The sequence below is a fragment of the Iodobacter ciconiae genome, from assembly GCF_003952345.1.
GTDB lineage: Bacteria > Pseudomonadota > Gammaproteobacteria > Burkholderiales > Chitinibacteraceae > Iodobacter > Iodobacter ciconiae.
In genome coordinates this window covers 2,191,517-2,652,889 of the sequence record NZ_CP034433.1, presented here as the reverse complement: position 1 = coordinate 2,652,889, position 461,373 = coordinate 2,191,517, and the positions used below count along the sequence as shown (strand labels likewise).

General features: G+C 48.2%; 384 protein-coding genes, 10 tRNA genes, 6 rRNA genes and 9 pseudogenes (1 of these 409 running past the window's edge). 246 read left to right on the top strand and 163 right to left on the bottom strand.

Annotated elements, in window-relative coordinates:
- Positions 1–408: 408 nt before the first annotated feature.
- From EJO50_RS11580 to dapF, 3 genes are read right to left on the bottom strand one after another with little or no spacing between them, the layout of a single operon-like run.
- Positions 409–1,389, bottom strand: a complete 981-nt coding sequence (locus EJO50_RS11580) for a tyrosine recombinase XerC (RefSeq protein ID WP_125974315.1) — start codon at positions 1,387–1,389, stop codon at positions 409–411.
- Entirely contained in the window at positions 1,389–2,081 is a 693-nt protein-coding gene (locus EJO50_RS11575) for a DUF484 family protein (RefSeq protein ID WP_125974313.1), read from the bottom strand. Before EJO50_RS11575 ends, EJO50_RS11580 begins: the two co-directional genes overlap by 1 nt.
- Positions 2,071–2,922, bottom strand: coding sequence for a diaminopimelate epimerase (gene dapF / locus EJO50_RS11570; protein WP_125974311.1), 852 nt, complete (start codon positions 2,920–2,922; stop codon positions 2,071–2,073). Before dapF ends, EJO50_RS11575 begins: the two co-directional genes overlap by 11 nt.
- 283 nt (positions 2,923–3,205) lie before the next feature.
- Here dapF and EJO50_RS11565 point away from each other — a divergent pair, with 283 nt between their 5' ends.
- Positions 3,206–3,649 carry a hypothetical protein gene (locus EJO50_RS11565; RefSeq protein ID WP_125974310.1) on the top strand — a complete coding sequence of 148 codons (444 nt, stop codon included), beginning with the start codon at positions 3,206–3,208 and terminating at the stop codon, positions 3,647–3,649.
- 12 nt (positions 3,650–3,661) lie between these two features.
- The gene (locus tag EJO50_RS11560; RefSeq protein ID WP_125974306.1) at positions 3,662–4,477 is read left to right on the top strand and encodes a DUF2145 domain-containing protein; all 816 of its coding nucleotides are present in this window, start codon (positions 3,662–3,664) and stop codon (positions 4,475–4,477) included.
- Between the two features lie 170 nt (positions 4,478–4,647).
- On the opposite strand, the gene EJO50_RS11555 is transcribed toward EJO50_RS11560, so the two are convergent.
- From EJO50_RS11555 to EJO50_RS11540, 4 genes are all read right to left on the bottom strand, one after another.
- On the bottom strand, positions 4,648–5,409 hold the full coding sequence (locus tag EJO50_RS11555) for a DUF3658 domain-containing protein (protein ID WP_125974305.1): 762 nt from the start codon (positions 5,407–5,409) through the stop codon (positions 4,648–4,650).
- Positions 5,406–5,828, bottom strand: coding sequence for a CoA-binding protein (locus EJO50_RS11550; protein WP_233702060.1), 423 nt, complete (start codon positions 5,826–5,828; stop codon positions 5,406–5,408). The genes EJO50_RS11555 and EJO50_RS11550 overlap by 4 nt, the downstream gene beginning before the upstream one ends.
- Positions 5,825–6,001 carry a RidA family protein gene (locus tag EJO50_RS17790; RefSeq protein WP_373280533.1) on the bottom strand — a complete coding sequence of 59 codons (177 nt, stop codon included), beginning with the start codon at positions 5,999–6,001 and terminating at the stop codon, positions 5,825–5,827. Before EJO50_RS17790 ends, EJO50_RS11550 begins: the two co-directional genes overlap by 4 nt.
- Positions 6,002–6,213: 212 nt before the next feature.
- Positions 6,214–6,819, bottom strand: coding sequence for a flavin reductase family protein (locus EJO50_RS11540; protein WP_164521494.1), 606 nt, complete (start codon positions 6,817–6,819; stop codon positions 6,214–6,216).
- Positions 6,820–6,976: 157 nt separating this feature from the next.
- On the opposite strand from EJO50_RS11540, the gene EJO50_RS11535 reads away from it, so the two are divergent.
- Positions 6,977–8,242, top strand: coding sequence for an Hsp70 family protein (locus tag EJO50_RS11535; protein WP_125974301.1), 1,266 nt, complete (start codon positions 6,977–6,979; stop codon positions 8,240–8,242).
- Between the two features lie 293 nt (positions 8,243–8,535).
- Here EJO50_RS11535 and EJO50_RS11530 read toward each other — a convergent pair whose 3' ends face one another.
- From EJO50_RS11530 to EJO50_RS11510, 5 genes are all read right to left on the bottom strand, one after another.
- Entirely contained in the window at positions 8,536–9,120 is a 585-nt protein-coding gene (locus EJO50_RS11530) for a hypothetical protein (protein ID WP_125974299.1), read from the bottom strand.
- A gap of 437 nt (positions 9,121–9,557) precedes the next feature.
- Complete coding sequence (locus EJO50_RS11525) at positions 9,558–10,637, bottom strand: class I SAM-dependent methyltransferase (RefSeq protein ID WP_125974297.1); 1,080 nt, start codon at positions 10,635–10,637, stop codon at positions 9,558–9,560.
- 190 nt (positions 10,638–10,827) lie between these two features.
- Positions 10,828–11,193 carry a hypothetical protein gene (locus EJO50_RS11520; RefSeq protein WP_125974295.1) on the bottom strand — a complete coding sequence of 122 codons (366 nt, stop codon included), beginning with the start codon at positions 11,191–11,193 and terminating at the stop codon, positions 10,828–10,830.
- Positions 11,194–11,433: 240 nt separating this feature from the next.
- Positions 11,434–11,509 (bottom strand) — tRNA-Phe (locus tag EJO50_RS11515).
- 55 nt (positions 11,510–11,564) lie between these two features.
- Positions 11,565–11,640: transfer RNA gene (locus EJO50_RS11510), tRNA-Phe, on the bottom strand.
- Positions 11,641–12,069: 429 nt separating this feature from the next.
- Between EJO50_RS11510 and EJO50_RS11505 the strand changes: the two genes are divergently transcribed.
- The 46 genes from EJO50_RS11505 to rplQ all read left to right on the top strand — a co-directional run bounded on the left by EJO50_RS11505 (position 12,070) and on the right by rplQ (position 44,459).
- Positions 12,070–12,155: transfer RNA gene (locus tag EJO50_RS11505), tRNA-Tyr, on the top strand.
- 63 nt (positions 12,156–12,218) lie between these two features.
- Positions 12,219–12,292: transfer RNA gene (locus EJO50_RS11500), tRNA-Gly, on the top strand.
- 14 nt (positions 12,293–12,306) lie between these two features.
- Positions 12,307–12,381: transfer RNA gene (locus EJO50_RS11495), tRNA-Thr, on the top strand.
- 41 nt (positions 12,382–12,422) lie between these two features.
- Complete coding sequence (gene tuf / locus EJO50_RS11490; protein WP_125974293.1) at positions 12,423–13,613, top strand: elongation factor Tu; 1,191 nt, start codon at positions 12,423–12,425, stop codon at positions 13,611–13,613.
- A 47-nt stretch (positions 13,614–13,660) separates the two neighbouring features.
- Positions 13,661–13,736 (top strand) — tRNA-Trp (locus EJO50_RS11485).
- 68 nt (positions 13,737–13,804) lie between these two features.
- Entirely contained in the window at positions 13,805–14,158 is a 354-nt protein-coding gene (gene secE, locus EJO50_RS11480) for a preprotein translocase subunit SecE (RefSeq protein ID WP_125974291.1), read from the top strand.
- 27 nt (positions 14,159–14,185) lie between these two features.
- Positions 14,186–14,719, top strand: coding sequence for a transcription termination/antitermination protein NusG (nusG, locus tag EJO50_RS11475; protein WP_046351544.1), 534 nt, complete (start codon positions 14,186–14,188; stop codon positions 14,717–14,719).
- Between the two features lie 83 nt (positions 14,720–14,802).
- The gene (rplK, locus tag EJO50_RS11470) at positions 14,803–15,234 is read left to right on the top strand and encodes a 50S ribosomal protein L11 (RefSeq protein WP_046351545.1); all 432 of its coding nucleotides are present in this window, start codon (positions 14,803–14,805) and stop codon (positions 15,232–15,234) included.
- A complete protein-coding gene (gene rplA / locus EJO50_RS11465; RefSeq protein WP_125974289.1) occupies positions 15,235–15,930 on the top strand; it encodes a 50S ribosomal protein L1 in 696 nt (231 codons plus the stop codon).
- 273 nt (positions 15,931–16,203) lie between these two features.
- Positions 16,204–16,746: a 50S ribosomal protein L10 gene (gene rplJ / locus EJO50_RS11460; protein ID WP_125974287.1), complete on the top strand. Its 543-nt coding sequence runs from the start codon at positions 16,204–16,206 to the stop codon at positions 16,744–16,746.
- A 60-nt stretch (positions 16,747–16,806) separates the two neighbouring features.
- A complete protein-coding gene (gene rplL, locus EJO50_RS11455; RefSeq protein ID WP_046351548.1) occupies positions 16,807–17,175 on the top strand; it encodes a 50S ribosomal protein L7/L12 in 369 nt (122 codons plus the stop codon).
- Positions 17,176–17,394: 219 nt separating this feature from the next.
- A complete protein-coding gene (rpoB, locus tag EJO50_RS11450) occupies positions 17,395–21,573 on the top strand; it encodes a DNA-directed RNA polymerase subunit beta (protein ID WP_125976454.1) in 4,179 nt (1,392 codons plus the stop codon).
- A 66-nt stretch (positions 21,574–21,639) separates the two neighbouring features.
- The gene (gene rpoC, locus EJO50_RS11445; protein WP_125974285.1) at positions 21,640–25,839 is read left to right on the top strand and encodes a DNA-directed RNA polymerase subunit beta'; all 4,200 of its coding nucleotides are present in this window, start codon (positions 21,640–21,642) and stop codon (positions 25,837–25,839) included.
- Between the two features lie 384 nt (positions 25,840–26,223).
- A complete protein-coding gene (gene rpsL, locus EJO50_RS11440) occupies positions 26,224–26,598 on the top strand; it encodes a 30S ribosomal protein S12 (RefSeq protein WP_125974283.1) in 375 nt (124 codons plus the stop codon).
- Positions 26,599–26,708: 110 nt separating this feature from the next.
- Complete coding sequence (gene rpsG, locus EJO50_RS11435; RefSeq protein WP_046351551.1) at positions 26,709–27,179, top strand: 30S ribosomal protein S7; 471 nt, start codon at positions 26,709–26,711, stop codon at positions 27,177–27,179.
- Between the two features lie 27 nt (positions 27,180–27,206).
- The gene (fusA, locus tag EJO50_RS11430) at positions 27,207–29,306 is read left to right on the top strand and encodes an elongation factor G (protein ID WP_125974281.1); all 2,100 of its coding nucleotides are present in this window, start codon (positions 27,207–27,209) and stop codon (positions 29,304–29,306) included.
- A 26-nt stretch (positions 29,307–29,332) separates the two neighbouring features.
- Positions 29,333–30,523 carry an elongation factor Tu gene (tuf, locus tag EJO50_RS11425; protein WP_125974279.1) on the top strand — a complete coding sequence of 397 codons (1,191 nt, stop codon included), beginning with the start codon at positions 29,333–29,335 and terminating at the stop codon, positions 30,521–30,523.
- Positions 30,524–30,535: 12 nt separating this feature from the next.
- Positions 30,536–30,847 carry a 30S ribosomal protein S10 gene (gene rpsJ / locus EJO50_RS11420; protein ID WP_046351554.1) on the top strand — a complete coding sequence of 104 codons (312 nt, stop codon included), beginning with the start codon at positions 30,536–30,538 and terminating at the stop codon, positions 30,845–30,847.
- Positions 30,848–31,003: 156 nt separating this feature from the next.
- Positions 31,004–31,648: a 50S ribosomal protein L3 gene (gene rplC / locus EJO50_RS11415; RefSeq protein WP_099396486.1), complete on the top strand. Its 645-nt coding sequence runs from the start codon at positions 31,004–31,006 to the stop codon at positions 31,646–31,648.
- Complete coding sequence (gene rplD, locus EJO50_RS11410) at positions 31,648–32,268, top strand: 50S ribosomal protein L4 (RefSeq protein ID WP_125974259.1); 621 nt, start codon at positions 31,648–31,650, stop codon at positions 32,266–32,268. Before rplC ends, rplD begins: the two co-directional genes overlap by 1 nt.
- Positions 32,268–32,570, top strand: a complete 303-nt coding sequence (gene rplW / locus EJO50_RS11405; RefSeq protein WP_197433117.1) for a 50S ribosomal protein L23 — start codon at positions 32,268–32,270, stop codon at positions 32,568–32,570. The genes rplD and rplW overlap by 1 nt, the downstream gene beginning before the upstream one ends.
- A gap of 12 nt (positions 32,571–32,582) precedes the next feature.
- Positions 32,583–33,419 carry a 50S ribosomal protein L2 gene (gene rplB, locus EJO50_RS11400; RefSeq protein WP_125974257.1) on the top strand — a complete coding sequence of 279 codons (837 nt, stop codon included), beginning with the start codon at positions 32,583–32,585 and terminating at the stop codon, positions 33,417–33,419.
- A 5-nt stretch (positions 33,420–33,424) separates the two neighbouring features.
- Positions 33,425–33,700, top strand: coding sequence for a 30S ribosomal protein S19 (rpsS, locus tag EJO50_RS11395; protein WP_046351559.1), 276 nt, complete (start codon positions 33,425–33,427; stop codon positions 33,698–33,700).
- 9 nt (positions 33,701–33,709) lie between these two features.
- The gene (gene rplV / locus EJO50_RS11390) at positions 33,710–34,039 is read left to right on the top strand and encodes a 50S ribosomal protein L22 (protein ID WP_046351560.1); all 330 of its coding nucleotides are present in this window, start codon (positions 33,710–33,712) and stop codon (positions 34,037–34,039) included.
- 9 nt (positions 34,040–34,048) lie between these two features.
- On the top strand, positions 34,049–34,756 hold the full coding sequence (gene rpsC / locus EJO50_RS11385; protein ID WP_099396483.1) for a 30S ribosomal protein S3: 708 nt from the start codon (positions 34,049–34,051) through the stop codon (positions 34,754–34,756).
- Positions 34,740–35,159, top strand: coding sequence for a 50S ribosomal protein L16 (rplP, locus tag EJO50_RS11380; RefSeq protein ID WP_125974255.1), 420 nt, complete (start codon positions 34,740–34,742; stop codon positions 35,157–35,159). The genes rpsC and rplP overlap by 17 nt, the downstream gene beginning before the upstream one ends.
- Positions 35,156–35,344: a 50S ribosomal protein L29 gene (rpmC, locus tag EJO50_RS11375; RefSeq protein ID WP_046351563.1), complete on the top strand. Its 189-nt coding sequence runs from the start codon at positions 35,156–35,158 to the stop codon at positions 35,342–35,344. Before rplP ends, rpmC begins: the two co-directional genes overlap by 4 nt.
- A gap of 2 nt (positions 35,345–35,346) precedes the next feature.
- A complete protein-coding gene (gene rpsQ / locus EJO50_RS11370; protein WP_046351564.1) occupies positions 35,347–35,607 on the top strand; it encodes a 30S ribosomal protein S17 in 261 nt (86 codons plus the stop codon).
- 186 nt (positions 35,608–35,793) lie between these two features.
- Positions 35,794–36,162: a 50S ribosomal protein L14 gene (gene rplN / locus EJO50_RS11365; protein ID WP_046351565.1), complete on the top strand. Its 369-nt coding sequence runs from the start codon at positions 35,794–35,796 to the stop codon at positions 36,160–36,162.
- A gap of 10 nt (positions 36,163–36,172) precedes the next feature.
- Positions 36,173–36,493 carry a 50S ribosomal protein L24 gene (gene rplX / locus EJO50_RS11360; RefSeq protein WP_046351566.1) on the top strand — a complete coding sequence of 107 codons (321 nt, stop codon included), beginning with the start codon at positions 36,173–36,175 and terminating at the stop codon, positions 36,491–36,493.
- Positions 36,494–36,506: 13 nt separating this feature from the next.
- On the top strand, positions 36,507–37,046 hold the full coding sequence (rplE, locus tag EJO50_RS11355) for a 50S ribosomal protein L5 (protein WP_125974253.1): 540 nt from the start codon (positions 36,507–36,509) through the stop codon (positions 37,044–37,046).
- A gap of 7 nt (positions 37,047–37,053) precedes the next feature.
- On the top strand, positions 37,054–37,359 hold the full coding sequence (gene rpsN, locus EJO50_RS11350; protein ID WP_046351568.1) for a 30S ribosomal protein S14: 306 nt from the start codon (positions 37,054–37,056) through the stop codon (positions 37,357–37,359).
- Positions 37,360–37,374: 15 nt separating this feature from the next.
- A complete protein-coding gene (rpsH, locus tag EJO50_RS11345; RefSeq protein ID WP_125974251.1) occupies positions 37,375–37,767 on the top strand; it encodes a 30S ribosomal protein S8 in 393 nt (130 codons plus the stop codon).
- 12 nt (positions 37,768–37,779) lie between these two features.
- Positions 37,780–38,313, top strand: coding sequence for a 50S ribosomal protein L6 (gene rplF / locus EJO50_RS11340; RefSeq protein WP_125974249.1), 534 nt, complete (start codon positions 37,780–37,782; stop codon positions 38,311–38,313).
- A 13-nt stretch (positions 38,314–38,326) separates the two neighbouring features.
- On the top strand, positions 38,327–38,680 hold the full coding sequence (gene rplR, locus EJO50_RS11335; protein WP_125974247.1) for a 50S ribosomal protein L18: 354 nt from the start codon (positions 38,327–38,329) through the stop codon (positions 38,678–38,680).
- A 20-nt stretch (positions 38,681–38,700) separates the two neighbouring features.
- Positions 38,701–39,216: a 30S ribosomal protein S5 gene (gene rpsE / locus EJO50_RS11330; protein ID WP_046351572.1), complete on the top strand. Its 516-nt coding sequence runs from the start codon at positions 38,701–38,703 to the stop codon at positions 39,214–39,216.
- The gene (gene rpmD, locus EJO50_RS11325) at positions 39,213–39,398 is read left to right on the top strand and encodes a 50S ribosomal protein L30 (RefSeq protein ID WP_046351573.1); all 186 of its coding nucleotides are present in this window, start codon (positions 39,213–39,215) and stop codon (positions 39,396–39,398) included. The genes rpsE and rpmD overlap by 4 nt, the downstream gene beginning before the upstream one ends.
- The gene (gene rplO / locus EJO50_RS11320) at positions 39,399–39,833 is read left to right on the top strand and encodes a 50S ribosomal protein L15 (RefSeq protein WP_125974245.1); all 435 of its coding nucleotides are present in this window, start codon (positions 39,399–39,401) and stop codon (positions 39,831–39,833) included.
- Positions 39,834–39,859: 26 nt separating this feature from the next.
- Entirely contained in the window at positions 39,860–41,164 is a 1,305-nt protein-coding gene (gene secY / locus EJO50_RS11315) for a preprotein translocase subunit SecY (RefSeq protein ID WP_125974243.1), read from the top strand.
- 12 nt (positions 41,165–41,176) lie between these two features.
- Positions 41,177–41,395: a translation initiation factor IF-1 gene (gene infA / locus EJO50_RS11310; RefSeq protein WP_046351576.1), complete on the top strand. Its 219-nt coding sequence runs from the start codon at positions 41,177–41,179 to the stop codon at positions 41,393–41,395.
- Positions 41,396–41,430: 35 nt separating this feature from the next.
- Complete coding sequence (gene rpmJ, locus EJO50_RS11305) at positions 41,431–41,544, top strand: 50S ribosomal protein L36 (RefSeq protein ID WP_046351577.1); 114 nt, start codon at positions 41,431–41,433, stop codon at positions 41,542–41,544.
- 64 nt (positions 41,545–41,608) lie between these two features.
- Positions 41,609–41,971, top strand: coding sequence for a 30S ribosomal protein S13 (gene rpsM / locus EJO50_RS11300; RefSeq protein ID WP_099396476.1), 363 nt, complete (start codon positions 41,609–41,611; stop codon positions 41,969–41,971).
- A gap of 16 nt (positions 41,972–41,987) precedes the next feature.
- Positions 41,988–42,380, top strand: a complete 393-nt coding sequence (gene rpsK, locus EJO50_RS11295) for a 30S ribosomal protein S11 (RefSeq protein ID WP_046351579.1) — start codon at positions 41,988–41,990, stop codon at positions 42,378–42,380.
- Positions 42,381–42,394: 14 nt separating this feature from the next.
- The gene (rpsD, locus tag EJO50_RS11290; protein ID WP_125974241.1) at positions 42,395–43,027 is read left to right on the top strand and encodes a 30S ribosomal protein S4; all 633 of its coding nucleotides are present in this window, start codon (positions 42,395–42,397) and stop codon (positions 43,025–43,027) included.
- Positions 43,028–43,061: 34 nt separating this feature from the next.
- The gene (locus tag EJO50_RS11285; protein WP_046351581.1) at positions 43,062–44,045 is read left to right on the top strand and encodes a DNA-directed RNA polymerase subunit alpha; all 984 of its coding nucleotides are present in this window, start codon (positions 43,062–43,064) and stop codon (positions 44,043–44,045) included.
- 24 nt (positions 44,046–44,069) lie between these two features.
- Entirely contained in the window at positions 44,070–44,459 is a 390-nt protein-coding gene (gene rplQ / locus EJO50_RS11280) for a 50S ribosomal protein L17 (protein WP_125974239.1), read from the top strand.
- A 73-nt stretch (positions 44,460–44,532) separates the two neighbouring features.
- Here rplQ and EJO50_RS11275 read toward each other — a convergent pair whose 3' ends face one another.
- Positions 44,533–45,417: an HDOD domain-containing protein gene (locus EJO50_RS11275; protein ID WP_164521493.1), complete on the bottom strand. Its 885-nt coding sequence runs from the start codon at positions 45,415–45,417 to the stop codon at positions 44,533–44,535.
- A gap of 60 nt (positions 45,418–45,477) precedes the next feature.
- On the opposite strand from EJO50_RS11275, the gene EJO50_RS11270 reads away from it, so the two are divergent.
- A complete protein-coding gene (locus EJO50_RS11270) occupies positions 45,478–46,299 on the top strand; it encodes a symmetrical bis(5'-nucleosyl)-tetraphosphatase (protein ID WP_125974235.1) in 822 nt (273 codons plus the stop codon).
- Here EJO50_RS11270 and EJO50_RS11265 read toward each other — a convergent pair.
- The 11 genes from EJO50_RS11265 to EJO50_RS11220 form a co-directional block, all read right to left on the bottom strand.
- Positions 46,281–47,003, bottom strand: coding sequence for a lysophospholipid acyltransferase family protein (locus EJO50_RS11265; protein WP_164521492.1), 723 nt, complete (start codon positions 47,001–47,003; stop codon positions 46,281–46,283). The genes EJO50_RS11270 and EJO50_RS11265 overlap by 19 nt on opposite strands.
- A gap of 256 nt (positions 47,004–47,259) precedes the next feature.
- Entirely contained in the window at positions 47,260–47,385 is a 126-nt protein-coding gene (locus EJO50_RS17785) for a GNAT family N-acetyltransferase (RefSeq protein WP_373280532.1), read from the bottom strand.
- Positions 47,327–47,503 (bottom strand): GNAT family N-acyltransferase, encoded by a 177-nt coding sequence (locus EJO50_RS17780; RefSeq protein ID WP_373280514.1) that lies wholly within the window; start codon positions 47,501–47,503, stop codon positions 47,327–47,329. The genes EJO50_RS17785 and EJO50_RS17780 overlap by 59 nt, the downstream gene beginning before the upstream one ends.
- Before the next feature lie 206 nt (positions 47,504–47,709).
- Positions 47,710–47,901 (bottom strand): DNA gyrase inhibitor YacG, encoded by a 192-nt coding sequence (locus EJO50_RS11255; protein ID WP_125974231.1) that lies wholly within the window; start codon positions 47,899–47,901, stop codon positions 47,710–47,712.
- Positions 47,898–48,656: a cell division protein ZapD gene (zapD, locus tag EJO50_RS11250; protein ID WP_125974229.1), complete on the bottom strand. Its 759-nt coding sequence runs from the start codon at positions 48,654–48,656 to the stop codon at positions 47,898–47,900. The genes EJO50_RS11255 and zapD overlap by 4 nt, the downstream gene beginning before the upstream one ends.
- Before the next feature lie 60 nt (positions 48,657–48,716).
- Positions 48,717–49,343, bottom strand: a complete 627-nt coding sequence (gene coaE, locus EJO50_RS11245; RefSeq protein ID WP_233702058.1) for a dephospho-CoA kinase — start codon at positions 49,341–49,343, stop codon at positions 48,717–48,719.
- Positions 49,343–50,206: a prepilin peptidase gene (locus EJO50_RS11240; RefSeq protein ID WP_125974227.1), complete on the bottom strand. Its 864-nt coding sequence runs from the start codon at positions 50,204–50,206 to the stop codon at positions 49,343–49,345. Before EJO50_RS11240 ends, coaE begins: the two co-directional genes overlap by 1 nt.
- A complete protein-coding gene (locus EJO50_RS11235; RefSeq protein WP_125974225.1) occupies positions 50,206–51,429 on the bottom strand; it encodes a type II secretion system F family protein in 1,224 nt (407 codons plus the stop codon). Before EJO50_RS11235 ends, EJO50_RS11240 begins: the two co-directional genes overlap by 1 nt.
- A gap of 18 nt (positions 51,430–51,447) precedes the next feature.
- The gene (gene pilB / locus EJO50_RS11230) at positions 51,448–53,157 is read right to left on the bottom strand and encodes a type IV-A pilus assembly ATPase PilB (protein WP_125974223.1); all 1,710 of its coding nucleotides are present in this window, start codon (positions 53,155–53,157) and stop codon (positions 51,448–51,450) included.
- 111 nt (positions 53,158–53,268) lie between these two features.
- Positions 53,269–54,453 carry an HlyC/CorC family transporter gene (locus tag EJO50_RS11225; protein WP_233702057.1) on the bottom strand — a complete coding sequence of 395 codons (1,185 nt, stop codon included), beginning with the start codon at positions 54,451–54,453 and terminating at the stop codon, positions 53,269–53,271.
- Positions 54,454–54,584: 131 nt separating this feature from the next.
- Positions 54,585–55,433 carry a cytochrome C assembly family protein gene (locus EJO50_RS11220; protein WP_125974219.1) on the bottom strand — a complete coding sequence of 283 codons (849 nt, stop codon included), beginning with the start codon at positions 55,431–55,433 and terminating at the stop codon, positions 54,585–54,587.
- 55 nt (positions 55,434–55,488) lie between these two features.
- Here EJO50_RS11220 and ffh point away from each other — a divergent pair, with 55 nt between their 5' ends.
- From ffh to EJO50_RS11180, 8 genes are all read left to right on the top strand, one after another.
- Positions 55,489–56,841, top strand: a complete 1,353-nt coding sequence (gene ffh / locus EJO50_RS11215) for a signal recognition particle protein (protein WP_125974217.1) — start codon at positions 55,489–55,491, stop codon at positions 56,839–56,841.
- A gap of 252 nt (positions 56,842–57,093) precedes the next feature.
- Positions 57,094–57,345 (top strand): 30S ribosomal protein S16, encoded by a 252-nt coding sequence (rpsP, locus tag EJO50_RS11210; RefSeq protein WP_125974215.1) that lies wholly within the window; start codon positions 57,094–57,096, stop codon positions 57,343–57,345.
- Positions 57,346–57,353: 8 nt separating this feature from the next.
- Entirely contained in the window at positions 57,354–57,887 is a 534-nt protein-coding gene (gene rimM, locus EJO50_RS11205; protein ID WP_308418400.1) for a ribosome maturation factor RimM, read from the top strand.
- Between the two features lie 43 nt (positions 57,888–57,930).
- A complete protein-coding gene (gene trmD / locus EJO50_RS11200) occupies positions 57,931–58,668 on the top strand; it encodes a tRNA (guanosine(37)-N1)-methyltransferase TrmD (RefSeq protein WP_233702267.1) in 738 nt (245 codons plus the stop codon).
- A gap of 40 nt (positions 58,669–58,708) precedes the next feature.
- On the top strand, positions 58,709–59,092 hold the full coding sequence (rplS, locus tag EJO50_RS11195) for a 50S ribosomal protein L19 (RefSeq protein ID WP_099396458.1): 384 nt from the start codon (positions 58,709–58,711) through the stop codon (positions 59,090–59,092).
- 74 nt (positions 59,093–59,166) lie between these two features.
- Positions 59,167–59,652, top strand: a complete 486-nt coding sequence (locus EJO50_RS11190; RefSeq protein ID WP_125974211.1) for a methylated-DNA--[protein]-cysteine S-methyltransferase — start codon at positions 59,167–59,169, stop codon at positions 59,650–59,652.
- Positions 59,649–60,572: a site-specific tyrosine recombinase XerD gene (gene xerD, locus EJO50_RS11185; RefSeq protein WP_125974209.1), complete on the top strand. Its 924-nt coding sequence runs from the start codon at positions 59,649–59,651 to the stop codon at positions 60,570–60,572. The genes EJO50_RS11190 and xerD overlap by 4 nt, the downstream gene beginning before the upstream one ends.
- A gap of 63 nt (positions 60,573–60,635) precedes the next feature.
- Complete coding sequence (locus EJO50_RS11180) at positions 60,636–61,460, top strand: mechanosensitive ion channel family protein (RefSeq protein ID WP_125974207.1); 825 nt, start codon at positions 60,636–60,638, stop codon at positions 61,458–61,460.
- Positions 61,461–61,526: 66 nt separating this feature from the next.
- Here the strand turns inward: EJO50_RS11180 and clpA are convergent, their stop codons facing one another.
- Both clpA and clpS read right to left on the bottom strand, forming a co-directional pair.
- Complete coding sequence (clpA, locus tag EJO50_RS11175) at positions 61,527–63,791, bottom strand: ATP-dependent Clp protease ATP-binding subunit ClpA (RefSeq protein WP_125974205.1); 2,265 nt, start codon at positions 63,789–63,791, stop codon at positions 61,527–61,529.
- The gene (gene clpS / locus EJO50_RS11170) at positions 63,788–64,099 is read right to left on the bottom strand and encodes an ATP-dependent Clp protease adapter ClpS (protein ID WP_125974203.1); all 312 of its coding nucleotides are present in this window, start codon (positions 64,097–64,099) and stop codon (positions 63,788–63,790) included. Before clpS ends, clpA begins: the two co-directional genes overlap by 4 nt.
- 309 nt (positions 64,100–64,408) lie before the next feature.
- Between clpS and EJO50_RS11165 the strand changes: the two genes are divergently transcribed.
- Both EJO50_RS11165 and EJO50_RS11160 read left to right on the top strand, forming a co-directional pair.
- Positions 64,409–64,612, top strand: a complete 204-nt coding sequence (locus EJO50_RS11165; RefSeq protein ID WP_046351601.1) for a cold-shock protein — start codon at positions 64,409–64,411, stop codon at positions 64,610–64,612.
- A gap of 114 nt (positions 64,613–64,726) precedes the next feature.
- The gene (locus tag EJO50_RS11160) at positions 64,727–64,930 is read left to right on the top strand and encodes a cold-shock protein (RefSeq protein ID WP_046351602.1); all 204 of its coding nucleotides are present in this window, start codon (positions 64,727–64,729) and stop codon (positions 64,928–64,930) included.
- Between the two features lie 130 nt (positions 64,931–65,060).
- Here the strand turns inward: EJO50_RS11160 and icd are convergent, their stop codons facing one another.
- A complete protein-coding gene (gene icd / locus EJO50_RS11155) occupies positions 65,061–66,284 on the bottom strand; it encodes an NADP-dependent isocitrate dehydrogenase (protein ID WP_125974201.1) in 1,224 nt (407 codons plus the stop codon).
- Between the two features lie 125 nt (positions 66,285–66,409).
- On the opposite strand from icd, the gene EJO50_RS11150 reads away from it, so the two are divergent.
- The 6 genes and pseudogenes from EJO50_RS11150 to rrf (EJO50_RS11125) all read left to right on the top strand — a co-directional run bounded on the left by EJO50_RS11150 (position 66,410) and on the right by rrf (EJO50_RS11125) (position 74,337).
- Positions 66,410–67,033 carry a pseudouridine synthase gene (locus EJO50_RS11150; protein WP_125974199.1) on the top strand — a complete coding sequence of 208 codons (624 nt, stop codon included), beginning with the start codon at positions 66,410–66,412 and terminating at the stop codon, positions 67,031–67,033.
- A gap of 34 nt (positions 67,034–67,067) precedes the next feature.
- Complete coding sequence (locus EJO50_RS11145) at positions 67,068–67,517, top strand: NUDIX hydrolase (RefSeq protein WP_125974197.1); 450 nt, start codon at positions 67,068–67,070, stop codon at positions 67,515–67,517.
- Between the two features lie 34 nt (positions 67,518–67,551).
- Positions 67,552–68,614: pseudogene (gene mnmA / locus EJO50_RS11140) on the top strand (tRNA 2-thiouridine(34) synthase MnmA).
- Positions 68,615–68,955: 341 nt separating this feature from the next.
- Positions 68,956–70,489 (top strand): 16S ribosomal RNA (locus EJO50_RS11135).
- 306 nt (positions 70,490–70,795) lie between these two features.
- A 23S ribosomal RNA gene (locus tag EJO50_RS11130) occupies positions 70,796–74,089 on the top strand.
- Between the two features lie 135 nt (positions 74,090–74,224).
- A 5S ribosomal RNA gene (rrf, locus tag EJO50_RS11125) occupies positions 74,225–74,337 on the top strand.
- Together the 16S, 23S and 5S rRNA genes form the textbook arrangement of a ribosomal RNA operon.
- Before the next feature lie 140 nt (positions 74,338–74,477).
- Here the strand turns inward: rrf (EJO50_RS11125) and arsJ are convergent.
- The gene (gene arsJ, locus EJO50_RS11120) at positions 74,478–75,683 is read right to left on the bottom strand and encodes an organoarsenical effux MFS transporter ArsJ (RefSeq protein ID WP_125974195.1); all 1,206 of its coding nucleotides are present in this window, start codon (positions 75,681–75,683) and stop codon (positions 74,478–74,480) included.
- A 145-nt stretch (positions 75,684–75,828) separates the two neighbouring features.
- Positions 75,829–76,833, bottom strand: coding sequence for an ArsJ-associated glyceraldehyde-3-phosphate dehydrogenase (locus EJO50_RS11115; protein ID WP_125974193.1), 1,005 nt, complete (start codon positions 76,831–76,833; stop codon positions 75,829–75,831).
- Positions 76,834–77,226: 393 nt separating this feature from the next.
- On the opposite strand from EJO50_RS11115, the gene EJO50_RS11110 reads away from it, so the two are divergent.
- Positions 77,227–77,529 (top strand): hypothetical protein, encoded by a 303-nt coding sequence (locus EJO50_RS11110; protein ID WP_125974191.1) that lies wholly within the window; start codon positions 77,227–77,229, stop codon positions 77,527–77,529.
- Between the two features lie 448 nt (positions 77,530–77,977).
- Positions 77,978–79,042: an AI-2E family transporter gene (locus tag EJO50_RS11105; protein ID WP_125974189.1), complete on the top strand. Its 1,065-nt coding sequence runs from the start codon at positions 77,978–77,980 to the stop codon at positions 79,040–79,042.
- Between the two features lie 51 nt (positions 79,043–79,093).
- Here EJO50_RS11105 and EJO50_RS11100 read toward each other — a convergent pair whose 3' ends face one another.
- The 9 genes from EJO50_RS11100 to EJO50_RS11060 form a co-directional block, all read right to left on the bottom strand.
- Positions 79,094–79,393, bottom strand: a complete 300-nt coding sequence (locus tag EJO50_RS11100) for an STAS domain-containing protein (protein ID WP_233702056.1) — start codon at positions 79,391–79,393, stop codon at positions 79,094–79,096.
- 133 nt (positions 79,394–79,526) lie between these two features.
- Positions 79,527–80,000 carry a hypothetical protein gene (locus tag EJO50_RS11095; protein WP_125974187.1) on the bottom strand — a complete coding sequence of 158 codons (474 nt, stop codon included), beginning with the start codon at positions 79,998–80,000 and terminating at the stop codon, positions 79,527–79,529.
- 5 nt (positions 80,001–80,005) lie between these two features.
- Positions 80,006–81,121 carry a response regulator gene (locus tag EJO50_RS11090; protein ID WP_125974185.1) on the bottom strand — a complete coding sequence of 372 codons (1,116 nt, stop codon included), beginning with the start codon at positions 81,119–81,121 and terminating at the stop codon, positions 80,006–80,008.
- 224 nt (positions 81,122–81,345) lie between these two features.
- On the bottom strand, positions 81,346–83,466 hold the full coding sequence (locus EJO50_RS11085) for a UvrD-helicase domain-containing protein (protein ID WP_125974183.1): 2,121 nt from the start codon (positions 83,464–83,466) through the stop codon (positions 81,346–81,348).
- 251 nt (positions 83,467–83,717) lie between these two features.
- The gene (locus tag EJO50_RS11080; protein WP_125974181.1) at positions 83,718–84,047 is read right to left on the bottom strand and encodes an H-NS histone family protein; all 330 of its coding nucleotides are present in this window, start codon (positions 84,045–84,047) and stop codon (positions 83,718–83,720) included.
- A gap of 82 nt (positions 84,048–84,129) precedes the next feature.
- Positions 84,130–85,449, bottom strand: a complete 1,320-nt coding sequence (locus tag EJO50_RS11075) for a TolC family outer membrane protein (protein WP_125974180.1) — start codon at positions 85,447–85,449, stop codon at positions 84,130–84,132.
- Positions 85,450–85,647: 198 nt separating this feature from the next.
- Positions 85,648–88,725 (bottom strand): efflux RND transporter permease subunit, encoded by a 3,078-nt coding sequence (locus EJO50_RS11070; protein WP_125974178.1) that lies wholly within the window; start codon positions 88,723–88,725, stop codon positions 85,648–85,650.
- Positions 88,726–88,729: 4 nt separating this feature from the next.
- Positions 88,730–89,812 (bottom strand): efflux RND transporter periplasmic adaptor subunit, encoded by a 1,083-nt coding sequence (locus EJO50_RS11065; RefSeq protein WP_125974176.1) that lies wholly within the window; start codon positions 89,810–89,812, stop codon positions 88,730–88,732.
- Entirely contained in the window at positions 89,805–90,446 is a 642-nt protein-coding gene (locus EJO50_RS11060; protein WP_125974174.1) for a TetR/AcrR family transcriptional regulator, read from the bottom strand. The genes EJO50_RS11065 and EJO50_RS11060 overlap by 8 nt, the downstream gene beginning before the upstream one ends.
- A 293-nt stretch (positions 90,447–90,739) precedes the next feature.
- Here EJO50_RS11060 and argB point away from each other — a divergent pair, with 293 nt between their 5' ends.
- The 3 genes from argB (at position 90,740) to EJO50_RS11045 (ending at position 92,922) form a co-directional block, all read left to right on the top strand.
- Positions 90,740–91,615: an acetylglutamate kinase gene (gene argB, locus EJO50_RS11055; RefSeq protein ID WP_046352625.1), complete on the top strand. Its 876-nt coding sequence runs from the start codon at positions 90,740–90,742 to the stop codon at positions 91,613–91,615.
- Positions 91,616–91,783: 168 nt separating this feature from the next.
- Positions 91,784–92,215 carry a CBS domain-containing protein gene (locus tag EJO50_RS11050; RefSeq protein ID WP_125974172.1) on the top strand — a complete coding sequence of 144 codons (432 nt, stop codon included), beginning with the start codon at positions 91,784–91,786 and terminating at the stop codon, positions 92,213–92,215.
- 56 nt (positions 92,216–92,271) lie between these two features.
- Positions 92,272–92,922 (top strand): pyrimidine 5'-nucleotidase, encoded by a 651-nt coding sequence (locus tag EJO50_RS11045; RefSeq protein ID WP_125974170.1) that lies wholly within the window; start codon positions 92,272–92,274, stop codon positions 92,920–92,922.
- Positions 92,923–93,183: 261 nt separating this feature from the next.
- On the opposite strand, the gene EJO50_RS11040 is transcribed toward EJO50_RS11045, so the two are convergent.
- The 3 genes from EJO50_RS11040 to argA all read right to left on the bottom strand — a co-directional run bounded on the left by EJO50_RS11040 (position 93,184) and on the right by argA (position 98,455).
- Positions 93,184–93,798 carry a LysE family translocator gene (locus EJO50_RS11040; protein WP_125974168.1) on the bottom strand — a complete coding sequence of 205 codons (615 nt, stop codon included), beginning with the start codon at positions 93,796–93,798 and terminating at the stop codon, positions 93,184–93,186.
- A 319-nt stretch (positions 93,799–94,117) separates the two neighbouring features.
- A complete protein-coding gene (locus EJO50_RS11035) occupies positions 94,118–96,946 on the bottom strand; it encodes a bifunctional diguanylate cyclase/phosphodiesterase (RefSeq protein ID WP_125974166.1) in 2,829 nt (942 codons plus the stop codon).
- 192 nt (positions 96,947–97,138) lie between these two features.
- On the bottom strand, positions 97,139–98,455 hold the full coding sequence (gene argA, locus EJO50_RS11030) for an amino-acid N-acetyltransferase (protein ID WP_125974164.1): 1,317 nt from the start codon (positions 98,453–98,455) through the stop codon (positions 97,139–97,141).
- A 111-nt stretch (positions 98,456–98,566) separates the two neighbouring features.
- Here argA and EJO50_RS11025 point away from each other — a divergent pair, with 111 nt between their 5' ends.
- Positions 98,567–99,112: an acyloxyacyl hydrolase gene (locus EJO50_RS11025; protein WP_125974162.1), complete on the top strand. Its 546-nt coding sequence runs from the start codon at positions 98,567–98,569 to the stop codon at positions 99,110–99,112.
- A 154-nt stretch (positions 99,113–99,266) separates the two neighbouring features.
- Here EJO50_RS11025 and wbaP read toward each other — a convergent pair whose 3' ends face one another.
- From wbaP to EJO50_RS11005, 4 genes are all read right to left on the bottom strand, one after another.
- The gene (wbaP, locus tag EJO50_RS11020) at positions 99,267–100,721 is read right to left on the bottom strand and encodes an undecaprenyl-phosphate galactose phosphotransferase WbaP (protein WP_125974160.1); all 1,455 of its coding nucleotides are present in this window, start codon (positions 100,719–100,721) and stop codon (positions 99,267–99,269) included.
- A gap of 369 nt (positions 100,722–101,090) precedes the next feature.
- On the bottom strand, positions 101,091–102,203 hold the full coding sequence (locus tag EJO50_RS11015) for a glycosyltransferase (RefSeq protein ID WP_125974158.1): 1,113 nt from the start codon (positions 102,201–102,203) through the stop codon (positions 101,091–101,093).
- Positions 102,200–103,006 carry a glycosyltransferase gene (locus tag EJO50_RS11010; RefSeq protein WP_125974157.1) on the bottom strand — a complete coding sequence of 269 codons (807 nt, stop codon included), beginning with the start codon at positions 103,004–103,006 and terminating at the stop codon, positions 102,200–102,202. The genes EJO50_RS11015 and EJO50_RS11010 overlap by 4 nt, the downstream gene beginning before the upstream one ends.
- Positions 103,007–103,420: 414 nt before the next feature.
- A complete protein-coding gene (locus tag EJO50_RS11005) occupies positions 103,421–104,227 on the bottom strand; it encodes a glycosyltransferase (RefSeq protein WP_125974155.1) in 807 nt (268 codons plus the stop codon).
- A gap of 276 nt (positions 104,228–104,503) precedes the next feature.
- Here EJO50_RS11005 and EJO50_RS11000 point away from each other — a divergent pair, with 276 nt between their 5' ends.
- The gene (locus EJO50_RS11000; RefSeq protein ID WP_125974153.1) at positions 104,504–104,695 is read left to right on the top strand and encodes a hypothetical protein; all 192 of its coding nucleotides are present in this window, start codon (positions 104,504–104,506) and stop codon (positions 104,693–104,695) included.
- A gap of 92 nt (positions 104,696–104,787) precedes the next feature.
- On the opposite strand, the gene EJO50_RS10995 is transcribed toward EJO50_RS11000, so the two are convergent.
- On the bottom strand, positions 104,788–105,651 hold the full coding sequence (locus EJO50_RS10995) for a pirin family protein (RefSeq protein ID WP_125974151.1): 864 nt from the start codon (positions 105,649–105,651) through the stop codon (positions 104,788–104,790).
- 245 nt (positions 105,652–105,896) lie between these two features.
- The gene (locus tag EJO50_RS10990) at positions 105,897–106,496 is read right to left on the bottom strand and encodes an FMN-dependent NADH-azoreductase (protein WP_125974149.1); all 600 of its coding nucleotides are present in this window, start codon (positions 106,494–106,496) and stop codon (positions 105,897–105,899) included.
- A 108-nt stretch (positions 106,497–106,604) separates the two neighbouring features.
- Between EJO50_RS10990 and EJO50_RS10985 the strand changes: the two genes are divergently transcribed.
- The 17 genes from EJO50_RS10985 to EJO50_RS10905 all read left to right on the top strand — a co-directional run bounded on the left by EJO50_RS10985 (position 106,605) and on the right by EJO50_RS10905 (position 124,505).
- Complete coding sequence (locus EJO50_RS10985; protein ID WP_233702054.1) at positions 106,605–107,504, top strand: LysR family transcriptional regulator; 900 nt, start codon at positions 106,605–106,607, stop codon at positions 107,502–107,504.
- 260 nt (positions 107,505–107,764) lie between these two features.
- Positions 107,765–108,343 carry a TerD family protein gene (locus tag EJO50_RS10980; RefSeq protein ID WP_125974147.1) on the top strand — a complete coding sequence of 193 codons (579 nt, stop codon included), beginning with the start codon at positions 107,765–107,767 and terminating at the stop codon, positions 108,341–108,343.
- 108 nt (positions 108,344–108,451) lie between these two features.
- Positions 108,452–109,093 carry a TerD family protein gene (locus EJO50_RS10975; RefSeq protein WP_125974145.1) on the top strand — a complete coding sequence of 214 codons (642 nt, stop codon included), beginning with the start codon at positions 108,452–108,454 and terminating at the stop codon, positions 109,091–109,093.
- Positions 109,094–109,216: 123 nt separating this feature from the next.
- Complete coding sequence (locus tag EJO50_RS10970; protein WP_125974143.1) at positions 109,217–109,855, top strand: vWA domain-containing protein; 639 nt, start codon at positions 109,217–109,219, stop codon at positions 109,853–109,855.
- A 60-nt stretch (positions 109,856–109,915) separates the two neighbouring features.
- Positions 109,916–110,959 carry a TerY-C metal binding domain-containing protein gene (locus tag EJO50_RS10965; RefSeq protein ID WP_125974141.1) on the top strand — a complete coding sequence of 348 codons (1,044 nt, stop codon included), beginning with the start codon at positions 109,916–109,918 and terminating at the stop codon, positions 110,957–110,959.
- Between the two features lie 242 nt (positions 110,960–111,201).
- Positions 111,202–112,479 (top strand): PP2C family serine/threonine-protein phosphatase, encoded by a 1,278-nt coding sequence (locus EJO50_RS10960; RefSeq protein ID WP_125974139.1) that lies wholly within the window; start codon positions 111,202–111,204, stop codon positions 112,477–112,479.
- A 309-nt stretch (positions 112,480–112,788) separates the two neighbouring features.
- Positions 112,789–114,285, top strand: coding sequence for a helix-hairpin-helix domain-containing protein (locus EJO50_RS10955; RefSeq protein ID WP_125974137.1), 1,497 nt, complete (start codon positions 112,789–112,791; stop codon positions 114,283–114,285).
- 431 nt (positions 114,286–114,716) lie between these two features.
- Positions 114,717–115,292, top strand: a complete 576-nt coding sequence (locus EJO50_RS10950) for a TerD family protein (RefSeq protein WP_125974135.1) — start codon at positions 114,717–114,719, stop codon at positions 115,290–115,292.
- A 13-nt stretch (positions 115,293–115,305) separates the two neighbouring features.
- Positions 115,306–116,610: a VWA domain-containing protein gene (locus tag EJO50_RS10945; protein WP_125974133.1), complete on the top strand. Its 1,305-nt coding sequence runs from the start codon at positions 115,306–115,308 to the stop codon at positions 116,608–116,610.
- Positions 116,611–116,654: 44 nt separating this feature from the next.
- Positions 116,655–117,365: a TIGR00266 family protein gene (locus EJO50_RS10940; protein WP_125974131.1), complete on the top strand. Its 711-nt coding sequence runs from the start codon at positions 116,655–116,657 to the stop codon at positions 117,363–117,365.
- A 34-nt stretch (positions 117,366–117,399) separates the two neighbouring features.
- A complete protein-coding gene (locus EJO50_RS10935) occupies positions 117,400–117,981 on the top strand; it encodes a TerD family protein (RefSeq protein WP_125974129.1) in 582 nt (193 codons plus the stop codon).
- A 238-nt stretch (positions 117,982–118,219) separates the two neighbouring features.
- Complete coding sequence (locus EJO50_RS10930) at positions 118,220–119,242, top strand: ATP-grasp domain-containing protein (RefSeq protein WP_125974127.1); 1,023 nt, start codon at positions 118,220–118,222, stop codon at positions 119,240–119,242.
- Positions 119,239–120,408 carry a phosphoribosyltransferase family protein gene (locus EJO50_RS10925; RefSeq protein WP_125974125.1) on the top strand — a complete coding sequence of 390 codons (1,170 nt, stop codon included), beginning with the start codon at positions 119,239–119,241 and terminating at the stop codon, positions 120,406–120,408. Before EJO50_RS10930 ends, EJO50_RS10925 begins: the two co-directional genes overlap by 4 nt.
- Positions 120,386–121,138, top strand: coding sequence for an HAD family hydrolase (locus EJO50_RS10920; protein WP_125974123.1), 753 nt, complete (start codon positions 120,386–120,388; stop codon positions 121,136–121,138). The genes EJO50_RS10925 and EJO50_RS10920 overlap by 23 nt, the downstream gene beginning before the upstream one ends.
- Positions 121,135–122,235: a cysteine protease StiP family protein gene (locus tag EJO50_RS10915; RefSeq protein WP_125974121.1), complete on the top strand. Its 1,101-nt coding sequence runs from the start codon at positions 121,135–121,137 to the stop codon at positions 122,233–122,235. The genes EJO50_RS10920 and EJO50_RS10915 overlap by 4 nt, the downstream gene beginning before the upstream one ends.
- Positions 122,236–122,318: 83 nt before the next feature.
- Positions 122,319–123,206: an HpcH/HpaI aldolase/citrate lyase family protein gene (locus EJO50_RS10910; protein WP_125974119.1), complete on the top strand. Its 888-nt coding sequence runs from the start codon at positions 122,319–122,321 to the stop codon at positions 123,204–123,206.
- A 102-nt stretch (positions 123,207–123,308) separates the two neighbouring features.
- Positions 123,309–124,505: a TerD family protein gene (locus EJO50_RS10905; RefSeq protein ID WP_125974117.1), complete on the top strand. Its 1,197-nt coding sequence runs from the start codon at positions 123,309–123,311 to the stop codon at positions 124,503–124,505.
- A 174-nt stretch (positions 124,506–124,679) separates the two neighbouring features.
- Here the strand turns inward: EJO50_RS10905 and EJO50_RS10900 are convergent, their stop codons facing one another.
- On the bottom strand, positions 124,680–125,687 hold the full coding sequence (locus tag EJO50_RS10900; RefSeq protein ID WP_125974115.1) for a DUF475 domain-containing protein: 1,008 nt from the start codon (positions 125,685–125,687) through the stop codon (positions 124,680–124,682).
- A gap of 567 nt (positions 125,688–126,254) precedes the next feature.
- Between EJO50_RS10900 and EJO50_RS10895 the strand changes: the two genes are divergently transcribed.
- The gene (locus EJO50_RS10895; RefSeq protein ID WP_125974113.1) at positions 126,255–126,851 is read left to right on the top strand and encodes an OmpW/AlkL family protein; all 597 of its coding nucleotides are present in this window, start codon (positions 126,255–126,257) and stop codon (positions 126,849–126,851) included.
- A 199-nt stretch (positions 126,852–127,050) separates the two neighbouring features.
- Here EJO50_RS10895 and EJO50_RS10890 read toward each other — a convergent pair whose 3' ends face one another.
- The 4 genes from EJO50_RS10890 to EJO50_RS10875 all read right to left on the bottom strand — a co-directional run bounded on the left by EJO50_RS10890 (position 127,051) and on the right by EJO50_RS10875 (position 131,687).
- Positions 127,051–127,344, bottom strand: coding sequence for a hypothetical protein (locus EJO50_RS10890; RefSeq protein ID WP_125974111.1), 294 nt, complete (start codon positions 127,342–127,344; stop codon positions 127,051–127,053).
- Between the two features lie 95 nt (positions 127,345–127,439).
- The gene (locus EJO50_RS10885) at positions 127,440–128,759 is read right to left on the bottom strand and encodes a deoxyguanosinetriphosphate triphosphohydrolase (RefSeq protein WP_125974109.1); all 1,320 of its coding nucleotides are present in this window, start codon (positions 128,757–128,759) and stop codon (positions 127,440–127,442) included.
- 49 nt (positions 128,760–128,808) lie between these two features.
- The gene (locus tag EJO50_RS10880; RefSeq protein WP_125974107.1) at positions 128,809–130,353 is read right to left on the bottom strand and encodes a putative bifunctional diguanylate cyclase/phosphodiesterase; all 1,545 of its coding nucleotides are present in this window, start codon (positions 130,351–130,353) and stop codon (positions 128,809–128,811) included.
- Positions 130,350–131,687, bottom strand: a complete 1,338-nt coding sequence (locus tag EJO50_RS10875) for a cyclic di-GMP phosphodiesterase (protein WP_125974105.1) — start codon at positions 131,685–131,687, stop codon at positions 130,350–130,352. Before EJO50_RS10875 ends, EJO50_RS10880 begins: the two co-directional genes overlap by 4 nt.
- Positions 131,688–132,362: 675 nt before the next feature.
- Between EJO50_RS10875 and EJO50_RS10870 the strand changes: the two genes are divergently transcribed.
- From EJO50_RS10870 to EJO50_RS10850, 5 genes are all read left to right on the top strand, one after another.
- Positions 132,363–133,451 carry an ABC transporter ATP-binding protein gene (locus EJO50_RS10870; RefSeq protein ID WP_125974103.1) on the top strand — a complete coding sequence of 363 codons (1,089 nt, stop codon included), beginning with the start codon at positions 132,363–132,365 and terminating at the stop codon, positions 133,449–133,451.
- A gap of 9 nt (positions 133,452–133,460) precedes the next feature.
- A complete protein-coding gene (locus EJO50_RS10865; protein WP_125974101.1) occupies positions 133,461–134,387 on the top strand; it encodes an ABC transporter permease in 927 nt (308 codons plus the stop codon).
- 1 nt (position 134,388) lies between these two features.
- Positions 134,389–135,162 carry an ABC transporter permease gene (locus EJO50_RS10860; protein WP_125974099.1) on the top strand — a complete coding sequence of 258 codons (774 nt, stop codon included), beginning with the start codon at positions 134,389–134,391 and terminating at the stop codon, positions 135,160–135,162.
- Between the two features lie 180 nt (positions 135,163–135,342).
- On the top strand, positions 135,343–136,401 hold the full coding sequence (locus EJO50_RS10855) for an ABC transporter substrate-binding protein (RefSeq protein WP_125974097.1): 1,059 nt from the start codon (positions 135,343–135,345) through the stop codon (positions 136,399–136,401).
- Between the two features lie 46 nt (positions 136,402–136,447).
- Positions 136,448–137,554 (top strand): VanZ family protein, encoded by a 1,107-nt coding sequence (locus tag EJO50_RS10850; RefSeq protein ID WP_125974095.1) that lies wholly within the window; start codon positions 136,448–136,450, stop codon positions 137,552–137,554.
- A 2-nt stretch (positions 137,555–137,556) separates the two neighbouring features.
- Here the strand turns inward: EJO50_RS10850 and EJO50_RS10845 are convergent, their stop codons facing one another.
- Positions 137,557–138,300 carry a YoaK family protein gene (locus EJO50_RS10845; protein ID WP_233702052.1) on the bottom strand — a complete coding sequence of 248 codons (744 nt, stop codon included), beginning with the start codon at positions 138,298–138,300 and terminating at the stop codon, positions 137,557–137,559.
- A gap of 240 nt (positions 138,301–138,540) precedes the next feature.
- On the opposite strand from EJO50_RS10845, the gene EJO50_RS10840 reads away from it, so the two are divergent.
- Positions 138,541–139,323 carry a MetQ/NlpA family ABC transporter substrate-binding protein gene (locus tag EJO50_RS10840; protein ID WP_125974093.1) on the top strand — a complete coding sequence of 261 codons (783 nt, stop codon included), beginning with the start codon at positions 138,541–138,543 and terminating at the stop codon, positions 139,321–139,323.
- A 314-nt stretch (positions 139,324–139,637) separates the two neighbouring features.
- On the opposite strand, the gene EJO50_RS10835 is transcribed toward EJO50_RS10840, so the two are convergent.
- The 11 genes from EJO50_RS10835 to def all read right to left on the bottom strand — a co-directional run bounded on the left by EJO50_RS10835 (position 139,638) and on the right by def (position 152,996).
- A complete protein-coding gene (locus EJO50_RS10835; RefSeq protein WP_125974091.1) occupies positions 139,638–140,270 on the bottom strand; it encodes a LysE family translocator in 633 nt (210 codons plus the stop codon).
- Positions 140,271–140,888: 618 nt separating this feature from the next.
- Positions 140,889–142,358, bottom strand: a complete 1,470-nt coding sequence (locus EJO50_RS10830; protein WP_125974089.1) for a TrkH family potassium uptake protein — start codon at positions 142,356–142,358, stop codon at positions 140,889–140,891.
- Positions 142,358–143,734: a Trk system potassium transporter TrkA gene (gene trkA, locus EJO50_RS10825; RefSeq protein WP_125974087.1), complete on the bottom strand. Its 1,377-nt coding sequence runs from the start codon at positions 143,732–143,734 to the stop codon at positions 142,358–142,360. The genes EJO50_RS10830 and trkA overlap by 1 nt, the downstream gene beginning before the upstream one ends.
- A gap of 275 nt (positions 143,735–144,009) precedes the next feature.
- Positions 144,010–145,014, bottom strand: a complete 1,005-nt coding sequence (locus EJO50_RS10820) for a tetratricopeptide repeat protein (protein ID WP_125974085.1) — start codon at positions 145,012–145,014, stop codon at positions 144,010–144,012.
- Complete coding sequence (locus EJO50_RS10815; RefSeq protein WP_125974083.1) at positions 145,014–146,315, bottom strand: sigma-54-dependent transcriptional regulator; 1,302 nt, start codon at positions 146,313–146,315, stop codon at positions 145,014–145,016. The genes EJO50_RS10820 and EJO50_RS10815 overlap by 1 nt, the downstream gene beginning before the upstream one ends.
- Entirely contained in the window at positions 146,308–148,446 is a 2,139-nt protein-coding gene (locus EJO50_RS10810) for a sensor histidine kinase (protein ID WP_125974081.1), read from the bottom strand. Before EJO50_RS10810 ends, EJO50_RS10815 begins: the two co-directional genes overlap by 8 nt.
- Complete coding sequence (locus tag EJO50_RS10805) at positions 148,439–149,062, bottom strand: DUF4390 domain-containing protein (RefSeq protein ID WP_164521491.1); 624 nt, start codon at positions 149,060–149,062, stop codon at positions 148,439–148,441. The genes EJO50_RS10810 and EJO50_RS10805 overlap by 8 nt, the downstream gene beginning before the upstream one ends.
- A gap of 39 nt (positions 149,063–149,101) precedes the next feature.
- Entirely contained in the window at positions 149,102–150,376 is a 1,275-nt protein-coding gene (gene rsmB, locus EJO50_RS10800; RefSeq protein ID WP_125974077.1) for a 16S rRNA (cytosine(967)-C(5))-methyltransferase RsmB, read from the bottom strand.
- A 114-nt stretch (positions 150,377–150,490) separates the two neighbouring features.
- Positions 150,491–151,336, bottom strand: a complete 846-nt coding sequence (gene htpX / locus EJO50_RS10795) for a zinc metalloprotease HtpX (protein ID WP_125974075.1) — start codon at positions 151,334–151,336, stop codon at positions 150,491–150,493.
- Positions 151,337–151,478: 142 nt separating this feature from the next.
- The gene (fmt, locus tag EJO50_RS10790) at positions 151,479–152,405 is read right to left on the bottom strand and encodes a methionyl-tRNA formyltransferase (RefSeq protein ID WP_125974073.1); all 927 of its coding nucleotides are present in this window, start codon (positions 152,403–152,405) and stop codon (positions 151,479–151,481) included.
- 87 nt (positions 152,406–152,492) lie between these two features.
- On the bottom strand, positions 152,493–152,996 hold the full coding sequence (gene def, locus EJO50_RS10785; RefSeq protein WP_125974071.1) for a peptide deformylase: 504 nt from the start codon (positions 152,994–152,996) through the stop codon (positions 152,493–152,495).
- Between the two features lie 148 nt (positions 152,997–153,144).
- Here def and EJO50_RS10780 point away from each other — a divergent pair, with 148 nt between their 5' ends.
- From EJO50_RS10780 to EJO50_RS10755, 6 genes are all read left to right on the top strand, one after another.
- Positions 153,145–153,762 (top strand): LysM peptidoglycan-binding domain-containing protein, encoded by a 618-nt coding sequence (locus EJO50_RS10780; RefSeq protein WP_125974069.1) that lies wholly within the window; start codon positions 153,145–153,147, stop codon positions 153,760–153,762.
- Positions 153,722–154,204 (top strand): hypothetical protein, encoded by a 483-nt coding sequence (locus EJO50_RS10775; protein WP_125974066.1) that lies wholly within the window; start codon positions 153,722–153,724, stop codon positions 154,202–154,204. The genes EJO50_RS10780 and EJO50_RS10775 overlap by 41 nt, the downstream gene beginning before the upstream one ends.
- Positions 154,204–155,280, top strand: a complete 1,077-nt coding sequence (gene dprA / locus EJO50_RS10770) for a DNA-processing protein DprA (protein WP_125974064.1) — start codon at positions 154,204–154,206, stop codon at positions 155,278–155,280. Before EJO50_RS10775 ends, dprA begins: the two co-directional genes overlap by 1 nt.
- A gap of 251 nt (positions 155,281–155,531) precedes the next feature.
- Positions 155,532–157,838, top strand: coding sequence for a type I DNA topoisomerase (topA, locus tag EJO50_RS10765; RefSeq protein WP_125974062.1), 2,307 nt, complete (start codon positions 155,532–155,534; stop codon positions 157,836–157,838).
- A gap of 119 nt (positions 157,839–157,957) precedes the next feature.
- The gene (locus tag EJO50_RS10760) at positions 157,958–160,567 is read left to right on the top strand and encodes an EAL domain-containing protein (RefSeq protein ID WP_125974060.1); all 2,610 of its coding nucleotides are present in this window, start codon (positions 157,958–157,960) and stop codon (positions 160,565–160,567) included.
- A 163-nt stretch (positions 160,568–160,730) separates the two neighbouring features.
- Positions 160,731–162,292, top strand: a protein-coding gene (locus EJO50_RS10755; RefSeq protein WP_373280513.1) for an IS3 family transposase whose coding sequence is annotated in 2 segments (ribosomal slippage) — positions 160,731–161,202 and positions 161,202–162,292 — 1,563 coding nt in all. Because the reading frame shifts where the segments join, the coding sequence is not laid out codon by codon here.
- 191 nt (positions 162,293–162,483) lie between these two features.
- Here the strand turns inward: EJO50_RS10755 and EJO50_RS10750 are convergent.
- The 4 genes from EJO50_RS10750 to EJO50_RS10735 all read right to left on the bottom strand — a co-directional run bounded on the left by EJO50_RS10750 (position 162,484) and on the right by EJO50_RS10735 (position 172,950).
- Positions 162,484–163,668, bottom strand: coding sequence for a CBS domain-containing anti-phage protein (locus EJO50_RS10750; protein WP_125974058.1), 1,185 nt, complete (start codon positions 163,666–163,668; stop codon positions 162,484–162,486).
- Positions 163,669–163,990: 322 nt separating this feature from the next.
- Complete coding sequence (gene pbpC, locus EJO50_RS10745) at positions 163,991–166,261, bottom strand: penicillin-binding protein 1C (protein ID WP_206434377.1); 2,271 nt, start codon at positions 166,259–166,261, stop codon at positions 163,991–163,993.
- 224 nt (positions 166,262–166,485) lie between these two features.
- Positions 166,486–167,076, bottom strand: coding sequence for an IMPACT family protein (locus EJO50_RS10740; RefSeq protein WP_125974056.1), 591 nt, complete (start codon positions 167,074–167,076; stop codon positions 166,486–166,488).
- Between the two features lie 81 nt (positions 167,077–167,157).
- Complete coding sequence (locus EJO50_RS10735) at positions 167,158–172,950, bottom strand: alpha-2-macroglobulin family protein (RefSeq protein WP_206434376.1); 5,793 nt, start codon at positions 172,948–172,950, stop codon at positions 167,158–167,160.
- A gap of 287 nt (positions 172,951–173,237) precedes the next feature.
- Between EJO50_RS10735 and EJO50_RS10730 the strand changes: the two genes are divergently transcribed.
- Complete coding sequence (locus EJO50_RS10730) at positions 173,238–173,570, top strand: hypothetical protein (RefSeq protein ID WP_125974054.1); 333 nt, start codon at positions 173,238–173,240, stop codon at positions 173,568–173,570.
- A 410-nt stretch (positions 173,571–173,980) separates the two neighbouring features.
- On the opposite strand, the gene tal is transcribed toward EJO50_RS10730, so the two are convergent.
- The gene (gene tal, locus EJO50_RS10725; protein WP_125974052.1) at positions 173,981–175,060 is read right to left on the bottom strand and encodes a transaldolase; all 1,080 of its coding nucleotides are present in this window, start codon (positions 175,058–175,060) and stop codon (positions 173,981–173,983) included.
- A gap of 640 nt (positions 175,061–175,700) precedes the next feature.
- On the opposite strand from tal, the gene EJO50_RS10720 reads away from it, so the two are divergent.
- The 4 genes from EJO50_RS10720 to EJO50_RS10705 are packed head-to-tail and all read left to right on the top strand — an operon-like array spanning position 175,701 to position 181,571.
- A complete protein-coding gene (locus tag EJO50_RS10720) occupies positions 175,701–178,229 on the top strand; it encodes a type VI secretion system Vgr family protein (protein WP_308418399.1) in 2,529 nt (842 codons plus the stop codon).
- A 19-nt stretch (positions 178,230–178,248) separates the two neighbouring features.
- On the top strand, positions 178,249–180,426 hold the full coding sequence (locus EJO50_RS10715; protein WP_125974050.1) for a M23 family metallopeptidase: 2,178 nt from the start codon (positions 178,249–178,251) through the stop codon (positions 180,424–180,426).
- On the top strand, positions 180,423–180,908 hold the full coding sequence (locus tag EJO50_RS10710) for a hypothetical protein (protein ID WP_164521490.1): 486 nt from the start codon (positions 180,423–180,425) through the stop codon (positions 180,906–180,908). The genes EJO50_RS10715 and EJO50_RS10710 overlap by 4 nt, the downstream gene beginning before the upstream one ends.
- Positions 180,909–180,956: 48 nt before the next feature.
- Entirely contained in the window at positions 180,957–181,571 is a 615-nt protein-coding gene (locus tag EJO50_RS10705) for a hypothetical protein (RefSeq protein WP_125974046.1), read from the top strand.
- 373 nt (positions 181,572–181,944) lie between these two features.
- On the opposite strand, the gene phoR is transcribed toward EJO50_RS10705, so the two are convergent.
- Together phoR and phoB are read right to left on the bottom strand one after the other, a co-directional pair.
- Positions 181,945–183,234, bottom strand: coding sequence for a phosphate regulon sensor histidine kinase PhoR (gene phoR / locus EJO50_RS10700; RefSeq protein ID WP_125974044.1), 1,290 nt, complete (start codon positions 183,232–183,234; stop codon positions 181,945–181,947).
- A 278-nt stretch (positions 183,235–183,512) separates the two neighbouring features.
- Positions 183,513–184,205 carry a phosphate regulon transcriptional regulator PhoB gene (gene phoB, locus EJO50_RS10695; RefSeq protein WP_125974042.1) on the bottom strand — a complete coding sequence of 231 codons (693 nt, stop codon included), beginning with the start codon at positions 184,203–184,205 and terminating at the stop codon, positions 183,513–183,515.
- 214 nt (positions 184,206–184,419) lie between these two features.
- Here phoB and EJO50_RS10690 point away from each other — a divergent pair, with 214 nt between their 5' ends.
- The 4 genes from EJO50_RS10690 to ubiB all read left to right on the top strand — a co-directional run bounded on the left by EJO50_RS10690 (position 184,420) and on the right by ubiB (position 188,309).
- A complete protein-coding gene (locus EJO50_RS10690; protein WP_125974040.1) occupies positions 184,420–184,794 on the top strand; it encodes a gamma-butyrobetaine hydroxylase family protein in 375 nt (124 codons plus the stop codon).
- 337 nt (positions 184,795–185,131) lie between these two features.
- A complete protein-coding gene (gene ubiE, locus EJO50_RS10685; protein ID WP_125974038.1) occupies positions 185,132–185,869 on the top strand; it encodes a bifunctional demethylmenaquinone methyltransferase/2-methoxy-6-polyprenyl-1,4-benzoquinol methylase UbiE in 738 nt (245 codons plus the stop codon).
- The gene (locus EJO50_RS10680) at positions 185,869–186,432 is read left to right on the top strand and encodes a ubiquinone biosynthesis accessory factor UbiJ (RefSeq protein ID WP_125974036.1); all 564 of its coding nucleotides are present in this window, start codon (positions 185,869–185,871) and stop codon (positions 186,430–186,432) included. Before ubiE ends, EJO50_RS10680 begins: the two co-directional genes overlap by 1 nt.
- Before the next feature lie 362 nt (positions 186,433–186,794).
- Entirely contained in the window at positions 186,795–188,309 is a 1,515-nt protein-coding gene (ubiB, locus tag EJO50_RS10675) for a ubiquinone biosynthesis regulatory protein kinase UbiB (RefSeq protein ID WP_125974034.1), read from the top strand.
- A 211-nt stretch (positions 188,310–188,520) separates the two neighbouring features.
- On the opposite strand, the gene EJO50_RS10670 is transcribed toward ubiB, so the two are convergent.
- Positions 188,521–189,363 (bottom strand): PhzF family phenazine biosynthesis protein, encoded by an 843-nt coding sequence (locus EJO50_RS10670; protein ID WP_125974032.1) that lies wholly within the window; start codon positions 189,361–189,363, stop codon positions 188,521–188,523.
- 430 nt (positions 189,364–189,793) lie between these two features.
- Here EJO50_RS10670 and ppc point away from each other — a divergent pair, with 430 nt between their 5' ends.
- The 5 genes from ppc to EJO50_RS10645 all read left to right on the top strand — a co-directional run bounded on the left by ppc (position 189,794) and on the right by EJO50_RS10645 (position 198,167).
- The gene (gene ppc / locus EJO50_RS10665) at positions 189,794–192,553 is read left to right on the top strand and encodes a phosphoenolpyruvate carboxylase (protein ID WP_125974030.1); all 2,760 of its coding nucleotides are present in this window, start codon (positions 189,794–189,796) and stop codon (positions 192,551–192,553) included.
- 194 nt (positions 192,554–192,747) lie between these two features.
- On the top strand, positions 192,748–193,242 hold the full coding sequence (locus tag EJO50_RS10660; protein WP_125974028.1) for a hypothetical protein: 495 nt from the start codon (positions 192,748–192,750) through the stop codon (positions 193,240–193,242).
- 825 nt (positions 193,243–194,067) lie between these two features.
- A complete protein-coding gene (locus tag EJO50_RS10655; protein WP_233702050.1) occupies positions 194,068–195,855 on the top strand; it encodes a glycosyl hydrolase family 18 protein in 1,788 nt (595 codons plus the stop codon).
- 115 nt (positions 195,856–195,970) lie between these two features.
- Entirely contained in the window at positions 195,971–196,987 is a 1,017-nt protein-coding gene (gene murB / locus EJO50_RS10650; protein ID WP_125974026.1) for a UDP-N-acetylmuramate dehydrogenase, read from the top strand.
- A gap of 400 nt (positions 196,988–197,387) precedes the next feature.
- Positions 197,388–198,167 (top strand): TatD family hydrolase, encoded by a 780-nt coding sequence (locus tag EJO50_RS10645; protein ID WP_125974024.1) that lies wholly within the window; start codon positions 197,388–197,390, stop codon positions 198,165–198,167.
- Between the two features lie 104 nt (positions 198,168–198,271).
- Here EJO50_RS10645 and trpS read toward each other — a convergent pair whose 3' ends face one another.
- The 6 genes from trpS to gpmI form a co-directional block, all read right to left on the bottom strand.
- Positions 198,272–199,270 (bottom strand): tryptophan--tRNA ligase, encoded by a 999-nt coding sequence (gene trpS / locus EJO50_RS10640; protein WP_125974022.1) that lies wholly within the window; start codon positions 199,268–199,270, stop codon positions 198,272–198,274.
- Between the two features lie 241 nt (positions 199,271–199,511).
- On the bottom strand, positions 199,512–200,318 hold the full coding sequence (locus EJO50_RS10635; protein ID WP_125974020.1) for a HesA/MoeB/ThiF family protein: 807 nt from the start codon (positions 200,316–200,318) through the stop codon (positions 199,512–199,514).
- 182 nt (positions 200,319–200,500) lie between these two features.
- On the bottom strand, positions 200,501–200,902 hold the full coding sequence (locus EJO50_RS10630; RefSeq protein ID WP_125974018.1) for a hypothetical protein: 402 nt from the start codon (positions 200,900–200,902) through the stop codon (positions 200,501–200,503).
- A gap of 105 nt (positions 200,903–201,007) precedes the next feature.
- A complete protein-coding gene (locus EJO50_RS10625) occupies positions 201,008–202,471 on the bottom strand; it encodes a S41 family peptidase (RefSeq protein ID WP_125974016.1) in 1,464 nt (487 codons plus the stop codon).
- 57 nt (positions 202,472–202,528) lie between these two features.
- Complete coding sequence (locus EJO50_RS10620) at positions 202,529–203,836, bottom strand: murein hydrolase activator EnvC family protein (RefSeq protein ID WP_125974014.1); 1,308 nt, start codon at positions 203,834–203,836, stop codon at positions 202,529–202,531.
- 211 nt (positions 203,837–204,047) lie between these two features.
- Positions 204,048–205,586, bottom strand: coding sequence for a 2,3-bisphosphoglycerate-independent phosphoglycerate mutase (gene gpmI, locus EJO50_RS10615; protein WP_125974012.1), 1,539 nt, complete (start codon positions 205,584–205,586; stop codon positions 204,048–204,050).
- Positions 205,587–205,775: 189 nt separating this feature from the next.
- Between gpmI and EJO50_RS10610 the strand changes: the two genes are divergently transcribed.
- A complete protein-coding gene (locus EJO50_RS10610; protein WP_046352391.1) occupies positions 205,776–206,081 on the top strand; it encodes an ArsR/SmtB family transcription factor in 306 nt (101 codons plus the stop codon).
- A gap of 53 nt (positions 206,082–206,134) precedes the next feature.
- On the opposite strand, the gene EJO50_RS10605 is transcribed toward EJO50_RS10610, so the two are convergent.
- The 3 genes from EJO50_RS10605 to cutA are packed head-to-tail and all read right to left on the bottom strand — an operon-like array spanning position 206,135 to position 208,457.
- Positions 206,135–206,602, bottom strand: a complete 468-nt coding sequence (locus EJO50_RS10605) for a TlpA family protein disulfide reductase (protein ID WP_125974010.1) — start codon at positions 206,600–206,602, stop codon at positions 206,135–206,137.
- Complete coding sequence (gene dsbD / locus EJO50_RS10600; RefSeq protein WP_125974008.1) at positions 206,599–208,131, bottom strand: protein-disulfide reductase DsbD; 1,533 nt, start codon at positions 208,129–208,131, stop codon at positions 206,599–206,601. The genes EJO50_RS10605 and dsbD overlap by 4 nt, the downstream gene beginning before the upstream one ends.
- The gene (gene cutA / locus EJO50_RS10595) at positions 208,128–208,457 is read right to left on the bottom strand and encodes a divalent-cation tolerance protein CutA (RefSeq protein WP_125974006.1); all 330 of its coding nucleotides are present in this window, start codon (positions 208,455–208,457) and stop codon (positions 208,128–208,130) included. Before cutA ends, dsbD begins: the two co-directional genes overlap by 4 nt.
- On the opposite strand from cutA, the gene EJO50_RS10590 reads away from it, so the two are divergent.
- Complete coding sequence (locus EJO50_RS10590) at positions 208,456–208,887, top strand: FxsA family protein (protein WP_125974004.1); 432 nt, start codon at positions 208,456–208,458, stop codon at positions 208,885–208,887. The genes cutA and EJO50_RS10590 overlap by 2 nt on opposite strands.
- Before the next feature lie 38 nt (positions 208,888–208,925).
- Here EJO50_RS10590 and EJO50_RS10585 read toward each other — a convergent pair whose 3' ends face one another.
- The 3 genes from EJO50_RS10585 to EJO50_RS10575 form a co-directional block, all read right to left on the bottom strand.
- Complete coding sequence (locus EJO50_RS10585) at positions 208,926–209,519, bottom strand: YggT family protein (protein ID WP_125974002.1); 594 nt, start codon at positions 209,517–209,519, stop codon at positions 208,926–208,928.
- 9 nt (positions 209,520–209,528) lie between these two features.
- A complete protein-coding gene (gene proC / locus EJO50_RS10580) occupies positions 209,529–210,347 on the bottom strand; it encodes a pyrroline-5-carboxylate reductase (protein ID WP_233702048.1) in 819 nt (272 codons plus the stop codon).
- A gap of 126 nt (positions 210,348–210,473) precedes the next feature.
- Positions 210,474–211,178 (bottom strand): YggS family pyridoxal phosphate-dependent enzyme, encoded by a 705-nt coding sequence (locus EJO50_RS10575; RefSeq protein ID WP_125973998.1) that lies wholly within the window; start codon positions 211,176–211,178, stop codon positions 210,474–210,476.
- A 233-nt stretch (positions 211,179–211,411) separates the two neighbouring features.
- On the opposite strand from EJO50_RS10575, the gene EJO50_RS10570 reads away from it, so the two are divergent.
- The 3 genes from EJO50_RS10570 to EJO50_RS10560 all read left to right on the top strand — a co-directional run bounded on the left by EJO50_RS10570 (position 211,412) and on the right by EJO50_RS10560 (position 215,738).
- Positions 211,412–212,452: a type IV pilus twitching motility protein PilT gene (locus EJO50_RS10570; protein WP_125973996.1), complete on the top strand. Its 1,041-nt coding sequence runs from the start codon at positions 211,412–211,414 to the stop codon at positions 212,450–212,452.
- 221 nt (positions 212,453–212,673) lie between these two features.
- Entirely contained in the window at positions 212,674–213,810 is a 1,137-nt protein-coding gene (locus EJO50_RS10565) for a PilT/PilU family type 4a pilus ATPase (RefSeq protein ID WP_125973994.1), read from the top strand.
- Between the two features lie 41 nt (positions 213,811–213,851).
- On the top strand, positions 213,852–215,738 hold the full coding sequence (locus tag EJO50_RS10560) for a type IV pilus assembly protein FimV (protein ID WP_125973992.1): 1,887 nt from the start codon (positions 213,852–213,854) through the stop codon (positions 215,736–215,738).
- A gap of 113 nt (positions 215,739–215,851) precedes the next feature.
- Here EJO50_RS10560 and uvrA read toward each other — a convergent pair whose 3' ends face one another.
- On the bottom strand, positions 215,852–218,713 hold the full coding sequence (uvrA, locus tag EJO50_RS10555; RefSeq protein WP_125973990.1) for an excinuclease ABC subunit UvrA: 2,862 nt from the start codon (positions 218,711–218,713) through the stop codon (positions 215,852–215,854).
- A gap of 187 nt (positions 218,714–218,900) precedes the next feature.
- Between uvrA and EJO50_RS10550 the strand changes: the two genes are divergently transcribed.
- The 10 genes from EJO50_RS10550 (at position 218,901) to EJO50_RS17485 (ending at position 231,069) form a co-directional block, all read left to right on the top strand.
- Complete coding sequence (locus EJO50_RS10550) at positions 218,901–220,289, top strand: MFS transporter (RefSeq protein ID WP_125973988.1); 1,389 nt, start codon at positions 218,901–218,903, stop codon at positions 220,287–220,289.
- A gap of 23 nt (positions 220,290–220,312) precedes the next feature.
- Positions 220,313–220,828 carry a single-stranded DNA-binding protein gene (gene ssb, locus EJO50_RS10545; protein WP_125973986.1) on the top strand — a complete coding sequence of 172 codons (516 nt, stop codon included), beginning with the start codon at positions 220,313–220,315 and terminating at the stop codon, positions 220,826–220,828.
- A gap of 479 nt (positions 220,829–221,307) precedes the next feature.
- Positions 221,308–221,628, top strand: a complete 321-nt coding sequence (locus EJO50_RS10540) for a hypothetical protein (RefSeq protein WP_125973984.1) — start codon at positions 221,308–221,310, stop codon at positions 221,626–221,628.
- Positions 221,629–221,648: 20 nt separating this feature from the next.
- A complete protein-coding gene (locus EJO50_RS10535; RefSeq protein WP_125973982.1) occupies positions 221,649–221,990 on the top strand; it encodes a hypothetical protein in 342 nt (113 codons plus the stop codon).
- A gap of 147 nt (positions 221,991–222,137) precedes the next feature.
- Positions 222,138–223,889, top strand: a complete 1,752-nt coding sequence (locus tag EJO50_RS10530; protein WP_125973980.1) for an alginate export family protein — start codon at positions 222,138–222,140, stop codon at positions 223,887–223,889.
- A 23-nt stretch (positions 223,890–223,912) separates the two neighbouring features.
- Complete coding sequence (locus EJO50_RS10525) at positions 223,913–224,896, top strand: SDR family NAD(P)-dependent oxidoreductase (RefSeq protein ID WP_206434374.1); 984 nt, start codon at positions 223,913–223,915, stop codon at positions 224,894–224,896.
- A 354-nt stretch (positions 224,897–225,250) separates the two neighbouring features.
- Entirely contained in the window at positions 225,251–228,073 is a 2,823-nt protein-coding gene (locus tag EJO50_RS10520) for a valine--tRNA ligase (protein WP_206434373.1), read from the top strand.
- Between the two features lie 235 nt (positions 228,074–228,308).
- Positions 228,309–228,770, top strand: coding sequence for a YehS family protein (locus EJO50_RS10515; RefSeq protein ID WP_125973978.1), 462 nt, complete (start codon positions 228,309–228,311; stop codon positions 228,768–228,770).
- Positions 228,771–229,168: 398 nt separating this feature from the next.
- Positions 229,169–230,017, top strand: a complete 849-nt coding sequence (locus tag EJO50_RS10510; RefSeq protein WP_125973976.1) for a Rossmann-like and DUF2520 domain-containing protein — start codon at positions 229,169–229,171, stop codon at positions 230,015–230,017.
- A 347-nt stretch (positions 230,018–230,364) separates the two neighbouring features.
- On the top strand, positions 230,365–231,069 hold the full coding sequence (locus EJO50_RS17485) for a glycine zipper 2TM domain-containing protein (RefSeq protein ID WP_125973974.1): 705 nt from the start codon (positions 230,365–230,367) through the stop codon (positions 231,067–231,069).
- 75 nt (positions 231,070–231,144) lie between these two features.
- Here the strand turns inward: EJO50_RS17485 and ntrC are convergent, their stop codons facing one another.
- The 10 genes from ntrC to EJO50_RS17175 all read right to left on the bottom strand — a co-directional run bounded on the left by ntrC (position 231,145) and on the right by EJO50_RS17175 (position 238,704).
- On the bottom strand, positions 231,145–232,539 hold the full coding sequence (gene ntrC / locus EJO50_RS10500) for a nitrogen regulation protein NR(I) (RefSeq protein ID WP_125973972.1): 1,395 nt from the start codon (positions 232,537–232,539) through the stop codon (positions 231,145–231,147).
- Positions 232,536–233,603 (bottom strand): nitrogen regulation protein NR(II), encoded by a 1,068-nt coding sequence (gene glnL, locus EJO50_RS10495; RefSeq protein WP_125973970.1) that lies wholly within the window; start codon positions 233,601–233,603, stop codon positions 232,536–232,538. The genes ntrC and glnL overlap by 4 nt, the downstream gene beginning before the upstream one ends.
- A 174-nt stretch (positions 233,604–233,777) precedes the next feature.
- Positions 233,778–234,257: a DUF4124 domain-containing protein gene (locus EJO50_RS10490; protein ID WP_125973968.1), complete on the bottom strand. Its 480-nt coding sequence runs from the start codon at positions 234,255–234,257 to the stop codon at positions 233,778–233,780.
- A gap of 130 nt (positions 234,258–234,387) precedes the next feature.
- Complete coding sequence (locus EJO50_RS10485) at positions 234,388–234,666, bottom strand: Rdx family protein (RefSeq protein ID WP_125973966.1); 279 nt, start codon at positions 234,664–234,666, stop codon at positions 234,388–234,390.
- Positions 234,666–235,289: an HAD-IA family hydrolase gene (locus tag EJO50_RS10480; protein ID WP_125973964.1), complete on the bottom strand. Its 624-nt coding sequence runs from the start codon at positions 235,287–235,289 to the stop codon at positions 234,666–234,668. The genes EJO50_RS10485 and EJO50_RS10480 overlap by 1 nt, the downstream gene beginning before the upstream one ends.
- Before the next feature lie 198 nt (positions 235,290–235,487).
- Positions 235,488–236,684 (bottom strand): hypothetical protein, encoded by a 1,197-nt coding sequence (locus tag EJO50_RS10475; protein WP_125973962.1) that lies wholly within the window; start codon positions 236,682–236,684, stop codon positions 235,488–235,490.
- A 9-nt stretch (positions 236,685–236,693) separates the two neighbouring features.
- Positions 236,694–237,458 carry a hypothetical protein gene (locus EJO50_RS10470; protein ID WP_125973960.1) on the bottom strand — a complete coding sequence of 255 codons (765 nt, stop codon included), beginning with the start codon at positions 237,456–237,458 and terminating at the stop codon, positions 236,694–236,696.
- 70 nt (positions 237,459–237,528) lie between these two features.
- Positions 237,529–238,071, bottom strand: a complete 543-nt coding sequence (locus EJO50_RS10465; protein ID WP_125973958.1) for a hypothetical protein — start codon at positions 238,069–238,071, stop codon at positions 237,529–237,531.
- Positions 238,068–238,355, bottom strand: a complete 288-nt coding sequence (locus EJO50_RS10460; RefSeq protein ID WP_206434369.1) for a DnaJ domain-containing protein — start codon at positions 238,353–238,355, stop codon at positions 238,068–238,070. The genes EJO50_RS10465 and EJO50_RS10460 overlap by 4 nt, the downstream gene beginning before the upstream one ends.
- Positions 238,356–238,533: 178 nt before the next feature.
- Positions 238,534–238,704, bottom strand: coding sequence for a hypothetical protein (locus EJO50_RS17175; protein WP_164521489.1), 171 nt, complete (start codon positions 238,702–238,704; stop codon positions 238,534–238,536).
- A gap of 524 nt (positions 238,705–239,228) precedes the next feature.
- Here EJO50_RS17175 and EJO50_RS10455 point away from each other — a divergent pair.
- From EJO50_RS10455 to cpsG, 26 genes are all read left to right on the top strand, one after another.
- Positions 239,229–240,356 (top strand): BMP family ABC transporter substrate-binding protein, encoded by a 1,128-nt coding sequence (locus EJO50_RS10455; RefSeq protein ID WP_125973956.1) that lies wholly within the window; start codon positions 239,229–239,231, stop codon positions 240,354–240,356.
- Positions 240,337–243,888: a hybrid sensor histidine kinase/response regulator gene (locus EJO50_RS10450; RefSeq protein ID WP_125973954.1), complete on the top strand. Its 3,552-nt coding sequence runs from the start codon at positions 240,337–240,339 to the stop codon at positions 243,886–243,888. The genes EJO50_RS10455 and EJO50_RS10450 overlap by 20 nt, the downstream gene beginning before the upstream one ends.
- Positions 243,885–244,796, top strand: a complete 912-nt coding sequence (locus tag EJO50_RS10445) for a diguanylate cyclase (RefSeq protein WP_125973952.1) — start codon at positions 243,885–243,887, stop codon at positions 244,794–244,796. The genes EJO50_RS10450 and EJO50_RS10445 overlap by 4 nt, the downstream gene beginning before the upstream one ends.
- 805 nt (positions 244,797–245,601) lie before the next feature.
- Complete coding sequence (locus EJO50_RS10440) at positions 245,602–246,774, top strand: outer membrane beta-barrel protein (protein ID WP_164521488.1); 1,173 nt, start codon at positions 245,602–245,604, stop codon at positions 246,772–246,774.
- A gap of 73 nt (positions 246,775–246,847) precedes the next feature.
- The gene (locus EJO50_RS10435; RefSeq protein WP_233702046.1) at positions 246,848–248,332 is read left to right on the top strand and encodes an undecaprenyl-phosphate glucose phosphotransferase; all 1,485 of its coding nucleotides are present in this window, start codon (positions 246,848–246,850) and stop codon (positions 248,330–248,332) included.
- Between the two features lie 34 nt (positions 248,333–248,366).
- A complete protein-coding gene (locus EJO50_RS10430; RefSeq protein ID WP_125973948.1) occupies positions 248,367–249,260 on the top strand; it encodes an EpsD family peptidyl-prolyl cis-trans isomerase in 894 nt (297 codons plus the stop codon).
- A complete protein-coding gene (locus EJO50_RS10425) occupies positions 249,260–250,045 on the top strand; it encodes an SLBB domain-containing protein (RefSeq protein WP_125973946.1) in 786 nt (261 codons plus the stop codon). Before EJO50_RS10430 ends, EJO50_RS10425 begins: the two co-directional genes overlap by 1 nt.
- A gap of 109 nt (positions 250,046–250,154) precedes the next feature.
- Positions 250,155–251,552: a chain length determinant protein EpsF gene (gene epsF, locus EJO50_RS10420; protein WP_125973944.1), complete on the top strand. Its 1,398-nt coding sequence runs from the start codon at positions 250,155–250,157 to the stop codon at positions 251,550–251,552.
- Complete coding sequence (locus EJO50_RS10415) at positions 251,552–252,403, top strand: polysaccharide biosynthesis tyrosine autokinase (protein ID WP_125973942.1); 852 nt, start codon at positions 251,552–251,554, stop codon at positions 252,401–252,403. Before epsF ends, EJO50_RS10415 begins: the two co-directional genes overlap by 1 nt.
- Positions 252,404–252,406: 3 nt before the next feature.
- The gene (gene xrtB, locus EJO50_RS10410; RefSeq protein WP_125973940.1) at positions 252,407–253,285 is read left to right on the top strand and encodes an exosortase B; all 879 of its coding nucleotides are present in this window, start codon (positions 252,407–252,409) and stop codon (positions 253,283–253,285) included.
- Positions 253,282–253,953 carry an exosortase-associated protein EpsI, B-type gene (epsI, locus tag EJO50_RS10405; protein ID WP_125973938.1) on the top strand — a complete coding sequence of 224 codons (672 nt, stop codon included), beginning with the start codon at positions 253,282–253,284 and terminating at the stop codon, positions 253,951–253,953. The genes xrtB and epsI overlap by 4 nt, the downstream gene beginning before the upstream one ends.
- Before the next feature lie 24 nt (positions 253,954–253,977).
- Positions 253,978–255,105: a GDP-mannose 4,6-dehydratase gene (gene gmd, locus EJO50_RS10400; protein WP_125973936.1), complete on the top strand. Its 1,128-nt coding sequence runs from the start codon at positions 253,978–253,980 to the stop codon at positions 255,103–255,105.
- Between the two features lie 56 nt (positions 255,106–255,161).
- On the top strand, positions 255,162–256,133 hold the full coding sequence (locus EJO50_RS10395; RefSeq protein WP_125973934.1) for a GDP-L-fucose synthase family protein: 972 nt from the start codon (positions 255,162–255,164) through the stop codon (positions 256,131–256,133).
- Between the two features lie 19 nt (positions 256,134–256,152).
- Complete coding sequence (locus EJO50_RS10390) at positions 256,153–257,622, top strand: lipopolysaccharide biosynthesis protein (protein ID WP_125973932.1); 1,470 nt, start codon at positions 256,153–256,155, stop codon at positions 257,620–257,622.
- A gap of 9 nt (positions 257,623–257,631) precedes the next feature.
- Positions 257,632–258,822, top strand: a complete 1,191-nt coding sequence (locus tag EJO50_RS10385; protein WP_125973930.1) for a glycosyltransferase family 4 protein — start codon at positions 257,632–257,634, stop codon at positions 258,820–258,822.
- Complete coding sequence (locus tag EJO50_RS10380) at positions 258,819–259,901, top strand: glycosyltransferase (protein ID WP_125973928.1); 1,083 nt, start codon at positions 258,819–258,821, stop codon at positions 259,899–259,901. The genes EJO50_RS10385 and EJO50_RS10380 overlap by 4 nt, the downstream gene beginning before the upstream one ends.
- Before the next feature lie 58 nt (positions 259,902–259,959).
- Complete coding sequence (locus EJO50_RS10375) at positions 259,960–261,972, top strand: right-handed parallel beta-helix repeat-containing protein (RefSeq protein WP_125973926.1); 2,013 nt, start codon at positions 259,960–259,962, stop codon at positions 261,970–261,972.
- A gap of 28 nt (positions 261,973–262,000) precedes the next feature.
- Positions 262,001–262,864, top strand: coding sequence for a glycosyltransferase family 2 protein (locus EJO50_RS10370; RefSeq protein WP_125973924.1), 864 nt, complete (start codon positions 262,001–262,003; stop codon positions 262,862–262,864).
- 38 nt (positions 262,865–262,902) lie between these two features.
- The gene (locus EJO50_RS10365; RefSeq protein ID WP_125973922.1) at positions 262,903–264,114 is read left to right on the top strand and encodes an EpsG family protein; all 1,212 of its coding nucleotides are present in this window, start codon (positions 262,903–262,905) and stop codon (positions 264,112–264,114) included.
- Positions 264,115–264,254: 140 nt separating this feature from the next.
- Positions 264,255–265,409: a glycosyltransferase family 4 protein gene (locus EJO50_RS10360; protein WP_125973920.1), complete on the top strand. Its 1,155-nt coding sequence runs from the start codon at positions 264,255–264,257 to the stop codon at positions 265,407–265,409.
- Positions 265,409–266,566: a glycosyltransferase gene (locus EJO50_RS10355; protein WP_125973918.1), complete on the top strand. Its 1,158-nt coding sequence runs from the start codon at positions 265,409–265,411 to the stop codon at positions 266,564–266,566. Before EJO50_RS10360 ends, EJO50_RS10355 begins: the two co-directional genes overlap by 1 nt.
- Positions 266,567–267,468: 902 nt before the next feature.
- Positions 267,469–268,254 (top strand): WecB/TagA/CpsF family glycosyltransferase, encoded by a 786-nt coding sequence (locus tag EJO50_RS10350; RefSeq protein ID WP_125973916.1) that lies wholly within the window; start codon positions 267,469–267,471, stop codon positions 268,252–268,254.
- Positions 268,255–268,273: 19 nt separating this feature from the next.
- Positions 268,274–269,608, top strand: a complete 1,335-nt coding sequence (locus tag EJO50_RS10345) for a UDP-glucose dehydrogenase family protein (RefSeq protein WP_125973914.1) — start codon at positions 268,274–268,276, stop codon at positions 269,606–269,608.
- 159 nt (positions 269,609–269,767) lie between these two features.
- On the top strand, positions 269,768–271,186 hold the full coding sequence (locus EJO50_RS10340) for a mannose-1-phosphate guanylyltransferase/mannose-6-phosphate isomerase (RefSeq protein WP_125973912.1): 1,419 nt from the start codon (positions 269,768–269,770) through the stop codon (positions 271,184–271,186).
- Positions 271,170–271,658, top strand: coding sequence for a GDP-mannose mannosyl hydrolase (locus EJO50_RS10335; protein ID WP_125973910.1), 489 nt, complete (start codon positions 271,170–271,172; stop codon positions 271,656–271,658). Before EJO50_RS10340 ends, EJO50_RS10335 begins: the two co-directional genes overlap by 17 nt.
- Positions 271,659–271,662: 4 nt before the next feature.
- A complete protein-coding gene (gene cpsG / locus EJO50_RS10330; RefSeq protein WP_125973908.1) occupies positions 271,663–273,027 on the top strand; it encodes a phosphomannomutase CpsG in 1,365 nt (454 codons plus the stop codon).
- 64 nt (positions 273,028–273,091) lie between these two features.
- On the opposite strand, the gene EJO50_RS10325 is transcribed toward cpsG, so the two are convergent.
- Positions 273,092–273,823 (bottom strand): competence/damage-inducible protein A, encoded by a 732-nt coding sequence (locus tag EJO50_RS10325; protein WP_125973906.1) that lies wholly within the window; start codon positions 273,821–273,823, stop codon positions 273,092–273,094.
- 788 nt (positions 273,824–274,611) lie between these two features.
- Between EJO50_RS10325 and EJO50_RS17620 the strand changes: the two genes are divergently transcribed.
- The 10 genes and pseudogenes from EJO50_RS17620 to EJO50_RS10290 all read left to right on the top strand — a co-directional run bounded on the left by EJO50_RS17620 (position 274,612) and on the right by EJO50_RS10290 (position 284,219).
- Positions 274,612–274,743, top strand: coding sequence for a hypothetical protein (locus EJO50_RS17620; protein ID WP_267900653.1), 132 nt, complete (start codon positions 274,612–274,614; stop codon positions 274,741–274,743).
- Positions 274,744–274,936: 193 nt separating this feature from the next.
- Positions 274,937–275,923: a type VI secretion system Vgr family protein gene (locus EJO50_RS17775; RefSeq protein ID WP_373280512.1), complete on the top strand. Its 987-nt coding sequence runs from the start codon at positions 274,937–274,939 to the stop codon at positions 275,921–275,923.
- 12 nt (positions 275,924–275,935) lie between these two features.
- Positions 275,936–276,862 (top strand): annotated as a pseudogene (locus EJO50_RS17770) (type VI secretion system Vgr family protein); the annotation flags it as partial.
- Between the two features lie 117 nt (positions 276,863–276,979).
- Positions 276,980–277,837: a DUF2345 domain-containing protein gene (locus EJO50_RS17765; RefSeq protein WP_373280531.1), complete on the top strand. Its 858-nt coding sequence runs from the start codon at positions 276,980–276,982 to the stop codon at positions 277,835–277,837.
- Positions 277,834–278,028, top strand: coding sequence for a LysM peptidoglycan-binding domain-containing protein (locus tag EJO50_RS10315; protein ID WP_125973904.1), 195 nt, complete (start codon positions 277,834–277,836; stop codon positions 278,026–278,028). The genes EJO50_RS17765 and EJO50_RS10315 overlap by 4 nt, the downstream gene beginning before the upstream one ends.
- Positions 278,010–279,887, top strand: coding sequence for a M23 family metallopeptidase (locus EJO50_RS10310; RefSeq protein ID WP_125973902.1), 1,878 nt, complete (start codon positions 278,010–278,012; stop codon positions 279,885–279,887). Before EJO50_RS10315 ends, EJO50_RS10310 begins: the two co-directional genes overlap by 19 nt.
- Before the next feature lie 11 nt (positions 279,888–279,898).
- Complete coding sequence (locus tag EJO50_RS10305; protein ID WP_125973900.1) at positions 279,899–280,699, top strand: hypothetical protein; 801 nt, start codon at positions 279,899–279,901, stop codon at positions 280,697–280,699.
- Positions 280,700–281,129: 430 nt separating this feature from the next.
- Entirely contained in the window at positions 281,130–281,699 is a 570-nt protein-coding gene (locus EJO50_RS10300) for a hypothetical protein (protein ID WP_125973898.1), read from the top strand.
- 229 nt (positions 281,700–281,928) lie between these two features.
- A pseudogene (locus tag EJO50_RS10295) lies at positions 281,929–282,990 on the top strand (type VI secretion system Vgr family protein); the annotation flags it as partial.
- 95 nt (positions 282,991–283,085) lie between these two features.
- The gene (locus tag EJO50_RS10290) at positions 283,086–284,219 is read left to right on the top strand and encodes a M23 family metallopeptidase (protein ID WP_125973894.1); all 1,134 of its coding nucleotides are present in this window, start codon (positions 283,086–283,088) and stop codon (positions 284,217–284,219) included.
- Between the two features lie 34 nt (positions 284,220–284,253).
- On the opposite strand, the pseudogene EJO50_RS10285 reads toward EJO50_RS10290, so the two are convergent.
- The 3 genes and pseudogenes from EJO50_RS10285 to EJO50_RS10275 all read right to left on the bottom strand — a co-directional run bounded on the left by EJO50_RS10285 (position 284,254) and on the right by EJO50_RS10275 (position 288,087).
- Positions 284,254–285,342 (bottom strand): annotated as a pseudogene (locus EJO50_RS10285) (IS3 family transposase).
- A gap of 97 nt (positions 285,343–285,439) precedes the next feature.
- Positions 285,440–287,001 (bottom strand): IS3 family transposase gene (locus EJO50_RS10280; protein ID WP_373280511.1). Its coding sequence is split into 2 segments (ribosomal slippage): positions 285,440–286,530 and positions 286,530–287,001, totalling 1,563 coding nucleotides; the frame shifts between segments, so codons are not numbered across the junction.
- 348 nt (positions 287,002–287,349) lie between these two features.
- The gene (locus tag EJO50_RS10275) at positions 287,350–288,087 is read right to left on the bottom strand and encodes an FCD domain-containing protein (protein ID WP_206434366.1); all 738 of its coding nucleotides are present in this window, start codon (positions 288,085–288,087) and stop codon (positions 287,350–287,352) included.
- A gap of 300 nt (positions 288,088–288,387) precedes the next feature.
- Between EJO50_RS10275 and EJO50_RS10270 the strand changes: the two genes are divergently transcribed.
- The 4 genes from EJO50_RS10270 to EJO50_RS10255 all read left to right on the top strand — a co-directional run bounded on the left by EJO50_RS10270 (position 288,388) and on the right by EJO50_RS10255 (position 292,963).
- Positions 288,388–289,152, top strand: coding sequence for a (Fe-S)-binding protein (locus EJO50_RS10270; RefSeq protein ID WP_125973890.1), 765 nt, complete (start codon positions 288,388–288,390; stop codon positions 289,150–289,152).
- Positions 289,122–290,582 carry a LutB/LldF family L-lactate oxidation iron-sulfur protein gene (locus EJO50_RS10265; RefSeq protein ID WP_373280530.1) on the top strand — a complete coding sequence of 487 codons (1,461 nt, stop codon included), beginning with the start codon at positions 289,122–289,124 and terminating at the stop codon, positions 290,580–290,582. Before EJO50_RS10270 ends, EJO50_RS10265 begins: the two co-directional genes overlap by 31 nt.
- Positions 290,579–291,229 carry a LutC/YkgG family protein gene (locus EJO50_RS10260; protein ID WP_125973886.1) on the top strand — a complete coding sequence of 217 codons (651 nt, stop codon included), beginning with the start codon at positions 290,579–290,581 and terminating at the stop codon, positions 291,227–291,229. The genes EJO50_RS10265 and EJO50_RS10260 overlap by 4 nt, the downstream gene beginning before the upstream one ends.
- A 78-nt stretch (positions 291,230–291,307) precedes the next feature.
- Positions 291,308–292,963: a lactate permease LctP family transporter gene (locus EJO50_RS10255; protein WP_125973884.1), complete on the top strand. Its 1,656-nt coding sequence runs from the start codon at positions 291,308–291,310 to the stop codon at positions 292,961–292,963.
- 364 nt (positions 292,964–293,327) lie between these two features.
- Here EJO50_RS10255 and glnA read toward each other — a convergent pair whose 3' ends face one another.
- Positions 293,328–294,737 (bottom strand): type I glutamate--ammonia ligase, encoded by a 1,410-nt coding sequence (glnA, locus tag EJO50_RS10250; protein WP_125973882.1) that lies wholly within the window; start codon positions 294,735–294,737, stop codon positions 293,328–293,330.
- Positions 294,738–295,176: 439 nt separating this feature from the next.
- Between glnA and EJO50_RS10245 the strand changes: the two genes are divergently transcribed.
- The 6 genes from EJO50_RS10245 (at position 295,177) to EJO50_RS10220 (ending at position 303,362) form a co-directional block, all read left to right on the top strand.
- The gene (locus tag EJO50_RS10245; protein ID WP_125973880.1) at positions 295,177–295,629 is read left to right on the top strand and encodes a rhodanese-like domain-containing protein; all 453 of its coding nucleotides are present in this window, start codon (positions 295,177–295,179) and stop codon (positions 295,627–295,629) included.
- Positions 295,630–295,688: 59 nt separating this feature from the next.
- On the top strand, positions 295,689–296,501 hold the full coding sequence (gene aroE, locus EJO50_RS10240) for a shikimate dehydrogenase (RefSeq protein WP_206434364.1): 813 nt from the start codon (positions 295,689–295,691) through the stop codon (positions 296,499–296,501).
- On the top strand, positions 296,501–297,205 hold the full coding sequence (mtgA, locus tag EJO50_RS10235) for a monofunctional biosynthetic peptidoglycan transglycosylase (protein WP_233702044.1): 705 nt from the start codon (positions 296,501–296,503) through the stop codon (positions 297,203–297,205). Before aroE ends, mtgA begins: the two co-directional genes overlap by 1 nt.
- A 363-nt stretch (positions 297,206–297,568) precedes the next feature.
- On the top strand, positions 297,569–297,940 hold the full coding sequence (locus EJO50_RS10230; protein WP_164521486.1) for a hypothetical protein: 372 nt from the start codon (positions 297,569–297,571) through the stop codon (positions 297,938–297,940).
- A 115-nt stretch (positions 297,941–298,055) separates the two neighbouring features.
- Positions 298,056–299,072 carry a tetratricopeptide repeat protein gene (locus tag EJO50_RS10225; RefSeq protein ID WP_125973874.1) on the top strand — a complete coding sequence of 339 codons (1,017 nt, stop codon included), beginning with the start codon at positions 298,056–298,058 and terminating at the stop codon, positions 299,070–299,072.
- 381 nt (positions 299,073–299,453) lie between these two features.
- Complete coding sequence (locus EJO50_RS10220) at positions 299,454–303,362, top strand: DUF3683 domain-containing protein (RefSeq protein ID WP_125973872.1); 3,909 nt, start codon at positions 299,454–299,456, stop codon at positions 303,360–303,362.
- 366 nt (positions 303,363–303,728) lie between these two features.
- On the opposite strand, the gene EJO50_RS10215 is transcribed toward EJO50_RS10220, so the two are convergent.
- Entirely contained in the window at positions 303,729–304,055 is a 327-nt protein-coding gene (locus EJO50_RS10215) for a hypothetical protein (RefSeq protein WP_125973870.1), read from the bottom strand.
- 562 nt (positions 304,056–304,617) lie between these two features.
- On the opposite strand from EJO50_RS10215, the gene EJO50_RS10210 reads away from it, so the two are divergent.
- From EJO50_RS10210 to EJO50_RS10200, 3 genes are all read left to right on the top strand, one after another.
- Complete coding sequence (locus tag EJO50_RS10210) at positions 304,618–305,028, top strand: HIT family protein (RefSeq protein ID WP_125973868.1); 411 nt, start codon at positions 304,618–304,620, stop codon at positions 305,026–305,028.
- A 2-nt stretch (positions 305,029–305,030) separates the two neighbouring features.
- A complete protein-coding gene (locus EJO50_RS10205; RefSeq protein WP_125973866.1) occupies positions 305,031–306,605 on the top strand; it encodes a cyclic-di-GMP receptor FimW-related protein in 1,575 nt (524 codons plus the stop codon).
- Positions 306,606–307,414: 809 nt separating this feature from the next.
- Positions 307,415–307,777 (top strand): toxin-activating lysine-acyltransferase, encoded by a 363-nt coding sequence (locus tag EJO50_RS10200; protein ID WP_164521485.1) that lies wholly within the window; start codon positions 307,415–307,417, stop codon positions 307,775–307,777.
- A gap of 162 nt (positions 307,778–307,939) precedes the next feature.
- Here EJO50_RS10200 and EJO50_RS10195 read toward each other — a convergent pair whose 3' ends face one another.
- From EJO50_RS10195 to pcnB, 8 genes are all read right to left on the bottom strand, one after another.
- Positions 307,940–308,704: an MBL fold metallo-hydrolase gene (locus EJO50_RS10195; RefSeq protein WP_125973864.1), complete on the bottom strand. Its 765-nt coding sequence runs from the start codon at positions 308,702–308,704 to the stop codon at positions 307,940–307,942.
- Between the two features lie 697 nt (positions 308,705–309,401).
- Complete coding sequence (locus tag EJO50_RS10190) at positions 309,402–310,070, bottom strand: FHA domain-containing protein (RefSeq protein ID WP_125973862.1); 669 nt, start codon at positions 310,068–310,070, stop codon at positions 309,402–309,404.
- Between the two features lie 82 nt (positions 310,071–310,152).
- Positions 310,153–310,983, bottom strand: a complete 831-nt coding sequence (locus tag EJO50_RS10185; RefSeq protein WP_206434363.1) for a Stp1/IreP family PP2C-type Ser/Thr phosphatase — start codon at positions 310,981–310,983, stop codon at positions 310,153–310,155.
- A complete protein-coding gene (locus tag EJO50_RS10180) occupies positions 310,976–313,498 on the bottom strand; it encodes a serine/threonine-protein kinase (RefSeq protein WP_125973860.1) in 2,523 nt (840 codons plus the stop codon). The genes EJO50_RS10185 and EJO50_RS10180 overlap by 8 nt, the downstream gene beginning before the upstream one ends.
- A 338-nt stretch (positions 313,499–313,836) precedes the next feature.
- The gene (panC, locus tag EJO50_RS10175; protein WP_125973859.1) at positions 313,837–314,676 is read right to left on the bottom strand and encodes a pantoate--beta-alanine ligase; all 840 of its coding nucleotides are present in this window, start codon (positions 314,674–314,676) and stop codon (positions 313,837–313,839) included.
- Positions 314,677–314,741: 65 nt separating this feature from the next.
- Positions 314,742–315,533: a 3-methyl-2-oxobutanoate hydroxymethyltransferase gene (gene panB / locus EJO50_RS10170; RefSeq protein WP_125973857.1), complete on the bottom strand. Its 792-nt coding sequence runs from the start codon at positions 315,531–315,533 to the stop codon at positions 314,742–314,744.
- 51 nt (positions 315,534–315,584) lie between these two features.
- Positions 315,585–316,085: a 2-amino-4-hydroxy-6-hydroxymethyldihydropteridine diphosphokinase gene (gene folK / locus EJO50_RS10165; RefSeq protein ID WP_125973855.1), complete on the bottom strand. Its 501-nt coding sequence runs from the start codon at positions 316,083–316,085 to the stop codon at positions 315,585–315,587.
- 238 nt (positions 316,086–316,323) lie between these two features.
- A complete protein-coding gene (gene pcnB / locus EJO50_RS10160) occupies positions 316,324–317,634 on the bottom strand; it encodes a polynucleotide adenylyltransferase PcnB (protein ID WP_125973853.1) in 1,311 nt (436 codons plus the stop codon).
- Positions 317,635–317,853: 219 nt separating this feature from the next.
- Here pcnB and EJO50_RS10155 point away from each other — a divergent pair, with 219 nt between their 5' ends.
- The 10 genes and pseudogenes from EJO50_RS10155 to EJO50_RS10115 all read left to right on the top strand — a co-directional run bounded on the left by EJO50_RS10155 (position 317,854) and on the right by EJO50_RS10115 (position 325,596).
- Positions 317,854–318,681, top strand: coding sequence for a PhzF family phenazine biosynthesis protein (locus EJO50_RS10155; RefSeq protein ID WP_125973851.1), 828 nt, complete (start codon positions 317,854–317,856; stop codon positions 318,679–318,681).
- A 595-nt stretch (positions 318,682–319,276) separates the two neighbouring features.
- Complete coding sequence (locus tag EJO50_RS10150; RefSeq protein ID WP_125973849.1) at positions 319,277–320,422, top strand: D-alanyl-D-alanine carboxypeptidase family protein; 1,146 nt, start codon at positions 319,277–319,279, stop codon at positions 320,420–320,422.
- A 148-nt stretch (positions 320,423–320,570) separates the two neighbouring features.
- Positions 320,571–321,445 (top strand): annotated as a pseudogene (locus EJO50_RS10145) (D-amino acid aminotransferase).
- 15 nt (positions 321,446–321,460) lie between these two features.
- A complete protein-coding gene (locus tag EJO50_RS10140; RefSeq protein ID WP_125973847.1) occupies positions 321,461–321,748 on the top strand; it encodes a YbeD family protein in 288 nt (95 codons plus the stop codon).
- A 30-nt stretch (positions 321,749–321,778) separates the two neighbouring features.
- Positions 321,779–322,399, top strand: a complete 621-nt coding sequence (lipB, locus tag EJO50_RS10135; RefSeq protein WP_206434515.1) for a lipoyl(octanoyl) transferase LipB — start codon at positions 321,779–321,781, stop codon at positions 322,397–322,399.
- Between the two features lie 54 nt (positions 322,400–322,453).
- Positions 322,454–323,422, top strand: a complete 969-nt coding sequence (lipA, locus tag EJO50_RS10130) for a lipoyl synthase (RefSeq protein WP_125973843.1) — start codon at positions 322,454–322,456, stop codon at positions 323,420–323,422.
- A 207-nt stretch (positions 323,423–323,629) separates the two neighbouring features.
- On the top strand, positions 323,630–324,097 hold the full coding sequence (locus EJO50_RS10125; RefSeq protein WP_125973841.1) for a hypothetical protein: 468 nt from the start codon (positions 323,630–323,632) through the stop codon (positions 324,095–324,097).
- 161 nt (positions 324,098–324,258) lie between these two features.
- Positions 324,259–324,369, top strand: coding sequence for a hypothetical protein (locus EJO50_RS17760; protein WP_373280510.1), 111 nt, complete (start codon positions 324,259–324,261; stop codon positions 324,367–324,369).
- A gap of 144 nt (positions 324,370–324,513) precedes the next feature.
- Positions 324,514–324,900 (top strand): annotated as a pseudogene (locus tag EJO50_RS17755) (integrase core domain-containing protein); the annotation flags it as partial.
- A gap of 219 nt (positions 324,901–325,119) precedes the next feature.
- Entirely contained in the window at positions 325,120–325,596 is a 477-nt protein-coding gene (locus tag EJO50_RS10115) for an acyl-CoA thioesterase (RefSeq protein ID WP_125973839.1), read from the top strand.
- A gap of 96 nt (positions 325,597–325,692) precedes the next feature.
- Here EJO50_RS10115 and groL read toward each other — a convergent pair whose 3' ends face one another.
- Both groL and groES read right to left on the bottom strand, forming a co-directional pair.
- Complete coding sequence (gene groL, locus EJO50_RS10110; protein WP_125973837.1) at positions 325,693–327,336, bottom strand: chaperonin GroEL; 1,644 nt, start codon at positions 327,334–327,336, stop codon at positions 325,693–325,695.
- Positions 327,337–327,395: 59 nt separating this feature from the next.
- A complete protein-coding gene (gene groES, locus EJO50_RS10105) occupies positions 327,396–327,686 on the bottom strand; it encodes a co-chaperone GroES (protein WP_046350280.1) in 291 nt (96 codons plus the stop codon).
- A gap of 1,057 nt (positions 327,687–328,743) precedes the next feature.
- Between groES and EJO50_RS10100 the strand changes: the two genes are divergently transcribed.
- The 11 genes and pseudogenes from EJO50_RS10100 (at position 328,744) to EJO50_RS10050 (ending at position 346,560) form a co-directional block, all read left to right on the top strand.
- Positions 328,744–330,087: an adenosylmethionine--8-amino-7-oxononanoate transaminase gene (locus tag EJO50_RS10100; RefSeq protein WP_125973835.1), complete on the top strand. Its 1,344-nt coding sequence runs from the start codon at positions 328,744–328,746 to the stop codon at positions 330,085–330,087.
- A complete protein-coding gene (locus EJO50_RS10095; protein ID WP_125973833.1) occupies positions 330,071–331,639 on the top strand; it encodes a cyclic-di-GMP receptor FimW-related protein in 1,569 nt (522 codons plus the stop codon). The genes EJO50_RS10100 and EJO50_RS10095 overlap by 17 nt, the downstream gene beginning before the upstream one ends.
- 155 nt (positions 331,640–331,794) lie before the next feature.
- The gene (hemA, locus tag EJO50_RS10090) at positions 331,795–333,042 is read left to right on the top strand and encodes a glutamyl-tRNA reductase (protein WP_125973831.1); all 1,248 of its coding nucleotides are present in this window, start codon (positions 331,795–331,797) and stop codon (positions 333,040–333,042) included.
- Positions 333,043–333,287: 245 nt separating this feature from the next.
- Complete coding sequence (gene prfA / locus EJO50_RS10085; protein WP_125973829.1) at positions 333,288–334,370, top strand: peptide chain release factor 1; 1,083 nt, start codon at positions 333,288–333,290, stop codon at positions 334,368–334,370.
- A 244-nt stretch (positions 334,371–334,614) separates the two neighbouring features.
- Positions 334,615–336,462, top strand: coding sequence for a ribonuclease catalytic domain-containing protein (locus tag EJO50_RS10080; RefSeq protein ID WP_125973827.1), 1,848 nt, complete (start codon positions 334,615–334,617; stop codon positions 336,460–336,462).
- Positions 336,463–336,560: 98 nt separating this feature from the next.
- The gene (locus EJO50_RS10075) at positions 336,561–337,112 is read left to right on the top strand and encodes a hypothetical protein (protein WP_125973825.1); all 552 of its coding nucleotides are present in this window, start codon (positions 336,561–336,563) and stop codon (positions 337,110–337,112) included.
- 150 nt (positions 337,113–337,262) lie between these two features.
- Positions 337,263–337,643, top strand: a complete 381-nt coding sequence (panD, locus tag EJO50_RS10070) for an aspartate 1-decarboxylase (RefSeq protein WP_125973823.1) — start codon at positions 337,263–337,265, stop codon at positions 337,641–337,643.
- A 74-nt stretch (positions 337,644–337,717) separates the two neighbouring features.
- Positions 337,718–338,629 (top strand): oxygen-dependent coproporphyrinogen oxidase, encoded by a 912-nt coding sequence (gene hemF / locus EJO50_RS10065; RefSeq protein ID WP_125973821.1) that lies wholly within the window; start codon positions 337,718–337,720, stop codon positions 338,627–338,629.
- 177 nt (positions 338,630–338,806) lie between these two features.
- Positions 338,807–340,216, top strand: a complete 1,410-nt coding sequence (locus EJO50_RS10060) for an aldehyde dehydrogenase family protein (RefSeq protein WP_125973819.1) — start codon at positions 338,807–338,809, stop codon at positions 340,214–340,216.
- A 368-nt stretch (positions 340,217–340,584) separates the two neighbouring features.
- Positions 340,585–345,018 (top strand): glutamate synthase large subunit, encoded by a 4,434-nt coding sequence (gene gltB / locus EJO50_RS10055; RefSeq protein ID WP_125973817.1) that lies wholly within the window; start codon positions 340,585–340,587, stop codon positions 345,016–345,018.
- Positions 345,019–345,145: 127 nt separating this feature from the next.
- A pseudogene (locus tag EJO50_RS10050) lies at positions 345,146–346,560 on the top strand (glutamate synthase small subunit GltD family protein).
- Between the two features lie 536 nt (positions 346,561–347,096).
- Here EJO50_RS10050 and EJO50_RS10045 read toward each other — a convergent pair.
- Positions 347,097–347,528: a globin family protein gene (locus tag EJO50_RS10045; RefSeq protein ID WP_125973815.1), complete on the bottom strand. Its 432-nt coding sequence runs from the start codon at positions 347,526–347,528 to the stop codon at positions 347,097–347,099.
- A gap of 214 nt (positions 347,529–347,742) precedes the next feature.
- Here EJO50_RS10045 and EJO50_RS10040 point away from each other — a divergent pair, with 214 nt between their 5' ends.
- The 5 genes from EJO50_RS10040 (at position 347,743) to corA (ending at position 352,547) form a co-directional block, all read left to right on the top strand.
- On the top strand, positions 347,743–348,345 hold the full coding sequence (locus EJO50_RS10040) for a MarC family protein (protein WP_125973813.1): 603 nt from the start codon (positions 347,743–347,745) through the stop codon (positions 348,343–348,345).
- A 73-nt stretch (positions 348,346–348,418) separates the two neighbouring features.
- The gene (gene rpiA / locus EJO50_RS10035; protein ID WP_125973811.1) at positions 348,419–349,075 is read left to right on the top strand and encodes a ribose-5-phosphate isomerase RpiA; all 657 of its coding nucleotides are present in this window, start codon (positions 348,419–348,421) and stop codon (positions 349,073–349,075) included.
- Positions 349,076–349,171: 96 nt separating this feature from the next.
- Positions 349,172–349,873 carry a phosphate signaling complex protein PhoU gene (gene phoU, locus EJO50_RS10030; protein WP_125973810.1) on the top strand — a complete coding sequence of 234 codons (702 nt, stop codon included), beginning with the start codon at positions 349,172–349,174 and terminating at the stop codon, positions 349,871–349,873.
- Between the two features lie 146 nt (positions 349,874–350,019).
- Positions 350,020–351,489: an exopolyphosphatase gene (gene ppx / locus EJO50_RS10025; protein WP_206434362.1), complete on the top strand. Its 1,470-nt coding sequence runs from the start codon at positions 350,020–350,022 to the stop codon at positions 351,487–351,489.
- Complete coding sequence (gene corA, locus EJO50_RS10020) at positions 351,450–352,547, top strand: magnesium/cobalt transporter CorA (protein ID WP_233702039.1); 1,098 nt, start codon at positions 351,450–351,452, stop codon at positions 352,545–352,547. The genes ppx and corA overlap by 40 nt, the downstream gene beginning before the upstream one ends.
- A 542-nt stretch (positions 352,548–353,089) precedes the next feature.
- Here corA and EJO50_RS10015 read toward each other — a convergent pair.
- The 6 genes from EJO50_RS10015 to lgt all read right to left on the bottom strand — a co-directional run bounded on the left by EJO50_RS10015 (position 353,090) and on the right by lgt (position 359,459).
- Complete coding sequence (locus EJO50_RS10015; RefSeq protein WP_125973808.1) at positions 353,090–353,587, bottom strand: DUF456 domain-containing protein; 498 nt, start codon at positions 353,585–353,587, stop codon at positions 353,090–353,092.
- A 437-nt stretch (positions 353,588–354,024) separates the two neighbouring features.
- A complete protein-coding gene (gene phnE / locus EJO50_RS10010) occupies positions 354,025–355,593 on the bottom strand; it encodes a phosphonate ABC transporter, permease protein PhnE (RefSeq protein WP_125973806.1) in 1,569 nt (522 codons plus the stop codon).
- A 57-nt stretch (positions 355,594–355,650) separates the two neighbouring features.
- Positions 355,651–356,439, bottom strand: a complete 789-nt coding sequence (locus EJO50_RS10005) for a phosphonate ABC transporter ATP-binding protein (protein ID WP_125973804.1) — start codon at positions 356,437–356,439, stop codon at positions 355,651–355,653.
- Between the two features lie 61 nt (positions 356,440–356,500).
- The gene (locus EJO50_RS10000) at positions 356,501–357,484 is read right to left on the bottom strand and encodes an IS110 family RNA-guided transposase (RefSeq protein WP_125971014.1); all 984 of its coding nucleotides are present in this window, start codon (positions 357,482–357,484) and stop codon (positions 356,501–356,503) included.
- Between the two features lie 273 nt (positions 357,485–357,757).
- Complete coding sequence (locus tag EJO50_RS09995) at positions 357,758–358,606, bottom strand: putative selenate ABC transporter substrate-binding protein (protein ID WP_125973802.1); 849 nt, start codon at positions 358,604–358,606, stop codon at positions 357,758–357,760.
- Between the two features lie 61 nt (positions 358,607–358,667).
- The gene (lgt, locus tag EJO50_RS09990; RefSeq protein WP_125973800.1) at positions 358,668–359,459 is read right to left on the bottom strand and encodes a prolipoprotein diacylglyceryl transferase; all 792 of its coding nucleotides are present in this window, start codon (positions 359,457–359,459) and stop codon (positions 358,668–358,670) included.
- Between the two features lie 249 nt (positions 359,460–359,708).
- Between lgt and ilvD the strand changes: the two genes are divergently transcribed.
- On the top strand, positions 359,709–361,568 hold the full coding sequence (gene ilvD / locus EJO50_RS09985; RefSeq protein ID WP_125973798.1) for a dihydroxy-acid dehydratase: 1,860 nt from the start codon (positions 359,709–359,711) through the stop codon (positions 361,566–361,568).
- Positions 361,569–361,714: 146 nt separating this feature from the next.
- Positions 361,715–362,035 (top strand): MGMT family protein, encoded by a 321-nt coding sequence (locus EJO50_RS09980; protein WP_233702037.1) that lies wholly within the window; start codon positions 361,715–361,717, stop codon positions 362,033–362,035.
- A gap of 44 nt (positions 362,036–362,079) precedes the next feature.
- Here the strand turns inward: EJO50_RS09980 and EJO50_RS09975 are convergent, their stop codons facing one another.
- The 18 genes from EJO50_RS09975 to dusA form a co-directional block, all read right to left on the bottom strand.
- On the bottom strand, positions 362,080–364,200 hold the full coding sequence (locus EJO50_RS09975; RefSeq protein ID WP_125973794.1) for an Ig-like domain-containing protein: 2,121 nt from the start codon (positions 364,198–364,200) through the stop codon (positions 362,080–362,082).
- Positions 364,201–364,590: 390 nt separating this feature from the next.
- A complete protein-coding gene (locus EJO50_RS09970; protein WP_125973792.1) occupies positions 364,591–367,827 on the bottom strand; it encodes a pilus assembly protein in 3,237 nt (1,078 codons plus the stop codon).
- Positions 367,828–367,845: 18 nt separating this feature from the next.
- Positions 367,846–368,439, bottom strand: a complete 594-nt coding sequence (locus EJO50_RS09965) for a hypothetical protein (RefSeq protein ID WP_125973790.1) — start codon at positions 368,437–368,439, stop codon at positions 367,846–367,848.
- A 43-nt stretch (positions 368,440–368,482) separates the two neighbouring features.
- Positions 368,483–369,667 (bottom strand): PilW family protein, encoded by a 1,185-nt coding sequence (locus EJO50_RS09960; protein ID WP_125976419.1) that lies wholly within the window; start codon positions 369,665–369,667, stop codon positions 368,483–368,485.
- Between the two features lies 1 nt (position 369,668).
- Positions 369,669–370,193, bottom strand: coding sequence for a type IV pilus modification PilV family protein (locus EJO50_RS09955; protein WP_125973788.1), 525 nt, complete (start codon positions 370,191–370,193; stop codon positions 369,669–369,671).
- A 5-nt stretch (positions 370,194–370,198) separates the two neighbouring features.
- The gene (locus tag EJO50_RS09950) at positions 370,199–370,840 is read right to left on the bottom strand and encodes a GspH/FimT family pseudopilin (protein WP_125976417.1); all 642 of its coding nucleotides are present in this window, start codon (positions 370,838–370,840) and stop codon (positions 370,199–370,201) included.
- 2 nt (positions 370,841–370,842) lie between these two features.
- A complete protein-coding gene (locus EJO50_RS09945; RefSeq protein WP_125973786.1) occupies positions 370,843–371,265 on the bottom strand; it encodes a type IV pilin protein in 423 nt (140 codons plus the stop codon).
- A 317-nt stretch (positions 371,266–371,582) separates the two neighbouring features.
- Positions 371,583–375,074: a pilus assembly protein gene (locus EJO50_RS09940; protein ID WP_125973784.1), complete on the bottom strand. Its 3,492-nt coding sequence runs from the start codon at positions 375,072–375,074 to the stop codon at positions 371,583–371,585.
- A gap of 70 nt (positions 375,075–375,144) precedes the next feature.
- Positions 375,145–375,792 carry a pilus assembly PilX family protein gene (locus tag EJO50_RS09935; RefSeq protein ID WP_125973782.1) on the bottom strand — a complete coding sequence of 216 codons (648 nt, stop codon included), beginning with the start codon at positions 375,790–375,792 and terminating at the stop codon, positions 375,145–375,147.
- Positions 375,793–375,806: 14 nt separating this feature from the next.
- Positions 375,807–376,988: a PilW family protein gene (locus EJO50_RS09930; protein ID WP_125973780.1), complete on the bottom strand. Its 1,182-nt coding sequence runs from the start codon at positions 376,986–376,988 to the stop codon at positions 375,807–375,809.
- An 11-nt stretch (positions 376,989–376,999) separates the two neighbouring features.
- Positions 377,000–377,524 carry a type IV pilus modification PilV family protein gene (locus EJO50_RS09925; protein ID WP_125973778.1) on the bottom strand — a complete coding sequence of 175 codons (525 nt, stop codon included), beginning with the start codon at positions 377,522–377,524 and terminating at the stop codon, positions 377,000–377,002.
- Positions 377,525–377,529: 5 nt separating this feature from the next.
- Positions 377,530–378,174 carry a GspH/FimT family pseudopilin gene (locus tag EJO50_RS09920; RefSeq protein ID WP_125976415.1) on the bottom strand — a complete coding sequence of 215 codons (645 nt, stop codon included), beginning with the start codon at positions 378,172–378,174 and terminating at the stop codon, positions 377,530–377,532.
- Positions 378,175–378,187: 13 nt separating this feature from the next.
- Entirely contained in the window at positions 378,188–378,607 is a 420-nt protein-coding gene (locus tag EJO50_RS09915) for a type IV pilin protein (protein ID WP_125973776.1), read from the bottom strand.
- Positions 378,608–379,056: 449 nt separating this feature from the next.
- Complete coding sequence (gene hemW, locus EJO50_RS09910) at positions 379,057–380,238, bottom strand: radical SAM family heme chaperone HemW (RefSeq protein ID WP_373280509.1); 1,182 nt, start codon at positions 380,236–380,238, stop codon at positions 379,057–379,059.
- A gap of 529 nt (positions 380,239–380,767) precedes the next feature.
- Complete coding sequence (locus EJO50_RS09905; protein WP_125973774.1) at positions 380,768–381,001, bottom strand: hypothetical protein; 234 nt, start codon at positions 380,999–381,001, stop codon at positions 380,768–380,770.
- A complete protein-coding gene (rdgB, locus tag EJO50_RS09900) occupies positions 380,998–381,615 on the bottom strand; it encodes an RdgB/HAM1 family non-canonical purine NTP pyrophosphatase (RefSeq protein ID WP_125973772.1) in 618 nt (205 codons plus the stop codon). Before rdgB ends, EJO50_RS09905 begins: the two co-directional genes overlap by 4 nt.
- Positions 381,612–382,247, bottom strand: coding sequence for a retropepsin-like aspartic protease family protein (locus EJO50_RS09895; protein ID WP_125973770.1), 636 nt, complete (start codon positions 382,245–382,247; stop codon positions 381,612–381,614). Before EJO50_RS09895 ends, rdgB begins: the two co-directional genes overlap by 4 nt.
- Positions 382,248–383,252, bottom strand: a complete 1,005-nt coding sequence (gene dusA, locus EJO50_RS09890; RefSeq protein ID WP_233702261.1) for a tRNA dihydrouridine(20/20a) synthase DusA — start codon at positions 383,250–383,252, stop codon at positions 382,248–382,250.
- A 5-nt stretch (positions 383,253–383,257) separates the two neighbouring features.
- Between dusA and EJO50_RS09885 the strand changes: the two genes are divergently transcribed.
- From EJO50_RS09885 to EJO50_RS17470, 5 genes and pseudogenes are all read left to right on the top strand, one after another.
- On the top strand, positions 383,258–383,560 hold the full coding sequence (locus EJO50_RS09885; protein ID WP_125973766.1) for a hypothetical protein: 303 nt from the start codon (positions 383,258–383,260) through the stop codon (positions 383,558–383,560).
- Positions 383,561–383,873: 313 nt separating this feature from the next.
- Complete coding sequence (locus tag EJO50_RS09880; protein ID WP_125973764.1) at positions 383,874–384,227, top strand: LysM peptidoglycan-binding domain-containing protein; 354 nt, start codon at positions 383,874–383,876, stop codon at positions 384,225–384,227.
- 364 nt (positions 384,228–384,591) lie between these two features.
- Positions 384,592–384,831, top strand: a complete 240-nt coding sequence (locus EJO50_RS09875) for a M15 family metallopeptidase domain-containing protein (protein WP_125973762.1) — start codon at positions 384,592–384,594, stop codon at positions 384,829–384,831.
- Entirely contained in the window at positions 384,828–385,430 is a 603-nt protein-coding gene (locus EJO50_RS09870; protein ID WP_164521484.1) for a hypothetical protein, read from the top strand. The genes EJO50_RS09875 and EJO50_RS09870 overlap by 4 nt, the downstream gene beginning before the upstream one ends.
- Before the next feature lie 271 nt (positions 385,431–385,701).
- A pseudogene (locus EJO50_RS17470) lies at positions 385,702–386,165 on the top strand (transposase); the annotation flags it as partial.
- 137 nt (positions 386,166–386,302) lie between these two features.
- Here the strand turns inward: EJO50_RS17470 and EJO50_RS09860 are convergent.
- Positions 386,303–388,810, bottom strand: coding sequence for a beta-glucosidase family protein (locus tag EJO50_RS09860; protein ID WP_206434361.1), 2,508 nt, complete (start codon positions 388,808–388,810; stop codon positions 386,303–386,305).
- Positions 388,811–389,436: 626 nt separating this feature from the next.
- Positions 389,437–391,173: a 30S ribosomal protein S12 methylthiotransferase accessory factor YcaO gene (gene ycaO, locus EJO50_RS09855; RefSeq protein ID WP_125973756.1), complete on the bottom strand. Its 1,737-nt coding sequence runs from the start codon at positions 391,171–391,173 to the stop codon at positions 389,437–389,439.
- Positions 391,174–391,556: 383 nt separating this feature from the next.
- Here ycaO and EJO50_RS09850 point away from each other — a divergent pair.
- The 4 genes from EJO50_RS09850 (at position 391,557) to EJO50_RS09835 (ending at position 397,858) form a co-directional block, all read left to right on the top strand.
- Positions 391,557–393,090: ribosomal RNA gene (locus tag EJO50_RS09850) — 16S ribosomal RNA — on the top strand.
- A 306-nt stretch (positions 393,091–393,396) separates the two neighbouring features.
- Positions 393,397–396,689: ribosomal RNA gene (locus tag EJO50_RS09845) — 23S ribosomal RNA — on the top strand.
- 143 nt (positions 396,690–396,832) lie between these two features.
- Positions 396,833–396,946, top strand: a 5S ribosomal RNA gene (gene rrf / locus EJO50_RS09840).
- A gap of 213 nt (positions 396,947–397,159) precedes the next feature.
- Positions 397,160–397,858 carry an SIR2 family NAD-dependent protein deacylase gene (locus EJO50_RS09835; RefSeq protein WP_125973754.1) on the top strand — a complete coding sequence of 233 codons (699 nt, stop codon included), beginning with the start codon at positions 397,160–397,162 and terminating at the stop codon, positions 397,856–397,858.
- A gap of 161 nt (positions 397,859–398,019) precedes the next feature.
- Here EJO50_RS09835 and EJO50_RS09830 read toward each other — a convergent pair.
- Positions 398,020–399,088: pseudogene (locus EJO50_RS09830) on the bottom strand (IS3 family transposase).
- A 275-nt stretch (positions 399,089–399,363) separates the two neighbouring features.
- On the bottom strand, positions 399,364–400,737 hold the full coding sequence (locus EJO50_RS09825) for a DEAD/DEAH box helicase (RefSeq protein ID WP_125973752.1): 1,374 nt from the start codon (positions 400,735–400,737) through the stop codon (positions 399,364–399,366).
- A 165-nt stretch (positions 400,738–400,902) separates the two neighbouring features.
- On the opposite strand from EJO50_RS09825, the gene prmB reads away from it, so the two are divergent.
- Positions 400,903–401,811, top strand: a complete 909-nt coding sequence (prmB, locus tag EJO50_RS09820) for a 50S ribosomal protein L3 N(5)-glutamine methyltransferase (RefSeq protein ID WP_125973750.1) — start codon at positions 400,903–400,905, stop codon at positions 401,809–401,811.
- A gap of 66 nt (positions 401,812–401,877) precedes the next feature.
- On the opposite strand, the gene EJO50_RS09815 is transcribed toward prmB, so the two are convergent.
- Complete coding sequence (locus EJO50_RS09815; RefSeq protein WP_125973748.1) at positions 401,878–402,384, bottom strand: hypothetical protein; 507 nt, start codon at positions 402,382–402,384, stop codon at positions 401,878–401,880.
- Entirely contained in the window at positions 402,381–403,490 is a 1,110-nt protein-coding gene (locus tag EJO50_RS09810; RefSeq protein ID WP_125973746.1) for a sialidase family protein, read from the bottom strand. Before EJO50_RS09810 ends, EJO50_RS09815 begins: the two co-directional genes overlap by 4 nt.
- Positions 403,491–403,691: 201 nt before the next feature.
- Here EJO50_RS09810 and EJO50_RS09805 point away from each other — a divergent pair, with 201 nt between their 5' ends.
- Positions 403,692–404,498: a M90 family metallopeptidase gene (locus tag EJO50_RS09805; protein WP_125973744.1), complete on the top strand. Its 807-nt coding sequence runs from the start codon at positions 403,692–403,694 to the stop codon at positions 404,496–404,498.
- Positions 404,495–405,295: a class I SAM-dependent methyltransferase gene (locus EJO50_RS09800; RefSeq protein ID WP_125973742.1), complete on the top strand. Its 801-nt coding sequence runs from the start codon at positions 404,495–404,497 to the stop codon at positions 405,293–405,295. Before EJO50_RS09805 ends, EJO50_RS09800 begins: the two co-directional genes overlap by 4 nt.
- A gap of 126 nt (positions 405,296–405,421) precedes the next feature.
- Here the strand turns inward: EJO50_RS09800 and EJO50_RS09795 are convergent.
- The 3 genes from EJO50_RS09795 to EJO50_RS09785 all read right to left on the bottom strand — a co-directional run bounded on the left by EJO50_RS09795 (position 405,422) and on the right by EJO50_RS09785 (position 405,782).
- Positions 405,422–405,497, bottom strand: a tRNA-Asn gene (locus EJO50_RS09795).
- 82 nt (positions 405,498–405,579) lie between these two features.
- Positions 405,580–405,655: transfer RNA gene (locus EJO50_RS09790), tRNA-Asn, on the bottom strand.
- A gap of 51 nt (positions 405,656–405,706) precedes the next feature.
- Positions 405,707–405,782 (bottom strand) — tRNA-Asn (locus EJO50_RS09785).
- 72 nt (positions 405,783–405,854) lie between these two features.
- On the opposite strand from EJO50_RS09785, the gene EJO50_RS09780 reads away from it, so the two are divergent.
- From EJO50_RS09780 to EJO50_RS09765, 4 genes are all read left to right on the top strand, one after another.
- Positions 405,855–407,114 carry an AsmA family protein gene (locus tag EJO50_RS09780; protein WP_125973740.1) on the top strand — a complete coding sequence of 420 codons (1,260 nt, stop codon included), beginning with the start codon at positions 405,855–405,857 and terminating at the stop codon, positions 407,112–407,114.
- A gap of 260 nt (positions 407,115–407,374) precedes the next feature.
- Entirely contained in the window at positions 407,375–408,358 is a 984-nt protein-coding gene (ygfZ, locus tag EJO50_RS09775) for a CAF17-like 4Fe-4S cluster assembly/insertion protein YgfZ (protein WP_125973738.1), read from the top strand.
- A 141-nt stretch (positions 408,359–408,499) separates the two neighbouring features.
- On the top strand, positions 408,500–409,285 hold the full coding sequence (locus EJO50_RS09770; RefSeq protein WP_125973736.1) for an enoyl-ACP reductase FabI: 786 nt from the start codon (positions 408,500–408,502) through the stop codon (positions 409,283–409,285).
- Between the two features lie 71 nt (positions 409,286–409,356).
- Positions 409,357–410,118 (top strand): class II glutamine amidotransferase, encoded by a 762-nt coding sequence (locus tag EJO50_RS09765; RefSeq protein ID WP_125973734.1) that lies wholly within the window; start codon positions 409,357–409,359, stop codon positions 410,116–410,118.
- 410 nt (positions 410,119–410,528) lie between these two features.
- Here EJO50_RS09765 and recD read toward each other — a convergent pair whose 3' ends face one another.
- The 3 genes from recD to recB form a co-directional block, all read right to left on the bottom strand.
- Entirely contained in the window at positions 410,529–412,211 is a 1,683-nt protein-coding gene (gene recD / locus EJO50_RS09760) for an exodeoxyribonuclease V subunit alpha (RefSeq protein WP_164521482.1), read from the bottom strand.
- Between the two features lie 194 nt (positions 412,212–412,405).
- On the bottom strand, positions 412,406–413,026 hold the full coding sequence (locus EJO50_RS09755; RefSeq protein ID WP_125973730.1) for a 3'-5' exonuclease: 621 nt from the start codon (positions 413,024–413,026) through the stop codon (positions 412,406–412,408).
- 432 nt (positions 413,027–413,458) lie between these two features.
- Complete coding sequence (gene recB, locus EJO50_RS09750) at positions 413,459–417,109, bottom strand: exodeoxyribonuclease V subunit beta (protein ID WP_125973728.1); 3,651 nt, start codon at positions 417,107–417,109, stop codon at positions 413,459–413,461.
- Positions 417,110–417,132: 23 nt separating this feature from the next.
- On the opposite strand from recB, the gene EJO50_RS09745 reads away from it, so the two are divergent.
- Positions 417,133–417,609 carry an endonuclease domain-containing protein gene (locus tag EJO50_RS09745; RefSeq protein WP_206434360.1) on the top strand — a complete coding sequence of 159 codons (477 nt, stop codon included), beginning with the start codon at positions 417,133–417,135 and terminating at the stop codon, positions 417,607–417,609.
- Positions 417,610–417,756: 147 nt separating this feature from the next.
- Positions 417,757–418,422, top strand: a complete 666-nt coding sequence (locus tag EJO50_RS09740) for a DNA alkylation repair protein (RefSeq protein WP_125973726.1) — start codon at positions 417,757–417,759, stop codon at positions 418,420–418,422.
- Positions 418,423–418,429: 7 nt separating this feature from the next.
- Here EJO50_RS09740 and EJO50_RS09735 read toward each other — a convergent pair whose 3' ends face one another.
- Positions 418,430–419,011, bottom strand: coding sequence for a sugar O-acetyltransferase (locus EJO50_RS09735; protein ID WP_125973724.1), 582 nt, complete (start codon positions 419,009–419,011; stop codon positions 418,430–418,432).
- A gap of 231 nt (positions 419,012–419,242) precedes the next feature.
- Between EJO50_RS09735 and EJO50_RS09730 the strand changes: the two genes are divergently transcribed.
- The 4 genes from EJO50_RS09730 to EJO50_RS09715 all read left to right on the top strand — a co-directional run bounded on the left by EJO50_RS09730 (position 419,243) and on the right by EJO50_RS09715 (position 424,913).
- The gene (locus EJO50_RS09730) at positions 419,243–423,208 is read left to right on the top strand and encodes a Pls/PosA family non-ribosomal peptide synthetase (protein ID WP_125973722.1); all 3,966 of its coding nucleotides are present in this window, start codon (positions 419,243–419,245) and stop codon (positions 423,206–423,208) included.
- Positions 423,196–423,516 (top strand): hypothetical protein, encoded by a 321-nt coding sequence (locus tag EJO50_RS09725; protein WP_125973720.1) that lies wholly within the window; start codon positions 423,196–423,198, stop codon positions 423,514–423,516. Before EJO50_RS09730 ends, EJO50_RS09725 begins: the two co-directional genes overlap by 13 nt.
- 181 nt (positions 423,517–423,697) lie before the next feature.
- Positions 423,698–424,681: an IS110 family RNA-guided transposase gene (locus tag EJO50_RS09720; RefSeq protein WP_125971014.1), complete on the top strand. Its 984-nt coding sequence runs from the start codon at positions 423,698–423,700 to the stop codon at positions 424,679–424,681.
- Positions 424,674–424,913, top strand: a complete 240-nt coding sequence (locus EJO50_RS09715; RefSeq protein ID WP_125973718.1) for a hypothetical protein — start codon at positions 424,674–424,676, stop codon at positions 424,911–424,913. The genes EJO50_RS09720 and EJO50_RS09715 overlap by 8 nt, the downstream gene beginning before the upstream one ends.
- A gap of 260 nt (positions 424,914–425,173) precedes the next feature.
- On the opposite strand, the gene EJO50_RS09710 is transcribed toward EJO50_RS09715, so the two are convergent.
- Positions 425,174–425,986 (bottom strand): PDDEXK nuclease domain-containing protein, encoded by an 813-nt coding sequence (locus tag EJO50_RS09710; protein WP_267900651.1) that lies wholly within the window; start codon positions 425,984–425,986, stop codon positions 425,174–425,176.
- Positions 425,987–425,996: 10 nt separating this feature from the next.
- Positions 425,997–426,236: a DUF1016 N-terminal domain-containing protein gene (locus EJO50_RS17615; RefSeq protein ID WP_206434358.1), complete on the bottom strand. Its 240-nt coding sequence runs from the start codon at positions 426,234–426,236 to the stop codon at positions 425,997–425,999.
- A gap of 142 nt (positions 426,237–426,378) precedes the next feature.
- On the opposite strand from EJO50_RS17615, the gene EJO50_RS17170 reads away from it, so the two are divergent.
- Positions 426,379–426,555, top strand: a complete 177-nt coding sequence (locus EJO50_RS17170) for a hypothetical protein (RefSeq protein WP_164521481.1) — start codon at positions 426,379–426,381, stop codon at positions 426,553–426,555.
- Here the strand turns inward: EJO50_RS17170 and EJO50_RS09705 are convergent.
- From EJO50_RS09705 to EJO50_RS17870, 3 genes are all read right to left on the bottom strand, one after another.
- On the bottom strand, positions 426,539–427,171 hold the full coding sequence (locus tag EJO50_RS09705; RefSeq protein WP_125973716.1) for a Fic/DOC family protein: 633 nt from the start codon (positions 427,169–427,171) through the stop codon (positions 426,539–426,541). The two genes, EJO50_RS17170 and EJO50_RS09705, sit on opposite strands and share 17 nt — an antisense overlap.
- An 80-nt stretch (positions 427,172–427,251) precedes the next feature.
- Complete coding sequence (locus EJO50_RS09700) at positions 427,252–428,088, bottom strand: ATP F0F1 synthase synthase (protein WP_125973714.1); 837 nt, start codon at positions 428,086–428,088, stop codon at positions 427,252–427,254.
- A 2-nt stretch (positions 428,089–428,090) separates the two neighbouring features.
- On the bottom strand, positions 428,091–428,564 hold the full coding sequence (locus EJO50_RS17870) for a KwaA family protein (RefSeq protein WP_125973712.1): 474 nt from the start codon (positions 428,562–428,564) through the stop codon (positions 428,091–428,093).
- A gap of 477 nt (positions 428,565–429,041) precedes the next feature.
- Between EJO50_RS17870 and EJO50_RS09690 the strand changes: the two genes are divergently transcribed.
- Positions 429,042–429,617 carry a DUF1294 domain-containing protein gene (locus tag EJO50_RS09690; protein ID WP_125973710.1) on the top strand — a complete coding sequence of 192 codons (576 nt, stop codon included), beginning with the start codon at positions 429,042–429,044 and terminating at the stop codon, positions 429,615–429,617.
- Between the two features lie 391 nt (positions 429,618–430,008).
- Here EJO50_RS09690 and EJO50_RS09685 read toward each other — a convergent pair whose 3' ends face one another.
- The gene (locus EJO50_RS09685; RefSeq protein ID WP_125973708.1) at positions 430,009–431,289 is read right to left on the bottom strand and encodes a ferredoxin reductase family protein; all 1,281 of its coding nucleotides are present in this window, start codon (positions 431,287–431,289) and stop codon (positions 430,009–430,011) included.
- 144 nt (positions 431,290–431,433) lie between these two features.
- On the opposite strand from EJO50_RS09685, the gene EJO50_RS09680 reads away from it, so the two are divergent.
- Positions 431,434–432,252: a TonB family protein gene (locus EJO50_RS09680; protein ID WP_125973706.1), complete on the top strand. Its 819-nt coding sequence runs from the start codon at positions 431,434–431,436 to the stop codon at positions 432,250–432,252.
- Positions 432,253–432,686: 434 nt separating this feature from the next.
- Here the strand turns inward: EJO50_RS09680 and EJO50_RS09675 are convergent.
- Positions 432,687–432,772: transfer RNA gene (locus EJO50_RS09675), tRNA-Tyr, on the bottom strand.
- A gap of 215 nt (positions 432,773–432,987) precedes the next feature.
- On the opposite strand from EJO50_RS09675, the gene EJO50_RS09670 reads away from it, so the two are divergent.
- Positions 432,988–433,344, top strand: coding sequence for a translation initiation factor Sui1 (locus EJO50_RS09670; RefSeq protein WP_125973704.1), 357 nt, complete (start codon positions 432,988–432,990; stop codon positions 433,342–433,344).
- Between the two features lie 147 nt (positions 433,345–433,491).
- On the opposite strand, the gene ppa is transcribed toward EJO50_RS09670, so the two are convergent.
- Positions 433,492–434,019 (bottom strand): inorganic diphosphatase, encoded by a 528-nt coding sequence (gene ppa / locus EJO50_RS09665; RefSeq protein WP_125973702.1) that lies wholly within the window; start codon positions 434,017–434,019, stop codon positions 433,492–433,494.
- Between the two features lie 265 nt (positions 434,020–434,284).
- Between ppa and EJO50_RS09660 the strand changes: the two genes are divergently transcribed.
- The 10 genes from EJO50_RS09660 (at position 434,285) to ahpC (ending at position 449,996) form a co-directional block, all read left to right on the top strand.
- Positions 434,285–436,960, top strand: coding sequence for a bifunctional acetate--CoA ligase family protein/GNAT family N-acetyltransferase (locus EJO50_RS09660; protein ID WP_125973700.1), 2,676 nt, complete (start codon positions 434,285–434,287; stop codon positions 436,958–436,960).
- Positions 436,961–437,467: 507 nt separating this feature from the next.
- Positions 437,468–437,767 carry a YkgJ family cysteine cluster protein gene (locus EJO50_RS09655; RefSeq protein ID WP_125973698.1) on the top strand — a complete coding sequence of 100 codons (300 nt, stop codon included), beginning with the start codon at positions 437,468–437,470 and terminating at the stop codon, positions 437,765–437,767.
- A 244-nt stretch (positions 437,768–438,011) separates the two neighbouring features.
- Positions 438,012–438,593 carry a restriction endonuclease subunit S gene (locus tag EJO50_RS09650; RefSeq protein ID WP_125973696.1) on the top strand — a complete coding sequence of 194 codons (582 nt, stop codon included), beginning with the start codon at positions 438,012–438,014 and terminating at the stop codon, positions 438,591–438,593.
- Between the two features lie 128 nt (positions 438,594–438,721).
- Positions 438,722–440,245, top strand: coding sequence for a type I restriction-modification system subunit M (locus EJO50_RS09645; RefSeq protein WP_125973694.1), 1,524 nt, complete (start codon positions 438,722–438,724; stop codon positions 440,243–440,245).
- On the top strand, positions 440,235–441,443 hold the full coding sequence (locus tag EJO50_RS09640; RefSeq protein ID WP_125973692.1) for a restriction endonuclease subunit S: 1,209 nt from the start codon (positions 440,235–440,237) through the stop codon (positions 441,441–441,443). Before EJO50_RS09645 ends, EJO50_RS09640 begins: the two co-directional genes overlap by 11 nt.
- Entirely contained in the window at positions 441,440–443,206 is a 1,767-nt protein-coding gene (locus tag EJO50_RS09635; RefSeq protein ID WP_125973690.1) for an ATP-dependent nuclease, read from the top strand. The genes EJO50_RS09640 and EJO50_RS09635 overlap by 4 nt, the downstream gene beginning before the upstream one ends.
- Before the next feature lie 2 nt (positions 443,207–443,208).
- Positions 443,209–445,104: an ATP-dependent helicase gene (locus EJO50_RS09630; protein WP_125973688.1), complete on the top strand. Its 1,896-nt coding sequence runs from the start codon at positions 443,209–443,211 to the stop codon at positions 445,102–445,104.
- Between the two features lie 49 nt (positions 445,105–445,153).
- Complete coding sequence (locus EJO50_RS09625; RefSeq protein ID WP_125973686.1) at positions 445,154–448,438, top strand: type I restriction endonuclease subunit R; 3,285 nt, start codon at positions 445,154–445,156, stop codon at positions 448,436–448,438.
- 1 nt (position 448,439) lies between these two features.
- Positions 448,440–449,195 (top strand): M48 family metallopeptidase, encoded by a 756-nt coding sequence (locus tag EJO50_RS09620; RefSeq protein ID WP_206434357.1) that lies wholly within the window; start codon positions 448,440–448,442, stop codon positions 449,193–449,195.
- Between the two features lie 237 nt (positions 449,196–449,432).
- On the top strand, positions 449,433–449,996 hold the full coding sequence (gene ahpC / locus EJO50_RS09615; RefSeq protein WP_125973682.1) for an alkyl hydroperoxide reductase subunit C: 564 nt from the start codon (positions 449,433–449,435) through the stop codon (positions 449,994–449,996).
- Positions 449,997–450,014: 18 nt separating this feature from the next.
- Here ahpC and EJO50_RS17610 read toward each other — a convergent pair whose 3' ends face one another.
- Positions 450,015–450,122, bottom strand: a complete 108-nt coding sequence (locus tag EJO50_RS17610) for a 3,4-dihydroxy-2-butanone-4-phosphate synthase (RefSeq protein WP_164521480.1) — start codon at positions 450,120–450,122, stop codon at positions 450,015–450,017.
- Positions 450,123–450,148: 26 nt separating this feature from the next.
- On the opposite strand from EJO50_RS17610, the gene ahpF reads away from it, so the two are divergent.
- The gene (gene ahpF / locus EJO50_RS09610; protein WP_125973680.1) at positions 450,149–451,693 is read left to right on the top strand and encodes an alkyl hydroperoxide reductase subunit F; all 1,545 of its coding nucleotides are present in this window, start codon (positions 450,149–450,151) and stop codon (positions 451,691–451,693) included.
- A 167-nt stretch (positions 451,694–451,860) separates the two neighbouring features.
- On the opposite strand, the gene EJO50_RS09605 is transcribed toward ahpF, so the two are convergent.
- The 5 genes from EJO50_RS09605 to lpdA all read right to left on the bottom strand — a co-directional run.
- Positions 451,861–452,385, bottom strand: coding sequence for a glutathione peroxidase (locus EJO50_RS09605; RefSeq protein WP_125973678.1), 525 nt, complete (start codon positions 452,383–452,385; stop codon positions 451,861–451,863).
- A 175-nt stretch (positions 452,386–452,560) separates the two neighbouring features.
- Positions 452,561–456,337, bottom strand: a complete 3,777-nt coding sequence (locus EJO50_RS09600; RefSeq protein WP_164521479.1) for a PAS domain S-box protein — start codon at positions 456,335–456,337, stop codon at positions 452,561–452,563.
- 137 nt (positions 456,338–456,474) lie between these two features.
- Entirely contained in the window at positions 456,475–457,608 is a 1,134-nt protein-coding gene (locus EJO50_RS09595) for a response regulator (RefSeq protein ID WP_125973674.1), read from the bottom strand.
- Positions 457,609–457,675: 67 nt separating this feature from the next.
- Positions 457,676–460,873, bottom strand: coding sequence for an EAL domain-containing protein (locus tag EJO50_RS09590; RefSeq protein ID WP_125973672.1), 3,198 nt, complete (start codon positions 460,871–460,873; stop codon positions 457,676–457,678).
- A 239-nt stretch (positions 460,874–461,112) separates the two neighbouring features.
- A protein-coding gene (gene lpdA / locus EJO50_RS09585; protein ID WP_125976407.1) for a dihydrolipoyl dehydrogenase crosses the window boundary here: on the bottom strand, positions 461,113–461,373 show its 3' end. The gene runs 1,533 nt beyond the window's last position; the window shows 261 of its 1,794 coding nt (coding positions 1,534–1,794); its start codon lies beyond the right edge, outside the window — the gene reads right to left on this strand; the stop codon is at positions 461,113–461,115.

Here is a 461,373-nt window from a genome sequence, read left to right as displayed (position 1 = left end):
CTTTTGCTAACCTAAAGTCAAAAAGATCTTTTTAGTGCCTTCGGCACGTTGATTTAGGAGCGGTAGCCACCGCGGGGGCGTTCTTTTCTTGAACGGCCAAGAAAAGAACCAAAAGAAGGCCGCCCCGACCAGCACGAAAGCCCCTCACTGCGGATAATCAGCTCGGCGAAAAAGGCTGCGCGCTCGCTGCCTCGCTACCCCTTTTCCGAAACCCCGAGCTGCTTATTCCTCGCTTCGGCGTGCTTCAAGGGGACTTTAAAAAGCCCCGTGCGACTAGTCGTGATGTAAATCCAGTCGCCTAAATTTGAAAATGCTCAAACCTCAAACCTCAAAGTAAATAGCATGTTCCCCCTCTGTTTTTCTCCGTGCCCTCCGTGTTTCAGTATTTGGGTTCATCCAGCAACAAAACTACTCCCCCTCTTCATCTTCTGGCTTTTTAGCTCTTGGGTGCGTGCGGTCGTATTCTTGGGCGAGGTGTTGGTAATCGAGGTGGGTATAGACTTGGGTGGTGGCGATGCTGGCGTGGCCGAGGAGCTCTTGTACGGCGCGCAGGTCGTGTGAGCTTTGGAGTAAATGGCTGGCGCAGCTGTGGCGCAGTTTGTGCGGGTAGAGAGGTTCGGCGATATTGAGTTTGCTTTCCCAGTATTTGATGCGTAATTGCACTGCGCGGGTGCTGAGTGAGTCGCCGTTTTTGCCGACAAATACCGTGTTGCTTTTGGGGGTGAGTTTGGGGCGTTCTATCAGCCAGCGGCGGATAGCTTCACAGGCCACGCTGCCAACAGGGAGCTTGCGTGTTTTTCTGCCTTTACCGGTGACCATTGCCATGCCGTGGTTGAGGTCTAAATCGAGCAGGGTAACCGAAACTAATTCTGCCACGCGTAAGCCCGAAGAATAAGCCAGCTCGAAGATTGCTTTATCCCGGCAGGCCAGTATTTTATCGTCGGGCATGTTTTCTAAAAAGCCGCTGGCGTCATCAATGGTCATTGCGGCAGGCAGTTTTTTGCTGATCTTTGGCGGTTTTATTCCATCGGCAGGGTTTATGGGCCAGTGAAAATCCCGGCACATTAGCCGGTAAAAGGTGCGCCAGGTAGAAAGTGTGCGGGCGATGCTTCTGGCTGACAGACCTTGACCGCTCAGCTTTCTCACATAGCCACGAATTTCTTTGGGGGTAAGCGCTGGCAAATCGTGGCCAGTAGCGTATTCGAGCAGGGTAGCCATATCCCGCCCGTAGGCTGAGCGGGTGTGTTTCCCGGCTCCTTTTTCACCTTCCAGATATTGTACAAAGTGGGCGAGCATGGCGTGTTTTGTGCTGATTTGCTCGGGACTGTCACGCTCATCTGCGGGCTTGGGGACTTCCCCTGAGGGAAGACGTTCCGTGGTGGTTTGCATTACACTTCTTCGGTGAGCAGCATTGGCTCGCCATCGGGAGCAAATTGCGGCACGGCACGGCGTATTGATGCCGAGACCAAATCGGATAGGCGCTGCAAATACAGTGTGCCCATATCAGGATAGAAGCGCTCAATATCTTCACTGGCCATGACAAGTATGCCAAACGGCTCACCACCGGTGCGCAGGGCAAACTGGGCAAAAGATTTTAGTGTGCCAGCTTCAACATCAAACCAGGACAGTACTTCATCGGTGACATAGGGGCCGCAGTAAGGTGATACCAGGTTTTGAGCCAGTTTTTGTACCGTCTCACCTACGGGGGCAAACTCGCGCAGATTGCAATCGCTGTCCAGCCAGAGCCGCAAGGCGATATGCGGCACGCCAAAGCGATGCTGCAAATGGTATTCCAGAGTACCGATCATGCTGGCTAAATCGTCCGCCTGCATCAGGCTTACGCTTAGCTGGTGTAACTTTTCCGAGATATGGTCGTTTTCTTCACCAAACTGTAGTAAATCACCCAGGCGCAGCTCCAGTGAGCGGTTTTTCTCACGCAGGGTAAGAAGTTGTCGCTCGGCCAGAGAAATAGCTTGGCCACGGTGGGTGTGCGGCACATAAATTTCGGCTAGCTCATCGGCGTATTGCTCAAAAAAGTCCGGGTTGTCCCCAAGCCAGCGGGCGACGTCATTAGGCTGCATACTCTTCTCCTTGGAGATTGATAATACCGTCAAACACGGTGATGGCCGGGCCGGTCATCCATACTGCTTGCGAATCTCCACCCCAAGCGATACTTAGCTCGCCGCCATGAGTGATGACGCGAACGAGAGGGTTGAGTAAGCCACGGCGAATGCCTGCCACAACAGCCGCGCAAGCACCGGTGCCACAAGCTAGGGTTTCGCCTGCTGCACGTTCAAACACGCGTAGCCTGATTTCATCACGGCTGATGATTTGCATAAAGCCGACATTGACCTTAGCCGGAAAACGCGGATGGGTTTCAATTTTTGGCCCGATGCTGGCAATGGGGGCGGTTTCAACATCGGCAACAACTTGCACAGCGTGCGGGTTTCCCATTGATACCACGCTAATTGCAAAGTTTGTACCATCAATATCCAGCGGGTGAATGATCTGATCGCTGTCAGCAATAAAGGGGATTTCTTTTGGGGCAAATTGCGGCACGCCCATATTGACGCTGACATTGTCGTTGTTTTCCAGCCGGGGGTAAATCACCCCTCTTGCTGTTTCAACAGCGATTTCTTGTTTGAGGCTCAGGCCTTTATCGTGCACAAAGCGCGCAAAGCAGCGAGCACCATTGCCGCATTGTTCTACCTCACTGCCGTCATTATTAAAAATACGGTAGCTAAAATCGATATCATCACGCGTGGCAGGCTCCACCAATAAAAGCTGGTCAAAACCAATACCAAAATGCCTGTCACCCAGCTGGCGTATGGTGTCGGGGCTTAACTTGATCTGCTGATTTACGCCATCAATAACCATAAAGTCGTTGCCTAGGCCTTGCATCTTTGAAAACTGAATTTTCATATATCTGGCGCGCCGCTGAAAAATTTTACTAAAGGTAAACTTAGCTGCCATTTAAGGCAATGCGTGTGAAAGAAAAAAGTGAGAGGCCAAGTTCGTTACTGGCTGAATTTACGGCGGTTTGTATGGGTTTTAGTTTGTATATTATCGGCAAATTGTGCAATACACTGGCTTTTTGCATTGAAGCTCATCTGGTAGATGTGTTTCCTGTATGGTTTCTTGTTGTAAAACTGATATTTTTGTTAATTTATATATTTCTTCGTTCTTGTAAAAGGCCTGTTGAAAAATGCTAAAACCAACGTCATTGTTTGCAATCTTATTAGGCAGCTGGCTATTTGTTACTCCTGCTCAGGCTCGCAACGAAGGGAGCGAGATCGTGCAAAGTGGCTTGGCCTCTGTCGTGCTTTCGCCTGTATTGTCGTTACAAGGTAAGCCGGTTGAGGCATCGGCTGCTTTTGGTCTGGGGGTGGGGTTTACTGTGGTAGGCGTTGGTAAGGTGGCAGTGGAAGCGAGCATGCTTACCATTGAACGAGTGAGCGATGGCAGCCGGTTTATGGTGAAAATAAGCGAAGCCATGCTTAAAGAGTTGGGTATTGCTGTGGGGGCATCAATCAGAACAACGGCTGAAAGCACAGGTTATGCCTTGCTTGCCTCAGGTAAATTAGTAGCATTTATTCCCAATGAAATAGGGATGTCCTTGCTGCATCAATCCAAAATTTCTGCCCAATAAGGAAATATTTGTATGCATGTGCATCAATGGCTGCTTGGGGTGACTGCCGGTATTTTAATGAGTTCTGTTTGGGCTGGGCGTGTATGCCAGGATGCACCACCTGATGCACAGGCATTTCGTCAGGCGATGGCTGCAGGCCACACCAGTATGCAACAGCTGGATAAAATTAAACCTAAAGTGGCATTGATTGCGAGGGTGGGGCAGGATTTGTCGGCTTACCATCTGCGGTTTTCTCATCTGGGCTTTGTATGGCGAGATCCTGGCGCGCAAGGTCAATGGCGAGTGATGCATTTGTTAAATCAATGTGGCACGGTGCAATCAGATTTATGGCGAGAGGGCTTGGCTAATTTTTTTATGGATGATCCTTTTGCCTATGATGCTTTGATTGTTGTTCCATCTGTGGCAGTGCAAGATAAGCTGCACGCTTGGTTAAGCGAGCAAAGTAAAATGGAGCAACTGCATGGCAGTAAATACAATATGCTGGCGTATCCGTTTTCCACTCTTTATCAAAATTCAAATCAATGGGTTCTGGAAGGTTTGGCGTCAGCGATGAGCCGTGATCTGGATATTCACAGTCGTACTCAAGCTCAGCAATGGTTGAAATTGATGAATTACCAGCCCAGCGAGTTAAAAATAAATACTTTTAAGCGCTTGGGTGGGCGGATGTTTCGCGCCAATATTGCGTTTGATGATCATCCAACGGATCGGCGGATGGCAGGGCAAATCGATACCGTAACTGTTGATTCAATCGTGAATTTCTTGCAGCAAGCTATGCCGGGAAGCCGTAACTATCTGGTAGAGGCTCAAAAACTGCCAGAGTTACGTTAGGGTATGCCTTGATCAATGCAGCTAACCCTTCGTCAGCGGGGGGCTTTGTTTAGGCCACTGGAAATCAAACTTCAACAGATCTTAGAGCTTGAGTGATTGGCCGGGCAAATACAAGGCAGGGGGGGCGAGTCAGGCTCAGGCCTGATCTCTGAAGTGTTGCCGGGCACAAGCTAAATAAAATTCTTTCGTACTTTAAAAGCAAATAAATTGTACTGATCCGGATGGCTTTCCATTTCGATCAGACCTTTTGCTGCCAGGCAGCGTAAGCGCCACATGGCTAATACATCGCTGCGAAAAAAGTCTTTGCTGGCCTGTATCCAGAACCCGGCAATCTGGCTGCATGGCAAGTAGTTGTCTGTGAGTAAATCCAGCATTTCGGCGTCGAGTGCCGTTTCGTCCAGGTGCCGAAATGTCTGCCCGTTCCAGCCGCGGAACATACTGGTGGGCTGGCATAGTGCCTGCCATTCTTGCGCCAGTGTTTGTAATCGGGCAGGGGAGACAAGTTTGCTGCTGGCCGATTCGATTTGTGCGGTACTGAGCAGGCTAAGGGGCACTTGCCCGGCAACGTAGCTTTTTACTGCTGTCGTATCAGGAATCATCAGCTTAAAACTTTCCCCGGCCTGATTGCGCCACCAGGCCAGTCTGCGTAGTAAAAGCGCTTCGCCACAGGATGTGCCTATCCATAAAGTAAGCTCTTCCGGCAGCGCTGCAAGCTGGGCATTGCCTGCGGGCAGCACATCGCTAAAATCAAAGCTCGACAGCGGGAACACTTGATTCCAGAATTTAATTCTGGCAGCAGGATAAACATGGTCGATATCAATCAGCGGGCCAACGGCCAGATCATCACGGTGAATACGGATATCGGCATAGGGCCCCAGCAGCTCACGCAGCACCTCTGCCGCGAAATCTCCCAGGACCAGATGACAGCTCACAGGCAGAGCCTTAGATAATCAAGCTTGATGCATCTGTCCATCACTACAAACAATCCCGCTGCCCGGGCGCGCTCTGCTGCCGCTTCATTAATAATGCCTTGCTGAATCCAGATTGCGGGGATTTGCAAAGCAATGGCTTCATCCACAATAGGGCTGATTTGATCTGCAGCTCGAAATACATTGACTAAATCTACCTTGCCTGGCACATCACTTAAGTGGGCATAGGCGGTTTCACCCAGCACCGTATCGGTAAACGGGCGTACCGGCACAATTTGCATACCCGCCTGCTGCATTACTTTGGCGACAGTAAAACTGGGCCGGTCCGGTTTAGGAGAAAGGCCTACCACCGCGATGCGGTGAATGCTGAGTAAAAACTGGCGGATGGCTTCGTCGTTTGGGTTCTGGAAGAACATGCTCATAATTGCTCGCTTAAAATTATTATTCCGTCTGCCTTGATCAGTGAGCCTTTAGGGAGGGCTGCTGCTTGAATGGCGGCTCGGGCAGAGTAGGGTTTGGTAAAATACAGCTCCATGATATCGCTTAGTGCGGCAAAGCGGCTTAGGTCGATAACAAATACACCTAGCTTGGCAATGTTTTGCCGCTTGCCTCCTGTAGCCTGACATACTGCGCGTAGATTTTGAAAGACTTAATGTGCCCGAGCACTAAAGCCTTTAGCCAGAATGCCGTTGGCAGGGTTAAGGTCAGTCTGGCTGGATAAATACCCGGTATTGGCACTTTTGGCTGCATGCGAGTAAGTGCCGATGACTTTGGGCGCGAGGCTCCAGAGTTGGTTGATTTATCCGTTTATTTAGGTCTCTGAATAATAAAGCGCTCGCCAACAATGGCGTAATCCGCCCCGCCCAGACGGGATAGCGGATCGAGTGGCTCGGGGTGGATGCGCCCATCTATGAGTAAGTCGTCTGCCACGCCAAGGTGGATGACTTCTAGCAAAATTAAATCAGCCACAACAGGATCGCCAACTTCCACATGCATATGCAGACGGCACTCTAGCGCAATACCGCAATCGGCAAGGCGCGGTGGTTTTACTGCAGTGGATGGCGTAAGGGCCAGCCCAAGGGCGGTGGCTTCGCTTTCATTCGGAGCAAAGGCGGCTGCGCTGGCATTGACTTGCAGTGCATGGTCGCGAGAGGGCAGGTGAACGACACATTCACCTGTTTGCAAAATATTTCGTGCGGTGTCTTTAAGCAGGGCATTATCGTGGCGACGATTAATACTGACCGACACAATCATGGGCTCATTTGAAACAATATTAAAATAGGAAAAAGGCGCTACATTGACAATGCCACTGGTGTTTTGGGTGTTAATCCATGCAATCGGGCGTGGTACAACACAATCGCTGATTAGTGTGTATTTTTCATCGGGCGAAAGTGCCGAGACTGTTAATTCCATGCTTGTGCTGCCCATTCTGGCTTAAGTATTGCAGGTACATGGGGGCATAAATGATTAACTCAATACAATATGGAAAAGATAAGATAATGATTCAAAATTGTTTTGTTCGCTTTTGGCGGGTAGAATTACGGCCCTTTTTGCCGCCTGGAACAGGCCTGTGACTACTCCTTCTTTTGCTCGTGCCTGCGGCATCGATTTTGGTACTTCTAATTCCACGGTGGGCTGGGTTCGCCCAGGCCACAGCACGTTGATTCCTTTGGAAGACGGCAAGCCCACACTGCCTTCGATGGTGTTTTTTAATGCTGAGGAAGACTCGGTGTGCTTTGGCCGTGCGGCTATGGCTGAGTATCTGGAAGGCTATGAAGGCCGTCTGATGCGCTCCTTGAAAAGCCTTTTGGGCAGTAGCCTGATCGATGCGCAAACCGAAGTTAATGGCCGAGCCCTGCCGCTGCGTGGTTTATTGGCTAAATATATTGGCGAATTAAAACTGCGTGCAGAAAATGCCGCCGGTCGGCCTTTCGAGCAGGCGGTATTTGGCCGTCCCGTTCATTTTGTTGATGACGATGCGGCGGCCGATGCGCAGGCTGAAAAAACGCTGGCCGAGATTGCCTATCAGGTCGGTTTTAAGGAAATTAGCTTTCAGTTCGAGCCGATTGCGGCAGCTTTTCATTATGAGTGCAGTATTCAAAAAGAAGAGCTGGTGCTGATTGTGGATATTGGCGGCGGTACTTCGGATTTTTCGCTGGTGCGTTTATCACCGGAGCGCGCGCAGGGCTTAGACAGACGGAATGATTTATTAGCCAGCGCTGGTGTGCATATTGGTGGCACGGATTTTGATAAAGCATTGAGCCTTGCCGGTGTGATGCCTTTACTGGGCTATAAAACGCGGCTGAAAAATAATTCGGAAGTCCCCTCGGGCACCTTTTTTAATCTGGCCACCTGGCACACAATTAACTTTGCTTATACTCGCCGCTCCTGGAGTGATCTGGCTGATGTTTATCGTGATGCAATGGAGCGGGATAAGCTGGATCGCTTAATGAGCCTGATCGAGCAGCGTGCCGGGCACTGGCTGGCCTTGCAAGTTGAAGACGCTAAAATTGCACTATCGAGTAGCGATAAAACCACTATCTTGTTGGATAGACTGGAAGACGATCTGACCCACAATCTGACCCGTGCCGATTTTGATAACTCAATCTCACGCCTTGTCGATACCGTTGAAAAAACAGTAAATGGTTTATTAAGCAGCGCAGGCATCGGCGTAGAACAGGTCGATACCGTATTTTTTACCGGCGGCTCCAGTGGTGTGCCACTGCTACGCGCTCAGGTTGGCGCTTTATTACCCAATGCCCGCCATGTAGAAGGCGATTTGTTCGGCAGTATCGGCACAGGCCTTGCTGTGGAAGCGGCAAGACGGTTCGGCTGATCGCTCCTTCTTATTAAATATGGCAAAATCCTTGTTTTGAAACGTGGTGGGCACACTGGGTGCTTCACGGAGAGAAACGGGTCTGAATCTCTGTGGTTTGTATCGTGATCAGTGAAAAAAACTTGTCTGTCAGTGAGGTTTTTTTTCGTTGGTATTGCGGTTACAGTCCTTTTTGTTTTAGTAAATTAAAATACAGAACTTTATTTTTAAATGTATGTATAAAAGCATTATTTGGTAAAAGATCCAATTGTCAGTGTTGTTATTAAAATACAGTCTCAGTATATTTTGTTTTTTTATCTTGTTGTTTTATGAGATATGCAGAATTTATATAAATTATCGAAGTGACTAATCATTATTTTATCCAGTCGCCTTTCATTTACTTTTTGCCCTAGATTAAGTGCAACTGCGTAGAGTGTTGAATCAAATATAATGGGCGAAGAAGAAATCAGCTCAAGAAATTTAATTCCACGTGCACGATAATCAACAGGAGCATTATTCTTAGGTACGGCTTCACATATCATTTTTGCATAAGGAAATGCAGGGCAGTTCTGATTGTCAATATTGTAAAGTATCGTTATCGTACGGCCGATATTGCAGTATCTGAGATAGGGGGTTGCATTATGATGCAGGCAGGCAATATTACGCAGGCTTTGATTCGATTTTATTTCGGCAATATTTTTTCGATCGACGGCTGAAATCGCAGTTGCTTCCAGAGCCGGAATAGTGGCTAAGGGCATTGCAGAGTTCGCAATGCTTTCCAGTTTCTTAGAAAGTGCGGTATTGATTTTCTGTGATGGGGGCTGTGCGAGCAATTGAGTATTCGAAGGCTCAGCGCGGAACAGGGATGGCGCGCTTTGGCTGCGGGTAACAGAGTACATGATCACATCTCCATAGAAAAGATAAATTACATCGTATGTGAATGCTGTTTCTAGGCTGATTTCTAAAATATATCTTTAATAAAACAATCATTTTTGTGACGTTTAAATAATTGCTTGGCGATACTGTTAATTAAATTGATTTATTTTAAGATTTTTCTTATCAGAAAAATCTGATTGTTTTATATGAGTGAATAGAATTGAATAGTATTTTCATGATTTTATTTTGACATAACAACCATATAGCATTGTCATTAGTCCTTTTTTGCAAAATAAGATGACGTAAAAAATAGGCTGGGAGTAAAAAATAATAACAGGCAATTAGCTCCATTCAATTATGCTTTTCGTATAATTGAATGGGTGCTCTCTATATGCATCTAGCATGTAACAAAAAAATGGGTAAGCTAATATGCCGCAGGCTTGTTAAAAAAACAATGGCACTAGCGTTTTGTTTTAATAATTACAAATTTTGCACTTTGCGCAATCAGCTCGATATATCTAAAGCTTTTCTTTAACTCCGCCTGATAGTTCAGATGCCGGTTAGCGACAATCCATAATTCGCTATTGGCGCTCATACACAGTTTGGCCTGGGCAAACATGCTAAGGGCAATATCGGTGGTGACAGTATTTTGCTGATGAAACGGCGGGTTGATCAGAATTAAGTCAAAAGTCTGCCCCTCTGCAGCCGCACCGGAGAGACCGTCGCTGTGTTGAATCTGGCAGCAAGCATCCGGGAAGTTGGCGGCAAAGCTGAGCTGGGCCGATTCTACCGCCGCCAGCGATTCATCAAATAAATGTAAATCGGTTTTGGGGTGAAGCTGGTGGTAGGCGAGGGACAAGAGTCCATTGCCGCAACCCACATCGGCCATGCTATCTGCGCCTGGCAGGCGATCAAAATGCTCGATAAAAAAGCGTGAGCCAATATCTGTTTTTTGCTCAGCAAAAACACCAGGTGCGTTATGGAGTGTGAGGCCCAGCTCGGCTACGGCTTGCAGATAGGGCGTGGTGGCGGTATGACCTGGCCGCAGGCGGGCTGTATACATCCGCGCTTTGCGCTGAGTGGGGAGGTATTCAACGTCATCGCAGCAAGATTTAATGATGTCCAGATGCCCCTTGCTGACATGCTTTTGCATGCCTGAAAAATACAGGATCAGTGGCTTACTTAGGTGCTTCGCTACTTGCTGCAGCTGAGTCTGAAATAAAGATAAAGATTTTGGCAGCTTAACCAGGCCATAGGCCAGCGCCTGCCCGGAGTAGGGTGTAAAGCATTGCTGGCTATTAATTTCAATCGCGTGGCGCGAGCACCAGGAGTCATTGATATGGAAAACCTGCGTGCCCGCTGCACAGTGCAAAGCCCCAAAGGCGTCGTTGATAAGTAAAACGGGCGTATTTGCGATAATAAATTCCGCAAGGTATTCATCACTTGCATCCCATGCCCGTAAGTCTTTAGCGTGTTTGCTTGGATAGCGCAGTAAATTGAGCGCGGCAAAATCAGTCAAATCTATCGGGCGTACTGACATTTGTATTCTTTACCTGTGATGCCAAAGTTGGGGCTGGTTAATGGGCGATTCTACCAGTTGACGGCGGGCCTGAAATAGATTGCTGCCAGGTCAAGTGTCGTTTGACACGGGAGCATATAAAGGTTTTGCCGGGGCAAAAACAGGGCGCCTGTAAGTTTCTTGGGGTAAGGATCTTGGTACTTTCTAATATTTATTTAAATGAATTGAGCTTTTTGAGCATGATTAGAGCGTTTTCTTCTTCCTGCTCACCTGCCTCAATACAGTTTTCCAGCCCGCCATTTTCTTGCCAGTGCTTGCTGCTGTTTTCTGTGTAAAACGACACGTATTTGCACTCGTCTATGGCTTCGTTTAAACCATTTAGCGCGGTGTATCTTATCTTAACGATAAAAGTATTTTGCTGGCCTGCCAGCTGGCCTTTCCAGAGCACATTGCTGGCCTTGAGTTTGAAGCTTTGAGGCATTTTTAGAGTTTGCTTGATAATATTACTGGCGTCATCAACTTCAGATGAGCCACAGGCAGACAAGAGTAAGGCTAAATATAATGTAATCTTTCTCATTTCTTTTTCAACCTTGATAAGGTCATACGCTGTCGTGGTAAAGGGCCTTAACTATCTGACCTGAAAAGGGCGAGTTGCTCACGCTGTATTTTTGTAGGCTGGCTTTATTTAAATGACTGTGTAATGACAATTATTGCAAGGCCAGGGAATGATGGCTGTTGCTGCAGGCAATATAAGAACATATTTGGAAGGCAAAATAAAAAACGGCTCCAATTTGCATTGGAGCCGTTTTCTTTGTACTGGTGGCCTGTCTCGGAATCGAACCAAGGACACGCGGATTTTCAATCCGCTGCTCTACCAACTGAGCTAACAGGCCGCATAAAGCGGGTATTATAAAGCCAGTTAAATTCAGACTGACTTTTCATAAATCTTGGTGGCCTGTCTCGGAATCGAACCAAGGACACGCGGATTTTCAATCCGCTGCTCTACCAACTGAGCTAACAGGCCGCTGAGAGGTCGCTATTAAAGCCCATTTGTAATGAGTCGTCAACCTTTATTATGAATAATGTTTGAAAATAACTTAATTTTATATTTCGCTATATATAATGATTAGTCCTGCTGAAATTCGGGCATTTTGGCAGGGAGGATAGGAATCACTATTAAGTAAAATGGGTGGTTAAGTAACAATGCTGTTTTTATACGATTGCTAAAAAGACAAAGTCTGAAATCCATTTGGTTTGCATCAATTTGGCTCTGTTTTTGTGCTTTAGTCTATTCCTTAATAAAATAAAAGCAATGCCGAAAATATTGCTTAATCCCTGTTTTTAAATGAAATTAGCCCTCTTTATACTCGGTGGTTAGTCATGAGTTACGGAAAAGTTTCATTGCCGGGCTTGACGCAAAGGGGAACCTTGCCTAGAATGCGCTTCTCTTGTAGGGGGGGTTACCCCAGCGGTCAACGGGTCCGGACTGTAAATCCGGCGGCTAAGCCTTCGAAGGTTCGAATCCTTCCCCCCCCACCAGAATAAATTTTATACGTAGCGAAAAATCTGCGCAGAAGGTTGTAAGGTTGGATTAGAAATAGTGCGGGTGTAGCTCAATGGTAGAGCAGAAGCCTTCCAAGCTTACGACGAGGGTTCGATTCCCTTCACCCGCTCCAAAAAAGATTAGTGTGCCGTTGTAGCTCAGGGGTAGAGCACTCCCTTGGTAAGGGAGAGGTCGCGGGTTCAATTCCCGCCAACGGCTCCAATCGCTTGGTATATTTTCAAGTTCTCGAGATAGGAAATATCATGGCAAAAGAAAAATTTACGCGCACAAAGCCACACGTTAACGTTGGTACAATTGGTCACGTTGACCATGGTAAGACCACACTGACAGCGGCAATTTCGACAATCCTGTCGAAGAGATTCGGTGGCGAAGCAAAAGACTACTCACAAATCGACAGCGCGCCTGAAGAAAAAGCACGTGGTATTACTATTAATACTTCACATGTCGAGTATGAGACAGAAACTCGTCACTACGCTCACGTTGACTGCCCGGGCCACGCGGATTACATCAAGAACATGATTACCGGTGCTGCGCAGATGGATGGCGCGATCCTGGTGTGTTCGGCTGCTGATGGTCCTATGCCACAAACTCGTGAACACATCTTGCTGGCTCGCCAGGTTGGCGTTCCATACATCATTGTTTACCTGAACAAAGCAGATCTGGTTGATGATGCTGAGTTGCTTGAATTGGTAGATATGGAAGTTCGTGAACTGCTGAGCAAGTATGACTTCCCTGGTGATGACACTCCAATCGTGGTGGGTTCAGCCCGTCTGGCACTGGAAGGTGATCAGTCAGAGCACGGCGAACCATCGATTTTCCGTCTTGCCGAAGCACTGGATTCGTACATTCCATTGCCAGAGCGCGCAGTGGATGGTGCGTTCCTGATGCCAGTTGAAGACGTATTCTCGATCTCTGGTCGCGGTACTGTGGTAACTGGCCGCGTAGAGCGCGGTGTGGTTAAAGTGGGTGAGGAAATCGAAATTGTTGGTATTACTACAACAGTTAAGACAACATGTACCGGTGTTGAAATGTTCCGTAAGCTGCTGGATCAAGGTCAGGCAGGCGATAATATTGGTGCACTGCTTCGTGGTACTAAGCGTGAAGATGTTCAGCGTGGTCAGGTTCTGGCAAAGCCAGGTTCGATCACTCCGCACACAAAGTTTGAAGGTTCTGTTTACGTTCTGTCGAAAGATGAGGGTGGTCGTCACACTCCATTCTTCAATGGCTACCGTCCACAGTTCTTCTTCCGCACGACTGACGTAACAGGCTCGGTTGATTTGCCAGCGGGCACCGAAATGGTGATGCCGGGTGATAACGTTGAAGTCACTGTTAGCCTGATTGCTCCGGTTGCGATGGAGCAGGGTCTGCGATTCGCGATTCGCGAAGGTGGTCGTACTGTTGGTGCGGGTGTTGTTGCAAAAATTATTGAATAAATAGGTTTACAAGAGAGGGTTGAATTGTTATAGTTCTGCCCTCCCGTAGGCGAGTAGCTCAATTGGTAGAGCACCGGTCTCCAAAACCGGGGGTTGGGGGTTCGACACCCTCCTCGCCTGCCACGGTTTAGACATCAGAGCCGTTTCCATAGGGAACGGCTCTGTTTTATCCAAGTTTCCGAATCGGACAAATGGTTAGCATCGATAAAATCAAAGTCGCAGCATCATTGCTGTTGGTTGCATTGGGCGTTACCGGGTTTTACCTGGTTCCGGCTGATCAAGGAATTGTTCGCTCATTGCCTGTAGTGCTTAGTTTGGCACTTGCAGGCTTTGTGCTATGGTTTTCTAATCCTGGTCGTGCGTTCGTAGATTATGCGCGCGACTCGATTAAAGAAGCGCAGAAGGTTGTGTTTCCTACTCGAAAAGAAACCTGGCAAATGACGGGCGTTGTGTTCCTGTTCGTTGGGGTGTTGTCCCTTTTTATGTGGGGCGTCGACTCCGGTCTGACATGGGTGTTCTATGATCTGATCTTAGGTCGTGGCTGAAAGTAAACAGGAATGCGGAGTATCTGAATGTCTATGCGTTGGTATGTGGTACACGCCTATTCCGGCTTTGAAAAAAGTGTGCAAAAGGCGCTGATTGAGCGGATTGAACGTGCTGATATGCAGCACTTGTTTGGTCAGATCTTGGTTCCTGTTGAAGAAGTGATGGAAGTGAAGGCCGGCACTCGTAAGCTGACCGAGCGGAAGCTCTTCCCGGGTTATGTATTTGTTGAAATGGAAATGGGTGATGAAACCTGGCACTTAGTTAAGAGTACAGCTAAGGTGAGTGGTTTTATTGGTGGAGTGGGTAATCGTCCTACACCTTTGCCTGAGCGTGAAGTTAAATCCATGCTGCAGCAGGTTCAGGAGGGGGTCGAAAAACCTCGTCCGAAAATCTTGTTTGAAGTGGGTGAAGAGCTTCGCGTTACAGAAGGCCCGTTTGCTGATTTCAATGCAACTGTTGTTGATGTTGATTATGACAAGAGCCGGATCAAAGTGTCTGTGCTTATTTTTGGTCGTGCAACACCAGTTGAAGTCGATTTTGCACAGGTCGAAAAAACCTGACCTGTGTAGTGTGCAATGCCTCAGGGCATTTTGGTAGGGGAGCGAGCTTTAGCTCGCGTTTGACCCGAATTCAGGAGTTTTAAATGGCTAAGAAAATTATTGGCTATATCAAGCTGCAAGTGCCAGCTGGTAAAGCAAATCCATCGCCACCGATTGGCCCAGCTCTGGGTCAGCGTGGTTTGAATATTATGAATTTTTGTAAGGAATTCAACGCAGCGACTCAAGGTATCGAGCCAGGCCTGCCAATTCCTGTCGTGATCACTGCTTTTGCAGACAAATCATTCACCTTTGTGATGAAGAGCCCACCAGCAACGATCTTGCTGAAAAAGGCTGCTGGTATCACTAAGGGTAGTGCTAAGCCACATACTGACAAAGTTGGTGTTGTGACTCGTGCTCAGCTTGAAGAAATCGTTAAGACCAAGAATGCTGACTTAACTGGCTCTGATATCGACGCAGCAGTGCGTACTATTGCTGGTTCCGCCCGTTCGATGGGTCTGACCGTGGAGGGTGTGTAAATGGCTAAGCTATCTAAACGCCTGAAGGCACTGAACGCAACTGTTGATTCTAACAAGCTGTACGCTATTGACGAAGCCATCGCGCTGGTTAAAGCTGCTGCAACTGCTAAATTCAACGAATCGATCGATGTATCTGTAAATTTAGGTATTGACGCACGTAAGTCGGATCAAGTGGTTCGCGGCGCTGTTGTATTGCCTAAAGGTACTGGTAAGTCAGTTCGCGTAGCAGTATTTGCACAGGGTGCAAATGCTGAAGCTGCTCGTGCTGCTGGTGCAGAAATCGTTGGTTTCGATGATTTAGCTGAATCGATTAAAGCCGGTAACATGGACTTCGACGTTGTTATTGCTTCTCCGGATGCAATGCGCGTTGTTGGTCAGTTAGGCCAGATCCTCGGTCCACGCGGTATGATGCCTAACCCGAAAGTGGGTACTGTAACTCCGAACGTTGCTGAAGCAGTTAAAAATGCTAAAGCCGGTCAGGTTCAATACCGTACTGACAAAGGTGGTATTGTTCATGCTACTCTGGGTCGTGCAACTTTCGAAGCTGCAGATCTGAAAGAAAACTTGCTGGCACTGGTTGATGCGCTGCAAAAAGCTAAACCAGCTTCGTCTAAAGGTGTATACCTTAAGAAGATCGCTGTATCGAGCACGATGGGTGTAGGCGTTCGCGTCGAAACCGCTTCGGTAGTAGCTTAAGTAATTATGGGGCCAGCCTTAGGGTTGGCCCAGTCGACTTTGGGCTTGGCGAAATATTGCCAAGGTTGTCAAAGACCGTAGGTGTCATAAGATTTCTTGTGACTTAATCCGGCTCCCAAAAGCCAGCCTACGCAGACGGTGCGCCCGAATCTATAGGCTCTAGTAGCATCACCTTTGTGGTGTTGTTGTTTTAAGTCTCCTGAAGCAAAGGTCGCCGTTTGATTGGGTGGTGTGATTTATTCGCACTGAACTACTAACCAATGGAGGTAGACCTTGAGTCTCAATCTTGAAGACAAAAAGGCGGTAGTCGCTGAGATCGCAGCAGAAGTTGCTAAAGCTCAGACGGTTATTATCGCTGAATACCGAGGTATCGGCGTTGCAAGCATGACTACACTGCGCAAACAAGCGCGTGAGTCAGGTGTGTACCTGCGTGTTCTGAAGAACACACTGGCACGGCGTGCGGTTGCAGGAACTCCGTTCGCTGAATTGGCTGACCAAATGGTTGGCCCGTTGGTGTACGGTATTTCTGAAGACCCAGTTGCTGCGGCAAAAGTTTTGAACACATTCTCTAAGAAAGACGAGAAGATTGTGATCAAGGCTGGTTCTTATGATGGTAAGGTAATGAATGCAGAAGAAGTTGCTGTTCTTGCATCCATTCCGGGCCGTGAAGAACTGTTGTCCAAGTTGCTGTACGTTATGCAAGCACCGATGGCTGGTTTCGCACGTGGCCTTGCCGCGCTGGCAGAGAAGAAGTCCGAAGGCGTTGCCGCACCGGTGGAGGCTGCAGAAGCCCCAGCCGAAGAAGCAACAGCATAAACGATTACTTAAACACGATTGTTGTATTAAAACAGACAAGATTTTCAGGAGTATTAATAAATGGCTCTGACTAAAGACGATATCCTCGAAGCAGTATCTGCTTTAACCGTAATGGAATTGAATGAGCTGGTTAAGGCATTCGAAGAAAAGTTTGGCGTTTCTGCTGCTGCTGTTGCAGTTGCCGGCCCAGCTGCTGCTGGCGCTGCTGTTGAAGAAAAAACAGAATTCGACGTAATTCTGACTGGCGCTGGCGCTAACAAAGTAGGTACGATCAAGATCGTTCGTGAACTGACAGGTCTTGGCCTGAAAGAAGCGAAGGACCTGGTTGATGGCGCTCCTAAGTCTCTGAAAGAAGGCATTTCTAAGGCTGATGCAGAAGCTATGGTTAAGAAACTCGTTGAGGCTGGTGCAACAGCTGAGATGAAGTAAGCATCCTTTAGGATGTAGTGAAGGCAGGCGGAGGAATCCGCCTGCCCTTTTGCGTTTGTGTCTATTGCTTAGCTTACAGCTGATCCCGATATTTGTCGGTTAGCGGAATCCAGCTTGTGTTCTTTGCAAGCAGTTGTCAAACCGGAAACCGCTCACAAACACGTTGGCGGGCGTTTGCGGTTTGTCCTTTGCGCCCCACTCCATGGAGAGTTTATGAGTATGAAATACTCGTTCACTGAGAAAAAACGCATTCGTAAAAGTTTTGCGAAACGGAAGAGCGTCCTTGAGGTGCCGTTCCTGCTCGCAACACAGATCGATTCTTATAGCGAATACCTGCAACTAGGGAGTCCGGCCGATTCGCGCCGGATGATCGGTTTGCAGGCAGCGTTTAATTCGATTTTCCCCATCGTCTCTCATAACGAAAACGCTCGGTTGGAGTTTGTTCATTACTCCCTCGGCGATCCTGCTTTTGATGTGCTTGAGTGCCAGCAGCGAGGTATTACCTTTGCCGCTCCACTGCGCGCACGCGTACGCCTCGTGATCATGGATCGCGAAGCGTCCAAGCCAACGATCAAGGAAGTGAAAGAGCAGGACGTTTACTTTGGCGAAGTGCCATTGATGACGCGTACTGGTTCTTTTGTGATCAATGGTACAGAGCGGGTTATTGTTAGCCAGTTACATCGCTCTCCTGGCGTGTTCTTTGAACACGACAAGGGCAAGACTCACTCTTCAGGCAAGCTTTTGTTTTCGGCACGGATTATTCCGTATCGCGGCTCTTGGCTGGATTTTGAGTTCGATCCAAAAGATCTGCTGTTCTTCCGTATCGACCGCCGTCGCAAGATGCCGGTAACCACCTTGTTGAAAGCTCTGGGCTACAGCCCGGAACAGATCCTAGCTGGCTTCTTTGATACCGATACTTTCCTGATGGACGAAGACGGCTTGTACTTGGAGCTTGTGTCAGAACGCCTGAAAGGTGAAGTAGCGAAGTTCGATATCGTTGCTGATGATGGCAAAGTGCTCGTTCAAAAAGATAAGCGTATTACAGCTAAAACCATTCGCGATATTAATGCGTCTGGTCTGCAAAAGATTCCGGTGCCACTGGACTTCTTTTATGGCCGCATCCTGGCGCACAACGTTGTTGATCCTATTACCGGCGAAGTGCTGGCTAAGGCTAACGAAGAAGTGACCGAAGATCTGGCTGTTAAGCTGGATATGGCTGATGTGAAGTCTGTGAAAGTGCTGTACGTAAATGATCTGGATCAGGGCGCGTTCCTGTCCCAGACACTGCGTTCGGACGATGTGGCTGATCAGTATGGTGCTCGCGTTGCAATCTATCGCATGATGCGCCCTGGTGAACCGCCGACTGAAGATTCGGTTGAAGCGCTGTTTAAGGGCTTGTTCTTTGCCCCAGAGCGTTATGATCTGTCTGCCGTTGGCCGTATGAAGTTTAACCGCCGTGCTTACCCGGATCGCTTGGAAGAAAAAGCACCGGGCTGGCAACGCCGTTTCTACGAAGAAGCAGGCCCGCGTGGTGTTGAAGGTGCAGGTGTTCTGTGCACGGAAGACATCATTGCTGTGATCGGTATCCTCTTAGAATTGCGTAACGGCCGTGGCGATATCGACGATATCGATCACTTGGGTAATCGCCGTGTGCGCTCGGTAGGTGAGTTGGCTGAAAATCAATTCCGTGCTGGTTTAGTTCGTGTGGAGCGCGCCGTTAAAGAGCGTTTGTCACAAGCAGAATCAGACAATCTGATGCCGCATGATTTGATTAATGCCAAGCCTGTTTCGGCTGCAATCAAAGAATTCTTTGGTTCATCCCAGTTGTCGCAGTTTATGGATCAAACCAATCCATTGTCGGAAATCACGCACAAGCGTCGTGTTTCTGCATTGGGACCAGGCGGTTTGACTCGTGAGCGCGCTGGCTTTGAAGTTCGTGACGTGCACCCGACGCATTATGGTCGTGTTTGCCCGATCGAAACGCCGGAAGGTCCAAACATTGGTCTGATCAATTCGCTCTCTTGTTATGCGCGTACCAATAGCTACGGCTTCTTGGAAACGCCTTATCGCAAAGTGATCGATTGTAAGGTTACGGATGAAATTGAATATTTGTCCGCGATTGAAGAAGGCAAGTACGTTGTTGCGCAGGCCAATGCCGAGTTTGACGAAGAAGGCCGTTTGACTGACGAGCTAGTGACTTGCCGTTCTAATGGCGACACGATCGTGGCTACGCCAGATCGCGTGCAGTACATGGATGTGGCTCCTAGCCAGATCGTATCGGTTGCGGCTTCTCTGATTCCATTTTTGGAACACGATGACGCCAACCGTGCATTGATGGGTGCCAACATGCAGCGTCAGGCTGTTCCTTGCTTACGTGCACAGGCACCGTATGTAGGTACAGGTATTGAGCGCACATGTGCAACTGACTCGGGTACTGCAGTGACTGCATTACGCGGCGGTGTGGTTGATTATGTTGATGCAGCGCGTGTGGTTATTCGTGTAAACGATGACGAAGCGATTGCGGGTGAAACGGGTGTAGATATTTACAACCTGATTAAATTTACCCGTTCTAACCAGAACACCAACACTAATCAGAAGCCAGTCGTTGTTCGTGGCAGCATTATTGCCAAGGGCGATGTGATTGCTGATGGCGCATCAACTGACTTGGGCGAAATGGCTCTGGGTCAGAACATGACCATTGCGTTTATGCCATGGAACGGTTTCAACTTCGAAGATTCGATTCTGATCTCTGAAGATGTGGTTGCCAACGATCGCTACACTTCGATTCACATCGAAGAGCTGAACGTGATGGCGCGTGACACCAAGCTGGGCGCTGAAGAAATTACCCGTGATATTTCCAATCTGTCCGAGCGTATGCTGGGCCGTCTGGATGAGTCCGGCGTGGTTTACATCGGTGCTGAGGTGGAAGCGGGCGATGTATTGTGCGGTAAGGTAACACCTAAGGGTGAAACCCAGCTGACTCCTGAAGAAAAGCTCTTACGAGCTATTTTTGGTGAAAAAGCATCCGACGTTAAAGATACTTCGCTACGCGTGCCGTCAGGCATGGTGGGTACGGTTATCGACGTGCAAGTGTTCACCCGTGAAGGCGTGGAGCGCGATCGCCGTGCCCAGTCCATCATTGATGATCAATTGCGTCGTTATCGCCAGGATCTGAACGATCAGTTACGTATTGTGCAAAGTGATTTGTTCGAACGTATTGAACGTATGATCGTGGGTAAAGTAGCCAATGGCGGCCCGATGCGCCTTGCTAAGGGTGTTGAAATCACCAAAGAATATTTGCATGGTTTACCAGCAAAAATTGATTGGTTTGATATCCGCCTGGCAGATGAAGAAGCCGCCCGCCAGCTGGAAGCCATGAAAGACCTGATTGGCCAGATGCGTACTGAGTTTGATCTGCGTTTTGAAGATAAAAAACGCAAGCTGACTCAAGGTGACGAATTGCCGCCTGGCGTGATCAAAATGGTTAAGGTGTATGTGGCCGTTAAACGCCGCCTGCAGCCTGGCGATAAGATGGCCGGCCGCCACGGTAACAAGGGTGTGGTTTCCAAGATTCTGCCGATCGAAGATCTGCCATATATGGCCGATGGTAAAACGGTAGATATCGTTCTGAACCCATTGGGCGTACCTTCGCGTATGAACATTGGTCAGATTCTGGAAATGCACTTGGGTTGGGCAGCTAAGGGTATTGGTCAGCGCATTGATGCGATGCTCCGTGAGCAACGTAACGGCATGCTGGTTGATATGCGTGCTTACTTGAACAAGATCTATAACACCAGTGGTAAGACCGAAGATATCGACGGTCTCTCTGATGAAGAGCTGATCGAGTTGGCCAATGGCCTGCGCAACGGTATGACTTTTGCAAGCCCGGTATTTGACGGCGCGAAAGAGTCTGAAATCTATCAGATGCTGGACTTAGCTTACCCAAGCGAAGATCCGCACACCCAGTTACTGGACTTCAACAGCAGCAAGACACAAATGCAGCTGTTTGATGGTCGTAATGGTGAGCCATTTGAGCGCAAAGTAACGGTTGGTGTGATGCACTACCTGAAACTGCATCACCTGGTTGATGATAAGATGCATGCTCGTTCCACTGGTCCTTACTCTCTTGTTACGCAACAACCACTGGGTGGTAAAGCTCAGTTTGGTGGTCAGCGCTTCGGGGAGATGGAAGTTTGGGCATTGGAAGCATACGGTGCGGCTTACACCTTGCAAGAAATGCTGACTGTGAAGTCGGATGATGTAAATGGTCGTACTAAGGTGTATGAAAACATCGTGAAGGGCGATCACCGGATTGATGCGGGCATGCCGGAATCCTTCAACGTGCTTGTGAAGGAAATCCGCTCACTCGGTATCGACATCGATCTGGAAACGTATTGATTCGTGGGGTAGTAGATGGCGAGCACAGTGCCCGCCATACCCCGAACGCCTCACTGGAGTCAAAGAATGAAAGGCTTACTCGAACTCTTCAAGCAAGTTGCTGCAAATGAAGAATTTGATGCGATTAAGATCGGTCTGGCATCGCCAGAAAAAATCCGCTCTTGGTCGTTCGGCGAAGTAAAAAAGCCGGAAACCATTAACTACCGTACATTTAAGCCAGAACGTGATGGCTTATTTTGCGCGCGTATTTTTGGCCCAATCAAAGATTACGAATGCCTGTGCGGTAAGTACAAACGCCTGAAGCACCGTGGTGTGATCTGCGAGAAGTGCGGTGTGGAAGTGACCCTGTCTAAGGTTCGTCGCGACCGCATGGGGCACATCGAGCTAGCTAGCCCGGTTGCACACATCTGGTTCTTGAAATCCCTGCCATCGCGCCTGGGTATGGTGCTTGATATCCCATTGCGTGATATCGAACGCGTACTTTACTTCGAAGGTTTTGTGGTCATCGAGCCAGGCATGACGCCACTGACCCGTGGCCAATTGCTGACTGAAGAAGATTACTTCAACAAAGTTGAAGAGTACGGTGACGAATTCGTAGCCCTGATGGGCGCGGAAGCGGTGCGTGAACTCTTGAAGAGCATGGATGTAGAAGACCAGATCACCACCTTGCGTGCTGAATTGTCCTCCACCGGCTCTGAAACCAAAATCAAGAAGATTTCCAAGCGCCTGAAAGTGCTGGAGGCCTTCCAACGTTCTGGCATCAAGCCAGAATGGATGGTTCTGGAAGTTCTGCCTGTATTGCCGCCAGAATTACGTCCTCTCGTACCATTGGATGGTGGTCGTTTCGCTACTTCAGATCTGAATGATCTGTATCGCCGTGTGATTAACCGTAATAACCGTCTGAAGCGTCTTTTAGAATTGCGCGCGCCTGAAATTATCGTGCGTAATGAAAAACGTATGTTGCAAGAAGCGGTTGATTCCTTGCTCGATAACGGCCGTCGCGGTAAAGCGATGACCGGTGCGAACAAGCGTCCTCTGAAATCCCTGGCCGATATGATCAAGGGTAAGGGCGGTCGTTTCCGTCAGAACTTACTGGGTAAGCGCGTAGATTATTCTGGCCGTTCGGTGATTACCGTTGGCCCGACACTGCGTCTGCACCAGTGCGGCTTGCCAAAACTGATGGGTCTGGAGCTGTTCAAACCATTTATTTTCCATAAGCTTGAAGTGCTTGGTCTTGCGACCACCATTAAAGCGGCCAAGAAAATGGTTGAAGCCCAGGATCCGGTGGTTTGGGACATCCTGGAAGACGTGATTCGCGAGCACCCGATTCTTCTGAACCGTGCGCCAACACTGCACCGCCTGGGTATTCAAGCGTTTGAGCCTGTGTTGATCGAAGGTAAAGCGATTCAACTGCACCCACTCGTTTGCGCGGCATTCAATGCCGACTTCGACGGTGACCAGATGGCTGTTCACGTTCCGCTGAGCCTTGAGGCGCAAATGGAAGCACGCACGCTGATGCTGGCTTCTAACAACGTATTGTCGCCAGCAAACGGTGAGCCAATTATCGTTCCTTCTCAGGATATCGTGCTGGGTCTGTACTACATGACTCGTGAGCGTATCAATGCCAAGGGCGAGGGCATGAACCTGATCGACGTAAGCGAAGCAATGCGCGCTTACGCGAGCAAGGAAGTGACCTTGCAAACGCGTGTTGATATCCGTTTGAAAGAATGGGTAAAAGACGAAGACGGCGAATGGCAGGCTCAGATGGTGCGTCGCAGCACTACGGTTGGCCGTGCGATTCTGTCTGAAATCCTGCCTAAGGGCCTCGATTTCAGCCATATCGACAAAGCGCTGAAAAAGAAAGAAATTGGTAAGCTGATTAACGCTTCATTCCGCCGCTGCGGTCTGAAAGATACCGTTATTTTTGCTGACCAGCTGATGTACACCGGTTTTGCTTATTCGACACGCGGCGGTATCTCGATTTGTGTTGACGATATGGTTGTGCCGGATAAGAAGGTTCAGCTCCTGGCTGAATCCTACGCTGAAGTGCGCGAGATCGAGCATCAGTACAGCTCGGGTCTGGTGACTCAGGGTGAACGTTACAACAAGGTTGTGGATATCTGGGGCCGTGCCGGTGATCAGATTGCCAAGGCAATGATGGATCAGCTCGGTAAAGAGAAGGTCGTCAATCGCGAAGGCAAAGAAGTTGATCAGGACTCGTTTAACTCGGTATTTATGATGGCCGATTCCGGTGCCCGCGGTTCTGCAGCGCAGATTCGCCAGCTGGCCGGTATGCGTGGTCTGATGGCTAAACCGGACGGTTCGATTATTGAAACGCCGATTACCACCAACTTCCGTGAAGGCCTGACCGTTCTTCAGTACTTTATCTCGACTCACGGTGCACGTAAGGGGCTGGCAGATACGGCGCTTAAAACAGCGAATTCCGGTTACCTGACACGTCGTCTGGTTGACGTCACACAAGACCTGGTTGTGATCGAAGACGATTGCGGTACCAAGAACGGTGTGGTCATGAAGGCGGTTGTACAGGGTGGTGATGTGATTGAAGCCCTGCGTGACCGTATTCTGGGCCGTGTTGTTGTGCTTGATGTGATCGATCCTGTTACGCATGAAACAGTGTTCCCAGTGGGGACATTACTGGGCGAAGATGAAGTAGACGAAATCGAACACCTTGGTATTGATGAAGTTAAGGTTCGCACGCCACTCTCATGCGAAACTCGCTACGGTCTGTGTGCTAAGTGTTATGGCCGTGACTTGGGTCGTGGTCACTTGGTGAATACCGGTGAAGCTGTTGGTGTTATTGCCGCTCAGTCGATCGGCGAGCCGGGTACCCAGCTGACTATGCGTACGTTCCACATCGGGGGTGCGGCTTCTCGTGCTGCTGCTGCAACGCAAGTTGAAGCTAAGTCCAGCGGTAATATCGCGTACAGCCCTAATATGCGTTATGTGACCAATGCCAAGGGCGATCCGGTTGTGATTGCACGCTCTGCTGAAGTGATTGTTGTCGACGACAATGGTCGCGAGCGCGAGCGTCACAAAGTGCCATACGGTGCAACGCTGACTGTTAAAGACGGCGATAGCATCAAGGCCGGTGGCGTGCTGGGAACGTGGGACCCGCATACTCGTCCAATTATTTCGGAATACGCCGGTCAGGTGAAATTCGATAATGTGGAAGAGGGTATTACCGTAATGAAGCAGGTCGATGATGTGACCGGTCTTTCGACCTTGGTTGTTATCGATCCTAAGCGTAAAGGTGGTAAGGCAACTGGCGTACGTCCAATGGTTAAACTGTTGGATGAGCGTGGTGGCGAAGTTAAAATGGCGGGTACTGATACCACCGTTATGATCGGTTTCCAGGTGGGTTGTATTATCACGGTGAAAGATGGCCAAGTGGTTGGTGTGGGTGATGTACTGGCACGTATTCCACAAGAATCTGCCAAGACTCGCGATATTACCGGGGGTCTGCCACGCGTTGCTGAGTTGTTTGAAGCGCGTATTCCGAAAGATCCGGGTATGCTGGCTGAAATTACCGGTACAGTTTCCTTCGGTAAAGAAACCAAGGGTAAACAGCGTTTAGTCTTAACAGATCTGGAAGGTGCACCGCACGAATACCTGATCTTGAAAGAAAAACACGTACTGGTTCACGATGGTCAGGTTGTTAACCGTGGTGAAAGTATTGTCGACGGCGCGATTGATCCGCACGACATCTTGCGTTTGCAAGGTATCGAAGCGTTGTCCCGCTATGTTGTACAAGAAGTGCAGGAAGTTTATCGTCTGCAAGGTGTGAAGATTAACGATAAGCACATTGAAGTAATTCTTCGACAAATGTTGCGTCGTGTTGTGATTACTGATTCTGCCGATTCTGCTTTCATCCAGGGTGAGCAAGTTGAGCGTGCTGAAGTACTTACTGTGAATGATAAGTTGATTGCTGAGGGTAAGTTACCAGCAAGCTACGATAATGTTCTGTTAGGTATTACTAAAGCATCTCTGTCTACAGATTCGTTTATTTCAGCGGCTTCCTTCCAGGAAACCACGCGGGTGCTGACTGAAGCAGCCATCATGGGCAAAATTGATGACTTGCGTGGCCTGAAAGAAAACGTGATCGTCGGCCGCTTGATTCCGGCAGGTACTGGTTTAGCTTACCACCGTAGCCGTAAGCGTCAGGCACCTGTTGTAGATCAATTGTCTGATATTTTTGCACCAACTGCAGAGGCTGAAACCGCTGTAAGTGGTGAAGTCGGGGCCTAACGATCATCAGCTTGTCTTGACGACAAGCACTTGATTTCAATAGAATCCTGTACTTTTACACAACGCTCAGCTTGGCTGGGCGTTGTGTACTTCTTTTTTACGGTTGGCACTTAAGTTTTTTTTCGCGTTAAAATTGGAAGAAATAAGCCGACGGTGGTCGGCAAAAGCCTGACTGATAATTGGCTTAATGCTTTGATTTTTATACGAATAATAATTTTTGGTTTTCCGTTTGAAAGAAGTGATTGTGAGTAGTGCCCGTAGTAAAACAAAGAGACAGACATGTGGTGGTCGGCGTAAGCCGGGCTGATAATATGTTTAATGCTTTGTATGAAAAGATAAGAAGCAAGTGCCCCAAAAGGGCTTTTTAACCTAAGGAAGTAATCAATGCCAACGATTAACCAGCTCGTCCGCAAGGGTCGTGAGCAGGAAAAAGCAAAGAGCAAAGTGCCAGCTCTTGAGTCCTGCCCGCAAAAACGTGGCGTATGCACCCGTGTATACACAACGACTCCTAAGAAGCCTAACTCCGCGCTTCGTAAAGTATGTAAAGTTCGCTTAACTAATGGTTTCGAAGTTATTTCGTACATTGGTGGTGAAGGCCATAACCTGCAGGAACACAGCGTTGTGCTGATCCGTGGCGGTCGTGTTAAGGATTTGCCGGGTGTGCGTTACCACACAGTACGCGGCTCTCTGGATACCGCCGGTGTTAAAGATCGCAAACAATCGCGCTCCAAGTACGGTACGAAGCGTCCTAAGGCTTAATTGCCTCTGGACGGTCGGCGAGTCCCATCCGGGCCGTCGAGTAAGTGGTCGTCTTGATGGGCGGCCGAGGGGGAAACCCCGACTGAATGAAATATTAAGGATAGAGAATTATGCCTAGACGCAGAGAAGTACCGAAACGCGACGTTTTACCGGATCCAAAGTTTGGTAGCCAAGAACTGACCAAGTTCATGAACGTTGTAATGATGGATGGTAAGAAAGCGGTTGCAGAGCGTATCGTTTACGGTGCACTTGTGCAGATCGAGAAAAAAACTGGCAAATCACCGCTGGAAGTGTTCTCTGCTGCAATCGGTAATGCCAAGCCAATGGTTGAAGTGAAAAGCCGTCGTGTTGGTGGTGCAAACTACCAAGTACCAGTTGAAGTCCGTCCTAGCCGTCGTTTGGCATTGGCGATGCGTTGGGTTCGTGATGCGGCTCGTAAACGTGGTGAAAAATCGATGGATCTGCGTCTGGCAGGTGAACTCCTCGATGCGGCTGAAGGCCGCGGTGGCGCAATGAAGAAGCGCGACGAAGTACACCGTATGGCAGAAGCGAATAAAGCGTTCGCTCACTACCGCTTCTAATCGCGTAACCCGGATAAGGAATCTCCCGTGGCACGTAAGACTTCTATTGAGCGTTACCGTAATATTGGTATTTCCGCTCACATCGACGCCGGTAAAACGACGACGACCGAACGCGTTCTGTTCTACACCGGTGTAAATCACAAAATCGGTGAAGTGCATGATGGCGCCGCAACAATGGACTGGATGGAGCAAGAGCAGGAGCGTGGAATCACGATTACTTCTGCTGCGACGACTACGTTCTGGAAAGGCATGGCGCAACAGTACCCGGAACACCGCATTAACATCATCGACACCCCAGGTCACGTTGACTTCACGATTGAAGTTGAGCGCTCAATGCGCGTTCTGGATGGCGCTTGCATGGTTTATTGCGCTGTGGGTGGTGTTCAGCCCCAGTCTGAAACCGTATGGCGTCAAGCTAATAAATACAAAGTTCCACGTCTTGCTTTCGTAAACAAGATGGACCGTCAGGGTGCTAACTTCTTCCGCGTAGTTGAGCAGATGAAGATTCGCCTGAAAGCTAATCCAGTACCAGTTGTTATTCCTGTTGGTGCTGAAGATGGCTTTACCGGCGTGGTTGATCTGATCAAGATGAAATCCATCTTGTGGGATGAAGCATCGCAAGGTATGAAGTTTGAATACGGTGATATCCCTGCTGAATTAGTAGAGATCGCTCAAACTTGGCGTGAAAACATGGTTGAAGCGGCTGCTGAATCGTCTGAAGAGATGATGAACAAATACCTTGAAGAAGGTGATTTGAGCGAAGCTGAGATCATTGAAGGCCTGCGTATCCGCACTTTGGCGTGCGAAATCCAGCCTATGTTGTGCGGCAGTGCGTTCAAGAACAAAGGCGTGCAACGCATGCTTGATGCTGTAATCGACTTTATGCCTTCACCGGTTGAAGTTGCTGCGATTACTGGCGTGGATGAAAAAGAGCAGCCTATTACTCGTGAAGCTTCTGATACTGCTCCGTTCTCGGCGCTGGCATTTAAGCTGATGAGTGATCCTTATGTTGGTCAGTTGACCTTCTTCCGCGTTTACTCGGGTGTTGTGAAGTCTGGCGATACCGTACTGAATTCGGTTAAGGATAAGAAAGAGCGTATTGGCCGTATCGTGCAAATGCACGCAAATGATCGTCAAGAAATTGATGAAGTTTACGCTGGTGATATTGCTGCTGCGATTGGTTTGAAAGAAGTAACAACGGGTGAGACTCTGTGTGCGCCTAATGAATTTATTATTCTGGAACGCATGGTGTTCCCGGAGCCAGTAATTCACGTTGCTGTTGAGCCAAAAACCAAGCAAGACCAAGAAAAAATGGGTATTGCTCTGAATCGTCTGGCGAAGGAAGATCCATCTTTCCGCGTACGTACAGATGAAGAAACCGGCCAGACAATTATGTCCGGCATGGGTGAGTTGCACCTGGAAATTCTGGTTGATCGTATGCGCCGTGAATTTGGCGTTGAAGCTAATGTGGGTGCTCCGCAAGTTGCATACCGCGAAACAATTACCCGTATCGCTACCGATATCGAAGGTAAGCATGCTAAACAGTCTGGCGGTAAAGGTCAGTATGGTCATTGCGTGATTACTGTTGAGCCGGCTGGTGAAGGTAATGGCTATGCGTTTATCGATGAAATCAAGGGTGGTACAATTCCTCGTGAATTTATCCCTTCGGTTGATAAGGGTATCCAAAACACACTGAAAGCTGGCGTGTTGGCAGGCTTCCCGGTTGTTGATGTTAAGGTTCGCCTGACATTCGGTTCGTACCACGATGTTGACTCTTCGCAAATTGCGTTTGAACTTGCGGGTTCGATTGCGTTTAAAGAAGCAATGCGTCGTGCTGGTGCTGTTATTCTTGAGCCAATGATGGCCGTAGAAGTTGAAACACCAGAAGAGTACATGGGTGACATCATGGGCGATATTTCGTCCCGCCGTGGTATCTTGCAAGGTATGGATGACAATCCTGCTGGTGGCAAGATGGTTAAGGCAGAGTTGCCTCTTTCCGAGATGTTTGGTTACTCGACTCGCTTGCGTTCTATGTCGCAAGGTCGTGCAACTTACTCTATGGAATTCAAGCATTACTCCGAAGCGCCGAAGCATGTGGCTGACGCGATTATTGCGAACAAAAAATAATTAAATAATTTAAAGGATATATAGCAATGGCAAAAGAAAAATTTACGCGCACAAAGCCACACGTTAACGTTGGTACAATTGGTCACGTTGACCATGGTAAGACCACACTGACAGCGGCAATTTCGACAATCCTGTCGAAGAAATTCGGTGGTGAAGCAAAAGACTACTCACAAATCGACAGCGCGCCTGAAGAAAAAGCACGTGGTATTACTATTAATACTTCACACGTTGAGTATGAGACAGAAACTCGTCACTACGCTCACGTTGACTGCCCGGGTCACGCGGATTACATCAAGAACATGATTACCGGTGCTGCGCAGATGGATGGCGCGATCCTGGTGTGTTCGGCTGCTGATGGTCCCATGCCACAAACTCGTGAACACATCTTGCTGGCTCGCCAGGTTGGCGTTCCATACATCATTGTTTACCTGAACAAAGCAGATCTGGTTGATGATGCTGAGTTGCTTGAATTGGTAGATATGGAAGTTCGTGAACTGCTGAGCAAGTATGACTTCCCTGGTGATGACACTCCAATCGTGGTGGGTTCAGCCCGTCTGGCACTGGAAGGTGATCAGTCAGAGCACGGCGAACCATCGATTTTCCGTCTTGCCGAAGCACTGGATTCGTACATTCCATTGCCAGAGCGCGCAGTGGATGGTGCGTTTCTGATGCCAGTTGAAGACGTATTCTCGATCTCTGGTCGCGGTACTGTGGTAACTGGCCGCGTAGAGCGCGGTGTGGTTAAAGTGGGTGAGGAAATCGAAATTGTTGGTATTACTACAACAGTTAAGACAACATGTACCGGTGTTGAAATGTTCCGTAAGCTGCTGGATCAAGGGCAGGCAGGCGATAATATTGGTGCACTGCTTCGTGGTACTAAGCGTGAAGATGTTCAGCGTGGTCAGGTTCTGGCAAAGCCAGGTTCGATCACTCCGCACACAAAGTTTGAAGGTTCTGTTTACGTTCTGTCGAAAGATGAAGGTGGCCGTCATACTCCATTCTTCAATGGCTACCGTCCACAGTTCTTCTTCCGCACGACTGACGTAACAGGCTCGGTTGATTTGCCAGAAGGTACTGAAATGGTGATGCCAGGCGATAACGTTGAAGTTACCGTTACCCTGATCGCTCCGGTTGCAATGGAACAAGGTCTGCGTTTCGCGATTCGCGAAGGTGGTCGTACTGTTGGCGCGGGTGTTGTTGCCAAAGTCCTCGTTTAATAGGTCCCTAAAATGCAAAACCAAAAAATTCGTATCCGTCTGAAAGCTTTTGACTACGCTTTGATCGATCGTTCGGCGCAGGAAATTGTTGATACGGCTAAGCGTACTGGTGCTGTTGTGAAAGGCCCGGTTCCGCTTCCTACAAAAATTGAGCGTTTTGACATTCTGAGCTCTCCACACGTTAATAAAATGGCGCGTGATCAGATGGAAATCCGTACACATTTGCGCTTAATGGACATTGTCAATCCAACAGACAAAACCGTTGATGCACTGATGAAGCTGGATTTGCCAGCGGGTGTAGACGTAGAAATCAAGCTGCAATAATCGATAATTGAGATTTTTTTACTGTGATATGCGCTAAGTACTTGCGGTAAAAGAAAAATCTTGCTAAAGTCGCGGGCTTGCCACTTAAGGGTGGCAAGCCTTTTTTACTTTAGGTTTAGCCGGTCAATCGTAATCGGCCCTGAAAGGGATATAACTATGAGCTTAGGACTTGTCGGACGTAAAGTCGGCATGACCCGCGTATTTGCTGAGGATGGTGCATCCATTCCGGTAACTGTGCTGGACATGTCTGCTAATCGCGTTACGCAAATCAAGACGCCGGAAACTGATGGCTATGCAGCTGTTCAGGTTACTTTCGGTGCAAAGAAAGCTAGTCGTGTTAACAAGGCTCAAGCTGGTCACTTTGCGAAAGCAGGCGTGGAAGCAGGTTTGGGTTTGGTTGAATTTAACGTTACTGCTGAGAAATTGGCAGAACTGAAGGCTGGTGATCAGCTTTCCGTTGAAATGTTTGCGGCTGGTTCTTACGTTGATGTAACTGGTACTACTCTGGGTAAGGGTTTTGCCGGTGTAATTAAACGTCACCATTTCTCTTCCAACCGTGCCTCCCACGGTAACTCGCGCTCGCACAATACGCCGGGTTCCATTGGTCAAGCGCAAGATCCGGGTCGTGTTCTACCTGGTAAGCGCATGGCAGGTCAACTGGGTAATGTTCAACGTACAACTCAGAACTTGGAAATCGTCCGTGTCGATGCCGAACGTCAATTGCTGTTAGTTAAGGGCGCAGTCCCTGGCTGCAAGGGTAATGACGTGGTTGTTCGTCCGAGTGTGAAGGCAGGTGCGTAATGGATCTTAAAGTCATCAATGCTGCCGGCGAGGCGCAAGCCGCTGTCGCTGGTTCGGATGCACTGTTCGCACGCGAATTTAACGAAGCGCTGGTTCACCAGGTTGTGACAGCTTACTTCGCGAACGCTCGTAGCGGCAATCGTGCTCAAAAAGGTCGTGATAACGTAAGTCACTCGACCAAAAAGCCTTGGAAACAGAAGGGTACAGGCCGTGCTCGTGCTGGTATGAGCTCTTCCCCGCTATGGCGTGGTGGTGGTCGTGCTTTCCCGAATAGCCCGGACGAGAACTTCTCGCAAAAGGTTAATCGTAAGATGTTCCGTGCCGGTATTGCGACCATTTTGTCGCAGCTGGTTCGTGAAGAGCGTCTTGTGGTGGTGGAAGGCTTTACTGCTGAAACACCAAAAACTAAGGCTTTCGCGCAGAAATTGGCTGCTATGCAGTTGGATTCCGTGTTGATTATCACCAAAGAGCTGGATGAGAACCTGTATCTCGCGTCGCGCAATCTTGCGCACGTTCTGGTGCTTGAGCCATCGCAAGCTGATCCAGTGAGCCTCGTTCGTTTTAAGAAAGTGGTTATCACTCGCGAAGCACTGCAAGCTTTTGAGGAGTTGTACGCATGATGCAATTCTCTGAAAATCGTCTGCTTCAAGTTCTTCTGGCACCTATCGTGTCAGAAAAGACCACTTTTGTGGCTGAAAAGAATGACCAGGTTGTTTTCCGTGTATCCACGGACGCTACTAAGGCAGAAATCAAGGCCGCCGTTGAGCTTCTCTTTAAAGTGAAGGTTGAAGGTGTGTCGACATTGAATGTCAAGGGCAAGGGCAAGAAATTTGGTCGTACCGTAGGTCGTCGCAAGGACTGGAAAAAGGCTTATATCAGCCTTGCTGCAGGCCAAGAACTCGACCTCGCGGCAGCGCAGTAAAGGAGACTGAAAATGGCATTGGTAAAAGTAAAACCGACGTCCCCCGGTCGCCGCGCCGTCGTCAAGGTTGTGACCCCAGATCTACACAAGGGTGCGCCATACGCTCCTTTGCTCGAGTCGCAAAGCAAGACAGCTGGTCGTAACAACCGTGGTGTGATTACAACCCGTCATATGGGTGGTGGTCACAAGCAGCATTATCGTCTTATCGACTTTAAGCGCAATGACAAGGATGGTATCGTTGCTCGTGTAGAGCGTCTTGAATACGATCCTAACCGTACTGCTAACATCGCGTTGCTTTGCTACGCAGATGGTGAGCGTCGTTATATCATTGCTCCGAAAGGCCTAAAGGCTGATATGACCGTGATTTCTGGCTCGGATGCACCGATTAAGGTGGGTAATACCCTCCCAATCCGCAATATCCCAGTTGGTTCCACGATTCATTGTATCGAACTGCAACCGGGTAAAGGCGCTCAGTTGGCACGTTCTGCAGGTGCAGCTGTTCAGTTGCTGGCTCGTGAAGGTGCTTACGCTCAATTGCGTCTGCGCTCTGGCGAAATCCGCAAGGTTCACGTTGATTGCCGCGCAACAATCGGTGAAGTAGGTAATGAAGAGCATAATCTTCGCTCCTACGGTAAAGCAGGTGCCAAGCGTTGGTTGGGTATTCGCCCAACAGTACGTGGTACTGCAATGAATCCGGTTGATCACCCGCACGGTGGTGGTGAAGGTCGTACTGGTGAAGGTCGTGTTCCAGTTAGTCCATGGGGCCAGCCTGCTAAGGGCTATCGCACTCGTCGCAACAAGCGCACAAGCAGCATGATCGTGCGTCGTCGTCCCGCGAACAAGAGGTAATGTAAATGGCACGTTCTATTAAAAAAGGCCCATTCGTTGACCTGCACCTGATCAAAAAGGTGGAAACTGCCCGCGCGGCGAACGACAAGCGTCCAGTGAAAACTTGGTCACGCCGTTCTACTGTGTTGCCAGACTTCGTTGGTCTGACAATTGCGGTTCACAATGGTAAGCAGCACGTTCCAGTATATGTGAACGAAAACATGGTTGGACACAAGCTGGGCGAGTTTGCACTTACCCGCACGTTCAAAGGCCATGCTGCGGACAAAAAAGCCAAGCGATAAGGTGAAGACATGCAAGTATCTGCTGTATTAAGCAACACTCGCCTCTCCGCCCAAAAAGCGCGGCTGGTCGCTGACCTAGTCCGTGGCAAGCCGGTAGAGCAGGCGTTGAATATTCTGGCCTTCTGCCCTAAAAAGGGCGCGGTTTTAATCAAGAAGGTTCTGGAATCCGCTATTGCCAATGCTGAGCACAATGAAGGCGCCGATATCGACGCACTCAAAGTGACCACAATTTTTGTGGATAAGGGACCTTCTCTTAAGCGTTTCAGCGCACGTGCCAAAGGCCGTGGCAATCGTATCGAGAAGCAAACTTGCCATATCACATTGATTGTTGGCGATTAAGGAGCGACTATGGGTCAGAAAGTTCATCCGACGGGTTTTCGTCTCGCCGTCACTAAGAACTGGGCTTCGCGTTGGTACGCCAACAGTAGCAATTTTGCCGGTATGCTCAATGAAGATATCGCAGTACGCGATTATCTGAAAAAGAAACTGGCCAGTGCTTCAGTGAGTCGTGTCGTAATCGAGCGTCCGGCTAAAAATGCCAAAATCACTATCTTCACGGCTCGTCCGGGAGTGGTGATTGGTAAAAAGGGCGAGGATATTGAGCAGCTCAAAAAAGCGCTGCAAAAAATCCTGAATGTGCCCGTGCATGTAAATATCGAAGAAGTGCGTAAGCCTGAAATCGATGCACAAATTATTGCTGACAGTATTTCTGCGCAACTTGAAAAGCGTGTGATGTTCCGTCGTGCCATGAAGCGTGCAATGCAAAACGCAATGCGTCTTGGTGCACAAGGTATCAAGATCATGTCGTCAGGCCGTTTGAACGGCATCGAAATTGCACGTACAGAATGGTATCGTGAAGGCCGCGTGCCTTTGCATACACTGCGTGCTGATATCGATTACGCAACTTCTGAAGCCAAAACCACCTACGGTATCATTGGTATCAAGGTTTGGGTTTATAAAGGCGAAATGAAGCCGGGCGAAAAGGCTGCTGAACCAGCACCTGAAGCTCAGAAGAAAAACGCACGGAAGGGGCCTCGCAATGCTGCAGCCAACTAGACTTAAGTATCGCAAGGTCCAGAAGGGCCGTAACACGGGTATCGCTACTCGTGGTAACAGCGTTGCTTTTGGTGTGTTTGGGCTCAAGGCCACTAGTCGTGGCCGTCTGACAGCTCGTCAGATTGAATCCGCACGTCGTGCGATTACCCGTTACATTAAACGTGGTGGTCGTGTGTGGATTCGTACGTTCCCAGATAAGCCAATCTCTACCAAGCCCGCTGAAGTGCGTATGGGTAATGGTAAGGGTAGCCCGGATTACTGGGTTGCTGAGATTCAACCAGGCAAAGTTTTGTATGAGCTGGATGGTGTTGATGAAGTAGTTGCACGTGAGGCTTTCCGCCTTGCATCTGCTAAATTACCATTCGCGACTACCTTTGTTACTCGTCAGGCGGGACAACGATGAAAGCTGCTGAACTACATCAGAAATCTGTTGAAGAGCTGAAGGCTGAGTTGACCGCATTGTTGAAGGCGCAGTTTAGCTTGCGTATGCAGCATGCGACGGGTCAACTGGCCAAGCCAAGCGAACTCAACCGTGTGCGCAAAGATATTGCGCGCGTTCATACCATCATGGCTCAGAAGGCGGCTTAACGATGTCTGAAGCTAAACTGAAGCGCGAACTGACAGGCCGTATCGTCAGCGACAAAATGGATAAGACTGTTACCGTGTTGGTAGAGCGTCTGGTTAAACACCCGCTCTACGGCAAGATGATGCGTCGTTCCAAAAAATACCACGCACACGACGAAAGCAATCAATATCACGAAGGTGATTTGGTTACGATCCAAGAAATTCGTCCACTTTCCAAGACTAAAAACTGGGCTGTGACGACGTTGGTAGAAAAGGCTCGTAATTAATATTTAATACGTGCTTGCGCGGGCATTGTGCTTTATGTACAATGCCCGCTTTCTTATCCATATACAACATTTTGCTGTGTATGGAGTTCTTCCCTACGGGATCCAAAACTAGCTGCTAATGCTCGGTTTTGCCGAGCGACTCGGTCTTGCTGAGATTATGGCGGAAAAAGTTGGAGGTTTGTTTCAATGATTCAAATGCAAACTAGGCTTGAGGTTGCTGATAACACTGGTGCACGTTCTGTAATGTGCATTAAGGTTCTCGGTGGTTCCAAGCGTCGCTACGCTTCGGTGGGCGATATTATTAAAGTTGCCATTAAAGATGCTGCCCCTCGTGGTCGTGTTAAAAAAGGTGATGTTTATAGCGCCGTAGTGGTTCGCACCGCTAAGGGCGTACGCCGTGCTGATGGTTCACTGATCAAATTTGACGGTAACGCTGCAGTTCTCCTTAACGCCAAGCTTGAGCCAATTGGTACCCGTATTTTCGGGCCAGTGACGCGTGAGCTGCGCAATGAACGATTCATGAAAATCGTTTCACTTGCGCCAGAAGTGTTGTAAGGGGACAGGCATGAACAAGATTCGCAAAGGCGATGAAATCATCGTTATCACAGGCAAGGACAACGGCAAGCGCGGTACAGTGCTGCGCGTAATCCCGGCTGAAGATCGTGTCGTGGTTGAAGGCGTTAATGTGGTGAAAAAACACCAGAAGCCTAATCCAATGCGCGGTGTACAGGGCGGTATTGTCGAAAAGACTATGCCGGTTCACATTTCTAATGTTGCCTTGTTTAACACTGCAACGGGCAAGGCTGATCGCGTTGGCTTCAAGACTTTAGAGGATGGCCGCAAGGTTCGTTTCTTTAAGTCTAGTGGCGAAGTGATCGGCGGCTAAGGGGTGATGAAAAATGGCTCGTCTGCAAGAGTTTTATAAAGATCAAGTAGTGCCGAAGCTGGTTGAACAGTTCGGGTATAAGTCCATCATGCAAGTTCCGCGTATCGACAAAATCACCATTAACATGGGTGTTGGCGAAGCGATCGCAGATAAGAAAGTGATGGACCACGCTGTTGGTGATTTGGTGAAAATTGCTGGTCAAAAGCCGGTTGTTACTGTAGCTAAAAAGTCGATTGCCGGTTTTAAAATTCGTGAAGGTTATCCGGTTGGCTGCAAAGTGACTTTGCGCCGCGAACGCATGTTCGAATTCCTGGATCGTCTGGTAACGATTGCTCTGCCACGTGTACGCGATTTCCGTGGCGTGAGTGGCAAGTCGTTTGACGGTCGTGGTAATTTCAATATGGGCGTACGTGAGCAAATCATTTTCCCAGAAATCGAATACGACAAGATTGACGCTTTGCGTGGTATGAATATTACGATTACCACTACTGCTAAATCCGATGAAGAAGCGCGTGCTTTACTCGCTTGCTTCAAGTTCCCATTCAAGAGTTGAGGCAACCATGGCTAAAGTCGCAGTGATTAAGCGTGAGGAAAAGCGTCGTGCAACCGTCGCCAAGTACGCCGCCAAGCGTGAAAAGCTGATGGCGGTCATCAATGACCAGAATGCATCTGACGAAGAGCGTTTTGCTGCTCGTTTGCAATTCCAGCAGCTTCCGCGTAATGCAAGCCCGGTACGTCTAGTAAATCGTTGTTCGATTACTGGTCGTGGTCGTGGCGTGTATCGCAAATTCGGACTCGGCCGTATCAAGCTACGTGAACTCGCCTTCAAGGGTGAAGTTCCTGGCATGGTCAAGGCTAGCTGGTAATAGGAGAGATAAAACATGGCAATGCATGATCCTATCGCCGATATGCTAACCCGTATTCGCAACGCACAACGCGCGGACAAGGCACAAGTTACAATGCCATCGTCCACGCTGAAGTTAGCAATTGCTGGCGTGTTGCAAGATGAAGGTTATATCGAATCGTTTGAAGTCACAGGTGAAGTTAAACCTGTTCTGACCATCGAACTCAAGTACTACGCTGGTCGTCCGGTTATCGAGCGTTTGGACCGTGTGTCCAAACCGGGGCTGCGCATCTACAAAGGTGCGACAGAAATCCCAACGGTGATGAACGGTCTGGGTGTGGCTATTTTGTCCACCTCCAAAGGCGTAATGACAGATCGCAAAGCACGCGCCAATGGTATTGGTGGCGAGCTTCTGTGCGTCGTCGCTTAAAGAGGTGAATCGATGTCTCGCGTAGCAAAAAACCCAGTAGTTATCCCGGCAGGCGTTGAAGTCAAGTTCGCTGCTGGTGAAATCGTTGTGAAGGGCCCACATGGCACAATGACGCAAACTCTTTGCGTTGATGTGGATGTTAAGGTTGAGGACAATGCTGTTCAATTTGCCGCCAAGGGTGCATCCAAGCATGCTCGCTCTATGTCCGGTACTTTACGCGCATTGGTAAATAACATGGTAACAGGCGTTTCTAAAGGCTTCGAGCGCAAGCTCTTGCTGGTAGGCGTTGGTTACCGTGCCCAGGCTCAAGGTGATATCTTGAATCTGACTCTCGGCTTTTCCCACCCTGTTGCGCATACAATGCCAGCAGGTGTGAAGGTGGAAACTCCGACACAAACCGAAATCGTCCTTAAGGGCGCCGACAAGCAACTGGTTGGTCAGGTTGCAGCCGAAATTCGTGAATACCGTAAACCTGAGCCATATAAAGGCAAGGGCGTACGTTATTCCGATGAGGTTGTCGTATTGAAAGAAACCAAGAAGAAGTAATCGAGGCTGAATCATGGACAAGAACCAAGCTCGACTCCGCCGCGCACGTAAAACCCGTGCAAAGATTTCGGAGCTCAAGATGTTGCGTCTGTCGGTGCACCGCACCAACAGTCACATCTACGCCCAGATCATCGACGAAACCGGTAGCAAAGTACTGGTTTCTGCTTCAACTCTTGAAGCTGATGTTCGTGGCCAACTCAAGAACGGCGGCTCTGTTGATGCCGCAGTCGTGATTGGCAAGCGTATCGCGGAAAAAGCGAAAGCTGCAGGTGTCGAAACGGTTGCATTTGACCGTTCCGGCTTCAAATATCACGGCCGTGTTAAGGCCTTAGCTGACGCTGCCCGTGAGGGCGGCCTCGTCTTCTAATTGAGTTTGGAGTTGATATAATGGCTAAGAACGATATGGAAGAACGCGGCGACGGCCTTCGTGAAAAGATGGTCGCTGTAAATCGCGTAACCAAGGTCGTCAAGGGTGGTCGTATCCTTGGTTTTGCCGCACTGACAGTAGTTGGTGACGGTGATGGCGGCGTTGGTATGGGTAAGGGCAAGTCGAAAGAAGTGCCTGTAGCCGTACAAAAAGCAATGGAAGAAGCCCGTCGTAAGTTGCAAAAAGTTACTTTGCGCAATGGTACGATTCACCACACAGTATTCGGCAAACATGGCGCTACTACAGTGTTCATGCAGCCTGCTGCGGATGGTAAGGGTATTATTGCTGGTGGTCCAATGCGTGCTGTGTTCGAAGTTATGGGTATCCATAATATTTCGGCAAAGTGTCACGGTTCGACCAACCCGTACAACATCGTACGTGCAACATTAGACGGCCTTTCCAAGCTTCATACACCAGCAGATATTGCTGCGAAGCGTGGTAAGTCTGTTGAAGAGATTCTGGGAGCTGCTAAATGAGCGACTCTAAGAAATTCAAAGTAACTTTAGTTAAAAGTCTGATTGGTCGCCTGGAAGCTCACAAAGCATGTGCTCGTGGCTTAGGTCTCCGTCGTCTTAATAGTAGCTCTGAAGTGATCGATACCCCGGAAAACCGCGGTATGGCTAACAAGATCAGCTACCTACTGAAGGTGGAAGGCTAAATGGAACTTAATAACCTGAAACCAGCTGTTGGTTCTACTCACGCTAAGCGTCGTGTAGGCCGCGGTATTGGCTCTGGCTTAGGCAAAACGTCTGGTCGTGGTCACAAAGGTCAGAAGTCACGTACTGGTGGTTTTCATAAAGTCGGTTTTGAAGGCGGTCAAATGCCTTTACAACGCCGTCTGCCAAAACGTGGTTTTGTTTCACTCACACGTGGTGATACCGCTGAAGTTCGCTTGTCGGACATCAACGATTTGCCATTGAGCGAAATTACCTTTGAAGCACTGCTTCAAGCTGGTGTGGTATCTCAGCATGCTCTGCGCGGGAAAGTTGTACTTTCCGGCACTATCGGGCGTGCCGTTGTACTCAAGGGCTTGGCTGTAACTAAGGGTGCCCGTGCTGCTATTGAAGCAGCTGGTGGCAGCATCACCGAGTAATTCGGTAAACTGAGGATAAGGCAGTAATGGCAAATCCCGCTCTGGCTAGTTCTGCAAATAAGTTTGCGGATCTGAAAAGCCGGATTTGGTTCCTCATCGGGGCACTGATCGTATATCGAATCGGTGCACATATCCCGGTGCCAGGGATCAATCCGGCAGAACTGGCAAAATTGTTTGAGTCGTCGCAGACCGGTTTATTGAACATGTTCAATATGTTTTCCGGTGGTGCTCTCTCTCGCTTTACCGTGTTCGCTATCGGGATCATGCCTTACATCTCGGCATCGATTATTTTACAGCTCGCTGCCGAGGTGCTGCCATCTCTAAAGCAGATGAAAAAAGAGGGAGAGGCAGGCCGTCGTAAAATTACGCAATATACGCGTTATGCGACGTTGCTTCTTGCTACGGCACAGAGCTTTGGTATTGCAATGATGCTGTTCAAACAGCCGAATCTAGTGGTTGTGGCACAAGCTCAGTTTGTGTTTACGACTATCGTGACGCTGGCGACTGGCACCATGTTCCTGATGTGGTTAGGTGAGCAGATCACCGAACGGGGTATCGGTAACGGTATTTCAATTTTGATCTGTTCTGGTATTGCTTCTGGTTTGCCTTCGGCAATCGGTAAGACGTTATCACTGGCTAATCAAGGTGCATTACCTATTTTGCTTGTGTTGTTTCTCTTTGTTGGTGTTGTGTTGTTAACTGCGGCGGTTGTGTTCGTAGAACGTGGCCAGCGTAAAGTTCCTATTCATTATGCGAAGCGCCAGGTTGGCAACCGCATGATGCAGGCGCAAAGCACTCACCTTCCACTGAAACTGAATATGGCGGGCGTGATCCCTCCGATTTTTGCCTCATCAATTATTTTATTTCCTGCGACTTTACTGTCGTGGACTGGGAATAGTGATAAGTTGTCTTGGTTGAAATCGATCGGTGACATGCTGCATCCTGGTCAGCCGCTCTATGTACTGTTGTATGCGACTGCGATCATTTTCTTTTGCTACTTCTACACTGCTTTGGTCTTCAACCCGAAGGAAACTGCAGATAATCTAAAGAAGAGCGGAGCAATGATTCCGGGCTATCGCCCGGGAGACCATACTGCGAAATACATCGAAAAATTGATTTTAAAACTCACATTAATCGGTGCTGTTTATATTACGGTAATCTGCTTGATTCCAGAGTTTTTGATCCTAAAGTGGAATGTTCCATTCTATTTTGGTGGTACTTCTCTGTTGATTCTTGTGGTCGTAACAATGGACTTTATGTCGCAGATGCAGTCTTACGTACTCTCACACCAGTACGAGAGTCTGCTCAAGAAAGCTAACTTCAAGGGCTAGGCGTAACAGGCTATGGCGAAAGACGAAGTCATTCAGATGCAGGGCGAAGTCCTGGAAACGTTGCCAAATGCAACGTTCAAGGTCAAGCTCGAAAACGGACATGTGGTTCTTGGTCATATTTCTGGTAAGATGCGGATGCACTACATTCGTATCCTGCCTGGAGATAAGGTCACAGTGGAGTTGACTCCCTATGATCTGACCAAGGCTCGCATTGTATTCCGGGCCAAGTAATTGCCTGGATTTAATTTTGATCGAAAGGAAAGACGATGAGAGTTCAAGCGTCGGTCAAGAAAATTTGCCGCAATTGTAAAATCGTACGCCGCAACCGTGTTGTGCGTGTGATTTGCACCGACCCGCGGCACAAGCAGCGTCAAGGCTGATTGTTGCGACAATCAGTTTCTGATGTTAACATGCAAAGCTTTTTGAACCTGGGGTAAGAAAAGTATGGCCCGTATTGCTGGGGTTAATATCCCGAATCATCAGCATACTGTGATCGGCCTTCAGGCTATTTTCGGTATTGGTCGCACCCGCGCCTATGCCGTCTGCGCAGCTACAAGCGTTGAGCCTACAAAAAAGGTTAAAGATCTCAGCGATGCTGAATTAGATCTGCTGCGTGAAGAACTTGGCAAATATATTGTCGAGGGTGATTTGCGCCGCGAAGTGACCATGAGCATCAAGCGTCTTATGGACCTTGGTTGCTACCGTGGTTTCCGTCACCGCAGAGGACTTCCGTGCCGCGGTCAGCGTACTCGTACCAATGCGCGTACTCGCAAGGGTCCGCGTAAGTCCATCGCTGGCAAGAAGTAATCCAAGGAATTAAAGAATGGCTAAAGCAAACACAGTACGTGTACGGAAGAAAGTCAAAAAGAGCGTGTCGGAAGGTGTTGTGCACGTGCACGCGTCTTTCAATAACACGATCATAACCATCACTGATCGCCAAGGGAATGCACTGTCTTGGGCTACCTCGGGCGGTGCTGGTTTTAAAGGCTCTCGGAAGAGTACACCTTTTGCGGCTCAGGTAGCTGCAGAGGCTGCTGGTAAAGTTGCCCAAGAATACGGTGTAAAGAACCTCGAAGTTCGTATCAAGGGTCCGGGTCCGGGTCGTGAGTCCGCTGTGCGTGCATTGAACGCTCTCGGCTTCAAGATCACGAGCATTTCGGATGTTACGCCGATTCCGCATAACGGTTGTCGTCCGCCGAAGAAGCGTCGTATCTAATCCCGGAGTAAGTTATGGCTCGTTATATTGGACCCAAGTGCAAACTTGCACGTCGTGAGGGTACGGATCTTTTCCTGAAGAGCGCTCGTCGTTCTCTGGATAGTAAGTGCAAATTAGAACAAGCTCCTGGTCAGCACGGTGTGAGTGGCGGTAAAAAGCCATCACGTCTGTCTGACTACGGCGTTCATTTGCGTGAAAAGCAAAAGATCCGTCGCATTTACGGCGTATTGGAACGTCAGTTCCGTCGTTATTTTGAAGAAGCTAGCCGACGCAAAGGCTCAACAGGTGAAAACCTGCTGAAGCTTCTTGAATGTCGTCTCGATAATGTTGTTTATCGTATGGGTTTTGGCTCTACACGTGCTGAAGCTCGTCAACTTGTTTCCCACAAAGCTATTGTGGTAAACGGTAGTGTTGTGAATATTCCTTCCTACTTGGTTAAAGCTGGCGATGTTGTTTCTGTTCGCGATAAATCGAAAACTCAAGCTCGTATCCAGGAAGCTGTTTCTCTAGCTGAGGGTATCGGTTTTCCGAGCTGGGTTCAGGTAGATTCTAAGAAGCTTGAAGGTATGTTTAAAAGCATGCCAGAGCGTTCCGATCTGTCCAGCGACATTAACGAAGCACTGGTTGTGGAATTCTACTCCAAGTAATATTCTGACCCGGCTAGCCAAGGGATACTGACTTATGCAAATCAACGCGAATGAGTTGCTCAAGCCGCGCATCATTGATGTGCAGGCTCTAAACGCTGCCCAGGCGAAAGTCGTGATGGAGCCGTTCGAGCGCGGTTACGGCCATACGCTCGGCAATGCTCTACGCCGCATCCTTCTTTCTTCTATGTCTGGTTTTGCACCGACTGAAGTGAAAATTGAAGGTGTGGTTCACGAGTATTCCGCACTGGATGGCGTGCAGGAAGATGTAGTCGATATCTTGCTGAACCTCAAAGGCGTTGTGCTCAAGCTGCATGGTCGGGACTCGGTCGTTCTTACCCTCTCAAAAGAGGGTGAGGGCGTCGTTAAAGCGTCCGATATTCAGCTGTCACACGACGTTGAGGTGATCAATCCAGATCATGTGATTGCCCATCTGTCTGCTGGTGGAAAGCTTAATATGGAAATTACGGTTGAAAAAGGTCGCGGCTATCAGCCAGCTCCTAACCGTCTTGCTAAAGATGAAAACCGTACCATCGGTAACATCATGCTTGACGCGTCTTTCAGCCCGATTCGCCGTGTTAGCTACCACGTAGAAAGCGCACGTGTGGAGCAACGTACTGACCTTGATCGTTTGATTATTGACATTGAAACAAATGGCGTAATTGAACCTGAAGAAGCTGTGCGTCAGGCTGCACGTATGCTAATTGACCAGCTCGCCGTGTTCGCTGATCTTGAAGGCACTCCTGTAGAGGAAGAGCAACCACAGGCACCGCAGATCGATCCGATTCTGTTACGTCCGGTTGATGACCTCGAACTGACTGTCCGTTCGGCTAACTGCCTGAAGGCAGAGAACATTTATTATATCGGCGACCTGATCCAGCGCACCGAGACTGAGCTTTTGAAGGCACCTAATCTTGGGCGTAAATCGCTTAATGAGATCAAGGAAGTTCTTGCCTCTAAAGGCCTCTCGCTGGGCATGCGCCTTGAAAACTGGCCGCCTGCTGGCTTAGAAAAGCCGTAATAGCGGGCAAAAGGAAATCGACAAATGCGTCACCGTCAATCTAATCGCAAATTAAATCGCACGACAAGTCATCGTCTGGCGATGTTGCGCAATCTTGCGAATTCGTTGCTCCGTCACGAAGTCATCAAGACCACTTTACCTAAGGCAAAAGAGCTGCGACGTGTTGCAGAGCCTTTGATCACTTTGGGTAAAAAGCCTTCGCTTGCGAACCGCCGTCTGGCGTTCAATCGTACTCGCGATCGCGATATGGTGGTTAAGCTGTTCGACGTGCTCGGTCCGCGTTATGCTGCCCGTAATGGTGGCTACCTTCGTATTCTGAAGTGCGGCTTCCGTCAAGGCGACAATGCTCCTATGGCATATGTTGAGCTTGTAGACCGTCCTGAAGAAGCGGAAGCGGTTGAAGCAGCTGAGTAATCAGCTGTTTTACAGCTATTCGTTGTAATGTGAAAAAGCCAGCCATTAGGTTGGCTTTTTTATTATCTGATAATCATTGCTGTGGAATTTGAGTTGCAACAGGTAGCACAGAAAACCATTCCCATTCATGTGCTGCTTTGATGCAAACATTACGTATCAGGCTATAGGCATGATCAAGATCGCACGATAGCAAATCTGCAATGTTTTGGTAGTCATCCGGTAATGCGGGGTTTTGCCAATGGTTTGTCAGGTGCCGTGCTGTTGAAGTAGCAATGGTCACGGTCCTAACCCTAGGCTCATTAGTATATTTTTCATCCATTAGATGAGTGAGAAGGCTGGGTAAATGCCAGTGTAGGGCCAGTTTTGTTTGTAATTCATTGCCGGTGAACCCCAGTATTTGTTTCTGAGCTTCATAGCTTCGGCAGCTTGGATTATTTAATAGTAAGTATGTAATTTTTTGTGCCAGCTCTGGCATGGATAACCAAAGTAATATTTCAGCCAGATCATGTAGTAAGGAGGCTGTTGTGACCTCAATCGGGTCGATATCGTGACGCTGGCTGCTTAAACTTTCTGCAATTCTGGCGGCAAGATATGATCTGGAAATGATTTTTCTTATTCCTGATAATGCCTCAGGTTTTTGTTGCAATTGAGTTTCTACTGATTCTGTAGAGCCAAATTTATGGAAAAACCCGCCGACGCCCACCATTAAAAGTACGTGTTCAATTGTGTTTACATCTTTCATTTGTACGGCCCTTCGCTGGCTTTGCTGGTAACGGATAAGCTTTAAGGTTAGCAATGGGTCGTGTCGGATAAGAAGCGAGAGATCTCTGATACTTATATCATCACTTTTTGACTGTAAGTGAGCCATTTGATACAAGGTATACTGCATTGCAGGGATTTCTATACTACTCAGTTTAATGAGCCAGTCATTCAGGCTGGAGGGGGCATTGGTGGTCATAGTCATTAATCTGCTGCATCAATGGTGATGTTTTCATTTTAGCCGTTAAATGGATGGGTTATGTCGAGATATGCAATCGGTGATATTCAGGGCTGTTTTGTGGAGTTAATGTCTGTAGTGGAGAGCATGGCATTTAGCCCTCAAAGTGATCAGATATTCCTGGTCGGCGACTTGGTGAATCGCGGGCCATCCTCCCTTGCTACATTGCGCTGGGCCTCCCAGACAGAAGGAGTATCAATTGTATTGGGTAATCATGATTTGCATTTATTGGCAATGTTTGCCGGTTTGGCGCAACCAAAGCCCGGAGATACATTGCAAGAAGTGATAGATGCACCAGATGCAGAGCATTTGTTGTTTTGGTTGCGTCAGCAACCATTACTTATTGATCTGGGCGATGTGCTATTGGTTCATGCCGGAGTGAGTCCTAGCTGGCCACTTGAAACGGCAAAGCTCGCTGCTCAAGAGGTTGAAATGGCATTGCGTGGTGACCAATGGAAGGATTTTATTGCTGTTATGTACGGCAATCAGCCCGTTGAATGGACCTCTGATATGAAGGCCTTTGATAGAATGCGCTATAGCGTAAATTGTTTCACCCGTATGCGTTTTGTAACTACGGATGGAGCGTTGCAATTAAAGTATAAAGGTGAGCGTGAACAGGCCCCTGCAGGAATAAAACCCTGGTTTGAACTGGCTAATCGTTTGCTTTTAAATCGGCGCGTTGTTTGTGGTCACTGGTCAGCACTCGGGCTGATGCTTAAGGACGATGTGTGGGCGCTGGATACTGGCTGTGTTTGGGGTGGTGCTTTAACTGCTGTTTGCTTAGATAGCGGTAAACTTTATCAGGCCGCAGCCCGTTTTGAATATCAGGCTTTATCTGATTGAGCTCTGAGCGCGTGATGTGCTGTGCAAATGCGTGCTTCTATAAATTGTGTTAGGGCGCGCCGGTTTTCATAATTTGCAGGAAATGGGGTTAAAAAATTAATTTCTGCATGTAAAGAGCGAGTACCTAAAATACGCCATACAGATTGTGCTATCGACATATTGCCTATGTAGGTGGCGGCATCGGAGTGCTGTCCGTTTGCATCGGTGTAGCGAAGATAAACAGGCTGTATTGTGGCATTGCCATCTATAGCGGCTTGTAAAAGTGATGAGCGAAAAGGCAATAGCTGTCGTCCACAGCCTGTCGTACCTTCCGGGAACACGGCGATGCAGTGCCCCTCACTGAGCGCAGTTACAATCGCTTCATTTACACGGGCTGTGTCTCTTTTTCGCTCTCTTTCAATAAAAAGTGTGCCTGTACCTATGCATAATCTGCCAATTACAGGCCAGGCTCTAAGTTCTGATTTAGCGACAAACCTTGAAACAGTCACCGAATCCAGCACAAAAATATCAAGCCAGGAAATGTGATTGGCTAGCAGCATATGCTGTTCTGGGTATTTTCCTGGCTCAATTCCTTGTATTCGTAAGCTAACACCTAGTATTTGTGTTAATTGTCTTGACCATTGTTGTATATAGTCCACTCTTTCTGATAACAGTAAGCGTGGAAAACGGTAAGTGACGGTAAATAATCCTTTGGCAAAATGCACTATTAAGCGGCATAAGCGACTAAGACGTAGGCATAATAATGGAGTGCGCATGCAGCTAAATTTCTGTATGAAAATTCGTAATGCTGTGAGTTTAGCTGTTTCTTGTCCATTCGGCCAACTCCCTTGTGTGTGAAGATCACCGCATGAAGTGTCGGGTATAACGCATATCCAGATTTTGCATCGGTAGAATAATAAAAAGGTCGGCAGTAGACTGCGAGAAAATTCTACTTAAAAATGAGCTGGTTTTGTGGGGGGATTACCGGTGTATGCATGAGCGGCCGACTTTGACGAGTTGTTCACGTAAATGTCCAAGCCGAGCCAGATCAAATTTCGTGTCTGAGTAGTAGCTGCCAAGCTTTCGTGCCTGATGTGGCGGAAGAATGCGATAAGTTACCGACAACCTCTCCTGTCTCGTCATCCTGAACCAATAAATGCTCGCAATATGCATCAAACAGATCGCGATCAATACCAGGCTCGCGGCATACTATATGTGCACCCATTTCTTCAACGAAAACCCGGTATCGTAAAGCTTGTGCTGCGTGAATAACTCTTCACTGTCAGCAATACACGCAGAGAGTTTACGTTTGCGGCTAGGGATAATCTGAGTTTGAAGCATGGGTTGCCTCCTGAATAAGAGGAAACTTAAAGCCTGCAGATGACACTGCTATGACGAGGAGATGAAGCTGAAGTGACAGGCTGAAAAAATTTAATCTGTAGGAGAGTCCAGATCATCAGTGCGGTTGCTGGAAGCCGAAATGGTGTATTCCTCATTTGCCCAGCGACCCAAATCAATCAGCTGGCATCGTTCAGAGCAAAAAGGGCGGTTGGGGTTATCTATAGAGTATGTATGTTGTTTACCACAGCTAGGGCATTGGGTCTGGAAGATAGGTGTATTCATAAATTGCAGTAACCCAGGTTAAAATCAACATCCGTATCAACAACCTTTGCGCGTTCTCCGCTGGTTGACGGTACTACAAAGCGAATGTTGATTGCATACCGGTTCGCTGAAAGCTCAGGTACTGCAGCCAAATGTTCAGGTAAGCCAACTCTTAATAGCTGGACTGTCTTACCTCCGGACATTTGCTGGAAATTCCCATTTTTTGCGGTGTAGTTATTTTCACGCATATTGTCCCTGAGTAATCGCAGCACAATATCCAAGCCATGTTTGATAGGAAGCAGTGGGTTAAACCATCCGTCAATATCTGTTCTGCGATATTCAGGGTTTTGTTGTTGCCAGTAATGATAGGAAGGCAGGTCAAAAGCACATGCTCCACCAGGGATGGTGACGCGTTGTTTAATTGCCATTAACCACTCATTCTCTCGCAGTGATTGTCCAAATTTACCCGTCATATTTAGCATTTTACAATGTGTTTCATCAATATCGATCAGAACACGTTCAAGGGCGTCTTCAGATATTTGCGGATTATTTCGAAGAGCGGACAGAGCCTGCCGCTGACGTTCTAGTTCTTGGAGTAAGTCCGATTTCATGTCAGCTCGGCTTGCCACTTCCATAATTTCAAAAATACCAAGTAAAGCAGCATGATGGTCCGCTGCAGAGTCACACCCCACATACTGAATGGTGCGGTTGTATAAGTTTTCGAGTCGCAAAAGAGTACGAATGCGCTCGTTAATTGGGAATTCGTAGCTAATCACGATGTGTCTAACCGGCGGAGATACTTAATTTTGCAGCAAAAAATGGTTTATGAAAATTACTTACGTAAACCGACATGTTTGATCCTGATATCGCTCGTGGAGTGAGTTAACGCTGGATTGTAAATGAGCAAGAGAGCTTTCATTTAAAATAATATCATCTGCAAGTTGTATTCGTGCTTTTCTTGGCAGTTGATTGGCAATAATCGCAGCAATTTCTGTATTTTTTAGGCCACTGCGTGCTTGTACGCGCTCAATTTGTTGTTCAACAGAGCAATCCACTAAAAGGCTGCGGTCTATTATGTTGCTGTATGTATTTGTTTCAAATAACAGGGGAACAACCAACAAGACGTATGGTGTATGGGCTGCTTGTATATCCAGCCGTTGTATCACAATGCTTTTGATAAGTGGGTGGAATATATTTTCAAGCCTCATTTTTGCATCTTTATTGGCATAAATGTGTGCACGCATATGAGCTCGGTTGAGTGAGCCATTTTGTTCAATAAAATGCTGACCAAATTCTAAAGCAATTTGCTTTAGCGCTTCAGAAGGGGGGTGGCTTAGTGTATGTGCAATCTCATCTGTATCTATAATTGGAACACCTAGCTCGGCAAAAAGAGTGGCAACAGTTGATTTCCCGCTGCCTATTCCTCCTGTAAGCCCGATGATTCTCATTCCATCAGTACGCATTATGCTGCTATATACAAAAGTTGTTGTAATGAACTGCCAATTAGTAAAGTCAACCAGCCGGCAATACTTAAATAAGGGCCAAATGGCATCGGCTTACCCATGCCCCGTTTAGCAAGTATGGCAAGTGCAATGCCGATAATGGCTCCGCTGACTGATGATAGTAAAATAATACTGGGTAAGGCTTGCCATCCAAACCAGGCGCCTAGTGCGGCGAGTAGTTTAAAGTCGCCGTAGCCCATGCCTTCTTTTCCTGTGATGAGCTTGAATAGCCAATACACGCCCCAGAGCAACAGGTAGCCCGCAATAGCACCGATCACTGCTTGATCTAGCGGTACAAATACATTGTTTAAATTGAAAAGTAAGCCTAGCCAAAGTAGAGGTAAGGTAATGTTATCGGGCAGGAGGTAGGTATCTGCATCAATAAACACCAATGCAATGAGGAACCAAGTCAGCATAATCGCAGCAATTGCCGTGATTGTTACACCAAAATGCAGGCCCGCAATGGTAGTGAGTACTGCGCAAAGAAGCTCAACCATTGGATAGCGAGGGCTGATGGGCGTTTTACAACCTCTGCAGCGCCCGCGTAAAACTAAATAGCTAATAACTGGAATATTTTCCAAAGCACTGATAGCGTGGCCGCAGCTTGGGCAGGCAGAACGTGGGACCACTAGGTTATAGGTTGGAGTCTGTGGCATTGGAGCATCGACAGGGGCATCAATCAGCTGACACTCCTGTCTGAATTGTTGCTCCATTATTTTAGGAATGCGGTGAATCACTACATTCAAAAAACTTCCGACTAAAAGACCCAGTATGAATAAAAAACTACCAAAGATAGCAGGGCTGTCTAAAAACAATTCAATCATTAACCGACAACCTCGCCCATCTTGAAAATTGGCAGGTACATTGCAACAACCAGGCCACCAATCAGCGTACCCAAGACCACCATAATAACGGGCTCCATTAGACTGGATAAGGCTTCTACAGCGTTATCTACTTCTTCTTCATAATAGTCAGCAACTTTACTAAGCATGGAATCCAATGCCCCTGACTCTTCACCAATTGCTACCATTTGCATCACCATATTGGGAAACATATTGGTGCTTTGCATGGATAAAGTGAGGCTGGTTCCTGTGCTTACTTCCGTTTGAATTTTTTTGGTGGCAAGCTTATAGAGGTAATTTCCTGCGGCACCACCGACAGAATCCAGCGAGTCTACTAAAGGTACCCCTGCGGCAAACATGGTTGAAAGAGTGCGGCACCAGCGTGCGATAGTGGCATCCAGCATGATTTTTCCAATAACTGGAATCTTGAGCAATAAGCGATCCATTACTATCTGGATGGCCTCAGATTTTTTCCATGCTTTTAAGAAGCTCCAAATTCCGCCAAATATTCCGCCAAATATAAGCCACCAATAGGTCACAAATACATCGGAAATAGCCATTACCACCAAGGTCGGCGTTGGTAAGTTGGCTCCAAAACTGGAAAATAATTCTTTAAATGCTGGAATAACAAAAATCATAATCACTGCGGTAATTACAAACGCGGCAACGATAATGGCCGTTGGATAAAATAGTGCAGATTTGATTTTCTTTTTAACACCTAACGTTTTTTCTTTGTACGTGGCGAGCCGGGCCAGTAGAGCATCTAAAATACCAGCTTGCTCACCCGCCTGAATCAGATTGCAATAAAGCGTATCAAACTCATTTGGGTGTTTCCTAAATGCCTGGGTGAGCGACAAGCCTGTTTCAATATCATTTTTGATATCCATAAGTAGCTTTGTTACGGATGGATTGTTATGCCCCTTGGCAACGATATCAAATGCGGTAAGGAGCGGTACACCTGATTTAAGCATGGTGGCAAGTTGCCGAGTAAACATGGTAATGTCTTCCTCAGTAATTTTCTTGCCTGTGCCTGTCCTCTGCTTCTTTATTTTTAAGACATTAATGCCTTGGCGGCGTAACGCGTTTTTAACCACGTGTTCACCGCTGGCCCGTACCTCGCCTTTGACAACCTTACCACTGCGATCTTTCCCTTCCCAGATAAAAGTAAACTCTTTTACTTTGAGTGTTTTAGGTGCTAGCGCCATGACGCCCCTCTTTGGATATTATTCATTGGTTACCGCCATAACTTCTTCTAGTGAGGTCAGGCCTTGTTTTACTTTACGTAAGCCAGAGCCTCGTAAATCACGCACGCCATCACGTTTTGCCTGGTCAGCAATATCAATTGCATTTCCATTAGTCATAATGATGCGGTTCATGGCATCAGTAATTGGCATTACCTGATAAATCCCTACGCGGCCTTTGTAGCCTGAGCCCTTGCAAATATCACAGCCAACGGGTTTATAAGGGCTCCAGGTGCCGTCCAGCTCTTCTTCTTCAAAACCTGCATCGAGTAGTGCCTGATGAGGAATATCTATTGGTGTTTTACAGCTGCATAGCTTTCGGGCCAAACGCTGCGCTGTAATTAAAATAACCGAAGATGCAATATTAAATGGGGCAATTCCCATATTGAGCATCCGTGTCAGCGTAGTGGGTGCATCGTTGGTATGCAGGGTAGAAAAAACCATATGCCCTGTTTGGGCAGCCTTGATGGATATATCTGCTGTGCCTAAATCACGGATTTCCCCAACCATGATGATGTCAGGATCCTGACGCAAGAAGGCCTTTAGTGCAACAGCAAATGTCAGTCCAGACTTTTCGTTGACATTGACCTGGTTTACGCCAGGCAGGTTAATTTCACAGGGGTCTTCAGCAGTGGAGATGTTAATACCCGGCTGATTTAGAATATTCAGGCAGGTATAAAGCGAAACTGTCTTCCCCGAACCTGTCGGGCCAGTTACTAATATCATACCGTAAGGGCGCTGAATGGCTTCCAGCAAGATTTCTTTTTGATCCGGATCATACCCTAGGGCATCAATACCCAAGGTGGCTGAAGAGGGATCCAGAATCCGCATACAAATCTTTTCTCCATGCATTGTTGGCATGGTAGACACGCGAAAGTCGATGGCTCGGCTTTTTGAAAGCACAAGTTTCATTCGGCCATCTTGCGGTACACGTTTTTCAGAGATGTCGAGCTTGGAGATAACTTTGATACGTGAGGCAAGTTTATCTTTAATCGCCAAGGGAGGTTGCGCTACTTCACGCAATACGCCGTCAAGGCGGTAACGGATGCGAAAGAACTTTTCATAGGGCTCAAAGTGAATATCGGAAACACCTGCATTGATGGCATCAAGCAGGATTTTTTGCAGATACTTAACGATGGGTGCATCATCTACTTCCAGAACTGCGGCATCGTTTTGGCTGGTATCTTCCTCGCCCCCATCCATCTCTAAATTGACATCATCCAGAGCCATATTACTTAGATTGGCCCCTGTAGATTCGACAATTTTGTTGAGCAGAATAACAAGCTTACCGTCTTCTACTACCAGGGGCTGAACTTGTAGTCCGGTTTGAAAGCGCACTTCTTCGAGCGCTTGCAGGTTGGTAATATCAGATAGCCCGATAAATAGCTTGGTACCACGTTTGAATAGTGGCACGAGGCGTTGGATCTGCATTACTTTATTGTCCAGCACGCCTTGAGGGATATAGCTCGGATCAATATGGTCCAGATCAAGAAGAGGATAGCCAAACGCCTGGGATGAGAATTCAGCAATACCCCGCGCCGTCATTTTATGACTGCGTATGAGTTGCTCAATAAATGGTGTTTTGCTGCTGTTCGCTGTGGATTGCAGCGTTTCAGCATCTGCTTCAATTAATCTGCCGTGTTGAACTAGCAGGCGGGCGAGACCAGATACAGGTGAGTTAGGTGCTGACATGGTCTTCAATATGTAATCAAAAATTGGAAAAAATAGCGGTATTGTCTTACTTTTTCAGTTTAGCAAACACCTTTTAATCTTGCGCTTTCTTTGCTTTAAAATATTTTCATATCATGAAAGGGATTTAATGTCCTGAGCATAAAGACGAATAACACGAATGCTTCGATCCTGAGTTTGAACAATTTCAATTCGCTGGCCTGCTAAAACAAGGCAAGTCCCCGCATCGGGAATATCTTCAAAGTGCTCGAGTATGAGTCCATTTAATGTTTTAGGTCCATCTACAGGAAATGCCAGGCGTAATTTTCTATTGAGCTCCCGCAGGCTGGATGCTCCATCCAGTAAGACGCTCCCATCTGGTTGTCGTAATACTTTGCCCTGAGCTGGTGCATTGGTGGTGAATTCTCCAATTACTTGCTCCAGGATATCTTCCAGAGTGACAAGGCCTTGCATTTCCCCATATTCATCAACTACGACGGCCATTCTACGTTTATTTTCTTGAAAATTCTGTAATTGGGTAAATAGTGGCGTACTTGATGGAATAAAGTAAGGAGGCCGCATCATTTCACTTAGTCTTACCTGATTTATTTCGTCTTCCTTTAAGGACAAAATTTTACGGATATGCAAAATACCAGTGATATTGTCTGGATTACTCGAGTAAACCGGTAAACGCGTATGGTGACAGGTGAAAATTTGCTTGCGAATTTCATCAGTAGGAGCATCCAGGTCGATACTTTCTATTTGATGTCGGGGAGTCATTACATCGTCGACCGTAATACTTGCAAGTTCAAATAAATTAAGCAAAATAGTGTGGTGTTTTTTTTCCATATAACGCCCTGATTCTAAAACCAATAGGCGTAATTCCTCAGGGGAGAGAGCGTGCTGATTATTATGGTTTTTTTTTAGGCGTAATATTTTAATAAGGGCACTGACAAATAAATTAACCAGCCAGACTGCTGGATAAAAAATACGCAACAAAATAAGTAGCGGATAAGATGCTGCATAGGCAAAAGGCTCTGCGTAATTAGCAGCTAATACTTTAGGCGTAGCTTCAGAGAAAATAAGAATTGAAAAGGCCACCAGCAGTGTCGCGACTCCCAGTGCAAAATCATTACCTGCAAAAAGCTTGCTTGCAATTAGGGTAGATAGCGTAGCAGATGCTGTATTTATGAGCGTGTTGCCAATTAAAATAACTGAAAGTAGCTTGTCCGTTTGATCAAGTAACTTTTGTGTGCGTGCAGCAGCCAAATGTCCCTGGCGTGCTTTGCTGGCAATTTTATAGCGGTTGACCGCCATCATAGCCGTTTCCGCTGCAGAAAAAAAAGCGGAAGTTGCTAAGCATAGGGCAAGAGCAATGTATAAGTAGGATAAAGAAATTTGTTCCAATGTTGTTGCTGTATCCGTAGTTTGTGGTGTTGTATTTTATTTTTTCAAAAAGGCCGGTGTAGAAGCGCTTCCAGAACAAAGCGGCTACCTATATAACCTAGAAAAAGTAGGGCAAAGCCAAAAAGTGTCCAGTTTGCTGCAAAGCGCCCGCGCCAGCCATTTTTCCACCGTCCCCAAAGTAAAGTTCCGAACACTAGCCATGCGGCAATGGAGAGAATAATTTTGTGTGAAAATATCAGGCCATGCCCAAATACCTGTTCTGCAAAAAAGATTCCGGTGAGTAGTGCTAAAGTCAGTAAAATAAAGCCCAACCTCACACAAGCAAACATGAGTCGCTCAAGCGTCATTAGCGGGGGTAATGTACGAATGAGAGAGCCTGCCTGAGCTTTGTGTAATGTTCTATCAGCAAAACGCATTAGAATGGCGACGCCAGCAGCATTAAGCAGCATGCCATGCGCAAACATGGCGAGTAAAAAGTGCCCCCGGGATAGTGGGCTGAGAGGGTAAGTAATTGAGTGCCCGAGGGGGAGTAGTAGGGATATAAATAGGAATGCTGCCGCTATACCTAGCATCGGCGGTTGTAAGCCATCCATTTTCCAAAATAGCTGACCGCATAAATAAATGCATAGAGTGGAAAATGCGCTCAATGATAAGGCCTCTGCTGCACCAAAACGTAGATCACTTGACCACAATAACGGTGGGAGGAGAACCAGGGCGTGTAAAATTAGCCCAAAGACGAGCAAAAGCTGCTCAAGCATTGGGTTAAGCAGTCGCTTAGGGCGTGAGGAGGCGAGCCGGCTGCGATAAAAATGCCAGCCAAGCAGCAGATAAATGGCTAAGGCCAGCAGCGCTAAATAAGTTGCTGGGCTAACTTCAGGTAAAATAGTCATCATATAAGTTTATCAGAGCGAGGCCCCTCTTGGGGTTGTTGCCAAGCAAAGGATACGCATGTTTGAAAATCTTTCTAGTCGTCTTTCAGGTGTTGTCAAAAACCTGCGTGGTCAGTCTCGCCTGACCGAAGCCAATATTCAAGATGCTATGCGTGAAGTGCGCATGGCTTTGCTTGAAGCCGATGTTGCCTTGCCGGTGGTTAAGCAGTTTATTAATGACGTTAAAGTCCGAGCTCAGGGTCATGAAGTTATTGGTAGTCTTACTCCAGGTCAAGCAGTAATTGGTGTTGTACATGAAGAACTAACCAAGTTAATGGGAGCGCAAAATGATGCGCTCAACTTGGCAGCTGTTCCGCCCGCCGTTATCTTAATGGCAGGCTTACAAGGTGCTGGTAAAACAACTACATCAGGTAAATTAGCAAAATTACTGAAAGAGACACAAAAGAAAAAGATCTTATTGGTTTCCACAGACGTTTATCGCCCGGCCGCAATTGAACAGTTAAAAATGCTGGCTGGGCAACTAGAGGTGGAGTGGTTTCCTTCCGATGTTGGGCAAAAACCAGTTGAGATTGCTCTGGCTGCGCATGATTACGCTAAAAAGCATTTTCATGACGTGTTGATTGTTGACACCGCCGGCCGCTTGGCAATTGATGAAGCCTTGATGGCTGAAATTAAAGCGCTGCATGGGGCAGTTAACCCTGTTGAAACTCTGTTTGTGGTTGATGCCATGCAGGGGCAGGATGCTGTTAATACGGCGAAGGCTTTTAATGAGGCTCTTCCTTTAACAGGTGTCATTCTTACTAAAATGGATGGCGATTCACGTGGTGGTGCCGCATTATCAGTACGGCATATTACGGGCAGGCCGATCAAATTTTTAGGTACGGGCGAGAAGCTGACGGGATTAGAGCCCTTTCACCCTGATCGTATGGCTGGTCGTATTCTGGGTATGGGTGATGTGCTGTCCTTGATTGAAGACGTACAAAATAGCGTTGATCAGGAAGAAGCACTCAAAATGATGAAGAAAGTTAAATCCGGCAAAGGGTTTGACTTAGAGGATTTTAAAACACAAATCCAGCAAATGAAAAAAATGGGCGGGATGAGTGCATTAATGGATAAGTTGCCAGGCCAAGTGAGCCAGATGGCCAATAGCCAGGTAACAGATAAGTCGGTAGCACGTATCGAGGGTATTATTAATTCGATGACGCCAGAAGAGCGTCGGAAGCCCGAGCTACTTAAGGCTAGCCGTAAGCGTCGTATCGCTGCCGGGGCAGGGGTACAGGTTCAGGAAGTGAATCGTCTTTTAAAACAGTTTGAAGAAACGCAAAAGATGATGAAGCAGTTTTCTAAGGGGGGTATGGCGAAATTGATGCGAGGTATGAGTGGCATGAAGGGAATGCTGCCAGGTATGTAAGCTGGGCTTTGAAGAAATTCTCGTGCTTGATCTTCCCGCCCTGTTCAAATTACCCGCCTGCTTTAGGTATGCGTCTTACTAATTAGCAAGGTTTTTTATAAAATATTCGCACCTGACCGGCTGCCGAATATCACGTTAGGCTTTACAACGTGATTGTTTTTGCTGTACTTTCGCCGGTTATTCTTGCGGGGTTCGGCTATTTGTTTCATAATCGGACCCCTTTAGTTAATCTCCATTACTGGGTTTAATGCCATGGTTGTTATTCGTCTTTCCCGCGGCGGTGCTAAAAACCGTCCGTTTTACAATGTTGTTGTAACTGACTCCCGTAATCGTCGTGATGGTCGCTTTGTTGAGCGTCTTGGCTTTTACAATCCTCTCGCTAAAGATGGCGAAGAAGGCGTGCGTCTAGCTATGGACCGCGTAAGCTACTGGGTTGGCGTTGGTGCACAAGCTTCTGACTCCGTTGCTAAGTTGCTGAAAAGCTACAAGCCAGCTGCTGTTTGATTCAAACCGTGACGACGCAAAAACGGGCTTTGCTGCCGGTGCCTGATGATCTTCTGGTCATGGGCTATGTAAGTGGGGCTTTTGGAGTTCATGGCTGGATTAATCTGGTTGGTGATACCGAGGATGCCGATAGTCTTTTTGACTACGCCACTTGGTGGATTGGCCACGATGGTCAATGGCAGGCTTATAAGCTTGTAGAAGGTCAGGTTCATACAAAGAAATTAGCGGCTCAGCTTGAAGGTGTTAATGATCGCGATGCGGCATTTGCGCTAAAGAGTTGTAAAATTGCTGTTTCCCGTAGCCTACTGCCGACACCTGCTACTGATGAATACTACTGGGTTGATTTGATCGGCCTGGATGTCATTAATGTGCAAGGTGAAAAGTTAGGCATTGTGGATAATTTGTTTGAAACCGGTGCTAACGATGTGATCGTTGTGAAAGATGGACAGACCGAGCGTCTGCTGCCTTTTGTGGCGCATGTTGTGCTCAAGGTTGATCTTGCTGTTAAAACAATCTCTGTGGATTGGGGCCTTGATTACTAAGGCTCAGGTATATCGCTTTGATGTGATTACTTTGTTTCCGGAGATGTTTGAAGCAATCACTTGTCATGGTATTACCCGGCGAGCGGTTGAATTAGGTCTTTTTGGACTTAACAGCTGGAATCCACGTGATTTCACCGTAGACAAACATCGTACTGTGGACGACCGGCCATATGGTGGCGGCCCCGGTATGGTGATGTTGCCAGAGCCACTTGAAAGTGCGCTGGAAGCAGCTAAGAAAAGGCAGCGTGAAGAGGGTGTTGCTAGTACGCATACCGTCTATTTATCTCCCCAAGGGGCGGCATTAACACACGATAAAGTCTTGGAGCTGGCTCAAAAGCCGGGTTTGGTTTTGCTATGTGGCCGTTACGAAGGCGTAGATGAGCGTTTGCTGGATCGTCAGATCGATGAAGAAATCTCGGTCGGCGATTATGTGCTCTCAGGTGGAGAGTTGCCTGCAATGGTGTTGATGGATGCCATCATTCGCCAATTGCCTGGTGTACTTAATACTGCAGCGAGTGCAGAAGAAGATTCATTTGTGGATGGGTTGCTGGATTGCCCGCACTATACCCGTCCCGAAAATTATCTAGGTATGAGCGTACCGGAAGTCTTACTTTCAGGAAATCATGCACTGATACGGCGCTGGCGCTTAAAACAGTCTTTAGGCAGAACGTTTTTGCGTAGGCCTGACTTGTTGATAAAGCGACAGCTATCAAAAGAGGAAGCTCGTCTTCTGGCCGAATTTAAGGCGGATCTGGTGATAAACCAAGATCAGGTGGTTTAGCCGCCTTTGAAGGAACAAGCTTCACATTGGAGTAATACCCATGAATTTGATTCAACAACTTGAGCAAGAAGAAATCGCTCGCTTAGCTAAGACTCTTCCTGAATTCGCCCCTGGCGATACCGTGATCGTTCAGGTCAAGGTTAAGGAAGGTACACGTGAGCGTCTGCAGGCTTATGAAGGCGTTGTGATTGCTAAGCGTAATCGTGGCCTGAATAGCTCCTTTATCGTGCGTAAAATTTCCGCCGGTATGGGTGTTGAGCGTACTTTCCAAACTTACTCTCCGCTGGTTGCTGGTGTTGAAGTGAAACGTCGCGGCGATGTACGTCGTGCCAAGCTTTACTACCTCCGTGATCGTTCAGGTAAGTCTGCACGTATTAAGGAAAAGTTGCCTGCCCGTAAGGTTGTTGCAAAAGCTGCTGCTTAATTTATTTAAGTAACATTGTATTCAAACGCGGGCCAAGTGCCCGCGTTTTCGTTTCCATAACATTCGGATTTGTTATGCGCATCGAAAGTAAAGATTCTTACTCGGTTATTTCCAGCCCCATTGGCCACTTAGGCCTTGCTGAGCGGAATGAGCAGCTTGTTTTAGTTGAATTTCTTCCTGGTTCTTCTTTCTTGCAGACGCCAATAAGTCCTTTATTGCAAGAGGCTGCCCGTCAGCTGGCTGCTTATTTTCAGGACCCTTTGTTTGTTTTTCATTTGCCGTGTGCTTTGTCCGTAAGTGAGCATCAAAAGAAAGTTTTGGCTGAAATTGCGGTAATTCCTTCTGGACAGTTGCAAACCTACGCTGATATTTCCAGGAAAATTCATTCTAGCCCTCGTGCTGTGGGTGGTGCTTGTGGGCGAAATCCTTTACCGCTGCTAATTCCTTGCCATCGGGTCGTGGCGGCAAAAGGTTTAGGCGGGTTTAATGCGGGTCGAAATGGAGTTGACTGGTTGCCTATTAAGCGTTGGTTGTTGAACCACGAAGGTGTTCATGTATGAGCCAAGCGGGCCTGGATGAGCAGTTGGTTTTAATTGATGAGTTTTTAGATGCAATTTGGCTGAGTGATCAGCTCTCTAAAAATACGACTGATGGTTATCGGCGTGATTTGCTGATCTGGGCTCATTGGCTAGTTGCAGAACGTAACTGTAATTTATTGTCTGCAGATCGTGAATGTGTACAGGCTTTTTTGGCACGGCAGGCACGGGATATGAAAGCTGCAACTTTAGCGAGACGTATGGCCAGTTTGCGTAAGTTCTATCGGCATTGGGTCTTATCTGGGCAAACTAGTTTTGATCCAACGGCAGAGCTTACTGCTCCTAAGCGGGTAAGACCTTTACCAAAAGCACTGGATGAAGATCGCATTGAGGCGCTTTTGCGTGTTCCTGAGTTAGATCAGGCAGGGGGGTTAAGAGATAGAGCGATGCTGGAGTTAATGTATGCAACGGGCTTGCGTGTTACTGAGTTAGTCACTTTGCCTCTTGGGCAAATTAAAACACGTGAGCGTTATGTGCAGATTCTGGCAGGTAAGGGAGGTAAACAGCGCTTGGTGCCAATGGGGGAAGTGGCCACAGATTGGATTGAGCAATATTTACTGCGATCTCGTCCGATTTTGGTCGGTACACATCAAGTAGCTGAAGCATTTGTAAATCAGCGGGGCAGACCGCTCACCCGGCAAGGCTTCTGGTACATCATCAAGCAGTACGCCGCTGCGGCAGGAATAGATGCCAGCCATTTAAGTCCGCATGTTTTACGGCACGCATTTGCAACACATTTGTTAAACCATGGTGCAGATTTACGTATTGTGCAAATGCTGTTGGGACATGCTGATATTACGACTACCCAGATTTATACTCATGTGGCAAATGCGCGTTTGAAATCGTTGCATAAAGAGCACCATCCACGTGGTTCTCGTTCATAAGAATTATGCCTATATGTTAATCTTGTAGTTAGTCCGCCATTTGGTGGTTTAGGGAGATAGATAATGGATGTAACGTGGGCGCAGAAATACCAAGATCTTGCTATGGGCTATGCGGCTGAGTTTGGTGTGAAAATTATTGCGGCAATTGCTTTTTGGGTGATCGGTCGCTGGCTGATTGGTTTTGCTGTACGCCTGGTACAGGGCTCGTTGGGTAAACAAAAAGTTGATCCAACGGTCTTACGCTATGTCGGGTCAGTAATTACCGTTACGCTAAATATATTATTGGTTATCGGCATTCTGGGTTATTGCGGAATTCAAACTACAACTTTTGCGGCTTTAATTGCAGCTGGTGGTATTGCAATCGGGATGGCATGGTCTGGTTTGCTGGCTAATTTCGCTGCTGGTGCGTTTATTATTGTATTGCGCCCGTTTAAAGTGGGTGATTTTGTTTCTGTTGCAGGGATTGTGGGTACGGTGAGTGAGATTGGTCTATTTTCTACCATGCTCAATACGCCTGATAATGTGATGACTCTGGTCGGGAATAATAAAATTTTTTCAGACAATATTCAGAATTTTACTCTGAACCCATTTCGCCGTGTCGATTTAAAAGCACAATTGGCAGGTAGTGCGGATCATGCTGCTGCTATGCAAGTTTTGCGTGAGAAGATTGCGGCCATTCCTAATGTGCTTGCTGAGCCTAAAGTTGACGTGGAAATTCTTGAGTTTAATTTGGTAGGGCCTGTGTTGGTTGTTCGCCCTTATTGCCATAATGATCATTACTGGCAAGTTTATTTTGATACAAATCGTACTATTAAAGAAAGCTTGGCCGAGGCTGGATTTCCAGTACCTATGCCTGCGCAAACTGTTGTGGTGCAGCAACAGGCTTAATTCTTATTAAATCTGGAATAACAAAGCCCCTTCTTAAAATAAGAAGGGGCTTTTGTTTGAGGAGAATCAGGCAGGTATCGCTATTTTATTAGGGATCTCTAAACTTACTTTCCCATCATCATCAATATCAATGGTGACTTCACCTCCATTAATTAATCGGCCAAAGAGTAACTCATCTGCAAGCGCTTTGCGGATGGTGTCTTGGATTAATCTAGCCATTGGTCTTGCTCCCATCAGCGGATCAAAACCTTCAGCAGCAAGGTGCGTTTTCAAAGCCGGGGTGAAGTGGGCTTCTACTTTCTTTTCTTGTAGCTGTACTTCGAGTTGAATCAGGAATTTATCCACAACCTGCATAATAATTTCATGCGAGAGCGGTGCAAAAGGAATAATTGCATCTAAACGGTTGCGAAATTCTGGAGTGAACATGCGTTTAATATCCTGCATCTCATCACCAGTTTGCTTGCTAGTGGTAAAGCCGATAACTGATTTGGTGAGTGTTTCAGCGCCAGTATTGGTTGTCATTACAATGACTACGTTTCTGAAGTCTGCTTTTCGTCCGTTGTTATCGGTGAGCGTACCGTGATCCATTACTTGTAGTAGGACGTTAAAGATGTCCGGATGTGCTTTTTCGATTTCATCTAGCAGCAACACTGCATAGGGATGTTTGGTAATTGCTTCTGTTAGTAAGCCGCCCTGCTCAAAGCCCACGTATCCTGGAGGAGCGCCAATCAAGCGGCTCACTGCGTGACGCTCCATATACTCGGACATATCAAAGCGCAGCAACTCAATGCCCATGGTATAGGCTAGCTGGCGAGCAACCTCTGTCTTACCTACACCGGTTGGGCCACTGAACAAGAATGTACCGATAGGTTTTTGTGGGTTTCCTAGGCCAGCACGCGCCATCTTGATTGAAGTCGCGACGGATTCAATGGCTTTTTCTTGGCCAAACACCACATGCTTAAGATCGTTCTCCAGTGTCTTAAGTGTGTTCCGGTCGTCTGTCGACACACTCTTAGGTGGAATCCGTGCAATTTTAGCAACTATTTCTTCGATTTCGTGTTTGTTAATGGTTTTCTTTTGCTTTGATTTTGGCAAAATCTTCTGTGCTGCACCTGCCTCATCAATTACGTCAATGGCTTTATCTGGCAAGTGCCTGTCATTGATATATCTGGCTGAAAGCTCTGCTGCTGTTGTTAGTGCTGCCAGGGTATATTTTACGCCGTGGTGTTGCTCAAACTTATCTTTTAAGCCCTTAAGAATTTCAATCGTTTGCTCGACTGTAGGCTCAGGCACATCGATTTTCTGGAAGCGACGTGATAAGGCATTGTCTTTCTCGAAAATACCACGGTATTCGGTATAGGTGGTCGCACCAATGCATTTTAAAGAGCCATTAGATAGTGCAGGTTTGAGCAGGTTGGACGCATCCAATGTTCCACCGGAAGCGGCGCCGGCACCGACCAGGGTGTGAATTTCATCGATAAACAGCACAGCATTGCGTTCTTCTTGCAGCTGTTTGATAACAGCTTTTAAGCGTTGCTCAAAATCTCCACGGTATTTGGTGCCCGCCAGCAGAGCGCCCATATCCAAGCCATAGACGGTAGCATCTTTGAGTACGTCTGGTACATTGCCCTCAACAATGCGGCGGGCAAGTCCTTCAGCAATTGCCGTTTTGCCCACACCTGCTTCGCCAACCAGCAAGGGATTATTTTTGCGGCGACGGCACAGTGTTTGAATCACGCGCTCTAATTCATGCTCACGACCAATCAGTGGGTCAATACGCCCAGCAATAGCTTGCTGGTTTAAGTTTTCGGTAAAGCTGTTGAGTGCTCCGTTGCTTGTTGTTTCTTCTTCGTGCTCTTCGTTTTGCTCGGTGCGTGGAGTGGGCTGTTGTGTATTAGCTGATTTTGCAATGCCGTGAGCAATAAAGTTCACTACATCCAAGCGGGTAATAGCCTGTTGATGCAGGTAATAAACTGCATGGCTGTCTTTTTCGCCAAAAATGGCGACGAGCACATTAGCTCCAGTCACTTCTTTTTTTCCTGAAGATTGCACATGTAAGATAGCGCGCTGAATCACGCGCTGAAAGCCTATGGTTGGTTGCGTTTCAACTTCGCCATCGCCAGATACGACCGGTGTATGCTCTTTAACAAAATCACCGAGCTGACGACGCAGCTCGTCCATGTGCGCGCCGCAGGCACGCAGAACCTCTGCTGCTGATGGATTGTCCAGCAGGGCAAGTAAAAGATGCTCCACGGTGATGTACTCGTGGCGCTTTTGCCTCGCATCAGTAAAGGCCATGTGGAGGCTGACTTCTAGTTCTTGGGCAATCATTCGTTCACCTCCATTGTGCATTGCAGTGGTTGCTGATGTTGCCTTGAATACTGGCTGACCTCTGCGACCTTTGTGGACGCAATGTCCCTTGGGAATATCCCACACATTCCGCGCCCCTCTGTGTGAACTTTAAGCATAACCTGTGTCGCCCGTTCACGGTTCATTCCGAAAAATTTTTCTAATACATTGATGACAAAATCCATTGGTGTAAAGTCATCGTTTAGCAGAAGTACACGCCACAAAGCGGGTGGTGGTGAGAGTGTCGATTGCTGATTAAGTTCGGCATCGGTTTGATGCTGTGAAGGCATTTTTCTACCATATCGTGTGATTTATAGTCATTTTGGTCCGCCCCTGTTCTTTTTCAAGCTCTGATCTGCATGAAGATGGGTGGGTGGTGTACATGCTTGTTTGGGACCGTGGTTTTTTATTGAGTATAAGTATCTATTTTTAGAATTTTACTTGACCTTTAGTGTGAAAGTCGCGTAAAAAGGTGGCTCGAGTTTGATGTACAAGTTTCTGCAGTACCGGTTTGGCCGTTTTGCTGGTCTTGGACCTCAAACCTCATGGTGCCTCTTCGAGGCGGTTCATGTTTTACAAGTTGATAGGAAAGACCCCAAATGGCTCTGGGCACTGTTAAGTGGTTCAATGATTCTAAAGGCTTCGGTTTTGTTACTCCAGACGAAGGCGGCGAAGACATCTTCGCTCACTTCTCCGCGATTAACATGCCAGGCTTCAAAACCTTGAAAGAAGGCCAGCGTGTTTCTTTCGAGATCACCAATGGTGCTAAAGGCAAACAAGCCTCTAACATCCAAGCTGCTTAATCGCAGCTAGGTGGTATGGTATCCCGCTCACGCGGGTTTTTTCGGGCCAATCCCTTAACCGGGCCTCATTTCTGAGGTGGTCCATGTTTCATCGTTTAGATAGGAAGTGCCAAAATGGCTCTAGGTACCGTAAAGTGGTTCAATGATTCTAAAGGCTTCGGCTTTGTTACTCCAGACGAAGGCGGCGAAGATATTTTCGCTCACTTTTCTGCGATCAACATGCCAGGCTTCAAAACTCTGAAAGAAGGCCAACGCGTTTCTTTCGACATCACCAATGGTGCTAAAGGCAAACAAGCCTCTAACATCCAAGCTGCTTAATTAGCTGCTGGTGATTAAAAACCCCGCCAAGGCGGGGTTTTTTTGCGTCTATATATCGGAGGGCATACTTTGGAGTAAATAAAAAACCCGCCGAAGCGGGGTTGGACCTGGCTATATTCAGCCTGATAGATTACATCCGTTCAATAATGGCTTTGCCAAAGCCTGAGCAGCTTACTTCCGTTGGATTGTCCATTAAGCGGGCAAAGTCGTAAGTAACAATTTTGTCGGCAATGGTTTTTTCCATGGCGGTAATGATCAAATCTGCAGCTTCTTTCCAGCCCATATGACGCAACATCATTTCAGCAGAAAGCAGTAGCGAGCCCGGATTTACTTTGTCCTGGCCAGAATACTTCGGTGCTGTGCCGTGCGTTGCTTCAAACATGGCAACGCTATCAGATAAGTTTGCGCCCGGAGCAATCCCAATGCCGCCTACCTGTGCTGCTAAGGCGTCAGAAATGTAATCGCCATTCAGGTTGAGTGTTGCAATTACATCGTATTCAGCTGGGCGTAAGAGGATTTGCTGCAAGAATGCATCAGCAATTACATCTTTAATAACGATGCCATTTGGTAGCTCAAGGTATGGACCGCCATCAATTTCTACGCCGCCAAATTCTTTCTTGGCTAATTCATAGCCCCAGGTGCGAAACATGCCTTCGGTATATTTCATGATGTTACCTTTATGAACCAAGGTAACACTCTTACGGTTGTTGTCGATTGCATACTGAATTGCGCGACGCACCAGGCGTTCAGTCCCATCTTTGCTTACAGGCTTGATGCCTATGCTGGATGATTCCGGGAAGCGAATTTTCTTCACGCCCATTTCGTTTTGCAGGAAATCGATCACTTTTTTTGCGCCTTCAGATTGCGCATCCCACTCGATACCTGCGTAGATGTCTTCGGTATTTTCACGGAAAATGACCATTTCGATCTGCTCAGGGTGTTTAACAGGAGAAGGAACTCCCTGGAAATAGCGAACCGGGCGCAGGCAAACGTAGAGGTCAAGTTGCTGACGCAGTGCCACATTTAATGAGCGAATGCCGCCGCCTACTGGTGTTGCCAGCGGGCCTTTGATTGATACAACATATTCTTGCAATGCAGCTAATGTTTCTTCTGGCAGGTAAGTGCCATCCGGATACAATTTAGATGCTTTTTCACCGCAGTAGATTTCCATCCAGTGAATTTTACGGCCGCTGCCGTAGCATTTCTTTACTGCAGCATCGACAACGTCGATCATGACGGGGGTGATATCTACGCCAATACCGTCGCCTTCGATAAACGGGATAATCGGATTATCTGGAGTTGCAAGGTTTTGGACGATTTTCGCGCCATCTTGCGGAACTTTGATCAGGCTCATCTGTGTATTCCTGTTGTGTCGAGTGGTTTGTCTCTTCTCATCGGTAAGTATTGTGAATTTCTTGTGGGGCACCGATGAAAAAACAGCCTATTATCGCTGTTTTGTAGCAATACTGCCAAGCCGCTATGCCTCAGCTCATACTTTTAAATAAACCTTACGGGGTGATCTGCCAGTTTTCACCCTCGCCGCCGCATGCTTCGCTGGCTGATTTTGTTCCTATTAAGGATGTTTATCCAGCCGGGCGTTTGGATACAGATTCAGAAGGTCTGCTGCTTCTAACGGATTCAGGTCCTCTGCAAGCAAAAATTGCCGACCCCAGGCATAAATTGCCCAAAACATATTGGGTGCAGGTAGAGGGTAGCCCGAGTTTGTCAGATTTGCAGCCTTTATTGACGGGCGTGGATTTAGGTGATTTTATTACTCGTCCAGCACAGGTGCGCATCATTGATGAGCCCGCTTGTTTGTGGCCGCGCGTGCCTCCTGTGCGCTTTAGGGTGTGTGTGCCGACAACCTGGCTGGAAATTATCATTCGAGAGGGTAAAAATCGTCAGGTGCGGCGCATGACCGCTAAGGTCGGTTTTCCTACATTAAGACTGATTCGCTATGCAATTGGTGATTGGTCTGTAGATAACTTGCCTTTGGGGGCTTGGCGCGTTGAAACAGTGGCAGCTCCCCGAGTCGTAAATCCAAATCCAGAAACTACAAAGCCTAAGCAACGGGGGCGGCGGGGGCCGAATAAAACTCGCTAATACGGATGAGTTGATAATTGATGAAGGAATGTCGATGTGGAAACCTAATGTGACAGTCGCTGCAGTGATTGAAGAGGCGGGCCGGTTTTTATTGGTTGAAGAACGAATTTTAGGTAAATTAAAACTTAATCAGCCGGCTGGTCATGTTGAATATGGCGAAGGTATTGTTGAAGCGGCGATTCGCGAAACATTAGAAGAAACGGCCTATCGTTTTGTGCCTCGCTTCTTGATCGGTATGTATCAGTGGTCACCGCCAGAGCGACCAGAATTAACGTATCTTCGCTTTGCATTTGCTGGTGATTTAGCTGGTGTTGAGGCTGGTCGTGTTTTAGATGCGGATATTGAGCAGGCGGTGTGGCTGACGCGGGATGAAGTTGTGGCGCGCGCTGAACAGCATCGCAGTCCCTTGTTATTGGCGTGTATCGATGATTATTCAGCGGGTTGTCGTTACTCGCTGGAAATTTTGCGTGATTTTGATCGTTAGAGAGATCGTAATGCGGTTTACTGGAAATATAAGTATGTCTGACAAAATTGTAGTAGGGCTTTCCGGGGGGGTCGACTCTTCGGTGACTGCGTGGCTCTTAAAAGAGCAGGGCTTCGACGTAGTTGGTGTCTTTATGCAAAACTGGGAGGACGATAATACCGATGAGTATTGTTCGATTAAAGAAGATAGCCTAGATGCGATTTCGGTTGCGGATAAAGTGGGCGTTGATATTGAATTGGTTAATTTCGCCCAAGAATATAAGGAGCGTGTGTTTAGCTATTTTCTGGCGGAGTATTCGGCTGGCCGAACGCCAAACCCGGATATCTTATGTAATAGCGAAATTAAATTTAAGTGCTTTCTGGATTACGCAATCAAACTGGGTGGTACTAAGTTGGCAACTGGGCATTACGCTTCCAATCGCGTGCGCCCAGATGGCCGTACAGAGCTGCTTCGTGCTAAAGACGCCAGCAAGGATCAAAGCTACTTCCTATATAAACTCAGCCAGGAGCAAGTTGCCCATGCCGTTTTTTCCGCTGGGTAATATGCTGAAAACAGAAGTGCGTGAATTGGCAGAGAAAATCGGCCTGCATAACGCCAAGAAAAAAGACAGCACCGGCATCTGCTTTATTGGCGAGCGCCCATTTCGTGAATTCCTTAATCGCTATTTACCTAAAGTGCCCGGGCCTATGGTTACCCCGGAAGGTAAGGTTATGGGCGAGCATATGGGGCTGATGTACCACACTATTGGTCAACGACAAGGTCTCGGTATTGGCGGAGAGGGTGCTCCTTGGTTTGTTGCGGGCAAAGATATGGCTAAAAATGAGCTGATCGTGGTGCAAGGCCATGATCATCCTCTGCTGCTTAAAAGCACTTTACAGGCGCAAGATCTTTCCTGGGTTTTGGGTGAGCCTCCAGCGCTGGGGCGCTACACTGCGAAAACCCGCTATCGCCAACAAGATGCCGCATGTGAGTTGCTCTGGATGGAGGATGGTCGTTGTGAGTTACGCTTTGATGAGCCTCAATGGGCGGTTACACCAGGGCAATCAGTGGTGCTGTATGACGGAGAGGTCTGCTTGGGCGGTGGAATTATCATTTAGTCGGAGCAAACTTATCTTTGTTTTAAACAAGCTGCAGAGATCTGCAGCTTGTTTGCTTTATTGATATTGAGTTGTGTTTTATACGAATCAACTACTTAGCACATTACTACGCTTTTATTGCACGCTAGCGCTTGACCGATACGGCCTACATCCGTATATTTCGGCCTCTCGCTGCAGCACACACGGCAACACAGTGTTTGGGCAAGCGAAACGATCTTTAAAAAAATACAGTCGATGAGTGTGAGTGCTTGATTCGGAAGCGAAACAAGTGCTTGCATAGTAAGAGTCATTTTTCGGAATGGCTTGAGTTTTGTAAGCCAGTAAGTACTAGCTTAGCGATTAAACTAAAGAGTTTGATCCTGGCTCAGATTGAACGCTGGCGGCATGCTTTACACATGCAAGTCGAACGGTAACAGGGTGCTTGCACCGCTGACGAGTGGCGAACGGGTGAGTAATATATCGGAACGTACCTAGTAATGGGGGATAACTATCCGAAAGGATAGCTAATACCGCATACGCCCTGAGGGGGAAAGAGGGGGATCGCAAGACCTCTCGTTATTAGAGCGGCCGATATCAGATTAGCTAGTTGGTGAGGTAAAGGCTCACCAAGGCGACGATCTGTAGCGGGTCTTAGAGGACGATCCGCCACACTGGAACTGAGACACGGTCCAGACTCCTACGGGAGGCAGCAGTGGGGAATCTTGGACAATGGGCGCAAGCCTGATCCAGCAATGCCGCGTGCGTGAAGAAGGCCTTCGGGTTGTAAAGCGCTTTTGTCCGGGAGGAAATCCTAAGAGCTAATATCTTTTGGGGATGACAGTACCGGAAGAATAAGGACCGGCTAACTACGTGCCAGCAGCCGCGGTAATACGTAGGGTCCAAGCGTTAATCGGAATTACTGGGCGTAAAGGGTGCGCAGGTGGTTGATTAAGTGTGATGTGAAAGCCCCGGGCTCAACCTGGGAATTGCATTGCAAACTGGTGAACTAGAGTATGGCAGAGGGGGGTGGAATTCCGCGTGTAGCAGTGAAATGCGTAGAGATGCGGAGGAACACCGATGGCGAAGGCAACCCCCTGGGCTAATACTGACACTCATGCACGAAAGCGTGGGGAGCAAACAGGATTAGATACCCTGGTAGTCCACGCCCTAAACGATGTCTACTAGTTGTTGGGGAATTCGTTCCTTAGTAACGCAGCTAACGCGTGAAGTAGACCGCCTGGGGAGTACGGCCGCAAGGCTAAAACTCAAAGGAATTGACGGGGGCCCGCACAAGCGGTGGATGATGTGGATTAATTCGATGCAACGCGAAAAACCTTACCTAGCCTTGACATGTCAAGAACCTCTGAGAGATTGGGGGGTGCCGCAAGGAACTTGAACACAGGTGCTGCATGGCTGTCGTCAGCTCGTGTCGTGAGATGTTGGGTTAAGTCCCGCAACGAGCGCAACCCTTGTCCTTAGTTGCCATCATTTGGTTGGGCACTTTAAGGAGACTGCCGGTGACAAACCGGAGGAAGGTGGGGATGACGTCAAGTCCTCATGGCCCTTATGGCTAGGGCTTCACACGTCATACAATGGTCGGTACAGAGGGTTGCCAAGCCGCGAGGTGGAGCTAATCTCATAAAACCGATCGTAGTCCGGATTGGAGTCTGCAACTCGACTCCATGAAGTCGGAATCGCTAGTAATCGCGGATCAGCATGTCGCGGTGAATACGTTCCCGGGCCTTGTACACACCGCCCGTCACACCATGGGAATGGGTTTCACCAGAAGTAGGTAGGCTAACCTTCGGGAGGCCGCTTACCACGGTGGGATTCATGACTGGGGTGAAGTCGTAACAAGGTAGCCGTAGGGGAACCTGCGGCTGGATCACCTCCTTTCAAGAGAAGACTTTTGGATTGAGTACTCACACTCATCGACTGTAGGTTTAGGGATTGTTGGTTTAGGATGCAGAATTAATCGGGCTGAACAAAAGTCACATTAATTCTGGTTTCTAAAATCAGCAAGACAGTAAATTGATCTTTAAAAAAATAGAAGAAGTAATACTCAAGTTTAGAAATAAATAAGGGTAGATTGTATCAAAATTGATTATTCGAAGTCAGAACTGAATAATCGATGTCGCAAACAAAGCGAAATCAGATACTTCGAATTGTATTAACTTTGTTGATACGTGTTTGAGGTTATAGGATCAAGCGACTAAGTGCATCTGGTGGATGCCTTGGCGATGATAGGCGAAGAAGGACGCGTTAGCCTGCGAAAAGCGATGGGGAGCTGGCAAATAAGCTTTGATCCATCGATATCCGAATGGGGAAACCCGGCCCTTTTGGGTCACTCATCACTGAATACATAGGTGGTGTAGAGCGAACTCGGCGAACTGAAACATCTAAGTAGCCGAAGGAAAAGAAATCAACCGAGATTCCCAAAGTAGTGGCGAGCGAAATGGGAAGAGCCTGCATGTGATAGATCAAACTTTAGTGGAACAGTCTGGAAAGTCTGGCGATAGTGGGTGATAGCCCCGTACACGAAAGAGATTGGTTGGTACTAAGCATGCGAGAAGTAGGGCGGGACACGAGAAATCCTGTTTGAAGATGGGGGGACCATCCTCCAAGGCTAAATACTCATCATCGACCGATAGTGAACCAGTACCGTGAGGGAAAGGCGAAAAGAACCCCGGGAGGGGAGTGAAATAGAACCTGAAACCGGATGCATACAAACAGTGGGAGCCCTTGCAAAATGGGGTGACTGCGTACCTTTTGTATAATGGGTCAGCGACTTACGTTCAGTAGCGAGCTTAACCGAGTAGGGGAGGCGTAGGGAAACCGAGTCCGAATAGGGCGCATAGTTGCTGGGCGTAGACCCGAAACCAAGTGATCTATCCATGGCCAGGATGAAGCTGCGGTAATACGCAGTGGAGGTCCGAACCCACTAATGTTGCAAAATTAGGGGATGAGCTGTGGATAGGGGTGAAAGGCTAAACAAACTTGGAAATAGCTGGTTCTCCTCGAAAACTATTTAGGTAGTGCCTCATGTATCACTGACGGGGGTAAAGCACTGTTATGGCTAGGGGGTCATCGCGACTTACCAAACCATGGCAAACTCTGAATACCGTCAAGTGCGAGCATGGGAGACAGACTGTGGGTGCTAACGTCCATGGTCAAGAGGGAAACAACCCAGATCGCCGTCTAAGGTCCCAAATAATCAGTTAAGTGGAAAACGAGGTGGGAAGGCATAGACAGCCAGGATGTTGGCTTAGAAGCAGCCATCATTTAAAGAAAGCGTAATAGCTCACTGGTCGAGTCGTCCTGCGCGGAAGATGTAACGGGGCTCAAACTGATAACCGAAGACGCGAATTTAGGAGTCAGCTTTCAGGCTTCAGGAGTCAAACGATGGTTCAACGTGTAGAAGAATTGGACGTGTTTAAGAAAGCCTATGTGGTCTCCTTAGAGATTCATCGGATGAGCTTAAGCTTTCCAAAGATTGAACAATACGCGTTGGGTGATCAAATACGACGATCGAGTAAAAGCATTGTTGCAAATCTTGCAGAAGGATTTGGCAAACAAGGCTACTTGAAAGGAGAATTTTTACGCTTCATTTTTATTGCCTTAGGCAGTGCAGATGAAGTGCGAGTTTGGCTACGATATAGCATGGATTTAGGATACATCAGTGAAACAGACTGGCAACGTTGGCGCGATCAATATGAAGAGATCGCCAAGATGTTGCATGGTTTAGGCAAATCACTGAAACCCGAACCCTGAAAGCTGGCTCCTAAATGGTAGAGGAGCGTTCCGTAGGCCTGCGAAGGTGTCTTGAGAAGGATGCTGGAGGTATCGGAAGTGCGAATGCTGACATGAGTAGCGATAATGCGGGTGAAAAGCCCGCACACCGAAAACCCAAGGTTTCCTGCGCAACGTTCATCGGCGCAGGGTGAGTCGGCCCCTAAGGCGAGGCAGAAATGCGTAGTCGATGGACAACGGGTTAATATTCCCGTACCGATATGAAGTGCGATGGGGGGACGGAGAAAGGTAGGTCAGCCATCTGTTGGAATAGGTGGTTTAAGCGAGTAGGCGTGTGGCTTAGGCAAATCCGGGCTGCTATAACGCTGAGACGTGACGACGAAGTCTTCGGACTGAAGTGATTGATCCTATGCTTCCAAGAAAAGCCTCTAAGCTTCAGCTTTATATTGACCGTACCGCAAACCGACACAGGTGGGTAGGAAGAGAATTCTAAGGTGCTTGAGAGAACTCAGGAGAAGGAACTCGGCAAATTATCACCGTAACTTCGGGAGAAGGTGAGCCCAGAGTATGTGAAGTTCTTCGCGAATGGAGCAGAAATGGGTCGCAGAGAAATGGGGGCTGCGACTGTTTATCAAAAACACAGCACTCTGCAAAGTCGAAAGACGACGTATAGGGTGTGACGCCTGCCCGGTGCTGGAAGATTAAATGATGGGGTGCAAGCTCTTGACTGAAGTCCCAGTAAACGGCGGCCGTAACTATAACGGTCCTAAGGTAGCGAAATTCCTTGTCGGGTAAGTTCCGACCCGCACGAATGGCGTAACGATGGCCCTACTGTCTCCTCCTGAGACTCAGCGAAGTTGAAATGTTTGTGAAGATGCAATCTCCCCGCTGCTAGACGGAAAGACCCCGTGAACCTTTACTGTAGCTTTGCATTGGACTTTGAAGTGGTTTGTGTAGGATAGGTGGGAGGCTATGAAGCGTGGACGCTAGTCTGCGTGGAGCCGACCTTGAAATACCACCCTGACCCCTTTGAGGTTCTAACCTTGGTCCGTTATCCGGATCGGGGACCGTGCATGGTAGGCAGTTTGACTGGGGCGGTCTCCTCCCAAATTGTAACGGAGGAGCTCGAAGGTCGCCTAGGTACGGTCGGACATCGTACTGATAGTGTAATGGCATAAGGCGGCTTAACTGCGAGACAGACAAGTCGAGCAGGTGCGAAAGCAGGACATAGTGATCCGGTGGTTCTGAATGGAAGGGCCATCGCTCAACGGATAAAAGGTACTCCGGGGATAACAGGCTGATTCCGCCCAAGAGTTCACATCGACGGCGGAGTTTGGCACCTCGATGTCGGCTCATCACATCCTGGGGCTGTAGCCGGTCCCAAGGGTATGGCTGTTCGCCATTTAAAGTGGTACGTGAGCTGGGTTCAAAACGTCGTGAGACAGTTTGGTCCCTATCTGCAGTGGGCGTTGGAAATTTGAGGGGGGCTGCTCCTAGTACGAGAGGACCGGAGTGGACAGATCTCTGGTGTACCGGTTGTCACGCCAGTGGCATCGCCGGGTAGCTAAATCTGGAAGAGATAAGCGCTGAAAGCATCTAAGCGCGAAACTCGCCTCAAGATGAGATTTCCCCAAGGCTTTAAGCCTTTTAAAGGGTCGTTCGAGACCAGGACGTTGATAGGTCGGGTGTGGAAGCGCAGTAATGCGTTAAGCTAACCGATACTAATTGCCCGTAAGGCTTGATCCTATAACCTGAGACGCGTGTGCGCGACGGTATAATCTACCCAGATTAGAAAACTAGATTTGAAATGTAAGACATTACTTCTTCTATTGAACTGAACGCGTTGTGGAGCAATACACACAACGAGTTACCCCGTTAAAGTCTGGCGACCATAGCGAGGTGGTCCCACTCCTTCCCATCCCGAACAGGACAGTGAAACACCTTAGCGCCGATGATAGTGCAGATACCTGTGTGAAAGTAGGTCATTGCCAGACACCTTTACTGAGCGAATCAAAGATTCGCACGTGATGTAAACAAGACCCCCGTACTCGAAAGAGGCGGGGGTTTTGCTTTGCGTGGAAGAAAATCAAGTATCAGTGCAATTGAGAAAATTTGGGCAGCGCAAGTAACTTCCTTACTTATTCGTGTTATTTCGTGGCAGTGCTGTGGAAATGAGTGATGCGATTATTATAAATATCGCAGAAATCCATAAGCACGCTATGAGACCAGCAAGTTGAAATGCCCAGCCAGATAACACGGTGCCTAGTAAGCGCCCCATGGCATTACTCATGTAGTAAAAACCAACATCGAGCGATGCGCCGTCATCTTTGGCGTAGCTAACAATTAAATAACTGTGTAGCGATGAATTAATGGCAAATAAAACGCCAAATAGGAGTAAGCCCCCAATAATGATAGCTTGCAAATGTTGCTCGTGGCTCATGGCTATCGCGATGCCTGCTGCTGCAAGGGCTAGTGCTAAGGCCCAGATAGAGGCGCTTTTCCCATCGGGGACTTGACCGGATTTTTTGCCGGTTAGATAGGGAGCAAGGGATTGCACTACGCCATAAGCAATCACCCATACTGCAAAGAATGAGCCGACATCAAGGTGACTCCAGCCCAGTGTTTGCGATAAAAACACCGGCAGTGCCACTACAAACCATACATCGCGTGCACCAAATAAAAAAAGTCGCGCCGCGGATAAAATATTCACCGACCTGCTCTTAGAAAAAATCTCGCTGAACTTGGGCTTATTTTTTGCCTTGCCTAAGTCTTGTTTAAGCGTAATCACACTGCCTAGCCATACCAATAGTAATAAGCTCGCCATCAGCAGCACAGCGCCGCTAAAACCAAGCAGGGTGAGCAAAACTCCGCCTAGAAAAAATCCCACGCCTTTTAGTGCATTTTTAGAGCCGGTTAACAGAGCCACCCATTGATAAAGCTTGCCTTCTGCCCCTGCGGGCACCAGCGTTTTAATACTGCTTTTGGCGCTCATTTTATTTAAATCTTTGGCTATCCCTGATAGGGCTTGCGCCGCCATCACCCAAAGTACGGTGAGCATGGTAGTGGGCACGGTGAGCGCCAATAGGGCGATAACTTGCAGGCCAAGGCCGATATTCATGGTTTTATTTAAGCCAATGCGAGCGCCCAACCAGCCCCCGATTAGATTGGTGATCACACCAAAAATTTCATAAAACAAAAACAGCATGGCTAAGCTTAGCGGAGAAAAGCCAAGCTGATGAAAATGCAAAACCACCAACATCCGCAGCGCCCCATCGGTGAGGGTAAAGGTCCAGTAATTACCGGTGATAATTAGATATTGGCGAATTTGCGGGGAGAGCATGGGGGATCCAAGTTGGGATAGGTCGCTATTTAAATACAAAAAAACCGAAGAAAACAGCCTCATTCGTCGCTTGTTTTTCTCCGTGAAACTCCTTGTTCTGTTTGGCCTCCGTGGTTCAATAGTGGGTTTTGATCGCAATCTTTGTTTATAAATCTCTTCCCATCAGCCTTACCAACTCTGCCGTGCGATTTACATAGCCCCATTCATTGTCGTACCAAGCGTAGAGCTTGAGCTGCGTGCTATTGATCACCATGGTAGAGAGTGCGTCGATGATGGATGAGCGGGCATCGCCTCGGTAGTCGATTGATACCAGTGGGCGCTCTTCATAGCCCAGAATATCTTTCAGGTAGGTTTCGGATGCGGCTTTCAGCAGGCCGTTGACTTCTTCAATGGTGGTGGCGCGTTCTAGCTCGAATACACAATCGGTGAGCGATGCATTGGTTAAAGGCACGCGCACGGCATGGCCGTTTAAGCGGCCCTTTAGCTCAGGGAAAATTTCGGTAATGGCGGTGGCCGATCCGGTGGAGGTGGGAATCAGGCTGGTGCCGCAAGCGCGGGCGCGGCGCAGATCTTTGTGCGGCGCATCGATAATGGTTTGGGTATTGGTCAGATCATGAATGGTGGTCATGCTGCCATGGCGGATGCCAAGTTGCTCGTGAATCACTTTGACGACGGGGGCCAAGCAGTTGGTGGTGCAGCTGGCTGCAGTCACAATGCGATGCAGGGCTGGGTTATAGAGGTGATGATTCACTCCAACCACTACATTTAAGACACCTGCTTCTTTGACTGGCGCGGTGACAACGATACGTTTTACACCTTGATCCAGATAGGCTTGCAGCAATTCTACTTTACGCATTTTGCCCGAGGCTTCGATCACCACATCGCAGCCCGACCAGTCGGTGTCGCCAATTGCCTTATTGTGGCTGACTTTAATCCGCTGCTCGCCAATCACAATTTCATCATTGATTGCTTCCGCATTTTGCGCAAAGCGGCCGTGTACCGAATCAAAGTTAAGCAAATGGGCCAAGGTGGCCGCGTCGCCAGCCGGATCGTTGATTTGCACAAACTCAATATCGGGCCAGCCCCAAGCGGCGCGCAGGGTTAAGCGTCCCATACGGCCAAAGCCGTTAATACCTACTTTGATGCTCATAGAACTTCCTTTTTACTAATTTTATTTGCACGTTGTGTTCATAGCAGGCTGTTTTTAACAGCGTTTCTGTAATCTGGCTGCAGGCTGGTTTGCCAGTATAAATGAATGGAGTTTATAGCGTTTGCTCATGTTTTTCTCTGTATAAGTTTTTATATAACCTTGTTGGAAGTGTAATGGACTGTGATTACGAAGGGGCATCAGATAGTAGTAACTGGTTGTTTTTCAACCCAGTCCTAAAATTGTAGCCAAGGCGGCCGGAAATCAAACATCAATAGATTCTAGTGTTTCATAGGTGTCTCCTGTATTTGGAAATCACCATCCGACGGGAGGGGTAAGTGCTGGGTTTAGTAAAGGCTAGAGTGGATTAATCTTTATGAAATAGGAGTTTTAATTATGCCCACCCAGCTGTTTGCGCTTGGCGTGATCGGCGTGCGTTTATATGAACGTATTTTGACATCCCCGGTACAAGACTCAAATGAATTAGCGGATCATATTGTTGATGAAATTAATTACTACCTTTCAACTGCTCCATTTAAGGAAGAAACCTTACTGTTTCATTTGGCTTGCGAGGTTCATGCGGCATTAGAAGACAACTGTAGCGTAATTAATACAACTGCTGGCCGTCATGAAGCCGCTGTGATTGTGTCTGGGTTAATTGCTCAGTCTAAAAAATTTTCTCATTTATATTATGACTAAACCGGGCTGGTTTTAATTTTTAAGCTGTTTATTCAGAATAAGACAGCGTTGCAGCGATTGCGAAAGGTTGTATACCAAAAATAGGCGGGATATTCTGAATTAATATGTCTTTTGCATAAATTTATATGATTTATCTTTTTAAGATTAAATAATTATGACTTTACGATTTATTTTTTTACTATCTCTGCATTGGTATAAATCTGCTTTTTCCAATATATTATCCTTTGATAATACCCGGGTAAAATAATTTGATATAAAAGTGGGTGTAAGTTGACCCGGGACTGATTCATACAGAAGCTTGCCAGGCTTCGTGTATTTTAAGGACAGACTCGATTCTAAAAGCCAAAAAGTAACAAAGAGGAAGATTGTTGGGCAATATGTAAGGGGCACTGAGTCTATTTAGGGGTATGCTGGGAAGGCCCATTTCGAATGGTTAAAGGCGAGTGATATGCGTATACGTAGTTCTGATTTAATTGAGCCTCTGGCTGCAATTATAGCGGTGGGGGCTTTGATTTGGCTGGGCTTAATGATTATGGCCCCATTTCTTGCTTCTGTCATTTGGGCGGCCATTTTGGTGTATACCACCTGGAAGCCTTATCAATATTTAGTGAGGTTTTGCAGAGGGAGTCGTTTTATTGCGGCACTACTTTTTATTACGGCTTTGCTGACATTCTTAGTTTTACCCCTTTTAATGGCTGGGTTTGAATTTGCCAGCCAGGCTGGCTCATTAATTAAAACTATGAGTTTACAGTTTCAGGTGGGCTGGCCGGATCTACCAGCCTGGATTAGTACTTTTCCTTATCTGGGTGAGTGGATTAATGGTTTCTGGTTGAAGCTTGGCCAGGGTGATCCGGCTTTATTAGAGCGTGTACGAGGCTTTAGTGGCCCAATTGCATCAGGTTTATTACGCTTTGGCGGTATTGTGGGCGGCGGATTTTTATTACTGGCTTTAAGTTTAATTGTGGCTTTTTTCTTTTATCTACATGGAGAACGGGCTGCTGCCTGGTTAAAAGGCATGATGTGGCGCATTGCCGGAGAAAAAGCAGAATCGTTATTAAATGTAGCTGCAGGTACAATCAGGGGGGTTGTTTATGGCTTTTTAGGAACAGCTTTGGTACAGGGCGTTCTGGCTTGGTTCAGTTTCTTTATTGCGGGCGTGCCTAATTCTCTAACTTTGGGCTTTGCAAGTTGTTTTCTTTCTATTTTGCCGGGGGGCCCCGGGCTAATTGGATTGCCGGCTGCGGCATGGCTTTATTATCAAGGACACACAGGCTGGGCTGTTTTCATGGCAATCTGGATGATCTTTGTGGTGGGGACCGCAGATAATGTGGTGAAACCGCTTTTTATTGGTAAAGAAAGTGATTTACCCTTTATTTTAATTTTATTTGGTGTTTTGGGCGGGGCCCTGTCTTTTGGTTTACTGGGTGTTTTTTTAGGCCCTACTTTATTAGCGGTGTGTTATGCCTTGCTGGGAAGCTGGGTGAAAGGAGGTCCTGCAATAAATAAGGTTTAAAAGATGCTAAAAGAGCACCGTATTAATTAAATATGCGGTGCTCTTTTTTTATTATTTTATTTCGAATATTTTACCAAAATTGGCAATTTCCAATACTGCCTTAACAGTGCCCCTGCAGTTGATTAAAGTCACTTTACGGCCATTGGCTCTCTCGTTAAGGAGCAGCAGCATGCCCAGGGCTGCAGAGTCCATATAGTCAACTGCTCCGAAATCCATTTCGAGCTCGGTCAGGCCCGGGGTTTCCAGTGCTGCAGTAGTGGCTTGCTTGAATTCGCGATGCGATTCAAACGTAAAATTGCCATTTAGCATAATACGGCCTTTATGATCGTCAATTTTGGTGCTGGTTTGCATGGTTTTATCCCTTGTTAATTTTAGCTCTGTTTCTTGCTATTGCAGTATTGAAAGCAAACACTACTGTGGCTTCTTCCCTATTGTAGAGTTGCATTTTGGTTTTTGCTAATGATTGATTAATTCAGTGGTGGGTTTACTCGCTAATATCATAACGTTGTTTTGTTTTACGGAAAAACTCTCGTAATTGCAAACCGCGTCCATTGCCGGGATCCAAATTATGAATGCGCAGCAGGTAATTATGACTGAGTTGCATCCACTCTTGGTGCCAGCCATGTTGATTGGAATAGGCAAGCAGGGCATTTACAGTGTTGAGCAGCACTTGTATATTGCCGGGCATATCAGTTGCCGCCCGGATAAATAGCTCTGCGGCACCAGCCAGGTCTCCGCTGCGGGCCATTTTTACGGCTTCATTATTGAGTGCCACAATGCTGGCGCTGTTTTCTTTGATAAGTTGCTCGGCCTGATCCTGATGGCCGTGCTGGCGGTAAAGCGTGGTTATCTTTGCCGCAAGGTTTAGATCATCGTGGCTGTTTCTGAGTAAATCACGGACCACGACCTCTGCAAGGGCTTCTTGCTGCTGATTAAAACAGGCTTTAGCAAGTGCCATGCCTACTATGGCAGAAGGGGGAGGGTTAGCTGAGCGAGTTGGTTTAATGCTGTTTTAAGCTGGTTCTGTGCTTTTTCTGGTTCGCCCTGATGCATATAGATATCTGCATCTAGCGCATCGGCGAGCACATTCACCTGTGGGTCTTTAAAATCCTTGCGGATTTCTTCTACAGTGAGTTTTGCCGCACTCACATTGCCGCGGCTGATCTGCACATCTGCTAGCAGGCCATAATCAGCAGGATTACGTACAAATGAGTGCCGGGCAATTTTAACGGTTTCCAGCAAGGCACTTTCGGCGGTAGCTAAATCTCCGCTTTTAAGTGCCACTTCACCTAGTTGGCGCTGCCTGCTTGCGACAAAGGGTGATTTATGAATCGCCTGTTTGAGTGTTTCTTGTGCTGCGGCATCTTCGCCTATAGCCTGCTGTGTGCGTGCAAGCCAGTCGTAGGCTTCCAGGGAGTGCTTGTGCTCGTTAATGATTGTTTTAAAGACGGTTAACGCTTCCGGATAGCTTTTGAGTTGGTAAAGTGATTTACCCAGAGCTATTTTAGCCCATGGTAATTCTTGCTCCACCAATAGTTGTCGGCATTGATCCCGCACACTGACCCAATCGCTGATACGCAGCAATAAATGAATTTTTAAGCGTAAAAAATCCTGAGTGTATTCGGCTCTGGTATTGGCTGCCTTGCTGCAAAGTTGAATTGCAGTTAAAAAATCATGCGCCATGATGGCTTCATCAACCAACTTAAAACGTATTTTCTTTTGCAAAACGCTGAACACCCGGCTGTAGAGCATTTCTCCAGTGAAAGGTTTGAGCAAAATAGCATCGGGAGATTGCTCGGCGGCACCCAGTACTTTTTGGGCCTGCCGTTCGGCGGAGATGACGATAAAAATGGAGGAGGTTTTGAGTAGATCAAGCCGCCTTGCTTCATCAAATAAAAACAAACCATCCTGACCTTTTCCTAGATCATATTCGCAAAGAATCAGCTCGTATTTAAGTTTTTTCATGCTGGCTAAGGCTTCGGTGCTATTGCTGGCATGGTCGATGTGACTGGTTCCGTATTGCCCCAGCGTCATGCTGATATTGCGTCTTGTCTCTGCAATAGGATCGATGATCAACACGCGTAAAGTGGCAACATCGGGGGGCTGTTAGTCGCTTTGCGCTTAGCAGTGGCTGATGAGATAACCGAGAAGGCACTTATTTTTTCAGCCATGATTTGAGGCGTACTGTCCATGATAAAGCGCATTAATCCTGCCATGTTTTACTGTGGACAGGGTGTAGAACTCAATTGAGTCAGTAAGCAAACAGGATTTGCTGTTTGCTTGCCAACTTTGAGCTTAAAGCATCAAAGTACTTTTAGTTTGGCATAGGCTACTGCCAACCATTTCGATCCTGCCGTTGCAAAATTGACCTGCACGTTGCCACTTGCCCCGCCTTCATGATCTGTAATGACGCCCTTACCAAACTTGGGGTGCTCTACATTCATGCCAATGGCAAGTCCATGCTCGGGAGTAGGGGCTTTGCCAGCAACGGCAGCCGGACCAGAATAGCCTTGCGGCGCGTAGCCGCGATTCAGGAATTTTAGCAGCTGCTGTGGAATTTCCTGCATAAAGCGGCTGGCTACGGCGTATCGTGTCTGCCCGTGCAGCATACGACTTTGTGCCAGGGTAATGTAAAGGCGGCGGCGAGCCCGGGTAATGGCAACATACATCAGGCGGCGTTCTTCTTCTACTGCGCTGGCATCATTCATGCTGTTGTCGTGCGGGAATAAGCCCTCCTCAAGGCCACATAAAAATACCGCATGAAATTCCAGCCCTTTGGAGGCGTGTACAGTCATCAGCTGCAGAGCTTCTTCATGCGCGCCTGCCTGATGATCGCCCGCTTCAAGGCTGGCGTGGGACAGGAAGGCGATCAGATTGTTTTCATCTTCCTGAACAAAACTGGTGGCTGCATTAATGAGCTCACCCAGGTTGGCAAGCCGCTCTTCACCTTCTTTGTCTGCCTGATAATGGGCGCGTAGGCCAGACAGATCAAGCATCATGTCAACTAGTTCTGGCATGGCAAGACCGGTGGCTTGTGAGCGCATGCTTTCGATTATTTCTGCAAACTTCCTGACCGCTGCAGCCCCGCGTCCGGCGGCTCCGGAGCAGGCTGCTTGCCAAAGCGTTGTTCCGGCATGCTGGGCGGTTTCCTGGATACTTTCTATTGTGCGCGCACCAATGCCCCGGGTGGGGAAGTTGATCACGCGCAGCAGGGCGTTATCGTCTCCCGGATTGGCTATAAGCCGTAAATAGGCCAAAGCATGTTTGATTTCCTGGCGCTCAAAAAAGCGTAAGCCACCATACACCCGGTAGGGCACACCTGCGGTAAACAGAGCATGCTCAATAACACGTGATTGGGCGTTGGCGCGATAAAGAATGGCAATGTCGCGAGCTGCTGCGCCTTCTCTCATCAGGGTCTGTGCTTCTTCTACAATAAAAGCCGCTTCTTCAAAATCGGTTGCAGCTTCAAATACACGAATTGGTTCGCCAGCGGGCTCGCTCGTCCATAATTCTTTGCCTAAACGATTTTTGTTATGACTAATAACGGCATTGGCAGCATCTAGAATATTGCCTTGGGAGCGGTAGTTTTGCTCTAAACGAATTACATGTTTTACAGAAAAATCGCTTTGAAAATCATGCATATTCCCTACATTGGCACCACGGAATGCGTAAATAGATTGATCATCATCTCCTACGGCAAATAGTGCATTATGCTGGCCGGCTAAAAGCTTTAACCAAGCGTATTGCAGTTTATTTGTGTCTTGAAATTCATCAACTAAAATATGGCGGAAACGGCTTTGATAATGGGTTCGTAATGATTCATTTTTAGAAAGTAATTCGTAGCAGCGCAGTAATAATTCAGAGAAATCAGCAACGCCTTCCCGTTGGCATTGCTTCTCATATTCTTCATAAATTAATCGCAGCATGCGCGAATAATCATCCCATGCGTCTACATCACTGGCTCTGCGGCCATTTTCTTTATGGCCATTAATATATTGCTGAACAACTTTTGCCGGATATTTTTCATCATCAATATTTAAAGCTTTCAAAATACGTTTAATTAGAGACAGTTGCTCGGCAGAATCTAAAATTGCAAAAGTTTCGGGTAAGCCGGCATCGCGCCAATGTAAACGCAGCATGCGATTACATAAACCATGAAATGTACCTATCCATAATCCACGGGGATTAAGCGGCATCATTGAAGTAATACGTAAGAGCATTTCCTTGGCGGCTTTATTGGTAAAAGTAACAGATAATAAACCGGCCGGGCTGCATTGCCCTGTTGATAAAAGCCAGGCAATACGGGTAGTGAGCACACTGGTTTTTCCACTGCCAGCGCCCGCAAGAATAAGCGCATGTTCCGGGGGTAATTCAACGGCTGCGGCCTGTTCAGGGTTTAGTTTTGCGGTGAGAGGATGCGACATGGCAATGATTCACAGATAAGAAAGGGGGATTGTACTGCAGAATACAAACAAGGCAGCCTAGGCTGCCTTGTTTGGTCTTACGTGCAAAGCTTCGGTTTTTTATAAAATTATACGGATATTTACGGTTTCTTTTTCATTTTAAAAGGCCTTTCACAATGGGAATCAGATCACTATCTAATTTTTATTGCGTCAGTATCTCTTATAGATCAAGGCACTACGGGTCTATTCGTCATTCTATAAAAAGCGCCGAATTAAGCAATGCGCAATTCTTCTAATGAGCGACCTGTTGCCAGGAATTCAATTGCCCATTGTGGCTTACGGCCACGACCAGTCCAAGTTTGTTCTGGATCAGCAGGATTGCGGAATTGCGCTTTAGCTGTAGAAGCTGCTTTTTTAGCTGCTTTTTTGTCGCTGCTTGTGCCTAAAACATCAGACAATGAGAAACCTTTGGAAGCAACCAAGTTTTGCAGTTCAGCAATCAGGTTTTGTTTTTCTGATTCTTTACGGCGAACAATTTCAACTTCCAGGTTCTTCTTGAGTTCAACTAACTGGCTATAGCTTAGTGGGGATAGATCAATCATGGTAATTCTCTCCTTGGGTCTTTGAATTGGGGTACTCCACCGAACGGATTATGGATATCTATTCACTACAATTCAAGCTTTCTTAATTACCTAGCCAAAGATTTACTGAATTTAGATCTTTTTCAGACAATTCTCCACTGGTTGCCGCCAATTGCAGACGGGCATACAAATAGGTGTAGCGTGCTACGGTAAGGTCATAACGGGTTGAGAAATAAGTCTGTTCGGCATTAAGTACGTCAATAGTTGTACGCACACCCACTTCTCTGCCTAATTTGGTTGATGCTAATGATGATTCACTAGATTTAAGCGCCTGTTGTAAAGCGATAATTTGTGCTGCACCTGAACTCACACCTAAAAACGCTTGTTTGGTGAATTGAGCTGTATCACGGCGGCTTGCTTCTACTGTTTGGCGTTGTTGTTCTTTTTTAGCAAGAGCTTCCCGTAATTTGGATGAACGATCTCCTCCTGTATACAAAGGAATCGATAATTGCAAACCAATTTGTCCGGAGCCCGTGCGGTCTAATCCACCCGATTTAGATATGCCGGCAGAATTCCATGAATCACCATAGCCTGCGATTAAATCGAGAGTCGGAGTACTTTCTAAACGGTATTTATCAATTTCACGGCTGGTAATATCCAAACCTAATTGCTGGCCTGCAATCACTAAGCTGCCATTCTCGCTACGTTGCAACCATGTTGTCATATCATTAGGCTGGGGCGGGGTTGGCTGCTGGCGGTTACTAATTGGTTTGAGATTAAGCGGATTAAGCTGGGTTAGTTGTTCATAAGTATTGCGTTTAATTGCCATGTCATTATGCGCGGCAATTTCTGCTGAATTAATAGCATCAAAGCGAGCCTGAGCTTCATCCGTATCAGTAATGGTGGAAACACCTACTTCAAAAGATTTTTTTGCCTGAGCCAGTTGCTGGGCAACGGCTTCTTTTTGGGCAGTTGTCTGTTTTACTTTTTCTTCCGCACCTAAAACTTCGAAATAGGCTTTTGCTACACGCAGAATTAAATCTTGTTCGGCAACGCGAAATTGCACTTCAGCCTGTTCGGTTTGTTTTTTTAACTGATCTGCTCCGGCAAATGCTTCTGCCCGGTAAATAGGCTGGGCAAGTTTTAGCTCATAACCATAGCTATTGCCATTATTGGATATCGTGCTGCGGTTTTCTGCGCGGTACTCAGTTACGCTGCGATTGGCATTTCCGGAAAGAGAAATACGCGGCAATAATAAGGCTTTACCCTGTTCGGCTTTTTCCCGGCCGGCATCAAGTCCTGCGCGGGCAGCGGCAAAATTGGCGTCATATTTTTGTGCGGCATACCAGGATTCAAGTAGATCGGCAGCAAAGAGCTGTTGGGAAAAAATGCCTATGCTCAGTGCAATTAATGTTTTTTTCATTATGAGTGTCTCGGTTTTTTGTTAAATATGCTGTTAAATATTTTGTCCGGGGCGGCCTTTCAAGTGCAAAAAATGACACTGAAAGTGATGTTTCACTGCGGCCGGATTTAAAAAGAAAAGGGAATTTGCCCGTGCCCAAAGGCATTCCCTTTCTTTTTTATAAATTGTTGTAATTTTGCATTAATTATTTATTTTGCATTATGTTTTTTGCACTTCCGGCGGGCTAAGTCTGAACCATGCCGCATATAAAGCCGGTAAGAATAAAAGCGTGAGCACTGTGGCGACAAATAAGCCGCCCATGATGGCAATAGCCATTGGCCCCCAGAATGTATCTCGGGTGAGTGGAATCATGGCCAGAATGGCTGCTGCAGCAGTTAGCATAATGGGTCTGAAGCGCCGGACGGCCGATTCAATTACGGCGGTCCATGCATCATCCCCGGCTGCGCGATCCTGCTCGATCTGATCCATCAGAATCACGGAGTTGCGCATAATCATGCCTGAAAGTGCAATCACTCCCAGCATCGCTACAAACCCGAAGGGCGCTTGAAACAACAGCAGGGCAATGGCCACGCCGATCAAACCCAGCGGGGCGGTGAGCAGCACCATAATCATGCGCTGGATACTTTGCAGCTGCAGCATCAGTAGAGTCATGACTACCAGCAACATCAGCGGCATGACTTTATTGATCGAAGCCTGTCCTGTGGCAGATGATTCCAATGTGCCGCCGGTTTCAATGTGATAGCCCTGAGGCAGTTTGGCTTCGATCTCCCGCACCTTAGGCATTAGCGCATTGCTCACGTCGGGGGCCTGGGCACTTCCTGCCACATCGGCACGCACCGTGAGCGTGGCGACCCGATTACGTCGCCAGATCAGACTCTCTTCGTTTTCCAGTTGCAAGGTTGCCAGTTGGGAAAGCGGTACAAATTGTCCCGATGGCAAAGGCACGCGCAGATCTTTTAAAAAGTCGAGACGGGTGCGCTCGCTGCCGGTGAGGCGGGTAACCACATCAATGCTCTGATCGGCTTCACGGTATTGCGTGGCGGTAGTACCTGAAACGGCCATTTGCAGATAAGTTGCTAATTCTTGTGAAGTGAGCCCCAGCTGGCGTAAGCGATCTTGTTTAGTGAGTAAACGAACCACTTTTACTTTTTCGCCCCAGTCGGTATGGACCTGGCGGGTATGTGGATTCTGGCGCATTGCCTCGGCCAGCTCAGCCGCAACTTGATTGAGCTTGACTGGGTTTTCTCCGCTAATACGGAACTGCACCGGATAGCCTACAGGCGGGCCGTTTTCCAGACGGGTGACACGTCCGCGTACCAGCGGGAAGTCTTCGGCAAACTTCTTGTTCAGGCGCTTATAGACGTTTTCTCTTACCTTTTCATCTTTGGTCATGACGGTGAGCTGGCCAAAGTTCAAGTTTGGCATTTGTTCGTCAAGTGGCAGGTAGTAGCGGGGCGAGCCAACACCGATATAGCTGGTGACATGTGCTACATCAGGGTCTTTCATGGCGATGGCTTCCATGCGCTTTACTTCGCGCTCGGTGGCGTCATACGAGGCGGTATAGGGCAACCACATATCGACCATCAGCTCGGGCCGTGCCGAGGCCGGGAAGAACTGTTGAGGGATAAAGAGGGCAAAGGTAGCAACAGCCACCAGAAAAGCGCCCAAAGTGGCTGCAATCACCGTTTTACGCCATGTAACGCACCAGGTGACCAGCTTGCGAAAGCGCGCGTAAAAACCTCCCTGATACACATCGTGCTCTTCATGACGCGGGGTTTCGGGCAGCAGGTGGTAGCCCATATAGGGTGTAAACACCACGGCAACAATCCATGACAGCACCAGGGCAATGCCGATCACGGCAAAGATGGAAAAGGTATATTCTCCTGCATCTGATTTAGCCAGCCCCACGGGTAAGAAGCCAGCGGCCGTAATTAGTGTTCCGGTCAGCATGGGAAAAGCGGTTGAGGTATAGGCAAAGGTGGCGGCTTCAAAGCGGCTCCAGCCTTGCTCGAGTTTTAATGCCATCATTTCTACGGCAATAATCGCGTCATCGACCAGAAGCCCCAGCGCAATCACGAGTGCGCCCAGCGAAATCCTTTGCAGCTCGATATTGAAAATATTCATGCCAAGAAAGGTGAGCAGCAGCACTAGCGGAATTGACAGTGCTACTACTACTCCGGTGCGCCAACCCAGGCTTAAAAAGCTCACCGCCAGTACAATTACGATGGCTTCCAGCAGTGATTTCATAAAAATATGGATGGCGTTTTTAACGACGGCAGGCTGGTCAGAAATAGTATGTATTTCAATACCAACCGGCAAATTACTTCTGATTTTGGCTAGGGATGCATCAATTTGCTGGCCCATCTTTACGACATCGCCTCCTTTGCGCATTGAAATACCCAGGCCAACCGCATCTTGCCCCTGAAAGCGCATTTTGGTTTGTGGCGGATCGATTGTGGCGCGAAATACCTGTGCGATATCACCCAGTAAAAAAGTTTTCCCTGCCACGGTAATTGGCAGGCTGCGCAGATGCTCTACAGCATTAAAGCCACCACTTACGCGTAAATAAATGTGCTCGTCCTTGCCTTCAATGGCCCCTGCAGGGGTGATGGTATTGGTGGCTGCGATGACTTTGTTAATTTGAAATGGCGATATACCCAGGCTGGCCAGCTTGGCGTTGGAATATTCCACATAAATTTTTTCATCTTGCTGACCAATCAATAGCGCTTTATTGACATCAGGAATGCGTAGTAACTCGGCTCGAGCAAGCTCAATGTATTTTTTTAGCTCGGGATAAGTAAATCCATCGCCGGTAAAGGCATAGAGGTTGCCATAGGTATCGCCAAACTCATCATTAAAAAATGGCCCGGCTACTCCCGGTGGCAGTTTTCCTTTGGCATCGTTAATGCGCTTTCTGACCTGGTACCAGGCATCGGCCACATTATTTTTCTGATCTTCATGCAGCATGATTGTGATCAGGGATTCACCACTGCGGGAGTAGCTTTTGGTGAAGTGGATATAGGCGATCCCTTGCAGGGCTTCTTCTAACTTATCGGTAACCTGCTGTTCCATCTCTGGTGCGCTTGCTCCTGGCCAGAAGCTTCTGACCACCATGGCTTTAAAGGTGAACTCCGGGTCTTCTTTCATTCCCAGTTTGCCATAGGCCAGAATACCGCCAAGGGTGAGCACCACCATCAGGTACAGCACGAGTGACTGATGTTTAAGCGCCCATGCTGATAAGTTAAAGCGCTGCTGAGTAAAATCGGGTTTTTGCATCGCTTTATTCTCCCTGTGCAGGCAGCAGTTTTACGGCTTGCCCCTCACGTAAGAGGTGCACGCCGGCAGTGACAACAATATCCCCTGCTTTCAGGCCTTGTACCTGTACTTGCTCGCTATTTTTGTGCTGAGTATCAATGTGCGCTTGAATAACCTTGCTTTTTACCTTAGTGTTTTCAACTAGCCAGACACGTTGCTCATTGCTTTTTCCATAAATGGCGGAGAGTGGCAGGGTCGTGATGCTTTCAGTTTTGCTGCTCTGGTTGCTTTTTACCGTGGCGCTCATGCCCAGACGAATGTCTTCTGATGGATTTTCTAATGTCACTTTTGCACGGTAAGTGCGGCTAAGCGGATCTGCGGCTGGAGAGACTTCACGGACTTTTCCATTAAAGGTTTTGCCTGGTAATGCCCAGAGGCTGATTTCAGTTTTCTGGCCAGGCTTTAAATCGGAGCTGCGCGCTTCTGGCAAATCAATAAAGACTTCGATTTCGCCTGCTTTGGCGAGTTGCACGACCGGCTGACCGGCAGCCAGCACCTGGCCCGGTTCGGCGAGCGTGGCCGTAATAACCCCATCGCTCGTTGCGAGCAGGGTGGTATAGCCTGCCTGATTTTGTGCCAGCTGTTGCTGGGACTGGGCCTGAATCAGCTGTTTTTGCGCTGCAATAACAGCCGTCTGGCGGCGGTCTACATCGGCTTGGCTTATAAACTTTTTGGCAAGTAGTTCCTGTGAGCGGGTGAGATCGAGTTCGAGCTGATCGAGCTGGCTCTGTGCTGATTCGGCCTGGGCTTTGGCTGCAGCAGCGTTGAGAATCATATCCTGCGCATCAATTCTGGCCAGTGGCGTACCGGTTTTTACTTCTGTGCCGATCTCAACCAGACGGCTAATGAGCTTACCCGGAATCCTAAATCCAAGAGCACTTTCCTGACGGGCATGCAGCTCACCGGAGAACTCCGCATGGCTATTTGCTGCGTTTGTGGCAAGGGTAATGGTACGGACAGGACGAATTTCTTCCTGAGGTTTGGGTTCTTCCTTGCAGGCGGAGAGTAGCACTGCACTTACCAGTAGCAGTGGAATTGCTTTATTCATGTGTTTTGTCCTGAAGAGGGGCGATGAGGCCGTTAAGGAGGGTATCAAGAGTGGTATTGAGAAATCTTTCGGGGTCAAACTGATCGGGCAGGCAATTGATGAGCGTGTGTCTGCTAAGCATGGCGATGATAATCGGGGAAGAGATAACTTCTATGGCATAATCTATATCGGTTACCCGAAATTCACCGCTGGCAATGCCGCGCTCCAGGATCTGGCGCAATAATTTATTGCCGGGGGCCACAAATTCTTCTTGATAAATTTTGGTGATCAGGGGGAAATTGCTGCCCTCGGTGATCATCAGTTTGGGAAATGCAGACAGCTGATTTTCGCCTATTGCTTGCCACCACGTCTTAAGCATTGCTCTTAGCAGATCAGCAGAATTTCCCTGAAAGTTTGCAAGTAATTCATGGCCCAGAGTAAGCCGCGGCAATAATATTTCACGCATTACTGCTTCAAAAATTTCTTCTTTTCCGGCGAAATAAATGTAGGGTGTGCCGCAGGTTACTCCGGCCGCTTTAGCGATATCGGTCATTTTGGTTGCGGCATAGCCCTTGCTGACGAATAGCCCCAGCGCAGCTTCCAGAATTTCCAGAGGGCGAGCTTCTTTACGGCGGGTCCAGCGTTTACATAACATGGTCAACCTAAGTTAATAAATAAATATTCATTTATTATTAGGGGGTGGCTTGTTTTTGTCAAAAATAAAGCGCGGGCATGCTTGAGAGGCTGTTAGAATTTAGCTCTCGGGTAGCTTGCCGGATTAAATATCAGCAGGCTGCAAAATCACCTGACTGGCCCATATTTCGCCGTATTTTTAACCAATAACATGTTATTGGTGCTGTAATCCGGCAAAATCTGGCCTCAACCATGCAATTTTTTGCTACGACGGCCTAAGTCCGACAGGCTGTTAGCTATGTTTTTGGATAAGCTATGACCACGATTACCCCGCAAGAAAAAGCCGAAATCCTTTCGGAAGCCTTGCCTTATATTCAGCGTTTTTTTGATAAGACCATCGTCATTAAATACGGTGGTAATGCGATGACCGAACCCGAGTTAAAAGAAGGGTTTGCCAGTGACGTGGTGCTGCTTAAATTAGTCGGGATGAACCCGGTTGTCGTGCATGGCGGTGGCCCGCAAATTAATGAATTACTTGACCGTATCGGCAAAAAAGGCGAGTTCATTCAGGGCATGCGCGTGACTGATGCCGAAACCATGGATGTGGTCGAGATGGTTTTAGGTGGCCATGTGAACAAGGAAATCGTTTCCTTGATCAATAAACATGGTGGGAAAGCGGTCGGTTTAACCGGCCAAGACGGGCATTTTATTAAGGCCCGCAAAATGTATCTGAAAGATAGCTCAGATGAGTTGCTAGATATTGGCCAGGTGGGTGAAATTGAATCCATCGATCCAACCATCGTGGCTCACCTCGACGCAGGTGATTTTATCCCCGTGATCGCGCCGATTGGCGTAGACAGGAATGGCGAAAGCTACAATATCAATGCCGATCTGGTGGCAGGCAAGCTGGCCGAAGTGCTGCACGCCGAAAAGCTGATTATGATGACTAACACGCCCGGTGTGCTTGATAAGGAAGGCAATTTGCTTACGAAGCTTTCTGCCAAACGTATCGATGAGTTATTTGCCGATGGCACGATTTCTGGCGGCATGCTGCCAAAAATTTCCTCTGCTCTGGATGCGGCCAAGAGCGGTGTGAACGCTGTGCACATTATAGATGGCCGTGTAAAACACGCGCTGCTGCTGGAGGTGCTGACCGAGCAGGGCGTGGGCACGATGATTCGTGCGAAGTGATTCTGATTAATCCGGTCGGGGCAGGCAGATTTCGTGTTATCTGCAGTTTCGAGCCGGGATTTATGCGTGTTGGTCTTGTTTTTTTGTGAAAAGTAATCTAAGTCTTTTCTTGCATGTTACGTTTGGCCTACTAAAGTTAAAGATCAAAGCCATCAGGGAGATGCCAGTATGAAGACAGCGCGCCAGTTACTCGCAGAAAAAGCCATCGATAATATTTTGTCAGTGACCCCGCAGGCATCGGTTTATCAGGCTTTACAGGTGCTTGCAGAGAAAAATATTGGTGCACTGCTGGTGATAGAAGAAAACCATTTGGTTGGGATTTTTTCAGAGCGTGATTACGCCAGAAAAGTGATTCTGATGGGCAAGACTTCGGCAGGAACGTCAGTTTCGGAAATTATGACGCGCAAATTACTCTGCGTGCCACCATCGGCCACTATCGATGAGTGTATGACTATCATGAGTGAAAAACGTATTCGCCACCTGCCGGTTTTAGATGGTGATAAGGTATTAGGTGTATTATCAATTGGTGATCTGGTACGGGAAATTATCGAAGAACAAAAATTCACAATTGCCCAGCTGGAGCAGTACATTCATTCCTGAGTCGCCTTCAGTCACCCACGAGACCAGCAAGGCTGGTCTTTTTTTACGCTGAAACAATGAAACCAGTCTGGATTTTTGATCTTGATAACACGCTTCACAATGCCGATTTGCATGCCTTTCCAGTAATTAACCGGGCGATGACAGCTTATCTTTCCCAGCATTTACAATTGAGTGAACAGGCTGCTACAGATTTACGTGTCGATTACTGGTTACGTTATGGAGCAACGATGCTTGGGCTTCGCCACCACCACCCGCACATTAATCCACGGCACTTTTTGTGTATGTCTCATCCTTTGAGCGAGCTGCTCTCGACCGTTCATCCTATGCCGGGTTTATCTGTGGCGATTCGTCGCTTGCCGGGGGATAAATTACTTTTTACCAATGGCCCGCGCCAGTATGCGATGGCTATGCTGCTGGCGTTGGAAATTGATGATTGTTTCCGCAGCGTGGTGAGCGTAGAAGATGTTGATCTGATTCCCAAGCCGCAGATTGCGGCTTATCGGCGCCTATTGGCGCGCTTTAAGCTCAATCCACGGCGCTGTATTTTGGTGGAAGACACCCTGGCCAATTTAAAAACAGCCAAGCGGCTGGGGATGAAAACGGTGTGGATTAATCCGCGCAGTTATGGGGCCGAAATGGTTGATTTAAGTATCTCTAAGCTGGGAGATATTGCCAGGCGTGGGCGGTGGCTCTATGCGGGAAAATAAAAAACTCTATTTTTGATCCGGTAACACTGGCTGAATTGTGCGTGTACTTGTGCTTGCCAAGCGCCACTGTGTGCCGAGCAATAACCTTAGCATCACGCTAATTTGCCTGATTGGCGAAGCATTTAAATGCCAAGTATCTGGCTGATAGATGTAATCAAATGTTTTCCGATCTTGAACGAGTATCGGGGGAGTGCTACGGGGTATGATTTTTGGGTATCGGGAATAGGTACGGTCTTGCTGGGGGGATTTGATGGCTCCCGATCAGCGTTGTGCCGCAGCCAGTAATCCGCCCACGGCAAAGAAGGCCGCACCGCAGCCCTGGTTAAAACGCTTGATGCGGTTCTGGCCTTGTAGCCAGCTGCCCAACCTTGCGCCGCCTGCTGCATAGGCAACTTGCCAGCCAGCCTCAATTATAAAAAAGCTGCTTAGTAAAATAGCCCATTGTTTTGCTTGTGGCTGTGTTGTATTGATAAATTGTGGTAAGAAAGCACCGGCAAATAAAATTGCTTTTGGATTTGATAGTGCAACGGTTAGGCCTAAGCGAAAGCGCCTGGCAGCTGAATCGGCCAAGGCATTGGGCATTTCTAGCTGGTCTCCGGCCCTGAAACATTGCCAACCCAAATAAATTAAATAGACTGCCCCGGCTAATTTAAAAATCAAAAATAGCGCAGCGGATGTAGCCAGAATAGTGGCCATGCCAAAGGCTGACAGCAGAAATAATAATCCCAATCCGCTAAGCGCACCGCCCATGGTTGCCAGCGTAGCTTGCCAGCCGTAGCGGGTACCGTGCGATAGCATGAGCAGCATGTTGGGGCCGGGCGTTGCCGAAATAAAAAAAGTAGTGGCAATAAAGGTCAGCCAGACGGTCATACTCATGGGATTCTTCCTTATTTCTGCTTCGCCAAGAAAGTAAGCAAAGAAGGCCGCCCCACGAAACAGGAAGGCCCCTGGGCTGTGGACAATCGAGCCGGCGGCAGGCGGGATTGGCTCGCTGCCTCACTCCCTGGCCGAAACCCCGCCCCGTTTGTTCCTCACTCCGGCGTGTTTCAAGGGGAGATTTAAAGCTCCATGCCACGATCAGTGCAAAATAATAGATAACAGGGTTTGAAAGTATTTAAAGCCTATTCAATTATCTTAATTCAAATCCTGTTTTTCTCCGTGAAACGCCGTAGTTTAAGATTTGGGTTTTCTATATTTAAATAATATTCAATCCCGGATGGTCTTTCATGGGTTTATCCAGGTAATAGCCTTGTACTTGATCAATGCCCAATTCAAGCAGCATATTAAAGATTTCTTCGTTTTCAACAAATTCTGCAATTGTTGTTTTGCCCATTTCATGCGCCATGCTCACCATACCACGCACAAAAACCTGGCTATCGTGATCACTGATTAAGTCTTTAATAAAAAAGCCGTCAATTTTAAGCACATCTGCCTTAAGTTGTTTTAAATAGGCAAAAGAGGCAAAGCCTGTGCCGAAGTCATCGAGGCATACCGTGCAGCCTGTGGCACGTAGCGCATCAATAAAGCGTTCTGCATCGCGGATATCAGAAACGGCGGCAGTTTCGGTTAATTCAACTAATAATCTGGCGGGGTCTACTTTATGGTGTTTGAGCTGCTGGCTGATATATTCCGGCATTTCCGGCTCATCAAAAGAGCGGCCGGAAACATTAATGGCAATGGATGGAATATTGGCTTTTTTTCCAAGTAGTTCGATGATGCTACGAATGACCCAGCGATCAATATCAATAATTTTTCCGGTTTTTTCAGCATGAGGAATGAACATACCCGGCATAATGATTTCACCAGGTTTTTGCATGTTTTTCATTCGTACTAAAGCTTCTAAGTGGGCTAGTTTTCGGGTTTCCGGATAGTAAATTCCCTGGAAATGCAGCTCTAAACCATCGTGTTCTAATGCCTCGGTAATCCGGTCTTTCCATGAGAGGCGGGTAATGGTTGATCTGGATGGATCGGCATCCTGGCGATACATGCGCCAGGTAGATTTGCCCGCTGATTTGGCTTGATACATCGCTGAATCGGCGTGGGCAACCAGCTCGAGCGAGTTGCTGGCGTGATTTGGAAACAGTGCTACTCCCACTGATGAAGAGGGCCGCAATACGTGGTTTTCTACTGTAAACGGGATTTGAGAGATGGAGCTGACAATTCGTTCGGCCAGTTTGCTGACTTCAAATTCATTACAATCGGGAACCAAAATTGCAAATTCATCGCCCCCCAGCCGGGAAAACACTTCGTGGCGGCGCACCTGGGCACCGATAGTTTTGGCGATACTTTTAAGTAAATCATCACCGACGCCATGGCCGAAAGTGTCGTTTACGTGCTTGAACTCATCTAGATCAAAGAAAACCAAGGCCATGGCGCTTTGTTTGCGATCAGCTTCGGATACCATCCGATCCAGCTCCTGTTGAAAGCGGTGGCGGTTATAAAGCCCGGTGAGGGCATCACGCTCGGCCAGCTTGATCATATGTTCGGAGAGCTCACGCTGCTGTGTTACATCTTCGTAAATCCACATGCGGCCATTGGCTGTGCCCTGGCTGTCCAGTACTCTGAAACCATGCTGGGTGATTACCCTGCCATCATTCATACTGAGCTCGCCGAAATCGACTTTATCGTCTGATAGCGTCAGCTCTTCCAGGTAATTGGCAATAATATCGCCTAAGGCCGGGCGGTTTTCTGCAATTTGCAGAATTTGCCCTATTGGCTTGCCGGGTAACTGATTACCTTGCCCCAGCCCCCATAAATCGCAGAATGCAGGGTTATGAAAAACAACACGATTTTCATTATCTACAAACAAAACACCAAAACGCATGGCGGAAAGTAAGGCGGTAAGCCTTGCTCTCTCCGATTCGGCACGGGCTAAATAGCTTTGACCCAAGGACTGAATCTGGCGCAATTCGATAACAGCTTTTCTTAGCGATAAGCGGTCTTCTTTTAACTCGCTGTTATCACGAATACTGGCCCGCAGGCCCAGATAATTTTCATTAGAGTCATAAATGGGCTGCCAGGATACGGATGCCCAGAAGGGCTGACCATCCCTGCGGACAGCTCTGAATTCAAAATCCTGAATAACTCCGCGATGCTCCAGGGCCTGCTTCAGGGTTTCAGTTACTCGGGTGCGCTCTTCCGGCATGGTGAGCGATAGGGGGAAATCGCCTAATAGCATGCATTCGTTGACAGAGTAGCCGGAAAGCCGTGTGACCGAGTCATTGATCCAGACCAGGCGCCCTTCTTCAGGGGAGATCCATAGCTCGGTGTTATAGGTGTAGTTGGCGATGGTATGGAATTTCTCTTCGTTCATTGTTAATGAATCGACGCGCTCTTTGATCAGGCTGGTCATTTCATTAAAGCGACGAGTAAGCCGGCTGATTTCGTCCTGGCCCAGGGGTGTTGGGCCAACCGTATTGTAATTGCCCTGAGCCGCATTTTCTGCAGCCTTAATCAGGCGGTGAATATGGCGGCTTAGCCAGATGCCGAACATACTCATCATCAGTGCGGAGAGCAAAATGCCGACAACCATGGTGATGGTATTTTGCATGAGTAGCTGATTTACGCCACCATGCATAATTTCTGTGGAAATACCAAAACGTAATTCGCCATAAGGCTCACCTGCAAATTCGATCAGTGTTACGGCATGAATAAGTGTTGGCAGGCTTTTTTCCTGAGATAGCTTATCAACGGGGGGAAGCGGCTGGGCGATATCCCAACCTCTTGCTGCAATAATTTGTTTTTTGTTATCAAGCAAAAGAATGTAGTCAATACCTTCGGCGGTGCGGATGCCTTCCAGTAAGTCCGCAGCCTGGGCCAGGTTCCCCGTAGACAATGGGGCGGCAAAGGCTGCATTCAATAGGCGGGATAATTCCTGAACACGCACTTCAGTGGCATGGTTGGCCATTTCTGACCAGACTCTCGATGTGTTGAGCAAAAGGATGACCAAAATCGCACATTGCACCAGCGTGCTAACCACGATTAAACGTGCCCGGAGCGAATTTAAAAACGGAAGGGATGCCATGCAAGCCTGTCGTGAAATTGAATGCTTAATTTAAGGTCAAACGGCCAGCATGATAAGGACGCTTGATCGTTTTTTGCTAATACATTGTGATCAAAAATTTAAACACTGCCAAACGGGATATATATTTGGCAGTGGCTTATTATCAATAATAAGCAGTAATTAAAATATCGTAAGCTTATTTACAAGTTGTATTTAGTTTCTCAGCTGTTTAATAAATACTTTGGAACGCCTCTGGTAATTGTAGAGCTGCTTTCTTTCCATAGGTAATGCATCAACGGTTGCCAGGACAAAACCGCGCTCTACAAACCAATGAGCGGTGCGTGTTGTTAATACAAATAATTCACGTACACCTAGGCTTCTGGCGTGCTGTTCTATATGTTTTAGCAATTGTTCTCCCCGATTGGCGTCCCGATAGTCTGGATGAATCACCAGACAGGCCATTTCTGCCATATGGCTTTGGGGAAACGGATACATCGCTACGCAGCCTACAATCTTGCTATCGTGTTCCAGTACCGAGTAGCGGTGGATTTCACGCTCCAGCAGTTCACGTCCGCGTTTAACCAGTACACCGTCGTCTTCCAGTGGCTCGATTAGCGCCAATACGCCGCCCACATCATCAATTGTGGCTTCACGCATAGTTTCGAGTGAATCACGGGAAACCATGGTGCCGATCCCATCGTGGGTAAATAATTCTTTCAGTAGAGCACCATCCACATGATGGCTGACCAGATGTGCCCGTGCCACCCCGCTTCTGACGGCTTTGATTGCACAGGGAAGATAAAGGCGGATGTCTTCATGCGGGTGAGGATGGGTGCTCAGAAACTGGTCTGCCTGTAACGCAGTGAGCTCTGTCAGCAGCTCGCCGGCTAAATCTTCCACACCTTGCTGGCCTAATAAAAAAATCAGCTTGTCAGCACGTAAAGCAATGGCTGCACTGGTGGCGACGTCTTCAAGCGGCACATTAAAGACTTCGCCTGTGGGTGAATAGCCAAGGGTAGAGAGCAGAACCAGCTCGCCATCATCAAGACGATAGCGGATCGCCGTGGTGTCTACCTTGCGTACTTCACCGGTATACATCAGATCCAGGCCGTCACGAATGCCCATGGGTTGTGCCGTAATAAAGTTGCCAGCAGAAACACGGATGTCGGCATTGGCCATGGGTGAGTTTGCAAGACCCATTGAGAGCCATGATTCAATTTCTACTCTTACCTGTCCTACTGCCTGAATGACGCACTCCAACGTCTGGGCATCCGTTATACGTAAGCCGTGATGGTAGCGTGTTTCCAGGCCACGCTCTGCGGTACGGGCTTCAATTTGTGGCCGTGCACCGTGCACCACAACCAGGCGTACACCAAGGCTGGTCAGCAAATTGATGTCATGGGTAATCGTGGCAAATTTGCCATCCCGAACCACTTCTCCACCTAAGGCAATTACAAAAGTGCGGCCGCGGAAGGCATGGATATAGGGGGCGGCCAGGCGAAATGACTGGACGAACTCATCGGCTTGCATGGTATTCCTAAGAAAATGATGTGCTTTGTGCAGAGGATAACGTCAGCTAGAAAAATATAAAAGGATTGCTGTGTCTATATTGTAAAGAAGCCACCGATAAGGAGCTTCGCTATGTTTGCATTTGTCATCTGGTTGGGCCTGATCTGCATTCTATTTACTGTTCCTGGAGCAAAGGCGTTTGAGTGGCAGGGGAGCACAGTGCAAGGTGTACCACCTCAGAATGTAAAACAGCACCCTTTATTTAGAGTGGAGTGGCGCGCGGATTTACCCTGGTCATGGTATGAGAGTAGAACAGCCGGAAAGCCCAGCCCGGGGTTGGTGCTGGGCGCAGGCGTGTGGCGTGGAGGAGATCGTAATCCAGGTGAGTTATTTATTACACCGGAGCTTCGTTACGAGTGGGCGGCTACCGAGCAGGATTTACAGTGGTTCGTTGAGGCGGGCGTCGGCAGGCATGTGCTTTCGCGCACGGATTATGCAAAAGGTGGCGCTTTTAGTACGGCTTTTCAATTTGGTGAACAATTGGGAGCAGGTGTGCGTTTTGGTGAGAAAAAAACGCAAGATTTAATGTTTTTGTATAAGCGCGGTTCGAATACAGACATCAAAATACCCAATTATGGCGCTGATTTTTTTGTGTTGAAGTATGGATTTAAAATGTAAAGAGGTACTGTCCCGAATGATGGATGTTGCCTGGCAAAACTTGGGGCACGGAGAAGAAAACCAATAGAGAAAACCAGCAGTAGGATGGTTTTCTCTATCTCATTACTTTACAAAAGTGTTTTGTTCATATTGTTTAAAAGTGGCATAAGACCCGTTAATAAGCCCCGCGTCCGCTCACTACGGTTTTGATGGTTTTGCAGACAATTGCTACGTCATACCAAAGGTTCCAGTTTTTTACATACCAGGCATCCAGCGCCACGCGTTCGGCGTAGGTGGTGTCGTTGCGGCCCGATACCTGCCACAGCCCGGTCAGGCCAGGGCGGGCCTCCAGATAGAAATCCACATGATCGCCATAGCGCTCCAACTCGGCGGTGATAATGGGGCGCGGGCCAACCAGGCTCATTTCACCCTTGATGACATTCCACAGCTGTGGGATTTCATCGAGGCTGGTTTTTCTTAAAAACTCACCAATCGGCGTGATGCGCGGATCATTTTTAAGTTTAAAGTCCTTATCCCACTCGGCGCGGGCTTCGCTGCTGCTGGCGAGCAGCTTTTCCAGCACTTCCTGGCTATTGGAGACCATGGTGCGAAATTTCCAGCATTTAAATGGCTTACCGTTAATGCCGACACGTACATGGCCAAAAAAGAGACTGCCGGGGCCGCCCTGGCGTTTAATCTGAATCGCCACATAGAGCAGCAGTGGTGAAAGTAGCAGCAGCCCCACGCTGGCACCGAATAAATCGAAAGCACGTTTTAAAGTGGTGAGCGATTTGACTGATAGATTATTACGCACGCGCAGTAGCAACACTTCATGGCTGAAAAAGTGGTGCGGCACCACGCCAAACAGCGGCAAGCCCGCAATCGGCGGAATGATGTGCATGTCTTTATATTTAAGCGAAAGCAGCTCGATTTGCGGCCCAAGACGGCGCAGCTCGTCTTCATCCACCGCCACCACCACATGCGGGCGATTATGGGTATCTAGCCATGCAATCAGCCCAGTCTCATCAAGCTGCACCACTGGCCGGGTTTGCCCATCAATGCTCAGCTCGGCTGGATCGTTTTTATTGATGGATAAAAAAGCCTGCACCTCAAAGCCCAGCTGGCGCTCACTATGCATGGCACGGCAGGCGTCGATGGCATTGCTGCTGGCGCCGATAATCACAGTGGGTAGCTGCCACAGCTTTTTAGACAGCAGCCAGCTTTTCATTTGCGAGCGCAGCAGCGGCAAGAGCAGCAGCGCCAGGCTCCAGGACATAGGCCATAAAAAGCGCGAAACCGTGAATTTACCCAGTAGCACCAGCATGCCGTTTAACAGCGCAGCCAGAAGCAGGGCGCGTAGGATTTCCAGCAGCTCATCCCAAAAGGGCAGGCGCAGGCTGTAATGGCCACGCCACCAGAAATTACCTACGGTTAGTACGGCCAAAAACAGAAAGGCGGTACTTTGCTGTGAGCCTTCCCACCACCACCAGGCGGCAAAGTCACCACCAATTCTGTGGTGGCGGAAAAAACTCAGCATGGCCAGCGCTAAGCAAAAAGACGCCGTGAGCGCAGCAAAATCGGCCAGCGCCAATAAAGGTTTGGCTCTTTCAGCTTGTAAATGCTTATTCATTTTACTTCCTGATGTTTAAAGCAAAAATCTGTGGGGTGGTTAATCCCGCAAGTAATCGTTTTTAGTGCCTTCGGCACGTTGAATTAGGTGCGGGATCCCCGCTGGGACTTACTTTCTTGCTTCGCCAAGAAAGTAAGCAAAGAAGGCGACCCCATCAGCACGAAGGCCCCTCATCTGCGGACAATCGAGCGGCGGCTGCGGAACTCGCTTCGCTCAGACAGTCCTCGCCGAAACCCCGCCCGCTTGTGCCTCGCTTCGGCGTGCTTCAAGGGGATTCTAAAGCCCCGTGCAGAGAGCGCTGTTAAAACGTTTTTTCGCTGTTTGCAAATAAATAATAATTTGGCTTACGCATGTGTGATTTTACTTGCCCTAAGTGAGTCCATAAGCCTTATAAAGACTCGCCATCATCTTATCCAGCGAATAATTCGCTTCAGCAAAGCGCTTTGCCTGTGCGCCGAGTCGCTGGCGGGCGTTGCGATCTTCTATCAGCGTGTGCAGATGCTTTACAAAATCGCTGCTGTTTTCGCACAGATAGCCATTTTCGCCGTCTATCACCAAATCTTTATTACCCACCACATTGGTCGCCAATACCGGCAGCCCAGCGGCCATGGCTTCGATCACGGCAACCGGCAGGCCTTCCCAGCGCGAGGTTTGCATATAAATATCCAGGTTTGCCAGCTGCTCTAAAGCTTGGCTGCGGTCTACCCAGCCGCTGAGCTTTACATTGGCATTTTTCAGGTTTTTTTCTGATGCCACATCGCCGCCACCTATCCATACAAACTCAACGCCGGGTTGGGCCACTTGGCTGGCGATGCTGGCAAATAGCTCGGGATTGCGCGCCAGCGTGACCCGCCCCACGGTGCCGATGCGCACCATATCTTGATTGCCTTTGGCGGGGTGAATGGCCGCCACGTCGACTGCATTATTCACCACCAGCACATTGCTGCTTAAGTGGCGCTGGATTTCTGCGCCTTCGGAAGGTGAGCAGGCGATAAAGGTGGTCGGAATTTCTGAGAGGATTTTTTCTACCGTCAGGAAAATCGTATTTTTTAAACGCCCTTCAGCTCTTTGCAAAAAAGACAGGCCATGGGGTGAGAAAAACCACCGTGGTGCTGGCTGCTGACGATTGCCGCGAATAAACAGACTGACAATTCGCCCCAGCGCACCGGCCTTGGATGAATGCATATGCACCACTTCGGGTTTTAATTCACGCAGCCAGTGATAAAGCGCCCGGCCGGCACGCCAGTCGGCGGCAGGGTTAATGGCTCGTACCATGGGTAGCTGAATAAAGCGGATAGCCTCGGCAAACAGCGCTCGCCAGTTATCCGGCGTTTCTTCTCTTACAGAATGAATAATGGTGATGCTATGGCCGTCTTTAGCCTGCGCATTGGCCATCGCCGAGACCATAGATAGTGTACCTGCGCCAAAGGCTTCGACAATATGTACAATTTTGGCGGGGTGTTTTATTGGAATTAGATTCATACTTTTTTTGCTCTTAATATCGATTTGAGCTTAAACACCAGAGAGTAGGGCAGCAAGAGTAAAAGCTGCGTTTTAGCCATGCCTATCAGGGCGGCGAAGCTGCCATCGCTGTATTTCTTTTGTACTGCCAGGCGGGATTTGAGCTGCTGGCGGCGTTTACTTAGCGAAATTCCATCCGGGTCCAGTTCGTAGCGAATCAGCACGTCGGGCAGGTTGGCCACTTTAAACTGGCGGGTGAATTCACTAAACAGCGCATAGTCTTCTGCGGCAGGCGTATCCAGCGGATAGAGGCCGGTGCTCGCTAAAGCGGCTGTTCGGAACATCACCGCCGGATGAATAAAGGCCGAGTTATTACGCATGGTCTGGGTAATGGCCGCGTGCTCGCTGGGGTGACGCAGCACAAATTGCTCGGCACCTGCCTGATCTACAAAGCTGGCTGCGCCGCCGACCAGCATCACATCTGGGTGCTGATCTAAAAAAGCGATTTGCTTTGCCAGGCGATCGGGCAGGTTTTCGTCGCCACAATCCAGGCGGGCAATCAGTTCGTAGCCTCGGGAAGTAATCCAGGTCAGGCCAGAATTAAGCGCATGTTCAATGCCACGATTGACCGGCAAGTTTAAAAACCGCAGCTCGCCCTCTGCCTTAAATGCCTTTCTGGCTGCCATATGTTCAATCGGCGCACGTGTGCTGCCGTCGTCTACCACCAGCACATCGCATTGCTCATTCGGGCTGATGGAGGCGAGGGACTTAATCAGCCCGGCTGGGTTATTAAAATGCGGTATCAGTAAAATAAGGCGTGTCATGTGTGCTTCTGTTTTTTGCGAGTGCAGCTTCGCGTTTGAATGTGTGTGGGGTTGGGGTAACCCGTGGGTACTAGCTAAATACAAAAGATCTTTTTAGTGCCTTCGGCACGTTGGTTTTGGAGCGGGTGCCCCCGCAGGGGCGTTCTTTTCTTGCTTCGCCAAGAAAAGAACCAAAAGAAGGCGACCCCACGAAGCACAAAGGCCCCTCTCTGCGGATAATCAGCTCGGCGACAAAGGCTGCGCGCTCGCTGCCTCGCTACCCCTTTGCCGAAACCCCGAGCTAATTATTCCTCGTTCGGCGTGCTTCAAGGGGACTCTAAAGCCCCGTGCTAAGAGCGTGGCTATTTTATTTTCTTGTTGTTTGCTCATGTAAAAGCAAACTGCTTTTTGTGCATCGATTCGTTCTGTTTCTTATCAATCCCACTTCTCCATTCCCAGCAGGCGTTTTATTTTACGGGTGAAGCTGACTGGCAGGGCGAAGGATAGGCTGGCTTTGCTGATTTTTAGCAATGATCTGGGTGAATAATCAAAGTAGCGCCATAGCAGCTTGATCCGCATCGCTTGTTGCTGGCGGCGGCGGCTCATGGAGATGCCTGCGTCGTTGTATTCGCTACGGGTCAGCACCTCGGCCAGATTGGCCGTTTGGTAGCGCGCTACAAAGCGCCAGAAATAGGCAAAGTCTTCTGCGGCTTTACAGTCAGTCGGATAAAGCCCCAGCGCTTTAACACCGGTGGCTCTGAACATCACGGTGGGATGGGTAAAGGCATTGTCGTCGTGCATTTGCCGCATAATCTCATCGTGCGTTTGTGGCTGATTAATCGTAAAGCGATCGCCACTGGCATCAAAAAATGTCACCGCGCTGCCTAATAAATACACATCCGGGTGGTCATCTAAAAAAGCGGTTTGCTTGGTAAAGCGATCCGGCGCGCACAAATCATCGCAATCTAAGCGGGCAATATATTCATATCCCGCTTCAAGAATTGTCTGCAGCCCGGTATTAAGCGCATGTTCTATGCCCTGATTGTGCGGCAAATAAATAAAATACAACTTGCCCGTCGCCTGCCAGGCCTTTGCACAGGCCACTTCATCGACGCGCTGCCTGTCGCTACCATCGTCCACAATAAAAGCATCAATCTGTTCGTGCGCCCCCACTGATGCCAACGATGCAGCCAAGCCTTCTGGATTATTAAAGTGTGGAATAAGTAAAGCCGTGCGGTTCATCGAAGCGCTTTGTGCAAAGAAAGGCCGCTATTTTAACGGGTTTTGCTGTCGGCCGTGCTGAGGTGAAATGTAAATCAGGCGGATTCGCCAGCTTGGCTTGCGTGATCCCCCATTAAAATTGCATAGTGAAATAGCATTTAAATCTTAAGAAGTGGCCATCATGGAACAAGCGTATCTGGAGCATGCAAATACCACGGTGAGCAATCTGGGCAGAGCTGTGTATTTTATTCAAGCCGCCATCCCAGGCTGGCAGATCCGCAGACAAGGAAAAATGGATTGGTTTGGGCGGAGATCGACTGGCTGCATATCGGCGATGATTTTGCCTATATCGCTTTGCAAGCGGTGGAAGCGGGGAGGAGCGATGCTTACCGAGATAGCGCTTACTTTATGCTTGGGGATGATATTCAGTTTGAGTTTGTCGAATATACCTCTAAGCTGCCAGTGCAGCGAAATGGTTATGCAAGCTGATGCAATGAGGGTGAGCTAAGCTTGCCGACTTAGCCTTGAAGCTGACTTCAGGGCTAAGTCGGGCAAGATAGCTTTGCGAGCTGTAATCACTATTAGCTTTGCAATTGTCCTAATTTCCCCGCCCTGAAATCAGCCACAGCTTGCGAGATTTCTTCTTGCGAGTTCATTACAAACGGGCCGTATTGCACGATGGGCTCATCGAGTGGCAGGCCTGAGAACAGCAGCACGCGGCTGGCGGCCGGGCTTTGGATGCGAATACCATCGCTGCTTTTTTCGTTGGCAAAAATGGCCAGCTGCTCGCTGTTAACCGTGCTGCCTTCTACTTCTACATCACCGCGATAAACATAGATAAACGTATTGTGACCAGCAGGAATCGCTTGGGTAAACTCGCTGCCTGCAGGCAGATGCAAATCTAGATACAGCGCCTGGGTAGCCTCTTTTTCAACCAGACCCTTTGTATCGTGGCTTTGGCCCGCAATGACATGTACGGCCACACCGGCGCTTGTTACTACGCTGGGTATGGTTTTAAAATCCTGATACCAGGGCGCGCTCATTTTTTCTTTGGCGGGCAGGTTCAGCCACAGCTGAAAACCTTCCATGCGGCCGTTTTCTTGCTCGGGCATTTCGGAGTGGATAATGCCGCTGGCGGCACTCATCCATTGCACTCCGCCGTTTTCTAAGAGGCCTTCGTGGCCCGCGCTGTCTTTGTGGCGCATTTTGCCAGCGATCATATAGGTGACGGTTTCGAAGCCCCGGTGAGGATGTGCCGGAAAACCGGCCAGATAGTCTTGTGGATCGTCACTTTTAAAGGCATCGAGCATTAAAAACGGATTGAGTCTTTGCTGTAAGGATTGGGTCAGTGCACGGTTAATTTTGACCCCTGCGCCTTCCATCACGGCGCGGCCCTGTACTTTTCTTTCTAAAGCGCGTGGACGAGTTACAAGTTCGGTGTTCATGGCGTATCTCCATTAATCAATTAACCGTGCAAACAAAATTGCAATCTAAACTCAAATCTTTAACCACTTCGGCCCCAGATAGCACGGAGTTAAAAATAAAAAAATAGAGAAAAAATATATAAAAATACTGAAATAGATCATTCAAATATATTGGCTATTTTAGTCTTCCTGGTTTTCTCCGTGAAACTCAGTGTCCTTCGTGCTCTCCGTGGCTCAAGATTTGGGTTTTTGTGAGCTGCTTTGCCTTAAGCCACAGCGAGTTCGATTTCGCTTCTGGCCTGGCTGATGCCTTTACTTTGCATTTCGTCGCCCATATTCAGGCCTTCGGCGTAGATGAATTCCACTTTGCTTATCCCCAAGAAATTTAAAATGGTGCGCATATAATCGGCGATGGTGTCGTTTGCTGTATCGCGATGCACGCCGCCACGGGTGAGTACCACGTAAGCCTGTTTGTCTGTCAGTAGGCCTTCCGGGCCATTTGCACCGTATTTAAAAGTGACGCCAGCACGGGTAATGGCATCGATCCAGTTTTTCAGCTGGGCGGTAATGCCAAAGTTATACATTGGTGCCGCGATAATGAGAGTGTCGGCAGCTTGCAGCTCAGCGATCAATGTGTCGCTCCTGGCAACGCTGGTGGCCTGCTCCAGGCTGCGTGCTTCTGTGGCGGTCATTAAAGCGACCAGAGCGGCTTCATCAAGTGTCGGATGCGGGTTGATGGCCAGATCACGCAAAACCAGAGTGGAGCCCGCATGGCTTGCGAGTAGTTTTTCAGCTAGCACATTAGCCAGCTGGGTAGAAAAAGCACCGGTGCTGCGTGCGCTGGAGTTAATTTGTAAGATGTTCATTGATGACTTTCTTTGTGTGTTGGAATGACGCTAATGTAATCCTCTCTACAAATGGGCAGAAGAGCATAAAATGGATAGTATTGTTCCATTGATGGAATAATTGAGCAGATGATGAAAATCGAAGCAAATGATTTGTTGCTGTTTGCCAGAGTGATTGAGTGTGGCAGCTTCAGCCGTGCGGCAGAACGTATTGGCCTGCCTAAATCAACCGTCTCACGGCGGATTGCCAATATGGAAACCGCTCTGGGTGAGCGGCTCTTGATACGCAGTACGCGCAAACTGCTGCTGACCGAGTTTGGCAAGCATGTGCTTGATCATGCGAGCCAAATTGCCAGTGAAGTAGATGCGGCGGTGGCTTTGGTTGAGCATAGGCAGGCCGAGCCAAGTGGCTTGCTGCGGATTTCTTTGCCAGGAGATATGACAGGTTGGGAAATGGATCAATTCTTAAGTCATTTTAGCTTGCGTTATCCCTTGATCCGGCTGGAAATTGATATCACCCCCCGCAGGGTGGATATTCTGGCTGAAAACTTTGATCTGGCGATCAGAATCGGCGAGCTGCCCAGTGATGCCCATCTGTCTGCGAGGCGGTTAGCTCTGTTTAGCGTGGGCCTTTATGCCTCGCCGTTTTATATTGCACAGCGGGGCCTGCCCGAACACCCTGATCAGCTTGCCGCGCACGATGCACTGGCTGTATTAAGCCGCCAGGGTGGGGCTATGCCTTGGGTTTTGCAGCGCGGCAAAGTGTCGCAGCATTTTCAGCCGGTGGCAAAATTCAGTATTAATTCGCCGCAATTATTGGTGCGTCTGGCCTGCCAGGGGATGGGGGTGCTGGCGGTGACGGAATCTTTTGCTAAGTCTTATTTGCAGCAGGGGCTGCTGGTGCGTATTTTGCCTGAGTGGTGCATGCCTGCCGTGCCAGCCTGGGCGGTTTTTCCCGAGCGGCGGCTAATGCCTGCTAAAACAAGGGTGTTTTTAGATCAGTTAGAACAGGTTTTGCGGTCTGATTAATATTAAGAGCTTCCCATGTAAGTATTTTCATTCACTTTGAAGGAGTTGTTATTGCGGATAATCTTTGCTTACTATATTCAATAATTTGTAAAAATATTAATGGGTTAACAGGTCATTGACAGCATTAAATGACTAGCCTTTCCTGATGGAGCGCGTTTAAGCTATCCTTTTTCTTACAGGAAGCTGAGTGTCTGAAGTGTATTACCCCATGATTTTAGCGTTCAAGCAATTGACTTATTTAAACTAGGAAAGGATTAAAAATGGCTATTTCATTAAATAAAGGCGGTAATGTTTCTTTATCTAAAACGGAGCCGGGTCTTAAATCAATTTTGCTGGGTCTGGGGTGGGATGTTCGCTCTACCGATGGCATGGCTTTCGATCTGGATGCAACAGCATTTTTGCTAACCGAAACTGGCAAAGTGCGTGGTGATGCGGATTTCATTTTTTACAATCAGTTGAAATCAAGCTGCGGCTCTGTTGAGCACACCGGCGACAATCGTACGGGTGAGGGCGATGGTGATGATGAAGCTTTGAAAATTAATTTAGAAAAGGTACCCGCAGAAATCACGCGAGTGGCTGTGTGCGTCACGATTCATGATGCTGATGTACGTAAGCAAAATTTTGGTCAGGTGAAAGACGCGTTTATGCGTGTGGTGAATCTTGATAATAATGTTGAAATCGTACGCTTTGATTTGTCAGAAGATTACAGCACCGAAACCGCTATGATTTTTGGTGAAGTGTACCGCCATAATGCCGAGTGGAAATTCAAAGCGGTAGGTCAGGGCTTTGCGGGTGGCCTTGCCCCTCTGTGCGCGCAGTTTGGTATTTCGGCAAGCTAAATGCTAATGGCTTGGCTTGCAGGGGATCACTCATAAAACCGGCAGAGGCCCGGCCGCGCTTTCGGCTGGTGGCTTCTGCCTATTCACTGCACTTTGTAAGGAATTTATATGGCTCTGTCTCTTAAAAAAGGCCAAGGTATCAGTCTCAAAAAAAATGAGCATGACCTCTCTATGGTAACCATTGGCCTGGGTTGGGATATTCGTGAAGAAAAGAAAGGCTTTTTGGGCGGCCTGTTTGGTAAAAAAGAGGAAGAATACGATCTGGATGTGATCGCATTTCTTTGTGGTGCTGATGGCAAGGTGCAGAATTTTGGCCGAACCGAAGGTGGGCGCTCTACCCTGGTGGGGGGCGATATTATCTTTTTTAATTCGATGCGCCACCATTGCGGCCAGATCTGGATGACAGGTGATAACCGTACCGGTGCAGGCGACGGGGACGATGAGCAGGTGATCGTCAGACTGAATGATTTGCCAGAACAATATGCAAAAGTAGTGTTTGTGGTGCAAATTTATAATGCAGCTGAAAATGGTCAGAGCTTTGGCAAGGTGCAAAATGCCTTTATCCGGGCTGAAGATGGTAAAGGCCGGGAAATGGTGCGCTTTGATTTATCTGGTGGTGCTCAGTATGAAAATTGCCGCTCCTTGCTGTTTGCCGAATTAATTCGTGAGGCTGGCGGCTGGAAATTCAACGCAATTGGTGCACCATCGCAATCAGATTCATTTGTTGAGTGGTTAAAACAGTACAGTTGAATCTGTATTCATTGAGTGGATCGTATTTTTTGTGCGGCCGGGAGCCTGATGTTTAAACGTGGCCCCGGCATAAATGAAAATATGTGGGTGATCTGTTAATGAGCGCCCCTTATAGAGAGCATCATGAGCCGACGTCTTCCTGTTTATATTCTTCTTGATACATCCGGTTCCATGCGTGGCGAGCCTATTCACTCGGTGAATGTGGGCTTGCAGGCCATGCTTAGCGCTTTAAGACAAGATCCTTACGCTCTGGAAAGTGTGGCTCTGTCGATTATTACTTTCGATTTGGAAGCACGTGAATATCTGCCATTAACGCCTCTGGCCGATGTGCAGTTGCAGGAAGTGAGCTCCCCCAGCGCCGGAGCTACCTTTATGGGCGCTGCTTTAGAGCTGCTGCTTGAGTGCCTTGAGCGCGATGTGCAAAAAAGCAGCGAAGATGAAAAAGGCGACTGGCGCCCGCTGATGTTTTTAATGACCGATGGCAGCCCCTCTGATCTGCATGCCTTCAGGCAAGCGATTCCTGCGATTAAACAGTGTCAGTTCGGGGCCATCATTGCCTGTGCCGCAGGCCCCAAAGCCAAGCAGGAATATCTGTTGGAGCTTACAGATCGTGTGGTGACGCTGGATACTCTGGATGCCTCGGCGTTTACTGGCTTTTTTAAATGGGTCTCTGCCAGCGTTGCCATGGGCAGCAACAGCGCCGGTGTTGCCAATGATGTGGCTTTACCGCCACCCCCCGCAGAAATTCATCTTGTTCTGTAGGGCAGGCGTTAGTCAACGCGTAGCTATTTAAGCGATACATTTAATTAAAAGAGCAAAACCATGCGCAGATTACCGGTATTTTTTGTTTTGGATTGTTCCGAATCAATGGTGGGCGACAGCCTGCAGAAAATGGAAGACGGTCTGCAAGCTATTGTCCGTGCACTCAGAACAGACCCTCATGCCCTGGAAACCGTTTATATCTCGGTGATTGCCTTTGCGGGTGTGGCTAAAACTATTGCTCCCCTGGTTGAGCTGGTTTCTTTTTACCCGCCTAAATTGCCACTTGGCGGAGGAACCAGCCTGGGCGTGGCATTAGAAGCGCTCATGGCCGAGTTAGATAGCAGTGTGGTTAAAACTACGCCTGATCGCAAAGGTGATTGGAAGCCGATTGTTTATCTTTTTACCGATGGCCGCCCAACCGATAATCCTAACGCAGCTATTGATCGCTGGAATGCCAAATACGCCAAAAAGGCCACGCTGATTGCGGTGGGGCTGGGCCAGTCGGTCGATTTTGAAACACTGGGCAGGTTAACCGACAATGCCATGATGTTTGAAGACACGCAGGAAGGTGATTTCAAAAAGTTTATTAACTGGGTAACGGCTTCCGTGGTGGCGCAAAGCAAAAGCGTCGGGGAAAGCGATGCGCAATCTCTGGCTAATATTGACGCCAGCCTGATGCGTATTTTCAAAAATCCTCCTTCCAAACAGGCTGATGAAGCCTGCATCACTTTGGTGGGGCGCTGCCAGAAAACCCGTAAACCCTATTTGATGAAGTATGACCGGGCCATTCGGGATGTGGCAACCAGAGATTTTAAACTGCAAGTATCCCATTTCGAGATAGCGGGCTGCTATCCGCTGGAAGAAGATTATTTTATCTGGTCCGACCCACGGGCAATGGATCTAAAAGTAAATAGCGCAGATTTAATCGGTACCCCAGGCTGCCCGCACTGCGGCAACTTCACCGCCTTTGCTGCCTGTGGCTGTGGGAAACTCATGTGCATCAACGGCCCAGAAGAAGGCTTTTGCCCCTGGTGCAAAAAATTAGTCTCGTTTAGTTGTTCAGGGGACGAGGATGGCTTTGATGTAGGGCGCGGGAGGGGGTGATGACAAAAAACCACATCTTAAGCCACTTCGATCCAGGAGAACACGGAGGGCCACGGAGAAAAACATAGCAAGGTTTTCTCCGTGAAACTCCGTGTTCTCTGTGCCCTCCGTGTTTCAAGATTTGGGTTTTATTGCAAGGCGAACAGCTGTCTTTAGCTTTGTGCCCAATTCTTCATACGGTTCTCCCTGATAACTTTATTTTTCCTCGCTACTGATTTGAACGGGGAATACACGAGACGGCTATGCACCTTCCTTCTGATGCAAATTCCCCTGAATCCGCTCCTATTCATTTATCCAATAAGCCCGGCGCAATACCGCCTGCTGGCACGGTGGCGAGCCAGCCGCTGAGTCCCAGAGTGGTTTTTCAAGCGCCTAATGCTAAGGCGGGGCAGGTTTATTGCGGCAAGTTGCGTGAAGTTGGGGGCGATGGTCGGGCCTTGCAGTTTAAAGAGATCGTCTTACCTGCCGCTCTGGCACTGACTTTGAGCGAGCAAGGAGAATTGCTGGGGCAGCCCAACGTCGCTGGAGATCATCTCATCACCTTTCAGTGGTCAGCCGATGGCGTGCACTGGCGTGCAGGACAATGCGTGCTGCTGGTGAATCCTGATCCGCGCAGCCTGTGGCAAATCAATGAGCCAGCCAGTGATGCGATTTACCCTAAGCCGCATAGCGCCACGCAGGCAATCAATGAGGGTGATTTAAAAATCGCCGCCGCCAGCCGCCGTGGCCGCTCGCACGAACATGCAGGCCTGTTCAGAGACGATGATTTTTTTGTGCAGCACGACGCCGCATCGGGCTGGAGCGTGTTGCTGGTGGCCGATGGCGCTGGCAGTGCCAGGTATTCCCGCTATGGCTCAAAGCTGGCGGTAGAGACTGCCGGGGAATATTTGCTGACTGTTTTAAAAGCGGATCTTGGAGCCAGCATCAACCATGCCTTGCAAGCTTGGGATGCTGATCCAGAATCCATTAGCGGGCAAATCGGTGGGCAGTTTCATTCTGTATTTTACGATGCAGCTACTTTGGCGGTGGACGCCATAGAGCAAGCCGCAATATCACAGCAAAGCGACGCCAAGGACTATGCGAGCACCCTGTTAGCAGCGGCAGTGAAGCGGGAAGGTGGGCAACTCTTTTTGGCCACCTTCTGGATCGGAGACGGGGCGATCGCCGCTTATGGGCCGCGAGGCAAAGTGCGGCTGATGGGCCTGCCCGATAGTGGTGAATTTGCAGGCCAAACGCGCTTTCTAGATCGGGCTGCTCTGGCTTCTGATCGCTTTGCACAGCGGATAAAAATTGGCCGTTATACCGATATTTCGGCGGTGATTTTGATGAGTGACGGCATTTCTGACCCCAAATTTGAAACTGATAAAGGCCTCGTCAGCGCTGATAAATGGAATGCCCTCTGGGACGAAATCGCCCCAAGCCTTGTGGCAGAACACCCGGAACAAAGCCTGCTGGACTGGATGGGTTTTTTCATCCCCGGCCATCATGATGACCGGAGCATGACGCTGCTTTGGGCTTGAGTTGGGGTATCTGCTAAAACCCAAATCTTGAACCATGGAGGGCACAGAGAACACGGAGTTTCATGGAGAAAACTCAAGGCTGAGTTTTCTCTATTTCCCTTTTTTTGCGCATAAGAAACAAAACAGTAGGGAAGACACAGGGCCACTCACTCTCGGTGAGTGGCGCATAAATGCGTGGGCATAAAAACCTGCACACCCTAAAGGTTTTTTCCATGGCCTTTTGTACCCTCCCAAACTCCGTGGTTCAAGATTTGGGTTTAAGGCATCAATATCTGGGATTATTTTGCAGCAGGCAATCAGGAGTTAGGTATGGCGAAGGTGATTCAGTGCCGCACGCTGGATGGGCAGCAGGTTGAGTTTGTGGATGAGATGATTGCTTCCGGGGCGATGAAGGAGGTTTATTTTTCGCCGGATAAGTCTTACGTGGTGGCGTTTTATAAGAATAAGCAGGACGCTCAGGCGCTGGAGCGGCTGCAGATGATTATCGGCAAATATCGCGAGGGGATTTTTAATCAGGCGGGCGGGGATTACTGGAAAAACCTGTTTTGCTGGCCAACTGCGCTTTTGGAATATGAAGGCAAACTCGGTTTAATCGCCCCAACTTATCCTGCACATTTTTTCTTTGAATTTGGCTCCAAAAATCATGACATGCTTGAGATCAAGGGCAAGGAAAAAGAAGGAAAATGGTTTGCTGCAGCCAGTTTGCGTCAGCGTTTTGTCGATCAGCGCGAGCTGGGTGACTGGCTTAGCTATTTAAAAATTGGCGTATTGATTGCCCGTGCTGTGCGCCGTATGCATATGGCGGGGCTGGCGCATTCTGATTTGTCTTATAAGAACGTGCTGGTCGATCCGTCGGGGGGCTTTGCCTGCGTGATTGATGTGGATGGCCTGGTGGTGCCGGGGCGATATCCGCCCGATGTGGTGGGTACGCCTGATTTTATTGCTCCGGAAGTGGTGAGCACCAGCCATTTGGCCAAGGGCGATCCGCAGCGCAATTTGCCGCGCCGCGAAACAGACCAGCATGCGCTGGCCGTGCTGATCTATATGTATCTGCTGTATCGCCACCCTTTGCGCGGCGGCAAAGTGCACGATATGCATGATGAGCAGCGGGATGAAGCACTGTCTATGGGCGAGCAGGCCCTGTTTGTCGAGCACCCCGTAGATGCAAGTAATCGCATTCTTCTGGCTGATGCCAAGCCTGCCGAGCTGCCATGGGCAGACAGCAGCAAGTTGCCCTATACCTTGACTGGCCCTTATCTGACACCACTGTTTACGCAGGCATTTGTTGATGGCCTGCATCAGCCCAATCTGCGCCCGTCGGCCAATGATTGGGAAACGGCGCTGCTTAAAACCATTGATCTGGTGCTGCCCTGCCGCTGTGAGCAAAAATGGTTTGTATTTGATAACTCCACCCAGCCTGCATGCCCGTTTTGTGGTTCGGCTTACCATGGGCAGCTGCCGGTGCTTAATCTGTATTCATCCAGGCAAGAAGGGCAGTTCCGTCCTGATAATCACCGGTTATTGGTTTGGGAAGGGCAATCGCTTTACCCTTGGCACGCTAATTATTTACTGGCCCCGAATGAAAAGCTGGCTGATGAGCACAAGTCGCGAGTGGCTTACTTTATTTTTTATCGCAATGTATGGTGGATTTTTAATGTAGGGCTGCCTGGTTTAATGGATGTGGTGACCAAACAGATTATTGCCATAGGCGGCAAACTTGAGCTGAAAGATGGTCAGCAAATTCTGCTGGATAAGGCTGAAGGAGGGCGTCTGGTGGTGGTGCAGATGGTGGGCGGGGCTCGTTAGAGTGTTTTGAATGAGCGTTCCTGAAAAGCTGGCGCTAAAGGTTTAGTTTTGCACGGGCCTAGAGTATTGATCTGGCTGGGTATTACTGATCAGGACGTAAAAAGTAGGTATGTATGGAACTATTATGTTCTTGTCCTGTCTTTTGTAAGCCAGCGCCTGACAAAAAACAAGTTTGGCAGCCAGCGGGTTTATCCGGGTTTGTTTTCCTGTTGAATGTGGGGTTTATGATAAGTTAATAAGATAAATTACCCGGCTTCACTTGAAAATGCTTTCAAGTGAACAGATTCTAAGTAGGGCGTTTGTTGCTGAAGCGGCTTTTGGTGAAAATGTTTTGCCAGCTGGCTTTGTCGATATTATCCAGTTTCATATGTTGTAAAAGCTTCGCCGGTTTTTGTAAGGCGTATCGTTCATTTTTTTAAGGAGTTTCGTTCATGGCTATTAGTCTGCAAAAAGGCGGCAACGTCAATCTGAGTAAAGAAGCGCCTTCCCTCAAAAAGTTGGTGATTGGTCTGGGCTGGGATCCACGCGTTACCGATGGCTCTGCTTTCGATCTGGATGGCAGTGCTTTCATGCTTAAGGCCGACGGCAAGGTTCGTGCTGATTCTGACTTCATTTTTTACAATAATCTGAAATCGACCGATGGTTCGGTGACTCATGCAGGTGACAACACCAGCGGCCAGGGTGAAGGTGATGATGAAAAAATCGTGATTGACCTGGCTTTAGTGCCTGCCGAGATTGAAAAAATCACCGTTGGTGTAACCATCCATGATGCTGAAGCGCGTAAGCAGAACTTTGGTATGGTAGGTAAAGCGTATATCCGCTGCCTTGATGCCAATGGCGATAAAGAAATCGCGCGTTATGACTTGTCAGAAGACAGCTCTACAGAAACAGCCATGGTTTTTGGTGAAATCTACCGTGCTGGCTCCGAATGGAAATTCAAAGCGGTAGGCCAGGGCTTTGCCGGCGGCTTAGCACCTTTGGCTCGTTCTTTCGGTATTGCTGCCTAATCAGGATCGCTTAATGACGCTACTTGTTAAGGGCCAGCGCCTGAATATTCGAGAAGTGATTCCGACAGGGTCCTTTCAAGTAGGTCTTGTAGCTGGAGGGTTGCCTGTTGACTTTGCCTGCTTTAGCTTAGATTCGGCAGGCAAACTCTCCGATGATCGTTACATGACGTTTTTTAATCAAACGTGCACCCCTTGTGGTGGTGTTGCCGTTTGCAATGTGCAGGGAGATGCGGCAGGTTTTGCTTTTCAGCTGCAAAAACTACCTGCCAGCATAGAGCGTGTCGTTGTGGCCGCGAGTGTCAGCGAGGGCGGAACAATGTCGCTCTTGCGTTCAGGATATTTAAGAATTATTGAGGGAGAGCGTGAACACGGCCGCTTTTCTTTTGCAGGATCTGATTTTTCCGCCGAGCGAGCATTAATGCTGGGCGAGTTTTACCGCAAAGAGGGTGTTTGGCGTTTTATGGCCGTGGGCCAGGGCTTTGATGGCGGGCTGGATGCTTTAGTTACTTATTTTGGCGGCAGTGTGGCAGACGATCCGCTGCCGGCTGCCGCGAAAGTATCTTTAGAGAAAAAAATAGCCAGCGCCGCGCCGCAACTTGTTAATTTGCATAAGGCTGCGGGTGTTTCGTTGCAAAAAGCGGGCTTAGAGCAGCATCGTGCCAGAGTCTGTTTATGTCTCGATATTTCCGGCTCGATGAGCGCCCTGTATAAAAAGGGACTCGTACAAGCATTTGCAGACCGTATCCTTGCTTTGGCTTGCCAGTTTGATGATGACGGTGCCATTGATGTGTTTTTATTTGGCGAAAAAGTCCATCAGCCCGCGCCTATGGAATTGAGCAATTGCCAGGGCTATATTCAGCAGATTATTCAGCGCCATCCTCTGGAGGGCGATACACGCTATGGGCGTGCGATGGAGGCGATTCGCAAGTTTTATTTTCCGGAAAACGCTGCGGGTGAATGCCTGGGGCTGAGCAAAGCCGCACAGCCTGTCTATGTGATGTTTGTAACCGACGGGTCGACCTCGGATAAAGCACTCACCGAAAAGCAATTGCGCTGGTCGAGTAAAGAGCCCATTTTCTGGCAGTTTATGGGCATAGGTAAGGGGAGAAAGTCGAAAAATAAACGTTTATTGGCGTTTGCTGATTCTGATTTCCCTTTTCTGGAAAGCCTTGATGATTTACCGGGCCGCTTGATTGATAATGCCGATTATTTTTCGCTGAGCTCACCTGATGAGTGTTCTGATGCAGCGCTTTATGATCTGCTGATGACGGAATATCCGGGTTGGCTAAAGCTGGCTGCTCAACATGGGCTTATTTAAATAATTTGCGTGAAGCAAAAAACTGATAAAGGTGTTGTTGCGCCATGACTGTATTTACCGCCACCGGTGATGTCGATCCGTTTTTACATGTTTCCTTACAAAAAGGCGACAAGATCTATTGCGAATCCGATGCAATGGTGATGATGGAAGCCAACCTTGATCTGAAAGGCAGTATGAATGGCGGAATAGGCGGAGCGATCATGCGCCGCTTGGCTAATGGCGAGTCTTTTTTTCAGCAGCAAATTGAAGCGGTGAGGGGAGGAGGTGATTGCCTGCTGTCCCCTACCTTGCCCGGTGCATTGCAAATTATCGATATAGGTGCAAAACAGTATTTATTAAATGATGGCGTCTTTGTTGCTGCGACGTCGGGCACTGAAATGAAAGTGCGCACGCAAAATATCGGCAACGCCCTGTTTGCGCAGTCTGGCGGGTTTTTTATTATGGAAACCTCCGGCAGCGGGCAAGTGGTGGTGTCGGGCTTTGGCTCGATGTTCGAGCTGGATGTTGCGCCGGGTAAGGATGTGATTATTGATAACTCCCATGTGGTGTGCTGGGACAATAATTTGAAATACGAAATCTCCGTGACAACTGGTAATTCCGGTGGTGGCCTGGGTGGCATGCTAGGCAATCTGGTTAATAGTGTGACCAGCGGTGAAGGGATTGTGCTGCGTTTTAGTGGTACGGGAAAGGTATTTGTCTGCTCCAGAAATCGTGATTCTTTTGCCCAGTGGCTAAAGAAAAAGAACGGCGCATAAGATTCATTTATTTTCATCAATTAAGGAGTACAGCATGGCGATTAACCTAGAGAAAGGCCAGAAGATTTCCCTTGATAAAGAGGCTGGCGTTACATTAAGTAAAATTATCATGGGTCTCGCCTGGGATGCCGTGAAGTCAAAGGGGTTTCTGGGTTTTGGTGGCAGCGCTCCGGATATTGATCTGGATGCGTCGTGCATTTTGTTTGACGAGCAGGGCCATCCGGTGGATGCGGTCTGGTTTCGTCAGCTGAAATCAAAAGACGGCTCGGTAATGCATACGGGGGATAACCGTACCGGTGAAGGCGATGGTGATGATGAGCAAATCGTAGTTGATTTGACGCGTGTGCCTGCCAATATCAAGAGCCTGGTCTTCACGGTGAACAGCTTTACCGGCCAGAACTTCTCACAAATTGCCAATGCCACTTGCCGTATTGTGAATGCCAGTGACGGCAAAGAAGTCGCACGTTTTAATTTGTCAGCACTGGGCTCGCACAACGCGCAAATTATGGCCAAGCTGTATCGTCATAATAACGAGTGGAAAATGCACGCTATCGGTGAAATTGGTAATGGCCGCACTTTTGATGAGCTGATGCCACAAATTACACCGCACTTGTAAAAGCAAATATTTAAATTTCTCTATCCGCATGGAGGTCTGTTTCCGAAATCTTGCCGGAGACAGTCTCTGTGCTGGCTGTTTGTCGGGTTTGAGTGCTTATTTAACGAAAAATGCTCTGTTTTGAGTTTTTTTGAGGCGAACTACTGTTGAAAAGAAAACACCCGGTATAGAACACTGATCCGGTGCTCTTCAGTAAGGTGCTTGACCCGGCCGACTTGCCTGCTCCCTGAAGGCATCTATGCAGCACGTCTGGTTTAATAAAACATTTTCCTCTGTCGCGGCCGCGATCCGCCTGATTCGTGAGGCAGATCTTGCTGGCGATTATCATATCGTCTCCAGCCACACCAATCCTTATTCAGCGGCTTTTCAAGAGGCTCATGAATATGTCATTGAGCCTTCCGGCCTGCAGGGTGAAGCCTATCTGGCCTGGTGTTTACAGTTTTGCCTGGATCAGGCTATTACAATTTTTATTCCGGGCAAAGAAGCCGTATTAATCGGTGCAGAGCATGAGCGTTTTGCACAGCAGGGTACACGCGTTTTAGCGGTGGCAGCCCCTGACGTACTGACTTTGATTAATGATAAAGCCGCGTTTTATCGGGCGATTGATCTACCGCTCACCCCGCCGGCAGCGTTTCGTGTGATCGAAACTGCTGCAGAGTTTGAAGCGGCCTACCAAGAATTAAAACAAGACCATTCCAAACTTTGCATTAAGCCGTCTAAATCGGTGTTTGGCCTCGGCTTTGCGGTGATCGAAGAAGAGCGCTCTTGCGCGCAGTTATTGGTAGAAGGCGCTCAGTATCAGATTGGCTTTGATGATTTGCAGCGTGGCTTTGCCGCCATGGGCACTTTCAAAACCATGATTCTGATGGAATATCTGGATGGACATGAATATAGCGTTGATTGTGTGGGTGACCATGGGCGCTTGATTTGTGCTGTGCCGCGTAAAAAGATGAAGCAAGCGGGTCGTGGCCAGCTGATTGAGATGCGCAGTGATATTTTGGAGAGCGTCACTCAACTGGCTAAAACCCTGGGTTTAAACGGCAATTTCAATGTGCAATTCAAGGAAAGAGCGGCAGGTCTGGGTTTATTAGAAATTAATGCCCGGATGTCAGGCGGGATTGCCATGGCTTGTCTGGCTGGCCCCAATTTGCCTTATCTGGCCTTGCGTGGTTTTGATCGCGGTTTTGATAATGTGCAAGTACCTGAAATTCACAACGGCATGCGAGTGGCCGAATTAGGCCGGGCTGCGGAGCTGCAATGAGCGATGCCCAAGTAATTAGGGTTGAATTGCCCACCGGCCTGATGGAATTAAGCACGGATGCAGGCGCATTCAGTGTGGATGAGCTGATGGGCTTTGCCGCAAGGGCTAATGTCAAGCGCGGCTTTTTGTTTTTAAGCAAAGTGCTGGGCAAGCACTGGCCGGTGCGCCCCGCCGCAATGCGCCAAATTCATGAACATCTGGCGCAGCAAGTGCCTGCTGATTTACCCGGCCCGCTGGTGTTTATCGCCATGGCCGAAACGGCGATCGGTTTGGGGCAAGGCGTATTCGAGGCATTTAAAAAAGCTCATCCTGCTGTTGAAGCGTTGTTTGTACATACTTCGCGCTACCACGTGGGCGGTGCAGAGATCATCGAGTTTTCTGAAGCGCACAGCCACGCGCCACGGCAGTTTTTGCATATGCCGCAGGATGAAACGCTGCGTTTGTTGCTGCTCAATGCCCGATCCCTCGTCTTGGTTGATGATGAGGCCAGCACCGGTAATACCTTTTTGAATTTAAGTCAGGCTTGCCGGGTGCTTAATTCCAGGATTGAACATGTGCATCTGTGCACCATTACTAATTTTATGGGACAGGCGGCTAATCAGGCATTGTCGCAGCGCTTTGGGATACCGGTCTCGATTGCGGCGGCACTGAGCGGCGAGTACTGCTTTACGCCGGGGCAATTAGAATCCTTACCCGGGGCAGCGCAAGTTTTTGAAGCGCACGCCGATCGGGGTGCTAACGCTGGCTTTGGCCGTTTGGGCCTAGATCGGCCCTTGTCTGCACCAGCCGGCTTTGCTGCAAAGCTTGCTGCCAGCTTTCGGGCTAATGAGCGGGTTTTAGTGTTGGGCACCGGCGAATTTATGCATCTGCCTTTTTTGTTGGGCTGTGCCTTGGAAGCGCGGGGCGTGGATGTGCAGGTGCAATCGACTACCCGTTCTCCCATCCTGAAATGGGGCGCGGTCAGCGAGGCGATTACTTTTGCTGATAATTATGGCGAAGGGGTGGCCAATTACATTTATAACGTCACACCCGGCCAGTACGATCAGGTGCTGATTTGTCACGAAACGCCTGCGAATGCCGCTCTTTTATCTACTGCGCAGGCCGTAGGTGGCCGTTTATTTCATTTTTTATCTGAGACTCATATTGAAGAAATTTCTGTTCGTTGATTTAGATGACACGTTGTTTCAGACACTTGGCAAATGCGCAGGCGTGGCTGGTTTACAGCCGGTTGGCTATCTGAAAGACGGCGTGGCCATTTCATTTACCACCCCGCGTCAGCGGGCATTCTTTGAAATGATGAGTGCGTCGATGACGCTGATTCCAAGCACGGCACGTAATCTGGATGCTTTGCGCCGCGTTGATTTACCGTTTAATAGCTATTCCATTATTGATTACGGCGGCGTAGTGCTTAAGCCTTGTGGTGCGGTGGATGAATTCTGGCTGGAAACCATGCGTGCAGATATGCAGCAAGCGCTGCCCGGCTTACATGCTGCTATGGCGGTGCTTGATGATTACTGCCAAAAAGTAGGCTTTAAGGGCCGCGCCCGTCTGGTGGAAGATTGCAATACGCCGTTTTATGCCCTGATTAAAGACCCGGATAAAATTGACGCCAATCTGGAGCAAATCGATCACGAGGCGCTGCAGCCCTGGGTGGCCGGCGAGGGTAAAGATTTCTTTATTCACCGCAATGGCAATAATTTAGCGCTGCTGCCTAAAACATTAAATAAAGCCCGCGCGGTGGATTATGTGCGCTCTCTGCTGCAAAAAGAGTATGGAGAAATCATGACGATTGGCATGGGTGACAGTCAGTCAGATGCCCGTTTTATGGCGAGTTGTGATTACGCGCTGATTCCGAATGGCACGCAGCTGGCTAAGCTGACTGTTGCCGCTTTATGAGTAATCATGGTTTTTGCGGTAGTTATCGTCCGGATGATGTGTGCTTTTTGCTGAAACGCTTATCGCAACAGCCGTTTATTGATGTGGTAAATAAAGAGTTTCTGATTCAATCGGGAGCGCGCCATTATAGCGAAATGCTATCACCAGAGTCCCTGCCTTCCCCTCGTTATTTGCAGGTTTTTAAGGATGCACTTGCGGCTAACCGTCAACAAATGGCAGAAGATTGTCTAAGGCTGGCAGCGCTGATTGCAGCAAGACGCAGCGGGCCGGTTACGCTGGTTTCTTTGGTGCGTGCTGGAACGCCCGTTGGCGTGATTCTAAAGCATCTTTTACAGCGTGTATTAGGTCGGGAAGTGGTGCATTACTCGGTGTCGATTATCCGTGATCGTGGCATTGACACTGTGGCTTTGCAGCATATTTTGCAGCAGGGACACAGCCCGGAATCAATCGTTTTTATCGATGGCTGGACTGGCAAAGGCGTGATTTCCTGCGTGCTGGAGCAGGCGGTGGATATTTTTAATCTGCAGCATCGTGTTGCTATCGATAGTGGCCTTTATGTTTTGTCTGATCTGGCGGGTACCGCAGCATGTGCGGCTTCGGCTGAGGATTATCTGATTCCGTCAAGCATCCTGAATGCTACTGTTTCTGGCCTGGTTAGCCGCTCGGTACTGAACGACGCAATTGGGCCGGACGATTTTCACGGCTGCGTTTATTACGATGAGTTTGAGTCGCAAGATCAGTCTCAAGCATTTTCTGATGGCCTGGTGGCTGATGCCGTCCGGCTGGCAGAGGAGCAGGGGGTGCCTGCTCCTCTGCCAATTGACCGGGTAAAAATGGCTCGAGTTTCAACTGAATTTTTGCGGGCCATCCAAGCACAGCATGGGATTGAGAATGTAAATTTGATCAAGCCCGGCATAGGCGAGGCTACCCGTGTATTGCTGCGCAGAGTGCCAAGGCTGCTGATTTTACGCGATCCGTCGGTAACCGATGTGGCGCATTTAAAGTTGTTAGCAATAGAAAAAAACGTTCCTCTTCTTGTAGATGCGAGTCTGCCTTATCAGGCGGTTTCCCTGATCGGGAGTGTTTTGGATGGTTGATGGGGCAAGGTTTTTGATATCCGGTCGTATTGCCGTTTGGGCAGAGCAAGGTCAGGTGGGATTTTTGATTTGGAGTGAAATAAATGGCGATTAGCAAAGTGATGGGTGCATCGCTCTACGTGCCTGCAACCCACAAAGATTTACAGCAGATTGCAGATGGTCAATTGCTGGGAGATTTGCGCTCAGTGATTTTTTGTACCGAAGATGCGGTTGCAGAGAGCGAGCTGAGCTACGCACTGTTTAGCCTGTCGCTGGTCTTGCAGCAAATGGTGGAACGCCCTGGTACCGAGCGCTTTGTGCGGGTGAGAAACCCGGAAGTAATGAAGCGGGTGCTGGAGATGCCCGGTGTAGAAAAGCTCACCGGTTTTGTACTGCCTAAAATTACCCATCATAATTTTGATGCGTATTTTCAGCAGGTACGTAAAACACAATTTATGCTGATGCCGACGCTGGAAACGGTAGAGGTGTTTGATGATGCCGAGATGAAGTTATTACGCCAAAGCCTGGAGCGGCCCGGTGTGCGCGATCATATTCAGGCGCTGCGGATTGGCGGCAATGATTTGCTGGCATTGCTGGGTATACGCAGGCCACGGCATGTAACTATTTATAAAACCCCGCTGGGTGCCGTCATCTCAAAGCTGGTGACTATTTTCCGCCCCTATGGCTTTGTGCTCACGGCTCCTGTGTTTGAACACCTGGATAACCCGGCGCTGCTGGCGCAGGAAGTGGAAGAAGACCTGGCCCATGGTATGGTTGGTAAAACCGCGATTCATCCTGGACAGGTGGCTCTGATTGAGCAGCACTACCGTGTGCAGCACCGGGATGTGGATGTGGCGATGAAGATTATTGATGAATCCAGCCCGGCGGTTTTCAGGATGCATGATTCCATGTGCGAAGTCGCCACCCACCGTGCCTGGGCGCACAGCGTGCTGGAGCAAGCAAGGGTGTTCGGGGTACATGCCATGGTGTAAGCGGCGCATAAGAAGACCAAGCCTTGAACCACGGAGGGCTCATTTTCTTACCTCGAATGATCAATTATTTTTCTTCCCTAATTTACCAGAAGCTCGAGAACCATGACAAATTTTACACGCGGACAAAAAGGTAAGCTGGCTGATCTGGGCTGCACAGGTGTGTTTCCTGTGCGCTTGAATATGAATGCTGCAGGGCTGGATATTGATATTACCTGCTTTGGGCTGGACGCCCATGATCAGCTCTCTGATGACCGTTATATGGTGTTTTTTAACCAGAAATCTTGCCCCGGGGATGCGGTGGTGCTGGAGCTGGGGGCGGGTAGCGCTCGTTTTATGACCGATCTTGCCCGCTTGCCTGAGAGCATCCACAAGCTGGTTTTTGCTGCATCAATCAGTGGCGAAGGCACGATGCGCCAGCTGGCTAACAGCAGCATGTGTCTGGGGAATGTGGAATTTGCATTGACTGGGGCTGATTTTCAGGATGAAAAAGCGGTTATTGTGGGGGAGCTTTACCGGCGGGACGGGCAATGGCGTTTTGCTGCGGTGGGGCAAGGATTTAGTGGCGGTTTGTCGGCGCTGCTGAAGCATTTTGGCGGTACGGAAGTTGCACCGGTTGCTGCACCAGCCCTAGCTCCAAAGCCAGTTTCCCTGTCTAAGATCACGCTGGAAAAACGCGGTGATAAGATTTCTTTAGAGAAAAACACTGGCGGTGGTTTTGGCCGTATTCGCGTTAACTTAAACTGGAATCAATCGCCACAGGGAGGGGCTCCTGAAAAGACTGGTTTTTTAAATAAGCTGATGAATAAGCAATCAGTCAATGGTCGGATTGATCTTGATTTAGCCTGTATGTTTCAAATGGTTGACGGCACGCCCGGTGGCGTTCAAGCGCTGGGCAACAGCTGGGGCAGCTTTACACAAGCGCCTTTTATTCACCTGGAGGGAGACGATCGCTCCGGCAGCAATGCGGGGGGGGAGAATATCTTTATCAATGGCGATCAGTTCCAGCATATTAAGCGGCTGGTGATCTTTACTTTTATCTACGAAGGCGCAGCCAACTGGGCGGCAACTGATGGGGTGGTGGTGATCGAAGTGCCGGGCAGAGCGCCGGTGGAGGTTCGTTTGGATCAGGGGAGTAATGCATCAATGTGTGCGATTGCCATGATTGAAAACATAGCGGGTAATTTGCAAGTCACCAAACTGGTAGAGTACTTTGCCCACTCCGCTGGTAAAAGCGCGCATGAGCAGCTTAGTGATCGATTTGGATTTGGTTTGCGGTTTAAGAAGGGATCCAAAGATTAGAGGATATTTTGGGGTAATTTTTCGAAATAGTCCCCGGCCTGCCTTGTACTCTGGATGCTTAACTGCCATTTTTTAAGTAAATAGGCTAAACGTAGCAAATGTTACTATTGATATCAGACTTATCTTTTTAATAGCGAAAAAAAGGGCGATACAAAGATCGCCCTTTTTATTTTTTTAGTTGTGTTTTTTATGATGTAGCGATGCCAGTAATGAAACACCAATTAAGCCTGCGCCAATTAAACCGGTAATAATTTCTGGAATCTCGTGGAATGTACCAATAAACATAATAAAGGCAAGGGCACCAATTGCATAAAATGCACCGTGCTCCAGGTATCTGAATTGATCCAGTGTTTCTTTCTCTACAAACATAATGGTGAGCGAGCGAACAAACATTGCGCCAATACCCAGGCCAATTGCAATAATAAAAATGTTATTGGATAAAGCAAATGCACCAATTACACCATCAAAGCTAAAGCTGGCATCGAGTACTTCTAAATACATAAATGCGGAGAAACCTGTTCTGATTACGGTTGTTTGGCCGTGGTTTTCTTCCCCGCCCAATAAAGAGCCAAATCCGTCAACAATAATGTAAGTGACTATCCCGGCGATAGAGGACAAAATAAAACTAAGCTGGCCATGATCAGCAAGCTGATTAGAAATCAGATAAACAATGATTAAACAGAGACCAATTTCAATTCCCCCCATTTTTCCCATTTTAACCAGAGGAGACTCAACAATATGCAACCAGTGAATCTCTTTCTCCTGATCAAAAAAGAACTTTAAAAATACCATCATCAAAAATGTACCGCCAAAGCCTGCCACTACAATATGGGATGAGGTTAATGCTGAGGCGTATTGTTCCGGCTGGCTAACTGCCATCATTAAAGCGGCCCATGGAGTGAGGTGTGCAATAACGGCCACAATTAGTACCGGGAAAATAACCCGCATCCCAAATACGGCAATGAGCATACCCCAGGTTATAAAGCGTTTGCGCCAGACGGCATCCATATCTTTCAGTACCGTTGCATTGACAACGGCGTTGTCAAAAGAAAGTGATACTTCTAATACCGATAAAATAGCGGCAATAAACATGGCCTTAGGGCCGCCTAACCAGTAGGCTGCGGCCAAACCAAGAAAGGTGACGATAAAGGAGCTTTTAAAAAAGCGCAGATTGGAAAGCATTGATAATCTCAGTGAGTGATAGTGGTGATCGATCCTGCGATTCTAGCAACTGCTTTGTGTTTTGGGTTATATATCATTCTTTAAAATTAAATTTGTGTGAATTCAACCGCTTATGGGCTGTGCATATGGTTAGGTAAATAGTGCTAAAGGTTTAAAATAACTGGCGAGTATGGATTTAGCCGGTAGTATTGATGGTTTTACGGGATGCCGGCTTTAGTAAATTGTGATTGAGTGTAGGTTTAATGATGTAGGGTGTATTTTGTATATTTGGAGTGATTAGCAAGAGAATCTGGTTTTATTCGTGAATGATTCTCTGCTCATTTGTATTATTGATTAGGCTGTTATTGCAGGTATTATTAAAAAGCATTTATGTCTGTTTTTCTATTTAAAATAAAAGTTCATTTACTGTTGAATGCGTTTTTTCTGATCTGGCTCAAAATGTAGTCGTTTTTTATTTGCTACATTTCACTCCCTTCTTGGCTGGGCACGGCGTTAGGTAAGGAAAAACCCCCTGCCAGTATCTACTCAGATATCAATTTTATTTTGAATAAAATCCGGAGTAATAGCATGAAAAAAACTTTGATTGCCGCTATGTTGAGCTTGGTTTCTGTCGCTTCATTTGCGGCTCCGGGTGATATTTTAGCCCGCTTGCGGGTTATTAATGTTGCACCTGCAGATAGCACCGATGGTGCATTAAGTACTCTGAGTGTAGGTGCAGATTCAGATACGACAGCCGAGCTGGATTTCACCTATATGATCACCAATAACATTGGTGCAGAATTGATCTTGGGCACAACTCGCCATGAAGTGACATCAAGTCTTGGCAGCTTGGGTAAAGTTTCTGTTTTGCCTCCCACTGTTACCTTGCAATATCATTTTTCTCCTGAAAGTTTTTTCCGGCCTTATGTGGGTGCAGGCCTGAATTACACCCGCTTTTATAAAAATGATTTGAAAGTAGGTAATCAGGCTTTAACAATTGATAACAATAGTTTTGGCGGTGCATTGCAAATTGGTGCAGACTTTGCGGTAAGTAAAAATATATTTATTAATGTGGACGTGAAGAAGCTCTGGATTAAAACAGATGTGAGTTTGAATGGAGCTGATTTAGGTACTTTGAAAATTAATCCATGGGTTATTGGTTTTGGTTTAGGGACAAAATTCTAAAAATAAGCCATTTGAATCAATGGCAAATCAAAAAATATATTTAAATCAGGCTGATTAGTAAATATATTTTTCAAGTTTATACCGCATGCTGGAGTATCAGTATGCGGTATTTTTTTATGAATTGATTACGCCAGCCACAATGTAATTACAAGGCAGGTATATGGCTATACCCGCTTGGCTTGTGGTCGGGGGAATTTGTTTATTCAGGTTTTAATGCACGTACTTCTGCTTCACTTGAAACCGGGTTTTGAGCGGGGGGAATATAGGCTGCCGGTGCGGCGGCAGGCAAACTGGGAGCGGGTGCAGGGCTGCTGCTTAAAGCATCTATCGCCGCGCCACCCACGGAGGCCACACCTGAAACTCCCGCCTTACCTACATCCCAGGCCATGCCAACGGCTGTGCTGGTGACGCTAACTGCCGCAGCGCCGACGGCGACGACGGCACAGCCGCTTAGGCTAAGAGTACACGCTATGGCTAGAATGAAATTTTTCATTGTTCTGTTTCCTTGCTGCAAAGACGGACAAGCTGGGTGATTTATTAAAAAATGATGTGTTGCATAAAGGATGGGAGGGGCTGGTATTTCTGCGCTCAACGCCCCATTCCTCCTACCTGCTGCGCTAGATAGGTTGCATAGTTGTCTGTCATCCCGCCAATAAAATCGAGTACACGGCTGTAGCTTTCATAGAGAGACCATTCTTTTTGGGGAGCATTGTATTCCATTAAATCAAGAATCCTTTTCATTCTAAAACTCATCTGTGGTGATACTTTTTGCTGGTAAGCTGCATTACAAAAGGCGTTGAGCAGAATATCAAGGCAGGTGAAGGAGCCTACTTCGATTTCGATTTTTCGCCTTTCATTAAAAATCCGGTCACGGGCAAGCTGTTTGGCAGCATTGATGCCATCTCGCATGCTGCTTGGTGTGGCGCTGAGTAAATCGCCCTGAAACTGGCCTTGCATAATGGTGGTGTAGTGCTGCATAAATGTTTCGCTTACATCATGTATACAGCGCTCGATTGCTTTGCCGCGCAATAGCGATATTTTTCGCCGGGCAGATGGGGCTGCGGCAATTTCCAGCTCAAGCAGATCTTGCTCGCCACCGCAAATTTTAATCAGAAGTGGCTCTACCTGCTCGTAGGCCAGCATGCCGATTTCTATGCCGTCTTCCAAATCAAGAATGGCGTAGCAAATATCATCGGCAGCCTCCATCAGGTAGGAGAGCGGATGGCGGGCCCAGCGGTTTTTTCCAAGCATGGGCAGGCCCAGCTCGGTGGCGATTTCCTCCAGGATATTTTGCTCTGACTGATAGCAGCTGAATTTGCCACCGGGCGTCGCATCACTGGAGGTCCAGGGGTATTTCAGTGTGGTGCCCAGTGTTGCGTAGGTGAGGCGCATGCCGCCTTCAAAACGGTGGTTTTCCAGCTGGGTGACTACCCTAAAGCCCTGGGCATTGCCTTCGAAGGTCATTAAATCCAGTCGTTCATTGGTACTCAGATTCTGGAGTAAATAGGCGTGCTGATCACGGCAAAACCAATCGCGAATCGCGTATTCTCCGGCATGGCCAAAGGGAGGATTGCCAATATCATGGGCCAGACAGGCGGCTTGCACGATTGCACCAATATCGTAAGGAGTGATGTGCTGGGGCAGGGTGTATTGCAACCTTTGTCCGACAATGACGCCTAAGCTGCGCCCTACACAGCTGACTTCAAGCGAGTGCGTTAGCCGTGTATGTACGTGATCATTTTCAGTGAGCGGGTGGACTTGGGTTTTGCGGCCCAGGCGGCGAAAAGGGGATGAAAAGACAATCCGGTCGTGATCCTTATGAAAATCACTGCGCCCTGTTTCGTGGGGAAACAAATCATTTCGTACCGTGCCAAGTCGCTTGGCATTAAGCAGCTGCTGCCAGTTCATTATTGCCCCGTCTCATATATATTAGGTTTTGTAGAGCATTGTTTTACGGTTATATGGGTTTTACAGGCTGCAACCGCTGGCAAAACTGTATTAAGTCGCCAGGGCTGAGGGGGCTGCTGAAGTAATACCCCTGGATTAAATTGCAATCGTAGGACACCAGTATCTCCAGAGTGGCCTGATCTTCAACGCCCTCAGCAACTACACTCAGGCCAAGGGTATGAGCTAGCTTGATGACGCTTTCAACGATATGTGCATCTGTTTCATTTTGAATGATGGTGCGGATAAAGCTTTGGTCAATTTTTAATTCATCAATTGGTAAGCGCTTTAAGTAGGAAAGTGAGGCATAGCCCGTACCAAAGTCATCCAGTGCTAATTTGCACCCCAGTGCTTTGAGTGCCTGCAGGCTGTTTATTGTCGCCTCCAGATCTTCGATTGCTGCCGATTCGGTAATCTCAAAAATAATCCGCTCCCCCGGTATATTCCAAAGCTGCAGCGCGTTTTCGACTTCTTGTGCCAGGCGGGAATCAAGCAGATTGGATGGGGTAAGATTGATGCTTAAACTGCCGCTAAGTCCTTGCCTGATCAGCAGGGAAAATTCTCGCAGAGCAGAGTGAATGACACAGCGGGTGAGTTGCGGCATCAGGCCAAGCAGTTCTGCAACCAGTACCGCTTCATCGGGACGGATTGCGCCAAGCTCGGCATCTTGCCAGCGCAGCAGGACTTCGGCTCCTTTGTATGAAGGGCCGTTTGGGCCGGGCTGAAGCTGTGGCTGAAACGCCAGATGAAAACGGTTTTGTGCCAGTGCGTCTCTGAGTGGCTTTTCCAGTTTACCCAGCAGGCGCCCCTGAATATCCCGTTTGGCTTGATAAATGGCAGGCTCTTCATTGCTGCAATGTTTGGCCGCAGCCTGTGCTGCCAGAATTAGTTGTTTGGCGGTTTGTCCGTGCTCTGGCCACAAGGCGATACCAATACGTAGATTGGTTGAATGCTCTGTAAAAGAGTGCGCGAGTAGTTGTTGTGCCCGGTTGGCTGCCAGTAATGAATGCCCTTCTCCTGCCATATTGGGCAGAATGAGCAGCAGGCCGTTTTCTAGGGGATAAAGCCTATCTTCCTGGCGCAGCATTTCATTTAAGGGCTGGCTGGTGTTTGGGCATAAGGATTCAATATGGCCAAATTTGATATAGAGCAGGGCAATGCTGCGTCCGGCTTGGGTATGTCGTTTGGCATTTTCCAGTCCATGGGCTGGTGAGCTGGTTTGCAGGGAAGAAAGCGTGTATTGCTGGGGTTTTGCCAGCTCAGCCAGGCATAGCCGGTCTATGGGTGCATTGGCTTCGGTGGGCAAATATTGCAAAATCAGCTCGCGCCAGCCCAGTAGCAGCAGCGTTGACAGGTTTAGGCCATGAGGGCTAAGCTGTGACCATAGTGCAAGAGCTTTGCCCTGAATCAGAGCCTGAAAATAATCCTGGTAGAGGGTTTGATCTACAGCCTGGCAGTGTGTTTGTATCAGGGTTTCAAGCTGGGGAGTAAATTGCTCGTTAAGTTGATAGCTGGCAAGGATGGCAAGATCGGTATTTGCCGGGGCGTTCTCTTTCATCCCAGGAAATACTCCCGAAGATCAATATTAAAGCTTCCTTGTGGCCATTCTCTGCGAATGCAGATTTCCTGGCCTGCATTCATGACCGGATTAACCATTAAATCCAATAGATTGGGCCGGGCGTGGGGCTGTTTATCTGGCCCTAAAACTAAAAGTATTTTAGGCCTGAGTCTTCTGCTGCGATTTTGCCCTGCCACGATCCCGATATCGCCACTGCTTAGCTCAACTAGGGTGCCGACGGGAAAAATACCAATACATTGGGCAAATTGCTCAACCAGAGCCGGGTGGAAGTATTTATCACTCCACTTGTATAAAAGCTGCAAGGCGGTATGCGAATTCTTTGTTTCGGCATGATTGCGATCGCTGGTCAGGGCGGTAAAGCAATCTACGATGCCTGCCATGCAGGAAAATAAACCAATACTCTCGCCTTTTAAGCCGGCAGGATAGCCGCTGCCATCAATACGCTCGTGATGGCGCGCTACCATATCGTAGACATCAAGTGGTACTTCTTTAATTTGATTCAGAATATCCAGGCTGTGCTTGACGTGTGTTTTCATTATGGAAAACTCGTTGGGCGAGTAAGGACCGCTGTGTTTGAGCAGATTCTCCGGTAATTTCATTTTGCCAATATCAAGCATTAAGCCTGCAAAACCCAGTTTGTGCAGGTCTTCTTGCGGATAGCCAAGGTGCCTGCCAAAGGCCAGCATATAGACAGCGGTGTCGAGCGCATGACCATAGGCGTAGTTGTCGGTGGCCTTTAGTTGAGATAACCAAAGCAGGGCGCTGGGATTGCGGATAATTGAATCAACCATTTTGGAAACAATGTCGTTGATGACTTCTGTTCTGGGCTGTAAATCTTTGCTGATGGCTTCCATTGCGGCTTCTATTACGTCGCTAGCCATGCGATGTACTACTTGAGCCTGGGGGATTTCCTTCTTAATCGGTATGCTGTCAGCATAAATAATAATTTGTGGCTCTGTGTAGGGCTCCTGGGTTTTACTATTCCTTCTTTGTGACCAGAGAGCGAAACGTTGGCGCAATTCTTTGAGCAGGGAGATCTGCTTTTTAATTTCTACAGTTTGGTATTGAAGCTGTGGAGTAAATATTTCCTTATCAGATTTTTGGTCGCTTAAAAATCCCCATTGCTCCCTGCCTCCCGTTGAGCGGTCAAAGTTAACCGTTACAAACTGGCAGTATTCTTTGAGCTGGGCGAGTTGCTCGGAGGTTTCAAGCAGAAACCCTTCCAGCAAAAAGGGCGTGTCTAACCATGGGCGATCAAGTTCGCTGATAAATAGGCCAGCTTGTAAAGCTGAGACGGGAAGGCGTGTTTCCAATTGTATAGGTCTTATCGTGCTAAGGGTTTTGGGCCGTGTATTCGTTTTTTTAGCTGGAGTATGTTGCTCGTGTTGAGCAAAACTAAGCAGGTGTTCTTGTCATTTTGTTTAATTTGCAAGTGGGTGCCAGTTACCTTTTATAAGCACTCCATTAGCATGATTGTAAATGATTCATCGATGTCTGGAGCACTTACCGCGATATTTGGCTACCAATTTTTTGTCTGCAGCTATTTTAGTTATCGAGGGTTTGAGGATGCTATTTTGGGGGGCTAAATCAAACAGAAGCAGCTTAGTATTAATTAACCTTATTAATAGATTTATCTTCCAGAGTTGATGCCTTCTTACCGGGAGCAGATGCTACCAGCACAATTTGTGCCGGAGGATATTTTTGTATGCTGTTTCTGGTGAGAAGCTTCACATCCCATTGTATTTCGATTTGCTTTCCATGCTTTGTAAATAATGCCTGTTTTATCCTTTGTTATCAGTAAAAAAGAGCGCCTGAGCTCATATTGTGGCTTGCCCTTGCCGATAGAGGCCCGTTAAGGGCTGATCACTATTTTTAAGCCACAGAGTATGTTTTATTTTACTAATGACAAATGCCGATTTTAGCGCTTAGAAAAACTCCCCGGGGGTAAGTTTTTGTTAGAATGGCGACCGTTTTTTTGTGAGAAGACTATGGCCCTGCTGGAGATCCGTGACGTCGTAAAAACTTTCGGCGATTTCATTGCCGTTAATCATGTGAGCTTGTCGGTAAAAGCCGGTGAATTCTTTACTTTGCTTGGCCCTTCGGGCTGTGGAAAAACTACGCTTTTACGGATGTTGGCTGGTTTTGAGCAGCCAGATTCGGGTGCTATTTTGCTCGATGGGCAAGATATGTCCCTGGTGCCGCCAGAAAAGCGCCCGGTGCATACCGTATTTCAGAATTACGCACTGTTTCCGCATATGAGCGTGGCTGACAATATTGCCTTTCCTTTGAAAATGGCGAAGGCTTCTGCTGCCGAGATTAAGTTTCGCGTGGCGGAAATTCTGGAAGACGTGCGTTTGCAGGAGTTCGCACATCGGTTTCCGCATGAATTATCCGGTGGCCAGCGTCAGCGTGTCGCCATTGCCCGATCCTTGGTGAATCGCCCACGTCTTTTGCTGCTGGATGAGCCTTTATCTGCACTCGATGCCAAATTGCGCGAGCAGATGCAGATGGAGCTGATCACCCTGCAAAAAGAAGTAGGTGTGACCTTTGTGTATGTGACACACGATCAGGGCGAGGCTTTGGCCTTATCACACCGGATTGCCGTAATGAATAAGGGGCAGGTGGAGCAGCTGGATGCGCCTGAAACGATTTACAGCTATCCGAAAAGCCGCTTTGTTGCCGATTTTATTGGTCAGTGCAATTTACTTGATGCCACGATTAAATCAATTTCAAACGACCGTATGCAGCTTGAAATTGCGGGCGTTGGTATTGCCGAAGCTCTTTTGGTTGCGGACGCTGTAGTTGGTCAGAAAGGCACGCTGAGCTTACGCCCTGAAAAAATTAAGCTGGCAGCCAGCTTGGATAATACAGATGCAGATGAAGTGCACTTTAAGGGAACGGTTGAAAACTGCCTCTATCTTGGGGACGTTACCATTTATATCGTGAAATTAGATAATGGCATCCTGGTTGAAGCCATGTTGCCTAATTCTGCAGCGGGTCGCGCCAAATTCTTTGATGACAATGATGCAGTAGAGCTGGCATGGCGTTATGACGCCGGCCACTTTTTGCTGTCTTAAGGGGGCGAGATGTCCAAAGTAAAATCGCCCGGTCTGGCGAAGTGGCTAATTTCTGGCCCGCCTCTTTTGTACTTATTGATCTTTTTTGCCATCCCTACGCTGATCATGATTTTCTCGGCGTTTCGTTTTCCAGGCGAATATGGCGGTCTGATGCCGCTGGTGGATATCCACCCTGATACTGGTGTGCGTACGCTTTTAATTAATTCACAAAACTGGCGTGATTTTCTGACGCTGGAAAATTTCAGTCGTTTTTTTGAAGACGGCGTTTACGTTGAATTATTTGTTAAGTCATTCTGGTACGCAGGTTTAACAACACTATTTTGTATTATTCTGGCTTATCCGTTGGCATGGCTGATTGCGCGTAGTCCAAAGAAATACCGTGATTTACTCATATTATTGGTGATTTTGCCTTTCTGGAGTAATTTTCTAATCCGTGTTTATGCTTGGATGATTATTCTGGGACCTCAGGGCTATTTTGCCATGACGGTAAACAGCGTATTAGCATGGTTTGGTATTGGCCCGCAGCAGTTTCTATTTACCCATTTTGCGGTGATTGTGGTGCTGGTCTATGTGCATTTACCGTTTATGGTCTTGCCGCTCTATGCAAATTTGGAAAAGCACGATATGGCACTGCTTGCTGCTGCACAGGATTTAGGTGCATCGGCCTGGCAGCGTTTCTGGAGAATTACCTGGCCGCTTTCTCTGCCCGGTGTTTGGGCTGGTGCCGCTCTCGTGTTTATTCCGGCTCTTGGTATGTTTGCCGTGCCTGATCTGGTGGGGGGCACCGATGGCATTATGGTGGGGAATTTAATTAAACAGCAGTTCCTGGATAGCCGTGACTGGCCCTTTGGTTCAACTTTGTCGATTATGCTCACGGGGGGTGTGCTGCTGCTGGCGGTATTAGCGACCTTGATTAGTCGTGGAAGGAAAAAATAACATGACTAAGCAAAATAAATGGCTATGGGCAGTGGCCTTATTAACCTATGGCTTTTTGTATTTACCGCTTGTGATCGTGGTGGTGTATTCCTTTAATGATTCACGCTTAAATGCCGAATGGGTTGGGTTTACGTTTAAGTGGTATCGCATTTTATTTAATAATGAGCAGATGCTGCTTGCAGCTCGTAACTCTTTATTGATTGGTGTGATTACCAGTGTTTTTGCCACTATTTTCGGTACTTTAGCGGGTATGGCGATGTATAAATACAAGCTGCGCCTGTTACCGGTTTTAGTGCTCACCCCGATTGCTATTCCTGAAATCTTAATGGGCGTTTCGCTATTAATGTTTTTTGTCATGCTAAATATGACATTGGGTTTGTTTTCGGTCGCACTGGCGCATATCGCTTTCTGTATTGGTTTTGTAGCAATTGTGGTGCGCTCGCGCCTGCAGGGTATGGATGAAGCGTTGGTAGAGGCTGCACGAGATTTGGGAGCCACACCATTACAGGCATTTTATTTAATTACTATGCCTTTAATTATGCCGGGGATTATTGCTGGTGCTTTGATGGCATTCACTTTATCGATTGATGATTTTGTGATTACCTTTTTTACGGCAGGAGCGGGCGCTTCTACCTTGCCGCTGCAAATTTACTCCATGATCAGAATCGCCGTAACGCCGGAAGTAAATGCGATTTCCACATTGTTGATGCTGCTGACTTTGGCCTTGATTTTGATTGCCGGAAAATTGGCTCCCGGAGCTTTAAGAGCGAAGTAATTTGGCTGAGGCGGGCATGATCTGCCTTTGCGACGCCAGTGTCATTTAATGTGCGGATGAGCTGGTTTTTTATGCTGATGCTATATCCGTAATATTTGTACTGGTGCTGGAAATAGATTGCGTAAAACAGGGCATAATCAGCGGGTCTTTTTAATTTAACCGTCTTGGAGTATTTGAGACATGAAGAAATTATTGTTCACGTTTTTATTGGCTGCCAGCGTGGCAAATGCCGAAGACGTGCTCCACATTTATAACTGGAACAATTATATTGCGCCAGAAACGGTTAAACGTTTTCAGGCAGAATGTAAATGTCGGGTGGTACAAGATTATTATGGTGCAATGGAGGAGATGCTGGCTAAACTGAGCGCCGGTGCTAAAGGCTATGATGTGGTTGTGCCTACCGGGTTTGCAATGCCCCCTCTGATTAAGCAGGGTATGGTGCAGCCGCTGGATAAATCCAAACTTGTTAATATCAAAAATGTGAGTCCAACATTTTTAAATAGCCAGTTTGACCCGGGTAATCAGTTCTCTTTGCCTTATTCTTTTACCACGACTTTGCTGGGCTTTAATCAAACCAAGCTAAAAGAGCTGGGTATTGAGCCAAATTCATGGTCCGTGATTTTTGATCCGGTAGTATTGGCTAAAATTAAAGGCAAGGTAACGGTTCTTGATGATGCGAATGAATTATTTGCGGCATCTTTGATGTATAACGGTTTTTCCCCAAACTCCACTAAGCCGGAAGAGTGGAAAAAAGCGCAGGAAACCATTATCAAGGCCAAGCCTTTCTGGGCAGCATTTAATTCACAAAGTTATATCAAGGAATTAACCCTGGGTAATATCTGGGTAGCTCATGGTTACTCTAGTGATATGTTCCAGGCTGCAACCGATGCTAAAACCGCCAAGCGAGCCTTTAGTATCAGCTATGGCCTGCAAAAGGAAGGGAACACCCTGTCTGTGGATAATATGATGCTGTTAAAGTCCGCACCCCGCCCGGATCTCGCGCATAAATTTGTTAACTTTATGCTGGAGGGCAAAAATTCTAGCGAGCTGACTAATATGGTGGGGACGGGCAATCCAAATAGCGCAGCTGCACCTTTTGTAAATGCTGAAATGAAAAAGAATACTGCGGTATTTCCGGATGATGCAGCGTTAAAAAAACTGCAGCAACTTAAGCCGCTTGATGCCAAGCAACGCCGTGATTTAAGCCGCCTGTGGACTCAGGTTAAAACCTCTAAATAATGGGCATCGGGGAGGGCTGCAAGAGTGTGGCTCTCCCTTTTTTTGAATGAAACATTTCCTCACCATCAGTTATCTTTCCCGGCAAATTGCCCCGACTAGAGTGCCTCGGTATATTGCTTTTTGCTCGGTGCTGGTGATTCTGGTGATCAGCCTTTATCCTTTTAGTGGCTGGCGTTTTACAGGGGAACCGGTCTGGGCGTTTTTTGCCTATCCTCTGCCTTATTACTTCACCTTCTTCGATAATACGGTTAATGTGCTGGCTTATTTACCCCTGGGTTTTAGCCTTGCCATTTCTTTTCGTCATCTTCGCTATGGCAGTTTTTTAGCGGCATTGTCGGGTTTGGTTTTATCATCGACAGTTGAGTTTATTCAGCAATTTTTGCCTGGCCGCGTAGCGTCTAATTTAGATATTTTAAGCAATAGTTTTGGTGCCTTTCTTGGTGTGCTATTAGCGCTTATTTTAGGGCATCGTTACTGGCAAAACCGCTGGCTGGCCGCTCGTCATGCTTGGTTTGCGCCGGGTCCGGCTGTGGAGTGGGGCATCACTTGGCTGGTTTTGTGGTTTATTACTCAACTGGACCCGTCACAGCCTTTTCTGGGTGTGGTGGTTGAATTTCCCGGCTTACCCCAGCCTTTTGAATCGCCATTACAAAATGCCAAGCTTTTTTTAAGATTGCTGGAAGGCGGTGGCATGATGCTGCACTTTCTGGGGGTGGCATTGTTTGTGTCGGTTTTGGTGCGCCATACCTGGCAAAGCCCTAAGGCAATTCGCTTTACTCTGTTGACCGCCCTGCTGCTCAAGCTGGGCTTTGCGGGCTTACTGCTTAAACCCGCGCAGTTCTTTGCCTGGATCAATATCAATATTGTGGTGGGAGGCGCATTGGGCACGCTGGCCCTGGTGCTGCTCTGGCGTCTGAACCGGCGGTGGAGAGCCTTAGTTGGTGCGCTGGCGCTGGCTTTTGCTCTGGTGATTAGCTGGTTGTGGCCATTGACGCCACAGTTATCTGCTACCTTGCCGCTATTTCGCTGGCATTACGGGCACTTGCTGCACTTTAATGGCCTGTCGGCGGTTATTAGTGATTTGTGGCCTTATGGCGCTATTGCCCTGCTGCTGTGGCTGGCTGTTCGTGCGCCGCGTGAAGAATCCTGGTAGAGCTAAAAATCTTTAATCAGTGGCCCGATTGCAAGAAGTGCCAGAATAAATGCCAGAAAAATAGTTGAGCTAAAGCCCAAATGGCTAAAGCCATAGGCTCCCAGTACTGCGCCACAAAAAAATGCCATGACCAGACTGCTTTGTACTTTGAGGTGTTTACGATCGCACAGCACCTTAATATGGGCGGAGGCGCCGGGATTGCGGTTCCAATAAAATAGCCGCCCAAGCTCGATGCTGATATCGGTGATGAGGCCCGTCAGGTGGGTCGTGCGAATTACCGCTTTGGAAATCTTGGTAATGATGGCGTTTTGCAGGCCCATAATGAAGCACAGCAGTAGCATGGTAAGGGAAATCAGGCTGCCCGAGTGAGAGTCAAGCTGGCCGCCCAGCAGGCCAAAACAGAGTAAGAGCAAGGCCTCCAGCATCAGGGGCTCCGCATATAGGCTGCGGCTACCCCGGCGGCGTGCCCAGTTTATCAGCAGGGTCGACGCAATGGCTCCTGCCATAAACATTAGTAAACTGGCTACAGCAGCAATGATCAGGGAGGGCTTGCCCAGCACCCAGTTATCGGCCAGCCCCGATAAAATTCCCGTCATATGCGATGTATACTGGCCAACGGCCAAAAAACCTCCTGCGTTGGTCGCGCCTGCAACAAAGCAGAGGGTAATTCCAAGGTGTAGATTATTGCTGTCGGTACGTTCTGGGGCGGTAAGGGTGCGGAGGTAGTGAAGGGGCATAACGGTCATTCAATCCTTATAGAGCCTTGATTGTACTCGCCTTTATGATTTCGTTTGCCAAGATGTATCCTTGCATGCTTTTGTGGGTCGATCAATATGCATTTGGGATTATCTTCTAAAATCGGTTAATAGTTTGTTTTGTTATATATAAGTTATTTAATATTTCTTTTTTGTGCGAATAATGCTTGTTAGACTTCAGGCAAATCAAGACATTCGGCTTTAGCCCCGCACAATAAAGAAGGAATTGAAATGAAAAAAACACTGGTTCTTAGTACCCTGGCTGCTTTACTGGCAACCGGGTTTGCCCAGGCGGCAGAAAAACTCACTGTTGCTGCAACAGCTGTTCCTCATGCTGAAATTTTGGAACTGCTTAAACCCCAATTAGCTAAAGAAGGTGTTGATTTACAAGTTAAAGTTTTTACTGATTATGTGCAGCCTAATTTACAAGTTGATCAAAAAAATATTGATGCCAATTACTTTCAGACTAAGCCTTATTTAGATAATTTTAATAAAGGTAAGGGCACAAATCTGGTGATTGTAGCAGGTGTGCATATAGAGCCGTTTGGCGCTTACTCACGCAAATATAAATTATTAAAAGACTTACCAAATGGTGCAACGATTGCTATTCCAAACGAAGGCAGCAATAGCGGCCGTGCTTTATTACTGCTGCAAAAATCAGGTCTATTAAAACTGAAAGATGCAAAGAATGCTTTATCAACCCCTAAAGACATTATTGAAAACCCGAAGAAATTAAAGTTTAAAGAGCTGGATGCCGCCATGCTGGCGCGGGTATTGGATCAGGTTGATTTGGCACTAATTAATACTAATTATGCATTGGAAGCCAAGCTAAATCCGCTTAAAGACTCATTAGCTCTGGAAGATCGCAGCTCGCCCTATGTGAATTATCTGGTGGCCCGTCCGGATAATAAAGATAGTACTGCTATTAAAAAATTAGCTGCAGCTTTAACCAGCCAGCAGGTTAAGACTTTTATTGAAGGTAAATATGCAGGCGCAGTAGTTCCGGCATTTTAATTGCAGAGGATACAGCCTCAATCCTATCAACGTAGAGAAAAAGCATGATTTTAGATATTTTTGTAGGAGCGGCTTTAGCCGCGAAAGCGCTGCTTTTAAAATATTCGCGGCTAAAGCCGCATCCTACGATGCCGTTTTTAAGTTGATAGGATTGGATATCGCCCGGGCTACGTGGCATATTATTGAGCGTAGCTTTGTAATTTTAAATTTACTTTTTCGTGAAATGCCGTCTTTTTTGTGCTTGAAGATTTAGTGTTTTATTTTTTAATAAAAGGTATTTTGTTATATTTTTAAAAGTTATGTTATTTCGGAGTTTAAATCATTAAATTTCGATAGCCATTTACCAGCACTAAACCGGCAAACCATAGATAAAGCACGGCTGATAGTAATAGGCAGCCTTGGGTAAAACGCTGACCAAATAGCCTGGCCCCGTGGGTGGCGCTGTAAACCATCAGCAAAGTCCAGGCCATGCCGCCGGTAAAAAATCCGCTAAGAAAACGCGTTGTAGAGAGCAGGCTGCCATCGGTGGCCTGAGCGATCAGGCTGCCGCCTACCGCGGCAAACCAGAGAATGGATGAAGGCGAGGCCATAGCCAGCATCATGCCTTTGCTAAACATCCCTCTGCGGCCCGTATGAGGAATGGAGGTACTTTCTACTTGCCGGGCGTCTTGCCAGGCCTGCCTTGCCATTTTGACCGCAAGATAAAGTAAAACTGTACCGCCACCAAGCCAGGTGATCCACCTGACTGCCGTAAATTGCAGCAAGACACTCATGCCTAAAAGAGAAACAATCGCCCAAACCATATCACCAAAACACGAGCCAAAGCCCATCCACAGCGCGGGGCGGGGGCCGTGTTTCAGGCTGGTATCGATCAGGGCGACGTTGACGATGCCCAGATCCAGGCAAAGTGAAATAGAAAGTAAAAAACCGGTGATGAATACATCCATTTTAAGGCTCTATTGATCGTTGTGCTGCGGTAGGACGCGCAGTTTAACAGCTTCAGATTTGCGCTTGTATTGACGTATTACCTTTGGGAAAAACAGAGTATGTAGGGAGGGGGAGTGGTTATCGGTGCTAAGCAATTTGGCTTCATCATAGCAAACAGCGAAAAAATGTAATGACCGCGCGCTCTGCATGGGGCTTTTTAAAGTCCCCTTGAAACACGCCGTAGCGAGGAACAAGCGGGGCGGGGTTTCGGCAAGGGAGCGAGGCAGCGAGCCAATCCCGCCCGCCGCCGACTCGATTGTCCGCAGCGCAGGGGCCTTCGTGTTTCGTGGGGCGGCCTTCTTTGGCTTCGTTTCTTGGCCGTTCAAGAAAGGAAGGCCCCCGCGGTGGCTACCGCTCCAAAATTAATGTGCCGCAGGCACTAAAAAGGTCTTTTAGACTTTGCTTAGCACCTGTCCTACGAATGATGCAACGCCTGCACATGAGTTATAGGGGGCTCAACGATAAGGTCGTTATGGGGCGAAAGTGATGCGCAAGAAAATCGGCTTGGACACCCTATAAAAGCCAGCAATGCTTTTGATCTTTAGTTGGTAGATTTGGGTTTTACTCCCTGATATTGCTTAGGATTTCCAGAAAACACGCGTAAATAAAATTAGCAGCGAAAAGACCTCCAAGCGCCCAAGCAGCATGGCGAAATTACAAATCCAGATTTGTATATTGCTTAGTACGCCATAGTTGGATGCAGGGCCGACAACACCAAGGCCGGGGCCTGCGTTATTAATGCAGGCGATGACGGCGGTAAAGCTGGAGAGAAAGTCCAGACCAGAAAGTAATAGTAAAAAGGTGAGTACAAACACACTCATTGCGTATAGAAAAATAAATCCCATGACGGCAAAAATAATCTGGTGCGGAATCGCCATGCCGTTGACTCGTAGCGGATGCACTGCATTGGGGTGCAGTAAGCTTGACATTTGCCGGCTGGATTCGCGCATCATAATCAGCGTCCGGATCATTTTAATGCCGCCGCCTGTAGAGCCAGAGCAGGCGGTAATACAGGATAGGAACAGCATGAGAAGCGGCACAAAAATAGGCCACGAGCCAAAATCCACGCTGGCAAAGCCCGAATCGGTAGCAATTGATACCAGGTTAAAGGCGACATGCCTGAGTGAAGTCAGATAATCCCCATAGGTATTTTGAGCGACTAGATAGGCTGCACAGCCAAGTGTGCTGATCAGAATCAGCAAAATCATGGCTTTGAATTCGGAGTCCTTTAAGTAGGTAGAGAGTTTGCGCCCTGTTAGTGCTACATAGTGCGTGGCAAAGTTGGTGGCGGCCAGCAGCATAAATACAATCAGGATGGCTTCGATGATGGGCGAATTAAAAAAACCAACGCTGGCATCATGAGTGGAAAAACCGCCCAGGCACATTGCTGCAAATGCGTGGCAAACGGCATCCAGCCAGCTCATGCCTCCGGCAAACTTAAGCAGTAAAGCGCAGGCTAACGTGAGCCCTGCGTAGACAATCCATAAGTTGCGGGCGGTTTCTCTGATACGCGGAGTGAGCCTGGCATCTTTAATCGGCCCGGGCGTTTCAGCCTTAAATAGCTGCAGTCCGCCCACACCCAGCATGGGTAAAATGGCGACGGCTAACACGATAATCCCCATACCACCCAGCCAATTAAGTAAATGCCGCCATAAATTAATCGAGGGCGGCAGCTGGTCCAGGCCGGTTAGCACGGTGGCCCCTGTTGTGGTAAGGGCAGACATGGTCTCAAAATAGGCGTGGGTAAATGTGAGGCTGGGGTTATAGAGCAGCAGGGGCAGGGCAGAGACGGCGGGCAGCACCGTCCATAGCCCTACAACCAGAACAAAACCATCCCGTGCTTTCATTTCACGTTTATAGCCGCGGGTGAGCAGTGCCAAAGCCGCGCTGCAGAGCAGCAGGCTGCTCAGCGAGGTAATAAAAGGCCACAGACCGTTATCATTGCCAAACCATGCCACAGCAATGGGCAGCAAAATCCAGAGCGAAAATATGCCCGATACCCGGGCCAGAATATTCACCGTAGGAAAGATGCGTTGAGCGAGGGACATTAGAAAAACCCCATTTTAACGGCAAAGAGTTTTTCTACTTCTCTGATATGAGCCTTGTTATCAACAAAGAGGATCACATGATCTTCAGCTTCAATGATAGTGCTTCCATGGGCAATCAGCACTTTTTCCCCGCGAACGATGGCCGCCAGGTCTGCCCCCGAAGGCAGTTTGATATCGTCAAGTTTTTTACCAATTACTCGCGAGGTAGCGGGCGTGCCATGCACAATGAGTTCCATGGCCTCGGCAGCGCCACGGCGCAGGCTGTGAACAGCCACGACATCACCGCTTCTTACATGGGCCAGCAGAGAGCCAATGGTGGCAACAGCCGGTGAGATGGCTACGTCAATCTTGCCACCTTGCAGCAGATCCACGTAACGCGAGCGGTTGATAATGGCGATGGTTTTGCGCGCACCCATTTGCTTGGCTAACAGGCTGGACATGATGTTGTCTTCATCATCCGAGGTCAGAGCAAAGTACAGATCGCAGCGCTCAATCTGTTCGCTTTCCAGTAGCGCTTCGTCAGTAGCGTCCCCCTTAAGTACCAGCGTGTCGGGCAGGACTTCGGCCAGCCAGTTGGCGCGTTCACGGTTGGCTTCAATAATTTTAACCTGATAGTTTTTTTCCAAAGCACGTGCTAGCCTGAATCCCACATTGCCACCTCCTGAAAGGGTGATGCGTTTGATGGGCGTTTCCGTGCCCCGCATTTCCTGGATAACATCCCGGATATGCTCGGTTGCGGCAAGAAAAAAAACCTCGTCCCCGACTTGTAAAGTTGTGTTGCCATCAGGGTGAATGCGGTGACCTTTGCGATAAATAGAAACAACCCGCCGGTCTATATTGGGAAGCAGCCTGTTGAGCGAGGCCAGATCCTGCCCATCCATATGGGCTCCTGCTTCAACTCTTGTGGCAACCAGCTGGGCTTTGCCGTCGGCAAAATCCAGTACCTGCAGGGCTTCCGGTGTTTCAACCAGGCTGACCAGATAATCGGTAACAATTTGTGCCGGGGTAATGACATGATCGATTGCAAAGTTGCCATCGGCAAATAATTCCGGATGGGCAAGCAAGTCCGGGTCACGAATCCGTGCCAGCCGGGTCGGGATATTGAATAGCTCATAGGCAATTTTGCACGCCACCATATTGAGCTCATCCAGCTGTGTCACTGCGAGTAAAAGATCTGCATCTGCTGCACCGGCAGCAGCAAGCACCGCCGGGCTGGCCGCATGGCCTACTACGGTGCGCAGGTCCAGCCGGTCTGCCAGTGGTTTTAAACTTTCCGGGTTTTCATCCACTATCGTGACGTTATAGCGCTCGTGAACAAGCTGTTCAGCAACGGATGCACCTACGCGTCCGGCACCAAGGATCAGAATATTAGACACAATGTTTTTCCATCTGATGAGCCAAATGCAGGCATCAGTTTCAGTAAATGAGAGCGGATTTTATACAAGCATTGATGTATTCGGCTAAAAAACATCAAGTTTTGAAGGGTAATGTTTCTCTTGATGCTTACATACTTATATATAAGTAACTTTTTAAGTGTTTATGTTTAATGCATAAACTGCCAGCGATGCTCGGTTGCAAATGATGTGCATCTTAGCAAGTAAAAGAGATTGATTGAGTAGTTTTACTTATTTTGAGGTTTTTGCAGGGCGGCTTAAAGTGCCGCTTTATCTGTGCGGCTGGGCTGGGGGCGTTGCAGTGTGTTTTTATGCAGGGTGTAGGCTAGATGGTGTGCCGTTGCTACGTCTTTTTCAGAGTTTATATAGCTAAGATGCAAGGCGTGGTGAATATGGCAGAATAAATGCGGGTTTTGTAAGCCGGTAGCCAGAGTTAAGGCTGTATTGAGCTGAACGCGTGCGCTCTCCCAGAGTTGCTCAGCCATATCGCATTGGCCTAACCCTAGTAAGCTGCTGGCTTTATGCCATGGACTATCCTGCAACAGGCAAATTTTTAAAGCACTATTGAGCTGAGCCCTGGCATTTTTCAAATCGCCCTGCTTCAAATACAGTAAGCCACTAATTCGATAAATCTCTGCTTCGTGCTCTAAATGACGAATTGTCAGCGAGATGTCTCTTGCTCTTTGCAGCATGGTTTTTGCTTCATTTAGGCGCTCCAGACTGTAAAGATCAATGGCGATATTGATATACACCTGGCAGCGCAATACCGGATCATTACTGGTGTACAAAAAATCAAATGCTTTGTAGTGGCACTGCAGAGCTTCGGTATATTCTTCAAAGCCAAAATGAACCTGCCCCAGCCCGATCTGCGCCTGAATAAACAGGGTGAAGCTGTTGTTCTTGCTGGCAAGTTCTGCGCACTCTTCCCAGATGCAGGCGGCCTGCGTTGTTTCACCAAGATCAAAATAGCTGCGCCCGATCTGTTCAAACAGTAATGCTTTTTCGAGTGAATAATCCTGGGTTAGCCCTAAAGCTTGCCGGAAAGTAGCAAGTGCATCTTGCGGCTTGCCAAGCCTGAGCTGTGCTTTCCCCAGCACAAGGCCCGCCCGCGTTTCCCCGTTGCGATAGCCGCTTGCCTGCGACTGTAATAGCGCATGCCTTGCCAGCTGCAGGCTTTCACTAGCCTGCGTGGCAAGGATCTCATCAGCGCTGGCAATCAGGCGATCAAGATCGCCAGGAAGGGCTCTGGGTCTTACCTGCATTACTCTTCCTCGGTACTTCGCTGCTTTTTAGGTACAGCGATACCCAGTTGTTTGAGTTTGCGGTAAAGGTGGGTGCGCTCCAGACCAACTTTTTCTGCCACACGGCTCATATTGCCGTTAGACAGATCAATCTGCCGTTCGATATAGAGTTTTTCAAATTGATCGCGAGCTTCACGCAGAGGCAGGCTTAGATCAATATTGGGCAGGCCGGACAGATGCTGGTTGTGGCTTTCGGTGCTGATACTGCCATTGGGGGCAAATTGGGATAAAAGACGCGCCAGTGGTGCACTGTCGATTTCTCCGTCACGGCTGGTAATTGCAACGCTTTTCACAACATTGGCCAGCTCGTCCAGATTACCGGCCCATATCTGCCGCGATAAAAGCTGCAGAGCCAGCGGGCTGAAGTAGCGGGGGCCGAGTTTATGCATGCTGATTGCATCGGCGAGGAGTTTTTCAGCCAGCTGCGGAATATCTTCGCGGTGCTCTGCCAATGAAGGAATCGCAATACTGAGCTGGGAAATATAATTTAAAAGCTCGGGTTCCAGCTGGCCTGCCAAAACACTCAATGGTTTGCTGGATGCACAAACCAGGCGTACACGCTGTTTTTCCAGCTTGGGCAGAACGCTTTTCAGTCCAAGCTGAGCGCGGCGGTCCAGCCAGGCTAAGTCGCGCAGAAATAAAATACCACCGGTGGCTTTATTGAGCAGCTCTTGCGGTGCCTGAGCCAGATCTTCATTTGACGGTGGTGAAACAAAGGGCGCATTGGGCATATTTAAAAAGCGTGCACAGTGCTCAAACCCCACTCCCGGCAGTCCCAGCAGTAAGACCGGGCCAGGTTTACCCCGTAAGGGACTTAAAGTGGACTGCAGCTCCTGAATGGCAATACCCGCCCCCAGGCGCTCCAGCGTGGGTGCACGTACAAGCGTTTCGCTTGGCAGCGACAGGGCGCGTTTTACTGTCGCCAGGAGTTTTTGCAAACCAATGGGCTTTTCAAGAAAATCAAGCGCACCAATACGAGTGGCTTCCACTGCGGTATCAATGGTGGCATGGCCGGACATCATCACCACAGGCATGGTGAGCTGACCATTACGCGACCATTCTTTGAGCAGAGTAATCCCATCGGTGTCCGGCATCCAGATATCAAGCAGCACCAGACGTGGCTGGGTTTGATTTCTGATTTTACGGGCGGTTTCCGCATTTTCGGCTAGCACAATGCCATAGCCTTCATCTTGCAGAATTTCCGATAATAATTCGCGAATGCCGACTTCATCGTCGACGATCAAAATATCCTGACTAGCCAATTGCTTCCTCCGCGAGGGGCAGCTCGATTCTTACCCAAGCGCCACCTTCATCCCTGTTGCCGGCCTGTATTCGGCCCTGATGTTCTTCGATTATTTTTTTTACGATCGCTAAACCTAAGCCTGTCCCTTTGATTTTGGTGGTGACATAAGGCTCAAAAATACGAGGCAAAAGTTCATTTGGAAATCCACTGCCACTGTCTGTAACGGTTAGGCTTGCAAAACGTTCGTTTTTTTCCATCTTAAGGTAAATTCGCTTGGGACTTTCGGAATTTTCTGACCCTGTGATGGCATCCTGAGCATTTTGCAAGAGGTTATGGATCACCTGGCGCAGCTGAGTGGCATCGCCAAGCACGATTAAAGGCGCTTCACTGACCTGATTTAAAATCAGTGGAGAGGCTTCATACAGCACTAAAATTTCAGTGAGTAACTGCTGTAAATCCAGCGGTTTTTTCTTGCCGCTAGGCTGGCGCGCATAATCTCTGAACGCGTCAACCATATCTTTTAATGCACCTACCTGACGCACGATGGTCTGTGTGTTTTTTGCAAGTAGCTCGGCACTGGCCGGGTCCAGCTTGTCAGCCAGTTTATGCTCCATCCGCTCTGCCGCTAATTGTATCGGAGTGAGCGGATTTTTAATCTCATGAGCCAAACGCCTTGCCACCTCGCCCCATGCGGCATCGCGCTGGGCTGATAGTAAATCGGTGACATCATCAAATACCACCACAAAACCGGTGTGGCTGCCATCTTGCGGATCCAGTAAATGTGTACCCCGGATGTGCAAAACGCGCTTAGTGTTGGCAAGTTCTAACTGATGCTGCCAACGGTCTTGCTCAGATAGTAATCTATCTGCGATCTGAGCACAAAAAGGTGTCAGTGCCGGATAGAATAAATGCCAGTTAGTAAGGGGCTCCGGGCCAATTCTTTCCGGGTCTATTCCCAGTATTCTTAAGGCACTCTGGTTGGATGAGCGCAGATGCCATGCATTATCAAAAGATAATACGCCTGCGGAGAGAGAACCCAAAATGGCTCCCAGGTGCGCACGCCCTGCTGCTTGTTCAGCCTGATGCATCTCCAGCGTGCTGCGTGCCTCCGAGAGCTGCCTTGTCATGCGATTAAACGAATGCGTGAGTATCCCCAGCTCGTCTCTGCTGATCACGGGCTGCATTTGTGAGTAATCGCCTGCAGCAACTGCACGGGTACCTTCTGCAAGCACCGAGAGAGGGGCTGCTAAACGATCTGACAGGTAAATTGCCAGGGCCAGCGCACCCAGCAGAGCCATCAACAGGGCCAGCGTGAGCGTAAGGCTGTAAATAAGCTTGAGCCCCCGCCTTGATTGCGATAATTGTTTGTAATCGTTGCGTACTTTTTCAACTAGCTCCGCATCGGCGGCCAGTTGTCTGGGGACGGGTTGGACCAATTGTAACAGGCGTGTTTTTTCACCAAAGCTGCTGGCGCGCACTGGCACGAGTACACGCATGGTGAGCCCCTGATCATTAAGCGGCTCGATGATTTTAAACGGGGCACGCATGGCCTGGCGGAGCTGGGTGCGGTCTGGCTGGATAGGGAAAAGGCTGGCGTTTTCGCCACCAAGATGGGCTATTGTCTGGCCTGATTCATTAAAAAGTGATAATTCTTGCACACCGGTTTGCTCGCGTAGCCGCCCCAGCCTGAGCAGCATGCCCGAGCTGTTGTCTTCGCTGATATCAAGTGCAATAACGTTCGCTTTTCTGGTTAGATCACTCAGCTGATAATCAATAGCGTTATGCCCCAGATTAAGACCGCGATCCAAAGCGTGATCGACACGAACGTCAAACCAGTTTTCAATGCTGCGGTTTAAAAACTGCACCGATAGGGTGTAAACCAGCGTGCCGGGCAGGACGGCAACAAGGGCAAACATCAATACCATTCTGAGGGTGAGCCGTGAGCCAAAGACTTTGGCCTGGACTTTTTTAACGAGGCTGACTAAGCGAATACTGACTAAAACCAGCAGGCCGCCGAGCAGCAATAAATTAAGGATCAGCAGTAAGCCGTAATACTCGGCAAAGGCCGAGGTATTGCCACTGGCAGTTGCTAGTAAAAAAATCAGAATAGCGCCCAGTGAGGCGAGTAGCAGCAGCTTAGGTTTACTCATTACTGACGGCGTCTTCGGTGCGTACCTTGACCAGATCAACCCAGGGTGATTCTAATTGCCACTCTTCGTGACCAAAGGCGGTGAGCTGATAGGTTTTTGGCAGGCGTGAGCGATCAAGTTTTAAACGTACTTTGCCTGCAAAATCAGGATTGCGGTCGCGGGCGATATTGCTGTCGCTCAGTATTCCCCAGTTTCTCACAATACCTAGTGCTGCCAGTGCGTCATTCACATTGCTAAAGTTGCGGTAAAAGCTGCCAATGTGCAGGCGGTATTGCCTTGATAGCGAATGATAGGATAGCTGGTAGCTTAGCATTGCATTGGGGCCAAAGCCGTCGGAGATCTGGCGATACCATGAGTACATCCGGGGGCGGGTCAGCTGGAATTCGTAGACAAAGGCCAGTGACAGTCCGTTTTTGAGTGCTTCTTGTAAATCATTAGAAAGCGAGATATCGAACCGGGCGGCAATTTCAATCCGGTTATCAGCAAAGCTCGCTTCTGCTTTTTGTACTTTGATGTCTCCAGCATCAGCCCAGACCCACGCGCAGAGCAGGCAGCTTATGCAAAACAAAGCCAGCTTGAAAAGACGAGGCTGGCTTTGTGCACGGCAGGGCGTCATGCCGGGTCTTAGCATGAAGATATCCGCAATTTGCGGCGATTATGCCGTTTTGGCAAAAAGGGCGTAGAAAAAGCCATCATGTTCCGGTGTTGGCAGTAGTTGACCATCTGCGGGAATAAAATCGGGTAAAGGCAATCGTTCTGCGTTGGCATGGCGAGCGACAAATGCGTTTGCTGCCTCGGTATTTTCCGCCGCAAAAACAGAGCAGGTAGCGTACAGGAGTTTGCCGCCCGGCGCTACGAGTGGCCAGAGCGCATCAAGCATTTGAGCCTGCTGGCGTGCAAAGCCGGCAAAATCTTCAGGGCGGCGCAGCCATTTGATATCGGGGTGGCGGCGCACTACTCCGGTGGCCGAGCAAGGCACATCGGCAAGGACACGGTCAAATTGCTGCCCATCCCACCAAGAGTCCGGCTGGCTGGCGTCGCCTAGCTGTAAGGTGGCGGTCTGGCCCAGCCGGTCTATGTTTTCTTGTACACGGCGAAGGCGGGCGGCATCGTTATCGATTGCCGTTAAACTGACATTTGCCAGCTCCAAAATATGGCCGCTTTTTCCACCGGGAGCCGCGCAGGAATCCAGTACACGCTGGCCGTCGGCCACATCTAAAATCCTTGCTGCATATTGCGCGCCCAGATCCTGTACTGATACCCAGCCATCAAAAAAGTGTGGCAAACGATCAACACCTACAGGATGCAGCAGCTGAATGGATAAGCCATCGCTTGAGCTGGCTGCGATTTCATCAAGAGCCAGCAGGGCGATGTAGGCATCGCAACTGGTTTTGTTCAGATTAACCCGGAGAGTCATTGGCGGATGCTGGTTATTGGCCAGCAAAATATTACGCCATTGTCTGGGGTAGGTTTTGCGCATCGCCGAAATCCACCAGGCAGGATGCGAGTATTGGCCGTATTCACTGTTTTGCGACATTTTGAAAAGATCATCTTTCTGGCGCAGAAAATTACGCAATACACCATTAACCAGCCCCTTGCCGTGGCCTGCGCCTGTTTGCATTGCCACTTTAACGGCATGATCCACAATGGCGTGCGGGGCAGAGCGGCTAAATTGCAGCTGATAAACGGCAACCAGCAATAATGCTTTAAGCTCCGGTTCATGCAATGGCTTTTGCAGGAGCTGTTTCAGGATGCTTTCGATTAAGCCAAGCTGGCGTAAAGTGCCATAGCTTACATCCTGGATAGCACCTTTCTGGCGTGGCAGCAGGCTGGGATCTTCCCGCCAGACTTTATTTAAGGCTTCAGTCAGGTTTTGACCGGCAAGGACACAGGCCACAATACGGCTGGCAAATTTTTGGGTAGCAAGCAAAATGTTCTCTTTCTGGTGAAATGGCCGCCAGCTCAAAACCGGAATTCTACAAGGCAGCAAGGCTTACCGTCTGCCTGAATTTATTAACCGTTGAGTCTGTGCGGTTTAATGCAATTAACTGCGTGCAATAGCGTGCAATCTTGCGACACGCTCGGCTGTTTGCGGGTGAGTGCGAAATAAATTTGATAATCCTCCGCCAGTAAGCGGGTTGATAATCATCATTTGCGCGGTTTCCGGGTGGGCGTCCGCAGCTTGCATGGGAATGCCGCGTGCATAAGACTCGATTTTTTGTAAGGCATCTGCTAATGCCAGCGGGTCGCCCGAAATACGCGCACCACCTGCATCTGCTTCATATTCCCGGGCACGGGAAATAGCCATTTGAATTAGTGATGCCGCAATTGGTGCCAAAATTGCTAAAACAATGCTTACAATCGGGTTCATTGAGCGGCCATTTTCATTACGCCCCCCAAAAAGCATGGCAAAGTTGGCCAGTGCAGAAATTGCCCCCGCCATCGTTGCCGAGATGGTCGAAATTAAAATATCCCGGTGCTGAACATGGGCCAGCTCATGGGCCATTACTCCGCGTAATTCACGGTAAGAGAGTACACGCATAATACCGGTGGTGGCGGCAACGGCAGCGTTCTCCGGGTTACGGCCTGTGGCAAAGGCATTGGGCTGCTCTTCGTCGATCACATACACTTTGGGCATGGGCAGACCGGCATTTCTGGATAACTCTTCCACCATTGCGTAAAGTTCGGGGGCGCTGTGGGCATCAACAGGGTGAGCGTTGTACATGCGCAACACCATCTTGTCGGAGTTCCAGTAGGCCCAGATATTCATCCCGCCACCCAAAAGCAGCGCCAGCAGCATACCGCTCATGCCGCCAAGCATTGCGCCTATCATGGCAAAGAGGGCAATAATGCCCGCCATAAGAATGCTCGTTTTTAGCCAGTTATTCATTTTCCTACCCAGTAAAAACAGATCTGATGTTAATCAGATGCTGGTGCTTCAGAAAAATTCAATCTCTATGCCTGCTAACCCGATGCACCAGCAGTGCAAGTAGGTACTTGAAGGGGGCTTTAAGCAGAAAACACACTGCAGCTTATTTTCCCAGCTGAAGCCCGGGTTGAATCTCGTTTCCCGCTAAAAACGCTGCGGCTGCAACACGCTTGCTGCCTGCTTTTTGCAGCTCGGTAATACGGAGCGATCCTTTGCCGCAGGCTACCAGCAGCCCATCTTTATCTGCGGCAAGTACTGTTCCGGGGGGGCCGTTTTGCGGGCAAACAGTGGCTTGCCATATTTTCAGCGCCTGCCCTTCGAGCAGAGTCTGAGCCGAAGGAAAGGGGTTGAACGCACGGATCATCCGGTCAAGCTCGATCGCTGATTTGTGCCAGTCAATTTGTGATTCTTCTCTCTTTAGCTTGTCAGCGTAGGTGACACCAGCCTCGGGCTGCATCTGGCGTCTTTGCTGGAGCACGGGTAAATCTTCCAGGGCTTCAACAAGGGCTTTTGCGCCCTGGGCTGCCAGTTTGTCGTGCAGGCTTGCCGTGGTATCGCCCGCCTCGATTGCGGTGTGGTGGATGGACAACATATCACCCGTATCCAGGCCCGCATCCATTTGCATAATGGTAATGCCTGTCTCGGTGTCTCCGGCCAAAATGGCACGATGAATAGGGGCAGCGCCGCGCCAGCGGGGCAGGAGCGAGCCATGAATATTCAGGCAGCCCAGCTTGGGCAGATCAAGCACTGTCTGCGGCAAAATAATGCCATACGCAGCAACAATCATGATGTCGGCATTTATTACAGCCAGAGGGGCCTGCTGCTCTGGTGTGCGCAGTTTTTCTGGTTGATATACGCTGATTCCATGCTGCTCTGCCAGCACTTTGACCGGGGATGCTGTGAGCTTCATTCCGCGTCCTGCAGGCCGGTCAGGCTGTGTTAGGACCAGAGCAATTTCATGCCCTGCCGCAATCAGTGCTTGCAGAGCACAAGCAGCAAAATCCGGCGTACCGGCAAAGATTATTTTCATTTTTTGTATAAGCCACTGTGGGCTGCAAACCAGCTTGATATTTTTTTGGTAAAAATACCGTATATCAAGCTGGCTAGCGGCGATGAATTACATGGTTTTGCGCTGATTTTTTTTCAGTTTTTGTACGATGCGGCTCAGTTTTAGCTTGGAGAGTTTTTCTACAAAAACTTTACCATCCAGATGATCTAATTCATGCTGAATGCAGATGGCAAGTAAACCGTCGGCTGCCAGCTCAAAGGCCTGGCCTTTGCTATCAAAGGCACGGATACTAACCCGTTCGGCGCGCTCCACTTCTTCATAGATACCCGGAACAGAGAGGCAGCCTTCTTCCCACATGGTTTTTCCATCCATCATTGTGATTTCAGGATTAATCAGTGCTATTAGGCTATTTTTCTCTTCAGAGATATCGATCACAACAATGCGCTGGTGAATGTTCACCTGTGTGGCAGCCAAGCCGATGCCCGGAGCTGCATACATGGTTTCACTCATGTCGCAAACTAGCTGCTGTAAGCGATCATCGAATACAGTAACAGGCTTGGCAACGGTGTACAGCCTGTCGTCGGGGTAGTGCAAAATATTTAGAATGGCCATAGTTAGTCTGTGCAAGTAAGGGCGTTGATTGCTACAAGCAAATTTCTTGCATGTAGCTGTAAAATAGGCAGTAATTAAACAAACATGTTCCGAAAAACTGATGTAAGCACTCGGCTAACATCTTTTTCGGCGGAGAGAAATCGCCATCATGCGAAAAACAATTATATCGCTACTTTGGGTAGGCGTACTTTTATCTGGATCTGCAGTTGCAGATACTCTTGCCATGCAGGATAACGCGCCTGATCGTTATGTGGTGGTAAAAGGCGATACCCTCTGGGGTATTTCAGGTCATTTTTTGAAACAACCCTGGCGCTGGCCGGAAATCTGGCAGCTTAATAAAACAGATATCAAAAATCCACACTGGATTTATCCGGGAGATGTGGTTCTGCTGGATAAAAGTAGCGGCAAGCCGCGTCTGCGCTTGCTTAAAAACGAAAAATCGCCTGAATCTGTATCGGCTTCCGGTAAGGTTTCGCCGCGTATCCGTTCGACATCTTTAGCTGATGGTGCAACACCCAGCATCCCTTTATCAGCGATTGCTCCTTTTCTGGACAAACCTCTGGTTCTTGACAACGAAACCTTTGCAGCTGCTCCCCGGATTGCTGCCGGCCCGGATGAACGTGTGATTTTTGCCAGTGGTGATAAGGTTTATGCGGTAGGTCTGACGGGGGAGGTTGGGGATAACTGGCAGGTTTTCCGTGATGGTAAAAATCTGATTGATCCGGATGATCCTGAAAAAAAAACGGGTTATTGGCCACCAGGTTGAGTATCTGGGTGATGCCCGCTTAGACGTAGCCGGTGATGTTGCAACACTGAGCCTGGTTTCTTCAAAAGAAGAAATTCTGGTGGGTAGCCGTCTGATCCGCGCTAACGACGCACCTTTCATGAATTTTGTGCCGCATGTACCTGAAACACCAGTCAGTGGCCGTGTGATTTCATCCTATGGTGGTGTCGCCGAGGCTGGCCCTTTGACAACGGTGGTGATTAACCGCGGTTCTGATCATGGCATTGATGTGGGCAGTGTGTTGTTTAACTACAAGGCTGGCCGCCTGATTCGTAAGGAAAATCGTAACGAGCCTAATCGTTACACTCCGATAGAAAAAAACGGTAATTTGTTTATTTACCGCGTGTTCCCTATGTTTTCCTATGGCTTGGTGCTAGATAGCCTCCGAGCGGTGAACGTGGGCGACGAGGTGAAAGCGCCTTGATGAGCGAGGATGAAGTGCGGCTTTGGCTGCGCTTCACCACCGTTGTCAAAGTGGGGCCAAGAAAGCAGATTGCTCTTTTGACCCGCTTTAAAACGCCCGAAGCGGCGCTGGCAGCCCATCCGGATGAGCTGGCTGAAGTACTGAGCCCGTCCACCTTAAAAGCCTGGCTGGCCGTAGCTGATATTGAAGAAACAGTTCAGCAAACACTGGCCTGGCAGGCAGAAGAAGGTAATCGTCTTCTGTGCCTTGGCGACACTGATTATCCGGCCAGTCTTTTGGATTTGCCCGATGCGCCGGCACTTTTGTATGTAAAAGGGCGTGCAGATCTGTTATCCGCGCCTGCACTTGCCATTGTGGGCAGCCGTAGCGCCACTCCTCAGGGGCTGGATAATGCAAGGGAATTTGCACAATGCTTTAGCGGGGCGGGGCTTACCGTTGTGAGTGGCCTTGCTGCTGGGATTGATGCTGCAGCGCATCAGGGTGCACTTGCTGCGGCTGCATCAACGATTGCCGTTGTAGGCACGGGTCTTGATCGGGTCTATCCGGCAAGTAATCGTGAATTGGCACACCAGATTGCTTGTGATGGTGTTATTTTTTCCGAGTTAGCCTTAGGCAGTCCTCCCAAAGCAGAGCATTTTCCTCGACGCAACCGGATGATTGCGGCTTTGGGCCTGGGCTGCCTGGTGGTGGAAGCCACGGTGGGGAGCGGCTCCTTGATAACTGCGAAACAGGCCGCAGATATAGGAAGGGAAGTTTTTGCTATTCCCGGCTCCATTCACTCACCACAGGCCCGTGGTTGCCATCAGCTGATCAAGCAGGGAGCCAAGCTGGTTGAGTCAGCTGATGATGTATTATCCGAGCTTGCCTGGACGAGTTCCGTGCAAGTATCAGGCAAGCAAAAGGCATCAAAAAGCAGCCCGTTTTTACAAGATATGGGTTTTGATCCCGTCGATATTGAAACATTGTCACAACGTAGCGGCTTGACGACAGACAGGCTATCCGCGATGCTGTTGACCTTGGAGCTTGAAGGTTGCATTGTCGCCCTGCCCGGTAGTCGCTATCAGCGGATTGCCTGAGTAGGGCGTAAGTATTTGCCGAGCCCCTTTTAGGATGCTTGCTTGTTCCTCCCGATTTCCTGCTATATCCATAGAGCTGATTGCTTCGGATATGTATGCAAAATGTTGTGAGATGCGCTGCCAGTAGTAAGGAAGGTGCTTTGTTTTTGTCAGACATTCTTTTGTAAAACAAGAGGTTGCTGCCATTTACGAATAATCCGCCTGCTGTTGAGTCAGTCCCTTAATTTTATAAATAAACGTGCCGGGGACCCATGCCCGCAAATCTATTGATTGTCGAATCGCCATCCAAGGCGAAAACGCTGCTTAAATATCTTGGTAAGGATTTCCAGATCCTTGCTTCCTATGGTCACGTCCGTGGTTTGGTCAGAAAGGATGGCTCGGTAGACACCGAGAATGACTTTAAAATGAAGTATCAGGTCATCGAGCGAAATAAAAAACACGTCGATGCACTGGTGGCTGCTGTGAAAGACGCTACTAATATCTTTCTGGCAACTGACCCGGACCGCGAAGGTGAAGCAATTTCCTGGCATATCATGGAAATTTTACGTTCTAAAAAGTTGCTGACGGCGAGTCGCACTTTTAAGCGCGTGGTGTTCCATGAAATTACCGAAACTGCCGTGCTTAATGCCGTGGCAAACCCGCGGGATATTGATAGCGATCTGGTGAATGCCCAGCAGGCACGCAGTGCGCTGGATTATCTGGTTGGCTTTAATCTGTCACCACTGCTTTGGCGTAAGGTGCGCTCCGGCCTATCGGCTGGCCGCGTGCAAAGCCCCGCACTGCGTTTGATTTGTGAGCGTGAGATTGAGATTCGTGCGTTTAACTCGCAAGAATACTGGTCAGTTCACCTCGATACCCATCAAGGCCGCAGCAAGTTTGGTGCAAAGCTTACTCAGTGGCAGGGTAAGAAACTAGAGCAATTCGATATTCCGGATGCCGGTACGCAGGAGCGCATTCTTGATGCGCTTAGCGGCCAGAGTGCCGAGATTCAATCGGTAGACAAGAAAAAGAAATCGCGTAGTGCAGCCGCTCCCTTTACAACCTCTACCTTGCAACAGGAAGCGGTTCGTAAGCTGGGAATGACCACTGACCGCGCCATGCGCACGGCTCAGCAGCTGTATGAAGGGATGAGCATCGGCGGCGAAACCGTCGGTTTGATTACCTATATGCGTACTGACTCGGTGGCTTTAGCTAATGATGCGCTGGATGAAATCCGCGCGTACATTGGCGAAAAATTCGAGAAAGAATACCTGCCGGGTTCACCGGTTATTTTCAAAAATAAAGCCAAAAATGCTCAGGAAGCGCACGAAGCGATTCGTCCGACTTCGATTTATCGCTCACCGGATGCGGTAAAAGCCTATTTAACGGCTGATCAGTTCAAACTTTATCAAATGATTTGGAAGCGCACTCTCGCCAGCCAGATTGCTGCAGCTAAATTTGATACCGTTGCGGTTGATATTGCTGTTGGCCCGGATGCGATTTTCCGCGCTACCGGCCAAACCCTGGTGTTCCCCGGCTTTATTGCCGTTTACCAGGAAGATACCGATGATGAAGAGGAAGAAGACGAAGCACGTCTGCCTGTGCTCAATGTTGGCGATAAGTTGCCGGTAGACAAGCTTTCCGGCGAGCAGCACTTTACCCAGCCGCCGCCGCGCTTTACTGAAGCATCTTTGGTTAAATCGCTGGAAGAGTTTGGTATTGGCCGCCCGTCTACCTATGCATCGACGATTAAAACGCTCAAAGATCGCGAGTATGTGATCCTCGATAAAAAGCGTTTTACCCCGACCGATACCGGCGAAGTGGTCAATAAATTTCTGACTGAGCATTTTACCCAGTACGTGGATTACAACTTTACCGCCAAGCTGGAAGATAAGCTTGACGAGATTTCTACCGGTAAGCGTGATTGGATTCCGGTGCTGGCAGATTTCTGGAAAGGCTTTCATAAGCAATGTGAAGAAAAAGCCGGCTTATCGCGTAAAGAAGTCACCCAGGAAGAAATGGACGAAGATTGTCCGAAATGTGGTGTGGCAAAGCTTGCGATCCGCTTAGGTAAACGGGGCCGCTTTATTGGCTGCACCACTTATCCGGAATGCGATTACACCCGCAATCTGGGGGATGACGCCGATACTGCGCCTACCGAGCCGGAAGTTGTGCCTGATCGAACCTGCCCGAAGTGTGAATCGGTATTGCATATCAAGGTGGGGCGTTACGGTAAGTTTATTGGTTGCTCGGCCTACCCGAAATGTAAGCATATCGAGCCACTCGAAAAGCCGCGTGATACCGGTGTTGAGTGTCCTGAATGCAAAAAAGGCAGCCTGATCGAAAGAAAAAGCCGCTACGGCAAGCTCTTTTATTCGTGCAATACTTACCCGGATTGCAAATATGCTACTTGGAATCCGCCGGTTGCCGAGTGTTGCCCGCAGTGCAAATGGCCGGTGATGACAATCAAAGTGACCAAGCGCCGTGGCACGGAGAAAGTGTGTCCGCAAAAAGAATGTGGCTATGTTGAAGTGATTGAAGGCCCTGCGCCCAAAGCTGAAAAAGCCGAGGCTGAGTAAGGTATTACGGGTGAGCCTGATGCTCACCCGTAATACCTTTGTGGGGCGGAAATAATTCGCAATGCTTGGTTTCAGAGTGTCCCTGTCAGTCTTTGGGAACTCTTCAAAAGAGGTTTGCCGTGCAGTGCAATGAGCTATCTGACCCTGACTTCGAACTTCGGAGCGAACTTGGGCTGTTGCAAACTTATTTTGAAGCTTTTGACAGCACGGTTGCGGCTTTGCTTGATACTGGCAAGGAAAATGTGCTGGATGCTTTGCAGATTCTGGCTAAAGCCTCAAAAAGTAGTGCTGCCTGCCTCTACTTAAATACGCCCGATAATCAGGTGGCGCACCTGACCTTTGCCTGGCGGGACTCCGGTACCCGCCTTGCCGATTTCACCCCAGACCCTTGCCGCTCTCTCGACTATGATGGCTATCCGCTGCTGGCAAATACGCTGGCTGTTGGCATGATGCTGAGTAAATCCCTTTTAGAATTGCCCATTGCCGAACAAATGCTGATGACACAAATTGGTGTGCGTCAGCTTTTGTGTATTCCCATGCTTGAAAAAGGTGAGCCATTTGGTTTTCTGTGTTTTTTAAATGATACGGAAATTCAGCGTAATCACAGTGAGTTACGGCTTCTGGCTATGCTCAGTAACCATGTAGCGCAAGCAATGGTTAAAAAACGGGTAGAGCAAGAGCTGTTGTGTAATCAGCAGCGTTTACGCGCCCTGGTTGGCGTTTTGCAAGATATGGTGTTTGAGTGCAATCAGCAAAGCGTAATTGTCAGTGTCTGGTCCGGTCATCCTGATTTACCTTCTGCGGAGCTATTGCAGGGGCGGCCAATTATCAGTGTGCTGCCTTACGAGCTGGCTTTCGAGCTGGTGCACTATTTGCCGCGTATTTTGCAAAATGAAGAAAGCGCTCAATTTAACTGCACGGTACAAACGGTTAATGGCCCGGTCTATTTACTGGTGCGGCTGCAGCCTGTACAAGCACCGAGCGGGCAAAATCATGCTGTGGCACTGATACACGATGTCACCGCGCTGACGCTGGAAGACGCACAGCGCAAAACGATGCTCGATACGCTTAATCTGCTTGAAGAAGCCGTGATTGATCTGGCATCAACCGGTGAGCTGGCACGCACTACGCCAGCCTGGGCAAAACTGCGTGGCCTGGATTTGCGTGAAATGGCAAAAGACCTGGGTCAGCCATTATTCACATGGGTGCACCCTAGTGATGGTTTTGTGATGGTGGAGGCCTTGTCAAAAATACTGAAAACCACCGAGCCGGTGTGCCAGCGTTTTAGATTGGTTCGGGCCAGTGGTGATTATCTGTGGGTAGAGGCCCGCCTGATTGCTCATCGCACCCCCGATGGTTTGTTATCCGCGATTCGCGGTGTGCTGCGCGATGTGACCGTTAGCCATTTAAATGAGCAGCATATTACCCAGCTGGCGCTTTACGACACGCTGACCAAGTTGCCTAACCGCCTGATGCTCGATAGTGAGATTCATAGCGCGATCGACAGAGCCCGTATTCAAAACACTAAAGTTGCGCTTGGTTTTATCGATCTGGATCACTTTAAGCAGATTAATGACGCATTCGGTCATCAGGTTGGTGATGAATTGCTGGTAAATGTGGCGCGGCAACTGGAAAGTGTTTTACGTGAAAATGATGTCATCGCCCGCTGGGGCGGGGATGAGTTTGTTGTTTTAATTCCAGATTTAACTGATTTAAATGTGATGCGGGAGCTGTCCGGGCGCCTGAAAAATGCAGCCAGAAAGGGAGTCACCATTAATGGCATGGAGACCCAGCCGACTATTTCGCTGGGCTTTGCGGTGTTTCCGGATAACGCAGAATCGGGCGAAGAGCTGCTGTCTGCGGCCGATCACACCATGTATCACGCCAAGCATACCGGGCGTAATAATGTCTGTTTTTATAGCGATATTGTGCACTTAAAAGCGCTGGGCCGTGAGCATGTTGCCATTCAATCCCGCCTTTCAACGGCAATCCGCAATCAGCGTTTGCAAGTGTTTTACCAGCCGGTGGTAGATTCCCGAAGTGGTGAAGTATTAATGATAGAGGCTTTGGCACGCTGGCAGGACGAGCAAAGCGGCTGGATTAGCCCTGAATTATTTATCCCGATGGCAGAAAAAGTCGGCCTGATTCAAGAGTTGTCCGAGCTTGTGATCGGGCACAGTTTTGCAAAGCTGCGTGAATGGCGTGATGCGGGCCTGAAACAGAAGCTGATGATTAATATCTCGCGCAGCCAGCTGTTTCAGCCGCAGTTTGTGGCGCAGCTCAATGAAAAACTGATGCAGCACCACTTAAGGGCTGAAGATGTGGTGCTGGAAATTACCGAATCGGTTGCGTTAACCGATTACTCACGCCAGCTGCGTCATTTACGCCAGCTTAATGCTTCCGGCTTTGAAATTGCCATTGATGATTTTGGCACTGGTTATTCATCGCTCTCCCAGCTGCATGAAATGCCCGCACAAATCCTCAAAGTAGACGTCTCCTTTGCCCTGCGCCTGCATACCGAAGACGGCCGCCGCATTATGCAGGCCATCGTACAACTTGGCCTGGGGCTGGGCTTAGAGATTATTGTGGAAGGCGTAGAAAACCTAGAAACCGCCCGCTTTTTGCAAGGCCTGGGCGTGCAACGCATGCAGGGCTTTTACTTTAGCGAGCCCGTGCCCAGCGGCGTGGCCGAGCTGTGGATGAGATTGGGGCTACAGGCGAAGGTTTAGCTATTGCGGTTTTAAATTGAAGATCCCTTTGCAAAAAAAGCCGTCTCTTTGACTTAAGAGACGGCTTTTTATTAGCATAGTCGCCTGGGCCCCCCTGTGTCAGGATAGTTGAGATACTCCCTTTTCAGGGATTCCAACTTATCCAGGGGGCTGGTTACTGATCATGTCGCGTATTCCCAAGGCTCGTAAAGATGCCATTTTAAGCAAAATGCTTGCTCCTTACCCGGTCAGCATCCGGCAGTTGGCATTGCAAGAAAACCTCTCCGAAGCCACGCTGTACAATTGGCGAAATCAACTTCGCCAGGAAGGTCGCCCCGTGCCAGAACACCATCGCAGCAGTGAAAACTGGTCTGCTCAAACCCGCTTTGCCGTGGTCGTTGAAACCATTGCCATGTCAGAAATCGAGCTGAGTGAATATTGTCGTGCCAAGGGTTTATTCCCGGAGCAAGTGAAACAATGGCGCGATCTCTCCATTCAGGCCCAGGGCCAGGCTGAAGTCAGCACGCCGGAGCAGGCGCAGGAAAACAAAACGCTGCGTAAGCAAAACAAGCAGCTGGAGCGGGAAATTTTGCGTAAAGATAAGGCACTGGCGGAGGCGGCCGCATTGCTGATTCTGCAAAAAAAGGTGCGCGCCCTTTGGGGCGAACCAGAGGAAGACTGACATCACTGGATCAACGGGAACGGCTTACCGCGTGGATCAGACAGGTGTGTCATGCCGGTGCGAGCTTATATCGCGCTTGCGAAACCATCGGTATTTCGGTGCATAGCTGGTATCGCTGGCAAGCGGCTGGTAAGGTAACCGCGGATCAGCGGCCCTTGGCCAAACGGAACAATCCATCGAACAAGCTGAGTGAAACAGAGCGTCAGGCGATTTTATCGGTGTGCAACAGCCCGCGTTTTAATAGCGTTCCGCCCAGCCAGATCGTCCCCATTCTGAGCGATGAAGGCCGCTATTTGGCTTCTGAATCAACGATGTACCGCGTACTGCGGCAAGCCAATCAGCTTCAGCACCGCGGCCGTGCCGCCAAGGCGGTACGCAAAGCCAAACCAACCAGCTTCACCGCCACCGGCCCGAATCAAGTCTGGATGTGGGATATCACCTGGTTACCGGGACCGATAAAAGGCGAGTATTACAAGCTGTATATGATTGAAGATCTGTTCAGCCGCTATCCGGTGGGCTGGGAAGTGCATGCGGAAGAAACAGGGGAATTAGCGGCCGAATTATTGCAACGCAGCGTGCTGGCCCAGCGTTGCAGTATGAATCCACTGGTATTGCATTCAGATAATGGTGCGCCGATGAAAAGCTATACCCTGAAAGCCAAGCTGGAGATGCCGGGGATCGCCTCTTCATTTAGCCGTCCCCGCGTCAGCAATGACAACCCCTATGCGGAATCATTGTTTCGCACGCTGAAATACTGGCCCGCCTGGCCGCATAAAGGCTTTGCCAGTCTGGATGAAGCAAGGCAATGGGTAAGGCGCTTTGTGGATTGGTACAGCCATACGCACCGGCACAGCGGCATTCAATTCGTCACCCCGTCGCAACGGCATCAAGGGCAGGACAAAGCGCTGTTAGAAAAGCGCCATGCGGTTTACCAAACCGCCCGCTTGGCGCGGCCGGAACGGTGGCGCAACACGACCCGGAACTGGAGCTGGCAAAACGAAGTGCAACTGAACCCGGACCGGGCCATTGAGCCTAAAACAAGCGAGGAATTACAGGCAGCTTAAATCGTAAAAACATCTCAACTACTTTGACAATTGCCGTGGGCTGAAATTTTATCAGTCCAACAATTTAATTGAACGTGATGTGTTGGGCTGGTGAAACTAGCCCAAGCTACAATGCTGAATTTGCTGTGGTCCGACCCTGTTTTTACGTACAGAAGTTTTAGCTTAAAAAGGCGGGTCTGTGAATAGAGTATCTACCGAACGGGAAGCAATTTTTTTACTTCATTAAAAAAATCAAGGGCAGTGGATAATTGAGTATGCTGCTTTTCATCTACCCCGTCTGGATCAAAATGCATCACCTCATTCCTAATTAATCTAATCTCTTCAAGTGTATCAATAAAAACTTTCCTACTAATCTGAACATGAAAATGAGAGCTCCAATCGTTTTGATTTTCCAATAACCTTTTATATTCGCCAAATGTTAAATCATCAACACTTTTAATCTCTCTTAATTCATCTGCAGGGTCTTTAGCACTTTTTATTTTTTCAATTGAGTAGTATGTTTCAATAATTAATCTCAATATGGCTTCTATTTGGCCTATTTTTATAAATGCCTCACTTAATTCTTTAAATTGTTCGCTTAAATCAAACGGAGTTACTATCCCTGAGATTGTTTTGTCTGATTTCTTTACTAAAACATAATCACTAACAAGAAATTTTCCAAATACATCAAATAATGAATCCTCATACCCAACTTCAGTATGTTTTTCCATGCATTCACTCACATGTTTCGGAAATTGAGTGCCTTTTAATTGTGCAGAAACAATCGAGCGCCAGCTGACAACCCCTTTGACCTCTCGGTCAGATTGCATAACAGGCAATTGACTGAAGTTGTACTTCAACATTAATGTCGTAGCTTCTAACAGCTCATTATCAGGCTTGACAGATATAGGTTTTATATTTGCGGCCTCTAATCGACCAACTGTTAATATATGATCATTTCTATTAACAGTTACTTTACTTTGGCGAGCATCATTTTCTAGACTATTGAATGTTTCACTTGGAATTGTTGTTAAAACGCCTTGTGTTTTAGTTGCTGCAGGATCTACAACTAGACTTATCTTACCGATCTCAACATCCGCACTAATATGACTATTTCTAAAATCAGGTTTAGAAATTAAATTCAACTCATTAAGAATTCTATCAATTTCAATCTCAGCTCCACCACGCCTTCTTTGGTATCCTGCCCAATCAACTAGATTTTTCACCTTTACTGTAAAGGAATCGCCTTCAGATTCCACAAGACGTTCAAGCTCAAATTTAAGTTTATTTTCCCTAACGCTTCCAGTGATATTTTCATTTATATCTGGTGCATTTTGAGATTCAACTTGAATAGAATCGTTTTCAATTTTTATATCAGTGCTGCAATTAGAAGTCATTTTTTAACACCAAAAAAAGCATATTGAAGTGTGCCCTTTTGTAAGCTAGCTGTCTAGAAAATTAATCAATCCCAAGACCGTAAGATGCATGATTTTGTAGGGTGCAATAAGTCTGATGTTTTTCCAGACGCATTGCACCATCTTGCTCGATTTCACAAGATGTAATTCGGCGTTCTCATTTAGCAATTTAGCGACCGTGACCTTCACCCAATCTGGGTTTGGCAAACACGGCGCAATGCCTACGGCTTCAGACTTATTACACCCTAAGTTTTTGCTATGAAATGGACTTAAGCAAATGCTTGTTTGGGCGCAAAACCATGGCCTAAGGCAACAACTCCACCATCACCTGCCTGCTGTCACTTCTGCCCTGATCGTCCACCACGCTAAGCTGGTGCCAGCCGCCCGCCTGTGGCCGCCATGCGATGCCGTTGGTTTTGGCGTTGCCCAGATATATCTGATTATCAAACCAGTAAAGCTGCTCGCTGCTGGCTGCGGCTTGCAGGGCAATGGTTTCTTCGGGTTTGGATAGACGCAGGGTGTAGCTTAGGCCGCTCAAGGGCGAGCTGATTTTGGGCGCTTCGCCAAGGCTGGCCATGCCGCTGCAATCGATATGCGGCGGCGTGCGGCGGGGGACACCTGCTTCTTTAAATAGCCTTGCCATATCGCTGCTCCAGAATTCAAACACTTCTGTTTTTGTATAGGCAGGATCGTAAGGCGGGCAGACGGCGAGGCCGCTGCGGGTATCAATGTGTACCGGCTGATGCAGGGTGCTGACGCGGATCGGGGATTTGCCGGGGATAAACCAGGTGCTGCTTTGCTGCGGGCAATAAGCATTGGGTAAATCGCCACTGGCGGTGCAGATATTGATGCGTTTCAGCCCCATAGGCGTGCTGCGGGGCAGTGGTTTATCGGCGGGTTTTGCAAGGGCCAGTGCATCGCTGATGCGAAAAAACAGCGGCGCTGCGGCTTCCAGGCCGATGAGGGCCGGATTGCCTTGTCCATCAAAATTGCCTAGCCAGACCACCAGCACATAGGGGCCAACCACGCCTGCTGTCCAGGCATCGCGAAAGCCCCAAGAGGTGCCGGTTTTAAATGCCACCGGCCAGGCATTGCTGCCGCCATCGGGCCGAGGATTTTTGCTCAGCATATCCAGCGCCAGCCAGCTGGCTTCGGGGCTTAGCAAGACTTCGCCGCGGGGCTTAGGACTGTCTTTCAGGTAGCGCAGCGGCTTTAAGCGGCCATCATTCATCAGCATGGTGTAAAGCCCTGCCAGCTCGACCATGCTGACTTCTCCGCCGCCCAGCACCAGCGCCAGCCCGTAGTGATTCTCCGATTTCAGCCTGGCTATCCCTGCCAGTCGTAAAAAATCGTAAAAGCTGGGGTTTTTAAGCTGGCTGGCCAGCCACACGGCGGGGATATTGCGGCTTTTGATCAGCGCTTCGGTGGCGCTAAGCGGGCCAACAAAGCGCCCGTCGAAGTTTTCCGGCTGATAGGGGCCAAAGGCACTGGGCGTGTCGCGCAAAATACTCTGCGGGTGTATCACGCCCTGATCCAGCCCCAGCGCGTAAATGAACGGCTTTAAGGTGGAGCCCGGGGAGCGTTTGGCTTCGGTGCCATTCACTTGCCCAGCAATGCTGGCGTTGAAATAATCCGCCGAGCCGACCAAAGCGCGTACCGATTGATCGCGTGTATCGACCAGCATGGCGCTGGCGTTCACAATGCCGCGCGTGCTGCTTTGCGCCAGGTACTGGCGGATTTGTTTTTCCAGCAGGGTTTGTAGTTGCAAATCAAGCGTGGTGTTCAGCGTGCTTTGCTCTGGCTTATCGGCCAGCCTTTGCTCAACCCAGTGCGGCGCACGAAACGGCAGCTGCTCAAGGCGCCTTACCGGCAGCGGCAGGGTCATCAGGCGGATTTGCTGTGGGCTAACGGTGTAGCGTTGTTGCCAGCGCTGCCACAGCCGCTGGCGGGCATCGGTAAGCGATGCGCCGCTGCCCAAACGCTGATTAGGCTGCTGCGGAATCACCGCCAGCGTAAGGCTTTCCGGCAGGGTAAGTGCTTTGGCGGGCTTGCCAAAGTAGCTAAGGCTGGCCGCTGCCGCGCCTTCAATATTTCTGCCGTAGGGGGCGAGGTTTAAATAGGCTTCTAAAATATCGTGCTTGCTATAACGCGCTTCCAGCCATAGCGCCTGGCCAATTTGCCTGAGCTTGCCGCTGGGGCTTTTGGTATTGAGCCGATATTTAAGCCGCGCCAATTGCATGGTCAGCGTAGAAGCACCTTGCCTGGCCCCGCCGCCATAAGTGGCCGTGATGGCGCGAAGCAGCGAGATGGGGTTAATGCCGGGATGGTAGTAAAACCAGCGGTCTTCCTGCAATTTAAGCGCGTCTATTAGCGTGGGGGAAAAATCTTCCAGCGGCAACCACAGGCGGTAGCGCTGATCGGGGGCAAGGGTGAGCCGTAGCAACTTGCCATCTTGCGCCAGCACCGCCGTCGACCCCGCAACAGCCAGCGATTCATGCGGCCACAGGCGTATCAACACCAGCGGGCTGAGGATCAGCAGGGCAAGGATGAAGCGTTTGAAGAGGCGATGTTTCAACAAGCGGGGATTCCTGCTTTAAAAACCTAAGGTTTGTAGATCTTATGATGCAAAGCCAAAAAGGCCTTTTTAGTGCCTTTGGCACGTTGATTTAGGAGCGGTAGCCACCGCGGGGCCGCCATTCGAAGGGCTGAATGCATGGTTTAAAATTTGGTTTTTTTCCGTGTGCTCTGTGTTCTCGGCACCCTTTGTGTCTACAGAACTTTTTGCATTTAACTTGTAAATTAGGAGCTCGTAACTCGAACCTGCCCGGCGCATAGATTATTGATTTCTTCTAGCTGCGCTGTGGTTTTGTCCTGGGCGAGTTGCAGTTGTAAATAGGCTTCGATATTGCTGTAGTGCACGCCTAAAACGAGTCCTTCGTTTTGGGCTACAAAGCGGCGGATGCGGCCTTCGTCGGCAAAGGGCAGGGCGATTTCAATATTATTCTGGGGCACGCTGACGATGTATTCGGCATCAAGCAGTGCGGTGGCGATGGCGTCGGTGTAAGCACGGGTGAGCCCGCCCGCGCCCAGCTTGATGCCGCCAAAATAGCGCACCACCACGCCTAATACGCCTTCTAAATGTTTGTGCTGCAAGACATTCATCATCGGCTTGGCTGCCGTGCCCGATGGCTCGCCATCGTCATTCATCCCCGATTCCCCTCCTGCCAGCAAAGCCCAGCAAACATGCCGCGCCTCGGGGTGTTGCTTCCAGTATCCATCGACCAGCGCCAATGCCTCAGCGCGTCCGCTTACGGGGTGGATATGCGCAATAAAGCGGCTTTTTTTAATGATGATTTCTGCGGAAACAGCAGTGGCAAGGGATGTAGTCATGGGGGCATTTTAACAGCAGGGGAGTGGGGAGTAGAGAGTAGGAGATCAAACTCCCCACTCTCTGCTCCCGATTCACCCATATCAAGGCTTCACAATCTCCAGCTTCCCGGCCACGCCACGGCCTTGCTGCTTGCTGTACATGCCTTCTGCGTAAGGTGCCGGGCTGGTGAATACGCCGGCGTGGGTGGCGCGCAGGCGGTAGATGAAGCTGGCGGCGTTTTTGCTGATGCCGCCGTAGAGCACGATTCTGTCGTCGCGCATATCGAGGTAATCTGGCCGCCAGTTGGATTGCTTTTCACCCAGCGGCGCTTGCCATGCCGGGCGTTGCACCGTTTCGCCGTCTCCCTCGCCTTCGCCCTCGATCACTTCTGGCGCTTCTTCCTTAGGCGATGGCACGATTTCTACGCCGCCGGGAAGCAGCTCGACAATCGCCATTTGTGATGCTGGCTGATCGGAGCGCAAACGCAGGCGGACTAAAAACTCTTCGCCTATTTTCACCTTGCCGATCACTTTACCGGCCAGATCCGTGTATTCACGGATTACTTCCACGCCTTGTTTAATGGCTGCACTTGGCGGGGTTTTATCAAAGCCCGATTCGCTGAGCAGATAAAAGCCGGGCAGAGCGCCTTCTTTGCCAAAGCGAACACGGTTGGCGCTAGCAGATAGCGCTGCGCTGTTTTCTAACCGTTTTATATCTAAACCAGTCACCTTGCCATTCTTATCCACCTCGGCCAGCGTAAATGTACCTGCATTGCTGCTATAGGCTTCCAGACCCAGCATCAAATAGGCAGCCGATAAGGAATGGTAGTTCTGGCTGCTGATGGCCTTGCCTAATTCGCTCAGCTCGCTATTCGACACGCTGCCCAGCTGCTCTTTAAAGTGGCGGGCCAGCAAATAGAGGCGCTGGGCGTCGTGCACGGTAGGGTCGTAATAGGTTTCGGCCTGATTATTCTTGCCGATCAAGCGCCACGGCACGGCTTTAAATAGTTTATTCGCCAGGGCATCTTGTTTGAGCAGCTTGTAGCTGGCGGCTAAGTAGGCGGCGGTCAGATCCTTCTGCCAGGTCTTGGCATGATGCGCATCCAGCTCCTGTTGCAAGGAGGCGATCATGCCGCTGGTCATGGTGCCCTGGCGGCTTAAAAGGTAAATCGCGTAGGCACGCTCTCTGGCCTCGGCCAGATTCTGGCTGCTGCCGGTGGCCAGTTGCTCCAGCCAGGCATTGCTTCTGGCCAGCATATCGCGGCTGACCGGCAGGCCGCGCTCTGAGGCTTCCAGCAGATAATGCACGGCGTACACCGAAGCAAAGCGCGAGATATCAGGATTGCTGGCCCAGAGGCCAAAGCTGCCATCGTCATTTTGCCGCTCGGCAAGAATCTGGATCAGCTTGCTAAACGCTGCCTGCGTTTTGGCTTTGTCCAAGTTTGGGAGCAGCAGGGCGGGGAAGCCCTTGCTAATGACCTGCTCGGTGCAGCTATAGCCATAGCCATCCAGGAAGCTGGCCAAACCCTGAGCCCAAACCAAGGGTGAACCCGCCACGCCAGCAATCACTTTGCGATGCTCGTTAAACAGCACACGGCTCAACGCGACTTCTTCGCTACTCTTATCAAATCGCCCGACGGTTAGCTTGGTGGAATAAGGCACGGCCGGGCGGATGCTGACGGCGTCTCGGGCTATGCCTTGCTTACCACCGCTGCTGGCCGTAAAGCGCAGCGAGCCAGAGCCGAGTACTGCGTTGGCTTTCAGGCGGTACTCTGCATTGGCCTCGCGCTGCCCGTCTATGCTCAGGTTTTGTAGCGCTGGCGAGATCAGCGTAAAGGCGGCATCGGCGTCCAGCTTCAGTTGCACTGCGGCCTTGCCCGGTGCGCGCAGATTATTAAACACGCCCACGCTAACGGTAAATTCATCGCCGGGGGCCAGTGCATAAGGCACGTTCGGGCTAAGGATTAAATCGCCACGCACCTGCGTGCCGCCTTCAAAGACGCCGATTTTATCCGCCGTTACCGCTACGGCCATCAGCCGCAATTTGCCGTTAAAGGTATCCGGCACGGTATAGCTCAGCGTTTTGCCCTGAGGCCCCATATCGATCAGCCCCGACCACCACGCCACAGCCGGTTGGCGTTTGCGTTTAAAGGGATTAAGGTGTTTGCCAAGCAGCCCTGCAGCGTCCCCGCCTGGCGCAGCACCCTGCATCAGGCGCGAGAATTCCGGCAGGATTAAGTCCAGAATCTGGCTGGTGCGTACATCTAAGGCGCGTTTCTGGAAGAAAAAATCCAGTGGTTGTGGCGTTTTATATCGCGCCACTTGCAAGATGCCTTCGTCCACCGCAAACACCACCACGCGGGCTTCTTGATTGCTGGATACTTTAAGCTCCAGTTTTTGCCCCGGTTTTACCTCTTTGGCGTTGGCGATTTTTACATCTAAGCGTCTGGCGTCTAAATTCACCGCAAAAGGCACTACGCCGTAGGAAAGTGGGCTCATATAGACTTCATCGCTGCTTGGGCTGCGGATAAATTGCACCGAGATATAACCATTGCCTTCAAAGTCTTTAGGTAGGGTGATTTTTTGCACCGAGCTGGTTGTGTCTGCTTTAAACCAAACATGGCTATAGACTTTATCGCGCTCTATGGTGATCAACCCAGCGCCGGTGTAAGGCGCGCGGATATTGATCTCTATCTCGTCGCCGGGTTTGTAGTCTTTTTTATTTAAGGTGAGCTGCAGCTCGGTATTGCGCTCTAAGGAGCGGGCAATATTGGCCGCGCCTACCACGGTGTATTCGATACGGTTTAGCTCTGCGCCATCCGGCCCCCTGACTACCAGCGCAAAATCACCCGGTTCGGCGGTAGGCAGTGTCAGATTGCTGCCGCTGGCGGGCAGGCTGAGCGGCTTGCTATCGCGGTTTATTTCTTTTTTGCGCGATTGATATTTGTAAGTTTCATCGGGTTGCTTCACCAGCACTGAAACATATTTTCGCTCTACCCAGCCGAGGGTGAGCTGCTCTGTGGCGATCGGTTTTAAATTGGGCGCAATTGCCAGCCAGTGCGCGGCACGTTTGGCATTGCGCTGGATATATCCCAGCTCGCCATCGCTTTTTACCCCGACTAAATAGGGGGCGGATGAAACCAGCACGGCGCTTTCTGCCGCCACACTGCGGCCAGAGCCGGATTCAAAAGCACGGGCAGTTAAATGCAGCTGATAGGTAGAGCGGGCAAAGCGCGCCAGATTCAGCGTCAGCTCGGCGTCCCCCTGATCGTTGCTGGTGGCCGATGGCAGCGCGTCTCTGAATGGTTCTTTCAACTGGCCCGCTTCGCTGAAGCGATATTGGGCAAAGGCCGCAAAGGCTGGCACGCTGGGCGTTAAAATCATTTCGCCTTCTACACGCCGCCCACCAGCCGGGCTGCCAAATAGGTGCATCACTTTTACATTGGCCTTGATGTCTTCGGGTTTAATCCAGCCTTCCACCGGCGCATTGCTCAGCGTGGCGTTGACCTTCATGCGGTCGGGTTCGAACTCTTTGATCTTGATGCTGCCACTGCCGATCTGATCGCCACGTTCCTTGCCTTTGAGCAGATAAACGCCAATTTGGTAATCGCCGCTGGGCGAGGTTTCGCTGCTGGCAAAATCAACGCTGTCAAAGCCGCTGGCAGATAGCTTGATTTTGTCTTTTTTAACCGTCTGCCCGCGCGGATCGGTGATTTCTATTTCCAGCGGCAGGCCTGCCAAAGAGCCTGCCCAGTTGGCGGTGCGGGTAATGCTGTGGATATGGGCGGTTTCGCCGGGGCGGTACATGCCTCGGTCTGAAAACACAAAGCTGCTGAGCTGTTGTGCTGAAACGGCATTGGCTACGCCGCCAATATCAAAGCGCGACAGATTCAGCTGTCTGTCGTAGCGGTTGATGGGCAGGAATGATACGTCCTCACCTTGTTTCACCAAATACATCAGCGGCGCTTTTTCGCGCGTTAAATCTTTAAGTGCAGGAAAATGAGCGCGGCCCAGCGCATCGGTCTGGCTGCTGGCCACGGTTTGCCCGTTGCGGCCGATCACCTCTACTGTGGCCGCAGCAACGGCTTCGCCGCTGGAGATCGATTGCACAAACACATCGTTGCTATTGTCCACCGATGTTTTAGCCAGCACACCTAAATCAGAAACCAGAATAAAGCGGCTGTCGCTGGGCTCGTCTTCACGGTTTTTAGGCGCTTTAGGATCAAAAGGCGTGAGTTTCAGCATAAACACGCCACGACGGTTGCCCGTTTTATCGGCCAGATAGCGGGTCAGATCAATGCTGTCGTAATAAGGCTTGCCGGGATCGGTTGCGGGTAGGGTGCGCTCTTCGGTAAAGCGCTCGACTAGGGTGTCTAAATACTGATCGGCGATTTCTGGTTTGGCAAAGTTGCCATTATTTTGGTCGACTAAATGATGCAGCTGATTTGGCAGCAAGCGGCCTACTTCGATGCGAACGCCGCTGAGGCCGCGCGCCACAAAAGCTACTTTTTTATCCGATGCCACAGAAAGCAGCGCGCCATTGGATAGCAGTTTGACCGCCTTGGGGTAAGGAGCCACCTGAAACACCTGTGTCATCACCTTGCCAGACTGATAGCCACCAAAGGCCTGCACACCGGCATCCACTTGTAAAAACACCGAGCGCCCAACGGGGGCGGAGAACTTCCAGCTATGTTGCGTGCCGTATTCTTCCTCCCCCGGCAGCGATTTTAGCGCTAGGGCATTGGTGAGTACTGCCTGCCCAACCTGGCTGGTACCCCATTGATACACGCCGCGCTGATCTTCCTTAGGCGTATTCGGTGGGTATTCCGGCAGCAGCCAGGCGCGTACTTTTCCTTTGAGCGCGGCTTCGGAAACCGGCACATTGCTGCTAAGCATTACCACCTGCTCCGGCTCGTAGCGCTCATTATCAGCCAGCAGCATCTGCACATTATCAAAGCGCAGGCTGTAGAGGCCGGGTACGCTGATTTTGCTGTCTAAATCTGCTTCCAGTTTATTGCCGCCCTGTGCGGCTTTGGTACCTTTTGCCAAGGTCAGCAGAATATCGCTGTCTTCTTTGGGAACAGTCAGCGGGGCGGAATGGATAAAGGCATTGAGCCTGGTTTTATCAAAGCTGATTGAATAGGGAGGGACTTTATCGCTTTGAAAGCTCACTCCGCTGCCAAGCTTCAGACTAATGTTTTTCTGAATGCCGGCAGGGTCTACCGGATGGCTAAAGTGTAAGGTAGCAACCAGCTTTTTAAGGTTGGCATCCCGTGGGTCTTGGTAAAAGCGCGATTCGGCCATGTCGGCGGCAAAGGGTGCGGTCTTGAAAGCAAAGCTGTATTCCTCCAGCTTTACGCTCTCGGCAAAGAGATTTTTCTTCGCGAGCGAGACTTCAAATTCGGCATCAATTGGCCAGTCGGCCTTGGGGTAGAAAACCAGTTTTCTATCGCCTTCCCAGGCCCAGTTTCCGGCCAGAGCAGGGGATAGCTGCACGCCATCGCCAGCGGGTTTATCAATTTGTTTGAGGGGAGCGGCAGATTCGCTGAATTCCACCACCAGCGGCAAGGGTTGCGGCCGGTCTTTTTCATCATAAGGCGTGAGCTCTGGGGCCGTGACCACATAGCCTACCCGCTGTGGTTTGGGCTGAGCCTGATACCAGCGCCAGCCCATTGTTCCACCCGTTGCCATCAAGGCAAAAGCCAGCGTCGCAATCCCTGCTTGCTTCGGCTTGGCCCGCATCCAGCAGATGCCTGCCTTCAGCCATAGTGCCAGCTTCTTAAACCAAACTGGTGCCTGCCAGTTCAGCTTGCCAAACAGTAACGTTAAAACCCAGGAAACCCCGCGAGACAACAATAGGAAGGCGGGCAAGCAAATCTGCATGGCTTTATTCATTATGGTGCTCGGTCAGGATTTTTCAGGGTGCGTATTTAATGTAAGAGTTGTGTATTTCTCTCTCTGGCATTGTAAGAGTTAATTGGTAGTGGTGCTTGGTAAAAAGTAAGTGATTTTTTTGGAAGGCCCGTATGTATTAAGTGCCCCCTAAAACTGCAGATTACATTTCACTTTGCTAATGAAGCCGTCTGTTCCTGCCAAACGGTAATCTGCCTTTCTGCCGTTTTAATCCATTAGCTATGGCGGCATACTAGGCTTTTTCCTGTACAGCGTGATAAAGGTTGGGGATGAAAAACATACTGATTATATTACTGCTGTTATTATTTATCATTTATCTGGGGATTGATTATTTTAATCAAAATATGATTTTTTATTTCAGCAGTGACGGGGATAGCTGGGAATGGAGTAGCAGTGGTGCTGATATATTGATTGCGGTTCCATTATTGTTGATTATCGGCGCAATTTTATTTTTTGTTTTTTCCGGATTGGCTGTGTTTATTCTGGCAATTGGCCTGTTTGCCGTATTGGTCTGTCTGTTGCCTGCATTAGTTTCATCCGCCGTACCTGCATTGATGGTGTATTTGATTTATCTGCTGATTCGTAAAGTGAAGAGCGTGTAGGGGATGGATTTGTTATCAGCCCAAAGTTTCTTTGTTGAAATAGATATTGGATTGATAGCAGATAAATTAATTATTTTTTACGCTTAATCGTCTGGCGATGGTCAATTAAATAAAAATATATAAGATCAAAATCAGGAAGAATTGAGCCTGGTGCGGCAGAAAAAATAATAAGGTGTGTTGGAATTGTTGTGTTTTTAATCTTTTTCAGAGCAGATACCGCGTAGATGTAGCCTGAAGGGATATGCGCTATGAACATGTTTTATCTTTGCTTTTATATGGTTTGGATTAAGTTTGGCATCGCTGTTATATATTTATTTTCTGGGCTCGATAAAATTTTATAGCCTACTGTTAATTACCAGGCAAAAAAAGAGCGCACAGTGTGCGCTCTCGCGGCTTTAAAGCATAGCGATTTAAGCGGTCAGTGCCAGCAGTTTTACAAAGGCTTCGTCAAATTGCTTCAGGCCCTCGACTTGTAGCTGCTCGCCTTGCAGGTTGTAGTTAATATCCAGCTTACGCAGTGCGGCCATATTGGCAATAGCTTGTTCTGTTTCTGTTTCCAAAGTCAGTGCAGCTACGCCGTGATCGCGGAATAAGTCCAGTGTTGCATCGGGCACAGTGTTGACGGTTTCAGGGCCGATCAGATCTGCCACGTACATCACATCGCTATAGGCCTTGTTTTTTGTGCCGGTAGAGGCCCAAAGCATACGTTGCGGGTTTGCACCCAGTGCTTTCAGTGCTGCAAAGCGTGTGCCGTGGAAGAGCTTTTTGTAATGCTGGTAGGAAATTTTTACAAATGATTTGGCGATTTTACCACGCAGTGCCAGCGCTTCGGGTGTGCCAATTTCTTCCAGCTGCGGATCAATCAGGCTGTCTACACGGGAGAGGAAGACCGATGCAACGGCATGAACGCGATCAACCGGCAAGCCGGCGGCCGTGCGGGCTTCAAGGCCGCGGATATAGGCGGTCAGCACTTCGTCAACGTGTTTGAGGTTAAACATCAGCGTGACATTGATATTCAGGCCGGAGGCGATCAGCTCTTCAATGGCGATGATCCCTGCGGAGGTAGCAGGTACTTTAATCATCAGATTAGGGCGGTCAATCGCAGCCCAGAGGCGTTTTGCGTTGGCAATGGTGCCAATGGCGTCGTGCGATAGCGTCGGGGATACTTCCAGCGATACATAGCCATCTTTACCGTTGGTTTCGTCGTAGATCGCACGGGTTACATCGCAGGCGGCTTTCAAATCAGGGATGACCAGTGCTTCGTAGCGCTGCTCGGCAGTTAAATCTTGTTTTTTTAATTCTGCCAAGTCGCCGGTATAAAGCGGATCAGAGCTGATTGATTTAAAGAAAATCGCCGGGTTGGATGTTACCCCCATAATGCTGTCTTCTTTCAGAATCTTGGCAAGCTCGCCAGATTGAATCAGACCACGCGATAAATTATCCAGCCAGATACTTTGACCTAGGGGTTTAATAGCAGCGATTTTGCTCATGGATGAACGCCTCAGTTAGAGATAGGAAAGGTTGATACTCGGGGTAAATTATCCCCTATCCCTTCACCTTACGCATGTGTGATCGCTCAATAATAGTGAATATTTTTTTGCATGGAAGGGGTATTGACAGGGGAGCAATTATAAATTGCCTAGGGGCCGCTTTTGCAATGTTTTTGGCATGTTGGTTTTAAGGGAAGGCTTAATCCCTGCGCCACAGGCCGTGATAAACGGCAGGCTACCGGGTTTGATATTCAGGCCTCGCAAAGCCGTGAAACAGAGTTTAGTATTTTTGTGGTTTTCGGATAGCCGAGCGCCTTGGGGGGACATCTCTGGCTTATCTCACGCTTGGTTCAAGTTTACCAAATAAGGTGTATTGGCAAATTTCAGGCTGCCTTGCTATTTCAATGGAATGGTAAGTGGTATACCTTGCAAAGTCTAACTATGTTCATAATTACACCGTCCAATCTTTGAAAGCAATATCGGCAATCATAAAGTTTCATGTAATATAGAAAATCTACTGTAAGCTTTTGGTTTGCTATGAACGTTGATCTGCTTGCCTCTTTTGCCTCTGCATTTAATCAGGATCAGCGCCTTATCTCTCTGCAATTAGGTTGATGATGCAGTATGGGGTGAGCAGTTATTGCCCCAGCGCGTAACAGGCAGCGAGGGGATCAATAAGGCATACAGCTATCAGATCGATTGCTTATCCCCCGATAGTGCTTTAGAGCTTAAATCACTACTGGGTTTGCCAGTCGTTCTATCTATTGAAAATGCGAATGGCGAGGCGATTGAGCGTTGCGGGGTCATTAGCCAGGCGCAATTACTAGGCTCCGATGGCGGCTTTGCAAAGTACGCGCTGACGGTAGAGCCGCCGTTTGCCTTACTCCGCTACCGCCGCACTTCCCGCGTGTTCCAGGATTTATCCGTCCCCGACATTGTGAAACAGGTACTGGCTGAGCATCAGGGCAAAAATCCGGTGTTTGCCTCGGTGCAAATGCTGGATTTCAAACTCTCCGGCACGCATTCACCGCGATCCTATTGCTTACAATACCGCGAATCCGATTTCGATTTTCTGACACGATTATTAGCAGAGGAAGGCTTAGCCTGGTTATTTAATCATTTGCCGGGCGATAGTCCTCAGGTTCAGTTGCTTGTGTTTGATGATGCTTTTGCAATTGCGGAAGCGGCAGATCCATTTGTTAGATTTCACAGAGCTGACGCCACGGAAGAGAGCGATACTCTGACTGAATGGCAGAGCCAGCGGCAAATCGGCAGCAGCAGCGTGTCTTTGGCCAGCTTTGATTACAAAGCTACCAGCACCAACGAAAGTTTTGATGAAAGTAGCATCGATCAGGGTGATGGCGGCCAGCAGCTGCAGGTAAGCTTCGAAGATTACGACCCCCAATCGCTCTATTACGCCAGCGACGCGGAAGGCTTAAGCCACTACGCACAATTGCGTCAGCAGGCAATGGACGCGCAAAAGAAATCCTTTACCGGCTCTGGTACTTTACGCAGCTTGCAGGCCGGGCAGTGGTTCCGCCTGGAAGATCATCCCGCCCACGAATGGGATAGCGCCGAGCAACGTGAATTTGCCGTTACCGAGCTAAAATTCACCGCCAATAATAATTTGCCCGCTGATTTAACCCAGCAACTTGGCTTAGTCGCGCCCGGCTTACTCGCAGGAGCGGCTTTAGCCGCGAATAATCCCCCTTATCAAGCTAATTTCACCGCCCAAAGGCGCGGCCAGCCGACCGTGCCCGCTTTTGCCCATATCGAACACAGCAAGCCCAAAAGCTTTGGCGTGCAAACCGCCACCGTGGTGGGCCCTGCCGGATCAGAAGTCCACACCGATGAGCAAGGGCGCATAAAAATAGAATTCCACTGGCAGCGTACGGCTGAGCACCCTGAGTTTGGCGCAAACATGGATGACAAGTCATCCTGCTGGGTGCGCGTCTCCATGCCAAGTGCCGGTGCAGGTTTTGGGTATCAGTTCATCCCGCGCATCGGTCAGGAAGTTTTGGTCGACTTTATCGAAGGCGATATCGACCGCCCGATTGTCACTGGCGTGGTCCATAACGGTAGCCATCCTGTACCCACATTCAGCGGCGCAGGCGCTTTGCCTGCCAATAAAACGTTATCCGGTATCAAGACCAAAGAACATGAAGGTGGGCAATACGGCGAGCTGCTGTTTGATGATAGCAAGGGCGAAGTCCGAACCAAGCTATCCAGCGAGCATGGTAAAACCCAGCTGAACCTCGGCTATCTGATCCACCCGCGTACCGACGGTAAAGGTGAGCCACGCGGCGAAGGCTTTGAGCTGCGCAGCGACAAACAAGGTGCTATTCGCGCCAGCGGCTTGCTGATCAGTACGGAAGCCAAAGGCGGTGCAAGCGGCAAGCAGCTAGAGCGCAGCCCCGCTCAAAGCCAACTTGAGTCAGCTTTAGCGTTAGCCCAAAGTCTAGGTGAAACGGCAACGAATCAACTTGCCGATACAATCGAAACTGGCGACGACGATAAAACCATCAAGCCTGACAACAGCGCAGGCAGTAAAGCCACTATTGGCCATCTGTATCATCACGTCTATGCAAGTAAAAGCTTTGAAGCAGGTAGCAACACCGATAAAGACGGCAAGAGTAAATCGAAAGGCCAAGCTGGCCAGCAAAAAATCATCTTGCTACATGGCGAGGACGGCGTAGCTATTACCAGCCCACAAAGCCAAACGATCGCCGCAGGCACAAACCTTGATCTAGTTGCCCAAAGAGACACCAACCAAACCTCTGGCCGCCGCTGGATACATAATGTCGGCCAGCACATCAGCCTGTTTGTAGCGGGAGTAAAAGATAAAGTCGCACTAAAACTGATCGCAGCCAAAGGCAAAATCCAGCTACAAGCACAAAGTGACGATATTGAAATCACCGCCGATAAAAACGTAAAAATCACGGCATGCAAAGAAAAAGTAGAAATTACTGCTGGTGATGAAGTGCTCTTTACAGCGGGCGGTGGCTATATCCGCCTGAAAGGTGGCAATATAGAGATTCATTGTCCAGGGGAAGTGAGTATTAAGGGTGGTAGTCATGAGTTGAGCGGGCCTGCTAGCTTAAAACCAGCACTGCCAAATATGCCTAAAAGTAAATTCACTCCGCCCAATTCATTCCCATTTTCTGAATAATTAATACTGGCAAACATCTATGATCATTAGTCCTCCTTTACTTAAAACAGCTCAGGGTAATCAATCCGATGAGGACTGGTTAAAAGGGCTGATGCCTTTTGAATCCAAGGGCAATTATCCAATTAGCAGCTTATTAGCTTGGCACGGTGGCCAACATATTGAGCACACGGATACGGGAACAAGGGGCGAGCCTGTACGTGCAATTGCAGATGGTAAAGTGATGTTTGCCCGCAAGCCTTCGCCTTTAACGGGAGAAAATGCAAAGCCTGATCTCGCGATTAATGGTGGTAGTAGTGATGGCTGTGCCATTATTAAACACAGCACTGAAATTGGAGAAGGCCTTGAGGGGCAAGTGGAGTATTACTCCATCTATATGCATCTGAAACAGGTGTTTGTTCAAAAGAATCAACCCGTATATCGTAAAACTGAATTGGGCTCTGTCGGCCAGTGTAATAGCAACAATGCCATGCACATGGAAATAATTTGTGATGACGATAATTTAAAAAAATTAGTAGGTCGTGAGAAAGGGAATTTAGATTTAAGTAAAGATGGCCGTATGGATGTTGTTTATGGGGATATGCACTTTTATCTTCCTGCGGGAGCAACATTTTATGGGGCACAGCCTAGTGCAAATTCACAAACAGGGGCTGGCACGCCAGCCTATATCTCCACGACACCACTATTTATCTCAATGCGCTTTGAAAAAGGCAATTGTAAAATGTCAACGCGGCAAGAAAATCCAGAAATTTTGGGTGAATATACCTGCATTGGCAATGAAATAATTGAGACCGACTATGAATACAATTTATATAAAGCTGCGACAACACTAGCCAATCGTAATGAGATTGCGTCGAGTGCTATGTATGAATTACTTCGTTTTGGTCGAGTCATTAATATTGATAATGAAACAGCGATTCCTGCTGGAGCAGCTCCGCATTGGAGAAGAGTCAATTATCCAGACGGGCAAGGCTGGGTGAATTTAAATGCCGTATCAATTAAAAAATATAGTGACGCAGATTTCCCTCACTGGATGGGGTGGAATTTAATTGCTGATGATGCAACACCAGATAGCCAATGTAATTCGCCTACCTTATTAGGATGGCTGGATAGCGATGGTGACAAGAAATATACCAGCAAAGAGTTAGTGCAAGTTTTGGGGCAGGATAAAGTAAAAGAGAGACTTTCACGTTCAATCTGCAAATTTCCTACTGAATGGGAAGTTGCAACGCTCAATACAAGATATGAATGGATAAAAACGGAAAGTGATTTATTGGAAACACCTTTAGATACAGATCAGTATGAAAATTTTATAAAGCTAATAACTGCTTTATGCTTTTGGGCAGAGGCAGATTTAGGAATTACAGCTGATCATTGGCACTTTCATCCAAGAGAGTTTATTGGTCATTTCAGGAAATGCGGATGGTTAAGTCCTAATGAACTTATTCAAACAATACCTATTACTGTAAAAAAGCTATCAGAAACAACATTTCGTTCCGAAAATATAGGGAGCAATACTGCTATTCAAACAAGAGTAAATAGATGGGGGAGGCATCTAAACATAGTCCTAAGAAAATATTCTATAGATAACACAATACGTCGTGTTTTTTTCTTTGCAAATGTATGGGAAGAAACTGGATACTTGAGATTGATGGTTGAGGGCAATGGCTCTCAGGCTTCATACGCTCCTTGGTACGGGCGTGGGTTAATACAACTAACTCACTTATCAAACTACCAATCATATGGGAACTACAGAGGATTTGTTACAAGACAAATAACAGGGCAATTTAGCGCACTTGGATGGGATCCAGAGCAACTCATTGCTGAAAATGATCATAATTGTATTGATACTGCAGTGTTTTGGGTAAACCCATCAGCATCGGCTATTGGAAGGAATATTTTAATTGAAGCTGATAGAGGGTTTTCAATAGATGTAGCATTACAAACTGCTCGTGGAACGAATGGCAATGTTTCAATTGAGAAGCTAAACGGTTTGGATGGAAGGTTGCAAGTTGCTTACTACCTTAAATACATTTTATTAGAGGACATCCCTTTACAAGATTTTGAAGTATTGACGTTTACATGGCGAAGAAGTAGTGTAAAGACAGGTCAGCGAGTTGTTCGTGGGCAAGTCAAGCGTGTCTTTGAAACTGGAAATCACTCCATTAATGTGGACATATTAGCTCGTAGGCCATTATGACAAAAATATCAATTTTCTTAATTTTTCTTCCTCTTTTTGCTAATGCGTGCCCATCAGAAGATCAAATGCGGCAATCCATTTTTTCTGATCTTTTTTTAGATAATGATGTTGTATATTATGTGTGTGCTGAAAATAAAAACTGTGATTTAGAGAAATTCAAAAGTAAGTTGCAAGTTTCGCCAGCAAATTTTAATAATTCACCTAAAGGCAACATTGAAGCCTTACTTGTAGAACCAATCAATAAATATAGACAATACTTCTCAGCAGTCTATTTTAAAGATAAGTGCACATATCGTCTGGTTTTTTATCCAGATGTGACTTTAAGTGGAATTTCAATTCTAAAAAAATCTTACAATGGTGTCCGTTTAATAAGGACAGTTGAAATCGAATCAAATGCTAAATGGCAAGAGTTTGAGTATGGATACAGTAAAAAATCAAAAAACTTTATTCTACTAAAAAAACGACTTAAAAATATTGAATAGTTAATATAACCACCCTAAAAACGTTTATTTTATGTTAGATGTAAAATCATGAAAATTTTTTATTATATTCTTTTATTTCTGTTTGCTTTTAGTGCAAAAGAGGCATTTTCCAGTGAAGTAATAAGAATAAATTATTGCGACATTGTTTGGTTGTCAGTTGCCAGCCCTATTGATTCAAATACAATAAGAAGGAATTCAAACAACCTTCAAAGAGTTAATATGCCCGCATGGGGTAAGGAGACAGATCTAAGTCCCGCCAAACAAAAAACAAAACTTACTGCATGCGATAGGGTTATTCCAATAAATAGAACTGATAACAGGAAAAAATCTGAAGCATTTATTGATCTTAAAAGCTCTATTCCTGAATTGATTTTAAAGAAAATAAATGAAAATAGCTTAACATCATCAGACCTAGTTGATGATGGAGTCCCCGTCGAAGCTCTTAATGTCGAGTTCAAAAAAAATAAGAAAGGAATTTATTATGCCATTGACAAAAAAATTTCTGACTCTGTGAGCAATAAAGAATTTTCATTCTATTCTTTATCAGGAAACCCTCCTTGTATTCGTTATTCTGTAAATTACAATCCAAAAAACAATACGGATATTGATTTTATAAAATCAGTCAATCTATTGTTTTCTACAATGGAGACAAATTGGGGTTAAGGGAAAAAATATTACATTTCATAATATATATAGCCTTATTTTATCATGCGGTTGCACATCTTTTACCTAAGCTAGGCCACAACCTTGAGTTTGTAATTTAAAAGGCTGTAATCTATGTAATTAATGTGCTTATATCAATTAGGAAGGTTAGTGAAAATTAGCTCGTACAGCAAAAAATATTTTATTGTCTTTTTAACATGAAGATTGAAATTTACGTGTTACTTGCTTTAATGGCCATATTTAACTATGCGAGCGCTCAAAATATTATAGCTTCCAGAACTTCGGAAAGTTCTTTATCTTTTTCAGAGGAAGGTAAGTCTTTTTCATGCAAAACTAAATTTAAATATAAAAGTTTTAATTACTCAAATGATGGTCAGTTATTAATTAAGCGCTGCGGCGGGAATTTTACTGAGAATTCGCTGCCTTCGCCTGATTTGGATTGCACCTGTAACTGGGCCTGATGGCGCTGGATGATGTGCTTCACGATGGCCAAACCAAGGCCGGTGCCACCGGTGGAGCGTGAGCGGCCGCGATCTACGCGGTAAAAACGCTCGGTCAGGCGGGGCACGTGTTCGGGTGAGATGCCGATGCCCGAGTCTTTCACGCTAAATAAGCCATGCTCAAAGCTAAGATTCCACGATAAAGTAATCTCGCCGCCATTAGGCGTATAGCGGATGGCGTTGGAAACCAGATTGCCAAAGGCCGAATGCAGCTCGTCGTGGTTGCCAATTAATCGAATCGAATCGAGCTTGCCGATCGTTACAACGTGGCGACCTTGCGACAGGCCTTCTGCTTCGGCGGCAAGCAAGCGCATCAGCTGGGGCACATCAACTTCTTCTTCGCGCATTTGCTGGCCGCTTTCCAGGCGGGAAAGAGTTAGCAAATCGTCAACCAGACGCTGCATACGCTGGGTTTGATCATACATGAGCTGTAGATGCTGTCCCCGGGTACGTGCATCGGTGTCGGGCATATCGATCATGGTTTCGATAAAGCCACCCACAACGGTTAGCGGGGTGCGCAGCTCGTGCGAGACATTGGCGATAAAATCACGGTGTACGGTCTGGACGCGATCCAGCTGGGTAATATCACGAGATAAAAGCAGTTTGCGGCTGGAGTCAAATGGAACCAGTTGTACGGATAAAACCTGTTCCTGAGGGCGGTGAGTACGTAGGACAAGGGGATGGGCAAAATCCTGGCTGCGCAAGTATTCGCGCAGGGATGGATGGCGAACAATATTGCTGATCACCTGCCAGACATCGCTTACACGGTTGATTGCCATATGCTGTGCAGCAGAACGATTGCACCATTCGATTCTATCGTGCTCATCCAGAATCACCACGCCGTCCGGCAGGGCTTCGCTGGCGTTGGTAAAGCGATCCAGTGTATTGGTGAGCCGTTCTTTAATTTTGCTTTGCAGCCTGACCTGGTTGTAAACCCGGTCAAATACTTCTTGCCAGAGCAAAATGCCGCTAGGAACATTATCCACGCGGGAGTTCTCTACCCAGCGGTGGAGCTTGCCAAGGTTAATCAGGTGATACAGAACCGAGCAGGATAAAAGGCCTATCGCGGTTGCCATGCCACAGGTCAGCCCAAAAATAGCACCAATGGACGCAGAAAATATCGCCATTGTCAGGTAGTAAATCAGAGATCGTAGCCAGAGCATTCGGTCTTATATCCAAAGGAAAACACTTGCCTTCCATAAATTATTGAGGCTTTATAAAGCGTCCAGCATTTTTTCATAAAGAGTCGTGTATTGCTTTGAAAAGCTTTATGTAAGGGTATTATTGCCAAACTATGCTGTTTGTCGCTAGTGTCTGCTGATATTTGATCCATGGCGTTGCGCGTCTTGGATATCCGCCCTCATAAGCTTTGCCGCATACCCTGTGCCATTTTCCGGCCCGGTGCAATGGTGAATAAACGCTGGCAAAGCCAGGGGTATGTTTAATTATTGTGTGCAGACAGCCGGTAACCTGTGCCACGAACCGTCTGGATTAATCGGTCAAAATTGCTTGATTCCAGAGCAGAGCGCAAGCGCCGGATATGCACATCAACGGTGCGTTCTTCTACAAATACATGGTCTCCCCAGACGTGATCCAGCAATTGTGCTCGGGAATGTACCCGCTCCGGGTGGGTCATAAAAAAGTGCAGCAGGCGAAATTCGGTCGGGCCTAAATCGATGGTTTCGCTATTGCCGGTCACGCGATGCGTGGCAGGGTCGAGGCGCAGCCCCTGCACTTCAACCGTATCATCGGTAATTTGCGGTGCGCGGCGGCGTAGGACGGCCTTAATGCGTGCTTGCAATTCACGTGGGCTAAAAGGCTTGGTAATGTAATCATCTGCGCCGGTTTCAAGGCCGATCACCTTATCCTGCTCGTCCGAGCGGGCGGTGAGCATGATCAGGGGGATTTGCCGGGTACGCTCGTCAGCGCGTAGTTTTCTGGCAAAATCGATGCCGCTCATACCGGGCAGCATCCAATCGAGCAGGATTAAATCGGGCAGTGCGTTTCTGACAATGTTTTGTGCGTTTTCTGCAGAGTCGGCGCGCATTACATGATGGCCTGCTTGAGAGAGATTGAAAGCAATCAGCTCCTGAATGGCTGGTTCGTCTTCAACAAGTAAGATATTGGCGGGCATAACAATTTACCTCGCGGAATAAAGTTCCACATTTGTTGCAAGATTAAGGTCTGAATGTGTATTTAATATGACAAGTCTGGTGAAAGTGGTCTTATTTTTATTATCTGTGCCGTCTTTTTTATACGAAGTGGCAGTGGGTCCTGCTGCAAGCTGCTGTTAGCAAAGGCCCGAAGCGGGTTATTATGCAGGGCTACGTCAAAGAGTTTTTCTGCCCATGTCCGGATTATCAAAAACAACACCTTTGCCTGTTGAGATAAAACTTCATCAGGCCTCAAAACAGCTGGAGATTCATTTTGATGAGGGGAGCTGTTTTGTATTGCCCTGTGAGTATCTGCGAGTATATAGCCCTTCTGCCGAAGTTCGCGGGCATGGTGCTGGCCCTGGTACGCTGCAAGTGGGTAAGGAAGGCGTCAATATCGCTGATATTGTACCGGTAGGCAATTATGCCGTGAAACTGGTATTTGATGATGGCCATGATTCCGGGTTGTACTCCTGGGATCACCTTTATGAGCTGGGGTGTAATCAGGCGGTAAACTGGCAGAATTATCTGGATAAGCTTGCACAGGCCGGAGCTTCAAGAGCCGGGTAGCTTAGTGCAAACATATAAAACCCAAATCTTAAACCACGAAGAAAAAGAGGACACGGAGCTACACGTAGCAAAATAAGAAGGACATGGCTCGCATTGAACTTCCCTTGTCATTCCCGCGCAGGCGGAGATCCAGTGGTGCTACCGGATCTTTGATAACAAACACTCAGGGGTGATGGCGCGTCTTTTCGGGAAGTTATTTTGCGTCAGACACTGAAGAAGGTTTTCTCCGTGAAACTCCGTGTTTTTCTGTGTTCTCCGTGTTTTAAGATTTTGGTTTGAAATTTAAAGTGATTTATGTGCAATGGCGGATGTAAAGCCATCTGATGAGAGATAAATAATGAGTGATCCAAGTACCCATTTTGGTTTTAAAACGGTGAATGAATCCGAAAAGGCGCAAAAAGTCGCTGAGGTTTTTCATTCCGTAGCTAAAAAATACGATGTGATGAATGACTTAATGTCTGGTGGATTACACCGCATCTGGAAATTTTTCACTATTGAAACCAGCGGGGTGAAAGCGGGTGACAGGGTGCTGGATATTGCCGGTGGCACGGGCGACTTATCCAAAGCCTTTGCTAAAAAAGTAGGCAAAACAGGCCAGGTTTGGCTGACTGATATCAATAGCTCAATGCTGGGTGTGGGGCGTGATCGCTTGCTGGATCAGGGCTATGCCTTGCCGGTAGCGCAGTGCGATGCCGAGAAGCTGCCGTTTCCGGATAATTATTTTGACTGTGTATCGGTGGCGTTTGGTCTGCGCAATATGACGCATAAAGATGCTGCACTGGCAGAAATGCATCGCGTATTAAAACCCGGCGGGCGTTTACTGGTATTGGAATTTTCTAAAGTATGGGCACCGCTTAAACCTGCTTACGATATTTATTCATTTAAATTGCTGCCGTTTATGGGCAAGCTGGTGGCAAATGATGCCGATTCTTATCAGTATCTGGCGGAATCAATCCGCATGCACCCGGATCAGGAAACACTCAAGCAAATGATGAAAGACGCAGGCTTTGGCCGTGTTGATTTTCATAATATGACTGGCGGTGTGGTGGCTTTGCATAAAGGGACAAAAATCTAATGTTGCTGGCCGCTGTACTTAACCGCCTGTTGGCGCAGGATGCGGCAGCAAAGGCTGAACTCGCGCAATTTGCTGGCCGCACTATCAAAATTTCCCTGCCTTTGGTCAGTGCAACGCTGGTACTGATGCCTGATGGCTGCCTGGCAGAAAGTCTTGCCGAAGAAGCAGAAGCGACGCTTGATTTGCCACCGAGCTTTTTTACCCGGCGTATGCAGGACAAAACCGCTGCTGCCCGCCATGTGCGCCTCAGTGGCGATGGTGAGCTGGGTAGCCGTATTGGCCACGTGCTGAGCGGGTTGCGCTGGGATGCGGCTGAAGAATTATCCAAACTGATCGGTGATGTGGCCACGCAAAGGCTGGTGAGTATCGCTGGCAAAGTAGGCGGTGTCCCTGGTGCAATAGGCTCAAGACTGGTATTGAATTTAGCTGAATACTGGCGAGACGAAGCCCCGCTTTTAGCGCATAAGCGCGATGTAAATCAGTTTTGTAATGATGTGGATGAACTGCGTGATGCGCTGGCAAGGCTGGAAAAGCGGCTGCAGTTCTGTGAAAAAAATATTTAATAAACCCACGTCTTTAACCACTGAGGGCACGGAGGATGCTGAGTTTAATGGAGAAAAACAGTTTTTTCATTCAGTCTTATATTTTTTAAGCTCAGTTCCTCAGTTCCCGGTGCTTGCGTCTCGGTTCGTTGCATAGGACTTGCCCCCTTGAAGCCGCGACACGAGGAGCAAGCGGGCGGTGCTTCTTTGATGCCTGTTCGAGCGAAGCGAGTTCTGCAGTCGCTGCTGTCCATAGATGAGGGGGCTTCGTGCCTAGGTGGTTGCCGCGTGGCTTCGTTTCTTGGCGAAGCAAGAGAAGGCACCGGGGTGGCTATCGCACCAAAATCAATGTGCCGACGGCACTAAAATCTTAAGTTGAACCAATGCGTCTTTCTCGTTTAATTAAAATTGTCCGTGTGGTTTTTGGCTATGGTCTGGATGAGTTTTTACTTGGTCATGCGCGTGTGCGCGGCCTGGGTAAGCTGATCCAAGCCCTGCTTTCCGGCCGTGATCTTAGTGCGCCACGGGCAGAGCGTTTGCGGCTGGCATTGCAAGAGCTTGGGCCGATCTTTGTTAAGTTTGGTCAGGTCTTGTCTACCCGGCGTGATTTGATGCCGCTGGATTTAGCTGATGAGCTGGCGAAGTTGCAAGATGATGTGCCGCCTTTTGCAGCGGCTACGGCAGTAGCGGTGATTGAGGCGGGCCTAGGCCGCAAGCTGGATGTGCTGTTTACCGAGTTTGAGCAAACGCCTGTCGCCAGTGCCTCGGTGGCGCAGGTGCATAAAGCACGCTTACATAATGGCCAGCTGGTGGCGGTAAAAGTCTTACGCCCAGATATTTTGCCGGTGATTGAATCTGATCTGGCGCTGATGCGTATCATGGCCGTGTTGCTGGAAAAACTATCCGCCGATGGCAAGCGCTTGCGCCCCAGAGAGGTCGTGGCCGAGTTTGACCGCTATCTGCACGACGAGCTTAATCTGATGCACGAAGCGGCGAATGCCAGCCAGCTGCGGCGCAATTTTTTGAATTCTCCCCAGTTGCTTGTGCCCGAGGTCTTTTACGATTTTTGTGCGCGCGATGTGTTTGTAATGGAGTGGATGGATGGCATTCCGGTCGGGCGGATTGATGAGCTGCTGGCGGCGGGGATGGATTTAAAAAAGCTTTCCCGTTTTGGGGTGGAAATCTTTTTTACCCAGGTATTCAGAGATGGGTTTTTCCATGCTGATATGCACCCGGGCAATATTCTGGTGGCGGCAGATAATCGTTATATTGCCTTAGATTTTGGTATTGTCGGCACGCTGTCAGATAGCGATAAACAATATCTGGCGATCAACTTTTTAGCCTTTTTCAACCGTGATTATCACCGGGTAGCCACGGCTCATATTGAATCGGGCTGGGTGCCTAAAAACACGCGGGTGGAGGAGCTGGAAGCCGCTGTGCGTACCGTTTGCGAGCCGATATTTAATAAGCCGCTCTCGCAGATTTCCTTTGGCCAGGTATTGCTGGGCCTGTTTGAAACCTCAAGGCGCTTTAATGTCGAAATCCAGCCGCAGCTGGTGTTATTGCAAAAAACGCTGCTGAACATCGAGGGGCTGGGGCGGCAACTTGATCCGGATTTAGATCTCTGGCAAACCGCGATGCCGTTTTTAGAGCGCTGGATGAAAGAGCAAATTGGCTGGCGTGGCATGCTGCGTAATTTAAAAAAAGAAGCGCCACAATGGGCCGCGCTCTTGCCGGTGCTGCCACGTAAATTGGGCGAGTTGCTTGATCAAAACCATGCCGAGCTATTGATGGCGGGCTATAGCGGGCTGATGTGGGAGCAGAAAAAACGCAACTGGTGGCTGGCGGTGATTGCCGCACTACTGGCGGGATTGTTGCTAACCTGGTGGTTTAAGTAGGCTGTATATGGTGGTTTCAAAGCTTGAAGCACAGGGCTTCAGGGAAGGGGGCTTTGGAAAAGTATCCCCTGCCCATTTAGCCTGCTGGCGGGTCAATCCATAAAGGAGCTTGGTGTGATTAAATTATGCAGAAGTCATTGATTCTGAATCTGTTTGCCGAAAGTGTTAAAAGGTGATTTCCGCCTTATAGTCTGCTGCATTTTTGGTTCGATTAAAGTTCGATTACTCCTCCGCCCACACGGCGCACATTGCCACCCACCCGGATATTGCGCTGCGCATCAACTTCTACATGAATCACACTTAAGCGGCTGACTAAGCGCTGGATGGTCAGCCCCTGCTCAATCCTCAGGCTAAACGGCGCACTTTGCCCCGATGCCATCATCCAGCCAGCAATATTTGCAGCCCCGGTGCCTGCGCCAAAATCCTCATAAACTTGAAATGCATCGCAGGAAAAAAATCTGAGGGTGATGTGGTCGCCATCATTTGACCAGACTGCTGCCTGGGGCAGATTTTTGCTGGATTCAGCCAGTTTTGACAGCGAGTTGACCTGCGGATTGGCTTGTAAAACAGATTGTTGTGATCTCACCTGAACAATCAGCTGCTCTAATCCGCAATCAACAAATAAGGGCGTGCCGATGATATCTGTTGCTGCAATACCAAGGGCAGAGGCCATTTCCAAATTATTATGCCGGGCTGGACGGGTGTGCGCAGTCGCCAGCTGGCTCCACCAGCGATCTGCTTGGCGTAACAGCCAGGTCTGCCCCTGGCTTGTTTTAAATGCCTGTGCTGCCAAGCCTATTTCATCAGGGTGAGAGGCCTCTGCCGTGGCCAGCATGGCCTGCACCGAAAAGGGCAGGGTGTATTGGGTTGAATGCACATGAATATGCGTGTCATGTGCCGCAATAAAAGCGGTTTCAGCAACGCCCATTTGAAATGCAAGCGCTTGCCGTGTTGGCTCGTCAGGCATTTCTTCGCAAGTAAACACGACAATGGGGTTTCCACTTAAACGTCGTTCGGCAAAGGCATTGATCAGGTGGAAGGAATAGGACGTCATAGCAGTAGCCTGAAGTGAGTGCAGTGGTATTTGCAAATATAAATATTAGGGATTTTTGATTACATGATTATGCCATTTAATCTTTCTGTTTTATTTTTTTAAACTTACCATGTCCTTTTTTTTATTAGATGTGGTGATTTGTATCTGTAAAATTTACATTTAACGAATGACTTGATTTTTAGTATTTTATTCATCGAGTGCGGCTTGTTTTGTTTGTAGCAAATGAGGTACTAAAAACCACACTTTTTTCTTGTTGGGAGTGTGTTGATCTGAAGATTTCCTTATAGATCAAATATCTATTTGAGATCTGTTCGTAATGTAGTCTGGCTATTTTTAATACATATTTTTTTGTAATAATCTATCAGTGAAAACCGCAGGTTCTTGTTAGAATAAAGCCGTTTGCCCGATTCAATCACGAACTGGATTGCTAATGCCCGTACTCGAAACGATTGCTGATAAAGATCTGCCCCTTAAACGGGATCTTGAATTACTCGCTGAACTACTCGCTGCAACTATTCGCGAACAAGCGGGGGTTGCTACTGCCGAGCAGATAGAGTCCATTCGTGAGCTCGCCCTGTCTTACGTGCAAGAGAGTAATCCGGATGCGGGTAAAATGCTTGCCAAGTCTTTATCTGGTCTGGATCCGGCCACCACCGTTGCCTTGGTGCGTGGCTTTGGTTATTTTTCGCACCTTTCCAATATTGCTGAAGATTTACACCATAATCGTCGCCGCCGGGCGCATAAAATTGCGGGCTCCGGCCCTCAGCGCGGCAGCATTGCTGCGACGGTCCATACCTTAACAGGCAGGGGCGTCAAGGCGACTGAAATTATTGCAATGCTAGGTGAAAGTTTAATTGCCCCCGTGCTTACTGCACACCCAACCGAAGTGAAGCGTAAAACAATTCTGGATTCCCACCGCGCCGTGGCAGAGCTTTTGGCCGAGCGTGATCGTTATGCGATGACACCCGAGGAGCTGCTGGATAATAAAGCCGCTCTGGAGCGCGTTTTACTGGCGCTATGGCAAACCCGCGAAATCCGCACTTTCAAACTCACAGTACAGGATGAGATTGAAAATGGTGCAGCGTATTTCCGCAATACCTTCTTACACGAACTCCCGCGTCTTTATCTGGATTTGGAAGACAAACTTGCCGAGCTTTGTGAGCAAAGCGTTAGTCTGCCCAATTTTATTCAGGTGGGTAGCTGGATTGGCGGTGATCGTGATGGTAATCCTTTTGTTACGGGCGATGTATTACGTTACGCAGTATCGCGTCAGTCTGGTATTGCCCTGGATTACTACTATCAGCAGTGCATGAAGTTAGAAAACGAATTGTCTATGTCTACCCGGATTGTGGATGTAGACCCAGCTTTGCAGGCTCTGGCCCATTGGGCAACCGATGAGCAGGATCGTAAATCGGAAGAGCCGTATCGTTTGGCCGTTTCTGTCGTGCGCGCACGTATTTTTGCAACTGCAGTTAAAATTGGCACTTTTCATCATCAGCTGCATGATGTGGCCAATGCGGCTGAATACGCTAATACGCAGGAATTACTTGGTGATCTGGCTGTGATTGCCGCATCGCTCAAAGCGCATGGTGCCGCTTTGCTGGCCAATGGCCGTTTGCGTCGTTTGCAGCGCGCAGTATCAGTGTTTGGATTTTATCTGGCGCCGCTGGACATGCGCCAGTATTCCGGCATGCACGAAAAAGTAATTTCTGAGCTGTTTACCCATGCGGGTCTGGAAGAGTACATGCGTCTGGATGAAGCATCCCGCCGTGCGGTTTTACTGCGGGAGTTATCCAGTGCCCGGCCTTTAACTTCGGCCTATGTAGAGTACAGCGAAGATGTGCAAAAAGAGCTGGATATCTACCGGGCCGCAAGCGAGGTGCAAGCACGCTATGGCGAATCGGTTCTGCCAAATTATATTATTTCTAACTGTGATTCAGTCTCGGACATGCTGGAAGTGGCCGTGCTGATGAAGGAAGTTGGCCTGGTGCAGCTGGCTCCTAAGCTGTCTTGTAAAATTAACATTATTCCGCTATTTGAAACGATTCCGGATTTACGCAGTGCCGGCAAAATTATGACCGAGCTGTTTGCAATTTCGCAGTGGTGCAGCCTGCTGGGCTGCCGGGATAATGTGCAGGAAGTGATGCTGGGGTATTCGGACTCGAATAAAGATGGTGGTTATCTGACATCAAACTGGGAGCTTTACAAAGCAGAGCTCACCCTGGTTGAAGTCTTTCGAGCGGCCAATTTTAAGATGCGCCTCTTTCATGGCCGCGGCGGCACTGTGGGCCGCGGTGGTGGTCCGGCACATGATGCCATTTTGGCGCAGCCTGCAGGCTCGGTGAACGGCCAGATCCGGATTACCGAGCAGGGCGAAGTGATTACGGCCAAGTATGCAGATCGTGAAGTGGGCCGTCGTAATCTGGAAATCCTGATTGCAGCTACACTTGAGGCCAGCTTTCCGGAAGCGTCCCCGCCATTAAATGATGTGATGGAGCGCCGTCAGCTGATGGAAAAACTCAGCTTAAGCGCCTATCAGGCTTACCGTGATCTGGTGTATGCAACGCCTGACTTTATTACCTATTTCCGTGAAGCTACACCCATTAATGAGATTCCCAGCCTGAATATCGGCTCTCGTCCGGCAGCGCGTAAGAGCACTAATAGCATCGGCGATTTACGTGCGATTCCCTGGGTATTTTCCTGGAGCCAGTGCCGCTTAATGTTGCCTGGCTGGTATGGCTTTGGCACTGCAATCAGCGAGTATCTTAAAGAATCAGGCGATGAAGGTTTGGCGCTCTTACAGCAGCTTTACCATGACTGGCCATTTTTTAACTCCACAATTTCTAATATGGACATGGTGCTGGCTAAATCGGATATTGCAATTGCCGCGCGCTACTCCGAGCTGGTGCAGGATCAGGAACTGGCACAGCGTATCTTTTCGCGAATTAAAGCAGAATGGCAGCGTACTGTAGATGCGGTGCAAGCTATTTCCAAGCATGGTGAGCTATTAGCTGATAATCCGATGCTGGCGCGTAGTCTGGAAAATCGTCTGCCTTATCTTGATCCACTAAATCACTTGCAAGTCGAGCTTTTAAAACGCCTGCGTAGTGGCGAGGCGAATGAAGATGTTCAGCACGCGGTGCATTTGACCATTAACGGCATTGCCGCAGGCTTGCGCAATAGCGGTTAAGTGCGGTTGGTTTAAAAGTAGCAAGCAAGCCGGGGTAAACGTGTTCATACGCTCCCCGGTTTTTTTGCCTCCGTATTTCGCCTGTGCTACTTTGTCAGACTAAAATCAGTTTCTAAAAGATATGATTTAAGATTTGGGTTTTTGGTGCGCACCTGCGTAATTGCCATTCATTTGTCCATTATTGAGTCTTTCGGATGCCGCCCACATTGAAACCAACTACTTCCCCTTGTTTTTTGCTTGCCCTGTTGCTGGGTATGGCTCTGCCTGCCGCCACTGCGGGACAATTGCCGACGCATTTTGGCGACAAAATGGAGGCTGCTTTATCTTGTCGCAGCGAGTGGTCGAATGACTGGTGGCGCAGTTATTTCCGTCAGTATTTAGACGAGCCTTTGCGTATATGGGGTGAGGCTGAATGGTTTGCCGCGCAAAATGCCAAATTGGGGGATAACACGGTTAGTGAAGTGTTTGTCAGCTTACCTAGCTCAGGTGCCCTAATGGTGGGGGCGTTGATCCCTGCTCAAATCGAAACCGTGCGTAAGAAAATTGAAGCGAGCATGGGGTTTACTTTTGTTCCTCTGGCTGGCAACTATCCACGTTATCTTTCTAAATTTGGCAGCGTGCTGGTTGGCCTGCCTAATGATCAAACCAAATGGTATTGCGCACGCTGGAATTTGGGTAACCGCCCCTGATGCGGCAAGGTTAGTTTAGCGTTGCTATTTTTAAGATTTGCTGATTTTTCTGTACAGGTGGGAAGCCGGTATTTTTCCGCCAAGTCAAGAATGGATGTGGCAGATGGGGACCATGGATTTGATATGTTTTAGAAAGATGAAAAATGTTTACGATTGTATATTTTTTCTTTCAAATATCTGTCTTAATTATTTTTAAGAGGTTATAAATACTTATTTTGGCGTGGTTTTGAATTAATATATTATTTTTGTTAATACCATTTTTTTGAAAATAGACGGAACTGCTACCTGGTGATTTTCTCTCTGTATTTAATTTTATTATCTTACATTTATTGTATTTTTCATGAAAGACTGAATTGAATATAAGTAGTTTAACGTATGCTTTTTTACTAAATACACAGGTTTTTACTTGGAAATTTATGTAATTTAAGCTTAAAAACTACACCAATAAAAATATAGAAATTACATAAATAAGTAAATGTGCTGCAATGCAATATTTTATAACCCGCGTAAATTAAGTTTAAAAAAGTATTTTTTATTTAAAATGCTGCGTCGCACAAATAATAAAGGGGTGTGAATTTGTAGTGGAAGCTAATGGTTTGGAATAAAAGCTAGCTTGTTGTTTTTTTATTTAAAATTGAGAGCTTGACAAGAAAAATAGAATGGTTAGTAATGAAGCCTATCAAGACCGATTACAAAGAGAAGCGGCTTGATGTGGCTTTTAATACAGGTAAGCTTTCATAGAATTGACGCCTGTAGGAGGCCGCTAATACCAGTTGAGATGCGTGAATAACGCCAATCAGTCTAAAGAGGATGGAGACTCCCTTTATGTCGAATTTCAGCCGTTTAGCAGCAATTCCTGCTGTATTTATTGCAATGCAAGCTTTTGCAGCACCTGCCTGGGATGCTGCAACGATTTATACCGGTGGGCAGCTTGTGAGCTATGCCGGAAAAGACTGGAAAGCCCAGTGGTGGACTCAGGGCAATGTACCGGGGGCTGATCAGTGGGGTCCCTGGGTTTTACAAGCTGGTGCATCAACACCTGTTCCTGCGCCAACACCGTCCTCCAGTCCGGTCCCAACCCCTGCTCCTACACCTTCTGTTTGCTATGCAATATGGAGCGCCACAAGCGCTTATTCAGCTGGTCAGTCTGTTACACATCAAGGTCGCAATTACAAAGCACAGTGGTGGACACAGGGGGATGATCCATTGACCAATGTCGGCTCGGGTAAGCCCTGGCTTGATTTAGGTGCCTGCTCTGGTTCGACGCCAACGCCAACGCCAACGCCAACGCCAACGCCAACACCAACACCAACACCAACAGGCAGCATGCAAGTGGGTTCTTACTTTGCACAGTGGGGTATTTATGACCGTGGTTATCTGGTGAAGCATGTTCAGAGCAGTGGCTCGGCTGCCAAGATGACTTTCCTGAATTATGCCTTTGGTAATATCTATGCCAAAAATGGTGGCTACGAATGTGGCATTGTTACCAAGGCAGAAAATGGTACACAAGACGGTGGCGATGGCTGGGCTGACTTCCAGAAAGGTTTCGGCGCAAGTGATTCGGTCGATGGCGTAGGCGATGTTTGGGGTGAAGATGGCAAAGGTGGCTTAAAAGGCAACTTTAACCAGCTTAAAAAACTGAAAGTTAAAAATCCTGATTTAAAAGTGTTTATCTCGCTAGGGGGCTGGACCTGGTCTAAGTGGTTCTCTAATGCATCCGCTACCGATGCAAGTCGCAAGCAGCTGGTTTCCAGTTGTATCGATCTTTATATTAAGGGCAATATTCCCTACGATGCCGGTTCTAATGCCGGTGGTAAAGGCACTGCAGCAGGGGTGTTTGACGGGATTGATATTGATTGGGAATACCCGGGCGTTCAGGGGATAGGTACGAACACGGTGTCTGATGCGGATAAGCAAAATAATACTTTGCTGCTGAAAGAGTTCCGTGCTCAGCTGGATGCGCTGACTGAAACAACGGGTAAGAAATATGGCCTGACCGTTGCCATTGGTGCGGGAGCAGAAAAAATTGCCATGACTGAGCCTGGTGAGTACTCCAAGTATCTGGACTGGATCAATCTGATGTCATACGACTTTAATGGTGGATGGGATGCCAAGGGGCCGACAGACTTCCAGTCACATCTTTATAACGATCCTGCCAGCCCGCGTTATCTTGATCCTAAGACCGGTAAACCAGGGCTTGCCGCACAATATAATATTGAAAGCGCAGTGAAAAACCTGATTGCCGCGGGCGCGCCAGCCAGTAAGATCGTTTTGGGGATCCCTTTTTACGGTCGTGGCTGGACAGGTGTGCCCAATATCAACAATGGTCTGTATCAATCAGCTACAGGTCCGGCCAAGGGCACATATGAGTCGGGCATTGAAGATTATCGCATTCTGAAAAATGCAGCCGGTTCGGTATTTGTTCACCCTATTACCAAGCAATCCTGGAAATATGATGGCAATACATTCTGGTCTTACGATACAACGGATGTTATTCAGACCAAGCTTGATTTTGTAAAAGCTAATGGCCTGGGTGGTACGTTCAGCTGGTCGCTGGATGGTGACGATAGTATCGGTACTTTGATGAATGCGATGAGCAAAGTTCGTCAGTAAGATTAATTGAGTTAGTTTAAGTAGCAGGCTAGCTGGCCCCCATGTTTAGGCATGGGGGTTTTTTTTGTCCGAGTGGGGGATAATCACCTCTTTGCTGATTTGATCCTATCGTCCTATGCTGCCCATTCAATATAATTTTGATCTAAAAAATGCGAATACGCTTGGTCTTGCCGCTATTGCCAGCCACTTTCTCTTACTGAGCAAGCCCGGCCAATTAATCGAGCTTAGCCAATCCCCCGAGTTAAAAGCGCTTTCCAGGCTCGTTTTGGGGGGAGGAAGTAATCTGGTCCTGCCCGAGCAGATCAATGCACTGGTGATTGGTGTGGCATTAAAGGGGCGTCGCCTGCTGCGTGAAGATGATGAAGCGTGGTATGTGGCGGCGGCAGGAGGGGAAAACTGGCATGAATTTGTGGCCTGGACACTGGCTCAGGGCTGGGCGGGCTTAGAAAACCTATCGCTGATTCCGGGGACGGTGGGTGCTGCACCGGTACAAAATATCGGTGCCTATGGGGTAGAAGTCAAAGACTGCCTGTATGAGTTAACAGCCTATAGCCTGGCTGATGGCCATACACAGGTGTTTAGCGCTGCAAAATGCCAGTTTGCTTATCGGGATAGCTGTTTTAAGCAGGCCGAAGCAGGCAAATGGCTGATTGGCGAAGTGGTGTTTAAATTATCCAAATCTGCCAATATCAAAACCAATTATGGCGATATCGAACAGGAGCTGGCAGCGCTGGCCCAGCCTAGTTCGGCCAGTGCAGTGGCCCAGGCCGTGATTAATGTGCGCCAGCGCAAATTGCCCGATCCAGCCGTGATTGGCAATGCAGGCAGCTTCTTTAAAAACCCCATCGTGCCAAGCGGGCTGCGCGAGCAGGTGTTAGCCGTACATCCGGAGCTGATTTCCTATCCCGCAGGGCCGGATCATTACAAATTAGCTGCAGGCTGGCTGATAGAGCGCTCCGGCTGGAAAGGCCGCCAGCTTGGGCCGGTAGGCATGTACCAGCAGCAAGCCCTGGTGCTGGTAAACCATGGCGGGGCAACGCAAAGTGACGTAGCCAAGCTCACCGCCGCCGTACAAGCCGATGTGAAAGAAAAATTTGGCGTAGAGCTAGAGGCCGAGCCGGTTTGGTGGTGAGGCTGGTGTAGGAGGGTTTCCCATAGCTGCTAAGTAATTTAGCTTTATGTTTGCAAGCAACAAAAAACTTAATAACCACGCTTTTGGCATAGGGCTTAAATCACCCCTTGAAGCCGCGACACGAGGAATAAGCGGCTCGGGGGGGGGGCGATAAAGGGGGAGCGGGCTTGCTCCCGAGCAGCCTCAACGCCGAGCCGATTATCCGCAGTGAGGGGCCTTCGTGCTTTTGAGGTTGTGGCTTGGCTTTGTTTCTTGGCCGCGCAAGAAAGGAAGGTCCAGCGGGACGCCCGCACCTAAATCAACGTGCCGAAGGCACTAAAAAGGTCTTTTTGGCTTTGCTTGCACCCGCTCCAGCAAAAGGACAGCGGGCTATGCACCTACTGCTAAAGGAAAATACTTCATGTGGATAGACACCCATTGCCATCTGGATGCCCCGGAGTTTGCTGCTGACCGGGATGAGCTTGTGGCGCAAGCAAAGCAGGCGGGGGTTAAGCAGATTGTTGTTCCTGCCGTTAGCGAGGCGACTTTTTCCGATGCACTCACTATGCGTACCCGCTATGGTTGTTTTCCAGCTTTTGGCCTGCACCCGATTTATACGGCAGTGCATAGGGACGAGCATTTGCTGACTTTGCAGCATTATTTAGAGCTGTATCGGCCGGTTGCTGTGGGAGAAATTGGCCTGGATTTTTATGTACCCGATTTAGATGCCACAAGACAGATCGAGCTACTTGAAGCCCAGCTCAGGTTGGCAAGAGATTTTGATCTGCCCGTGCTGCTGCATCTGCGCCGTGCTCAGGATGTGCTGCTTAAATATTTACGTAAATGGCGGGTAAAAGGCGGTATTGCCCATGCCTTTAATGGCAGCCTGCAGCAGGCCGAAGTATTTATATCGCTGGGGTTTAAGCTGGGTTTTGGCGGAGGGATGACTTACACGGGCTCGCAACGGATACGAAAATTAGCCAGAGATTTGCCTCTGGAAGCGCTGGTGATGGAAACCGACGCGCCGGATATCCCGCCCGCCTGGCTGGACCGCCAACGTAACCAACCTGCTGAACTCGTCAAAATGGCCGGGGTGCTGGCTGAATTGCGCGGGATCAGCCTGGAAGAATTAGCCACCGCTACCAGCGCCAATGCAAGGGTAGTGCTGCCTGGATTGCTGCTTCAAGAAAAAAATCTGTAGACACAGAGAATGGGAAGTACGGAGAGATCGAAGAGTAAGACTCTCGTTTTTTTCTCTGCGTTCTCTGTGTCTACAGAACTTTTCAAAGCTCTTGAATTACACGCCTAGCTAAAATAGTCCAACTCCAGTGCAGATTTAACTTCGGCCAGAGTTGTCGCTGCCACGGTGCGGGCACGGGCCGTACCGGCTTTTAAAATCTGCATCACATGGGCCGGATCTTTAGCAAGCTCTAAGCGGCGATTGCGGATGGGTTCGATTAATTCTTGCAGGCGCACTTCTAAATGCTGCTTGATGACCGAATCTGCTAAGCCGCCCTTGCGGTATTTGGCTTTTAAATCGTCCACAAAGCTGATATCCGGCTCAAATGCATCCAGAAAGGTAAATACTGCATTACCTGACACCTGGCCCGGATCATTGATTTTTAAGTGTTTGGAATCGGTATACATGCTTTTTACAAACTGAGTGATTTCATCCGGGCTGGCTGATAAATGCAGCGCATTGCCCTGGGATTTACTCATCTTTGCCTTACCATCAGGCCCCGGTAGCCGACCCGTTTGCGGAATGATGGCTCGTGTTTCCAGCAAAATATCTTTACCTGCCTGCGTATTGAAACGGCGAACAATCTCGTTGGTTTGCTCGATCATCGGGGCCTGATCTGCCCCTACAGGCACCGCTGTGGCTTTGAATGCGGTGATATCTGCTGCCTGGCTGACCGGATAGGCCAAAAAGCCTGCCGGAATATCGCGCTGGAAGTTCTTCTGGCGAATCTCTTCTTTTACCGTTGGATTGCGCTCCAGGCGGGCGACGGTAACCAGATTCATAAAGTAGTAAGTCAGCTCGGATAATTCCGGCACTTGCGATTGAATGAAAATGGTGTTTTTAGCCGGGTCAAGGCCAACGGCAAGGTAATCGAGCGCGACTTCCAGCACATTGCGATGCACCACATCGTGGTCGGTATCGGTGAGTGCCTGGGCGTCTGCCAGCATTAAAAACTGGGTGTGTTTGTCCTGAAAGGCGAGGCGGTTTTGTAATGAGCCGACAAAATGGCCTAAATGTAAAGGGCCCGTAGTACGGTCGCCCGTCAGAATAATATGCGAAGTCATGTTCTCGATCCTTCTCTGGATAAAAGCCGCCGAGCCCATGGGGAGTGTAGATACAACAATGCCGCCTGGACCGGCGGCATTGTTCAATTAAATGAGCTTAAGCCGCCAGTAAAATATACGGGCGGTAGCACCAGCTCGGGGCTGGCGTAGTAGCAAAAAGGGAGGCTTGTGTTGCGTTCATGGGCACCACTATTGCAGCTTTTATGCTGCCTGTCTACCGTATTGGGTGCCTTAATGATAACTATTGCTGTTTGGTTCTGTGGCAGGCACAGACAGGGCAGGCCGGATCACGCTTATAGCGCATTTCCCGCCATTGCATATTGCGGGCATCAAGCAGCTGCAAACGCCCGATAAGCGGGCTGCCAAGGCCGGTAATAAGTTTGAGTGCTTCTGCTGCCTGAGCGGCTCCAATGATTCCTACCAGCGGGGCAAAAACGCCAAAAATTGCACAGGGGCCGTCGCTGGCTTCGCCTTCTTCGCCGAACAGGCAGTGATAGCAGGGTGCGCTGTCTAGTCTTGTGTCAAAGGCGGTTAACTGGCCATCAAAGCGCACTGCCGCGCCGGAGACCAGTGGCACTTTATGCGTTACACAGGCGCGGTTTACTGCATGGCGGGTTGCAAAATTATCACAGCAGTCCAGCACGATACTGGCTGTGGCGACAAGCTTATCCAGTTTTTTATCTGTCGCCCTTGTCATCTCTGTTTTGACTGTGATGTGCGGGTTTAGTGCATAAATAGCCTGGGCGGCAGATTGTGCTTTATTCTGGCCAAGATTGGCGGTGGTGTGGATGATTTGCCGCTGAAGGTTGGATAGATCCACCTGATCGTTATCCACAATGGTGAGCGTGCCAACACCTGCCGATGCCAGATAGAGCGCTGCCGGAGAGCCTAAACCTCCTGCCCCGATGATTAATACATGGGCCTGGCTGATTTTTTCCTGCCCTTCGATTCCAATTTCATCAAGCAAAATATGGCGGCTGTAGCGCAGCAGTGCCTGATCATCAAGCATATCTTCGGTGCTGGATAGAGGATTAGGGCAGAAGTTCATGGCAGAAGATCGCAATTAGTGGGTGAGAAATGATACGAGAAGGCGGCGGGTACTGCGTATTTTCCCTTAAATAGCGTGGGTCGCGGAGTCTAAACTTTTGATGTCGCCTTTTCAAACATATTTGGTGGTGGAAACACGATGCCAGCTACTTTTTTTGCCTGAAATATTTAATGCAATATAACTTACAAATATCGCCGCAGTTCTTCCGGTGTTTCATCGTGGTCGCCATGCGGGTGTTTGTCCCATACATGAACGTAGACATCACGGTTTTTAACATTGTGTTCGGGAATTTCTAAATTGCTGCAGGCGATGTCTTCACAATAGTGGGCGAGGGCGCGTTTGATTTTGCTCAGGACGCTTTCATCTAAATGAAAGCCGGCGTGTTTCAAATTGCTTTCCAGCCATTGCAAGCGGCATTCTGGCAGCTGGTAATACACGCTGATGCAGGGGCTTTGGTTTAAGGCTTGTGCTTTAACCCCATCTAGCGAATTTAAATAATCTGCTGCGAGCTCGGCCTGGCCGGGGGGCTGCGGATAGAGCTGAATCAAGTGGTGCCTGGTGTTTTGGTTTAAACAGGGTTTCATCGCTGTTCTCCATAAGATGCTCTAGTTTATCCCGATGAAACTTACTTTGCACGCAATGAAAAACAGCCCCCGAAGGAGCTGTTGATTACACGGATGGCGCTATCGTTATTTGGCAGGTGCTGCTGCATTTTTGTTTTGCAAAATCTGCTGCACTTTCAGAATATTGAGCGCCTGTTGCAACTGGTAGTCATTTTTAGAGGCAATTTCACGTGGGTTCTCTTCCGCTGCCTCGCTGCTGGCCGCAGGTTTTAGTTTTTTAATTTCCGTTTTGATTTCAGCCTTGGTTTCGGATGCCGCTTTTTTATTGCCCGCCTCTTTATCATTTGGGTTATCCAGGCGATGGCCCAGATCGGCTTCACGAATCCGGAAGGCGCTTTGTTCCTTGCCGTTCAGTACTGCTTCTTCAACTTCAATATCCGGCGTAATACCCTTTAATTGAATTGAGCGGCCCAGTGGTGTGAAGTAACGTGCCGTTGTCAGCTTCAGTGCAGTTTTATTATCGATTGGCATAATGGTTTGCACCGATGCCTTACCAAAGGTTTGCGTGCCGACCACGATGGCGCGCTTATGGTCCTGCAGTGCTCCTGCCACAATTTCAGAGGCAGAGGCCGAGCCACCATTGACCAGTACAACCAGCGGCACATTTTTTACATCTTTCGGAGTATTCTTAAAGTAGTCATCCTTGCCGCTTTGACGCAGATAATTTTCTTTGCTGGTGGTTAATTTGACTTTGGAGTCAGGCGTACGGCCTTCGGTGTAAACCACTAAGGTATCTTTAGGTAAGAATGCAGCAGATACACCCACGGCGCTGTTTAACAGACCACCCGGATCGTTACGTAAATCAAGCACAAGGCCTTTAAGCGATACTTTGTTTTCTTTGTAGAGGGCATCAATAGCCTGGGCTACGTTTTCGGTGGTGTGCTCCTGAAACTGGGCGATACGGATATAACCGTAGCCCGGTTCGGCCAGTTTGGATTTCACACTTTGTACTTTAATCACTGCACGTTTGAGCGTCAGAACAATCGGTTTGCCTTCACCTTTACGCAGCATGGTGAGGGTGACTGACGAGCCGATTTTGCCGCGCATTTTAGTCACAGCATCATTGAGCGACATGCCTTGCACCGGTGTTTCGTCGATCTTGGCAATAAAATCGCCAGCCTTTACACCCGCACGATAGGCAGGGGTATCTTCAATGGGTGAAACCACGCGCACCAGGCCGTCTTCCATGCTGACTTCTATTCCAAGGCCGCCAAATTCACCCTGGGTTTGAATCTGTATATCCTTGAAGGCTTCGGCATCCAGATAGGTAGAGTGAGGATCCAGCCCTGAGACCATGCCCTTGATGGCTTCAGTAATAAGCTTCTTATCTTCAACAGGCTCTACATAGCTTTGTTTGATCAGGCCAAAAACCGTCGAAAATGCACGCAGCTCTTCAACCGGCAGCGGGTTGCCCCCGGCATCTTTGTCAGCAACCGCATTAAAGGAAAGACTCAGGGCTATGCCCAGACCTGCACCTGCCATTAGCAAGGCAATCTTTTGGAGCTTTGGTTTTTTGTTGCTCGAGGACATCCGTTTTTTCCTGTTATAGGCTTGCTAATATGGGGTGTCGTAAATTAAGCACTTAGTCTAGCCAGCCCACGCCAATGGGTCTATGGGGCGGCTATTTTGTCTTAATTCAAAGTATAAGCCGGAATCTGCCATTCCACCGCTGTTACCACTGGTGGCAATGCTGTCTCCTGCCTTGATCGTATCACCGACTTGCTTAAGAATGCTTTCATTTGCAGCGTAAATACTCATATATCCGCCACCATGATCAATGATCAGCATATTGCCAAAGCCACGCAGCCATTCGGCAAAGACCACCCGCCCGCTGGCCACGGCTTTGACGCTCTGGCCGGATGCCGCGCGGATAAAGATTCCCTTCCATTGGCCGCCCTCGCCACGCGCCGCACCATAGCGGCCGGTGATCTCACCTTTGATTGGCAGACGAAGCTTGCCCTTGAGTGAAGCAAAGGCCTGTCCTGATTGCTCTGCTGCTGGTTGCACCGTGGTGACTTCCGGCTCGGGCTCGGCTTTGGGAGCGGGCTTTCCGGCAGCTTTTGCCTTGGCCTGAGCTGCAGCATTACGTGCAGCGCGCTCGCGGGTTTTTTTCTCTGCAAGCAGTTTGGCCTGGGCCGCTTTTCTGGTGCGCTCAAGCTCCTGGCGTTTGATGATGGCGTTGAGCTTATCTACAAGCCCGGTTAAGCGTTTTTCGTCCGCGGCCAGCTTTTGGATCTGATTACGCTGGCTGCTGATTTCTTGTGAGAGGTTGCTTACAATTTGCTGTTTTTCCTGCTGTTCGGAAACCAGCATTTCTTTTTGTTGTTTTTTCTTTCGGGCGAGTTGCTGCAGGCTTTCATTTTTTTGCCGTATATCTTCGCTTAAACGGGAGAGCTCACTTAGCTGCGTTTCAAGTTTATTAGCCAGCTGAAGTTGCGAGCGGCTGATATAGCGGTAATAAGTCAGCTCACGGCTGACCTGGTTAGGGTCTTGCTGATTGAGCAGCAGACGCCATGCTTCGATTTGCCCTGCTTTGTAACGTGTTCGGAGGATTTGTCCAAGGCGGAGCTGGCTGGCCTGGATGCCTTTGCGGGTGCGGCTGATATCGCTTTCCAGGCGGGATATTTCGACACTCGTGAGTGCCTGTTCCTGCTGCATTGAGCTAAGTACGCGATTAGCATCAGAAATAGCTGTTTCAGCGTCTTTTAAAGCATCACTGGCTTCACTGCGGTGCGATTCATTGGCTGCCAGATCTTTTTTTAGCTCCTGCAGCTGGCCGCGTAAGTCTTTTAACTCGGCTTGTCTTGCCTCGGATTCCTGTTTAGGCACAGCCGGCGCAGCCGGTGCTGCAAGTGCACCGGTTGTCAGCATCAAAAGAAAAAGCGCTCTGAGCATTCTTAAAAGTTTACCAAGGATTGAGCCCTTACTTAGGGAAGATATAAGCCTGCCGCAGCCTAAGATTTTAAGTCAGGTGCGGCAGGTGTAGTGCTTGCAATGCATCGTTTACTTCGTAATCCTTCATGCGTTCAAGGATTAGAACATTGACCCGCTTATTTTACTATGGTCAGTGCTTTTTTAAATATCCCGGTCTTTAAAACCTTACTGCTCAGGATAGGTGGACCAGTGATTTACCTGTCATTTCTTCCGGCTGATCCAAACCCATCAGTGCCAGCATAGTGGGGGCAATATCACGCAAAGCACCACTGCCTCGTGGCGCCATTGTTGCCGGGCGGCCGATGTAGACAAAAGGAACCTGGTCCGTCGTATGCTGGGTATGGGGTTGATGCGCGGTGTGATCAAACATCAGCTCGCAATTACCATGATCAGCCGTAATCAGGACTTCTCCTCCGGCTGCAAGCATAGCGTCAACGCATTGTGCAACACTCTGGTCCAAAGCTTCAACTGCTTTAACCGCTGCATCGAAAATACCCGAGTGCCCAACCATATCGCCATTTGCATAATTACAAATAATGGCTGCGTATTGTTTGGATTCGATGGCTGCGACAATTTGGCGAGTGATTTCCGGTGCGCTCATTTCGGGTTGCAAATCGTAAGTAGCTACTTTAGGCGATGGCACCAGGATACGATCTTCACCGGTAAATTCTTTTTCTTCTCCACCCGAGAAAAAATAAGTCACGTGTGGGTATTTTTCGGTTTCAGCGATTCGTAGTTGTTTTAAGCCTTTATTGGCGACATATTCACCAAAACTGTTTTGCACTTTAGGTTTGTCATAAGCTACCAGCAGCTCTGGATAAGCTGCGCCGTAATTAGTGGCGCTGCTAAATGAAGCAAATTTAGGCTGGCGTGCTTTAAAGCCATCAAAACTTACATCGGTTAGTGCTGTGGTGATCTGGCGGGCACGGTCGGCACGGAAATTCATAAAGATCACTACATCGCCGTCTTGCATGGATGACGGTGCGCCAATTGCTGTTGCGGCAATGAACTCATCGTTTTCATCGCGTGCGTAACCGGCTGCCAGCGCTTGTGCTGCATTATCTGCATGATAAAGGCCTTTGCCTTCAACCATAACGTTGTAGGCAGGCTCGACGCGCTCCCAGCGTTTATCTCTGTCCATGGCCCAGTAGCGGCCTGTAACGGAAGCAATCCGTGCAGCCGGATGGCTGTCGCAAACGGCCTGTAGTTTTTCTAAGTAAATTGCTGCGCTGCGCGGTGGCGTATCACGGCCATCCAGAAAGGCATGTACATTAATCTGGCCTACGCCGGCATCGCCAGCTGCAGCAACCAGTGCATTGATATGTGCTTCGTGACTGTGAACCCCGCCATCAGAGATTAGGCCTAAGATGTGCAGCGTTTTGCCGCTATTTTTAGCTTGTTCGATAGCTGCAGCAAAAACAGGGTTCTGACCGATAGAGCCATCAGCCACATCACAGTCGATGCGGCTGATGTCTTGCTGTAGTACCCGGCCAGCTCCAATATTGAGGTGGCCAACTTCAGAGTTGCCAAACTGGCCCTTAGGTAAACCGACATGCTCTTCGGATGCATTGATTGTTGTCCACGGGTAGGTGGCAAACAGGCGATCAAGGTGCGGTTTTTTTGCTGCGGCAATGGCATTGTCCGCTGTCTCTTCGCGGTAACCATAGCCATCTAGAATCAGCAAAAGAACGGGCTTGACGTTTTGGCTCATATTTATTTATCCCTGTGATGGATGCTGCTGGTATTTAATGCTTGCTCAGCAGACAAACAAATTTTAAATATCGCTAGTATTCTAACTCATTGCATAATAGCCTCTATGACGTTTGGCAATATTTCTACCAAATTAAGCAAGAAATAATTAGAATATCCCCTCAAACCTTTTTAATATCAGATAGCGATTATGGCCAATTCCATTGAGCATATGGACGACCCCCACATTGATCAGGCATCGCGTGCGATGAAGGCGATGTCACACCCCTTGCGTTTGAAAATTCTGTGCGTGCTTGGTGACAAAGAAGTTAGCGTGCAAGATATTGTTGAGCAGGTCGGTACGACCCAATCGAATATTTCCCAGCACTTAGCCCTAATGAGGGAAAAAGGGGTGTTGCGTACACGCAAAGATGCCAATCGGGTTTATTACCGTGTGGGTGATTTACGTACGCTGGAAGTGATTGTGATGTTAAGAAACGTATTTTGTGGCTTTTAAATGATTACATCGCGTATTGTGTACGCGATGTAATCATTACAATTTAATGATGATTAACGTGTTAAATTTTTCAAATAATTCTCCAGCTTTTCTTTTTTGAGTCTTCCTAGTTCAATTGCAATCCGTTCACCTTTTGCGTTGTATATTGCGGTAAAGGGTAATCCGCCTAGTTGATTACCCTCTTTGCGCATTAATTCCATTGCATTTGCATCTCCAAAAAGAGTTGGATAATTTATTCCATATTGCTTTGCAAATGCTGCGATATCTTTTTGCTCATCAATGGCAATACCAATAAATTGTGCCTTTCCTGCATATTGTTTTTGCAGTGCGATAAACTCCGGAATTTCTTCCCGGCAAGGGCCGCACCATGTTGCCCAGAAGTTGATAATGAGCGGCTTTCCTTTCCATTGACTTAAGGCTTGTATTTTATTTTGCAAATCAGGAAGTTGTGCTGAAAAAATAGCACTCTCTGCCTGAGCCAAGCTGCTTAGCAGACTTAAAGTAATGAGCCAGTATTTCATTGTTTTTCCTGTTTAATGCGTGCCAAAGTGGCTTTAAATGCAGCCGGACTCTGGTAGCCAATTACGCGTTCATTGAGAAAACGGCCATTATTGTCTGTAAATAAAATAGCGGGCGGGCCAAATAGCTTAAATCGTTTTAATAATGCCTGATCTGCAGCATTGTTTTGGGTGACATCGGCTCGCAGTAACACCATGTTTGCCAAGGATTTTTGAATGTCTGGATTGCTCAGCGTGTCACGTTCAAACTCTTTGCAGGCAATACACCAATCAGCATAGAAATCAAGCATGACCATTTTGCCATTGGCCTGATTGATCGCCCGGTCTAATTCTTGTTCCGAAGTAATCGGGGTAAAGTGAGGGCCGCTTTCCGTATCTGATTTTTCCCATAATGGCCTCGCTACCCAGGCTGCCATTACCAGCAGCAATATACCAAAGACAATTTTTACTCCGCGCATGATTTTGCCAGACAGTCTGGGCAGAATGCTGCCGCCAAAAGCACCAATGGCAAGTAGTGGCAGCCCCAGCCCCAGTGCCAGCATATAGAGCGCACTGCCGCCAAGCAGCAGATCTCCTGTCTGTCCCAGATAAGCCAGCGCTGCAGCGAGAGGAGGGGCGATACAGGGGCCGACAATCAGGGCAGATAATGCACCCATGGCAAACACTGAAGTAAATTGTCCACCCGGTAAACGATTGGACCATTCATTCATTTTGCTCTGAATGCCCCCGGACAATTGCAGATCAAACAGACCGAACATTGCCAGCGCCATTAAGACAAAGAACAGAGAAAACATTGCAATAACAAAAGGTTGTTGTAAGGCTACAACAAGCAAAGTGCCTGTTGCGGCAGCAGCAATACCGATAAGGGTGTAGCTTAGAGCCAGGCCTTGCACATAGGTAAAGGTCAGGCCTAATGCACGTATTTTACCCTGCTGGCCATTACCCAGCACAATGCCGGACACAATGGGAATCAGGGGGTACATGCATGAGGTGAGAGCAAGTGCGATGCCCGCCAGAAAGAACACACCCAGCGTGGCAAGAAAGCTGCCGCTGAAATAAATATCGGCCCCGCCGGGGCCGATTTCAGCGGGGCTGGTGCTTTTTCCAAATAGTTGATCAAGTGCATCTTTGGGCTGTTCGCCCAGCTTTAGGAGTTGTGTCTGAGGGGGATAGCAAACACCTATTTCCGCACAGCCCTGGAATTTCGCAGTAATGGCCGCATTTACAGGAAACGGGGTGCTGGATTTGATCTGTACCGAGGTGTCATATTTGTACACCTGTACTTTGCCAAAGCTGGGATCGTTTTTCTCGACCCCCGCAGGAAGCTGGGGCTGTAGGGTCTGATCAGATTTAAAGGTAATTCGCTCCCGGTAGAGATAATAGCCCGGAGCAACTTTAAAACGTGCTTCCATGGTGTGATCATCAATCTGTACCATATAGGCCTGAAATGCTTTTTCAGGTGGTAGCAAATCGTCTGCAGCATGGGCTGCGCCAAATAAGGCCAGAACAAGGAAAATAATACGCAGCATCATGCTTGCACCTCTTTATCAAGCCAATTCAGGTAGGCAGGTAATCCTGCGGCGGGGCTCAGGGCGATAATTTCAGCTACCTCATAAGGGTGATTTGTCTGCAGCCAGGCTTCCAGAGCCGGGTAAGCCGCCTGGGTTGTTTTAATCAGCAGGGGAACTTCCTGAGTGATTTCGATTCTCTCATTCCATCGGTATGTAGACTGTACCGGTGCAAATTGGTTCACACAGGCAGCCAGTCGGGCGGTTACAAGGCCGGTAGCCAGCTGATTTGCTACATTTTCGTCCGGGCAATTACACAGGACGATCAAAATATTTTCTGGAGTTGTCATGCCTTACCTGCTGTTATTGCTTTTTGTGGCCTACCCGATTGCCGAAATTATCACGATTGTTTTGCTGGCAAAAGCGATTGGTACTTTTTGGGTCGTACTGTGGCTGGTGACGGCTTTTCTGGGCGGTTTACTGATGCTGCGTCATCATAAGCTTGCAGTTGGTGCGGCCCTGCTGGGTGATCTGCGCGCAGGGCGCTTATCTGTTCGTAGCCTGTTTGCTGTTGCACGTTATTACATTGCTGCTGTTTTGCTTTTATTACCCGGTATTTTGGGTGATGTGCTTGCTCTGGTCTTATTACTGCCCTGGGGGGCGCTGATGGGAAAACCGGCTGCACCACTGGCATCCGCTCCTTTTTCTGCACCCGCTGGTGATGTGATTGACGGCGAGTATCGCCAGGTAAAGCCTGATGTGGACCGTTTGCAGGGCTGACAAAAAATCGCCGCGAGATTTTCTCTGCGGCGATTTTTTTATTTCAGCATAATCATACTGACGCCTTGCAAAATGGTTTGCTCCAAACCGGGCACGACGATATTGAGCACCAGTTGAATCGCCAAAATCAACACGAGCGGCGTGATGTCCACACCACCAATAGGTGGGATAAAACGATGCAGCGGGCGCAGAAAAGGCTCGGTCAGTGCGGTCAGAATCGGCATCAGAGGGTTGTAGGGTGAAAGCCAGGACATCAGCGCCTGACCAATTACCGTGGCAAGCAGCAGATACAGAGACATTTTGCAGACTTCCAGCAGGGCCGCCAGGGCCAGTGAAAGTAGCGAAAACAGTGCAGTAAAATCAAAGGGCCATGGGGATAGCGCCAATAACACTGCATGCATCATCAGTGCCACCAGCCAGGCCAGCATCAGGCTGGCACTGTCCAAACCGCGAAATGGCGGCAAAATACGCCGGACAGGAATCACGGCCCAGTTAGTGAGGGACAAAACAAACTGGGTGATCGGATGCTTGAATGGAATCCGTGCCGCCTGTAAAAAGAAGCGGGCTAAAAGCAGCAAAATAAAAAATTCGGATAAATTACGAATTAAAAAATTAAGCGTGTTTGTAAGCATCGTAAATCCTCAGACTTCAAGACTGCGTGTGGATTCTTCCCCCAACTCGCGGGAGCGAGCGGCAGCAGCCGAGGCCGCTGCAATAATGGTTGTGCGTACCTGGCTGGTTTCGAGTGCATTAATGGCGCGCTCGGTTGTGCCGCCTTTGGAGGTGACTTTCTGCCTTAGGGTGGCGGCATCGTCTTCGCTTTGCATGGCCAGCTTGACCGCTCCAGAGAAAGTTTGGTAAGCCAGTTTGCGGGCAATCTCGGGGCCAAAGCCCTGTGCTCGGGCAGCAGCTTGCAGGGCTTCCATAAAATAGAAAACATAGGCGGGGCCGGAGCCGGAAATCGCCGTAATGCCATCGATATCACTTTCTTTTTCTACCCACACCATTTCACCAATTGCAGCCAGCATGCGCTCGGTTAATTCACGATCTGCAGTATTTACATCGCTGGTGGCGTAAGCGCCGGACATGCCTGCCTGAACCAGTGCCGGGGTATTGGGCATCACCCGCACAATGCGCGGATAGGTATTCAGCCACTGCGACAGCGTATCCACCCTGATGCCTGCTGCAATGGAGATAATCAGTGCGCCATTTATCTGTTTTTGCACGGACTTTGCCACGGCCTGTAATTGCTGAGGTTTTACCGCGAACAAAATGGCGTCACTTTGAGGAATAGCGGTTTCCGGATCACTGGTGCTTACACCCAGGCTGGTACCGAGCTGCTCACGTTTAAGCGCGTCGGGCTCGACTACATGGATTTGAGCGGCGGTAAAGCCTTGTTTGATCATGCCGCCTATCATTGCGATGGCCATATTTCCGCCACCGATAAAAGTGATTTTCATAATTTCCTTACAAGTAGTTGGCCCAAAAGATCATTAATTGCCTGATCTAAACAAGATTTGTTTGTGTCAGCGGGCATTGTGCACCGGCGCTTACTCAATCAATATATTTACGACAGAGCATCATGGTCATGATGAAATGTTTGGATAGCTGCGAGCGCCGAATAACGCGGTTCCTACTCGCACGAGGGTTGAACCCTCGCTAATGGCGGTTTCTAAATCACCTGACATGCCCATCGATAAAGTGTCGAGGTCTACGCCTGCGGTGATTAGCTGATTTTGTAAATTCCTCAGAAGCGTAAACTGTCTGGCCAGCTGCGTTAAATCTTGCGTAGGCTCGGGAATACACATTAAACCACGTAATTTTATACGAGGTAATTGACAGATTTTTGTCGCCAGTAGCATGCATTCACCGGGTGAAATGCCGGACTTTGATGCTTCACCCGATACATTGACCTGGATGCAGACATTTAAAGCTGCTAAATGTTCCGGGCGTTGCGCAGAAAGGCGTTCAGCGATCTTAAAACGGTCAATTGAATGAACCCAGTCTGCCAACTCTGCCACAGATCGGGTTTTATTGCTCTGTAGCGGCCCGATAAAGTGCCAGATGAGTTCATTACAATCTGTTAAAGCTGCATGTTTATCTATTAATTCTTGAACATAATTTTCGCCAAAGGAGCGCTGGCCGTTTGAATACAGCTCTCTGATGGCTTCACTGGGGAATGTCTTACTTACCGCCAACAAGGTGATGGCGCTGCTTTCTCTCTGACTAGCGGCGGCGGCTTTTGCAATGCGCTTTTGCACATCTTGCCATGCTGTAAATATCGTTGCCATAATGGGTTATCAACTTTTGGGCCGTATTCGGTGCAGACCGGGCTTTATTTTTAGTTAAGAGGAAATTGTCTGTTCGGGTTATATGTAGAGGGTTTTTTGAGGCAGGGCTTCTTAAACCAAAAAATCCTCTAAATATGGCCAAAACACGCGCTTTTTCAGTAGATCAGTCTTCAGTCCGACAGGCTACTTGGGCATTATCACGCGAAAACCTATTATGCGGACAGGATTAAACAATGGAAATCTCTGAATTATTAGCTTTTACCGTAAAAAATAAGGCATCTGACTTACATCTTTCTTCCGGTTTGCCCCCGATGATTCGGGTAGACGGGGATATTCGCCGGATCAATACGCCAGCTCTCGCACATAAAGACGTTCACGATATGGTGTATGACATCATGAACGACGGTCAGCGCAAGATTTACGAAGATACGCTGGAATGCGACTTTTCCTTCGAAATACCGCGTTTGGCACGTTTCCGGGTGAATGCCTTTGTGCAAAATCGTGGCGCAAGTGCTGTTTTCCGGGTGATTCCGTCGGAGATCAAAACGCTGGAAGAGCTGGGCTGCCCACGTATTTTTCAGGAGATTGCCGATACGCCACGCGGCTTGGTGCTGGTTACCGGGCCGACAGGTTCGGGTAAATCCACAACCTTGGCCGCGATGATTAACTATATCAATGCCAATGAATATGGTCATATCTTAACGGTGGAAGACCCGATCGAATTTGTGCACACTTCACAAAAATGTCTGATTAATCAGCGTGAAGTCGGGCCGCACACCATGAGCTTCTCCAACGCTTTGCGTTCTGCTTTGCGCGAGGATCCGGATGTGATTCTGGTTGGGGAAATGCGCGATCTGGAAACCATCCGTTTGGCGCTGACGGCTGCTGAAACCGGGCATTTGGTGTTCGGGACTTTGCACACCTCATCTGCCGCTAAAACCATTGACCGGGTCGTGGACGTATTTCCTGCCGCAGAAAAAGAAATGGTGCGATCAATGTTATCTGAATCGCTACGTGCGGTTATTTCACAAACACTGCTAAAAAAGAAAGAAGGCGGGCGGGTGGCTGCGCATGAAGTCATGATCGGGATTCCGGCGATTCGTAATCTGATTCGTGAAAATAAAATTGCGCAAATGTATTCAGCGATTCAAACCGGATCACAATTTGGGATGCAAACACTGGATCAGTGCCTGCAGGGTCTAGTTCAGCGCAATATTGTTTCTTTGCCAGAAGCCAGAATGAAAGCTGCAATTCCGGATAATTTCCGGGGCTGATTTAGTTCAGATCAGAGACAATGGTGGTATGAGTATGTCATCTACTCAAGCCATTGTTGTCTGCTTCAATAAGAACACACGTTAGCAATTGGGCGGGGTGTAGTTTTGGAAGATGAGGAGTAGATTTTTTAATTACATCACTTATTAATCGAGTAATATCCCATTGGTTTAATAGAACCATATAACAGCATTTTAATTAACGTATAGCGGAAAAAAGAAAAATGGAAAAAGAACAGGCCGCAAAATTTATGCATGATCTTTTGCGGCATATGCGTGGCAAAGGCGCTTCAGACTTATTTATTACCTCTGATTTTCCGCCAGCGATGAAAATTGATGGGAAAGTAACGCCGGTTTCCAATCAAATTTTAACCGCCCAGCATAGTAAGGAATTGGCCAGGGCGATTATGAATGATCGTCAGGCTGAGGATTTTGAAGCAAGTAAAGAATGTAATTTTGCCATCAGCCCCGGCCAGCTTGGCCGTTTCCGGGTGAATGCCTTTATGCAGCAAGGCCACGTGGGTATGGTGCTGCGTACAATTAACTCAGAAATCCCTTCTCTTGGCGAATTAGGTTTGCCACCGGTGCTGTGTGATATCGCCATGGCTAAGCGTGGCCTGGTGATTTTTGTGGGCGGTACCGGCTCGGGGAAATCGACTTCGCTGGCTGCGATGATCGGGCATAGAAATGAGCATGGGTATGACCACATCATTACAATTGAAGACCCGATTGAATATGTGCACGCACATAAAAACTGCATTGTGACGCAGCGCGAAGTGGGAGTTGATACCGACTCCTGGCAGGCGGCTTTAAAAAATACTCTGCGCCAGGCACCGGATGTGATTTTGATCGGTGAGATCCGTGATCGCGAAACCATGGATTACGCGATTGCGTTTTCTGAAACCGGTCACCTTTGTATGGCTACATTGCATGCCAACTCTGCCAATCAGGCGCTGGACCGGATTATCAACTTTTTTCCTGAAGAGCGTCGTCAACAGCTTTTGATGGATTTATCTTTGAACCTGCGCTCATTTGTTTCGCAGCGTCTGGTTCCGCACCGTACAGGTAAGGGCCGTGTGGCCGCTGTGGAAGTGATGTTAAACAGCCCGCTGATTTCCGAGTTGATTTTTAAAGGTGAAATCCATGAAATCAAAGAGATCATGAAAAAATCGCGTGAATTGGGAATGCAAACTTTTGATCAGGCTCTGTTTGATCACTATGAAGCAGGCAAAATCAGTTATGAAGATGCATTGCGTAATGCGGACTCCGTAAACGATTTACGTTTGAGTATTAAGTTGCAAGGTTCTGAAGCCAAACATACAGACGTTCTTTCCGGTCTCGATCATCTTGATATTGTTTAAACCTGCCTATGCGACTTATTCAATTTTTAATATGTTCAAGTTTGTTGGTACCGCTCGCGCATGCTGCTGTTCTGGGTGAGATTCAGCTTCGCTCTGCGCTGGGCGAGCGTTTTAATGCCCGTATTAATATTGTGGCCAAGGAAGGTGAAGAGCTGGGGCTTCATTGCCTGCGGCTGATCCCCTCCCAGAGTGCGAATGCCCCGCATTTTAGTGCCCGTTTATCATTTGAACCGAATGAAAATGGCGGTGTGCTTACGCTAAGGGGAAATGAGCCCTTGCAGGAGCCGCTGCTTGATTTTTCGATTCGTTTGCGTTGCCCCAGTGAAACAAGCGCCAGTTTTCAGCGTGATTACAATGTGTTGCTTGATCCGCGGGAATATCGTCCCAGACAAAGTGCCGATTTAGTGCCTCAGGCTCCGGTACTGCAGCAGAACCTGCCTGATTTTTCAGGCACTTGGCAAAGTCAGGAGGGCGATTCGGTGGAGCAGATAGCCCGGGCTTATTTTCCGAAAGACAGAGCAAGCCGCAAGCGGATGGTGGATGAGATTTATCGCTTGAACCCGGCTATGGCACAACAGGCTCGTGCCCGCCTGCCATTAAATAAAGACGTGAAATTGCCTGATCGTAAGCATTTATTGCCTCGCGTTTCGGTGATGAGCGAGGAGAAAAATCTGCAGCTCGCGGTACCGCTACCCGTCAAAGAGTCTTTACAAATTACTGCGTCGTCTTTACCGCATTTTGCTCAGAATGGCTTTCAACTGCGTTTGTCTGAATCTCTGTCATCCATCAGTAGCAAAATACCAGCAAGCTCGGATGAAGGTTTGCTTGCCCGCGAGCGCCTGCAGCTTTTGGATATTGATGATCAGGCTGCGCAGCTATTGCAGTTTAAATATCAGATTGGCCAGCTGGAGAAACAACTAGCCTCCCTTCAGGGCCCTCCCCAGGTAGAAAGTCCTCAGGCAGAAAAGCCTCAAACAAAAAGGCTTCGTAGCAGCAGCCCTGTTTTTGTCCAAGACAAAAGCCTTAATTTGCCAGGTGCCTGGTGGCTTCTATTATTGCTGCTGATACCGGCATTTTATTTAATCTGGCGGCGGCGCAATATTGTGCGGGCAGATACGGATGTGTTTCCTCCGTCATCAGAAATGACGTCTGTTCCGCTGAGTGAGCGCCCGACGCAGATTATGCCTGACCGGAGCCAGCCTACGGGCGCGATGAATCACCTCCCTCAGGCCGCTTCAGGCTGGGGGCGTGATGATGTGGATGTGATACAGCCCAAAAATGTGTCTGAAGAAGCGCAGATGCTGCTGGATCATGGCCTGGTTACACAGGCGGTTGATCTATTGGAGGATGAAATCGAGCATCATCCAAGCTCATTAGCTTTATGGATGATGCTGTTTGACGTGTATGTTGCCCAGGGTATGCATCAGGCGTTTCAAAACAAGGCTGCTGGCTTTCGATTACAGTTTTCCAGTGACAGCCTGTGGCAGCGTGTGCAGGGCATGGGCAGGGCTTTAGATCCGGGTAATCCGCTTTATCTGCCGCCAGATGAAAACATCAGTCTGCTTCCTCAGGAAGGGTTGAGTCTGGCTATGCCGGATAGCAAAATGGAGCTCGTGGATTTTGTGGCAGGCGAGTTAGCAGGGATTAAAAAGGATGCCAGCTATATTGAGCCCGGGCCGCTTAATCTCTCGGTAGAAATACCCGGCCTTCTACCTTCGGCCGAAATGGGTTTGCCCCGCAGGACAGGATTGAACATGGCCCATTTTCAGACTGAGGATCCCGCTTTACTGTCCGTGGTCCAGCATTTGGAAAAAAATGATCTTCACTCTGCTTGTCAGCAACTTGAGCAGCTTTTGTATCATGGCACGGCAGAGCAACGTCAGGTGTCAATCAAGTGGCTGGATATTTTGATTCCATTACAAATATGATGCAGCTTAAGCAAAAAGCGAAAAGAGTAATTGCAGGATTGAGGTAAGCAACTGCAGATAGATCACGAAAACCGGCTTAAGCGTTGCAAGCGCTTAAGCCGGTTTTTATTCAATCAGTCAGATTGATGTGCTGCCAAAGTTTTAGCCAGATATTGCCCGGTATGGCTCTCTGTGCAGGCGGCTAACTCTTCGGGTGTGCCGCTCATTAGGATACGCCCGCCGCCCGCACCGCCTTCCGGTCCCAGATCAATTACCCAGTCTGCGGTCTTCACCACGTCCAGATTGTGTTCGATCACCACTACCGTGTTGCCGTGTTCGCGCAGGCGATGCAGCACTGCCAGTAGCTGATCAATATCATGGAAATGCAAACCGGTTGTTGGCTCATCCAGGATATACAGGGTGCGGCCGGTGTCGCGCTTGGATAGCTCCAGCGCCAGCTTCACCCGTTGTGCTTCACCGCCAGACAGCGTGGTGGCGCTCTGGCCTAAGCGGATGTAATCCAGGCCTACATCGGTTAGGGTTTTAAGCTTACGTGCCACCGTTGGCACGGCTTCAAAAAACGCCAGCGCCTGCTCTACCGTCATCCCCAGTACTTCGGTGATGTTTTTGCCTTTATAGAGTACTTCCAGTGTTTCGCGGTTATAGCGTTTGCCGTGGCAGACATCACAGGGCACATATACATCGGGCAGAAAGTGCATTTCTACTTTGAGTACCCCATCGCCCTGGCATGCTTCGCAGCGTCCGCCTTTTACGTTAAAGCTAAACCGTCCCGGGCTATAACCACGTTCGCGGCTGGTGGGTACGCCGGCAAACAGCTCACGAATCGGCGTAAACATGCCGGTATAGGTGGCAGGGTTAGAGCGCGGTGTACGGCCAATTGGCGATTGATCGACGTTAATCACCTTATCAAAGTGATTCAGCCCGCTGATGCTTTCAAATGGTGCTGGCTCACCTGATGCGCCGTTAAGCTCTTTCGCTGCGATGGTGTAAAGCGTGTCGTTGATCAGGGTAGATTTACCCGAGCCCGATACGCCGGTGATGCAGACAAACAAACCAACCGGTAGTTTTAGCTCAACGTGCTTCAGGTTATTGCCTGTTGCGCCTTTCAGAGACAGCCATTTTTCCGGGTCAGGCTGGCGGCGCGCTTCAGGAATAGCAATACGCCGCGTGCCGGATAAAAACTGCCCGGTGATGGAGCGAGGCTCGTTCATGATGTCTTCGGGGGTTCCCGCTGCGACCACTTCTCCGCCATGTACACCGGCGCCCGGCCCCATATCCACCAGGTAATCGGCCATACGGATAGCGTCTTCATCGTGCTCAACCACAATCACCGTGTTGTCCAGATCACGCAAATGGCGCAGCGTACCCAGCAGTCGGTCGTTATCGCGCTGATGCAGGCCAATCGATGGTTCATCCAGCACATACATCACGCCGGTTAAGCCAGAGCCAATCTGGCTGGCAAGGCGAATCCGCTGGGCTTCACCGCCCGAAAGCGTATCGGCGCTGCGATCAAGACTTAGGTAATCGAGACCAACATTGACCAGAAAACCGAGGCGCTCGCGAATCTCTTTAATGATTTTTTCTGCAATCTGCGCTTTGGCACCGGTCAGTGTTAAGGCACTAAAATAAACCGCGGTGTCTTTTAGTGCCATGCGGCTGACTTCGTGCAGATTACATTCGCCAACACGCACATTACGTGCTTCAATGCGCAGCCTTGCGCCTTCGCAATGTGGGCAGGGCTGGTTGTTCTGGTATTTGGCTAATTCTTCACGCACTGCCATCGAATCGGTTTCAACATAACGACGCTCCAGATTGGGGATAATCCCTTCAAAGGCGTGCGAGCGGGATACTTTATTACCGCGCTCGTTCATATAGGTAAAGGCAATTTCCTCGGTACCCGAGCCATGCAACACGGCTTGCTGTACTTCTTCTGTTAGCGCAGCCCACGTCTCACTGACATCAAAGCCATAGTGCTCGGCAATACTGGTCAGCATCTGGAAATAAAACTGATTACGCTTATCCCAACCCTTAATCGCACCTGCCGCCAGGCTTAAATCTGGGTGAGCTACGACGCGCTTAGGGTCAAAAAATGTGATCTGGCCCAGGCCTTCGCACTTAGGGCAAGCGCCCATCGGGTTATTAAATGAAAACAGGCGGGGCTCAAGCTCAGGCAGGCTGTAGCTACAAATCGGGCAGGCAAATTTGGCCGAAAACCAATGCTCCTTGCCGCTATCCATTTCTAGTGCAATGGCGCGGCCTTCGGCGTGGCGCAGGGCGGTTTCAAACGATTCGGCAAGGCGCTGCTTCACGTCTTCCCGTACTTTTAGCCGGTCCACCACCACTTCAATGGTGTGTTTCTTGTTTTTGTCCAGCTTAGGCGTTTCATCCAGCTCGTAAATTTCACCGTCAACCCGGACACGCACAAAGCCCTGTGCTCGCAGCTCGTCAAACAGATCGACGTTTTCGCCTTTTTTGCCGACCACAATCGGAGCCAGTACCATGAGTTTGGTTTCTTCCGGCAGCGCTAAAACGTGATCGACCATCTGGCTGACAGTTTGTGATTGCAAGGGCTGCTTATGCTCGGGGCAGAATGGCGTGCCGACGCGGGCAAATAAGAGGCGCAGGTAATCGTGGATTTCTGTCACCGTGCCAACGGTAGAGCGCGGATTATGGCTGGTGGCTTTTTGCTCAATGGATATCGCCGGGCTGAGCCCTTCGATCAGATCAACATCGGGTTTTTCCATCAATTGTAAAAATTGCCGCGCATAAGCGGACAGCGATTCTACATAGCGGCGCTGGCCTTCGGCATACAAGGTATCAAACGCCAGGGATGATTTTCCTGAGCCGGAAAGCCCCGTAATCACAACTAAACTGCCGCGCGGCAGGTCGAGATTAACGTTTTTTAAATTGTGCGTGCGAGCGCCGCGAATGCGAATTTGCGGGGCTTCGGATGATTCGATACGACGGTACGACATAAAGGCCGGTATCTGCAGTAAAGAGGAATCGGATAATATACCGGACTTTCCTGTCAAAAGTGTGTTGGAAGCATTTACTTAATCACTACATTTTCACCAAAACGCTTAGAGTGGCATGGTTTTTATGCCTATACGCCAGGTGATGATGTAACTTCCAGCCCATCAGACGCCACTTCAAATTGCTGCCATGAATCCTATAGAACTACGTGCTTCGCTTGGTTTAGCCGGGCTTTATGCCCTGCGTATGCTGGGAATGTTTCTCATTCTGCCTGTATTCGCGGTTTACGCAGGCAAGCTTCCCGGGGGGGATAATCACACGATGGTTGGCTTGGCGTTTGGTGCTTACGGCCTGACGCAGGCCTTATTGCAACTGCCTTTTGGCATGTGGTCGGATCGGGTAGGCCGCAAAAAAGTCATCTATATCGGCCTCGCCCTGTTTGCGGTAGGTAGCGTGATGTGTGCCATGGCCGATCATGTGGCCTGGCTGATTGTGGGCCGTGCCGTGCAGGGGGCGGGGGCGATCTCGGCGGCGGTTACTGCACTGCTGGCTGATTTAACCCGCGAAGAAAACCGCACCAAGGCGATGGCGATGATCGGTGGCAGTATTGCCAGCACCTTTGCCATTTCTTTGGTCGCCGCGCCTGCGCTGGCGGCATGGGTCGGTTTGCCGGGCATCTTCCTGTTGACGGCGCTGCTGACCATTGCCGCGATGATTGGTGTGCGGCAAATTATTCCTGACCCGGTTATTTCACGTTTTCATTCTGATGCCGAAATCAGCGCCACCCGCTTGCCTGCCGTATTACGCCATCCTCAGCTACTGCGCATGAATTACGGTGTATTTGCCCTGCATGCGGCGCAAATGGCTATGTTTACCGTGATGCCGCTGCTGCTGACCCAATTAGGGGGGATTAGTCTGGAGCATCATTGGTGGGTGTATTTGCCGGTGGTGCTGATCAGCTTTGTGCTGATGGTGCCGGCGGTGATTTATGGTGAAAAAAAACAACACCTGAAAGAAGTGTTTATTTTTGCCATCAGCCTGATGCTGCTCGCCCAGCTGGGCATGGCGCTGTATATGCCTAATCTGGCCATGATCGTGGTGTGGTTGTCGGTGTATTTTATTGCTTTTAATATTCTGGAAGCCACTCAGCCCAGCCTGATTTCTAAAATTGCCCCGAGCGACGCCAAAGGTACGGCGATGGGCGTGTATAACACTTGCCAGTCACTGAGTATGTTTTTAGGTTCGGCCCTTGCAGGCTGGTTGTATCAGCAGCAGGGCAGCGTGAGCGCTATATTCTTATTGTGTGCCGCACTGATGGTGGTCTGGCTGTTTTTTGCGGCGGGAATGCAGCCACCCTTGCCGGTAAAAACACAAATGTTCCATATCGGCGATAATTGGGAGGGCAATGCACAGGCACTGTCTGTTAAACTTGCCGCAATCGACGGCGTAAAAGAGGCCGTCGTTTTAATTGATGAACGCGTGGCGTTGCTGAAAGTCTTGCAAACAGGCTGGAACGAAGCCGCGGCGCGGCAACTTATTGAAGAGACGGCTGGTTTGACTACCCCGTCTGCCCCGTAAAAGATAAAAGAAGAGATAAGCAAATGGCTTCATTAAATAAAGTAATTCTGATCGGCAACTTGGGTAAAGACCCGGAAAATCGCTTTCTGCCATCGGGTGGCGCCGTGTGTAATTTCAGCATTGCCACTACTGAAAGCTGGAAAGACAAAGCCACCGGTCAAAAGCAGGAAAAAACCGAATGGCACAATATCACTATGTACAATCGTCTGGCCGAAATTGCCGCGCAGTACCTGAAAAAAGGCTCATCGGTTTACATCGAAGGCCGCCTGCAAACGCGTAAATGGCAAGATAAAACGACCGGCCAGGACCGCTATACTACCGAAATCATCGCCGACCAGATGCAAATGCTTGGCGGGCGCGCCGCGAGCAACAGCGCACCGGCAGACAGCGGTTTTGATGATGGTGGCTACAACCAGCAGCAAAGCGGTGGCTATCAGCAGCAGCAAGCCGCTCCAGCCCCGGCCCGCCGCCCGGCACCCGCCCCAGCGGCGGCGGCACCAAAAAGCTTTGATGATTTTGAGGACGATATTCCGTTCTGACCAGCCAGTCGGAATGCATTAAGTTTTAAATGCTTGGATTTGTGAAATAAGTATTTTATTTAGGTGATTTGTATTTTTTGTATGTTTTCACGGCAGCTCATTAAGCTGTTGTGAAAACATATGTCTTTGTTCCGTTTGTTAACTCCCGCCTCATTTTTTGTATTTTGCTTCTGGCTTAATGCAATGCCTGCTTTTAATCAAAAAGAATTCTCATAACTTAAAAACTTGCCCTTCCAATAACTTGAGTTCTATCTCTGGACTGCCGCAGCATTTACCCCTGTGGGCAGCAGGCGATTTTTTGGGGGGATGTTGTTAAAGCGGGGGTAAACTTTTGGGTTACATTTATTATTTTGCCGCATGTGCCCTTGTTTAAGAGTCCGTCTATCGCTGTGCGAAACCGCACATGAGGTTCAAAGTTGTTCTTCTCTTCCATATGATGTGCTTCGTTGCCTAACGGCTCTGTGATTCTGGAGTTCATCATGTCTCGTTTACTTATCTTGTTTATCGCCGCAACGCTGAGCCTTTCCGTACAGGCTGGTGTTAATGATGCTTATCGCGATGGAGTGCGTGAAGTTTCTAAAGCCAAATTGGACGGTGCCCGCGAAGTGATCGCCGAGCGCCGGGAGGCTGCCCGTGATTATTACGAAGCGGACACGCCCAGGGAGCGTCGCCAGGCTATTCGTGAAGGGGCACGTGAGGTACGTGCAGCTAAACGAAGCGCGGAGCGTGAAGTACGCAGCGAGCGCCGCGAGGCCAAGCGTGAAATTCGCCGGGAAATCCGTAAAGATCGCTGGAAATAATCCATTTAGGAGTGATATTCATGAAATTAATTAAAATTTGTGCCGCTGTACTTACGCCGCTGGCCATGTTGCTTGCATCTCCTGCCTGGGCTGACAGCCGTCAGGATGCGCATCGGATTGGCGCTTTTTCAGGTGCCATGAAATATTGCATTGAAAATGATAGTGACCGGGAAGGGCGCTACAAGATGGCAAGGTTGCGGGCATTTAAAGAAGTGGACGATATGTCTTCACGTCGTAAACTCGATGCCATCGCTGCGCGTAATCTGGCTTATGACCGTGGTCGTTACCTGGGGCGCCGACTTGATCGGGATCACTGCCGTCAGTTGGTGAAAGCCTCTGAATGGCGCAGATTCTTTAACTAGTTCTTATTTTTCCGGGTGTTTGGCGGGGTATATTCAATATGCTTTGAAGGTGCTTGGTTGTTCTGTAAGGGCAAGAGCTTATTTTCATATTTAAGCATTAATGAATACTGTCATGCTTCGTAACTAGAGTTAAGTAAAAGGTGCTTGATGCATACCAATCTGCGTCAGTTTGGTTCCGCTGGTTCCGGGCGAGTGCTGCGTGGCAAATTCAGTGTTTTGCTTACCGCTTTGTGCCTGTTATCCCCCCTGGGATATGCCACTTCCGGTGGTGATCTGGCAGGCAGCCGCATCGAGTCCGTTGCGGTACGCTTTGATAATGGCCAGCAGGAAAACACGGGCTACCGGGATGTGGTGCTGAAAGCGTTTTCAGCCTATCCCGGCGGGCAGTTTGATCCGGCCCGCAGCAATATGATGCTGAACCAGGTACGGCGTCTGAAATTTGTCCAGGACGCTAAATATCTGGTGCAGACCAATGGCGCAGGTAACCTTGAGCTGATTCTCGACATTACGCTGAGTGAGCGGGCCAAACCGCTCAATGACGCACCAATGGGGCTTCTGGCAACAGGGGACTGGAAGGATTTCCCGACTCTGTATGCTGATGATCACTCGGTATTGCAGGCCAAATTAGAAAATAAATCCATGGTGTTCTCCAACACCAATGCCTTTTTTGGCCGCCCGGATATTCTCACTGCCGGTAATCCGCTGGCGCAGGCTCCTTCGGGGCGTAATGGTACGGATACCTGGCTGGAAAGCAGCATAGAGGCTGGCCTCTATGGCCTCACTTCGGTAACTGATCAGATCTCCCTGTTTGCCGGTGGCAGTTATATTGCCTCTGGCTCCTGGGGGCCGGAACTCTTTACCGATCAGTCCCGGCAGCATGGTGGTGTGGAAGACGCCTATCTGGGCGTGGTTGGCCGTAATACTTCCGATCAGGGCGGGGTGCGGCAGCTGAGCCTGCTGTACGGTAGAAAATCTTTTCAGATCGATAGCGGGATGATCCTGCGCCTGGCTTCGGCCAATGGCGGCGGGCGTGCCGCACTTCAATCCAATCCCCGTAATGCGGCTGAACAACTGTTGCATGCCCAGTTTGTATACGACAACCATAAATTAGAGTTGTTCAGACTGAATCCGGATGAATTGACAGAGATTGACAGCAAGACCGTAATCAACGGTGTTAATTACGAAGGCACTTTATTGCCTAATCTGCGTCTGGGGGCGATGTATCTGGAGGTGCCTGATTCGCACTTTTCTTACTACACCCCTACATCGGTCTATTCCCGTGAGGGTTTGCAGGTGATGGATCTGCGCCTGGCCTATGATCCACCGGCGGCGGTGTCCAAGTTTTATGCAAGGGCCGAGCTTGCGCGCCAGACTAATAAAAATTTTGATATGGATGCCCGGGCAGGGTATGCCGAAGCGGGCTACCGCCTGATTGAGACGCCCTGGAGCCCGGCACTGAGTTACCGTTATTCCAGGTTCACCGGCGATAATCCTGATACGCCGGTTTTTGAGCGCTGGGATCCTTTGTTTGCAGGTGGCGGCGGGGATGAGTGGGTGCAAGGCCTGAACCAGTACAAGGTGGTGCAGACTTCGAACGTCATTGCCCATCGTTTTATGGCGCGGCTGCAGCCTGATCCGCGCTGGGAGCTGACTCCTCAGTTCTGGTTATTCAAGGCCGACACGCTCAATAATCTGGGCGGTGCCCAGGCCCTGTCGGTGCTCCCGTCTGATGATCTTGGTAAAGAGCTGAATCTGACTGCCCGCTATGTAGCCAACCCTAATCTGATTTTTGTGTTCTCCGCTGCCTATACCAAGCCGGGTGAAGGCATCCGCCGTGCATTAAATGACGACTACCGAAACTGGTTTAGCGCAAGTGCGCTAATGATTGCCCGTTTCTGATATATCACTTACGAGGAAAATTTATGAACAAACTGAAAAAATCCCTGGGTCTGCTTCTCTTGTCAGGCAGCCTGTTTGCCATGCCAGCTATGGCAGAAAACTATAAGCCGGTTGATATCAAGCCGCTTGACCCTGCTTATTTCATCCCTAAACGTCATGAAAGTCGAACTTATCTGATTACGGGTGGAGCGCGTGGTATCGGGGCTGCTTCTGCAATCCGCCTGGCGCGGGAAGGCGCTAATGTGGTGATTTTTGACGTGCTGGCTAAAGAAGGTGGCGAAACAGTTGCACAGATTCGCAAGGAAGGTGGTAAAGCCGAGTTTGTTAAAGGCGATGTACGCAGCAATAGCGATCTGCAAAAGGCGGTAGATCACGCACTTGCTACTTTTGGTGAGCTTAACGGTGCACTGAATTCGGCTGGCGTCATGGCCGCCATGGCGCCGGATGCCGTTTTGGATTACAAAAAGCAAAAAGAACTGTTGCCAAGCCCCATTGCCGATGCCAGTGACGAGTATTTCGATACACTGATGGATATTAATGCCACTGGTATTTTTAAATCCATGCGCTCGGAACTGAAGCCAATGCTGAAGCAGGGCAAGGGTGGCGCTATCGTTAATATCTGTTCGATTGCAGGTCTTACCGGCCTTGCCGGTAATTCTGCCTATGTTGCCAGCAAGCACGCCTGCAGTGGCTTAACCCGCAGTGGCGCAATTGATTACGCGCCGTATGGCATTCGGGTAAATTCGGTCAATATGGCCGCAACAGAAACCGCAATGACAGATATGGCTATTAAATACGTTATGGCTGCCAGTAAGGAAAATAGCGCTTCGAATGTGGTGAGTATGGGTAGAACTAAAACACTTAGCCTGCAGGCCTATGCAGACAGCAAAAAGCGCCAGGCTACCGTGTGGGAGCAAGCTTCCGTGATCAGCTTTTTACTCTCTGACGAAGCATCAAATCTTACCGGTGCTCTTTACGCTACCGATGGTGGCTGGACTGCTTACTAAAAAGCAGGATTATTAAAGTTACTGGTTAATGTTCAGCAGCACTGCATGAGGTTTGCCTCGTGTAGTGCTGCTGTTTTAGTTTCCGCTGTGCATAACTGATGCACCAACCGTGTAAACCACAGATAAGCCAGCTTGCCGCCCGGGCTGAATCACTCGGGTTTGGGATGAGCTGCGAAGTGATTGTCTTGCTTTCCTTATAAATGGCAGGTGTCTGGATTTGCTTTGATACCTTGCCGTGGTGCAGGAACGGGCACCGAGGGTTTTTATTCTTGCTTAATGGTGCCAGTGCCACATGAAGAGGGCCGGTAAGGCTATAATCGCGGGTTAATCTATGAACGACTGAGCCTTTTTCCCATGAGTACTTCGCCAAAAGAGATCGCAAAAAGTTTCGAACCCGCTGAGATCGAAAGCCGCTACTACCCAGAGTGGGAGAAAGCCGGTTACTTTCAGCCAAATATGCAAAGCGCCGCATCATTCTGCATTCAGCTGCCTCCACCGAATGTGACAGGTACCTTGCATATGGGCCATGCCTTTAATCAAACGATTATGGATGGCTTAACCCGCTACCACCGCATGAAGGGTGAAAACACCCTGTGGCAGCCCGGTACCGATCACGCCGGTATCGCCACGCAAATCGTGGTAGAGCGTCAGCTGGATGCGCAAGGCATCAGCCGCCATGAATTGGGCCGCGAGAAATTCGTAGAAAAAATCTGGGAATGGAAAAAAGAATCCGGTGCCACCATCACCGAGCAAATGCGCCGCATGGGTGCATCGGTCGATTGGCAGCGTGAATACTTCACCATGGACGAGCAATGCTCAGGTTCGGTCACCGAAGTATTCGTCAGCCTGTTTGAGCAGGGCCTGATTTACCGTGGCAAGCGTTTGTCTAACTGGGATCCAAAACTGGGCACCGCCATCTCTGACCTCGAAGTGGTTTCCGAGGAAGAAGACGGCCATATGTGGCATATCAAATATCCGGTGGTGGGCAGCGATGAATTTATCGTGGTGGCCACCACCCGCCCTGAAACCTTGCTTGGCGATGTGGCCGTAGCGGTTAATCCGATTGATGCGCGTTTCACCCATCTGATTGGCAAAACACTGCGACTACCGCTGACAGACCGTGAAATCCCTGTGATCAGCGATGATTATGTGGATGCGGCTTTTGGTACCGGTTTAGTAAAAATCACCCCGGCGCATGATTTTAACGATTATCAGGTGGGTAAGCGTCATAACACCCAGCTGATCAATGTAATGAGCCTGGAAGCCACCATTCTGGCTAAGGCACAGGTCTTTAGTTTTGATGGCGATGCACTGGGCAGCATCGATTTACCCGCAGCTTACGCGGGTTTAAGCGCTCCGGCAGCACGTAAAGCGATGCTGGCCGATCTGGATGCGCAGGGCTTATTGCTGGAAACCAAAAAACACAAACTGATGGTGCCACGCGGCGATCGTACCGGCTCGGTGATCGAGCCTTTGCTGACCGATCAGTGGTTTATGGCCATGAGCAAAGCCGATGAAACTGGCCAGAGCATTACTGAAAAAGCCTTGCAAGCTGTAGCGACCGGTGAAGTTAAATTTGTGCCGGAAAACTGGGTAAACACTTACAACCAGTGGCTGAATAATATTCAGGACTGGTGTATCAGCCGTCAGCTATGGTGGGGGCATCAGATTCCGGCCTGGTACGACGAAGACGGTAAAGTTTATGTCGCCCGCAATCAGGAGCAAGCCCAGGCACAAGCGCCGGGCAAAACACTGCGCCGCGATGTAGACGTGCTCGATACCTGGTTTAGCTCGGCCTTGGTGCCGTTTTCTACCCTGGGCTGGAAGCCCGGCCAGAGTACGCCAGAGCTGGATGCATTTTTGCCTTCATCGGTACTGGTGACCGGTTTTGACATTATTTTCTTCTGGGTAGCCCGGATGATTATGATGACCAAGCACTTCACCGGCAAAGTGCCGTTCAAGCATGTGTATATCCACGGTCTGGTGCGGGATGGTGAAGGCCAGAAGATGTCTAAATCGGAAGGCAATGTGCTGGATCCGGTTGACCTGATCGACGGGATTGGTTTAGAAGCGCTGCTGGAAAAACGTACCTCTGGCCTGCGCCGTCCGGAAACTGCACCTAAAGTAGCGGCTAAAACTAAAAAAGAATTCCCGGAAGGTATTCCAGCCTTTGGTACCGATGCGCTGCGCTTTACCTTTGCATCGCTGGCCACACTGGGCCGTAGTATTAATTTCGATCAGCATCGCTGCGAAGGCTATCGCAATTTCTGCAATAAGCTCTGGAATGCCACCCGCTATGTGCTGATGAATGTGGAAGGCAAAGATGTGGGGCAGGATAAATCCTTGCCGCTGGAATACGGTTTTGCTGATCAGTGGATGACCGGCCGTTTGCAACAGGCAGAACACGATGTGACCACTGCTCTGGATACCTTCCGCTTCGATCTGGCGGCGCAAGGTATTTATGAGTTTGTCTGGAACGATTACTGCGACTGGTATATCGAGCTGGCCAAAGTGCAGTTACAAGCGGGCAACGAAGCACAGCAACGTGCTACCCGCCGCACCTTGGTTCGCGTTTTAGAAACCACCTTGCGTATGGCTCACCCGATTATTCCGTTTATTACCGAAGAGCTGTGGCAGGTTGTGGCTCCCCTGGCCAACGCTAAAAAGACCGCATCCATCATGCTGGCCGACTGGCCGGTGGCGGATTTAAGCAGGGTTAATGAAGCCGCTAATGCACAGGTTGAAAGCTTAAAAGCGCTGGCCTTTGCTGTTCGTAATTTGCGCGGCGAAATGGGCTTGCCGCCATCGCAAAAAACACCGCTGCTGCTGGAAGGGGGAGAAGAGCTGCAGCAGTACGCCGCTTATTTGGTGCCATTGGCCAAGCTTGCCAGCGTCACCATCGTGGCAAAACTGCCTGAAGACGATGCGCCGGTAGCCGTTGCTGGCAGCACGCGTTTAATGCTGAAAGTAGAAATTGATAAAGCAGCAGAATTAGCACGTTTAAGCAAAGAAATTGGCAAGCTCACCGAAAATCTGGAAAGAATTAAAGCCAAGTTTGAAAAGCCGGGTTATCTGGATAAAGCACCGGCTCATCTGGTGGAAAAAGATCAGGGCCTGATGGTTGAATTTGCCGAGAAGCTGGCTCAATTACAAAGCCAGCTGGCTAAATTGCAATAAATATATAGTTTGAGTTAGATGCATTGTTAGCCAGCATTCAGGCTGACAATGCAGCATAACCCAATATATGCATCATAATTGGGCAATGATGGTTATCTCACAGGCTGCCTTGTGCAGCCTGTTTTTATTTAATAAATAATGCCTGGCCGGGCGCAGTATTCACGCGTAAAACCATTGTATTTGAAAGCCGGATTCAATTTATCATTGCTCCTGTGTGAGCAATAAAGGAAACAAAATGATTAATAATGATATTTTACGCAGCGTGCGTTATATGCTGGATTTAAGCGATGCGCATATTGTGGCGATTGCTAAATTAGCTGATTTTGATTTAGCAAAAGAAGATGTTGCGGCCTATCTGAAAAAAGAAGACGAAGAAGGCTATCTGGAATTGAGCGATGAAGCCATGGCTTATTTCTTAGATGGCCTGGTGTTTCATAAGCGCGGTAAAGATGAAAGCCGCCCGGCGCAACCCATTGAATTGCCAATGAGTAATAATATGGCCCTTAAAAAACTGCGCGTGGCTTTTGAATTAAAAGAAGAAGATATGCACAGTATTCTGGCTGCGACAGGCTTTGATGTATCCAAGCCAGAATTAAGCGCCTTATTCCGCAAAAAAGATCATAAGCACTATCGCAGCTGTGGCGATCAATTGCTAAGAAACTTTTTAAAAGGTTTAACGCTACGTTTGCGTGGTTAATCGCTAGTATTTGTTGGGCGGGTGCAAGCCTATGTGAGCTAAGCAAAATCAAAGACCTTTTTAGTGCCTTCGGCACGTTGATTTTGGAGCGGTAGCCACCGCGGGGGCCTTCCTTTCTTGAACGGCCAAGAAAGGAAGCCAAAGAAGGCCGCCCCGACCAGCACGAAACCCCTCACTGCGGACAATCGAGCGGCGGCTGCGGAACTCGCTTCGCTCAGACAGTCCTCGCCGAAACCCCGCCCGCTTGTTCCTCGCTTCGGCGTGCTTCAAGGGGACTCTAAAGCCCCGTGCAGAGAGCGCGGTCAATGGGTTTTTTCGCTGTTTGTTAATGAAAAAACTAGTTACTTAGAGCGAGTGGGGATTCACCCCTGCTTCAGCCAGCTTGCAAAGGTGTCTTCATGCTCACTCTTAATATTATCGGTCCTGGCCGTTTGGGCAAATCAATTGCCCGATTGGCAACGCCGCATTATCAAATCGCCGGGGTTTGCGCCAGCTCGCTGGCTAGCAGCACAGATGCGGTGGCATTTATAGGGGCCGGGCAGGCCTGTGCGACTTTGGCCGATTTGCCTGCCGCTGATTTATTTTTGCTGGCTGTGCCGGATGCGATGATTGCAGACAAGGCGGTTGAGCTGGCAGCCAGCTCGGTGGTAAAGGCGGGTAATGTGGTGTTCCATGCCAGCGGAGCGTCTGAAGCCTCATTACTTCTTCCTTTAAAAGCCGCGGGCGCATCCATTGCCAGCTTGCATCCGGCTTTTTCTTTTGCTGACCCAGAGCGGGCTGTGAGCACTTTTGCAGATACGCTTTGCGCATTGGAGGGGGACGCAAAGGCGTGTGATGTTTTGTATGATTTTGCGCAAGCTCTGGGTGGCAAGCCTTTTTATTTAGCAGAAGGGGGCAAGGCGGCTTATCACGCCTCATTAACGATGGCGGCTAATTTTCTGGTGACTCTGGCTGATCTATCAATAAAAACAGCCGTGCAGGCAGGAATAAGCGATGAGATTGCCCGGCTGTTAATTAATAATTTAATGCAGCAAACTTTAGGCAATATAAAGAAATTAGGGCCTGCTGCGGCATTAACAGGGCCTATTGTGCGCGGTGATCAAGTAACCGTGGATAAACATTTAAATGTTTTAAGTGATATCAGCAGCCGGCGTTGTTATCAAAGTCTGGGACTGGCGACAATTAATCTGGCCGGAGAAAAACTGTCGGACGTGCAGCAACGCGCTCTTTGGCAAAAACTTTCATAATGCAGAAATTTAAACAAAAATCAGATTGATATTGGAAACGCTCAATATATTCTTCTGGATATTTTTAATAGCCGGAAGTTTGGATTGGGCAGTTGAGCTTGTAAGCTTGTTAACGAAGTAGCCAGGCCGTGTTTAGTAAGGCTTTTTTTGTATGGGATAAAAAACAATTGGTAACAAGTACTTACAGTAATCATCAGGTGAAAAATACCTTCATGTTAGTGTGAATTTTCGCTGCATTTTTTATGAAAAAACGGCAGGATAGCGGCATAGGGCAGTTCTGATAGACGCTTGGTTTTTTTCGTCATTGAGTACTTAATCTGCCCACTATATATTTTTGGAGATACATTATGTCAGAGCCTAAAACTCATCCGTTATTTTTAGCTGCAGCCGCCTCGGTGATTTTGGCTTCAGGTGTAGGCATGGCCAATTGGCTGGGTTTTATCGGTAAGCCCGAGCCACAGTCTGTGGTATCGGTGCCTGCCATTGCCAGTGCGCCCGTGGTGGCACTGGTGGCAACGCCCGAGCCTACTTTGATTCCTAGCGCAGCACCAACACCGGCACCAACATTGGCTCCTGTAGTGGTGCCGACAGCTGCACCAAAGCCTGCTGCACCTAAGCCGCGTCCTACACCCAAACCTAAGCCCGTGATGAAGCCTGTTGATGAAGTGGCCCAGCCCGAGCCAACGTTACGCCCGGCGCCGGTGAAGGAAGTGTGCCGAAGCTGCGGGCAGGTGATTTCGATCCGCTCCATTGAGAAAAAGGGTGAGGGCTCGGGGGGCGGCGCGATTGCAGGTGGTGTTCTTGGCGGTGTGGTAGGGCATCAGATTGGCCGTGGTAATGGCCGTACTGTGGCCGAAGTGCTGGGTGTAATTGGCGGCGCTGTTGCCGGGCATCAGGCAGAAAAACAAATTCGCAGTGTTACGGTTTATGAAGTGCGTGTGTCATTTGAAGATGAAAGCGAGCGCACTTATAGTTTTCAGGAGCGCCCGCCATTTAACCAGGGCGATCGTGTTCGCACCAGCGGTGATGGCATTGTGAAATCTTCAAATTGATAGAAATAAATTAATAAAATAAAGCCACAGTGATGTGGCTTTATTTTGGCTGGTAACTTTCGATCCAGATCAAAATCAGCTGTTTTTCATTTCTAACTCTTGGATTTTCCGGGTGAGGGTATTGCGCCCCCAGCCTAGTAATTCTGCGGCCTCTGTGCGTTTGCCGCCGGTGTGGGCTAATGTTCGCTCGATTACCATGCGCTCAAATGCAGGAACGAGCTCATCCAGAATACGATTATCGCCACGGCTGAGACGCTGGCTGATTTCAATACCAAGCTGGCCCAGCCAGTCTTCATTCTTGCCTGAAGCTTCACTTCCATTGAGTTCCGGTGGCAAATCGCCTGCCTGCACCAGTGCCCCGGGTGCCATCACGGTAATCCAGTGGCACAGGTTTTCCAGCTGGCGTACATTGCCCGGAAAACCGAATGTGGCGAGCTTTGCCATCGCATCATCGCTTAGCTGTTTCGCCTCAATACCCAGCTCTGACGCAGATTTAATAAGGAAAAAACGTGTCAGTAAGGGGATATCTTCCGATCGCTCCCGCAGCGCAGGTAAGCGCAGGCGAATTACATTAAGGCGATGAAAGAGGTCTTCTCTAAATTGCCCCTGTTTCACGCGTTCTTCCAGATGCTGATGCGTTGCGGCAATCACCCGTACATTGGCTTTAATCGGCTGATGCCCGCCTACCCGATAATAAAAACCATCAGACAATACGCGCAGCAAGCGGGTTTGCAGCTCGGATGGCATATCGCCTATTTCATCCAGAAACAAAGTGCCGCTTTCTGCCTGCTCAAAGCGCCCCTGGCGTCTGGCGTCCGCCCCCGTAAAAGCACCCCGCTCGTGACCGAATAATTCGGACTCCAGCAGGTCTTTGGGAATTGCAGCGGTGTTTATGGCAACAAAGGGGCGGGCAGCACGCGGGCTGTGCCGGTGCAGGGCGCGGGCGACGAGCTCTTTACCACTGCCTGATTCTCCTGTAATCAGAACGGTGGCAGTCGATTGGTTCAGGCGGCCAATCGCTCTGAATACATCCTGCATGGCAGGGGCCTGGCCGAGGATCTCCGGCGCGGGCGAGCTGGCAGGCACAGGGCCGCTCTGGGTAAAGCGCTTACTTTCTTCTATGGCCCGTCTGATTAGGGCGGTTGCGTGGTCCACATCAAAGGGCTTGGGTAAATACTCGAACGCACCGCCTTGAAAGGCAGAAACAGCACTGTCCAAATCAGAATGGGCGGTCATGATAATTACGGGAAGATCTGGCCAATCCTGCTTCACAATCTCCAGAAACTGCAGGCCGGATTCTCCCGGCATGCGGATATCGCAAACGATGGCTTTTGGTTGCTCTTGTGGCAGTCTAGCCAGTGCTTCGGTAGCCGAAGCGAAGCTGGCATGCGAGATGTTTTCTCTGGCGAGGGCTTTTTCGAATACCCAGCGGATAGAACGGTCATCATCGATAATCCAGACGGCACTCATAGGTTCTCCTGATGAGGTTTATATTGCCAGCCATTTAGCGGGAGCAGCAGGCTAAAGCAGGTTTGGCCGGGGCGGCTTTCAAATTCGATCGTACCGTGGTGCTGTACTACAAATGTGTGAGCCAGGTGCAGGCCGATGCCTGTTCCGCCGGGGCGGCCGGAAACCAGCGGGTAAAATAGTGTTTCTTTGAGTGATTCGGGAATGCCGGGGCCGTTATCAATAATTTGAATTTGTAGCGCAAGCGGAAAGCGGCGGCGATTGAGTGTTACTTGCCTTGCAATGCGGGTGCGTAAGAAAATTTCGCCGACCCCTGCCATGGCATGTACGGCATTGCGCACAATATTAAGTACCGCCTGTATAAGCTGCTCCTGGTCGGCAATCAGGTTGGGCAGGCTGGTGTCGTAATCCCGTTTTACCGATAAGCCATTGGGTGTTTCTGCTAAAGCAAGGCTGCGCACACGCTCCAGGACTTCATGAATATTGAGCTCGGTCAGCTTGGGCAGGCGATGCGGGGTGAGCAGCCGATCAAGCAGTCTTTGCAGGCGCTGCGATTCATCAATAATCACCTGGGTATATTCTTGCAGCTCGCGGCTATGCAGCTCGCTTGATAGCAGCTGGGCTGCGCCGCGTATTCCGCCAAGCGGATTTTTAATTTCGTGTGCCAGATTACGGATCAGTTCGCGGTTGGCCTGCTGCTGCGCCTGCAGCCTGGCTTCATTTACAATTTTTCGCTGCTGATCCATCTGGCGGATCTCCACCAGGGCTGCTGCTGCACTGGTTTCGATGGGGCTGGCAGTGAGCGTAACGTAGATATCGCCATGGTTGGTGGAAAGCAGCAGCTCGTGCTCGGTAATGCTGATGTTTTCGGCACAGGCCGTAATGACGGCGCTCACAATGGGGCTGTGTGGTTCCAAACTGGCAGACAAGGTCATGCCTACGTCATCCTGGCGCAGGCCTAGCAGATCAGTTGCTGCCGGATTAATGTAAACCAGCGTACCGTCTGCAGCAACAGCGATAACGGCATCATCCAGAAACTCCAGGCCGGAAAAGGCAGAATGGCTCATAGCGGCTTGCCCTGTAAGATCGTTTATCCATGGGGTGTAGCAATTTGCGGGCCAGCAAGAAAATGGCCTGTATGGCGGCTTCAGAGTAAAAGCATACACGAGCAATGCACCATGGTGGTGCATTGCCTTGTGCTTGTGGTGCGCTGGAAATAAGGGCGGGGGCTGTGCCGGGGCTTAGCGCAGGCGGCTGATTTCAGATTGCAAGGCGCTGATGTTTTTTTCGTGCAGCGTCATGTTATTGCGAATACGGCCTATTTTTTCCACATATTTTTGCGGGCTGGCTTTTTCTTCGGCTGTTTTGCTGTTTTCTGCATCAGCAAGTAAACGGCGCGCCTCGGCCAGGTTTTTTTGCTCGCTGGTGAGCTCTTCATTCAGAATCAGATGGCGGTTACTATCCCGGCTTTTTTGCGTGGCAGCATCAACACGCGGGAAGTTGCCCGGGGTCGCCGTTTGCGGGCTGCGCTCCTTCGGGGTTGAATTACCACGTGGGCGCGGCGCAGGGATAAGTGCTCCGGGCTCAGCCAGAATACGCTGCGCGTTACGCATGGGGATATTCGAAAACGTCACATTGCCGTGCTCATCCACATATTTGTAGATATCGGCGTGGGCAAACGGAGCAATACAGAGGATAGAAATAAAGAGATACTTAAGCATGGGCGTAACTTAACACAGGACGGGTTTAAATCAACATAAGCAAGTTTGCTAGTGTTCGCAAAGCACTTATTCAGGTGCTCATGTATTTTTCAGAATATGGATGATTGGGTCTGTTATTTAGTCTTATTATTTATTTATGGCCTAATTGTTTTTCTGGTGCGATCAAATCGCGGACACGTTGTTTCAGCTCTTTTGCCTCAGGAAACCGGCCCTCGATTTTTCTATCCCAGACCAGGGTATCCATACAGCTCACAATAAAAACTCCGCCTGTGCCAGGTTGCAAAGCGACTTCTCCCAGCTCTTGTGCAAAAGTTGAAAGCAGCTCTTGCGCCAGCCAGGCAGAACGAAGTAACCAGTTGCACTGTGCGCAGTACAAAATGCTTATGCGGGGAGATTGATGGGTAGCCATTAAAATTGCACACCTAATTGATGAAGCTGCCTTGCGGTTTCTTTTGCACTTGTATGGTGAATCCCGTGCCAGCCTAATTTTGTAGCAGCATTCGCGTTTTTTGCTGCATCATCAATAAAAACCAGCTCATCAGGCTGTAAATTTTGAATAGACTGAGCTATTCGCTCAAACATTACCTGATAAATGGCCGGGTCAGGTTTAATTAATCCCAGATGGCCAGACACCACAATATCTTTAAAGCGGTGGAGCAAAGGATAGTTTTCCCATGCATAGGGAAATGTTTCAGCAGACCAGTTAGTTAAGCCATAGAGTGGGACCTGCGCGGCTTCCAATTGTTCCATCAGCGCGACGCCTTCTACCAAAGTGCCATTTAATGTCTCTGGCCAGCGTGCATAAAATGCGGCAATCCAATCGGCATATTCTGGAAATTCGGCTTGTTTGATTCGGGTGGCATCGCTAATACTACGGCCACGGTCCTGCCCGATATTCCATTCGCTATTACAAACTTCGCTTAAGAAAAATGCCCGCTCTTTTTCATCGCTAATTAATTTACGATAAAGATAATCGGGATTCCAATCGAATAAAACACCACCAAAATCAAAGATAACAGCACGAATACTCATGATGACAGGCTAAGGAAATGGTAAACGGGGCCATTGTACCCCACCGCTTCAAGTCTGGCAGGCCGTTATGTTTTTATTTATTTAATTTCAGCGGCTTATGCATTAAATGCCTGCTGGCGGGGGTAATTTTACTCCTATGTTTAAGGCTGGAAACAGAGCTGGTTTTGCAGATAACCGCAGCCTTGCTGGGTATAAATATTAATTACGCCCTTTCCAGGAAGTGCTGCAGATTGATTGCAAATAGTTAAGCGCTCTTTCCATATAAAAATCAGGACGGTCCGGGTTATCGTTGGCCAGCTCGTAGCCTGCTGTATTTTTTAAATCACTATTCCATAATTTTGTGAGCTCTTCCTGATATGAAACTGGAATAATATGCTCTATAAAATGATGAATTGCCGCAGCATTAAAGCCTGCATCTCTATATTTACTAATAATTTCTTTTGCTTCTCTTTTGAGTAGTGTTGATTTTAATGGCAGCTCGGTTGCCGCTAATAAAAATAGCGTTGCAATACATTGCTCGTCATTATCATTACTTATTTTTCTCCAATGCTTAGCTATTTCATAATCACGACTGCTAATTTCGCTGATATCTGCATCAAGAATATAATAGGTTTCGGGCACAAATAGAGCCGCCTTGATTTTGGCCAGCTCGAATGCCATAAATTCTGCCATTTCTGCCTGGGCCGTGCTTTGTACCCGGGCAGGTGCGCTGCTAAAAAACAGATTAAATCGATCTGCATTTAGGCTGGATTTTTTTGCTGATTTAATAAGCTTATCGATTTCTGTACGATTAGGCAGTTTAAATTTTGCATCCTTAACAAACAGAATCAGCATTGCTGTTTGAATCAACGATTTAGCATCGCAGAATTCTCTGGCAGGTAAGGAAAGCGCTTTTGCAAGCCAAGCTCCTAGCTCTATTTTTTGCTGGTACTGCTGTCTTTGTTTTATTTCTTCAAAATATTTAGCAAAGGAAATATGCTCTTGCGCCGTTTGCTGATTCAGATAATTTATTGCGTCTTCACCCGATTTACCCAGCAGTAAAGTATCCTGCGGCATTGCATGCAATTTTCTGAGCATATCTGCACCCGCTTTAGAGTGGGATAGCAGGGTATTTTTGCTTAAAGATAGCGCTGCAAGCCGCAGATCACCTTTAGAAACTTCCTCCAGATAGAGGCTGATTAAATTAACCATCCGGGTGAGTGATAATTCAATATCCGGGCGCAGATAGGCTGTGCCAAAATAATTGGCAATCTGCACCATGCCCTTGGCTAAATCAGTTTGAATCAGGGTTAATTTTTCGCTTGAAATAAGCCCTTCAGCTACACCATGGCTAAGGGCCTTATCAAAAAATCTGCGACTATCAATGGTGGATAATGCGGTAGAGGCTGTGCTCATACTTTCCCTTTAAATTGCAGATTCTTCGGCGTCACTTTCAAGATCAATTATTTTGAGCAGATCTTCAATCATTGTGCTGTTTGCAGTCTTATTTTCGGTTTTCAGGTATTTACTAAGCACCCGGCCTTGCAGCTCAAGAATCAGATGATCAAATGCATCAGGTAATTCATGAAATAAGACCCAAATGGTTTCTTTCCAGTCGCTGTCGGCGATTTCTGCGCGCGATATATTCCATTTTAATTTATCGATAATATGTTCTGTCGAGTGAAAGACTTCAAAAAATTCTTTAATTTCATCAATACTGCTACTGCCGTCGTCAGAGATAAAAGGGAGTACTGCAGTAGTATTACTGGCATGCAGCACAAAATTAAAAACATCTTCGTGAAAATCATGGAAGTAATCTGCAAGGGTTTCTATTCCTGCCGGTTTGTTTTCATAGATGGCTTCCAGGTATTCTTCGGCGGAATCCGAATGCTTGTAAATCACAACATTCATCATGGCGCGTAATTTATCTTTCGTGCGATCACCATACTGTGAGTCTAAAACAATGGCACGGGCAAATTGCTCGGGCGTAACCATTAAGCTGAGTACAGATTCTTTAGATGAATCATATTCACGCATAATGGCTAGCAGGTCTTTGGCTGGCACGTCTTCCAAAATTTCAGCAAGTGCATAATCACCCTGCTGATCCGCAATATCGGATAGTGTTTTTTCTGCACCATTAATATCGCCAACTAAAATTAATTTTGATGCATTAATAATTGCTGGATGCATTCGAAATCCTTTATCTCTGATTAAATTGCACGGCTAAGCCGTATTGAGCAGGGCAGGTCGATGCGCTTAGTTAATTGTTGTTTTCCGTTTCTACTGATTCAAAACCCTGTTCGCTCAGCCAGTTTGAGCCTGATTCATCCAATTGTAATGCTCCGTCTTCGTCATTATCCTCTTCATTTTCAATAATTTCGGGCTGGGGATAATGGCCGTGTGCGCCATTGCTGCGCATAAACTCTAATGCAGCGGCCATGACCATAAATAGATCACCCCCTTCTGTATTTAAAATGGCATCAATTAATTTTTCTGCCCAGCTGGCAATATTCAGGTGTTTGCTAAGTTCATTCCAGGAAATAAAGTCATCGCCATAGCCTTCAGGCTCACTAAAAATAATGCCCTGCATGATTTTAGGGTTATTAAAACCGAAAGCATTATAGAAAATAACGGTAACCATTTCCGGAGCAAATTCAATCATTGGCAGGATGTGTTCAATTTCCTGACGTTTTTCATTAAGCCGCTTTGCAAGGGCCGATTTTCCTTCGGAATCGCTGGATAAATCGTCAAGCTCGGCTTCGTAACTGGTGTAAAGGTCAGTGAAGTACGGGGAAATATTCACAAGGTAATTCCTTTAATATATTTTTCAGCAATTTCGCGGGCAACTTCTAATGGATTATCGATCAGGCTGCGCTGCCGGTAGTCGTCGTAAGCCTGGCGGCGGCTTGTATCCGCCAGTACTTCATATGCTTCCTGAATGGCTCTGAATTGTGCGACTGCGGCGGGGTCCGGGTTTTTATCCGGGTGGTAGCGCGCTGCATTTTTTCGGTAAGCGGATTTGATTAAATCAATGCCAGCGGTGGGTGGAACGCCTAATTTTGCATAATGATCTTGAATAACAGACATGTGGGCTTTCTTTCCTGGTGTGCATTAGAGGTCTTATTAAGCGCTGGCTGATGCCGAGCAGAGCATCTCAGATGCGTCTTTTCTGCAAAGATGCGGGTTATGCCGCGTTTATATTCAGGGTCGATTTTGTGCGTATTTTAAACGAAAAACGACAGGCTGCCCTTGCAATATCAACTACTTATTGCAAAGGCAAGCCAGCTTGCCGGGCGCTGGGTTGATCTTGGAGTAAATTGACTGCCAGCTGATCCATCGTGATCAGGTCCGCTGACGTTGGGTTTACAGCTGCGCCGAGCCGGAAATCAAGTGCCAGCAGGCTCTGGTGGGCGCAATTTACCAGATAGAAATCCATCCCGTATCGATGCTAATTACACTGCATGGCTTGATTACTTATGTGCAGGCAAGGGTGCCGTAATATGACAAAAAAATACTCTTTTGAGCAAAAGAGAATAGATTTTCTGTCAGTTTTGTTAGCTTATAGACGCTCGCTTGCGACTTTTTGCCACTGGTGTAAAGAGTTTAGTAAGTTATTATGTGACCACCTATCGGGTACCGCATAATGCGATGTAATAATTAAAGTGGTTGAAAATAGTGATCATTGCAAGAAAAGTGAAAGAAGATGCACAAAAAAACTGTGATGCTATCTTGGGTGGGTAGCGATGTTTTTAAATGGATAGCGTGGCGCAGGCCGGTAGATCTTGCAGATGGATCAATGTATGCAAAGCGATGAGTTGCCCCGAAAGTCCTCTGTTTACGGCAGCGGCTCGGAAGGATCTGATACCAGCCGGCTATTTAAATACCAGCCGGGTGTAGCGCAATCTGTGGTTATTGCCTTGTCGTGCAGATGTCTGTGCATTTTTAGCTCGGAGAGGCTGCATGCAAAATGTTAACCAGGCGCATCGGCGTAAAGTGCTGACTGCCTTTGCCAGGCTGGGTGTTTTAGGTGCGCTGGGGCCGCTTGCCTGGGCGGGGGCTGGTAAAGATAAATTTGCGGTTGGTTTTATTTATCATGGCGCTCCCAATGATCTGGGATACAACCAGGCCCATGCCATGGGGGCCCGTGCAGTTGCCGCGCTTAACAATGTAGAGATTCATGAGCTTAGCCATATCCCAGAAACAAAAGAGGTACTTGCCGCAATTACGCTGCTAATTGAGCAAAAGCATTGCCGCATTATATTTGCCACTTCTTATGGTTATTTTAATTCTTTTGTTCTTGAAGCTGCCCGGCAATATCCGGATGTCGTGTTCTTGCATGCCGGGGCAGTTTATAGGCAGGGGGCCTACCCGGGAAATGTTGCTACTTATTTTGCCTACACTGAAGAGGCTCAGTATGTGAGTGGTCTGGTGGCAGGCTTGATGAGCGCGGGTGGGCGCATGGGTTTTATTGCTGCCAAGCCCATTCCCCAGGTTTTACGTAATGTAAATGCTTTTATGCTGGGTGCACGAAAGGCCAATCCTCAGGCGGTAATGACGCTGCTGTTTACGGGGGAATGGAGTAATACCCAGAAGGAAACGGCTGCTTTTAATGAGCTCCTGGATAAGCAGATTGATGTAATCACTTGCCATATTGATTCTCCGGCTAAATTGGCGGCTTTGTGCGAGGCAAAAGGGGTGTATTTCTGTGGTTACCATTTTGACCAGAGCACGATTGCCCCCAGGTTTTTATTGACGGGGGCAGAGTTCGACTGGAGTCACCTCTATCCTGATTATGTGCAGAGAATCATGTCAAAAAAAGACTGGCCACGATCTGTCCGTACGGGTTTTGCAGGTGGATTAATGCACAGCAGTCCCTATGGCCCGCTTGTTCCTTCGCTTGTCCGGGCTGAGGCAGACCGGCAGCGTGAAATGTTAAAAAGCGGCAAGATGACTATTTTTACAGGCCCCTTGAAAGATAACACTGGCAAATTGCGGATTGCTCAGGGGCAGAAATTTGCAAGCACGGCATTGGAATTAGAAAAAATGTATTGGCTGGCAGAAGGAATTATTGGCGATTTACCCCGTTGACACTGCCTGGGGCAAGCCGGGCCTGTGTAAGGTTGATTTACTTTATGGGTGTCGCATGGTGAAAGAGTTGCTGCGTAAATTAATGCAGGTATTGGTTAACTTTCCCTTAACTGTGAAATTTATGCTGCTGCCTTTTATTTTTACGCTGGCCTTGCTTACTGTCACGGTGGTAGGGCAGGGGCAGGGCGAGAGTGCACGTCAGGCTGCGCGCCAGCTGGGCCAGGTCACCCTGCCTAATATCTCGGTAGTAAGTCGCTTGGCTCTGGAGCTTTCACATATTCAGATTGATTTGCAGCGATTAGTGCTGTGGGAGACCAATTTTTTTGATAAATCGTCTATTGCCCGTTTAAGAGCCAGTTTGCGGGCTCAGACAGAGAGCTTACGAAGAGAAACCGGGCTTCTAAAGCAATACAAGCTGGATGCTCAATTAATTAAAGATATTGAACATTTTTTGGGCGACACCGAGCGAAGCGCCAGTCTGGTGAGTATTGATATTGCTGCAGGCAGCCTTGCTGCCGAGGGGGTTACGACTCACTACACCTTGCTGCGCGGAAAGCTTAACGATTACGTGAGAAATGCCGATTTGCTGGCCAATCAGCATATTGCCAATGTGCTGTCCGAGGCGGAGCACGCGCGAATGCTGGCTTGGTCAATTGTTGTGCTTGTCAGCCTAGGGTCTATCATTATTTCTGTTTTACTGGCTCGCGTAATTGCCCGGCCTATTTGGGATATGACGCAGGTGATGAAGCAGCTGGCAGAAGGGCAGTCTTCGCTGGAAGTCGCTGGACTTGAGCGCAGAGATGAAGTGGGTGCGATGGCCGCAGCGCTGGAGGTTTTTCGTTGTAACGCGATCCAGTTGAATGCCACACAACAAGATTTACGCAATGCACAGGCAAGGCTCAATGCGGCAGTGCAATCAATGTCTAGCGGCTTTGTGGGTTTTGATGCACAGCAGCAACTGATTATGGTGAACGAAGCATTTGCCCGTTTGGTTGAAGTTCCGCCTGATGTGCTCCTGGAGCTGGATCTGGAAGGAATGATGCAAAAGATTTCCGAAGTTCATCATGGCAGAGCAGACTGGATGATCCGGAAAGTGGACTGGCTGGGTGCAGGGCTGGGAAGCATCGAGGTCCGGCTTGGCGAGCGCTGGCTGCAGCTGGGCCGCAATTGTATCCCCGGAGGCGGTAATGTTGTGGTGCTGACTGATATTACCGCGCGGCGCGAGCTGGCTGCCGTGCAAAAAAATGCAATGGAGCAAGCTGAAGAAGCCAGCCGGGCTAAAGGTGATTTTTTAGCACGCATGAGCCATGAAATCCGCACGCCTTTAAACGCCATTATTGGCATGAGCCGGTTGGCTTTGCGCACTGCTCTGGATGTTCAGCAGCGAAATTACGTTGAAAAAGCGTTGATTGCCGGTGAAAACCTGTTAGGGCTGATTAATGATATTCTCGATTTTTCAAAAATTGAAGCCGGTAAGTTAAGTTTGGAAACCGTGCCATTCAATTTAAAAACCACTTTAGAAAATGCATCCAGCCTGATTACGCCCAAAACAGAGAGTAAAGGCGTCGCTGTTATCTTACAGGTGGCCAGAGGTGTGCCCCGGTATTTGATGGGAGACCCTTTGCGGCTGGGCCAGATCCTGATTAATCTGGCAGATAATTCGGCTAAATTTACCGAGCATGGCGAGATTATTATTACTGTTACGGCGCAGGAGTGTAAGCCTGATCATGTGCTTTTGCATTTTTCCGTGAGCGACACCGGTATTGGCATGAGCCCTTCACAGCTGGATGGATTATTTCAGGCATTTACACAGGCTGATGGCTCGATTACCCGTAAATATGGCGGCACAGGTCTGGGGCTTTCTATTGTGCGGCAGCTCGTGGAGCTAATGGGCGGTGACATTACGGTTACCAGCGAAGTGGGCAAAGGGAGCTGTTTTAATTTTTGTATCGAGCTGGGTATTTGCCATGACTTTCCCGAAAAAATAGCTTATTCAGCAGATAACCTGGATAAATTATATCTGTTGCTTGTGGATGATAATGCCGCTTCACGCGAATTACTGGGGGATATGCTTTCATCTTTTGGAGTGCAATATCAGCTTGCCGATTCCGGAATTGCTGCATTGATTGCGCTGGACAAAGCGAAAGAAAATGGTCGCTCTTTTGATCTGGTATTACTGGATTGGCATATGTCCGGTATGGATGGTATTGAAACGGCGCAGCGTATCCGGCAGCAATCTGATCTTATTAAAATGCCTGCCATTTTAATGGTGACTGCGTATTCAAAAGATGATTTAAAAAAGCAGTCCAGCGGCCTTGATATTGATGGATTTTTAACAAAGCCAATTAATTCATCCCAGCTATTTAATTGTATTAATGATGCGCTCTATGGCGGATTAGCAGCCCGAAGCTTGCCTGATCATTCTGCTGGATTCGATAGCAGCTTGCTGCCATTAAAAGGCGCACGGGTTTTACTGGTGGAAGACAATGAAATTAACCGCGAAGTTGCGCTGGGTATTTTAGCTGAGGTCCCTGTTATTGTTGATATTGCCATCAATGGGTATGAAGCGATTCATAAAGTAAGCACAGTGCATTATGATTTAGTCCTGATGGATATCCAGATGCCTGAATTGGATGGGCTCAATGCCACAGAGCAGATTCGCGCTCTGGGCTATACGGAGCTGCCAATTATTGCTATGACGGCCCATGCGATGAGCGGGGACAGACAGCTTAGTTTGCAAGCGGGCATGAATGGGCATATCACCAAGCCGATCAATCCTGATCTTCTAATTGGAGTATTGCTGCACTGGATTAACCCTGTCAGTTTGCATTGCCGCGATATATCCGGTGTGCCGGATGAGGTCGCGCTGGAGTTTGCAAAGAGCCAGAATAAAGAACTGGCCTCATTGCCGGATATTGCAGGGGTAAACTGGTCTGTCGCGCTGGCCAGATCCTCCGGTGATTTTCTACGGCTTTCTAAAATTATTGAATTATTTCGTAAAGACGCTGCCCGGCTGCTGCCTGCGCTGGAGTCTGCATTTGCCATCGTCAATACGGATGAGTTACAGCAGCTTGTGCATAGTGTGAAATCAACTTCTGCTTATCTGGGAGCTGAAGAGGTGAGTGCCAGGGCAGGGGCTATCGAGGAGGCGTTACGCTCAGCGCATACAGATATCGCGCTGGCGCAGGTGCCAGATCTGATCGCAGCTTTGCGTCTCTTGTTTGAAGGGCTATCTTTATTTACTTCGCATGCTATGGCGCCCGTTTTGCCTGATCCGGCAGTAATCTCAGGCATAATTAACCAATTACGTATTGATTTACAGGCCGATGATGTAAAGGCTGAAGATGCGTTTCATTGTTTGCAGCTTGCGCTATTTGCGCAAAATAGTGATTCGGATATTAAGTTCACTCTGGATGTGATCTACAAGGCTATTGTTGATTTGGAATACGCCGAAGCGCTGGATGAATTAAATCGATTTGTTTTGCAACGACCGGAACTCTTGCAAATAAATATACTGAGTGAGGATGTATGAGTGAAACTTCACCGCAAAAAATATTGATCGTTGATGATGCGCCCATTAATCGAAAGGTTCTTGGTGAGTTGCTCAAAAATGAGCATATGGTGATTATGGCAAAGAGCGGTGAGCAGGGTTTGGAAAAAGCAATTCAGCATATTCCGGATTTGATTTTGCTGGATGTAATGATGCCGGATATGGACGGCTACGAAGTATTGCAGCGTTTAAAAGCAAATCCGGCCACGATGGGTATTGCCGTGATTTTTATTACTGGTCTGGATCGGCCTGAAGACGAGGCGCGCGGGCTGGAAATGGGGGCTTCTGACTATATTACCAAGCCGTTTCATGCCACTGTGGTTCGGGCCAGAGTCGCGTTGCATCTGCGCCTGGCACGGCAGCATCGCTTACTGGAGTCACTCGCCAATATTGATGCACTGACAGAAATCCCTAATCGTCGTCAGTTTGACCAGACTTTTGCTTACGAGTGCCGCCGCTGTGCACGGGCTGGCTGTGCTTTGTCTATTGCGCTGCTCGATGTTGATTTTTTCAAGCAATATAACGATTGCTATGGTCATGCCATGGGCGATAGAGCGCTGCATAGTGTGGCTTCGGTACTGCGTTATGGTTTGGGAAGAGGCGGGGATATGGGCGCGCGCTATGGCGGAGAGGAATTTGTGCTGGTTATGCCGGACACCGACAATATCGGTGCAATTATGCTTGCAGATAAATTGCGTTATGACATCGAATTATTGGCTTTACCCCATAAAAAATCCAGAGCAGCAGGTGTTATCACGGTCAGTATTGGGATCGCTACTGCACAGGGGGAGCAGCTCTCTTTCCCGGAAAATATTTTAAAACTAGCAGATGAACGCCTGTATCAGGCTAAAGCTGGCGGCCGCAACCGGGTGTGTGGCGAAGATGAGTAGTACACACATTTTCAATTTAATGCCGGTACTATGGCTGATGAAATGATCTCCAAGGTTTGGTAAATAGCTCATTTCAGGCAAAATGCCTGCCCGATATCTAATTAGCCATCATTGGCCTGCAAATCAAGTTTTGCATTCAGGCAATGACCCGCCAATAAATACTATCCCCTGAACGTTAAAATAGAGTGGCTGCGTTATCCGGCCACGGACAAGTGATGCGTCACTGTTTTGTATCTGCCTGTCCAAAAAAAGGGGCATTGGCATTGTTTCGCTTTGTTACCCAATCGCAAAACCATCAGGCGCTGCTGGAAAATGTAGTGTTTTAGCTCACCCACCAGGCGGGTTGAGCACGGATGTAAGTACAGTGGCGTAAGGACGTTAAGGGAACAAACAGGTAATAATGTAGGTAAATGCATTTGATTCGCATCAGATACGAAAATCATCGATTTAATATATTTATGCCATCGGGATGCAATTGGTCAGGCAGACAAACCCGTTTACTTTGAATTTCTGGCAATTTTTGTAATATTTCGGTGAATAAAATGACTTTTTCAACTAGAAATTATTCAGATTATATGGCAGGGATAGTATTTTGTAAGAAAGCTTGCCTATTTTTAAATGTAGCAAGCTGTAAGTAACATAAGTATTTTGCAATATGACGCAAAAATGCAGTAGGTTAAAAATAGAGGTAAACTCTTTGCCATGACATTTAAAAAATATGTCATATAAGTTTACAGTAGGAAGTTTGAAATACAATGCAGCTATCTTCTTGGCTAATAAGGGCTCAATAAGTAAGGATCTTGTGATGTGGTTTCGCGTTGGTTTGCTGGGTTTGTGTTCTTTAAATTATGCACAAGCTGCTTATGGGCCTGAAGACACAGTAAAGTTGAATGTCAATTTAGCATCCCAGTACGATAGTAATTTGTTCAAATTAGCTGAAAATATAGAAAATACGCAAACTCGTGAAAATGGGCACAAAGCAGATTTACGTTTAGATAGCAAAGTGAGTGGCCAATTAGATTTAATTCTGTCTCGCCAGCTGCTTCACGCCAATGCAGATATTAGCCAGATTAATTACCGGAATTTTAGTGAGTTAAATCACAATGAGTGGAATGTAGGCTTGGCGTGGGATTGGCTGCTAGGCAGCCGTTTAAGTGGCCAGCTAAGTGCAAAAGCTTCAAATAGAATGTCTTCATTCGAAGACGATCTATTTGCGGCTCAGGGTAATCGTGTATTGGATATGCAGCGCCAGAATAGTGTGGACTGGCAGGGGATATTGAAATTAAAAAGTACGCTTTCAATCATTGCTACGGCAGGGATAAGTACCGAAGAGCATGATTTAAAAAAATTTATTGATGCTAAAAACAATACTGCCAGTTTAGGTCTGCGTTATCAAACGGCAAAAGGCAATTATATTTCGCTTCGGCATGGCTGGCGAAAATATACCTATGATATTGATTTACCCTTCAGAGCAGGTTTTACCGAGCAAACAAGTTCGGTTAATTTAGGGTACTCTCCCAGCAATAAATTAATCATCAGTTCTTCATTAGGCCTAAGTCACTGGGTTTCGGCATTTAATGATCAAAGTCAAAATACGCCACAATGGGATCTGGGGCTGGCATGGCAGGCGACGGATAAAACATCATTAAAGATAGGTTATGGGCAAAGTTTTTCGGAGTTTACCAGTGGCGCTGGGCGCAATCTGGATCGGCATATGAATATAGGCGCAAAGTGGGCGATGACGGCTAAGATGGATTGGAATATTGATGCTGATCGCAGAGAGCGCAGTTTTGAAGCGGCAGGTGGCAATGCACAGAGAAATGAAAATACTAATAGCTTACGTATAGGGTTAAATTATAAGGCTTTACTGCCATTAACCATTACAAGCTATGTTCGGGCAGAGCAGAGAAACAGTGAGGTGATCAATGGTAATTATAAAGACTACCAGCTGGGGCTGAATGCGAGGTTTGATTATTGATTTTTAGTGAAATTAAAATTAATGATGCTTTAATGTTATTAAAGACTATTTGCACCTAAAGGTATTGAATATTTTGAATGATTCAGTAGAAAACATTGATCAAATGATGGATAAGAATACACTAGAAGCTAATATTGTTGCGGCTCCTAGCCTGCTTGCGGATCGTTTTCGCGAATTTTCAAACGTAGCGCCTTTTATTAGTTTTTTCAAGTTATTTATTGACCCTATTCTGGTTGTTGTATCTTTTTATCTAATTGCTATTCCTTTTAATATTGCAATGGATGGCTATGGATTTATTCTTGCAACACTCGCGTTTTTACTTACCGCATTATTGCTAGATGGCATGTTTTTATTTATGCCGGGTTATTCAAGATCCTGGCTGGGCTTGGGGCGGTTTATTGCGGAATGGCTGGCAGTTGTTGCCGCACTGGTTCTGATTGGAAGAATTTCCGGATTTATAGATTATTATTACCCGCCATTTATTATTACCTGGTTTATTGCTTCCCCTTTAGTATTGATTCTGGTTCACATAGCAATCCGTGTTTATGTATTGAGGGTGGATTCGGGAGAGAATGCAGAGCGCAGTAAAGTGGTTGTGGTTGGGGTAAATCAGCCTAGCCAGTTTCTGGTAAAAAGTATTCATGATGAGCCATTTTTAAAAATGGATTTCATGGGATATTTTGATGACAGAGCCATAAGCCGTTTACCTAAAAGTGCTACACCACATCTAAAGGGCAGCCTGGATATGCTGCCGGAATATATAAAAGAGCATGGCATAAAAAAAATCTATATATCTTTACCTATGAGCTCGCAGCCTCGTGTGCTCGAGCTGATTGACGAGCTAAAAGACAGTACGGCTTCTATTTACTTTATTCCTGATCTGTTTGTTTTCGACCTGATTAATGCCCGTTTTGATAATGTGGCCGGGATGCCTATTGTCGCTATTTGTGAAAGTCCGTTTATGGGTTTAAATGGTGTAATTAAAAGAATCAGTGATGTTGTTTTATCCCTGTTTATTTTACTTATGATCTGGCCTGTACTTGCCACCATTGCTCTGGCCGTTAAATTAACATCTGCCGGGCCTGTATTTTTCAAGCAGCGTCGCTATGGTGAAAATGGTGATAGCGTGCTTGTTTACAAATTCAGATCAATGACGGTAATGGAAGATGGTGACCGGGTGGTGCAGGCCACTAAAAATGATCAGCGCTTAACGCCTATAGGCAGTTTCTTGCGCAAATCATCTTTGGATGAGTTGCCACAGTTTATCAATGTATTGGAGGGAAAAATGAGCATTGTTGGCCCCAGGCCTCATGCAAATGCTCATAATGAGCAATACAGAAAACTGATCAAAGGCTATATGATTCGTCATAAGGTTAAGCCTGGTATTACTGGCTGGGCACAGGTAAATGGTTTTAGAGGGGAAACAGATACACTGGATAAAATGCAAAATCGTATTAAATACGATTTGGATTATTTGCGTAACTGGTCTGTCTGGCTGGACTTGAAGATTATTGTATTAACGGTTGCTGTTATTTTCCGTGATAGAAATGCATATTAAAACTTAACTTAAAATAAATAATAGGGAATTCATCGTGTTTAAAACAAAAATGAAGCCACTGGTTTTAATGGTTGCAGCTGTGGCATTACTGGCAGGGTGTGGTAATAAAGAAGAAAAAAAATCTCCAAGTCAGGTTTTGGCAACAGTAAATAAAACAGAAATCACTGTGCATCAGTTAAATACGCTGCTGGGGCGTGTGCAGGCTGCAACACCAGCGATGAAGCAGCAAATGCTTGATCAATTAATTGATCAGGAATTATTAGTACAAAAAGCCGCCGAGCTTAAATTAGACAGAGAGCCTAATGTTTTGCAATCTATTGAATCAGCAAAACGTCAGATTCTGGCACAGGCTGCGGCAGAGCGGGTGTTGGGTAAACCGGAAGCCTTAAAGCCGGCTGATATTGATAAATTTTATAATGAAAATCCGGCTTTATTTTCCGAACGTAAAAATTATGAATTTGCTGTATTTAGTATCGATAAAAAATCTTATAACGAGGGTTTGACCAAACAGCTGGATAGTGCAGGTAGCGTGCAGCAGATTAAAGGCATTTTTACAGCTGAGCAGATTAAATTCAGCGAAAATGAAGTAAAGCGGACCGCAGAACAATTGCCTTTGGCTTTACTGCCAAAATTTTCTGCTATGAAATCAGGCGATATTATTACAATGCCTGAAGGGGATAAAGTAGTTTTACTCTTATTAAAAGACAGTGTTTTAGCTCCGGTTGCTAAAGAGAATGCATCGCCTTTAATTCAGCGTTATTTACAAAATGATAAAGTGCAGGTTGAGGCCAAGCTTAAAATGAAATCATTACGTGATGCTGCCAAAGTAACATATACACAAAAATTTGTAGAACAGGCTCCGGATGCAAGTAGTCCTGTGGCAACGACGGATGATGGAATTAAAGCAGGGTTGAAAGGATTAAAATAATGAAAATGACCCGGCTAGTAATTTTTGTTTGGGCATTATTCATAAGTTGCTTTGTAATTGCAGCGCCTAATACAGAGTATCGTCTAGGCCCGGGTGATATTGTAAAAATAAGTATCTATGACCATCCGGATTTAAGCACCGAATTGCAGCTTAATGATAAAGGTGCCGTTGCATTTCCTTTATTAGGTGAAATCAAGCTTTTAGGTTTGCAATATACGGAAGCAGAAGCGCTTATTGCGGGTAATTTGAAAAAAGGGGGGTTTGTTAACAATCCCAATGTAAGTGTGATGATTTCTCAATACCGCAGCCAGCGTATTGCGGTGATTGGCGAGGTGAATCGGGCAGGGCGTTATGCTCTGGAAGGGGCAACCGGGCTGATTGATTTAATTGCGATTGCCGGTGGGTTAAATTCGAGTGCTGGTGATGCAATTATCATCTTGCGTGGCCCGGAAAGGATCGAATATAGCCTGAGCCAGTCAATGAAATCATTAAACGAAAGCCAGCGAAATATGGCAATAGCAAGTGGTGATGTGGTTTATGTGCCGCGTGCTCAGCAATTTTATATTTACGGGGAAGTAAATCGCCCGGGCGTATTTCGTATGGAGCCTAAAATGACCGTTATGCAAGGCCTGGCTCTGGCCGGAGGTTTTAATCCCCGGGCATCGCAGCGCAGTATAGAAATTCATCGGGCGGATCAATACGGGGTAATTACAACAATAGAAGCAAAGCTGACTGATTTTTTATTAGAAAACGATACTATTTTTGTTCAGGAAAGTCTTTTTTAGTTGCCTGGTTTTTAGCTTTTCTGAATTGCCATGCATAGGTTGTGACCGTGCAATGGATTTGCGTGTGTTTAGCACTATATGTATCTTTTATTAAAGAGCACAATTTAATATGACACTTGAACAATTTATAAATATTTTACGTGCTAGGAAGAAAATAGGTATAAGCATATTCAGCGCTATTATTCTGGCAACTTTAGTCATTAGTTTTTTATTACCAAAGCAATACACCTCTACTGCTGCGCTGGCAATTGATGTTAAAGCAACTGATCCGGTAACAGGGCAGCAGGTTGCCGGTTTTCTGGCTTCCAGTTTTATGGCAACACAGGTTGAGATGATTGCCAGCCAGAATGCCGCATTAAAGGTTGTAGATGCATTGGGGCTGGTTAAATTACCGGAAGCACAGGCTCAGTTTCTGGAGGCCACAAAAGGAAAAGGTGATATTCGTAACTGGTTTGCAGAATCTTTGCTTAAGGGCTTAGAAGTTAAGCCCAGCCGGGAAAGTAATGTGATTAATTTATCCTATACGGCGACTGATCCCCAATTTTCTGCCTCTTTGGCTAATGCTTTTACTCAGGCATATATACGGACTACTGTTGATATCAAAATGGCTTCTGCTCAGCAGAATAATATTTTCTTCCAGGAGCAGTTAAAAACATTACAGGCAAATCTGGAAAAAACACAACGGAAATTATCAGAATATCAGCAGGAAAAAGGCATTGTGGCCACAGACGAGCGTCTGGATATTGAAATGCAGCGTCTGAATGAATTATCGAGCCAATTGGTGGGGGCTCAGGCTCAGACTTTTGATGCTCAATCACGCGCCCGAGGGGGGCAAACGGCACCGGATGTGTTGAATAATCCATTGATTTTGCAATTAAAAGGTCAGTTGTCAGCACAAGAGGCAAAATTAAAAGAGCTTGCCGTAAAAAATGGTCCTAATCATCCTCATTATCGCCAGGCTTTAGCAGAAGTGAGCGCTACACAGAGTCAGCTCAATACGCTGATGCTTCAATATTCAGGTGGTTTAAGCGGGGTTGCAGGAAATTCTCAATCACGGCAAGCGGCATTAAATCAGGCAATGAAGGCGCAAAAAGAGCGGGTATTGGAGTTGAAATCGGGCCGTGCCAATATCGATGTTTTGCAGCGTAATGTCGATAATGCACAGCGCAGTTATGATCAGGCGTTGCAACGCTTTAGCCAGACCATGTTAGAAAGCCGTGCCGATCAAAGCAATATTACAATTTTAAAATCGGCCACTGCTCCGCTCAGTCATTCAAAACCCAGAACATCATTAAATATGCTTTTAGCTGTTTTTGTGGGCTTATTACTTGCTGTTACATCTATTTTAATGCTTGAATTTTTAAATAGACGCGTACGTACCAAGGTTGATATTGAAAATTATCTAGGCTTGCACGTATTGGCCGAACTGGGTAAAGAAGATGCAAAAAAATTATTTGGAAATCAATATCAGGGTAAAAGAAGAGCCGCTGCAGGAGATCTCGCATAATGACTGCAGTAATTGAGAAAGCAGATTCAAGCAGTAATATCGGAAAATTATTACTGGATAATGGTAAGTTAGATAGTGCACAGGCTGAAAAAGTACTTCTTTTGCAAAAAGAAGAAGGGATACGTTTTGGTGAGGCGGCTATTCGCCTTGGATATATTAGTGAAGCTGATATTCAGCAGGTATTGGCGTTACAGTTTTCTTATCCATATTTACAAAAAGGGCAATCAAAACTTAGCAGCAGTTTAGTTGCTGCATATGATCCCTTCGATAAGATTGTTGAAGAGGTACGTTGCCTGCGCAGTCAGATTTTATTGCGCTGGATCGGTCTTGGCAATAAAAGTGTATTAATTGCATCATGCGATGAAGTGGCTGGTGAATTAATTGCAAATCTGGCGATTGTTTTTTCGCAATTGGGAGAAAAAACATTACTTGTTGATGCAAATTTGCGCCAGCCTCATCAGCATAATTTATTTGGTTTGCAAAACAGGCAGGGTTTAAGTGAAGTATTAGCTGGCCGGGTGCCTGTTCAGGCTGCAATTCAGCACGTAGATGGATTATTGGATTTAAGTATATTAACTGCCGGCACGAAGGCACCTAATCCTCAGGAGCTGTTATCTAAAGGAGATATGGGTGAATTTACCGCAGAATTAGAATCTGTTTATGATGTGATTTTATATGATGCACCATCCAGTGCGAAGGCCGCAGATGTGCAATTGCTGGCGGCAAGAACAAAAGGCGTAATTTTGGTAGCTGTACGCCATAAAACATCACTCAAAGATTTAGCTCAGTTGCGTGATCAATGTGAAATGGCTGGTGCTGAAGTATTAGGCTGTGTTTTATTAGGATCATAAATAATGAATTCACTTGCTTCTCGCTATATACCGCTATCAGTTGTGTCATGGTTTCGCTTGAATTATTTAGTGATGATCGGTGTTTTAATTCTATGCGTCCCTACCATTTTTGATTTAAGCCAGAATCTCTGGGAAACCCCGGAGCAGGGGCATGGGCCATTTATTTTAGCAATTATTCTGTGGCTTTTTTATAAAGCGAATACAGAAAGCCCTCCTGCTGAAGTTAGAAAAAATAATTTTTCTGGGTATAGTCTGTTTTTTTTAGGGGTCCTATTTTATATTTTTGGCCGATCCCAAGAAATCTGGCTATTTGAAGTAGGGGCTTTTATTCCTCTATTGTCAGGTCTCACTCTTGTTCTTTCCGGTAGTGCAGCGTTAAAAAAATACTTTTTTGCGATTTCATTTATTGTTTTTTTAATCCCATTGCCTGGTGTGGTGGTTGACAGCCTAACCAGCGGCTTAAAAAACCAGGTTTCACACTGGGCTGAAGTTTTACTCTACGCTGCTAATTATCCGGTGGCCCGCTCCGGGGTTATGCTGGTTGTTGGGCAATATCAGCTACTGGTTGCTGATGCGTGCTCGGGTATGAATTCGTTATTCAGTTTATTTGCCCTGGGGCTCTTATATATTCATATCGGTGGCTATGGTTTTAGCTGGCGCGGTGTTCTGCTTTTTTTATGTGTTATTCCCATTGCATTTATCGCCAATGTGATACGTGTGATGATTTTAATTTTAGTAACCTACCATTTTGGCGATGCGGCAGGGCAGGGATTTATTCATAGTTTTGCAGGGATGGTGGTCTTTGCGGTCGCGCTGTTTGCTTTTTTTATAACTGATCTTTTATTGGGGCTTGTATTTGTTAAAAAGGCCGAAAAACAATGATAACTAAAAGAGTAATCCTTTTTTTACTGATGGGATTAACAGGGCTGCTTACTTATATTGCTACGCCCAGAATTGTTATGGCTGATATTCATCATATTGATTTGGAAAAAATGGTTCCGCTTAGCTTTGATGGCTGGAAAAAAGAAGAAACCACGGTTAGTTTGGTAAAGGCCCCGGATATTGAAGCTGCTTTAAGCAAGTTGTATTCCAATTTATTAATGCGCACCTATATAAATAGTAAGGGGGAACGGATGATGCTATCCATTGCCTATGGCCCGGATCAGCGGGATAACGGAGGCAGACAGGTACACCGCCCTGAGGTTTGTTATCCAGCTCAGGGGTTTAATATTTCGCAAAATAAGACGGCAATATTTAGTTCTCCATTTGGAGATATTCCCGTCCGTCATTTAATTGCTAAACAAAATCAAAGGGTAGAGCCAATTACCTATTGGTTGACTGTTGGTTTAAAAGCTGTAAATAACACGACAAGTTTTAAGCTTAATCAATTATCCTATGGAGTAAAAGGCTATATTCCAGATGGGATGTTAATTCGCGTTTCAAGTATTGATGAAAATATTGATGAAGCTTATAAAAAGCAGGAAAATTTCTTAAAGAGTTTGGGCACAGCAATCTCTGAAAAAAATAGAAAAAATTTTGGTTTTAATTGAAATATATTTACTAGGGTTTTTATCATGTCACAAAAAAAAGTTGCACTGATTACCGGTATCACCGGCCAGGATGGTTCATATTTAGCTGAGCTCCTTTTAGAAAAGGGTTACGAAGTCCACGGTATTAAACGCCGTGCATCTTCCTTTAATACCCAGCGCGTTGATCATATTTACCAGGATCCGCATCATGGGAATAATAATTTTAAATTGCATTACGGTGATTTAACCGACTCGTCCAATTTAACGCGCATTTTAAAAGAAGTGCAGCCGGACGAGGTTTATAACCTTGCCGCTCAATCTCATGTGGCTGTGAGCTTTGAATCACCTGAATATACGGCTGATGTGGATGCTATGGGTACATTGCGTCTGCTAGAAGCCATTCGTTTTTTGGGGCTGGAAAAGAAAACGCGTTTTTACCAGGCTTCAACTTCCGAGCTATATGGTTTGGTGCAGGAAATACCGCAAAAGGAAACCACGCCATTTCATCCGCGCAGCCCCTATGCCGTAGCAAAAATGTATGCTTATTGGATTGTGGTTAATTACCGGGAAGCTTACGGGATGTATGCGTGTAATGGTATTTTGTTTAATCACGAAAGCCCGCGTCGTGGAGAAACATTTGTAACACGCAAAATAACCCGTGGCCTGGTTAATATTGCTCAAGGCTTAGAGAAATGCCTGTTTATGGGCAATATTGATTCCTTGCGTGATTGGGGCCATGCCCGTGATTACGTAAAAATGCAATGGATGATGTTGCAGCAAGAAACGCCGGATGATTTTGTGATTGCGACGGGTGTGCAATATAGCGTGCGTGATTTTATTCGCATGGCGGCCGAGGAGTTGGGAATTACTCTTTCATTTGAAGGCCAGGGCGTGGATGAAAAAGCAATTGTTGTTAAAGTTGAGGGTAATAAAGCACCGGCATTAAAAGCTGGCGATATTATTATGCAAGTTGACCCGCGATATTTCCGCCCTGCAGAAGTTGAAACACTATTAGGCGATCCTTCCAAGGCTAAAGAAAAATTAGGCTGGACTCCGGAAACTACACTGCCAGAGTTGGTAAAAGAAATGGTTGATCATGATTTAATTCAGGCATGCCAGCATGCTCTGCTTAAAACGCATGGTTATTCAATAGCCGTTTCAACCGAGCAATAAGATCAATCCGGGCACGGTGTGCCCGGTTTTTCTCTCTATTAAATTGAATAAATAAAATGTCCTATATCCTGCCTGAACATAAAATCTATATTGCCGGTCATCGTGGCATGGTTGGCGCTGCCATTGTGCGTGAATTAAATAAACAGGGTCTGAAAAATATAGTTACCCGCACTCATGCAGAATTAGACCTGACTAATCAGGCCGCAGTTGATGCATTCTTTGCGGCAGAAAAACCTGACTTTGTATTTTTAGCAGCAGCAAAGGTAGGGGGTATTCATGCAAATAATGTTTACCGTGGTGATTTTATTTATCAGAATTTAATGATTCAAAATAATGTGATTCATGCGGCTTACCAGCATGGTGTTAATCGTTTGATGTTTTTAGGTTCCAGTTGCATTTATCCTAAGGATTGTCTGCAGCCGATCAAAGAAGAATACCTTTTAACCGGTCCATTAGAGCAGACTAATCAGCCTTATGCCCTGGCCAAAATTGCCGGTATTGAAATGTGCTGGAGCTATAACCGTCAATATGGCACCCAGTATCTGGCGGTGATGCCAACTAATCTTTATGGCCCGGGGGATAATTATCATCCGGAAAACAGTCATGTGATTCCGGCCTTAATTCGTAAAGCGCACGAAGCCAAAGAAAGCGGTGCAAAAGAAATGATGGTGTGGGGCAGTGGCATACCGCGCCGCGAGTTTCTTTATTGCGAAGATATGGCCGAAGCCTGCGTTTATTTACTGAATTTGCCGGATACAGAATATAAACAGCAGTTAAATGATCAGCACCCGCCATTGATTAATATTGGTACGGGTGAAGATATGACGATTCGTGAATTAGCGAGCACTATTTGTGAAGTGGTGGGATTTAAAGGCGAGCTGGTTTTTGATGCCAGCAAGCCAGATGGCACAATGCGTAAATTGCAGGATGTAACTAAATTAAATCAAATGGGCTGGAAAGATAAAATGAAATTCAGTCGTGGTTTGGGTATTGCTTACCAAGAGTTTATTAAAAGATCAGGCATTTAGCATTTTAAAGGCGCAATAAATGTCCGATTTAAATAAAGTAAAGTCAGGAATGAGCTGGGGGACTGCTTCGACTGTTGCCGTAGCAGGTTTTCAAATTATTTTTATGGCGGTTTTAGCCAGGCTAATTGATCCTGCTGCTTTTGGTTTAGTAGCATTAGCAAATATTGGTTTACGATTTCTGAGTTACTTTGCTCAGCTTGGTATTGGTCCGTCTATTATTCAGCGCAAAGAAATAGATGATAAAGATATTGTTGCCGCACTTTATGTTTCATTAACTGTGGCAACATTCTTTTCCTTAATGGCCATCCTGCTTGCGCCTTTGTTTTCTTCATTTTTTTCAATGCCAAAATTAACTTTAGTCTTACAAGTTCTGGCATTGAATTTTATTGTGACAGGCTTTTCTGTTGTTGCGCAAAGTTTGCTTCGCAGGGGCACACGATTTAAAGTTATTTCAATTATCGATGCAATATCATACATTATTTCATATGGTGCTGTAGGGCTCTCACTAGCTTACATGGGAATGGGGGTATGGTCTTTAGTTGCAGCAGTGACAACACAAATCTGGATGAGCGCAGTATTATCGTATTTATGCTCACCCCATGCTGTTTTTAAGGCTGTAGATATTGAGCGATGTAAAAATTTTCTTTTATTTGGTTCAAAATATTCATTCATTGGTTTTATTGAATTTTTTTCATTAAATACTGATTCTTTATTAGTTGGGAAATTATTAGGTGATTCAATTGCCGGGCAATATAACCGTGGTCAGCTTATCGCTCATTTACCCGTTCAGAATGTGGTAAATATTTATTCAAAAATTATGTTTCCTATCATGTCCAGAGCAAAAAATTCCGGAGTTGATATTGTTCATTATTTTTTATTAAGTATCCTGGCGGTCGGAATTTATGCTTTCCCGGTCGGATTATTTATATCTATTTATTCGAGTGATATTGTTTATATATTGCTAGGTCAGAATTGGCAGTATGCAGGCATGGTTACCACATGGTTTAGTTGTATGGTCGGGTTTATATATTTAAATCAGATTTGTGGCATGACCATGGATTCTTTGAATGAAATTAATATAAAAATGAAAATACAGATATCAATGTTTATTTTTTTATTGCTTTCATTCTCGATTTTATATCCATTATTTGGCTTGCCGGGGCTTATTATTTCCCTATTCGTTACTGAGGCCATTAGGTTTGTCGCACTTTCTTTCATATTGCAAAAGAGATTAAATATAAGTACATCAATAAATATTCGCCTTATTTCATATGTTTCGGCAGTTACTTTATTTTGCGGGGCTTTTTCATTTTTTCTCAAAACACTTGTTTTGAGTGGACAGAGCCCGCTTATCAGAGTTCTGATAGCTGGTTTTAGTTTTGTGGTTATTTATATTTGTTTGATGTTTCTTTTTGTTTTTTTAATAAAAAATATGGCATGCATTGGTTTGTTAAAGAATAAAGTAAAATTTTTAAAGAGATTTATATAAGGAATAATAATGCATATAGGGATTATTGGTCCTATATCTTTTGCTGATATTACTCATTTGTTTCCTGATGTGAGTGAACATGTTGCTAGAGAAATGCAAGGATCGTCGCTGCTTATCAGTTTGATTGATGAGTTGCTTAACCAGGGGCACCGTGTCTCCGCATTTACGACTGAGCCGGGTTTGGATCCTAATGGCGCTGCATTTGTTCTTACGGAGTATGGTGATTTTTCTTTATATCAGGTTCCGTTGCGTCGTAAAGGTTTTAGATCTGATCGTGGGTTTCGCGGCAGAATGCTGGATTTATTTGCTCTGGAGCGCCATTGTTTGCGTACTGCAATTCAAGCCAGTGGTGTGGATGTATTACATGCTCACTGGACCTATGAATTTGCGTGGGCAGCACAGGATTCAAATCTTCCTGTATTGATTACCTGCCATGATGCCCCTTGGCAAATATTGCGGCTAATGCCTGATTTGTATCGCCTGGGGCGTCTGATTATGGCTCACCGTGTATTAATGAAAGCAAAATCTCTTTCAGCGGTTTCACCGTATATCGTAGAAAAAATTAACTGGATGCATCGTGCAAGTATGACGATTATTCCCAATCCTTTACCTGCAGATTTATTTAAGACAGTGGTAGTAGAAAAAAAAGAAATAATTATTGGTATGATTATTAATAATTGGTCACGTCGAAAAAATGCTGCAATGGGCATGGCTGTATTATCCGAGCTTAAGAAGAAAAGGCCTGAGATTTCCATGCATTTATATGGGCCTGGGATGGGGAAAGAAGAAGCTGCCTGGCAATGGGCTAAGCAGCATCAGTGTCTTGATTTATTTCAATTTTTTGGTGCTCAGCCTTATCAAGGTATTAAAGACGCTATTAAAAAATTTACAATTTTGCTGCACCCGTCTCTGGAAGAGTCTTTCGGAATGACTTTGGCAGAAGCAATGGCGGTGGGCGTGCCTATTGTTGCCGGCAAAAATAGCGGGGCAGTTCCTTGGGTCGTAGGAGAGGCCGGGATATTGGTGGATGTACAAAATGGAGATGAAATTCTAGGCGCGCTTATTTGCCTGTTAAGCAATAAAGAAAAATATAGTCACTGTGTTGATGCTGGCCGAGAAAGAGCAATGAATATTTTCTCTGCTCGGGCAATAGCAGAACAATATATAGAGCAATATAAAGAGATAATGGCTAATCAATGAAAAAAAAACGTGTTTTGCATATTTTAAACGAGCTTAAAGCTTCTGGTGCGGAAACAATGCTTTATCATGCCGCATCCTATTGGGCTGATGTCGGTATTGAATGTGATATTCTTTCAACAGGAGAAAATATCGGGAGTTATGCTCAGGAATTAAAAAATGCAGGCTATGGAGTTTTTCATCTTCATAATAATAAGCGGCCTGATTTTTTTATTAAACTGCGTAAATTAGTATGCGAAGGAAAATATGATGTAATTCACCAGCATGCTGAAGCTGGCAGTTATTGGACAATATTGTCATTATCACTGCTTTCATTAAAAATAGTGCGTACCATACATAGTAATTTTATTTTTGATGGCATCTTGCGTTTTAAGAGAAAAATCCAGCGTCAGCATTTAACACTGCTGGGTGTACAGTTTGTGTCAATTTCTAATAGTGTTGCTAAAAATGAGTTTAAACGATTTGGAATTGAAACAAAGCTAGTTTATAACTGGGCAGCTCTGGATTATTTCAATCCTCCAACGGAGCAGGAAAGAAAAAATGCACGGGCTACTTTTGGATTAAATGATAGTGACATTGTGATGGTTAGTGTCGGGAACTGTGCCTATGCAAAAAATCATGAAGCGGTATTGCATGCGCTTGCTAAATTATCTGTTAATCAATTGAAATATCTGCATGTCGGGCATGAGGCTGAGGATGGCAAAGAAAAACTGCTTGCTGAAAAGTTAGGTGTTAATTCAAAAGTAATATTTGCAGGAAAGCAGGATCCATTAGCAGCATTACATGCGGCCGATTTTTATGTTATGCCTTCAAGGTATGAGGGATTTAGTATTGCTGCATTGGAAGCACTTTCAACTAACCTGCCATCTATCTTTAGTGATTGCCCGGGCTTATCAGATTTTGATTCTTTTTTTCCTGATCTCTTATATACAGATGCCAATGCAGGAAATTTGCATTTAGTGATTTCAAAATTAATACACGATAGAGATCTGTATAAATTAAGAGCTGCTGATTATCATACAATTGCAGTGGAGTATTTTTCAATACAAAAAGGGGTTGCTTCTTACTCTGCTCTCTATTAGGTTTGTGTGATTTTTTATATTTTTTTGAAGGGTTTTTTACATAAATGCAGGTGGTGTGATGAAATATATCTTATTTACTATCTGTGTCTTATGTGTCCAATCTGCAGGTCTTGCGGTTGCAGAGATGAGAATGGTTGTTTCTCCTGATTTGGTGGGCAGAAATATAAATTTACCGGTCTGCAATTTTGTATATCATGAAGAATGCTCAATCGGTTTTACAGAGATGGATAAACTTATTTCAAATCCATCTTTTTTTGAAATGATAATTAAAGAAAACTCTTCTGTTATTATTGAATTCAGTGAGGGAATTTACCGCCTGAATCAAGCTATGAATATTGTGTGGCCAGCAAAATCTGCAGCTAATGCTTTAATATTAAAGGCGGCCGGTCATGTTGTTATTTCGGGCGCGCAGAAAATTGAAAGATTCTATCCTGTTGATACAGATGCCGATGCAAGATTTACTCCTGATCTTGATAAAAAAGTACTGGCTGCTGCAGTAAAAAATATCTTGCCAAATATAAAACAGATTCGGGAAAAAGGATTTGGCTGGCCAAGCAGGCCAGTCACAACCGAGTTATTTATTGCCGATCAGCCTATGACGCTTGCTCGTTGGCCAGATCAGCAGTTTTCAAAAATTATTCGTTCAAGTTCGATTTCTGATACGGATAAATTCCGTTTTTCAATTCAAGGGCAGCGGCTTGCTAAATGGGTTAAAGAGCCGGCAATGAATATTTTTTCATACTGGAAGCATGATTGGGCTTCGGAAACCTTAGCCGTGAAAACAATAGATGTTGCGAATGAAATCATAGAGTTGGGTGGGAAAGGTGCTCTTTACGGAATTGCAAACGGGCAAAGGGTATTTGTAGAGAATGCGATTTCTGAGTTGGACAATTATAATGAATGGTATCTGGATGCTGATACGGGCGTAATTTATTTTATCCCTCCTCCCAATACGAATCTGGATAAAGTTGAAATTTCTGTAGCGGAAAACTTACTCACAATTACCAATTCTGCTTTTGTTAATATAACAGGCCTTATTTTTGAAAAATCAAGAGGAAATGCGCTTGTATGTGAAGCGTGTAATCAGGTTGTTTTTGATCGTACAGAAACAAGGTTGACAGGCAATGCCGCTTTTGTTTTCAGAAACTCGCTTAAATCTGGTTTGATTAATTCAAAAGTTAATGATACGGGCGAAGGCGGGGTATCTTTAGGTGGCGGTAATCGCCAGACTTTAGAAAGTGCAGAGAATTTTGTTAAAAACTCTATTATTAAAAATTTTAACCGCTCTGGCCAATCTTATCGTTATGCCGTGTCTATTGGTGGTGTAGGACAAATTGTATCCGCTAATTATATTTCCGGAGGGTCGCATTCTGCTATTTTCTTTCTTGGTAATGATCATTTGATTGAAAACAACCATATCTCTGATGTTGTTTTGGATACCAGTGATGCGGGTGCTATTTATACCGGCCAGGACTTAAGTGCCAGGGGAACAGTGATCAGTAATAACTTTTTTACCCGGATAGGTTCTGTAAATAAGCAGTTTGAGGCCAAGGGTATTTATTTGGATGATCAGGTTAGTGGGATTTCTGTGTTAAAAAATACCTTTCTTAATGTTTCTCAAGCGGTATTTATCGGGGGGGGGCGGGATAATATAGTTGAAGATAATTTCTTTATTAATAGCACACCTCCGATTCATCTGGACGCGCGTGGTTTAGGTACACAGCCAACTGTGGAGCAATTAAGAACACTCACTGCGGTTCCATATAATAAATATCCCTATGCAGAACGATATGCTAATTTGAAAAATATATTACAGGATGAATTTGGTAAGCCAAAGTATAATATTGTAAATAGAAATATTGTACTCGGTTTGGCCAATATAGATGTTTCCCCGAAAGCACGTTCGGGTATTACATTAAATGATTTTTACAGAGAAAGTGATATTGTCTTTTTAAATAAAAATTTAAGCATCAGGAACAATCCCGGTGACTTTATTCTGTCCCCGGCATCTCCTGTATTTAAGAAGGGGTTTTATCAGGGAGATCTGACTTTAATTCCTGTCCTGCATTGATTTATTCGTATTAAATTTATTGAGATAAATGATGAGTGTTGATGTTATTGCTGTTCTGACTTCTTTTAATAGAAAAGAAAAAACAATTAAATCTTTAGCCTGTTTCGAGCGAGCGGCAAATGCGGCCGGGTTATCGTATAGCGCTATTTTACTTGATGATGCAAGCACGGATGGTACTGGGCTGGCTATTTCTCAGTTATATGGCTGGGCAAAAGTGATTGCTGGCGTAGGAAATTTATACTGGTGTCGTGGTATGTCTCTTGCGATGGCAGAGGCTTTGAATCAGCAGTCCAAATACATTCTATGGCTGAATGATGATACCGATTTAAATGAAAATGCATTAAAAATAATGACTGATGCGGCTCTTGAGGTACAGAGCCGGCATGGTAAAAGCGGAATTATTGTAGGCTGCACAACATCGAATGGAAGCGATGTTTCATATGGTGGCTTGCAAAGGATAAGTGCATTCAGAAAATTTTCGTATCTTAGAGTATACAAAGAAAGTGAATTAATTGAGTGTGATGCCATGAATGGCAATGCGGTTCTTATTGCCAGAGATGATGCGCAGAAAATTGGGAATCTAGATGACAGCTATGAACATGCAATGGGTGATATTGATTATGCATTGATGTCAAAAAAACTGGGTATTAAAGTTTTTACTGCACCAAATATTGTCGGGCATTGTGCTCAAAACTCTGCAGCGGGTACATCCAAAGATCGGGGATTGGGGCTGCTGATTCGCTGGAAGAAAATGCTAAGCCGGAAGGAATTACCGCCAAAATCCTGGTTTCATTTTACATTTAAGCATGGCGGCATGTTTGCACCTTTATATTTTGTATGGCCCTACTTAAGATTCTGGGGGCAACTGTTTAAGTTTGCTGCAAAAAAATAGTTATTGTTATTAATCTGCAAGGGTTTGGAAGGCTGTGAATGGAATTTATTATAAATAAATGGAAGTATCTAAAAAAAACAGATGTAATAAACGTATTTATTATGTTTTGTGCAACGATGCTTTTTTATCTGTTTTCACCTTTTTTTTCTGTTCTAGTGGCATTGTTTTTTTTGTCACTTGTTTTTGAAGGAGAGAAAGCCAGAGTATGCATACTTGTTGTTATGTTTCTTTGTCTTTACTCCATGATCATATTTTTTAAACCCATTTCGGGAGATTGGAACTGGTATACGCAGCATTATAAAGTATTGGAATCTATGGATTTCTTTGCTTATTATGGGCATACATATGGCCCATTTACAATTAAATTTACAGAGCCTTTTTATTATTTTATGTCTTTTTCTTTGTCCAGAATAAGCGGGGCTAATGTTACGCTGCTGGCCGTAGTTGTTTCAACAATATTTTATAGTGTTTTTACTTTTTCATTATTTAAACTAAGCAAATATTTTTCTGTTGTATCCTGGCAGCAAAATATTATTGTGATTGCTGCAATATTATTAAGTGTTACGCCTACGCTTGTTTTGCATCTTGTTCGACAGGAAATGGCGTCTGCTTTTTTGTTTTGTAGCTTTGCTTTATTTCTGAGCGGGAGCAAGCGGTCAGCAATTTGCTTTTTAATTCTTTCTGTTTTTACCCATCAATCTGCAGCCACTGTCCTGGGCATTTTAATGGCCTCTTTTGTGTTATCGAGGCTGCCATTTCGTGGGATTTGGATTCTTACATTTTTAATTTCCCTGCTGATTGGCCTGTTTTATGCAAAATCCGGGTATTTTATTAGTGAGGAAAACTCTGGTAAGAGTGATGGCGTAATTAGTCCTATGGTCTATTTTTATGATGTAGCTTTGTTTGTTTCATTTTTGTTTTCAATCCACTCTGCAAAAATAGATTCAGCTGTAAAAGTTGTTTTTTACGTTCTGATTACATCGTATATAGGTTTTTTATTGGGTGTCTCTTCCGAGCCACTGCCTCTTTTGCGTATGTATTTTTATGTAGAATGGTTCCGTGCTTTTTTTATTGTGGTTATTTTAAGCCGCCTGGCTTCTCTTTTTTATTTTAATGTATTGTCTTTTTTTGTTTTATTGATGGGGCTTGCGTATACCAATTATAGGATTTCATCATCGGCTCTAGGCTTTCCTTTGACCATTTATTCTTTTATCAATAAATCTATTCAGTCGTGGATGTTTGTTTTTTGATTGTTTACGTGTCCTATTATGCAAGTAAATTTAAAAACGGAAATGCATTCTTTTTAAGGATAAGCAGTTTTTTTGTTTTAGTGCATAAACTTCTCATCAGCAATTTTTTTGATACAGCTCTTTAATTTAACAAAGAAACTATGATTAATAAAAATGTAAAAAATGATTTTCCTTCCGTATTATTTGTGCAAAGGCGTCTGCCGCATTACCGGGTTCCATTTTTTGAAGCGCTAAAGAGGGAATTGTTTGCCAGAGGGTGTCATTTACGTGTTTTGCATGGTTTACCCAATAAAGAAGAGCTTCTTAAAAATGATTCGGGTGTTTTGCCGTGGGCAGAAAATTTACCTAATCACTATTTTCTGGGTGGGAAGATTTGCTGGCAGCCATTTTACGCTCAGTCGAGAGGGGCTGATTTGGTTATTTGTAGCCATGAAAATAAGCTGGTTTTTAATCTTGTTTTTCAATATTTTTATACAAAAATAAAGTTTGCACTGCTGGGGCATGGTGCTAATTTGCAAGGAAATATCAATAGTCTGCGCGAAAAATTTAAGCGGCGTGCTGCAAAAAAAGCCGATTGGTGGTTTGCTTATACTTCAATGAGTCTGCCATTGATTACAGGATTTGGCTTTCCTGATAATAGGATTACAATTGTAAATAATTCTATTGATACAAATGAGCTTAGCCTTCATTTTAATGCGATTGATGATATTGAGGCTATTAAGCGCCGTTTGGGACTTGCAGGAAACAGCATCGGCGTTTTTATCGGGTCATTTTATAATGAAAAGCGGATTGATTTTTTATTAAAATCCCTTGTTTTAATTAAGGAAAAAATCCCTGATTTTGAAATGATTCTTGCTGGTGACGGTATTGACAGGCATTTGGTGGAGGCATTCTGCGCAGAGCATTCGTGGGCCAAATATGTAGGTCTTGTAAAAGGGATGGCTAAAGCTGAAATTTTAGCGGTTGCGGATCTGATGCTTAATCCTGGTTTGGTTGGCTTAAGTATATTGGATTCTTTTGTTTGTGCCACTCCTATGCTAACTACGGATTGTGGTTTGCATAGTCCGGAGGTTGTATATCTTAATCATGGGGTAAATGGCATTTTTTCAAAAAATACATTACCTGATTATTCTGCAGCCGTTGTCAATTTATTTAATAATGCTGATAAGTTAGCTGAAATGAAAGTGGCTTGTTTGCAAAGTTCCAGATATTTTAATGTAGAAAATATGGCAAAAAACTTTGCAGATGGAATTATGGAATGTTTGAATATGCCTGCATATAGAAAGGAACATTAATGTTACGCGTTCTGGTTGTTCATAATTACTATCAGCAAAAAGGGGGGGAAGACTCTGTTGTTGAGAACGAAATAGCTTTGCTAAGAGCATATGGGCATCATGTTGAGTTATATTCCCGGCATAATGACGAGTTAGCAAAATTGTCCCGCTTGTCTATTTTTCAGCAAGCGTTCTGGTCCAAAAAAACATATAGTGATCTAAATGCTCTGCTGCAAAGATTCAAGCCTGATGTTATTCATGTCCATAATACTTTATCTTTAATTTCTCCCTCTTTATATTGGGCTGCTGCGAAATTCAATATCCCTGTTGTGCAAACACTGCATAACTTTCGTTTATTGTGTCCCCAGGCGATGTTTTTACGTAAAGGAAATATATGTGAAAGCTGTATCGGGCGTAACACCTGGCGCAGTGTGGTTCATCGTTGCTATCGATCTTCCCTGTCTCAATCTGCTGTTGTCTCGGGAATGCTCAGCTTGCATCGTGGCTTGGGCACGTATAGAAAAAATGTGAATCGCTATATTTCATTGAATTCATTTTGTAAAAGAAAGTTTGTTGAAGGCGGTTTACCTGAAAATAAAATCTGCATTAAACCTAACTTTATTGCAGATATAAATTCCGTTAGCGCCGATAGAAAAGGGTTTTTATTTGCTGGCCGGCTTTCTCCGGAAAAAGGCCTGCATATATTGGCTGATGCTTTTAACCCCGAGTTACACGGGCAATTAAGTGTGGCTGGTGGGGGGGAAGATTTAGCATTATTGAATCGTTTTCCGGCAATCAGGCAGCTTGGCGTTTTATCCTCTGATGGTATTCGTCTTGAAATGCAAAAAAGTTATGCCCTGGTTTTGCCAAGTATCTGGTATGAAAATATGCCGATGATTCTGGTAGAAGCGTTTATGAGTGGTTTGCCTGTTATTGCCAGCAGAATTGGCGCTTTGGCCGAGCTGGTAGAAGATGGGGTGACCGGCTTATTGTTTAATGTGGGTGATTCTGCTGATTTAGCAGAAAAAATGAAGTGGGCAATGGAGCATCCGGAGTTGATGCTCGAAATGGGGAAAAATGCCAGGAAAAAATATTTAAGCTCTTACTGTGCGGAAGTGAATATTAAGTTACTTATTAATATATATGAAGAAGCGATTGCCGATATAAAAGCACAATGAAGCAGACAATGTAATTCTTCCCCTGATGGTGGTTTGATAATAATGCTTTATTTTTTAAACTATCTTCGTATTTTGCTTGCTAAGTGCTGATCTGTGGCTTATCTCTCCATGATTACAATTTCCCCGGTAATTACGTACTAGACATTATATCTTTTTTATTTTCAAGCTATTTATGTGTGTGCAGGAAAAATATTGTGGCACAACATTTTGTATTTGATAGAAAATCATTTAGTTAAACAGTTGTTTAATAGGGTTTTTGCTTACCTTTTGTCATTTTAGGATTTATCTTAAACAACGATGTATTTATTGTTAAAAATACATTAAGCAAATATAAGTATATTCAAGGGGTATGATAAGGTTTAATATTTTTATTAAACCTTATTTTTTGATAATTGCTGTGTAGCGGGTGAAATATACATGGGTTTTTTTGTATATTGGCAGATTGCTTGTTGAAAAAAGTACTGGTGTATTTGCTTATTTTATTTAGAGTGAAAATACCATGGTGAATTAATGTGTTTGCAAGTGAGGCGGATGATGAGCGTGTTTTTTGAAAAGATCAGCAGCAAATGATCAGGAGCACGTTCTTGGCGGGGTTTTCAGGCTGATATGCGATCCGGCTTAGCTTTGGTTTTTCCAGGTATTTATGATAAGAATATGCCAATGGTTTTGGTATGAGCATATTCTGGCGGGTTGTTTTGTAATCTGCCTGAGGATGGGTGACTGGTTTATATTTATCTGCCAGTGGTACCTGTGATCTGGCCGAGAGAATCCCCTGGGCAAAAGCGAATCCTGAATCTATAGCCCGATGGGGTGTAATGCACGTGACAAGTATTTAGCAGAACATACGCCTGAAAAAAATTATGAAATATCGGTAAATATCTATGGCGGGGTGTTACTCATTTATGTCAAAAGTAGAAGTAAATCTTACATTTCCTAGAAAAAAAGTATCTGTTCTTGGTGCATTCATTGATGTCATTGATTGGGATCTTGCTTTACGTAAAATTAAGACTTGGGGTAATAATCACGACTCCCGTTACATCTGTATATGTAATGCGCATTCTGTTGTCACTGCTGCGCGTGATCCTGAGTTTTACGAGGTTATCCAGGGCGCGGATATGGCCACATCGGATGGGGCCCCTGTTGCCTGGCTAATGAGAAAACTGGGGAGTACCGGGCAGCAAAGAATTAATGGCCCGGATTTAATGTGGAAATATTGCGCGCAGGCTAATCAGTCTGCCGACTGGCCTTCTATTTTTTTGTATGGCGCACATGAAGAGACTTTAAGTATCTTGCAGCGCAAATTAGCAGATCAATTTCCCCATCTGAAAATAGCGGGTGCATATTCGCCCCCTTTTCGCGCCTTACTTCCTCATGAAGAAGTCAGTACGATCAAAAGGATTAATGATTCGGGAGCGGGTGTCGTCTGGGTGAGTTTGGGTTGCCCCAAGCAGGAAAAGTGGATAGCTGCCCAGCGAGGGAAGGTGATGGGCGTCATGATCGGGGTAGGGGCAGCGTTTGATTACCACGCGGGTACAATTGTTCGTGCGCCGTTATGGATGCAAAATTCGGGTTTGGAATGGCTGCACCGTTTGTGTTCTGAGCCGAGGCGGCTATGGAAACGCTATTTGGTCACGAATACCCTTTTTATTGTGAAAGCAATTGGGCAGCTCATTCGTAAAAATTATTAATTGTGGGAGTGTTTTTATAATGAAAATTACAGTGATTGGTTCGGGTTATGTGGGCTTGGTAACAGGTACTTGCTTGGCAGAGTACGGTAATGATGTGGTGTGTCTGGATGTGGATGCAAATAAGATTCAAATTTTGCAAGAAGGCGGAGTGCCGATTTTCGAGCCGGGCTTAGAGGAAATGATTAAGCGTAATGTGTCGGCAGGGCGTTTGCGTTTTACCACCGATATTAAAGAATCGGTGGATCACGGTACGATTCAGTTTATCGCTGTGGGCACTCCGCCGGACGAAGATGGCTCGGCTGATTTGAAATATGTAGTGGCCGCTGCACGCAGTATTGGCCGCTATATGAATGGTTACAAGGTGATTGTGGATAAATCCACAGTGCCGGTTGGCACGGGTGATAAGGTGCGTGCTGCGATTATTGAAGAGTTGGCTCAGCGCGGCGAGCAAACCAGTTTTGCAGTTGTGTCCAATCCGGAATTTTTGAAAGAAGGCGCAGCAATTGAAGATTTTATGCGCCCTGATCGTATTGTGATTGGCACTGATGATGATACGGCTAAAGATTTAATGGGCTCTTTATACGCGCCTTTTGTGCGTAATCATGATCGTATTTTATTTATGGATGTGCGCTCGGCCGAAATGACTAAATATGCGGCTAATGCCATGCTGGCAACGCGTATCTCGTTTATGAATGAGCTGGCTAATTTGTCCGAAGTAATGGGGGCTGATATCGAGCTGGTGCGTAAAGGGATTGGCTCTGACCCACGTATTGGCTATCACTTTTTATACCCGGGCGTAGGTTATGGCGGCTCTTGCTTTCCTAAAGATGTGCAGGCTTTGCAGCGCACTGCAGAAGAGCATGGCATCAGCCTGAAAGTGCTGGATGCGGTAGAAAAAGCCAATCATGCGCAAAAATCGGTGCTGGTTGATAAGATTGTGAAGCGCTTTGGTAATGATCTCAAAGGCAAGCATTTTGCACTTTGGGGGCTGGCATTCAAGCCCAATACCGATGATATGCGCGATGCGCCAAGCCGGGTCATCATCGAGTATTTGCTTAATCATGGTGCAACGGTTGCCGCGCATGATCCGGTTTCTATTCATGAAGCACAGCGTGTGATGCCAGGCTGGCAGGGGCTGAGCTATGAGGATAGCCCGATGGCAGTATTGCCGGGTGCAGATGCCCTGGTTATTGTTACCGAATGGAAGGTATTCCGGAGCCCTGATTTTACTGAAGTGAAAGCACAATTGAAAAATGCCTTGGTTTTTGATGGCCGTAATTTATTTGACCCGAAACGGATGCAAAAAGAAGGTTTTGAGTATTACCCTATTGGTCGCCAGCAAGTAACAAATTAAAATGGCAATAGCGTATTTTTTAAGGGCTATTCAGGAAATGCTTTATTAGTAGTTGCTGTTTAATGTATATTTTTTGTGAGTGTATGTTTTAAAAAACAGATATGCATTTTCGTAATTTAAAGATTTTTTGAATAGCTAATCACATTTTATGGATTGTTTATGTCAATAACTCCGGTAATTCTTTGTGGTGGTTCGGGTAGTCGTATGTGGCCGCTGTCTCGTGGCGGTTACCCTAAGCAGTTTTTAAAATTGCATGGTGATCAAAGCTTGCTGCAACAAACGGCAACGCGCTTGCAGGGAATGGCTGACGTAGCTGCGCCTTTGTTGATCAGTAATCAGGAGCATCGCTTTCTGGTTGCCGAACAACTGCGGGCTGTAGGCATGGGTGATTCGCGTGTGGTTTTAGAGCCTATGGGCCGCAATACGGCACCGGCAGTTGCAGCGGCAGCTTTGATTGCGCTGGAAGATAATCCGGATGCCATGCTGCTGGTCTTGCCATCGGATCATGTGATTCAGTTTGGTGATGTGTTCCAGGCTCTGGTGGCACAGGCTGCCACCGTGGCAGCTACAGGCAAGCTGGTTACCTTCGGGATTACACCGACCGAGCCACAAACCGGCTATGGCTATATTCGCCGTGGCGAGCGTCTGGCTGGTGATGCCTATGCTGTTGCCGCTTTTGTAGAAAAACCGAATACCGAGCGCGCTGCCGAGTTTTTAGCTTCCGGGGATTACTACTGGAACAGCGGCATGTTTATGTTCCGCGCCGATGCTTATGTGCGCGAAATGGCCGCCTATCAGCCTGCCATGCTGCAAGCGGTGCAGGTTGCCGTATCCAAGGGCGTGCGGGATCTGGATTTTCTGCGTTTAGACAGTGATGCTTTTGCGGCATGCGAATCCGATTCGATCGATTATGCGGTGATGGAAAAAACAGCGCATGCGGCAGTGGTTGCTGCAGCAGGGCTGGGCTGGAGTGATATTGGCTCCTGGTCTGCTCTGCGGGATGTAACGCCGCAAGATGAAGCGGGCAATAGCGTGCTGGGTGATGTAATGCTGGACCGTGTGTCAGGCAGCTACATCCGCAGCGAAACCCGCATGATTGCCGCGATCGGCGTGCAGGACCTGGTGATTGTAGAAACAGCCGATGCCGTGCTGGTGGCGCATAAAGACCGTGTGCAGGACGTGAAAAAGATTGTTGAGCGCTTAAATCAGGCTGGCCGCTCCGAATCGGTTACTCATCGCCGCGTGTATCGCCCATGGGGTAGCTATGAAGGTATTGACGCCGGTTCGCGCTTTCAGGTGAAGCGGATTGTTGTGAATCCGGGGGCATCGCTTAGCTTACAAATGCATTACCACCGCGCTGAGCACTGGATTGTGGTAAAAGGTACGGCCAGGGTGGTGAATGGGGATCAGGAGATTCTTTTGTCAGAAAATCAATCAACTTATATCCCGCTGGGCACAACGCATCGTCTGGAAAACCCGGGCAAGATGCCGCTGGAGCTGATCGAAGTGCAGTCAGGTTCCTATCTGGGTGAAGACGATATCGTGCGCTTTGAAGATGTCTATGGGCGAACCAAATAAGGTGCTGCCCGCCGTTGAACTTTTAAAGTGGCCAGAGTTTTTGCAGGTGGTCGAGCGCGCGCCGCTGATCTCGATTGATCTGATTGTGCAAAACCCGGCAGGGCAGACCCTGCTGGGCTGGCGTACTAACCAGCCCGCTTGTGATCACTGGTTTGTGCCGGGTGGCCGCGTGCAGAAAAACGAAACGCTGGATGCGGCTTTTTTACGCCTGACTCAGGCCGAGCTGGGCGTGGCGCTGGCCCGCTCTTCGGGCGAGTGGCTGGGTGTTTACGAGCACTTTTACGATAGCAACGCCGGGCGTGTGGAAGGCTTTGGTACGCACTACGTGGTGCTTGCTTACACCTTGCAACTGAATGAATCCGATATGGCCTTGCCACTGGGTGAGCAGCATTCCCGCTATCGCTGGGCCAGCAAGGCCGAAATCCTACAAGACGCCGCCGTACACCTGCATTCCCGTGCTTACTTCGAGTAAACCAATGACTAAATTAACGTGTTTTAAAGCTTACGATATCCGTGGTCAGCTGGGCCCTGAGCTCAATACCGATATCGCTTATCGCATCGGCCGTGCTTATGGCCAACTGCTTAAACCACAGCGTATAGCACTGGGGGGCGATGTGCGTCTGACCAGTGAAGAATTAAAACTGGCTTTGGCCAATGGCCTGATGGATGCGGGTTGCGATGTGATCGACCTGGGCATGACCGGCACTGAGGAAGTCTATTTCGCGGCGTTTCACTTGGATGTGGATGGTGGGATTGAAGTCACCGCCAGCCATAATCCGCTCGATTACAACGGTATGAAGCTGGTTAAACGCGGTGCGGTGCCCATCAGTGGCGACACCGGTCTGCGCGATATTCAAAGCTTGGCCGAATCGGCTGATTTTGCCCCGATTGGCCAGCGTGGCAGTATCAGCTCGCTTTCCATTCTGGATGCCTATATCGAACATCTGCTTGGCTATGTGGATTTATCAGCCTTGCGCCCGTTAAAGATTGTGCTCAATTCAGGCAATGGTGCGGCTGGGCATGTGGTGGATGCGCTGGAGGCCAAATTTAAAGCGGTGCAAGTGCCGGTTGAATTTATCAAAGTGCATAACCAGCCCGATGGTACGTTCCCGCACGGTATTCCTAACCCGCTGTTGCCAGAAAACCGTGCAGACACGGCCAATGCGGTGATCACAAACGGGGCTGATCTGGGGATTGCATGGGATGGCGATTTTGATCGCTGCTTCCTGTTTGACGAGCGCGGCGATTTTATTGAAGGCTATTACATCGTTGGCCTGCTGGCAGAAGCCTTCTTGCAAAAGAATCCGGGGCAGAAAATTATTCATGACCCGCGTTTAACCTGGAATACCGTTGACGTGGTGCAAGCCGCAGGTGGTGTGGCGATCCAGAGCAAAACTGGCCACGCCTTTATTAAAGAGCGGATGCGTTTGGAGGATGCGGTTTATGGTGGTGAAATGAGCGCTCACCATTATTTCCGCGATTTTGCCTATTGCGATAGCGGCATGATTCCATGGCTGCTGGTGATTGAGCTGATGAGTCGCCGCGAGCAGAAATTGTCGTCTATGGTGGAGCAGCGTATTGCGGCTTATCCATCTTCGGGCGAGATTAATCGCAAGCTAAGTGACGCCAAAGCGGCTATTGCCAGAGTCTGTGCGGCATATCAGGCCGATGCCCTGCTGGTGGATGAAACCGATGGCATCAGCATGGAGTTTGCTAACTGGCGTTTTAATCTGCGCTCGAGTAATACCGAGCCGGTAGTGCGTTTAAATGTGGAATCACGTGCGGATATGGCTTTAATGCAAAAGCACACCGAGGCGATTTTGCAGTTGTTAGATGCATAAAGACGTGTTTAAAAAAACGCCTCATTCGAGGCGTTTTTCTTGGGGGAAAGCACCTGGCTGAAGTTTAAACCTTTAGCGCAGCATTCAGGCTTTCCCGAAAGTAGCTCATCGCTTCTGCAGCTAATTCTGGTGTGGCAGTAATGCTAAATTCAATGTGCGGTTCAGGGTGAAGCTCGTTGCCATAAGAGGGCAGGCTGCTAAAGCCAACCTGTGGATAGCGTGCGGTAAATGCCTGCATCACGCCAATCAGCTCTCCTTCACGGGCATTAAGCAAGACGATGGATAGGGTGGTCTCGGGGGCTGCGTCGGTATAGTGCTGATCAAGTATCCAGTCGAGCATCGGCCATGCCATGCTGGGAAAGCCGGGCACCAGATAATGATGTTGCAAAAAGCAGCCCGCCACCTGATTGACTGGGTTGGGGATCAGCCCGCTGCCTGTTGGAAAATACGCCATTTGGATGCGGTGCGGGTAAGCGGCTTCGGCAAAACGGGCGGTGATCAGCTCGCCTGCCTCAGGATGCAGGGCCAGTGGCAGCCCCAGCGCATTGGCAAAGGCCAGACGTGTGTGATCATCGGGCGTGGCACCTATCCCGCCACAGGAAATCACATACTGGCCCGCGCTCAGACTGCGTTTAAAGGCTTCGGTGAGTACGGCACTATCGTCTGGCAGGTAATACGCTGCTGCCACTTTATGGCCTCTTTTTTTAAGCGTCTCTAAAATATGGGCAAAGTGCTTGTCCTGACGACGCCCGGACAGGATTTCGTCGCCAATAATAAATAGATGAAATGTAGCCATAGTGAGTCTCTGTTTTTGTGAATGTGCTAAAGCGGATTTATTTTTGTCTGATGAGTAGAGAGGGCGTATTAAATGGTTTGTTTTTATTTGGTTGGTATTTTCTATTGTTAATTTTAATTTAATTTGTTGATATTTGTTTTGTTTTTTTGTTATTTTTCTATTTAATTTTTATGCTTGTTTAATTGCTTTTCTTGGTCCTTTATATTTATGCATGGTTTTTTGTGAGACCATTTTCAAAATACTTTTATCAGCTTCGAGTGACCCATGGTACTCGTAAATTGAGTTAGTAGAGCTGTTAGGATATGAGCAGAGCTATATCTCTGCCCTGGAAGTAGGCACCAAGGGCCCGCCAACAGCTGAATTTATTGAGCAGTTGATCCAGGCTTTGCCTTTACCTGATCTTCAGTAGATTGAGCTACACGAGGTAGTTGAGGCCTCGCAACGTAAGTTTATTATCCCTGCTGACCTCTTTGAGGACATTCTTTGGATACTGCTGAATCTTTACCGGCATCTTGATTCTTTACATCCAGCTCAAATGCGCTTAATTCAAGAAATTATTGGAATAAAAGATGAGCTTGCAAAAAAAGCTTTGTTAAAACCTAAGTCTCTTCGTATGCAACAAATGGAGGACAGACCAATGTAAAAACAGGACAAACCTTGCGGCTTGTCCTGTGAGTGTAAGTGCCTAACGGTAAATACTTACAAACTAAGAATTTAAGTATCGTGATCATGCGCTCCAGTGTCAAGCCCAAAAAGCGCTGCCATCGCTTCAGCCATAGAAAGAGCACATGGGCGTACTAAAAATAACCGAACGCATTATTGATCGAGGCGTGATCCGTGAAATCAAAACCAACAATACCGTTTACAGCCGTGAGTGTCTGCCTGCCGCTGGGCGCTTGCTCGTCAATGTCGCCGCTTAGGGCCATGCTACAGGGCACTCTTATAGCTTTGAGTTTTACACAAAATATTAAGTTTATGTAAGTGGATATATGGTTATACTTACATTGCGCGGGTAATTGATTAGTTAAATATAAGTAAATTGGCAGATTTAGAAATAAGTTGTGATAGGGCTTCGTGTACTACTTCATAGTTGCCATACATCGTTGATTTATCATGAACCCTAGTGATCTGCTTGCTTCCTTTGCCGCTGCTTTTAATCAGGATCAGCGTCTTATCTCTCTTCAGCTTGGCGATGGCTCAGTGTGGAGTGAGCAGTTATTGCCCCAGCGCGTAACAGGCAGCGAGGGCATCAATCAGGCATACCGCTACCAGATCGATTGCTTATCCCCCGACGGTGGCTTAGAGCTTAAATCGCTACTGGGTTTGCCAGTCGTTTTATCTATTGAAAATGCTGATGGCGAGGCGGTTGAGCGCTGTGGGGTCATTAGCCAGGCGCAATTACTCGGCTCCGATGGCGGCTTCGCAAAGTACGCGCTGACAGTAGAGCCGCCTTTTGCTTTGCTTAGATACCGGCGCACTTCCCGCGTGTTCCAGGATTTATCCGTCCCCGACATTGTGAAGCAGGTACTGGCTGAGCATCAGGAAAAAAATCCGGTTTTTGCATCGGTGCAAACGCTGGATTTCAAACTCTCCGGCACGCATTCACCGCGATCCTATTGCTTACAATACCGCGAATCCGATTTCGATTTTCTGACACGATTATTAGCAGAGGAAGGCTTAGCCTGGTTATTTAATCATTTGCCGGGCGATAGTCCTCAGGTTCAGTTGCTTGTGTTTGATGATGCTTTTGCAATTGCGGAAGCGGCAGATCCATTTGTTAGATTTCACAGAGCTGACGCCACGGAAGAGAGCGATACTCTGACTGAATGGCAGAGCCAGCGGCAAATCGGCAGCAGCAGCGTGTCTTTGGCCAGCTTTGATTACAAAGCTACCAGCACCAACGAAAGTTTTGATGAAAGTAGCATCGATCAGGGTGATGGCGGCCAGCAGCTGCAGGTAAGCTTCGAAGATTACGACCCCCAATCGCTCTATTACGCCAGCGACGCGGAAGGCTTAAGCCACTACGCACAATTGCGTCAGCAGGCAATGGATGCCAAAAAGAAATCCTTTAGCGGCTCTGGTACTTTACGTAGCCTGTAGGCCGGGCAGTGGTTCCGCCTGGAAGACCACCCCGCGCATGAATGGGATAGCGCCGAGCAGCGTGAATTTGCTATTACCGAGCTGAAATTTACCGCAAACAATAACCTCCCAGCGGATCTCACCCAGCAACTTAGCTTAGTCGCGCCCGGCTTACTCGCAGGAGCGGCTTTAGCCGCGAATAATCCCCCTTATCAAGCCGATTTTACCGCCCAAAGGCGCGGCCAGCCGACCGTGCCCGCTTTTGCCCATGAACCACTGAGCAAGCCCAAGAGCTTTGGCGTGCAAACCGCTACCGTGGTGGGCCCCGCCGGATTAGAGGTGCACACCGATGAGCAAGGGCGCATAAAAATAGAATTTCACTGGCAGCGTGCTGCAGAACACCCGGAATTCGGTGCAAACCTGGATGACAAATCCTCCTGCTGGATACGTGTTGCCTATCCATCGGCGGGCGCAAGCTGGGGCCACCAGTTCATCCCGCGTATCGGTCAGGAAGTGTTAGTCGATTTTATCGAAGGCGATATCGACCGCCCGATTGTCATCGGCGTGGTCCATAACGGCAGCCACCCGGTGCCAGCCTTTAGCGGCGCAGGCGCTTTGCCCGCCAATAAAACGTTATCCGGCATCAAAACCAAAGAGCATGAAGGTGGCCAGTATGGCGAGCTGCTGTTTGATGATAGCAAGGGCGAAGTTCGCACTAAGTTATCCAGCGAGCATGGTAAAACCCAGCTGAACCTCGGCTATCTGATCCACCCGCGTACCGACGGTAAAGGTGAGCCACGCGGTGAAGGCTTTGAATTACGTAGCGATAAACAAGGTGCAATCCGCGCCAGCGGCTTACTCATTAGCACTGAAGCTAAAAGCGGCGCAAGCGGCAAGCAGCTAGACCACAGCCCCGCGCAAAGCCAGCTGGAGTCCGCACTGGCACTAGCCCAAAGCCTGGGTGAAACGGCAACGAATCAACTCGCCGATACCATTGAAACCGGCGACGACAATAAAACCGTTAAGCCAGATAACAGCGCAGGCAACAGTGCCACCACCGGCCATCTGCACCATCATGTGCATGCCAGCAAAAGCTTCGAGGCAGATAGCAATACCGATCAAGATGGCAAAAGCCAATCCAAAGATCAGGCTGGTGGACAAAATATCATCCTGCTGCACGGGGAAGACGGCGTAGCCATCACCAGCCCGCAAAGCCAAACCCTCACCGCAGGCACAAACCTTGATCTGATCGCGCAGCGCGACACCAATCAAACCTCTGGCCGCCGCTGGATACACAACGTGGGATCACACATCAGCCTATTTGTGGCCGGGGTAAAAGATAAAGTCGCCCTCAAACTGATCGCAGCCAAAGGCAAAATCCAGCTGCAGGCGCAAAGCGACGACGTAGATATCACCGCAGACAAAAACGTAAAAATCACAGCCTGTAAAGAAAAAGTAGAAATCGCCGCTGGGGATGAAGTGCTCCTCACCGCAGGTGGCGGCTATATACGGCTAAAAGGTGGCAATATCGAGATTCATTGCCCTGGGGAAGTGAGTATTAAGGGGGCGAGTCATGAGTTGAGTGGGCCTACAAAATTAGTAATACCTTTTCCTGAAATGCCAAAAGTAGGACCTCATTCTCGAAGTATTTTATTTTCTTCTCTTGAGGGAGTTCCAATGGAGGGTATTCTTATTCATATGCTTGATTCAGAAAAAAAAGACAGTTTACTTAAAGCAACTACATCAGGGAATGGCCTGAGTCCGGCTAAAGAGTTATCAAATAGTTTACAATACGATGCAATTATTGGTTTTGATGAGTGGACATATATATTTGATGATGAAGTATTAAATACTAGTGATTCTGATGAGTTCAACCCCGGTGAAAGTGATGAAGATGATCGTTTTGAAGAAAGCCAACAATTGGTGAAAAAATGAAAGAATATATAGTAAAAAAGGGTGATTCACTTTGGGGAATCTGTCGGAGTATGGGGGTAAGTATTGATGCCGTTGCAAGGATAAATGGCTTTACACCACAATCAAAGCATCATTTAGATGTCGGACAAGTAATAAAAATTGAAGATGAAGAAATTAATGAGCCGATTGCGAATTGTCTATTCATATACTAGATATGACATTTCAAGCTATAAAAAAACCACTTTTAAAGCTTGAATATGATGGGGCAATAAAAGAGATACAAGGGGATGAAATGGGTTGGGTTTATAATATAAGTATTATAGATCTTTCAAAAGGATTAAAAGTTTATTTTAAAAAAATTGATGGCAATTATGTTTTGATTTCCGATCATAAAACTCTGCCAATAGGAAAAAAAACACTTACACTGACTTCACGATCTGTAAAAATTAAGGATCAATTTTATCCTAAAGAGGGAAAGCAGCAACAGACTAATAAAGAAGTGCTTGAAGAAATTAAAAAGAAAAATTCTCCTCCTAAAGCATTGCCACCAATTGGAGAAAAAACAAAGCTTCCACGGACAGTACCAGAAAAAACTCCAGCCCCTATCTTGAAAACTACTAGGCTTGAGGGGGGGGCAGCAGTGCAGGTTGTTGCTGTTTTATTTACTGAAGGCAACTTATTATTACCCAAAGAAAATGAAAAGTATCGCCCTATCCTGCTTGCAGTTGCGAAAAAATATAAAATACCTCCTCAAGCATTGGCTGCAAAGATTGATTGTGAAGCAGAAAAGAGTAAAAGTGGAGAATGGAAAAATGATTCTAAAAGTGACTCATCAAGCACCCTTGGGTTAGCTCAGTTTTTAAAAGGAACTTGGCTTAGTTTAAGTAAAAATCCTAAATCATTGATGGCGATTAAAATAAAAAGCAAAACTTTTTCTCCTCGTGATAGTGAGGTTTTGGGGTGGCGAGCTGATGCAGAAATGTCTATTGACACTGCTGCTTTATATATTGAAATGAACCTTGAGTCATTCAAAGGAAAGGGTGTAAATATTGATTCATTATCTGAAGAGGATAAAATAAAAGTCGCTTATCTGGCTCATCATGATGGATCATATGGTGCTAGATTGTTGATAAATGATGAGGTTGAAGAGGAAGATGCAAAAAGTAAACTCGAAAAACAATTAGGGAAGGAAGGCGAAACATTAGCTAAAAAATTTAGTTCGAAGTTTAATGGCAGCTATAAGAATGCTTATCGATACTGGGTTTTTCATGATTTAATTGATGCACGTTTAAGACCTGACCATTTTATGGTAGATCCACGTGGTTACAAAGTAAAAAGTATGGGAGACATTGCACAATCCTTAGGTGGTCCAGCCTTGCGATTACCTACAAATCAAACGCAGCCTAGTGTAGCAAAACCTAAATTACCAGTACCACAACAGCCTAAACAAGATATTGGTAGAGGAGGAGGGGGGATGCCTTCAATTTTACCCAATGAATCAAATATACCTAATTCAAAAGTAGCTAATTCAATAAATTGGAAAGATCCGATTACAGTATGCACAATTCGGACTGCTGGTTTGGCAAGTAAAAAAAGTGCGATGTTTGGTATGGTTAGGAATGGTGGAAAGAGAGCTCATCAAGGGCTAGACCTTGCCGCTGAGCCAGGGACTCTTGTTTTTGCAGTTGCAGATAGTAAGGTTGTTGGGGTTGTTGATACTGATGCGACCCCTGGAAAGAATTATGGGCGGGTTGTTGTAATTGAGGTTGATGTCAATGATTTGTCTGAAAGTAATAAGCTTTATTATTGGAAACATTATCCTGAAAAGAAATATATATATTTTTTCTATGCGCATCTTGATTCTATTGCATTTAAGAGTAATACAACAAAATTCCTGTCAGCAGGGGATTTGATTGGTACTGTAGGCTCTAGTGGCAATGCTAGGGGGATGACTTCTATATCAAAAGGTGCTCATTTACATTTTGAAGCGAGGTCTCAAAAAAACACGCCAAGAGGTTTGATTTTTAGACTAGATCCATTGCCATTTATTAATAACTGCACAAATCGTTAAGGATTGTATAAATGAAGTTTTTATTTTTATTTTTTATAAGTTTTCTTTCTTTACCTTCTTATTCAACGTACAAGGAACAAATTGAATCTGATAAAGAAGAGTGCAGCACTATTGGTACTCCAGGGGCTTGTAATAATTATGAAGAATATATTCAGGAAAAAAAAATTAATGATAAACTGGATGACAACAAAAGAAAGCGTGAGGCTATTATTAATGATTTTGATGCATTGGTTGATAAAAAAACAGGGCTAACTATTAGGTTGTTGACCTTTAACCTTAGTCTTGATAAAGAAATGAAAAGGGAAAAGAAAAAAGAAGATAAAAAGAGCGATGGTTTCACTAATGAAGTGCAGATTGTAGAAAATAATATTGTTCATGGTTTTTTTCTTGACCCAGCTATTTGGGGTAAATTATCTAGGATAAAAGTCTTATATAGTAATTCTGAGTATATTTATTTTCAGTCCCTGGCCTATTCTTCTCTGCATGTGAATACAAAGGAGAGTTTGCAAAAAAAATATTATTTGTATGATAGGAAGCATTCGGCATTGATTGGCTTATTTGGTTTTGATGGACCATATAAAGAATGGAAAGAGCCAACTTTACTTTTCAAGAATGGAAAGTATCAATTTAATTGGAAAGGTGTAGATGCCACTACCGGTGATGACATAGTCCATGTTTTTTATGATTTTTCTATAGATTTTGATAAAAAGGCAGGTAAAAATATCATTGCCTGTTCTCGTCATTGGGATGAGGGCTGTGAGATTAAATTATTTAGTAAAGAAAAAGAGCATAGAGAATTTAAAATAAAATAGTTCTTTGTTGATTAAATTATGGGAAAAAAACTAAAAAACTGGGTCAGGTCTAATATTCCAATATTTTATTGAAATATTAGACCTGACCTCTGCGTATAGGCATGCAAAATTGATAAGGTAAGATTTTTGATCGGAATGAATGATTTTATTTTGGTAACGAGCCTAGATTTATATGATATGGTGAATGAGAAGGTAGTTGGTAAATATGGTAGGTGTAAATTTCCGAGAGAAACACCTACATACTCAATATGCACATATGAAATTGGAATCGATCCTAGCACAAAGTTGGGGCGTATTCTTACGTTTGATAGGGATATGGAAAAAAGAGCAACTATATTTAGATTGACTGTTGAGTCTGGTGATGGAATTTGATTTTTAAGGTTAAAATTATTTGTATTTTTTCATTTTTTATTAAAAATTATTGGGTTTTATGTTTAAAATTTTTATGTTTTTAATAGTTTGTATTTCTTCATCACTGGTATTTGCTGATGTTGAGAATGATTCTGTGTTTTCTAGCGATGGTATGCATAGTATGCATTATAAGTGTGTGGATTTTAAATGTGATTTTTGGGTTAAAGATAATCATGCAACTGAGGTGAAGTTGCTTAGTAAAATTAAAGCAAGATATCCTGCAATAAGTTGGTTGAATCCGTCATTGGCACAGATTGTTTTAAGCTGTGGTAGTGATTGTAATATTAAGTATTACTATCATGTTAAAAATGGCCTTAGTAACCCGCTGCAGCAGGTTTTGGCAATAGAAGCTAATAAGCAATGTGTATTGCTTGCCACTGAAAAGGGGTTGAGCATAGAAAATATTTACAGTCGTAAAGTCAGTTTGAAAATATCGTATACAGATTCAAGTATGAAATTTGATCTAACAAGAGCGGTTATGTATGTTGGCATGGAGGCTACTTTTGATGATAAAGGTGGACTGATTTTTAATTATACGGATGAAAATAGCCGTGCTAGACATAAGTACTATAAAAATGTGTGTATGTAATTGATCCAATTTTTTACAAAAAAAAGGCAATTATATCTTTCTGCTTTATATATTTATAAATATTTAAATTGACATTAAGGTCTGGTCTGAACGGCTAGATATAAATTATTATCTAATTAATATTTTTCTTGATGAAAATTTAAAAATATCCAGCTAAAAATTTAAACAAAAGCAAGAGAGTAGCTTTGCTTTTGTTTTTGCCCATATCGAACACAGTACCCTTAGGCGCCGCGGCGTGCAAACCGCCACCGTGGTGGGCCCTGCCGGATCAGAAGTCCACACCGATGAGCAAGGGCGCATAAAAATAGAATTCCACTGGCAGCGTACGGCTGAGCACCCTGAGTTTGGCGCAAACATGGATGACAAGTCATCCTGCTGGGTGCGCGTCTCCATGCCAAGTGCCGGTGCAGGTTTTGGGCATCAGTTCATCCCGCGCATCGGTCAGGAAGTTTTAGTTGATTTTATCGAAGGCGACATCGACCGCCCGATTGTCACTGGCGTGGTCCATAACGGCAGCCACCCGGTGCCAGCGTTTAGCGGCGCTGGCGCTCTGCCTGCCAATAAAACCCTATCCGGCATCAAAACCAAAGAGCATGAAGGTGGCCAGTATGGCGAGCTGCTGTTTGATGATACCAAAGGCGAAGTGCGCACCAAACTATCCAGCGAGCACGGCAAAACCCAGCTTAACCTTGGCTACTTAATCCATCCACGCACCGATGGCAAAGGCGAGCCACGCGGCGAAGGCTTTGAATTACGTAGCGACAAACAAGGTGCCATTCGCGCCAGCGGCTTGCTGATCAGCACCGAAGCCAAAAGTGGTGCCAGCGGCAAGCAGCTAGACCACAGCCCCGCGCAAAGCCAGCTGGAGTCCGTCCTGGCACTGGCTCAAAGCCTGGGTGAAACGGCAACGAATCAACTCGCCGATACCATTGAAACCGGTGACGATGATCAAACTGTTAAGCCGGACAACAGTGCAGGCAGCAAAGCCAGCATCGGCCATCTGCACCATCATGTGCATGCCAGTAAAAGCTTCGAGGCAGACAGCAATACTGATCAAGATGGCAAAAGCAAATCCAAAGAGCAGGCAGGGCAGCAAAAAATCATCCTGCTGCACGGTGAGGACGGCGTAGCCATCACCAGCCCGCAAAGTCAGACGCTCTCCGCCGGTACCAACCTGGATCTGGTCGCCCAAAGAGACACCAACCAGACCTCTGGTCGCCGCTGGATTCATAACGTCGGCCAGCATATCTGTCTGTTTGTAGCCGGGGTAAAAGATAAAGTCGCGTTAAAACCAGCTTATTAGCTTGGCATGGTGGACAACATATTGAACACACCGATACAGGGACACGAGGTGAACCTGTACGTGCAATTGCAGATGGCAAAGTGATGTTTGCCCGCAAGCCTTCGTCTTTAACAGGGGAAAATGCAAAGCCTGATCTTGCGATTAATGGTGGTAGTAGTGATGGCTGTGTTGTTATTAAACACAGCACTGAAATAGGAGAAGGCCCTGAGGGGCAAGTGGAGTATTACTCCATCTATATGCATCTGAAACAGGTGTTTGTTCAAAAGAATCAACCCGTATATCGTAAAACTGAATTGGGCTCTGTCGGCCAGTGTAATGGCAACAATGCCATGCATATGGAAATCATTTGTGATGACGCTAATTTAAAAAAATTAGTGGGTCGTGAAGAAGGTGACCTAGATTTAAGTAAAGATGGCCGTATGGATGTTGTTTATGGGGATATGCACTTTTATCTTCCTGCGGGAGCAACATTTTATGGGGCACAGCCTAGTGCAAATTCACAAACAGGGGCTGGCACGCCAGCCTATATCTCCACGACATCACTATTTATCTCAATGCGCTTTGAAAAAGGCAATTGTAAAATGTCAACGCGGCAAGAAAATCCAGAAATTTTGGGTGAATATACCTGCATTGGCAATGAAATAATTGAGACCGACTATGAATACAATTTATATAAAGCTGCGACAACACTAGCCAATCGTAATGAGATTGCGTCGAGTGCTATGTATGAATTACTTCGTTTTGGTCGAGTCATTAATATTGATAATGAAACAGCGATTCCTGCTGGAGCAGCTCCGCATTGGAGAAGAGTCAATTATCCAGACGGGCAAGGCTGGGTGAATTTAAATGCCGTATCAATTAAAAAATATAGTGACGCAGATTTCCCTCACTGGATGGGGTGGAATTTAATTGCTGATGATGCAACACCAGATAGCCAATGTAATTCGCCTACCTTATTAGGATGGCTGGATAGCGATGGTGACAAGAAATATACCAGCAAAGAGTTAGTGCAAGTTTTGGGGCAGGATAAAGTAAAAGAGAGACTTTCACGTTCAATCTGCAAATTTCCTACTGAATGGGAAGTTGCAACACTCAATACAAGATATGAATGGATAAAAACGGAAAGTGATTTATTGGAAACACCTTTAGATACAGATCAGTATGAAAATTTTATAAAGCTAATAACTGCTTTATGCTTTTGGGCAGAGGCGGGGTAATCCCCCCGTTTTTAAGCTCACTTAAAAGTAGAGGTCAGGCATGTAATGCCAGTTTTTGTTTCGGGGTGATGCCGCCCAATCCCATATGCGGGCGCTCGTTATTGTAAGTCCAAAGCCATTGCGTTGCAGTTTCTTGCACTTCGGCAAGACTTTCAAAATCATCACAGGCCAGCCATTCATAACGTACGGTGCGATTATAACGCTCAAATATATGTATTTTGCTGCGGATTGCCAGGCTGAATATAAGCCAATTCAATCGATTGTTGCTCTGCCCAATTCTTTAGCAGATGGCTAATATATTCAGGGCCATTATCGGACCTGATTCGCTTAGGCTTGCCGCGCCATTCAATGATTTGATTCAGGCTGCGTATTACACGCTCTGCCGGCAAAGAGAAATCAACTTCAATGCCTAATCCTTCCCGATTAAAATCATCAATCACATTGAATAAGCGAATACTACGTCCATCGGCTAATTGATCATGCATAAAATCCATCGACCACGTTTCATTTTTTGCCTCTGGCACTGCTAATGGCTCCGGCGTTTCGCGATCTAAACGTTTTTTAGGCTTAATTCGCAGATTTAATTCTAAATCGCAGTAAATTCTGTAGACCCGTTTATGATTCCAGTGCTTTTTCCTGACGTTGCGCAAATGCAAAAAGCAGAGGCCAAAGCCCCAGTTACGATGCGTTTCCGTGAGCTGGACCAATGAATCAGCAATTTGAGCGTTTTCGGCATCCAACTTACGAATATAGCGATAGCAAGTCGTGCTAATCGCAAAACTAGCGCAAGCCGCACGAATGGACACGGATTTGGTTTCAACGGCCCAGTGAGCCATCTCGCGACGCTGAGATAGCTTCACCACTTTTTTGACATGGCTTCCTTAATGATATCCGCCTGCATCTGGGCTTCGATATACATCTTTTTAAGGCGCTTGTTTTCGTCCTCCAGCTCCTTCATTCTCGTCATCATGGAAACGTCCATGCCACCAAACTTAGCGCGCCACTTATAGAATGATGCGGCGCTCATGCCGTGCTCGCGGCACAGATCGGGAACGGTCGAACCGGCTTCGGCTTGCTTTAAAATCGCCATAATCTGGCTGTCGGAATAACGTGCTGCTTTCATGTAGAAGCTCCTCAAAGACTGCGAGAAAATTCTACTTAAAAATGAGCTGGTTTTGTGGGGGCGGCAATTGTCAAAGTAGTTGAGATGTTTTTACGATTTAAGCGACCTGTAATTCCTCGCTTGTTTTAGACTCAATGGCCCGGTCCGGGTTCAGTTGCACTTCGTTTTGCCAGCTCCAGTTCCGTGTCGTATTGCGCCACCGTTCCGGCCGCGCCAAGCGGGCGGTTTGGTAAACCGCATGGCGCTTTTCTAACAGCGCTTTGTCCTGCCCTTGATGCCGTTGCGATGGTGTGACGAATTGAATGCCGCTGTGCCGGTGCGTATGGCTGTACCAATCCACAAAGCGCCTCACCCATTGCCTTGCTTCATCCAGACTGGCAAAGCCTTTATGCGGCCAGGCGGGCCAGTATTTCAGCGTGCGGAACAATGACTCCGCATAGGGGTTGTCGTTGCTGACGCGGGGACGGCTAAATGAAGAGGCGATCCCCAGCATCTCCAGCTTGGCTTTCAGCGTATAGCTTTTCATCGGCGCACCATTATCTGAATGCAATACCAGTGGATTCATACTGCAACGCTGGGCCAGCACGCTGCGTTGCAGCAGCTCAGCGGCCAGTTCTCCTGTTTCTTCTGCGTGCACTTCCCAGCCCACCGGATAGCGGCTGAACAGGTCTTCAATCATATACAGCTTGTAATACTCGCCTTTCACCTGACTCGGCAGCCAGGTGATATCCCACATCCAGACTTGATTCGGGCCGGTGGCGGTGAAGCTGGTTGGTTTGGCTTTGCGCACCACCTTGGCGGCACGGCCACGGTGCTGTAGTTGATTGGCTTGCCGCAGTACGCGGTACATCGTTGATTCAGAAGCCAAATAGCGGCCTTCATCGCTCAGAATGGGGACGATCTGGCTGGGCGGAACGCTGTTAAAACGCAGGCTGTTGCACACCGATAAAATCGCCTGGCGCTCCGTTTCGCTGAGTTTATTCACCGGATCATTCCGTTTAACCAAGGGTCGCTGATCCGCAGTCACCTTACCCGCCGCTTGCCAGCGATACCAGCTATGCACCGAAATACCGATGGTTTCGCAAGCGCGATATAAGCTCGCACCGGCATGACACGCCTGTTTGATCCACGCGGTAAGCCGCTCCCGTTGCTCCAGTGAGGTTAATCTTCCTCGGGCTCGCCCCAAAGGGCGCGCACCTTTTTTTGCAGAATCAGCAACGCGGCCGCCTCCGCCAGTGCCTTATCTTTACGCAGAATTTCCCGCTCCAACTGCTTGTTTTGCTTACGCAGTGTTTTGTTTTCCTGCGCCTGCTCCGGCGTGCTGACTTCAGCCTGGCCCTGGGCCTGAATGGAGAGATCGCGCCACTGTTTAACTTGCTCCGAGAATAAACCCTTGGCACGACAATATTCACTCAGCTCGATTTCTGACATGGCAATGGTTTCGACGACCACGGCAAAGCGGATTTGAGCAGACCAGTTTTCACTGCTGCGATGATGTTCGGGCACGGGGCGGCCCTCCTGGCGAAGTTGATTTCGCCAATTGTACAGCGTGGCTTCGGAGAGGTTTTCTTGCAGCGCCAACTGCCGGATGCTGATCGGGTAAGGAGCAAGCATTTTGCTTAAAATGGCATCTTTACGAGCCTTGGGAATACGCGACATGATCAGTAACCAGCCCCCTAAATAAGTTGGAATCCCTGAAAAGGGAGTATCTCAACTATCCTGACACAAGGGGGGGGATTACCGTCTACCAAGCAGCCCGTCATGCAAGGCCGGAACGGTGGCGTAATAAGGCCCGGAAATAGAGCTGGCAAAATGAAGTGCAACTTAATCCGGATTGGGTCATTGAACCTAAAACAAGCGAGGAATTACAAGCGGCCTGATCACATCATTTTAATAAGTGACGGGCTAAATTTAGCAGTATGGATTGTAAGCAAGGCATTGTATTTGTGTGGCTTGTGCCCGGCGGGCACCGGGTGCCGTGGTCATTGTTCGTAATTACTGCCATTTTCAGGGTAGTAAGGCCCGGGCTAGCCGGTTTTGCTCCCGCTGCATTTCGATCAGGCTGATTCCCACAAAACCTAAATGCTGTTCACTGGCTAATTTTGCGGCTTCTGGCTTAGCGGCACAAATTGCCTCGTAAATTGCTTTATGCTGCTCAAAAATACGGCTCCGGGTATCCTGGCGTTGATAAAGCCCGCTGATATTCAGTAATAAGCTGCGCTCCAGCACGGCGCATAACCCCTTCATCATCTGATAAAACACCACATTATGGCTGGCTTCGGCGATTGCCAGATGAAACTGTACATCGGCTCCGGCTTCATCTTGTCGGTCGTCTTTTTCATGGGCCAGACGCAGCGCTGTAAAGCATTCAGCCAGCCGGGTTAAATCATGCTCATCGGCACGTAAAGCCGCATACCAGGCACAGGCTCCCTCAATGGTGGTGCGATATTCCAGTAAATCCTGCCGGGCTTCCGGGTGTCCTTCCAGCAAGGCATGTAAAGGATCAGAAAAAGAAGCGCTCATATTTTGGCAAATGTAATTGCCGCCGCCCTGGCGGCTGTCAACTAATCCTTTGGCTACCAGTTTTTGAATTGCCTCACGAATGCTTGGGCGGGATACCTGAAACCGCTCTGCCAGTGCACGCTCTGGTGGTAGTTTTTCTCCGGCTTTAAGCTGGCCATCTAGCATCATGGCCTCCAGTTCTTGCATTACCAGATCGGCAACCCGTGGTGTTTTGCGCGGCATTTTAATCTCCATTTGGTATGACCAATTTATTAAAGAATAACATGACAATGCCAAAATCATTTTTATTCACTAAAAACCATACCATTTTAGTTATCGATCCGTAGGGCTTTCTGGCGTTGCAATAGCATGCAGATCCATAAAATCCGTTGAAATTCTTTATTTTTAGTCAACTTTTGCTGTGTTGCAGTGCATACCAATTCAATTTTATCGCTGTTTACCCGCATATTGACGCTCATAAACTTGGTAGTACCTTAGCTACAGCAATATTCACTTTGGTCTTACCAATTTTATGGCGGGCATATGCATTCCAATTCATCGATCTATCTGTTTGGCACTTGTGTAGTGGACCTGTTTTTTCCACAAGCCGGTATCAGTGCACTGAAGATTTTAGAGCGTGAAGGTATTCAGGTGAGCTATCCACAGGCGCAAAGCTGCTGTGGCCAGCCTGCCTATACCTCGGGCTATCTGGACGACGCCCGCCGCGTTGCCCTGGCGCAAATAGCGGCCTTTCCCGGTGAAGCCCCGATTGTGGTTTTATCCGGCTCCTGTGCGGGGATGATGAAACATCATTACCCAACTTTATTTAGCGGCATGCCGGAAGAAACCTCTGTGCTGCAGTTTTCTGCCCGGATTATTGAATTCACGGCCTATCTGGTTGAGGTGCTCAATATTCAATTGCAGGATCTTGGCCCGGCAGAAAGCGTGGCTTTGCATACCTCGTGCACGGCTCGCCGTGAAATGGGCACTTTGCATACTGGCCGCGAGCTTTTGCGGCGGCTAAAGCATATCGATTTGAAAATTCATGATCACGAATCAGAATGCTGCGGCTTTGGCGGCACGTTCTCGGTGCGGCACCCTGATATTTCAGCGGCTATGGTGCAGGACAAAACGGCAGCGCTGCGCCAGTGTGGTGCGAGCAAAGTTGTCAGTGCGGATTGCGGCTGTTTGCTCAATATCACTGGTGCGCTGCAAAAGCAGCAGGGCGAGCCTGACCATAAAGTGCCCTTTGCGGGCCTGCATATTGCCGAACTGATCTGGCAACGCACCCGCGGAGAGCCGCTATGAAAACCGAAACGCTGCATGATTTTACTTCCCGCAGCCGTGCTGCTACAGCGGATGGGGAGCAAAGAAAAAAATTTCGCTCGGCAATGGATTTTTTGATTGGTAAACGTGCCGCTCAGTTTCCAGATACTGCCCAATGGACCGCGTTACGGGAATCCGGTCAGCAAATCCGCCAGCGGGCACTGGCCCGCTTGCCTGATCTGCTGGCCCAGTTTGAGAAAAAGGCACAGCAAAATGGCATGACCGTGCACTGGGCAGAAACACCGCAGGAGGCCAATCAGATTATTCATGGCATTTTGCAGCAGCAACAGGCGCGTACCCTGATCAAGGGTAAATCGATGGTCAGCGAAGAAATCGAGCTGAATCATTATTTGCAGACCCATAGCATTAAGGCGCTGGAATCGGATATGGGCGAATTTATTGTCCAGCTGGCCGATGAAAAGCCTTCACATATCATCATGCCGGCGATTCATAAATCCAAGCAGGAAATCGCTACACTGTTTGCCGCAGAAATTGACGACACGGCTTACACCGAAGACGTGGATGAATTAATCCAGATTGGCAGACAGGCGCTACGCCGCCAGTTTTTAAATGCTGATGCCGGTTTATCCGGCGTGAACTTTGCTATTGCCGAAACCGGCACGCTTTGCCTGGTAGAAAACGAGGGCAATGGCCGTTTAAGCACTAGTGTGCCCCGGGTGCATATTGCGATTACCGGCATTGAAAAAATGCTGGAAAACCTGGCCGATCTGCCGCCTTTACTTACGCTGCTTACCCGCTCTGCCACCGGCCAGCCTATTACCACCTATGTTAATTTGATTTCTGGTCCGCGCCGCACTGACGAGCAAGATGGGCCGGAAGAAGTCCACATTGTGCTGCTGGACAACGGGCGCAGCCAGGCTTATGCCGATGTGCAGCTACGCCAGACACTGCAGTGCATCCGCTGTGGTGCCTGTATGAATCACTGCCCGGTTTATACCCGTATTGGTGGTCATGCCTACGGCACCACTTACCCGGGGCCGATTGGTTCGATTATCTCGCCACATTTGCTGGGTTTGGAAGAAACGCGTGATTTGCCATCGGCCTCGACCCTGTGCGGTGCCTGTGGTGACGTTTGCCCGGTCAAAATTCCTATCCCTGAGTTGTTGCTACGTTTACGGGTTGAAAACGTCACCCGTGCCGGAACGAAAGATCATCAGGAGGTGATGCGCGGCCAGGGGGCCAAATATCGGCTAAGCGAGAAACTGGCCTGGCAGGCCTGGAGCCTGGTTAATGTTAAACCGGCCTTATACCTGGCTTCGCGCCGCAGTGTCACCGGTTTGCGCCATCTGATCCCATCTGCTAAATCCTGGACACAGGTGCGGGTAATGCCAAAGATTGCACCGCAATCTTTGCATGAGCTGATCAAAGCCCATCAGGAGAAAAAATCATGAGCGCCCGCGAGCATATCCTGGCCAAACTTTATAACAGCCGAGATCAGGCAGGCTGGCCTGTGCCCATGGCACTGGAAATAACCCCGCCACAGCCATCCTCTGCGGCAGAAAAATGCGCGCAGCTCAAAGCCATGATGGCGGCCGTGCATACTGAAATTTATGAGCTCAGCAGTGAAAACTGGCCCGGCAAAGTGACCGAGCTGATGCATGCCAAGCATCTGAAAAATTTGCTGATTGCCCCGCAAACAGCAACGGGCAGGCAATTGCAAGACAGCTGGCCTTCAGAAGGGCCTGTTTTAAAATATTATCAGCAGCAGGAAAGATGGAAAGAAGAGCTGTTTTTTTCTGTTGATGCTGCCTTAACCGGCTGCCGCTCGGCAGTCGCCGAAACCGGCTCCCTAGTGCTCTGGCCCACGCCAGCCGAACCCCGGTTGATGAGCCTGGTGCCGCCGGTGCACTTTGTAGTCCTTGATAGCCGCAATATTTACGCCACCTTGCCCGAGGTGATGCAGGCAGAAAACTGGGCCGCAGCCATGCCCACAAATGCTCTGCTGATCTCCGGGCCATCCAAAACCGCTGATATCCAGCAAACCCTTGCCTATGGCGCGCATGGCCCCAAGGAGCTGGTGCTGTTGATTATTGCTTAATTAATTTTACCCCCCTGTAAAAACACCCGGCCACAGTTATTTCTGGCCCCGGGTTTATCGACACATCGAGGAGCATTAATCATGATTTGGACTCAGGTATACGACCCGCTGGGTAATATCGGCTTATCTGCACTTATTGCAGCTATTCCTATTATATTTTTCTTTTTGGCGCTGACGGTCTTTAGGCTAAAGGGACATATTGCTGGTCTGGGTACGATTCTCACCACTTTGGCTGTGGCTTTGTTCTTTTATAAAATGCCGGTAGAAATGGCTTTAATGGCCACCTTTAATGGCATGTGGTACGGGCTGTGGCCTATTTCATGGATTATTATCACTGCGGTGTTTCTATATAAGCTATCGGTGAAATCCGGGCAATTTGAGATTATCCGGGCCTCGGTGATATCGGTAACGGATGATCAGCGTTTACAGGTTATTTTAATTGGCTTTTCATTTGGTGCATTTCTGGAAGGCTCGGCAGGCTTTGGCGCGCCGGTAGCCATTACTGCCGGGATTCTGGTGGCACTGGGTTTACAGCCACTTTATGCTGCGGGCTTATGTTTGATTGCCAATACGGCTCCCGTGGCTTTTGGCGCACTGGGTATTCCTATCTTGGTGGCCGGTAAAACGGCAGGTATTGACCCGATGCTGATCGGCATGATGGCCGGACGCCAATTGCCTCTGCTTTCGATTTTTGTTCCGTTTTTTCTGGTCTGGTTAATGGATGGCTGGCGCGGGGTTCGTCAGACCTGGCCTGCTGTACTGGTGGCCGGGCTGTCTTTTGCCATTGTGCAGTACTACACCTCGAACCATATCGGGCCAGAACTTCCCGACATTACCTCGGCACTGGTCAGTTTGCTGGCAATGGCTGTATTTTTAAAGTTTTGGCAGCCTGTGGAGACATTTACTTTTGGTGCGGATCGCAGCCAGGCCACAAAACGTGTGGCACCAGTCCATTATAGTGCTGGCCAGATTCTGAAAGCCTGGTCGCCCTTCATTGTCTTAACGATCATTGTCATTATCTGGAGTCTGCCGCAATTTAAAGCTTTGTTTGCCAAAGGCGGCGTTCTGTACAGTCTGGTATTCAGTTTCCATGTGCCGGGGCTGGATAATCTGGTGATTAAAACTGCTCCTATTGTGACTAGCAATACGCCTTATGCCGCTGTCTATAAATTTGATCTGATTTCAGCGACCGGATCAGGTATTTTACTGGCCGCGCTAATTACGATGGCCCTGCTGCGTATCCGCATAAAAGATGGGATCAGTGTCTTTGGGGAAACACTGCAAGAGCTGATGCGCCCGATATTTTCTATTTCTTGTGTACTGGGCTTTGCTTATCTGGCCAATTACTCCGGTTTGTCATCCACCTTGGCGCTGGCGCTGGCCTCTACCGGTAGCTTTTTCCCGTTCTTCTCGCCGGTACTTGGCTGGCTGGGCGTGTTTTTAACTGGTTCGGACACTTCCAGTAATGCGCTGTTTTCCAGCCTGCAATCTATTACCGCCCAGCAAATTGGCGTCAGTGAAGTGTTGCTGGTAGCTGCTAATACTACTGGTGGTGTGACTGGAAAAATGATTTCACCCCAGTCCATTGCTGTAGCCTGCGCCGCTGTCGGGCTGGTTGGGCGGGAGTCAGATCTGTTCCGCTTTACCATTAAATGGAGTTTTCTATTCCTGCTGCTAATCTGCATTCTTACTTATATTCAGGCTTACTACCTGACTGCCATGATTCCAGGATAAGTATCTGAAGAATACGAGGAGAAAACCAGCGATGGTTTTCTCTTTTTGTATCAGTGTGTTAAAAGGCGAAATAAACAGCGGGCAATATTGAATTACACAAATGGCATTAAATCGCCATTGCGGTGGGCGAATTCAACTTAACTACAGCCTCTTTAATATGAATGATCATGCCGGATTTATTTGCCTGGCTTGAATCACCCAGGCTATATTTTTTATTTTATGGGCCAATTAACTTAACCCGGGATTGTTATTAAAAGTATTTCGTGGCGGGTGGGATACTTTAAACCGTATAAAAAACCCGCACAAGCCAGGCTTTGTGCGGGTTTTTTTGCATACATGGGCCTGTATAAAACAGGCTTATGTATTACAGACTGTAGTACATATCGAATTCAACCGGATGAGTGCTCATGCGGATGCGGTTGACTTCCTGCATCTTCAGTTCGATATAGCTGTCAATCCATTCATTACTAAATACGCCGCCACGAGTCAGGAACTCACGGTCTTTATCCAGCGCGTCCAGCGCTTCATCCAAAGATGAGCAAACGGTTGGGATCAGCTTGTCTTCTTCTGGCGGCAAATCATACAGATTTTTGTCTGCAGGATCGCCCGGGTGAATCTTGTTTTGCACGCCGTCCAGACCTGCCATCAATAGCGCAGAGAAGCAGAGGTACGGGTTAGCCAAAGGATCCGGGAAACGCGCTTCAATACGGCGGCCTTTGTCGCTGGATACGTGTGGAATACGGATCGAAGCAGAGCGGTTACGTGCGGAATATGCCAGTTTAACCGGCGCTTCATAATGCGGAACCAGACGCTTGTAGCTGTTGGTGCCCGGATTGGTGATCGCATTCAACGCTTTAGCGTGCTTGATGATACCGCCGATGTAGAACAGGGCGAATTCACTCAGACCTGCGTAGGCATTGCCTGCAAACAGGTTTTTGCCGTCTTTCCAAACCGATTGGTGAACGTGCATACCGCTGCCGTTATCGCCAACGATAGGTTTTGGCATAAAGGTTGCGGTCTTGCCGTATTGGTCAGCAACGTTATGAACCACGTATTTCAGGATCTGAGTCCAGTCTGCACGTTGTACCAGTGTGCTGAATTTAGTACCAATTTCGTTCTGGCCAGCATTGGCTACTTCGTGGTGGAACACTTCAACCGGCACGCCTAGCTCTTCCAGAATCAGTACCATGGTGGCGCGGATATCCTGGTGGCTATCAACAGGAGGAACTGGGAAGTAACCGCCTTTCAGGCGTGGACGGTGGCCTTTATTACCGCCTTCTACTTTATTGGCTGTGGCCCAGGCGCCTTCGTCGGATTCAATTTTGTAGAAGCAGCCGGATAAATCGGAGCCAAAACGGATGCCGTCAAAAATAAAGAATTCCGGTTCCGGGCCAAAGTAAGCAGTGTCACCCAGGCCGGTGGCTTTCAGGTACTGCTCTGCACGCTTAGCAACCGAGCGTGGGTCACGATCGTAGCCCTTGCCTGTATCTGGCTCGACCACATCACAAGTCATAAATACGGTAGGTTCGTCATAGAAAGGATCCACATTGGCAGTCGATGCATCTGGCATCAACAGCATGTCGGAAGCTTGAATGCCTTTCCAGCCAGCAATGGAAGAGCCGTCGAAAGCATGGCCAGTCGTGAACCATTCTTCGTCAACTACGTGCGAAGGAACAGTAACGTGCTGCTCTTTGCCCATGGTGTCGGTGAAACGCAGGTCAACAAACTTGATGCCGTTTTCCTGAATGAGGTTGAGAACGTCAGCTACTGCCATCTTGGGATTCTCCAGAATTGTTGCAAGGGTAAAAGTGATCGGGCGTCCGGTGTTGCCGGCATACAAAATTCATTCAGCAATAACTATGCCAATATTTGAAGCATTTTGAATCTATTGTGCCACAAACGATAAGTGGTGTACTGGGCAAACGAGCTACGCATATTTGCGCACCATTATGGTGAGCAAAACGCAGCTTGCGTGCTTTTTTGGTGCGAGGCCAGTGTTCCGCTGATCTTATCTCTGTTTTTTTAAGGGCGGATGAAATTCTATCTGCCTGTGCTGAAGTTTTTTTTAAAAATTGGCACAGATTCTAATCCAGATTGTAATCCGATCTATAACCATTGGCTTTGGTTCCTTTCCCGTAAAACAAACTTATCTAACAGAGTCCCTGCCTCAGGGTAAAATATGCGGATCAAACGCTATACAAAGGAAAAGTGCGATGAGCCATGCCGATACCATTTTGCAACAAGCCCATGAGCGTGCATTACTTTCAAGCTTACCTTACAGAGGTGCATTAACGCCCGCAGAAGCAGCAGCCCTTTTGGCCGCGCTGCCTGATGCAAAGCTGGTGGATGTGCGTACCCATGCCGAGTGGCAGTTTGTGGGCTTTGTGCCTGATTCCGAAATGAATGAGTGGAAGCATTACCCGGAGATGGATCTTAACCCTCATTTTTTGAGTACCTTACAAGCGACAGTTGCCCCGCAGGCGGTGGTCATGTTTTTGTGCCGCACCGGTGCTCGCTCGCATGATGCCGCGATGCTGGCTGCCGCGAATGGCTATAGCAATGCTTTTAATATTTTGGAAGGTTTTGAAGGCGACAAAAATACTGCGGGGCAGCGTGGTCAGGTAAATGGCTGGAAAGCAGCCGGTTTGACCTGGACTCAGGGCTAGGAAGAATTCTTTGGAAGAGGCATCTGAATATGTCCTGACTGGCTTTTTATGGATGAATTATGAAATATCTTGTACTGGGCAATCCGATTGCACACAGTAAATCGCCGCAGATTCATCAAGCCTTTGCTGCGCAGTTTAACCTGGAAAACTTTGTTTACGAGCGCTGTCTTGCTCCACTTGATGGTTTTGCTGCGGTCGTGGCAGATTTTGTGGCCGCTGGCGGCAAAGGTGCAAATGTTACCGTGCCATTTAAAGAAGATGCTTTTCGCCTGAGTTCGGTGCTTACTCCGCGTGCGGCTGCGGCAGGGGCTGTTAATACTCTGAAAGTAAATACCGATGGCAGCTTGCTGGGGGATAACACCGATGGTGCTGGCCTGGTGAGTGATTTACTCAGATATTGCCCTCTTGCAGGAAAGCGTGTGTTGCTGCTTGGAGCAGGAGGTGCGGCAGCGGGTGTTTTACAGTCTTTACTGGCTGAGCAGCCAGTGCGTCTTTGTATTGCTAATCGCAGCCTGGAGCGAGCCCATGCCCTGGCCTATCGTTTTTCCGGCCAGGCTTTAGCTATTCAATCCTTTGCGTTTGAGGCGATTACAGGGGAATTTGATGTGGTGATCAATGCCACCTCGGCCAGCTTATCCGGGCAGTGCCTGGCTTTACCTGCCGGTGTTTTTGCAGCCGGTTCTTTGGCCTATGACATGATGTATGGCAAGGGCGAGACGCCATTTTTACTTGAAGCGCGGCTTGGCGGAGCCGAACAATGTGTTGATGGCCTGGGGATGCTGGTGGGGCAGGCGGCAGAGGCGTTTTATTTATGGACGGGTTTACGTGCTGACGTGGAGCCGGTTCTGGCGCGCATGCGGGTGGCTTTGTAATGGTTAAACAACGCTCAATGGCTGGCTGGATAGGCCGGGGTTTACTTTTTATTCTGGCCTTATTGTTATTATGGAACCTGTGGATTCTGGCCCATGTTTTGGTATGGAAGTGGGTTAATCCATCGGCAACTTCTTTTATGCGTGAGCAACTGAGCCAGATTCAGAAAGAAAACCCGGAGGCCGAATTACATCACCAGTGGGTGAGTTATGCGCAAATCTCTCCCCATCTGAAGCGGGCTTTGGTAGCAAGTGAGGATGCCAAATTTCTGGATCATGAAGGTTTTGACTGGGAGGGTATACAGATTGCCTGGGAGAAAAATATTAAAAAAGGCCGCATTGTGGCGGGGGGCTCGACCATTAGCCAGCAGCTGGCTAAAAACCTGTTTTTATCGAGTGGCCGTAATCCTTTGCGTAAGGCGGAAGAAGCCATTATTACGGTGATGCTTGAGGTTATTTTGGATAAGCAGCGAATATTTGAAATTTATCTGAATGTGATTGAGTGGGGTAATGGTGTTTTTGGGGCAGAAGCGGCGGCACGGCACTATTACAAAACATCTGCAGCACGTTTGGGTGCTAGCCAATCGGCCAGGCTGGCTTCTATGGTGACTAATCCGCGGTATTTTGATAAAAACAGATCAGATCGTAAGCTCCTGCGTAAAAGTAGCATCGTTTTACGTCGAATGCCTTACGCAGATATTCCTTAATCTTGTTTTTTTGTTTTGAGTTTTTGCATTAATTTATAATTAATTTGTCAGTTTTTACTAAAGAGTGTTGAGTCAGGGAATTAAACAGAATACTCTCACAGGCTTTACTTCACTCAGGCCTGAATATGCCTCAGTATGCTGAAATATTAAGATCATTAAGCGAAGGTGATCGCTTAGCGCTTCCTGATCCAGCTTCCGCACTGCGTTGTGTGGAAGAGGCGTGCTTTTTATTCAGTGATTATAAGTTAGCTGATGTTGAGCTACTTGCCCGCCTTACACTGTCTTATTCTCGCTTACCGTTTTCTTTTGCTCGTACTGGTGATGGCCTATCTCCATGCGCAGCAAGCCTGTGTTCAGGAGTTTATGGGTGAGATTTACCTTTATATGGCTAAGATTGCGTTGGAAATCCATAAGCTGGAGGTTGCCAAGCTAAGGCTTATGCAAGCAGGGGCAAGTTGTAAAAAGTGGCGATGGGGCGATGTTTTGCAGCAATTGCTGCGAGGCAGGTTTTTTTTAGCCGACAAGCAAACAGAAGAGGCGATTTCTTGTTTTAAAATGCACAGGAACAGGCGCTGGAAATGGGGTTTGCCAGGCAGCTTATGGACGCTCATCAATTACTATCTATGGCCTATCAGCGAGCTGGAAATAAAGAGCTGGCAGAGTATGAATACGGCTGCTACCAATCTGTATATATCCGGCTTACCGGAGTTGTTTGCTGTGTGGATTATCGTGTGAAATCCCGGCTCATGGCACGTGTTACATAGTGTGCAATGCTGCAGTGCACATGGTTTCAATACTTTTAGAGTATTAAAATTTCATTCGTAAACTAAAAGCTAACTTGGTGTAAATAATGCTTGTGTCCTCTGTTGATCAGCTTATTCAGCAAGCTAAGAAGTTAATCTCTTCGCGTAGCGTTGATTCACTCACTTTTGCAACGCAGGCAAGAGATTTGGCTGTGGAAATGGGGTGTCGTTTTAGCGAAGCGGCAGCGCTGACGGTTTATTCCAGTGTTCTGCAGCTTTTGGGGCGGCACAGGGAGGCCATTGATGTTCTGGACAAAGTTTTAGGTATTGCAGAAACCGATGAGCTGGGCGTGTGGCACGGTGAGGCACTGCAATTGATGGGCAGGCATGCCTATACCCTCGGTGAATATGAAAGCGCGGCTCGGTACTGGTGCCATTGCCTTGAGCTCTCTGCCCAGGCCATTGAAACTACTCAGCGCCTTTGTGCTCACATAGGTTTGGGGCAGCTATATTATGCTCATGAGCAATTTGAAGTGGCATTAATTCATCATAAAATGGCGCAGGATTTAGCAAAAAAAGAGCATGATGCTAATTACCAAAGTATCTGCCTGATTAATATTGCCGTGGATTTATTTCGTTTGAATCGTCTGGATGATGCAATGGCAATTGCCAGACAAGCATTACCCTTAGTGAGGGCCGAAGATAATTATGAGCTGGAGGCTGAGGTTTACAGTGTATTTGGTTTAATTCGATTAGCACGCGGTGATATTGAAAGAGCCAGAATGAATTTTCTGGTTGCACTCAAAATTAATCGCTTACATATCAACACCTGGAATGAAGCGGCCAATTTATTAGCATTAGGGCGCTGCTCCCTGGCTAATGCAGAGTATGAGGCTGGTTTGGATGAGTTGCAAAGGGCATTTAACCTGGCAGAGGTGATAGAGTCTCAGTATTTACTGGCGGAGATTCATGAGGCTTTTGCTGTCATTTATCAAAAAATGAATCAGCCTGATTTGCATGAAAAACATGAGGCAACACACAGGCATTTACGCTCTTTACTTTTAGAGCAATCGGCTTCGGCACAACTAAGATCAATGGAAATGGATTTGCCTGTTCCAAACTGAGGCCTGTTTACGCTTTGATTAAATCTGTGTTTCATTGTTGGTCAGTCAGAAAAGAGTTTAATGCTTCTTGCACTTTGCTATGATGCCATTGCAATATCAATCTTCGTATTTGCCAGATAAATTTGTATTGGTTTGGGTGCTGGTCAGATATCTGTTTTTTTAAGTGCGTTATACGATTTTTAGAGTAAAAATTGGTAGTAAAAGTACGTCATTTTGTTGCATTAATGTGAAGATTTTTCGTTTTTGATACAGGGCTAAGCTATTGAAAACGGGAGTTTAAGGGGGCGGGATTGGTGTCCCTAAAAAAAATGGGGCTATGACAATGAGGGTTTTCCGCTAGAATCAACGCTCCCATGATCCAGTAAGCCCCAAGAGTCCTCCATGGCCGAGCCTATTACTACTCCCACCCTTCCGCAGCCTGTGCATGATCGTGTGCGCGAAATTCCTTACAACTACACTTCATTTTCCGATCGCGAGATTGTGATTCGCTTGCTTGGGGATGATGCCTGGCAGGTGCTTGATGATTTGCGCCAGCAACGTAAAACTGGCCGCTCCGCCAGAATGTTGTTTGAAGTTCTGGGGGATATCTGGGTTGTGAGGCGCAACCCCTATCTGCAAGACGATTTACTCGATAATCCTAAACGTCTGAATATGCTGACCGAGGCCATGCATCACCGTGTGCACGAGATCGAGAAGCGCCGTCAGGAAAACACACAGGTTGCGTTTTTGATTGATCGCACCCGTGAGGCGGTGAAGTGTTTCGAGCGCGAGTTTATTGATGTGGCTTTACTACGCCGCAAAGTGCTTAAAAAAGTGGGCCGCATTACCCGCAATGACAATATTTGTTTCGATGGTTTGGCGCGGGTGAGCCACGTAACTGACGCCACTGACTGGCGTGTTGAATACCCTTTTGTGGTGCTGGCTCCCGATACCGAAGAAGAAATGGCACCTTTGGTGGCGGCCTGTATCGAGCTAGGGCTGACAATTATCCCGCGTGGCGGTGGTACGGGTTACACCGGTGGTGCCGTGCCGCTGACGGCACTTTCTGCGGTGATCAACACCGAAAAACTGGATCAGCACAACGGTATTGAATACCGTGAAATCCCCGGTGTGGCTGGCATCGTTGCCACCATTCAGTGCGGTGCAGGTGTGGTTACCCGCCGGGTAATGGAAACCGCTGAAGCGGCCGGTTTGGCGTTCGCGGTTGACCCGACCTCGGCTGATGCATCTTGCATTGGCGGCAATGTGGCGATGAATGCGGGGGGTAAAAAAGCCGTACTGTGGGGCACGGCGCTGGATAATCTGGTGAGCTGGAAGATGGTTGATCCGGACGGTAACTGGATGTTTATCGAGCGTATGGATCACAATATGGGCAAGATCCATGATGCCAAACAAGCTACATTCCGGATTCGCAAATTTAAGCCTGATGGCAAAACGCTGATCAGCGATGAAAACCTGGTGATTGCTGGTAGTCAATTTCGTAAGGAAGGCTTGGGTAAAGACGTTACCGATAAATTTCTCTCCGGCCTGCCAGGCATTCAAAAAGAAGGCACTGACGGGCTGATTACCAGCGCCCGTTTTGTGCTGCACCGCATGCCTGCACATGTGCGTACGGTGTGCCTGGAATTCTTTGGCGAAGTAAGCCGTGCCGTGCCATCAATTGTAGAAATCAAAGATTATCTGGATGCGCATCCTCGTGTGCAGCTGGCCGGTTTAGAGCATCTGGACTGGCGCTATGTGCGCGCCGTGGGCTATGCCACCAAGGCTAAAAGCCGTGGCCGGCCCAAAATGGTGTTGATCGCCGATCTGGTGTCTGATGACGAAGACGCGGTGGGGCAGGCATCGAGCCATGTGGTGCAGCTGGCGAATGTGCGTGGTGGTGAAGGTTTTGTGGCCATTACGCCGGAAGCGCGTAAAAAATTCTGGCTGGATCGCGCCCGCACTGCGGCCATTGCCCGCCATACCAATGCCTTTAAAGTGAACGAAGATGTGGTGATTCCGCTGCCACGCCTTGGCGAGTATTCCGATGCGATCGAGCGCATCAATATTGAGCTGTCGCTGACCAGCAAGCTGGAACTGCTTGATAAGCTGCAAGACTTTTTTGCCCACGGTCGCTTGCCGGTGGATGCCGGGGATGCGCCAGTCAGTGCTGAAGAGTTTATTGGCGACAGACGTGAAACTGCCCTTGATTTGATTGCTAAATCACGGCTGCACTGGCAGTGGATTTTTGATCACCTCGATGATTCATTCGAGCTGTATCGCGCCGCGTTCCCAACCATGCCTTTAGAAAAAGAGCTGATCGGCGATGATATTCCGCAAAGCGTCTTTTTAGCACTGCGTGATTTTGTGCTGCGGGTGAGCTGGAAGCGTGAGCTATTGGGCGAGCTGGAAACACTGTTTTCCGGCCGCACCGATAAATCCATTATGGAGCTGGTGTTTGCCATCCAGCAGAAAGTGCTGAAAGGCCGTACCTGGGTTGCCTTGCATATGCACGCTGGCGACGGCAATGTGCACACCAATATTCCGGTGAATTCTGACGATTACGAAATGCTGCAGCGTGCTCACCATGCCGTGGCTCGGATTATGGGCGTGGCCAGAAATCTGAATGGTGTGATTTCCGGCGAGCACGGCATTGGTATCACTAAATATGAGTTTTTGACGCGCGAAGAACTGGCCCCGTTTGAAGCGTATAAGCAGCGGGTTGACCCGAACGGCCACTTTAATAAAGGCAAGCTGATGCCGGGCGCGGATCTGGCCAATGCCTATACGCCATCTTTCAGTCTGCTGGGGGCTGAATCGCTGATCTTAGAAGCGTCCGATATCGGTGAGATCAGCAATAGCGTTAAAGACTGTCTGCGCTGCGGTAAGTGCAAGCCGGTTTGCTCCACCCATGTGCCGCGAGCTAATTTGCTATACAGCCCGCGTAATAAAATTCTGGCTACGGGATTACTCACCGAAGCGTTTTTATACGAGGAGCAAACCCGCCGGGGCGTATCGCTCAGGCATTTTGACGAACTGGGGGATGTGGCTGACCATTGCACGGTGTGTCATCGCTGTGTGAATCCCTGCCCGGTAAATATTGATTTTGGCGATGTATCGATCGCCATGCGTAATTTTCTGCGCAAAGAAGGCAAAAAGAAATTTAACCCTGTTACCGCGCTGGGTATGGGCTTCTTAACCATTAAAGATCCGGCCACCATCAAGCTGATCCGTAAGGTAACGATTGAGTGGGGTTATAAAGGCCAGCGTCTGGCGCACACCGTAGCCAAGCGCATGGGCTTACTTAAGCCTGCTTTAAAGTCGCCGCCCGCTACCGTGGGTAAGCCGACGATCAAAACGCAGGTGATCCACTTCATTAATAAGCCTATGCCGGGTGGCTTACCCAAAAAAACAGCCCGCGCCTTGCTGGATGTGGAAGACGCAACCGTGGTACCGGTGATACGGGACCCGCAGCGCCTCAATAGACCAGAGGAGCAGGAATCAGTGTTTTACTTCCCCGGTTGCGGCTCGGAGCGCCTATTTAGTCAGGTGGGCCTGGCTACGCAAGCCATGCTCTGGCATGTGGGCGCAACGACAGTGCTGCCGCCGGGTTATCTTTGCTGCGGTTATCCACAGGCAGCGGGGGGTGAAAAAAATAAGGGCGATAAGATCACTATGGATAACCGCGTGTTATTCCATCGCCTTGCCACCACGCTTAATTACCTCGATATCAAAACGGTGATTGTGTCTTGCGGTACCTGTATGGATCAGCTGCAAAAGTATCAGTTTGAGCTGATTTTCCCCGGCTGCCGTCTTTTGGATATTCACGAATATCTGCTGGAAAAAGGCGTGAAACTGGAAGGTGTAAGCGGTGATCGCTATATGTATCACGAGCCATGCCATACACCGATGAAGACTTATAAAGGCATTGATGTGGCCAATGAACTGATGGGGCAGAAAGTAGAGCTGAATGATCGGTGCTGCGGTGAATCAGGCACCTTTGGCGTATCCAAGCCGCAAATCGCCACGCAGGTTCGCTTCAGAAAAGAAGAGGAAATGAAAAAGGGCGCAGATAAGCTGCGGGCTGAATCTGGGGCAGCTCTGCAAGATCCAGGCGCTAAGCCCGTGGCAGTCAAAATCCTCACCTCCTGCCCATCTTGCCTGCAGGGTTTGAGCCGCTACAATGACGATTCAGGCACCACTGCTGACTACATCGTGGTAGAAATCGCCAAAACGGTATTAGGTGCAAACTGGATGCCGGAATATGTAGAAAAAGTCAGAAATGGTGGAATTGAGCGGGTATTGTTGTAATTTAATAAAATGGGCACAAATGATGTGCCCATTTTTTATGATTTGCTTGTAAGGCGGTATGCCTTTGTGCCTATGTATTGATTAGGAGCTGACATTTTTACTTTAGTTTGTCCAAAGAGATGTATTGCGCATCTTTATATAAGAATATTGGCCCACCAAAATATAAGAATAATAGCGCTGGTTAGCAATATTTTTCCTGCGTCTTTTTTGATATGAAATGCGCTAATAATCAGCATCCCAATGAGGGCAATGCTTGTTATTGGCCAAAATACAGTGAAGATCATGGGTGCAAGGCAGGTGGTGTTACAGTTGACTAGAGGGAATGAGCTGGCCATTGTATGTTTATTCTCAGTTGCATAAAGAATATTATTGATCCGTTTTAAAATTTGCCGATGAAGATGGGTGCATTTCTGGCTCTGGGCGATTGCTTAATGCTACATAAAAAATTAATAATATGCTTAAACCGGTATTTACCAAAGGGATAAGCACAGCAGCAAGCCCTGCACCATATCCGCCATTTGAGTTTGAAAATATAATTAATCCAATAAATGGAGAAAAGAAAATACCATTAAAAATGAGTAGCCATATTTCAGATGATTTTTTTGTTTGTTTTTTTAAGCACCATTTGTGAATGATTAAATTAATGGTTAAGCCTGGTATTAGTATTATTGTCCAAACAAAGATCAGGTTCATTTTTATTTTCCTTTAGTATTTTGATATTATAGGGTATCCCACTTTTATGTACCATGCTGAAATAATAGGTAATTTCCCCTGCGGGGTTTTCTGATTTAAGGTTACCGTGCTCCATTTTAATCTCTACTCTTGTCGGTACCAGAAATCTAATGGCCGGTGCCGGAGATATTAACAATATGGCGAATGTTGTAGCCATTAAATGGTAGGGGACGGCGCAGAATATATTCGAATAAATAGTGGGGCCGCAATAGCATAAGCACCCAATCGGCGCGAATGACTTGAAATGGTGGTAATTGGCGTTCTCAGTTATCGTATAAAAGCTAGTTGTATATCGGATTGGTAATTATTGTGCTTGAAATAATTGATTGTACTGAGATTGCGGCCGCTTTGAGCAGCTTTTCCTGGGCGATTTGTTAGATTTCGCGCCAAAGGCGATATATTTTTATGGTGTAAGGTTATGGTTGCTACCGATAGCGGCAGCCGGGTGGCGGAGTTAGAATAGCAGCCGCTTATTTGGGTGAATGCTCTGCCTATAATGACGCAAATAAACAGGAATAATATAATGAATTCAGATTGTGTGCTGTGCAGTGATAGCGGTGGAGAAATACTCTGGCAGGATGATTTTTGCCGTGTAGTGCTGGTTGATGAGCCGGGATACCCTGGTTTTTGCCGTGTTATCTTAAAACAGCATACGGCAGAGTTTAGCGACTTAAATGCTCAGGACAGGCAACGGCTGATGCAGCTGGTTTTTGCGGTGGAATCGGCCATTCGCAGCACACTACAGCCTGATAAGGTAAATTTAGCCAGCCTGGGCAATATGGTACCGCATTTACACTGGCATCTTATTCCCCGCTTTAAAGAGGATCGTCATTTCCCCGCGCCCATTTGGGCTGAGGCGGCCAGACCAGAGGTGGAATCTAAGGTATCTGCCAAACAGTTACTGGCTCTCAGAATCGCTTTGCAGGCCATATAACGATGAATTATCCTCCATTTACAGATGCCCGCAGCACGAAAGACTGGCTAATTTTATTACCACTGATGAATACTCATGTGGCACATGCAGAATTGTGTGGTGCAATGGAAACGCTGGCCGAAGGTAATATGGCTCCGCTGGAGGCGCTTAAATCTTTGGAAATATTGCGCAGCTCGGTACATGATGTACAGTTTGCGCTATCGCATGAATATGCAGCAAAACCATTGCCGCTGAGTGCTTCAGAGCAGGCACAGTGGCAAGCCGCCAGTAAGCTATGGGAGGCTATGGCTGATGCCTATGTGCGCTGCTGGCAAGATGCTCTGGCTGATGATTCACCTATTTCTGAATTTTTGCCTTTGCTTGCCGAGCGCGCTGTTCGCTGCATGGGTTTTGTGGTGCGCTGTTACTGTCTGGTCGGGCGAAGAGTGCCAGATGTAATTTGGGCAAAAATATTCAGCTTTTACCGGCATGCCGAGCAATTGGAGATTACGGCTAAAAAAGTAAAAGACAGCTTGCTTAGCGCGGGTGATTCGACCACGGTACAAGCCGTCTTTATCCATACTCTGCTACTTTCTGCAGCTCATTCAAATCAGCATACTTTGCGGCGTCTGTTGTGGATTGATCAAATACTGGAATTGTTTTCAATACGCAGTCAGATTGCACGGCAAGCGCCTGCTTTGCCGGGAAAAACACCTTTGCAGATCAATCTGGCAGAGCCAGGGAGCCCCCAGCGTTATGTCCAGCCTAAAGAAGGGCCGGATATTCGCGAGATTGATACCCTGGCACTGGCACAAGTCCTATCCAAACGCATTAAATTGCTGCGCAAGGGCGAATTACCGGAAAAACTGGGTCTGGGCAGTGAGCTTGGCCCGCAAGTTGCTCTGGATGTTTTGTCCGATCTTTACCATCTTTGGTGCGAGCATGGTACCGAGCGTGCACCCTGTGAGGCGAAGCCGCGTACCGTATCACTGATTTTAGCTTTGCCTGCGCAGCATCGTCATGTGGCCGATGCTGATTATACCCCGCCGGCTGAAGACGCTATAAAAGCAGGCAGCCGTAATTTAATCAATATCCAGTTGTTTGGTGATCTCACCACTTCCCGGCAAAGTAGCGAGTTACAGTCTTTGCCACCGGCAGAGCAATGGGATGTGCTGAATGAAACAGCACAGAGCCTGCGTTTAAGCCGTATGGCAGCTCAGGGAGAGCGTATCAGCCTGAATCAGCTGATGGTGGTGAAGTCTTCTGCTCATCATCTGGCAGGCGTGGTGCGCTGGCTGGAAGAAAGCGAAGGCCGTTTGTATTTGAACTTGGTTTTATTGCCGGGCCTACCTAAAGCCGCAGCTATCCGGCCTTGTGAGCCTGCTCGGGCTACACCCGAATATACAAATATTGTCTGGCTACCGGCCATGCCTATTTTAAAAGCCCCGCAAACATTGCTTTTGCCAAATGGCTGGTTCAGGGCGGACCGGCAGTGCGAACTATGGAATGGTGAACAAACTATTAGAGTGAAGTTTGTTCGCATCGTGGAATACGGCAGCAACTTTGAGCGTGTGCATTTTACTGAGCAAAAGTTGTGAACAAGAAATCTGTGAATCTCTTTATGTAAATACTAGTGATATCATTGGTGATTGCTCTGCCGGTCATCAACCTCTATGACAAACCGATTCAGAACCAAGAGCTGGTTTTGAATCGGCGTAGTCCACTTCTTTAAAGCCTGCTTGATCATAAGATAGCTCAATGATCATGCCCGTCTCGCAATGATTCTCCAGTACTTCATTCGTGTTTTTCGTCACTTACCTGGGGGTGAGTTTAAATCCGTTTTGATTATGATGCCTTTGGTGAGTCTTGTTATAAGGATTTGTAGTTTTTGATGGCCTATTTTATTTTTTTGCATAAGAATTTTTTAGAAGAGGTTAGTGATTAAATATTGTTTATTCAGATTAATCTTATCTATTTTTATTTTTGATCCAATTTGCAGCTAAAGCATGTGATCAGAATATGTTTTAATCTAAATTTTTGATATACAGTTATGTGTAAAATTTTAGTTGCTTTTTTAAAAAATAACAAAAATCATTTTTAGAAATTATGTCTTTTCTTGCAAGATATGGTTTTTTATTTTAATTTCCCCGGTTTTTTTAAAATAAAACACATCAATTAAATAATTGATTGTTGTTTTTTATAAGCGCCATATAATAATGTTATTGAATTTTGTTTTTATTTAATACTTATGAAATACATTTTCGTTAAAGATATGTATATTTTATTTGATTTAAGATATTTAAATATAATCAACGTAAATATAATGCATTTCATCAGGATGTTTTCCGGGTGTATATTTTACTTCGCAGTTTTCTTTAGGTGGTTTATCCGGTTGCCAGGTGATGCTATGAGCATAAGCACTATAAATGCAGGGATTAAATCCTCTTCTGAAAAGCTTAAGCCATATTTTCAAATGTATATCGGGGCGATGGTTGAGCTGTGCAGTCAAGATGCTTTAAGAAAAGACCTTGATATTAAGTCGTTTTTGCATTGGATCAAGCCCGCTGTTTTACATGACCAATTTTTGTTTTTGCAAAATGACGGAGAGGTATCACCAAGCGCATACATTACGTGGGCATTTGTAAATGAAGAAACACTTCATCGATATAGCCATGGCCCACGATTTGTTTTGCATCCGTCAGAATGGAATGAGGGCACCACCATTTTAGAGTTGACCAATGCACAATCAACATTATCTGATTCTTTGTAGCAGCAAATTCGTGCTTTAGCAGAATGGAGAGCGGCTCGATTACAGCTGGCCAGCCATGTTGGGGTATTGGGGATGTGGGCGATTAAATGATTATTTGATTACTATAGTCTGGCTGTATTTACGGGCTTAAAGTGTGATGAGGCATGCGCTGGCCGGAAAGGGCTAAAAATTGATCACCTGATTTTGCTCTAATCTGCGGATATTCAAGTCTTTGTTATCCTGCAGTATTTCTTGCATAGTTAGCTCAGAGTCGGCAGGTTTTAAGTGGGTTACCCATATTTGGCAAGGGCGGCTCAAATTTTTGAGCTGTTCTAGTAATGTAAGGGGGCAAAAGTGCTTGGCCGTATTGGCGAGCTGGTATTCACGATTGCTAAATGCTGTTTCGATGATCAAGTGGCCGAGGTTGCCGGTGGTGTTGACGATGTCCCAGAAAGCGGGGCTGCAAACCGAATCACCGCTAAAAATAATTGAGTTTTGCCCGCTATCGAGTTGATAACCAACGGCAGGCACGGTGTGTACTGCGGGGATGGCGGTAATGGTGCATTTTTCTATGCAGCAAGATTGCCCTGTCTCCAGTGTGGCATAGCGTAGAAAAGGGGCTTCACTATTGGGTATTTTGTTAAAGTCGGGCCAGATGGCCCAATTGAAAATATGTTTTTTTAACGCGTCTAATGTGGCCTTACTGGCATAAACGGTGAGCGGAGCGCTTCGGCTGCCCAGTATGGTATCGGCCAGCATAGGCAGGCAGGCAATATGATCAAGATGGGCATGGGTAAGGAAAACATGTTCAATACGGGTAAGCGCCGTAAAGCTCAGGTCTCCTACTCCGGTTCCTGCGTCGATCAGGATCGAATCGTTAAGTAAAAAAGAGGTGCTGCGGTTTGCACCCCCGATTCCGCCACTACACCCCAGTATTTGTAAGTGCATTGAGAGGCCTGCTGTTGGCTGTCAAATTGATGTACGCCATCCCGGTTACTGCTAGGTGGATCACGCCTGAAATTTTAGATTCTGTCTAAGTGCATTACTGTAAGGATCATGCCCGGTTTTTGTTGTTACTTTCTGTAAAGTAAGCGGCTGTATTTCGGCAAGATTTCGCTTCTGCTCACCTTATAGTGTAATTCATTCGGAATTTGGATCCCATATCACTGATCGTTATATTTCTGGTATTGATGCCTATATCCGCAGAAATTGCAGGCTGGTTTGTGGGGGTAGCTGATAAATTGCGGCCCGGGTTTCTAAAGTGGCTTAACTCACCTGCCAGCCTGTCTTGAAGATATTTTACCTTTGTTATTAAAGAAACGTGACCATGCCACCGTAAACAGGGGCATTTCCGCCATGCCCTGCTGCAGGCTGGGTAAGCGAGTACGGCAGATGCTGCCCTTCAAAATTTGTCTGGGTCCTGCGGGTAAATCATTTGTTTTAAGGATGGCTAAGCGCTCTGGCAACGTGTGCGTTGATATTCAGCTCGGGGGCTACCATTTCTGGCTCAATGCTGCCGGCTCCCCTGCCTTTTCCGTACTAGACACCAGGGGGCAGGGGAAGCGTCAAGGGTATAGATCAGAACCCGTAAGTAATGCTCTAAGGAGATGCTTGTGCCCGTGTTTGCAAAAACGGGCTTTTATCCCTAGCTGCGATAGAAAAACGTCATTTCGATGCCCAGCAGCTCGATAACGTCTTTTTCTTGAAGTAAATGAGCCTGAATACCAATTTCTTTTTTATTGATAGAAGGGTGTTTATCACCTTCTACATGGGTTAAGAAATAGCCCTGCGGTCTTTGGGTGATAACGGCGACCTGCACTCCCGTTTTGCCAAGGGAGGTGAGTTTTTTATTGAGTTCCAGCTCTTTTCCAGCATTGGCTCCGGACATTACTTTAATCACACCCAGTGGCTGATGCGGTGTATCTGCCGAGGTGGGGGTGAGCTGCATAGGGGGATGCACCGGTTTTGTTCTGGCTGGGGGGCGCTCCATCATGACTGTTTTTTCAAAATCGGGATCGTCAGCAATTTTTTCGCTGACGTAACGCAAAATATGCTTGCCGACAAGAATTTCATCGCCTTCTTGAAGCCGCTCTCTTTGAATTTCGTGATAATTAACTTTAGTGCCATTGGTGCTGTTTAAATCTTCAATAAATACATTCGAGCCTTGCATGATTAATACTGCATGCTCTCCCGAAACTGCCAGGTTATCGATTTGTAAATCATTACCCGGGCGGCGGCCAATGGTGAGCCGCTCTTTGTTGAGTTTGATTTCTTTAATTAAAACGCCGTCCAGACTAAGAACGATTTTGGCCATAATTTGTTTCTCTTCTTGGATAAAAGACCCGCTTATCGAGCAATTTTTATTTTAAAAGCATCGCTCTGAAAACAGAATCTGACTAGGTAAACCAGGCACTCATTTTTGACCACAAACCTGTATTGGCCGGAAAAGCTTCTTTTACTTTTACTAAAATGGCAGAAATATTATCTTTTCCCCCCATATCGTTAGCCAGCTGAATCAACTGCGTGCTGCTGAGCTCCAAATTACTACTGAAGGCCGTAATGCTATCTGCAATATCATGATCATCAGCCATATCGCTGAGGCCATCGGAGCAGAATAAATAAATATCGCCGGGTAAAACAGCGTATTCGTGTAACTCGGCCTGTACGCTGCTCTCTATCCCTACTGCCCGGGTAACCAGATTTTTATAAGTAGAGTGCCGTGCTTCTTCAGGGGTGATGATATCGCTGTCTATTTGCTCTTGTAAAAAAGAATGATCTCTTGTTAGCTGAATAAACTCCTCGCCCCGTAGGCGGTAAAGCCTGGAGTCGCCCACATGGGCGACGGCAAGGCGGGAATCATAAAACAGCGCGCAGACCAGAGTGGTGCCCATTCCTGCACATTGGGGCTGGCTTTGTGCCGTGCTGTAGATGGACTGATTTGCATAGTGGACGGCAGCCATCAGCACATCGTGTGCGGCAGGCCAGAGGCTGTTTGGTCTTGGCAAATGCAGGGGAAAACTGGATTGCATCGCATCATGCACCACATGGCAAATCATTTCTACTGCGATACCGCTGGCCACTTCACCCGCGTTATAACCGCCCATCCCATCCGCCAGTACCACAAGGCCTTTTTTTGCATCAAAGTGAATGGTGTCTTCATTATGATCGCGATGCAAGCCGGAGTCTGTTACGCCTGCCATATCCAGCGCTTGTGAAAGGTTAGGCATTGGCTTCTCTTGTACGTAATCCTGCTTCTAGTTTAGCCATAGCAGCAGCAAAATGTGCGCCGGTCTGAAAACGAGTCGTTTCGTCTTTTTGTAAAGCCTTCATAATAATGGCGGCGAGCATGGGGGGTAACAGAGGATTGATCTGCCTTGGGTCTTGCGGTGCATCATTAATTATTTTGTATATAAGCTCCGCCGTTGATTCACCGGTAAAGGGCAGACTGCCGGTGCTGAGCTGGTAGAGCACGACCCCCAGGGAAAATAAATCGGAGCGGCCATCCATTTTTTTGCCCGAAAGCTGCTCGGGTGACATATAGGACAGTGCCCCCGTCATGATGGCAGTGTGTGTTTTATTTGAATCGCTGATCCGTGTAATGCCAAAGTCGGTGATTTTGACGATTTTTTCGGAAGGCTCATACATAATGTTGGCGGGCCTGATACCGCGGTGGACGATATGCTGTATATGGGCATACTGTAAGGCTTGCGCAACTTTCCCGACGATACTTGCACAATCTAGCAATGGCAATAAATGGTCCACCTTGGTGTAGGCTTGTAAATTTGCGCCTTTGAGATGCTCCATGGCGATATAGCAGAGATCGTGTTCCTCTCCTGCGCCCAAAATAGTGACGATGTTGGGGTGGTTGAGTCGCCCTGCGTTTTCGGCCTCCTCCAAGAAAGATTGCCGTATTTCATCAATCTGATCAGGTTCAAATTTTTGCGAGAGCGAGATCGTTTTAATTGCCACATCGCGGCCAACTTTGGGATCTTTACCTAGATAAACAATGCTCATTGCCCCTTTGCCCAGCTCTTTTTCTACCTGATAACGTCCCAGCATGGGCTTTTCTACGCTACCGTCTTCCAGCAGCATGCTGCCATTAATGCCGCCACTGCTGCTGTCTGTGGTTTCAGATATCTGGTGTGCGCGTTTTAATTTTGCTTCCAGATCGCGGTATTTGGGATTGTGGCCAGCCATATATTGGTAAACCATTTTGGCTTTATCAAATTGGCGCTTTCTTTCAAAATCCAGCGCCAGATTATATAAAACGCCCATCATGCCGTCATCTAAAGGCACTTTGGAGAGCTTTTCAAAAGCCATATCCAGCTGTCCCTGCCCCTGAAAAGCCATGCCTAGCATTCGGTTAGATTCGGCAGATTCTGCCGTCGATTTTTCTTCTGTTTGCTCATTGGACAGATAACGCTTGGTCGTGAGCACACCATAACCGAGCAGCAACAGGCTGGCTGGCCCCATTAAATGAATCCATAGCATGGATTGGGTCATCAGCACAAAATGACTGATGAGCAGCAGCAAAAACAGTGCTCCGGTCAGCATAGCGGCGGAGCCTGCTTTGAGGTGTGGCAATATCAGGCACAGATAAAGGGTGATTAAAAGCGCCAGTGCCAGTGAAAGCAGGGGATTCCACTGAGGCGATACAAAGTAGTGTTGTTGCAATAGGCTGGATAAGGTGTGGGCTGCAATAATAACCGGAGCCTCTCCGGGGGAAACCGGCGTGATCAACAATGGAGCTACCCCCGGTGCCGTTGTGCCAATCAGGATGATTTTGTCTTTGTATTTATCGAGAGGGATTTTCCCTGCCTGCACATCGTAAAAAGAATCGACCGAAAAGGGGGCTTTACCATTTTGAGCGGGGTAAAAGTAAGGCCGGAAGCTTGCATTACTGCTGACAGGCAGGCGTACATTACCCAGCGTAATTGATTCACCCAGCGTTAGTTTGATTTGCCTGGGGGCCAGATTCAGGCCGGTAGCGGCAGCCAGGAGGGGAAAAGTCGGGTAAATCCGGTTGGAGTAACGCGTAGCAAGTGGAATGCTGCGCACTACGCCATCATGATCGGGTACGATGCTGTTGCCGCCTACGCCAGCTGCACCATCGGCAATACTCTTTAAAGGCTGGTCTGTCCTGGCCGAGGTGAGCCAGTCGTTGGCAGGGTGGTCACTGGTTTCTAACTTCCATTTTCTGATTGCGCCCTGGAGGGGTTTATCAGGCTCACCTGCTGCTTGGCCCAATTCAAATGACATAGCCAAGATCACATTACCTGCTTTGGCGATGCTGTTTGCCAGCTGCTGATCCACATTAAGCTTAACTACTGCTTCGTTAAAGACGGAGCCCATCGTTGTCCACGTCACACTATTGGGGGCCGATGCGTCTTCTTTATACAGGCGGTATAGTTTTTCGATATAAACCAGCCCGCGCTCTTTGGGCTCTTCGGTAAATAACACACTGGTCGCAATGACTTTAGTTTTTGCGTCAGCCAGCTTATCAATCAGTTGCGCATGAATTTCACGCGGCCAGGGCCAGCGCCCAATATGATCGATACTGGTTTGATCGATGGCAATAACGGCAATGCGGGTATCTGCATTTCGGGAAGTCAGCTTTACGCCCACATCGTAAGCACGTTGCTCTAAAGCAAAAATCAAGGAGGTAAACTGTAGGGCTGTCAGATATACCAGCAGCACAGCTGCACCGATCACTCCGTCTTTGTTCCAGAAAGAGGCTTTCATTGCGGTATCGATATAGAAAAATGGGGCATGTTGGGGCCGTTTAATCTGTCGCTATTCCCTTAATTTAGTAGAAGAAGCTATATCTTGCCTTATCTTGGTAATAAGTTTTTTGCAAGCAGCCGAGTGCATTGCCTTGGCGTGGCTTAAGTTTGCCTGGCTTATTGGGGGCGTGATCAGGTGGGGATTTTTTGATGCGGAAATAGCAAGGCGGCTGAAGGGCGTCTTTAAGCCAACAGACTTTAGTAGGGTGGGCACGCGTGCCCACGTGGCATTTTACAAATTGCTATAGCGTACGTCTGTGCGGGTAAGCTACAGCATATTTTTCTTGCCCGGCACGATTATAAGCTGATTTCGATATTATCGATCAGGCGGGTGTGGCCAAGGCGTGCGGCGATCAGGATTACCAGCTGGTGATCTGTGACAGCAGCTGGTTTTAGTGTCAGTGCATTACGCATTTCTACGTAATCAACGCTGACCCAGCCGCGTGCCAGTAAGTCGCCGGTGGTTTCTGCGCTGAGGCGCTCGTAATCACGCTCACCCGCTTCAATAGCGGCTTTCATACGGCTTAAATGATGATAAATGCGGGTGGCTTCAAGCTTATGCGCCGCACTGAGATAGCCATTTCTGGAAGAAAGCGCCAAGCCATCTGCTGCACGGCCTGTGTCTACAGATACAATTTTCACGGGCTGGTTTAGGTCTTCCACCATACTTTTAATGACAAAAAGCTGCTGGTAATCTTTTTTGCCGAAACAGGCCACATTGGGCTGAACGATATTAAAGAGTTTGGTAACCACTGTCGCTACTCCGCGAAAATGCCCCGGGCGGAATGCGCCGCACAGCTCGTCCTGTATGGCTGGCGGCTCAACCTGATACTGCTGGATCACCTTGGGGTAGAGCACTTTTTCGTCCGGCGCGAAAATTACATCTACACCGCCTTGCGCTGCAATTAGCGCGGCATCTTGCTCTAAGGTGCGTGGGTAAACTTCAAAATCTTCACCCTGACCAAACTGCAGGCGGTTTACAAAGATGCTGACCACGATATGCTCGGCTTCTTTACGCGCCGCATCAATCAGGGTCATATGACCCGCATGCAGATTGCCCATGGTGGGCACAAAGGCAACCGTGCCCACGGTGGCACGCCAGGCGCGCAGTTCTTCAATGCTATGGATGATTTTCATAAGTAACCGTATTCAAAAAAGCTTAGGGCGGGTTTTAACCCGCCCTAACAGATGGTGATCGGAGCTTAAAAGCTATGTTCGTCAGCAGGGAAGGTCATGCCTTTTACTGCTTTGACGTAGGCTTCAACAGCGGCTTGAATGCTGTGGCTGCCTGCCATAAAGTTTTTGACGAAGCGGGCTTTTTTGCCGGGGTAAACGGCTAGCATATCGTGCAAGACCAGTACTTGGCCGTCGACATCCACGCCTGCACCAATCCCAATTGTCGGGATGGTCAGTGCTTCGGTAACGGCTTTGGCCACATGAGCTGGCACCATTTCCATCAGTACCATTGCTGCGCCTGCGGCTTGATGAGCGAGGGCGTCGCGTTTAAGCACTTCGGCATCAAATTCGCTTTTGCCCTGTACTTTATAGCCACCATAAATATTAACTGACTGTGGTTGCAAGCCAATATGGGTGCAAACCGGAATGCCGCGATTAGCCAGAAAATCAACTGTTTCAGTCATGATCATGCCGCCTTCGAGCTTAACCATTTCCGCACCTGCTGCCATCAGCTCGGCAGCGCTGGCATAGGCTTGCTGCGGGGAAACCTGATAGCTGCCAAAAGGCAAATCTGCCAGCACAAGCGCATCTTTGCTGCCGCGTGCCACACAGTGCGTGTGGTAAACCATATCGGCAAGGCTGACGGGCAGGGTAGAGGTGTGACCTTGAATGACGTTGCCAAGCGAATCGCCAATCAGCAGGATTTCTACACCCGCGTCGTCTAGCAGGCTGGCAAAGCTGGCGTCATAGCAAGTGAGCATGGTGATTTTTTGCCCGGCTTGCTTCATGTTCTGCAAGGTACTAACAGTGGTTTTCATGGTAATGGGTAATCCATGGGAGTTTGGCGTTTGTGACGCAATGCAGCAAGTCTACCCCAGAGGTTTGCCTGCTGTAAGTACGGATAGTTGCTGATCGGCTACCAGCGGCAAAAAGGCACTGGCTGGCCCCAGTCCGGGAATAAAAATATCGGGGGAAATTTCGGTAAGCGGGTGTAATACAAAAGCGCGCTGATGCATGCGCGGGTGCGGCACGATCAGATGATCTTGCCGGATCTGGGCGTCGCCATAGAGCAGCAGATCTAAATCTAAGGTCCGTGGTGCGTCCTGAAAAGTACGCTGCCGCCCGCATTCGGCTTCGATAGCAAGCATGGCCTGCAATAGCGCTGCGGCGCTAAGGCAGGTTTTTAGTTTAGCAACGGCATTGATAAAATCGGGCTGATCGGTGTAACCGACGGCACTGCTGCTGTAAAAGCTGGATTGCTGTAGCAGCTGGCTTTGTGGCAGTTTGGCGAGCAGATCCAACGCGTGTTGCAACTGCAAAGCAGGTTGGCCCAGATTGGCACCCAGCGCGATAAAAGCGACCGTACTCATTGGGTAATCCATTACCTATTTAAAAAAAGACCCCCAAAATCTGCGGTCTGTAGACACGGAGAAGCCAGAGTTGAGAAGCGGAACACAGAAAATCATCAGGGCCAGGTTTTGATTCATTGTTCTGATGATTTTACTGGTCGGACTGTGAAACTTCAGACCCCACTAGAAAAAAAGCTGCTTTTTTCCAGGCATTTTTTCCTCAGGGCGGATGCCCTGATACCTAGGATCTGGGCTTTATTTATTCGCCTTTCGGGTTGTTTGGCTTACGGCGGCGGCGCTTTTTGGCATGCGCTCCCGCTGGTTTGTCCGTAGCGGCAGCCATCAGGGCCATGCGTGTGTCTTCGTCGGCATTCTGAAAACGCGTCCACCAGTCACCCAGCGAGTTTTCAACCATGCCGCACTCTGCGCGCAGCATCAAAAAGTCGTAGGCTGCACGAAAGCGTTGTTGCTCCATCAAGCGCCATGGGCGAGTGCCTACACGCTGCTCAAAACGCGGTTGCAACAGCCAGATCTCTTTCATGGCCGCGCCGTAGCGATTCGGAATCGCCATGCGCTTTTGCACCTTGCTCTCAACCGTATTCATGGCTTCAACAAGGGCGGGCACAGGATATTCACCCGCAGCCTGACGTTTAATCCAGTCAGCTTCTACTTCATGCCAGAGCAGGGCTGCAAAAATATAACCGGCAGAAACAGGCATGTCTTCATTAATGCGCTGATCGGTACTCTCTAAAGCTTTGCGTAAAAAAGTGGTGGTATCGGGCCTGGAGAGTTGTTTTTCTAATAGAGGAAACAGCAGCTTATGCAGGCCATTTTCGCGCAACGACATCAAACACGTCCATGCACTGCCGGACAATAACAGCTTCATCATTTCATCAAATAAACGTGCTGAAGGGATGTTTTCCAGAAGCTTGGCGTGAATCAGAATCGGTGTTTTGGTAGCAGGTGCAATACTCAGACCTAGCTTGGCCGAAAGACGAATGGCGCGCAACATCCGCACCGGGTCTTCGCGGTAACGTATATCCGGGTCGCCGATAATAGTCAGGCGTTTGTTTTCCAGATCAGACACGCCATGGTGGAAGTCCAGAATTTCCTCTGTGCGCGGGTTGTAATACAGCGCGTTGACGGTGAAATCACGGCGGGAAGCATCTTCTTCAATATCACCATAGGCATTGTCGCGCAAGATGCGGCCCGAAGCGTCAGTCGGGGCTTCGCTTGCTCCACGAAAGGTGGTGACTTCGATGATTTCTTCACCAAAGGGCACATGCACAATGCGAAAACGGCGGCCAATAATGCGCGAGCGGTGGAATACGTGGCGTACCTGCTCTGGCGTGGCACTGGTGGCCACATCAAAATCTTTGGGTGATTTATCCAGCATCAAATCCCGTATGGCACCGCCAACGATGTAGGCTTCAAAGCCAGCATCTTGCAAGCGATCGCACACTTTGAGTGCGCCAGAATGAAGTTGGTCACGGCGAATGCCGTAGTGTTTTGCGTGAAGCACACGTTTGCCTGGGCGGCGTAAAACCTTGCCGATCAATTTACGAATCATCTTTGAACCAAGTAAGGGCGAATTGCGAAGCGTCCGGCCGTATTATACAGACCTTGGCTCTGATGTCTGAGAAAGGCGTTGGCAATTGTTTTCCAACTGATCCCACGTGCACACACTTTCATGGTGTTTTATCGCTTATCTGCTACTATTTTTTGCCATATTTATGCCGCATGCTGTGGCCATAGATTGTGGCTTTATCAAATATAACGAGAGCAAACGATGCCTACTTATTCATATCGTTTAGTAAATGTTTTTGCTGAGAGTTTTTTTGCCGGCAACCCTTTGGCTGTGTTTACTGACGCCAGCGGGCTGGATGATGCCACTATGCAATTATTAGCGACGCAGCTTAATTTATCTGAAACCACTTTTGTCTTCCCATCTTGCATAGCTAGTGCCAAGGTCAGAATTTTTACCCCGATCAATGAAATGGCTTTTGCCGGTCACCCCAGCCTGGGTACCGCAGCGGTAATTCGCGACGGACAGGCCGAGCTGACTTTAGAGCTGAAGGCCGGAGTGATTCCGCTACGCTTTGCTGGCGATGTTGTCACACTTTGCGCCACCCCCGCCATGCATCGCGCCGGGCCAGCTGCTGCCGAACTAGGCCTGGCTCTTGGTTTGCCGCAGCAAGCTTTTGCCGGGCCAGCTCTGTTTATGGATAGTGGTACCGAGCAGCTGATTGTGCCGCTCAACAGCGCCGCCGACGTGCAGGCCTGCCAGCCCAGCAGCCGGCATTTTAGCGAGGTGGTGCTGCAAGGGCGTAACCGGGACGGCACTTTAGTCTGGGCCTGGCAGGATGGCGACATTATCGCCCGTTATTTCTGGTTGCTGCACGGGCAGATTGTGGAAGATCATGGTACCGGCTCTGCCTGTGCCAATTTGGGTGGTTATTTACTAGAACAGGGTATCACTCTGCCTTTTGCCGCGACCATGATCCAAGGCCATAGCGTGGGTCGCCTGGCTCATCTGCGGCTAAGCATTGGTGCAGAGTGTCAGGTAGAGGTGGGCGGGCGTGTGGTGGAGGTTGGTCAGGGGGAGATTAGGCTTTAGGTGTGTGCAGATTGCTTTGAACATTGACCGCCATCAAGGCCAGGCCAATGCCCAGGCTGGCATGTTGCTGTTTCTCAAATGGTGTGAGTTTCGTTCGCTTGATTGAATGCGCGGAGGTGATGCATTTGTCAGGGCACTGCCAGTGCGTTTGGAGCTGAATAAATTACCCAGCTGCTCATGCTATCTGTGTTATCAAAAACAACCGCATTTCTGCCCAGGCTATTCTGCTGTTCCAAAATGGCTTCAGCAGGTGTTTGGACCCGTTCCGGTTTTTTTGGAGGCTAAACTACGGCTTACCAACAGATAAAAAATCAATTTGGAATAGTTTGAATTTTTGACAGCAAAAAAGCATAAAGGCCGCAGTTTGCTGATGGTCTGAGATTCGAATTAGCGAGGTGGCAAGCTTATGCTTGCGTGTGATTTACAACTTGTTAACTTTTCTATGGTTTTTTGACTGCAATGAAGTAATTATTTATGTAGCTGTCTTAGCGTGACAGGAATCGTTGTTATTAACAAACTGATTCTTGCTTACGGGCAGTTATGCACTGCCGCTTGCCTTTATAATCCTATTTTCTAAGCCATTACATTGCCCGCCATGATCTTTCGTCTTGCTACACCTGCTGTTGTTTTTTCTCTTTTAATTGCAACGTCCGCACAGGCTTTTGTACCGCCCGTGCCGGATATTGCGGCAAAAGCTTATTTACTTACCGATTATCAAAGTGGCATCCAGCTTGCCGGGCGCGACCCGGAGATGCGTGTAGAGCCTGCATCTTTAACCAAACTGATGACGGCTTACCTTACGTTTAAATTTGTAAAAGAAGGTAAGTTAAAGCTGGATCAGCAGCTTACCGTTTCGGATAAAGGCTGGCGCACCGAAGGCTCGCGCATGTTTCTGGATCCTAAAAAACCGGCCACGGTAGATGATCTGATCAAGGGCATGATCGTGCAAAGTGGTAACGATGCCTGCGTTACGCTGGCCGAAGCCATTGCCGGCAGTGAAGAGGTTTTTGCCCAGCTGATGACTAAAGAAGCCAAACGCCTTGGCATGAACGGCACCAATTTTAAAAACAGCACCGGCTTGCCAGATCCTGATCACTATATGACTGTGGGTGATTTAGCCAAGCTTGCTACTGCCATCATTCATGATTTCCCCGAGTTCTATCCTATCTACTCGATGAAAGAATTCGCTTATAACAATATCAGGCAGCCTAACCGTAATCTGTTGCTCTACCGTGATCCTTTTGTGGATGGCATGAAAACCGGCCATACCGCCAGCGCTGGGTATAACCTTGTCGCTTCAACCAAGCGCGATGGCCGTCGCTTGATCTCGGTGGTGGTCGGCACTGCCAGTGATGAAGTTCGCGCGAGCGAATCGAGTAAATTGCTGAACTGGGGTATTCAGTTTCAGGAAACACCTCGTCTATACGCTGCCAAGCAGGCCGTTTCGAACGTAGCTGTCTGGAAAGGTAAATCAGATAAGGTCAATGTGGGCTTTTTGGAAGACCGCTTTATCACTGTGGGTCGTGGTGATGCTAAAAACTTGAAAATGGCTTTTACCAGCACCCAGCCACTGATTGCTCCGATTAAAGTAGGCCAGAATGTTGGTAAATTGATGGTGAGCTTAAACGATAAGCCGCTCGTTGAATTGCCGGTGGTGGCACTGGAAGAAGTACCCGAAGCAAATATCTTCGGCCGCGCCTGGGATTCAATCCGTTTGTGGTTTAAATCGATTTTTGGTTGATCTTGGATGGCTTTAAACCGAGACCTTGAACCACGGAGTACACAGAGAATACGGAGTTTCACGGAGAAAACCTGGAGGGTTCTCCTCTTTTTAACTCGTTTTTTTCCGTGTTCAGGATTTATGGTTTTTGAGTAGTGAGGAGCGCTTTATGGATTTCCCTCCCCTGGTTGGTTTTTTAAATGGTCGCTTTGCGCCATTGGCCGATTTGCAGATTTCTGTTTTGGATCGCGGATTTTTGTTTGGTGATGGGATCTATGAAGCGATTCCTGTTTATGATCGCCGCCCTTTAAGGCTGACCGAACATCTGCGCCGCCTGGCGGCCTGTCTGGCGGCGATCAATATACCCAACCCTTACGGGGCTGAGCAATGGGCGGCTTTGATTCAAGAGCTGATCGCTCGGCAAAGTTTTGCGGATCAAAGCGTCTATGTGCAAATCAGCCGGGGCCCGGCTTTTCCGCGTAATCATGCTTTTCCGGTTAACACCGAGCCGACGGTGTTTATGTTTGCCGATGAATTACTGCCTCCGGCATCAGATGCTGTTGAGTGTGGTGTGGCGGCGGTATCTAGCGATGATATTCGCTGGCAGCGCTGCAATATCAAGGCGATTTCTTTGCTGGCAAATGTTTTACTCAAGCAGCAGGCTGTAGATGCTGGTGTGGCTGAAACTATTCTTTTTCGGGATGGCCTCTTGATAGAAGGCGCATCCAGCAACATCTTAGTGGTGAAAGAGGGCGTGCTGCTTGCCCCGCCCCCAGCCATTTAATGTTGACTGGTATTACTTATGATTTGGTGATAGAGCTGGCCAGGCAGCATAATATGCCGCTCGAGATTCGCCCGATTAGTGAAGCAACAGTCAGGCTTGCTGATGAAATCTGGCTGACTTCTTCATCCAAAGAAGTGCTGGCGGTTGTGAGCTTAGATGGTCAGAGCGTGGGCACAGGGCAGCCGGGGCCGCTGTATCAAGCCATGTATGGCTATTTTCAAGTATTTAAAAACGGGGCAATGCGCCTCGGTGCAGAGTAAAAAAGGGTATTAATAATGAGTCAAGACGCGCCCAATCTGGCCGATTTAGTTGAGTTTCCGGCCGAGTTGCCAATGAAGGCGATCAGCCATAAAGATGTGCCGCATGATGAGTTTCATGCCGCAGTGAAAGAGCTGGCGGTGCTGCATATCACTGAGTTTAAAGAAGAATGGATTTCGGTACGCACCAGCAGTGGCGGCAGCTTTATTTCGGTGACTTTATCGGCCACTTATCAATCTGCTGACGAAGTGAATGCGCTTGATACCGCCTTACGCGCCCATCCGCTCGTGAAGATGGTGATGTGAGTGCCGGAGCTCATTATTAAACAGCTTGGCATGCTGGAATACGAGCCAACCTGGCGGGCCATGCAGACATTCACAGATGGCCGTAGTGCCGATACCCCCGATGAAATCTGGCTGGTGGAGCACCCGCCGGTTTATACCCAGGGTCAGGCGGGTAAGCCTGAGCATCTGATTGCCGCCACAAATATCCCTGTGGTGCAAATCGACAGAGGAGGGCAGATTACTTACCACGGCCCGGGGCAGGTGGTGGCCTATGTGCTGCTGGATTTACGCCGAAATGGTCTGGGTGTGCGTGAGCTGGTCAGAAAACTAGAGCAATCTGTAATAGATACCCTTGCCGATTTTGGCGTCACAGCTTACGGTAAAGTGGATGCACCCGGTGTATATGTGAATCCCAAATTGGGCGAAGCAAAAATTGCTTCCTTAGGATTACGGATACGCAAAGGTTGCAGCTACCACGGCTTAGCCCTGAATGTGAACATGGATTTAACACCCTTTGACTGGATAAATCCCTGCGGCTACGCCGGTATGCGGGTAACTCAGCTGAGTGATTTTGTCAGCGATGCGACATCAGTCACAATTGCCGGTAAACTTGCCGAAAAAATAGCCAGCCAGATCAAACCCTTAACAGAAACAGAGCCATTAGCGCTTTAAAAATGCGGCAAAGCTTTGCTAAAGCCTGTTCCCCTACTCAGCCAGCGATCAGCCATGACTCAAGACATCAAACAGCCATCGAAAGAAGTGGGCGTAAAGCTCAAGGGTGAAGCCAAAACGGCCCGTATCCCGATCAAGATTGTGCAGCTGGATGAGCGCATCAAAAAGCCCGACTGGATTCGTGTGCAAGCGCCATCTTTAAATGGCCGCTTTGGTGAAATCAAACAAATTCTGCGTAACCAAAAGCTGCATACGGTTTGCGAAGAGGCGGCCTGTCCCAATATTGGCGAATGCTTTGGCAAGGGCACGGCCACCTTTATGATCATGGGTGATATCTGCACCCGCCGCTGCCCGTTTTGCGATGTAGGTCATGGCCGGCCTAATCCGCTCGATGCGCAAGAGCCGGTGCATCTGGGCGAAACCATTGCCGCGCTGAAGCTTAAATATGTAGTGATTACTTCGGTAGATCGTGATGATTTACGTGATGGTGGCGCGCAGCACTTTGTGGATTGCATTATGCAATCGCGCCTGCAATCGCCCAATACCCAGATTGAAGTGCTGGTGCCCGATTTCCGTGGCCGCCTGGATATTGCGCTGGATCTGTTTAAACAGGCACTGCCTGATGTCTTAAACCACAATCTGGAAACCGCACCGCGCCTCTATAAGCAAGCGCGCCCTGGCTCGGATTACCAGCATTCTTTAGATCTGCTGAAAAACTTTAAAGCCATGTACCCGGATGTGCGGACCAAATCCGGCATTATGGTCGGCCTTGGTGAAACCGATGAAGAAGTGATTCAGGTAATGCACGATCTGCGTGCTCACGATGTAGACATGATCACCATCGGCCAATACCTGCAACCTACCGCTACTGGTCACCTGCCAGTGCTGCGTTATGTGCACCCGGATCAGTTTAAAGCTTTTGAAAAATTCGCTTACGAGATCGGCTTTAAACATGCTGCCGTGGGGGCGATGGTGCGATCGAGCTACCATGCAGATGAACAAGCGCACGGCGCAGGGGTTTAATCCTCGTCAGCCGGACTGCCACCTGCACAGGTGGCATTTTTTTGTCCCTTAAGCCAGCATTATTTAATCTCTATAGGGCGGTGTAAGCTGCCAGAATGAGCGATGAGTTGCTCTTGTCCATTCATAAATCTGTCTGCTTCTCGATCTGACTCAAGGCCTTTATAAGCAAAGCCGCGTAAAATCAGCGTTTTGCTTCAGGCAAACGCCATGACTCTTAATAGCTACGCCATGCTTCGCGCTGTGCATGTGTTATCCGTTTTGCTATGGATAGGCGGGGTGGCTTTTGTCACGCTGGTGCTGCTGCCTGCTCTGCGCCGCCATCAGCAGGATTACGCTACTTTTGAACTCTTGGAGCAACGCTTTGGTAATCAGGCCAAGTGGATGACGCAGCTGGCCATGTTGTCAGGTGTGGCGATGCTGTGGCTGACGGATAGCTGGAGCCGCTTATTAGACAGCTGGTGGTTGTGGGCGATGATCCTCACCTGGGCGGTGTTTACCCTGATGCTGTTTGTGCTGGAGCCTTTTGTGATTCACCGCTGGCTGCACCGGCGAGCCCAGCAAGATCCGCAGGGCACATTGCGGCTGCTACAGAACTTACATTACGCCCTGCTGGCTTTGGGGCTGATTGCTACATTTGGCGGCGTGCTGGGGGCGCATGGTGGGGCTTGGTTTTGATTGGGGGAAATTGATATGGGTTGCTAAAGCCCCATGTGCGTTAAGAAAAATCAACAACAATACTGAGGCCTGCTGGGAATAACGGACACCTTCAATCCTGTAAAGTCAGTGTATGGAGGTAGTGATGAGCAGAATATACCGCAGAATTTCGTGCCGAAGCTGTGAAACTGGTTCTGGAAAAAGGGCATAGCACGCCTGAAGCCGCGAGGCTATTGAGCATCCCCGAGCAATCTCTGGGCAATTGGGTTCGACTCGCTAAAATGGTCAGTTAAAGGCTGTCGAGCCGTTAGGGGGCGCTGCTGTTAGTACGCAGGAGCAAGAAATTGCCCGCTTACGCCGCGAATTGGCAGAGGCGCGTATGGAGCGTGATTTATTAAAAAAGCCACCGCGTACTTTGCCAGGGAAGCCTTGCCAGGTATGCACAAGGCTCCCGCATGACCAAAGAATTGGTGAGTGCGGCTTTAACACTGGCTTTGGCCAATAAGCGCCCAGTCAAGGGACTGATTTTACATTCTGATCGTGGCAGTCAGTACTGCGCGCGTAGCTACCAAAAACAGGCCATCAATGCGGGTCTGCGGCTATCAATGAGTCGCAAAGGGAGTTGTTATGACAACGCGCCTATGGAAAGCTTCTGGGGTACGTTGAAGAATGAATTGGTACACCACCGGCGTTACAAAACGCGCATCGAAGCGCAGGAAGAGATTACTGAATATATCGAGATTTTTTATAACTGGCAGCGGCACCATTCCCGCCTAAACGATGTAGCCCCTGCGGTGTTCGCAAGAGAATTTGAGCTGAAGTAATAAACTGACGCTTAATGTCATGGTGTCCGTCATTGACACAAGCTTCACCTGCGTTCAACCAAAGCTAGCTTTGGGGGATGGGCTTGCTGTTTTTTTGTGTTCAAACTGCCTTTTATAGTCAGATGATTGATGAATCAATCCCAGCATAAATCGTAGATTTAATCACTTTATTTCCCGCCCTCGCGCTATGCTGTAATAAAAATACATAAAGGATGCAGCATGTCAGACCTTCCCCGGCACCAAATGATGATGACCGTTCTGATGACACCGGATATGGCAAATTTCTCCGGCAAGGTGCATGGTGGTGCTTTGCTAAAAGAGCTGGATCAGGTGGCCTATGCCTGTGCCAGCCGCTATGCGGGGGCGTATGCGGTGACGCTGTCGGTAGATCAGGTTACTTTTAAACAGCCCATTTTTGTGGGCGAGCTGGTGTATTTTTTGGCCAGCGTCAACTACACCGGTCGCACTTCGATGGAAGTAGGCATCCGGGTGTTGGCAGAAAATATCCGCACCCATACCGAGCGCCATACCAACAGCTGTTATTTTACGATGGTGGCGATGGGCGATGATGGTAAATCCGTGCAGGTTCCGCCTTTAATCCCGGGGAACGATGATGAAAGAGTGCGCTGGGTCGCTGCAGAGGCAAGGCGGGATATACGGTTGATGATGGCGGAGAAGATGGCTTTTAAGGGGTAGTGCCGATTGAAGTTGTTATAAAAAACGCCACTCCCAAGGGAGTGGCGTTTTTTCAAGCAAGTCACCGGGTTTTTAATCCAAGCCCGATTGCTGCAATTACATACCCATGCCGCCCATACCACCCATGCCGCCCATATCTGGCATGCCGCCTGTGCCTTCTTCTTTTGGCAACTCAGCAATCATGCAATCTGTGGTCAGCATCAGGCCAGCGATCGATGCTGCGTGTTGCAGTGCCGAGCGGGTTACTTTAGCCGGGTCCAGAACGCCCATTTCTACCATGTCGCCGTAAACGCCGGTACCGGCGTTGTAACCGAAGTTACCTTTGCCTTCCAATACTTTGGAAACCACAACGCTAGGCTCGTCACCCGCGTTTTGCACGATCTGACGCAGTGGCGCTTCGATGGCTTTCAGTACGATCTTGATACCCGCATCCTGATCAACATTTGAGCCTTTCAGGTCGATAATGGCAGAGCGTGCGCGCAGCAGAGCTACACCACCACCAGCCACAATGCCTTCTTCCACAGCTGCGCGGGTTGCGTGCAGTGCGTCTTCAACACGGGCTTTCTTTTCTTTCATTTCAACTTCGGTGGCAGCACCAACTTTGATCACTGCAACGCCGCCAGCCAGTTTGGCTACGCGTTCTTGCAGTTTTTCACGATCGTAATCGCTGGTTGCGTCTTCGATTTGCTTACGGATCAGGCCAACGCGTGTTTTGATAGATTCTTCATTACCCGCGCCATCGATGATGATGGTGTTTTCTTTGGATACTTCGATACGCTTGGCAGAGCCCAGTTCAGCCAGTGTGGCTTTTTCTAAGGTTAGGCCTACTTCTTCAGCAATTACGGTTGCGCCAGTCAGGGTGGCGATATCTTCCAGCATGGCTTTACGGCGATCGCCAAAGCCAGGCGCTTTAACCGAAACTGTTTTCAGAATGCCGCGGATGTTGTTTACAACCAGGGTAGCCAGCGCTTCGCCATCTACATCTTCAGCAATAATCAACAGCGGACGGCCCGCTTTTGCTACTTGCTCCAGTACTGGCAAGAGATCACGGATGTTGCTGATTTTCTTGTCGAAAAGCAGTACAAACGGATTGTCCAGCAGGGCGATTTGCTTTTCCGGGTTGTTGATAAAGTAAGGAGAGAGGTAGCCGCGGTCAAACTGCATACCTTCAACTACATCCAGCTCATCTTCCAGGCCGCTACCGTCTTCAACGGTAATCACACCTTCTTTGCCTACTTTTTCCATCGCAGCAGCGATTTTTTCGCCAATGACTTCATCGCTGTTGGCAGAGATAGAGCCAACCTGAGCGATTTCTTTAGTGGTGGAGCAAGGCTTGGCAATGTTCTTCAGCTCGCCGACCAGGGCAATGACTGCCTTGTCGATACCGCGCTTCAGATCCATCGGGTTCATGCCGGCAGCAACGTATTTCATGCCTTCTTGCACGATGGCCTGAGCCAGCACGGTGGCCGTTGTTGTACCGTCACCGGCGATATCAGAAGTCTTGGATGCAACTTCTTTTACCATCTGCGCGCCCATGTTTTCGAACTTATCTTTCAGCTCGATTTCTTTGGCTACCGATACACCGTCTTTGGTGATGGTAGGCGCGCCGTAGCTGCGTTCCAGTACTACGTTACGGCCCTTAGGGCCCAGAGTTACTTTTACTGCATCAGCCAGAACATTGACGCCAGCTACCATACGGGCGCGGGCGGAATCACCAAATTTAACTTCTTTTGCTGCCATGTTGTGTACTCCGAAATAGTTTGAAATCGTACCGGGGGCCCGGCGTTGACGGATCAGGCTTAGCCTTCGATCACGCCCATGATGTCTTCTTCACGCATTACAAGCAGTTCGTCGCCATCTACTTTTACGGTTTGGCCGCTGTACTTACCAAAGATCACCTTGTCGCCTGCTTTAACAGCCATTGGGCGTACAGAACCATTTTCTAAAATCTTACCGTTACCGACGGCAACCACTTCGCCCATATCCGGCTTTTCAGCAGCGTTACCTGGCAACACGATGCCAGATGCAGTTTTTTCTTCAGCTTCAACGCGTTTGATTACTACACGGTCATGCAAAGGACGAATTTTCATGGTTTTCACTCTCCAGATAAAAAAAGTGGCATTCAAATACTTGGCCAGACGGCCTGTTCGATCGTTGTTAGCACTCACTGCTAACGAGTGCTAAATGGTATGGGCGAGGCAGGTTTTTTTCAAGAGGGGGAAACGGGAAATTTTTTTGCAGGAAAAATAGGATGGATATTGGCGGTTTAGTCTCTTGTATTGAACGACTGAGGCGGGCTTGTTCCAGGCATCGTTAATATAGATAGGCTGCTCTGTTGGGGCTTGGCTTTCGAGGGTAGAAAGCTGCTTATGTGGCCATAATAAACATATTGCCCGGGAAATACCGCTATACAGGTGGTTTTTTATTCAGTCTTAATTTGTTCGGCTTAAACCGGCATGTTTGCGGTGCTCGATATGGATAATTCATCCGCTAGTGTTAGCTTAGAAGTGTTTCTGCTATGGCATTTTGATCCGGCAGGCCTGTTGACGTTTGATTCACATCAAATCTTTGGATGATCTGTGCAGCTATGGTTTTAGCCAGCGTGGTATTTATTACTACTTAATGATGATATGGGGGTTTTTTAGTGATGCGATGTTGAGTTACTTTCGCGTAAAGGCGAGCTTTGTTGTTATCCAGGTGGCTTATTGTTGCGGCTTTCCGGCTTTTTGGGGATTGTAAAATTAAGTTTTAAGGTAAGGTTTTTTGATGCTGTTTCTTGGAATTGTGTAAGATTGGCGACTAATATTCTTCGTTATTTTTTTTACCAGTCTTACCTGGAGTAGCGTGCGGCTAGGGTGCTACTTGGTTGGTTATTTAGTATTTTCAAATTATTTTAAAACAAAAGCATTAATTTGATTGGGCTGGGCTAGTGTTTGTAGAGATTTGATTTATGGTTACGCTGGCCACTCTTATGATGCGCCTTAGCGATCATGCTCAATTTAGGCTTTGTGCTTGGTTATTTTTCCGGCCTGTGCAATTGTGAATCAAACGTCAGCAGAGCCCTAACCGTTTGCCTTTCCTGCGGATATCCCTCATGAGTTTTAAAGTGGATTTTGCTAGAGCTTATTTGAAGCTTTATATTTTGATATGAAAAACATTAATTTACTGGCACGAAGCCTGGCGGCAGTGTGGCATCCCTGTACGCAAATGAAGCGGCATGAAAGCTTTCCCTTGATCCCGATTGCTCGCGCGCAAGGCACATGGCTATATGAAGCGGATGGAAAACGTTACCTGGATGCGGTTTCCAGCTGGTGGGTTAATTTATTTGGCCATGGAGAGCCTAGAATTAAGGCTGCGATTAGCCTGCAAATGGATACTCTGGAGCATGTGATGCTGGCGGGTTTTACCCATCAGCCTGTGGTGGAGTTATCCGAGCGTTTGGCAAAGCTAAGCGGCTTGGGCCATGCTTTTTATGGCTCGGATGGCGCATCTGCGATAGAAGTTGCACTAAAAATGTCGGTGCATTACTGGCGTAATCAGGGGCAAGCGCAAAAAAATCGCTTCATCTATCTAGAAAACAGTTATCACGGAGAAACGGCGGGTGCTTTGTCGGTAACTGATGTGCCTGTTTTTCGTGATGCCTACGCCCCTTTGGTCAGAGATAATTTCTGTGTAATGAATCCTGATACACGTCAAGCGTTGGCAGCAGAAACGGCGTCAGATGTAGCTGAGCGGGCAATTGATGCTTTGGTCGCTACGCTGGAGAAGCATCACCAGGATATTGCTGCGCTGATTCTTGAGCCTTTGGTGCAAGGCGCAGCAGGAATGGCTATGTATGATCTGAGCTATCTGCAAAAAGCGCGGCTCTTATGTGATCGCTATCAGATTCATTTGGTTTGTGACGAAATTGCCGTGGGTTTTGGGCGTACAGGGTCTATGTTTGCTTATGAGCAGGCAAATATAAAACCAGATTTTTTATGTCTTTCCAAGGGAATTACCGGCGGCTTTTTGCCTTTGGCCGTGGTGCTGAGCCGTGATGAAATTTATGCCGCTTTTTATCATGATGATATTAGCAGGGCATTTTTACACTCGCATTCTTATACCGGTAATCCATTGGCTTGCGCAGCCGCTTTGGCTGTTCTGGATATTTTTGAAAATGATGATGTAATCGCAAAAAACGCTGAAAAAGCGTTACGCTGGGATATGGTGTTTGCTACGCTGGCTTTACATCCTAAAGTTAGAAATTATCGGCGTACCGGGATGATCTGGGCTTTTGATGTGGTGGGGGTGGCCCCTGGCTTTGCACAGCGTTTTTTTATCGCAGCTCTGGAACAGGAACTCTTGCTTAGGCCGATCGGCAATACCGTTTACTTTATGCCGCCTTATTGCCTGACTGATGCAGAAGTCAGACACTTATTGTCAGGAACACTGGCAGCTTTGGATGCAGTAGAAAATGTTATATCGGAGTTTGTTGATGCCGTTGTCGCTTAAATTACCGCCTTTCGAGCCGAATCTTGTTGCGAGCGTTGAAACTAACCCAAAGCGTCTAAGAGAATGGCTGATTGCCTTGCCTGTGGCTAATCCTCTGTTGGCCGGGCGGCAGTTATGCGATGCACTGGCTGCATGTAACCGTGTGAAAATTAATGCAGATGATCGAATTAAATTACTTGATGAATATGCTGTAATTCAGGAATCGCTGGCAATTGAGCTGGCTGTGCTTTATCGCGTGCCGGGCTTGCCCCTAAAAGAGCAGGCACAGGCCGCAGCTCTTCTGGCCAGACGGTTTTGTCTGGAGCTGGCCGATGGTTACAAGATTGCTCTGACAGATCGTTTGGATAAGCGGCTTTCATTTGGAAACAACAAGGTTGTTCCGGCATTAATTCAAAAAATAATGTCGCAGTTTTATAGCCTGTTTCAGTTGAGTTGCCGTGTTTATTCGGCAGTGCCGGAAGGCATCTGGCTGGAGGCCCATCAATTATTCAGGTATGCGATTGAGGCCCATTTAATTGATCAGACTTCCGCAGAACACTCACCCGGGGTTGCCCGTACCTATAAGTATATTTTGCTGCTGGCGCTGGCTGAGCCGCAGCGCTTTGCCGGGGCTGAGCTGGATAAAGTATTTGAAATCGTTGAAAACTATGCTGGTTATGCGCATTTTCAGCCCATTTCTCAGCTTGGCAATGCGGCAGGCTTCTTTTTGGTGAGTCTGGATGAAGATAAGCCTCCTCAGTATCTTGGATCCCGCTCTTTGGATGGGTATTTAGGTGGCGGCGTGTTGCTTGACACATCAGAGCTGGTTCGGCATTTGCATAAATCCTTAGCCGTTTTGGAAGCGAAGGCCCCTTTGGCTCAGGACCGCGGCAAAGTGCTGATGTGGATCGAAATCTTGCGCCGTGTATCGCGGCAGTGGACGATTGCTACAAAGCGCACTTTCCAGAGAATTGCTTCACATACACCCGTTGATCTGTGCCTGGGTCTAAGGGCTGCAGTGCTTTGTGTGAATGATGGCCATGGCTTATTAGAGCCGGAAAATATATTTGAAGACGCTATTGAAGCGGTTGAAGAACTTCATGACACTTTACCAATCACGCATTGGAAAGTGATTAATGAAAGCCCGGGCGGCTACGCTCTGGTTTCTGAAAATATGCCGGCTGAGCGGGTAAGGGCCGGTGAAATTGTTGCCCTGCGCGCTCAGGGCCACAAGCACTGGATGGTGGCGTCTGTGCGCTGGCTGCAACAAATGGATAAGCAGTGCCTGGAAATTGGCTTGCAAATTATCACTGTCAGGGCTTCTGCCGTGATGTTTCGTCCCACGATCGGCCACAAAGGCGAGCAGTATCAGCCTGCATTATTAATGCCTGAAATTCCTGCGCTTAAACAAGCCCCCATGCTGGCGGCGCCTAAGGGCACTTATATCAGCTTGCGTGAATTATCTTTGCTTACTGCCAATGGTGAGGTGATGATTCGGGTCGGAAAATTAGTCGAACAACAAATGGGTTATGACTTATTCGAGTACCAAAAAACAGAGGAAATACCTTTGTAATACGTGGCCACGGGGGCTGCTGTTTTGATGAATTTTGTACCCAAACCCTTTCACTAAACTTCTATTCCAAGTGGTATTAGCGAGATCTCTGTGAGCTGCTTACCGTTTCAGGGTAAAATGGGCAGTTTTCTTCCGCCTGCCTTCGATGAATCCCTATGAATCTGCTTGTCCTTGGCGTTAATTACCACACTGCCCCCGTTGCAGTCAGGGAGAGGCTCGCGTTTACTCCGGCAGAAGTGCCTACCGCTTTAGCCATGTTAAGTGCTGAGCATGGTGTGTCGGAAGCGGCGATTGTTTCGACCTGTAATCGCACCGAGCTTTACTGTAATGCCAGAGAACCGCAACAGGTTCTGGCCTGGCTGGCAAGCACGCGTGGGCATCGCGTAGAAGATATCGAGCCGCATCTGTATTTGCTCAATGGTGGCGATGCCGCCAGCCACGCATTCAGGGTTGCCAGTGGCCTGGACTCCATGGTGCTGGGCGAAACACAGATTTTAGGTCAGCTCAAAGACGCCGAGCGTTTTGCCAGGGATGCAGGCACGATGGGCGTGCTGCTCAATGGTGTGTTTCAGCGTGCTTTTTCGGTGGCTAAAGAAGTCAGAACCCAAACACGGATTGGGGCCGCATCCGTATCCATGGCTGCCGCATCGGTACGCCTGGCTGAGCGATTATTCCCCTCAGTGGCATCCTGTAAGGTGCTTTTTATTGGCGCAGGAGAAATGATCGAGCTCTGCGCCACGCACTTTCACGCCCGTGGCCCCAAGCAAATTACCGTGGCCAATCGCACCATAGAACGCGGCGAAATGCTGGCCAAAAAATTTGGCGGCGAAGCGATTTTATTATCTGATTTGCCATCCCGCCTTGCTGAATTTGACATCGTGGTTACATCAACTGCAGCGCCGCTGCCCATCGTGGGCAAGGGTATGGTTGAGCGGGCGCTGAAAGAACGTAAGCACCGACCGATGTTTATGGTGGATTTAGCCGTGCCGCGTGATATCGAAGGCGAGGTGGGCGATTTATCTGATGTCTACCTTTACACCTTGGATGACTTGGCCGAAGTGGTGCGTCAGGGGCAGGAATCCCGGGCGGGTGAAGTTGAATCGGCCGAAGTGATTATCGCTACACGCGTGGATGATTTTCATCGCTGGGTATCCAGCCGTGCGCTGGTGCCGACCATCAGAGAGTTAAAAGATTATGCCGACCGTATCGCCCGGCATGAGCTGGAAAAAGCGCAAAAGAAACTGGCCGCAGGCGAAAACGCTGAAGCCGTGCTGGCAGAATTCTCACGCCAAATGGCCAATAAATTTATGCACGCCCCACTCGCTGCCTTAAATAATGTCTTGCCGGAAGAGCAGGAAAACACCCTCGCCACCGTGCGCCGTCTCTACCGCCTGCACGAGTAGCTGCGCTGCTAGCTAGTCCTAGATATTAATTATTAAAACAACCTGATTATTAAGATGCTTCAGCTTAAAACTGAGGAAGCAAAATCTCGAACCACAGAGCACACAGAGAGCACAGAGCTTCACAGAGAAAAGCAATAATTTGATGGTTTTCTCTGTGGAACTCTGTGTCCTCGTTTCACTCTGTGGTTTAAGGTTTAGCACTCTGAATAATCTCGCAGGCCAAATACATACACTCTGGAACTGAAATGAAACCTTCTATTGCTGCCAAATTGGCGCAACTTGCTGATCGTCTTGAAGAAGTCGATGCCTTACTGGCTACCGAAGAGGCGACTCGTGATATGACTAGCTATCGCAAGCTCACCAAAGAGCGTGCCGAATTAGAACCTGTGGTGGCTCTTTATCATCGTTTTACCCAGATTGAAGCCGATATGACGGACGCTACTGAAATGCTCAGCGATCCTGATATGAAGGATATGGCCGAAGAAGAAATCAAAGAAGGCAAAGTACGTATCGAAGCCTTGGAAATCGAGCTGCAAAAAGCGCTGCTGCCAAAAGATCCTAACGACGAGCGCAATATATTTTTAGAAATCCGCGCCGGTACCGGTGGTGACGAAGCGGCCTTGTTTGCCGGTGATTTATTCCGCATGTACAGCCGCTTTGCCGAGCGTAATCGCTGGCAGGTAGAAGTGGTTTCAGCCAGTGAATCTGATCTGGGCGGCTATCGCGAAATCATTGCCCGTATTGTGGGTTTTGGTGCGTATTCATGGCTAAAATTTGAATCTGGTGCGCACCGGGTGCAGCGTGTGCCAGCTACCGAAACGCAGGGCAGAATTCATACCTCGGCGTGTACGGTAGCGGTGATGGCTGAGGCAGACGAAGCAGAAGAAATCACCATTAACCCTGCCGATTTGCGCATCGACACCTTCCGCGCCAGCGGTGCCGGTGGTCAGCACATTAACAAAACTGATTCGGCTGTGCGGGTAACGCATATTCCAAGCGGTATTGTGGTGGAATGCCAGGACGACCGAAGCCAGCACAAAAATAAAGCCCGCGCCTTATCGGTGCTGGCCGCCCGCATTAAAGACGTACAAGACCGCGAACGCCATGCCGTAGAAGCCGCGCAGCGTAAATCGCTGGTGGGCTCCGGCGACAGGTCCGAGCGCATCCGCACCTACAACTTCCCGCAGGGCCGCATGACCGATCACCGGATTAATCTCACGCTGTATAAGCTGGATTACATCATGGATGGCGATATGAACGACCTGACCCAAGCCCTGGTCAACGAGCACCAAACCGAGCTGCTGGCGCAATTGGGCGGGACAGAGTAAGGAGGTAAGGGCAAGGTGTAGCATAACAAAACCCAAATCTTAAACCACAGAGAAAAAGGAGAACACGGAGAAAAACATAATAAAAACTAGGTTTTCTCCGTGAAACTCTGTGTCCTCAGTGACCTCCGTGGTTCAATATTTGGGTTTGATGAAGGCTGGCTTGGTTTATTACCAGCAAGCGGCATAGGGCGGACCTTGTTATAATGGCCGGCTAAATCAATAAATGAATGCTGGCGGCTTGAGAATGAATGTTTTTTTTGAGGAAGATGGTAATTTCAAGGTAGCCACGATCAAGGAAGAGCAGGCGGCAAGCCTGATGCTTGAAGATGCGCGTGGTAAACGTTTTAAGGTAAAAGCAGCTAATGTGCTGCTGCGCTTTGAGCGTATCAGCCTTGATGACTTCCTGAAAGCGGCGCAAGCTGCGGCAGATGAAATTGATGTCGATTTTCTGTGGGAATGCTGTGGCACGGACGAATTTGCGTTTAACACGATTGCCGCCGAATACTTTGGTGCTAATCCTTCGGTACAGCAACAGGCTGCGGCACTGATCCGTTTGCATGGCGCGCCGATGTATTTCTACCGCAAAGGCCGCGGCCATTACAAGGCTGCACCTGAGGAAAATCTGAAAGCTGCTTTGGCTGGCCTCGAAAAAAAGAAAAAAGAAGCCGAGCAAATGGCAATCTGGCAAGCCGAGCTGCAAGCTGGCGCTTTGCCCGAGTCATTTATCCCCTTAGCCAGTAAACTACTGCACCGCCCTGATAAAAATAGCCTTGAGTGGAAAACGCTGGCTGCTGCTGCGGATGCCATGCAGATGTCTGCTCTGCGTTTGATGGAAAAAATCGGCGCAATTCCTGATGTGGGCGATTATCTGCTTGATGGTTTTCTGGCCGAATCCTTCCCTAAGGGCCGTGGTTTTGCACCGACCGAGCCGATTACGTGCCCGGGTGATTTGCCGTTGGCCGACGTACAGGCCTTTAGCATTGACGATTCCACCACCACCGAAATTGATGATGCTTTCAGCCTGAAGCGTTTGCCCAATGGCAATTGGCAGGTGGGGATTCATATTGCTGCACCTGCTCTGGGGATTGCCGCCGGATCTGACGTTGATAAAATTATTCTGGATCGCCTCTCTACCGTGTATATGCCCGGTGACAAGATCACCATGCTGCCAAATGATGTGGTGGAAGTTTTTACCCTGCAAGAGGGTAAAACCTGCCCGGCGCTGAGTATGTATTTGGAGCTGTCGTTGGGCTTTGATGTGCTTTCGCATCGCAGTATTGTGGAAAGGGTGCCAATTGCTGCCAACTTGCGTCACGAGCAGCTGGAGCCGGTGTTTAACGAAAACACCGCAGGAATTGAGGGTACGCCTGATTTTCCGTGGAAAGAAGAAATCACTTTTTTGTGGCACTTTGCCGGTGCGCTGGAAGGCCGCCGTGGCAAGGCGGATCCGACTGCACCGCTTAAAATTGATTACAGCTTCTATATCGACCAGGTTGATGGTGAAAAACGCGTGCGTATTGTGCCGCGCAAACGGGGCGCACCGATGGATAAACTGGTGGCCGAGTTGATGATTCTGGCCAATAGCACCTGGGGCAAAGATTTGATGCAGGGCCAGGTGGCGGGGATTTATCGCGGCCAGAATGGCGGCCGTGTGCGTTTAACCACGCAGGCTGGCCCGCATATTGGTCTGGGCGTGGAATGCTATTCCTGGGCTTCTTCACCACTGCGCCGGGCGGTGGATTACGTGAACCAGCTGCAGTTACTGGCGCTGATTGGCAACACCAAGCCGCGCTTTCAAAAGAATGACGCCGAGCTGTATTCGATTATCGGAAGTTTCGATACTGCCTACGCCGCTTACGCTGAATTACAAGATAAGATGGAAAGGTACTGGTGTTTGCGTTACCTGCAGCAGGAAAACAAACGTGAAATTACTGCGGTGGTGATAAAAGAGAATTTAGTGCGCGTGGATGGCATGCCTCTGGTAATACGTGCAGGTATTCCGGAACTACCTGCCGGTACCACGGTCAGTCTGCAAGTCATGAAGATTGATTTACTTGAGCTGCTGCTTGAAACGCGTATGGCGACGATTTAAGAGGCTGGGAGTCGGGAGTGTCGGGAGGTTTTACTCTCCAATAAACCACTCCCCAATTGCAACTCCCCCTATTATTTAACAAACAATGATGATTATAAATGCTACCCAATCAACGCCTTAAGCAGTGCCTGCCTTTGAAGTTTAAAAATGGTTCGCAGGTTCGCCAATTCTCTAAGCCCTGCGTGAGCTGTGGGGAAATGCTGCAGGCCAATGATATGTTTGGCATCGCGCGTTTGGTGGAGAACCATATTGCCATTGCTGCCAAGGCGCACTGCCCTAAGTGCGAAACAGAATTCGGCGTGTGCTGCATCATTGATGATGAGAAAAAAGTTCGTCGCCTGATTTTGCCGCAATTTGCATTTAATTTGTACCTGCGCAATCTGCCGCTGCAAGCCGCTGAAATTGAAGCTGCAGCAGCACCTAGGGAGATTGAGGCTGCTGTGCAGCCAGCAAGCTCTGCCCCGTCTGTGGTAAAAACTCCGGCAAATATCCAGCGTGCAGATGAAGTGATCGGCAGTTATCAGCAAAAGCCGATTCCAGCTTGGGTGGTTGTGGATGGTCAGCAGCTTAACTTTGATCGTGTATCGCCAGATGCTCAGGTTGCTGCAGGTGAGTTTCTGCTGGACGGCTGCTTTATTTACCGGGGCTGACAGGGCTGCTATCGGACCATATATAGCTTGGCTGCACCGTGTTAAAGAGGCGCATCTATCATGTATTTGCCCTGTCCAATCCTTGCTTCTGGGATTATAATCTGATCCCTTCTGAAATAGCCTTGCCCAGAAACGGGCTGGAGAAACCCCATGCAACGTTCTCTGCTTAAATCGAAAATTCATCGCTGTACTACCACGCACTCCGAGCTGCATTACGAAGGCTCGTGCGCTATCGATGAAAATCTGCTTGAAGCCGCTAATATCCTTGAACATGAACAGATTCATATCTGGAATGTGGATAACGGCGAGCGTTTCTCCACCTATGCTATTAAGGCTGAGCGCGGTTCGGGAATTATTTCGGTAAATGGCTCGGCAGCGCGTCGTGCTGCGGTGGGTGATCTGCTGATTATCGCGACTTTTGCTAATTTTGAAGAAGCAGAAATCGCGGCTTTCCACCCCGCTCTGGTGTTTGTGGATGCAGATAATCGCATTAAGGAAATTAAGCATCACGCTCCTGTGCAGGCGGCTTAATGAACGTCTTGCTGTAAATTACCCCATTAAAGGCTGCCTCTTTCGGCAGCCTTTTTCATTTATTAGGATTTTTAATGAACTCAATAGCCGTTAAAGATTATCTTTTAAACCTGCAGCAAAATATTGTCGCCACTCTTGAGCAGCTGGATGGATCGACTTTTCACACCGATCAGTGGGAAAAAGCAGGCGGTGGTGGTGGTATGACGCGGGTGATTGAAGGCGGCAATCTGTTTGAGCGCGGCGGGGTGAATTTCTCCCATGTGATGGGTGAGGCCCTGCCGCCATCGGCTAGTGCCGGTCGGCCAGAATTGGCAGGGAGGGCATTTGAAGCGATGGGTGTGTCGCTGGTCTTGCATCCGCGTAATCCGTATATCCCCACCGTGCATATGAATGTGCGCCTGTTCCGTGCATATAAAGAGGGCGAGCAGGATGTGTGGTGGTTTGGCGGCGGCATGGATCTCACTCCCTATTATGGACAGGAAGCGGATGCGGTGCATTTTCATCAGGCCTGTAAAGACGCGCTTGATCCTTTTGGTGCAGCACTTTACCCGGAATTCAAAGCCTGGTGTGATCGCTATTTCCACTTAAAGCATCGCAACGAGCCGCGCGGTATCGGCGGTATTTTCTTTGACGACTACAACGCCACCAGTTTTGAAGCCAGCTTTGCCATGACGCAAAGCGTGGGTAACGCCTTCTTGCCAGCTTATACACCGATTGTGGAGCGCCACGAGGATGCTGAATATGGTCAGCGCGAGCGCGATTGGCAAGCGTTTCGCCGTGGCCGCTATGTAGAATTTAACCTGGTCTTTGATCGCGGTACGCTGTTTGGCTTGCAATCTGGCGGGCGCACCGAATCTATCCTGATGTCCATGCCACCGGTAGTGAACTGGCGCTACGATTACCACCCTGAAGCAGGCACGCCCGAAGCGCGTTTATATAGCGACTTTTTATGTGGCAGAGATTGGCTGGGTGTGATGGGCGGCTGACCTATACTGCAGGTGCCCTGTTTGCTGTTTAAGTATTTTGATCTTTGGCTCGTTTCATTTTCTTTGGGCCCCAGTGTTTCAGGATACGGGTTTTGTGTGAAGTTTTGCTGTGTTCGCTGTGTCTGCAGAGTTTTTAAAAGATCTTTTTAAAAATCATTTCACCTATCTGGAGTCGCCATGCCTGAGCTGATCACGATTAGTCCTATTGACGGTAGCGAAGTGGCCCGGCGGGCTTATGCCGATGAGCACCATATTGCCGCCACTTTGCATCGAGCCAGGCTTGCCCAGCGGGATTGGCGGCAGGTTTCTCTGCTCGAGCGTATGGCCGTGCTGAGCCGTGCGGTGGATGCTTTTTCTGCCAATAAAGAGGCGATTGCCGAGGCCATCACCCGCCAGATTGGCCGACCGATTCGTTATTCACCCAATGAAGTGGCCGGCTTTGATACCCGGGCGCGGCATATGATGGCGATTGCACCCGAGGCACTGGCCGACATCCATCCCACGCCGATTGAGGGTTTTAATCGCTTTATCCGCCGCGAAGCGCTGGGCGTAGTGCTGGTGGTGGCGCCGTGGAATTACCCGCTGTTGACCGCTGTGAATGCGATTATCCCGGCACTGATGGCGGGCAATGCGGTGATCTTAAAACACTCGGCTCAAACGCCGCTTTGTGCCGAGCAAATCCACGCTGCCTTTGTGGCTGCAGGCCTGCCTGCAGGCGTATTCCAGTACTTGCACACCGATCACGCCAGCACGCAAAAGCTGATTCAGGCTAAAGAAATCAAACATGTTTGCTTTACCGGCTCGGTAGCAGGTGGTATCGCTGTAGAGCAAGCTGCGGCAGGGCGATTTATTGGCGTGGGCCTGGAGCTGGGGGGCAATGATGCCGCGCTGGTACGCAGTGATGCCGATCTGGCCCACGCTGTCGATACGCTGGTTGATGGTGCATTTTTTAACTCCGGGCAAAGCTGCTGCGGCACGCAGCGTATCTATGTGCACCAGTCGGTGTACCAGGAGTTTGTTGGTCGTGCTCTTGCTTTAACCGAGCAATATGTTTTGGGTAACCCGCTGGATGCGGCTACCACTCTGGGCCCCGTCGTGCGGGTTGCTGCCGCCAATGCGGTGCGAGCGGCAGAGGCCGATGCGTTGGCCAAAGGTGCCAGCCAGATCGTTGATACCCGCCGCTTTGCGCTGGATGATGGTAAGGGTGCCTATCTGGCGCCGAGGATCTTTACCGGTGTGAATCACCAGATGCAGCTGATGGCCGATGAATGCTTTGGTCCCGTGGTGGGCATTATGCCTGTGAAAAATGACGAAGAAGCGGTTCGCTTGATGAACGATAGCCCTTACGGCCTGACTTCCGCCGTATTCAGCCGCGACGAAAACGTCGCATTGAGCCTTGCCGATCAGCTGGAGTGCGGCACCTTCTTTATGAATCGCTGTGATTATCTAGACCCGGCCCTGCCCTGGACTGGTATTAAACAAACCGGGCGGGGGGCGACTTTATCCGTGCTGGGGTACGATTATTTAACGCGGCCGAAGTCATTTCATCTGAAGCATCTCACATCTGGGGATATTTCCGCTTTTTAATTAAGGTATTTTATCTGGAGTGTTTGAAAAACGGGCCGGTTCATCACCCGTAATATGCAAAGTGAATCGGCTATTAGCGCTATCGGGGAATACATCAAAATTTGTTCTAGCGAGCCGTGTTTTAGTTCGTGCCCTCTCTTTTACCCAGGTATTTCTTGCAGCTAAAATAATAATATTATTATTTTTCTTTCTTTGCTCTTGTTCTTTACTTTTGTAGGTAGTCAGTAAGTGGCTAATTAAAAACCCTTATTGATTTGATATGTGCATATAAGGGATTTCCTGACTGAAAACATTGCTCCCTTTTGGGTTTGGCATATAGAATCAAGGCCATTTCGCCGAAAATTTCTGCTTTCCCTAAGGGTTTTGTGATGGATCGACAAGGCTGGTTAAAGGGCACGTTGTATAGCCCGACGTTCGAACAGGATAGTTGTGGCTTCGGCCTGATTGCTCAAATGGAAGACTTGCCCTCGCATTGGCTGGTTTCTACTGCAATTAGCTCTCTTGCATGTTTAACTCACCGTGGAGCCGTTGCCGCTGATGGAAAATCAGGCGATGGCTGTGGTTTGCTGTTTCGAAAGCCGGATGGGTTTTTGCGCGCCGTGGCCGCAGAAAATCAATTTACGGTGGCCGATGAATACGCTGTAGGCATTATTTTTTATAGCGAGCAAACAACATTAACAAAACTCTTCGCTGCAATGGAAGAGCAGGGTTTATCGGTCGCCGGGGTTCGCAGCGTACCGGTCAATGTCGAAGCCTGTGGCGAATATGCCTTACAAACACTGCCACAAATTGGCCAGTTATTTGTAAATGCGCCAGCAGGAATGAATAGCCATCAGTTTGAGCGCAAGCTTTACCAAGCTCGCCGTGTGGCAGAAAAAGCGAATACTGACGATGCGGCTTTCTATATGCCAACCTTAAGCCCGCATGTGCTGTCTTATAAGGGCTTGGTTACGCCGGATAATTTGCCAGAATTTTATCTGGATCTGAAAGACCCGCGTTTTGAATCGTCACTGGCTGTGTATCACCAGCGCTTTTCGACCAATACCTGGCCACAGTGGAAGCTGGCTCAGCCCTTCCGCTATCTGGCGCATAACGGCGAAATTAATACCCTGCACGGTAATCGTTTATGGGCCAAAGCCCGCGAAGCGATTATGGACAGCGAGCTATTAGATATGGACACGGTACGCCCGATTGTTCAAACCAATGGCTCTGATTCCATGTCGATGGACAATATGCTTGAAGGCCTGTTGATGGGCGGCATGGATGTATTCCGTGCTTTCCGCATGCTGGTGCCGCCTGCATGGCAAAACGTGGATAGCAATGACCGTGACTTACGTGCATTTTACGAATACAACTCCATGCATATGGAGCCGTGGGATGGCCCGGCCGGTATCGTCTGGACCAACGGCCGCTACGCCGGCTGTGCGCTCGATCGCAATGGCTTGCGCCCGGCGCGCTATGTCATTACCAAAGATCGTCACCTGACCATTGCTTCCGAGATTGGCGTGTGGGGCTATAAGCCCGAAGATGTGGTGAAGAAAGGCCGTGTTAAGCCGGGCCAGATTGTGGCTGTCGATTTAAGTAATGGCGAATTCCTCGATACCGAAACCATCGATAACCGCTTAAAAACCGCTCAGCCTTATCGTGCCTGGGTGAAGAAACACGCTCAGCATTTAGAGCTGGCAGAAGACAATTCGCCGCTGGAAGCGATGAGCCGCGCCGAGTTGCTGACTTACCAAAAGCAATTTCAGCTGACGTTTGAAGAGCGCGATCAAATCTTGCGCGTGCTGGCAGCAGATGGTCAGGAAGCGATAGGTTCGATGGGGGATGACACGCCTATGGCGGTGTTGTCGACCAAAGTGCGCTCGCCTTACGATTATTTACGTCAGCAATTTGCCCAGGTGACTAATCCGCCGATCGATCCGATCCGCGAAGCGATTGTGATGTCGCTGAATACCTGTTTTGGCCCTGAACGTAATCTGTTTAAAGAAACAGAATTTAACGCCAGTCGTTTAGAAGTTCGCTCGCCAGTGTTGTCGTCAGATAAGTTTGATGCGCTGACCACCATGACGGATCCGGATTACAAACCGGCTTTCTTTGATATTACGTTCGACCCGGCTCAAACCACGCTAAAAGCGGCCATAGCAGCACTGCGCGCCAATGTGCTGGACAGCGTGCGCGATGAAAAAACCGTGGTGGTGGTATTAAGCGATAAGAATATTCAAAAGGGTCGTTTGCCGATTCCAGCGCTGTTTGCGGTGGGCGCGGTGCATCACGAGCTGGTGAATTCCGGCTTACGTTGCCTGAGCAATATCATTGTAGAAACCGCCACCACGCGCGATCCGCATCACTTTGCTTGCTTGATTGGCTATGGTGCAACGGCGGTATTCCCCTACCTTGCTTACCAAACGATTAAAGAATTGGTAGAAATTGGTCAGATTGATTTGCCATTAGAGAAAGCGGCTAATAATTTCCGTAAGGGGATTAATAAAGGGCTGCTCAAGATTCTCTCTAAAATGGGCATTTCAACCGTTGCTTCTTATCGCGGCTCGCAATTGTTTGAAGCGGTTGGCGTGAATGAAGAAGTGGTTGAGCTGTGCTTAAACGGCACGGTTTCACGGATTTCCGGCGCTAATTTTGCTGATTTCCAAGACGATCAGGCCAAGTTGAATAAGCTGGCTTTCAACACCATGCGCCCAATCGCACAGGGCGGCTTGTTGAAATATGTGTTTGGCGAGGAATACCACGCTTACAACCCTGATGTGGTGATGCAGCTGCAAAAAGCCGTGCAAAACGGCGATTACAAGGAATACCGCAAGTACGCCGATCTGGTGAACCAGCGCCCTGTAGCCATGCTGCGCGATTTGATGGGCTTGAAGCTTGATGCCGCTAAGGCGATTTCGATTGATGAAGTCGAATCTGTTGAGTCGATTCTGAAGCGTTTTGATTCTGCAGGCATGAGCTTGGGCGCACTCAGCCCTGAAGCGCACGAAGCCTTGGCGATCGGGATGAACCGCCTGGGTGGCAGATCAAACTCGGGCGAGGGCGGTGAAGATCCGGCGCGTTATGGCACGGTGAAAATGTCCAAGATCAAGCAAGTGGCATCTGGCCGCTTTGGCGTGACACCGCATTATCTGGTCAACGCCGAAGTCTTGCAGATCAAGGTCGCACAAGGTGCAAAACCGGGTGAAGGCGGCCAATTGCCAGGGGATAAAGTCAGCCCGCTGATCGCTAAACTGCGTTGCTCTAAGCCAGGGATTTCCTTGATTTCCCCTCCGCCGCATCACGATATTTACTCGATTGAAGATTTGGCCCAGCTGATTTTTGACTTGAAACAGGTCAATCCGGATGCGCTGGTGTCGGTAAAACTGGTGGCAGAGCCCGGTGTGGGCACGATTGCTGCCGGTGTGGCGAAGGCTTACGCCGATCTGATTACTATTTCAGGTTACGACGGCGGTACAGGTGCGTCGCCTCTGGCGTCTGTGAAATACGCAGGTACGCCATTTGAGCTGGGCCTGACCGAAGCGCAGCAAGTCTTGCGTGCTAACGGCTTGCGTGGGCGCGTGCGCGTGCAGGCTGATGGTGGCTTAAAGACCGGCCTGGATGTGGTAAAAGCCGCCATGATGGGCGCTGAAAGCTTTGGTTTTGGTACCGGGCCGATGGTGGCATTGGGTTGTAAGTTCTTAAGGATTTGCCACCTGAATAACTGCGCAACCGGCGTGGCGACGCAAGAAATCAAGCTGCGCTCCAAATACTTTATTGGCCTGCCAGAAATGGTGGTGAATTACTTTACCTTTATCGCGCAAGAAACCCGCGAATGGATGGCGGCGCTGGGTGTGCGTCAGTTATCTGATTTGATCGGCCATAGCGAAATGCTGGAGCTGGCAGCGGGCGCGACCGAACGACAAGGCCGTCTGAATCTGGGTGTGTTGCTCAGCCAGGGCACAATTCCGGAATCGCAACCGCGTTTCTGCGTGGAAGCGCGCAACCCGTCCTTTGATAAGGGCGAGCTGGCCGAACAAATGGTGAAAGACGCCATTGCCGGTATTAAGAGCCAAACGCCGCAAAAGTTTGAATACGCAGTGCGTAATATTCATCGCTCCATTGGTGCGCGTTTGTCGGGCGAAATCGCCAAGGCACACGGCGCAGATGGTTTGCCGAACGAATGCCTGCATATCAAATTGCACGGCTCGGCCGGGCAATCTCTGGGCGTTTGGAATGCTAAGGGCCTGACGATTGAGCTGGAAGGCGATGCTAACGATTACGTCGGTAAGGGCATGAGCGGCGGGCGTTTGGTGGTTTTTCCGCCAAAAGCTTCAGAATTTGAATCGCATGCGGGCGTGATTGTGGGTAATACCTGCCTTTACGGTGCAACTGGTGGTGAGCTGTTTGCTGCAGGTACGGCGGGTGAGCGCTTTGCGGTGCGTAACTCCGGTGCTACGGCCATTGTTGAAGGCATTGGCGATCACGGCTGCGAATACATGACCGGTGGTTGTGTGATTGTGCTGGGTGAAACAGGCTACAACTTTGGGGCGGGGATGACCGGTGGTTTTGCGCTGGTTTACGATCCTAAAGAGCGTTTTGCTTACCGTATTAATAATGAGCTGGTGGATATTAATCTGATTAATGGCGAGTCTTACGGTGCAGTGCGGGCCTTCTTACGCGGAAAATTGCGTGATCACGCCAAGCTGACCGGATCGACCCGCGCCATTGATATTCTGGCCGATTTTGATGAAGCGCAGGATAACTTCTGGCTGGTGAAACCTAAGGCTGCCAAGTTGGATGATCTGTTAAAAGATTGATGAGAATAAGGGAGTGGTGAGTCGGGAGCTGTGAGTGGGGTTCGACTCCCGGCTCTTTAAATCACCACTCCTTAAATCCCCAAGCCCTTTATTCACTACCCTCAGATTCACTACCGAGGTTTAGATCATGTCAGATGTATTCCAGTTTATGAAGGTTGCCCGGAATCCGGGCGAGAAGGTTGACGCTGCCGCGCGTAAGATTGTATTTAAAGAGATTTACGCTCCACTGAATCAGCATGATGCTGTTGATCAAGCTGCCCGCTGTCTGGGCTGTGGCAATCCATATTGCGAGTGGGAATGCCCCGTGCATAACTACATCCCGAACTGGTTGCAGTTAGTGGATGAAGGCCGCCTGTTTGAAGCGGCCGAGCTGTCGCATAAAACCAATTCTTTGCCAGAAATCTGTGGCCGTGTCTGCCCGCAGGATCGTCTGTGCGAAGGGGCCTGTACCCTGAATCAGGGTGGCTTTGGTGCGGTATCGATTGGCTCGGTCGAAAAATACATTACCGACGAAGCATTCAAACAAGGCTGGCGTCCGGATATGTCGGGCGTGGTTAAAACCAGCAAGAAAGTCGCCGTGATTGGCGCTGGCCCGGCAGGCCTCGCCTGTGCTGATGTGCTGGTGCGGAATGGCGTGCAGCCGGTGGTGTTTGATCGCTACGAGCAAATTGGTGGTCTGCTCACCTACGGTATTCCGGAATTCAAGCTGGAAAAATCAGTAATGCAAACCCGCCGTGAAATCATGGAAGGGATGGGCATCGAGTTCTGCCTGAATACCGAAATCGGCAAGGACATCACGATTGAAGAATTGCTGCGTGACTACGACGCCGTATTTATGGGCATGGGCGCTTACAAATATATGAAGGGCGGCTTTGAAGGTGAAGACTTGCTTGGCGTGATGGAGGCGCTGCCGTTTCTGATTAATAACGTCAGAAACAGCATGGATACCTTACCAGCGGGCGAAGAATACATCAGTATGGCTGGTAAGCGCGTGGTGGTCTTGGGGGGGGCGACACCGCTATGGATTGCAACCGCACCTCGATTCGCCAACAGGCAAAATCAGTGATCTGTGCTTATCGCCGTGATGAAGCCAATATGCCCGGCTCCAAGCGTGAAGTACTCAATGCCAAGGAAGAAGGCGTCGAGTTTCTGTGGAACCGCCAACCGGTGGGCATTATCCAAAACGCCGACGGTAGCCTTGGCCTGAAACTGGTGACCACTGAATTGGGCGCGCCGGATGCCAATGGTCGTCAGGCGGCGGTGGAAGTGGCGGGTTCCGAGCAAATCATCGAATGCGATCATGTGATTGTGGCCTTTGGTTTTCAAGCAGAAGCGGCTTTCTGGTTTGAAGCTCAGGGTATCAAGGCCGACAGCCGTGGCCGCACGATTGCGCCAGAGAAGCAAGCCTTGAAACACCAAACCAGCAATCCAAAAATATTCGCCGGTGGTGATCAGGTGCGCGGTGCAGATCTGGTGGTGCGCGCTGTATTTGAGGGCCGTCAGGCTGCGGAAGGTATGCTGGAGTTTTTGGGCGTGTGGTAAAACACGTCTGATATCAGCACAAAGGGGAGGGCTTAGCCTTCCCCTTCTTGCTTTTACGGGATTGATATCAGGAGGGAGAAATCCATAAACGGCATAAATTTGCGGGTTTCTTCTGCATTACAAATGTTTTTTAATAAAAATATGTGTAAGTTGATGAGCAAAGGTGCTGAGCAGCGCTCCTCTCGTCTTTATTTCGCCTTGCACTGAGCTTCTTTTAGCTGCCATTTTCCCCCGTGCTCACTCTTTTCAAATAGCAGCTTGTGCCAATTAAGCTTAACCATCACCTAATGGCAGGGTAAAATCTTCACTGACTTTGCAGATGGGAGCAAAGCCATTGGCGTAGTCCGTAAAGCCTGTATGATTTTCACCCTGAAACTGCACTGCATAGTAGGTCGTACCACAGTTGTCTTGCAGGGTAAATCTATAAGGCTTGCCTGCCGGTTAAGTTAACTTTCGCATTTACTTCGCGCAAACCATTGATAATGGCTTCACAGGCAAAATAGGTACTACTGCCTGCCAGGATGATCTGTTTTAGGTTAAGTGTGGGTAATGCTTGCGCCGCGCTGCGCTTTGATCATTTCACAGGCCAGTGTAGTGTAGACAGCTGCCCATGCCCGCTTTACGTCCTCTGTAAATGCATCAGCCAAACCCTGTTCCAATGTCCAGAGCAGGGCTTGCCCTACGATGGTGTAGTGATCTTCCTGTACGTGATATTGGGCGTGGCGCTCGCCTAGTTTGTGTACGGTGGGTAGCAAAATTTCAGGTTTATCAATATGATCCACAGCCAGTTTTATGCTGGTCATCAGCATGGCACCCTGTTTTTTGATATCTCCTTTGAAAAGGGGCTTTACTTCGGGGGCTATTTCAAAAAGATGCTGGTAAAACATATCAGCGGCGGCATCTGCAATGGGCAGGATGAGAGCCAGTGTTTCTCTGACCAGTGAAATATCTTTATCGCTTAGTGCCATGATGAATTTCCATCCTTTAAAAGAGGGACGAGTTGCCGATAGGAAAGTCTCAGTTAATATTTTTATTAGCTGTGTCTACTATGGTCTGTCATAGTTTGTCATGCAGACTGGCCCGACTAATGGATATTTACCGATTTCTGTACCTACTCGGATAGCACAAGACCCTGTTTTTCCCGATGGTTTTTTTGATTGAGTACGCGCTAGAATCGCTCCTATGGAAACTTCTTCTTTTGCCTCAGCTTTTATCCTTTTACTGCTGGTCACCGATCCGCTGGGGGGAATTCCGCTGTTTGTCTCCTTGTTAAAGCAGGTACCCAAAGCGCGGCGCACCCGTATGATTGTGCGGGAGGTGTCGGTGGCTTTCTGTGTGCTGGTTATTTTTATGCTGTTTGGTCAGCAGTTTTTACAATTGATGCATTTGTCAGAAACATCTTTAGGGATTGCAGGCGGGGTGATCTTATTTTTGATTGCTTTGCGTATGGTTTTTCCTCATCCAGAAGGCGTATTTGGCGATACGGAGGAAGGTGAGCCTTTTATTGTGCCGCTCGCTATTCCCTTGCTTGCAGGGCCATCTGCTTTGGCAACGGTGCTGTTACTGGTCTCACGCGAGCCCGCCAGGCTCTGGGAGTGGATAGGTGCTTTGGCCCTGACAATGCTGGTGTGTGGTTTTACGCTGGCTTTCTCGGAAAAGATAAGTATCTTACTTGGTGAGCGGGTGACGACAGCATTCGAGCGCCTGATGGGGCTGATATTAACCGCGATTGCTGTTGAAATGCTGCTCTCGGGAATTCGCCATTATTTGGCAACGCTGCCTTGATACGGCACAAATGCCCGGTTTTTTACCGGGCTACAATAGATTTAGTCACTTATGATCAAACAGGGAATAAATAATGAATCAAGATGAATTAAAACAAGCCGTTGGCCGTGCAGCGCTTGAATATGTCCCGGACAATTGTATTGTGGGTGTGGGCACTGGCTCTACTGCCAATTGTTTTATTGATGCATTGGCAACAATGAAAGGCCGTATTCAGGGTGCAGTTTCTTCGTCCGAGGCCAGTGTTGCCCGATTAAAATCGCATGGCATACCCGTATTTGAGTTAAATACAGTCGACCATTTGCCGGTATATGTGGATGGGGCAGATGAAATTAACCGCCAATTACAAATGATTAAAGGCGGTGGTGCCGCATTAACGCGTGAAAAAATTGTGGCTGCGGTAGCAGAGCAGTTTATTTGTATTGCCGATGAAAGCAAACTGGTGGATGTGCTGGGTAAATTCCCATTACCAGTGGAAGTGATTCCAATGGCGCGCTCTTATGTGGCAAGGCAATTGGTTAAATTAGGCGGCCATCCTGCTTATCGTGAAGGGGTGATTACTGATAATGGCAATATCATTATTGATGTGCATGGCTTACGAATTAGTGAGGCTAATAAATTAGAAAGCCAGATTAACGAGATTGTCGGTGTAGTTACCAATGGTTTATTTGCGCATCGCCGTGCAGATGTCTTGCTATTGGGTACAAGTAAAGGTGTGCAGACCTTGAAGTAATACAATGTATTGCCAGCCATTTCTAAAATATTTGCAATAAAATAGTCATATACTTGTGCTATTTTGTAATTAATATCCTGCAGGAGTATTTCTTTAATGTCCGAACATATTTCAAAACAATTTGATGCTGAACTAGAAGAAATTCGCTCCCAGGTGATGGGAATGGCTGGTTTGGTAGAAGAGCAAGTACGCCAGTCTATGCAGGCTTTGGCTTCTGGTGATATGGGCACAATTAATCATGTGCTTGAAGAAGAAAATCGTGTTAATGAAATGCATGTATTACTTGATGATATGTGTATTCATATGATTGCGCGTCGTCAACCTGCCGCTTCCGATTTACGTATGGTGATGACGGTTATTAAAGCTGTGGAAGATTTAGAAAGAATCGGCGATAAAGCGACCCGTATATGCAAACGGGCTAAAAATATTTATGAAGCTGGCCGCTTACAAGTGCCGCGTTTTAATGAATTAAATCATATTGCAGAGCATGCTCTGGATATGTTGTCCCGTGCATTGGATGCATTTGCCCGTATGGATGCGGTAACAGCTACAGATGTAAAACGCGCTGATGAGCGCCTGGATGATGAATACCGCGCATTGCAACGCCAATTGATTACCGTGATGATGGAAGACCCCCGTGCAATTACTATTACCCTTGAAATTCAATGGATTGCAAAAGCCATTGAGCGTATTGGTGATTTGGCGGTAAGTATTGCTGAGCAGGTGATTTATCTGGTTAAAGGGCAGGATGTTCGTCATAAAAACCAGGAAGAAGTTGATCGTGTGGCTTTAAGTTAAGGCGGATTAAGCTATCTTTTTTGTAGTTTAGGGGCAAAGGCGGCGTAAACTGCCTTTGCCCTTTTTAATGCGTGGGGATTTTCCTGTTTGCCAGCAAGGCGGGCGCACGTTATCTTAATGCCCATGCTCTCATCTTGAAGCCATATATGCCTGATTATCCTATCATTGCCGCAGTCGATCTTGGCTCCAACAGCTTTCGCTTACAAATCGCCCGTGTAGTTGAAGGCGCTCTGTTCCCTTTAGATTCTTTGAAAGAAACCGTAAGGCTGGGGGCAGGTATGGATGCCCACGGCGCGCTTACTCCAGAGGCTCAACAGCAGGCCATCGAGGCCTTAGCCCGCTTTGGTGAACGCCTGCGGGGCTTACCTGTGGCGTGCGTGCGTGCGGTTGCAACCAATACTTTTCGGGTGGCTAAAAACGCCGCTACTTTTTTGCCGCAAGCAGAAGCCGCTTTGGGTTTTCCCATTGAAGTGATTGCCGGGCGGGAAGAAGCGCGGCTGATTTATATCGGCGCGGCGCATAGTTTGCCAGCCACGCGTGATAAACGTCTGGTGGTGGATATTGGCGGCGGCTCCACAGAGCTGATTACCGGCAGCCACTTTAGAATTTTTCGTACCGAAAGCGTACCAATGGGATGCGTGAGCTGGAGCTTACGTTTTTTCCCGGATGGTGTGATTACAGCCGAGCGTTTAGCTGAGGCCGAGCTTGCAGCGCGTGGCATGTTGCTTTCACTGGTGCCTGATTTTAATCATGAGCAATGGCAACGTGCCGTCGGTACTTCCGGCACCGCCCGTTCGATTGCCGATATTTTAGAGCTGAATGATTTCTCTGCCCTCGGCATTACCCGTGAGGGCATGGACAAATTGCGCGTGCATATTCTGGCGGCAGGCCACGTGGATAAAGTGCAGCTGAATGGCCTGCGTTCAGATCGTCGCCCGGTCTTGCCGGGGGGCTTTGCCATCATGATGGCGGTGTTTGATATGTTGCGCGTTGAGCGTATGGGCGTGACATTTGGTGCGCTGCGTGACGGGGTTTTATACGATTTAGTCGGGCGGCAGTCAGAGCATGATATCCGTCATCGCTCGGTGGAACAGTTTCAGCGCCGCTATCATGTCGATCCTTATCAGGCCGAGCGCGTGGCCCTGCTGGCGGGTAAATTATTTGGCCGTTTTGTGGCCGATGATGCGGTCAGCGCCCATAGGCTGAATATGGCGGCGGCCTTGCATGAAGTGGGCCGCTCTATTGCTCATGCCAGCTATCACAAGCATTCGGCTTATATCTTGTTGCATGCCGATATGCCGGGTTTTTCCAAGCGTGAACAAGCGCTGTTGGCGCGTTTGGTGTTGGCGCATCGCGGCGGCTTGGGCAAGCTGAATGATGAAGTGGTCGATTTAATCGAGTGGTCGGCGATTATGGCATTAAGGCTGGCGGCGATCTTTTGCCGCTCGCGCTCAGATCTAGAGCTTCCCTTGCTGCGTTGTGAAGTCACTAGTAAGCAGTTTTTAGTGGAATTAGACCCCGTCTGGTTAGAGGCTAATCCGCTGACCGCTTATGCCTTGATCGAGGAGGTGAATGCGTGGCAAAACATCGGCATGAAACTAGTCGTCGTAAGCTAAGGACCGTTCCTACCGCCACCAAAGTCGGGATGGCACCGGGCAGCCTGCATTATGTAGGCCCGCGCGAGGCCGATCCGACCCTGGCTACCCTGATTGAATATGGTCAGGGGGCGGAAGATTTTCAGGAAACGCACTTCACGACTTTAGAGGAAGGGGCGGATTATCAGCCCAAGCATCCTCTGCTGTGGCTCAATCTGCATGGCCTGGCCAATATTGATTTACTGAAGATTGTAGGCCGGCGTTTTGGCCTGCATCCGCTGGTGCTGGAAGACATTCTTAATACCGAGCAAAGACCCAAAGTTGAGGTGTTTAACGGCTATGTGTTTATTTGCGCGCGCTTAGTCAGCGTTAATGAGGCTGGCGAAATCAGCAGCGAGCATGTCAGCATTGTTTTGGGCCGTAATTATGTGCTGACCTTTCAAGAACAGCCCAGCGGCACTTTTAATCAGATTCGCGAAGGGCTTAAATCCAACCATTCCCAGTTGCGGCGCTTTGGCACAGATTATCTGGTGTATACCCTGCTGGATAAACTGGTCGACCGCTATTTTGTGGTGCTCGAAGCCTTGAGCGAGCGCTGTGAAGATCTGGATGATGCGATTTCTGAAGGCCCTCATCCGGCTCAGCTGCAAGAAATTCAAGCCCTGCGCCGCACCATGCAATATGTAAAACGCGGCTTATGGCCATTACGCGAAGTGATGAATACTTTGCAGCGGGATGAGGCAGATTTCTTTCGTGATGAAACGCAGCTCTATCTGCGCGATGTGTACGATCATGTGGTGCAAATGATAGAAAGCGGCGAAGCGCTGCGAGATTTAGTCAATTCCTTGCAAGATAACTATATGTCTTTGCAAGCCAATCGCATGAATATTGAAATGCGGCGCTTAACCGTGCTGACTACCATCTTTATGCCGCTGACTTTAATTGCCGGTATTTACGGTATGAATTTTGAAGTGATGCCCGAGCTACACTGGCGCTGGGGATATTTTGCTGTGCTGGGCGGCATGGCAGTAATCGGCCTTGGCTTAACGCTCTATTTCAGGGCTAAACGCTGGTTTTGAATCCTTTTTCAGCTCTCTTCCTTTCTGCCCCGCTCGGCAAGTACCCGTCCTTCTTCAGTGCAGCAGGGGAATGCATGGCTGCTTAGGCTGCGCCGCTTCCGCATTCTTTGCACATTAAAAAAGAAAGTATTGAATATTCGTGTTCTATAGACCGATTCAATGGCAATACCCCGGTTATAATCTTTATGAATTACTTTCACTTTGCGCAAATTAATATAAGTTATTTATTGGTGTTTTTTTGAGAGGCGAGGAAAGCTTAGTAATATATTTTATATAAATAAGTTTAATAAAAACTACAAATTATTAATCTTATCGATGTAATGTTTCAAACAAAATACTGCAGAGCAGACGCCACTGGCTTGCTGATGAACGGCATTTTTTACTTGTTGTAAGACAAAGCGTATTTTGTTTCACAAAATGAAAGCCTTGAGTTTCTAGGCATAAATAATGGCCGAAAATAAAGTGGGATAAAAGGGCATTTTTCGAGTTGGTGGCGGTATCACTCTGGGGGCAGTGCCCCCGCGCTGAGAAATGAGCCCTGGCTAAACCCACCAGGCAAAAGCGAATACGGCAAACATGGATAGGCCAATCGCAATCTTGGCAACCGCACCCACCAGCATGCCAATAAAGGTGGCAATGCCGACTTTTCCGGCTTGCATCACATCCTGCTTGGCCCAGAATTCACCCACGGCAGCGCCAATAAATGGCCCTAAAAGCAGCCCGGGCAAGCCAGCAAAAATCCCTAAAACTCCCCCGATTAAAGCGCCCCAAACCGCAGCAGGGCTAGCCCCCGCTTTTTTTGCCCCTAATGCCCCAGCAATATAATCCAGCGCCATCGATAAAATCAGCAGTAAGCCCAACACGGTTAGCCAGCCATAGCCCACACGCGCAAACTGATCTAAATACGCAGCCAGCAACATGCCGCCAAAGATAAAGGGTGTAGAAGGTAAAAACGGTAGCAGTGTGCCCAGCAGGCCTGAAATCATTAGAACCCAGGCAAGGATCCACCAGCCAATATCTGCAGTTAAAATTTCTGGCATGTTTTTCCTGAGGTCAGAATTGAAGTGGGTTCGAGTATGAAATGGTTAGAAGGTTCTTGGTATTTGCTGTGAGCTTTTGGGGCTTAGTGAGCAACTCTGAATAAGGATGTGGGTTTTGCTCCCTACGTACTAAGCAAAGTCAAAAAGATCTTTTTAGTGCCTTCGGCTCGTTGATTTAGGTGCGCTATCCTCGCTGGGGACTCCCTTTCTTGAACAGCCAAGAAAGGAAGCAAAGAAGGCCGCCCTACGAAATACGAAAGCCCTTGCGCTGCGGATAATCGAGTCGGCGGCGGGCGGGATCAGCTTGTTTCTTGCTCCGGCGCGTTTCAAGGGGACTTTAAAAAGGCCTATGTAAAGAGTGTGGTTGTTTCGCTGTTTGCTAATGAAAAAAACAATTTGGTTAGCGCCTATGGGGTTTTACCCGCTCTGTATACAAGTTACCCCAGTCTTTTGCATAACAACAAGCTGAGCTGTTCCACCAACCAAGATAAGCCCAGCATGGCGATGATGATGGTGGCAGCTTGTTGCTGCTGGAATAAAGACAGCGTGAAGTAAAGTTGTTGCCCTAAGCCTCCTGCACCAACCAGCCCTAACACCGTAGCCATACGGATATTGTTTTCCCAGCGGTACAGCGTATAGGCCACCCATTGCGCGGCTACCTGCGGCATCAGTGCATAGCAAAATGCGTTAAGACGGCTGCTGCCGGAGCAGATAAGGGCGTTGAAGGGCTGTGGATCGGCGTTTTCCAGCGTTTCGGTAAACAATCTGCCCAGTACACCACAAGTATGCAGCGCCAGCGCCAGGGTGCCGGCAAAAGGGCCAAGACCCACGGCCAGCACCATGATGGCGGCCCAGAGTAAATCCGGTACGCCGCGCAGTAAATTCAGCCATAAACGGGCGATGGCTTTAGGCATTTTTCCCCAGCGGCCAGCGGCAGGCAGGGCCAGTAATCCCCCGCCAAATAGCGCCAGCAAGGTGCCGACGGCAGAAATGGCCAGTGTTTCTAATGTGCCTTTTGCTACCAGTGCAATATGGGCGGCACTGAAATCGGCGGGGAAAAAATCATACAGATAGGTAAACAGCTGGTTGCTGGTGCTAAAGGCCTGTTGCCAGTCACTCCACAGCCAGTACATGGAAAAAGCCACCATGCTGGCGGCAACTAAAAAGAGTTTGCCTGTGCTTTGCTCAAGCGCTTTGCGGGCGGCCTGGCTGATGGCTTCGGTGCCGGTGACCAGCAGTAAAAAGACAATCAGCAAGCTGCCTACTTCGCCACCATTCATCATTTTGATGGAAGTATCGAGCAATTGCCCCAACCCGCCAGCGCCGACAAAACCCATTACTGCGGACGCACGAATGGCGCATTCCCAGCGATAAACCGAATAGGAAAGCAGCTCGGGCAGGGCTTGCGGCAGCAGGGCGTGGCTGAAGATTTGCCAGCGTGAAGCACCGCTGGCCGCCAGTGCAGTAGCGGCTTCTTTAGGCTGAGATTCTAAAATTTCTGAGTAAACTTTACCCAGCATGCCGCCATAGGCTAATCCCAGCGCCAGCACTGCGGCGGTAGAGCCTAGGCCAAAGGCGCGCACAAATAGCAGCGCCCAGACGATTTCCGGTATGCCGCGCAGTAGCAGCAATATGCTTCTTAACAGAGGCACACCCAGCCAGCGCGCCGCCCGCTTGCGTCCCGCTGTAAGCAGTGGAATCGACAAGGCTTGGGTGCTGAGCAGTGCGGCAGGAAAACCAATTAACATCGCCAGCAGCGATCCCGTTGTGGCCATCGCCAGAGTCTGAATGGTGGCCAGGCCCATTTCATGCAAAAAATCAGCAGAATGCGCAGGCGGGAAAAAGCTGCCCAGAAAAATAAACAGATGGTTAAGCGTGCCGCTTTCAAATAGCTTCCAAGGGGCAAAACCACTGAGCTGAAAAGCGGGCGCAAATAATAAAATCACGGCCAGTGTAATGGCTAGACGTAGCTTTGCTGCCGGGTCTTTTTTATGGTGGGGCTTCATATCAGCCCCATGTAGGGTGGGCACAGTGTGCCCACGCGAACGAAGGAAGTAGTGCCACTAGCATCGTGCCCCCCGGGGCAGGCTGGTTGCTAATTGTGTCTCCACCTCATTACTTTCCCCTGCATACAGCGCCTCCAGCAGCGCGGGGCTGACGTCGCTGCTGGGTAAATCAAACTGAATTTGCCCTTGGCGGATGCCCACAATGCGCGGGAAAAATTTGAGCGCCAGATCAACCGAATGCAAACTGGTCAGCAGCGTGGTGCGGCGTGCCTGTGCTGCAGAAGTAAGCAAGTCTATGGTTTTATCCGCCAAAACCGGATCAAGCGCAGAAACCGGCTCGTCGGCAAGGATGAGATCGGGGGCCTGATACAGCACCCGCGCTAAGCCCACCCGCTGTAATTGCCCGCCAGATAGCGTATCGCAAGCTACGAATAATTTATCCGCCAGTTGCACCTGCTCTAATACAGCGCGTATCCCGGCAATATCTTGCGGATAAGCCAGCGCCAGTAAAGATTGTGCAAAGGATTGGCGACCTAAGCGCCCGGCGGCTATCGTGGTTAGCACACGGCTTTTACCCGGTAGTGGCGGAGCTTGGTAAACCATGCCTATGCGGCTGCGTAATTGCTGCAGAGGGCGGCGGTCCAGCTGCCAGGGGTTTTGATCTAATAAACGTAATTCGCCGCTATCTGGCGCATGGTGCGTGCCCAGCAGCCTGAGTAAAGAAGATTTACCCGCGCCGGACGGCCCAATTAGCGCAATCTGCTCGCCCTGAGTGGCGGTAAGCGTGATGTTGTTTAAGACGCAATGAGAGCCTAGCGTAAGGGAGAGCTGTTGCAGTTGGAACATGGCTTACTTATGTTAAAAGGGGAAGGTAGGAAACATGGCATTGTAGATACCGTCTTGCCGGTCAAGCATTTTGATACTCAGCTTGATACTTTTTCTGTGTTTTCAGCACGCCGAAGCTCAGGTGTACCAGTTTGCGCATGCAAGCGCCCAAGGCAGACATTTTGCTCTTGCCTCGGGCAAGCAAACGTTCAAATAAGGCTTTGACGTGGGGGTTGTATTTTGTGGCAACAATAGCGGCCATATAAAGTACTGCACGTATTTGCGAAGGGCCAGCTTTGGACAGTTTAGCGCGACCTAATAGTGACGAACCTGATTGTCGCTCGACCGGCACCAAGCCCAAATAGGCCGATAGTTGTTCGGCTGTATTGAACTGATGCATGTGCATCACAGCCAACAATTGTGTCCCACTTTGCGGTCCAATTGCAGGGATGCTTTGTAGTAAATCTAGGTCATTTTTCAGTCCTGGATGGCGGTCGATGTGATCGTCGATTTGGCTTTGCAGCTTTTTGAGTTGCGCGTTTAGAAAGGCGATGCTGTCGTTAATCGACTGATGAATCAGCTCTGGTGTAACAGTCGACTGTGCTTTTTCTTGGCGATTTTGTTCGCGCAGCAAGTCTTGCAGAATCGCTTCGCGGCGGGCAAGAAACCCTTTCAAAATGCGGGCTTCGGGCGGCGGAGGCAGCCACGCGGCAGGGTTAATCATGGCGCAGTAACGTGCCAGCACTTGGCTATCAACGCCATCGGTTTTGGTGCGAACAGCGAGGCCTTGGCCAAAATGTTTGACCTGTGCGGGATTGGCAATCGAGACGCACACGCCAGCATCATGTAGCAGCGTAGCGGCTAATTCGTGATACACGCCAGTGGCTTCCATGGTGACGTGCAACTGATCATGAGGGATGTGATTTTTAGTCAGCCAGGCCAGTAAATCGGCGAGACCTTTGGCGGTATTGGTAACGACTTTGGCTTTGCCTTTGAGCGGGTCAAGCTGGGTTAGCAAATAACAATCGAGTTTAGCTTTAGCCACATCCATACCAAGATAAAACATGAGAACTCTTCCTGTAAAAAAGCCTAATTCGCCCACTTGCCTTGTGCATACAGGGTCAGCGCCCTTGGCTACCGTTCAGTGTCTGATTTGGCGAAAGAAGAGAGGCGAAGGGTTTGATCTACAAGAGAAGGTCAATGCCTTAAGGTTGGGCCCAAACTCACTTTGCCTCGTGTGGTAGTAGCTAACCACCACAGGGAACAAGATACAAGGGTGGGCACGTTTTTGTGCCCACGCGTGGGCAAGGTGAATCGTTTTGCCCACCCTACAAATGAACTATTTAATCAAATCCACTTTCTTAGCCGATGCTTCAATTGCTTTGTAATTCTCGGCAGAGGTTGGAATAAAGCGGCTGGCGCGTTGCAGATCGAGTACTTCTTTGTGCGCCGGATTTTTAGCATCCAGCTTTAAGAAAGCGGCTTTCAGCCTGGCGGCAACGCTTGCATCCAGGTCAGCACGGATGGTCCAGTTGTAATCAAAGAAGGGGGGCGTAGTGTAGAAAACGCGCACTTTGCTTGGGTCTACTTTCTTTTGCTCGACCAATTTATCCCAAACCGAAGCATTCAAAGCACCTGCGTCTACCTTGCCAGAGGCAACCCAGGCCACGGTGGCATCGTGGGTGCCGGAATAAGCAGGCAGGCCTTTAAAATCTTTATCCGGATCAATGCCCTTGCTTTCAATAAAATAACGTGGCATTAAATGGCCGGAGGTGCTGGAGGCAGAGCCAAAGGCAAAGGCAAAGGCTTTGCCGCGTAAATCATTCAGGCTGTTGATGCTGCTATTGGCAGTAATAAATTTACTGGTGAAATGAGCATCTTCTTCGCGTTGAACCAGTGGTGTTACTTTGCCGCGTTTATTGGCTTGCACAAAGGTAAATCCCCCCAGCCAGGCCAAATCAATGCGCTTGCCAGCCAGTGCTTCTACCACTGCGGCGTAATCGGTTACCGGCACAAACTGTACTTTTATACCAAGCTCGGCTTCCAGATATTTGCCCAGCGGGGAAAACTTGCGTTGTAGCTCGGTTGGCGATTCATCCGGAATAGCCGAAACTCTTAATACTTCCTCTGCCTGGCAAAATCCAGTAACAAGCAAGGAGGCTACAAGGGCGATGGAGCGTAGTTTCATAGCGTTTCTCTAGTATTTGATAAGCGCTTTGCAGGGCGTGTTTTACCCGCTCTGCGAAAGCTTAGGTATGACGTGGCTTTTTGCTGCTCCACCAGAATAAGTGTGCGCCGATCAGGATCATTGGCAGGCTGAGTAATTGCCCCATCGAAAGATGCATGGCTAAGTAGCCAAGGAAATCATCAGGTTCGCGGGCAAATTCGGCAATAAAGCGAAACATGCCATAGCCTAATAGGAAGAGTGCAGAAACCTGCCCTGTGCGGCGTGGTTTTGCAGAATAAAGCCACAGAATAATAAACAGGCTAATCCCTTCCAGGGCAAACTGATAAAGCTGTGAAGGGTGGCGTGGCAGGCCGTCGTGTGCCTGCGGGAAAATCATCGCAAATGGCATGTCTGCGGATGTTACACGGCCCCACAGCTCGCCATTAATAAAGTTACCCAGGCGGCCAGCAGCTAAGCCCAGCGGCACCAGCGGGGCGATAAAATCAGTGACTTGAAAAAAGCTGCGGCCAGTTTTGCGGCCAAAGGCCCACATGGCGATTAATACACCCAGGAATCCGCCATGAAACGCCATGCCGCCTTCCCATACTTTGAGGATATCCAGCGGGTGCGAGAAGTAAAAGTCAGGTTTATAAAACAGCACATAGCCCAGCCGCCCACCCAGAATGACCCCCAGCACGCCATAAAATAGCAGATCGTCCAGCTCTTCAGGTTTCCAGCTATTGGATTTTTTGGCGCGCATCCGGCCTAAAAACAAAAACAGCATAAAGCCGATGAGATACATCAGCCCGTACCAGTGGATACCCACAGGGCCAAGTTGGATGGCTATGGGATTAAATTGCGGATGAATTAGCATGCAAACCAGCCTAGGGGTAAAATGGGCCGATTATACCCTAAGCACTTAGTCTGAATATTTCCTTTAGGCTTGCCAGCCCTGTATGTTGGAGTGACAAAATCACTTTTAACTACGCAGAGTCGATCAGCCGTTTTTATGACTGCCGTCCCACTTTTACCCAAGCTTTGATGTGCCAAACCATAGAAGCGGCTATTCAGATATTTGAAGTTTTTTTCCTGATTGATTACTTCGCTGCAAGGATATTAAAGAATGCCTGTTTACCGCTCCCGAACTACCACACATGGCCGCAATATGGCCGGCGCCCGCGCCCTGTGGCGTGCTACTGGCATGAAAGATGGTGATTTTGATAAGCCCATCATTGCTATTGCCAATTCCTTTACCCAGTTTGTGCCGGGCCATGTGCATTTGCATAACTTAGGCCAGCTGGTGGCCAGAGAAATCGAAAAAGCGGGCGGTATCGCCAAAGAATTTAATACCATTGCCGTGGATGACGGCATTGCCATGGGCCACTCTGGCATGCTCTACAGCCTGCCCAGCCGTGATCTGATCGCCGATTCGGTTGAATATATGGTGAACGCCCATTGCGCCGATGCGATTGTGTGCATCTCCAATTGCGACAAAATCACCCCAGGCATGTTGATGGCTGCGCTGCGGTTGAATATTCCGGTGATTTTTGTTTCCGGCGGGCCGATGGAAGCAGGCAAGGTAGATTGGCAGGGCGGCGTGCGTAAGCTGGATCTGGTGGATGCCATGGTGGAAGCCGCCGACAGCCGCGTGAGCGATGAAGAAGTCGCTGCTGTAGAGCGCTCTGCCTGCCCAACCTGTGGCTCTTGTTCGGGCATGTTTACCGCGAATTCGATGAATTGCTTAACTGAAGCGCTGGGTTTGTCTCTGCCTGGCAATGGCTCGATGCTGGCCACGCACGCTGATCGCAAAGCCTTATTTTTGCAAGCGGGCCGCACTATTGTTGATTTAGCCAAGCGTTATTACGAGCGGGATGATGATTCGGTCTTGCCGCGCAGCATTGCCACCAAGGCCGCTTTTGAAAACGCTATGAGCCTGGATGTGGCCATGGGCGGCTCGACCAATACCGTTTTGCATCTGCTGGCTGCGGCGTTTGAGGCGGAAGTCGATTTCACCATGCAGGATATCGACCGTGTTTCCCGTGGTGTGCCCTGCCTTGCGAAAGTTGCACCTGCAACGCAAAAATATCATATGGAAGACGTGCACCGTGCTGGCGGCGTGATGGCGCTGTTAGCCGAGCTAAACCGCGCTGGTCTGATTCACAGCGATGCAAAAACTGTGCATGCAGCAACCATGGGTGAAGCACTGGCAAAGTGGGATGTTAGCGTCAACGATAAAGACAGCGAAGCGCATCGCTTTTATAGCGCGGCACCGGGCGGGGTGGCGACCACCATCGCGTTTAGCCAATCGATGCGCTGGCCAGAGCTGGATCTGGACCGGGAAAACGGTTGTATCCGCAATAAAGAGCATGCTTACAGCCAGGATGGCGGTCTTGCCGTGCTGTCGGGCAATATCGCTCCGCTGGGCTGTATTGTTAAAACCGCTGGTGTGGATGATTCTATCCTTAAATTCACCGGCCGCGCCCGTGTGTTTGAATCGCAAGACGATGCGGTAGCCAGTATTCTGGCCGACCAGATTGTGGCGGGTGATATTGTGGTGATTCGCTATGAAGGCCCGAAAGGCGGCCCCGGCATGCAGGAAATGCTTTACCCAACCAGCTATTTAAAATCCAAAGGCCTGGGCAAAGCGTGTGCGCTGCTCACCGACGGGCGCTTTTCTGGCGGCACGTCCGGCTTATCCATTGGTCACGTCAGCCCGGAAGCGGCCGATGGTGGCTTGATTGGCCTCGTGTGTGAGGGCGACACCATCGAGATCGACATCCCACAGCGCAGCATCCGTCTTAGCGTCGATGATGCAACGCTGGAAAACCGCCGGGCAGAAATGGAAGTGCGTGGCAAAAATGCGTGGAAACCAGTAGCGCGTCAGCGTTATATCTCACCGGCGCTCAGAGCTTACGCCGCCATGACCACTTCCGCCCACACTGGAGCCGTGCGTGATGTAAGTCAGGTAGAGCGTAAGGGTTAAGCTGGGTTAAAACTTAAGATCTGTAGAAACAGAGGACACAGAGAAAAATGAGGGAAAACTAGTTTTTGGTTTTCCCCGTGAAACTCCGTGTTCTCTGTGCTATCCGTGGTTCAAGATTTGGGTTTTGTGGCTGCACGCCGCGTTTTATGGAAGAGAAAGTTATGAGCGCCATTGCTATAGCCATCCGCCGTGTCGTTGCTCGTATTCCTTGTGGCAAAGTTGCCACCTATGGTCAGATTGCCAGGCTGGCTGGTTACTCCAATCACTCCCGCTTCGTTGGCCGCTGCCTGCATGATAAAGAAAGCCCCGTCCCCTGGCAGCGCGTTATCAACGGCCAGGGCAAAGTCAGCCCCCGGGGATTGGATGGCAATGATGATGAGCAACGGTTTTTATTGCAGTGCGAGGGAGTGGAGTTTGGAGAGGGCGGAAAGATTGATTTGAAGGTTTATTTGTGGGATGGGGCATGAAAAAAACAGCCGCTTGATGAAGCGGCTGTTTTGTTATTTGAGTGTTAATCGCAAAGTGCGGAGGCACCGTTATCACGATAAACACATAGGGTTGCGGAAATATCTGTGGTTAATGCTGTGCCCCCCCCATGGTCTGGGACTGCAACACTGATTCCCCAAGAGCCTTTAATTACAGCATCTTCTTGCATGTCTTTACATTTTTTTGCCGCAATTACTGGACTAAATACGGTAATACCACCGGTTTTAAGCCCCGCCTTTTGAGTGGAGCTTGGAATAACAGTAGATTTAGTCTGAATACTCCCTGCATCTACAGTATTGTAGTTAATGGCTGTTCCAGCTGGCATGGCATTTTCAGCATTAGATTCTCTAATCCATAGTGATTCTTGTTGAGTTTGGTTACATTGCAATACAACCTTGCGTAAGGCTGGAGCAATTACGCTTGATGAAGCATCAAGAGTATTAACGAGTGGTCTATCACTAGCGAAAATGAATGTTTGTTGATTAAATACATGTAGTGTTTTCTTTGTTGTTGCACATTTGGAGAATGAGCTATTGCAAAGTATCCCATTATACAAACCATCAGGACCGTCATATAGACCATTGCTATTAAAATCAATGAGCTGATCTACACCAGTATCAAATTTGCCATTTTCATTGATATCGATAAAGGCTTCTCCAATATCGCTTGAAACGCCATTAATATCCACTAATTCAGCGGTCTGATCTGCAATGATATTATTGTTTTTATCAACAAAACTTTCTTCGCCAATCGCGTAAGCTACAATATGGACACGTCCTTGAGTTGGGCGTGGGTTTTGTGAGTTCAGCGTAATTACACATTGGCTGTTTACGCTTTGGCACTGGCCAGTTGTTTTGCCGTCGCCAATTCGGCCGCCATCAGTAATAAAGTTAATGGCTGTGCCATCAGGAATGGGATTGTTGAAGTGATCGGCAAAGCGAACCGTAGCTGTAGATGTTGCTCCATCGTAATTCAAGCCATTGATATTAAAGCGATCAGCAGAAAGTGATACGCTGTCCATATCAGGAAAACCCGTTGAAATAGATAAACCATTTGATTGGGTTCGTAAATTGTTACTTTGTGAAATTGCCGTGACTCGTACGGGAGTAGGTTGATTGCCTGCAATCACGGTAGCAGTCACTTTGCCTTCTTTATCTGTGATACTGGTTGGGGACTGCAAAGCAACACCACCTACTAAAACATCCAGGGATAAATCTATAGCAGCGCCTTGAATTGCATTGTTATTTGAATCAACCAATTGAAATACTACTTGAGCTGTTTCTCTTCTTGCTTCAGAGCCAAAGCCTTTCAGAGTAATTACGCCATCTGCAGGGATTGTTGATACATACTTCAATGAGCTGGCTTTACGTGGATTAATTGTGATTGGGGTTAGCACACTATTATTGCCTGTAGTTAGGCTCACTGTAATGGTATCGGAGCCAGTGCAGCCATCATCAGTATAGGTTGCGGAAGCTTCACCATTAATTGTAATGGCAGTTGGGTCAAGCTTTGCTTTTTTAGATGTTGCACAATTAGATGAAAAGTTCACTGTTTGTGGCGTGGTTGCTGCTACACCATTGATTAGAACTTTTACTTTAACGGATGTAGTGGCATAGGCGTCAATTGTAGACTGCCCAAGTGTCACTGCACCTAAAGCAATGCTCGTATTGCCAATTGAAAAATTAGCAACACTTGTGGCAGTAAATGTTTTGCCTCCAGCTGTACCTGCTGCTTCAACTTGCAAAGTATCCGCACCACTCGCATCAATAGATGCTGCTGTCAGCGTTATCGTGGCTTGACCATTTGCATTGGTAAGTGCTTTTCCACTTGATGGCGTTAAAGTAGCACTCTTACTATCTGCAGAAAAAGTAACTAAAGCATCGGCAATAGGCTTGCCTGTGGAGTCAAGTAAGGTGGCGGTAGCGGTTGTTTGTGCACCAAGAGTAACAGTGGCATTGGGGGAGAGAGCTACTGAGAGAGCAACCGGCCCGCTGGTATTCGAGCCACCTTGACCAGTGCTAGTTGATGAATTGCCTGCATTGTCACCAGATGAGCCATTACAAGCTGTCAGCATGACTGCTGCCAGCAGCAGCAGTCCGCCGGCGATTTTTCTTGTGGTTTTACTCTTGAAGTTGATTTGCTTCACTTCATACTCCTTTACTTTTTGAGAGGCTGTTTGGGCCAGGAACTAAAATATTTAAATCAATATGGCAGATTAAACGATATTGATTGCAATATAGCAATATTCTTTACAAACTTTATTTATAGAATGGAATTTAATTGTTTTGTTTAACTGCATAATTATTTTTTTGAAAAGGGTTGTTGGTTCGTCTTAGAATGGTTTGATTGGCTGGGTAAGGTAAAAAATACAATTGTGTCTAAAGGCTTGGTGAATTTTCTTTGTTTGTCAGGGTTTTTTATTATTTTAAATAGGACTTTGGCAGAAAGGCATTTAATTTTTTGATAAAAAAGGGTGTTGTTTTTAAGTTAAAAAGAGGTGTACATCCGGATGTACACCTTTTTAAATTTTAAATGATTAGTTCACAATCTCTGTCCAGGCTGAGCGGCGGCCCTTAAATGGTCTGAGGAGTGGTTGTTTTTGCTCTGGCTCTCCTTTAGGAGTGATATCAAAACTGTCATGTTCTTTGGTAGTAGCAGTAGGGATATGCTTCGGATCCTCAAGTACTTTACCAAAAGCATCCTCACCCACTGTAATGGACTGAGTAATTATGGGATTAGAGCATATCCAATTGATGCTGATTTCCATTGGTAATAAGTATTCCCTACTTTTACCATCTGGCACGCAGGCATCTCCATCTGGAACAGTAGTGAAAAAGCGCGCTTTTTCTCCTCGGGGCATAGGGTCGTTAGCTAGGCGCTCTCTAGTGATAAACATGTCGGCGCGCCAGCCCCGCATTTTTTCTTTACAAGCTAAAAGGGCTGCCGGTGTGTCAATGGCACGGGAGTCTCCATTGCGGGTTAATTCAATGTCATTGCCCTTTTTCTTAAATTCTAGCTCAAGTAATGATGTTGAGCTACGTAAGGCTGTAAAAGCAGCATCCATCATGCTGGCGCTAGGGTCTACTAACAAGCCATAAAAGGTATGGGTATCACTGTTGCTAAGGTCGGTTTGGTTTAAATACCGGCCTGTTCCAAAGGTGACATAGTGCATGATTTGGTTAGAACTATTTTTGTATTCCGTAGCTTTGACCATTGGGGCTGTAGTAATTGCTTGTGGAAGTGGAGTTGTCCCCGTTTTAGCCACTAAGGCACCACTACCGTCTTTAGGATTAAAGCGCCATAAATGACCTGCCAAATCACCTGCGTAGGCCATTAAAATGGTGTCATCAACGTTTCTATTTTCAAAAAGGACACCAATTTTAGATAAACCGCACAGGCCTGCATTATCGCTGCAACTGCTGGTAAAAGTTCTGTCTGGCGTGCCTGTTGCCGCATCCAGGCTGAAAATATAGCCTTTATTGTCTGTATTGTCATAGCCGCTGCTAAGTAATACTTTCCAGGTGCCGTTGACCTTTCCTACGACAGGAAAGCCGTAGGTGTTGCCCAGGCGTGGGTCGCTGAAACTCCACAGAAGGGTTGGTGGTGAGTTGGGGTTGGTAATATCCAGTGCATAGTATTCACCTCCACCCCCGCGCAGACCCGCGATCAGAATGGTTTTCCATGTACTACCTACTTTGATATCGGCGATAGTTGGCGCGCCATCAACAAAATATTTGAAATCATTGGCATAAGCACGCTCTGCCAGCTGCCACAGGCGAGGAAGTACTGTTGGCGGAACAAATGCCCATTCTTCTACTCCAGTAGAGGCATTAAAAGCATGCAACATCCCGTCGTTTGCCGGAGCGTAAACCATCGCTTTTCTGTCTGTATTACTGCGCACAAAGGCATCGTATCCTGCATCAGCGTAGGCTTTATTTGGTTTTTTTACATAAGTTACACCACCATGAATTACAGCACCTAAGTGGCCCACGCGTGTGCGGTATAGGGAGTTTGCTGCTTTTGCATCAGATTTGATTTCATTAGTGTCATCGCCCCGTAAATAATTAATCAGCGCTTTCGCTGTATTTCGGGCAAGCTGAGCATCGTTTAGTATGCCGTTGCTGGTTTTGAGTGCATTAACACCAGCACTCATTTCGCTGATAAGGTCGCTATTTGTGTCCTCAAACTTAGTCAGTGTGCTGCAGGCTCCCCGCTTGCAGGTATAAATTGTTCGATTGGCATGGCCTAGCAAACCCAGTTTTGTGTCTGCAGACCAGGTAATATTCTTTTCAAGTGTACCGGTTTCCAAGTTAAGGGTGTTGGCTTGCACATCCCCTGTCCAGCTAATGTTTTTAAACGCACTGGAGTAAATGAAGTTATTGCCGGGGCTCATAAATGAGCTGGATACATCGGCAGATCCTACCGAGGCTGTTTTAGATTGAATATCGCTGAGCGCTTTGGAAATTCCTGCAGATACGGTATTGGGGTCTTTTGCACTGAAATATTGCCCGCCGCCATTTACGGCTGCATGCCATAAATCGTCAATGGTAGTGAGGGTATCTCCCTTGACTAGAGGCCAGGGAACTCGCTTATTGGAAAGCGGTTCGTGTTCACTTCTTATAAGTTTTCCGTCCATTCCCAGACCCAGTGTGTAGGTACGCATGAGCTGACGGCCTTTAGCACCACCGGCAAATTCTTCTATCCCCTGTGTATTATTTGGTAAGTCAAGCCGGATATCATTTTTAAAGTAATGCATAGCTACATCTGCCAGTGTTTCATTACTATTACTGTCATCTCTCATTGGGTAGGGGATATTACTGCCACTATCGGTGTCACCAATCTCAGCGTTGTTACCGGCATTCCAATAGCCATCGGTGGTCAGGATGGTAAAATTTTGCTGGCAGCTATATTGCATGGGGTCTGTTACGCTCGTCGAAGGACGGCGGCCGGAATAGATTTTTCCAATTGCGCTAAGCGCTGTTTTGAGTGGCGTGCCACCGCCAGGGGAGGTCCCGTAGAGCATGGCATACCAGGCTGCTTTTTGTGAGGTAGTGTAGTTATTGATATTGAGATAACTTAGTTTACTGTAGTCGTTTCTAGTCAAGTTATTAATGGAAGAAAACCCGACACGATAGCGGTCATCAATGCTGGCAAAAGCGGCACCAACGCTGGATTTCATCATGAGAATGCGTGTGCGGTAATAACTAAACCAGTTGGCAAAATTTTGTCTTTCTGCAATTGATTTTGCGCTATTGTCTTTCGGAATAACTATCTTTTCCCAGTCTGAGCCGGGCCTGGTTAATGGTTTAGCACAGTCTTCACTTGATGGTATGCCTGTTCGTTTGAAGCTCCAATAGAATGCTGGCTCCCGTGATGAGCTGCCATTGTTAAAACTACTGGTATTATCGTAGGGGAAAAAATTGGTGCTAAGGTTATGAGTTTGTGTGCTGCCACCACTAAAACCGTTATGCCAGGCTGCCGTGAAGCTGGCATTTGGCATATTGGTACCATTGGCGTTTTTTGGGGGCAGATAGCTGGTGTCAGGGTTGTAATATACGCCGTTACAGTGAGCATTATGATAGCCAACACTATCTAGCCAATCGACGACGTCGTCTGGCATATGACTCCAGGCCATCGAACCTGAATCGTCAATGATAAACATGACATTCGGTTTGATATCAGCCGTACTGAGTGTAGATAGTGGCTTATCTGCTGTCTGGGCTGCCCAGCCATTGAGGCTGATGCTTAGGATGCTGAGTGCAATAATTTTCATGGTTTTACCTCAAATGGCTTAGAACAGCGTGGCCTGATAAAAACTGATGGTGTCTTTGGGGCCTTCGATTCGGACAGTTATTTTGTAAATCATCTGGTACTCAGAATTGCCTTCCGGCTCATTCGGTGACATTTTTTGCAAGTCGCAAGCACTTCGATTCGGTGTTTTTTGTCCGGCAGTGGCACAGCTACGCTGGATAAAATAGGCCGCTCTGTATCCGTTGGCATTGAGTGCTTCATTTTTGTTTGCTTGCGCTAGTGGGGCGTTTCCCTCGTTGGGATTAGCCCAAACCCAATTGATGCCATTTGCCCATGCATTCCCATTAATGGGGTTTTCGGTATTTGTCGGGCTGTAGCCATTGGCATTAGATGCTCTATTTAGCTCTGTCGGTGCATCTAAGGACCTGCTTACTAACCAGAACCGGGCCTTTTCAAACGCCACATCTGCCGCAGCGGTTGTACCCTGGCGCAGCGCCAGATTATTAGCAATCTGATTACTGCCGATCATTGATCGGACAAGGGAAATGGCTGCTAATGTCATGACCACTAGTACGATCAGTGAAATCAGCAGTACCAATCCTTTTTGTTTATTTTTTAGAGCCAGAGGTAACATTTGAGCTCGTTTATAAATGGGGTTTGCAATATTGGACATAGGCTTATGGTGCTGCTGTGCTGATTAAATTGGGCTGATTGATGAGCAGCTGATTACGTAGTGGCACCACCGCTTCGTGTACGGTATAGCGGTAGCACTGCCAACTAGTGTTGCTGGGTTGAGCGTTAGCAGGTCTGCTGAAATTACCACCTGCCCATGCAAACGTGGCAGTGCTGGCTGTTGTGGTACAGCTTCCATCCCTTTGGGGTTTTTCGGGATAATTGCTGCGTACCAATGCCCCATAACGAATAGCAATTAGTTGCTGCCATCCCAGAAGGTTAGCGGGAGTTGTATTACTCCAGTCGTTGATATTATTGGGGATGTTATCGCCGTCCCTATTGGTATCAAAGCCATATTGTGCTCTGAGTTGGACCACATTTTCTGCAGTGCTGGTCCAACTGTTTTCATCGGTAGCTCTATCTTTAGGTACATCCATGCTGATCAGACTGCCATCTGTTTTATTAGCGGCTCCACGACATTGATTTGGGTTGCCCGCCAAATATACGCAGTAGGTACGGCGAATCATCGTGCCGAAATTAAATAAACGGGTGGTATTCAGCGGTAGTGATGCTGGGAAAGGCCTATTTACTGCCGTACCATTCCAAAGCGCATTATTGGCATGGCGTAGCAAAAAGTCTTTTTCCGCTGCAGGCGTGCCTGCGCCCACACAACCGGCATTAACGCAAGTTACCTGGAATAAAGGGCAAGGGGTTTGTGCCTGTCTACCCGGGTCTGGCCAAACTACGACTAAATCACCGGCATTGAATTGGCTGGCCAGTAAAAGGTTGACGAATTGATTGTCATTATTTGTGTGTGTAGTTCCTTGTCCAAACAGGGCTGGCATGCCACCTGCCGGTGAGGTGCTGTATAGCATGCTGATTTGATCAGAGCCAGCCATCGGCGTGATGAGCACAGGCACAAGCGGGAAATCTGTGTAGTTTGTATTTTGTGAAACCACATTGCAGTTCAGTGCCCGGTTTGAGCCAATACCGTAGCCTGCACGCTCCAACTCTTTCTGGATTTGCATAACGGCAATTCCACCACTACTTTGAGCATTTCCATTGCCCAAGGTTGAGCGGCGAAATCCTTCACTGGTATTAAAAGTCTGGTAAATTGCAAGAGAAGCCAGCAGTGAAATCACAATCGCAACCATGATTTCGATCAGGCCAAAGCCATAAGAGGGGCGCATTTTATAATCCACAGCGTAAATGCCTTGTATCCAGGGGGTCTTTGGTTTCTAAAATGGTGGGAATATTAATGACGGTGGTGGCTTCATTCATTCCTTCGTTTGTACCTGTTGCGACGCCTGTTTTTGCACCACGTTGTGTGGGCCAATTGATGGAGATCGTAGCCTGGCGTGAGCAGGGAGTGCTGGCGCCGGGGATATTGGGCTGAATAACCACGGTGCAGATGGCATCATTCAGGCTTACGGACACTGCTCTTGCCCAATTCCTCGCATCATTGGAAGATGGGGCTGCACTATTACATGCGGTTCTTGCCATTGCAAAGCGGTCCAGGTTTGATGCCTGGCTGCGCATTTCACCATCTAGTCTCTGCATTAACTGAGCTGCTGTTGTTCGGGAGCTGCTGCTTATAGAGTGGCGCATGGCTTTGGCTTGCAGTGCGCTGATTGCTAGAACGCCAAATGAAAAAATACTGATGCCAACTAAACACTCAAGCAGCATTGATCCTCGCTGGGAATGAAAAATAGTCATAGTGCTTACCTCGAACAGCTGGCTGGATTTGTTTTTGGGGCATCAGGCAGGCAGAGTTGTGTATTGCCGCCTTCATCAACCCGCAGGCAAACTCGTGCCGGGTTATTTACAACACTGTTATCGGCAGCGGGCATGTTGCAGTCGGCTACCGCAGATTTATCCACGCTTATAATCAGCCGTAATGACTGATTAGCCCGGCCAAGCGCGTTAAAGCGGATGACGGACTGATCTGCCGTGAGGTTAAATCTGGCAGAATTTCCTTCAGCGACTGTTTTTCCTTCAATAAAGGGATAACTACTGTTTTCCGGCGCTGCTGTGGTGAGGTTGACACAGGCAGTGCAGGCTCGAATCAGCCAGGCTGTACCGTCTTCACTGGGGGTTACGTTATCTGCGTTACGGTTGGTGGCTGCAATGGCGTCATCTGTCAGAATCAGCTCTACATAGCCATTACGTTTAATTGCCTCGGCACGGGCAAGCTGTACGGCGCTCTGGAACGATTCGGCATAGGTTCTGAGCTGCGTACTGCGTACCCAATTCTGAAATGCTGGACCAGCCAGTGATAGTAAAATGCCAAAGATAAGCAGCGTGATGAGGATTTCGATCAGAGTAAAACCGCGCTGATTACCATGTGTAGTCAGTAAGCACATGGTTAGCAGCCAGACTTTTTGTTAACCCAGCAGTTTTGGCTGACTGGAAGGTAGGTCCAGCCTGTTGGGGCCGCTGTGGTTTGCTTAATACCCTGATCATCAAGTGTAAATATAAAGCCGCTTGCCCTATTTGTGCCTGTGGCAGTGATGGTGTAGCTGTTCGCTGTGAGAGTTGTTCCGCAGCTGATGTTGAAGTTTTCTGCGGCTCCTGCATTGCTGGTGCATGGGAACCCTACATAGGTGCGGTTATTCATATAAAACTGTTCAAGCTGTGCCCGGACATCACTTAGTTTGCTTTGAGCTTCTACGAGGCGGCTGCGGGTAACGTAATCTCTATAATTGGGTACGGCGATAGACGCCAGAATGGCGACGATCGCTACGGTGATCATCACTTCCATAAGGGTAAAACCGGCTGAGACTCGCATTATTCCTCCTGCTGTATATGGAGGGAATAATGCTTAGAAGTTGATCATTTATCCAGTAGGCTAAAATGCCTATGGTTTTTGATCACCGGTCAATTTTTATAGATGAGCGGTAGTTGCTATTTTGAATTATTATTTTTTGGTAATTATTGGATATTTCAGGCAATAAATGACACATAATTTTTGCCGTAAATAATTACATTTTATTTCTGGAGATGATTAAACTTTAACATTTGTTGCTAAAAAACTACGCTTGAACACACTATTCTCCGTTGTCTATTTTGCCGGCTCAAATTGCAATGAGCCGGTAAGTAGCTGGCTCAGCGTAGAATCTCGCTCCAGGAAGAGCGTTTTCCCTTGACTTGCGTATTAAGCCTTGCTGTATCGGCTGATCCGGTGCCATCTGCATTGACTTTTATACTGTCAAACTTGGACGTGGTAATTGACACCCGGCGGGACGGGTCATCTGATAGCTTTCCGTCTGTATTTTTACCTATGCTGATAAAAACATTGCTTGAAGGATTGGCACATAGCCAGTCTTTGCTTAAATTAAGCGGCATTTTATATTCACGGCTAATGCCTCCCGGGGTGCAGGAATCAGCGCCGGGTACAATTGAGCTGAATACGCCATAGTCATTAAAAGGAAACGGGTCATTAGGAATTCGCTCTTTACTGATTGGCAAATTGGCTCGCCAGCCTTTTATGCTATTTTTGCAGCTTATTAAATCAGCGCCCAGGGTAGAATTGGCCGCTCTTTTTAAGGTGATGGTGTCAAAATTGCCATCGCTATTGCTAAAGTCCCCGGCTATAGCATTGGGGCAATTACTTGATAGGCTTGCACCATCAATCCCGTCTAATGTACTCACCGTTCCGCCAAGATTGTCTTTAATGGTTTTGTCGCAGGTTTTATCAATCATTAATTCAATTAAAGACCCTGATGTGCGCAAATTATTAAAGTTTGAATCAATAGCCTCTAAACTCGGGTCAATTAATAAGCCATAGATAGTTTGTGTATCACTGTTGCTCATATCATTTTGATTTAAAAAGCGCCCTGTTCCAAAATTCACATAATGGGCGGCAATTCCACTGCTGTTTTTATAGACGGTCATTTCTTTAATTAGCGGTGCAGAGCTGATTGGCTGGCGTAGCGTAGGGGTGCCTGTTGTTGCAACCAATATCCCATTGCCCTGATCGCCCGTTACATCAAAGCGCCATAAATTGCCGACTAAATCACCCGCATAGACCATTTTGATGGTGTCATCTACATCAGGCTCGGTAAATAAAGCGCCAATTTTTGACAGGCCACAAGTGCCATCGGTGGCGGTGCAGGTGGTGGTAAAGGTTTTTTCTAATGCACCGGTATCAGCATTTAAGACAAAGAGATAAGCTTTATTATCACTATTGTCATAGCCTGCGGTGAGCAACACTTTCCACTGGCCTGCTATTTTTCCTACCACTGGAAAACCATAGGTTTTGCCGAGGCGGCTGTCTTTAAAACTCCATAAGGGGGTTGCAGGTACGGTTGCAGAAGGATTGGTAATATCAATGGCGTAATACTCGCCTCCACCGCCACGCAAACCGCCCACTAAAATGGTTTTCCAGCTGCTGCCATTATTGATATCGGCAATTGTGGGCGAGCCATCCACAAAATACTGGAAATTGCTGTCGTAGTTTCTGTCAGCCTGTTTCCATAGGCTAGGTAGCAGGCTGGGGGGGATAAATGCCCATATTTCCTGGCCTGTGGCAGCATCAAAGGCATGTAGCATACCGTCATTTCCCGGTGCATAAAGCATAGCACGGCGGCTTAAATTGGTCCTTGAGAAAGCGGTATAGCCGGAGTCCGAATAGGCTTTTTCGGATTTTTTAACGTAGGTGACACCACCGTGGATGATTGCGCCGAGCACCTTGGTTCGCTGGCGAAATAATGCTGTTGCTGCGGCTAAATCCGGGTTTGATGTTGTTGGCTCATTACTTTGGTCGCCGCGCAGATAGTCAACAAGCTTGGTGCCATTAATTGCAGCCTGCTGGGCAGTGTTGAGCGAGTTAGCTGTTTTTAAACTGGTTACTCCCGCCGTAATTGATGCATTGCCGGCATAGGTTGCTGCGTCAAAAGTGGTGAAGCTGTTGCAGCTGCCTGTACAGGAGTAAATTACTCTTGGATTACTGGTGAAAGAGCGAAGAGCGAGTAAGTTCTGTGCGGACCATAGTTCGGTGGTGGCAAAGGTTGCACTACTTACATCGACAGTTCGGGCCGAGATATCACCGGTCCAGTCACGTGTTTTATAGCTGCTGTTATAAACTTTATTGTCAGCTGCTGTCATAAATGCATTTGACACATCGGGAGCGCCCACCGAGCCTAATCGGGCGCTAATGTCGTTGAGTGCACTTTGCAAACTGCTTGATACTGCGCTGGGGTCTCGTGCACTAAAAAATTTCCCTCCCCCGTTCACCCCTGCATGCCATAGGTCGTCAATTGTAGTTAGTGTTTCACCAGTCACGGTTGGCCAGTTTTTTGTACCGTTTTTCAGGCCTACATAATCATTGACACTGGCATCTCCATTGGTCTCATAGTTATCTACATACTTTAATGTGCCATTCATTCCCATACCCAGGGTATAGGTTCGCATCATTTGACGGCCTTCTGGGCCCGTATCAAAGGCGAGCACTCCAGGCACATTATTGGCCATGGAAGGGCGCAAATCGGTTTTAAAATATTTCATTGTCACGTCGGCCAAATTATCAGATTGGTTTGCACCATCTAGCATGGGCCTTGGGATGGCGCTGTCGGTATTACCGACAGAAACAGAGTCACCGGAGGCATTCCAGTAGCCATCCGTGGTGAGAATCTCAAAGTTTTGCTGGCAGGTGTACTGAATAGGATCGGTAACTCCTGATGGAATTACCCCGGAATAAATTTGCCCTATAGCTTGTAATGCCAGTTTGAGTGGTGTTCCATCGGGGCCTGTGCTGGTTCCATATAGCATGGCATACCACGCACTTTTCTGAGTGCCATCATAGTCGGAGATGTTTAAAAACTTACCGCTGGCATAGTCACTCAGTTTAAGCCGGCCAATTTTGGAAAACCCCACCCGATAGCGGGTATCAATGCTAGAAAAAGCCAGACCGGCACTGGATTTCATCGCTTGAAGACGGGTACGGTAATAGCTAAACCAATTGGCAAAATTTGTTTTTTGCGCATTTTGTACCGCAATGGTTTGGGTGGTGTCAGGGATAAATACTTTTGTCCAGCTGGTGGTGCTGGCGGCAGAGTTTGAATCAATATTTCCACTGGGAGCCTCACTACACAGGGGGCCGGGGTTACTCGTGTCAAAGGTGATTCCTGGTTTTAAAGTCCAATAGAAGGCCTGTACTGATGTTGCTGTGCCCAGGCCATAACTGGTGGTATTGTCATAGGCAAAAAAGGCATTGGAAAGATTATGTGTTGTGGTTGATCCGGAGCTAAAGCCGTTATACCAGGCTGATGTAAAGCTGGCATCAGGCATGCTGGTGCCATTTGCATTTTTAGGGGCTTGATAAGTGATGGCAGGGTTGTAATACACACCATTACACAGGGATGCACGGTAGCCGACTTTGGTGAGTAAATTAGGATAAGCCGTGGTCAGAGTGCCATAGCCACCGACGCTGTCTGGCATATGCGTCCAGGCCATCGAGCCGGAATCATCAATCGTAAACATGATATTGGGCTTTACATCGCCGGAGGTTAAGGTCGATAGCGGCTTATCTGCGGTTTGTGCGGCGAAGGTGCTGACACTTAGGCCAAGCCACCCCAGGGTAATCAGATTGAGTTTCATGATGCTTGGTCCTTAATCAAAACGGCCTTGATGCAACGCGTCGCCAGGTAAAACGGTTTTGCCAGCATGCTTAATAAATGGAAGCCTGATAAAAACTGACGGTATTTTTAGGGCCTTGAATTCTGACTGTAATCAGATAATTCACATTAAAAGAGGTTTTATCTTTCAGGCAATTGGGGCAGGCTTTGATTAAGTTGCAGGGGTTGCCTGTTGCTGCCACGGTATCAATGACCAGTGATGGCGCAGCATTATTGCTGCAGCTGCGCTGAATTAAATAAGATGCGCTAAAGCCATTTGCATTTGCGACTGTGGTTGCACTGGTGGCCTGTGGCATAGCCGCGGGGGCGCAGGGCCTGGGTGTACAGCTGCTGGCAACCCAGACCCAGTTACTGTCTGTGCGCCACTGTGTGCCATCGTCAGGATTAATAGGGTTGACGGTGTTGGTGGCACTATAGCCATTAGCAGCAGAGTCGGCATTTAATGTGGCCGGTGCGGTACCTGATATGGCAATTAGCCACTGGCGAGCTGTTTCAAGTGCCATATCTGCTGCTGCGGTGGTGCCCTGGCGCAACGATAAATTATTGGCAACCTGGGTGCTGGTGGTAATGGATCTGACCATTGCGATACCGGCTAAGGTCATGATCACCAGTACAATCAGAGAGATAAACAGCACCAGACCCTGCTGGTGGCAGGGGGCAGGAACACGTGGCGTATGCATGCTATCGTTTTCCTTTAGATATTGGTGGTGGGCTGATTAAGTAAGATCTGATTTCGTAGCGGTACGACTGCTTCATGTACGCTATAGCGATAACACTGCCAGTCGGCGTTGGTGGGTTGGGTAAATACATCTGCCCCTGACCAGCCCAGGTAGTAGGCAGCGGTGGTCAGTGTGAATGCGTCGCTGGGCGTGGCTGCTGTGTAGTTGTTGTTGCTGTCATTGGCGCAGGTGCCGGCCCGGTTGATTCTTTGCGGATTACTGGCTCTTACCAGCACGGCAAAGCGAACCGCTAATACCTGGGCCCATTGGGCAGGGGCTGCTTTCTGCCAGGTATCCACATTATTGATGATGTTATCGCCATCAACATTGGTATCTAAACCGTATTCGGCTTTCATTTGAATCACATTTTCAGTGGCGACCTGCCAGCTGCCGTCGGTGGCTGCTGTGGCATCCAGTGCATCCTGGCTGATAAGCGAGCCGTGAATTTGGGTACCGGCTCCCGCGCAACCGTTACTGTTGCCACTGAGATAAACACAGTAAGTGCGCCGGGTGAGCCGGCCAAAGTTATACAGGCGGGTGATTTTGCTTAAAGAAGCCGGGAAGGGGGAGTTGGCTGTGGCAGAGTTCCAGGCATTTGCTGCGTTGCCTAAAGTAAAGCCATCGGTTGAAGCTGGTGTTCCGGCGCAGGGTGTTGTATTGGTGCAGGTCACCTGAAATACCGGGCAATTGGCCTGCCCAGATTGCCATGCAATGACCAGATCATTTGTAGCAATGCTCTGGCCGCCTAAGACATTGGCAAATTGAGTGTCTGAATTACTGTGTTCGATATCTGTCAGTTGTGCAACCTGTCCGCCGCCTGCCACGCTGCTGCCATATAAAAAGGTAAGGCTGTCTGATGTGCCCGCACTCTGGATTAAAACAGGAATGAGCGGGACATTATTCAGAGCCCCCACTCTGGAAACCACATTACAGTTAAGTGCCGCTGTGTCCCCAATCCCCATGCCTGATCGTTCTGCATCTTTTTGCATCTGCATCACGGCGATGCCACCATTAATCTGCGCGCCAGAGTTGCCCATGCTGCTGCGCCGGTAGGCCTCATTGACACCAAAAATCTGATAAATAGAAATCATGGAAACCAGTGCAACAACCACTGAAACCATCAGCTCAACTAAGCCAAAACCGAGGGACTGACGCATAGTGTGTCTCTTTAGTTATTGCACAGAGTGCCGTTAGGCGTGTCGCTCCACACCGTCTGGATATCGGACACATTAGTGGCAATATTCATTTGCCCGCCGTTGCTGTCGGTTAGCCCGCTTGTGCCTGTCAGCTCGCCACGGCGCACCGGCCAGCTAATGGTGACGACGGCACGGCGAAAGCAACGAATAGTGCGCCCGGCTGCGTTGTCGTTATCAATCGTTACGGTGCATGTGGCTCCGGGCAGTTGTGCTGCAACAGCTCTGGACCAAATGCCTGCTGCCGAGGTGGCTGTGGCCGAGGTGCAGCTGCTCATCCGAAAGCTATCTAAATTGGCAGTGCGCGGATTCACCCGCATCAGGCCATCAATTCTTTGGATCAATTGCATGGCTGATGTGCGTGAAGAGGTGCTGGATACATGGCGCATGGCATTGCCTTGCAGGGCCAGAATAGACAGCACGCCAAATGAAAAAATCGTGATGCCTACCATGGCTTCCAGCAACATGGAGCCGCGCTGTTTTAGGAGAGAAAATTGCATGGTCTTTAGCTCCTTGCACAAGAGCTGGGCTGAGTTGCCGGCGCATCGGGCAGGCACATTCTTGCGTTGCCGCCACGATCTAAAACGACACAAACTCTGGCCGGATCCGTAACTGGCCCGGCACCTGCCAGGCCACAATCTGCAGGGGTTGCCAAGGCGGGGGTGTCGGCCACAATCAGGTTAAAAGCTGCATTGGCCCTGCCCAAGCCATCAAAGCGGATTAAACCTGCACTGGCATTGAGCCCGGGAGGATTATTACTGCCGCCTTCTGCCAGAACTTTCCCGCCAATAAAGGGGTAGGTCTCTGCTGTGGTGGCTGCCGTATTGATATTGGCGCAGGTAGTGCATTCACGAATCAGCCAGGCTGTACCTGTTGCGGTCACGGTTACTGCATTGGCATTTCTGGCTGCATCGGCCCCTACTGCACTATTGGTTAAAACAAGCTCAACATAGGCATTGCGATTAATGGCTTCGGCCCTGGCAGTTTGAACTGCAGTTTGAAAGGATTCGGCAAAGCTGCGTAATTTAGCGCTGCGAACCCAGTCTTGAAAACCAGGCATAGCGATAGCCGCCAATACACCGAAGATCACCAGCACAATCATGATCTCAATCAGGCTAAAACCATGGTGTTTTTGCAAGGAGAAGTTCATTTTGCTGGCTCACCTAACAAAGATTCGGCTTTTTGCTGACCCAGCAATTATTAGGGGAAGGATCAGACCAGCCCGACGCAGTGATAGCCGAAGTTTTCTGGTTAAGATCATCCAGCGTAAAGCTAAACCCCGTCATTTTATTGCTACCCGTTGCGGTGATCGTAAAAGTGCTGGCTGTTTGCGTGGTGCATGCGATGCTAAAGTTTTCATTAGCAGCTGCCGCTTGGGTACAGGTAAAACCTAGGTAAGTGCGGTTATTTACAAAAAATTGCTCCAGCCGGACGCGGGTATCGCTCAGCTTGCTTTGTGCCTCGACCAGGCGGCTGCGGGTTACATAGTCTGCATATTGAGGGATTGCAATCGAGGCCAGAATGCCGATAATGGCAACGGCAATCATGACTTCAATCAGGGTAAATCCATGCTGGTTTCGCATATCCGCCTCGGTTGCTGTAGTCGATTTGCTTTAAGGTTTATATTATTTGTATGGAATATTAATCAGCATTTAATGATTTAGCTAAAGCATGCGAGCAGCGGGGGATTTACAAGGTTGAATGGTAGGCATTACCGTTGGTCAGTGTTAAGCGGTAAATAAAAAAGCCCGCTGCGGCGAAGAGCAGGGGGCTGATGATGACAAAATAGCTTAGATTATGCTTGCGGGTTTTTCGTGGTTGCACGAAGTAAAGTTTATTTGTTTTTAATGTGTGTGTAAATTATTGCAATCTATGTGTAATCTTATATTCAGGTGCCAGTGTAAGGATGTATGGGCATAAAAACTGGCCATCCTGCACGGCGCCTAATTTTAAAATACTTTCTATTGCGTGAAACTCCCTGTCTTTTTATCTGTGTATTTCAAAATTTGGGTTTTGATGCAAATACCATTATTTAAGGCAAAAATCGCTCTAGCAGCGCATTTAAAAACCGCTGTCCGTGTAAAGTTGGCTGAATATGATTAAGCTGGCGCTCTAATAATCCATCCGTAACGGCTTTCTCAATCTGGTGAATGACCTTAGTTAGCGGCAAGCCGGTGCGCTCTTCAAACAGGCTTAGATCAAAGCCCCCGGTCAGGCGCAGGGCATTGAGCATAAATTCAAAGGGCAGCTGCTCTAAAGTGATTTGCTCTTCCGTTTGTACCGCAGAACCCGCCGCTATTTTTTGTAAGTATTCAGTGGGCTGCTTATAGCGCATTTGCCGGATGATTTTATCCGGGAAGCTGATTTTGGCATGTGCCCCCGCCCCAATCCCCAGGTAATCACCAAATTGCCAGTAATTTAAATTGTGCTTAGCCTGACGTTTATCTTGGGAAAATGCGCTGGTTTCGTAATGCTCAAAGCCAGCTGCGGCAAGCTCCGCTTCAATTGTATCTGACATATCAGCGCTGCAATCTTCATCGGGCAAGGCAGGCGGGTAGCGGTGAAATAGCGTATTGGGCTCTAAAGTCAGGTGGTAAGCCGAAAGGTGCGTGGGTTGGCAGGCAATGGCGGTGCGAATATCCAGCAGCGCATCGCTAAGCGTTTGCTTGGGCAGGGCATACATAATATCCAGATTGAAATTATCAAAATGCTGATGGGCAATTTCGATGGCGCGATGGGCCTCCTTTTCATCATGTACACGGCCTAGGGCTTTAAGGTGCTCAGTATTAAAGCTCTGAATACCAATCGATAAACGCGTAATGCCTGCGGTGTGGTAGCCGGCAAATTTCTCGCTCTCGAATGTGCCCGGATTGGCTTCCAGTGTGATCTCGGCATCGGGGTGCAAACGCACTCTGGCCCGAATCCCTTCCAGTAATTGATTAATTGCCTCAGCAGAAAACAAGCTCGGTGTGCCGCCACCCATAAAAATACTGGTAATCGGCCTGCCCCACATCAGCGGCAAACAGGACTCCAAATCAGTCAGCAGAGCGGCAATATACTGCTGCTCCGGCAGTGCGCCTTTTTGCGCGTGCGAGTTGAAATCACAGTAAGGGCATTTTTTAATGCACCAGGGAAAGTGAATATACAGCGCCAAAGGCGGTAAGGCAGAAAGCCCCCAGTTAGCTTTGCCGATGGGCATGGAAATCGATTGCATGGTGCTCACTTCTTATAGGTATTGCGGGCTTTAAGGCAAAAAAGTCTGGCAAAAGGTTTGTGGACACAGAGATCAATGAGAACACAGAGCACAAAAAGAAAAGCTTAAAGATATCTGAGTCCTTATCCATCAGTAATTCTAAATCCATTAGAATTCATAGCAATCATTCTAAATTGAGCGCTTTATCAACAAAAAAAATCGTCACCCTCGCCATGCCGCTCACTTAAGCGCTTTTGCTTGAGTTCCTCCCTTTGTAAAAGGGGGCTAGGGGGGATTTGATGTTGAGCTTAAATAAGCAAAAAACCAAAGGCAAATCCCCCTTTTCTAGGAGGGAAGCAAAACCAACATATTAAGTGAACGGCATTACCGCCATCCCCGAGTGTTTTTACCGGGGACCCAGCCGCTCCACTGAATTCCCTGCACGGGAATGACGATTTGATAGCGATTTATAATTACTGCTTATCTATGGTCTTCTCAGTGTTCTTCCTGTGCTTTGTGTCTACAGACCTTTTTGATTGATGCTAAATCGCTATTTCTGATAAGGGTTATGCAGCTCATCCACCAGCTTGTGCAGCACGGCTTTGATCTGTGCTTCGGATACTTCCATCAGCAGCCCGTCTTCCAGTAAATCCTGCGCCATTTGCTTTAGTTCATCCAAATTCTCATTCATGACTTTTACTTTTTCGGTGCAAGACACTACCGATTCATCGTCTCTTAGCCATGTAGCCCAGCGCGTTTCGCCTTGATTGACTGCCGTGCTCATAAGCCTGTTTCCTGTAATTTAGCGATCAGTTCACGCAAAGCTTTGCCGCGATGCGAGATCTGGCTTTTTTCTTCCGCGCTGATTTCGGCGGCTGTTTTGCCAAACTGCGGCAGCAAAAACAGCGGATCATAGCCAAAACCACCCTCACCGTGGCTGGTTTCAAGGATTTCTCCCCGGCAAATGCCGTCGCTAATCAAGGGCTGCGGGTCATCCGCATGGCGCACTAAAACCAGCGCGGCATAGTAATAAGCGCTGCGATCCGTTTGCCCGGCAAGGCTCTCGACCAATTTCTGATTATTGCGCGCATCCGATTTTGGCTCACCCGCAAAGCGGGCCGAGTAAACACCCGGTGCTCCGCCCAGTGCATGCACACAAAGGCCGGAATCATCGGCCAGTGCAGGCAGGCCGGTAATCCGGCTGGCGTGGCGGGCTTTTTCCAAGGCGTTTTCAATGAATGTGTGGTGCGGCTCTTCGCACTCGGCCACGCCCAGCTCGCCCTGCGGAACAATCTGGATATCCAGCGCGGCAAACAGGCGGTTAAATTCTTTAACCTTACCGGCGTTATTACTGGCTAATACGATGATCTTACGATTTGTATCTAGGGGACTCGTCATTGGTAATTCTTCTTTTGTAAGATAAGCAGCTCTTGCTCGCGTTTCATTTGAAAGCGGTTCAAAACACTATTGCCAATTAATAAAGGGCCGTTATCCTGGTCGCGTACGCTGGCTTGCACATTATTTAGCAGTAATGAGCCGATGCGGATTTGTGCAATTGTAATCTGCCAGGATTTAATCGTGCCGTTGGCCGTTTGCGTGCGGGCTTCGATGCCCTGTTTATAATCCACACCCATATTGCTGGCCAGATTACGCGGCATAGATAAAAGGCTGGCTCCGGTATCAATAATGCCGCGCTGGCTGATGCCACGCACGGCAATATCGGCAAAATAATGGCCTTGCGCATCCGGGCTAAGCGTTAAACTGCCTGCGCTATCGCTTTCTGCCTTGTTGCTGGCAATATAACCTTGGCCCAATAAAAGCTGACGCTGGCGTGTGCCTATCATAACGGTGGCTTGCTCGCTGCTAACAGCCAGCAACTTTACCTCGCCCAATTGCTGACCCACCGCTAAAGTCTTTTTTTGCCCGTCAATCAGCAAAATGCCCTTATTGCCCATTGCCGCCAGCAGCGTTACTTCGGTGGCCAATGCGGGCGGAATCATTAATGCCAGTAAGAGGGCGAGTTGCTTCATTTAAGGGTGGCCTTTGGTTACTTCACGTAGTGCGTTTTCAATCAGCTGGAAGTCAGCATCTTTAAGCAGTTTGGAATCAGATAACATCCGTCGCCAGGTTCTGGCCCCCGGCTGATGCTGGAATAAGCCCAGAATATGCCGGGTCATTAAGCGTATCGGCAAGCCCTGCGCCATTTCCGCCTCAATAAAGCGCCGCATCGCGTGCATCACTTGCGCGCGGGAGGCAGTATGCGCTGCGCCGCCGTAAAACAACTCGTCCACTTGCGTCAGTTTCCACGGGTTATGGTAAGCCTCGCGCCCCACCATCACGCCATCCAGATGCTTTAAATGCTCCGCCGCCTGCTCATGTGTGGTAATGCCGCCATTGACGATAATCTCTAAATGCGGGAAATCCTGTTTCAGCTGATAAGCATAATGATATTTAAGCGGGGGAATTTCGCGGTTTTCTTTAGGTGATAAGCCTTTTAAAATTGCATTCCGTGCATGCACAATAAAAGTATTACAGCCCGCATCAGCTACCGTACCCACAAAATCGCGCACAAAGTCGTAGCTTTCTTCCTGATCAATACCGATACGATGCTTGATGGTGACATCAATATCCACCACATCTTTCATGGCCTTTACACAATCGGCCACCAAAAGCGGCTCCGCCATCAGGCAAGCGCCAAACGCGCCGTTTTGCACCCGCTCGGAAGGGCAACCCACATTCAGATTAATCTCGTCATAGCCCCAGCTCTCGCCAATCTTGGCGCAAGTTGCCAAAGCCATTGGATCAGACCCACCCAGCTGCAAAGCAATCGGGTTTTCTATCTCATCAAAATTTAAATGCCGCTGCTTATCCCCATGAATAATCGCGCCAGTGGTCACCATCTCGGTATACAGCCAGGTGTGCTTGGTTAGCCGTCTTGCGAAATAACGATAATGGCGGTCAGTCCAATCCAACATGGGTGCAATGGAGTAACGGCGGCTGGGTTTGATATCTTTAACTTGATGATTCTCTTGCATATTCATTGTTTCTGCTTGTTTATGTATTGATTCATATTTTTGTGCGTTTGGGGCTGTTTTCAGTCGTTTTGGTATTACCGGTGTTACAGTTGTGCTGCATGACGGTGTTTGTAGCACATAGGAAAAAATGGCAGCAATTACTCAATAGAAAGGCCGCTGATGGCTCATTGTCCTATCGTGCGCAGGTTCGGGTCAAACGTGATGGTCAGATAATTCATTCTGAGGTCGATTTATTGCGCCGTTATATTGATGGGGCTGAAGCAGTACATAAGTGCCTAGTTAGGCGTGATTTGTCGGTGATGGGCTGACATCTATCACGGTTGCAGGATCAGGCGTGATGAATTGATGGATAAGATTAACGGGTTTGCTACCGATACGCCTATATTCCAGGCATAATTAAAGTACTGGGTAAGCCTGTCAAAATTTAACTTAAAGGTGCTGTTAAAAGGCCTCTTGCTAATACTGAAGTAAAAATATCTGTTGGTAAAACAAAAATAAATACAAGAACAAATAGCAGTGGTGAATTACTATCAATTTATCCAAGGCTATTTAGAGGGGAGCTTAATTTATATCTCGCAGATATGGGAAAAAAATTTGAAAAAATTTTTTCAAAGAGTGTGAGTGAGCTTAATGGCCAATATTCTCTTACCGCGCCATATTTTGTTCAGAGTATTCAACCCGATATTATATAATAAACAAAAAGCACAACCTAAAAATGTACATATTGTTAAGCCCGGTGAGACGCTAGGAGGTATTGCTGCTAAGTATTCAGTGGATATTGAATCCTTAATGTTAGCTAATAGTATTACAGATAAAAATAAAATTTATGTAAGGCAGCACTTAAATATACTAAATGGTTCAGCTTCCAAAGAGGCGTCGTCACATGCTGAAAATAAACAAAAGTCTTCAGATAAAACAACTCTAAGCAGCCAGAAGGAGATTCTAAAGCTAAAAAAAGAGAAGGTGTTCAAGTAACGCCTCAACGATCAGATGCTAATCATCCAGCCATAGTACTTAGCTCTGCTGAACGTGAGCTTAGTGGCGCTGGCTGGACTAAGAAATTCTTACAAAGTATAAGTTTAAATGATCTAGTCGAGCCTTTTAAAACAAATGCGAAAAAATTTATTGGAGCATTGCGTGAGGCAGGCATCTCTGTGCGAATATCGACAACATTTCGGCCAATTGAGCGTTCATATTTGATGCACTATGCTTCTGAGATTGCACGTGGAAAATTGGCTCCAGATCATATTCCTCCTTGGGAGGGCGTAGCTATTAATTGGTGTCATAGAGGTTTAAATGGAGATGTTGATATAAAAAATCAAAGGAGGCCGCGCAAGCTATGGTAAATGCATATAGGATAGGATCCAACCCTGTCGCAAAACCAGCAAATTCAAACCATAATAGGCGATTAGCTGTTGATATGACAATTATTAACTTTGAAAATAAAGAAGTCAAAGATTCTGATGGTAATTTAAAGAAAATAAAGGTGTTTAATGATTTAGTTTCGGTTGGAAGGATGTATGGCGTTATTTGGTTAGGAGCAAAAGATAAACCACATTGGTCATTTAATGGGAGATGAGTGAAATGAAATGTATGTTAATATTTTCTTTTATGTTGTCGGGTTTTGTTTGTGCAGAACCTGCTGTTGGTGTGTTTGCATATTTACCTTATTATCCAAATTTTAGTATTAATAAACCACCTAAAGCAATTGAAATGCTTTTTTTTACAAAGTCAAAATTAAAACAACCAATAACACTTTCTTTTTTTAGAACTGTAGACCGAGAAACATTTGATCCCGCATGTTGTATTGAAGTCGTTGATCTTAACCAAGTAGCTGTTAATGAGTTATTAAAAAAATATGCAGCAGATACTGATTTTATAGATTTAATAAAAGGAATTAAGGGATATCAATTTGTATACCGGGCACAAGTATTTGGTGTAGGGGGAAATAAGACACAAAAACTATTACTTATAAATGGAGCCTCTCAATTTGCAATGCCGGCTGTGGAAATGCAGATTAAAACAGATATGATCATGCATAACCCATTGGTGAGTTCTCCTGTTTCTGTAAAATTGGTTGCAAATTTTAAAAAAGGTAATATTTGGCGAGAGTTTTATAGTTTTACCGTTGGGGGAGTAAAAAATGATTTTTCTGTTCCTTTACAAACTGGTGGGTAGGATTTAGGTGGTTTTAAGTTTGCTATGCAAATTATGTAAAGAGAATAAATATTTTATCTGGATTGTAGCTAATAACTAAGTTAGGCTACTTTTGAACGAGTCAAAAGCACTGGATTGGTATGTAATAAAATTAATGGAAATAGGGTATATCGGAAATGGTTAGGTATGTATATAAATCAGAAAGTTGATGTACGTAGCTATGGTAATCTCCCTACCAAATAATCGTCGTTTTAAGTAGAATTTTCTCGTAATGAATTTGAGGAAGTTTTACATGAAATCATCCCGTTTTACCGATAGCCAAATCATTACCATCCTTAAGCAAGCCGAAGGCGGCAGTCCTGTCGCTGAGCTCTGTCGCGAACATAGCTTTAGCTCGGCTACTTTTTATAAATGGCGCGCGAAATTTGGAGGCATGGACGCCTCCATGATGGCGCGCCTTAAAGAGCTGGAAGACGAAAATCGTCGCCTCAAAAAAATGTATGCCGAAGAACGCCTGAAGGCTGAAATCGTCCGGGAAGCGCTCGAAAAAAAGTGGTAACGCCATCTCGACGGCGCGAGATGGCACGGCGAGTGGTTAAAGAACAACGCGCAATCATAAAGGTGGCCTGCTTGGCGTTTGGCATCAGCCAAACTTGTTATCGCTATGTCAGCCAACAATCGAGCGTCAACCGGCAGATCGCCGATCAGTTGATTACGTTGACACAAAATCAGCGAAACAGGGGGGGGGCTATTTGTATTTGCGGAAGTGCCATATCAACCTGTTTTTATCCCCTTAATAAAAAGAACGCCATGGACTCGGAAGATCCATGACGTCCTTGCTGTGGTTATGCTGAATTGGTAGAGTTGCTTGCCTCGGCACACCTGCCGGCGAATTACTTGCTAAAGGTTACGGTGGTTAGTTTCTTCGAAGAGTTGCCGACCGAAACAGTGTAGGTGCCTGTCGGCGTGATCCATAAGTTGGTACTTGTGTCCCAGTAGCTCAGCGGATGGTTGGATGCTGCTGGATCGATGGTGATGATTACATCCTTCGATGCGCCTGCAGCCAGCACGACTTTGCTGAATCCAACCAGGCGCTTCGGCGCTTGAGGAAGGCCCGGTAGCTTGTCATAGTTTGGCAAAGTGATATAGACCTGAACCACTTCGGCCCCCGCCCTGGAGCCCGTATTCTTTACCGTAGCCTTGACATTATATTTGCTGCCATTGGCAGTAACGCTGGGGTTGGTGATGGTGAATGTTGTGTACGATAGACCGTGGCCAAAGGGAAAGGCAGGAGCGATATTGTGGGCATCGTACCAGCGATAGCCGATCCTCAAGCCTTCGCTGTAGTTGACTATGCTTGTTGTACCGTCAGCCTGGAGTTTTCCCGGAAATTGGCTGCCATCTGCGGCAACCTGATCCAGGAAGCTATTGCCAGCAAACGGAAAGGTTACCGGCAGCTTGCCGGATGGGTTTTTCTGGCCGAACAGCAGATCAGCAACAATATTGCCATCTTCCTGGCCTGGGAACCAGACTTCGAGGATGGCCGGGCCGGCTGCTCCTACCAGAGCAGGATCCATGGCGACACCGGCATTGTCTTTTAGAACTAGTGTGGTCTTGGTTGGTGCTATAGCCTGGATGGCTTTGATCATCTCGACAGTGCCACTGTTTTTGGCTGTATTTGCCGTTGTATTTGTGGCAATCTTGCTTGGCGCAGCGGCGTACCAGTCGAGGCTGCTGCCGGCAGCCGCGGAGTCGGCCAGGGTGGTGCCAGAGGTGCTGGTGAAGGTTGCTCGGTCTGCACCTTCTTCGGAGATGGTTCCGGCCATTATGACCACTGCATCAGCACTTGCCGCTGCCGTTGTCGCGGCAGCAAAGGTTGTTAAGGTGCCGTCGATAGTTGCTGTCGTGTTGGCATCGTCAATGAGGATCAGCTTCACCGTTGCCGTGGTGTTGCCCAGGGTTTTGAGTATATTCTTGATGCCATCGACCGGTGTCACTGTGTAGTTTGGTACGACGTCAGAGCTGCCACCACCGCCACCCATGGGCTTGCCAACCAGTACTCCTCCAGCCACGGCCTGTTGCGCATAGATTTGGCTTGCCTTGCCGATTAGCACGATGTTCTGCACGGTCGATGCCAAAGGCAATGCGCCATTGTTCTGCAGCAGAACAGCAGCCTTGGTGCCTATATCACGGGCCTTCATACCACCTGCGGTAAAGTCGATAGGGGTCTGTTGGATCTGCCGGTCAAAAATGCCGTACTTGAACATCTGGGTATAACGGCGCTCCAAGGCTCTGTCGATTTGGGGCAGGGTGATCGTGCCAGCTGCAAGCGCTGAGGTCAGTAAAGCCGGAGCCCATTGCAGCGGAATCGGCATCATGAAGTCCATACCGTTATTCATTGTGTCTACCGTTGTCTTGGTAGCGAAGAAATCGGACTGGACGTAGCCAGTGAAGCCCCAGTCATTGCGCAGGATATCGGTCAGTGTTTCTTTGTTCTCGCATGACGATATACCATTTACGTAGTTGTACGCGCACATGATCGAAGCCACTTTACCGTCCTTGACGGACATTTCAAACGGCAGCAGGTAGAGCTCACGCATCGCTTGGCGGTCGATGGTTTCCTGGATCGACGTGCGGTTGGTTTCCTGCTCGTTGCCAACGTAATGCTTGGCCATGGCGATCATCCCTTTGGCCTGGATCGATTTGATTTCACTGACTGCCATTGTGCCGGACAGGAAGGGATCTTCACCGAAGTATTCGAAATTACGGCCGAGGATAGGCAGTCGGGCCATATTCATTCCCGGGGCTTCAAATTCGTGCAGTGCCAGGTTAGCCATTTCGGTGCCGATAACATCGCCGTAGCTGCCGGCAACGCTCGGATCGAATGAGGCTGCTGCAGCCATGGCCGATGGCAGTGCGGTGGCTTTGGCAGAGGAGGCATCTGAATATGCAGTAATGTCGATTAACGAGCCGCCCACAGAAATCATGATCGGGGTAACTAATGTCGAAATGCAATCATTCTGTCCCAGGCCGACGGGACCGTTAGTGATGCGGAAAGTGGGGATGTTCAGTGCAGTGATGGGTGATACGTGGCGGGCGCCTTTGCAGTTCGGCAGTTCCGGAACGATTTCCGGAGCCGAGCCAGTTAGTTGTTGTAGTTTCTGCTCAAGCGTCATCTTAGCAATTAGCAGCTTGGCCCGTTTATTTGCTATAGCTTCTTTGTCGGTGTCCGTTTTTGCGGTATTCATTTTTGCGATGATGGATGAAGTCATCCAGGCATTAACGTTGGATGAAGAGGCGTCATCTTCATCTTCATTATCACAAGCGGTGAGGCCCACACCTAGAACCAAGCTGAGTGTAATGGCTAGAGCGGTTTTTTTAGTGCAAAACATTTTTTGCATTTTTCCTATCCCCTACTGCATGAGTTTATTGTTGAGGTGATACCATTGGCATGATTGTCGTGGCTTTTAGCAGAATTCCGACAGAAGGAATGATCTTTCCTTTATTTTGTAATTATTTCCATTGTGTCGTGGTGGTTATTTTTGTATTTGCTGTGCCACTTGTCAATCGGCGTGTAATAGCTTCCATGCTGCCCCTTGTACCAAGAGAGTTGAGACTCTCCCTTTTAGGGGGGGGCAACTCACTCAGGGGCTGGGTCACTGCTCATGGCGCATCTCCCCAAAGCTCGTTAAGGCGCTGTTTTAAGCTGTTAGAAATCGAGCTGAGCGGATATTGTTGTGCCAAATGTTTATTCCCGGAGCAGATGAAACAATGGCGTGGTTTCTCTATTCGGGCGCAGGGCCGGGCTGAAGTCCGCACACTAGAGCAGACGCAGGAAAACAAAACGCTGTGTACGCAAAACAGGCAGTTAGAGCGGACTACCGCTATCGTGCGTGCTGCGTCAGTGAGTAGGGAAATTTGGGAGAGGTGCGCGCTCGTTGCGTGGCCAAGGTGCGGCAGTAGAGCGTTGCTGCGGGGGCTACAAATAAAAAGGGCCGCAAAAGCTAGAGCTTCTGCGGCCATATGCTTATTTAGCTGTGTTTAATCCCAGCTTGTCATAAGCCTCAAGTAAACGTGTATGAACCGGGCTGCCAGACATATCTGGGCCAAGCTCATTAAGGCCAAAGAAGCGTTGCTTGCGTTTTAACAGATCCATCGCCAGGTATAGCGTTTCAGTGCCGTACATTAGTTCTAAGGAATGATGGAACATCTCGGTTTTGTGCAGATTAATCAGGTTTTCTACACAGCGATAAACGCGGCGCCGGGATTCTTCTATCTGGCCGAAGTGATGTACCCAGTCGCAGCCTTCTAGTGTGGCGTTTTTGTCACCAATGGCCAGGGCCAGCAGTGTTTTCAATTCACCAATTCTCAGTGTTTTCCAGGCCGAGCCAGCGGCGGCGGCAAGGCCGATGATCTCCCAAATTGATCTATCGTCAGTCAGCCCTATGGTTTGCAGGGTAGTCAGCAGTTCGGCGCATTCGATATCATCTAGCTGGTTGAGTCTTAAAATGGCCGGGCGAATTTCATTGCCGATGCTATTGTTTTCCCATTCAAGATCGTCAATCTGATAAATCTCTGACATGCCCGGCACCAGAATGCGGCAGCTATAGACATCCAGCTCGGTAAAGTCCGCCACATAGATTTGCTTGCCCTCGGCATGAATGCAATCTACCAGCCATTGGTAATCTTCTGCCGTGGTGCTGCTAAAGCTCCAGTCGCTAAAGGCAAAGTCTGGTGTGTCTTTCAGAAAATCCCAGCTGATGGTGCCGCTGGAATCAATAAAGTGCAGTTCCAGATTAGATGCACCGGCGATTTCTTCCATATCAAAGCCAGGCTCTGGAAATTGGGTCAGCGTATCCAGTGCACGGCCTTGCAATAGCTCAGTTAAGGCGCGCTCCAGCGCCACTTCAAAACGCGGGTGTGCACCAAAGCTGGCAAAGCAACCTTGATCGTCCGGGTGCAGCAGGGTCACATTCATCACAGGATAGCGTCCACCCAGCGATGCGTCTTTTACCAGGATGCCAAAACCTGCAGCACGAAGGGCTTTCACTCCGGCTGCAATACCGGGAAAGCGGTTAATCACTTCTTCAGGTACATCCGGCAGGCAAATGCCTTCAGCAATAATGCGGAATTTAATATGGCGCTCAAGGATTTCGGATAAAGCCTGGCTGCGTGCTTCCAGCATGGTGTTGCCTGCCGACATGCCGTTGCTTACATATAGATTGCCGATAATATTAACCGGAATCCAGGTCAACTCATTATCACTAAGGCGAGTATAGGGCAGGGCGCAGATGCCGCGCTCTGGATTACCAGAGTTCAGATCCACTAGCATTTTGTCATCCAGCGAGCTTTGCGGATTATAAAAAGCTATCAGCTCAGGATTCAAAATACCTTCGGGCAAGTTGCCATCTTCCGTTGGTGCAAACCAGCGCTCTTGCGGGTAATGCACAACTGGCAAGTTGCTGCGCGTTTCACCCAGGTAAAAGTGCGTCCAGAAATAATGGCAGCCAAGGCGCTCAAAATACTCACCTAAAGCACTCGCGCGTGCGGCTAATTTAGATGCACCTTTTCCATTAGTAAATAACAGAGGGCAATCGCGATCGCGAATATGCACCGACCAGATGCATTCAACCGGGTTTAGCCAGGATGTCTCTTCAATATGAATTTTGCGCGCCAGCAGTTTTTCCTGCATGGTGCGGATAGAGTATTCAAGTGAGGCATCTTTGCCGATGATAAAGCTCTCTGCTTGGTTTTCAGTATGCATGGGGCTCAAGTATGGGGAAATAAAGATATTGGTACGCAATGTACACGGTGTTCCCATCGTTTGCTTTGCAAATTATCTGGCAGGTGTTATTGCGTGCATTCGTGAGTAAAGTTTCTTTTTCTTAATAATCAATTGCTTGCCTATTTTGTCTGTGTTTTGCTACTAGCAGAGTATTGACCTGATGCGCTGAGATCGGTATATTTCGGCCTCTCGCTGCAGCACACACGGCAACACAGTGTTTGGGCAAGCGAAACGATCTTTAAAAAAATACAGTCGATGAGTGTGAGTGCTTGATTCGGAAGCGAAACAAGTGCTTGCATAGTAAGAGTCATTTTTCGGAATGGCTTGAGTTTTGTAAGCCAGTAAGTACTAGCTTAGCGATTAAACTAAAGAGTTTGATCCTGGCTCAGATTGAACGCTGGCGGCATGCTTTACACATGCAAGTCGAACGGTAACAGGGTGCTTGCACCGCTGACGAGTGGCGAACGGGTGAGTAATATATCGGAACGTACCTAGTAATGGGGGATAACTATCCGAAAGGATAGCTAATACCGCATACGCCCTGAGGGGGAAAGAGGGGGATCGCAAGACCTCTCGTTATTAGAGCGGCCGATATCAGATTAGCTAGTTGGTGAGGTAAAGGCTCACCAAGGCGACGATCTGTAGCGGGTCTTAGAGGACGATCCGCCACACTGGAACTGAGACACGGTCCAGACTCCTACGGGAGGCAGCAGTGGGGAATCTTGGACAATGGGCGCAAGCCTGATCCAGCAATGCCGCGTGCGTGAAGAAGGCCTTCGGGTTGTAAAGCGCTTTTGTCCGGGAGGAAATCCTAAGAGCTAATATCTTTTGGGGATGACAGTACCGGAAGAATAAGGACCGGCTAACTACGTGCCAGCAGCCGCGGTAATACGTAGGGTCCAAGCGTTAATCGGAATTACTGGGCGTAAAGGGTGCGCAGGTGGTTGATTAAGTGTGATGTGAAAGCCCCGGGCTCAACCTGGGAATTGCATTGCAAACTGGTGAACTAGAGTATGGCAGAGGGGGGTGGAATTCCGCGTGTAGCAGTGAAATGCGTAGAGATGCGGAGGAACACCGATGGCGAAGGCAACCCCCTGGGCTAATACTGACACTCATGCACGAAAGCGTGGGGAGCAAACAGGATTAGATACCCTGGTAGTCCACGCCCTAAACGATGTCTACTAGTTGTTGGGGAATTCGTTCCTTAGTAACGCAGCTAACGCGTGAAGTAGACCGCCTGGGGAGTACGGCCGCAAGGCTAAAACTCAAAGGAATTGACGGGGGCCCGCACAAGCGGTGGATGATGTGGATTAATTCGATGCAACGCGAAAAACCTTACCTAGCCTTGACATGTCAAGAACCTCTGAGAGATTGGGGGGTGCCGCAAGGAACTTGAACACAGGTGCTGCATGGCTGTCGTCAGCTCGTGTCGTGAGATGTTGGGTTAAGTCCCGCAACGAGCGCAACCCTTGTCCTTAGTTGCCATCATTTGGTTGGGCACTTTAAGGAGACTGCCGGTGACAAACCGGAGGAAGGTGGGGATGACGTCAAGTCCTCATGGCCCTTATGGCTAGGGCTTCACACGTCATACAATGGTCGGTACAGAGGGTTGCCAAGCCGCGAGGTGGAGCTAATCTCATAAAACCGATCGTAGTCCGGATTGGAGTCTGCAACTCGACTCCATGAAGTCGGAATCGCTAGTAATCGCGGATCAGCATGTCGCGGTGAATACGTTCCCGGGCCTTGTACACACCGCCCGTCACACCATGGGAATGGGTTTCACCAGAAGTAGGTAGGCTAACCTTCGGGAGGCCGCTTACCACGGTGGGATTCATGACTGGGGTGAAGTCGTAACAAGGTAGCCGTAGGGGAACCTGCGGCTGGATCACCTCCTTTCAAGAGAAGACTTTTGGATTGAGTACTCACACTCATCGACTGTAGGTTTAGGGATTGTTGGTTTAGGATGCAGAATTAATCGGGCTGAACAAAAGTCACATTAATTCTGGTTTCTAAAATCAGCAAGACAGTAAATTGATCTTTAAAAAAATAGAAGAAGTAATACTCAAGTTTAGAAATAAATAAGGGTAGATTGTATCAAAATTGATTATTCGAAGTCAGAACTGAATAATCGATGTCGCAAACAAAGCGAAATCAGATACTTCGAATTGTATTAACTTTGTTGATACGTGTTTGAGGTTATAGGATCAAGCGACTAAGTGCATCTGGTGGATGCCTTGGCGATGATAGGCGAAGAAGGACGCGTTAGCCTGCGAAAAGCGATGGGGAGCTGGCAAATAAGCTTTGATCCATCGATATCCGAATGGGGAAACCCGGCCCTTTTGGGTCACTCATCACTGAATACATAGGTGGTGTAGAGCGAACTCGGCGAACTGAAACATCTAAGTAGCCGAAGGAAAAGAAATCAACCGAGATTCCCAAAGTAGTGGCGAGCGAAATGGGAAGAGCCTGCATGTGATAGATCAAACTTTAGTGGAACAGTCTGGAAAGTCTGGCGATAGTGGGTGATAGCCCCGTACACGAAAGAGATTGGTTGGTACTAAGCATGCGAGAAGTAGGGCGGGACACGAGAAATCCTGTTTGAAGATGGGGGGACCATCCTCCAAGGCTAAATACTCATCATCGACCGATAGTGAACCAGTACCGTGAGGGAAAGGCGAAAAGAACCCCGGGAGGGGAGTGAAATAGAACCTGAAACCGGATGCATACAAACAGTGGGAGCCCTTGCAAAATGGGGTGACTGCGTACCTTTTGTATAATGGGTCAGCGACTTACGTTCAGTAGCGAGCTTAACCGAGTAGGGGAGGCGTAGGGAAACCGAGTCCGAATAGGGCGCATAGTTGCTGGGCGTAGACCCGAAACCAAGTGATCTATCCATGGCCAGGATGAAGCTGCGGTAATACGCAGTGGAGGTCCGAACCCACTAATGTTGCAAAATTAGGGGATGAGCTGTGGATAGGGGTGAAAGGCTAAACAAACTTGGAAATAGCTGGTTCTCCTCGAAAACTATTTAGGTAGTGCCTCATGTATCACTGACGGGGGTAAAGCACTGTTATGGCTAGGGGGTCATCGCGACTTACCAAACCATGGCAAACTCTGAATACCGTCAAGTGCGAGCATGGGAGACAGACTGTGGGTGCTAACGTCCATGGTCAAGAGGGAAACAACCCAGATCGCCGTCTAAGGTCCCAAATAATCAGTTAAGTGGAAAACGAGGTGGGAAGGCATAGACAGCCAGGATGTTGGCTTAGAAGCAGCCATCATTTAAAGAAAGCGTAATAGCTCACTGGTCGAGTCGTCCTGCGCGGAAGATGTAACGGGGCTCAAACTGATAACCGAAGACGCGAATTTAGGAGTCAGCTTTCAGGCTTCAGGAGTCAAACGATGGTTCAACGTGTAGAAGAATTGGACGTGTTTAAGAAAGCCTATGTGGTCTCCTTAGAGATTCATCGGATGAGCTTAAGCTTTCCAAAGATTGAACAATACGCGTTGGGTGATCAAATACGACGATCGAGTAAAAGCATTGTTGCAAATCTTGCAGAAGGATTTGGCAAACAAGGCTACTTGAAAGGAGAATTTTTACGCTTCATTTTTATTGCCTTAGGCAGTGCAGATGAAGTGCGAGTTTGGCTACGATATAGCATGGATTTAGGATACATCAGTGAAACAGACTGGCAACGTTGGCGCGATCAATATGAAGAGATCGCCAAGATGCTGCATGGTTTAGGCAAATCACTGAAACCCGAACCCTGAAAGCTGGCTCCTAAATGGTAGAGGAGCGTTCCGTAGGCCTGCGAAGGTGTCTTGAGAAGGATGCTGGAGGTATCGGAAGTGCGAATGCTGACATGAGTAGCGATAATGCGGGTGAAAAGCCCGCACACCGAAAACCCAAGGTTTCCTGCGCAACGTTCATCGGCGCAGGGTGAGTCGGCCCCTAAGGCGAGGCAGAAATGCGTAGTCGATGGACAACGGGTTAATATTCCCGTACCGATATGAAGTGCGATGGGGGACGGAGAAAGGTAGGTCAGCCATCTGTTGGAATAGGTGGTTTAAGCGAGTAGGCGTGTGGCTTAGGCAAATCCGGGCTGCTTTAACGCTGAGACGTGATGACGAGGACTTCGGTCTGAAGTGATTGATCCTATGCTTCCAAGAAAAGCCTCTAAGCTTCAGCTTTATATTGACCGTACCGCAAACCGACACAGGTGGGTAGGAAGAGAATTCTAAGGTGCTTGAGAGAACTCAGGAGAAGGAACTCGGCAAATTATCACCGTAACTTCGGGAGAAGGTGAGCCCAGAGTATGTGAAGTTCTTCGCGAATGGAGCAGAAATGGGTCGCAGAGAAATGGGGGCTGCGACTGTTTATCAAAAACACAGCACTCTGCAAAGTCGAAAGACGACGTATAGGGTGTGACGCCTGCCCGGTGCTGGAAGATTAAATGATGGGGTGCAAGCTCTTGACTGAAGTCCCAGTAAACGGCGGCCGTAACTATAACGGTCCTAAGGTAGCGAAATTCCTTGTCGGGTAAGTTCCGACCCGCACGAATGGCGTAACGATGGCCCTACTGTCTCCTCCTGAGACTCAGCGAAGTTGAAATGTTTGTGAAGATGCAATCTCCCCGCTGCTAGACGGAAAGACCCCGTGAACCTTTACTGTAGCTTTGCATTGGACTTTGAAGTGGTTTGTGTAGGATAGGTGGGAGGCTATGAAGCGTGGACGCTAGTCTGCGTGGAGCCGACCTTGAAATACCACCCTGACCCCTTTGAGGTTCTAACCTTGGTCCGTTATCCGGATCGGGGACCGTGCATGGTAGGCAGTTTGACTGGGGCGGTCTCCTCCCAAATTGTAACGGAGGAGCTCGAAGGTCGCCTAGGTACGGTCGGACATCGTACTGATAGTGTAATGGCATAAGGCGGCTTAACTGCGAGACAGACAAGTCGAGCAGGTGCGAAAGCAGGACATAGTGATCCGGTGGTTCTGAATGGAAGGGCCATCGCTCAACGGATAAAAGGTACTCCGGGGATAACAGGCTGATTCCGCCCAAGAGTTCACATCGACGGCGGAGTTTGGCACCTCGATGTCGGCTCATCACATCCTGGGGCTGTAGCCGGTCCCAAGGGTATGGCTGTTCGCCATTTAAAGTGGTACGTGAGCTGGGTTCAAAACGTCGTGAGACAGTTTGGTCCCTATCTGCAGTGGGCGTTGGAAATTTGAGGGGGGCTGCTCCTAGTACGAGAGGACCGGAGTGGACAGATCTCTGGTGTACCGGTTGTCACGCCAGTGGCATCGCCGGGTAGCTAAATCTGGAAGAGATAAGCGCTGAAAGCATCTAAGCGCGAAACTCGCCTCAAGATGAGATTTCCCCAAGGCTTTAAGCCTTTTAAAGGGTCGTTCGAGACCAGGACGTTGATAGGTCGGGTGTGGAAGTGCAGTAATGCATTAAGCTAACCGATACTAATTGCCCGTAAGGCTTGATCCTATAACCTGAGACGCGTGTGTGCGACGGTATATAATCTACCCAGATTAGAGTTAGATTTGAGAGCAACAAGCAGTACATATTACTTCTTCTATTGAACTGAACGCGTTGTGGAGCAATACACACAACGAGTTACCCCGTTAAAGTCTGGCGACCATAGCGAGGTGGTCCCACTCCTTCCCATCCCGAACAGGACAGTGAAACACCTTAGCGCCGATGATAGTGCAGATTACCTGTGTGAAAGTAGGTCATTGCCAGACACCTTTACTGAGCGAATCAAAGATTCGCACGTGATGTAAACAAGACCCCCGTACTCGAAAGAGGCGGGGGTTTTGCTTTGTGTGGAAGAAATGTTGAGAAGGGGGGGGGGTAAAAATGGCTCCCAACTCCCTTGCTCAGCTTATTTGAGTCGCTAAACCAGTCTTATATACGATTAACATCATGATATTTAAGGCCAAACAGGAGCAAATACGATGATTTATATCTTTACCGGCGCAGGAATGGCGGCAGATTCGGGTTTGCCTACTTTTAGGGATACTGGCGGGCTTTGGGAGAATTATGATATTAATCAGGTATGTAATTTCTCCCGCTTTATTAAAGAGCAGAATGTTCGGGATCTGACTTTTCAGTTTTATAACGAGCGTAAATTACAATATGCGGCGGCAACACCGCATGCAGGCTATTTAGCAATTACCAAATTACAGCAACAACAACCTGTTAAAGTGATTACCACTAATATTGATTTATTGCATGAAACTGCTGGTACTTCCGATATTTTGCACTTGCACGGACGGGTAGATCAGATGTCTTGCGCACAGTGTTATCACTATTGGGATATTGCTGATCATGTGTTTAAGTCTGGTAAATGCGAGGCCTGTGGTAGCGCTATGGTAAAGCCAGGTATTGTCTTTTTTGGTGAAATGGCACCGGAATATGAGATATTACACTGGCTGATTGAGGATTTAAAAAGCACGGATACGTTTGTGATTGTGGGCACCAGTTTAAATGTGGTTAACCCGATTGCAATGATTCGATCTGCAGGGAAATACCCACAGATCATTTTTATCGATTTGAATATTCCCGCTGCAGCTAAAGCTGCTGGTGTGATTTGCATTGAAGAATCGGCTGAAGCCGGATTATTAAAGTGGATAGATGCAATAGGTGAGGAATAACTGAAATAGCAATAATGCAGAATTTATTAAAATTTACGTAAATATTGCATTAAATATTCGTGGGTTGAAACCATTGCTTCGCTTTATAGAGATTAGAATATGTCAGGCATCGACAAGCGAATGGTAATCCCCCCGTTTTTAAGCTCACTTAAAAGTAGAGGTCAGGCATGTAATGCCAGTTTTTGTTTCGGGGTGATGTCGCCCAATCCCATATGCGGGCGCTCGTTAATTGTAAGTCCAAAGCCATTGCGTTGCAGTTTCTTGCACTTCGGCAAGACTTTCAAAATCATCACAGGCCAGCCATTCATAACGTACGGTGCGATTATAACGCTCAATATATGCATTTTGCTGCGGATTGCCAGGCTGAATATAGGCCAATTCAATCGATTGTTGCGCTACCCAATTCTTTAGCAGATGGCTAATATATTCAGGGCCATTATCGGACCTGATTCGCTTAGGCTTGCCGCGCCATTCAATGATTTGATTCAGGCTGCGTATTACGCGCTCTGCCGGCAAAGAGAAATCAACTTCAATGCCTAATCCTTCCCGATTAAAATCATCAATCACATTGAATAAGCGAATACTACGTCCATCGGCTAATTGATCGTGCATAAAATCCATCGACCACATTTCATTTTTTGCCTCTGGCACTGCTAATGGCTCTGGCGTTTCACGATCTAAGCGTTTTTTAGGTTTAATTCTAAATCGCAATAAATCCTGTAGACCTTTTTATGATTCCAATGCTTTTTATTGACGTTGCGCAAATGTAAAAAGCAGAGGCCAAGGCCCCAGCTTCGATTCGTTTCAGTAAGCTGAATCAGCGAATCCGCAATTTTTGCGTTTTCCGCATCTAGTTTGCGAATATAGCGATAGCAAGTTGTGCTAATCGCAAAGCTAGCGCAAGCCGTACGAATAGAAACGGCCTTGGTTTCAACGGCCCAGTGAGCCATCTCGCGGCGCTGAGATGTTTCAGAGGATTATGGCTTCCTTAATGATATCCGCCTGCATCTGGGCTTCGATATACATCTTTTTAAGGCGCTTGTTTTCGCCCTCCAGCTCTTTCATCCGTGTCATCGTCGAGACGTCCATGCCACCAAATTTAGCGCGCCACTCGTAGAAAGAAACAGAACTCATGCCGTGCTCGCGGCACAGATCAGGAACGGTCGAACCGGCTTCGGCTTGCTTTAAAATCGCCATAATCTGGCAATATAAATTATCCACGGCTTTCATGTAGAAGCTCCTCAAAGGCTGCGAGAAAATTCTACTTAAAAATGAGCTGGTTTTGTGGGGGGATTACCGTAGTGAAACTGCGTTTTTTTGCTCTGCGCAATACGATTGATGTACTTTTCTAATCGCTAGCGTGCTGCTGCAAGTCATGGTTGGTGGGATGCAGGGAGGTGATGAGCTATTGGATGGGGCTTCAGCTGAACCTGCATGATTTCAAAAGGGGAAAGCTCTGATGAAGTCGTGTGGTCCAGCGTCGGAAGTAATGGCCTGTGCCCTAATTATTGCGTTACTTGATATTTTGGCGGTAAAAATAAGGCGGCAATTTGTGGCGCACGCTTTAGTTTGGACAGCGGCGCATCCGGCATCTCATCGTAGCTTTGTGAGCGGGCACGGCTGCTTGGCGGCGTATTCATATTGCGGGTCAGGGCGGCAACCGGTACGGCTGAAGAGCGCGCAGCAGAGCGGTCCCGTCCGCGCCCTGACTGAGGTGCGGTTTCGAGCGGTGTAGTGCCTGGCGAGAAGCCAATCACCGGAATCAGAGGCAGATCACGTTTGAGCATTTTTTGAATGCCAAGGTAAGCTTTCTCTTCTTCTGGTGCTACCAGAGAAATAGCAATCCCGGACGCGCCAGCGCGACCAGTGCGGCCAATGCGGTGCACATAGTCTTCCGGATTGGTTGGCAGCTCGAAGTTAATTACAAAGGGCAGCTCGTTAATATCCAGGCCACGTGCGGCTACATCGGTGGCTACCAATACCTTTAGCGTGCCGTCTTTAAATGCTGCCAGCGTTTCCAGGCGGGATTGCTGGGTGCGGTCACCATGAATGGCTTCGGCAGAAAAGCCCGCGCGTTTTAGCTCGCGGCCCAATTGCTCTGCACCAATTTTGGTGCGGCAAAAGACAATCACTTGCCCCATATTGTGGGTGCGGATCAGATGGGCAACGAGGGCTTTTTTGCGGCTGTTTTCGACTGGATGCAGCTCTTGTTTTACTGATTCATTGGCTGAATTCTGGCGCGCCACTTCGATGACTTCCGGCTCATGCATAAAGTCTTCGGCCAGTTTTTTGATTTCTGGTGCAAAAGTCGCCGAAAACAGCAGCGTTTGCTTGCGCGTAGTACACAGCTCAAAAATCTTGCGAATATCCAGAATAAAACCCATATCGAGCATGCGATCGGCTTCATCCAGAATCAGGATTTCAACCTGGGATAAATTAACCGATTTTTGCTGAATATGATCAAGCAGACGCCCTGGCGTTGCGACAAGGATTTCAACACCTTCGCGCAGCTTGGGGATTTGCGCCTTAATATCCATGCCCCCAAATACCACGTGGCTGCGTAGCGGCATGTATTTGCTATAGGTGGTAACACTTTCGGAAACCTGATCGGCCAGCTCGCGGGTTGGCGTAAGAATTAATACGCGAATCGGGTGGCGGGCAGGAGACGCGCTGGTGTTCGCGTGTTTAGCGATTTTGGTAAGTATCGGTAAAGTAAATGCAGCTGTTTTACCGGTGCCCGTTTGTGCTGCACCGAGCACGTCGCGGCCTTGCAATATGACAGGGATGGCCTGCGCTTGAATCAGCGTCGGATGTTCATAACCTTGCTCGGCGACTGCCTTGAGCACTTCCGGAGCCAGCCCGAGCGATGCGAATGTCATGCGTGTTTCTTTCCGAAAAATAAGAACAACATCCCAATTTACACGAAGCCAGCCTCTCTGCATACCCTAGCTGACAACCGGAAATGCGTGAGGCCGCTCGCCAGCAGGTTGCCAGCCCGCCAATCAGTTAAACTACCGGCATATTAAACCTGAAGAGATAGCGCAATGTTTGATCACGCTTCGCAATACTTAACGACCGTGCGCGACTTACATCGCTTTGCGGTGAGCCGCTTTAACGCAGCCGAGCTTTTTTATGGTCATGGTACTGACAACGCCTGGGATGAAGCCGCTTACCTCATCTTGGCGACGTTAAAATTGCCATTAGATCGTTTAGAGCCTATGTACGACGCAAAATTATTGCCAGAAGAGTTAACGCAAGTGCTGACAGTATTAAAAGAGCGCGTAGAAACCCGCAAACCGGCGGCTTACTTAACTAAGGAAGCGTGGCTGGGCGAGTATAAATTTTATGTGGATGAGCGCACTATCGTGCCGCGTTCGTTTATTGCCGAGATTATCCGTGAAGGCGGCTTAACACCATGGATTGAATACCCGGAGCTGATTCACCGCGCCATGGATCTGTGTACCGGCTCGGGTTGCCTTGCCATTGTGATGGCCGATGCCTTCCCGGATGCGGCGATTGATGCGCTGGATTTATCGCCAGATGCGCTGGATGTGGCGGAAATCAATGTGCTGGAATACAGCCTGGGCGAGCGCATTGATCTGATGGATTCGGATTTATTTAGCGCGGTTGAAGGTGAATTATACGATCTGATTATTTCTAATCCGCCGTATGTAGACGCGCATTCGGTAGAAGAGCTGCCGCCAGAATATCTGCACGAGCCGGAAATGGCCCTGGGTAGCGGTGAAGACGGCCTGGACATTACCCGCCGTATTCTGGAAGAAGCCACTCGTTTTCTGAATCCGCTGGGCGTGCTGGTGGTAGAAATCGGCCACAATCGTGACGAGCTGGAAGCCAGTTTCCCAGAGCTGCCTTTTGTCTGGCTAGATACCGAAAGTGGTGATGGTTTTGTGTTTCTGCTGACGCGTGAAATGCTGGTAGAGGCAGGGATGTAAGGAGGGATAGCGGGGAGCAGAGGGGGACGGCCTCCTCCTTCTAATTTCTGACCCCCGACTCCCAAACTACTTCTTTTTCAAACAAAGCAATAAAGTTACCGCGCCGGTCAGCATGGCGATCGGGTCCAGCAGGGCATCCCAAAGGTTGACGCTTTCTAATACGCCAAGTGGAAACAGGGCTAAGGCGGCTAGCCAGCAAAGTGCTAAGGCTTTGTGGCCTTGCTGCCAGGCAAGGGCCAGCGAGATGGCACACCAGATCAGCAAGGTTTGCGGTGCATAGCCCAGTGCATATACATCAAAAGCCCAGAAACCCAGCGCCGATAAATAGAGTGCTAAGCCGCTTATCAATAGCCAGCCTGCCAGGGCAGGACGTAATTTTTGCTTAAGCAGTAAGCCGAAGGCCAAACCCACTGTGGCCAGACTTGGCATACTTAGCAGGCCTAACAGCCAGGGTGAGCCGAGGATAATAAGTACACCGGTGGCGACTAAAAAGCGATTTTTTTTCCAGCCAAAGCTGGCTAGTGCTGCGCCAGCTGCACCCCAAAGCAGCAGCCCTGTGAGTGATGCAATCATGGTTTTGCTCCATCGAGCCAGGCGCGGTTAAAGCGTACATGGCGGATTTCAGAGCGCTCCCAGGTGTAGACCAGATCCATGATTTCGTCATTGACCAGCAGGGTGGGATAGGAGAATTCCATGCCTCGGGTATCTTCGATCACTTTTACTTTTTCCCAGTTCTTACCATCTTTGGATATGCTGAGTGCCAATTCGCTACGACCATCGTTGCGCGGGTTATGCGCCATGATCAGCCTGCCATCGGGCATACGTTCCACTGCAATGGCTGAATCGGGGTTCTTCGTATTCAGATTCTGAATAGGGGTCCAGCTGGTGCCGCCATTATGGGTCTGCTGCAGCATAAGCTGGCGGGATGGCCCGCTATTTCTGAGTAGCGCAAAGGCGTCGGTTGCGGTGTAGGCGACGACTCCTGGCTGCAGGTTTTCGCCTTCGGCATTCATGCGGATTTTACGGATTAGCTTGCCGTCTTTATCAAATTGCAGCAGTTCGCCAAATTTGCGGGCCAGCTCGTGATAGGCAGGCAGCAAGAATCCCCCGTCTTCCAGTTGCACAGCATGGGTACGGATCAGTGTGGATAAATTAAAGAAGGGGCTGCTAATGATTTTACTGGCAGGGCTCCAGCTGTGGCCATTGTCGGTCGAGATCATGCGATTGAGCGTACTGGTGGCCCATCCTCCCATTGATACCGAAACGTAAAACAGCTGTAAGCGCCCCTGCTTATCAAGTACCGGAACAGGATTACCTACCTTTTTAATGTACCTCCACTGATCTTTAGAACTTTGCGCCGGGGTTGCTACGGCCCAAGGCTTAATCCACTGGCCGTTTTGGTAGCGAGAAGCCCAGACGCTGACATCTGTAGCCCCTTCGCGGCTTCCGCCAAACCAAAAGGCAATACGTTCACCATTGGCCAGTGCAATGATGCTGGCGCTATGCGCAGCAGGCACGGGGGCACGTAAGCGTTGCATCTCCATTTGTGGCGTACTTGTGGTGGTACGGGGCGGCTTTGCCAGAGCAAAATGCATCTTTGCGGGGCTTTTTTGGTAATTGGCAGCCAATAAGCATGCTGCGGCGATTCCAAACAGCAGGGAAGTGCCTTTTAGCGTCATTATGATTTGATTAATCCGGTCGGGGCTGCGAGTTTACCATTGCTAAATAGGAAATATCCGATGAAGTTTGTGCCGGGTAAAATCAGAAAAACTTGCAGGCATGCCACTCTGAAGATTGAAGATCTTTCAAAAGGGCTGATGACTTGATTTGCGTAAAACCATGCCCATCTCTTCTGATATGCCCTTTGCTGGATTTGCCCTATGTTTAATTTTTTGCGCCAGCATACCCGGCGGCGTTATCTGGCCAGCCAGCCTGTACAGGGTGTTTTGTGGCAAAAAATGCTGCTTTTGCCTCTGTTGCAAGGTTTGAATGAGGCAGAGCTTAATCAGCTTAAGGATCACGCCGCATGGTTTTTGCATACCAAGACAATCACGCCAGTACATGGCTTAGAGATTGACGACGAATTACGTTTACTGATTGCGGTGCAGGCCACATTGCCCATTCTTAATCTGGGCTTTGATGCGTATGACGACTGGCAGGAGGTGGTACTGTATCCGGGGCGCTTTATCAGCCGTGATCTTTACACCGATTCAATTGGTCTTGTGCATCAGGAAATACGTGTTTTATCCGGGCAGGCGCGGCATCAGGGCGCCGTTTTGCTGTCGATGATGGATGTGATTGAGGCGCCATATCATCCCGGCAGCAATGTGGTGATACACGAGATGGCGCATAAGCTGGATATGCGCTCCGGTAGCGCAAATGGCTGCCCGCCGCTGCATCAGGGCATGAGCTATGCACGCTGGAAAAAGGTGTTTTCTAAGGCATTTCAGGCCTTAGGCCGGCAGGCTCTGATGGGTGAAACGGGCACAATTGATCTCTATGCCGCAGAAAATCCGGCAGAATGTCTGGCTGTGTGCAGCGAAACGTTTTTTGCGGCTCCCCATTTATTGTTTGAGAGTTATCCCGACGTGTATCAACAACTGAGCTTATTTTTTCGCCAGGACCCTGCAGCGCGCAGGCCGCAGTATCAATACAGACCCGTGTTTATGAAAGGGGGCTGGGTATGATCGGCTTGCTACAGGCAGGGGCTAGCCCTGAAATCTGTGAGCAAATTACCGCTTTAGGTTTACCGCTCTGGAGCGTGTTGCCAGAGGGGGCTGGTCATTATCTTTGCTGGCAAAATGAGCGGCTGGAGCTGGTAACTCTTGGCGAAAAAGGCACGGTTGCGGTTGATTTTGTCGGCGGAGCCGCTGCGCATCGCCGGCAATTTGGCGGTGGGCGTGGTCAGCCGGTAGCTAAAGCCGTAGGGATTAAAGGCGAATATGTGCCAAGAGTTCTCGATGCCACGGCCGGCCTTGGCCGAGATGCTTTTGTGTTGGCGTCTTTAGGTTGCGAAGTGACGCTGATTGAGCGCTCACCCGTAGCCGTGGCCCTATTATTAGATGGCTTACGCCGCGCACAGGCCGATGCGGCTATTGGCAAGATCGTAGGCCGGATGCGTTTGGTGTTTGGCGATGGCCATCAGGAGCTGGCTAAATTACTGGCAGGGCAGGCGTTTAACTATTTATTCAATCCACCTGCTGTGGTTCCTGAGTTTGATGTGGTGTTTTTAGACCCGATGTTTCCAGACCCGACAAAACGCGCCAAATCTAAAAAAGAAATGGCGGCGTTTCAAACCGTGATTGGTGATGATCCGGACGCCAATGAGCTGCTGCAGCCCGCAAGGCATACAGCCAAAAAACGCGTGATTGTAAAACGCCCGCGTATTGCCCCGCTTATGGCCGGGGTGAAGCCTGATTTTGTTTTTGGCGGAGAAAGCACACGTTTTGATGGCTATTTGCCACTGGGCCGATCAACTGATTAGTATCGAATTCACACAGTATGGGGGTGCGTATTCACCTTGATTTGACTGGTTCTTTTGACTCACCGAGGCATGGTGAGCGAGTGGCGGACGAAAAAAAACCACAGTTTTCACTGCGGTTTTTTTAACTGGCTCCCCGACCTGGACTCGAACCAGGGACCTGCGGATTAACAGTCCGTCGCTCTACCAACTGAGCTATCAGGGAATAAAACGGTTTTTTATTTCTGATGACTAAATGTTTCAGCTCAGAAAAAAGAAGCTGCTTTTTCTGCAGCACCTTTAAATATTGGCTCCCCGACCTGGACTCGAACCAGGGACCTGCGGATTAACAGTCCGTCGCTCTACCAACTGAGCTATCAGGGAATAACTATTACGATCTACTTTCTCATCGAAGCCGAGTATCGTAAGATGATCTGGCTCCCCGACCTGGACTCGAACCAGGGACCTGCGGATTAACAGTCCGTCGCTCTACCAACTGAGCTATCAGGGAATCGATGAAGGCCCGTATGGTAGAATCCGAACTCCTTTCTGTCAACACAAAGTATGAATTATTCGAGATGTCATGATGAAAAAAATAAGAACACTGTTGTTTTGTTTACTTTTATTCTTTGTATTAATTGCATCTTTACCGTTGATCTTGCCACTAAATAGCTACAAACCGCAGCTGGAAAAACGTCTTTCCAGCTTGCTGCAGGCGCAAGTTCAGCTTGAAACGGTCGCTTTTTCCTATCAGCCATGGCCTGTTTTTACGTTAAATAACGTAAAAATTGATGGTGATGCCGGAAAAATTGAACAAATTAGTGTGCCTGTTAACTTATTTAATGTGTTTCAGCGCGGTAATAGTTTAAAAAATGTAACGGTAGCAGGGGTGAAATTACGCCCTGCTTTAGCGTTTACTTTACCAAAACGCTTTGCTGCACTTGAGCAAGACCGGATTACTCTGGGCGATGTGGCGCTGAGTAAGGCGAGCGTGCTGCTGGAGCAGGGAGAGCTGGGCCCGATTGATGGTGTGATCCGGTTTACTAAAAATGGCACGATGGATGACTTGCAGCTGGCTGATGAACAGGGGCGTCTTGATGTTCATATCAAGCCTAAAGGCGACAATATTGGAGTGATTGTGCAGGCGAGCAGCTGGGAGTTACCGCTGGGTTACCCTGTTGTTTTTGAAAAGCTTTATATGAGTGGCGAGGGCTCGCCGGAAGGCTTGCTTATCGACGATATCCGTGGTGAAGCTTATGGTGGTGTTTTAAGTGGTAAAGCACAGCTGACCCGGCAAACCAACTGGGATTTACAGGGCCAGCTGGTGGCAAAGGGCGTTCATTCCGAGCCATTAAGCAAAATATTTAGCCCAGCCACTTTTGTTTCTGGCCGTATGGATGCAGAGGCACAATTTATATTCCGTGCTGCGGACTATTTGAAACTCTTTGCTCAGCCCCAGATAGATGCCAATTTCCTGGTTCGTGATGGTTCAATTCATAATATGGATCTGGTGGCGCAGCTACGTGCTGGTGAAACGCCTGCAGGTCGCGGAGGGCAAACACGTTTTGATACTTTAAAAGGAAAAATGCGGATCCGTGATCATGCTGTGCAGCTGCAAAGCATGGCATTAGGGGCCGGTAAGTTTAATGCCCAGGGTGCTGTGCAAATTGCTGGCGGGCGGTTAAATGGTTCGGTCTCGGGGCGTTTGCAGGCGGGAGTATTGTTGATTGCCAATCAGATTCGCCTCTCTGGTGAGCTGAGCAAGCCGGCTTTAAACTCCGGAAGTGTGGCAAGAACAGGTGTGCAGCCCCCGGCTCCCGTAGATATTGAGCCGATTCAGTAAACCGGGATAAGTTTAAATAGCGGCAGGCCTCACGGAAAAATGCTTATACCTTATGTTTTGCCATGAGCTTTTTCTGGGGGAAGCCTGCGTAATATGTGTGGCATCCTTACCCATGCCCCTGGTTAGTAGCGCTCTTTATTGCACGAGCAAGCTGGCGGCTGTTTAATATTCCGTATTCAATTTACATTGCTAAGCTGATTCGCGTGCTTGGCGTTAATCTCTTTATAATGACGCTTTTCTAGCAAACAGCAGGGCACTCCATGGCTTGGACAGATCTACAGGGCAAATTGCAATCTGGCGCAGATGAGCTGCAGGCCCTAGCAGAAAATGCAGTGATGAGCCCGCTGACAAATTTTGCTGTGATCGCATTTAGCGGTGATGAAACAGAGGCTTTTTTGCAAGGCCAGCTTTCCAGTGATGTGCGGGCTCTGGGTGAAAATGCGGCTCAGTATTCCAGCTACTCCACGGCCAAGGGCCGTATGCTGGCTAGTTTTCTGGTTTTTCGCCGTGGGAATGATTACTGCCTGCAGATTGCGGCTGAGTTGCAGGAGGCCATTCAAAAGCGTTTATCCATGTTTGTGATGCGCTCAAAAACCAAGGCCAGAGATGCAAGCAGCGAGCTTTGTTTATTGGGCGTGGCTGGTCCCTTGGCTACTGAAAAATTGTCGTCGGTATTAGGCGCTCTGCCTGATGTCAGCTTTGTCAGCATGCATAAAGAAAACTGCACAGTGATTGCTTTGCCGGGCCAGCGTTACCAGCTGGTGATTACTGCAGACGCGGCTTTGGCGCTTTGGCAGAAATTGGCAGCGGCAGGCATTGTCGCTGCAGAAGAATCGCTTTGGCGTTTAAGTGATATTCGTGCGGGTGTGCCCTGGGTTAGCGCCGCCACACAAGAGGCTTTTGTTGCTCAAATGGCTAATTTAGAGCTGATTGGCGGCGTGAGTTTTACCAAGGGTTGTTATCCGGGGCAGGAAATTGTAGCCCGAACCCAATATTTGGGTAAGCTAAAGCGCCGTATGTATCGTGCCCGTATTGCAACGGAGCTTGCCGGGGCCGGGCAAGATGTGTTTAGTAGTGAAATGAATGGCCAAGCCAGTGGTAAGGTGATGTTGGCTGCACAGGCAGGGCAGGGGCGCTGGGAAGTTTTGCTGGTAGCCCAGATTGCCAGCCTGGAGCATGGTTTACATTTGGGCTCTATAGATGGCCCTTTGCTTGAAATGCTTGATTTACCTTATTCATTATAAAAAGTACGATGCTTTTGGGGCTGATTTGCAAAGTGCAATGATGGCGAAAAGAGCGTTAACGGTGATGGTTGGCGTCAATGGACGTGGTTTCGTCTATAATCCGCCCTCTGTATCTTAATTACATATATTAAAGGTGTTTGTATGGGCTTTCTCGCCGGCAAAAAAATCCTGATTACCGGTTTGTTATCAGACCGCTCTATTGCCTACGGCATTGCTCAGGCAGCTAAACGTGAAGGTGCAACACTGGCTTTCACTTATGTAAGCGAAAACTTGCGTCAGCGTGTGGTTGATCTGGCAAAAGACTTCGATACTGATTTGGTTCTGCCCTGTGATGTAGCCAGTGACGAGCAGATTGCCGAAGTATTTGTCGAGCTTGCCAAGCATTGGGACAAGCTGGATGGCTTGGTTCACTCGATTGGTTTTGCTCCGCGTGAAGCACTGAAGGGCGACTACCTTGATGCCCTTAGCCGTGAAGCTTTCCATGTTGCGCACGATATCAGCTCTTATAGTTTTGCCGCTTTAGCCAAGGCTGCCCGTCCTATGTTAAGCGAAGGCGCTTCTTTAGTGACCATGACTTATCTGGGGGCAGAGCGTGCTATCCCTAATTACAACGTAATGGGCTTGGCTAAAGCTTCATTAGAAGCCAATGTACGTTATATGGCTGCTGCTTTGGGTGGCGATCGTGCTATCCGTGTGAATGCCGTTTCTGCCGGCCCGATCAAAACACTGGCTGCAGCCGGTATTGCTAACTTTAGCACGCTGTTAAAACGCGCTGCGGACGGCACCCCGCTAAAACGCAATGTGACACAGGAAGAAGTAGGCAATGTCACCGCTTTTCTCTTGTCATCCCTGTCATCAGGTATGACCGGCGAAGTGGTCATGGTGGATTGTGGCTTTAGCCACGGTGCGGGCGCGATGGAAAGCTGATCAGGTTTTACTCCATTGAAAACGCCCGCTACCGGGCGTTTTTTGCATTTATATGTATAAGGAATAAGGCCATGTGCCAGCTGCTCGGTATGAATTGCAATGTGCCTACTGATATTGTGTTCTCTTTTGAAGGGTTCCGGCGTCGCGGCGGGCTGACAGATCATCACTCTGATGGCTGGGGAATCGCTTTTTTTGAAGGTGATGGCTGCCGGATGTTTCTGGATTATCTGCCATCGGCCAGCTCGCCTATTGCCGATCTGGTACGGGCCTACCCGATTAAATCAAGCAATGTGATTGCCCATATTCGTAAGGCCACACAGGGGCAGATCAGCTTGGTTAATACTCACCCTTTTCGCCGTGAGCTCTGGGGGCGTTACTGGATTTTTGCACATAATGGCAATTTGCCGGAGTGGCCGGATCTAAGCAACAGCCGTTTTATGCCGGTGGGTCATACCGATAGCGAACACGCTTTTTGCTGGATTTTATCCGAGCTTGCCCGGCGCTTTGCAAGCTGCCCGCCCTTGCCGGTTTTGAAGCAAGCGCTGGCCGAGCTGGCCAGCACCCTGATGGCTGTCGGTACATTCAATTTTTTGCTCTCAGATGGCAGCGCCTTATTTGCCCATTGCAGTACCGAGTTGCATTACATCGTACGCAAAGCACCATTTACGCTGGCGCATCTGAATGATACGGATATCAGTATCGATTTTTCCGAAGTCACCACGCAAAACGACAGGGTCGCCGTCATCGCCACCCAGCCGCTGACCGACAATGAAACCTGGATCAAAATGCAGCCGGGTGAGTTGCTGTGCTTTGTGGATGGGATACCGGGGTAAGGTATTGTAAGGAAGGCAAAGTCAAAAAGACTTTTTTAGTGCCTTTGGCACGTTGATTTAGGTGCGGGCGTCCCGCGGGACCTTCCTTTCTTATGTGGACAAGAAAGGAAGCGAAAGAAGGCCACCCCACGAAACACGAAGGCCCCTTCGCTGCGGACAATCGAGTCGGCGGCAGGCGGGATTGGTTCGCTGCCTCGCTCCCTGGCCGAAACCCCTCCCCGCTTGTTCCTCACTCCGGCGTGTTTCAAGGGGATTTTCAGCCCTATGCCGAGAGCACAGTCATTATTTTTGTTATTTGTTTACTGATGTAAAAGCAAAGCAACGGCTTGAGATCATTTGGTTTTCTCTGTGTTCTCAGTGCCCTCCGTGGTTCAAGATTTGGGTTTGCTTCACCACGCCACTAGTACCCTCTACCTCAACGCCGCCGCCAGCCCGCTTTGCCGGATCGATTGCCTGGCAATGGCTTTGCTTAGCACGTCATTACTTCCCCAAATCTCGACTTTTTTCTTGGCGCGGGTAAGGCCGGTGTAGATCAGGCTGCGGCTGAGTAGTTCGTGCGGCTGATCTGGCAGTAATAAGATCACTTCGTCAAATTCCGAGCCTTGGCTTTTGTGTACCGTGAGGGCCAGTGCGGTTTCATGGGCGGGCAGGCGGGCGGGGCTGAACCAGCGCAGGGTGTTGCCTTCGCCTTTGAAAGCCACGCGGGGCGCGCCGTTTTCAATAAAGGTGAGGCCGATATCGCCGTTATAGAGCTGCACGCCGTAATCATTTTGGGTGATTAAAACCGGGCGGCCTGCGTACCAGAGGCTGTTTTCGGGGACGAATTTTTTAGCCTGCCAGTGCGCTTCCAGCTGCTGATTCACCCCCATTACCCCGGTATGGCCTTCGCGCAGGGCCGTCAGCACGCGGAAGGTATCGAAGGCGGCAAAAGCCGCATCCACATCGCCTGCCTGCACGGCTTGCCAGTAAGCCGCGTAGCCTTGATCACAGCGGCTGAGCAGCGTTTTGCTACTGGGCTGCCAGCCGAGTTCTGTTTCCGCTTCGGCAAATAAATCATCCGGCTGCAATAGCGCCAATGCGCCCTTGGCGTCGCCCGAATTCACCAAGCTTGCCAGCTTGCCAATGCCGCCGCCTGCTGCAAAGCGGTGGCTGTGCTCTAGCGTCATCACTGCATTGCCCACACAGCTGGCTGGCGCTTTGCTGCTGCTGATTTCAACTCCCGTAGCACTTTTAAGTGCCTGAATAAAATCAGCATCGGGCGATTTTAAACTGCACAGCTCGGCAAATACTGCACCGGCATCTACTGCATCCAGCTGATCTTTGTCCCCCAGCAAAATCAGCCGGGCGTGCGCGGGTAGGGCTTCCACCAGCTGCGCCATTAAGGCCAGATCGATCATCGATGCTTCATCCACCACCAGCACATCCAGCGCCAGCGGATTAGCGGCATGATGCTTGAAGCTGCCATCAGGGCGTGGCCCCAGTAAGCGGTGCAGGGTGGATGCGGTTTCTGGGATGACGGCCAGCGTTTCGGGCGTGACAGCAAGGCTCGCTTTTCTCTCCCGCACGGATTCACTCATTCTGGCTGCCGCCTTACCAGTGGGCGCGGCCATTTTAATGCTCAGCGTGTTGTCTCCCATGATTTGCAAAGCAGCCAGAATGCGCAGCACGGTGGTGGTTTTACCCGTGCCCGGCCCGCCGGAAATTACCGTCAGCTTTTGCATTACCGCTGCTGCGGCAGCTACTTTTTGCAAATCGGGCTGAATGCTTGATGCAGGGAAAAGCTCGTCCAGCAGCCTGGCAAGCCTAGCCAGATCCACATCGCATTTTTCCCCTGCCAATTGTCGCAGGCGTTTCGCCAGCTGCGATTCATACCACCAATAGCGGGTGAGATAGAGCCGGTCTTTATCCTGTGTAAGCGGCTTAAATTCGCCCGGCCTGCCGATTAAGGGGCTGTTCTGCGGCGCAGTTTTAATACAACTATGCCCAGCCGCCAGTGCTGCACACAGCTTGGCGAGCGTGGCGCGTAGCTCATCCGATTGCGGCCCGCAAAGGCGTTCAAAACTACGGCTTAATTCAAAGGCAAAGTCTGGCATGGGGGGCTCTTGAAGCAAAACGGATAAAAAAACTGCAAAAAACTCAAATACTTTAACTACAGAGAGCACAGAAGGCATGGAGCTTCACGGAGAAAATCATGGGGAGTTTTCTCCGTGGCCCTCCGTGTTTCCCTTTTTCTCCGTGGTTCAAGATTTGGGTTTTGTCTTTCACTATGTTTTCTCTGGCGACGATATTAGGCTTTTTTCTGCGTATTTAAAAATTCCGGCACTTTGGCGGCGACTGTTTTACTGATCTTCTCCAGCAGGTCCAAATCAATCTGCTGCATTTTGCAGGTTTTGGCCAGATGCCGGGCAATATGGATCAGCAAATGGGCCGAGACTTCCGCATCGGCTTCGGCCCTGTGGGCGGTGCCTTGAAAGCGTATGCCCAAGCTTGCCGCCAAAGTGGCGAGTTTGTAATTGCTCATACCGGGGAATAAGCGGCGCGATAGTTTAAGCGTGCAATGCAAGCCTTGGTATTGCGGCAACAGATTAACGCGCTGGCTTTCGGCCAATAGAAACTTCGCGTCAAAGCTGGCGTTGTGCGCTGACAGCGCATCGCTGCCGATAAACTCGATCAGCGCCGGAACTACCTCGCTGGCAGGCGGTGCCTTGTTCACCATGGCCTGGCTGATGCCGGTGAGATGGGTAATAAAGGCGGGAATACGCACGCCGCAATTGACTAAGGAGACAAAGCGATCAGTAATCTGCCCGTCAACAATTCGCAGCGCAGCCACTTCAGTGATGCGGTCGGAAGGGGCGATGCCGGTGGTTTCAAAATCCAGCATCACGATAGGGCGGTTGAATGAAATCATGGGGTCTTTTTAATAATTGATATTATTCGGAAGTAATTTTAAGTGCCTTCGGCACGCTGATTTTGGTGCGGGATTCCCCCGCTGGGGACTCACTTTCTTGAACGGCCAAGAAAGTAAGCAAAGAAGGCCGCCCCGACCAGCACGAAGGCCCCTCACTGCGGATAATCGGCTCGGTGGAAAAGGCTGCTCGCTCGCTGCCTCGCTACCCCTTTTCCGAAACCCCGACCCGCTTATTCCTCGCTTCGGTGTGCTTCAAGGGGATTTTTAAGCCCCGTGCAACGAGCAACGATATAAATCCAGTTTACGGTGTTCTTAAATACTGAAAAACTCACAGCAAATCACATTTTAAAAAATATGTTTTTCTCCGTGGCCCTCCGTGTTCTCCTTTTCCTCCGTGGTTTAAGATTTGGGTTTTTTCTGTCTCTGCAGATCTTAGGTTTTCACAGCATTCCCCATCAACGCCACTTCAATATCATCCAGCAATTCCATGCTGGGCTTGCTGAAGTACACGCCGTTTTGCCCGTCTTGCTTGCCTAGCCCGCGCATAAATAAGTAGTAGACTCCGCCGAATTGATCGTCGCTAAAGTTGGGTAAGCGCTGGCGCAGGAAGCGGCGCACTGCGGCGCTGTAGATCAGGTATTGCAGATAATAGTGGTGCTGGGCCATGGCGGGGATGAGGTGGGCGGGGGCGTAGTCGGCCACGCGGTTGCCCAGCCAGTTGCTTTTGTAATCGAGCACGTAAAAGGCGTTTTCGTATTCAAACACCAGATCGATAAAGCCTCTTAAAAAACCGTTGATATGGAAGAAATCCAGCGTGCCGGAGGCGGCTCTAAACTCAGGCGGGAGCGATGGATGTTGCAGCGCTGCAATCAGCCGCTCTGGCTGGCAGTGGCTTACGCTGTAGGTGAATTCCATTTCAGCCACGCGCTTGTTGGGCGGGATGCTGGCTAAGGTCAGCCCCTTGCCATCGAGCCGCGCCGATACGGTGTCTTGCACCATTTGGCTGACGATTTCTAACCAATGCTCCGGTATGCCGTGGCGCTCCAGCTCTTTGGCGGTGGTGGCGAGCAGTGCATCTGCGTCCTGCCAATCCCATTCTTCTAAAATGGCGTGCAGGCAAGTACCGGCCACGGTGGCGGCGGCTTCTCGCTCTGGGAAGCTAAATACCGATCGGCCTTCGGGGGCTGCGGATGAATCGGTTTCCGGCGCATTGCTGGCGCTGTCCCTATCCGGCCCTTCGGAATGATTGTGCGCGGTCATGCCAGAAAAGCTGGCAACCCGCCATGTGGGGTAGAGTTTTTTACCAAGGTAAGGCTTAAAAACCAGCGGCTCGGCCGGGGTGGTTTTAAGGCCGGTGCGCGCGCCACTGGGTGCATCGTGCAGGGCAAAGACTTCTGGCTGTTGCTCACACATTGCCGTAATTTCGCCCAATAGCGTTGCATGATCGTAAGCTTTTAAATGCTCTTTTTGCGCTTCTAATACATCGCCATGCTCACGGCAGAGGGGATGCAGTAGCCAGGCCATGGCCGATTGCGACAGGCCGTCGCTAATTGCATAACCCCGGCCATCTTTCAGGCCGATATTGCCCCATACGATATAGCAGCGGTTTCTGGCCCGGGTCAGCCCCACGTAAAGCAGGCGCAGTTTTTCCTCAAAGGCTTCACGCTTGGCGCTGTCTTTATGCTCATCAAAATTTTCGCTGCCTAAATCCAGCCACGCTTTGCCGTTTTGATGATAGCGCACCGCCTCGGTGTGCTTGCCCAGCAGGCGGCCATCCCATAAAAACGGGCAGAACACGATGGGATATTCAAGGCCCTTGCTGGCGTGCAGGGTAACGATGCGCACGCGGTCTTCATCGCTTTCCAGCCGCAGCAGGGCTTCGTCCCCAGCGTTTTTATTCTGCCGGCTAAACCACGCCAGATGTTGCTCCAAGCCGGTGGCTTTGTGCGCTTGCAGTAGCTCGGCCAGTTGTAATAGATTAGTCAGCCGCCGCTCGCCATCCGTCAAAGAAAGTAAGCGTTGCGCCACATTCAAGCCATCCAAACCTTGGTATTCCAGCCATTCTCTGAACATCGGAATAAAGCCCTGTGTTTGCCAGATTTTTTTCCAGTGGGCAAAGGCGTCCGCAATCTGATCCCAACCGTTGATTTCCAAGCGCAGCAGGGTGGCGGCATTGTTGCCGAGCAGGGTGCTAATTAGCGCGGCGCGCACCAGGCCTTGCTTGGCTGGCTCGCTAATGGCGGCGAGCACCGTATAAAGCTCGACCGCCTCTTGCGATTCCCAAACGCTGTCTCTTACCCGCAGCACGCTTGGCACGCCCAGCTGGGTAAGCGCATCCTGCATGGCTTTGGCCCGAAAGCGATCGGGCACCAGCACGGCCATATCGCCGCCCGAGAGTGGCTTATCTGCCAGCCTGGCTTTGCCTTCCCCAGCCAAGCGCAGCAGCTTTTCGATCTCTTGTGCGGTGATCTGGGCGGCCAGATGATTGGCGGTTTCTTTGGGCCAGCTGATTTGCACGCCTTTGTCCGATACACCTTCAGGCTCGGGTAAAAACTGAAAGCGAAAAGGGGCGCTTTTCCTACCTGTATCAGGCGTGTCATTTTCGCCATCAACAATTAATTCCGGACGAGGTTTACTCGCGGCTTTTACCGCGCTAAAGCTGACATGCGGATCAACAAAAGCTTCCGCTGGCCGCTCAAACAGGGTATTGACTGCGGTGACTAAAGCCGGCACCGAGCGCTGATTGGTGTCCAGGCTTTCTTTGGCATCCACCAGGGTTTCGGCCTGGTGATAGGCGTGAATATCCGCGCCGCGAAAGCTATAAATCGCCTGCTTAGGGTCCCCCACCAAAAACAGCGGCGTGCTGCCGTCTGCAAACACGCGCGAGAAAATATCGTACTGAATACCGTCGGTATCCTGAAACTCATCAATTAGCGCGGCTTTGTAGCGGCGGCGCATGGCGATCGCTAAGCGCTCACCGCCCTCTGCGGTCAGGCCTTGCCATACGCGCAGCAACAGATCGTTAAAAGATAATTGCTGACGGCGGGCCAGGCGCTCGGGCAGCTCGATATCGCAGCGGCGGCGCAGCTCGGCTAGGCCTTGTTTTTGCCGTAGCTGGCAAGCCGCGCTTAAATCGTTAATCAGGCTGGTCAGCAATTCCACAGCATCAAAGAAAGCGTGCTCAGGCGGTGCGTTGCCCTTGGCGGTGCCGCTGATGAGCTTACTGCTGCCGAGCTTCATCAGCTCCTTGCTGTCGATATCCTGCCAGCCACCATTGCCCGCGATATGGTCATCAATCAGCAAAAAGGCTTTCTCTAATTGATCGGGCTTATAGCTGGTTTGCTTTAAGGCTTTGTTAGCAGACAGCTCCAGCAACATTTCCTTAATGGTGGTTGAATGCACGCTCCAAAGCTGGCGGTAATTCTCGAAAGCTGCGGGTAGCGCCGCACTCAGCTCAGTGGTGTCGGCAGGCGTGCCCAGCTCTACGGTATGCAACAGCGGTTGGCCCAGATAGCCGTAAACTACCCGCAGCCATTCTGCGGGGCTAGCTTTGTTTTTAAGTAAGTATTCGGTGTAAATGGCATCGCTGGGGTAAACCTGCTCGCGCCAGAAATCTGCGGCAATTTCATCCAGCACCGGGCCGGTATCGCTGAGGATTTCCATACCAAAATCAGCACCGCTTTCAAAGGCCGATTGCACCAGCACCCGCTGGCAAAAAGCGTGAATGGTATGAATTGCCGCCTCATCCAGGCTGGCAATGGCGCGCTGCAAGCGGCGCATTACCTCAGTTCTCCGGTCGGCATGCTGAATTAATAGCTGCTCACAAAACGGATCAAGCGCCTCTTCCCCCTCGAAAGATTCCAACACCTCCGCGAGCCGCCCACGGATGCGATCACGTAGCTCGGCGGTGGCGGCCTCGGTGAAGGTGACCACCAGAATCTCAGGCACTTTTAAGCCGTGCTCAATCACCAGCCTTGTATATAAACCGGTAATCGTCCAAGTCTTCCCCGTGCCCGCGCTGGCCTCGATCATATGCGGGCCGGCCAGTGGCATCTCAAACAGATTTAGGGGGCGAAGATTCATGGGTATTCCAGACGGGGCGGAGGATGAGCGGTGGTGGGATTATAAAGGTTCAGCCTGACTTGGTGATGGCGCTGAGTAATATCTTTGGGCCATATAAAACCGGCCTGAAGCTTTTTTCTCCAGAGCTGCGTAAGCATATGATTGATGCGGAACAATTGCTTTGGTCAAGGCTGCGCCGCAAACAGTTGCTGGGTGTGCAGTTTTATCGGCAGAAACCTTTGGCAGGTTTTATTGTGGGTTTTTATTCTGCGGCGGCTAGTCTAGTGATTGAGCTGGATGGACCTCAGCATTTTGAAGAGGCACATCAGAGCCATGATAAGGAAAGAGATCAGGTGTTGGCGGCAATGGGCTTATTGGTATTGCGATTTGATAACAGACAGGTTTTGCAAGAATTAGACCTAGTGATGCAGGTGATTTTTGATGCGGTTGAAAAACAAATCTCCCCTTGCTTCCCTTTTTCAAAGGGGGTAAAAGCTAGGGGCATGAATAGGCTAAATTGATTTGCTTCTTATATTTTCAAAAAGGCCAAGCTCGACTTGCTTAACTTAAATATGATTAAGAATGATTTCATCCCCCCTTTGAAAAAGGGGGGGTAGGGGGATTTGCAAGACACGAAGCCAGACATAAAAAACAATTGAAGAGAACCTATGACTTCCTTTCAAGAAAATATCTGCAGCGCGATGCAGCCTTTAGCCAATGATTCTGCTGCGATTGCCATGCGCGCTTACCAGCGCGATCAGTTTGAATTTCTGGGTGTGGCCGCTCCCGCCCGCCGTGCTGCAACCATGCCCTTGATCAAGCAGCTAAAGCCCGCCAGTGCCAGTGTTTTAATTACTGAAGCGCAGGGCCTGTGGGCTTTGCCGCAGCGTGAATACCAATATATCGCCGTGGATTTACTGGCAAGGCATGTCAGGACCTTAAGTGGCGCTAATATCCCGGCCTTACTTGATTTAGCTTTACAGAAATCCTGGTGGGAGACGGTAGATGCTCTGGTCAAAGTGATTGGATCGATTGTCAGGGCAGACAAAGCCCAGCAAAGCCAGATGGACGCCGCACTGCACCACCCGGATTTCTGGATCAGGCGTATTGCCATGCTGCATCAGCTGGGCTGGAAGGATGAAACCGATGTGATCCGCTTGCAAACCTATGCCAGGCAACTTGCACCTGAAACCGAGTTTTTTATTCGTAAAGCCATAGGCTGGGCACTAAGGGAATACGCTTGGCATAACCCTGCCGCAATCCGGGTATTTCTGGCAGAAATGGGCGGGCAATTATCGCCACTTAGCCGCAAAGAAGCGGCGAAGCATTTATAAAATCAATTTATTTTGCGGGGCTGACTGAATTTGCTGGCTCTATATGCCGGATGATTTTTGCCGGGTTGCCTGCAATAATGACATTATCGCCAAAAGATTTGGTCACCACAGCACCTGACGCCACAACGACATTATTACCTAAAGTAACACCGGGATTAATCGTGACATGCCCGCCTATCCAGCAGCTATCGCCAATATAAATAGGTTTTGCATAGCAGATGCGCTGGATTCTTTCCTGCTCGTCAATCGGGTGTGTTGCGGTATAAATGCCTACCTGTGGCGCAATAAAACAATTATCGCCAATTCGTACTTCGGCTGCATCAAGAATAATTAAACCGAAATTAGCAAAAAAATTCTTGCCAATATAAATATTGCTGCCGTAATCACAATTAAATGTGGGCTCTATATAGATATTTTTGCCGCATTTACCCAGCAGCGATTTTAAAATACGCGTGCGTTTCTTTAATTTAAGAGCAGAAGTGCGATTGAATTTTTCACTCAATAAGCGTGCAGCCACACGCATTTTTACCAGCTCTTTATCGTCGGGGTTGTAATACTGGCCAGCGCACATTTTATCTGCTTCACTCATTTAAATCTCCTTTACGAATGCGCTATCTTGCCATCGCGTAATGAGTGAGTACCAGCTGTAAAATTCCCAATTTAATCTTTGATCAGGCATGTTTTATCCGTATAGCATACAAAATAGAACGTCAATTAGCGGTGTCTGCCTTATTTATATTTTTTGGAGTCTTTTTAAATAGGTTTATATCAATTATTTGTTAGACTTAGGGTTTTTTATTATCCAGGACAGATTACCTCTATGATTCTTCGTGGCCCTTATCTGCCTGAACTATTGCGCGCTGAAACGCTGGCTGATTTATTAGAAAACACGGCGCAGCGTATTCCTGATCATCCGGCCATTTATTGGCAATCAGAAGTGCTGACTTATACCGAGCTGAACCACCGCGCCGATCTGGCCGCGCATCATTTAATTCAGTTTGGCGTAAAGGCAGGGCAAATCGTTGGCCTGTGCCTGCCGCGTGGTGCTGCGCTATTGATTATGCAAGCGGCCATTGCTAAAGCGGGCGCGGCCTGGTTGCCGTTTGAGGCCGATACGCCGGTTGATCGCATGCAGGTTTGCCTGGAAGATGCGGCGGCGGTGCTCTTGGTGGGCGATGGCGATCTAGCCGGAGCGGGCGTGCCGGTATTGAGCAGCGCGCAATTGTCTGCACCGGTTACGGGCGATTTGCTGCGCCGCCAGGGCCTACTCCCCAGCCATCCGGCCTATGTGATTTACACATCGGGGTCAACTGGTAAACCCAAGGGTGTGCCGATCAGCCAGGGCAGTATTTGCCATTTCTTGCGCAGCGAAAACTCAGTGTTGGGTGTGCGTCAGGATGACAAGGTGTATCAGGGCTTTTCGGTCGCCTTTGATATGTCGTTTGAAGAAATCTGGATCAGCTATCTGGTGGGTGCATCGCTGTGGCTGGCGCCTAAAATATTGACGGGCGATCCTGACGCTTTGCCGGCGATATTAAACCAGGAAAAAGTCACCGTGCTGCACGCCGTGCCAACCTTGCTGGCGCTGTTTAGTCAGGAAGTACCCGGCTTACGGATTATTAATCTGGGCGGCGAAATGTGCCCGGAATCGCTGGTAGAGCGTTGGGCCACGCCAGAGCGGCAGATGTTTAATACTTACGGCCCTACCGAATGCACGGTGTCGGCCAGCCTGGCCCAATTGCGCCGTGGCGAGCCGGTGACTATCGGCAAGCCGCTGCCCAATTATGGTCTTTTGGTGCGCAGCGAAGATGGCCGCTTATTGCCGCAGGGTGAAACCGGCGAGCTGTGCATTATTGGCCCCGGCGTGGCCGATGGCTATTTGGGCCGCCCTGAATTAACCGCCGAAAAATTCTTCGACAATCCCTTTTCAAATCTCGAAGAATTCCCGCATGAGCGGCGCTTATACCGCACTGGCGATTTGGCGCGTATTGATGAAGCGGGCCAGGTTCAGTGCTTAGGCCGCACCGATGATCAGGTAAAAGTGCGCGGCTTTCGGGTAGAGCTGGGCGAAATTGAAGCTTCGCTCTGCCAGATTTCCGGCGTAGGCACGGCTGCTGTTTTGCTGCGCGAGCTGGCAGGCATCGATCAGCTGGTGGCGTTTGTGGTGGCCGAAGGAGTAGACGCGGCCGCCTTAAAAAACGGGCTAAAACGCTGCCTGCCGCCCTATATGATTCCTGCTCGCTTTGAATTTATAAGCGAATTACCCAGGCTGACCTCAGGAAAAATCGATAGAAAAACGCTGAAAGCCCGCGAGCTGATCCTGCCTGTGGGTAAAAACCTGGATAGCGATGAGCCGGTTAGCGATGCAGAAAAAGCCCTGTTTGCCGCGCTGACCACCCTGTTCCCCGGTCAGCCGCTACGCCTTGTGGATGATTTTTTTGGCGAGCTTGGCGGGCATTCCTTACTGGCGGCGCGCTTAGTCTCCATCTTGCGGCGTAATCCGGCTTATGCCGGTATGACCGTACAGGATATTTACCAAAGCCGCACTTTACAAGTAATCGCCACCCGCCTGGATGCGCTGGCCCAGATCCAGCCTGAAGAAATTGTGGCAGAGCCGGTAAAAAAAGTGCCATTCTTACGCCGGCTATGTTGTGGCAGCGCACAGCTGGCCACTTTGCCTTTCTTAATTGGCCTGCGCATGTTGTTGTGGCTGGCTCCGTTTTTTACTTATCACTTTATGACGGGGGAGGAGGGAGATAGTCTGGGGCTGGCGGTAGCAGCGGCCATTTTAGTGTATTTAGGCAGCTTATTATTTAGCTTTGCCATCGTCATTGCCGGTAAATGGCTGGTGCTGGGGCGGCTAAAAGCAGGCCGCTACCGGCTCTATGGTTTTACTTATTTTCGCTGGTGGCTGTCGGATCGCTTACTGGATATTACCCCGCTGTATTTCTTAACCGGCTCGCCTTTGCAATCGCTGTATTTGCGTGCCTTGGGTGCAAAAATTGGTAAAAACGTGGCGCTGTCGGCCATTAGTGTGCGTGTTTATGATTTGCTGAGCATAGGCGATGGCGCCAGCATTGGCGCTTCGGTTAATTTTGAAAACTTCAGGGTGCAGGGCGATCACTGGGAAGTGGGCCCGATTACCGTGGGCAAGGATGCTTATATCGGCTCTTATTCCATCTTGCAATCAGAAACCAGCGTGGGCGATTTAGGCCGCTTGGAGGGCTTATCGGCGCTATCGGTCGGGCAAAAAATTGCCGCAGGCGAAGTCTGGAGCGGCTCGCCAGCGCGCAAAAGCAGCCAGTTGCCGCCGGCTATGCCGGAACGCCCTAAGCGTAACTCCGCTTTGCGTGGCCTGCATGGGCTGGCTTACGCAGGCGGATCGGCACTGGTTGCCATTTTGTTTTTTGTGCCGGTTTTCCCCAGCTTTTTGTTGATCGATTGGCTGGACGGGCACTGGTTTGATCTAACCGAACAAGGCGTGGCGCTGCCCGAAGCGTTTATGTTTTACCTGATGCTGGCACTGCCAGCCAGCGCGGTGCTGATTGTGCTGACACTGCTTGGCTCGGCCGCTGTACGCTGGTTGCTGCTGCCGCGTAATCCGCTGGGCAGCTGGCCCGTGTTTGGCACGATGTATTACCGCCGCTGGCTGACAAATCAGATTCAGGAATCCAGCCTTAATATACTGCACGGCCTGTATGCATCGGTTTACGCAGGCTGGTGGTATCGCTTTCTGGGGGCAAAAGTAGGGCGTGGCACGGAGATTTCTAACGCTATTGGCGTGGTGCCCGATTTGCTTACCCTGGGGGAAGACAGCTTTATTGCCGATGCGGTGATGCTGGGCGATGAAGAAATTGATAGAGGCTGGATGACGCTACGCCCCACCGTAGTGGGCAATCGCAGCTTTGTAGGCAATGGCGCTTACGTGCCCGATGGCAGCATCATCCCCGACGATGTATTGATCGGCGTGCAATCCCGCGCCCCGGCCAATGATCGTATGCAATCCGGCCAGACATGGTTGGGTAGCCCGGCGCTGTCTTTACCGGCGCGTGAGCAGGTGGCGGGTTTTGCCGACAGCCTCACTTTTAAACCGAGTCTGGCGCGGCGCTTAGCGCGGGGCTTTGTGGAAGGGTTGCGTACTGTGATGCCGCTGGCGGTGATCATTACCGTCGGCTATCTCACCGTTTTAAAAGTGATGCCCTTTGCCGAAAGGGAAGACTTTCACGGCGTATTCTGGGCCTTGATGATCGCCGGGGTTTTATATGGCATAGGCTCGTTTGTGTTTGTTGTGGTGCTGAAATGGCTGATGATAGGCCGCTATCGCCCGCATTCTGCACCGATGTGGACCTCCTTTGTATGGCGCAGCGAAGCACTAACCAGCCTTTACGAATCCATTGCCGTTCCCAACTTTTTTAACTTCTTACGCGGCACCCCATGGCTACCCATGGCGTTTCGCTGCATGGGTTGTAAGATTGGCAGCGGGGTATTTATGGATACCACTGACATTACCGAATTTGATTGCGTCACCATCGGCGACGATACGGTGCTGCATGCATGGTCCGGCCCGCAAACCCATTTGTTTGAAGACCGCATCATGAAAATCGGCCACGTAGAAATCGGCGCGGGGGTTAATGTTGGCCCGCGCAGCACCATTTTGTACGACGCCATCGTCGGCAACGGCGCCCGCCTGGGCCCGCTCACCCTCGTGGTAAAAGGCGAAACCATCCCCGATTGCCAGGCCTGGACCGGCAGCCCCGCCGTACCCTGGCGCACATGCCGCAGCTAATTGCCCACGATCTGTTTGAGCTGGCGCTGTTTAAAAACAGCGCCAGCCGCCAGCATCAAGCAGCCCAAATCCGCCTATGGCTGCACGCCCAGGTGCAGCCAAGATCAGGCGGCCAACTGCTGGAAACCCCCAGCTGCCCTGTATTTGCCACCGGCCCGTGGCAAATATCACTCTCCTACAGCAGCAATTACGCCATCTGTGCCCTATCTAAATGCGCCATACTAGGCGCAGACATCACCCCCATCCAACACTTTGCCGAACTGCCAGAAGTCGCCCAACTCTTGTATCTTGTTCCCTGTGGTGGTTAGCTACTACCACACGAGGCAAAGTGAGTTTGGGCCCAACCTTAAGGCATTGACCTTCTCTTGTAGATCAAACCCTTCGCCTCTCTTCTTTCGCCAAATCAGACACTGAACGGTAGCCAAGGGCGCTGACCCTGTATGCACAAGGCAAGTGGGCGAATTAGGCTTTTTTACAGGAAGAGTTCTCATGTTTTATCTTGGTATGGATGTGGCTAAAGCTAAACTCGATTGTTATTTGCTAACCCAGCTTGACCCGCTCAAAGGCAAAGCCAAAGTCGTTACCAATACCGCCAAAGGTCTCGCCGATTTACTGGCCTGGCTGACTAAAAATCACATCCCTCATGATCAGTTGCACGTCACCATGGAAGCCACTGGCGTGTATCACGAATTAGCCGCTACGCTGCTACATGATGCTGGCGTGTGCGTCTCGATTGCCAATCCCGCACAGGTCAAACATTTTGGCCAAGGCCTCGCTGTTCGCACCAAAACCGATGGCGTTGATAGCCAAGTGCTGGCACGTTACTGCGCCATGATTAACCCTGCCGCGTGGCTGCCTCCGCCGCCCGAAGCCCGCATTTTGAAAGGGTTTCTTGCCCGCCGCGAAGCGATTCTGCAAGACTTGCTGCGCGAACAAAATCGCCAAGAAAAAGCACAGTCGACTGTTACACCAGAGCTGATTCATCAGTCGATTAACGACAGCATCGCCTTTCTAAACGCGCAACTCAAAAAGCTGCAAAGCCAAATCGACGATCACATCGACCGCCATCCAGGACTGAAAAATGACCTGGATTTACTACAAAGCATCCCTGCAATTGGACCGCAAAGTGGGACACAATTGTTGGCTGTGATGCACATGCATCAGTTCAATACAGCCGAACAACTATCGGCCTATTTGGGCTTGGTGCCGGTCGAGCGACAATCAGGTTCGTCACTATTAGGTCGCGCTAAACTGTCCAAAGCTGGCCCTTCGCAAATACGTGCAGTACTTTATATGGCCGCTATTGTTGCCACAAAATACAACCCCCACGTCAAAGCCTTATTTGAACGTTTGCTTGCCCGAGGCAAGAGCAAAATGTCTGCCTTGGGCGCTTGCATGCGCAAACTGGTACACCTGAGCTTCGGCGTGCTGAAAACACAGAAAAAGTATCAAGCTGAGTATCAAAATGCTTGACCGGCAAGACGGTATCTACTTTTCTCCTGCCATTGCCCGAACACTTGGCCAGTTGCCTGAACCAGAGCAAGCATTACTCTTTGCCAAGGAGTGGAGCGAGCTGGAAGCCAGAACAAAGGCTTGCAAAATGGGGCTGAAGGAATGGTCAGAGGGGCGGGATATGAAATTAGCGCAAAGCAGATTGTTGTGGCAGCGCCAGATAGGGGAGGGGATTGTTTCGGTGTGTGGCTGATGTTGGAATTTTAAGTTTGTCTCTTTTCCAGTTACTTCCTCAGTAATGGCATAATTATTATTTTCTGTATTTTCCCAATTAATAAATAAAATAGTTTCATTGTTTTTATCAATATCAGGATTTATCTTTACGCTATAGTGCAGCAACACGATTTTTGCTAATCTTACTCATTAAGATTTTCTCTGATACATTTTGTTGTGTATTGAATCTGAATAGTGCTGTTTTAACTGCAAATGGCCGGAGTCAACTGGCCCCCTTTCTTATGTATCATCATTTTCATCTAGCAATGTCTTAGCGCTTTGGCTGGCATTTTCTGTACCTTCGCGCAATGTTAATTCTAGTTCGCGGCGCAAGTCTTCCTGATTGGGCAAATACAGTTGATATTTTTGGACAAACAGTTGGCTGTTCATTTGATAAGTGGCATATTCAATCAGCAATTCGTCCTTATTGCGGCTCAGAATAATCCCTATGGGTGGATTATCTCCCTCGATATTTTCTTCCTGAGCAAAATAGCCAAAATACATATTCACCTGACCAATATCTTGATGCTGTACTTCATTGATCTTTAAATCAATTAACACAAAACAGCGCAAAATGCGGTGGTAAAACACCAAATCCACTTTGTAATGGCGGTTATTCAGCGTAATACGATACTGCCGCCCAACAAAAGTAAATCCCTTACCCAGCTCTAGTAAAAAGGGCTGTAAATGGTCGCACAGTAGCGTTTCCAATTGCGTTTCCGCAATTTGGTAGGGCTCGGGGATTTTTAAAAATTCGAATATATACGGCTTACGCAGCAGGTCGGCGGGCTGTTCGATTTGTTGACCTTGCGTAGCTAACTGCAAAACGCCCGCTTTATCTTTGCTGGCAGCCAAGCGTAAGAACAGCGCACTCTCTTTTTGCTGGATCAGCTCTCGCACCGACCAGCGTTCCAGCAGGGTTTGTTGCTCGTAAAAGCTGCGCTCTAATACATCGTCAATTTTGAGCAGCTCAATCCAGTGTGACCACGTCAATAGGTGAGACACTGTCGCACTATTTGGATAACCCAGATAAAACTGACGGCAGCGTATCAAATTGCTTTGGCTAAAACCCTTGCCATGGCGCAAACCCAGATCGCGCGATAGCCTGATTAATCAAATCTTTGCCATACACCGCACGGCTTTGACCGCCTTGCTCGAATTCGACAATATGCTGCCCCACCTGCCAATAACTGGCGACCAATTGCTGGTTAACCGCCTGCACCGCGCGCAGTCTGGCCTCGCCATAGCTGGTAGAAATTTGCTCTAAGAGCTGCTGATAATCGCTGTGAGTGCTCAGTGCCATGTCAATCCAGTATCGTTTTTGGGCTTGCTTCTAAAATTTATGGGGCAGTTTTGCTATTTACATGGATACTTACTAATAAAGCCAATTTTATTGTTTTGGCCTTGCTGTATAATCAGTAGACGCATTTTTATAGCGATGTACCATGACCAAATTAGTTCAACTTAAAACCTATGCCCGTTGCCGTCCTGTTACCGCTAAAGCATTATTGCGTGCAGTTGCCAGCTCAACCGCAATTGAAACCGGGCAAAGCATCCAGCAGCTCGAAAATAAACTCAAACAACCCTCTGGCAAATTTGCCTCGCTCAAGCTGGCGCGTTAATTTCGCCTAGCGCCAGATCTACCCAATATTTCATCGGCTGGTAGTTACACTGCATCCCGGCCTGAATTGCTGCAAAGTAAGCCGGTTTATTCGCATCCCATACACTGTAATCCAGAGGCTCCGTGCCGCCTTGTACCGCCATCACATCGGCCAATAAGCGGGACAAGCGCCCGTTTCCCTCACGGAATGGATGAATCAAAATCAGCTCGATATGTGAGACAGCGATGGCTTCTACTAAATCGCTCCGAGTCAATCCAGAGCAAGGTGTAAACCGCGCCAGACAATCACGTTTAAAACCATCAAGCAAACGCGGGATTTGCGCCGCAGCGGCAAAGTGAAAATCACCTTTGCTCATATTCACCGAGCGCACACAGCCGGCCCAATCATAGACATTACCCAGCCAAAGATGATGCCAATCCTGCAAGTCAGCCACTGTGATTTGCCGGTCTGGAAATTCATCAATCAGAACCAACTGGTACAACTGTTGCAGCAAAACCAGCTCGGCTTCGTTCATATCGTCTGGCGAGGCAATACCCAACTTATTGGCTAATACCAGCTCATTCGAATTGGGTTCAAAAGCACCTTGTGCACCACCTACTGCATAGCGGTTATTCATGACTAAGCCTTCGTCAGTTTAAAACTAAGCTGATACCGATAAAATCCATATTTCCCAATGTGATAATCCAAGCTGCAAACCTAATTTACTGCTTGAATTGAATTAGCTAACCTCTTTTCATGGCCAATGAGTGTTGTATAAAAGCGTTGTTCAATAGCATAAATCAACAGCTTTAAATCGTTGTCTTTTGAAATATTAATATTGCCGGTAGCTGCATCAAAGTTCAATGTGTCGCTACAATAGCCATTGATGTAAGCGAAAATATCGGTTCGATCTTGATCGGACATTTTGGCCAAAGTCTCCATAGCCAAAGCGATTCGTTTTCGGTTAGGTTTTGATACAGAGTCAACGTTATAGTCATTAATTAAAGAAATAAATGGCAGCTTCAAGAATTGTGAGACTTCTTCCTTGGTTGCTTCCTTGAATAACTGGTCAATTCCATTGAAGATACTGGAGATAGTTGCGATGTTTCTAAAAACTAATGTGTCTGAATTTTTGAAGTAGACTGCATCTGGCTTTGTATTTACGACTAGCCGATTTTCATTCTCTTCAATTTTTGCTGCTTCACCAAAAGCGATAAATTTTTTACAAATAAACAGAGATGGGCTGATTTTTTGAAAATAAAAATCATCACCTTGCGTTGAGAAAATGTAAGCAATTTTTGAGAACTGTGCTTTCTGTAAGTCCTCATAGTCTTTTGAGTCAAAATCTGCCTTTATAAAATCAAGACTACAAAAAGGTTGCTTAGTAAATTGCTCAACCTTGAACCAAGCATCTTCATCTAGATTGTGGTCGGGGTCGTATACGACACACGCATCAAGATCAATTTGAATCGTATCAAACAGCGTGTGATCCGAAATTATTTTGAAATGGAGCTTTTTAACATGCCCCTTAATTTTGGCAAAAATATGATCCATACTCAGTCTCTCTCTAAGAAAGTGTAATTATTAATTCGCTTTGCCATCGGAATATTAACCTCACCCGGCTTTCGGTATTTCTGTTTACTGAAATACAGTGCCTGTGACAGAAATGTAAAAACGAATAGTACAACATAGACAAACCAGAGTGTCTCCCAATTTCCAACACTCAATGCAACAAAGAAGTACCCCAAATAACTGGGTAGAAAACTATTGTTTGCATGCCCAATTGACTCGATATCCTCTTTTTTAAATTCGTCTTTTCCAAGGTAAGAACTCAAACGCAAACTTAAGCCTGTAAAAATTATTGGAACGGATAAATAAATCAGGTATGAAGCTATGTTAGGTAGGCGAGTTAGCCCAGAATAGCTAGGGAAGAAATACCCCAATGCAAAGCTCTTTTGTACAAGAAAAACAATTAACAAAAGGGATGTTGCATTGAAGGTTAGCAATAATCGAAAGGCTATATTTAGCATGTTGTTACCCCATTCTATCCTGTTAGTACAAGTGCAAAGCTACTCACACTAGCCGCTCTTGCATCATGCCTTGCTTTAAATTACAGGTTTTGTCGTTGATTTCGGCATTATGCCGTCACTCAGTTCTTCCAAAGGGATGAATATAGTAATGGCTATGGGGTGTTTTTTTAGGGCGTTGATGTAGGCTAAACGGGGGGAAACATGCACTTGGCTGTATTTTTGAATGGTGCTCAGCATACGCTGCAGGGGGCTACTTTCTCATACAAAAGTCGCTTTGGCTGGGGATTTGATGTTTTTTTGCACTATGTACATTCTGAAGTCTGCAATGGCCAAATTACTGTTTTTACTTACTTAAAGTTTTATATATTTGTTATTTAATGCAAGCTAAAAATACGGATTGCTGGCGCGTGCCTGCCATCTTTAAGTTTTATTGGCTTCAATAAGGCACTCCTTTAAAAATTATTCAAACGAGTTTCTATGCGCTTTCAGGGAAAAATATCTAGTTGGAAGGATGATCAGGGCTTTGGTTTTGTGGTTCAAAACGGCGGCGGGGAGCGGGCTTTTTTGCATATTAAGGCGTTTGAAAATCGCACCCGGCGCCCGGCAGAGGGCGATTTGATTACTTATGTGCAGGTGCGTGATGACAAGGGCCGGTTTCAGGCGGAGCAGGTTTGTTTTGTGGGGCAGCGCAGAGGTACTGCAGCAGAATCTGGCTCTGTAATTTGGGTGCTGTTGTTTGCCGCATTTTTAGTTTCAGCCTGCTTTATCGGGCGTTTGCAGTGGTGGATTGCTGGCTGCTATTTAGCGGTCAGTGTGCTGACTTTTATTGCTTATGCGCTGGATAAATCGGCGGCCAGGAATAATCGCTGGCGTACAGAGGAGAATACTTTGCATTTGCTGGCGCTGCTTGGTGGCTGGCCGGGGGCTTTGCTGGCGCAAAGGTGGTTGCGGCATAAATCTAAAAAGGCGGCGTTTTTAGGGGTGTTTTGGGCGACAGTGCTGCTTAATTGTGCGGCTTTGGCCTTGGCTTGGGTTTTGATGCGCTGGCGTTGAGCTTGATGCACTTGTTCAGGGGGTAATCCTTGCAATTTAAGACAAAATGCGATGTTTTTTGTAGGAGCGGCTTTAGCCGCGAAAGCGCTGTGTATAAAAACATTTGCAGTTAAAGCTGCTGGTACAAATCCTTAAGTTAATAGGATTGGGGCGCTGCATCTTTTGATAAAAAGGCGAAGGCCAATTTAAAAGCAAATGCCCCACAATTCCTAACGCCGTTTACTTAAGGAGTTGGTTTTGCTTCCCCCTTTTTCAAAGGGGGAAGCTACAGTGCGGAAGTGCCTCCTGAATTCGTGTAGAGATATTTGAGGTTTTTGGCTTGTTTTAGCCCGGCATCTGTTGCAAATCCCCCTTTTACTAAGGCTAAGGCCAGAACCCTGGGTGAATATTTTTAGCGCATGGCAAATGCTTCGTGGTGAAAGCGGGGTGGCTGGCTCATCTGGGCGAGATGCTGGCTGATGGCGTTGCCCAGGCTTTGCGGGCCGCAGTACCAGATGTCATCAAGCGTTTCTGCCTGGATTTGGGCGACATTCAGGCGCTGGCCAGCGTCGCTTTCTATCAGGTGCAGGCGCAGTTTTCTGGCGATGCATGCGGCTTGGATTTCCGGCAGGCGGGCGGCTTCTTTGGCGCTTTTTACGCAGTAGTAAAAGTCGATTTGCTGGCCTTTAAATGCCGGGCTTTCCAGCCAGGCTAAAAAGGGCGTAACGCCGATGCCACCTGCGATCCATGCCTGTCGCACGCCGTTGCTTGCACCATTAAAGCAGCCGTAAGGGCCTTCGATTGTCACTTTGTCGCCCACTTTTAAATCCCGGGCCAGGGTGCGGGTGTAGTCTCCCAGCGCTTTAATGATAAAACGCAGCTCGCCATTTGGCCGCGGGGCCGAGGCGATGGTGTAGGGGTGTGCACCTTCGCTTTGATTAAAGCTGACCAGGGCAAACTGGCCTGCCTGATGGCCCGGCCAGCTGGCATCTGTCTGGCAAATTACTTCCAGCTGATCGGCAGGCAATGGAGTGATTTGGCTGATATGGCCTGTAATCTGGCGGTTTTTGCCGATTTGTCCTAGTAGCGAATAGATTGCACAAATTGATCCTGTGATGAGCAGTATGGCCATTAATGCGCCTACAGGCGTTAGCCACAGCACTCTTGGCATCAGGATCAGGCCGTGAAATGCGCCCATCAAAAATAATGGGGCAAAGAGTTTATGCACTTTGCGCCAGAAGCGGTAAGGCACGGCGCGCAGCAGCGCTAGAATCACCATGGCCAGCACGGCCCAGGCGGCCCATTCGCCCACATCTTTGGCAAGGGAGATCAGCGGGTCTTTGCCTTTGCCAAGGCCACTGTGCCTGATGCGTGGTGCAGCCCATTCCATCGCCATGACTAATTTAGGGGATAGTTTGATCAGCCAGTGCATTGCCAGCAAAATGCCTGCCGCGATGCCCAGCTGCTTGTGCAGGCCATACATTTTATCCAAGCCGCTCAAGGGTTTTTCCAGCCAGGCGGGGCGGGTGGCCAGCAGCATGGCGGCAGACATCACGGTCATCAGCTGTACGCCGCTGAGCAGCACTAGCTCATGCCGCCATTCCCAATAGGTGGCAGGGATGCCGTTTTGCAAGTAACTGCACAGGCAGTAGAGCAAGGTGCTGATCAGTAAGAGAATCGGTAAGGGTTTCATTGTGGCTTCGGCTTTGGGTTCCTGTTAACGGGGTATATTGGGCACTTTGAATATGAACTGAAACTTAAGGCGCTTGGGTATTAATGGCGCATTGCCGGACGAGTGAACTAAGTTTACTGCCATGAAGGCCGGGGCTTATGTAGAATGCCTCGCACAGTTTTCTATCCGAGTGCTATGAATATTGCCGTATCTCATGATTCTCAACGACATTCGGCCTGGCTATGGCACGGCTTAGCGGCTTCTATTTTTGTGCATCTTTTATTTTTGCTGCTGCCCGCTGCCGCCCCTAAGGTATTGCCAAAACAGGCGGCCAGCCAGGGTCTTCAGTTGCAACTGCAGCCCAGGCCTGCCCCTAAACGCAGGCCCGAACCCACACCTGTTCCCAAGCTGCCACCGGTGATGACAAAAGCGCCGCCTAAAGTGCCGGTGAAGGAAGATTATTTTGTTCCCGCACGGCCAGCCAGCCAGGCGGCTGCGCCGGTAAAAGAAGTGGTGATTGATGATCTGGGTGACGCGTTAAGCGGCAAGCCTGGTAACAAGCCTGCGGAGTTAATTACCCGCTATGCGGATCTAAAACCCAGCATTGACGAGCAGCAGGAAAACGGCGCAACACGCGCGCGGCAAAGTGTGGATACCCAAGCGCTGTTTAATATCTGGGAGCCACAAATTCGCAGAAAGGTAGAGCGTATCGGGCAAATGAATTTCCCTAAAGATGAATACGGGCGCTCGATGTTTGGTACTTTGCAGTTTCGCCTGGTGCTCAATGGCGATGGCAATATTGCATCGCTCACCTTGGAGCAATCATCGGGTAACCCGGCTCTGGATGCTGCTGCTTTGCAGATCGTAAGGCGCTCGGCCACCTTCGGCCCGGTGCCCGTGCCACTTCTGGATAAGCGCGGCCAGATTATGCTGCTGCGTTACTATCAGTTTATTAACGAGAGAGCGGTGTGGGGTAGGTCTTGAGGGGTTGAGCTTGATGCCAGCTAAATTCAAAAAGATCTTTTTAGTGCCTTCGGCACGTTGATTTTGGAGCGGTAGCCACCGCGGGGCATCGTTTCTTGCTTCGCTAAGAAACGAAGCCAAGCCACAATCTCAAAGTGCGAAATCCTCTCGCTGCGGACAGTCGGCGGCAGGCGGGATTGGCTCGCTGCCTCGCTCCCAAGCAATCCCCCGCCCCGCTTGTTCGGAGCTTGCGTGTTTCAAGGGGATTTTAAAAAGCCCAATGCGGAGAGCGTGGTTATTGTGCTTTTTCGCGGCTTGCTGATAAAAAGCAATTTGCTTAGCGTCTATGGGGTAAGCATCCGCCTTGGGATTGGCGCTGTGCCTGTGTGCAATGGTCACATTCTGAAATGTACAGACGAAAAAAAACAGGCTGAGCGCCTGTTGATTTTGGTTTCTGGTGGGGGGGGAAGGATTCGAACCTTCGAAGGCTTAGCCGCCGGATTTACAGTCCGGACCCGTTGACCGCTGGGGTAACCCCCCCACAGAAGGCCCGAATAATACGGCCCCTCTGCTGGCTTGTCAACGCTATTTCCCGAATTGAGTTACTTTTTTATTCATAAAACACATCGAAAATGGCCGGGTATGCTGGTTTTGATATGTTTTCTTGTCAGTTTGTCTGTATCGGCGCAATGAACACGAAAGCCGGGCGGGCTGTTAGACTTCTGTTCTCTGGTTTTCTACCTTTTAAAAAATATCATGATGAAAAAAGCTTTAGGTGGCCTTGTTTATTCCACTGAACACGGCACGATGTGTCCTAGTTGTAATCAGCCCGAAGACGCATGTATTTGCAAAAAGCAGCCACGCCCGGCGGGCGATGGTGTGGTGCGTGTTTCCAGAGAAACCAAGGGTCGCAAGGGTAAAGGCGTAACCCTGATTAAAGGCGTGCCGCTGGATGATGATGAATTGGCCGCGCTGGCCAAGCAGCTGCGCACCCGCTGTGGCTCGGGCGGCACAGTTAAAGACGGCGTGATCGAGGTGCAAGGAGATCATTGTGATGTGGTGCTGGAATTCTTAAAGCCTAAGGGCTGGGTAGTGAAGCGGGCGGGGGGCTAGTTACCGCGCATTTTTGCACAGGCGTAAACCTGCTAGCGGGGCATTAAAAACGCGGGTTTCACCCGCCCCAAGATCAATTATCTTGCAGGGCGGGCAAAACCCGCGTTGTATATGAAATGCTGGCGGGTTTTCCCGCCAAACACTTAATTACTTCTGCGCGCGATCATAGCTTTGCATGATCTCTGCCTGGGCAGCTGCTTTGTCGCCCCAGCCGGTAATCTTAACCCACTTGCCTTTTTCCAGATCTTTGTAGTGCTCGAAGTAATGTTTTACCTGAGCCAGGAGCAGCTCCGGCAAGTCTTCCAGGCTTTGAATGTGGGCATACATGGCACATACTTTTTCTACCGGTACGGCAATCACTTTTGCGTCCATACCTGCTTCGTCTTCCATGCCTAATACACCAATTGCACGGCACTTGATAACCATGCCTGGCAGTAGTGGGAATGGAGTGTATACCAGCACATCGACAGGATCGCCATCCAGGGACAGGGTGTGTGGCACAAAACCGTAGTTCATCGGGTAGGACATCGATGTACCCACGAAACGATCAACGATAATCGCGCCAGATGCTTTGTCGAATTCGTATTTGATTGGTGGCGCATTAGCAGGGATTTCGATAATGACATTGAAATCATTCGGTAAATCTTTGCCTGCAGCAATTTTACTGATGTCCATCGGATAAATTCCATAGTTTCAATTGAGAACGGCGGCAATTATAAGGCTTGCAGCGGGTGCATGCATCATTGCCCGCAGGTATTTTGTATCTATGCGCTTAAGCAATGTTGTTCCGGCTGCCCATCTTTGGCAGGTCATCTGGCGGCTGGCACAGGCGGGTATTAATAAATGCATGAGAATTTGCCTCAATATAAAGTAATACCTACACTGCGCTGAACAGATTGGCGGTATACACTAGAGGCCAGCCTTTTATAATCTGTCAGCCATGAAACCACACTATCTTTCTCCTTTGTTTGATCCCCGCTCTGTAGCGGTGGTGGGTGCATCTGAAACACCCGGCGCGGTGGGCACGACTGTGTTTGCCAATTTGATTGATGGTGGTTACACGGGAAAATTATTCCCGGTGAATCTGCGCCACGACCGGGTGCTGGAAATTGCGGCATTTAAATCATTGGCAAAGGTGCCGATGGTGGTGGATTTAGTCATTATCACGACACCCGCAAAAACTTTGCTTGATTTAATTGAAGAAAGCGGCAAAAAGGGCATTAAAGCGGTCGTGATTATGTCTTGCGATTTTGTGGGCACAGATAAAAAAAGTCAGATTCTGCTAGAAAAAATAATGGGGCGGGCACGCCACTACGGTCTGCGTATTATCGGGCCAACCGTTTTTGGTCTGTGCCGTGTGAGCGCTAAATTAATGGCGGGCAATTATCAGGGCAAGATTAAAAACGGCAGTATGGCTTTGATATCGCAATCATCGTCCATTACTTCAGCGATTTTGGACTGGGCTGAATCGCATGATGTGGGTTTTTCCTCCGTGGTTTCATTAGGCTCGGCCGTGGATGTGGACGTGGGCGAGGTGCTGGATTATCTGGTGGCGGACCCTAAAACCCAGAGCATTTTGCTGTATATCGAAGATTTGCACGAAGCGCGCACCTTTATGTCGGCGGTGCGGGCTGCGGCGCGCTCCAAACCGGTGATGGCGCTCAAAGTGGGGCGCTATAACGATGTGGCGCACGGGCGCACCCATTCCGAGCGCCTGATCGGGCGTGATGACGTGTTTGATGCGGCACTCAAGCGTGCGGGTGTGTTGCGTTTACGCTCAATTAACCAGTTATTTACTGCCGCCAAAGTATTAAATGGCACATTTAAAACCAAAGGCCGTCGTCTGGCCGTTGTGACCAATGGCATCGGTGCCGGGATGATGGCAGTAGACCGGGCGCGTGATTTACATGTGCAGCTGCCCGAGTTAGCACCAGGTACTGTGGCCTGGCTGGCTAAAAATCTGCCCGCACAGGCCAGTAGTAATAATCCGGTGGATATCCTGGGCGACGCGTCACCAGAGCGGTTCAAACTGGCGGTTGAAGCGCTGCTGGCAGACCCGAATATTGATGGTGTACTGGTGGTGTTTACCCCCCAGGCAGGGACAGATCATTTACGCACTGCCGAAGCAATGATTGCGCTGAAAAAAACCAGCGATAAGCCGCTGCTCATGGCATGGATAGGCGGTAAAAAAGTCGATGCCAGCCGTAAATTGCTTGTCAAGGCAGGATGCGCAAGCTTTTCTGCACCAGAGCAGGCGGTAGAGGTGTTTTATTCTCTGGCTGCCTGGCAGCACAATCAGCAGCTTTTATTGCAAACCCCTGCACCCTTGGGTGAGTGGGAAGCGCCGGATATGGAAACGGCGCATATGGTGATTGATAAAGTGCTGGCAGATGGGCGCAGCCTGCTGGATGAAATCGAATCAAAAGCAATTTTGAGGGCTTTTCATATTCCTGTGGCCATGACTGTACGCGCCAATAGTGCCGATGATGCAGTGAATGCCGCCATGGGCATGGGTCTGCCGGTGGTGCTGAAAATAGATGCTGTCGATTTAATGCATAAAACGGATATTGACGGCGTGGCGCTTAATTTAAACAGTCTGATCTCGGTAGCGAGCGAGGCCAATAAAATGCTGGGCCGTGCCCATGATAAGCTGGGTGTTGAGCGTGTGCGTGGCCTGACGGTGCAGCCGATGCATGGCAAAAAACATGCCCGCGAGCTGATGGTGGGCGTGGTTAACGATTCGGCTTTTGGCCCGGTGATTAGTTTTGGCTCGGGCGGGGTTGCTGTAGAAGTTTTTAACGATATTGCCGTATCGCTTCCCCCTCTGAATGATTATCTGGCTGATCATTTAATTCGCCGCACACGGATTAAAAAAATGCTGGCGTCGTTCAGAAACCAGCCTGCAGTCAATATTGAGGTGGTTAAAAATGTACTGCTGCGGGTGTCTGAAATGGTCTGCGAATTACCGCAGATTCAGCAGCTGGATATCAACCCGCTGATTAGCGATGAAAACGGCGTGATTGCGGTGGACGCCAGCATTATTGTGGCAGCGGTTGATCCAAAGGCCCGCCGTTACGCACATATGGCGATTCATCCCTATCCGTCGCATCTGATGCAGCTCACCCAGTTAAAAACCGGCATGCCGATGATTTTGCGCCCGATCCGCCCGGAAGACGCCGATTTACTGATTCAGTTTGTAAGCAGGCTATCCGATGAAACGCGCTATAACCGCTATATGAGTGTGCTTAAATCCTTGCCACAAAGCCTGCTGGCGCGCTTTACCCATCTGGATTACGCCAGAGAAATGGCGATTGCCGCTACTGTGCAGGCAGGCCAGGGCGAGCAAATTATTGGTGTGGCCCGTTATACGGCTAATCCTGATAAAGACAGTTGCGAATTTGCCGTGGTGATCGATGATGCCTGGCAAGGCAAAGGCCTTGGCAACCGCTTGATGGAAGCCCTTTTTACCGCAGCCCGCGATATGGGCCTGTCTGTTGTTGAAGGCGAAGTACTTACCAGCAATAAAACCATGCTGGCCTTTATGAAGCACCTCGGTTTTACCATCCAGCCGCATCCGGAAGACAATGGCTTGAAGTGGGTAGTGAAGGAGCTATAGCAAAACCCAAGTCTTAAAATACAGAGGGCACAGAGAACACAGAGTTTCACGGCAGAAAAACAGGTGTTGAATTAAGCTATTTTCTGTGGATTTTAGGCATTATCAAATGGACTAATCTGGTTTTTTATCACGGCTAGTCGCACGGGGCTAAAATCCCCCTGAAGCCGTGACACGAGAAACAAGCAGGGCGGGGTTTCTTTGATGTTGTTTGAGCGAGCGAAGTGAGTCCCGCGCCGTCTCGATTGTTCGCAGGCCTTCGTGCTGGTTGGGGCGGCCTTCTTTGCGTACTAGGATTTCTGGTTGTTCAAGAAAGGGAGCCCCCACGCGGGGGACTCCCGCATCTAAATCAACGTGCCGAAGGCACTAATAAAAAAGATCTTTTTGACTTTGTTTAGTGAGCTGGAGTGAAACCCGCCGAACTCATAATCTCATAACAAATCAGGTGGGTTTCACTTAGCCTGCGAATGATGCAATCCCTATAAAACACCGCACAATCGAGTAAATTTTATGTCTTTCGCCGTGTCCTGCAGTACTTGTAAAGCTTGTTGTTGCCAGCTGGAAGTGATGCTGATTGCCGGGGATGACGCCGTACCGGTAGAGTACATCGAGCAAGATGCCTGGGGCGGCGAGATTATGCACAGGCTGGAAGACGGCTGGTGCGCGGCACTGGATCGGCACACCATGATGTGTACCATCTACGAGCAAAGACCGTGGATTTGCCGGGAGTATCAGGAGGGTGATTTTGATTGCATGGAGCAAAGAAAGCGCATCCCGATCCTGACTGCACGCTGGCAGCTTCATCAATAAAAAGCACTTATCGATAATAAAAGCATATCTCTATTTATGATGTATGTTTGGACGTGAGTCTTGGTATACCAATTCACTCGAGCTGCGAAGATCCACTCATATATTTGATTATTCTGGTTTATTACCCGATAGCCACGCTTTTTAGTGTGGTTTTTTTATGCAGTAACGTTAATACAACTTTGTGGTTGACAGTAATTGTTAAAGAGTAGATATTGTGCAGCATCGCTTATGAAACACGCAGAGTATGCAGCTACAATCACTTTCTGATCTCGCTAACATTGCCGCTGGCCATCCCTTCCGGGGCAAGGTTCCAGAGTCTCCGGGCTCAGGCGTCATTGCTGTGCAAATGAAAGATGCCTCGCCACAGCAAGGTGTGAGCTGGGCTGAGTGTGTTGAAACTGAGCCGGCAGGCCGCCGTGATGATTGGCTGCAGGTGGGTGATATTCTGGTTGCTGCCCGTGGCAGTCATAATTACGCGGTGCTGATTGATGACACGCTCACGACTATGGGTAAGCTGGCTGTTGCTGCGCCGCACTTTTTTGTGGTGCGAGTTACCCATCACGGCATCCTGCCTGAGTATCTGTGCTGGTTTCTGAATCAGCAGCCCAGCCAAAGATATTTCGACCTTAATTCAGAGGGCACATTGACCAAGGCGATTAAACGCAGCGCTTTGGAGGCAACACCTATTGCAATTCCTCCGCTAAATAAGCAGCAGATCATTATCAAACTCGCTAATACGATTAAACAAGAATTGCAATTGATTGAGCAACTACGCCGTAATGGCGAGCAGTTGCTGACATCCATTGCTAATGGCTTATTGAAATAAGTGGAGGAATCAATATGAATGAGCAACTTCAATTCATGCCAGAAAACCTGCCAACGCCCGAACAAAGCATCAAACAATTGGAATCAGCCGCAAAAAAGCGGGCATATCCATCTGACAAGGAATAAAAAATGAGTGATCAGATTAATCAAGACGATATCAACAAAGCACTATGGGCGGCTTGCGATACCTTTCGCGGCACGATTAGCGCCGATACCTACAAAGACTTCGTGCTCACCATGCTGTTTCTGAAATATATCTCGGACGTCTGGCAGGATCACTATGACGGCTACCAGGCAGAATACGGCGACGAGCCGGAGCTGATTACAGAAATGCTCAAGAACGAGCGTTTTGTGCTGCCTGCTCAGGCCAGCTTTTACGTGCTGTACGAACACCGCCACGAGCCGGGTAATGGCGAGCGTATTGATCAGGCACTGCACGCGATTGAAGAAGCCAACGGCACCAAGCTTAAAGATGCAGGCAAAAGCGTGTTTCAGGACATCAGCTTTAACACCGACAAGCTGGGTGAAGAAAAACAGAAAAATACCATCTTGCGCCATCTTTTGGAAGACTTTGCCAAGCCCGAACTCAACCTTAAGCCAAGCCGTGTCGGTGCACTGGATATTATCGGTAATGGCTATGAATTTTTGATCAAAAACTTCGCCGCCAGCGGTGGCCAAAAGGCGGGCGAATTTTACACTCCTCCAGAAATTTCTGAGCTGATTGCCGAGCTGCTTGATCCGCAGCCGGGTGACACCATTTGCGATCCAGCCTGCGGCTCGGCATCGCTATTAATGAAGTGTGGCCGCAAGGTGGTGAGCAATCACGGTAGCAAGAACTACGCACTGTACGGACAGGAAGCTATTGGCTCGACCTGGTCGCTGGCCAAGATGAATATGTTTTTGCATGGCGAAGACAACCATAAAATCGAATGGGGCGACACCATTCGCAACCCCAAATTGCTGGATAAAAACGGTGATTTGATGCTGTTTGACATCGTGACCGCCAACCCGCCGTTTTCCTTAGAAAAATGGGGCCATGATGATGCGGAGAACGATAAATTCGACCGCTACCGCCGTGGTATTCCTCCCAAAACCAAGGGCGATTACGCCTTTATTCTGCATATGATCGAAACACTCAAACCCGGTACCGGCCGCATGGGCGTGGTGGTGCCGCATGGCGTGCTGTTTCGTGGTGGCACTGAAGGTGCCATCCGGCAAAAGCTGATCGAAGAAAACCTGCTTGATGCGGTGATCGGCCTGCCAGAAAAACTGTTTTACGGCACTGGCATCCCGGCAGCAATTCTGATTTTTTCTAAAGAAAAATCAGATACCAATGTGATTTTTATCGACGCCAGCCGCGAATTCAAAGCCGGTAAAAACCAGAATGTGCTGACGGATGACAATATCGCCAAGGTGGTCGCCACCTACCGCGATGGCGTGAATATAGAAAAATACGCCTATGTGGCCAGTTTTGACGAGATCAAAGACAACGACTTCAACCTGAATATTCCGCGCTACGTGGATACTTTTGAAGAAGAAACCGAAATCGACCTGCTAGCGGTGCGTGCCGAGCGTGAGCAGCTGAAAGTGCAATTGAATGTGCTGGAAACCGAGATGTCGAAGTATTTGCAGGAGCTGGGTTATGTTGCCTAAGGGATGGCTTGCAAAAGAGCTTGATGATGTTTGCGAAAAAATTTCAGTTGGCTTAGCTATTTCCGTTACTCCATTCATGCGGCCATCTGGAGTTAAGTTAATTCGGAATCAGAACATTAAGAGAAATTATTTCGACTCTAGCTCGGTGGTATTTATTGATGAGGATTTCGCAAAAAGTAACAAATCAAAAATGGTTAGACGAGGTGATGTTGTTGCAGTAAGAACCGGATCTAACATCGGTGAAGCCTGCGTAGTACCTCAAGAATTTGAAGGCGCACTGACCTTCACAACACTAATTGCACGACCTAAAGAAAATTTATTAGATTCATTTTATTTGGCCACTCACATAAATTCTGAAATTGGAATTAATGAAGTTAATCGTTTATGTGCAGGCGGGGGAAAACCAAACCTTAACTCTGGCGAGTTAAAACATTACAGAATATCGACACCACCACTGGCAGAACAAAAGAAAATCGCCCAAATCCTCTCGACTTGGGATCAGGCCATCGCCACCACCGAGCGCCTGCTCGACCTCGCCCGCCAGCAGAAAAAGGCCCTGATGCAACAACTGCTCACCGGCAAAAAACGCTTTCCGGGGTTTGAGGGAAAATGGAAACGTATTCATTTAAAAGCGGTGCTTTATGAAGAAAAGGCAAGAAACCGTTCCAACTTAATCGATCGCGTTTTAAGCATTACAAACCATAGCGGTTTCGTGCTGCCTGAAGAGCAGTTTTCAAAACGAGTCGCAAGCGATGATGTATCAAACTACAAAATTGTGAAAAAAGGCCAGTTTGGCTATAACCCATCTCGACTGAATGTTGGTTCTTTTTCACGGTTGGATCGCTTTGAAGAGGGATTGCTCAGTCCAATGTATGTTGTTTTTAGTATCAATCCAGATCAATTGAATTCTGATTATTTTTTGAATTGGATGCAGTCAAACGAAGCTCAGCAGCGCATTAATGGAAGTACACAGGGCTCGGTCCGTGATTCAGTGGGGTTTGATGCACTTTGTGGATTCCCTTTTTTACTGCCATCGATTAAGGAACAGGGAAAGATCGCATCTATTCTATCTGCTGCCGACCAAGAAATCGAAACCCTGCAATCCCAGCTCGACGGCCTGAAACAAGAGAAAAAAGCCCTGATGCAACAATTGTTGACAGGCAAGGTACGTGTCAAAGTTATGGAGAATCATAAATGAGTATTCAAGTTGATGTCGTACGAATTTGTGGTTTCCGTGGTATAGAAAACACCGAAGTTTCTCTCCCACGAGTTACTGTCCTTTTTGGACAGAATAATGCTGGGAAAACTTCGGTAATCAAGGCCTTGCAATTGGCGCTGGGTGATTACTCTCGATTTTTATCAGATGAAGACTTTCATATCAGTGCGACGGATCAGCAGAAGGATAGTATAACCATCGACCTTCGCATCATTGCTCTCGACAAAACTGGTAAGCCTGGCCAGTTTGAAGATAAATGGGTTGATGTTTTTGGCGATACAGTCCAATCAGATACAAGTGGTCGGCAGTACTTCGCTCTAAGAACTATTGCCAAGCCAGATAAAATCAAAGGAGGCTTCAACATTGAACGCTTCCATCTGAATGCGTGGCCTGCTCTTGATGGGTGGCAAGTTGTAAAAGTAGACCCAAAAAATAAATTCTTGAAACGCCTAGATGCAATCCCCTTCATTTCGATTGATGCGCAACGTGACATTCATAGTGAACTTAAAGAAAAGTCCTCGTTTATTGGCAGGGTTTTGGCTAGCGTTGAATACGATGCCAAGGATGTTGCTGAGTTAGAAGAGTTGGTCGCGGCTATTAATAAGCAAGCCATCGAAAAAAGCGCGCCATTAAACAAGCTTAAAGAGCATTTGGACACGTTAAATCAATCTTTTGATGGTGCAGGCAAGACAGAATTAACTCCTTTTCCTAAAAAAATCAGAGATTTATCTAAACGTTTCGGTGTTCATTTCGGTGAAACGGACAAGAGTTCATTTTCCATGGAATATCATGGCATGGGAACTCGGAGTTGGGCATCAATGTTGACGGTTAAGGCCTTTATAGAATTGATGGCTAAGACACATGATGACGAAAAAGAGCCGTTTTTTCCCATCATTGCCGCAGAGGAGCCTGAAGCTCATTTGCACCCCAATGCTCAAAGAACCTTGTTTGAACAACTGCAAAGCAGTTCTGGCCAAGTCATTATTAGCACTCACTCTCCCTATGTAATTGGAATATCAAACCTAGAAAACCTACGAGGATTGGTTCGATCATCAGGGAAAGTAGTTGCTACAGAATTGATTCCTGGTTTGGATGCTGAAGAAATTAATATGCTCCACAGAGAAGTAATGCGTTTCCGAGGAGAGTTGCTTTTTTCTAAAGCGATAATATTGTTTGAAGGTGTTACTGAAGAGCAGTTGATTCCTGCTATGTTTTCAGTTTTCTTTAAAAGATCTGCATTTGCCTCTGGGGTTAACTGTATCAGTGTCGGTGGGAAGAATTATGCGCCTTTTGTGAAAATGGCCTTAAGCTTTGGGATTCCTGTTTGTATTGTTAGTGACAATGATGGGAATACGGAAAAAGAGATCAAATCTCAGATTAAAAAGATAATCGAAGAGAAGAAACTGACGTTGAGTGACAATAATTTTAGCCTCAACTTCTTAAGTTCAGGAAATGATATTGAAGCAGAGCTGGTTAATGTTCAAAACATTAGAGATGAAATTGTTGAAGCTTTAGTCAAGACAGAAACTAAAGGGAGTGAAAAACCAAAATATATTGCCGCTAAGACTGCCGAAATCCAAAAGTTGAACAATGTTCAGTTAGTAGAGTTGATGAGATCATCGAAGGCATCGTATGCAGGGTTTTTGGCGGAAATAATTGCCACAAAAAAAAACTCCAAACCTATTGAGGCGATGATTCCAAAAGCCGTTATCGATTCCTTTAATAAACTAAAAGAATGGAAATAAGCATGCTAAATCTCTCATTGGCTCAGGCTGATATAGTTAATACCGATATGTATAAAGCAATTCAGGTTCTAGCCTCTGCGGGATCTGGTAAAACCCGTGTGCTGACTGAGCGGGTACGATTTCTCTTGCAGAACACTAAAAAGGAAGGGGTCATTGCGCTGACCTTCACCAATAAAGCCGCTGAAGAGATGGCAACACGTTTAGAGGATTGTGAACAGGCAGAAGACCGTGCCTGGATTGCAACCATTCATTCTGTTGCACAGCGTGTCCTGGAGAAATATGGCCATACAGTTGGCTTACCTCCCGAACTGCACATTTACGACCGTGATCAAGATCGGATGGAAGTATTTCTTCAGTCACTGCGTGATGAAGGGGTTGATATTGATACCTATCTTGAGGGTAGCAACTCTGGCGAGCGCAAAGAAAGGAAGAAAATTTTACAGAGTTACATGGATATTTTTTCAAAAATCAAACGTGAATTATTAACCGAGTTTGATGTGGCTGAACAATATCCTGATGGCAATATCTGGAAAGTTTTTCAAGACTACCAGTCTGCTTTATTGAATAGCGGCGGCATTGATTATGACGATATCTTGGTCTATGCGCATAAAATCCTACTTACTCATGATTGGGTAGCCAAGATATATCGGTCACAGTACAAGCATATTTGTGTCGATGAGGCTCAGGATCTGAATCGTGCCCAATATGAATTCATAAAAGCACTTTGTGGCGATGCCATTCAAAGTGTTCTGATGGTCGGCGATCCAAATCAAATGATCTACGGATTTAACGGTTCTTCCAAAGATTTCTTCTGCAACGACTTTATTGCCGATTTTAGGCCTCAGGTTTTTGAGCTAAAAGAAAATTATCGTAGCTCAAAAGCCGTAATAAGGGCTGCAAATAAACTACGACCAGGCGCTCAAGTAGAGCTAGATTATGCGCTTGAAGGCAAAGTTGAAATTATCCACTTTACAACAGAAGAAGATGAGGCTGAATGGATTTCTGCTTCAATCGAACGACTTCTAAGTCAAAAGTTTGACAATGAAATTGAGGGTGAAATAAGTCTCGATAAAATGGTTGTCATAGCGAGAAATCGTTTTGTATTTGGCAAGTTTGAAGATTCCCTTAAAGAAAAAGGAATCCCTTTCTCATTGAGAAAAGGGGAGCGACAACTAGAACGCGCAACTGTGTTTGGAAAGATACTTGACTATGCAGTTCGGCTAAAAATCAATTCTAAAGATTGGGTTGATGGTAGAAAACTTTGCTCTGTATTGGATATTCCAGAGCCTAAAGAATGGGGAGATGATGTTCTAAGCGCCATATCAGAGAATGCCCTGAGTCTTAACGATGAGAATGCCAAACTGTACTCAAGCCTAATTGGTGAAATTAATCAATTGGATGCAGAAGAGCCAAATATTCGAAAATTCATTGATAAATTTAAAGCGAAGCTTGATGCAATAAGCCAAGAGAGTGAGTGTTTAACTGATGCAAAATCAGAAGAGCTTAGATTGAGCCACGCTGAATTAGACGAATTTGGTCAATCATGGACATTGTTTAAACGTAAAGGGCTAGGCAGCTCTTTGGCTGCATTTCGCAATGCATTGGCTTTGGGGCAGTTGGTTGATACTGGACCCGATAAAGGCTTGACCTTAAGTACAGTTCATACAATGAAAGGATTGGAAAAAGATATTGTTTTCTTGATGGGCATGTGTGAGGGGGTATTTCCTGATTACCGGGCGCAGACACCAAAAGAGATTGATGAAGAACGTAACAGTGCGTTTGTTGCCATCACTAGAGCAAAACGATGGTTATTCATCACTTACCCAAAGCAGCGAATGATGCCATGGGGTGACCGCAGATTTCAGCGAGTGTCTCGATTCGTAATTGAAATCGAGTAACCACCCCTCTCGTATGAATTAGCCGTTGCTAAAAACAGCAGGATAAGTAATGACCGATCAGTTTGCCCCAAAATTTCAGGAAGAATACAGCGCCAAAATCCCCGCGCTAACGCTACTAACCAATCTTGGCTGGACTTTCCTGCCGCCCGATCAGGCTTTAGCCAAGCGCGGTGGCAGGCAAGATGAAGTGGTATTGCGCGATGAGCTGCGGCAGGTTTTGCAAACGCGCCGCTTTCGCTTCGAAGGCCGTGAGCAAGCGCTGTCTGACAAGGCGATTGATAAGCTGATTGCCGAAGTTTGTAGCCCGGCGCTCAATGAAGGCTTGGTGCATGCCAACGAGAAGCTTTACAACCATATGTTGTATGGTATTTCGGTAACTGAGTTTGTGGATGGCAAAAAAGCCAATCCAACAATTGCTTTGATCGAATGGCAAACCCCAGGAAATAATAGCTTTCTGTTCACGGAAGAATTTAGTGTTACCCGCTCGGGTGGTATCGACAGCCGCCGCCCGGATATTGTGTGCTTTGTGAACGGGATTCCGCTGGTAATTATTGAGGCTAAGCGCCCTGATGGCAATAAAGGCCCGAGTATTTCCGAAGGCATTTCGCAATCGCTGCGTAACCAGCGCCATGATGAAATCCCCCGCCTGTTTGCCTATGCCCAGCTGATTTTGTCCATTAATGGCACCGATGGCCGATACGGTACTTGCGGCACACCGGAGAAGTTTTTTGCGGCCTGGCGGGAAGAGGATATTTCTGATGCGCAGATGTATGCGATTAAGAATAAAACAATCAGCCCGTTGCAGACTGATTCCCTTTTCAATCATCGCCCGGCTAAGGATTTGACGTGGTATCAATCGCTGCTGGCAGGCGGTGAGCTGGCCGTAACAGGGCAGGATAAATTGCTGATCAGCCTGTTGATGCCTGCTCGCTTGCTGGAAATGGTGCGCTTTTTTACTTTGTACGATAAAAAGGTCGGCAAGATTGTTGCCCGCTATCAGCAGGTGTTTGGCATTAAGCGTTTGATTGATCGTATCAATACCCGCCGTTCCGATGGCGGGCGGGAAGGTGGCGTGATTTGGCACACCACGGGCTCTGGCAAGTCTTTCACGATGGTTTTCTTGAGTAAGGCACTGATCCTGCATGACTCACTCAAGCAGTGTCGTATTGTTGTTGTAACCGACCGCGTTGATTTAGAAACCCAGCTCTCCAAAACGTTTGCTTCAGGTGGTGAGCTATCGGGTAAAAAAGATAAAGAGCTAGCCATTGCGACATCAGGCAAGCGCTTAGCTGAGCAAATTAGCACCGGTACCGAGCGTATTGTTTTTTCTTTAATCCACAAATTTAATACCGCGACCAAGATGCCAGAATGCACGAATACCAGTGCTGACATCATTGTATTAATTGATGAAGGCCATCGCAGCCAGGGCGGTGAAAATAATATCCGCATGAAGCAAGCTATGCCTAATGCGGCGTTTGTGGCATTCACTGGTACGCCCTTATTAAAAGACGACAAAACGACCAGTAAATTCGGCCCGATTGTTCATGCCTACACCATGCAGCGGGCGGTGGAAGATAAAGCGGTTACCCCGCTACTGTATGAAGAGCGTATCCCTGATTTGGATGTGAATGAGCGTGCGATTGATACGTGGTTTGAGCGTATTACCGAAGGGCTGACACCCGCACAAAAAGCTGATTTGAAAAGTAAATTTGCGCGTAAAGGGCAGATTTATAGTGCAGAAGATCGCATTAGGCTGATTGCGCTCGATATCGCTAATCACTTTGTGAAGAATATCAATGATGGCCTGAAGGGGCAGCTTGCTTGTGATAGCAAAGTATCCGCTATCAAATATAAAAAATATCTTGATGAAGCTGGGCTGTTTGAATCTGCCGTCGTGATCAGCGCTCCCGATACCCGTGAAGGTAACTCGGAGGTTGATGAAGCCACGATGCCCATCGTTACGCAGTGGTGGAAAGAGAACGTGGGGTCACAGGATGGGCAGGTCTATACCAAGCAGATCATTGATCGCTTCGAGAAGGATGATTCGCTCAAGCTGCTGATTGTGGTGGATAAACTGCTCACAGGCTTTGACGAGCCAAAAAACACCGTGCTTTATATCGATAAACCGCTCAAAGAGCATAATTTGATTCAAGCGATTGCTCGTGTAAATCGATTGCACTCGCTGAAGAAATTCGGTTTGTTGATCGACTATCGCGGCATTCTGGCTGAGCTGGATACCACCATTGCCAAGTATCAGGACCTTGCATCACGCACCCAGGGCGGATACGACATCAATGATATTGCCGGGCTGTATAACCCGATGAGTACCGAATATAAGCGCCTGCCTCGTTTATACAAACAGCTATGGGCTATTTTTGACTGCGTTAAGAACAAGAATGACATCGAACAACTGCGGCAAGTATTGGTGCCGAAAACGGAAGACCGAAACGGTGAGCTGGTTGATGTGAACCAGAAAGTTCGTGATGATTTTTACGAAGCGTTAACCGAGTTCTCTGGCTGCATGAAGGTTGCACTGCAATCGGCTACATTCTTTGAAGATAAAAGCTTTAGTGATACGGATCACCAGCAATATAAAGAGGCGGTAAAGCAGTTTTCTAGTTTGCGTCTGCTGGTAAAGCAGGACTCTGGTGATACGATTAACTACGATGATTACGCAGTACAGGTGAAAAAGCTGCTCGATAAGCATGTGGTGGGTATTGAGGTCAGGGAGCCAGGCGGTACTTACGAAGTTGGCAAAATGGGCACTAAACCCAAACCAGAAGATTGGTCTGAGGAAAAAACACGCAACGAAACCGATATCATTAAAACCCGTGTCGCTAGGATGATTGAGCAAGAGCTACGCGATGATCCTTATGCGCAGGAAGCCTTTTCGAAGTTGCTGCGTGATGCGATTAACGATGCAGAAAAGCTATTTGATCATCCCCTGAAGCAATACCTGCTGTTCCATTCGTTTGAAGAAAAAGTGCAGCAGCGGCAGTTGGATGAATTGCCCGATGCATTTGCGGGGAACCGCCATGCTCAAGCTTATTTCGGCATATTCAAAAAAACCTTGCCCGAGGTGTTTGCGATTAATGATGCCCAAATTGTTGATAAATGGGTGGGGCTGGCTTTTCAAATTGACAAAATGGTTGAGCAATCGGTTGCCGAGCATTCGATTAATCCGCAAAACATTGAGTCAAATATTCGTAAACAGCTATTGCCTGTGCTGTTCGCCGAATGCAAAGCTATCGGCGCAGGTATGGATCAGGCTAAAGCACTGGTTGAATGGGTGGTGCAGATTACCCGTGTTGGTTTAAATGCTGCTGGGGGATGAGGTGAACGTCACTATCAAGCCCATACCGAGCAAGACTAATTTGTGTTTCAGTTACGCCGATGAGCAAATTTGTTTTGAACGGCTGCCACGATCTGGTCAGGCCAGCAAAATTTTAATTAAGGTTTTGCCAGATTGCCGTGTGCAAATCAGCGCGCCAGAAATTGCGAGTGATGATGATGTCATCGCAGCAGCCATGTTGCGCGCCCGGTGGATTTATCAGCAATTACGCGAGTTTGGCAGCCGCTTAGAGCATGTTCGCCCTCGGCAGTACATCAGCGGCGAAAGCCATTATTATCTTGGCAAACAGTATGTGCTGAAGGTGATTGAAAACCCTGCTGTAAAACCATCCGTGAAGTTGTTGCGCGGAAAGATTGAAGTCACGGCGCGGGAAAAATCAGCTGAGAAAACTAGTGCATTGCTTGCTGCTTGGTACAAAGGGCGAGCTAAAGAAGTATTTGCACGCAGGCTAGATACCATGCTGGAGCAGGCACTCTGGGTGAGCGACAAGCCACCACTCCGAGTTCTGACCATGCAAACTCAGTGGGGAAGCTGCTCACCAGCCGGGCGTTTAACCCTAAACCCTCATCTCGTTAAAGCGTCCAGAGACTGCATCGACTATGTGATTTTGCACGAGCTTTGCCACTTAGCAGAACACAATCACAGTGAGCGATTTTATCGCTTAATGGGGCAAGTGATGCCGCACTGGGAAACAGTGAAAAGTCGGTTGGATGGGATGGCGAATATGTTGCTGAATTGAGTTTTTTTGCTATCTCTTTTAAGAGATTATTTTTAGTTGAATGAGACAATAGGGAAAACTGATGTATCACAGTCTTCAGCATGCAGGAAGGGCCTTGTAGTAATATTAAAAATAGTTTTTGTGTATAGTAATTATTAATGCATAAGATAAAAACTATTAATTAGACCTGAAAGAGGCGGGCGTTTAATATGGCTTCACTAAATAACAAATAATATATTCCCTCTTAGGAGAAGTACTGTGTCTTTGATTAATACTGAAATTAAACCATTTAAAGTTAATGCATTTCATGCAGGTAAGTTCTCTTCGGTTACCGAGGCAGATCTGAAAGGCAAGTGGTCGATTGTATTTTTCTACCCTGCTGATTTTACTTTTGTTTGTCCTACCGAATTGGGAGATCTGGCTGATTTTTACCCTGAATTTCAGAAAATGGGTGTAGAGGTTTATTCGGTTTCGACAGATACCCAGTTTACCCACAAGGCCTGGCACGATACATCGGATACCATTAAAAAAATCAACTACCCGATGCTTGCTGACCCTACCGGTGTGTTGACCCGCAATTTTGATGTGATGATTGAAGAAGAAGGCCTGGCACTGCGTGGCACTTTCCTGATTAATCCGGAAGGCCAGATCAAGCTTTGCGAAATCCATGATAATGGCATTGGCCGCTCCGCTTCAGAGCTGATGCGTAAAGTGCAAGCTGCTCAATACATCGCTAAGCATCCAGGTGAAGTTTGCCCGGCTAAATGGCAGCCAGGTGCAGAAACACTGGCACCATCGCTCGATTTAGTAGGCAAGATTTAAGGCCTTACCCGGCCTTAATTAATTGGAATAAGCAGGGCGGGTGAAGTCTTCAGGCTTCAGTTGCCCTGAAATGATTGCTTTTATTGTAAAAGCATTTTTCTCTATCAGCGCCAGGCGCTTTTTCAATAAAAACCATCTCGGATAATTCATCCATGCTTGAAGCTAATATCAAATCCCAACTTTCCGCCTATTTAGAAAAACTGCAATTCCCGATCGAGCTGATTGCCTCTTTAGATGAAAGCAGTACGGCGATAGAAATGAGCAGCCTGCTGCAAGAGATCACTGAGCTGTCAGATAAAATCACGCTGCGTTTTGATGATGCTGCGCTTAAGCCTTCTTTTGGCATTGCCCGTTTAGGGGAAGAGGCCCGTGTGCGTTTTGCCGGGATTCCGATGGGGCATGAATTTACCTCCTTGGTACTGGCTTTACTGCAAGTGGGGGGGCATCCGCCCAAGATTGAAGCGGCGCTGATCGAGCAAATTAAAGCCTTGCCGGGTGAGCTGCATTTTGAAACATTTATTTCACTTACTTGCCAGAATTGCCCGGAAGTAGTGCAATCGCTCAATCTGATGGCGGTACTTAATCCAAAAATCAGCCATGTCATGATTGACGGCGCGTTATTTCAGGATGAAGTGAACGCCCGGCAAATTATGGCCGTGCCTTCGGTGTACCTGAATGGTGAAGCCTTTGGCCAGGGCCGCATGGGGATTGAGGAAGTGGTTGCCAAGCTTGATACCGGCTCGGTAGAGCGCCAGGCGGAAGCGATTTCAGCTAAAGATCCGTTCGATTTACTGGTGATTGGCGGCGGGCCGGCTGGTGCGGCAGCAGCGGTGTATGCGGCGCGTAAAGGTATTCGCACTGGTGTGGTGGCCGAGCGTTTTGGTGGTCAGGTGCTGGATACCATGAGTATCGAAAACTTTATTTCGGTGCAGGAAACCGAAGGTCCCAAGCTGGTGATGGCGCTGGAGCAGCATGTAAAGCATTACGATGTAGATATTATGAATCTGCAACGGGCTGAATCACTCAGCCTCGATGAAAATGGCATCAGCCAGATTCGTCTTGCCAGTGGTGCCACTTTGAAAAGTAAGTCGGTGATTATTGCGACCGGTGCGCGCTGGCGTGAAATGAATGTGCCGGGAGAAAAAGAATATCGTGGCCGCGGTGTGGCGTACTGCCCGCACTGCGATGGCCCTTTGTTTAAGGGTAAGCGCGTGGCCGTGGTGGGTGGTGGTAATTCCGGCGTAGAAGCTGCGATTGATCTGGCCGGGATTGTAGAGCACGTTACCCTGCTGGAGTATGGTTCCGAGCTGCGCGCCGATGCAGTATTGCAGAAAAAACTCTATAGCCTGCCCAATGTGGTGGTGCTAAAGCAGGCGCAAACCACCGCCGTACTGGGTGATGGGCAAAAGGTCAGAGGCTTGCAATATACCGATCGCCAGAGTGGTGAATCGCATCAGGTGGACTTGGCTGGGATTTTTGTGCAGATTGGTTTACTGCCCAATACAGACTGGCTGAAAGGCACGCTGGAATTAAGCAAACATGGTGAAATTGAAGTGGATAACCGTGGACAAACCTCTTTAGCAGGTGTGTTTGCTGCAGGGGATGTGACGACCGTGCCATTTAAGCAAATCGTTATTGCAATTGGTGATGGGGCAAAGGCTTCGCTTGGCGCATTTGATTATTTAATGCGCAGTTAAAGTCGTTAATTAGTAAAACAGCCGCGAAGACTCTATGGGTTTTCGCGGCTGTTTGCATATCAGGCGATGGTATACACCTGTTGATTGAATAGCTTGCTGGCTTTTATGCGCCAGTAAAGGACGGCAGTTTTACTTAAGTGAATAGGGGCAGCGCCCTAAGCTCTGTATTATTTTTTCAGCCAGCTCTCAATTTTAGCGATGATTTCCTTATCATCCGGCTCGGTGAGCGAGCTATATGCGCTTACTGTTTTACCGTCGGGAGCGATCAGGTATTTGTAGAAATTCCATTTGGGTGTGGTGTCTGATGCACGACTTAATCGTTGAAAGAGGGGATTGGCGTTTGAGCCGCGTACGCTGGATTTTTCCAGCATCGGGAATTTCACAAAGTAAGTCAGGCGGCAGAAATCGCCTATTTCTTTATTGTCGGTTAGTTCCTGTTTGAAATCATTGGAAGGAAATCCCACAACCAATAAACCTTGTTCCTTATATTTGGCATAAATTTTTTCCAGTTTTTCAAATTGCGGGGTAAAGCCACATTTACTGGCCGTATTGACGACCAGGATAGGTTTGCCGCTATAGCTGCAAAGATCAAAAGCTTCCCCTTTTAGTGTTTTGCTTTGGTAATCCAGCAGCGGCGGGCAGGCTGCCAGGCTCATTGAGCTGCAAAAAGCAAGCAGGGCGAGAATACGCATGGGCTTATCCTTGGGTTATTTTGTGATGGGGTATGCCGGAGAATGAGGTTATTTTTGATTATGACACTGCGCCGGGGGGCAGGAGTAAATACCGGATGCACAGCCTGCGCAGAAAAAGGCAATAAGCTGCTTAGCACTAGCCTGTTTTGGGCAACCGTATTGGTGGTAATTGGGGTTAAATATCGAGTAAATTCATGCTGTTTAGCTCGCTGCAGCTTTGTTTAAATAGTAATTTTAATTGTGCTATCTCATCATTTATTTCTTTCGGGCTGTACTCGTTTTTTTCCATTTTGGCGAGCTGGGCGCCAAGTGACATTGCCCCTACGGTGTGGGCAATAGCTTTAAGGCGATGGCATTCCAGTTTAATTAGTTCTGCATTATTACTATTTAATGCCTGGTCAATCGTTGTTAGCCCTTCTTGTATTGCCTTGGCAAAGCGTGTGCAGTATTTTCGCTGGCGTTCTAAATCATCTCCCAGCATGTTTTGCAATTCCTGGGTATTGATCCATTGGCCGGAATCGGGCGATATTATCGGCTTAGTGTCTAAAAAAGTGGAGCTTTCAATATCGCCCTGTTTTCTAAAACAAATCATAAGCGTCAGATAAAGTTTTTCTGCCTGTACAGGCTTGCCAATAAATTGACTCATTCCCGCCTCGGCACAGCGCTGACGATAATCGGACGAGATATTAGCTGTCATAGCAATAATTGGAATATGGTCGAACTCCGGATTTTTTCTTAAAGTTTGACTGGCTGTAATGCCATCCATTTCTGGCATTTGCACATCCATCAAAATGGCATCAAATTTATACTGGCTGGCTAACTGAATGACTTCCAGACCATTATTGGCAAGGATAACTTTTGCACCTTTTATTTCTAATAACTCGCTACCAATTTGCTGGTTAAAACTATGATCATCAGCCAGTAAAATAAGCTTATCTTTGAAAAATAGCTCATTATTTTTATTCTCATATGGCATAATCAGCAGCGATGGATCTGTTTCTGCCTGTGCCAGGGTAATATGAAAAGTAAATTCGCTACCCTGGCCTAATTCACTTTTCATGGATAATTCTCCACCCATGAGCTGTACTAACTGACGGCTAATTGCCAGGCCTAATCCGCTGCCACCATATTTACGGGTAATGGAATTATCTGCCTGTTGAAAAGATTGAAACAGTGATTCTTGCGCCTCGGGGCTGATGCCAATACCTGTATCACTAATGCTAAATTGCAGGGTGTAATCGCTGCTATATTGGAGTACAGCCAGTGTGATTGAGCCTTGCTCGGTAAATTTAATTGCATTACTGAGTAAATTAAGCAGTACCTGTTTAATGCGCAAATCATCACCATGTAAGGCAATGGGGACTTGCTTATCGATCCGTATATTCAGGCTCAGGCTTTTTTCCAGGGCTTTATGCTGAATGAGCTCGGTAACATGTTGAATAAGTTCGGATAAATTAAAATCTACAGTATTTAAATCAAGTTTACCGGCTTCTATTTTTGAAAAATCAAGAATATCATTAATTAAATCGAGCAGCAGTGTTCCTGATAAAGTGATTTTATGCAGATAATCACGTTGTTTCGGGTTTAATTCGGTAAGCTGTGCCAGGTGAGTCATGCCCAGTACGCTGTTAAGCGGAGTACGAATTTCATGGCTCATATTGGCTAGAAATGCACTTTTGGCCTGATTGGCATTTTCAGCCTGCAGCTTGGCGGCTTCTAATTCCTGTGTTCGTTCAATAACGCGCAGCTCCAGGGTGGCTGCAAATTGCATTAACGCATCATCAAGTAATTTACGCTCGGTAAGATCCCGTATCATTGCAGTGAAAATGGGTTGTCCATTGTTTTCCAAATAAGAAATCGCAATTTCGGCAGGAAACTCGTGCCCTTCTTTATGTTTGGCCAATACCGGCCGTACCGAGCGGCCGCGCATTTGCCGCGGGGTTTCCTTTTTTTTAGCAAATTGCAGCATTTCTTCCCGGTGTGCAATTGCAAGATCTATTGGCAGCAAACATTCAATGGGCAGCCCCAGGATATTTTCTGCCGAGTAGCCAAATAATTTCTCTGCTGCGGGATTAAATAAGATGATATTAAATTGAGCATCTGTGCTTACGATGGCATCCATTGCTGTATTAATCATGCCGACGAGCTGTGCCTGTTTGTTTAATCGTTCTGCTTCCGAGTTTTTTCTTTCAGTTATATCGCGGGTAATTCCGATATAGTTACTTATTTTTCCATATTTGTTAAATACTGGTGAAATGCTAAGGTCATTCCAGAATGGTTTCCCATTTTTATGGTAGTTAATTATTTCTCCATTAAATTCTTTTCCGGAGTCAAGGGCATGACGAATTGCGATGATGGTTTCAGGGCTGGAGAGCGGGCCTTGTAGAAAATTGCAATTACGCCCAATAAAATCCTCCGCACTAAAGCCTGTAATGGCAAGTAAGGGCTGATTGGTGGAAATAATATTGCGATTGGCATCGGCAATGAGTACTCCCTGTGAGATGGCTTTCAGGGCTGCATCGCTTAATCTTAGCTGCTCTTGCCCTTGCTTAATTGTAGTGATATCTGTAAGCAGGACAAAAAAACCTTGAATCTCGCCCGCTTGCAGATGGGGAATATATTGAGCTAACAGGTAGATTGTTTTGCCATCGGGTTTTAGTAAAGTGCGCTCATAGTGCTGCTCTTTACCTGCCAAGGCGCCATGAACGTAATGCTGGATGGTTTGAAACAGCTCAGGGCCGAGTAAATCCTGCATAGCGATATCGTTGATTTGGGCTGCGCTATGATCAAACCACTCGCAATAGGCTTTATTGGCAAAAGCACAATGCAAATCTGGGGTCCAGTAGGCCAGCATACTTGGAATATTTTCGGTAATGGCCCGGATAAATGATTCGCTTTGTTTTAGCGCATCTTCCCGTTTACCCAGAGCGGCCAGCAGAAGGTTAAAACTGTTGAGTAGCTGGCCAATTTCATCATTTCTGGTAATGGGAAGCGGGCAGGGGGAGGCGTCACTGACTGCCATGCTATTAAGGCGCTGAACCGCAGTATGCAAAGGAGACAGTTGCTGTTTTAAGATCCATGCAATTAATAGGGAAGCGAGCAGTGTCATACTCAGGGTGACGAGCAGAATATGTTCCACGGCTTGTTTTACGGGGAAGAATGCTTCGACAGTGGGCAAGGTGGCGGCAACATACCAGCCGGTAACCGCGACTTTTTTGACAGAAACAAGTACTTCGGTATGTAGGGCGTTGATAAAAGTACCTGATTGCTCTTCACCTTGCATAAACAGCTCAAGGATGTGACTTGCACTGATGGAAAACGATGGCTTCATGGTGAGGTTTTTGTCTGAAGCCGCGATAATTAAGCGCTGCTTCGGGGCGATTAAGGCATAGCTACCGGTTTTTCCATTGTGATTTTTAATTTTTTCATCAATAAAGTTCGGTTTGTGCAGATTAATGACCCCGGATAAGGTGGCGATAACCTGCCCGTAATCGTTTCTGACCGGAACGGTGATGACAAAGATGGGAGCCTGTTGCAAGTTGTCTGTTTGCGGAAGGGAAACCGTGCTGATTCCCTGTCTCATGGCCTGCGTGACGGATGACTGATACAGGGTATAAGTGATTGGCCGCCTGGCAAGCGATAAGGAGGGGATAGGCAGTTTGTTTGCCGGGATACTGAGGTAGCAGCCTGTGTTGAACAATTCTTGCAGCACACTCTGGTTTTCAAGCTCAATTTGGAGCGCTTGCGGGGTTTTTAAGGATTGTGGTGTTACTTTGATTGTAAAGTGGTTAAGTGCATTTATGCCTTCCTTTAAATGATGGTCAATATCATTAGCAATAATATTGGCACTGGATAGTTGCTGATTGCTGACCAGATGCTGCATTTCTTTTTGAAAAATGCGCTTGGCATAAAATGTCAGCAGCAAAATTGTGACAACAAAGAGCAGCAGCATCAGCAAGGTGACCCTACTTTGCAGTGAGTGCAGTGGCCTCCAGTTTAAGATCATATTTGATATCAACTTTAAGTAAGTGTGCTCTGTACGGTGCACATCATGTGAATTGTCGTTTGCAAGCGGTACGAATTCGTTACTTAAGCGTTGTTGATGGTATTTTGGAGCGCTTTGATTGCATTACTGAGCTGATCCTGAAAATCGGCATCGGCAATGATGGTGTTTGATACCTCTTCCAGCCCGTGGCAGACAATATTGACGAGCGAGCTTTCCTGGCGTTCGGTGAGCTGCAGCCCGACCAGGGCGGCCTCGATACGGGAGGTGATGTTGTTTAGGATAATGGCAATGGAGGTGCGGCCTTCTCTTTGTTTCTGATCAATTTGGCTAAGTGCCTGTGTGAGCGATTTAATGGTGGCGGCAATGGTAATATCGCGCTCCCTGGTTTTCATCATAATATTGAGCGCTTCCAGCCGGTATTCGGTTGATTCGATCAAAATGGCCAGGTTATCGCGTAAACGGCCGCAACGATCATCATCATGTTCGGGCATATTGCTGATCAAAACCCGGATATGCGGGTAGGTAATGGCCATCCGGCTTTTAAACTGGGTGATCCGGTCCATGGTCGACATATGGTGCATGATGGAGGTTTCAAGCGCGCTGGCCGGCCCGCGGGCATTGATGGCGATAGAGCTGCCTTCAGACAGAATCAGCTCTACTACGCTATCTACTTCAAACAAGGTAATTGCACTGATGAGGGCCTGGGCTAAATCAAGTGGCACACTGCAATTATTAAAACGTTTAATTCCCTCAATCAGTAAACTTGTTTCACTCATGCTCACCATCGCCAGCATGGCGGTGTTGGTGGCATATTGAGCCTGGGATTTTAATTGCTGGCGCTCTTCAATCAGCTGCAGCACATGAGCTACTTTGGCTTGCAGTACCTTGGGGTTGGTGGGTTTGAGTACGAAATCTTCACCACCTACATCAAAGCCTTGCAGCCGGTCTTCGATTCCATCTAGCGCCGATAGAAAAAGGACCGGTGTATCGCTAATATCGAAGTCATTTTTAATTTGGCGGCATAATTCATAGCCGTCCATTTCCGGCATTTTTACATCAGCGAGCACCAGTTTTGGGCGTTGCTGCTGTACAAGTTGTAAAGCAGTTTTGCCGTTTTCTGCGGTAATTACATTGCAGGTTTCGCTTAAGGCATCAAAGATAAAATCAAGCATAAAAAGATCATCGTCGACGATGAGCACCAATGGCTTGTCATTCATAATACGGGGTCCTTAGGGATGAGTGTTTTAAATTGGATATGGCAAAAATCTGAGTGATCCGTGCTGCTTATTCAGAGCCGGGCAGATCGCTTTCCCACCTTTTTTTCCAGAGCATAAACTCATCAGCAGGCATAGGATGACCGATCAGGTAGCCCTGCACTTCGTGGCAACCAATGTTTGAAACTAAATCCCAGTCGGCCTGTGTTTCTACCCCTTCGGCGACCAAATTAAGTGAAAACTTCCGGCCTAAATCTGCGCTATGCTCCAAAATGGTCCGGGCGGAAGCATCTTGGGTTGCGCCGCTGACAAAGGCTTTATCAATTTTTAATTCGGTAAACGGAATTTGAATCAGGTGCTCCATGGTTGAAAAACCCGTGCCGAAGTCGTCCACAGAAAGGCTAAAGCCCATAATTCTTAGGCGGGTAAGGATATCCAGGCTAAGCACATAATCATGAGTAAGCTGGGTTTCGGTGATTTCCAGCGTAATAAGATCAGGGGTGATATTATTTTCGCGCAGCACATCCTGAAACAATTCCGGCAGCTCCAGTCGGTGCAGATTGCCCATCGACACATTGATTGACAGCTTGATATGCTCGCCCTGATCAAGCCATATTCGTAACTGGCGGCTGGCTAGTTTGAGTACACAGAGAGTGAGATCATCAATGAGGCCCAGAGTCTCAATGGCGGGAACAAATAAGTGTGGGCCAAGTAATCCGCGCTGTGGGTGACGCCAGCGGGCCAGGCTTTCGGCTCCTATTACTTTGCGCTGGCCGGTACTCACTTTAGGCTGGTAATAGAGCTCGACTTCTCCCTCTGCAAGGCCTTTGCGTATTTCTTCTTCCTGCAGCTCCAGCTGGGGGAGGTGATTTCCTTTCTTCTGATCCTGGCTGACATGAGCGGGGTGAAGCAATAATATTTGCGCCAGCTCTTCTTTTTTTACCGGTTTGGTGAGGGTGCCACCCAGCTTTAGGTGAAAAGAGTGGGCCAGTCGTTTTGCCGCTTTTAATACCTGCTCGTCCATGGCAGAAAGGATGGCGATATAGCCTTCGTATTGCAGTAAGCCTAGCTGGCGCAGAAAAGTAACACCATCCATATCGGGCATTTGTAAATCGCAGAAGATCCAGTCGGGCTGGGGCTGCCGGGCAAGTCTTGCAAGTGCATCTTTTGCCTTGGGAAACAAAAGGACCTGGCTGATTCCTAGATCATTTAAATGTTGCTGAATGATTTCCAGCATAAAGTCATCATCGTCGACCAGTAAAATGCAGAGCGTGCTTTTCTCCGGCATGTGAAAGGGCGTGGAACAGGGGGTGGTTTGCATATCAAGCAGACCTTTTTGCTGCAAGGATTCGCAGCTTTGCCGAAATAACTGCTGCAGTAGCTCGATGTGCTCTAATTGCTGCTCCGGTGGTATGTTCGGGTCCAGTTTTTCCATTATGGAAAGTTGCCTGCCCAGCTGTATTGCACCAACTGTGCGGGCGATTGACTTTAGACGATGGCATTGTGGCCCCGTCTGATTTTGTTTTTTATGGGCTTGTTGAATATTGCTTAGTCCTTCCTTAAAAGAATGAACAAATTTTGTACAGTATTTTCGCTGGCGTGCGGGATCTTCTCCCAGCATATTGTGAAGCTCTGCCAGATTGATGAGCGGGGCCGATTGCTCACTTATAGAAGCAGGGGACTTTTCTTGCTGTGGAAGGGGTTGGGTTTGTGAAGGCATGAGTGCTTCCGGCCCTAGCCAGTAGGCCAGCGTCTGGTAGAGTTTTTCTGCGTCTATCGGTTTGCCGATAAAGTCGTTCATCCCTGCATCAAGGCAGCTTTGGTGGTGCTCGCGTGAAACATTGGCTGTTATGGCGATAATAGGGAGGGATTCGAAAGCCGGTGTTTTCCGGATTGCGATGCAGGCAGAGATACCATCCATTTGTGGCATTTGCATATCCATCAAAATGGCGTCGAAATGGTATTTTTTTGTTAATTGCAGCGCTTCAAGCCCATTGTTGGCGGTGGTAACTTCTGCTCCGGCTATTTGTAATAATTCGGCTGCAATTTGCTGGTTAAACGGGTGATCGTCTGCCAGCAAAATGTGTTTTCCTACCAGACAATGATCACTCGTGCTGTGGCGATGATGGTTGGAAGAGGGGGCTTGCGTATTAATGACGGGGTGCTGGCTGAATTTAAACTCGCTTTCTCTGCCCGGCTGGCTGCTAACGGTTAATTTCTCTTCTGCAGGCCGAACCATACTGATTTGCAGTTTGCCGGCCTCAATTTTTGAAGAATCGAGAATGTCATTCATCAGATCGAGCAGATGGCCGGCCGAGAGCGTGATTTTGTTCAGATAATCACTTTGTTTTGCATCCAGAGGGGTGAGCTGGGCCAGATACGCCATGCCCAATATGCTATTGAGCGGCGTGCGGATTTCATGCCCCATCAGGCTAAGAAATGCATTTTTAGCCTGATTGGCGTCTGTTGCCGAATCGATCATGCCAGCCAGCTGCAGCCAGCTGGCCGGGTTTTCTTGCGATTGCTGCTGCTCAGATCCGCCCAGATCAATAAGGGTGATGAGCAGTGCCTGATCAAGCACAAATGGCAGCGGACTCTGGCTGACTTTAACCGTTTTGTAGCTCCCATCTTTACAGCAAATATGTGTCTCTAAAGCCGGGAAGATGTTGTCAGAGCTGAGCGGATCATGGTACAGGCCTTGATTAAATACCCACTGCCGGTATTCTGGCACGGGCAGAGCCAGGCTCCACCAGTCATTTAACAGAGGTATATCGGTAAGTTGATAACCAAAGCAGCTGCTAAATGCCGGGTTAAGGTAAATGAGTTTGCCTTGCTTATCGAAAATTGCATTGGAAATGGAGGCCGCTTTGATCGGGGTGTGGTAGTGCAGCGGGGGGATGTGATTAAAGGTAAGCTCTTCCATGCTGCCGATATAGCCGCTGATCTGGCCATGGGCATCTGGGAGCGGGCGGGCTTTTGTGCGTAAATAGCATATCTGCTGATCGGCTCGCAAAATACGAAAGGAAAGTTCAAAATCAGTTTGAGTAGCCATTGCCTGTAGCCATTGCCCGTGTACCCGCTCACGGTCATCCGGGTGCAGGTTTTTAAGCCACCCATCGCCAGCGCAGTCTTCAGCAGAGAGGCCCAGCATGGTTTGTAAGGCCGAGTTTGTATAACGGCATTGCCCGCTTGAATGACAGAGATAAATGCCGCAGGGGATCTGATCAATCAATTGCAGCTGGGCTGTGTCATGAAATACTGCAGGCATTTGAGGGCACCTCCTGAGTGGTTTTGTTATTTCCTTTTAATAGCTTAGGTTAGTCTTGAAAAGCTTCAAGCTACTTGTAATTTAATTCCGTAGTAACGGTATGTTTTAAGAAATTTTTGTAACAAAAAATGTATTATTTATGTAAGTATTTGGCAGAAATTAAGTGCTTTTGTTTTAAATGGAGTTTGTACGGGCGTAAAAAAACCCGGCAACCAAGCCGGGTTTTTAAGCTGTAACAGTTACTTTTTTTTCTGTGGTGGCAGATCTGTACATACACCTTTGAATGCTTCGGCTGCCATACCAATCGATTCGCCCATGGTCGGGTGAGGGTGGATGGTTTTGCCGATATCTACGGCATCGCAACCCATTTCGATGGCAAGGCAGATTTCACCGATCATATCGCCAGCGTGCGGGCCAACAATTGCGCCGCCGATGATTTGCTTGGTGTCCTGATCAAAGATCAATTTGGTAAAGCCTTCGTCGCGGCCATTGGCAATGGC

Bases quoted from the DNA above. Each gene is read 5' to 3' on its own strand.
- EJO50_RS11580 (WP_125974315.1), bottom strand. From the start codon at position 1,389: ATGCAAACCACCACGGAACGTCTTCCCTCAGGGGAAGTCCCCAAGCCC.
- EJO50_RS11575 (WP_125974313.1), bottom strand. From the start codon at position 2,081: ATGCAGCCTAATGACGTCGCCCGCTGGCTTGGGGACAACCCGGACTTT.
- dapF (WP_125974311.1), bottom strand. From the start codon at position 2,922: ATGAAAATTCAGTTTTCAAAGATGCAAGGCCTAGGCAACGACTTTATG.
- EJO50_RS11565 (WP_125974310.1), top strand. From the start codon at position 3,206: ATGCTAAAACCAACGTCATTGTTTGCAATCTTATTAGGCAGCTGGCTA.
- EJO50_RS11560 (WP_125974306.1), top strand. From the start codon at position 3,662: ATGCATGTGCATCAATGGCTGCTTGGGGTGACTGCCGGTATTTTAATG.
- EJO50_RS11550 (WP_233702060.1), bottom strand. From the start codon at position 5,828: ATGAGCATGTTCTTCCAGAACCCAAACGACGAAGCCATCCGCCAGTTT.
- EJO50_RS11540 (WP_164521494.1), bottom strand. From the start codon at position 6,819: ATGGAATTAACAGTCTCGGCACTTTCGCCCGATGAAAAATACACACTA.
- EJO50_RS11530 (WP_125974299.1), bottom strand. From the start codon at position 9,120: ATGTACTCTGTTACCCGCAGCCAAAGCGCGCCATCCCTGTTCCGCGCT.
- EJO50_RS11525 (WP_125974297.1), bottom strand. From the start codon at position 10,637: ATGTCAGTACGCCCGATAGATTTGACTGATTTTGCCGCGCTCAATTTA.
- EJO50_RS11520 (WP_125974295.1), bottom strand. From the start codon at position 11,193: ATGAGAAAGATTACATTATATTTAGCCTTACTCTTGTCTGCCTGTGGC.
- tuf (WP_125974293.1), top strand. From the start codon at position 12,423: ATGGCAAAAGAAAAATTTACGCGCACAAAGCCACACGTTAACGTTGGT.
- secE (WP_125974291.1), top strand. From the start codon at position 13,805: ATGGTTAGCATCGATAAAATCAAAGTCGCAGCATCATTGCTGTTGGTT.
- nusG (WP_046351544.1), top strand. From the start codon at position 14,186: ATGTCTATGCGTTGGTATGTGGTACACGCCTATTCCGGCTTTGAAAAA.
- rplK (WP_046351545.1), top strand. From the start codon at position 14,803: ATGGCTAAGAAAATTATTGGCTATATCAAGCTGCAAGTGCCAGCTGGT.
- rplA (WP_125974289.1), top strand. From the start codon at position 15,235: ATGGCTAAGCTATCTAAACGCCTGAAGGCACTGAACGCAACTGTTGAT.
- rplL (WP_046351548.1), top strand. From the start codon at position 16,807: ATGGCTCTGACTAAAGACGATATCCTCGAAGCAGTATCTGCTTTAACC.
- rpoB (WP_125976454.1), top strand. From the start codon at position 17,395: ATGAAATACTCGTTCACTGAGAAAAAACGCATTCGTAAAAGTTTTGCG.
- rpoC (WP_125974285.1), top strand. From the start codon at position 21,640: ATGAAAGGCTTACTCGAACTCTTCAAGCAAGTTGCTGCAAATGAAGAA.
- rpsL (WP_125974283.1), top strand. From the start codon at position 26,224: ATGCCAACGATTAACCAGCTCGTCCGCAAGGGTCGTGAGCAGGAAAAA.
- rpsG (WP_046351551.1), top strand. From the start codon at position 26,709: ATGCCTAGACGCAGAGAAGTACCGAAACGCGACGTTTTACCGGATCCA.
- tuf (WP_125974279.1), top strand. From the start codon at position 29,333: ATGGCAAAAGAAAAATTTACGCGCACAAAGCCACACGTTAACGTTGGT.
- rpsJ (WP_046351554.1), top strand. From the start codon at position 30,536: ATGCAAAACCAAAAAATTCGTATCCGTCTGAAAGCTTTTGACTACGCT.
- rplC (WP_099396486.1), top strand. From the start codon at position 31,004: ATGAGCTTAGGACTTGTCGGACGTAAAGTCGGCATGACCCGCGTATTT.
- rplD (WP_125974259.1), top strand. From the start codon at position 31,648: ATGGATCTTAAAGTCATCAATGCTGCCGGCGAGGCGCAAGCCGCTGTC.
- rplW (WP_197433117.1), top strand. From the start codon at position 32,268: ATGCAATTCTCTGAAAATCGTCTGCTTCAAGTTCTTCTGGCACCTATC.
- rplB (WP_125974257.1), top strand. From the start codon at position 32,583: ATGGCATTGGTAAAAGTAAAACCGACGTCCCCCGGTCGCCGCGCCGTC.
- rpsS (WP_046351559.1), top strand. From the start codon at position 33,425: ATGGCACGTTCTATTAAAAAAGGCCCATTCGTTGACCTGCACCTGATC.
- rplV (WP_046351560.1), top strand. From the start codon at position 33,710: ATGCAAGTATCTGCTGTATTAAGCAACACTCGCCTCTCCGCCCAAAAA.
- rpsC (WP_099396483.1), top strand. From the start codon at position 34,049: ATGGGTCAGAAAGTTCATCCGACGGGTTTTCGTCTCGCCGTCACTAAG.
- rplP (WP_125974255.1), top strand. From the start codon at position 34,740: ATGCTGCAGCCAACTAGACTTAAGTATCGCAAGGTCCAGAAGGGCCGT.
- rpmC (WP_046351563.1), top strand. From the start codon at position 35,156: ATGAAAGCTGCTGAACTACATCAGAAATCTGTTGAAGAGCTGAAGGCT.
- rpsQ (WP_046351564.1), top strand. From the start codon at position 35,347: ATGTCTGAAGCTAAACTGAAGCGCGAACTGACAGGCCGTATCGTCAGC.
- rplN (WP_046351565.1), top strand. From the start codon at position 35,794: ATGATTCAAATGCAAACTAGGCTTGAGGTTGCTGATAACACTGGTGCA.
- rplX (WP_046351566.1), top strand. From the start codon at position 36,173: ATGAACAAGATTCGCAAAGGCGATGAAATCATCGTTATCACAGGCAAG.
- rplE (WP_125974253.1), top strand. From the start codon at position 36,507: ATGGCTCGTCTGCAAGAGTTTTATAAAGATCAAGTAGTGCCGAAGCTG.
- rpsN (WP_046351568.1), top strand. From the start codon at position 37,054: ATGGCTAAAGTCGCAGTGATTAAGCGTGAGGAAAAGCGTCGTGCAACC.
- rpsH (WP_125974251.1), top strand. From the start codon at position 37,375: ATGGCAATGCATGATCCTATCGCCGATATGCTAACCCGTATTCGCAAC.
- rplF (WP_125974249.1), top strand. From the start codon at position 37,780: ATGTCTCGCGTAGCAAAAAACCCAGTAGTTATCCCGGCAGGCGTTGAA.
- rplR (WP_125974247.1), top strand. From the start codon at position 38,327: ATGGACAAGAACCAAGCTCGACTCCGCCGCGCACGTAAAACCCGTGCA.
- rpsE (WP_046351572.1), top strand. From the start codon at position 38,701: ATGGCTAAGAACGATATGGAAGAACGCGGCGACGGCCTTCGTGAAAAG.
- rpmD (WP_046351573.1), top strand. From the start codon at position 39,213: ATGAGCGACTCTAAGAAATTCAAAGTAACTTTAGTTAAAAGTCTGATT.
- rplO (WP_125974245.1), top strand. From the start codon at position 39,399: ATGGAACTTAATAACCTGAAACCAGCTGTTGGTTCTACTCACGCTAAG.
- secY (WP_125974243.1), top strand. From the start codon at position 39,860: ATGGCAAATCCCGCTCTGGCTAGTTCTGCAAATAAGTTTGCGGATCTG.
- infA (WP_046351576.1), top strand. From the start codon at position 41,177: ATGGCGAAAGACGAAGTCATTCAGATGCAGGGCGAAGTCCTGGAAACG.
- rpmJ (WP_046351577.1), top strand. From the start codon at position 41,431: ATGAGAGTTCAAGCGTCGGTCAAGAAAATTTGCCGCAATTGTAAAATC.
- rpsM (WP_099396476.1), top strand. From the start codon at position 41,609: ATGGCCCGTATTGCTGGGGTTAATATCCCGAATCATCAGCATACTGTG.
- rpsK (WP_046351579.1), top strand. From the start codon at position 41,988: ATGGCTAAAGCAAACACAGTACGTGTACGGAAGAAAGTCAAAAAGAGC.
- rpsD (WP_125974241.1), top strand. From the start codon at position 42,395: ATGGCTCGTTATATTGGACCCAAGTGCAAACTTGCACGTCGTGAGGGT.
- EJO50_RS11285 (WP_046351581.1), top strand. From the start codon at position 43,062: ATGCAAATCAACGCGAATGAGTTGCTCAAGCCGCGCATCATTGATGTG.
- rplQ (WP_125974239.1), top strand. From the start codon at position 44,070: ATGCGTCACCGTCAATCTAATCGCAAATTAAATCGCACGACAAGTCAT.
- EJO50_RS11275 (WP_164521493.1), bottom strand. From the start codon at position 45,417: ATGACCACCAATGCCCCCTCCAGCCTGAATGACTGGCTCATTAAACTG.
- EJO50_RS11270 (WP_125974235.1), top strand. From the start codon at position 45,478: ATGTCGAGATATGCAATCGGTGATATTCAGGGCTGTTTTGTGGAGTTA.
- EJO50_RS17780 (WP_373280514.1), bottom strand. From the start codon at position 47,503: ATGGGTGCACATATAGTATGCCGCGAGCCTGGTATTGATCGCGATCTG.
- EJO50_RS11255 (WP_125974231.1), bottom strand. From the start codon at position 47,901: ATGAATACACCTATCTTCCAGACCCAATGCCCTAGCTGTGGTAAACAA.
- coaE (WP_233702058.1), bottom strand. From the start codon at position 49,343: ATGCGTACTGATGGAATGAGAATCATCGGGCTTACAGGAGGAATAGGC.
- EJO50_RS11240 (WP_125974227.1), bottom strand. From the start codon at position 50,206: ATGATTGAATTGTTTTTAGACAGCCCTGCTATCTTTGGTAGTTTTTTA.
- EJO50_RS11235 (WP_125974225.1), bottom strand. From the start codon at position 51,429: ATGGCGCTAGCACCTAAAACACTCAAAGTAAAAGAGTTTACTTTTATC.
- pilB (WP_125974223.1), bottom strand. From the start codon at position 53,157: ATGTCAGCACCTAACTCACCTGTATCTGGTCTCGCCCGCCTGCTAGTT.
- EJO50_RS11225 (WP_233702057.1), bottom strand. From the start codon at position 54,453: ATGATGGCGGTCAACCGCTATAAAATTGCCAGCAAAGCACGCCAGGGA.
- EJO50_RS11220 (WP_125974219.1), bottom strand. From the start codon at position 55,433: ATGATGACTATTTTACCTGAAGTTAGCCCAGCAACTTATTTAGCGCTG.
- ffh (WP_125974217.1), top strand. From the start codon at position 55,489: ATGTTTGAAAATCTTTCTAGTCGTCTTTCAGGTGTTGTCAAAAACCTG.
- rpsP (WP_125974215.1), top strand. From the start codon at position 57,094: ATGGTTGTTATTCGTCTTTCCCGCGGCGGTGCTAAAAACCGTCCGTTT.
- trmD (WP_233702267.1), top strand. From the start codon at position 57,931: ATGTTTGAAGCAATCACTTGTCATGGTATTACCCGGCGAGCGGTTGAA.
- rplS (WP_099396458.1), top strand. From the start codon at position 58,709: ATGAATTTGATTCAACAACTTGAGCAAGAAGAAATCGCTCGCTTAGCT.
- EJO50_RS11190 (WP_125974211.1), top strand. From the start codon at position 59,167: ATGCGCATCGAAAGTAAAGATTCTTACTCGGTTATTTCCAGCCCCATT.
- xerD (WP_125974209.1), top strand. From the start codon at position 59,649: ATGAGCCAAGCGGGCCTGGATGAGCAGTTGGTTTTAATTGATGAGTTT.
- EJO50_RS11180 (WP_125974207.1), top strand. From the start codon at position 60,636: ATGGATGTAACGTGGGCGCAGAAATACCAAGATCTTGCTATGGGCTAT.
- clpA (WP_125974205.1), bottom strand. From the start codon at position 63,791: ATGATTGCCCAAGAACTAGAAGTCAGCCTCCACATGGCCTTTACTGAT.
- clpS (WP_125974203.1), bottom strand. From the start codon at position 64,099: ATGCCTTCACAGCATCAAACCGATGCCGAACTTAATCAGCAATCGACA.
- EJO50_RS11165 (WP_046351601.1), top strand. From the start codon at position 64,409: ATGGCTCTGGGCACTGTTAAGTGGTTCAATGATTCTAAAGGCTTCGGT.
- EJO50_RS11160 (WP_046351602.1), top strand. From the start codon at position 64,727: ATGGCTCTAGGTACCGTAAAGTGGTTCAATGATTCTAAAGGCTTCGGC.
- icd (WP_125974201.1), bottom strand. From the start codon at position 66,284: ATGAGCCTGATCAAAGTTCCGCAAGATGGCGCGAAAATCGTCCAAAAC.
- EJO50_RS11150 (WP_125974199.1), top strand. From the start codon at position 66,410: ATGCCTCAGCTCATACTTTTAAATAAACCTTACGGGGTGATCTGCCAG.
- EJO50_RS11145 (WP_125974197.1), top strand. From the start codon at position 67,068: ATGTGGAAACCTAATGTGACAGTCGCTGCAGTGATTGAAGAGGCGGGC.
- arsJ (WP_125974195.1), bottom strand. From the start codon at position 75,683: ATGCTCTCCCCGCAAATTCGCCAATATCTAATTATCACCGGTAATTAC.
- EJO50_RS11115 (WP_125974193.1), bottom strand. From the start codon at position 76,833: ATGAGCATCAAAGTAGGTATTAACGGCTTTGGCCGTATGGGACGCTTA.
- EJO50_RS11110 (WP_125974191.1), top strand. From the start codon at position 77,227: ATGCCCACCCAGCTGTTTGCGCTTGGCGTGATCGGCGTGCGTTTATAT.
- EJO50_RS11105 (WP_125974189.1), top strand. From the start codon at position 77,978: ATGCGTATACGTAGTTCTGATTTAATTGAGCCTCTGGCTGCAATTATA.
- EJO50_RS11100 (WP_233702056.1), bottom strand. From the start codon at position 79,393: ATGCAAACCAGCACCAAAATTGACGATCATAAAGGCCGTATTATGCTA.
- EJO50_RS11095 (WP_125974187.1), bottom strand. From the start codon at position 80,000: ATGGCACTTGCTAAAGCCTGTTTTAATCAGCAGCAAGAAGCCCTTGCA.
- EJO50_RS11085 (WP_125974183.1), bottom strand. From the start codon at position 83,466: ATGTCGCATCCTCTCACCGCAAAACTAAACCCTGAACAGGCCGCAGCC.
- EJO50_RS11080 (WP_125974181.1), bottom strand. From the start codon at position 84,047: ATGATTGATCTATCCCCACTAAGCTATAGCCAGTTAGTTGAACTCAAG.
- EJO50_RS11075 (WP_125974180.1), bottom strand. From the start codon at position 85,449: ATGAAAAAAACATTAATTGCACTGAGCATAGGCATTTTTTCCCAACAG.
- EJO50_RS11070 (WP_125974178.1), bottom strand. From the start codon at position 88,725: ATGCAAAAACCCGATTTTACTCAGCAGCGCTTTAACTTATCAGCATGG.
- EJO50_RS11065 (WP_125974176.1), bottom strand. From the start codon at position 89,812: ATGAATAAAGCAATTCCACTGCTACTGGTAAGTGCAGTGCTACTCTCC.
- EJO50_RS11060 (WP_125974174.1), bottom strand. From the start codon at position 90,446: ATGTTATGTAAACGCTGGACCCGCCGTAAAGAAGCTCGCCCTCTGGAA.
- argB (WP_046352625.1), top strand. From the start codon at position 90,740: ATGACCACGATTACCCCGCAAGAAAAAGCCGAAATCCTTTCGGAAGCC.
- EJO50_RS11050 (WP_125974172.1), top strand. From the start codon at position 91,784: ATGAAGACAGCGCGCCAGTTACTCGCAGAAAAAGCCATCGATAATATT.
- EJO50_RS11045 (WP_125974170.1), top strand. From the start codon at position 92,272: ATGAAACCAGTCTGGATTTTTGATCTTGATAACACGCTTCACAATGCC.
- EJO50_RS11040 (WP_125974168.1), bottom strand. From the start codon at position 93,798: ATGAGTATGACCGTCTGGCTGACCTTTATTGCCACTACTTTTTTTATT.
- EJO50_RS11035 (WP_125974166.1), bottom strand. From the start codon at position 96,946: ATGGCATCCCTTCCGTTTTTAAATTCGCTCCGGGCACGTTTAATCGTG.
- argA (WP_125974164.1), bottom strand. From the start codon at position 98,455: ATGCAAGCCGATGAGTTCGTCCAGTCATTTCGCCTGGCCGCCCCCTAT.
- EJO50_RS11025 (WP_125974162.1), top strand. From the start codon at position 98,567: ATGTTTGCATTTGTCATCTGGTTGGGCCTGATCTGCATTCTATTTACT.
- wbaP (WP_125974160.1), bottom strand. From the start codon at position 100,721: ATGAATAAGCATTTACAAGCTGAAAGAGCCAAACCTTTATTGGCGCTG.
- EJO50_RS11015 (WP_125974158.1), bottom strand. From the start codon at position 102,203: ATGAATCTAATTCCAATAAAACACCCCGCCAAAATTGTACATATTGTC.
- EJO50_RS11010 (WP_125974157.1), bottom strand. From the start codon at position 103,006: ATGACACGCCTTATTTTACTGATACCGCATTTTAATAACCCAGCCGGG.
- EJO50_RS11005 (WP_125974155.1), bottom strand. From the start codon at position 104,227: ATGAACCGCACGGCTTTACTTATTCCACACTTTAATAATCCAGAAGGC.
- EJO50_RS10995 (WP_125974151.1), bottom strand. From the start codon at position 105,651: ATGAACACCGAACTTGTAACTCGTCCACGCGCTTTAGAAAGAAAAGTA.
- EJO50_RS10990 (WP_125974149.1), bottom strand. From the start codon at position 106,496: ATGAACATCTTACAAATTAACTCCAGCGCACGCAGCACCGGTGCTTTT.
- EJO50_RS10985 (WP_233702054.1), top strand. From the start codon at position 106,605: ATGATGAAAATCGAAGCAAATGATTTGTTGCTGTTTGCCAGAGTGATT.
- EJO50_RS10980 (WP_125974147.1), top strand. From the start codon at position 107,765: ATGGCTATTTCATTAAATAAAGGCGGTAATGTTTCTTTATCTAAAACG.
- EJO50_RS10975 (WP_125974145.1), top strand. From the start codon at position 108,452: ATGGCTCTGTCTCTTAAAAAAGGCCAAGGTATCAGTCTCAAAAAAAAT.
- EJO50_RS10970 (WP_125974143.1), top strand. From the start codon at position 109,217: ATGAGCCGACGTCTTCCTGTTTATATTCTTCTTGATACATCCGGTTCC.
- EJO50_RS10965 (WP_125974141.1), top strand. From the start codon at position 109,916: ATGCGCAGATTACCGGTATTTTTTGTTTTGGATTGTTCCGAATCAATG.
- EJO50_RS10960 (WP_125974139.1), top strand. From the start codon at position 111,202: ATGCACCTTCCTTCTGATGCAAATTCCCCTGAATCCGCTCCTATTCAT.
- EJO50_RS10955 (WP_125974137.1), top strand. From the start codon at position 112,789: ATGGCGAAGGTGATTCAGTGCCGCACGCTGGATGGGCAGCAGGTTGAG.
- EJO50_RS10950 (WP_125974135.1), top strand. From the start codon at position 114,717: ATGGCTATTAGTCTGCAAAAAGGCGGCAACGTCAATCTGAGTAAAGAA.
- EJO50_RS10945 (WP_125974133.1), top strand. From the start codon at position 115,306: ATGACGCTACTTGTTAAGGGCCAGCGCCTGAATATTCGAGAAGTGATT.
- EJO50_RS10940 (WP_125974131.1), top strand. From the start codon at position 116,655: ATGACTGTATTTACCGCCACCGGTGATGTCGATCCGTTTTTACATGTT.
- EJO50_RS10935 (WP_125974129.1), top strand. From the start codon at position 117,400: ATGGCGATTAACCTAGAGAAAGGCCAGAAGATTTCCCTTGATAAAGAG.
- EJO50_RS10930 (WP_125974127.1), top strand. From the start codon at position 118,220: ATGCAGCACGTCTGGTTTAATAAAACATTTTCCTCTGTCGCGGCCGCG.
- EJO50_RS10925 (WP_125974125.1), top strand. From the start codon at position 119,239: ATGAGCGATGCCCAAGTAATTAGGGTTGAATTGCCCACCGGCCTGATG.
- EJO50_RS10915 (WP_125974121.1), top strand. From the start codon at position 121,135: ATGAGTAATCATGGTTTTTGCGGTAGTTATCGTCCGGATGATGTGTGC.
- EJO50_RS10910 (WP_125974119.1), top strand. From the start codon at position 122,319: ATGGCGATTAGCAAAGTGATGGGTGCATCGCTCTACGTGCCTGCAACC.
- EJO50_RS10905 (WP_125974117.1), top strand. From the start codon at position 123,309: ATGACAAATTTTACACGCGGACAAAAAGGTAAGCTGGCTGATCTGGGC.
- EJO50_RS10900 (WP_125974115.1), bottom strand. From the start codon at position 125,687: ATGCTTTCCAATCTGCGCTTTTTTAAAAGCTCCTTTATCGTCACCTTT.
- EJO50_RS10895 (WP_125974113.1), top strand. From the start codon at position 126,255: ATGAAAAAAACTTTGATTGCCGCTATGTTGAGCTTGGTTTCTGTCGCT.
- EJO50_RS10890 (WP_125974111.1), bottom strand. From the start codon at position 127,344: ATGAAAAATTTCATTCTAGCCATAGCGTGTACTCTTAGCCTAAGCGGC.
- EJO50_RS10885 (WP_125974109.1), bottom strand. From the start codon at position 128,759: ATGAACTGGCAGCAGCTGCTTAATGCCAAGCGACTTGGCACGGTACGA.
- EJO50_RS10880 (WP_125974107.1), bottom strand. From the start codon at position 130,353: ATGAAAGAGAACGCCCCGGCAAATACCGATCTTGCCATCCTTGCCAGC.
- EJO50_RS10870 (WP_125974103.1), top strand. From the start codon at position 132,363: ATGGCCCTGCTGGAGATCCGTGACGTCGTAAAAACTTTCGGCGATTTC.
- EJO50_RS10865 (WP_125974101.1), top strand. From the start codon at position 133,461: ATGTCCAAAGTAAAATCGCCCGGTCTGGCGAAGTGGCTAATTTCTGGC.
- EJO50_RS10860 (WP_125974099.1), top strand. From the start codon at position 134,389: ATGACTAAGCAAAATAAATGGCTATGGGCAGTGGCCTTATTAACCTAT.
- EJO50_RS10855 (WP_125974097.1), top strand. From the start codon at position 135,343: ATGAAGAAATTATTGTTCACGTTTTTATTGGCTGCCAGCGTGGCAAAT.
- EJO50_RS10850 (WP_125974095.1), top strand. From the start codon at position 136,448: ATGAAACATTTCCTCACCATCAGTTATCTTTCCCGGCAAATTGCCCCG.
- EJO50_RS10845 (WP_233702052.1), bottom strand. From the start codon at position 138,300: ATGACCGTTATGCCCCTTCACTACCTCCGCACCCTTACCGCCCCAGAA.
- EJO50_RS10840 (WP_125974093.1), top strand. From the start codon at position 138,541: ATGAAAAAAACACTGGTTCTTAGTACCCTGGCTGCTTTACTGGCAACC.
- EJO50_RS10835 (WP_125974091.1), bottom strand. From the start codon at position 140,270: ATGGATGTATTCATCACCGGTTTTTTACTTTCTATTTCACTTTGCCTG.
- EJO50_RS10830 (WP_125974089.1), bottom strand. From the start codon at position 142,358: ATGTCCCTCGCTCAACGCATCTTTCCTACGGTGAATATTCTGGCCCGG.
- EJO50_RS10820 (WP_125974085.1), bottom strand. From the start codon at position 145,014: ATGCAGGTAAGACCCAGAGCCCTTCCTGGCGATCTTGATCGCCTGATT.
- EJO50_RS10810 (WP_125974081.1), bottom strand. From the start codon at position 148,446: ATGAGTAAACCTAAGCTGCTGCTACTCGCCTCACTGGGCGCTATTCTG.
- EJO50_RS10805 (WP_164521491.1), bottom strand. From the start codon at position 149,062: ATGACGCCCTGCCGTGCACAAAGCCAGCCTCGTCTTTTCAAGCTGGCT.
- htpX (WP_125974075.1), bottom strand. From the start codon at position 151,336: ATGAATAACTGGCTAAAAACGAGCATTCTTATGGCGGGCATTATTGCC.
- fmt (WP_125974073.1), bottom strand. From the start codon at position 152,405: ATGAAAATAATCTTTGCCGGTACGCCGGATTTTGCTGCTTGTGCTCTG.
- def (WP_125974071.1), bottom strand. From the start codon at position 152,996: ATGGCCATTCTAAATATTTTGCACTACCCCGACGACAGGCTGTACACC.
- EJO50_RS10780 (WP_125974069.1), top strand. From the start codon at position 153,145: ATGCGAAAAACAATTATATCGCTACTTTGGGTAGGCGTACTTTTATCT.
- EJO50_RS10775 (WP_125974066.1), top strand. From the start codon at position 153,722: ATGATCCTGAAAAAAAAACGGGTTATTGGCCACCAGGTTGAGTATCTG.
- dprA (WP_125974064.1), top strand. From the start codon at position 154,204: ATGAGCGAGGATGAAGTGCGGCTTTGGCTGCGCTTCACCACCGTTGTC.
- topA (WP_125974062.1), top strand. From the start codon at position 155,532: ATGCCCGCAAATCTATTGATTGTCGAATCGCCATCCAAGGCGAAAACG.
- EJO50_RS10750 (WP_125974058.1), bottom strand. From the start codon at position 163,668: ATGACTTCTAATTGCAGCACTGATATAAAAATTGAAAACGATTCTATT.
- EJO50_RS10740 (WP_125974056.1), bottom strand. From the start codon at position 167,076: ATGACTACATCCCTTGCCACTGCTGTTTCCGCAGAAATCATCATTAAA.
- EJO50_RS10735 (WP_206434376.1), bottom strand. From the start codon at position 172,950: ATGAATAAAGCCATGCAGATTTGCTTGCCCGCCTTCCTATTGTTGTCT.
- EJO50_RS10730 (WP_125974054.1), top strand. From the start codon at position 173,238: ATGAAAAACATACTGATTATATTACTGCTGTTATTATTTATCATTTAT.
- tal (WP_125974052.1), bottom strand. From the start codon at position 175,060: ATGAGCAAAATCGCTGCTATTAAACCCCTAGGTCAAAGTATCTGGCTG.
- EJO50_RS10715 (WP_125974050.1), top strand. From the start codon at position 178,249: ATGATCATTAGTCCTCCTTTACTTAAAACAGCTCAGGGTAATCAATCC.
- EJO50_RS10710 (WP_164521490.1), top strand. From the start codon at position 180,423: ATGACAAAAATATCAATTTTCTTAATTTTTCTTCCTCTTTTTGCTAAT.
- EJO50_RS10705 (WP_125974046.1), top strand. From the start codon at position 180,957: ATGAAAATTTTTTATTATATTCTTTTATTTCTGTTTGCTTTTAGTGCA.
- phoR (WP_125974044.1), bottom strand. From the start codon at position 183,234: ATGCTCTGGCTACGATCTCTGATTTACTACCTGACAATGGCGATATTT.
- phoB (WP_125974042.1), bottom strand. From the start codon at position 184,205: ATGCCCGCCAATATCTTACTTGTTGAAGACGAACCAGCCATTCAGGAG.
- EJO50_RS10690 (WP_125974040.1), top strand. From the start codon at position 184,420: ATGTCCGGATTATCAAAAACAACACCTTTGCCTGTTGAGATAAAACTT.
- ubiE (WP_125974038.1), top strand. From the start codon at position 185,132: ATGAGTGATCCAAGTACCCATTTTGGTTTTAAAACGGTGAATGAATCC.
- EJO50_RS10680 (WP_125974036.1), top strand. From the start codon at position 185,869: ATGTTGCTGGCCGCTGTACTTAACCGCCTGTTGGCGCAGGATGCGGCA.
- ubiB (WP_125974034.1), top strand. From the start codon at position 186,795: ATGCGTCTTTCTCGTTTAATTAAAATTGTCCGTGTGGTTTTTGGCTAT.
- EJO50_RS10670 (WP_125974032.1), bottom strand. From the start codon at position 189,363: ATGACGTCCTATTCCTTCCACCTGATCAATGCCTTTGCCGAACGACGT.
- ppc (WP_125974030.1), top strand. From the start codon at position 189,794: ATGCCCGTACTCGAAACGATTGCTGATAAAGATCTGCCCCTTAAACGG.
- EJO50_RS10660 (WP_125974028.1), top strand. From the start codon at position 192,748: ATGCCGCCCACATTGAAACCAACTACTTCCCCTTGTTTTTTGCTTGCC.
- EJO50_RS10655 (WP_233702050.1), top strand. From the start codon at position 194,068: ATGTCGAATTTCAGCCGTTTAGCAGCAATTCCTGCTGTATTTATTGCA.
- murB (WP_125974026.1), top strand. From the start codon at position 195,971: ATGCTGCCCATTCAATATAATTTTGATCTAAAAAATGCGAATACGCTT.
- EJO50_RS10645 (WP_125974024.1), top strand. From the start codon at position 197,388: ATGTGGATAGACACCCATTGCCATCTGGATGCCCCGGAGTTTGCTGCT.
- trpS (WP_125974022.1), bottom strand. From the start codon at position 199,270: ATGACTTCGCATATTATTCTGACGGGCGACCGTACTACGGGCCCTTTA.
- EJO50_RS10635 (WP_125974020.1), bottom strand. From the start codon at position 200,318: ATGAACTTCTGCCCTAATCCTCTATCCAGCACCGAAGATATGCTTGAT.
- EJO50_RS10630 (WP_125974018.1), bottom strand. From the start codon at position 200,902: ATGAAACCCTGTTTAAACCAAAACACCAGGCACCACTTGATTCAGCTC.
- EJO50_RS10625 (WP_125974016.1), bottom strand. From the start codon at position 202,471: ATGTCCTCGAGCAACAAAAAACCAAAGCTCCAAAAGATTGCCTTGCTA.
- EJO50_RS10620 (WP_125974014.1), bottom strand. From the start codon at position 203,836: ATGCTCAGAGCGCTTTTTCTTTTGATGCTGACAACCGGTGCACTTGCA.
- gpmI (WP_125974012.1), bottom strand. From the start codon at position 205,586: ATGAGCCAAAACGTCAAGCCCGTTCTTTTGCTGATTCTAGATGGCTAT.
- EJO50_RS10610 (WP_046352391.1), top strand. From the start codon at position 205,776: ATGGCCAATTCCATTGAGCATATGGACGACCCCCACATTGATCAGGCA.
- EJO50_RS10605 (WP_125974010.1), bottom strand. From the start codon at position 206,602: ATGAAATACTGGCTCATTACTTTAAGTCTGCTAAGCAGCTTGGCTCAG.
- dsbD (WP_125974008.1), bottom strand. From the start codon at position 208,131: ATGATGCTGCGTATTATTTTCCTTGTTCTGGCCTTATTTGGCGCAGCC.
- EJO50_RS10590 (WP_125974004.1), top strand. From the start codon at position 208,456: ATGCCTTACCTGCTGTTATTGCTTTTTGTGGCCTACCCGATTGCCGAA.
- cutA (WP_125974006.1), bottom strand. From the start codon at position 208,457: ATGACAACTCCAGAAAATATTTTGATCGTCCTGTGTAATTGCCCGGAC.
- EJO50_RS10585 (WP_125974002.1), bottom strand. From the start codon at position 209,519: ATGCTTACAAACACGCTTAATTTTTTAATTCGTAATTTATCCGAATTT.
- proC (WP_233702048.1), bottom strand. From the start codon at position 210,347: ATGAAAATCACTTTTATCGGTGGCGGAAATATGGCCATCGCAATGATA.
- EJO50_RS10575 (WP_125973998.1), bottom strand. From the start codon at position 211,178: ATGGCAACGATATTTACAGCATGGCAAGATGTGCAAAAGCGCATTGCA.
- EJO50_RS10570 (WP_125973996.1), top strand. From the start codon at position 211,412: ATGGAAATCTCTGAATTATTAGCTTTTACCGTAAAAAATAAGGCATCT.
- EJO50_RS10565 (WP_125973994.1), top strand. From the start codon at position 212,674: ATGGAAAAAGAACAGGCCGCAAAATTTATGCATGATCTTTTGCGGCAT.
- uvrA (WP_125973990.1), bottom strand. From the start codon at position 218,713: ATGTCGTACCGTCGTATCGAATCATCCGAAGCCCCGCAAATTCGCATT.
- EJO50_RS10550 (WP_125973988.1), top strand. From the start codon at position 218,901: ATGAATCCTATAGAACTACGTGCTTCGCTTGGTTTAGCCGGGCTTTAT.
- ssb (WP_125973986.1), top strand. From the start codon at position 220,313: ATGGCTTCATTAAATAAAGTAATTCTGATCGGCAACTTGGGTAAAGAC.
- EJO50_RS10540 (WP_125973984.1), top strand. From the start codon at position 221,308: ATGTCTCGTTTACTTATCTTGTTTATCGCCGCAACGCTGAGCCTTTCC.
- EJO50_RS10535 (WP_125973982.1), top strand. From the start codon at position 221,649: ATGAAATTAATTAAAATTTGTGCCGCTGTACTTACGCCGCTGGCCATG.
- EJO50_RS10530 (WP_125973980.1), top strand. From the start codon at position 222,138: ATGCATACCAATCTGCGTCAGTTTGGTTCCGCTGGTTCCGGGCGAGTG.
- EJO50_RS10525 (WP_206434374.1), top strand. From the start codon at position 223,913: ATGAACAAACTGAAAAAATCCCTGGGTCTGCTTCTCTTGTCAGGCAGC.
- EJO50_RS10520 (WP_206434373.1), top strand. From the start codon at position 225,251: ATGAGTACTTCGCCAAAAGAGATCGCAAAAAGTTTCGAACCCGCTGAG.
- EJO50_RS10515 (WP_125973978.1), top strand. From the start codon at position 228,309: ATGATTAATAATGATATTTTACGCAGCGTGCGTTATATGCTGGATTTA.
- EJO50_RS10510 (WP_125973976.1), top strand. From the start codon at position 229,169: ATGCTCACTCTTAATATTATCGGTCCTGGCCGTTTGGGCAAATCAATT.
- EJO50_RS17485 (WP_125973974.1), top strand. From the start codon at position 230,365: ATGTCAGAGCCTAAAACTCATCCGTTATTTTTAGCTGCAGCCGCCTCG.
- ntrC (WP_125973972.1), bottom strand. From the start codon at position 232,539: ATGAGTGCCGTCTGGATTATCGATGATGACCGTTCTATCCGCTGGGTA.
- glnL (WP_125973970.1), bottom strand. From the start codon at position 233,603: ATGAGCCATTCTGCCTTTTCCGGCCTGGAGTTTCTGGATGATGCCGTT.
- EJO50_RS10490 (WP_125973968.1), bottom strand. From the start codon at position 234,257: ATGCTTAAGTATCTCTTTATTTCTATCCTCTGTATTGCTCCGTTTGCC.
- EJO50_RS10485 (WP_125973966.1), bottom strand. From the start codon at position 234,666: ATGGCTACCCATCAATCTCCCCGCATAAGCATTTTGTACTGCGCACAG.
- EJO50_RS10480 (WP_125973964.1), bottom strand. From the start codon at position 235,289: ATGAGTATTCGTGCTGTTATCTTTGATTTTGGTGGTGTTTTATTCGAT.
- EJO50_RS10475 (WP_125973962.1), bottom strand. From the start codon at position 236,684: ATGAGCACAGCCTCTACCGCATTATCCACCATTGATAGTCGCAGATTT.
- EJO50_RS10470 (WP_125973960.1), bottom strand. From the start codon at position 237,458: ATGCATCCAGCAATTATTAATGCATCAAAATTAATTTTAGTTGGCGAT.
- EJO50_RS10460 (WP_206434369.1), bottom strand. From the start codon at position 238,355: ATGTCTGTTATTCAAGATCATTATGCAAAATTAGGCGTTCCACCCACC.
- EJO50_RS17175 (WP_164521489.1), bottom strand. From the start codon at position 238,704: ATGGATTTCTATCTGGTAAATTGCGCCCACCAGAGCCTGCTGGCACTT.
- EJO50_RS10455 (WP_125973956.1), top strand. From the start codon at position 239,229: ATGCAAAATGTTAACCAGGCGCATCGGCGTAAAGTGCTGACTGCCTTT.
- EJO50_RS10445 (WP_125973952.1), top strand. From the start codon at position 243,885: ATGAGTGAAACTTCACCGCAAAAAATATTGATCGTTGATGATGCGCCC.
- EJO50_RS10440 (WP_164521488.1), top strand. From the start codon at position 245,602: ATGTGGTTTCGCGTTGGTTTGCTGGGTTTGTGTTCTTTAAATTATGCA.
- EJO50_RS10425 (WP_125973946.1), top strand. From the start codon at position 249,260: ATGAAAATGACCCGGCTAGTAATTTTTGTTTGGGCATTATTCATAAGT.
- epsF (WP_125973944.1), top strand. From the start codon at position 250,155: ATGACACTTGAACAATTTATAAATATTTTACGTGCTAGGAAGAAAATA.
- EJO50_RS10415 (WP_125973942.1), top strand. From the start codon at position 251,552: ATGACTGCAGTAATTGAGAAAGCAGATTCAAGCAGTAATATCGGAAAA.
- xrtB (WP_125973940.1), top strand. From the start codon at position 252,407: ATGAATTCACTTGCTTCTCGCTATATACCGCTATCAGTTGTGTCATGG.
- epsI (WP_125973938.1), top strand. From the start codon at position 253,282: ATGATAACTAAAAGAGTAATCCTTTTTTTACTGATGGGATTAACAGGG.
- gmd (WP_125973936.1), top strand. From the start codon at position 253,978: ATGTCACAAAAAAAAGTTGCACTGATTACCGGTATCACCGGCCAGGAT.
- EJO50_RS10395 (WP_125973934.1), top strand. From the start codon at position 255,162: ATGTCCTATATCCTGCCTGAACATAAAATCTATATTGCCGGTCATCGT.
- EJO50_RS10390 (WP_125973932.1), top strand. From the start codon at position 256,153: ATGTCCGATTTAAATAAAGTAAAGTCAGGAATGAGCTGGGGGACTGCT.
- EJO50_RS10385 (WP_125973930.1), top strand. From the start codon at position 257,632: ATGCATATAGGGATTATTGGTCCTATATCTTTTGCTGATATTACTCAT.
- EJO50_RS10380 (WP_125973928.1), top strand. From the start codon at position 258,819: ATGAAAAAAAAACGTGTTTTGCATATTTTAAACGAGCTTAAAGCTTCT.
- EJO50_RS10375 (WP_125973926.1), top strand. From the start codon at position 259,960: ATGAAATATATCTTATTTACTATCTGTGTCTTATGTGTCCAATCTGCA.
- EJO50_RS10370 (WP_125973924.1), top strand. From the start codon at position 262,001: ATGATGAGTGTTGATGTTATTGCTGTTCTGACTTCTTTTAATAGAAAA.
- EJO50_RS10365 (WP_125973922.1), top strand. From the start codon at position 262,903: ATGGAATTTATTATAAATAAATGGAAGTATCTAAAAAAAACAGATGTA.
- EJO50_RS10360 (WP_125973920.1), top strand. From the start codon at position 264,255: ATGATTAATAAAAATGTAAAAAATGATTTTCCTTCCGTATTATTTGTG.
- EJO50_RS10355 (WP_125973918.1), top strand. From the start codon at position 265,409: ATGTTACGCGTTCTGGTTGTTCATAATTACTATCAGCAAAAAGGGGGG.
- EJO50_RS10350 (WP_125973916.1), top strand. From the start codon at position 267,469: ATGTCAAAAGTAGAAGTAAATCTTACATTTCCTAGAAAAAAAGTATCT.
- EJO50_RS10345 (WP_125973914.1), top strand. From the start codon at position 268,274: ATGAAAATTACAGTGATTGGTTCGGGTTATGTGGGCTTGGTAACAGGT.
- EJO50_RS10340 (WP_125973912.1), top strand. From the start codon at position 269,768: ATGTCAATAACTCCGGTAATTCTTTGTGGTGGTTCGGGTAGTCGTATG.
- EJO50_RS10335 (WP_125973910.1), top strand. From the start codon at position 271,170: ATGGGCGAACCAAATAAGGTGCTGCCCGCCGTTGAACTTTTAAAGTGG.
- cpsG (WP_125973908.1), top strand. From the start codon at position 271,663: ATGACTAAATTAACGTGTTTTAAAGCTTACGATATCCGTGGTCAGCTG.
- EJO50_RS10325 (WP_125973906.1), bottom strand. From the start codon at position 273,823: ATGGCTACATTTCATCTATTTATTATTGGCGACGAAATCCTGTCCGGG.
- EJO50_RS17620 (WP_267900653.1), top strand. From the start codon at position 274,612: ATGGGCGTACTAAAAATAACCGAACGCATTATTGATCGAGGCGTGATC.
- EJO50_RS17775 (WP_373280512.1), top strand. From the start codon at position 274,937: ATGAACCCTAGTGATCTGCTTGCTTCCTTTGCCGCTGCTTTTAATCAG.
- EJO50_RS10315 (WP_125973904.1), top strand. From the start codon at position 277,834: ATGAAAGAATATATAGTAAAAAAGGGTGATTCACTTTGGGGAATCTGT.
- EJO50_RS10305 (WP_125973900.1), top strand. From the start codon at position 279,899: ATGAAGTTTTTATTTTTATTTTTTATAAGTTTTCTTTCTTTACCTTCT.
- EJO50_RS10300 (WP_125973898.1), top strand. From the start codon at position 281,130: ATGTTTAAAATTTTTATGTTTTTAATAGTTTGTATTTCTTCATCACTG.
- EJO50_RS10290 (WP_125973894.1), top strand. From the start codon at position 283,086: ATGTTTGCCCGCAAGCCTTCGTCTTTAACAGGGGAAAATGCAAAGCCT.
- EJO50_RS10275 (WP_206434366.1), bottom strand. From the start codon at position 288,087: ATGCCGCGCAAAACACCACGGGTTGCCGATCTGGTAATGCAAGAACTG.
- EJO50_RS10270 (WP_125973890.1), top strand. From the start codon at position 288,388: ATGCATTCCAATTCATCGATCTATCTGTTTGGCACTTGTGTAGTGGAC.
- EJO50_RS10260 (WP_125973886.1), top strand. From the start codon at position 290,579: ATGAGCGCCCGCGAGCATATCCTGGCCAAACTTTATAACAGCCGAGAT.
- glnA (WP_125973882.1), bottom strand. From the start codon at position 294,737: ATGGCAGTAGCTGACGTTCTCAACCTCATTCAGGAAAACGGCATCAAG.
- EJO50_RS10245 (WP_125973880.1), top strand. From the start codon at position 295,177: ATGAGCCATGCCGATACCATTTTGCAACAAGCCCATGAGCGTGCATTA.
- aroE (WP_206434364.1), top strand. From the start codon at position 295,689: ATGAAATATCTTGTACTGGGCAATCCGATTGCACACAGTAAATCGCCG.
- mtgA (WP_233702044.1), top strand. From the start codon at position 296,501: ATGGTTAAACAACGCTCAATGGCTGGCTGGATAGGCCGGGGTTTACTT.
- EJO50_RS10230 (WP_164521486.1), top strand. From the start codon at position 297,569: ATGGGTGAGATTTACCTTTATATGGCTAAGATTGCGTTGGAAATCCAT.
- EJO50_RS10225 (WP_125973874.1), top strand. From the start codon at position 298,056: ATGCTTGTGTCCTCTGTTGATCAGCTTATTCAGCAAGCTAAGAAGTTA.
- EJO50_RS10220 (WP_125973872.1), top strand. From the start codon at position 299,454: ATGGCCGAGCCTATTACTACTCCCACCCTTCCGCAGCCTGTGCATGAT.
- EJO50_RS10215 (WP_125973870.1), bottom strand. From the start codon at position 304,055: ATGAACCTGATCTTTGTTTGGACAATAATACTAATACCAGGCTTAACC.
- EJO50_RS10210 (WP_125973868.1), top strand. From the start codon at position 304,618: ATGAATTCAGATTGTGTGCTGTGCAGTGATAGCGGTGGAGAAATACTC.
- EJO50_RS10205 (WP_125973866.1), top strand. From the start codon at position 305,031: ATGAATTATCCTCCATTTACAGATGCCCGCAGCACGAAAGACTGGCTA.
- EJO50_RS10200 (WP_164521485.1), top strand. From the start codon at position 307,415: ATGAGCATAAGCACTATAAATGCAGGGATTAAATCCTCTTCTGAAAAG.
- EJO50_RS10195 (WP_125973864.1), bottom strand. From the start codon at position 308,704: ATGCACTTACAAATACTGGGGTGTAGTGGCGGAATCGGGGGTGCAAAC.
- EJO50_RS10190 (WP_125973862.1), bottom strand. From the start codon at position 310,070: ATGGCCAAAATCGTTCTTAGTCTGGACGGCGTTTTAATTAAAGAAATC.
- EJO50_RS10185 (WP_206434363.1), bottom strand. From the start codon at position 310,983: ATGCCTAACCTTTCACAAGCGCTGGATATGGCAGGCGTAACAGACTCC.
- EJO50_RS10180 (WP_125973860.1), bottom strand. From the start codon at position 313,498: ATGAAAGCCTCTTTCTGGAACAAAGACGGAGTGATCGGTGCAGCTGTG.
- panC (WP_125973859.1), bottom strand. From the start codon at position 314,676: ATGAAAATCATCCATAGCATTGAAGAACTGCGCGCCTGGCGTGCCACC.
- panB (WP_125973857.1), bottom strand. From the start codon at position 315,533: ATGAAAACCACTGTTAGTACCTTGCAGAACATGAAGCAAGCCGGGCAA.
- folK (WP_125973855.1), bottom strand. From the start codon at position 316,085: ATGAGTACGGTCGCTTTTATCGCGCTGGGTGCCAATCTGGGCCAACCT.
- pcnB (WP_125973853.1), bottom strand. From the start codon at position 317,634: ATGATTCGTAAATTGATCGGCAAGGTTTTACGCCGCCCAGGCAAACGT.
- EJO50_RS10155 (WP_125973851.1), top strand. From the start codon at position 317,854: ATGCCTACTTATTCATATCGTTTAGTAAATGTTTTTGCTGAGAGTTTT.
- EJO50_RS10150 (WP_125973849.1), top strand. From the start codon at position 319,277: ATGATCTTTCGTCTTGCTACACCTGCTGTTGTTTTTTCTCTTTTAATT.
- EJO50_RS10140 (WP_125973847.1), top strand. From the start codon at position 321,461: ATGAGTCAAGACGCGCCCAATCTGGCCGATTTAGTTGAGTTTCCGGCC.
- lipB (WP_206434515.1), top strand. From the start codon at position 321,779: ATGCTGGAATACGAGCCAACCTGGCGGGCCATGCAGACATTCACAGAT.
- lipA (WP_125973843.1), top strand. From the start codon at position 322,454: ATGACTCAAGACATCAAACAGCCATCGAAAGAAGTGGGCGTAAAGCTC.
- EJO50_RS10125 (WP_125973841.1), top strand. From the start codon at position 323,630: ATGACTCTTAATAGCTACGCCATGCTTCGCGCTGTGCATGTGTTATCC.
- EJO50_RS10115 (WP_125973839.1), top strand. From the start codon at position 325,120: ATGTCAGACCTTCCCCGGCACCAAATGATGATGACCGTTCTGATGACA.
- groL (WP_125973837.1), bottom strand. From the start codon at position 327,336: ATGGCAGCAAAAGAAGTTAAATTTGGTGATTCCGCCCGCGCCCGTATG.
- groES (WP_046350280.1), bottom strand. From the start codon at position 327,686: ATGAAAATTCGTCCTTTGCATGACCGTGTAGTAATCAAACGCGTTGAA.
- EJO50_RS10100 (WP_125973835.1), top strand. From the start codon at position 328,744: ATGAAAAACATTAATTTACTGGCACGAAGCCTGGCGGCAGTGTGGCAT.
- EJO50_RS10095 (WP_125973833.1), top strand. From the start codon at position 330,071: ATGCCGTTGTCGCTTAAATTACCGCCTTTCGAGCCGAATCTTGTTGCG.
- hemA (WP_125973831.1), top strand. From the start codon at position 331,795: ATGAATCTGCTTGTCCTTGGCGTTAATTACCACACTGCCCCCGTTGCA.
- prfA (WP_125973829.1), top strand. From the start codon at position 333,288: ATGAAACCTTCTATTGCTGCCAAATTGGCGCAACTTGCTGATCGTCTT.
- EJO50_RS10080 (WP_125973827.1), top strand. From the start codon at position 334,615: ATGAATGTTTTTTTTGAGGAAGATGGTAATTTCAAGGTAGCCACGATC.
- EJO50_RS10075 (WP_125973825.1), top strand. From the start codon at position 336,561: ATGCTACCCAATCAACGCCTTAAGCAGTGCCTGCCTTTGAAGTTTAAA.
- panD (WP_125973823.1), top strand. From the start codon at position 337,263: ATGCAACGTTCTCTGCTTAAATCGAAAATTCATCGCTGTACTACCACG.
- hemF (WP_125973821.1), top strand. From the start codon at position 337,718: ATGAACTCAATAGCCGTTAAAGATTATCTTTTAAACCTGCAGCAAAAT.
- EJO50_RS10060 (WP_125973819.1), top strand. From the start codon at position 338,807: ATGCCTGAGCTGATCACGATTAGTCCTATTGACGGTAGCGAAGTGGCC.
- gltB (WP_125973817.1), top strand. From the start codon at position 340,585: ATGGATCGACAAGGCTGGTTAAAGGGCACGTTGTATAGCCCGACGTTC.
- EJO50_RS10045 (WP_125973815.1), bottom strand. From the start codon at position 347,528: ATGGCACTAAGCGATAAAGATATTTCACTGGTCAGAGAAACACTGGCT.
- EJO50_RS10040 (WP_125973813.1), top strand. From the start codon at position 347,743: ATGGAAACTTCTTCTTTTGCCTCAGCTTTTATCCTTTTACTGCTGGTC.
- rpiA (WP_125973811.1), top strand. From the start codon at position 348,419: ATGAATCAAGATGAATTAAAACAAGCCGTTGGCCGTGCAGCGCTTGAA.
- phoU (WP_125973810.1), top strand. From the start codon at position 349,172: ATGTCCGAACATATTTCAAAACAATTTGATGCTGAACTAGAAGAAATT.
- ppx (WP_206434362.1), top strand. From the start codon at position 350,020: ATGCCTGATTATCCTATCATTGCCGCAGTCGATCTTGGCTCCAACAGC.
- EJO50_RS10015 (WP_125973808.1), bottom strand. From the start codon at position 353,587: ATGCCAGAAATTTTAACTGCAGATATTGGCTGGTGGATCCTTGCCTGG.
- phnE (WP_125973806.1), bottom strand. From the start codon at position 355,593: ATGAAGCCCCACCATAAAAAAGACCCGGCAGCAAAGCTACGTCTAGCC.
- EJO50_RS10005 (WP_125973804.1), bottom strand. From the start codon at position 356,439: ATGTTCCAACTGCAACAGCTCTCCCTTACGCTAGGCTCTCATTGCGTC.
- EJO50_RS10000 (WP_125971014.1), bottom strand. From the start codon at position 357,484: ATGTTTTATCTTGGTATGGATGTGGCTAAAGCTAAACTCGATTGTTAT.
- EJO50_RS09995 (WP_125973802.1), bottom strand. From the start codon at position 358,606: ATGAAACTACGCTCCATCGCCCTTGTAGCCTCCTTGCTTGTTACTGGA.
- lgt (WP_125973800.1), bottom strand. From the start codon at position 359,459: ATGCTAATTCATCCGCAATTTAATCCCATAGCCATCCAACTTGGCCCT.
- ilvD (WP_125973798.1), top strand. From the start codon at position 359,709: ATGCCTGTTTACCGCTCCCGAACTACCACACATGGCCGCAATATGGCC.
- EJO50_RS09980 (WP_233702037.1), top strand. From the start codon at position 361,715: ATGGAAGAGAAAGTTATGAGCGCCATTGCTATAGCCATCCGCCGTGTC.
- EJO50_RS09970 (WP_125973792.1), bottom strand. From the start codon at position 367,827: ATGAAAATTATTGCACTCAGCATCCTAAGCATCAGCCTCAATGGCTGG.
- EJO50_RS09965 (WP_125973790.1), bottom strand. From the start codon at position 368,439: ATGTTACCTCTGGCTCTAAAAAATAAACAAAAAGGATTGGTACTGCTG.
- EJO50_RS09960 (WP_125976419.1), bottom strand. From the start codon at position 369,667: ATGCGCCCCTCTTATGGCTTTGGCCTGATCGAAATCATGGTTGCGATT.
- EJO50_RS09955 (WP_125973788.1), bottom strand. From the start codon at position 370,193: ATGACTATTTTTCATTCCCAGCGAGGATCAATGCTGCTTGAGTGTTTA.
- EJO50_RS09950 (WP_125976417.1), bottom strand. From the start codon at position 370,840: ATGTGCTTACTGACTACACATGGTAATCAGCGCGGTTTTACTCTGATC.
- EJO50_RS09945 (WP_125973786.1), bottom strand. From the start codon at position 371,265: ATGCGAGTCTCAGCCGGTTTTACCCTTATGGAAGTGATGATCACCGTA.
- EJO50_RS09940 (WP_125973784.1), bottom strand. From the start codon at position 375,074: ATGAAACTCAATCTGATTACCCTGGGGTGGCTTGGCCTAAGTGTCAGC.
- EJO50_RS09935 (WP_125973782.1), bottom strand. From the start codon at position 375,792: ATGCATACGCCACGTGTTCCTGCCCCCTGCCACCAGCAGGGTCTGGTG.
- EJO50_RS09930 (WP_125973780.1), bottom strand. From the start codon at position 376,988: ATGCGTCAGTCCCTCGGTTTTGGCTTAGTTGAGCTGATGGTTTCAGTG.
- EJO50_RS09925 (WP_125973778.1), bottom strand. From the start codon at position 377,524: ATGCAATTTTCTCTCCTAAAACAGCGCGGCTCCATGTTGCTGGAAGCC.
- EJO50_RS09920 (WP_125976415.1), bottom strand. From the start codon at position 378,174: ATGAACTTCTCCTTGCAAAAACACCATGGTTTTAGCCTGATTGAGATC.
- EJO50_RS09915 (WP_125973776.1), bottom strand. From the start codon at position 378,607: ATGCGAAACCAGCATGGATTTACCCTGATTGAAGTCATGATTGCCGTT.
- hemW (WP_373280509.1), bottom strand. From the start codon at position 380,238: ATGCAATCGATTTCCATGCCCATCGGCAAAGCTAACTGGGGGCTTTCT.
- EJO50_RS09905 (WP_125973774.1), bottom strand. From the start codon at position 381,001: ATGAGCACGGCAGTCAATCAAGGCGAAACGCGCTGGGCTACATGGCTA.
- rdgB (WP_125973772.1), bottom strand. From the start codon at position 381,615: ATGACGAGTCCCCTAGATACAAATCGTAAGATCATCGTATTAGCCAGT.
- EJO50_RS09895 (WP_125973770.1), bottom strand. From the start codon at position 382,247: ATGAAGCAACTCGCCCTCTTACTGGCATTAATGATTCCGCCCGCATTG.
- dusA (WP_233702261.1), bottom strand. From the start codon at position 383,252: ATGCAAGAGAATCATCAAGTTAAAGATATCAAACCCAGCCGCCGTTAC.
- EJO50_RS09875 (WP_125973762.1), top strand. From the start codon at position 384,592: ATGGTAAATGCATATAGGATAGGATCCAACCCTGTCGCAAAACCAGCA.
- EJO50_RS09870 (WP_164521484.1), top strand. From the start codon at position 384,828: ATGAGTGAAATGAAATGTATGTTAATATTTTCTTTTATGTTGTCGGGT.
- EJO50_RS09860 (WP_206434361.1), bottom strand. From the start codon at position 388,810: ATGCAAAAAATGTTTTGCACTAAAAAAACCGCTCTAGCCATTACACTC.
- ycaO (WP_125973756.1), bottom strand. From the start codon at position 391,173: ATGCATACTGAAAACCAAGCAGAGAGCTTTATCATCGGCAAAGATGCC.
- EJO50_RS09835 (WP_125973754.1), top strand. From the start codon at position 397,160: ATGATTTATATCTTTACCGGCGCAGGAATGGCGGCAGATTCGGGTTTG.
- EJO50_RS09825 (WP_125973752.1), bottom strand. From the start codon at position 400,737: ATGACATTCGCATCGCTCGGGCTGGCTCCGGAAGTGCTCAAGGCAGTC.
- prmB (WP_125973750.1), top strand. From the start codon at position 400,903: ATGTTTGATCACGCTTCGCAATACTTAACGACCGTGCGCGACTTACAT.
- EJO50_RS09815 (WP_125973748.1), bottom strand. From the start codon at position 402,384: ATGATTGCATCACTCACAGGGCTGCTGCTTTGGGGTGCAGCTGGCGCA.
- EJO50_RS09810 (WP_125973746.1), bottom strand. From the start codon at position 403,490: ATGACGCTAAAAGGCACTTCCCTGCTGTTTGGAATCGCCGCAGCATGC.
- EJO50_RS09805 (WP_125973744.1), top strand. From the start codon at position 403,692: ATGTTTAATTTTTTGCGCCAGCATACCCGGCGGCGTTATCTGGCCAGC.
- EJO50_RS09800 (WP_125973742.1), top strand. From the start codon at position 404,495: ATGATCGGCTTGCTACAGGCAGGGGCTAGCCCTGAAATCTGTGAGCAA.
- EJO50_RS09780 (WP_125973740.1), top strand. From the start codon at position 405,855: ATGATGAAAAAAATAAGAACACTGTTGTTTTGTTTACTTTTATTCTTT.
- ygfZ (WP_125973738.1), top strand. From the start codon at position 407,375: ATGGCTTGGACAGATCTACAGGGCAAATTGCAATCTGGCGCAGATGAG.
- EJO50_RS09770 (WP_125973736.1), top strand. From the start codon at position 408,500: ATGGGCTTTCTCGCCGGCAAAAAAATCCTGATTACCGGTTTGTTATCA.
- EJO50_RS09765 (WP_125973734.1), top strand. From the start codon at position 409,357: ATGTGCCAGCTGCTCGGTATGAATTGCAATGTGCCTACTGATATTGTG.
- recD (WP_164521482.1), bottom strand. From the start codon at position 412,211: ATGCCAGACTTTGCCTTTGAATTAAGCCGTAGTTTTGAACGCCTTTGC.
- EJO50_RS09755 (WP_125973730.1), bottom strand. From the start codon at position 413,026: ATGATTTCATTCAACCGCCCTATCGTGATGCTGGATTTTGAAACCACC.
- recB (WP_125973728.1), bottom strand. From the start codon at position 417,109: ATGAATCTTCGCCCCCTAAATCTGTTTGAGATGCCACTGGCCGGCCCG.
- EJO50_RS09745 (WP_206434360.1), top strand. From the start codon at position 417,133: ATGAGCGGTGGTGGGATTATAAAGGTTCAGCCTGACTTGGTGATGGCG.
- EJO50_RS09740 (WP_125973726.1), top strand. From the start codon at position 417,757: ATGACTTCCTTTCAAGAAAATATCTGCAGCGCGATGCAGCCTTTAGCC.
- EJO50_RS09735 (WP_125973724.1), bottom strand. From the start codon at position 419,011: ATGAGTGAAGCAGATAAAATGTGCGCTGGCCAGTATTACAACCCCGAC.
- EJO50_RS09730 (WP_125973722.1), top strand. From the start codon at position 419,243: ATGATTCTTCGTGGCCCTTATCTGCCTGAACTATTGCGCGCTGAAACG.
- EJO50_RS09725 (WP_125973720.1), top strand. From the start codon at position 423,196: ATGCCGCAGCTAATTGCCCACGATCTGTTTGAGCTGGCGCTGTTTAAA.
- EJO50_RS09720 (WP_125971014.1), top strand. From the start codon at position 423,698: ATGTTTTATCTTGGTATGGATGTGGCTAAAGCTAAACTCGATTGTTAT.
- EJO50_RS09715 (WP_125973718.1), top strand. From the start codon at position 424,674: ATGCTTGACCGGCAAGACGGTATCTACTTTTCTCCTGCCATTGCCCGA.
- EJO50_RS17615 (WP_206434358.1), bottom strand. From the start codon at position 426,236: ATGGCACTGAGCACTCACAGCGATTATCAGCAGCTCTTAGAGCAAATT.
- EJO50_RS17170 (WP_164521481.1), top strand. From the start codon at position 426,379: ATGACCAAATTAGTTCAACTTAAAACCTATGCCCGTTGCCGTCCTGTT.
- EJO50_RS09705 (WP_125973716.1), bottom strand. From the start codon at position 427,171: ATGAATAACCGCTATGCAGTAGGTGGTGCACAAGGTGCTTTTGAACCC.
- EJO50_RS09700 (WP_125973714.1), bottom strand. From the start codon at position 428,088: ATGGATCATATTTTTGCCAAAATTAAGGGGCATGTTAAAAAGCTCCAT.
- EJO50_RS17870 (WP_125973712.1), bottom strand. From the start codon at position 428,564: ATGCTAAATATAGCCTTTCGATTATTGCTAACCTTCAATGCAACATCC.
- EJO50_RS09690 (WP_125973710.1), top strand. From the start codon at position 429,042: ATGCGCTTTCAGGGAAAAATATCTAGTTGGAAGGATGATCAGGGCTTT.
- EJO50_RS09685 (WP_125973708.1), bottom strand. From the start codon at position 431,289: ATGAAACCCTTACCGATTCTCTTACTGATCAGCACCTTGCTCTACTGC.
- EJO50_RS09680 (WP_125973706.1), top strand. From the start codon at position 431,434: ATGCCTCGCACAGTTTTCTATCCGAGTGCTATGAATATTGCCGTATCT.
- EJO50_RS09670 (WP_125973704.1), top strand. From the start codon at position 432,988: ATGATGAAAAAAGCTTTAGGTGGCCTTGTTTATTCCACTGAACACGGC.
- ppa (WP_125973702.1), bottom strand. From the start codon at position 434,019: ATGGACATCAGTAAAATTGCTGCAGGCAAAGATTTACCGAATGATTTC.
- EJO50_RS09660 (WP_125973700.1), top strand. From the start codon at position 434,285: ATGAAACCACACTATCTTTCTCCTTTGTTTGATCCCCGCTCTGTAGCG.
- EJO50_RS09655 (WP_125973698.1), top strand. From the start codon at position 437,468: ATGTCTTTCGCCGTGTCCTGCAGTACTTGTAAAGCTTGTTGTTGCCAG.
- EJO50_RS09650 (WP_125973696.1), top strand. From the start codon at position 438,012: ATGCAGCTACAATCACTTTCTGATCTCGCTAACATTGCCGCTGGCCAT.
- EJO50_RS09645 (WP_125973694.1), top strand. From the start codon at position 438,722: ATGAGTGATCAGATTAATCAAGACGATATCAACAAAGCACTATGGGCG.
- EJO50_RS09640 (WP_125973692.1), top strand. From the start codon at position 440,235: ATGTTGCCTAAGGGATGGCTTGCAAAAGAGCTTGATGATGTTTGCGAA.
- EJO50_RS09635 (WP_125973690.1), top strand. From the start codon at position 441,440: ATGAGTATTCAAGTTGATGTCGTACGAATTTGTGGTTTCCGTGGTATA.
- EJO50_RS09630 (WP_125973688.1), top strand. From the start codon at position 443,209: ATGCTAAATCTCTCATTGGCTCAGGCTGATATAGTTAATACCGATATG.
- EJO50_RS09625 (WP_125973686.1), top strand. From the start codon at position 445,154: ATGACCGATCAGTTTGCCCCAAAATTTCAGGAAGAATACAGCGCCAAA.
- ahpF (WP_125973680.1), top strand. From the start codon at position 450,149: ATGCTTGAAGCTAATATCAAATCCCAACTTTCCGCCTATTTAGAAAAA.
- EJO50_RS09605 (WP_125973678.1), bottom strand. From the start codon at position 452,385: ATGCGTATTCTCGCCCTGCTTGCTTTTTGCAGCTCAATGAGCCTGGCA.
- EJO50_RS09600 (WP_164521479.1), bottom strand. From the start codon at position 456,337: ATGCTGCTGCTCTTTGTTGTCACAATTTTGCTGCTGACATTTTATGCC.
- EJO50_RS09595 (WP_125973674.1), bottom strand. From the start codon at position 457,608: ATGAATGACAAGCCATTGGTGCTCATCGTCGACGATGATCTTTTTATG.
- EJO50_RS09590 (WP_125973672.1), bottom strand. From the start codon at position 460,873: ATGCCTGCAGTATTTCATGACACAGCCCAGCTGCAATTGATTGATCAG.